The organism is Enterococcus sp. AZ109 (genome assembly GCF_051714625.1).
Classification (GTDB): Bacteria; Bacillota; Bacilli; order Lactobacillales; family Enterococcaceae; genus Enterococcus_A.
The window spans coordinates 115,344-576,716 of the sequence record NZ_JBIOSF010000002.1; the positions used below are offsets into that span (position 1 = coordinate 115,344).

The 461,373-nt window shown below is 40.3% G+C and carries 448 protein-coding genes, 1 pseudogene, 3 riboswitches and 1 other annotated feature (2 of these 453 running past the window's edge); of the genes and pseudogenes, 92 read left to right on the top strand and 357 right to left on the bottom strand.

Translation table 11 applies throughout. The annotated features are described in order from the left end of the window. Window positions 1–513 carry the 5' end (the start) of an acyl CoA:acetate/3-ketoacid CoA transferase gene (locus IGI42_RS17125; protein WP_438717186.1) on the bottom strand. It extends 1,095 nt beyond the left edge of the window, so only the first 513 of its 1,608 coding nucleotides appear in the window; its start codon is at window positions 511–513; its stop codon lies off the left edge, out of view. Window positions 514–639: 126 nt separating this feature from the next. On the opposite strand from IGI42_RS17125, the gene IGI42_RS17130 reads away from it, so the two are divergent. Beyond that, window positions 640–1,530, top strand: a complete 891-nt coding sequence (locus tag IGI42_RS17130) for a LysR family transcriptional regulator (protein ID WP_438717187.1) — start codon at window positions 640–642, stop codon at window positions 1,528–1,530. A 170-nt stretch (window positions 1,531–1,700) separates the two neighbouring features. Then, the gene (locus tag IGI42_RS17135) at window positions 1,701–2,576 is read left to right on the top strand and encodes a DUF2382 domain-containing protein (RefSeq protein WP_438717188.1); all 876 of its coding nucleotides are present in this window, start codon (window positions 1,701–1,703) and stop codon (window positions 2,574–2,576) included. Window positions 2,577–2,712: 136 nt separating this feature from the next. Here IGI42_RS17135 and IGI42_RS17140 read toward each other — a convergent pair whose 3' ends face one another. The 8 genes from IGI42_RS17140 to IGI42_RS17175 all read right to left on the bottom strand — a co-directional run bounded on the left by IGI42_RS17140 (window position 2,713) and on the right by IGI42_RS17175 (window position 12,983). After that, window positions 2,713–4,368 (bottom strand): glycoside hydrolase family 13 protein, encoded by a 1,656-nt coding sequence (locus IGI42_RS17140; protein ID WP_438717189.1) that lies wholly within the window; start codon window positions 4,366–4,368, stop codon window positions 2,713–2,715. Then, on the bottom strand, window positions 4,369–6,546 hold the full coding sequence (locus tag IGI42_RS17145; RefSeq protein ID WP_438717190.1) for an alpha-galactosidase: 2,178 nt from the start codon (window positions 6,544–6,546) through the stop codon (window positions 4,369–4,371). It abuts the gene before it with no gap. A 14-nt stretch (window positions 6,547–6,560) separates the two neighbouring features. Further along, the gene (locus tag IGI42_RS17150; RefSeq protein ID WP_438717191.1) at window positions 6,561–7,385 is read right to left on the bottom strand and encodes a PTS system mannose/fructose/sorbose family transporter subunit IID; all 825 of its coding nucleotides are present in this window, start codon (window positions 7,383–7,385) and stop codon (window positions 6,561–6,563) included. Beyond that, a complete protein-coding gene (locus IGI42_RS17155) occupies window positions 7,382–8,188 on the bottom strand; it encodes a PTS mannose/fructose/sorbose/N-acetylgalactosamine transporter subunit IIC (RefSeq protein WP_438717192.1) in 807 nt (268 codons plus the stop codon). Before IGI42_RS17155 ends, IGI42_RS17150 begins: the two co-directional genes overlap by 4 nt. Window positions 8,189–8,206: 18 nt before the next feature. After that, window positions 8,207–8,698, bottom strand: a complete 492-nt coding sequence (locus tag IGI42_RS17160) for a PTS sugar transporter subunit IIB (RefSeq protein WP_438717193.1) — start codon at window positions 8,696–8,698, stop codon at window positions 8,207–8,209. A 19-nt stretch (window positions 8,699–8,717) separates the two neighbouring features. Then, window positions 8,718–9,134 carry a PTS sugar transporter subunit IIA gene (locus IGI42_RS17165; RefSeq protein WP_438717194.1) on the bottom strand — a complete coding sequence of 139 codons (417 nt, stop codon included), beginning with the start codon at window positions 9,132–9,134 and terminating at the stop codon, window positions 8,718–8,720. Between the two features lie 128 nt (window positions 9,135–9,262). Next, complete coding sequence (locus IGI42_RS17170) at window positions 9,263–11,851, bottom strand: sigma 54-interacting transcriptional regulator (protein ID WP_438717195.1); 2,589 nt, start codon at window positions 11,849–11,851, stop codon at window positions 9,263–9,265. A 286-nt stretch (window positions 11,852–12,137) separates the two neighbouring features. Further along, window positions 12,138–12,983 (bottom strand): SDR family oxidoreductase, encoded by an 846-nt coding sequence (locus IGI42_RS17175; RefSeq protein ID WP_438717196.1) that lies wholly within the window; start codon window positions 12,981–12,983, stop codon window positions 12,138–12,140. Window positions 12,984–13,105: 122 nt separating this feature from the next. On the opposite strand from IGI42_RS17175, the gene IGI42_RS17180 reads away from it, so the two are divergent. After that, window positions 13,106–13,573: an Rrf2 family transcriptional regulator gene (locus IGI42_RS17180; protein ID WP_438717197.1), complete on the top strand. Its 468-nt coding sequence runs from the start codon at window positions 13,106–13,108 to the stop codon at window positions 13,571–13,573. 87 nt (window positions 13,574–13,660) lie between these two features. Here the strand turns inward: IGI42_RS17180 and IGI42_RS17185 are convergent, their stop codons facing one another. Continuing rightward, a complete protein-coding gene (locus tag IGI42_RS17185) occupies window positions 13,661–14,593 on the bottom strand; it encodes a DUF561 domain-containing protein (protein ID WP_438717198.1) in 933 nt (310 codons plus the stop codon). A 72-nt stretch (window positions 14,594–14,665) separates the two neighbouring features. Between IGI42_RS17185 and IGI42_RS17190 the strand changes: the two genes are divergently transcribed. Further along, window positions 14,666–15,316, top strand: a complete 651-nt coding sequence (locus IGI42_RS17190; RefSeq protein ID WP_438717200.1) for a DUF998 domain-containing protein — start codon at window positions 14,666–14,668, stop codon at window positions 15,314–15,316. A gap of 51 nt (window positions 15,317–15,367) precedes the next feature. Here IGI42_RS17190 and IGI42_RS17195 read toward each other — a convergent pair whose 3' ends face one another. From IGI42_RS17195 to IGI42_RS17205, 3 genes are read right to left on the bottom strand one after another with little or no spacing between them, the layout of a single operon-like run. Beyond that, window positions 15,368–16,294 carry an ROK family protein gene (locus IGI42_RS17195; protein ID WP_438717201.1) on the bottom strand — a complete coding sequence of 309 codons (927 nt, stop codon included), beginning with the start codon at window positions 16,292–16,294 and terminating at the stop codon, window positions 15,368–15,370. 17 nt (window positions 16,295–16,311) lie between these two features. Next, window positions 16,312–17,892 carry an alpha-L-rhamnosidase-related protein gene (locus IGI42_RS17200; protein ID WP_438717202.1) on the bottom strand — a complete coding sequence of 527 codons (1,581 nt, stop codon included), beginning with the start codon at window positions 17,890–17,892 and terminating at the stop codon, window positions 16,312–16,314. Between the two features lie 19 nt (window positions 17,893–17,911). Beyond that, window positions 17,912–19,078: an MFS transporter gene (locus tag IGI42_RS17205; protein WP_438717203.1), complete on the bottom strand. Its 1,167-nt coding sequence runs from the start codon at window positions 19,076–19,078 to the stop codon at window positions 17,912–17,914. A 148-nt stretch (window positions 19,079–19,226) separates the two neighbouring features. Here IGI42_RS17205 and IGI42_RS17210 point away from each other — a divergent pair, with 148 nt between their 5' ends. Beyond that, window positions 19,227–20,213 carry an AraC family transcriptional regulator gene (locus tag IGI42_RS17210; RefSeq protein WP_438717204.1) on the top strand — a complete coding sequence of 329 codons (987 nt, stop codon included), beginning with the start codon at window positions 19,227–19,229 and terminating at the stop codon, window positions 20,211–20,213. A gap of 388 nt (window positions 20,214–20,601) precedes the next feature. Here IGI42_RS17210 and IGI42_RS17215 read toward each other — a convergent pair whose 3' ends face one another. Continuing rightward, window positions 20,602–21,606, bottom strand: coding sequence for a YeiH family protein (locus IGI42_RS17215; RefSeq protein WP_438717205.1), 1,005 nt, complete (start codon window positions 21,604–21,606; stop codon window positions 20,602–20,604). An 85-nt stretch (window positions 21,607–21,691) separates the two neighbouring features. Here IGI42_RS17215 and IGI42_RS17220 point away from each other — a divergent pair, with 85 nt between their 5' ends. From IGI42_RS17220 to IGI42_RS17230, 3 genes are all read left to right on the top strand, one after another. Next, window positions 21,692–22,522 carry a LysR substrate-binding domain-containing protein gene (locus tag IGI42_RS17220; RefSeq protein WP_438717206.1) on the top strand — a complete coding sequence of 277 codons (831 nt, stop codon included), beginning with the start codon at window positions 21,692–21,694 and terminating at the stop codon, window positions 22,520–22,522. Between the two features lie 18 nt (window positions 22,523–22,540). After that, entirely contained in the window at window positions 22,541–23,173 is a 633-nt protein-coding gene (locus tag IGI42_RS17225; RefSeq protein ID WP_438717207.1) for a pentapeptide repeat-containing protein, read from the top strand. Between the two features lie 134 nt (window positions 23,174–23,307). Beyond that, a complete protein-coding gene (locus IGI42_RS17230; RefSeq protein WP_438717208.1) occupies window positions 23,308–23,718 on the top strand; it encodes a YjdF family protein in 411 nt (136 codons plus the stop codon). Between the two features lie 82 nt (window positions 23,719–23,800). On the opposite strand, the gene IGI42_RS17235 is transcribed toward IGI42_RS17230, so the two are convergent. Both IGI42_RS17235 and IGI42_RS17240 read right to left on the bottom strand, forming a co-directional pair. Further along, window positions 23,801–24,451: a carbonic anhydrase family protein gene (locus tag IGI42_RS17235; protein ID WP_438717209.1), complete on the bottom strand. Its 651-nt coding sequence runs from the start codon at window positions 24,449–24,451 to the stop codon at window positions 23,801–23,803. A 68-nt stretch (window positions 24,452–24,519) separates the two neighbouring features. Further along, window positions 24,520–25,434 (bottom strand): alpha/beta fold hydrolase, encoded by a 915-nt coding sequence (locus tag IGI42_RS17240; RefSeq protein WP_438717210.1) that lies wholly within the window; start codon window positions 25,432–25,434, stop codon window positions 24,520–24,522. A gap of 141 nt (window positions 25,435–25,575) precedes the next feature. Here IGI42_RS17240 and IGI42_RS17245 point away from each other — a divergent pair, with 141 nt between their 5' ends. Next, a complete protein-coding gene (locus IGI42_RS17245; RefSeq protein ID WP_438717211.1) occupies window positions 25,576–25,944 on the top strand; it encodes a YccF domain-containing protein in 369 nt (122 codons plus the stop codon). Between the two features lie 48 nt (window positions 25,945–25,992). Here IGI42_RS17245 and IGI42_RS17250 read toward each other — a convergent pair whose 3' ends face one another. Further along, window positions 25,993–26,142: a hypothetical protein gene (locus tag IGI42_RS17250; protein WP_438717212.1), complete on the bottom strand. Its 150-nt coding sequence runs from the start codon at window positions 26,140–26,142 to the stop codon at window positions 25,993–25,995. A 213-nt stretch (window positions 26,143–26,355) separates the two neighbouring features. On the opposite strand from IGI42_RS17250, the gene IGI42_RS17255 reads away from it, so the two are divergent. Next, window positions 26,356–26,859: a hypothetical protein gene (locus tag IGI42_RS17255; protein WP_438717213.1), complete on the top strand. Its 504-nt coding sequence runs from the start codon at window positions 26,356–26,358 to the stop codon at window positions 26,857–26,859. Window positions 26,860–26,965: 106 nt separating this feature from the next. Here IGI42_RS17255 and IGI42_RS17260 read toward each other — a convergent pair whose 3' ends face one another. The 5 genes from IGI42_RS17260 to IGI42_RS17280 all read right to left on the bottom strand — a co-directional run bounded on the left by IGI42_RS17260 (window position 26,966) and on the right by IGI42_RS17280 (window position 29,737). Beyond that, a complete protein-coding gene (locus tag IGI42_RS17260) occupies window positions 26,966–27,751 on the bottom strand; it encodes an SDR family NAD(P)-dependent oxidoreductase (protein WP_438717214.1) in 786 nt (261 codons plus the stop codon). A gap of 55 nt (window positions 27,752–27,806) precedes the next feature. Then, a complete protein-coding gene (locus IGI42_RS17265; RefSeq protein WP_438718319.1) occupies window positions 27,807–28,379 on the bottom strand; it encodes a Crp/Fnr family transcriptional regulator in 573 nt (190 codons plus the stop codon). A 10-nt stretch (window positions 28,380–28,389) separates the two neighbouring features. After that, the gene (locus IGI42_RS17270; RefSeq protein WP_438717215.1) at window positions 28,390–28,596 is read right to left on the bottom strand and encodes a helix-turn-helix transcriptional regulator; all 207 of its coding nucleotides are present in this window, start codon (window positions 28,594–28,596) and stop codon (window positions 28,390–28,392) included. A 4-nt stretch (window positions 28,597–28,600) separates the two neighbouring features. Then, window positions 28,601–28,975 (bottom strand): DUF3796 domain-containing protein, encoded by a 375-nt coding sequence (locus IGI42_RS17275; RefSeq protein WP_438717216.1) that lies wholly within the window; start codon window positions 28,973–28,975, stop codon window positions 28,601–28,603. 219 nt (window positions 28,976–29,194) lie between these two features. Beyond that, on the bottom strand, window positions 29,195–29,737 hold the full coding sequence (locus IGI42_RS17280) for a TetR/AcrR family transcriptional regulator (protein WP_438717217.1): 543 nt from the start codon (window positions 29,735–29,737) through the stop codon (window positions 29,195–29,197). Window positions 29,738–29,875: 138 nt separating this feature from the next. Between IGI42_RS17280 and IGI42_RS17285 the strand changes: the two genes are divergently transcribed. Both IGI42_RS17285 and IGI42_RS17290 read left to right on the top strand, forming a co-directional pair. Beyond that, window positions 29,876–30,727, top strand: a complete 852-nt coding sequence (locus IGI42_RS17285) for an alpha/beta fold hydrolase (protein ID WP_438717218.1) — start codon at window positions 29,876–29,878, stop codon at window positions 30,725–30,727. A 70-nt stretch (window positions 30,728–30,797) separates the two neighbouring features. Beyond that, window positions 30,798–31,334 carry a prolyl-tRNA synthetase associated domain-containing protein gene (locus tag IGI42_RS17290; protein WP_438717219.1) on the top strand — a complete coding sequence of 179 codons (537 nt, stop codon included), beginning with the start codon at window positions 30,798–30,800 and terminating at the stop codon, window positions 31,332–31,334. 40 nt (window positions 31,335–31,374) lie between these two features. On the opposite strand, the gene IGI42_RS17295 is transcribed toward IGI42_RS17290, so the two are convergent. Genes IGI42_RS17295 through IGI42_RS17315 form a run of 5 tightly spaced genes read right to left on the bottom strand, consistent with a single transcriptional unit; the run spans window position 31,375 to window position 34,925 of the window. Further along, window positions 31,375–31,599 (bottom strand): hypothetical protein, encoded by a 225-nt coding sequence (locus tag IGI42_RS17295; RefSeq protein ID WP_438717220.1) that lies wholly within the window; start codon window positions 31,597–31,599, stop codon window positions 31,375–31,377. A gap of 32 nt (window positions 31,600–31,631) precedes the next feature. After that, the gene (locus IGI42_RS17300) at window positions 31,632–32,789 is read right to left on the bottom strand and encodes an ABC transporter permease subunit (protein WP_438717221.1); all 1,158 of its coding nucleotides are present in this window, start codon (window positions 32,787–32,789) and stop codon (window positions 31,632–31,634) included. A 3-nt stretch (window positions 32,790–32,792) separates the two neighbouring features. Beyond that, window positions 32,793–33,659 (bottom strand): ABC transporter ATP-binding protein, encoded by an 867-nt coding sequence (locus tag IGI42_RS17305; RefSeq protein WP_438717222.1) that lies wholly within the window; start codon window positions 33,657–33,659, stop codon window positions 32,793–32,795. Next, window positions 33,656–34,405 carry a hypothetical protein gene (locus IGI42_RS17310; RefSeq protein ID WP_438717223.1) on the bottom strand — a complete coding sequence of 250 codons (750 nt, stop codon included), beginning with the start codon at window positions 34,403–34,405 and terminating at the stop codon, window positions 33,656–33,658. Before IGI42_RS17310 ends, IGI42_RS17305 begins: the two co-directional genes overlap by 4 nt. Then, the gene (locus IGI42_RS17315; protein ID WP_438717224.1) at window positions 34,398–34,925 is read right to left on the bottom strand and encodes an RNA polymerase sigma factor; all 528 of its coding nucleotides are present in this window, start codon (window positions 34,923–34,925) and stop codon (window positions 34,398–34,400) included. Before IGI42_RS17315 ends, IGI42_RS17310 begins: the two co-directional genes overlap by 8 nt. A 386-nt stretch (window positions 34,926–35,311) precedes the next feature. Between IGI42_RS17315 and IGI42_RS17320 the strand changes: the two genes are divergently transcribed. Together IGI42_RS17320 and IGI42_RS17325 are read left to right on the top strand one after the other, a co-directional pair. Beyond that, window positions 35,312–35,668, top strand: a complete 357-nt coding sequence (locus IGI42_RS17320; protein ID WP_438717225.1) for a hypothetical protein — start codon at window positions 35,312–35,314, stop codon at window positions 35,666–35,668. Window positions 35,669–35,954: 286 nt separating this feature from the next. Beyond that, complete coding sequence (locus tag IGI42_RS17325) at window positions 35,955–36,329, top strand: hypothetical protein (RefSeq protein WP_438717226.1); 375 nt, start codon at window positions 35,955–35,957, stop codon at window positions 36,327–36,329. A gap of 190 nt (window positions 36,330–36,519) precedes the next feature. On the opposite strand, the gene IGI42_RS17330 is transcribed toward IGI42_RS17325, so the two are convergent. From IGI42_RS17330 to IGI42_RS17345, 4 genes are all read right to left on the bottom strand, one after another. Further along, on the bottom strand, window positions 36,520–37,653 hold the full coding sequence (locus tag IGI42_RS17330) for a sensor histidine kinase (RefSeq protein WP_438717227.1): 1,134 nt from the start codon (window positions 37,651–37,653) through the stop codon (window positions 36,520–36,522). Between the two features lie 415 nt (window positions 37,654–38,068). Then, on the bottom strand, window positions 38,069–38,809 hold the full coding sequence (locus IGI42_RS17335) for a LytR/AlgR family response regulator transcription factor (RefSeq protein WP_438717228.1): 741 nt from the start codon (window positions 38,807–38,809) through the stop codon (window positions 38,069–38,071). Window positions 38,810–38,817: 8 nt separating this feature from the next. Then, window positions 38,818–39,972: a sensor histidine kinase gene (locus tag IGI42_RS17340; RefSeq protein WP_438717229.1), complete on the bottom strand. Its 1,155-nt coding sequence runs from the start codon at window positions 39,970–39,972 to the stop codon at window positions 38,818–38,820. A gap of 278 nt (window positions 39,973–40,250) precedes the next feature. After that, a complete protein-coding gene (locus IGI42_RS17345; protein ID WP_438717230.1) occupies window positions 40,251–40,586 on the bottom strand; it encodes a hypothetical protein in 336 nt (111 codons plus the stop codon). Window positions 40,587–40,844: 258 nt separating this feature from the next. Here IGI42_RS17345 and IGI42_RS17350 point away from each other — a divergent pair, with 258 nt between their 5' ends. Next, window positions 40,845–41,408: a helix-turn-helix transcriptional regulator gene (locus tag IGI42_RS17350; RefSeq protein WP_438717231.1), complete on the top strand. Its 564-nt coding sequence runs from the start codon at window positions 40,845–40,847 to the stop codon at window positions 41,406–41,408. A gap of 45 nt (window positions 41,409–41,453) precedes the next feature. Here the strand turns inward: IGI42_RS17350 and IGI42_RS17355 are convergent, their stop codons facing one another. From IGI42_RS17355 to IGI42_RS17370, 4 genes are all read right to left on the bottom strand, one after another. Then, a complete protein-coding gene (locus IGI42_RS17355; RefSeq protein WP_438717232.1) occupies window positions 41,454–41,786 on the bottom strand; it encodes a hypothetical protein in 333 nt (110 codons plus the stop codon). 12 nt (window positions 41,787–41,798) lie between these two features. Then, window positions 41,799–42,197, bottom strand: a complete 399-nt coding sequence (locus tag IGI42_RS17360) for a helix-turn-helix domain-containing protein (protein ID WP_438717233.1) — start codon at window positions 42,195–42,197, stop codon at window positions 41,799–41,801. A 144-nt stretch (window positions 42,198–42,341) separates the two neighbouring features. After that, complete coding sequence (locus IGI42_RS17365; protein WP_438717234.1) at window positions 42,342–42,686, bottom strand: hypothetical protein; 345 nt, start codon at window positions 42,684–42,686, stop codon at window positions 42,342–42,344. A 506-nt stretch (window positions 42,687–43,192) separates the two neighbouring features. After that, window positions 43,193–44,146, bottom strand: coding sequence for a hypothetical protein (locus tag IGI42_RS17370; protein ID WP_438717235.1), 954 nt, complete (start codon window positions 44,144–44,146; stop codon window positions 43,193–43,195). Window positions 44,147–44,333: 187 nt separating this feature from the next. Here IGI42_RS17370 and IGI42_RS17375 point away from each other — a divergent pair, with 187 nt between their 5' ends. Then, complete coding sequence (locus IGI42_RS17375) at window positions 44,334–47,021, top strand: transglycosylase domain-containing protein (RefSeq protein WP_438717236.1); 2,688 nt, start codon at window positions 44,334–44,336, stop codon at window positions 47,019–47,021. A 25-nt stretch (window positions 47,022–47,046) separates the two neighbouring features. Here IGI42_RS17375 and IGI42_RS17380 read toward each other — a convergent pair whose 3' ends face one another. The 9 genes from IGI42_RS17380 to IGI42_RS17420 form a co-directional block, all read right to left on the bottom strand. Beyond that, entirely contained in the window at window positions 47,047–48,465 is a 1,419-nt protein-coding gene (locus tag IGI42_RS17380) for a helix-turn-helix domain-containing protein (protein ID WP_438717237.1), read from the bottom strand. Next, complete coding sequence (locus tag IGI42_RS17385) at window positions 48,458–49,048, bottom strand: hypothetical protein (RefSeq protein ID WP_438717238.1); 591 nt, start codon at window positions 49,046–49,048, stop codon at window positions 48,458–48,460. The genes IGI42_RS17380 and IGI42_RS17385 overlap by 8 nt, the downstream gene beginning before the upstream one ends. After that, complete coding sequence (locus tag IGI42_RS17390) at window positions 49,045–49,806, bottom strand: class A sortase (protein ID WP_438717239.1); 762 nt, start codon at window positions 49,804–49,806, stop codon at window positions 49,045–49,047. Before IGI42_RS17390 ends, IGI42_RS17385 begins: the two co-directional genes overlap by 4 nt. After that, window positions 49,793–50,866: a DUF916 and DUF3324 domain-containing protein gene (locus IGI42_RS17395; protein WP_438717240.1), complete on the bottom strand. Its 1,074-nt coding sequence runs from the start codon at window positions 50,864–50,866 to the stop codon at window positions 49,793–49,795. The genes IGI42_RS17390 and IGI42_RS17395 overlap by 14 nt, the downstream gene beginning before the upstream one ends. A 175-nt stretch (window positions 50,867–51,041) precedes the next feature. Next, on the bottom strand, window positions 51,042–51,791 hold the full coding sequence (locus tag IGI42_RS17400) for a WxL domain-containing protein (RefSeq protein ID WP_438717241.1): 750 nt from the start codon (window positions 51,789–51,791) through the stop codon (window positions 51,042–51,044). Window positions 51,792–51,803: 12 nt separating this feature from the next. After that, window positions 51,804–52,595 carry a WxL domain-containing protein gene (locus IGI42_RS17405; RefSeq protein ID WP_438717242.1) on the bottom strand — a complete coding sequence of 264 codons (792 nt, stop codon included), beginning with the start codon at window positions 52,593–52,595 and terminating at the stop codon, window positions 51,804–51,806. Between the two features lie 11 nt (window positions 52,596–52,606). Further along, window positions 52,607–53,248 (bottom strand): WxL domain-containing protein, encoded by a 642-nt coding sequence (locus IGI42_RS17410; RefSeq protein ID WP_438717243.1) that lies wholly within the window; start codon window positions 53,246–53,248, stop codon window positions 52,607–52,609. Between the two features lie 43 nt (window positions 53,249–53,291). After that, a complete protein-coding gene (locus tag IGI42_RS17415; RefSeq protein ID WP_438717244.1) occupies window positions 53,292–53,642 on the bottom strand; it encodes an LPXTG cell wall anchor domain-containing protein in 351 nt (116 codons plus the stop codon). Window positions 53,643–53,651: 9 nt separating this feature from the next. Next, on the bottom strand, window positions 53,652–56,258 hold the full coding sequence (locus tag IGI42_RS17420; RefSeq protein ID WP_438717245.1) for a pectate lyase-like adhesive domain-containing protein: 2,607 nt from the start codon (window positions 56,256–56,258) through the stop codon (window positions 53,652–53,654). Window positions 56,259–56,641: 383 nt separating this feature from the next. Between IGI42_RS17420 and IGI42_RS17425 the strand changes: the two genes are divergently transcribed. Further along, window positions 56,642–58,096, top strand: coding sequence for a helix-turn-helix domain-containing protein (locus IGI42_RS17425; RefSeq protein ID WP_438717246.1), 1,455 nt, complete (start codon window positions 56,642–56,644; stop codon window positions 58,094–58,096). A gap of 46 nt (window positions 58,097–58,142) precedes the next feature. On the opposite strand, the gene IGI42_RS17430 is transcribed toward IGI42_RS17425, so the two are convergent. The 14 genes from IGI42_RS17430 to IGI42_RS17495 form a co-directional block, all read right to left on the bottom strand. Continuing rightward, window positions 58,143–58,550 carry a GNAT family N-acetyltransferase gene (locus tag IGI42_RS17430; RefSeq protein ID WP_438717247.1) on the bottom strand — a complete coding sequence of 136 codons (408 nt, stop codon included), beginning with the start codon at window positions 58,548–58,550 and terminating at the stop codon, window positions 58,143–58,145. An 82-nt stretch (window positions 58,551–58,632) separates the two neighbouring features. Further along, entirely contained in the window at window positions 58,633–59,688 is a 1,056-nt protein-coding gene (locus tag IGI42_RS17435; protein ID WP_438717248.1) for an SIS domain-containing protein, read from the bottom strand. Between the two features lie 17 nt (window positions 59,689–59,705). Continuing rightward, complete coding sequence (locus IGI42_RS17440) at window positions 59,706–60,503, bottom strand: PTS system mannose/fructose/sorbose family transporter subunit IID (RefSeq protein ID WP_438717249.1); 798 nt, start codon at window positions 60,501–60,503, stop codon at window positions 59,706–59,708. Further along, window positions 60,496–61,281 carry a PTS mannose/fructose/sorbose/N-acetylgalactosamine transporter subunit IIC gene (locus IGI42_RS17445; RefSeq protein ID WP_438717250.1) on the bottom strand — a complete coding sequence of 262 codons (786 nt, stop codon included), beginning with the start codon at window positions 61,279–61,281 and terminating at the stop codon, window positions 60,496–60,498. The genes IGI42_RS17440 and IGI42_RS17445 overlap by 8 nt, the downstream gene beginning before the upstream one ends. Before the next feature lie 15 nt (window positions 61,282–61,296). Continuing rightward, complete coding sequence (locus tag IGI42_RS17450) at window positions 61,297–61,779, bottom strand: PTS sugar transporter subunit IIB (protein ID WP_438717251.1); 483 nt, start codon at window positions 61,777–61,779, stop codon at window positions 61,297–61,299. Further along, window positions 61,754–62,182 carry a PTS sugar transporter subunit IIA gene (locus tag IGI42_RS17455; protein ID WP_438717252.1) on the bottom strand — a complete coding sequence of 143 codons (429 nt, stop codon included), beginning with the start codon at window positions 62,180–62,182 and terminating at the stop codon, window positions 61,754–61,756. The genes IGI42_RS17450 and IGI42_RS17455 overlap by 26 nt, the downstream gene beginning before the upstream one ends. A gap of 55 nt (window positions 62,183–62,237) precedes the next feature. Beyond that, a complete protein-coding gene (locus IGI42_RS17460) occupies window positions 62,238–64,976 on the bottom strand; it encodes a sigma 54-interacting transcriptional regulator (RefSeq protein WP_438717253.1) in 2,739 nt (912 codons plus the stop codon). 157 nt (window positions 64,977–65,133) lie between these two features. Next, window positions 65,134–66,072, bottom strand: coding sequence for a hypothetical protein (locus tag IGI42_RS17465; RefSeq protein WP_438717254.1), 939 nt, complete (start codon window positions 66,070–66,072; stop codon window positions 65,134–65,136). A 286-nt stretch (window positions 66,073–66,358) separates the two neighbouring features. Next, window positions 66,359–67,528: an aminotransferase class I/II-fold pyridoxal phosphate-dependent enzyme gene (locus tag IGI42_RS17470; RefSeq protein ID WP_438717255.1), complete on the bottom strand. Its 1,170-nt coding sequence runs from the start codon at window positions 67,526–67,528 to the stop codon at window positions 66,359–66,361. Beyond that, entirely contained in the window at window positions 67,525–68,019 is a 495-nt protein-coding gene (locus IGI42_RS17475; protein ID WP_438717256.1) for an Lrp/AsnC family transcriptional regulator, read from the bottom strand. Before IGI42_RS17475 ends, IGI42_RS17470 begins: the two co-directional genes overlap by 4 nt. Before the next feature lie 117 nt (window positions 68,020–68,136). Next, window positions 68,137–69,351: an ABC transporter permease gene (locus tag IGI42_RS17480; protein WP_438717257.1), complete on the bottom strand. Its 1,215-nt coding sequence runs from the start codon at window positions 69,349–69,351 to the stop codon at window positions 68,137–68,139. After that, complete coding sequence (locus IGI42_RS17485) at window positions 69,348–70,052, bottom strand: ABC transporter ATP-binding protein (protein ID WP_438717258.1); 705 nt, start codon at window positions 70,050–70,052, stop codon at window positions 69,348–69,350. Before IGI42_RS17485 ends, IGI42_RS17480 begins: the two co-directional genes overlap by 4 nt. Window position 70,053: 1 nt before the next feature. Further along, window positions 70,054–71,271, bottom strand: coding sequence for an efflux RND transporter periplasmic adaptor subunit (locus IGI42_RS17490; protein ID WP_438717259.1), 1,218 nt, complete (start codon window positions 71,269–71,271; stop codon window positions 70,054–70,056). A gap of 4 nt (window positions 71,272–71,275) precedes the next feature. Then, window positions 71,276–71,758: a hypothetical protein gene (locus tag IGI42_RS17495; protein ID WP_438717260.1), complete on the bottom strand. Its 483-nt coding sequence runs from the start codon at window positions 71,756–71,758 to the stop codon at window positions 71,276–71,278. Window positions 71,759–71,968: 210 nt separating this feature from the next. Between IGI42_RS17495 and IGI42_RS17500 the strand changes: the two genes are divergently transcribed. Beyond that, complete coding sequence (locus IGI42_RS17500) at window positions 71,969–72,298, top strand: hypothetical protein (RefSeq protein WP_438717261.1); 330 nt, start codon at window positions 71,969–71,971, stop codon at window positions 72,296–72,298. Window positions 72,299–72,438: 140 nt separating this feature from the next. Here IGI42_RS17500 and IGI42_RS17505 read toward each other — a convergent pair whose 3' ends face one another. After that, window positions 72,439–72,996 (bottom strand): hypothetical protein, encoded by a 558-nt coding sequence (locus IGI42_RS17505; protein ID WP_438717262.1) that lies wholly within the window; start codon window positions 72,994–72,996, stop codon window positions 72,439–72,441. 217 nt (window positions 72,997–73,213) lie between these two features. Here IGI42_RS17505 and IGI42_RS17510 point away from each other — a divergent pair, with 217 nt between their 5' ends. Then, complete coding sequence (locus IGI42_RS17510) at window positions 73,214–73,372, top strand: hypothetical protein (RefSeq protein ID WP_438717263.1); 159 nt, start codon at window positions 73,214–73,216, stop codon at window positions 73,370–73,372. A gap of 32 nt (window positions 73,373–73,404) precedes the next feature. After that, window positions 73,405–73,677: a hypothetical protein gene (locus tag IGI42_RS17515; protein WP_438717264.1), complete on the top strand. Its 273-nt coding sequence runs from the start codon at window positions 73,405–73,407 to the stop codon at window positions 73,675–73,677. Window positions 73,678–73,832: 155 nt separating this feature from the next. Here IGI42_RS17515 and IGI42_RS17520 read toward each other — a convergent pair whose 3' ends face one another. The 5 genes from IGI42_RS17520 to IGI42_RS17540 form a co-directional block, all read right to left on the bottom strand. Further along, window positions 73,833–76,220 (bottom strand): Xaa-Pro dipeptidyl-peptidase, encoded by a 2,388-nt coding sequence (locus IGI42_RS17520; RefSeq protein WP_438717265.1) that lies wholly within the window; start codon window positions 76,218–76,220, stop codon window positions 73,833–73,835. A gap of 302 nt (window positions 76,221–76,522) precedes the next feature. Then, complete coding sequence (locus IGI42_RS17525; protein WP_438717266.1) at window positions 76,523–77,770, bottom strand: MFS transporter; 1,248 nt, start codon at window positions 77,768–77,770, stop codon at window positions 76,523–76,525. A gap of 1 nt (window position 77,771) precedes the next feature. After that, window positions 77,772–78,476, bottom strand: coding sequence for a hypothetical protein (locus IGI42_RS17530; RefSeq protein WP_438717267.1), 705 nt, complete (start codon window positions 78,474–78,476; stop codon window positions 77,772–77,774). Window position 78,477: 1 nt separating this feature from the next. Further along, complete coding sequence (locus tag IGI42_RS17535; RefSeq protein WP_438717268.1) at window positions 78,478–79,182, bottom strand: ABC transporter ATP-binding protein; 705 nt, start codon at window positions 79,180–79,182, stop codon at window positions 78,478–78,480. Between the two features lie 102 nt (window positions 79,183–79,284). After that, the gene (locus tag IGI42_RS17540) at window positions 79,285–79,914 is read right to left on the bottom strand and encodes a TetR/AcrR family transcriptional regulator (RefSeq protein ID WP_438717269.1); all 630 of its coding nucleotides are present in this window, start codon (window positions 79,912–79,914) and stop codon (window positions 79,285–79,287) included. A gap of 588 nt (window positions 79,915–80,502) precedes the next feature. Between IGI42_RS17540 and IGI42_RS17545 the strand changes: the two genes are divergently transcribed. Beyond that, complete coding sequence (locus tag IGI42_RS17545) at window positions 80,503–81,261, top strand: IclR family transcriptional regulator (protein ID WP_438717270.1); 759 nt, start codon at window positions 80,503–80,505, stop codon at window positions 81,259–81,261. Between the two features lie 42 nt (window positions 81,262–81,303). Continuing rightward, a complete protein-coding gene (locus IGI42_RS17550; protein ID WP_438717271.1) occupies window positions 81,304–82,920 on the top strand; it encodes a PucR family transcriptional regulator in 1,617 nt (538 codons plus the stop codon). A 140-nt stretch (window positions 82,921–83,060) separates the two neighbouring features. Here the strand turns inward: IGI42_RS17550 and IGI42_RS17555 are convergent, their stop codons facing one another. The 7 genes from IGI42_RS17555 to IGI42_RS17585 all read right to left on the bottom strand — a co-directional run bounded on the left by IGI42_RS17555 (window position 83,061) and on the right by IGI42_RS17585 (window position 91,028). After that, complete coding sequence (locus IGI42_RS17555) at window positions 83,061–84,317, bottom strand: MFS transporter (protein WP_438717272.1); 1,257 nt, start codon at window positions 84,315–84,317, stop codon at window positions 83,061–83,063. Between the two features lie 68 nt (window positions 84,318–84,385). Beyond that, window positions 84,386–85,750, bottom strand: a complete 1,365-nt coding sequence (gene allB / locus IGI42_RS17560; RefSeq protein ID WP_438717273.1) for an allantoinase AllB — start codon at window positions 85,748–85,750, stop codon at window positions 84,386–84,388. Window positions 85,751–85,774: 24 nt separating this feature from the next. Further along, window positions 85,775–87,256, bottom strand: coding sequence for an allantoin permease (allW, locus tag IGI42_RS17565; RefSeq protein WP_438717274.1), 1,482 nt, complete (start codon window positions 87,254–87,256; stop codon window positions 85,775–85,777). A 334-nt stretch (window positions 87,257–87,590) separates the two neighbouring features. Continuing rightward, window positions 87,591–88,814 carry a pyridoxal-phosphate-dependent aminotransferase family protein gene (locus tag IGI42_RS17570; RefSeq protein ID WP_438718320.1) on the bottom strand — a complete coding sequence of 408 codons (1,224 nt, stop codon included), beginning with the start codon at window positions 88,812–88,814 and terminating at the stop codon, window positions 87,591–87,593. A 158-nt stretch (window positions 88,815–88,972) separates the two neighbouring features. Further along, on the bottom strand, window positions 88,973–89,158 hold the full coding sequence (locus IGI42_RS17575) for a DUF4177 domain-containing protein (protein ID WP_438717275.1): 186 nt from the start codon (window positions 89,156–89,158) through the stop codon (window positions 88,973–88,975). Between the two features lie 51 nt (window positions 89,159–89,209). Further along, a complete protein-coding gene (locus IGI42_RS17580; RefSeq protein ID WP_438717276.1) occupies window positions 89,210–89,500 on the bottom strand; it encodes a hypothetical protein in 291 nt (96 codons plus the stop codon). Window positions 89,501–89,678: 178 nt separating this feature from the next. After that, a complete protein-coding gene (locus IGI42_RS17585) occupies window positions 89,679–91,028 on the bottom strand; it encodes an alpha/beta fold hydrolase (RefSeq protein ID WP_438717277.1) in 1,350 nt (449 codons plus the stop codon). A gap of 166 nt (window positions 91,029–91,194) precedes the next feature. Here IGI42_RS17585 and IGI42_RS17590 point away from each other — a divergent pair, with 166 nt between their 5' ends. Further along, window positions 91,195–91,800 (top strand): hypothetical protein, encoded by a 606-nt coding sequence (locus tag IGI42_RS17590; protein WP_438717278.1) that lies wholly within the window; start codon window positions 91,195–91,197, stop codon window positions 91,798–91,800. 14 nt (window positions 91,801–91,814) lie between these two features. Continuing rightward, window positions 91,815–92,294 (top strand): DUF5067 domain-containing protein, encoded by a 480-nt coding sequence (locus tag IGI42_RS17595; protein ID WP_438717279.1) that lies wholly within the window; start codon window positions 91,815–91,817, stop codon window positions 92,292–92,294. 169 nt (window positions 92,295–92,463) lie between these two features. Here IGI42_RS17595 and IGI42_RS17600 read toward each other — a convergent pair whose 3' ends face one another. The 5 genes from IGI42_RS17600 to IGI42_RS17620 form a co-directional block, all read right to left on the bottom strand. After that, window positions 92,464–92,832 carry a PqqD family protein gene (locus IGI42_RS17600; protein WP_438717281.1) on the bottom strand — a complete coding sequence of 123 codons (369 nt, stop codon included), beginning with the start codon at window positions 92,830–92,832 and terminating at the stop codon, window positions 92,464–92,466. Continuing rightward, on the bottom strand, window positions 92,822–94,750 hold the full coding sequence (locus IGI42_RS17605) for an OPT/YSL family transporter (protein ID WP_438717282.1): 1,929 nt from the start codon (window positions 94,748–94,750) through the stop codon (window positions 92,822–92,824). Before IGI42_RS17605 ends, IGI42_RS17600 begins: the two co-directional genes overlap by 11 nt. Window positions 94,751–94,842: 92 nt before the next feature. Next, window positions 94,843–96,258, bottom strand: coding sequence for a dipeptidase PepV (gene pepV, locus IGI42_RS17610; protein ID WP_438717283.1), 1,416 nt, complete (start codon window positions 96,256–96,258; stop codon window positions 94,843–94,845). 616 nt (window positions 96,259–96,874) lie between these two features. Continuing rightward, on the bottom strand, window positions 96,875–99,499 hold the full coding sequence (gene ppdK, locus IGI42_RS17615) for a pyruvate, phosphate dikinase (RefSeq protein ID WP_438717285.1): 2,625 nt from the start codon (window positions 99,497–99,499) through the stop codon (window positions 96,875–96,877). Window positions 99,500–99,669: 170 nt separating this feature from the next. Beyond that, window positions 99,670–101,415, bottom strand: a complete 1,746-nt coding sequence (locus IGI42_RS17620) for a glycoside hydrolase family 13 protein (RefSeq protein WP_438717287.1) — start codon at window positions 101,413–101,415, stop codon at window positions 99,670–99,672. Between the two features lie 447 nt (window positions 101,416–101,862). Between IGI42_RS17620 and abc-f the strand changes: the two genes are divergently transcribed. Both abc-f and IGI42_RS17630 read left to right on the top strand, forming a co-directional pair. After that, complete coding sequence (abc-f, locus tag IGI42_RS17625) at window positions 101,863–103,353, top strand: ribosomal protection-like ABC-F family protein (RefSeq protein ID WP_438717289.1); 1,491 nt, start codon at window positions 101,863–101,865, stop codon at window positions 103,351–103,353. A 157-nt stretch (window positions 103,354–103,510) separates the two neighbouring features. Further along, complete coding sequence (locus IGI42_RS17630; protein WP_438717290.1) at window positions 103,511–104,257, top strand: SDR family NAD(P)-dependent oxidoreductase; 747 nt, start codon at window positions 103,511–103,513, stop codon at window positions 104,255–104,257. Window positions 104,258–104,377: 120 nt separating this feature from the next. Here IGI42_RS17630 and IGI42_RS17635 read toward each other — a convergent pair whose 3' ends face one another. The 4 genes from IGI42_RS17635 to IGI42_RS17650 all read right to left on the bottom strand — a co-directional run bounded on the left by IGI42_RS17635 (window position 104,378) and on the right by IGI42_RS17650 (window position 107,055). After that, the gene (locus IGI42_RS17635; protein WP_438717291.1) at window positions 104,378–105,130 is read right to left on the bottom strand and encodes a TraX family protein; all 753 of its coding nucleotides are present in this window, start codon (window positions 105,128–105,130) and stop codon (window positions 104,378–104,380) included. 230 nt (window positions 105,131–105,360) lie between these two features. Beyond that, window positions 105,361–106,332, bottom strand: a complete 972-nt coding sequence (locus IGI42_RS17640; protein ID WP_438717292.1) for a permease prefix domain 1-containing protein — start codon at window positions 106,330–106,332, stop codon at window positions 105,361–105,363. Between the two features lie 2 nt (window positions 106,333–106,334). Further along, window positions 106,335–106,661, bottom strand: a complete 327-nt coding sequence (locus IGI42_RS17645) for a PadR family transcriptional regulator (protein WP_207672833.1) — start codon at window positions 106,659–106,661, stop codon at window positions 106,335–106,337. 181 nt (window positions 106,662–106,842) lie between these two features. After that, a complete protein-coding gene (locus IGI42_RS17650) occupies window positions 106,843–107,055 on the bottom strand; it encodes a hypothetical protein (protein ID WP_438717293.1) in 213 nt (70 codons plus the stop codon). Window positions 107,056–107,245: 190 nt separating this feature from the next. On the opposite strand from IGI42_RS17650, the gene IGI42_RS17655 reads away from it, so the two are divergent. Both IGI42_RS17655 and IGI42_RS17660 read left to right on the top strand, forming a co-directional pair. Then, a complete protein-coding gene (locus tag IGI42_RS17655; protein ID WP_438717294.1) occupies window positions 107,246–108,346 on the top strand; it encodes an NAD(P)/FAD-dependent oxidoreductase in 1,101 nt (366 codons plus the stop codon). Between the two features lie 480 nt (window positions 108,347–108,826). Further along, window positions 108,827–109,381 (top strand): DUF2922 domain-containing protein, encoded by a 555-nt coding sequence (locus tag IGI42_RS17660; protein WP_438717295.1) that lies wholly within the window; start codon window positions 108,827–108,829, stop codon window positions 109,379–109,381. A gap of 89 nt (window positions 109,382–109,470) precedes the next feature. On the opposite strand, the gene IGI42_RS17665 is transcribed toward IGI42_RS17660, so the two are convergent. Together IGI42_RS17665 and IGI42_RS17670 are read right to left on the bottom strand one after the other, a co-directional pair. After that, window positions 109,471–110,106 (bottom strand): DUF421 domain-containing protein, encoded by a 636-nt coding sequence (locus IGI42_RS17665; protein ID WP_438717296.1) that lies wholly within the window; start codon window positions 110,104–110,106, stop codon window positions 109,471–109,473. A 10-nt stretch (window positions 110,107–110,116) separates the two neighbouring features. Next, window positions 110,117–110,560 (bottom strand): DUF3290 domain-containing protein, encoded by a 444-nt coding sequence (locus tag IGI42_RS17670; protein ID WP_438717297.1) that lies wholly within the window; start codon window positions 110,558–110,560, stop codon window positions 110,117–110,119. Window positions 110,561–110,690: 130 nt separating this feature from the next. On the opposite strand from IGI42_RS17670, the gene IGI42_RS17675 reads away from it, so the two are divergent. Then, window positions 110,691–111,224 (top strand): dihydrofolate reductase family protein, encoded by a 534-nt coding sequence (locus IGI42_RS17675; protein ID WP_438718321.1) that lies wholly within the window; start codon window positions 110,691–110,693, stop codon window positions 111,222–111,224. Window positions 111,225–111,437: 213 nt separating this feature from the next. Here the strand turns inward: IGI42_RS17675 and IGI42_RS17680 are convergent, their stop codons facing one another. From IGI42_RS17680 to IGI42_RS17695, 4 genes are all read right to left on the bottom strand, one after another. After that, the gene (locus IGI42_RS17680) at window positions 111,438–112,085 is read right to left on the bottom strand and encodes an HAD family hydrolase (RefSeq protein WP_438717298.1); all 648 of its coding nucleotides are present in this window, start codon (window positions 112,083–112,085) and stop codon (window positions 111,438–111,440) included. Window positions 112,086–112,271: 186 nt separating this feature from the next. Beyond that, a complete protein-coding gene (locus IGI42_RS17685; RefSeq protein ID WP_438717299.1) occupies window positions 112,272–113,303 on the bottom strand; it encodes an ABC transporter ATP-binding protein in 1,032 nt (343 codons plus the stop codon). Further along, window positions 113,284–114,135, bottom strand: a complete 852-nt coding sequence (locus IGI42_RS17690; RefSeq protein WP_438717300.1) for an ABC transporter permease — start codon at window positions 114,133–114,135, stop codon at window positions 113,284–113,286. The genes IGI42_RS17685 and IGI42_RS17690 overlap by 20 nt, the downstream gene beginning before the upstream one ends. After that, on the bottom strand, window positions 114,132–114,938 hold the full coding sequence (locus IGI42_RS17695) for an ABC transporter permease (RefSeq protein ID WP_438717301.1): 807 nt from the start codon (window positions 114,936–114,938) through the stop codon (window positions 114,132–114,134). The genes IGI42_RS17690 and IGI42_RS17695 overlap by 4 nt, the downstream gene beginning before the upstream one ends. A gap of 160 nt (window positions 114,939–115,098) precedes the next feature. Between IGI42_RS17695 and IGI42_RS17700 the strand changes: the two genes are divergently transcribed. Further along, on the top strand, window positions 115,099–116,784 hold the full coding sequence (locus IGI42_RS17700; RefSeq protein WP_438715232.1) for a transposase: 1,686 nt from the start codon (window positions 115,099–115,101) through the stop codon (window positions 116,782–116,784). 66 nt (window positions 116,785–116,850) lie between these two features. On the opposite strand, the gene IGI42_RS17705 is transcribed toward IGI42_RS17700, so the two are convergent. Together IGI42_RS17705 and IGI42_RS17710 are read right to left on the bottom strand one after the other, a co-directional pair. Beyond that, a complete protein-coding gene (locus IGI42_RS17705; RefSeq protein WP_438717302.1) occupies window positions 116,851–117,699 on the bottom strand; it encodes an alkaline phosphatase family protein in 849 nt (282 codons plus the stop codon). Continuing rightward, a complete protein-coding gene (locus tag IGI42_RS17710) occupies window positions 117,689–118,780 on the bottom strand; it encodes an ABC transporter substrate-binding protein (RefSeq protein ID WP_438717303.1) in 1,092 nt (363 codons plus the stop codon). The genes IGI42_RS17705 and IGI42_RS17710 overlap by 11 nt, the downstream gene beginning before the upstream one ends. Before the next feature lie 174 nt (window positions 118,781–118,954). Here IGI42_RS17710 and IGI42_RS17715 point away from each other — a divergent pair, with 174 nt between their 5' ends. Beyond that, window positions 118,955–119,743 (top strand): PHP domain-containing protein, encoded by a 789-nt coding sequence (locus tag IGI42_RS17715; protein WP_438717304.1) that lies wholly within the window; start codon window positions 118,955–118,957, stop codon window positions 119,741–119,743. 51 nt (window positions 119,744–119,794) lie between these two features. Continuing rightward, window positions 119,795–120,790 (top strand): peptidylprolyl isomerase, encoded by a 996-nt coding sequence (locus IGI42_RS17720; protein ID WP_438717305.1) that lies wholly within the window; start codon window positions 119,795–119,797, stop codon window positions 120,788–120,790. A gap of 57 nt (window positions 120,791–120,847) precedes the next feature. On the opposite strand, the gene IGI42_RS17725 is transcribed toward IGI42_RS17720, so the two are convergent. The 10 genes from IGI42_RS17725 to IGI42_RS17770 all read right to left on the bottom strand — a co-directional run bounded on the left by IGI42_RS17725 (window position 120,848) and on the right by IGI42_RS17770 (window position 136,612). Then, a complete protein-coding gene (locus tag IGI42_RS17725; protein WP_438717306.1) occupies window positions 120,848–121,858 on the bottom strand; it encodes a DUF916 and DUF3324 domain-containing protein in 1,011 nt (336 codons plus the stop codon). An 85-nt stretch (window positions 121,859–121,943) separates the two neighbouring features. Continuing rightward, window positions 121,944–122,519, bottom strand: coding sequence for a WxL domain-containing protein (locus tag IGI42_RS17730; RefSeq protein WP_438717307.1), 576 nt, complete (start codon window positions 122,517–122,519; stop codon window positions 121,944–121,946). Then, window positions 122,506–123,036, bottom strand: a complete 531-nt coding sequence (locus IGI42_RS17735) for an LPXTG cell wall anchor domain-containing protein (protein WP_438717308.1) — start codon at window positions 123,034–123,036, stop codon at window positions 122,506–122,508. The genes IGI42_RS17730 and IGI42_RS17735 overlap by 14 nt, the downstream gene beginning before the upstream one ends. After that, complete coding sequence (locus IGI42_RS17740; RefSeq protein ID WP_438717309.1) at window positions 123,033–126,215, bottom strand: L-type lectin-domain containing protein; 3,183 nt, start codon at window positions 126,213–126,215, stop codon at window positions 123,033–123,035. The genes IGI42_RS17735 and IGI42_RS17740 overlap by 4 nt, the downstream gene beginning before the upstream one ends. A 392-nt stretch (window positions 126,216–126,607) precedes the next feature. Then, window positions 126,608–128,128 (bottom strand): helix-turn-helix domain-containing protein, encoded by a 1,521-nt coding sequence (locus tag IGI42_RS17745; protein WP_438717310.1) that lies wholly within the window; start codon window positions 128,126–128,128, stop codon window positions 126,608–126,610. Window positions 128,129–128,444: 316 nt separating this feature from the next. Next, window positions 128,445–129,218 carry a glycyl-radical enzyme activating protein gene (locus tag IGI42_RS17750; RefSeq protein ID WP_438717311.1) on the bottom strand — a complete coding sequence of 258 codons (774 nt, stop codon included), beginning with the start codon at window positions 129,216–129,218 and terminating at the stop codon, window positions 128,445–128,447. Continuing rightward, a complete protein-coding gene (locus IGI42_RS17755; RefSeq protein WP_438717312.1) occupies window positions 129,200–131,599 on the bottom strand; it encodes a glycyl radical protein in 2,400 nt (799 codons plus the stop codon). Before IGI42_RS17755 ends, IGI42_RS17750 begins: the two co-directional genes overlap by 19 nt. Window positions 131,600–132,183: 584 nt before the next feature. Beyond that, a complete protein-coding gene (locus IGI42_RS17760; RefSeq protein WP_438717313.1) occupies window positions 132,184–134,208 on the bottom strand; it encodes a CocE/NonD family hydrolase in 2,025 nt (674 codons plus the stop codon). A 12-nt stretch (window positions 134,209–134,220) separates the two neighbouring features. Further along, the gene (locus tag IGI42_RS17765; RefSeq protein WP_438717314.1) at window positions 134,221–135,516 is read right to left on the bottom strand and encodes an MFS transporter; all 1,296 of its coding nucleotides are present in this window, start codon (window positions 135,514–135,516) and stop codon (window positions 134,221–134,223) included. 190 nt (window positions 135,517–135,706) lie between these two features. Then, the gene (locus IGI42_RS17770; protein WP_438717315.1) at window positions 135,707–136,612 is read right to left on the bottom strand and encodes an AraC family transcriptional regulator; all 906 of its coding nucleotides are present in this window, start codon (window positions 136,610–136,612) and stop codon (window positions 135,707–135,709) included. Between the two features lie 167 nt (window positions 136,613–136,779). Here IGI42_RS17770 and IGI42_RS17775 point away from each other — a divergent pair, with 167 nt between their 5' ends. The 4 genes from IGI42_RS17775 (at window position 136,780) to rarD (ending at window position 141,641) form a co-directional block, all read left to right on the top strand. Beyond that, window positions 136,780–137,826 carry a galactose-1-epimerase gene (locus IGI42_RS17775; protein WP_438717316.1) on the top strand — a complete coding sequence of 349 codons (1,047 nt, stop codon included), beginning with the start codon at window positions 136,780–136,782 and terminating at the stop codon, window positions 137,824–137,826. Then, on the top strand, window positions 137,826–138,995 hold the full coding sequence (locus IGI42_RS17780) for a galactokinase (protein WP_438717317.1): 1,170 nt from the start codon (window positions 137,826–137,828) through the stop codon (window positions 138,993–138,995). The genes IGI42_RS17775 and IGI42_RS17780 overlap by 1 nt, the downstream gene beginning before the upstream one ends. A 200-nt stretch (window positions 138,996–139,195) precedes the next feature. Then, the gene (locus IGI42_RS17785) at window positions 139,196–140,653 is read left to right on the top strand and encodes an alanine/glycine:cation symporter family protein (protein WP_438717318.1); all 1,458 of its coding nucleotides are present in this window, start codon (window positions 139,196–139,198) and stop codon (window positions 140,651–140,653) included. Window positions 140,654–140,732: 79 nt separating this feature from the next. After that, window positions 140,733–141,641, top strand: coding sequence for an EamA family transporter RarD (gene rarD / locus IGI42_RS17790; protein ID WP_438717319.1), 909 nt, complete (start codon window positions 140,733–140,735; stop codon window positions 141,639–141,641). A 52-nt stretch (window positions 141,642–141,693) separates the two neighbouring features. Here rarD and IGI42_RS17795 read toward each other — a convergent pair whose 3' ends face one another. Next, window positions 141,694–142,095: a hypothetical protein gene (locus tag IGI42_RS17795; protein ID WP_438717320.1), complete on the bottom strand. Its 402-nt coding sequence runs from the start codon at window positions 142,093–142,095 to the stop codon at window positions 141,694–141,696. Window positions 142,096–142,308: 213 nt separating this feature from the next. Next, a complete protein-coding gene (locus tag IGI42_RS17800; RefSeq protein WP_438717321.1) occupies window positions 142,309–142,893 on the bottom strand; it encodes a sugar O-acetyltransferase in 585 nt (194 codons plus the stop codon). An 84-nt stretch (window positions 142,894–142,977) separates the two neighbouring features. Between IGI42_RS17800 and IGI42_RS17805 the strand changes: the two genes are divergently transcribed. Further along, window positions 142,978–143,856 (top strand): MurR/RpiR family transcriptional regulator, encoded by an 879-nt coding sequence (locus tag IGI42_RS17805; protein WP_438717322.1) that lies wholly within the window; start codon window positions 142,978–142,980, stop codon window positions 143,854–143,856. Window positions 143,857–143,858: 2 nt separating this feature from the next. On the opposite strand, the gene IGI42_RS17810 is transcribed toward IGI42_RS17805, so the two are convergent. Both IGI42_RS17810 and IGI42_RS17815 read right to left on the bottom strand, forming a co-directional pair. Then, on the bottom strand, window positions 143,859–144,002 hold the full coding sequence (locus IGI42_RS17810) for a hypothetical protein (protein WP_438717323.1): 144 nt from the start codon (window positions 144,000–144,002) through the stop codon (window positions 143,859–143,861). A 339-nt stretch (window positions 144,003–144,341) separates the two neighbouring features. Further along, complete coding sequence (locus tag IGI42_RS17815; protein WP_438717324.1) at window positions 144,342–145,004, bottom strand: Crp/Fnr family transcriptional regulator; 663 nt, start codon at window positions 145,002–145,004, stop codon at window positions 144,342–144,344. A 91-nt stretch (window positions 145,005–145,095) separates the two neighbouring features. Here IGI42_RS17815 and IGI42_RS17820 point away from each other — a divergent pair, with 91 nt between their 5' ends. The 4 genes from IGI42_RS17820 (at window position 145,096) to IGI42_RS17835 (ending at window position 147,496) form a co-directional block, all read left to right on the top strand. Continuing rightward, window positions 145,096–145,323 carry a hypothetical protein gene (locus IGI42_RS17820; protein ID WP_438717325.1) on the top strand — a complete coding sequence of 76 codons (228 nt, stop codon included), beginning with the start codon at window positions 145,096–145,098 and terminating at the stop codon, window positions 145,321–145,323. Window positions 145,324–145,408: 85 nt separating this feature from the next. Continuing rightward, entirely contained in the window at window positions 145,409–146,188 is a 780-nt protein-coding gene (gene proC, locus IGI42_RS17825; protein ID WP_438717326.1) for a pyrroline-5-carboxylate reductase, read from the top strand. A gap of 143 nt (window positions 146,189–146,331) precedes the next feature. Beyond that, window positions 146,332–146,679 (top strand): PadR family transcriptional regulator, encoded by a 348-nt coding sequence (locus tag IGI42_RS17830; protein ID WP_438717327.1) that lies wholly within the window; start codon window positions 146,332–146,334, stop codon window positions 146,677–146,679. After that, window positions 146,666–147,496, top strand: a complete 831-nt coding sequence (locus tag IGI42_RS17835; protein ID WP_438717328.1) for a hypothetical protein — start codon at window positions 146,666–146,668, stop codon at window positions 147,494–147,496. The genes IGI42_RS17830 and IGI42_RS17835 overlap by 14 nt, the downstream gene beginning before the upstream one ends. A 49-nt stretch (window positions 147,497–147,545) precedes the next feature. Here the strand turns inward: IGI42_RS17835 and IGI42_RS17840 are convergent, their stop codons facing one another. The 18 genes from IGI42_RS17840 to IGI42_RS17925 all read right to left on the bottom strand — a co-directional run bounded on the left by IGI42_RS17840 (window position 147,546) and on the right by IGI42_RS17925 (window position 164,189). Then, a complete protein-coding gene (locus IGI42_RS17840) occupies window positions 147,546–149,069 on the bottom strand; it encodes an ABC-F family ATP-binding cassette domain-containing protein (protein WP_438717329.1) in 1,524 nt (507 codons plus the stop codon). 452 nt (window positions 149,070–149,521) lie between these two features. Continuing rightward, window positions 149,522–149,827 carry a hypothetical protein gene (locus tag IGI42_RS17845; RefSeq protein ID WP_438717330.1) on the bottom strand — a complete coding sequence of 102 codons (306 nt, stop codon included), beginning with the start codon at window positions 149,825–149,827 and terminating at the stop codon, window positions 149,522–149,524. Window positions 149,828–149,886: 59 nt separating this feature from the next. Next, the gene (locus IGI42_RS17850; protein WP_438717331.1) at window positions 149,887–150,501 is read right to left on the bottom strand and encodes a helix-turn-helix domain-containing protein; all 615 of its coding nucleotides are present in this window, start codon (window positions 150,499–150,501) and stop codon (window positions 149,887–149,889) included. A gap of 116 nt (window positions 150,502–150,617) precedes the next feature. Next, complete coding sequence (gene tenA / locus IGI42_RS17855) at window positions 150,618–151,280, bottom strand: thiaminase II (RefSeq protein WP_438717332.1); 663 nt, start codon at window positions 151,278–151,280, stop codon at window positions 150,618–150,620. A 120-nt stretch (window positions 151,281–151,400) separates the two neighbouring features. Continuing rightward, window positions 151,401–151,491, bottom strand: a riboswitch (TPP riboswitch). A gap of 51 nt (window positions 151,492–151,542) precedes the next feature. Then, entirely contained in the window at window positions 151,543–151,722 is a 180-nt protein-coding gene (locus IGI42_RS17860) for a DUF6440 family protein (protein WP_438717333.1), read from the bottom strand. Between the two features lie 312 nt (window positions 151,723–152,034). Then, window positions 152,035–153,018 carry an ornithine cyclodeaminase family protein gene (locus tag IGI42_RS17865; RefSeq protein ID WP_438717334.1) on the bottom strand — a complete coding sequence of 328 codons (984 nt, stop codon included), beginning with the start codon at window positions 153,016–153,018 and terminating at the stop codon, window positions 152,035–152,037. A gap of 135 nt (window positions 153,019–153,153) precedes the next feature. Continuing rightward, window positions 153,154–153,327 (bottom strand): hypothetical protein, encoded by a 174-nt coding sequence (locus tag IGI42_RS17870; RefSeq protein ID WP_438717335.1) that lies wholly within the window; start codon window positions 153,325–153,327, stop codon window positions 153,154–153,156. Between the two features lie 12 nt (window positions 153,328–153,339). Next, the gene (locus tag IGI42_RS17875) at window positions 153,340–153,558 is read right to left on the bottom strand and encodes a hypothetical protein (protein ID WP_438717336.1); all 219 of its coding nucleotides are present in this window, start codon (window positions 153,556–153,558) and stop codon (window positions 153,340–153,342) included. A 159-nt stretch (window positions 153,559–153,717) separates the two neighbouring features. After that, window positions 153,718–154,617 (bottom strand): NAD(P)-dependent oxidoreductase, encoded by a 900-nt coding sequence (locus IGI42_RS17880; RefSeq protein ID WP_438717337.1) that lies wholly within the window; start codon window positions 154,615–154,617, stop codon window positions 153,718–153,720. 218 nt (window positions 154,618–154,835) lie between these two features. Next, a complete protein-coding gene (locus IGI42_RS17885; protein ID WP_438717338.1) occupies window positions 154,836–155,789 on the bottom strand; it encodes a uroporphyrinogen decarboxylase family protein in 954 nt (317 codons plus the stop codon). Beyond that, complete coding sequence (locus IGI42_RS17890) at window positions 155,776–156,930, bottom strand: trans-sulfuration enzyme family protein (RefSeq protein ID WP_438717339.1); 1,155 nt, start codon at window positions 156,928–156,930, stop codon at window positions 155,776–155,778. The genes IGI42_RS17885 and IGI42_RS17890 overlap by 14 nt, the downstream gene beginning before the upstream one ends. Further along, complete coding sequence (locus IGI42_RS17895; protein WP_438717340.1) at window positions 156,920–158,215, bottom strand: Sapep family Mn(2+)-dependent dipeptidase; 1,296 nt, start codon at window positions 158,213–158,215, stop codon at window positions 156,920–156,922. Before IGI42_RS17895 ends, IGI42_RS17890 begins: the two co-directional genes overlap by 11 nt. Window positions 158,216–158,230: 15 nt before the next feature. Further along, entirely contained in the window at window positions 158,231–159,052 is an 822-nt protein-coding gene (locus tag IGI42_RS17900) for a PTS system mannose/fructose/sorbose family transporter subunit IID (RefSeq protein ID WP_438717341.1), read from the bottom strand. 2 nt (window positions 159,053–159,054) lie between these two features. Next, on the bottom strand, window positions 159,055–159,804 hold the full coding sequence (locus tag IGI42_RS17905; RefSeq protein WP_438717342.1) for a PTS mannose/fructose/sorbose/N-acetylgalactosamine transporter subunit IIC: 750 nt from the start codon (window positions 159,802–159,804) through the stop codon (window positions 159,055–159,057). A gap of 11 nt (window positions 159,805–159,815) precedes the next feature. Continuing rightward, the gene (locus IGI42_RS17910) at window positions 159,816–160,664 is read right to left on the bottom strand and encodes a PTS sugar transporter subunit IIB (RefSeq protein ID WP_438717343.1); all 849 of its coding nucleotides are present in this window, start codon (window positions 160,662–160,664) and stop codon (window positions 159,816–159,818) included. A gap of 2 nt (window positions 160,665–160,666) precedes the next feature. Then, on the bottom strand, window positions 160,667–161,131 hold the full coding sequence (locus tag IGI42_RS17915; protein WP_438717344.1) for a PTS system mannose/fructose/N-acetylgalactosamine-transporter subunit IIB: 465 nt from the start codon (window positions 161,129–161,131) through the stop codon (window positions 160,667–160,669). Window positions 161,132–161,146: 15 nt separating this feature from the next. Next, on the bottom strand, window positions 161,147–161,536 hold the full coding sequence (locus tag IGI42_RS17920) for a PTS sugar transporter subunit IIA (RefSeq protein WP_438717345.1): 390 nt from the start codon (window positions 161,534–161,536) through the stop codon (window positions 161,147–161,149). Between the two features lie 157 nt (window positions 161,537–161,693). Continuing rightward, window positions 161,694–164,189: a sigma-54-dependent transcriptional regulator gene (locus tag IGI42_RS17925; RefSeq protein ID WP_438717346.1), complete on the bottom strand. Its 2,496-nt coding sequence runs from the start codon at window positions 164,187–164,189 to the stop codon at window positions 161,694–161,696. Between the two features lie 286 nt (window positions 164,190–164,475). Here IGI42_RS17925 and IGI42_RS17930 point away from each other — a divergent pair, with 286 nt between their 5' ends. After that, on the top strand, window positions 164,476–165,246 hold the full coding sequence (locus tag IGI42_RS17930; protein WP_438717347.1) for a MerR family transcriptional regulator: 771 nt from the start codon (window positions 164,476–164,478) through the stop codon (window positions 165,244–165,246). Window positions 165,247–165,282: 36 nt separating this feature from the next. On the opposite strand, the gene IGI42_RS17935 is transcribed toward IGI42_RS17930, so the two are convergent. The 4 genes from IGI42_RS17935 to IGI42_RS17950 all read right to left on the bottom strand — a co-directional run bounded on the left by IGI42_RS17935 (window position 165,283) and on the right by IGI42_RS17950 (window position 168,604). Further along, window positions 165,283–166,287, bottom strand: coding sequence for a DUF3114 domain-containing protein (locus tag IGI42_RS17935; RefSeq protein ID WP_438717348.1), 1,005 nt, complete (start codon window positions 166,285–166,287; stop codon window positions 165,283–165,285). 78 nt (window positions 166,288–166,365) lie between these two features. Further along, a complete protein-coding gene (locus IGI42_RS17940) occupies window positions 166,366–166,716 on the bottom strand; it encodes an iron-sulfur cluster biosynthesis family protein (protein ID WP_438717349.1) in 351 nt (116 codons plus the stop codon). Between the two features lie 137 nt (window positions 166,717–166,853). Continuing rightward, complete coding sequence (locus IGI42_RS17945) at window positions 166,854–167,753, bottom strand: glycosyltransferase family 8 protein (protein WP_438717350.1); 900 nt, start codon at window positions 167,751–167,753, stop codon at window positions 166,854–166,856. Continuing rightward, window positions 167,753–168,604 (bottom strand): glycosyltransferase family 8 protein, encoded by an 852-nt coding sequence (locus IGI42_RS17950; protein ID WP_438717351.1) that lies wholly within the window; start codon window positions 168,602–168,604, stop codon window positions 167,753–167,755. Before IGI42_RS17950 ends, IGI42_RS17945 begins: the two co-directional genes overlap by 1 nt. A gap of 307 nt (window positions 168,605–168,911) precedes the next feature. Between IGI42_RS17950 and IGI42_RS17955 the strand changes: the two genes are divergently transcribed. Further along, window positions 168,912–169,721 carry a Cof-type HAD-IIB family hydrolase gene (locus IGI42_RS17955; RefSeq protein WP_438717352.1) on the top strand — a complete coding sequence of 270 codons (810 nt, stop codon included), beginning with the start codon at window positions 168,912–168,914 and terminating at the stop codon, window positions 169,719–169,721. Between the two features lie 74 nt (window positions 169,722–169,795). Here the strand turns inward: IGI42_RS17955 and mngB are convergent, their stop codons facing one another. From mngB to IGI42_RS17975, 4 genes and pseudogenes are all read right to left on the bottom strand, one after another. Further along, window positions 169,796–172,468, bottom strand: coding sequence for a mannosylglycerate hydrolase (mngB, locus tag IGI42_RS17960; protein WP_438717353.1), 2,673 nt, complete (start codon window positions 172,466–172,468; stop codon window positions 169,796–169,798). 67 nt (window positions 172,469–172,535) lie between these two features. Then, window positions 172,536–173,642, bottom strand: a pseudogene (locus IGI42_RS17965) (PTS fructose transporter subunit IIC); the annotation flags it as partial. A gap of 18 nt (window positions 173,643–173,660) precedes the next feature. Further along, complete coding sequence (locus tag IGI42_RS17970; protein WP_438717355.1) at window positions 173,661–173,987, bottom strand: PTS fructose transporter subunit IIB; 327 nt, start codon at window positions 173,985–173,987, stop codon at window positions 173,661–173,663. After that, window positions 173,984–174,445: a PTS sugar transporter subunit IIA gene (locus IGI42_RS17975; protein ID WP_438717356.1), complete on the bottom strand. Its 462-nt coding sequence runs from the start codon at window positions 174,443–174,445 to the stop codon at window positions 173,984–173,986. The genes IGI42_RS17970 and IGI42_RS17975 overlap by 4 nt, the downstream gene beginning before the upstream one ends. A gap of 217 nt (window positions 174,446–174,662) precedes the next feature. Here IGI42_RS17975 and IGI42_RS17980 point away from each other — a divergent pair, with 217 nt between their 5' ends. From IGI42_RS17980 to IGI42_RS17990, 3 genes are all read left to right on the top strand, one after another. Beyond that, window positions 174,663–176,600: a BglG family transcription antiterminator gene (locus IGI42_RS17980; RefSeq protein ID WP_438717357.1), complete on the top strand. Its 1,938-nt coding sequence runs from the start codon at window positions 174,663–174,665 to the stop codon at window positions 176,598–176,600. A 133-nt stretch (window positions 176,601–176,733) separates the two neighbouring features. Further along, a complete protein-coding gene (locus IGI42_RS17985; protein ID WP_438717358.1) occupies window positions 176,734–177,699 on the top strand; it encodes an aldo/keto reductase in 966 nt (321 codons plus the stop codon). Between the two features lie 130 nt (window positions 177,700–177,829). Further along, window positions 177,830–178,870: a hypothetical protein gene (locus IGI42_RS17990; protein ID WP_438717359.1), complete on the top strand. Its 1,041-nt coding sequence runs from the start codon at window positions 177,830–177,832 to the stop codon at window positions 178,868–178,870. A gap of 325 nt (window positions 178,871–179,195) precedes the next feature. Here IGI42_RS17990 and IGI42_RS17995 read toward each other — a convergent pair whose 3' ends face one another. Together IGI42_RS17995 and arcA are read right to left on the bottom strand one after the other, a co-directional pair. After that, window positions 179,196–179,855: a L,D-transpeptidase gene (locus IGI42_RS17995; protein ID WP_438717360.1), complete on the bottom strand. Its 660-nt coding sequence runs from the start codon at window positions 179,853–179,855 to the stop codon at window positions 179,196–179,198. Window positions 179,856–180,225: 370 nt separating this feature from the next. Further along, the gene (gene arcA / locus IGI42_RS18000) at window positions 180,226–181,452 is read right to left on the bottom strand and encodes an arginine deiminase (RefSeq protein WP_438717362.1); all 1,227 of its coding nucleotides are present in this window, start codon (window positions 181,450–181,452) and stop codon (window positions 180,226–180,228) included. Between the two features lie 210 nt (window positions 181,453–181,662). Between arcA and proB the strand changes: the two genes are divergently transcribed. Then, complete coding sequence (gene proB, locus IGI42_RS18005; protein ID WP_438717364.1) at window positions 181,663–182,475, top strand: glutamate 5-kinase; 813 nt, start codon at window positions 181,663–181,665, stop codon at window positions 182,473–182,475. After that, window positions 182,468–183,721, top strand: a complete 1,254-nt coding sequence (locus tag IGI42_RS18010; protein WP_438717365.1) for a glutamate-5-semialdehyde dehydrogenase — start codon at window positions 182,468–182,470, stop codon at window positions 183,719–183,721. The genes proB and IGI42_RS18010 overlap by 8 nt, the downstream gene beginning before the upstream one ends. A 308-nt stretch (window positions 183,722–184,029) precedes the next feature. Here IGI42_RS18010 and IGI42_RS18015 read toward each other — a convergent pair whose 3' ends face one another. Continuing rightward, entirely contained in the window at window positions 184,030–184,455 is a 426-nt protein-coding gene (locus IGI42_RS18015; RefSeq protein WP_438717366.1) for a MerR family transcriptional regulator, read from the bottom strand. A 97-nt stretch (window positions 184,456–184,552) separates the two neighbouring features. On the opposite strand from IGI42_RS18015, the gene IGI42_RS18020 reads away from it, so the two are divergent. Beyond that, window positions 184,553–185,401 carry an aldo/keto reductase gene (locus tag IGI42_RS18020; protein WP_438717367.1) on the top strand — a complete coding sequence of 283 codons (849 nt, stop codon included), beginning with the start codon at window positions 184,553–184,555 and terminating at the stop codon, window positions 185,399–185,401. A gap of 323 nt (window positions 185,402–185,724) precedes the next feature. Here IGI42_RS18020 and IGI42_RS18025 read toward each other — a convergent pair whose 3' ends face one another. Beyond that, window positions 185,725–186,264: a DUF3267 domain-containing protein gene (locus IGI42_RS18025; RefSeq protein WP_438717368.1), complete on the bottom strand. Its 540-nt coding sequence runs from the start codon at window positions 186,262–186,264 to the stop codon at window positions 185,725–185,727. Between the two features lie 292 nt (window positions 186,265–186,556). On the opposite strand from IGI42_RS18025, the gene IGI42_RS18030 reads away from it, so the two are divergent. From IGI42_RS18030 to IGI42_RS18060, 7 genes are all read left to right on the top strand, one after another. Beyond that, window positions 186,557–187,255, top strand: coding sequence for an RraA family protein (locus tag IGI42_RS18030; RefSeq protein ID WP_438717369.1), 699 nt, complete (start codon window positions 186,557–186,559; stop codon window positions 187,253–187,255). Window positions 187,256–187,787: 532 nt separating this feature from the next. Beyond that, window positions 187,788–188,159: a DUF3796 domain-containing protein gene (locus IGI42_RS18035; RefSeq protein WP_438717370.1), complete on the top strand. Its 372-nt coding sequence runs from the start codon at window positions 187,788–187,790 to the stop codon at window positions 188,157–188,159. Further along, entirely contained in the window at window positions 188,146–188,343 is a 198-nt protein-coding gene (locus tag IGI42_RS18040; RefSeq protein WP_438717371.1) for a helix-turn-helix transcriptional regulator, read from the top strand. The genes IGI42_RS18035 and IGI42_RS18040 overlap by 14 nt, the downstream gene beginning before the upstream one ends. Before the next feature lie 187 nt (window positions 188,344–188,530). Further along, window positions 188,531–189,247: an MBL fold metallo-hydrolase gene (locus IGI42_RS18045; RefSeq protein ID WP_438717372.1), complete on the top strand. Its 717-nt coding sequence runs from the start codon at window positions 188,531–188,533 to the stop codon at window positions 189,245–189,247. Further along, a complete protein-coding gene (locus IGI42_RS18050) occupies window positions 189,231–189,782 on the top strand; it encodes a TetR/AcrR family transcriptional regulator (protein WP_438717373.1) in 552 nt (183 codons plus the stop codon). Before IGI42_RS18045 ends, IGI42_RS18050 begins: the two co-directional genes overlap by 17 nt. Window positions 189,783–189,799: 17 nt before the next feature. Next, window positions 189,800–190,534, top strand: coding sequence for a nucleoside/nucleotide kinase family protein (locus IGI42_RS18055; RefSeq protein ID WP_438717374.1), 735 nt, complete (start codon window positions 189,800–189,802; stop codon window positions 190,532–190,534). Between the two features lie 32 nt (window positions 190,535–190,566). Then, window positions 190,567–190,908: a DUF2568 domain-containing protein gene (locus tag IGI42_RS18060; RefSeq protein ID WP_438717375.1), complete on the top strand. Its 342-nt coding sequence runs from the start codon at window positions 190,567–190,569 to the stop codon at window positions 190,906–190,908. A 68-nt stretch (window positions 190,909–190,976) separates the two neighbouring features. Here the strand turns inward: IGI42_RS18060 and IGI42_RS18065 are convergent, their stop codons facing one another. The 6 genes from IGI42_RS18065 to IGI42_RS18090 form a co-directional block, all read right to left on the bottom strand. After that, window positions 190,977–192,170 carry a M20 family metallopeptidase gene (locus tag IGI42_RS18065; RefSeq protein ID WP_438717376.1) on the bottom strand — a complete coding sequence of 398 codons (1,194 nt, stop codon included), beginning with the start codon at window positions 192,168–192,170 and terminating at the stop codon, window positions 190,977–190,979. Window positions 192,171–192,185: 15 nt separating this feature from the next. Continuing rightward, a complete protein-coding gene (locus IGI42_RS18070) occupies window positions 192,186–192,569 on the bottom strand; it encodes a PTS sugar transporter subunit IIA (protein ID WP_438717377.1) in 384 nt (127 codons plus the stop codon). Window positions 192,570–192,594: 25 nt separating this feature from the next. Then, window positions 192,595–193,422, bottom strand: coding sequence for a PTS system mannose/fructose/sorbose family transporter subunit IID (locus tag IGI42_RS18075; protein WP_438717378.1), 828 nt, complete (start codon window positions 193,420–193,422; stop codon window positions 192,595–192,597). Between the two features lie 3 nt (window positions 193,423–193,425). After that, complete coding sequence (locus tag IGI42_RS18080) at window positions 193,426–194,175, bottom strand: PTS mannose/fructose/sorbose/N-acetylgalactosamine transporter subunit IIC (protein ID WP_438717379.1); 750 nt, start codon at window positions 194,173–194,175, stop codon at window positions 193,426–193,428. A 15-nt stretch (window positions 194,176–194,190) separates the two neighbouring features. Beyond that, window positions 194,191–194,679, bottom strand: coding sequence for a PTS system mannose/fructose/N-acetylgalactosamine-transporter subunit IIB (locus IGI42_RS18085; RefSeq protein ID WP_438717380.1), 489 nt, complete (start codon window positions 194,677–194,679; stop codon window positions 194,191–194,193). Between the two features lie 144 nt (window positions 194,680–194,823). Then, a complete protein-coding gene (locus IGI42_RS18090; RefSeq protein ID WP_438717381.1) occupies window positions 194,824–197,571 on the bottom strand; it encodes a sigma 54-interacting transcriptional regulator in 2,748 nt (915 codons plus the stop codon). A gap of 164 nt (window positions 197,572–197,735) precedes the next feature. Between IGI42_RS18090 and IGI42_RS18095 the strand changes: the two genes are divergently transcribed. Both IGI42_RS18095 and IGI42_RS18100 read left to right on the top strand, forming a co-directional pair. Continuing rightward, entirely contained in the window at window positions 197,736–198,926 is a 1,191-nt protein-coding gene (locus tag IGI42_RS18095) for a PLP-dependent aminotransferase family protein (protein ID WP_438717383.1), read from the top strand. A gap of 7 nt (window positions 198,927–198,933) precedes the next feature. Continuing rightward, complete coding sequence (locus tag IGI42_RS18100; RefSeq protein ID WP_438717384.1) at window positions 198,934–199,716, top strand: PhzF family phenazine biosynthesis protein; 783 nt, start codon at window positions 198,934–198,936, stop codon at window positions 199,714–199,716. 303 nt (window positions 199,717–200,019) lie between these two features. Here IGI42_RS18100 and IGI42_RS18105 read toward each other — a convergent pair whose 3' ends face one another. From IGI42_RS18105 to IGI42_RS18160, 12 genes are all read right to left on the bottom strand, one after another. Beyond that, complete coding sequence (locus IGI42_RS18105) at window positions 200,020–200,820, bottom strand: hypothetical protein (protein WP_438717385.1); 801 nt, start codon at window positions 200,818–200,820, stop codon at window positions 200,020–200,022. Between the two features lie 18 nt (window positions 200,821–200,838). Next, on the bottom strand, window positions 200,839–201,894 hold the full coding sequence (locus IGI42_RS18110) for a hypothetical protein (protein ID WP_438717386.1): 1,056 nt from the start codon (window positions 201,892–201,894) through the stop codon (window positions 200,839–200,841). A 139-nt stretch (window positions 201,895–202,033) separates the two neighbouring features. Continuing rightward, a complete protein-coding gene (locus tag IGI42_RS18115) occupies window positions 202,034–203,473 on the bottom strand; it encodes a glycoside hydrolase family 1 protein (RefSeq protein WP_438717387.1) in 1,440 nt (479 codons plus the stop codon). Window positions 203,474–203,494: 21 nt separating this feature from the next. Next, on the bottom strand, window positions 203,495–204,394 hold the full coding sequence (locus IGI42_RS18120) for an ROK family protein (RefSeq protein WP_438717388.1): 900 nt from the start codon (window positions 204,392–204,394) through the stop codon (window positions 203,495–203,497). A 125-nt stretch (window positions 204,395–204,519) separates the two neighbouring features. After that, entirely contained in the window at window positions 204,520–204,936 is a 417-nt protein-coding gene (locus tag IGI42_RS18125) for a hypothetical protein (protein WP_438717389.1), read from the bottom strand. Between the two features lies 1 nt (window position 204,937). Then, on the bottom strand, window positions 204,938–205,138 hold the full coding sequence (locus tag IGI42_RS18130; RefSeq protein WP_438717390.1) for a helix-turn-helix transcriptional regulator: 201 nt from the start codon (window positions 205,136–205,138) through the stop codon (window positions 204,938–204,940). 583 nt (window positions 205,139–205,721) lie between these two features. Further along, entirely contained in the window at window positions 205,722–206,462 is a 741-nt protein-coding gene (locus IGI42_RS18135) for an HAD family hydrolase (protein WP_438717391.1), read from the bottom strand. Window positions 206,463–206,686: 224 nt separating this feature from the next. After that, on the bottom strand, window positions 206,687–206,914 hold the full coding sequence (locus IGI42_RS18140) for an FxLYD domain-containing protein (protein WP_438717392.1): 228 nt from the start codon (window positions 206,912–206,914) through the stop codon (window positions 206,687–206,689). Between the two features lie 98 nt (window positions 206,915–207,012). Then, entirely contained in the window at window positions 207,013–207,384 is a 372-nt protein-coding gene (locus IGI42_RS18145; protein ID WP_438717393.1) for a DUF3021 domain-containing protein, read from the bottom strand. Window positions 207,385–207,395: 11 nt separating this feature from the next. Beyond that, window positions 207,396–207,848 (bottom strand): LytTR family DNA-binding domain-containing protein, encoded by a 453-nt coding sequence (locus tag IGI42_RS18150; protein WP_438717394.1) that lies wholly within the window; start codon window positions 207,846–207,848, stop codon window positions 207,396–207,398. A 290-nt stretch (window positions 207,849–208,138) separates the two neighbouring features. Beyond that, window positions 208,139–209,509 carry a GHKL domain-containing protein gene (locus tag IGI42_RS18155; RefSeq protein ID WP_438717395.1) on the bottom strand — a complete coding sequence of 457 codons (1,371 nt, stop codon included), beginning with the start codon at window positions 209,507–209,509 and terminating at the stop codon, window positions 208,139–208,141. After that, on the bottom strand, window positions 209,506–210,228 hold the full coding sequence (locus tag IGI42_RS18160) for a LytR/AlgR family response regulator transcription factor (RefSeq protein ID WP_438717396.1): 723 nt from the start codon (window positions 210,226–210,228) through the stop codon (window positions 209,506–209,508). Before IGI42_RS18160 ends, IGI42_RS18155 begins: the two co-directional genes overlap by 4 nt. Window positions 210,229–210,452: 224 nt before the next feature. Here IGI42_RS18160 and IGI42_RS18165 point away from each other — a divergent pair, with 224 nt between their 5' ends. The 3 genes from IGI42_RS18165 (at window position 210,453) to IGI42_RS18175 (ending at window position 213,985) form a co-directional block, all read left to right on the top strand. Further along, window positions 210,453–211,202, top strand: coding sequence for an ABC transporter ATP-binding protein (locus tag IGI42_RS18165; RefSeq protein WP_438717398.1), 750 nt, complete (start codon window positions 210,453–210,455; stop codon window positions 211,200–211,202). After that, window positions 211,199–213,286, top strand: coding sequence for an ABC transporter permease (locus IGI42_RS18170; protein WP_438717399.1), 2,088 nt, complete (start codon window positions 211,199–211,201; stop codon window positions 213,284–213,286). Before IGI42_RS18165 ends, IGI42_RS18170 begins: the two co-directional genes overlap by 4 nt. A gap of 402 nt (window positions 213,287–213,688) precedes the next feature. Continuing rightward, window positions 213,689–213,985 (top strand): YtxH domain-containing protein, encoded by a 297-nt coding sequence (locus IGI42_RS18175; protein WP_438717401.1) that lies wholly within the window; start codon window positions 213,689–213,691, stop codon window positions 213,983–213,985. A 128-nt stretch (window positions 213,986–214,113) separates the two neighbouring features. On the opposite strand, the gene IGI42_RS18180 is transcribed toward IGI42_RS18175, so the two are convergent. The 3 genes from IGI42_RS18180 to IGI42_RS18190 all read right to left on the bottom strand — a co-directional run bounded on the left by IGI42_RS18180 (window position 214,114) and on the right by IGI42_RS18190 (window position 219,689). Then, window positions 214,114–216,822, bottom strand: a complete 2,709-nt coding sequence (locus IGI42_RS18180) for a cation-translocating P-type ATPase (RefSeq protein ID WP_438717403.1) — start codon at window positions 216,820–216,822, stop codon at window positions 214,114–214,116. A gap of 108 nt (window positions 216,823–216,930) precedes the next feature. Beyond that, entirely contained in the window at window positions 216,931–217,683 is a 753-nt protein-coding gene (locus IGI42_RS18185; RefSeq protein WP_438717404.1) for an SDR family NAD(P)-dependent oxidoreductase, read from the bottom strand. A 131-nt stretch (window positions 217,684–217,814) separates the two neighbouring features. Then, window positions 217,815–219,689 carry a sigma 54-interacting transcriptional regulator gene (locus IGI42_RS18190; protein ID WP_438717405.1) on the bottom strand — a complete coding sequence of 625 codons (1,875 nt, stop codon included), beginning with the start codon at window positions 219,687–219,689 and terminating at the stop codon, window positions 217,815–217,817. 193 nt (window positions 219,690–219,882) lie between these two features. Here IGI42_RS18190 and IGI42_RS18195 point away from each other — a divergent pair, with 193 nt between their 5' ends. Beyond that, window positions 219,883–220,092, top strand: a complete 210-nt coding sequence (locus tag IGI42_RS18195) for a hypothetical protein (protein WP_438718336.1) — start codon at window positions 219,883–219,885, stop codon at window positions 220,090–220,092. A gap of 259 nt (window positions 220,093–220,351) precedes the next feature. Here the strand turns inward: IGI42_RS18195 and IGI42_RS18200 are convergent, their stop codons facing one another. From IGI42_RS18200 to IGI42_RS18335, 28 genes are all read right to left on the bottom strand, one after another. After that, complete coding sequence (locus IGI42_RS18200; protein WP_438717406.1) at window positions 220,352–221,287, bottom strand: LCP family glycopolymer transferase; 936 nt, start codon at window positions 221,285–221,287, stop codon at window positions 220,352–220,354. Window positions 221,288–221,325: 38 nt separating this feature from the next. Beyond that, window positions 221,326–222,498 carry a nucleotide sugar dehydrogenase gene (locus IGI42_RS18205; RefSeq protein WP_438717407.1) on the bottom strand — a complete coding sequence of 391 codons (1,173 nt, stop codon included), beginning with the start codon at window positions 222,496–222,498 and terminating at the stop codon, window positions 221,326–221,328. A 30-nt stretch (window positions 222,499–222,528) separates the two neighbouring features. Next, window positions 222,529–223,512: a peptidoglycan bridge formation glycyltransferase FemA/FemB family protein gene (locus IGI42_RS18210; protein WP_438717408.1), complete on the bottom strand. Its 984-nt coding sequence runs from the start codon at window positions 223,510–223,512 to the stop codon at window positions 222,529–222,531. A gap of 11 nt (window positions 223,513–223,523) precedes the next feature. After that, window positions 223,524–223,952: a GNAT family N-acetyltransferase gene (locus IGI42_RS18215; RefSeq protein WP_438717409.1), complete on the bottom strand. Its 429-nt coding sequence runs from the start codon at window positions 223,950–223,952 to the stop codon at window positions 223,524–223,526. 25 nt (window positions 223,953–223,977) lie between these two features. Next, window positions 223,978–224,973 carry a GNAT family N-acetyltransferase gene (locus IGI42_RS18220; protein WP_438717410.1) on the bottom strand — a complete coding sequence of 332 codons (996 nt, stop codon included), beginning with the start codon at window positions 224,971–224,973 and terminating at the stop codon, window positions 223,978–223,980. A 30-nt stretch (window positions 224,974–225,003) separates the two neighbouring features. After that, window positions 225,004–225,957 (bottom strand): hypothetical protein, encoded by a 954-nt coding sequence (locus IGI42_RS18225; protein WP_438717412.1) that lies wholly within the window; start codon window positions 225,955–225,957, stop codon window positions 225,004–225,006. Between the two features lie 23 nt (window positions 225,958–225,980). Further along, entirely contained in the window at window positions 225,981–227,459 is a 1,479-nt protein-coding gene (locus tag IGI42_RS18230) for a lipopolysaccharide biosynthesis protein (RefSeq protein WP_438717414.1), read from the bottom strand. Between the two features lie 25 nt (window positions 227,460–227,484). After that, window positions 227,485–228,639, bottom strand: a complete 1,155-nt coding sequence (locus IGI42_RS18235; RefSeq protein WP_438717415.1) for a DegT/DnrJ/EryC1/StrS family aminotransferase — start codon at window positions 228,637–228,639, stop codon at window positions 227,485–227,487. Between the two features lie 16 nt (window positions 228,640–228,655). Continuing rightward, on the bottom strand, window positions 228,656–229,687 hold the full coding sequence (locus tag IGI42_RS18240) for a glycosyltransferase family 2 protein (protein ID WP_438717416.1): 1,032 nt from the start codon (window positions 229,685–229,687) through the stop codon (window positions 228,656–228,658). Window positions 229,688–229,700: 13 nt separating this feature from the next. Beyond that, window positions 229,701–230,453, bottom strand: coding sequence for a tyrosine-protein phosphatase (locus IGI42_RS18245; protein ID WP_438717417.1), 753 nt, complete (start codon window positions 230,451–230,453; stop codon window positions 229,701–229,703). 12 nt (window positions 230,454–230,465) lie between these two features. Further along, window positions 230,466–231,461 (bottom strand): glycosyltransferase family 2 protein, encoded by a 996-nt coding sequence (locus IGI42_RS18250; protein WP_438717418.1) that lies wholly within the window; start codon window positions 231,459–231,461, stop codon window positions 230,466–230,468. 62 nt (window positions 231,462–231,523) lie between these two features. Beyond that, window positions 231,524–231,739, bottom strand: coding sequence for a hypothetical protein (locus tag IGI42_RS18255; protein WP_438717419.1), 216 nt, complete (start codon window positions 231,737–231,739; stop codon window positions 231,524–231,526). 17 nt (window positions 231,740–231,756) lie between these two features. After that, entirely contained in the window at window positions 231,757–233,154 is a 1,398-nt protein-coding gene (locus IGI42_RS18260; protein ID WP_438717421.1) for a hypothetical protein, read from the bottom strand. Between the two features lie 29 nt (window positions 233,155–233,183). Then, window positions 233,184–234,524 carry a CpsD/CapB family tyrosine-protein kinase gene (locus IGI42_RS18265; protein WP_438717422.1) on the bottom strand — a complete coding sequence of 447 codons (1,341 nt, stop codon included), beginning with the start codon at window positions 234,522–234,524 and terminating at the stop codon, window positions 233,184–233,186. Between the two features lies 1 nt (window position 234,525). Continuing rightward, on the bottom strand, window positions 234,526–235,434 hold the full coding sequence (locus IGI42_RS18270) for a hypothetical protein (RefSeq protein ID WP_438717423.1): 909 nt from the start codon (window positions 235,432–235,434) through the stop codon (window positions 234,526–234,528). A gap of 38 nt (window positions 235,435–235,472) precedes the next feature. Continuing rightward, window positions 235,473–236,378 (bottom strand): glycosyltransferase, encoded by a 906-nt coding sequence (locus IGI42_RS18275; protein WP_438717424.1) that lies wholly within the window; start codon window positions 236,376–236,378, stop codon window positions 235,473–235,475. After that, entirely contained in the window at window positions 236,365–237,708 is a 1,344-nt protein-coding gene (locus IGI42_RS18280) for an O-antigen ligase family protein (RefSeq protein WP_438717425.1), read from the bottom strand. Before IGI42_RS18280 ends, IGI42_RS18275 begins: the two co-directional genes overlap by 14 nt. Before the next feature lie 69 nt (window positions 237,709–237,777). Then, the gene (locus IGI42_RS18285; RefSeq protein WP_438717426.1) at window positions 237,778–238,794 is read right to left on the bottom strand and encodes a glycosyltransferase family 2 protein; all 1,017 of its coding nucleotides are present in this window, start codon (window positions 238,792–238,794) and stop codon (window positions 237,778–237,780) included. 10 nt (window positions 238,795–238,804) lie between these two features. After that, window positions 238,805–240,106: a hypothetical protein gene (locus IGI42_RS18290; RefSeq protein WP_438717427.1), complete on the bottom strand. Its 1,302-nt coding sequence runs from the start codon at window positions 240,104–240,106 to the stop codon at window positions 238,805–238,807. 11 nt (window positions 240,107–240,117) lie between these two features. Next, the gene (gene pssE, locus IGI42_RS18295) at window positions 240,118–241,398 is read right to left on the bottom strand and encodes a PssE/Cps14G family polysaccharide biosynthesis glycosyltransferase (RefSeq protein ID WP_438717428.1); all 1,281 of its coding nucleotides are present in this window, start codon (window positions 241,396–241,398) and stop codon (window positions 240,118–240,120) included. A 15-nt stretch (window positions 241,399–241,413) separates the two neighbouring features. Then, a complete protein-coding gene (gene pssD, locus IGI42_RS18300) occupies window positions 241,414–241,869 on the bottom strand; it encodes a PssD/Cps14F family polysaccharide biosynthesis glycosyltransferase (protein WP_438717429.1) in 456 nt (151 codons plus the stop codon). A gap of 21 nt (window positions 241,870–241,890) precedes the next feature. After that, window positions 241,891–242,595, bottom strand: coding sequence for a sugar transferase (locus IGI42_RS18305; RefSeq protein WP_438717431.1), 705 nt, complete (start codon window positions 242,593–242,595; stop codon window positions 241,891–241,893). 131 nt (window positions 242,596–242,726) lie between these two features. After that, a complete protein-coding gene (locus tag IGI42_RS18310) occupies window positions 242,727–243,419 on the bottom strand; it encodes a helix-turn-helix domain-containing protein (protein ID WP_438717432.1) in 693 nt (230 codons plus the stop codon). Window positions 243,420–243,857: 438 nt separating this feature from the next. Then, the gene (locus IGI42_RS18315) at window positions 243,858–244,964 is read right to left on the bottom strand and encodes a tyrosine-type recombinase/integrase (protein WP_438717433.1); all 1,107 of its coding nucleotides are present in this window, start codon (window positions 244,962–244,964) and stop codon (window positions 243,858–243,860) included. A gap of 545 nt (window positions 244,965–245,509) precedes the next feature. Beyond that, window positions 245,510–246,844, bottom strand: coding sequence for an MATE family efflux transporter (locus IGI42_RS18320; RefSeq protein WP_438717434.1), 1,335 nt, complete (start codon window positions 246,842–246,844; stop codon window positions 245,510–245,512). Between the two features lie 72 nt (window positions 246,845–246,916). Beyond that, window positions 246,917–247,771, bottom strand: coding sequence for a class II fructose-1,6-bisphosphate aldolase (gene fba, locus IGI42_RS18325; RefSeq protein WP_438717435.1), 855 nt, complete (start codon window positions 247,769–247,771; stop codon window positions 246,917–246,919). A gap of 24 nt (window positions 247,772–247,795) precedes the next feature. Further along, entirely contained in the window at window positions 247,796–248,620 is an 825-nt protein-coding gene (gene iolB / locus IGI42_RS18330) for a 5-deoxy-glucuronate isomerase (protein ID WP_438717437.1), read from the bottom strand. A 131-nt stretch (window positions 248,621–248,751) separates the two neighbouring features. After that, window positions 248,752–249,525, bottom strand: coding sequence for a formate/nitrite transporter family protein (locus IGI42_RS18335; protein ID WP_438718322.1), 774 nt, complete (start codon window positions 249,523–249,525; stop codon window positions 248,752–248,754). 171 nt (window positions 249,526–249,696) lie between these two features. Between IGI42_RS18335 and IGI42_RS18340 the strand changes: the two genes are divergently transcribed. Continuing rightward, on the top strand, window positions 249,697–250,461 hold the full coding sequence (locus IGI42_RS18340) for a DeoR/GlpR family DNA-binding transcription regulator (RefSeq protein WP_438717439.1): 765 nt from the start codon (window positions 249,697–249,699) through the stop codon (window positions 250,459–250,461). Between the two features lie 123 nt (window positions 250,462–250,584). Here the strand turns inward: IGI42_RS18340 and IGI42_RS18345 are convergent, their stop codons facing one another. Both IGI42_RS18345 and IGI42_RS18350 read right to left on the bottom strand, forming a co-directional pair. Beyond that, window positions 250,585–251,412, bottom strand: a complete 828-nt coding sequence (locus tag IGI42_RS18345) for a sugar phosphate isomerase/epimerase family protein (RefSeq protein WP_438717440.1) — start codon at window positions 251,410–251,412, stop codon at window positions 250,585–250,587. Window positions 251,413–251,434: 22 nt separating this feature from the next. After that, the gene (locus IGI42_RS18350; protein ID WP_438717441.1) at window positions 251,435–252,601 is read right to left on the bottom strand and encodes an iron-containing alcohol dehydrogenase; all 1,167 of its coding nucleotides are present in this window, start codon (window positions 252,599–252,601) and stop codon (window positions 251,435–251,437) included. A gap of 222 nt (window positions 252,602–252,823) precedes the next feature. Between IGI42_RS18350 and IGI42_RS18355 the strand changes: the two genes are divergently transcribed. The 3 genes from IGI42_RS18355 (at window position 252,824) to IGI42_RS18365 (ending at window position 254,716) form a co-directional block, all read left to right on the top strand. Then, window positions 252,824–253,249: a hypothetical protein gene (locus IGI42_RS18355; protein ID WP_438717442.1), complete on the top strand. Its 426-nt coding sequence runs from the start codon at window positions 252,824–252,826 to the stop codon at window positions 253,247–253,249. 172 nt (window positions 253,250–253,421) lie between these two features. After that, window positions 253,422–253,817, top strand: a complete 396-nt coding sequence (locus tag IGI42_RS18360) for a tautomerase family protein (protein WP_438717443.1) — start codon at window positions 253,422–253,424, stop codon at window positions 253,815–253,817. A gap of 140 nt (window positions 253,818–253,957) precedes the next feature. Continuing rightward, a complete protein-coding gene (locus IGI42_RS18365; RefSeq protein WP_438717445.1) occupies window positions 253,958–254,716 on the top strand; it encodes a DeoR/GlpR family DNA-binding transcription regulator in 759 nt (252 codons plus the stop codon). 81 nt (window positions 254,717–254,797) lie between these two features. On the opposite strand, the gene IGI42_RS18370 is transcribed toward IGI42_RS18365, so the two are convergent. From IGI42_RS18370 to IGI42_RS18380, 3 genes are all read right to left on the bottom strand, one after another. Next, window positions 254,798–255,424 (bottom strand): hypothetical protein, encoded by a 627-nt coding sequence (locus IGI42_RS18370; RefSeq protein WP_438717446.1) that lies wholly within the window; start codon window positions 255,422–255,424, stop codon window positions 254,798–254,800. 616 nt (window positions 255,425–256,040) lie between these two features. Continuing rightward, window positions 256,041–256,442 carry a DUF4430 domain-containing protein gene (locus IGI42_RS18375; protein ID WP_438717447.1) on the bottom strand — a complete coding sequence of 134 codons (402 nt, stop codon included), beginning with the start codon at window positions 256,440–256,442 and terminating at the stop codon, window positions 256,041–256,043. A gap of 190 nt (window positions 256,443–256,632) precedes the next feature. Then, a complete protein-coding gene (locus IGI42_RS18380) occupies window positions 256,633–256,911 on the bottom strand; it encodes a hypothetical protein (protein WP_438717448.1) in 279 nt (92 codons plus the stop codon). 277 nt (window positions 256,912–257,188) lie between these two features. On the opposite strand from IGI42_RS18380, the gene IGI42_RS18385 reads away from it, so the two are divergent. After that, window positions 257,189–258,304 (top strand): sensor histidine kinase, encoded by a 1,116-nt coding sequence (locus IGI42_RS18385; RefSeq protein ID WP_438717449.1) that lies wholly within the window; start codon window positions 257,189–257,191, stop codon window positions 258,302–258,304. A 22-nt stretch (window positions 258,305–258,326) separates the two neighbouring features. Here the strand turns inward: IGI42_RS18385 and IGI42_RS18390 are convergent, their stop codons facing one another. From IGI42_RS18390 to IGI42_RS18405, 4 genes are all read right to left on the bottom strand, one after another. Then, window positions 258,327–259,199, bottom strand: a complete 873-nt coding sequence (locus tag IGI42_RS18390) for a D-alanyl-D-alanine carboxypeptidase family protein (RefSeq protein WP_438717450.1) — start codon at window positions 259,197–259,199, stop codon at window positions 258,327–258,329. 89 nt (window positions 259,200–259,288) lie between these two features. Next, window positions 259,289–259,963: a response regulator transcription factor gene (locus IGI42_RS18395; protein WP_438717451.1), complete on the bottom strand. Its 675-nt coding sequence runs from the start codon at window positions 259,961–259,963 to the stop codon at window positions 259,289–259,291. A 90-nt stretch (window positions 259,964–260,053) separates the two neighbouring features. Continuing rightward, the gene (locus tag IGI42_RS18400; RefSeq protein WP_438717452.1) at window positions 260,054–260,758 is read right to left on the bottom strand and encodes a M23 family metallopeptidase; all 705 of its coding nucleotides are present in this window, start codon (window positions 260,756–260,758) and stop codon (window positions 260,054–260,056) included. 56 nt (window positions 260,759–260,814) lie between these two features. Next, window positions 260,815–261,444 (bottom strand): TetR/AcrR family transcriptional regulator, encoded by a 630-nt coding sequence (locus IGI42_RS18405; RefSeq protein WP_438717453.1) that lies wholly within the window; start codon window positions 261,442–261,444, stop codon window positions 260,815–260,817. A 240-nt stretch (window positions 261,445–261,684) separates the two neighbouring features. Here IGI42_RS18405 and IGI42_RS18410 point away from each other — a divergent pair, with 240 nt between their 5' ends. Next, entirely contained in the window at window positions 261,685–262,116 is a 432-nt protein-coding gene (locus IGI42_RS18410; RefSeq protein WP_438717454.1) for a rhodanese-like domain-containing protein, read from the top strand. A 210-nt stretch (window positions 262,117–262,326) separates the two neighbouring features. Here the strand turns inward: IGI42_RS18410 and IGI42_RS18415 are convergent, their stop codons facing one another. The 34 genes from IGI42_RS18415 to IGI42_RS18580 all read right to left on the bottom strand — a co-directional run bounded on the left by IGI42_RS18415 (window position 262,327) and on the right by IGI42_RS18580 (window position 299,433). Further along, entirely contained in the window at window positions 262,327–263,454 is a 1,128-nt protein-coding gene (locus IGI42_RS18415) for a 5-methyltetrahydropteroyltriglutamate--homocysteine S-methyltransferase (protein WP_438717456.1), read from the bottom strand. A gap of 20 nt (window positions 263,455–263,474) precedes the next feature. Further along, the gene (locus tag IGI42_RS18420) at window positions 263,475–264,209 is read right to left on the bottom strand and encodes an amino acid ABC transporter ATP-binding protein (protein WP_438717457.1); all 735 of its coding nucleotides are present in this window, start codon (window positions 264,207–264,209) and stop codon (window positions 263,475–263,477) included. 12 nt (window positions 264,210–264,221) lie between these two features. Continuing rightward, window positions 264,222–264,878 carry an amino acid ABC transporter permease gene (locus IGI42_RS18425; RefSeq protein WP_438717459.1) on the bottom strand — a complete coding sequence of 219 codons (657 nt, stop codon included), beginning with the start codon at window positions 264,876–264,878 and terminating at the stop codon, window positions 264,222–264,224. Between the two features lie 14 nt (window positions 264,879–264,892). Further along, window positions 264,893–265,654 (bottom strand): amino acid ABC transporter substrate-binding protein, encoded by a 762-nt coding sequence (locus IGI42_RS18430; RefSeq protein ID WP_438717460.1) that lies wholly within the window; start codon window positions 265,652–265,654, stop codon window positions 264,893–264,895. Next, window positions 265,655–266,797 (bottom strand): trans-sulfuration enzyme family protein, encoded by a 1,143-nt coding sequence (locus IGI42_RS18435; RefSeq protein ID WP_438717461.1) that lies wholly within the window; start codon window positions 266,795–266,797, stop codon window positions 265,655–265,657. Then, a complete protein-coding gene (locus IGI42_RS18440) occupies window positions 266,787–266,939 on the bottom strand; it encodes a hypothetical protein (protein ID WP_438717462.1) in 153 nt (50 codons plus the stop codon). The genes IGI42_RS18435 and IGI42_RS18440 overlap by 11 nt, the downstream gene beginning before the upstream one ends. After that, window positions 266,924–267,158, bottom strand: a binding site (T-box leader). Its footprint overlaps the gene before it by 16 nt. A gap of 131 nt (window positions 267,159–267,289) precedes the next feature. Beyond that, the gene (locus IGI42_RS18445) at window positions 267,290–267,859 is read right to left on the bottom strand and encodes an NAD(P)H-dependent oxidoreductase (protein WP_438717463.1); all 570 of its coding nucleotides are present in this window, start codon (window positions 267,857–267,859) and stop codon (window positions 267,290–267,292) included. Window positions 267,860–267,938: 79 nt separating this feature from the next. Then, complete coding sequence (locus IGI42_RS18450; protein WP_438717464.1) at window positions 267,939–268,874, bottom strand: AEC family transporter; 936 nt, start codon at window positions 268,872–268,874, stop codon at window positions 267,939–267,941. A 48-nt stretch (window positions 268,875–268,922) separates the two neighbouring features. Further along, on the bottom strand, window positions 268,923–269,789 hold the full coding sequence (locus IGI42_RS18455; RefSeq protein WP_438717465.1) for a sugar phosphate isomerase/epimerase family protein: 867 nt from the start codon (window positions 269,787–269,789) through the stop codon (window positions 268,923–268,925). 15 nt (window positions 269,790–269,804) lie between these two features. Continuing rightward, window positions 269,805–271,250 (bottom strand): MFS transporter, encoded by a 1,446-nt coding sequence (locus IGI42_RS18460; protein ID WP_438717467.1) that lies wholly within the window; start codon window positions 271,248–271,250, stop codon window positions 269,805–269,807. A gap of 10 nt (window positions 271,251–271,260) precedes the next feature. Continuing rightward, window positions 271,261–272,424, bottom strand: coding sequence for a Gfo/Idh/MocA family protein (locus IGI42_RS18465; RefSeq protein WP_438717468.1), 1,164 nt, complete (start codon window positions 272,422–272,424; stop codon window positions 271,261–271,263). Between the two features lie 19 nt (window positions 272,425–272,443). Further along, on the bottom strand, window positions 272,444–273,370 hold the full coding sequence (locus tag IGI42_RS18470; RefSeq protein WP_438717470.1) for a sugar phosphate isomerase/epimerase family protein: 927 nt from the start codon (window positions 273,368–273,370) through the stop codon (window positions 272,444–272,446). Between the two features lie 328 nt (window positions 273,371–273,698). After that, a complete protein-coding gene (locus IGI42_RS18475) occupies window positions 273,699–274,577 on the bottom strand; it encodes an AraC family transcriptional regulator (RefSeq protein ID WP_438717472.1) in 879 nt (292 codons plus the stop codon). 130 nt (window positions 274,578–274,707) lie between these two features. Then, window positions 274,708–275,592: an AEC family transporter gene (locus IGI42_RS18480; RefSeq protein ID WP_438717473.1), complete on the bottom strand. Its 885-nt coding sequence runs from the start codon at window positions 275,590–275,592 to the stop codon at window positions 274,708–274,710. Between the two features lie 279 nt (window positions 275,593–275,871). Further along, window positions 275,872–276,738: a sugar phosphate isomerase/epimerase family protein gene (locus IGI42_RS18485; RefSeq protein WP_438717465.1), complete on the bottom strand. Its 867-nt coding sequence runs from the start codon at window positions 276,736–276,738 to the stop codon at window positions 275,872–275,874. Window positions 276,739–276,768: 30 nt separating this feature from the next. After that, window positions 276,769–278,217: an MFS transporter gene (locus IGI42_RS18490; protein WP_438717474.1), complete on the bottom strand. Its 1,449-nt coding sequence runs from the start codon at window positions 278,215–278,217 to the stop codon at window positions 276,769–276,771. A 295-nt stretch (window positions 278,218–278,512) separates the two neighbouring features. Further along, entirely contained in the window at window positions 278,513–279,451 is a 939-nt protein-coding gene (locus IGI42_RS18495) for a sugar phosphate isomerase/epimerase family protein (protein WP_438717475.1), read from the bottom strand. A 21-nt stretch (window positions 279,452–279,472) separates the two neighbouring features. Further along, window positions 279,473–280,477 (bottom strand): Gfo/Idh/MocA family protein, encoded by a 1,005-nt coding sequence (locus IGI42_RS18500; protein WP_438717476.1) that lies wholly within the window; start codon window positions 280,475–280,477, stop codon window positions 279,473–279,475. Window positions 280,478–281,140: 663 nt separating this feature from the next. After that, entirely contained in the window at window positions 281,141–282,043 is a 903-nt protein-coding gene (locus IGI42_RS18505; RefSeq protein WP_438717477.1) for an AraC family transcriptional regulator, read from the bottom strand. A 103-nt stretch (window positions 282,044–282,146) separates the two neighbouring features. Beyond that, window positions 282,147–282,605 carry an RpiB/LacA/LacB family sugar-phosphate isomerase gene (locus tag IGI42_RS18510; RefSeq protein ID WP_438717478.1) on the bottom strand — a complete coding sequence of 153 codons (459 nt, stop codon included), beginning with the start codon at window positions 282,603–282,605 and terminating at the stop codon, window positions 282,147–282,149. Window positions 282,606–282,678: 73 nt separating this feature from the next. After that, a complete protein-coding gene (gene iolD, locus IGI42_RS18515) occupies window positions 282,679–284,595 on the bottom strand; it encodes a 3D-(3,5/4)-trihydroxycyclohexane-1,2-dione acylhydrolase (decyclizing) (RefSeq protein ID WP_438717479.1) in 1,917 nt (638 codons plus the stop codon). 102 nt (window positions 284,596–284,697) lie between these two features. Then, on the bottom strand, window positions 284,698–285,732 hold the full coding sequence (iolC, locus tag IGI42_RS18520; RefSeq protein ID WP_438717480.1) for a 5-dehydro-2-deoxygluconokinase: 1,035 nt from the start codon (window positions 285,730–285,732) through the stop codon (window positions 284,698–284,700). Between the two features lie 148 nt (window positions 285,733–285,880). Further along, window positions 285,881–286,894 (bottom strand): LacI family DNA-binding transcriptional regulator, encoded by a 1,014-nt coding sequence (locus IGI42_RS18525; protein WP_438717482.1) that lies wholly within the window; start codon window positions 286,892–286,894, stop codon window positions 285,881–285,883. 81 nt (window positions 286,895–286,975) lie between these two features. After that, the gene (pyk, locus tag IGI42_RS18530; protein ID WP_438717484.1) at window positions 286,976–288,742 is read right to left on the bottom strand and encodes a pyruvate kinase; all 1,767 of its coding nucleotides are present in this window, start codon (window positions 288,740–288,742) and stop codon (window positions 286,976–286,978) included. Between the two features lie 224 nt (window positions 288,743–288,966). Next, window positions 288,967–289,593 carry a V-type ATP synthase subunit D gene (locus IGI42_RS18535; protein WP_438717485.1) on the bottom strand — a complete coding sequence of 209 codons (627 nt, stop codon included), beginning with the start codon at window positions 289,591–289,593 and terminating at the stop codon, window positions 288,967–288,969. Between the two features lies 1 nt (window position 289,594). Beyond that, on the bottom strand, window positions 289,595–290,974 hold the full coding sequence (locus tag IGI42_RS18540; RefSeq protein ID WP_438717487.1) for a V-type ATP synthase subunit B: 1,380 nt from the start codon (window positions 290,972–290,974) through the stop codon (window positions 289,595–289,597). Then, entirely contained in the window at window positions 290,967–292,748 is a 1,782-nt protein-coding gene (locus tag IGI42_RS18545; RefSeq protein ID WP_438717489.1) for a V-type ATP synthase subunit A, read from the bottom strand. The genes IGI42_RS18540 and IGI42_RS18545 overlap by 8 nt, the downstream gene beginning before the upstream one ends. Window positions 292,749–292,801: 53 nt before the next feature. Continuing rightward, a complete protein-coding gene (locus IGI42_RS18550) occupies window positions 292,802–293,110 on the bottom strand; it encodes a V-type ATP synthase subunit F (RefSeq protein WP_438717491.1) in 309 nt (102 codons plus the stop codon). Continuing rightward, on the bottom strand, window positions 293,100–294,095 hold the full coding sequence (locus IGI42_RS18555; protein WP_438717493.1) for a V-type ATPase subunit: 996 nt from the start codon (window positions 294,093–294,095) through the stop codon (window positions 293,100–293,102). Before IGI42_RS18555 ends, IGI42_RS18550 begins: the two co-directional genes overlap by 11 nt. Before the next feature lie 65 nt (window positions 294,096–294,160). After that, window positions 294,161–294,739: an ATPase V gene (locus tag IGI42_RS18560; RefSeq protein ID WP_438717495.1), complete on the bottom strand. Its 579-nt coding sequence runs from the start codon at window positions 294,737–294,739 to the stop codon at window positions 294,161–294,163. A 17-nt stretch (window positions 294,740–294,756) separates the two neighbouring features. Continuing rightward, a complete protein-coding gene (locus IGI42_RS18565; RefSeq protein WP_438717497.1) occupies window positions 294,757–295,227 on the bottom strand; it encodes a V-type ATP synthase subunit K in 471 nt (156 codons plus the stop codon). Window positions 295,228–295,242: 15 nt separating this feature from the next. Next, a complete protein-coding gene (locus IGI42_RS18570) occupies window positions 295,243–297,213 on the bottom strand; it encodes a V-type ATP synthase subunit I (protein ID WP_438717499.1) in 1,971 nt (656 codons plus the stop codon). Then, window positions 297,200–297,523, bottom strand: coding sequence for a hypothetical protein (locus IGI42_RS18575; protein WP_438717500.1), 324 nt, complete (start codon window positions 297,521–297,523; stop codon window positions 297,200–297,202). The genes IGI42_RS18570 and IGI42_RS18575 overlap by 14 nt, the downstream gene beginning before the upstream one ends. Before the next feature lie 455 nt (window positions 297,524–297,978). Then, the gene (locus tag IGI42_RS18580) at window positions 297,979–299,433 is read right to left on the bottom strand and encodes a CoA-acylating methylmalonate-semialdehyde dehydrogenase (protein WP_438717501.1); all 1,455 of its coding nucleotides are present in this window, start codon (window positions 299,431–299,433) and stop codon (window positions 297,979–297,981) included. A 232-nt stretch (window positions 299,434–299,665) separates the two neighbouring features. Here IGI42_RS18580 and IGI42_RS18585 point away from each other — a divergent pair, with 232 nt between their 5' ends. Next, a complete protein-coding gene (locus IGI42_RS18585) occupies window positions 299,666–301,420 on the top strand; it encodes a sigma 54-interacting transcriptional regulator (RefSeq protein WP_438717502.1) in 1,755 nt (584 codons plus the stop codon). A gap of 34 nt (window positions 301,421–301,454) precedes the next feature. Here IGI42_RS18585 and IGI42_RS18590 read toward each other — a convergent pair whose 3' ends face one another. The 3 genes from IGI42_RS18590 to IGI42_RS18600 all read right to left on the bottom strand — a co-directional run bounded on the left by IGI42_RS18590 (window position 301,455) and on the right by IGI42_RS18600 (window position 303,852). Then, window positions 301,455–301,889, bottom strand: a complete 435-nt coding sequence (locus tag IGI42_RS18590; protein WP_438717503.1) for an N-acetyltransferase — start codon at window positions 301,887–301,889, stop codon at window positions 301,455–301,457. Further along, window positions 301,886–302,431: a GNAT family N-acetyltransferase gene (locus tag IGI42_RS18595; RefSeq protein ID WP_438717505.1), complete on the bottom strand. Its 546-nt coding sequence runs from the start codon at window positions 302,429–302,431 to the stop codon at window positions 301,886–301,888. The genes IGI42_RS18590 and IGI42_RS18595 overlap by 4 nt, the downstream gene beginning before the upstream one ends. 365 nt (window positions 302,432–302,796) lie before the next feature. Beyond that, window positions 302,797–303,852, bottom strand: a complete 1,056-nt coding sequence (locus IGI42_RS18600; protein ID WP_438717506.1) for an AbrB family transcriptional regulator — start codon at window positions 303,850–303,852, stop codon at window positions 302,797–302,799. Window positions 303,853–304,322: 470 nt separating this feature from the next. Here IGI42_RS18600 and IGI42_RS18605 point away from each other — a divergent pair, with 470 nt between their 5' ends. After that, a complete protein-coding gene (locus tag IGI42_RS18605; protein ID WP_438717507.1) occupies window positions 304,323–305,459 on the top strand; it encodes a hypothetical protein in 1,137 nt (378 codons plus the stop codon). A gap of 706 nt (window positions 305,460–306,165) precedes the next feature. Here the strand turns inward: IGI42_RS18605 and IGI42_RS18610 are convergent. From IGI42_RS18610 to IGI42_RS18650, 9 genes are all read right to left on the bottom strand, one after another. Continuing rightward, the gene (locus IGI42_RS18610; protein ID WP_438717508.1) at window positions 306,166–306,486 is read right to left on the bottom strand and encodes a hypothetical protein; all 321 of its coding nucleotides are present in this window, start codon (window positions 306,484–306,486) and stop codon (window positions 306,166–306,168) included. 281 nt (window positions 306,487–306,767) lie between these two features. Further along, window positions 306,768–308,225 carry an NAD-dependent succinate-semialdehyde dehydrogenase gene (locus IGI42_RS18615; RefSeq protein WP_438717509.1) on the bottom strand — a complete coding sequence of 486 codons (1,458 nt, stop codon included), beginning with the start codon at window positions 308,223–308,225 and terminating at the stop codon, window positions 306,768–306,770. Between the two features lie 241 nt (window positions 308,226–308,466). Then, window positions 308,467–308,895 (bottom strand): Spx/MgsR family RNA polymerase-binding regulatory protein, encoded by a 429-nt coding sequence (locus tag IGI42_RS18620; protein ID WP_438717510.1) that lies wholly within the window; start codon window positions 308,893–308,895, stop codon window positions 308,467–308,469. A gap of 762 nt (window positions 308,896–309,657) precedes the next feature. Continuing rightward, window positions 309,658–311,691 carry an FtsX-like permease family protein gene (locus IGI42_RS18625; RefSeq protein ID WP_438717511.1) on the bottom strand — a complete coding sequence of 678 codons (2,034 nt, stop codon included), beginning with the start codon at window positions 311,689–311,691 and terminating at the stop codon, window positions 309,658–309,660. Next, window positions 311,684–312,448, bottom strand: coding sequence for an ABC transporter ATP-binding protein (locus IGI42_RS18630; RefSeq protein ID WP_438717512.1), 765 nt, complete (start codon window positions 312,446–312,448; stop codon window positions 311,684–311,686). The genes IGI42_RS18625 and IGI42_RS18630 overlap by 8 nt, the downstream gene beginning before the upstream one ends. Window positions 312,449–312,537: 89 nt before the next feature. Then, window positions 312,538–313,569, bottom strand: coding sequence for an acyltransferase family protein (locus IGI42_RS18635; protein ID WP_438717513.1), 1,032 nt, complete (start codon window positions 313,567–313,569; stop codon window positions 312,538–312,540). A gap of 80 nt (window positions 313,570–313,649) precedes the next feature. Then, on the bottom strand, window positions 313,650–314,663 hold the full coding sequence (locus tag IGI42_RS18640; protein WP_438717515.1) for a sensor histidine kinase: 1,014 nt from the start codon (window positions 314,661–314,663) through the stop codon (window positions 313,650–313,652). 13 nt (window positions 314,664–314,676) lie between these two features. Further along, window positions 314,677–315,336, bottom strand: coding sequence for a response regulator transcription factor (locus IGI42_RS18645; protein WP_438718323.1), 660 nt, complete (start codon window positions 315,334–315,336; stop codon window positions 314,677–314,679). A 286-nt stretch (window positions 315,337–315,622) separates the two neighbouring features. Further along, window positions 315,623–316,384, bottom strand: a complete 762-nt coding sequence (locus IGI42_RS18650) for a hypothetical protein (protein WP_438717516.1) — start codon at window positions 316,382–316,384, stop codon at window positions 315,623–315,625. Window positions 316,385–316,833: 449 nt separating this feature from the next. On the opposite strand from IGI42_RS18650, the gene IGI42_RS18655 reads away from it, so the two are divergent. The 3 genes from IGI42_RS18655 to IGI42_RS18665 all read left to right on the top strand — a co-directional run bounded on the left by IGI42_RS18655 (window position 316,834) and on the right by IGI42_RS18665 (window position 319,588). Beyond that, entirely contained in the window at window positions 316,834–317,334 is a 501-nt protein-coding gene (locus IGI42_RS18655) for an ABC transporter transmembrane domain-containing protein (protein ID WP_438717517.1), read from the top strand. Continuing rightward, window positions 317,255–318,436: an ATP-binding cassette domain-containing protein gene (locus tag IGI42_RS18660; protein WP_438717518.1), complete on the top strand. Its 1,182-nt coding sequence runs from the start codon at window positions 317,255–317,257 to the stop codon at window positions 318,434–318,436. Before IGI42_RS18655 ends, IGI42_RS18660 begins: the two co-directional genes overlap by 80 nt. A 141-nt stretch (window positions 318,437–318,577) precedes the next feature. After that, window positions 318,578–319,588, top strand: a complete 1,011-nt coding sequence (locus tag IGI42_RS18665) for an ArsR/SmtB family transcription factor (protein WP_438717519.1) — start codon at window positions 318,578–318,580, stop codon at window positions 319,586–319,588. Window positions 319,589–319,641: 53 nt separating this feature from the next. Here the strand turns inward: IGI42_RS18665 and IGI42_RS18670 are convergent, their stop codons facing one another. Genes IGI42_RS18670 through IGI42_RS18685 form a run of 4 tightly spaced genes read right to left on the bottom strand, consistent with a single transcriptional unit; the run spans window position 319,642 to window position 323,292 of the window. Next, window positions 319,642–320,607, bottom strand: a complete 966-nt coding sequence (locus tag IGI42_RS18670; protein ID WP_438717520.1) for a siderophore ABC transporter substrate-binding protein — start codon at window positions 320,605–320,607, stop codon at window positions 319,642–319,644. 17 nt (window positions 320,608–320,624) lie between these two features. Next, entirely contained in the window at window positions 320,625–321,383 is a 759-nt protein-coding gene (locus IGI42_RS18675) for an iron ABC transporter ATP-binding protein (protein WP_438717521.1), read from the bottom strand. Beyond that, window positions 321,380–322,348, bottom strand: coding sequence for an iron chelate uptake ABC transporter family permease subunit (locus IGI42_RS18680; RefSeq protein ID WP_438717522.1), 969 nt, complete (start codon window positions 322,346–322,348; stop codon window positions 321,380–321,382). Before IGI42_RS18680 ends, IGI42_RS18675 begins: the two co-directional genes overlap by 4 nt. After that, complete coding sequence (locus IGI42_RS18685; protein ID WP_438717523.1) at window positions 322,345–323,292, bottom strand: ABC transporter permease; 948 nt, start codon at window positions 323,290–323,292, stop codon at window positions 322,345–322,347. Before IGI42_RS18685 ends, IGI42_RS18680 begins: the two co-directional genes overlap by 4 nt. 360 nt (window positions 323,293–323,652) lie before the next feature. Between IGI42_RS18685 and IGI42_RS18690 the strand changes: the two genes are divergently transcribed. After that, window positions 323,653–323,988, top strand: a complete 336-nt coding sequence (locus IGI42_RS18690; protein WP_438717525.1) for a type II toxin-antitoxin system Phd/YefM family antitoxin — start codon at window positions 323,653–323,655, stop codon at window positions 323,986–323,988. 6 nt (window positions 323,989–323,994) lie between these two features. Further along, a complete protein-coding gene (locus tag IGI42_RS18695; protein ID WP_438717526.1) occupies window positions 323,995–324,312 on the top strand; it encodes a type II toxin-antitoxin system RelE family toxin in 318 nt (105 codons plus the stop codon). A 51-nt stretch (window positions 324,313–324,363) separates the two neighbouring features. On the opposite strand, the gene panC is transcribed toward IGI42_RS18695, so the two are convergent. The 4 genes from panC to IGI42_RS18715 all read right to left on the bottom strand — a co-directional run bounded on the left by panC (window position 324,364) and on the right by IGI42_RS18715 (window position 327,946). After that, complete coding sequence (gene panC, locus IGI42_RS18700) at window positions 324,364–325,215, bottom strand: pantoate--beta-alanine ligase (RefSeq protein WP_438717527.1); 852 nt, start codon at window positions 325,213–325,215, stop codon at window positions 324,364–324,366. Next, the gene (gene panB / locus IGI42_RS18705; RefSeq protein ID WP_438717528.1) at window positions 325,212–326,060 is read right to left on the bottom strand and encodes a 3-methyl-2-oxobutanoate hydroxymethyltransferase; all 849 of its coding nucleotides are present in this window, start codon (window positions 326,058–326,060) and stop codon (window positions 325,212–325,214) included. The genes panC and panB overlap by 4 nt, the downstream gene beginning before the upstream one ends. After that, on the bottom strand, window positions 326,060–326,899 hold the full coding sequence (locus IGI42_RS18710) for a Rossmann-like and DUF2520 domain-containing protein (protein WP_438717529.1): 840 nt from the start codon (window positions 326,897–326,899) through the stop codon (window positions 326,060–326,062). Before IGI42_RS18710 ends, panB begins: the two co-directional genes overlap by 1 nt. A 306-nt stretch (window positions 326,900–327,205) precedes the next feature. Further along, on the bottom strand, window positions 327,206–327,946 hold the full coding sequence (locus tag IGI42_RS18715; protein WP_438717530.1) for a DeoR/GlpR family DNA-binding transcription regulator: 741 nt from the start codon (window positions 327,944–327,946) through the stop codon (window positions 327,206–327,208). Window positions 327,947–328,056: 110 nt separating this feature from the next. Between IGI42_RS18715 and IGI42_RS18720 the strand changes: the two genes are divergently transcribed. Further along, on the top strand, window positions 328,057–328,824 hold the full coding sequence (locus tag IGI42_RS18720) for a Cof-type HAD-IIB family hydrolase (protein ID WP_438717531.1): 768 nt from the start codon (window positions 328,057–328,059) through the stop codon (window positions 328,822–328,824). A 129-nt stretch (window positions 328,825–328,953) separates the two neighbouring features. Here IGI42_RS18720 and rpiB read toward each other — a convergent pair whose 3' ends face one another. From rpiB to IGI42_RS18830, 22 genes are all read right to left on the bottom strand, one after another. Beyond that, window positions 328,954–329,394, bottom strand: coding sequence for a ribose 5-phosphate isomerase B (gene rpiB / locus IGI42_RS18725; protein ID WP_438717533.1), 441 nt, complete (start codon window positions 329,392–329,394; stop codon window positions 328,954–328,956). A gap of 15 nt (window positions 329,395–329,409) precedes the next feature. Further along, the gene (rpe, locus tag IGI42_RS18730; RefSeq protein ID WP_438717534.1) at window positions 329,410–330,057 is read right to left on the bottom strand and encodes a ribulose-phosphate 3-epimerase; all 648 of its coding nucleotides are present in this window, start codon (window positions 330,055–330,057) and stop codon (window positions 329,410–329,412) included. 23 nt (window positions 330,058–330,080) lie between these two features. Then, window positions 330,081–330,542, bottom strand: coding sequence for a PTS sugar transporter subunit IIA (locus IGI42_RS18735; RefSeq protein WP_438718324.1), 462 nt, complete (start codon window positions 330,540–330,542; stop codon window positions 330,081–330,083). Between the two features lie 15 nt (window positions 330,543–330,557). Next, a complete protein-coding gene (locus tag IGI42_RS18740) occupies window positions 330,558–331,931 on the bottom strand; it encodes a PTS transporter subunit EIIC (RefSeq protein WP_438717535.1) in 1,374 nt (457 codons plus the stop codon). Between the two features lie 29 nt (window positions 331,932–331,960). Next, entirely contained in the window at window positions 331,961–332,899 is a 939-nt protein-coding gene (locus tag IGI42_RS18745; RefSeq protein WP_438717536.1) for a sugar phosphate isomerase/epimerase family protein, read from the bottom strand. 432 nt (window positions 332,900–333,331) lie between these two features. After that, window positions 333,332–334,960, bottom strand: coding sequence for a hypothetical protein (locus tag IGI42_RS18750; RefSeq protein WP_438717537.1), 1,629 nt, complete (start codon window positions 334,958–334,960; stop codon window positions 333,332–333,334). 3 nt (window positions 334,961–334,963) lie between these two features. After that, window positions 334,964–335,674 (bottom strand): ABC transporter ATP-binding protein, encoded by a 711-nt coding sequence (locus IGI42_RS18755; RefSeq protein WP_438717538.1) that lies wholly within the window; start codon window positions 335,672–335,674, stop codon window positions 334,964–334,966. Window positions 335,675–335,820: 146 nt separating this feature from the next. Further along, entirely contained in the window at window positions 335,821–336,237 is a 417-nt protein-coding gene (locus IGI42_RS18760; RefSeq protein WP_438717540.1) for a type II toxin-antitoxin system VapC family toxin, read from the bottom strand. Further along, a complete protein-coding gene (locus IGI42_RS18765; protein ID WP_438717541.1) occupies window positions 336,221–336,517 on the bottom strand; it encodes an AbrB/MazE/SpoVT family DNA-binding domain-containing protein in 297 nt (98 codons plus the stop codon). Before IGI42_RS18765 ends, IGI42_RS18760 begins: the two co-directional genes overlap by 17 nt. 245 nt (window positions 336,518–336,762) lie before the next feature. After that, complete coding sequence (locus IGI42_RS18770) at window positions 336,763–337,896, bottom strand: sodium ion-translocating decarboxylase subunit beta (protein ID WP_438717542.1); 1,134 nt, start codon at window positions 337,894–337,896, stop codon at window positions 336,763–336,765. 15 nt (window positions 337,897–337,911) lie between these two features. After that, window positions 337,912–338,262 (bottom strand): biotin/lipoyl-containing protein, encoded by a 351-nt coding sequence (locus tag IGI42_RS18775; RefSeq protein ID WP_438717543.1) that lies wholly within the window; start codon window positions 338,260–338,262, stop codon window positions 337,912–337,914. Window positions 338,263–338,274: 12 nt separating this feature from the next. After that, window positions 338,275–338,562 (bottom strand): OadG family protein, encoded by a 288-nt coding sequence (locus IGI42_RS18780; protein ID WP_438717544.1) that lies wholly within the window; start codon window positions 338,560–338,562, stop codon window positions 338,275–338,277. 1 nt (window position 338,563) lies between these two features. Further along, window positions 338,564–339,967 (bottom strand): pyruvate carboxylase subunit B, encoded by a 1,404-nt coding sequence (locus IGI42_RS18785; protein WP_438717545.1) that lies wholly within the window; start codon window positions 339,965–339,967, stop codon window positions 338,564–338,566. Between the two features lie 313 nt (window positions 339,968–340,280). Further along, a complete protein-coding gene (locus tag IGI42_RS18790) occupies window positions 340,281–341,207 on the bottom strand; it encodes an AEC family transporter (RefSeq protein ID WP_438717546.1) in 927 nt (308 codons plus the stop codon). After that, the gene (locus tag IGI42_RS18795) at window positions 341,204–342,475 is read right to left on the bottom strand and encodes an aspartate aminotransferase family protein (protein WP_438717547.1); all 1,272 of its coding nucleotides are present in this window, start codon (window positions 342,473–342,475) and stop codon (window positions 341,204–341,206) included. The genes IGI42_RS18790 and IGI42_RS18795 overlap by 4 nt, the downstream gene beginning before the upstream one ends. Window positions 342,476–342,487: 12 nt before the next feature. Next, on the bottom strand, window positions 342,488–343,594 hold the full coding sequence (locus IGI42_RS18800) for an iron-containing alcohol dehydrogenase family protein (protein WP_438717549.1): 1,107 nt from the start codon (window positions 343,592–343,594) through the stop codon (window positions 342,488–342,490). Continuing rightward, window positions 343,595–344,545: a C-terminal binding protein gene (locus tag IGI42_RS18805; RefSeq protein ID WP_438717550.1), complete on the bottom strand. Its 951-nt coding sequence runs from the start codon at window positions 344,543–344,545 to the stop codon at window positions 343,595–343,597. A gap of 10 nt (window positions 344,546–344,555) precedes the next feature. Continuing rightward, window positions 344,556–346,187: a M28 family peptidase gene (locus IGI42_RS18810; RefSeq protein ID WP_438717551.1), complete on the bottom strand. Its 1,632-nt coding sequence runs from the start codon at window positions 346,185–346,187 to the stop codon at window positions 344,556–344,558. Between the two features lie 13 nt (window positions 346,188–346,200). Next, on the bottom strand, window positions 346,201–347,043 hold the full coding sequence (locus IGI42_RS18815; RefSeq protein ID WP_438717552.1) for a dimethylarginine dimethylaminohydrolase family protein: 843 nt from the start codon (window positions 347,041–347,043) through the stop codon (window positions 346,201–346,203). Between the two features lie 88 nt (window positions 347,044–347,131). Beyond that, window positions 347,132–347,998, bottom strand: coding sequence for a transporter substrate-binding domain-containing protein (locus IGI42_RS18820; protein WP_438717553.1), 867 nt, complete (start codon window positions 347,996–347,998; stop codon window positions 347,132–347,134). After that, complete coding sequence (locus IGI42_RS18825; protein ID WP_438717554.1) at window positions 347,995–348,699, bottom strand: amino acid ABC transporter permease; 705 nt, start codon at window positions 348,697–348,699, stop codon at window positions 347,995–347,997. Before IGI42_RS18825 ends, IGI42_RS18820 begins: the two co-directional genes overlap by 4 nt. Before the next feature lie 13 nt (window positions 348,700–348,712). Then, window positions 348,713–349,480 (bottom strand): amino acid ABC transporter ATP-binding protein, encoded by a 768-nt coding sequence (locus IGI42_RS18830; RefSeq protein WP_438717555.1) that lies wholly within the window; start codon window positions 349,478–349,480, stop codon window positions 348,713–348,715. A gap of 250 nt (window positions 349,481–349,730) precedes the next feature. On the opposite strand from IGI42_RS18830, the gene IGI42_RS18835 reads away from it, so the two are divergent. Beyond that, the gene (locus IGI42_RS18835) at window positions 349,731–350,615 is read left to right on the top strand and encodes a LysR family transcriptional regulator (protein ID WP_438717556.1); all 885 of its coding nucleotides are present in this window, start codon (window positions 349,731–349,733) and stop codon (window positions 350,613–350,615) included. A 139-nt stretch (window positions 350,616–350,754) separates the two neighbouring features. On the opposite strand, the gene IGI42_RS18840 is transcribed toward IGI42_RS18835, so the two are convergent. Continuing rightward, window positions 350,755–351,720 (bottom strand): ABC transporter substrate binding protein, encoded by a 966-nt coding sequence (locus tag IGI42_RS18840; RefSeq protein ID WP_438717557.1) that lies wholly within the window; start codon window positions 351,718–351,720, stop codon window positions 350,755–350,757. Window positions 351,721–352,175: 455 nt separating this feature from the next. Here IGI42_RS18840 and IGI42_RS18845 point away from each other — a divergent pair, with 455 nt between their 5' ends. Next, entirely contained in the window at window positions 352,176–353,126 is a 951-nt protein-coding gene (locus IGI42_RS18845) for a zinc-binding dehydrogenase (protein WP_438717558.1), read from the top strand. Window positions 353,127–353,171: 45 nt separating this feature from the next. On the opposite strand, the gene celB is transcribed toward IGI42_RS18845, so the two are convergent. The 44 genes from celB to nikB all read right to left on the bottom strand — a co-directional run bounded on the left by celB (window position 353,172) and on the right by nikB (window position 389,494). Next, on the bottom strand, window positions 353,172–354,536 hold the full coding sequence (celB, locus tag IGI42_RS18850; RefSeq protein ID WP_438717559.1) for a PTS cellobiose transporter subunit IIC: 1,365 nt from the start codon (window positions 354,534–354,536) through the stop codon (window positions 353,172–353,174). 18 nt (window positions 354,537–354,554) lie between these two features. Continuing rightward, window positions 354,555–355,058 (bottom strand): hypothetical protein, encoded by a 504-nt coding sequence (locus tag IGI42_RS18855; protein WP_438717560.1) that lies wholly within the window; start codon window positions 355,056–355,058, stop codon window positions 354,555–354,557. Window positions 355,059–355,075: 17 nt separating this feature from the next. Further along, window positions 355,076–355,399, bottom strand: a complete 324-nt coding sequence (locus IGI42_RS18860; RefSeq protein ID WP_438717561.1) for a PTS cellobiose transporter subunit IIA — start codon at window positions 355,397–355,399, stop codon at window positions 355,076–355,078. A gap of 27 nt (window positions 355,400–355,426) precedes the next feature. Further along, the gene (locus tag IGI42_RS18865; RefSeq protein ID WP_438717562.1) at window positions 355,427–357,436 is read right to left on the bottom strand and encodes a BglG family transcription antiterminator; all 2,010 of its coding nucleotides are present in this window, start codon (window positions 357,434–357,436) and stop codon (window positions 355,427–355,429) included. Window positions 357,437–357,452: 16 nt separating this feature from the next. Continuing rightward, the gene (locus tag IGI42_RS18870; RefSeq protein WP_438717563.1) at window positions 357,453–357,767 is read right to left on the bottom strand and encodes a PTS cellobiose transporter subunit IIB; all 315 of its coding nucleotides are present in this window, start codon (window positions 357,765–357,767) and stop codon (window positions 357,453–357,455) included. A gap of 415 nt (window positions 357,768–358,182) precedes the next feature. Beyond that, window positions 358,183–358,644, bottom strand: a complete 462-nt coding sequence (locus IGI42_RS18875) for a hypothetical protein (protein WP_438717564.1) — start codon at window positions 358,642–358,644, stop codon at window positions 358,183–358,185. 104 nt (window positions 358,645–358,748) lie between these two features. After that, window positions 358,749–359,093 carry a hypothetical protein gene (locus IGI42_RS18880; protein ID WP_438717566.1) on the bottom strand — a complete coding sequence of 115 codons (345 nt, stop codon included), beginning with the start codon at window positions 359,091–359,093 and terminating at the stop codon, window positions 358,749–358,751. An 18-nt stretch (window positions 359,094–359,111) separates the two neighbouring features. Next, on the bottom strand, window positions 359,112–359,435 hold the full coding sequence (locus tag IGI42_RS18885; RefSeq protein ID WP_438717568.1) for a hypothetical protein: 324 nt from the start codon (window positions 359,433–359,435) through the stop codon (window positions 359,112–359,114). Further along, window positions 359,435–359,635: a helix-turn-helix transcriptional regulator gene (locus tag IGI42_RS18890; RefSeq protein ID WP_438718325.1), complete on the bottom strand. Its 201-nt coding sequence runs from the start codon at window positions 359,633–359,635 to the stop codon at window positions 359,435–359,437. The genes IGI42_RS18885 and IGI42_RS18890 overlap by 1 nt, the downstream gene beginning before the upstream one ends. A 211-nt stretch (window positions 359,636–359,846) precedes the next feature. Beyond that, window positions 359,847–360,383: an ECF transporter S component gene (locus IGI42_RS18895; RefSeq protein ID WP_438717569.1), complete on the bottom strand. Its 537-nt coding sequence runs from the start codon at window positions 360,381–360,383 to the stop codon at window positions 359,847–359,849. Continuing rightward, a complete protein-coding gene (locus IGI42_RS18900) occupies window positions 360,383–360,955 on the bottom strand; it encodes a histidine phosphatase family protein (protein ID WP_438717570.1) in 573 nt (190 codons plus the stop codon). Before IGI42_RS18900 ends, IGI42_RS18895 begins: the two co-directional genes overlap by 1 nt. Further along, a complete protein-coding gene (gene cobS, locus IGI42_RS18905) occupies window positions 360,952–361,713 on the bottom strand; it encodes an adenosylcobinamide-GDP ribazoletransferase (protein WP_438717571.1) in 762 nt (253 codons plus the stop codon). Before cobS ends, IGI42_RS18900 begins: the two co-directional genes overlap by 4 nt. After that, window positions 361,710–362,297 carry a bifunctional adenosylcobinamide kinase/adenosylcobinamide-phosphate guanylyltransferase gene (gene cobU, locus IGI42_RS18910; RefSeq protein WP_438717572.1) on the bottom strand — a complete coding sequence of 196 codons (588 nt, stop codon included), beginning with the start codon at window positions 362,295–362,297 and terminating at the stop codon, window positions 361,710–361,712. Before cobU ends, cobS begins: the two co-directional genes overlap by 4 nt. A 6-nt stretch (window positions 362,298–362,303) precedes the next feature. Further along, on the bottom strand, window positions 362,304–363,041 hold the full coding sequence (locus tag IGI42_RS18915) for a hypothetical protein (protein WP_438717573.1): 738 nt from the start codon (window positions 363,039–363,041) through the stop codon (window positions 362,304–362,306). 4 nt (window positions 363,042–363,045) lie between these two features. Continuing rightward, window positions 363,046–363,741 carry a uroporphyrinogen-III synthase gene (locus tag IGI42_RS18920; RefSeq protein WP_438717574.1) on the bottom strand — a complete coding sequence of 232 codons (696 nt, stop codon included), beginning with the start codon at window positions 363,739–363,741 and terminating at the stop codon, window positions 363,046–363,048. Window positions 363,742–363,751: 10 nt separating this feature from the next. Beyond that, window positions 363,752–364,699: a hydroxymethylbilane synthase gene (gene hemC, locus IGI42_RS18925; protein ID WP_438717575.1), complete on the bottom strand. Its 948-nt coding sequence runs from the start codon at window positions 364,697–364,699 to the stop codon at window positions 363,752–363,754. 26 nt (window positions 364,700–364,725) lie between these two features. After that, on the bottom strand, window positions 364,726–365,304 hold the full coding sequence (locus tag IGI42_RS18930; protein WP_438717576.1) for a cob(I)yrinic acid a,c-diamide adenosyltransferase: 579 nt from the start codon (window positions 365,302–365,304) through the stop codon (window positions 364,726–364,728). After that, a complete protein-coding gene (locus IGI42_RS18935) occupies window positions 365,301–366,803 on the bottom strand; it encodes a cobyric acid synthase (RefSeq protein WP_438717577.1) in 1,503 nt (500 codons plus the stop codon). The genes IGI42_RS18930 and IGI42_RS18935 overlap by 4 nt, the downstream gene beginning before the upstream one ends. A gap of 6 nt (window positions 366,804–366,809) precedes the next feature. Continuing rightward, entirely contained in the window at window positions 366,810–367,607 is a 798-nt protein-coding gene (locus IGI42_RS18940; RefSeq protein WP_438717578.1) for an ATP-binding cassette domain-containing protein, read from the bottom strand. A gap of 17 nt (window positions 367,608–367,624) precedes the next feature. Continuing rightward, on the bottom strand, window positions 367,625–368,302 hold the full coding sequence (gene cbiQ / locus IGI42_RS18945) for a cobalt ECF transporter T component CbiQ (protein WP_438717579.1): 678 nt from the start codon (window positions 368,300–368,302) through the stop codon (window positions 367,625–367,627). Further along, complete coding sequence (locus tag IGI42_RS18950) at window positions 368,289–368,594, bottom strand: energy-coupling factor ABC transporter substrate-binding protein (RefSeq protein ID WP_438717580.1); 306 nt, start codon at window positions 368,592–368,594, stop codon at window positions 368,289–368,291. The genes cbiQ and IGI42_RS18950 overlap by 14 nt, the downstream gene beginning before the upstream one ends. Then, window positions 368,581–369,330, bottom strand: a complete 750-nt coding sequence (locus IGI42_RS18955) for an energy-coupling factor ABC transporter permease (protein ID WP_438717581.1) — start codon at window positions 369,328–369,330, stop codon at window positions 368,581–368,583. Before IGI42_RS18955 ends, IGI42_RS18950 begins: the two co-directional genes overlap by 14 nt. Window positions 369,331–369,344: 14 nt before the next feature. Next, complete coding sequence (locus IGI42_RS18960) at window positions 369,345–370,049, bottom strand: cobalt-factor II C(20)-methyltransferase (RefSeq protein ID WP_438717582.1); 705 nt, start codon at window positions 370,047–370,049, stop codon at window positions 369,345–369,347. A 1-nt stretch (window position 370,050) separates the two neighbouring features. Further along, window positions 370,051–370,827 carry a sirohydrochlorin cobaltochelatase gene (locus IGI42_RS18965; RefSeq protein ID WP_438717583.1) on the bottom strand — a complete coding sequence of 259 codons (777 nt, stop codon included), beginning with the start codon at window positions 370,825–370,827 and terminating at the stop codon, window positions 370,051–370,053. Further along, window positions 370,824–372,242 carry a uroporphyrinogen-III C-methyltransferase gene (gene cobA / locus IGI42_RS18970; protein ID WP_438717584.1) on the bottom strand — a complete coding sequence of 473 codons (1,419 nt, stop codon included), beginning with the start codon at window positions 372,240–372,242 and terminating at the stop codon, window positions 370,824–370,826. The genes IGI42_RS18965 and cobA overlap by 4 nt, the downstream gene beginning before the upstream one ends. Before the next feature lie 6 nt (window positions 372,243–372,248). Next, window positions 372,249–372,998, bottom strand: a complete 750-nt coding sequence (gene cobK, locus IGI42_RS18975; RefSeq protein WP_438717585.1) for a precorrin-6A reductase — start codon at window positions 372,996–372,998, stop codon at window positions 372,249–372,251. Further along, a complete protein-coding gene (gene cobJ / locus IGI42_RS18980; protein WP_438717586.1) occupies window positions 372,995–373,720 on the bottom strand; it encodes a precorrin-3B C(17)-methyltransferase in 726 nt (241 codons plus the stop codon). The genes cobK and cobJ overlap by 4 nt, the downstream gene beginning before the upstream one ends. After that, complete coding sequence (locus tag IGI42_RS18985; RefSeq protein WP_438717587.1) at window positions 373,720–374,754, bottom strand: cobalt-precorrin 5A hydrolase; 1,035 nt, start codon at window positions 374,752–374,754, stop codon at window positions 373,720–373,722. The genes cobJ and IGI42_RS18985 overlap by 1 nt, the downstream gene beginning before the upstream one ends. Next, window positions 374,747–375,514, bottom strand: a complete 768-nt coding sequence (locus tag IGI42_RS18990) for a cobalt-precorrin-4 methyltransferase (protein WP_438717588.1) — start codon at window positions 375,512–375,514, stop codon at window positions 374,747–374,749. Before IGI42_RS18990 ends, IGI42_RS18985 begins: the two co-directional genes overlap by 8 nt. Window positions 375,515–375,516: 2 nt before the next feature. Then, window positions 375,517–376,071 carry a decarboxylating cobalt-precorrin-6B (C(15))-methyltransferase gene (locus IGI42_RS18995; RefSeq protein WP_438717589.1) on the bottom strand — a complete coding sequence of 185 codons (555 nt, stop codon included), beginning with the start codon at window positions 376,069–376,071 and terminating at the stop codon, window positions 375,517–375,519. Beyond that, a complete protein-coding gene (locus IGI42_RS19000; protein WP_438717591.1) occupies window positions 376,061–376,672 on the bottom strand; it encodes a cobalt-precorrin-7 (C(5))-methyltransferase in 612 nt (203 codons plus the stop codon). The genes IGI42_RS18995 and IGI42_RS19000 overlap by 11 nt, the downstream gene beginning before the upstream one ends. After that, a complete protein-coding gene (cbiD, locus tag IGI42_RS19005) occupies window positions 376,669–377,790 on the bottom strand; it encodes a cobalt-precorrin-5B (C(1))-methyltransferase CbiD (protein WP_438717592.1) in 1,122 nt (373 codons plus the stop codon). The genes IGI42_RS19000 and cbiD overlap by 4 nt, the downstream gene beginning before the upstream one ends. After that, the gene (locus tag IGI42_RS19010; RefSeq protein ID WP_438717593.1) at window positions 377,790–378,440 is read right to left on the bottom strand and encodes a cobalt-precorrin-8 methylmutase; all 651 of its coding nucleotides are present in this window, start codon (window positions 378,438–378,440) and stop codon (window positions 377,790–377,792) included. Before IGI42_RS19010 ends, cbiD begins: the two co-directional genes overlap by 1 nt. Before the next feature lie 15 nt (window positions 378,441–378,455). Further along, a complete protein-coding gene (gene cbiB, locus IGI42_RS19015; protein ID WP_438717594.1) occupies window positions 378,456–379,403 on the bottom strand; it encodes an adenosylcobinamide-phosphate synthase CbiB in 948 nt (315 codons plus the stop codon). Beyond that, window positions 379,400–380,755 carry a cobyrinate a,c-diamide synthase gene (locus IGI42_RS19020; RefSeq protein WP_438717595.1) on the bottom strand — a complete coding sequence of 452 codons (1,356 nt, stop codon included), beginning with the start codon at window positions 380,753–380,755 and terminating at the stop codon, window positions 379,400–379,402. The genes cbiB and IGI42_RS19020 overlap by 4 nt, the downstream gene beginning before the upstream one ends. Further along, window positions 380,752–381,621: a GHMP family kinase ATP-binding protein gene (locus tag IGI42_RS19025; protein WP_438717596.1), complete on the bottom strand. Its 870-nt coding sequence runs from the start codon at window positions 381,619–381,621 to the stop codon at window positions 380,752–380,754. The genes IGI42_RS19020 and IGI42_RS19025 overlap by 4 nt, the downstream gene beginning before the upstream one ends. After that, complete coding sequence (gene cobD / locus IGI42_RS19030) at window positions 381,618–382,685, bottom strand: threonine-phosphate decarboxylase CobD (RefSeq protein ID WP_438717598.1); 1,068 nt, start codon at window positions 382,683–382,685, stop codon at window positions 381,618–381,620. Before cobD ends, IGI42_RS19025 begins: the two co-directional genes overlap by 4 nt. A gap of 18 nt (window positions 382,686–382,703) precedes the next feature. Beyond that, window positions 382,704–383,201, bottom strand: a complete 498-nt coding sequence (locus IGI42_RS19035; RefSeq protein WP_438717599.1) for an ECF transporter S component — start codon at window positions 383,199–383,201, stop codon at window positions 382,704–382,706. Between the two features lie 115 nt (window positions 383,202–383,316). Then, a riboswitch (cobalamin riboswitch) is annotated at window positions 383,317–383,490 on the bottom strand. Window positions 383,491–383,581: 91 nt separating this feature from the next. Next, entirely contained in the window at window positions 383,582–384,514 is a 933-nt protein-coding gene (locus IGI42_RS19040) for a M14 family metallopeptidase (RefSeq protein WP_438717600.1), read from the bottom strand. Window positions 384,515–384,529: 15 nt separating this feature from the next. After that, window positions 384,530–385,336, bottom strand: a complete 807-nt coding sequence (locus IGI42_RS19045) for an ABC transporter ATP-binding protein (RefSeq protein ID WP_438717601.1) — start codon at window positions 385,334–385,336, stop codon at window positions 384,530–384,532. Further along, window positions 385,329–386,114: an ABC transporter ATP-binding protein gene (locus tag IGI42_RS19050; RefSeq protein ID WP_438717602.1), complete on the bottom strand. Its 786-nt coding sequence runs from the start codon at window positions 386,112–386,114 to the stop codon at window positions 385,329–385,331. Before IGI42_RS19050 ends, IGI42_RS19045 begins: the two co-directional genes overlap by 8 nt. Before the next feature lie 6 nt (window positions 386,115–386,120). Then, on the bottom strand, window positions 386,121–387,686 hold the full coding sequence (locus IGI42_RS19055) for an ABC transporter substrate-binding protein (RefSeq protein ID WP_438717603.1): 1,566 nt from the start codon (window positions 387,684–387,686) through the stop codon (window positions 386,121–386,123). A 19-nt stretch (window positions 387,687–387,705) separates the two neighbouring features. Further along, window positions 387,706–388,524: a nickel transporter permease gene (gene nikC, locus IGI42_RS19060; protein ID WP_438717604.1), complete on the bottom strand. Its 819-nt coding sequence runs from the start codon at window positions 388,522–388,524 to the stop codon at window positions 387,706–387,708. Further along, window positions 388,496–389,494, bottom strand: coding sequence for a nickel ABC transporter permease (gene nikB, locus IGI42_RS19065; RefSeq protein WP_438717605.1), 999 nt, complete (start codon window positions 389,492–389,494; stop codon window positions 388,496–388,498). Before nikB ends, nikC begins: the two co-directional genes overlap by 29 nt. A 229-nt stretch (window positions 389,495–389,723) precedes the next feature. After that, window positions 389,724–389,904, bottom strand: a riboswitch (cobalamin riboswitch). Window positions 389,905–390,136: 232 nt separating this feature from the next. Between nikB and IGI42_RS19070 the strand changes: the two genes are divergently transcribed. After that, the gene (locus tag IGI42_RS19070; protein WP_438717606.1) at window positions 390,137–391,636 is read left to right on the top strand and encodes an amino acid permease; all 1,500 of its coding nucleotides are present in this window, start codon (window positions 390,137–390,139) and stop codon (window positions 391,634–391,636) included. A 2-nt stretch (window positions 391,637–391,638) separates the two neighbouring features. On the opposite strand, the gene IGI42_RS19075 is transcribed toward IGI42_RS19070, so the two are convergent. The 5 genes from IGI42_RS19075 to IGI42_RS19095 form a co-directional block, all read right to left on the bottom strand. Continuing rightward, window positions 391,639–391,806, bottom strand: a complete 168-nt coding sequence (locus IGI42_RS19075; protein WP_438717607.1) for a hypothetical protein — start codon at window positions 391,804–391,806, stop codon at window positions 391,639–391,641. Window positions 391,807–391,931: 125 nt separating this feature from the next. Then, window positions 391,932–393,617: a daptomycin-sensing surface protein LiaX gene (gene liaX / locus IGI42_RS19080; protein WP_438717609.1), complete on the bottom strand. Its 1,686-nt coding sequence runs from the start codon at window positions 393,615–393,617 to the stop codon at window positions 391,932–391,934. A 200-nt stretch (window positions 393,618–393,817) separates the two neighbouring features. Further along, entirely contained in the window at window positions 393,818–395,692 is a 1,875-nt protein-coding gene (locus IGI42_RS19085; protein ID WP_438717610.1) for a glucose PTS transporter subunit IIA, read from the bottom strand. After that, the gene (locus IGI42_RS19090; RefSeq protein ID WP_438717611.1) at window positions 395,685–397,400 is read right to left on the bottom strand and encodes a glycoside hydrolase family 13 protein; all 1,716 of its coding nucleotides are present in this window, start codon (window positions 397,398–397,400) and stop codon (window positions 395,685–395,687) included. Before IGI42_RS19090 ends, IGI42_RS19085 begins: the two co-directional genes overlap by 8 nt. Window positions 397,401–397,471: 71 nt before the next feature. Continuing rightward, on the bottom strand, window positions 397,472–398,470 hold the full coding sequence (locus IGI42_RS19095) for a LacI family DNA-binding transcriptional regulator (RefSeq protein ID WP_438717612.1): 999 nt from the start codon (window positions 398,468–398,470) through the stop codon (window positions 397,472–397,474). Window positions 398,471–398,617: 147 nt separating this feature from the next. Between IGI42_RS19095 and IGI42_RS19100 the strand changes: the two genes are divergently transcribed. Then, window positions 398,618–398,767, top strand: a complete 150-nt coding sequence (locus IGI42_RS19100) for a hypothetical protein (RefSeq protein WP_438717613.1) — start codon at window positions 398,618–398,620, stop codon at window positions 398,765–398,767. 153 nt (window positions 398,768–398,920) lie between these two features. Here the strand turns inward: IGI42_RS19100 and IGI42_RS19105 are convergent, their stop codons facing one another. Beyond that, window positions 398,921–399,802 (bottom strand): helix-turn-helix domain-containing protein, encoded by an 882-nt coding sequence (locus IGI42_RS19105; protein WP_438717614.1) that lies wholly within the window; start codon window positions 399,800–399,802, stop codon window positions 398,921–398,923. Between the two features lie 100 nt (window positions 399,803–399,902). Here IGI42_RS19105 and IGI42_RS19110 point away from each other — a divergent pair, with 100 nt between their 5' ends. Further along, window positions 399,903–400,622, top strand: a complete 720-nt coding sequence (locus IGI42_RS19110) for a lysostaphin resistance A-like protein (protein ID WP_438717615.1) — start codon at window positions 399,903–399,905, stop codon at window positions 400,620–400,622. 2 nt (window positions 400,623–400,624) lie between these two features. On the opposite strand, the gene IGI42_RS19115 is transcribed toward IGI42_RS19110, so the two are convergent. From IGI42_RS19115 to IGI42_RS19170, 12 genes are all read right to left on the bottom strand, one after another. Next, complete coding sequence (locus IGI42_RS19115; RefSeq protein WP_438717616.1) at window positions 400,625–401,254, bottom strand: GyrI-like domain-containing protein; 630 nt, start codon at window positions 401,252–401,254, stop codon at window positions 400,625–400,627. A 56-nt stretch (window positions 401,255–401,310) separates the two neighbouring features. Further along, entirely contained in the window at window positions 401,311–402,204 is an 894-nt protein-coding gene (locus tag IGI42_RS19120) for a helix-turn-helix transcriptional regulator (RefSeq protein ID WP_438717617.1), read from the bottom strand. A 285-nt stretch (window positions 402,205–402,489) separates the two neighbouring features. Beyond that, complete coding sequence (locus IGI42_RS19125) at window positions 402,490–403,761, bottom strand: GHKL domain-containing protein (RefSeq protein ID WP_438717618.1); 1,272 nt, start codon at window positions 403,759–403,761, stop codon at window positions 402,490–402,492. 4 nt (window positions 403,762–403,765) lie between these two features. Then, window positions 403,766–404,494 carry a LytR/AlgR family response regulator transcription factor gene (locus IGI42_RS19130; RefSeq protein WP_438717619.1) on the bottom strand — a complete coding sequence of 243 codons (729 nt, stop codon included), beginning with the start codon at window positions 404,492–404,494 and terminating at the stop codon, window positions 403,766–403,768. A 42-nt stretch (window positions 404,495–404,536) separates the two neighbouring features. Then, complete coding sequence (locus IGI42_RS19135; protein WP_438717620.1) at window positions 404,537–405,289, bottom strand: ABC transporter permease; 753 nt, start codon at window positions 405,287–405,289, stop codon at window positions 404,537–404,539. Window positions 405,290–405,412: 123 nt separating this feature from the next. Next, entirely contained in the window at window positions 405,413–406,273 is an 861-nt protein-coding gene (locus IGI42_RS19140; protein WP_438717622.1) for an ABC transporter ATP-binding protein, read from the bottom strand. A gap of 569 nt (window positions 406,274–406,842) precedes the next feature. Beyond that, on the bottom strand, window positions 406,843–408,630 hold the full coding sequence (locus tag IGI42_RS19145; RefSeq protein ID WP_438717623.1) for an ABC transporter ATP-binding protein: 1,788 nt from the start codon (window positions 408,628–408,630) through the stop codon (window positions 406,843–406,845). After that, on the bottom strand, window positions 408,630–410,381 hold the full coding sequence (locus IGI42_RS19150) for an ABC transporter ATP-binding protein (RefSeq protein WP_438717624.1): 1,752 nt from the start codon (window positions 410,379–410,381) through the stop codon (window positions 408,630–408,632). Before IGI42_RS19150 ends, IGI42_RS19145 begins: the two co-directional genes overlap by 1 nt. Before the next feature lie 208 nt (window positions 410,382–410,589). After that, window positions 410,590–411,573 carry an aldo/keto reductase gene (locus IGI42_RS19155; RefSeq protein WP_438717625.1) on the bottom strand — a complete coding sequence of 328 codons (984 nt, stop codon included), beginning with the start codon at window positions 411,571–411,573 and terminating at the stop codon, window positions 410,590–410,592. 24 nt (window positions 411,574–411,597) lie between these two features. After that, entirely contained in the window at window positions 411,598–412,230 is a 633-nt protein-coding gene (locus IGI42_RS19160; protein WP_438717626.1) for a flavodoxin, read from the bottom strand. Window positions 412,231–412,251: 21 nt separating this feature from the next. After that, window positions 412,252–412,920, bottom strand: coding sequence for a flavodoxin (locus tag IGI42_RS19165; RefSeq protein ID WP_438717627.1), 669 nt, complete (start codon window positions 412,918–412,920; stop codon window positions 412,252–412,254). A gap of 16 nt (window positions 412,921–412,936) precedes the next feature. Then, complete coding sequence (locus IGI42_RS19170; protein WP_438717628.1) at window positions 412,937–414,001, bottom strand: flavodoxin; 1,065 nt, start codon at window positions 413,999–414,001, stop codon at window positions 412,937–412,939. Between the two features lie 699 nt (window positions 414,002–414,700). Between IGI42_RS19170 and IGI42_RS19175 the strand changes: the two genes are divergently transcribed. The 3 genes from IGI42_RS19175 to IGI42_RS19185 are packed head-to-tail and all read left to right on the top strand — an operon-like array spanning window position 414,701 to window position 418,786. Continuing rightward, window positions 414,701–415,624 carry an AAA family ATPase gene (locus IGI42_RS19175; RefSeq protein WP_438717629.1) on the top strand — a complete coding sequence of 308 codons (924 nt, stop codon included), beginning with the start codon at window positions 414,701–414,703 and terminating at the stop codon, window positions 415,622–415,624. A gap of 7 nt (window positions 415,625–415,631) precedes the next feature. After that, entirely contained in the window at window positions 415,632–416,639 is a 1,008-nt protein-coding gene (locus IGI42_RS19180; RefSeq protein WP_438717630.1) for a DUF58 domain-containing protein, read from the top strand. A 5-nt stretch (window positions 416,640–416,644) separates the two neighbouring features. Next, window positions 416,645–418,786: a transglutaminase-like domain-containing protein gene (locus IGI42_RS19185; RefSeq protein WP_438717631.1), complete on the top strand. Its 2,142-nt coding sequence runs from the start codon at window positions 416,645–416,647 to the stop codon at window positions 418,784–418,786. A gap of 31 nt (window positions 418,787–418,817) precedes the next feature. On the opposite strand, the gene IGI42_RS19190 is transcribed toward IGI42_RS19185, so the two are convergent. Both IGI42_RS19190 and IGI42_RS19195 read right to left on the bottom strand, forming a co-directional pair. Continuing rightward, window positions 418,818–420,326 carry an IMP dehydrogenase gene (locus IGI42_RS19190; protein WP_438717632.1) on the bottom strand — a complete coding sequence of 503 codons (1,509 nt, stop codon included), beginning with the start codon at window positions 420,324–420,326 and terminating at the stop codon, window positions 418,818–418,820. Between the two features lie 306 nt (window positions 420,327–420,632). Then, window positions 420,633–421,823 (bottom strand): amidohydrolase family protein, encoded by a 1,191-nt coding sequence (locus IGI42_RS19195; RefSeq protein ID WP_438717634.1) that lies wholly within the window; start codon window positions 421,821–421,823, stop codon window positions 420,633–420,635. 199 nt (window positions 421,824–422,022) lie between these two features. Here IGI42_RS19195 and IGI42_RS19200 point away from each other — a divergent pair, with 199 nt between their 5' ends. Then, window positions 422,023–422,679: a hypothetical protein gene (locus IGI42_RS19200; protein ID WP_438717635.1), complete on the top strand. Its 657-nt coding sequence runs from the start codon at window positions 422,023–422,025 to the stop codon at window positions 422,677–422,679. 104 nt (window positions 422,680–422,783) lie between these two features. Here the strand turns inward: IGI42_RS19200 and IGI42_RS19205 are convergent, their stop codons facing one another. Together IGI42_RS19205 and IGI42_RS19210 are read right to left on the bottom strand one after the other, a co-directional pair. After that, the gene (locus IGI42_RS19205; RefSeq protein WP_438717637.1) at window positions 422,784–423,953 is read right to left on the bottom strand and encodes an NAD(P)-dependent malic enzyme; all 1,170 of its coding nucleotides are present in this window, start codon (window positions 423,951–423,953) and stop codon (window positions 422,784–422,786) included. Window positions 423,954–424,175: 222 nt separating this feature from the next. Further along, window positions 424,176–425,525: a 2-hydroxycarboxylate transporter family protein gene (locus tag IGI42_RS19210; protein ID WP_438717638.1), complete on the bottom strand. Its 1,350-nt coding sequence runs from the start codon at window positions 425,523–425,525 to the stop codon at window positions 424,176–424,178. A 151-nt stretch (window positions 425,526–425,676) separates the two neighbouring features. Here IGI42_RS19210 and IGI42_RS19215 point away from each other — a divergent pair, with 151 nt between their 5' ends. Next, entirely contained in the window at window positions 425,677–427,206 is a 1,530-nt protein-coding gene (locus IGI42_RS19215; protein ID WP_438717639.1) for a Spo0B domain-containing protein, read from the top strand. Next, window positions 427,203–427,886: a response regulator gene (locus IGI42_RS19220; RefSeq protein WP_438717640.1), complete on the top strand. Its 684-nt coding sequence runs from the start codon at window positions 427,203–427,205 to the stop codon at window positions 427,884–427,886. The genes IGI42_RS19215 and IGI42_RS19220 overlap by 4 nt, the downstream gene beginning before the upstream one ends. Window positions 427,887–427,952: 66 nt before the next feature. Here IGI42_RS19220 and IGI42_RS19225 read toward each other — a convergent pair whose 3' ends face one another. The 4 genes from IGI42_RS19225 to IGI42_RS19240 all read right to left on the bottom strand — a co-directional run bounded on the left by IGI42_RS19225 (window position 427,953) and on the right by IGI42_RS19240 (window position 432,455). Further along, window positions 427,953–428,264, bottom strand: coding sequence for a pyrimidine/purine nucleoside phosphorylase (locus IGI42_RS19225; protein WP_438717641.1), 312 nt, complete (start codon window positions 428,262–428,264; stop codon window positions 427,953–427,955). Between the two features lie 29 nt (window positions 428,265–428,293). Beyond that, the gene (locus tag IGI42_RS19230; RefSeq protein WP_438717642.1) at window positions 428,294–429,178 is read right to left on the bottom strand and encodes a sulfite exporter TauE/SafE family protein; all 885 of its coding nucleotides are present in this window, start codon (window positions 429,176–429,178) and stop codon (window positions 428,294–428,296) included. A 64-nt stretch (window positions 429,179–429,242) separates the two neighbouring features. Then, window positions 429,243–431,645: a trans-4-hydroxy-L-proline dehydratase gene (gene hypD, locus IGI42_RS19235; RefSeq protein ID WP_438717643.1), complete on the bottom strand. Its 2,403-nt coding sequence runs from the start codon at window positions 431,643–431,645 to the stop codon at window positions 429,243–429,245. Window positions 431,646–431,672: 27 nt separating this feature from the next. Further along, window positions 431,673–432,455 (bottom strand): glycyl-radical enzyme activating protein, encoded by a 783-nt coding sequence (locus IGI42_RS19240; RefSeq protein ID WP_438717644.1) that lies wholly within the window; start codon window positions 432,453–432,455, stop codon window positions 431,673–431,675. A gap of 180 nt (window positions 432,456–432,635) precedes the next feature. Between IGI42_RS19240 and IGI42_RS19245 the strand changes: the two genes are divergently transcribed. After that, the gene (locus tag IGI42_RS19245; RefSeq protein ID WP_438717645.1) at window positions 432,636–433,178 is read left to right on the top strand and encodes a helix-turn-helix domain-containing protein; all 543 of its coding nucleotides are present in this window, start codon (window positions 432,636–432,638) and stop codon (window positions 433,176–433,178) included. A 307-nt stretch (window positions 433,179–433,485) separates the two neighbouring features. On the opposite strand, the gene IGI42_RS19250 is transcribed toward IGI42_RS19245, so the two are convergent. After that, window positions 433,486–433,818 (bottom strand): hypothetical protein, encoded by a 333-nt coding sequence (locus IGI42_RS19250; RefSeq protein ID WP_438717646.1) that lies wholly within the window; start codon window positions 433,816–433,818, stop codon window positions 433,486–433,488. 203 nt (window positions 433,819–434,021) lie between these two features. On the opposite strand from IGI42_RS19250, the gene IGI42_RS19255 reads away from it, so the two are divergent. After that, window positions 434,022–434,474 (top strand): GNAT family N-acetyltransferase, encoded by a 453-nt coding sequence (locus IGI42_RS19255; protein WP_438717647.1) that lies wholly within the window; start codon window positions 434,022–434,024, stop codon window positions 434,472–434,474. A 38-nt stretch (window positions 434,475–434,512) separates the two neighbouring features. Here IGI42_RS19255 and IGI42_RS19260 read toward each other — a convergent pair whose 3' ends face one another. The 4 genes from IGI42_RS19260 to IGI42_RS19275 are packed head-to-tail and all read right to left on the bottom strand — an operon-like array spanning window position 434,513 to window position 440,786. Then, entirely contained in the window at window positions 434,513–435,850 is a 1,338-nt protein-coding gene (locus tag IGI42_RS19260) for a family 20 glycosylhydrolase (RefSeq protein WP_438717648.1), read from the bottom strand. A gap of 38 nt (window positions 435,851–435,888) precedes the next feature. Beyond that, window positions 435,889–436,776, bottom strand: coding sequence for an ROK family protein (locus tag IGI42_RS19265; RefSeq protein ID WP_438717649.1), 888 nt, complete (start codon window positions 436,774–436,776; stop codon window positions 435,889–435,891). 5 nt (window positions 436,777–436,781) lie between these two features. After that, window positions 436,782–439,454, bottom strand: coding sequence for an alpha-mannosidase (locus IGI42_RS19270; protein WP_438717650.1), 2,673 nt, complete (start codon window positions 439,452–439,454; stop codon window positions 436,782–436,784). Between the two features lie 42 nt (window positions 439,455–439,496). Continuing rightward, the gene (locus IGI42_RS19275; RefSeq protein ID WP_438717651.1) at window positions 439,497–440,786 is read right to left on the bottom strand and encodes a glycoside hydrolase family 125 protein; all 1,290 of its coding nucleotides are present in this window, start codon (window positions 440,784–440,786) and stop codon (window positions 439,497–439,499) included. A gap of 157 nt (window positions 440,787–440,943) precedes the next feature. Here IGI42_RS19275 and IGI42_RS19280 point away from each other — a divergent pair, with 157 nt between their 5' ends. Together IGI42_RS19280 and IGI42_RS19285 are read left to right on the top strand one after the other, a co-directional pair. Further along, window positions 440,944–441,984: a GntR family transcriptional regulator gene (locus IGI42_RS19280; RefSeq protein WP_438717652.1), complete on the top strand. Its 1,041-nt coding sequence runs from the start codon at window positions 440,944–440,946 to the stop codon at window positions 441,982–441,984. Beyond that, complete coding sequence (locus IGI42_RS19285; protein ID WP_438717653.1) at window positions 441,977–444,118, top strand: GH92 family glycosyl hydrolase; 2,142 nt, start codon at window positions 441,977–441,979, stop codon at window positions 444,116–444,118. Before IGI42_RS19280 ends, IGI42_RS19285 begins: the two co-directional genes overlap by 8 nt. Window positions 444,119–444,322: 204 nt before the next feature. Here the strand turns inward: IGI42_RS19285 and IGI42_RS19290 are convergent, their stop codons facing one another. From IGI42_RS19290 to IGI42_RS19320, 7 genes are all read right to left on the bottom strand, one after another. Next, on the bottom strand, window positions 444,323–445,180 hold the full coding sequence (locus IGI42_RS19290; protein WP_438717654.1) for an ROK family protein: 858 nt from the start codon (window positions 445,178–445,180) through the stop codon (window positions 444,323–444,325). Further along, entirely contained in the window at window positions 445,177–446,676 is a 1,500-nt protein-coding gene (locus IGI42_RS19295) for a response regulator (protein ID WP_438717655.1), read from the bottom strand. Before IGI42_RS19295 ends, IGI42_RS19290 begins: the two co-directional genes overlap by 4 nt. After that, on the bottom strand, window positions 446,669–448,399 hold the full coding sequence (locus IGI42_RS19300) for a sensor histidine kinase (protein WP_438717656.1): 1,731 nt from the start codon (window positions 448,397–448,399) through the stop codon (window positions 446,669–446,671). Before IGI42_RS19300 ends, IGI42_RS19295 begins: the two co-directional genes overlap by 8 nt. Further along, the gene (locus IGI42_RS19305; RefSeq protein WP_438717657.1) at window positions 448,392–449,006 is read right to left on the bottom strand and encodes a YesL family protein; all 615 of its coding nucleotides are present in this window, start codon (window positions 449,004–449,006) and stop codon (window positions 448,392–448,394) included. The genes IGI42_RS19300 and IGI42_RS19305 overlap by 8 nt, the downstream gene beginning before the upstream one ends. Before the next feature lie 249 nt (window positions 449,007–449,255). Continuing rightward, the gene (locus IGI42_RS19310) at window positions 449,256–450,716 is read right to left on the bottom strand and encodes an ABC transporter substrate-binding protein (RefSeq protein ID WP_438717658.1); all 1,461 of its coding nucleotides are present in this window, start codon (window positions 450,714–450,716) and stop codon (window positions 449,256–449,258) included. A gap of 33 nt (window positions 450,717–450,749) precedes the next feature. Continuing rightward, window positions 450,750–451,673: a carbohydrate ABC transporter permease gene (locus IGI42_RS19315; RefSeq protein WP_438717659.1), complete on the bottom strand. Its 924-nt coding sequence runs from the start codon at window positions 451,671–451,673 to the stop codon at window positions 450,750–450,752. Between the two features lie 15 nt (window positions 451,674–451,688). Continuing rightward, window positions 451,689–452,633, bottom strand: a complete 945-nt coding sequence (locus IGI42_RS19320; RefSeq protein ID WP_438717660.1) for an ABC transporter permease — start codon at window positions 452,631–452,633, stop codon at window positions 451,689–451,691. A 305-nt stretch (window positions 452,634–452,938) separates the two neighbouring features. Here IGI42_RS19320 and IGI42_RS19325 point away from each other — a divergent pair, with 305 nt between their 5' ends. After that, entirely contained in the window at window positions 452,939–454,048 is a 1,110-nt protein-coding gene (locus IGI42_RS19325; RefSeq protein ID WP_438717661.1) for an ABC transporter ATP-binding protein, read from the top strand. Window positions 454,049–454,162: 114 nt separating this feature from the next. Here IGI42_RS19325 and IGI42_RS19330 read toward each other — a convergent pair whose 3' ends face one another. The 8 genes from IGI42_RS19330 to IGI42_RS19365 form a co-directional block, all read right to left on the bottom strand. Continuing rightward, window positions 454,163–454,426 carry a hypothetical protein gene (locus tag IGI42_RS19330; protein ID WP_438717663.1) on the bottom strand — a complete coding sequence of 88 codons (264 nt, stop codon included), beginning with the start codon at window positions 454,424–454,426 and terminating at the stop codon, window positions 454,163–454,165. 542 nt (window positions 454,427–454,968) lie between these two features. Next, window positions 454,969–455,676, bottom strand: coding sequence for a helix-turn-helix domain-containing protein (locus tag IGI42_RS19335; RefSeq protein WP_438717664.1), 708 nt, complete (start codon window positions 455,674–455,676; stop codon window positions 454,969–454,971). A gap of 56 nt (window positions 455,677–455,732) precedes the next feature. After that, window positions 455,733–455,960, bottom strand: coding sequence for a hypothetical protein (locus tag IGI42_RS19340; RefSeq protein ID WP_438717665.1), 228 nt, complete (start codon window positions 455,958–455,960; stop codon window positions 455,733–455,735). 16 nt (window positions 455,961–455,976) lie between these two features. After that, entirely contained in the window at window positions 455,977–458,685 is a 2,709-nt protein-coding gene (locus IGI42_RS19345; protein ID WP_438717666.1) for a WxL domain-containing protein, read from the bottom strand. Continuing rightward, window positions 458,678–459,022: an LPXTG cell wall anchor domain-containing protein gene (locus tag IGI42_RS19350; RefSeq protein WP_438717667.1), complete on the bottom strand. Its 345-nt coding sequence runs from the start codon at window positions 459,020–459,022 to the stop codon at window positions 458,678–458,680. The genes IGI42_RS19345 and IGI42_RS19350 overlap by 8 nt, the downstream gene beginning before the upstream one ends. Continuing rightward, window positions 459,019–460,074, bottom strand: a complete 1,056-nt coding sequence (locus tag IGI42_RS19355; protein WP_438717668.1) for a DUF916 and DUF3324 domain-containing protein — start codon at window positions 460,072–460,074, stop codon at window positions 459,019–459,021. The genes IGI42_RS19350 and IGI42_RS19355 overlap by 4 nt, the downstream gene beginning before the upstream one ends. 67 nt (window positions 460,075–460,141) lie before the next feature. Further along, complete coding sequence (locus IGI42_RS19360; RefSeq protein ID WP_438717669.1) at window positions 460,142–460,831, bottom strand: WxL domain-containing protein; 690 nt, start codon at window positions 460,829–460,831, stop codon at window positions 460,142–460,144. Between the two features lie 402 nt (window positions 460,832–461,233). Beyond that, window positions 461,234–461,373, bottom strand: partial view of a tyrosine-type recombinase/integrase gene (locus IGI42_RS19365; RefSeq protein ID WP_438717670.1) — the end only. Its footprint extends 970 nt past the window's final position; only the last 140 of its 1,110 coding nucleotides appear in the window; its start codon lies beyond the right edge, outside the window; it ends in the stop codon at window positions 461,234–461,236.

Sequence of the window (461,373 nt, forward strand, 5' to 3'; positions counted from 1 at the left end):
TTGGTAGTAAAGGTACTCTTTTCCATCAATAAGCTGTTTTGAGACCAACTCCTCTGTTGTTTTCTTGTTCAAACGGCCTCCGCTTTGATCAGGATCAATAAATGTTCCTAGGCCTACATGGGTTAAAATTCCCGGCTGCTTCGAGGCGGCAGCTCTGGTTAATTGACAGATAACTCCTTGGGGAAAATTGTAGGCTTCAATTTCGTTACGCTCAGCCATCTCGGATAAACGCGGTGATTGTGCCCAATGTCCACCAATGATTCGCTTAATCATCCCTTGTTTAGCCAAGGGCGACATGCCACGATCATTCCGATCCCCTAATCCAGTGGTATGGATCAAGGTCAAGTTCTGCGGGTGAGTTTCTTCGTCAAAGCGCTGGGCTAATGCAGTGATCAACTGTGTTGGTTCGGTGATTCCGCCACCGGCTCCGCAAAAGCCGACGACATCGCCATCTTTAACTAGGCGAACAGCTTCAGCTGCAGAGATGATTTTAGATCTTTTATCTTTAAGCAAGTTATCCCCTCCTTTTCTCCTAAAGAATAAGGGATCGCTTTCATTAATTCCAATACCTATTTTTCTTCTTTTGATAACTTTTAGTTATTGAATTAGGGTATAATTTAACAAAAGGAAGTGATCACGATGAACCTTCAACAACTACGCTATTTTCTTCATCTAGCCGAAAGCGAAAATATGCAGCAAACCGCCGAAGATTTATTCGTCAGCCAGCCGGCTTTAAGCAAATCGATTCGCAACCTAGAGTCTGAGCTAAAGGTTCAGTTATTTGATCGAATTGGACGCAGAATCAGTCTAAATAAATATGGCCACCTGTTTCAGATGCGGGCAAAACGAGCCCTCAATGAGTTGGATTTAGGAAAAGAAGAAGTTTATGACCGGATTAATGAACAGACTGGACGAATTGATTTAGGATTTGTTTATTCACTGGGGGCAAAATTTATTCCTAGTTTGTTGGCCGATTTCACGAAAAGCAACCAAATAAACATTCGTGGGACACAAAATAATACGAAAAATTTACTCGCTCAACTCCAAGAAGGCAGTTGTGATGTGGTCTTTTGTACCGAGAATACTAATTATCCGGATTTAGAGATTGCTCCATTGTACCAGCAGCCGATTATTTTCATTGTTGGTTTAAATCATCCCCTCTCCAGTGAAAAAGTCTACAGTATCGATGAGCTTTTGGCTTATGATTTTATTTCTTTTCCCGATCAAAGTACGATTCGCCCACAAATCAATCGTTACTTTGCCAATAAGCATCTCTCTCCAAAAATTACTTACGAGGTGGCCGATGATCTGACTCTTATCAGTATGGCTAGTGAAAACTTAGGGGTAGGTATTTTTCCACGTTCCAATATACTAAACAAATTTGAAGTAAGGGAAATCACGATTAATGAATCATTTTTAACCCAAAAAATCTGTCTGGCAACCAATCCGGCACGCCATCAAACACCAGCGGTTATCCGCTTCATTGATTATGTAAAAAACAATGGCTCACGTCTGCATAGCTACATTTGACTCTTGATAAGATATTTCTACTTTTTTTAGTGTAAAGGCTGTCAAAGAATAGCTTTTGATCTATCTTTGCCTATAGTCTACTGGGTTCATTTGAGCAGATAAATTGCATGGTTGTCCAGATGATGGGAAGATAAATAATGTAATCGAATACAGTGAGAGGAGACTTTATTATGACAAAAAGAATTACTGGTAGTTATGCAACAATCGATGAAGTAGAAACAGCTGTACAAACCTTGACAGCCGAAGGGTATCCTAGAGAAAGCATTACGCTGATTGTAGATAAGAAAAATGTTCCCTCTTTAGAATATCAAGATATCCATGTAGAAACTGGCTGGTCCGAAGAAGAACATGACGAAAGCTTATGGGATCGTATTAAAGGATTTTTCGGTGGAGATGATGAGGAAGCGATGCGCCGTGATTATTATGAAACCTATCGAGATGACATCGCCAGAGGCAATATTTTAGTAGCGATAGATACTGACCGTGTTCCCGCTGAATTTGAACATGGAACTGAGACTGTCGGTCAGCCAATTAATGATACAATTATTACAGATACAACGATGGATCGCGCAGCTGTTGCTCCAGTTGACGAGCTTGCACCTGAGGCAGATGTTGTGGGACAACCAATCGATGATAGTACGAATGCTGATGAAGTATTGCGTATGCGGGAAGAACGTTTAGATGTTGAAAAAGAAAACGTTCAAACTGGTGAAGCTGTAGTGAAAAAAGTAGTCACCGAAGAAACGCAAACTGTTGAAGTACCTGTTACTAAAGAAGAATTAGTCATTGAACGCAAATCAGTTGCTGATCAACCGAGCGGAGACGTAAACTTCCAAGAAGGAGAAAGCGAAATTCGCATCCCATTATCCGAAGAACAAGTTCATGTAACGAAAGAACCAGTAGTCACTGAAGAAGTTCGAATTTCAAAACGTGAAGTTCAAGATACGAAGAGTGTTAGTGATACCGTTCATAAGGAGCATCTTGACGTTCAATCATCAGATGACAGCTTAGTACAAGAAGTTGATGATCCAATGGATAAAAGATAATTTAACTATTAGTAGCCTAGTGAAAAATACTTTCACTAGGCTTTTTCCATCTATTATAAAAATAGGTTTTGTTCGTTAAAAATACTGGTAAATTACCAAAAAGGTTACAGTCGTTTAAGACCATAACCTTCTCGGATTAGATGGTAAATATAAGCGCTTCATAAGGAGCTAGTGCTGATTGCATTGTTTGGCGCTTTGGATTGTTTCTTAAAACAAAATTACCTTTAAGAGCCTGTAACTCTGTTGGCATAGCTTGTTCTTCTTTCGAAAAGTTAGCGATCACATACCAAGTAGTTTTACCATGTATCCGTTTATAAATGAATCGGGTCGGATCATCTTCGTACAGCAATTCAAACTCGCCTTCTGTTAATAGATCTTCGGTGTGTCTCAGCTTGATTAATTGTTGATAATACTTGAAGACAGATTTTTCACTCTTTTGGTCGGCTACAACATTAACCGTAGAATAATTCGGGTTCAGCTTAAACCATGGATCAGTTTTACTAAATCCGGCATTTTCACTGTCATCCCACTGCATCGGCGTGCGGGCATTATCGCGGGTAATTTTGTGGACCGCTGCTAGAAATTCTTCTTCGGAGATGGTCTGCTGCTGCTTGACGTAAAAATCGTAATTGCCCCGCAGCTCAATATCTTCGTATTCCTCCAGCTTGAATTTCGGATTGGTCATGCCAATTTCTTCGCCCTGGTAAACAAAAGGAGTTCCCTGCAGCCCATGCAGCACCGTCGCAAAAGCGGTGGCACATTCATAGCGGTATTCTTCATCATTGCCCCAGCGGGAAATTACCCGTGCCCGGTCATGATTTTCAAAATACAAGGCATTCCAGCCTCGGCCCCGCAATTCCTTTTGCCAAGAAGCCAAAATTTTCTTCAAAGCTGGCAAATCCATCGGTTTTAAGGCCCAACGACCATTCACGTCACCCTTTTTCCGATCCACATGCATATGCTCAAAGGTAAAAATCATATCCAGCTCTTCCCTTTTTGGGTCCACCAATAAGTGAGCATCTGTGGATTTAGCTGCTGGTGACTCTCCCACACTCATCATTTCAAAAGGCTTCAAGACCTCCTGATTCATTTCGTGAATAAACTCATGCATCCGCGGACCATTTTGCTGATTCTCGGTGGTAAAATCGCGAGGGTTATCAGGAAAATCCAAGTTTTTTGAAATTGATGTCACTACATCCATCCGCCAGCCGTCTACACCCTTGGTTTTCCAAAAGCGCATCATGTCATAAATATACTGACGCACTGTGGGGTTTTCCCAATTTAAATCTGGCTGCTCTTTGGCATAATAATGGAGATAGTACTGCTGGCGTGACTCATCCCAGCTCCAAGCGGAACCGCCAAAGCTGGAGCCCCAGTTATTGGGAGCTGAACCGTCTGCCTTAGCATCCTTCCAAATATAAAAATCACTGAAATAATTGTCTTTAGACTTGCGGCTTTCCCGGAACCAGACACATTGATCCGAGGTGTGATTGGCTACAAAATCCATCACGATTTTCAGATTTTGAGCGTGGGCTTCCTCAATCAATTGATACATTTCCTCGTTGTTGCCAAACATCGGATCGATCGCCCGATAATCGGCAATGTCATATCCATTGTCTACTTGAGGCGACAAATAAATCGGACTGATCCATAAAGCATCCACCCCCAGCTGCTTCAAGTAAGGCAGCTTCTCGCGAATCCCATTGATGTCGCCAATCCCGTCGCCGTTCGTATCATTAAAGCTCTTGGGATAAATTTGATAAAAGACCGCTTTTTTCCACCACTCTTGCATTTATGCTTCCTCCAATTTTTTCAAGATCCACTGCTGACTGTAAAAATCTTCCTTCACTACATCAATTGCTACACCGAAAGCCATCAGCTCATCACCGTAGCGCTTTTCACCTGTTGGCAGCTGATACAGAGTATTCGCCGACAACCCAGTCAGCTTCAAGCGTTTCGATGGTGAATTAGGCTTGGCATGAATTTGCACATAAGAGATGACTACCTGCTGGTCATCAACAAACAGCCAAGCTTTGGCATTGTCACGAACCGGTACCGCTAAACGATAAAATTTGCCGAGCTGAACCGTGGAGCGGATCGCCTTGAACTGTTGAATCTGTTCTTTGATTTCCACTTTTTCTTCTGCTGGCAGCTTTGATAAATCCATTTCGTAGCCAAAGTTGCCTTGCATCGCCACCACGCCGCGGGTCTTCAAAGGTGTTACCCGACCGATTTGATGATTGGGTACTTGGGACACATGGGCTCCCATGGTAATTGCCGGATAAATCAGTCCGGTGCCTTCTTGAATACTCAAGCGCTCAATGGCATCGGTGTCATCGCTGGTCCAAGTTTGCGGCATGTAATACATCATCCCCGCATCAAAGCGTCCGCCACCGCCGGCACAATTTTCAAACAAAATGTCTGGGAAAGTTTGTGTAACCTGATCCAAGACACGATAAAGTCCCAGCATATAGCGATGGTAGAATTCTTTTTGTTGGATGCTGGTTAGCACATTGGAACCTGGCTCAGTCATGCTGCGGTTCATGTCCCATTTCACATAATCAATATCGTAACGCTGGACTAATTCAGTTAACGTTGCAATCAAATAATCCTGCACCGCTGTATTCGCCAGGTCCAAAACAAATTGTCCCCGTGAATAAGACTTCAAACGTCCGGGCACTTCAATGCACCAGTCAGGATGTTGCCGATACAACTCGCTGTCTTCGGAAATCATTTCCGGCTCCACCCAAATACCGAAGTCCAAGCCAAGCTGCTTAATCTGACGAATAAACGGCTCTAAGCCTTGTGGGAATTTCTTTTGATCCACAAACCAATCACCAAGTGAACTGCTGGTATCATCCCGGTGCCCAAACCAGCCATCGTCTAACACAAACAGCTCTACACCTAAATCTTTAGAAGTCTGAGCTAGCTCCAGCAAGGATTCCTCCTGCAAATCAAAGTAGCAAGCCTCCCAGCTATTCACCAGTACTGGCCGCACTTCTTTTGCGAACTTCGGTGGCAGTAAATGTTCCTGATAGGCATTATGGTATTTGTGAGTTAGTTCTTGTAACCCATTTTGACTGTAAACCAACACGGCTTCTGGCGATACAAAGGTTTCACTCGCATTCAGCTGCCAATCAAATAAACTGGAGTTGATGCCGATTTGCATTCGCACCGCATCCTGCATTTCCACATCGACGGTAGCTTCAAAGTTTCCGCTGTACACCAGGTTCATACTGTAAACTGAACCAGTGGTTTCCGTCGTTTCCTTTTCCACTAAAGCAATAAATGGGTTGTGCTCGTGACTGCTGCTGCCGCGGGTACTTTCCACTCGATAGTTTAATTGGCTCAACGGAGTCCGCTGAATCCCGTTTTCTCTGGCCCATGAACCGCTGAGATGAAGTAAATCCAAGTCACTGGTAGGCAGTTCGACACAGGCGCTGTTCAATTGGTTGATCTCGACGGCATCTTCACCGACATTCTCCAGCTCCACATGGCGGGTGATAATGTCGCCTTCTTCATATAAAGTATAAAACAAGGTCATATCGAGATTTTGATAGCTGTCATGCAGCTGAATTTTCAAGGTTTGGCAATCATCAGACTCCCGCAAACTTGGCAAACCTTCTAATTCTGGCTTCCCTTCAAGAATCTTATGACTGACATAACGAAAATCACTAATTCGCGTCCCGTTTTGAAAAGTCAGCTGATAAGCCGGCTTTCGCAAATCAGAATTGCCAAAGGCCGGATATTCCTGGGGTAAACGCTCCAGTTTGTACTCAGTAATATGATCGGCGTCAGCGATATAGCTGGCCCGTTTAATCTCCTTCAAAACATAATCAGGGAGACGCTTTTCTAAGCGACTCCCCCAATATAGATGAAAAAGATGATTTTGCTCATTTTTTTGGATGAAGTAACTTGTTTGTTTTCCTTGTAGATGGAAAATACCGGTTGGTTCATCGAACGTAATCATTTTTTTCTTCCTTCCTATGCGATACCTAATGCTGACAAGACGATTCCTAAAACGATAATGCCTAACATTAATGCTGTAATGCCGACTTTTTTCTTCAATAAGTAGTAGCAGAACAATGTCAGCAGTAATGGCACAATCCCGACAAAAATCTGATCCAGCATTTCTTGCAGCTTCATAACTGTTTCCCCTTGCATATCAAAGGAAAGTTTTGTCTGGAAGATGACCATCGAGCTAGTCATGGCACCAACCATCATCAAACCAACCATGCTGGCTGCTTTGGTTAAAATACCGATTAAGCCTTCAGAATACAGACGCTCGATATATTTTGAGCCTAGCGAGTAGCCTAAGAAAGCGCCGTAATACCTTGTCAACCATTGAGGAATGTTAAACATCGCCAGGAAAATGATCGGTGCTAACACATTACCGCTAGTAGCCAGGCCGACTGCCAAACCAGCTGAGATCACGCGCCATACACCCCAGAAAATCGAGTCGCCGATGCCGGCTAACGGACCCATCAAACTGGTTTTTACTGCATTGATAGAGGCGACATCGAAGCCGTCTTTTTCAGCATTTTCTTTTTCCATCGAAGCGGCGATCCCCATGATAAAGGAAACCATCGGTACGGTGGTATTAAAGTAAGACATGTGACGGACTAACGCTTCTTTCCGCTGATCCTCTTCCTTGTAAAAGGCATTAATGAAGGGCATCATGGAGTAACAAAAACCGTTGGCTCCCTGCTTGGCCGGATTCACTGACACATACAAGGTTTGCGAGCGCCAAAACATTTGACGAACTAATTTTTTCTCTTCTTGGGTTAAGTCGTTTCCTAGTTTGCTCATGCGAAAAAGTCCTCCTCATCTTGATCCATCCCGTCAGCGGCTTGCACCACCACAGGTTTTGCTTTTTCAATTTTGTTTAACTGGTAATCCCGTTGAGCGATTAAAATGGCAATCACGAAAGCTACCGCGGCTACTGCGACTAGTGGCAATTGAATATAGGCGACTAGGACAAAGCCCAGGAAAAAGAAGACAGCAATTTTGTTTTCCCACAACATCCGTAGAAGCATCGCCATACCAACAGCAGGCAGTAAGTTGCCGGCTACAGAAAGACCATTCATGATAACTTCAGGAATCATGTTCAACGCCGCTTGTACGGCATTAGCTCCAAATAACATGGCGAAGAAAGGAATCAAGGAATAGGCAAAGAACCAAATTGCCCAAACACCAAAGTGCAGGTAGGTAAATTGCTTTTGCTTGCCCTCAGCTGCTAAACGATCGAATACTGGTGCCATGGAACCACTGAATAAGATATAAATTGCTAGTTTAATTTGTTGCCCTAAAATTCCGATTGGCAAGGCTAAGGCAATCGCTGCATCTACGCCGCCGCCTAATTTAATGGCAAAGCCAGTAGCTAAAGCCGTTGCCAAGCCGGGTTCTGCTGCTGAAGCGCCGCCGATATTGATGACGCCCATAAAGATGGTTTCAAGAGCGGCCCCAATCAACAGACCCGTCTGCAAATCCCCCATCAGCAAGCCTAAAAACGGACCGACCACAATCGGTCGAAACAATAGCGAAAATCCAATTAACTCATGTCCACCTACACAGAGGAAGACGACTAATCCTACTAAAAATGCATCCCACATGATGTAACGCCCCTTTTTTTATAGTTTTTGATCTTTAATGATGCTGCTTGCTAAAACCTTGTCTTCACTTGGTACGGCTTGGAAGGCTGTTTCCGGATAAATCTCCACCAATTCCTTTAGTGCCGCAATTTCGTTGTCGGTTAACATTACATATTTGGTGATTTCCTTTTTCTGTTCATTGATCATTTTGCCGGCATTGCCGATATTTACGTATTCAATCGTTGAGATTTCTTTGGCAATTTTTACGGCATCTTCAACGGTTTTCACTAAGACCATTAGATTCATTTCGCTGGCTTTAGGATTTTGCAGCAGCTTCACTGCGCCGTCGATGTCTTTGATAATCGATTTGACATTGCTTGGTACCGCCATTTGCAGAGCCATTTTTTGGGTGTCGTTGCTAGACACTTCATCGTTGGCAATTACCAGTCCCTTTAGTTTTAATTCCTTTGACCAGACCATAGCGATCTGTCCGTGTACTAATCGTTCGTCTACCCGTAATGCTTTTATCATGTGTATTCTCTCCTTTTATTTAAGCGAAGAAATCGTCTTCGCTAATGGTTTCTTCGACTTGCGGTGTCACTAGCTGCATTGCATCTTTACTAGTTTCTAAATAGTGGGCCAGGTTTTCAGGTGTTAACTGGTCTTTGTTCAGCACCACTTCTAACACAACTGGCAAGTTAAAGCCTGCGATAATCTGCACCTGCTTGCCTTCACTGGCTAGTAAAACTTTCTGGTTGACGCTTCCGCCAAACAAGTCGGTAAAAATAATGGCTAATTCATCCTCTGGCAACTCGTTAAAAAAATCTTCCAGCTGTTCATCAATGGGCGGCTCATCCTCCACATAGGCGGATAAAAACGCGATCTCCTGGTTGGGAATAAATAATTCTAAGGTACTTTGTAAGCCCTTGGCAAAATTCCCGTGGGTTGCGATAGCAAACTTGGTCATCTCGTCCCCTCCTTCTCATCTTTATATAAGCAAGTAGCGTGCCAACTTTTTAGTGCTTAGTCTGATGCGGGGTGTTAAGCACAAAAAAATAGTGCTTAACAAACTAAGCACTATTTTTAAGCATTCAGCTATTCAAATCGTATTCTAAGCAGTTCATACATTAACGACAATTCATAATCATCCACAAAGATATTGTATTTGTTCTCTACCGCATGGAAAATATTCTTCGATACCGAGTAAAATTCCTTCCGCTGAGGATCACGAGCATCCTCCTCATTAGACAGCTCCTCTCCTTTTCTTGAACTTACCATCGTTCGCTCAATCATCAAGGCAATATGCATGTACAAGTTTAGCTTGTCCCGACCAGTTAAAGTCAGTTCGTAATACTGCTCGTACTTTTCGACGATTTCTTGAACCTCCTTGATGACAATCTCTGGATTCAAAAATTGCAGCCGAGCACCGATGCCTTCGATGGTGAAGAATTGCAGGAATTGTTCCAGCAGCTTGTTGCAGGCGGTTGCCGATTCGCCGTTTTGCATCAGCAAGCTTTTCACCTGCTGGGCTCCTTCTGGCTCCATCACGTCATAAATATTGATAATCGAAATCTCCTCAAAGGAATCAATATCAGTAGTCGTCAAAATCATTTGGGTATTGGCAAAATAAGCCAGATCGTGAGAATTCAAGGTCTGCTTCAGATCCTTGTAATCCATCGTGATAATTTCGGTATCTTCTGCCAAGCAATCCATCATGATCCGTTTGATTTCCTCTGATAAGCCGGCGCCGGACATGCAGGAAACGATAATGTTGCGGTTTTGCGACAGGCCTTCGTAATATTGGACATTGGTCAGCTCACTGTAGCTTTCGGCCTTTTTGGCAATTTCCTTAAAAGGCAGCTTTTGCTGAACCTGCAGACCGATATCCAAGGCCATGGAAGTGGTCAGATTATTGATAACCATCAAATCGGCATCCGATTGCTTTTTGATTTCCTTGTACATTTGGCTTAAAGAACCCATGTCAAAAAGCAAAATGACTTCCTGATCTCGCCGATTCTGCTTTTGCAAAAAGTTCTCTACTTCAACACTGATTTCCTTAATGGAAGCATCAATCGGCATATCGAAAGCTTCAAACAAATAATTTTGGCACAGACTGTTGACTACCTTTTGAATACTGGAGGCCATACTGCCATGAGACAAGAGCAAGCAGAAAAAGGGAATCTCTTCAATCTGCTGGTACTCTTCTCCTAAAAGGACAAACAGTAGCAGGCCCTGCAGCACCTCTTTCCCCGCTTCCGCAATCGCAAAAGTCGCTTGCAGCGACTCCACCAATTCGCCAATTAAATAGAAGGAACGGGGATACGCAGCTTTAATTTTCCCAACCAGGTTTTTGTCAATGGCGGCCTGCTCGGCTTCAAGAAACAGCGACAGGACCAAAGCTGCTTCCTGAACCTCTTCTTCGGTAAGGGAATTGAAAATGCCGTAGCGATTTTTGAACATCGTAATCTGCTGCAGCAATTTCTGCGTAAAAGTATCGATAATTAGTGCATTCAGTTGATTAGACTGCAGCTGGCGGCGAATTTTTTTCAGTTCCTTGCGAATCAAGAAGCGGCACTCGTTCATGTCACCGATTTTTTCCGCCACAAAAACCTCATCTAGCAGCTGCTGGAAGCTGTGCTCAAACAATTCTTCGGTTATTTTAGCAGAGACCGTGTCTTTATCTAGCTGAATGACCCCTTCATCAGACTCACCTAGCTGAATCACCGGCTCGTTTTGTTGTTCCATGAAGGCCCGAGCACACAGTAGGCGCACGCGATTTTTCAAATCACCGAGATTTCCCTTGTAGTGCTGATTAATTAATTGAAAGACTTCAGCTAAGCCCACTTCAAAATCCTTGTCCAGGTTGCCAGCTTCCCGCACAAAGTTGTCGAAGGTAATTTCCAGGCGCTCATGAATCGGCCGCTCATGAAAAGCCGGTAATTGAATCGTCATCGGCACCCGTCGGCGGAAGGTTCGCAGCAGCGACTCATCCAGCGATTCTGTGGTTGCGAAAATAAAGCGTAAATCTACTTCCACCGCTTGTTCTTTTTCACCTAAGGGATAGTATTGTCCCAAATCCAATAGCGTAAACAATTTCTCCTGATTTTCACTGTTTAAGCGATGGACCTCATCTAAAAAGAGGAAGCCGCCATCCGCTTGTTTCACTAAGCCTTCTGTATCCTGATCAGCACCGGTGAAGGCACCCTTGCGGTAACCAAACAGCACCGAGGATAACAGCTCCGGATTATTGGCATAATCGGCACAGTTTAAGGTTACAAAATGCGCCTCGGCAGCGATAGCTTTTTCTTCAACGGCATATTGATGGATCAAAGAAGCCAAGTAGCTCTTCCCTACCCCTGATTCACCGGTGATTAGAATCGGGAATCCTTTCGGCGGATAGGTCACCGCCGCCTTGCATTCGTCAATTTCTGCCTTTAAGCTGCCGTTGGCTCCAATAAAGGCCGCAAACGCCTCCTTTTTCGTGGTCGTGGTGATTGGTTGCCAGTACACCGGCCGAGTGCCGCTTTTTTCCACTAAGCCTTCGTTTAACAGCTGGGAAAGATAGGTTGTCACCACGTTGCGGCTGAGATTGGTGCTCTCGGCTACGTCGTTGGTGGTCACCTGCGCCTGAAGCTGTACTAATTCCTTTAAATGATCCAGTACTACGTAACGGGATCGCTTCATTCAAACCAACTCCTTTTTCTATTCGTTGGGAATCTAATATTTAACTTGCTTGCATTTCTCATTACTATTATTAAAACACAGAGTTGGTTGAAGATCGATACCTGTTTTACTAGTCGCATCAAAGTTGTGGAGTGTGGCTCGTCTCGGCCGAAATGCTGTAGATCCCCAAATAATCAACGGACCGGTCAAAAAGATGATGCATTGGCTAACGCTTTCGCCTTCTCCGTGAACTATATTAAAAGAAAAACGTCCCGACGCTATTACTAGCATCATGAACGTTTATCATTTAACCAATCAATTCTTTTACTGCTTCTTCTCTGCTGCTCAATGGATGTCCTAAAACTTTTTCAAAATCATCTGAAGCCACATCCAATACATCATTGCTGATATCCTTTTGGAAGCCTAAGAAGACCTCGGCAACTTCCTTCGGTAAACCTCCAGCTGTTAGATTTTCGACAAACCCTTGATCATCGGCTGAAGTAATCTCAATTTCTTTGTCCGTCACCTTTTGTAACGCTTGTCCCAGCTCTTCATAAGTAATCGGTGTGCCTGAAAGCTCTAAAATTTCCGGTGCATCCGCTCCGGCCAACACTTTTGCAGCTGCTTCCGCATATTCTCGGCGCAACGCCCAGCCGGTTTTACCATTTCCAGCAGCATAGACAAATTTGCCATTGGCTAAAGCTGTTTGCAGCAAGGGTACTTCGTTTTCCAAATACCAATTGTTTCGTAAGATGGTGTGAGGAATTCCTGATGCCGCAATCACTTTTTCGGTATACACATGATCATCAGCTAAAGAACTAGTTGATTCCACCGCATTGGCCAGGCTAGTGTAAGCCAGAAATGATACACCTGATTTTTTTGCGGCGTTTACTACGTTTTCGTGCTCTGCTTGGCGATTTCCAGGTGCCCCAGACACTAACAATACACGGTCGATCCCAGCCAAGGCTTTTTCCAATGAGTCTGAATCGCTATAATCACCGATCCGTACCTGGAAGCCTGTCTCTTTCAGTTGTGCTGCCTTTTCTTCACTGCGTGCCAAGGCAAAGATTTCTTCAATTGGAACCAAGTCCTTCAAATAATTTAACACTTTCCCACCTAATTCACCGGTTGCTCCTGTTACTAAGTATGTCATTTTCTTCACTCCTAATCCTTTATTTTTTTGTAAATCGTCTAGCTGTACATTTATAATTTACACCTTTAGCTTATCGGTTGTGCTACAATAAGTCAAGAGATTTATTTACAAGGAGGAAAAAAATGAAGTACTCGATGCAGTTTAGTGACGCCATTCATATTTTGGCTTACATCGAAATTTACCAGCAGACCGAGTTTCTTTCCAGCGAAATGATCGCCCGCAGCATTGAAACCAACCCAGCCAACGTGCGAAAAATTATGAGCAGCCTGCGTAAAGCTGGTCTGATTTTGACGAAAACTGGTAAGGCTCAACCAACATTGGCAAAGCCGCCAGAAGAAATAACCCTGCTGGACATTTATCGCAGTATCGATGGGGAAACGAATCTAATCCAAGTCGATCCCAAAACCAACCCGGCGTGTGTCGTCGGAGCCAATATTCAGGATGTATTGACCGAAACCTATAGTCAGCTACAGGCCACCGTTGAAGCGGAGATGAAAAAAATCACCTTAGACTCTCTGCTGCAAAAGCTAGCCTTGCAAGAAACCGAAAAACGACCAGAAAATCGCGAGTTGCTGGCGAAATTTCTATAATAAAAAGCGCTAGACGTTTTTGCAATCTTCAGCTGGTTAGCGTTGAACTAACTGTTTGAAGTCGCAAACTGTCTAGCACTTTTTTTGTTAAAGGATTGTGGTCAATTGCTTAATGGTTTCATTGGCTTCCATCACTACATCTTCAATAATCTTTTGCGCTGGTTTAATCTTATGAACCAGCCCGGAAATCTGCCCGGCCATCACTGAACCATTTTCGATATCGCCGGCGGCCGCTTTGCGGGCCGAGCCTAGAGTTAGTTTCTCCAGCTGTTCAAAGGGCATGTCTTCCTTTTCCCATTGCTGGTATTGGGCGATCATATTGTTTTTGAGACTGCGCACCGGAGCAACACCGCTGCGGCCAGTTACTACTGTGTCCAGCTCGCCGGCATTCGCCACGAATTCTTTGACGTTATCTGGAATAGGGCATTCCTCTGCTAGTAAAAAGGCCGTGCCCATCTGAATTCCTTGAGCACCTAAAGCTAATGCTGCTGCCATGCCTTGTCCGTTGGCAATCCCGCCGGCCGCAATCACTGGAATATTGACCGCTTGCACCACTTGAGGAACCAACACCATGGTGGAAAGCTCACCAATGTGTCCACCAGCTTCTGATCCTTCTGCCACGACAGCATCCACGCCTAAATCTTCCATCTTTTTAGCCAATTTGGCACTAGGCACGACGGGCACAACTTTAATTCCTGCTTCTTTTAATTGCGGCATATATTTTTTCGGTGTTCCAGCACCAGTGGTTACAATTGGAACTTTTTCTTCTATTATAATGTCGACTAATTCAGGCACGTTTGGCGCCATCAGCATCAAATTAACAGCAAATGGCCGATCCGTCAGTTTTTGGCAGTCTCGGATTTCTGTTCGCAGTTCTTCAGCACTCATACCACCGGAAGCAATAATGCCTAGCCCACCAGCATTGGAAACGGCGGCTGCCAATTGGTGGCGGGAAATTTGAGCCATAGCTCCTTGGAAAACAGGGTATTTTAGATTGAATAATTCAGTGATCGCTGTCATAAATTTCGTCCTTTCCCTTCTCTTACAGTTACCATTATACACGACTATTTTTTGCGGTGCTGTTTTAGTATAATGAAACAAACGAAGCAAAAAGGAGAAAAAATGCAAAAACAGTTGATTAATTGGTTAGGATTATTGGGATTGGTCAGTCTGCTTTCTTATACAGCGGCGGTGGTATTCAGCCCGCTGGCATATCCAGGGTACAATTGGATGGCTCAGGCAGTGAGTGATTTGAGCGCCTCAAGTTCGCCGTCGTTGCTGCTGTGGAATCAGCTTTCATCGTTGTATGGCGTGTGCGGCATACTTTCGATTATGATGGTTTGTGTCTTTATTCAAGGAAAGCTCACCAAAGGATTGCGCATTGGAATCTATCTTTTTGCGGCAATGAACTGGGTTTCCACGGTGGGGTATATGATGTTTCCGCTGACGGAAAGCGGTTATGCCGGCAATCTGCAGGACGCGATGCACGCTGCGGTAACAATCCTGGTGGTATTGCTTTCGATTGTCTCCCTGTTGACGATTATCGTTAGCGGGTTTCGCAGTAAGCACTATCGCTCGTTAGCCGTCTGGGCAGCTGCAGCCTTCTTACTGATGATGGTGGGAGCAATTGGTGTGGGAACTGTTCCGCCTGCCTACTTTGGAATTGTCGAACGATTTAGTGTTTTTGCGGCGACTGGGTTTAATGCTGTTTTGGGAGTTTATTTGTTTTTAGGGTTTGAATAGCAAAAAGAGCCGCTGTCTGACAGAACTCATCAGACATCGGTACTTTTTTTACTACGAAATACTCACTACCGCTTCATTTTGATCCAGCGCCAGCAGCAAACTGTAAACTGCTCCATACAAATTAGCCTGATTTTCAAATTTAGCTTTTTTAATCACTGGCCGGACAAAAGTCTGCTTCAGCAATGGCAGCTCATCAAGTAATTGATCATACTGCTGATTGATTGTCTCTACCACCAATGGTTGACCGCTGATGCCGCCGCCAATGGCATAAGCAGTGCCGTCAATTACCGTTTGGATGTTTAAAATGGCAACTGCTAGCCGATGACAATAACGAGTAAACAACGGCAGCGCTAGCGAATTTCCCTGATTCAGTTCTTGAAAGACTCCTTTACCGTCCTTCTTATCCGGCAGATTCAGCTGTTTGGCAATGGCTTCGATCATATTGACCGCCGACCCGTTGACACCCAACAGCTTGTCCATACCGGAAAGGTGGTCTTCATTAATCATGAAGCTTAACTCCCCTGCCTGAAAATGACTACCCTTTAGCAGCTTTCCGTTGACGACAATACCGCCGCCGACCCCCGTCCCTAATATTAAGGTAGCGCAGGTATCGATATCCTTTAGACTGCCTAACCAGATCTCGGCTAAGGTAGCAGCTTTCCCATCATTTTCAACAGCCACTGGCAGCTGATATCTTCGTTCCAGCAGCTCCTTTAAACAAACACCGTCCAGAAAAGGCAGCGATCCACCAAAATAGATGGTACCGGTTTTCGTTTCTACCTTGCCCGGGACACTGACACCAATGCCGCGAATGAAGCCAGCATAAGGATCAGCAAGCTGATAGACAGCCTCTAAAAATTCCTCCAAGCCGCTCACTGGTGTCGGCAGACAGCTGCATTCCGTTAAATTGCCGGAATGATCCAGCACGCCGTACTTAATATTTGTTCCTCCAATATCGATGCTTAGGTAATTACTCATGAGTAAACCAGTCCTTCTTAATTTAATAGATACTTTTGAATCAGGTAAGCCGGAGTGCAGCTCCAGGCATGACAGTAGCTGCTGATGATGGTGCTGCCATAAGGCGAATAATTGGGATCGTTGGGATCAAAGGCCTCCCAAAAGGTGTCCGCCCCCATTTCGATCATTTTGCCCCAATAGGTTTTCATCAGCTGAATCGCATCGTCAGCCAGGTCCGCTTCAAAAAGGGCCTGCACCACATGGTGATACATATAAGGTGTGGCAATGCCGGTAATTGGAAACAGCTGCTCTAACGTAGCAGTCATAATTTGCTGGTTCTGTTCTTGAGAGAATACCCCAGCTAAGACCATCCATACTTGGCTGGCAATATTGTACTCACGAGCTTCCCCAGAAACAAACAGCTGTTGTTCATGATCAAATAATTCATGCTGGGCATAGTGAATGAGTTTGTCTAAAGCTTCTTGATAAGCCGAGGCATCCTTTTTCATCGTTTCAGTCAAAGTGATAAACTGCTTCAAAGCATAAATAGTAATGGCTTGACCGGCGGTGGTTTTATCAAAAGCCGAGGACCAGTCAATAAACACCGGATAATCCGCAGTAAATTGCATTTCACCTGCGGCGGTCATTTGAGCCAACGACAGATCCATTTGTTTCTTCATCACTGAGTATACATCCGCCAATAGCTCTCGATCATGAGTAAACTGCTGATAATCATAGACACTGGAAATGAAGAACAAGCTATAATCAAACAAAAAAGTATCATCTTGAATCGGACGAGGTTTTACAAACACATTAGCAGTAATTTTTCCCTCTTCAGTAGTCATTCCGGCAAACAAATACAAGCAGCGCTTCACTAATTCCAGATCGCCGAAGGTACTGTAATTTGCCAAGGCCTGCAGGCGCAAATCCCCCAGCCACAAACGACGATCCCGCTTAGGGCCATCTTCAAAAACATCCTGCATACAATCCTCCAGCGTCTTCACACTGACATCATAAATGCGCTGCAGCTCAGGATCGGCCACGGTTATTTGCGGCAAGGCTTCTGTGGTAGCGGATGTCTCACTGATAACGTATGGATTACTAAAGACTGCCTGCCATTTTGGAGAAGTAGCAATTACCTTGATTTCTACATAACGGAAGCTATAGCGTCTTGGCATTACTAGCTGATAAGGCAGCTCGTCTAAATGAATGAACTCTTCCTGAATCCACGAACGGCTTAACCAGCCATCATAATCTTCTGAATTGGCGGCAAGCTCAGCCGGCACTTCAGCGAAGCGCAGTCGCAGATACAAAGGTGCATCCATCGGCGAACCCACGGAGTCAATATCAATTCCAAAGCTGCCTACATAATGGTCACCAAAATCAAGAATGAAGCTCTCGCCATTATCAACTGGCATGCTGCTTAACTCGGCAATCTTCTGCTCTGCTGCAGCCATTCCCCAGCCGCTTAAAGCCTGCTGGTCCTCCTGCAACATTACCAGACCAACTGCTTCTCGTTTGGTTTGCTGGATCATTGGTTTATTGGTTTCTGCTTTAGCTAACAGCTCCTCATTGTGTAAAAATTTCACGTCGCGATTGATTTGAACTTGTGTTGTCATAGTTTTTCCCTGCTTTCTATTATGAGTTAACAACTTTTTTCTGTTTGGCCGTGTTGGCCACGAAGAAAACGACAGCCAGGCAGACTAAAATGAGGCCGCCTGTGAAAAATGGTGCGGCGATCGCTGCCATGGACGATGGAGCGAAGAAGCTGATTAACTTCAAGCCATAAGGAGAAAAAGAAGATCCTAGGTTCGCCCCCACCAGCAGCAAGGAAGTCGACAAGGTTTCCGATCCCTTAGGTGCCACGATAGCAATTTTATTGAATAAATAAGGAACAAACATCGAAAAGCTGCAGCCGGTTAACACACTAGCCACGGCGATAATCGCCAGTTGATCCGCAAAAGTAATCAACAGATAGCCGATGCCCATGATTAGTAATGAGGCTGGTAAAATCTGTTCCTGCAACCGCTTAAACACACTGCCGAAAACAAAGCCCGTCAGCATACTTCCAATTGACATAATCCCTAAAATTCCGCTGGCTGTGGCTTCAGTGCCCACTTGTCTAGAGGTAATCAACAGTGATATTTTCACATTCACTGCCATGTAAATAATCATGATTGCCAGTAAAAACAATGCCCACAAGACCACTGATAAATTCGGTTTAGCCGATTTCTGATTTCTTTGACTTTCAACTTTTGGCGGCATTGGCACAAATAATGCGAATAAGGCAATGATTGGTAAGATGATTAAGTAAATGTAGAAGGGCGGCTGCCAGCCTTGCTTCGATAAATGCCCTGCCACAAAGGTCATGGCTGCAGCTCCTAATCCTTGAAAGGCGCTTTGAAAGCCAATCATACTGGCCCGTTCGTTGCCATCATAAAAGGCACCAATCAAGCTGACTGCCAGTGAATTAAACAAACCAAAACCGATCCCCAATCCGGCCCGAGACACTAAAATCACGGTAAAGTTTTCCGAAATAGCCGGCACTACACCACAGACTAAAGCAATGACCAAACCCACCAAAACGGTTTGCTTGGCTCCGATTTTTTTGGCTACTAAATCGCTTAACAAAACAAAAATAACAACCATCAGTGCTGGTATTGTTGTCAACAGCTCGATTGATGACAATGGTTCATTAGGAAATTGCTGCGCCAGCGAAGGAATACTCCCTGATATCGCCCCTGCTGATGTTAGAACTAATGAAATGGATAAAAGTGCAATTTTAGTTATCCAACCTTTTCTCATGTAAAACTCCTCCTTGAAATCGTTTGTTTATCCATTGCGTACTCCTATTGTAATCGCTATCCGAAAGCGCTACAATATAGGAATATTATATGAATCAATGCGTATTTACAGATTCTATATGAGTAGGATTAAGAGAGGATTGACTAGAATGGCGAATGATTACTTGGATTCTATCCTGTTTTCTTATGATGAAATCGAGGAAAGACAAAAGATCGACGGAAAGAACATTAACGATATACAGTATTATTACCACGGAGATGGAGTACCGGAATTACCTCAGCATTATTTCTTCAAAGACAACGATATTTTCATTAACAAGCATCATCGTTTCTCCTATATGCCGATTCACAAGCACAGCTTCGTGGAATTAAACTATGTGTATTCTGGCAGCTGCGTCCAATACATCAATGGAGAAAAAATAACGATATCTAAGCATCAGGTGCTGATGATGGACAAAGACATTGATCAGGAAATTGACTACATTGGCGAGGAAGATATTATCATCAACATTTTGATTAAGGATGATACCATCATGGATTCATTGCTGGCCTATATTGCCACTTCGGAAAATTTGGCCACCAGTTTTCTATTTAACGCGTCAAAAAGCGAAGCCTTCCATAATAACTATATCGTTTTCAACCTGGCAGATAATCCCTACGCCATTAATCTACTAGACAGTCTGATTATGAAAAATCTTAGCAATGACCGCTATAAAAATCATGCTCTTACTTCCCTGCTTTCGCTGCTTTTACCTGAGCTGTCAGAGGCCGTCGAAGCCGAGGTTCATCCGTCAACCGCAGAAAATGACGAGATCTTGCCTATTTTGAAATACATTGACGATCACTATGATAGCGTCACTCTCCATAGTTTAGGAGAACACTTTGGGTATAACTCGAATTACTTAGGCAACAAAATTAAGACGATCACTGAGTGCACCTTCCAAGAACTGATCGATCAAAAACGCCTGACGATTGCCAAAAACCTGCTGACGAAAACGGATTATACCAATATTGTGATTGCTGAGATGTTAGGCTTTAAAAGTGCGCCTTCTCTGTTCCGGCTATTCCAAAATTATTTGGGTATGTCTCCCAGCAGTTACCGCAAGCAGTTCAGTGAACGGAAGAACGAGGTTTGATTATGGAACTTAAAGGATAAAGAATATCTGCTTTTGCAAAAATACCGTAGTAAAGCCAATCAGCTAGAGTCAGTGAGTGAAACTGCTGGACTCAGGTTTTATACTTTATTTAAATAATCTGCTTTTTTTGATACACTTGACAAAAAAATCCCATTGCAATTTTCAGCAATGATGCACATAAATACGCATAACAGCGGGAAGAAAAACACTCCATTAATTTATATAAAGCGAGTCTTAATTAAATTGAAAATAAATTTTTTAAATTAGTAAACGAACCTATGATTCTCACCATCGCTACACTAGTGTCCAAAGGCAATGCGTCACTTCTGTCACAACCTCGATAACCAAAAAACCTAGCGAACGTAATTGGGTTCACTAGGCTCTTTGGTTATATATGCAGTAAGAAAATCAAAGAAATCGCTGCTACTGTTTGAACAGTTCCTACAGAAAGTCCATAAATCAAAAAGCGCGGTCCTTCTTTTAAAAACTTTTTGAAATCCAAACGTAGACCAATCGCTGCCAAGGCAGTCGTTTCAAACCAGGTGCTAATAAAATGAGCACTTGTGTCTAGAATTTCCGGCAAAGATACAAAGCTATTTAAGATACAAGCGATCAAAAAGCCTAGGACATACCAAGGAATAGGTAGTTTTTTTCCTTTTACTTCTGAAGGAGCTGAAGTTTCTGAACTCCTTTTAATCTTTTGTTCAAAAAGAAAGACCACTACTACCAGCAGCATAATACGCATAATTTTAAACAACATCGCGTATTGTACTGTTGCGGCATCAATCAAACTTGCACCAGCAACTACTTGACCAACTGATTGCAAAGTCCCACCTAGCAAAGCACTTTTGCTTAATAAATCATCGCCAAAAAGTGCCAATCCTAAAAACGGCAGCGTCAGCATCATCACTGTTCCCAAAAGATTCACCAAAGTAATAATTTGCCCTTTTTCTTCATCTTTTGCTCCGATGGCTGGTGCAATCGCTCCAATTGCCGAAGATCCACAGACTGCATTTCCCCCCGCCATCATTAAGCCTAGCTTTTCACCGAAGCCTAACTTACGACCAATCCAATAAGCGCAACCAATCGTAATCGTCATTTGAAGAATGACAAATGCTACGCCTGTCACACCAATCTCGCTTATCGTTTGAAACGTTACCGTAAATCCAAGTAAAACAACCGAGTATTCTAAAAGTCGACTTTCTGAAAATTTAGTTCCAGCAGCTAATGCAGGCTGGCGAAAAAAGGTATTCCCTAGTAAAATACCTAATAAAATTGCGATGGTTGCTCCGCCAATTTCAGGAAAAAATAGGGCCAACCCTTTGCTAATTGCGGCAACCGAAAATGAGAGCAGTATGCCAGGTAAAATTTGATTATTTTTTTGTTTATTCATGCAATCATCCTTTCCATAGTTGATTATACCTCGCTCTAACTATTTTTAGGAATGATTGTTATAATAGTTACTATAGGATATATGAATGGAAGTGATTACCTTGTTCAAATTATTGGAAACCTTTCGCGTGGTTTACGAAACGAGGAACTTTTCGAAAGCAGGTGAAATTCTTTTTATCTCTCAACCGTCTGTTTCCAGTCAGATCAAGCAATTAGAAGCTGAACTGAAGACCATGTTGTTTTTACGCAATGGGCGTAAAGAGATTGTTGCTACCCCTCAAGCGGACTTGCTTTATCAAGAAACGTTAGATTTACTGGAAAATTGGAACGGCTTGTTAAGTCAACTGTCCAGTGAGCGAGATCAAAAGACTATTTGTCGTATTGCCGCCTCCCATACATTTGCGGTTTACTTGCTGCCGATGCTTTTGAAAGAACTTGTTGTAAAATTTCCTGAGATATCTTTCTCTGTTCGAATGCTAAATTCGATGGAGGTTTTGGATGCGATCAGTAAGCATGAGGTTGAACTTGGCTTTATCGAAAAACCTTTATCTACTGGGCAAGTTCAGCGTTTTACTCTAATGGAGGACCAACTAGTTTTAGCTGGGAAGCCCGGGAACACTCCTTGGCTTGTAAGAGAATCTTCATCTGGTGTCTACTATTATACTAAGCGTTACTTGGAAGAAAATAATCTAACCCCGCCGTTGTTAGAGGTACATAATAATGAAGTAATCCGAGAGTTATTGAAGCTGGGTGTTGGTCGTTCGATTCTTTCCAAACGGGCAGCCGAGGGAATTACTTACGAAGAACTTCCAGAAGGATATCGGCGGAATTTTTATTTATTACAACGTGAAGGGCTGGATGCAGATGATCTATCTCGTTGTATTACATTTATTTTACAATGGAGTCGTTTCATTTAAAGAAAGGATGGTGGGCAAATGGCCGCAATCTTAACAGATCAAGACTACAGCTATCGTCAATTGGCAGGCGCTAATTTTCATGACATTCAATTTGAACGGGTGAATTTTTCAGAATCAAACTTGGAGGGTGCTAATTTTAGCAATTGTTTGTGCATTGCGTGTGATTTTTCTTATGCGGTATTAAAAAATGCTTCCTTTGAAAGTGCTGATTTGCGGGGTTGTAATTTGCAGGGTGCTGACATTTCAGGAGCCAACATGTATTTTTCAATGCTGGAGGGTGCTAATTTGACGGATATTATATCTGATGATCAAACCCAGTATTTCAAAATGTATTGTCCTGAAGTTGGTCCGATTATCGGCTATAAAAAATGCTTTGGTTTTCGCATTGTTCAATTGTTAATTCCAGCCGATGCTCGCCGAACTTCAGCAACCAACAATGCTTGCCGCTGTGACAAAGCCAAGGTCTTAACGATTAAAGATATGTACACCAATGAAGATTACGATGAGGCTGTCGCTTATGCAGATGGAAACTTTGTCTATCGTCGTGGTGAATGGGTAGAAGCCAAAAATTTTAATCCCGATCGCTGGGTAGATTCCACCGGCGGAATTAATTTTTTTATGACCCGTAAAGAAGCCGAAGCCTATTTGTAAAATTTTAAAAAAACGAGTACACTCATTTTAAGCATAAAAACACAAGGTGGTTGGTAGTCCACCGCATGAAAATGTCAGTAGCCTTCCCTCCCGGGTCGTCCATTGCTTGATTAACCAAAAAGGGAGGTGTCATCTTGAAGCTTACGATTTACTTCGATGGCAGTTTTTGGTGCGGATTAATCGAGCTAGACGAAACGGGGAACTATCAAGCTAACCGTTACGTGTTCGGTCCTGAACCAAAAGACAGCGAAGTTTTTGATTTCGTCTGTTACCAATTGCCGCTGCTACTGCAAAAGCACAATGTTCCATTGGCTAAACAGCCTAAGACAGTCAAAAAAGTTAACCCGAAACGGATGCAACGCTTAATCAATCGTGAAAAGCGCAAACCTGCTGTCTCCACTAAGGCGCAACAAGCCATGAGTGAAGCACGGGAAGTATCTAAAACGGAGCGCCAATCCCGCAATAAAGCGGAAAAGGTTCAATTGGCCAAGGAACAATTTGAGCTGAAACAGGCGAAAAAGCGGCAGAAAAAACGAGGGCATTAGTAAAAAGTCTTTGTAAACTTGTTCAATTTATAATGATCCTCAAAAACGCGCCAGCACCTATGAATAATAGGCACTGACGCGTTTACTTTTCTTCAAACTCCAGAATCGTCCGACCATTCAACAGTTGCAAGTCCCGCCGATTTTTTCCATGAATTTCTTCAAAGGCTGCCACCTGCTCAGCGGATACAGACATAGGCTGCTTGAGCACGTACCATTCCACGTTTTCAATGATAGGTGGCGCCGTCAATGAACCTAAATAATGGAAATAACTCTTATCCGACGGCACTAATGTATCCAACATACATTCTCCTTCAGCTTTTTCTTCATCAAATTGCTGCAGTACCTGTTCAAAGGCTGGACTATGGCGTCCGATTTGATAAAGAACAGCCACCACCGCTGTTTGACCATTGGAAGCCTGATACAAAAAATGTCCCTCTAAAGGAAAGTGCTGATGGTCAATAGCATGTTCACTTTCCGTATGAAAGTGTAGTTGAACCAAAGAAAAACGCCGACCATTCAGACGTGCCTGACCTTCACAAAACAGCTGTAAGTTACTGCCATTATTTAAAAAAGATCGATCATAAGAGTTGAAATACAAGTTTAAGCTGGAAGCTTCTTTAGCGGTTGCTTCCTTGGTGGTCTGGGTATCAATATTAATTGGCGATTGCATCATTCCGGCAACCGGAAGCCATTCGTCCTGCTTGTCATAATCAATTGAAAAATGGGCTGGCATCTTGATCACCTCAAAAAAATTATTTTTTCAATAATAGCATCTTATTGAGGAAATGAATATCAATATGCTTATGCTTTCTTCAGCCAATTGACCAAATCGGCGTAAACTAGCTTTTTTTGCCTTTCATTTAACAGTTCATGACGTGCATTTTCATACAGATGGACTTCCACAAGTTTCAGGCCAACCTCATGATAAGACTTTGCCGCCTTCAATACACCTTTCCCATATTCACCGATTGGATCTTCCTGACCGGATAAAAACAATAATGGGAAATCCTTCGGTAATTTGCGCATTTTTTCTTGATCCTGTGCTCCGATAATTAAAGAGAATAGCTCTTGATAGCCATTTAAAGTAAATAAAAAGCCGCAAAGCTGATCGGCGATATAGTTATCTACCTCCTCTGGCAAACTAACTAACCAGTCTTTGTCTGTTCGTTTTGGAGAAATTCGCCGATTATTGCCGCCAAAAGCAAGCTGGTCGATAAATTTGCTATAGTGATCTTCGCCTTGGATTTGTGCAAGGCAATTAGCCAAAAGTCGTCCTGTTTTGGTTAACCATTTTGGTTGTTGACCAGTCCCGACTAAAATTGCACCGGTTAGCTCGTGGGCATATTCATACAAATAATTCCTTAGCACAAACGAACCCATGCTGTGGCCTAAGCAAAAACAGGGTGAGTTTGGCAAACGTTCCTTAGCGTACCGGGTCACCTGATGCAAATCATTGATTAATCCATCCTCAATCTCATCATTGTGGAAATACCCGTAGCTAGCAGCTTGTACCGACTTGCCATGTCCTAAATGGTCGTGACCGATGACAGCAATCTGCTGTTGATTCAAATATTCTGCAAATTCTTGATAACGTAAAATGTGTTCTGCCATTCCGTGACTTAGCTGCAACACAGCCTTTGGTTCATCACAGGTCCAGAAATAACCTTGAATCATCGTTTTTTGATCTGCCGAGGGTAGTTGGAACGATTCACGCATTCTTCTTCCGCCTTTCAAAAATATTGAGTTTCAGTATCCGGCTACACATACTGGTTTTAGACAGCCTTTTTAAATATCCATCCTTAGTAGGAGGTTATTTTTACAAAAAATGGTACACTATAATCAAAGGAGAGATGACAAATGTCTTGTCTAGGCAATATTATATGGTTCATTTTCGGAGGATTAATCGGCGGAATCACCTGGTGTTTAGCCGGAGTGCTTTGGTGCATCACCATTATCGGAATCCCCATTGGTTTGCAATGCTTCAAATTCGCCAGCCTGAGCTTTGCGCCCTTTGGCAAAGATGTCGTGTATCGCACCACTGGGATCAATTTGATCGTAAATATTATTTGGCTGATCGTTTCCGGGATTCCTTTAGCTATTGGTCACTTGATTAGTGCCTTTTTCTTGTGCATCACCATCATTGGGATTCCATTCGCCGCACAATCATTGAAATTAGCCCGCTTGGCTTTAATGCCGTTCGGTGCAGAAATAGTCTATCGCAGATAACCAGGTACGTTTTGTATCTGGTTTTTTGTTAGCCAAAAAACAAATTAATTAAACCCCATCTACTAAAATCAAGTTCAATCCGATTTGAATATAAATCAATGTTTTGCTCACCAGTTTTCCTTTGCGATGATTAATATTCAGTCCAATATTGTACAAGCCGATGATCACAATATAAATCAATAACCTACTCGTGTTCATAAATCCATTTTCTCCCTACTATTTCAGTTTATCCTGTCTAAGCGCTTTCTACAAGTTTCGTAGTTTTCTTTTTCCTCAGAAAATTAGGGAGTAATCCAGTAAAAATAAACGAATCCTAAATTCTTGAACTTCCCAAATCCAATAGTCAATCGGCCTATTTTTTGTTATGCTTTAATTGTAAAGGTTTTCATTTGAATGAACGGGGGGATTAGGATGAAACTGGAAAAATTATCTAAAATCGATCTGTTGTTTTTAGTTGAATATTTAGTGGGAAAAAACGAAGAACTTGCGATTAGCATGGAAGACATGTTGACGGATGATATTAGTACTGAGGGAATTGATCGAATATTTGACCGTATTTGCGCCCGTCACCAAAAGACTGATCCTGAAAAATTAGCAGAAGACCTGTCGCTGGTTTTTGGCTTTATTTTACAAAATCAATTGGCCGATGGTTATACGAGTAAGGCTATTTTAGCTAGTATTCAAGTTTATCGCCGTACGAGCGAGCAACTTAAAAACGCCGATTCTGACCATGCCTTTTCTGGTCTGTTCAACGAACTATTCGCTATCATCCGTGACGGAAAAAAACAATTAAGGAGGTTTAATCCGCGACTATTAAATCTTCCTTTGCTTACGGATGAGATTGATGAAGAACTGAATCAGTTTACTAACAATTCCTATCGTGAAGAAGTTCAGAAGGTTTGGGAGTCGGCATAGCTCAAATACGGAAGACCTGCTTACAATTTCTGTAGGCAGGTCTTTTTACAAGATGGTGGTACGTACAGTTAAAAAGCGAATCGATTTTGATACGCATTTTTAATTGCTAAAGGATTAGGTGATCCTCCGTTTTTCGCTTACTTATTTCCCTTTGCTTCACTCGTCCCACAACCAGACTTTTTAACTTCGCTGGTGCCAGCTGCGTGATCTGATTTCTTAGCCCGACAATCACTACACCTTGATTTCTTTGTAGCTGTCGCAGCGCAATCTTTGCCACAACCTCTGGCTGCATAGCGTCAATCGTTGGCTGCGTGTTCTCGCGAGGAAAGAAATTGGTGCGGGTGGCTCCAGGACAAAGCACCCCAACCTGTACCCCTTTTTTTCTAGCCTCTATTCGTATAGCTTTGCTATAGCTGAGGACAAATGCTTTGCTGGCAAAATACGTTGAAGTGTACGGCCCCGGCTGAAAGGCTCCGGTAGAAGCAACATTCAGAATTTTCCCAGCCCTTCGTTGATACATGTCCGGCAAGAACAATTTACACAGCTGAACCAAACTGATCATATTCAAGATCATCATTTTTTCGTCCTCCTGATACTCAATCACCTCAGTCGCATCTACCAAACCAAAACCGGCGTTGTTAATCAACGTGTCAACCTGCAATCTTCTTTCCTGCACCTTCTGATAAAGCTCCTTGGCCGAACCTAACTGAGACAAGTCCTGCTGAATCGTGATGATATAGCTATTGAACAGGCGCTTCAACTCACTTTTCGCCTTAGCCAAATTCTGTTGATTGGAAGAAACCAAAATAAGATTGGCCCCCTGTTCTGCAAATTTCTTAGCAATACTGTAACCAATCCCGCTAGTTCCTCCGGTAATTAAAATCGTCTCCACAAAAACACTCCCTTCTGCCAGCATTATGCCGCAAAAAAGAGTGCCTGTAATTCACCTAAGTTAAATGCCGCTGCCTACGAATACGACTCAAGGAACCTAAACGAATCCCAATGTAAGAAGCTACGCAGCCTAGAGGAACCCGTTCTGCCAATTGAGGAAACGTTTCGCAAAAATCTACATACCGCGCCTCGGCATCCAGCAGTACTAAATTTCGACTTCTTCGTTCCTGTACTTGAATCTCCTGCTGGAACAGCTGCCGAATTTTAGTATTAATCGCTGGATTTTCCAGCAACAGCTGATTCAACCAGGCATATGGAATTCGAATACTTTGGCAGTCCTCTAAGCATTCAATCGTGAAAGTAGAAGCCGTTCCTGTCCGAAACCCTTCAGTGGAGAAAAAGCCGGACTCGCAAGCAAAGCATTTCGTGATATCATTGCCGGCTTCATCAATATAGTAACCGCGAACGACCCCAGTCAAAACAATATAAAGATGTTGGGCACAGTCGCCCTCTCTTAAAATTGTCTCCCCTTTAGAAAAAGTGATTAAGGAAAGACTTCTTTCAACCTCCTCTTTAATTTCTGGTGAAAGATCCAGTTCCAGGATTTCTTCTAAATGATTACTGATCATCACCAAAGAGTCACTTCCCTTCATTTTTCAACTGAAAAATCTCATTTACATCCTGCCCTAAAATATCGGAAATCTTCAATGCCAACTCCAGTGACGGATTGTACAGCTGGTTTTCCAGCCGGCCAATCGTTTCTCGCCGTACATCCACCAGCTCTGCCAATTCCTGTTGGGTCAGTTCTTGCTCTAAACGATATTTTTTTACTTGGTTAATAATCATCGGCTCACCCTTTTTTATCGTAGCGATAAGTCAACATCGGAACCAGTATCACAGAAAGTGCAAAAGCTAGACTGATAGCAATCACCAAAACCGAATACTTGGTTTTATAAGGTAAACTGAATTGAGTTAATAGAATCAGTGTACCCCAACTGATGGACATTCCCACTCGAAACGCAATAGTTTGCGCACGTGTATAACACGACTTTAATCGTTCGTCTGGCTTTTCCTTGTTCAAACGACCTTCCCAATAGAAGGCGAAGAACCCGAAAAAGGCAAAAAAGAGATAAAAATCTGGATGATCAAGCAGGTATCCTAGTAGACCTAAAAAACCTAAGAAGCCTAAAAAGCCCATACCTTTCTTTGCTCGTGGATTAAACATGGACGCTCCTCCTTGTGTGATATATTTGTATCATGATACAAATATATCACACAGAGATTCGATCTGCAATAACAAGTAGTATCCACATAAAACTTCGAGACTAAACATCATTTCCTAACTTAACAAACACAGTAATAGGTTCAATTTGATTTGAAATGTCGGCAGAAATATTTCACCATGGTAAGTATGATTTTATCGACACTTTCCTAACTTTATTTTTCACCTAATGACCCCCATAAACTCTACAATGAGCTGACTCATCTCAGACGCCGATTTTCTTGGCATTTCCTCACTCCAAACCAGTGTCAGCTTCCAAAAACCGGCTAATTTATAAGCAAATTCATATTTGTGATTTTCCACTATCTTCATAGCATCCGCAGTATCTCCCGCAACATGCCCCACTTTCAACGCAACCTTCACAATCATGGTTTCGATATTTTCTTCTATATAATATAAAAGCCTAGCTTTATTCAGCAGCAGAAATAACTCAATATTCTCTTCCCAAAAGGTAAAGTAAGTCTTCATGATCTCATCAAAGGTTTCGGCTTTTTCCACCAATAGCCGATCCGCAAATCCATCGACTAATTGCAGACTAATTAGTTCAACTACTTCATCCTTTGACTTAAAATGTCGATAAAAGGTTCGCCTCCCCAACAAAGCTTCATCAGTAATGTTGGTGATGGTAATATCGGAATAATTTTTCCTTTTTAGTAATCGAATCAGAGCCTCTACTATCCATTGTTTTGTTTCACTCGTCTCCATGATTTTCTCCTTAACTACTACTGGCACAAAAACAAAAGTATGTGCCAATGATTCCCCGCGTATTGTGTAACCTGTCTCCTACCAATATACTGAAAGTATAGCGATGACACAAGTGTGCCACTAAAGGAGGGCTCTCCTATGATCAGTGAACGAATAAACAATTTTTTGGAAACACACGAATATCAAACAATCCAATTATCCAATACGACCTTTCATTACCTGCTTTGTGGTAGCGGTAATTATACTTTGGTTCTTTTGGACGGTGGACTTGGAACCTCGGAATCTTGGTTTGAATACATCTCCTACTTTGAAACCAGCTATCAAATCCTTACCTTTGCCTTTCCCAGCAATTTGAAAACCAACGCTCAGCAAGTTTCTGCTATTTATGAGCTGATTGATGCATTAAAGATCCAAAAACCAATCTTCATTGGCGGTTCCTACGGCGGATTGCTGACCCAGCTGTTCACCAAGCAATATCCTCAAAGCGTTGAGGGACTGGTTCTTATTTCCAGCGGCGGCATGACTGATGAGACCAAAAAAAGCTTCAAAAAATTCATCCTGCCCTTTCGTTTGTCCGTATTGTTGGCAAAAGTTCTGCCCTTTCGAATGGTCCGAAAAAATATCATCAAAGAATCCATCCAAAACATGACCAACGGCACCAACCAAGAAAACACAAAGCAAATCACCGAAGCGATGCACACGTTATACGCTGACATGTCGAAGTCTACGCTAATCAATATGGGCCATCTGCTTTTGGATATCTTCAACAGCCCTACCTGCACCAAAGCTGATTTTCAACAGCTCCCCGGTAAAGTGCTGCTGCTTCTGCCGGAAAAAGATTTCTTCCCCAAAGAATCACAAAAATCATTAATTCGTTTAATGAGCGGGCCAGATGTTATATGGATTGATGGCGGTGCTCACGGCGATCCAATGTTCAATACTGAATACATGGAACAAATTGCTTTATTTTTAGTCGACAAGTTTGAGTGACGCTTTTTCCTCAAAAACGCCTTCTAAACGTGCGATCTATGCTAAACTATCCTATAAAAAGGAGGTTGCTATGGTTTACGTTAGTGAAATGCGCACAATTGTGCCGGAGGAGTTCGGCTCTGAGTTAGAAGCAAAGACTTATGAAACCTTGCAAAAGCTGGAAATTCCCTTTTTCCAAGTCGCAACAGGAGAAGCGATCACGATGGAGGATTGCCAAGACATCGATGACCGACTAGGAATTGAAGTAGTGAAGACTATTTTTCTCTGCAACCAGAAGAAAACGAAATTCTATTTGTATATCACACCAGCAGATTTCAAATTCGTCACCAAAGAACTTGGTAGAAAGCTGGAAATCCCGCGAGTATCCTTTGCCTCGGCGGATTTGCTGAAGGATCGTTTAGGCGTGATTCCCGGTGCTGCCACGATTTTTGGTCTTCTGCTAGACACAGATCACGAAATTCAACTGGTTTTTGACCAATCAGTTGCCCAACGGGAATGGTACGGTTGCAGCTCTGGTTCAGTTACCAATTATATGAAGTTGAAAACCACAGACTTATTTGAAAAATTCCTGCCTTACACCGGACACGAAGCCCTATTTATCGATTAATGCAAAATGAGCGAACCTCCAACAGGGAAGTTCGCTCATTTTAGCTTAGTAACAAGATAATCAAAGAGGCGATAAAGAATGGCGGAACATAGCGAAAAACAAAATCCGCGAATTTCATCCCAGCCTTCCGTTCCTGTTCCACATCCCATTCTCTTAACCAGCTCATAGGAAACGAAAAGATCAAACCGCCCTGCAGCTTGGTCAATACTGCTGCCAGCAGCAAAATCCCGGTAATCATAATTCCAGCAAAAGCGACATACGCCATTTCGATCCCTCCTCACCACAATTATACACCGATTAAGAAATCCGATAAACTTTAACCCGCCAGTAAGCCAGCAAATCACACAACAATTTTAACAGAAGGAGAATTCCAACTAATGCTAACAAATTCCCCGCAACCGAACTTAACAAAAAGCCTTCGTTTTTCTGGATCAGTTCCAGCAAGGTTTCTGTTCCATAGTTATTGCTGGGGAAAAGATACAAAATAGTGTGCATCGTTCCTTCCTTAATAACCCTCAGCAAAAGCTGCGGCGCAAAGAACCCGCCTAATGATATAGCCAGCGAAGTAAAGGGCGATTTTGTCATGCTGGAAATCATGCAAGTCGCCCCCACAATACTCAGCACACAGATCAGTTGGAAGCCCCGAGTCAGCAGAAAGACCTGCAGCAAATTGATAAACCAAGGAAAATCACGTACATGCCACATTAGATTCGCCTGCACGCTGACATTCCAGCCGCTGAAGCCAAATAAAATTTGGAACAACAGCGTTGTCGCAATTTGTGAAAACAAGAAAATCCCTACGCTGATAATAACCGCCGCCGATAATTTTGCAATGGTGGACTGGGTTCGTCCTTTTTTCGTGGAAAGCAGCAAACCAATAATCCCACTGGATACCTCGCTAGAGAAAATTGTCGAGCAAATGAAAATAATCAACAAGACTGTCAGAATGAAAATCCGATCCAACGCATCTAAAAGAATCGACCAAGTCGGAAAATTACCGGTTTGCAAAAAGCCGGTCTCCGGTTGGTTGAAGCCCGCCTGATCCAATGTTTTTATCTCTGATTTATCCACTGGAAAGACTTTTCCAGCTTGGGCTGAGTCATAGATGCTGGTAAATAAAGTACCTGAATCTTTGGCGAAGGTATTAAGCGTATAATACGAATACATATTGAACATGCCACCGTCGGGATCTATCGTACGCTCCTCACTGTAATCATTCATCGCAGCCTGTACTTTTTTCATGGTTAAATCCCCCACATACTTAGAGGTAAATTCAATATTTTTTTGTACAGCCTCACTGTTGGTCATAGTGTTATGAAAGCTGGTGTGCAGCCGCGAATTTATTAAATAAATATTGAAAATCCCACCCAAAACTAGCAAGAATACTACACAGGCTCCCATGACTGATTTGTTTAATACCACTTTTTGGATTTCATACTTAATTAATGCCACCATCCTCTAAACCTCCTCCCGAAAATAGTACAGATACAAGTCTTCCAACGTTGGTGTCACTGATCGAGCATCGGCGGTAGGAGGCAGCTCGCTGACGATCCGCAAAACGGTTCCCCGTTCGGTATTTTTCTGATTGCTGATAGTATATTTCATTTGAAAAGCACGCACCTCAATCTCCTTTACCTCAACTTCCCAAACAAAATATTCGATCTCTTGAATCAAGCGCTGGGCGGTTCCCCGGTTTTCCAGCTTGCCCTTTTTCAAAACCAAAATCTCATCAGCAATATACTCAATATCAGACACAATATGGGTAGAGAGAATCACGATTTTTTCTTGAGAAAAAGACGAGATCAAATTTCTAAAGCGCACCCGTTCCTTCGGGTCCAATCCTGTAGTCGGTTCATCTAAAATCAGCACTTCAGGATCATTTAGCAACGCCTGGGCAATCCCCAGCCGCTGCTTCATCCCACCAGAAAATTTCTTGATCCGTTTGTTTTGAACATCTCCCAAACCAACTTGATCCAATAGCTCAGCACTCTTCTTCTTTGCCACTTTCCCATTGATCCCTTTTAAAGCGGCGATATACAGCATAAATTTCATCGCGGTAAATTCGGGATAGTAATTAAAATCTTGGGGCAAAAAACCTAAAATCGTACGAAAGGCCTCCCCTTCAGCACTGGTATTTTTTCCATCATAAAGGACTTCCCCCTCGTTGGCTGCGATCAATCCGCAGATAATCCGAAACAAGGTAGTTTTCCCTGAACCATTGGCTCCCAGTAAACCATAAACACCTGGGGTCAGGACACAAGACACATTGTCCACTACCGTTGTCTCTTCATATTTTTTCGTTACATTCATCAATTCCAACTTCATAGCGCCACCCTCTCAGTTCTATCGATACATTTGAAAATAATTCCCCCTAAAATCAAACTTGTTACTAAATAACAGACGAACCAGACAGACATGCTGGCTTCGTACAAACGTGAGAAGATTAACGTCCCACCAACTACTGTGATGGCGATGCCTGACACCACCCACAACGACGTTCGAAACCCGTTGCTTTCCCAGTTCACTAAAAGTGACAGAACCACAATCGTAAATAGATTTAAAGGAACTAGCAGATACAAGGCGACTTTCCAGAAGATCAGCATCAAAAAATTTTGACAAATCAATGACAGCGCCAAGACGACGCCCAGTTCAAACAACCCAAAAATCAAAATTTTCGCCAAAAACTGCTCATCTAGACTGTACTTTAAGGTTTGCTCCAGCTCCCAGGTGCCAAAGTTGAAGCTCTTGAATAATTCATCCAGCAACAATAGAAGAGAAAACAAGACTAGAATCGTCAGCCCCCCCATCAGCACACTAAACTCTCGTCCATAAACTAGATCAAATTTGACAGATTGGATATACAGTAAGATTACGGCAAACCATCCCAGCTGCTTAACCCAAACCGACACCGGAATAAACCGCAGCACAATCCCCAACAAATCAAAAAACGAATGTCGTTTAAGCTGCTGCTGCTCCAACAAGCTTTTTCCTCTTGTAATAACTCGCTCTTTGGCCGCATCATCTAAGACAACCTGATAGTGAATTATCTTTTTCATTTTCTCGTCATTCATCCATTAACGCCTCCTTATCTAGCAATTTCCCCAGCTTTTTCGTGCCTTGATTAATTCGTGACTGGGCTGTCGACACACTAACTCCGGTAATCTTGGCAATTTCCTTCACCTTCAGGTCATGATAGAACTTCAGAATAAGTGCTTCCCGTTGGATTTCCGGTAGTTGGTTCAAGGATTCTTGGATCGCCATAGCCCGCTCCTCTTCACTTACCTTGGTCAACGAATCCTTTTGCCCCGTATCTGGCAAGTAATCCTCCAGCTCCGTTAACTGAAATCTTTTTTTCGTATAATAGCTGTTGCAAGTATTCACCGCAATCGTAAACAAGTAGTTGAAAAACTTTCCAGTAAACTGATACTTATCAATACTCTTAATCAGCTTAAAAAATATATCTTGGGTTAAATCCTCCGCCAGCTTTTTATCCCCAAAGCATCTGCGGTAGCAATAAGCATAAATCGTGTCATAATGTCGCTGCACCAGTTGCTCCCAAGCCTCCGGATCACCTCTTTTGATCTGCCTCACCAGCAAATAATCCTTGATAAGTATCACCTCTTTCCTGTGTGCTCACTATATATTAACAAAGCAAGCGGAAAAATCATTTAACTATTGTAAGAAAAAGTTTCGCAAACTCGCTTAGTTTTGGAGCACTGGAGAAGGTAGTGTTCAACATCAACTCTGCTAAAGCAATCGGTGTGTCTCACAGCAATAAACCCAAGCTAGTTTGGGAAACTGGACACCTTTAACTGGTTTACTCAACTTTCCAATTGTGAAAAACTGGTACTTTCTTTACAAAATTTGAAAAAATGCCGTTTAAGCCACCAAAACTGTCAATTAGGAAATGCAACGCTATTAAGTCATTTAACTTGGTAAACTAAATTCAAATAAAACAAACAAAGGAGAACAAGACTATGTATCCATTTCTATCCAACCTGCTTGATTTTGCTATCTTAATCGTTATCACTTATTGCATTTACAAAACTGAAGCTTCCGGCACCCAGAAAGAAAAAGAAAGCAATCGTAATGCCTTAGCGTTAACTGCATCCACAATGGTTTTCTTGTGTGTTCTTAGGTCAGGTGCACAACTTTTACATTCAATTGCCGGATTCAGCGGATTTTTTAGTGAAAGTGGAAATAATGGGGATGGCTTATCCTTAAATGTTATCCTGCTGTTAATCGTCTATCTTAGCAGCTACAGTTTTTATCAAAAACCAGCTGAAGAACGGGAAAAACTAATGGACTCCTTTAAATTTAAAGGCACAAAATAGGATTACCCATAAAAAGGATCTATTGAAAAAAGAAATAGATTTAGCAGCTGTTTTTCTATTTAATTTCCCCTCGAAAAATACTAAGACGGGACCGGCCGAAACCTCTAGGAATCAAGCTTGCCAGTAACGAACCAACCCCGGTATTAAGGGAATGTTAAGGGTTTCTCTCTACCCCTGCGTTATAAAATAATTGCATGATAAAACTCTCATCATTTTCTCCTTTTTATTTCGATTAGAGTGTGCTAGTATTTCCTTTAAATTCAAAGAAGAAAAGAGGCAAAGGCGTATGTTAGACTGGGTATTGCTGTTTGTGGTTTGTGTCGTTTGGTGGGTTATTTTGCCGTTCCAATTCGACGTAGCGAAATCAAATAACCGCTACCGCATCCATTCAGTAATCGGGTTTCGTTCCACATTAGCTGTTGGCAGCTGGAGATGGTGGAAAATGGCACAGACATGGGCTAAAAAATTCAGTTTCACCGCTGGTATCATCCAATTTGTCGTGGCAGTTCCCATACTTGCATCTAATCGGATTAGTGAAGAGACCGGTGCTATGATGATTGCGGCTATGCTATTTTTACTATTAGCCGTGCAATTCGTCTTTGTGCAACATAAATTAAAACAAGTTTGTTATTCTAATCAGAAGACACTAAACAAAGCCTAACGAAAATTCGTTAGGCTTTTGTATTCATCGTTAATCATTTCCTTTGGTACCTGCTTTTTCCAACGATTTAAAAATCTTTGGCTATCGTCATAGTAAATTTCAACAGTTAAACATTCAGGAATTAATCTTACAAATCTTCGGCTGAAACCTCAGATATCCTCACACTATCAAATGCCAACCTTTGCTTTTCTTAATTTCTAATCGTCAAAATTTGTACAAACTCATTGTTTTTAGCAAAAGTCTGCTTTGACACATGCTGATACTTCTCTAGAATTCGCTGATAACTAAATAAGCCTAATCCGCGATTCTCTCCTTTAGTTGAAAAACCTTCCTGCCAAATATGATGAATCTTTGGTTTATCCCTCGTAGGATTTTTGACAATCACTGTTAAATCTTCTACTTCATTACTCAAGATTACATCCAGCTTAGCCACATCCACACAAAGCTGCTGCGCCTCTTCCATCGCATTATCCAGCAAAATGCCCAAGCAGCGTACAAAATCGTTCACGTCCATATTGATCGTCTTAATCGGTCCACTCACTTCTAAGTTGCACTGAATCCCCTGCTGCTCCATTATCGCCATCTTAGTCAGCACCATGCTTTTGACGGCTGAAACCTCAATATTGCTTAAATGAGTGGTTTCCTTAATTTTGTTAGCCACATTTTGGTCCAACTGTCCTAAGGTTTGACTCAAGTAGGCCTTAATTTCTTCCGTTTCGCCTTCTTCCGACTGTAAGTACAGCCCCGACAAAATATTTTTGTAATCATGCTGCAAGGTCCGCATATCCCGCTGAATTGATTCAAGACTTTTGACATAATTATCCTGTTGGAGCAAGGTCGCTTCTTGTTTAGCAATTCGCAGTTGCGCATTTTTATAAAATGAACAGAATATCATTAACCCACACACTAGAGTGAAAATCAGAAAATTGTGGGCAAAGGGATATTCGCTGGTAAATTCTGGTGCCAATAATTCAATGATTCCATTCAAATTGGAAAGCAGCAGAAAGCCCAGCGTTGAGAGGATGGTTCGTTTGCGCGTTTCAAACAAAGAATCAATAAAAGGCGCTAAATTGACTGAGTGAAGAAGTTTGATGAAAAGAAAGTAGAAAATTGGCATGATCAGATCTCTATTTAAAATATCCGGCCACGGAAAAGTTAGTCCTAAATAATTAACGGCTCTGGCAACAAATAGGTTACTGAATCCGCCAAAAACACTTAGTAAAGTCTCCACAACAAAACGGCCAGCTATCCCTCTTAAAGTTATCCCACGATTCAAATATAAAAAGAAAATAATTTCGCCAAAGCCCATAATGGTTACTATCATTAGGTTCGTACGCTCTGTTAGTCTCCCATCTGCTCCAACCTCGGTTAAAAAGGAAATTGGGAAAACAACCAACAAAATATATAAGAGGATACAAAGTATTGTCTGCTTTCTCGTAAGTTTTTTACCCGTAAAAAAAGTAAACAACTCGATAGTAAACCATTTAATAAAAAAGAAAGTCAATGTATTAGTAATAAAAAACTTCATTACTTCGCTGAAGGGCATAAACATCTATTCAAAATCTCCGTTCAAGTTTTAACATGATTCTATGCCAAATTTAACCAAATTACAATCTAATATTATTTACTCTGGAATCTTTTTCAGTCTGACGGCTTTTCTTGAATTTGTAAGTAGAGATAGGACAATCAAAATATAGGATAGCAAAAAAAGCTTTCAATCTGGCTTTTTCCAAGTATTTTTATTTCCCCATCAATTCCTTCAACGCCTTCTTCTTCCCTCGTGTAAAGAAACAACTGAGTTCGTCGTCAAAGTAAATCGTGTTGGTCTTAAAATCCAGTTGTTTGATTTTCTTGGTGTTGACTAAATAAGAACGATGCACCCGCATAAAATCCGCACCCAGCTCCTCTTCCAAATCCTGCAGGTTGCCAAAGAAATCTAATTGCTGATCCACCGCATATAAAACTACCTTATGCTTATGGGGCGATGTCTCTATAAAATAAATTTCATCGATGGCTACATAAAACACTTCATTATTCATTTTAACCGGCAAATAGCGGCGGGTTTCTTTTTGCTCCTGCTGAAGACGCTCCTGCACGCTGTCCAGACACTCCCGCACCCTTCGCTGAATGTTCGCTATATCACCTTTTACAATATAATCCATCGCTTCCAAGCGATATTTAAAGGTTTCCGCCAACAGTTCGCTATGGTCGGTAATGAAAATGATAAAGCCTCGGGGATCGATTTTGCGAATTTCTTTCCCCAGATCAAAACCGTTCATGGTTTCATCCTTTAAATCCACATCTAAAAAGTAAATATTGCGGGCTTTTTCGACTTGAATCGCCGCAATGACTTCTTGAGGCTTGGCAGTTGCCAAGGCTACCTGCATATCGTAGGCCTGAATCATCAAATAATTTTCGACCGTCTTGCAAATTTCCTGTTGAAATACTAGATTGTCTTCACAAATATAAATGGCTACCATCACTACACCTAATTTCTAATCGTTAATATTTGTACAAACTCGTCGTCTTTGAGAATCGTCTGCTTGGAAACATGTTGATATTTGTCCAAAATTCGTTGATAACTAAACAGGCCCAATCCACGGTTCTCTCCTTTGGTTGAAAAACCTTCCTGCCAAATTTGGTGGATCTTTGGTTTTTCCCGCGTAGGATTCTTGACGATTACGGTTAAATCCTCGACTTCATTACTCAAGATCACATCCAGCTTAGCCACATCGGATTGGAGCTGCTGGACTTCCTCGATAGCATTATCCAATAAAATCCCTAAACAGCGAACAAAATCATTCAAATCCATGTTGATATCTTTAATCGGTCCGCTCACTTCCAAATTACACTGAATTCCCAACTGCTCCATCGCTGCCAACTTGGTCAGCACCATGCTTTTGACGGCTGAAACCTCAATATTGCTTAAATGGGTGGTTTCCTTAATCTTATTGGCGACATTTTCATCCAACTGTCCCAGTGTTTGATTCAAGTAAGCTTTGATCTCTTCCGTTTTGCCCTCTTCTGATTGCAAGTACAAGCCCGACAAGATATTTTTGTAATCATGTTGCAAGGTCCGCATATCCCGCTGAATCGATTCTAAGCTCTTTACATAACTCTCCTGCTGCAAAAGTGTCGCCTCTTGTTCGGCAATCCGCAACTGAGCATTTTTGTAAAAGGCACAAAAAATCATCAAGAAACAAACCAAAACAAAAATGAAAATATTATGAGCAAAGGGGTATTCTGCAGTGAATTCAGGTGCTAGCAATTCGATGATTGAATCTAAGTAAACAAGGGCAAAAAAAACAATAGTCGAGAAGACGGCCCGTTTTCGCGTTTCAAATAGGGAATCAATAAAAGGAAATAAGTTGACTGAATACAGCAACTTAATAAAAAGATAGTAGAGAATTGGCTTAATGATATCGTAATCCAATATAAACGACCACGGAAAAGTTAAATCAAAATAGTTAATAAGTCGTTCAGTAAACAGATTACTGAATCCTAAAAAAACCCCTAGTACTGTTTCTGCCGCAAAATAACCAGAAATTCCTCGTAAGGATATACCACGATTCAAATATAAATAAAAGACAAGCTCTCCAACGCACATAATTACCATAGTGATAATGTCGGCACGTTCAGTCATATAGCGATCTGCTCCAATTTCCGTACATAAGGATGCAGGAAAAATTATTAAAAGAAGATAGAGAAGAAGACAAAGAAGCGTTTGCTTTCTAGTAAGCTTCCTGCCGATAAAAAAAGTGAACAATTCGATAGTAAACCATTTAATAAAGAAATAAGTAAGGCTATTGATCAGAAAAAATTGCATCACTCGACTAAAAGACATAAACATGGTATTGAGTCTCCGTTCCCTTTTTAAGATGATTCTATGCTAAATCTAATCGAATTACAATCTGAAATATTCTATTCAAGGTCCTTTTTTGCCATCTCATCGGTTTTTTGATGGTATTCCTGAATTTCCGTTTGCATCACCAACAATTCCTTCATCGTTTCAGCAAAATCTTGCTGCAGCTTTTCCTGTCGCAGCTTTAGTTTTTCTTCCTCCAGAGCTATTTTTTTTTCAAGGCTTCTTTGCAAGTGGCGATAATACATCAGTCCGCCAACTAAGGAAATGAAAAAGGCAATCACTAAAAAACAATACTGACCGACAAATTCAGGATTAAGCAGATAGGAAAATCCTAGAAAAAAGCAGAAGCCGACAATCCCTCGAATCACTTGGCACAATTTTTCGTCACTCATCAGAGATTTCCCCCTCTCCCTTTGTTAATTCTAACCAACAGCCACAAAAGAAAGGCCTTTTTTCCCAAACGGTCCATTCTATTGCTTGTTTAGTAAAAAAGATTGACGATTGTGCTAATGTAACGCTAAACTAGGAAGAAACCTTGTCAAATCAAGGTGTCAAAAGTCTTTGACAGGCGAAAACCTACTATTATAAAGACATTTGATCGCAGAAATCCCCGCGATCTCTTAAGCTAAGGATACAAAGGAGCGAACAAAATGAACCTCAGCAAACAAATTAAAAAATATCGGGATCGCGATGGCTTATCCCAAGAAATGTTGGCAGAAAAACTGTATGTTTCACGCCAAACGATTTCCAACTGGGAGAATGAACACAGCTATCCCGACATTCACAACTTATTATTAATGAGTGTTCTTTTTGACGTGACCTTGGATGAATTAGTCAAAGGAGACGTGGAGATCATGAGAAATGAATTAAGTAAGAAGGAATGGAACAAACGAAGCATCCAAATGGTTATAGGCTTGTTAGGAACCACCTTGCTGCTTGGACCATCGCTGAATACTTTTGGGAACATAGGCTTGATCGTTCCGGCAGTGTGTTGGTTATTCGCCATGCACGGGGCTTTGAAAATCGAAAAGATGAAGAAAGACCGCCAAATGAAAACCTACTCGCAAATCATCGCCTTTTATGACGGCAAAACCATTGAGGAAGAAGAAGTCCGAAAAAATGCCAGAAGAGATTTTTGGATCAAGGTCGCCTTGGTAGTTGGCTTTGGTTTGGTAGGTGGCTTTTTAGCTGCACTTAGTCTGTATTTTAGTTAAAAAAAGCCATCAGTCTTCTCGAAAATCAAAGACTGATGGCTTTTTCTACATAGTTTCTGGCAGGATTGAAAAAATGAAAAATCCGATAGCGACAAATTCTACAAAAAAGATGGCAAATATCTTACGTTTTAGCTGGTTCATCGCTTCTTGTTCTTGACGAGTCAAGTGCACTTCGTATTTTCTTCTTTTGAAAAAATACAGCAGCAAGCCGCCTCCAGATTGCCCACTGAGACTTAGAAAGGCCCATAACTTGGGACGTTCCAGCCCCCTGGCCTTAGCGTCGATTAATACAAGGGAATAAATAAAGTAGCATAAACACATACTAGCGGCGATAATAATCCCGCAACAAAGAATAAATACGATCATTCGTGGATCCATAACTAACACCTCCTATATTTTCTTGATAATTAAGTAGAATAAGCTGAAGGTATTTGCGATGACTAAGAGAAAGATCAATGCCCAGATAGTTGTACTGGCTGGACTAATGAAGATTAGTCCCAGCATTAATACTACATTGACTAACAATAAAAGGATAAAAGTCTTGATGAAACGATTTTGTTGGGTATTTTTTTGCAGTTGATGAACCATTTTATGGTCTCCTTTCAATAATTCGTCCAAAGACAACTGGTAGATATCCGACAAACGAATGATTCGTTCGATATCTGGGTAGCTGCGGCCATTCTCCCAATTGGAGATCGTCTGGCGCGTTACCCCCAATGCTTCGGCAACTTCGTCTTGCGTCATATGCAAGATATTTCTTCTTTCTCTCAGCTTTGCTCCAACTTCCATCTGCTTATCCTCATTTTCTCTTCTTTTGTCTTTAGTTTAAATCAAAAACCGTTTGAAAAGACGTAAAAATGCTTTTACATCTTGATAAATCGGGCTTTTTATACAAAAAAGCATGACCAAACTTTCGTCCAATCATGCTTGTCACTATTCATTTGCTACAAAATATCCGTACCATACTTTACTATCCGTGTCATCTGCATGAGAACCTATTAGTTCTAAATTAGTGCCTACTTTGAACCGTTTATCTTCTCGCACTTCCAAATTTTCCTTAAACAACTGATCATATGAATCGTAACGTTGACGCTCAATCTCAGCACCGTCCCATTCCTGCATCAGTTCGGCTAAATATTGCCGTTCATTTTCGCCACTAGTAGGGATTAATACCTCCACTGAATTTGTTGTGTTAGTTGCTGCAGGATCTTCTTTTTTCTGACAACCTGCAAAAAGTAAAAGCAATGTCAATAAACAGACTATTAGTCCTTTTTTCATAACCATTCCTCTTTTTCGTTTTCTCCATTTTATAGTATCATATATTTTTTTTAAATGGTATGGCTAATTTTATAGCTTGACACCTAAAGAATTAAACAAACACTTCTAAACGGTTATTTAAAAATCTTTTTAAAGTCTTTTATCAGATAATTAGCCTTTTCGGACCAGTTTACATAATTATTGAAACGAGCCTCCAAGAACTTTTTAAAACATTCTTAAAAATTTTTTTACAAAGACTAAAGAATTTGCTTAAGGGGTATTATCTTCAATACGCTGTACACAAACAGCTCAATGAAAAAATTGCTTATCTACGAAAGATCAACTTTTGCAAAAACTGTGTTTCTAATTATACATCACATTAACTCGTTACAAATTAAGTTCGCTCATAAATTTATTTACTTAATTTAGCCACAGCAATTTTTACACTTTTAACACAAAAACCGATCTCCAAGTGTTAGATTAATCTAACGCTTGGAGATCGGTACAACTATTTTTTCAACTTACTATTACTGCTTAGTCACCGAATTAATCCGTTGCTGTAGTCGATCGTATTCCACTTTATAAGTGTCACTCTCCGTTTGCGAGGTAGGAACTAGGAAGTAATAATCAGTTACCCCATCTATGGGACTATTTGAATGGTAGAAACGATTTAAATAGGCCTGTCGCAGATCACCACGTGTTGCGACAAATAAATCAAAGAATCCAGTTGGGTCCTTCAAAGGTACTTCTTTTTCAAGAGCGGCAAATTCAGTTTGTTCAGGACTTAAATCAGACTTGCGCATTTGCTGGTATAACTGTTCATCAGAACCACTTGCAATCATATCTGCCCACTGGGTTTCAAAGTCGGCTGAGCGATCCAAATACGTATCATCAGCGGTAATTAACAAGGCAGAAGTATCTGCTCCATCAGAAACAGTCAGGCTCATCAGCTCTGAGTCGTTATAAGTAATATCTACTAAATAATCTCTTCGTGTTCCATCAGCCATGGTAAATGTCCATTGCTGCCGCTGATTGGTAACCGCTTGTTCATCCTGCAAGGTCTGACCAAAGCCAATTAGTCCTACCTGAACAAACGCTGCTTCCTCAGAACTAATCATTGGATAGACTTTACGATACAGTTCATAAACAATACCATCATCAGCAATATTGCCAAATACTGTTAAAAACACATGTTCTAAATCCTGTGAGCTAGCTAGGCTATCAGGCTGTTGCAACCCATCATTTAACGCATTAATCTTATCGGTTTGAGCACTCAATAATTCTTGATCATTAACATCCTTTAGAGCGAGTGCCGGTAATTTAGGTAATTCAGTCTCTTGCTGCTCTTTTTCATCACTAGCAAATACACTGAAGGGGATAGTAAATTGCGGGAAGTTTCCCGTTAACACAACAGCGAAGACTGCAACAAACAAAGCAGCTAGGATGCCCCAAAAGATCAACCATTTTTTTGTGGTTTTCATGTTTCACCTCGTTTTGTTTTCCTTATTCATTGTGGCGACAATTCTCCTTTTCGTCAAGCCTTCTTCACACATTAATATGGAATTTTACTTAATTTTTCTAAATATTTGATAGCAAAGCACTAATTATCATGGTCATTCCTGCTGTTATCTATTAAACTAGAAGAAAATGATTTTTTGAGGGAGCAACATGTCAGAAGGAAGAAAAGATCGACGTAAAAAGAAAGAGAAACCAGTTCTGCCTGTTTCATCTGCAGAAAAAAAACGTCAAAAACCAAAGAAAAGTAAAACAACACGTAAGAAGACACCTAAATCAAATAAACCAGCTAGCAAAGGCCTATCTAAAGTAACTAAACTATCCATCACAGCTTTAGTGCTGATGCTGATTGCTATAATCGCCGGTGCTGTTTTCTTTTTTAATCAATATGGTCAAACGATTACTACGGCTGTAGATGCTGGTCAGCAACAAGCAGAGTCGATTCAAGAAAGCGACTTTAAACAATTTCGACCAACTACGATCCTAGATGTCAATGGTGGTACCCTTAAAGAGCTTAAAACGCAAGAGCGCGATTATCTCAGCTATAAGGAAATGGACCCGTTAGTTTCTGAGGCGTTGATTTCAATCGAGGACAAGCGGTTTTACGAGCATCATGGTGTAGATACCCAAGGCCTGATAACAGTTGGTCTTAATGCTGTGATCGGCAGAGGCGTCCGCGGCGCCTCTACTATTACACAGCAACTAGTAAAGAATATTTACTTAACACCAGAAGTGTCTATTTCTCGTAAAGTAGAAGAAATGGTTATGGCTCAGGCACTAGAGAAGAAGTTTTCAAAGGAACAAATTTTAGAGTATTACTTAAATAATGTGTATTTTGGTCATGGGGCTTACGGAATCAACGCGGCTTCTCGCGTATACTTTAACAAATCAATTAATGATACTAGCTTACTAGAAAAAGCCGTATTGGTGGGAATCACGAACAACCCTGGACTTTATGATCCTGTTAGCAATAAGGACAATGCCAAGAAACGGGGACAAACAATTCTCAATGAAATGTTAAGTCAAGGATATATTACTAACGAAGACTACGAACAAGCTACCAATGACGACTTTACTGCTAGCATTCATTCAGAAGCCTTAAATAATGATTTAGGCGATAATGAAGTTGCCTTAGCCGTCGATTCAGCAACCAAGATTTTGATGGAGCAGCAGGATTTCCGCTTCCAGTATCAATTTGATAGTGCGGAAGAAGAAGAACGCTACAATCAAGAATACCAAGATGCTTATAACAAAGTTTACCAACGAATTTTATCTGGTGGTTACGAAATTCAAACCAATATCGACCCGAACATTCACCAACAGCTGCAGGATATTTTAACTAGGGTAATGGAAGGCTGGTCAGAAATTGACCCTGAAAAAAATATTTATACTAAACAAGCAGCGATGACCGTCATTGATAATGCCACTGGCAGTGTCGTAGCAAGTATTGGTGGGCGTGGCGAAGAAGGCAATACCTATAATCGGGCGTTCCTTTCGTATCGTCAACCTGGTTCAGCTATCAAGCCACTTGTGTCGTATGCACCGGCTTATGAGCGTGGACTCTTAGAAACCAGCACAGTCTCTGATGATCGCCCGAACAATAATTATCCTAATAATATTTATATGGGATCTCGAGGGAACCTAACCTTACGAAATGCGTTAGCGATGTCTTCCAATGTTGTTGCTTATAAATTAGCGATGGAAAATCAGGCGGAGTTACAAGAGCCTGTTTATCAACCATTGGCACAGATGAAGTTTACAGGGCTGGATGTCGCCGATGATAATCCAATTATTGCAGTTGGTGGGATGACTTATGGCGCAACAACTCAAGAGATGGCTAGCGGTATTGCAACTTTGGTTAATCAAGGGAATTACCGAATGCCAACCAATATTCAAACCATTAAACGAAAAGACAATGACCAAGAAATATTTAATTTAAATGACTCGCCACAACGTAAGGTTTACAGTGAAGATGCCGCATATCTAACGATTGATACGATGAAGGCTGTTCACCAAGATGAAGATGGTACAGCAACCGATACGAACCTTGCTCATAATCAACATTGGGCGATTAAAACTGGGACTACCGATGAAGCCAAAGACTTGTGGACAGTCGGGGCAACCCCTCATTACACCGTAGCAGTTTGGGCTGGTAATGACACCCCACAAGCTCAAGACAATACGACTGTCGGAAAAGCAACCCGTCAGATTTTCCAGGAAGCGATGGATTTGCTGAATGCAGACAAAGAAGATGTTGATTTCCAAATACCAGCTTCTGTTACCAATCAAGAAGGCCAATTAATCACTCGCTCTAGTCAAGCGAAACAAGTACTTGCGACCCGCCAAAATGCCTTGTTGGCAACTACGCAAAACATTAATACTTTGGCAAAAACCAAGGCAAACGAATTGATTGCTGAAAAACTGAACAGCCCTACTGTATCTGAAGCTTCCACTTTCAGTAACCAATTATTGGCAGATCGGATTCAAACCTTGAGTCAATTCGAATTGATCGTTACCGATACACAGGACAATTGGAAAACCTTTGATCAATACGCTCAGCAAGTCCTAGCGCTTGTTCAAAACGTAGAACCAGCCGGTGGCACGCTAACTAACCAATACAATAATGTTTACAGCAACAAACAAACACAGTATGAACAAGAAAAAGCCGCTTTGACAGCTGAAGTGGATCGTCTCGACGATGATATCAAGACCACAGAGGAACAAAGTAAAGAGCTTGATCAGCGAATTGATGAAATAAAAAAAGCTCTACAAATACGCGACACTGGAAGCAGTTCAAGAAATTCTTCCAGCAGCTCTAGTGAAGCAACTGAAAGAGACTAGCCATCTGGCTAGTCTCTTTCAGCTTCTACCAAATATTTTTTTGGCGTTGTTCGACAATTTTCTGCCCTAAATTAGCCCAATCTAGCGGTCGAGGTGGCGACAGCCACACTACATACTGACAGCTACTGGTTTCTCCAAATGAACGATTATCCGTTAACAAAATATCCGCGTCTTTTAGATTATCCGTAATCACCGCTCCCGATGTTTGGAAAAAAAATAGGTTGCTCTTGATAAAATCATTGTATCGTTCTCCATAAGAAAAATCGACATGTATCTTTACCAGATCTAACAACGCTTCTTTAGGGAATGTATTCACTACTAATAATAAATAATTAAAAAAAACAAATTTCTTTTTCTTATACAATAGCGTCTTTTTTAGCGATTCCATATAATGGCGACAAAAAGTCAGTATTTCGGGATAATTTTGTTGAAAGTAGCTGATATCAATTACTGGCTGCAACGATTCGTAGCTAGTGCTTAATTCACTTACTTGTAGGTGTAAAAAATTTAAGCACCTGATAAATAGAGCGATCTCCTCTGGATAATTGCTCAAAACAGGAAACGCCTTTTTTATTGCAGAAACTAATTGTTGACTAAATTCCATTATAGATAAATCATACTGAATAATCTGATCCATTAAATGAACGGAGCGTGTCATGTAATAATTGACAAAAGCTTGTTTTTCTATCGCCACAAGAGCTTCAGGTACTTGCGAAAAGAAAAAAGATAAACAAATTTGAGTCTGCATTTCTCCACTTAGCAACGGTAGTTTCGTGTCTTTTAAATAGTGTTTTTGACGTAGCCGTGTATCTGTCACATAACAATAATGAATCAGGTCCGTCTTTTGATGGAGAGTAAATTGTTCAAAAGGTAATATGGCAATTTGCTGCTTCACTAAATACAAATCACCGTTGGCATAAAAAGACAAATCATCCTTTAAAATACGAACAAAAAGTTCTGTCATAAACAGACGTAAATTTTGCTCGTCCGAACTGACTAGTTGAAATTTGCGACTCAATTGAATATTGTGCGTTTGTAAGATCTGATTTAATTGCTTATATTCCTTATAAGCAATTGGATAGCTAATCAGTTCGTTAATTGAAAAATCATTCACAGAATTATATTTTTCTAAATACGCACTGCATAGCAGCCGAAACCGAAGTGAATCCTTGGCGTAATTTTCCAATAGGGTTTCTGAGCTTGCCTTCCCAGAAATTTGCAGCTGTATATAAGGTTCTTCATCAATTAATTGAATCGCTTGGTCCAATTCATATCTTACTAAATCATAACTCAATGCTTCAATAATTCCTTTTAATACATAACTAGATACTTCTAGATAATCCATCAATTTGTGCTTATTTATTGAAAAAAAGGCATTGCGCTCCAGCAATTTTAAGATTTGATATTTACGCCATTCATCTTTAGCTAAAAATTGTTCAAGCAATAGAATCACTCAGCATCATTTTCATATCGGAAGCAACTTCCCCATAAAGAACTATCCCTGAAAGGAGGTAGGCACTCATAGCTGTTTGACAAAATACGTTGCTCTCCCCTGCTTCCCCTCCTGAAGAAGGATCGTGTGTAGCTATCGATGTTGCTGTAGAAAAGAAATTGTCATCCAACATAAGCCGAGGCAGTGATTGGTTAATAAAATCCGCTCTTTTTTCAGAGTCTGGAAATCTCTCATTGCTGGGCACTTCCTTGTTTGTTTTATCTTTGACAGCTTGTTCGGATGTATTCGTTGCTTCCCCCGAAATGTCTATTTTTTCTTTTGGGTCTTCCTTTTTTTGCTCAGATGATGATTCATTTGAAAAAATACTGCTATCAATAGTCTCACTAGATTCAAAGGTAATCTCCGCTGTTGACTCCTGTGTATCTTCGATTTGTTCATTGGGAATAGGTGTAATCGTCTCGTTAGGATTCATCGGATCATAAATATCACTAGCTGCTAAAGCATAATTTGAATAGAGAAACAAAAATGTACCGATCCACAAGGGCATGCAATAAGTCATAACTCGTTTTTTCAAACTTTTTCCTCCTCACATAATTGTCGCCAAATAATGAAGGTTCCGACAATCATAAAACTAAAAAACGAAATGAAAACTATTAACACATTTTGGCAATATCTCCATTGAGTTTTTTGTTCTAACCGCTGCTCAACACTTCTTGTGCGCCTATTCGATTGTTCTTGCTGCTGTAAATTGGCTATTACAACAAATCGTTGATCAGTTTGTGTTGGTCTATCACAGGTAATCAACGTTAGTTGCGGCTGATCGGTTTCTTCCAATACGTTTAGATCAGATTCCTTAATTATTTTGGTTAACTGCACACGATAATGGTAAACAATCCCAGAAGATTGGAAGTAAATATCCTCTTCCTTTTTTAGATCCAGCAGCTGGCCAAAAAGTAATTGCTGATTTCCTAAGTGGTGTCCCAATACAACTAGATTATCTGTTTCAGGACTTCTTTCAGGAAACAACATTCCCGAACCAGCTAAAAGAGTGTTTTGTGTAGCCGTTGGATAAACAGGCACCATTAATTCCAAAGATGGAATGAACAGCTTTCCTCTCAAAGTCTCCCCTGTTCCCTTAAAAGTCAAAACTTCTGAGAAGGTTGGTGGCTGAACGGGCTCGGCTTTTTTTAGAGGTTGCTCAGCCCTTTTACTAGGAGTCTCTGTATTTTGGATTAATTTATAGCTAAGTACGCTTTGCTTCAACACAGGAAGTGCGAGCAAAAACAACGCCATCCAATAGACAAGAATGATCAAGTAGTTACTTTTTCGCATGTTTCTTCCTGTACCAAATAACCAAAACGATCAAAAGTAACAGTAAGAGCCCAATCAAAATATAAAGCCAGGTGAAATCTTTTTTAACGGTTACATCTCCTTCGTTGAGTTTTCTTGCTTCATCCGCTTTGACTTCAAATTCTTTTTCCAGTTGCCAATTGTACTGATAATGTTCTTCCTTACCATCTGAATCAACAAAAATAAATGCACTGTTTTCATCCTTTTGACCATAAGCATCTATCTTTAAAACATATTTTCCTGGGCTTAAACGCTCACCATTTAGCGGCAGACCCAAGTTGAAATTTGAATTTGGTGCCATTTGCATCCCTGTTTGACGATTTTCATACACGACCTCATCTTTCCCTTTTGCTTTCACTGTCATGTGCGTGGCTAATTGATTCAGATAAACAGGATTTGGATTTTGTAAATTCCCGTAGATCAACGTTCGAGCGTTTACCTGATCCGCTCCTGCTTTTACTAATTTCAAATCGGGTATGCCATTGTCTGTCTCTTGACGCATCAATAATGCAACTACGTAGGAATACTCGTTTTTGATAGCTAAGCCCGTTGTATTAGTGCTTGACGATGTTTGGTCTTCTCTAATTTTTTCTTGGAAAGTAATTCCACCAGCTATAATTCCCTTAAACGCTTCATTTGGCATATGTATAGTAAGTTTGTAAGGTGACTCTGAGTGAGGTGGCAATAGTAATTCTGAAGGGGCTTCTACATAGTCCTTTAGGTCAAATACCAATGATGGATCTGGTTTGATTTCATTCTTGCTATACTCGACTACCCCATTGCTATTGGTTGTGGCACTACTAATTTGTGCCTCCACTACTACCTCTTGATCGGTATCATTTCGTAAATTAACCGTTAACTCTTGTTGCTGGTCTGCTGAAAGCTGCAAATCAAAATATGTTTTTGATTTATCTAGTTGATTATCAGGAATTTGTGGTGTAACAGCAAAATTGAACTCAGCAGCTTCACTTGTGATACTAGTGAATGCGCCAATTCCTGTTAGCAAAATAATACACACGAAAAATTTATTTAGTAGTTTCATCGTTCTTCCTTTCAGTTGAAGCAGAGGTTGTGACAGAAGCGTTCAACTCCGATAAATAGCTGCTCATATTTTTGCGATGATTCGGCTTATTTCCCAGAGAGCTGCTTCAGGTATACCGATAATGCGTTTTTTTAGTGGCTGTGACATCAAACGTCACAGCCACTGTTTCATTTCATTATTGGATTGGATCAGCCGTAGTTGGCGTATCTGCTAATACCCAATTAAAGGTCGTTGTATATTGTTTGACATATTTGGTCGTAGCTCCTGGCACAAACAGCTCAATACTTTCAGCCCCTGTAGAAGCATCACTACCCCAAGCTAGCAAGTAAGTTCCTGCACCTTGACCATCTGTTGCTGTCATTACATCTGTCAGTGAGTTATTTGGAGCTAAATTGATAGTCGTTTTGCCAGCAGGTTTTGCGGAAGTGGAAGCAGTAACAACATTCCCATTGTTAAAAGTGATAGCTGCTCCGGTTAGTTCTTCATCATCGGCTGTCTTGAATTGGCCTGTTTGTTTTACTTGTAAATTCCAACCAGTCTCTACGCCACGATTGTCTGTAACCTGAACAAAATTAGGACCTGTTTTTTCTGTGTTGGTACTATCAAGATATTTTTGCGCTTTGGCTTTATATACTTCATCAGTGGAAGTGATCTTTTGAGTACCGAAGTCTAGACTAGATGCATAATCAATCGATAATGGCCCATTGGTGCCCGGGTTGGGTCCATTAGGATCAGTTGGATCTACAGGATCGATTGGATTCACCGGATTTGTTGGATCAACTGGTTTCGTTGGTGCATCATTTGGTTCAAAAGTGATGGCGCCGTTAGAAGTATATTCTCCTCCATCTGCCGCTAAAGTTGTGATTGGTAAAGCTAATGTAGCTACTGTCAAAGCCGCTATTGTTAAATATTGGATTTTTTTCATGAATAGACTCCTTTAAATGTTTTCTGGAATATCAGACAAATTCCAGGTCAATGTTGTTGTATAATTTACTGCATCCTTTGGCGTACTGCCAGGTACGAATAAGGATACATCTTTCGTTACATTTGCTTGAATATCAGTACCGTCTTCGCCTTTTTCTGTAACCGACTCAACCGTTCCCCAACGATTTATCCAAGTACCTGCGCCGGAATTTTTCACAGCGGAAAGAACTACAGCCTCTGCACCATTCGGGTTTAACGTAATTGGCTTTTCAGCAATTGGCGCCACGGCTGAAGAGTTGCTGGCAACTGTTGGATTATCTAAAGTGACGGCTGCTCCTGTCAATACGTGGTTCAAGGTTGTTGTTTCTGCAGTAAATTGGCTATTTTGTTTGACTTTTAATACCCATCCGCCGTTATTTCCGCGATTATCAGATACTTGAACATAATTTGCAGTTGCTGGTGTACTCCCTTTATACGTTTGTGCACGAGCAAAATAGGTTTCATCTTTGTTGGAAATTTTATTTAATCCAAAATCAAAAGATGAGGCATAATCAATCGACAATGGACCATCTGTTCCAGAGTTGGGACCATCAGGATCAGTTGGATCAATGGGATCAACCGGAATATTTGGATCAGGTTTTTCTGGATTGACTGGTAATGTAGGGTCCGTATTTGGAACAAACTTTACCGCACCATTAGAAGTATACTCACTACTTTCTGCAGCATGAGAGACAGTCACACCACCCAGCGTAGTGACTGCTAAAATAGTGGCGGCAGTGGTGGTAATCAATTGGTTCTTTTTCATTTTCTTCCTCCTTAATCATTGCCAGGCACATTTTTCAGTGCCCAGGTTAAGGAAGTTCGATATTCTTTCGCATATTTTACCGAACTTCCTGGTACTTTTAGTTGAATGACCTGTTCGTTTGCGGAAGAGCCAAAACGATACAGCCAGGTCCCCATTCCTTGATTCTCATTTGCTGTAACCACATTTTTTTCCTCGCTAATGGATCGGAAAATAATCTCCTCATCAGCTTGTGGGGCAAACATCTGATCCACGTTGGAAACAATCGTCCCCTTTAGAAAAGTTAGTTCAGCATTTTCTAATTCCTGATTATTGCTAGTATGAAATTGTTCGTTTTGTTTGACACTTAACAGCCACCCACTGCCAGTTCCACTAAGATCAGATACTTGAACGTAATTAGGTCCACGTTTTTGTGTCCCATCTGTCGTTTGATAACTTAAATCCTGGGCATAATAAGTTTGGTCAGTAGCTGTAATCTTTTGTTTGCCAAACTGAAAACTCGAAGCGTAATCAATTGACCGAATTCCGCCGGTTCCAGGATTTGGCCCTGCCGGATTAATTGGATCTTCTGGAACAACCGGCTTAGTTGGATCGGGGGCTAAAGGATCCAACGGTTTAATGACTGTGGTATCATCCACTCGATAAGATAATGACACTTGTGACTCCTTTGCTAGAGCAGAACTACTTCCTAGTAATAAACTACCTACGAGGAGAATAATTGTTTTTTTCAGTTAAAATCCCTCCTCGTTTCACCTTAAAACCGACGATAGTTAATAATGCCATTCCAGCTAGTGTCGTAAGCAATGAAGATCGATCGCCCGTTCGAGGAATTATTGGACCTGTTTCTGCATAAGAAGGCAAAAAAAGTTGGATATTTTCACTAGACACATCCCCTTTAGAAAATTCCTCTTTTATCGATGGTTTATCTTCAGGATACTCATATACCCCATAAAATCCTGTTTTGCCATTCGAGTCATAAGCTGCTTCACCATGAATTGGAAAGACAGCTAAGAAGAAAAGTACCAGACAAGCAACTACTATTTTTTTCATTCGCATCACCTAATTTCCCGGGACATCTTCTAATTTCCAAGACAACCTTCCTGAGTATGTGCCCACACGTTGCTTCTCAGGGGGGACGATTAATTTGAAACCGCCCGTTGTTTGCCAATCAGCTGAGATATCCTTGACCCCATCTTCCGTAAATTCCCCTGTTTCGATTACTTGATTGCTCACATTGATGGGCAGTTCTCCTAGCTGAGAGGTATAGTACAAAGAGTCGATTAAAGAGATACTTCCCTGTTTTATTTCCTCAGACTGATTGACGGTTATCCGCCACGGTTTGTGGGCATCACTGCGAGAATCAGATATTTCCAATTTTCCATTAACTTGCGGCTGATAGATTTCGGTTTTATTTGAAATGTCATTTAGTCCAAAGTTCAATTGATCGGGTACTTCTTTTAATGAAAGATAACCTACAATTGTACTAGTTGTAGCTGCTTTAAATGTTGCATCACGATAAGTCATGTCAGTTGCCGGCTGAATATTTCCAATCTCATTATTTGTAGCTGGTGGATTAGTAATTTCGCCAGCCAATCCGCTTTTATCTCGTAAAAAAAGTTGAAGAATATCCCTTTGCTTCAAATTCAAACTAGAAATATCTAATACCCATGAGCCATCTGCTTCTACCGTACTTGAAAGTCCACTGATTTCTTGACCATTGATTGCCAAAGTGATTATGCTTCCAGGTTCACCAGTACCGGAAATCTCTGGAGTAATGCTTTCAATTTTCATCGCATCATTTATTACCGCTGGTTCTGGTGGAGTAACATCAATCACAGTCGTTGAGACCGGTGATTCACTTATCCAAGGACCTCTTTTGGCACTACCAGAAATTTCTTTCCCAGCCTTTTGGAAGGTATCTGCTTGATAAGAAATATAACCATTTTCATTAGTTGTTAAGTCTTCAATGATTTGCCCATAGGAATCAGTTATTGTAACCGTTGCTTGATTTTTTGAAGCATAAACTGGAATATAATGAATATCACCTGCACTGTTGGAGCCATTGTTGTCAGGTACCTTTCCAATGATTACCTGCGCTTGCAAAGTTTTGTCCGCATCGGTAATCGGTGTCCATTCCAGTGTTGGATTTTGATTCATCCCTGAAATCCGACGATAATTCCGCTGGTTAAACCCAGAAAGCCCCGCATCGGTACTTGACACTACTTGATTAGTTCCATTTCCTTTTACTTCAAAACTAGCTACCTTAGCATACGTTTCATCTGATGGACCTAAAGGCTGTGTAGCTAACTTCCATAAATCAATGTCAGAGTCGATAATCTGAAAGCTGTTATCGGCGTAACTTCCCATTGCAATTTGTACTGCTTGTCTGCCATCATACAGATTCCGTAAATCATACTGTGCCGGTGAATTTAATACCATTCGCGTGTTTTGCCGCCGAACTGAAGCTATTCCGGTACCATCTGAGGACATATTGATTAATGGTTGGCTACTTCGACCGATTACATAAAAGAAAGCACCAGGATTCACTTCTAAGTAGGTATTATTGTTAGAGAAGGCAATAACAGCACCTGAGTTTTTCTTACTGGTTAAATTTACAACAGCGCCTGGCTTGATGATCATGCCTGAACCATTTTCATCGAACCGTACCGCATTACCAGGCATGTTTACATTAAATATGCTATTTTCTCCAACATTTAAACGCTGGTAATAAAGATATACCGCTGGATAGGTAGTTCCGCCAGTTTGGCTTTGGGTGATGTTTACTTTGCAATTTTTTCCAATGGTGAATTCTCTTGAAGCACCTGTGGAATTACTAGCAGCCGTAACGTTATACCAGAAAACCGAAAAGTCATAAACATTCACGTTTCCCGTATAAACAGTGTTATCTTCCATGACGAAGCTTCCTAAATAGAAGTTTTCTGCTCGAGTATCAATGTCCATATTCCCGTAAACAGTTACTTCGCCATAAGAGGCTCGTGCCAGCCGTTGAACACCCGGTTCAGTCGTAACATTTCCAAAACGATACCGCCATTTTCCACCGTTGGTATAATTCAACCGTGTTCCAACGATATCCTCAGAATAAGCCCCTAGATATTGTTGATTTAAGACAATATCATGCATGTGAAATGACCCTGTACCATTGCTGGGAGCATCCAGCCAAATCGATGAATCTCTAAAATCTACTCGGTTACCTTGACCATCAATTTCAAGATCATTTCGCCTCGGATAAGTAGAAAGACGCCCATCACTGAGACTAGTACTCGCAAAACTTGCGGTCAGTGTAATTTTTGTGATTGTTTCATCCCGGATACTATTCACAAAGGATGTCCAATCACCTACCACTGCATCACTAGCAGCTAAAGTTTGAGCAGCTGATCTTTCAGCTGGTTCATCTTCAGCTGAATTGCTTTCCTGGCTGCTAGAAGCTTCGATGGTCTCTGCCTTGGTATTAACGGATTCAGACTCTGTTGATGAGGTGCTCTGAGCAACTTCATTAGAAGATCTAGCAAGTAACGAGTCCTCATTAAGCGAAGCGAACGTCTTCTGTGAATCATCCACAGTCACTGATTCGGTTGCACCTAACGCAACTGTATTTGGCAATGTAAACCAAATGACCAGCAAAATCAGCCATGTTTTTCGTTTCATTCTCTCCCCCCTTCCAATATTAGGCTAACAAACTGATGCTTTCTTTTTTATATTTTTTTTGCTAAAAAAAGAAAGTTTAGTTATAATTATGTGAAAATCCTTTGTTTCCACAAGCTTCTTTGCTGATTTAATAACTTTAAACTAACTTAGTATCTACTATTCTAGTCATCATTCCATCGAAAAAAAGATCAATTTCACAGTTACCCTTCTTAAAATATGACCTTTTCACTCATTTTACTGACTTAATCTGTTTTATTTCGAGTTAAAAAGATACTTTCCAATTATTTTGTTTTTTGTAAGTTTTTATCAAAGAAGGTTTGGACGATCTATATCAATTGAATTCTCTTCAAAATATAATTATTATTTAGAAAAAAAGAAATGAGGTGTCTTCCATTTTTGGGTTTGATAAGAATACCTTGTTAAAAAGAAAAATTATTGATACTTTAGATAGTCAAACGCAGGCCTTTACTTATAAAGAGCTAGCGGAAACGATTCAGATTGCTAGTGTAAGTACTTTGCATACAATTTGTCGAGAATTAGCCGATTTGATAGACGAATTGTACCCAGATCACTCGTGTTCATTAGTCATACGCAAAGAAAATCATGGAACAACCGTAACTCTCCAGCGTTCGTCGGATAATCTTCAAAAATTTTACGATTATTTATATTCATCAGATATGGCTTATAAAGTTCTTCAAACTCTTTTAATAGAACGAAAAACTTCGACCGTCCTTTTTTGCATCAATCACGGCTTAAGTGAATCGAGCTTAAAACGGAAAATCAAAGATATTAATCATGAAATTTCAGCCTTTGATTTACGGATAACCTGTGCTAAGCAGTTAACTTTAAGGGGCCCTGAGGTAAAAATTCGTGCGTTTCACTATATTTTCTTACGTAGCATCCATCGTCAGTTTTTTACTATCCCCAGTTTGCGAAATTTAGATTTAGATTATCAATTAGCTGAAGAAATTGCTGAGGAATTGAAAGTATCTCATGATCCGACGCTAGTTGAACGCTTTGCCTATTGGGTTTTGATCACTCGGACAGCCCTTTCGAAAGGAAAAACACTACACCTTTCACCGGATGATTTAGACATACTAGCGACACTCCAACTTCCGGACAAACCGCTATTTTTAACGCATTGGTCAACTCAGGATTGGTCCTTTTTAGTAACAGTCGTTTATTGTTCTTTGTCTGAAAATTTCCAACTTCCCATGAGAGAGGAAAATTTGGAAAATCCTTCTTTGCAACAAAGTTGGATTCAGTTGTTTCAAAAGAACTTTCGTTTGCTTACTCGTAAAGAGGAACGGTTTGTCCGAATGAAACTGAATCAACTAACAGTGACAATGTATTTTTTTCCATTAAGCGGTTCGTTTTTGACCACCTTGCAAACATTTGTTGGTTTAGAGGAATTAAGTGAACTTTATCCTCTTTATTTACGACGTTTCGAATCTTTTTGGCAGGAATGGTCCCAGCATTTACCTAGTGACGATTTGGAAATGTTCCATATGTTTAGTTTATCGACTTGTATTTCCATCATTCCGATGGATGAACTTCGACCGGAAATCGCTGTATATATTTACTCAGAAACCAGCGATTCGTTTAAACAGTACTTGAAAATTAAACTAAATTTTTATTACAGTACTCGCTATGCTTTAGTTTTTGTAAAAACGCCTGAAGAAGCTGATCTATTAATCAGCACCGTCCCGTTACTCACCAAATATTGTCCTTATCAACAAAAACTTCTTGTGGTGCGAGCTCGTGTTACACCAAAGGACTTAGAAAATATTGGAAATCGTCTGCATGAACTATTTGAAAACCAAATAAGAGCAAAATAAGAGCAAAATAAAAAGCCGTTCTCTCATCTGAAAGAACGACTTTGATTTATGCTATGCTTTTTTCTAAAATTATTTCGTAAGGCTCGCCGGTTAGGGTAAATCCGCCAATTGGAAGATACCCCAACTTATAATAAAAGTGCTGCGCAAACTCAGTCGATACGGTGGAGGTCATCACACGATCATAAGTCAATTCTCGCATCTCTGACTCCCAAAAGTTGACAGCTTCCTTACCATATCCTTTGTTACGGTGCTCTTTAAAAAGGTAAAGCATTGTCATAAAAGGAATCGTATCCCAGAAAAGATTGTAACGTAACCAGCCAATTGATTGTCCGTTTTCTTCTATTATATAGATGCGATTTAGGTAAATTGCATCCAGTAAACCCTGTCTGCGAATATGGGGATCATTCTTAGCAAAAAACTGAACATCCTTTGAAACAGCTATGCGAATTTCCATGGTGGACCTCCCTAGTCTCGTTTCTTTTTATTATACCAAAAAGCATTGGCAAGCTTTTTGAACTTACCAATGCTTTTATAAACTATTTATTGAATTTTTTACTTCCTAATTTCATATGGAACTGTGGGTCTTTTGGTGTTGATGGATCAACGCCACGTAGTGTTGGAATCTTGGCACACATTAACTGCAATGGGATAATGAAGTTAAAGGTCAGCATATCTTTATTTTGCACTGTCGGTAAAACTAAATCAGCCTGCTCTGATTCATAATTAGTAAACAAATAGATGGTTTTACTCCAGCCTGACAAGACCTCCTGCATTTTTTCTGAGCGAGGTTCTGCGCCATCGTCTAAAATAAAGACGGTAGACTGGTCATTGATCGCATTGTAGATGCCATGAATGAATTCTTCAAACTCATAACCTGTTACTGGACAACGCATCGTTTCCAATAATTTTAACGCACTTTCTAAAATATCGCCGTATAATGAGGCTGGTCCAGTGATGCGGATATCCTTGATCTCTTTTAATGCATCTTTATTGGCTTCGATCCAAGCTTCTGATGCCTCAAAAACATCTCGGAAATGCTTCGCTGCTTCTTGAGCTTCGGCAACTTTTTCGTTAAAGACTTCCTTTGAAACAGCGCCATTTTCCAAACCAATGTATAAAGCCAATAAAAGTAAGTTCAATTTTGTACAGTAGAAGCCTTTTGTTTTAGCACCAGCTAACTCTTCGCCGCAGGCTACGGTTAGGATATAATCTGCCACTTCATCAATGAAGGCACCTTCTGCTCCTGCCATCGATGCGGTCATACAGCCGTGTTCTTTCGCAAGCTTCATGGCATTGTAGGTAGAGTAACTGCTTCCACCTTGAGAAATCCCAACAACTAATGTATGCTCGTTGTCTTCCAAGAAGGTCGTTTTTGTAATTTCAAAAGGATACATCGCACGGACATCCATTTGCAGCAGGCTTTGCATTTGCTGACTCATTTGTAGACCGGAATGATAACTGGTACCAGAACCCGTGATGATAATACGTTTAACCGGTGCTTTTTTTACCTCCGCAAATAATTCCGGTGCCTGTTTAATAATCAAGTCCATTTTTTCTGGTGTTTCTAACATGTAGCTTTCAATTGTCGCCATTTGTCACTTCTCCTTTTTTATAAAATTCCAATAGCGTGCATCACAATCCCAAAGATGATGATTCCGATGGTCAGCCAAGTAATACTTACTTTTTTAATTAATCGGTAAATTACAAAGGTGAAGATCAACGGCAGCATATTTGGCAAAATTTGATCCAAAATGTCTTGCACAATGATTTCAGCTCCGCTAATCTTCAGCTCTAATGGGGTGGTGATTGACAGCATAGTGGCTACCATTCCGCCCACTACCGAAAGTCCGATAATCGTAGCTACTGACATAATCTTGTCCATTAAGCCTTCTTTTTGAATTCGTTCCAGCGAGTTGACTCCCACTTGATACCCCAGCTTCAAGCCGAAGATCCGAACTAGGAAGTTGGGTACATTATAAATTAACAAGAACAGTAGTGGTCCAAACAAACTGCCATCCTTGGCAATTGAAACCCCGATTCCGGCTGCGATAATTCGCAAGGTCCCCCAAAAAATCGAGTCGCCAATCCCAGCTAGTGGTCCCATTAAGGAAGCTTTTACCGCATTGATAGATTGTTCATCAAAGTTGACGTTGTTGGCATTTTCCTCCTCCATCGCTGCGGTAATTCCCATAATAGTTGGTACAACTGCCGGCGTGGTATTGAAGATTTCCAAGTGGCGTACTATGGAATCGGATTGATCCTTTTTATTCGTATATAACCGTTTAATAACCGGAATCATGGAGTAGCAATAGCCGATATTTTGCATCCGTTCATAGTTGAAGGCGCCTTGCAGGGCAAAGGAGCGCCAGAAAACACTTCGAAGTTCTTTATTGGTTACTTTAATCAAAGTCAATCTCTCCTTCCGTCAAATTATCTTGAGCAGCTTGAGTACTTTCTTTCTTCGGTTCAATGTAAAAATGCAAGATGAAGGCGAGGCAGACTGCGAATAATGCAATCGCTGTGATATTTAAGCCGCCGTAAGCTGCCGCTAAGAAGCCAATGAAGAAGAAAGGCGCCATTTTTTTCGAAAACAGCATATCCATTAACAAAGCAAACCCAATCGCTGGCAATAATGCCCCTGCAACCCGCATGCCATCTAAAATGACGGTTGGAATCGAATTAATTAAGTTGGATACCTGGTCTGCTCCTAAAAGAATCGCTAAAAATGTAGGGACAAAAGTGCTTAAGAAAAACAGACAGACGGGAATCCACATGGATATGGCTAGGCCACGGAAATTGGCTTCCTTAGCATATTCATCCGCCTTGTGAGCAAAATAAGTGTTGGCAATCCGAACGACAACGCCCAACGTTTGGGCCAATACAGCAATTGGTACAGCTAGAGCTAATGCAACTTCTACTCCGCTGCCAGAAATAATGGCAAATGCTGTTCCTAAAATTCCGCCAGTAACAACGTCTGGTGGGGTTGCCGCCCCAATTCCGGCAATCCCCATCCAAATCAATTCTAGTTGGGCACCGATGACGATTCCTTGAGTGACATCTCCTAAAACTAAACCAACGAATACACCTGTAACTAAGGGACGGTCAAACATCATTTGACCAAAAATCCGACCATCTAAAATTCCGATCCCGGCAATCAACCCCAGCATTAATGCTTGTGCAACCATTTCTTTTCCCCCTTCCTATAAATCAAATTCCTCCAGTGTTTTACGTTTATCTCTTGGCAGCATCCGGAATTCTACTTCCACACCTGCCGCATGAATCGCTTTCAAATTTGCTATATCGTTGTCATCTACGGCTACTAAATCTGTCAATTTGCGTTTGCCTTCTGAAAAGCGCAAGCCGCCGATGTTGATTTCCTTAATGACTCCGCCGGCATTTTCAATCAGCTTGCGAGCATCATTTGTGTCCTTCACTAAAACTAGAACATTGCTTTTCTTTGATTGGCTGAATTTGGCTACGATCTCGCCAGATTCTTCAACCCCGCGAATGTACAGGTTCACATTGCTTGGTTTTGCCAAATTTAGCGCCATCGCCTTCATTTGATCATTTTTGGCTTCGTCATTGACTACTAAAATCGTGTTTACGCCTAGTGATGAAGTCCAGCCAAAGGCCACTTGCCCGTGGATTAAACGATCATCAATCCTCAATAATGATACAGTCATCTTCTACCTCTCCTTTATTTGCAATACATGCATTTACATGTAAGATTCCTTTTTTGGCTTCTTCCAAACTGTTGTTGATGCGTTCTTCAAGGGTGCCTTCAGATAAAAATAAGTTCAAAAGCATCGGTAAGTTTACCCCAGTCACTAACTGAAAATCATAGCCCTCTAACAGATAACCCGTAAACAGATTCGCCACACTACCACCAAACACATCGGTTAAAACAATTAACGGGTCGTCTTTGACGCTAGCTAAGTACTGTTTCACTTCTTCGGCAGCATCTTCGGATGATTTTGATTTTGTCATGCAGAAGTAATCGACCTTAGTTTCTTGCCCAATGATTAGTTGAACACTGTCGATAATTCCCTTTGAGAATTCTCCGTGGGTTGCAATTAAGTATTTCACTTTTATCCCTCCTTCGCTTTTATATAATGCAAAAAGCGTGCCAACTAGTGACACGCTACGTATTATAAAGAATATTGTGAATATAACCGATCTCTGTGAGGGGAACTGTCACACTATAGGTTTGCTCCAACACACTAAAGACCTCTTGGATCACTCTAATTTCCTTTTGATGTTCGTAGGAGAATTTTTCTAAATCGGGAAAGTCGACAATTTCCGAATGACGGATCAGACGCTCTACCATACAGCTGACGTGAACATACATCGCCACCTTGCGAGCATTGGATAATTCCAATGACAGACGGCTTTCCAACTCCCGAATGCAATCTTCCACCAGCTCCATAATTTTTTTCGTATCCAGAATAGTTAAGGAATCGATCACTCGGATTAGAGAGAAATTTTTCACCAGTCGGTTGTTGATTTCTAAAATATCCTCTTCACTTAAGGTACGCTGAAAAATTTCTGCAATTCGACTAGAGCCATCACCAGATATAATGGTTTCCAATAAAACAAAATTTTCTTCTGGCACGTGTGGATCATCCGTACCGATGATTGCCAGTAGCTCATACTTGGCGCTCAAAGCTGGGCTTACACCATTTTCCTTCAGTTCCTTAAACTCAATCGGGATAATTTCAATATCCACCATTCCTGCCAAACAATCATACAGCAGCTTTTGTATTTGTACGGCAGTTCCAATTCCAGTAAAGCAGGTTGTAATTATCGCCTTGCGTTTGCTGCGTTGCGGTTGGAATAACTGAATATTAGGTGCGGTTACTTCCTTCATCTGTTCCGCAATTTCTGTTAGCTCCTTCCCTTGCTGAATTAGATTGCCGATTTCTAGAGCCATCAAAGTTCCTAGTTGATCTATAAATAAAATCGGAATATCAATATCTTGTTTCAATTGCTCATAGATCATATTTAGCGAACCCATATCAATCAAGATCACTAGACCCCGATTCACTTGATTCTCCTCAATATACAATCGAACCTTTTCACCGATATCATCTAAGGTCGCCTCAATAGGCATATCAATTGAAGCAAAAGTTGGACTTCCTAACATTCGGTTGCAAACATTAGCAATACTACTCGCTGTTGCATAACCATGAGCCAAAATAATCGCATCCAAATCGGCTTCTTGTTCTGCTTGCTCTAAAGTGGATAAAAAGAGAATAAATAAACAACGGTCCACTTCATTAAACGTTAGGTCTAGCCTTTTTTCCACTTCTGGCAGTAACTTGTTAATCGCTCCTTTGGCTAACTTATAATGGTCAGTAACAAAAGCACGCAAGCTTTCCGGTAGCTCTAACGCTTCGGTTTCTCCTTTTAGTACATAACGATAAATGTAATGGGCAAAGAACAGAACAAAATTTCCATCATAACGAAATTTCGTCTGGTAATCCAACTCGCGAAAAATCTCCTGCATTGTAGTTAGGATAAACTTCTCTAAGGACATGTGACTGGCGTACTTGTCCTGATAAACTAACTCATCGATAAATTGAGTCACCTGCTGCAACCATTGCTTTTTCAGATCATAGATCGACTCTGATCCCTGTTCAAAATGCTGATAAAGCATGATCAAATGAGTGATGAAATTAGTTAATTCTTTTGGCTGACCCGATAGTTGTTTTTTCTCATAAGTTCCAGAAAAAATAAGATTGGAGCCTTCAAAAGTTGTCCATTGTTTTTGCTGTTGAGAATTTAAGGCGTAGATTTTTTGCGGCAAATCCCGCAGCTGAATATTTACCCGTTCCGATTGTTCACTGCGAGCAATCGCACTCCCACAAGCGTATTTGATCATGTTTTCAATTTCCCCAATGTTGCCTTCATAATGGGTCTGCAACAAAATATTCATGACACGGGGTGTAACTTCAATTAGACACTGCAACTTCCGGCTTTCTTTGCCAAATAGATACTCGATCATTTGGCGTTTTTCCATAATTCCCCGCTCATCCATATTAGGAATATAAATATGAATCGGAATCCGCCTTAAAAAGGTTTGCAGAAACTCCTGCGGTTTTTCCGTGGTAGCAAAAGCTAATCGGACTTTTGCTTGGCGTGCTTTCGTTTCACCAATACGCACGAAAGTTCCTTTATCCATGAAGGTAAAGAGTTTTTCTTGACCTTCTGCATTTAGACGATGTACTTCATCTAAAAAAAGCAGCCCTTGATCCGCTTCCTCCAACAATCCAGTTCGACTCTCATATGCACCAGTAAATGCGCCTTTAGAATAACCAAACAACAATCCCGACAACAACTCTGGATTGTTAAAATACTGAGCACAGTTCAACACCTTAAATGGCGCATCTTGAGAAAGCACCCCCGCTTTGATCATGTACTCGTGCATAACCTGCACAAAGTAACTCTTACCAACTCCTGTATCCCCCATTAACATAATTGGTAAGCCATTTCCCGGATAAAAGACAGCCGTTTTTAATTGCTCTAAGGTTTCTGATAAGCTCTTGTCGTAACCAATCATTTGTTCAAAGACTCGCTCAGCGGGCACTTTACTCACTAGCTCAATGATTTCCTGTATCCGCTCATACTCGCGATTTATATCCAGCTTAAAATGCTGCTCAAACGCTGCTTTTGCTGCAAACAAGACTGGTCGCGTATTTACTTTGAACAACTGTCCATTTTCAACTAAACGATTAGCCGCTCGACTTGCTTGCGTTCGGCTGATCTTGAGTCTTTTTTCAATTTCTGGTGTATCAAAAAAAGCCATTTCAATTGTTTTCAACTGCAAATTCCCACACTTTTCTTCAGCCAGTGCAATAATTGTTTCTTCTAGTGTAGCCATTCCCCATCACCTCAATTTTATTTTATCGTAGTATCTAATGAAATCAATCATAGATTTTTTACAATACACAAGTAAAACTTCAAAATTGAGTAAAATTTATACTTTTTTACAAAAAAAAGCAACTTCTCCTAATTTAAGAGAAATTGCTTATAGGTTACTAATCATCATCGCTTGAACTTGGTTCTGTCGAGTCTGAACTTGAACTGCTAGAGGAACTTGAAGAGGACTCATCTGCTGCTTTGGATCGACTGATACTATCCGCACGAGATTGGCTGATACGAGCATAGGAGTCATACGTTTTCTGCTTTTCTTGCACTTCTTCTTGCAGTTCTTTTAGTTCCTTGTTTTTTTCTTCTAAAACCTTGGCCTGTCGCTGACGATAACTGGCTGCAGCTGAGGCGATTGCGCTTTCCTCTTGTTGCATACGTGCCGCAAATTGTTCATTTGAATCACTTAATTTTGTACGAATAGGCTCAAGCTTGTCTAAAAGCGTCTTTTTGTAATCCCCTTCTGGTAACAAAGCCACTGCCTGAACCGTTACCAAATAATCCGACAAGGCAATACTTTTACTATCAGTCAAAGTCGTCACGGAACTATCAGCTGCTTTATATTTCTCCGCCTGTTCTTTAGCGATGGTTAAAATCATTTGAATATCTTGTCCCCAACTGATGTCCTTAGCATCACTAGCTTGCAACTGTTCCTCAAGCTCTGGAATCGTATTTTCGCTATCTGGTGATCTCAAGACTGGATGAGCGGAAAGATCCATTCCATTTAATACATCCGACTCAAACAATAGGTTCATTTGTTGTTGGATTAAAAAGTTTGCTTTGGCTTGTTTGATTGCTTCAGCGGTTTGACTTTCCCCAGCACCACTAACTTCATTCGCTAACTGATCGAACTGGTCTTCATCTAGCTCTTTAATAAAATAGCCGGCCTCCTGGTTGCTATATAAATTTTTTAATTTTTGGTTAAAGGCCTCTTTACGTTCATTCTGTGTCTCTACCACTCGGTCTTGATAAATCCGGTAGCCAGCAAACGAAACTGCACCTGCCACCAGAATCCCCAGAAATAGCCAACCGATCATTTTCTTGGTCAAGCTGTTTCCTCCTTGTCACTAATTTGTACACATTATAACACTTAATTTTGACAGATTATTGGACGTTCGTCAATTCTATACGAAGTTTTAGAAATTCCTTTAGTTGTAAAATCATTTCTATGAAATAATTGCACATAACTAGCCGGTTCTCCAGATGATCTTAGAGAAGTCGTCTAAAGATTGATTTAAGTTACGAAACGTCACACTTAGTGAAAAAAAGCTCTCTTTGACAACCCAAAAAACCTCAGATAATACACCTGAGGTTTTAGCATAGCAATGTTGCTTTCTAATTTTTTTCTTGCAAGTTAGTTACAAATTTCTCTAAACGCTTCACTGCTTCTTTTAATTCACCAATTGAATATGCATAGGACAAGCGTAAAAAGCCTTCCCCGCTCGCACCAAACGCTGATCCTGGTACTACTGCTAAGTTTTCTTCATCCAACAATCGAAGAGCAAATTCTTCACTGGTTATGCCAAATTGGCTCACCTGTGGGAATAAATAAAAGGCTCCTTTTGCTCGATAACAAGGCAAACCAATCCGTGTCAACTCATAATGTAAAAAGTTGCGACGTTCTTCATATGACACGCGCATGGTTTCCACTGTGTTGTGCCAATCCTTTAAGCCTTCCAATGCTGCATATTGGCTAGCCGTTGGTGCAGCCATGATAATATATTGATGAACCTTCAACATTTGCTGAATATATTCTTCCGGTCCTGCCACGAAGCCTAAACGCCAGCCAGTCATAGCAAAACCTTTTGAGAATCCATTAATAACGATCGTTCGCTCACGCATATCAGGCAATGAAGAAATGCTGACAAACTCTTCATTATAGAGAAGCTCTGCATAGATCTCGTCAGAAATCACCAACAGATCATGCTTTTTCACTACATCAGCAATTTTGATTAGTGATTCCCGGTCCATTACTGCTCCAGTTGGATTATTAGGATAAGAAAGAATTAGAATTTTACTCTTTTCAGTAATTACAGCTTCTAACTGTTCAGGCGTTAATTTAAATTCATTTTCAGCCTGTAAATCAACTGTTACAGGTTTACCATGAACCATTTGTGTAATCGGCTCATAGCAAACAAAGCATGGTTGTGGAATGATTACTTCATCGCCTGGATCAATAAATACCCGCAACGCTAAATCAATCGCCTCACTACCTCCAACAGTCACAATAATTTCAGACTCAGGAGAATATTTTACTCCCACACGCTCAGCTAGGTAATTGCTGATGCGCTGCCTCAATGGCAGCAAACCAGCGTTCGCCGTGTAAAATGTTCGTCCTTCTCGCATCGAACGAATGGCTTCTTCGGTCATATGACGGGGTGTGTCAAAATCAGGTTCGCCCACCCCTAAAGATATGGCATCTGGCTGTTCAGAAACAATATCAAAAAACTTACGAATTCCTGAAGGTTGGATGCTTTCCATTTGTTTGGCTAGAAAATTTCTCATGGCGACACCATAATCCGATGATCGGTATTGTCGTCGTCCAAATCAATTCCCCATTGCTTGTACTTGTCCAATAGGAAATGTGTTCTCGTTCCCGTAACTTCTGGAATCGGTGCTAAGTTTGTGGAAATAAATTTGGAGATTTCTTTGATATTACGTCCTTGAACCAATACGATGAAATCAAATCCACCACTGATAAAGTATAACGATTCAACTTCTGGAAACTTACGAATGGTATCACCGACTTTTTTGTAGCCGTCTTCTCCTTGAGGTAACGTACTTACCTCTACTAAGGCTTCAATCCAATCGTCTTCCACCTTGTCCCAGTCAATCAAACCACGGTATCCTGCGATAACTTTGGCTTCTTCTAACCGCTTAATTTCTGCGGCTACAATAGTTTCTTCTTCCCCCAACATAATGGCATATTCCTGTGTCGTTAGTCGGCAATCTTTTTCGATCAATTTTAATAATTGATGTTGTTTTGCTTTTTCCATAACAAATCCCCACAGTCTTTTAATTTATGTTACTCGTACCCTCTATTATTCACAAAAAAAGCGTGCCTGTCAATTTAACTTTTGACAGACAAGCCTAATTTTAAAGCATTACTTCCACTAACGTAAAATATCGATTAAATCTTTTCTGGCTGCTTCTGAAGCTGGCATCACTGAGAAGACTAGACCGATACCGCTTGAGACACCCACTGCTAAAATAACGGTAAACAAATCAATAGAGACCTCTAGATCCATGGTCGAACCAAGAGCATACGCAAGAATCATACCGACAATATAGCCGATGATTCCTCCGACTAAAGTCAAGGTCATCCCTTCTAGTAAGAACTGGGTACGAATTGCTCCCCGAGTTGCTCCTAATGCTCGCCGAATCCCAATTTCTTTGGTTCGTTCTGAAACGGAAATGTACATCATGTTCATTACTCCGACTCCGGCGATAAATAGTGAAATACCGGCAACCGAACTAATGAAGACCGTGATGGTACTCATCATGTTACTAATTTCATCCGTCATCATAGCCATATCAGAAACTGAATACGTTCCTAATTCTCGCATCATACCTTCGTCTTCCAACGTTTTAATCGCTTCATCAGCCACCTTGTTCATCTGTGCTCCTGAAGCTAAAACTAAGGTAATTGAGCTGGTGTCTTCTGCCTCGCCAAAAACTTGCTTGTAAGTTTCCAGCGGGATTTCAATTGCTGGATCTCCCATCGAAAACATGGTTTCTCCTTGTACTCTAGGAAAAATTCCAACAATCGTCATTACGCCGTTGTCACTCATGGTTAGGCCCCGCCCCAGTGCTTCTTCACTGCTGCCATAAAGTTCTTCAGCCAAACCTTCGTCGATCGTAACAACTTTTTCCAATGTTTCACTATCATAAGCTGTTAATGCGCGACCAACAACTGCCTCAGTTCCTTCAGCATCTTTAATTCCCAGAGTGTAGTCTTTAGTTTTGCCTCGTACTGAAAGAGTTTGATAGAAATAAGACATATCCGAGGTATAATCCGTCGTAGGATACTCAATCGATTCAACTCCCGGAATTTCTTCCAATGCCGCAAAGTCTGTTCGAGGAATCAAATCCAAGTTGGAGTTGTACAAGTTCCAGTCATCTGGTCTAAATTGCAAATTCACTTCCAAGCGGTCAGAATCCCCAGCCGACAACGCACTGATCATTTGACGTTCGTAGGCATTACCAATCGAAAGGATGGCAATAACCGCCGCAATCCCAATGATGATCCCGAACATGGTTAAAAAGCTGCGTTTTTTATTTTTGAAAATGGAGCCTAATGATGAACGCCAATTTACATATAACTTCATTCGCTAGTCACCACCCTATTCTCGACAAGCTGTTTGTCCTCAATAATTTCCCCATCACGGATCGATACTAAGCGAGTGCAATAAGGAACAACTTCCGGATCATGGGTAACTAAGAAAATAGTTGCGCCTTCTTTACGGTTCAGCTCCTGGAAAAGCTCCATAATTTCTTGCGAAGTATGGGTATCCAAAGCTCCTGTCGGTTCATCAGCGATCAAGAATTTCGGCTGATTAATCAGCGCCCGGGCAATTGCCACCCGCTGCTGCTGCCCACCAGACAGTTGCTTAGGATGCTTTTCCGCTTTGTCAGCTAAGCCAACTTTTTCTAAAGCGTTCATTACCCGTTCTTTGGTTTGATGAAAACCTAAACCACTATACAATAAAGGTAATTCTACGTTTTCGTAAACCGTATTGTTTTCAATCAAGCTGAAATTTTGAAAGACGAAGCCAACCGTATGATTTCGGACTTTTGACAAGCGATCATCTGAAGAAGTTACTAAGTTTTCCCCTTCAAACAAATACTCCCCTTCAAATTTCGTATCAATAAACCCTAATGTGTTAATTAAGGTTGATTTACCTGAACCCGATGGTCCCATAACCGCAATCATTTCGCCAACATCGGCAAACAAGTTAATGTCCTTCAAAACGTGCAGTGTCTCTTCTTCTGAACGATAATATTTGTTAATATTCTTTAACTCAATCATCCTAATTCACCGCCAATTCCTGACCATCCTTTAGCTCATCATCAGGATTTGTAACAACCTCATCCTTTTCTTTCAGGCCACTAGTAACGACTAAGACACCGCTACGATCTTCCGTTTGAACCTCAGTTTTTTGGGCTTTGCCATCTTTAACAGCAAAGACAAACTGTTTGCCGTCTTCTTCGATTACACTATTACCCGGTAAACGAATTTCATCTAATGGTAAAGTTATTTGTACATTGTAACCATATTGGATCGGTTTATCCGGTTTTACTGTAAAAGCATAATTGGCTACATTCACTGAAGTTGTACTAGCGCCTTGAGCGGCGTTACCAGCTGCTGCAGCTGCTTCTGGAAGTTGATCTACTTCAGTAATAGTGCCTTCGATTTCTTCATCCGAAGTTACTGGTTTTACTGTTACTCGTTGGTCTTTTTGCAAACGTTGATAATCGTATTCAGAAGCTTTCCCTTCAATCGTCACATCTGAGCTAACGACTTGAATAACTGGTACTGATGGGTCAGTTTTTCCTTTTTCATCAACGTGCGCAATCCCACTAGTTGTACTAGTAACGGTGCTGGTTGCTTTGGCTTGGGTATTGGCGATTGACTGATTTCCAGCCTGTAAGTCTACCTGAGCAGATTCCACCATTTGCTGCGCCTGTAAAACAGCATCGTTTGCTGCTTCTAATGCACTCTCGTATTGAGTGATTTCACCTTTGTATTGTTCTTTTTGCATGGCAGCTTCTTCACTACTGTTTTCATTAGTATTATTGTAGTTGGTAACTGCATCATTCAGTTGTTGATTCGCTCTTGCTTGCTTCGCTTGTGCCGATGCAAGATTTTCTTGTGCACTAGAAAGAGCTAAGTTCAACTTGCTCATGCTGTTGTTTTGCTCATCTACTTGAGCTTGATACTCTGCGCTTTCATAACTTAACAAAACTGTTCCTGCTTCAACTTGCTGTCCATCAGTAACGTGAACTTGCGTGATTTTTCCAAGAGTTGCGTCCAAATTATAGTCTTGAGTATCCGATGCTGTCACAGTCCCATTAAAGGTAAGCGGCTCTGCCTTTTTCAAGGTAGATGTTTGATAATTACTGGTAGCCTCCGTATTCGTAGCACGACTTTGTGAAAAGACATAAGTACCAATTAGTAAGACTACAGCCAAAACACCAGCAATAATACTTAAACGAATTTTTTGCTTTTTCGACATTTTCTTTTTCATATTTTTACTCCTCTGGTTCTGCTTTGAAAAGATGGAAAATAACTATGATCGATGGGATTGAGATAAGAACACTTCCTATAATTGATGAAATTTGCGTAAAACGGGACATGTCCACACCCATATATTCCCCTTTAGGTGTAAAGATGAAGCCTAGGATTAAGAAAATTACTGTCCATGCAATCTTAGCGAAATAAGGAACTTTGGTAGGAATCTTGCCCTCTTTTAGTTTTTTGTTAACCAAAAAGAAGCAAACAACTAAGGCAATTCCGATAATTAAGTTAATAATATTAAGACCTTTAGCTAAAGGACTTGTAAGATACTCATACATACGTCCACCATAATCCCCTAACGCATCATAAGTTGCTTTTGTTGGATTTAGTGATTCAGGTAAACTAAATAAATTCATAGCTGTAGAAATCAAGCCTAACACTAGCAAGACCATATTCCAGGTTTTCGCTTTTCTGAGGTGTTTTTCAACGTTTTCCATTTTTTCACTCCTTTGCATTTTAATCATTTTACCATAAAAGAAAGGGAATATATCAAGGATTCTAAGAATTTTGCACATTTGTTGTAATGATTTAAATTTTTATCCGATTTTGTATTTCTTTTTTCGTTTTGATGACACAAAATGTCTATTTCATAGTACAATAAACAGGAAAAGCGTTTGTGCTTTCTTCAAACGATCGGGGGTAATAAAATGGAAACAGTGGTGGAACTTTTTATTGAAAAACAAAAGAAACGATTAGCCGACGGAAAAATCCGGCAAGAAGAATATGAAGCATTCTTAGACGGAGTTAATGATGCGTTATCTTTTTTAGGCTTACACTATGTGAACGGTTCTGAAACAGTTGAGCAAACGGACAGAAAACCGGTAACTTACAATGAAGTCGAAGAAAAATATAAAAAATTGCGTGAAGTCGCAATGTACAAGAATAGTTTCTTGCGCGTTGCAGACATAGCTAGACATACCAGCAGAGCAACCGATGAGTTGTCTAAGCTAGCTGGAACGATTAGAGAAGAACTATAAAATAGCTATTATAATAGAAGGAAAAGACTAGCCTCTCCCTGAATTTTGGGATTAGCTAGTCTTTTTCCTGTCCTAGTAGTTATCGTTTGTATTATCTCCTGTTGAAAAAGCAAACTAGTTTCCAACAGAACTTGAAATAGTCACCCTTTAATTAAGATCTCATTGTAAAATGCTTGACCAACTTCTTTGATTTGAGCTTTGTTGCTAAACGTTTGTGCCAGCCAAGTAGGCATTGGTTGAGCGACATTCCCATAAATTTCGATCATCACTTGAATAAAGCTTTCACCATCTAAAGCATCAATCGCTTTACGTAATTTTTTTACTGGTTCTAACAAGCGAGTCTCTTCTTTACGTCCCCGATATAGTCGATATATATTTGCTCCTTCTTCGGCGGCCAAGGCAAATAACGGTTTTTCATCTTGTAACAGTTGAAGACGCTCTTGTTTGTAACGATCGTAATTTTGCTGCCATTGCAGCAGATCGCGATAGACTTCCTCAATTTTCTTTTCACTAACTGTAGCCAACGAGCTGTAAAAATCAATTGGCAGCTTTTCAACTCGCCGTTCTCGTTTAATCCATGTAGCTAGAGTCGATTGCGGAATACCGGCAACTTTACCAAATTGCTCCACTGTAATGCCTAGATCTCTGCGAATATACATTTTTATTGGATGTTCTATTTCACTAGGTCTAAATTTCATTTATTTTTCACCTATTTCTTTTGCGATATTTTTATTTTATTGTATCAAATAACCGATACTTATTCAACTATCAACTTATTCATATCCCCGAGAGAGTGGAATTTACTACCTATTTAAATAAATCTTATCGATGCTTAGAATATTTTACAGCCTCTTACAACTAACTTTAGTAATTTTTCTTAGTTCCTTTATGGCAAGTTCATTAGAAGCGAGTAAGATGAACTTATCAACAAGCGAAAGGATGATTATTATGCTCGTAACTGCCTATACTACTCTAAAACAGAAAATTGCCCCTTTTTCCAAAGACATTTTCTACGATCTAATGATTTATGCCATCGCACATCAGCTGTACCAAGTGCTGACGACTCTTTTTTAAATGTGGTATATTAGAAAAAAGGAGTGTTTTGTATGCATGAACAAGCTCAAAAATTGATCGCCTATGACTTACCTCATGGCTGGACTTTGCAAACCCCAGAAAATATGATTGTGACCACGAACCAAAAGGGGTATGTAAATGTGACTACTGAAAGTTCTTATGGAAGTCTGGAACAACTGACTCTGCTGTTAACAGAAGATAAAGCTCAAGTAATTACGCTTCCCCATCAATTGTTAGAATTAAGTATTCAGTTATCTAAAGAAATTGTTTTTCGTCCACTCGTTTTTCTAGATCCAGAAATATAAAATGAAAAGTGCATATTTTTTGTCACAAATGGCGGTCGGTGGTATGATTTATTTGTAACACATCCCTATACCCCATATTTCAGTTCCAGCCAACTTGTTTGGCTGGTTTTTTTTCGCTAAAAAGCCTCCAGAAATCTAATCTGGAGGCTATAATATTATCCAATTGGTAAATCTAACTGTGATTCAGCTAAATCTAACGTATATTCAATATCCTGATTACCACGAACTGTTTTCTCAAAATCAGTCCCATATACAGCCAGACCGATTTGACGACCTTTTGGCAAATGATACATGGTTGGATGCAATTCGAGTTCTATCTCTACAAATTCACCCGCTTTGAGGTCACTTACCTTCCAAGGGTTTTCACGATTTTGCAGATTGATATGTCCGCGCGAAATCAGTTTGTGAGGTGTTTTTGCTCCTAGTTTTAACTCCACCACATTATCTTCTCGCCAATTATAACCAAGCTGCAAACCTTTTGGCATTAATACATCCGGCACTGGCTTCAAGCGTTTGGCATCGCCAAAGTCAATCAATTCAACACTTAGCATACCCAAATCTTGGCTAGAAGCTACTTTAATTGTGACTTTTGGACGACCATTTAGGAAGATGTCTTCAGTTAAGACCGCTGATTTTGCTAGATAGCGATGCCCATCCATTGGTCCAGCTTCTTTTAGCTCTTTTTCCCATTGATCAATATTTTTCGTGTACTGTTTAAACTGTTCTTCTGGTAACTGATCCTTGAAGCTAAACATACCAGATTGCGGTTCACTTATTAATTCTTTTTCACCAAAGTACAAGGTAGTCGTTTCGCTACCTTTCCAGTCTTCGGCAGTTTCCCATGTTTCCGCATCGGTATTTACTTGATAGACAATGTCTGGTAATATTTCTTTCGCATTGTTATCTACATTATACAATTTGTGACTCAGCCATAAATTCATCATGTCATGAAAATCAATCGATGGCACGTTGTTAATATAGATATGCTGTCCTTGATGTAAGATTAATTTTTTAGCTATCGGTACATCTTTCAACGCATCCCAAAGATCTGCTACCTGCCGTGGTTTCACATTCCAATCGTTCAAGCCATGAACCATTACTACATCACACTTAATATCTTTGATAAATGGCAAGTAGTTCCGCTCATCCCAGAAAGTATTGTAATTCCCAGTTTTACGATCTTGCCATTGGGCCATTTGTGTCAGGTAATCTTCAAAAAACGCCTTGCTATGAAGATAATCACCAGCATTTTGCATTTTGCTGAAGGTCTCAATCGCTAGCACATCGGCATCTTCGCCAGGAAATCCGCCAGGTGCGATCACCAAACCATTGTCCCGATAATATTGGTACCAATTAGAAATAGCTGCTTCGGAAATAATCGTTTCTAAGCCTTCCACCCCACGGGTTGCACAAGCAGTTGCCAGCGTCCCTAGATAAGATTTACCAGTCATCGCTACTTTGCCATTGCTCCACCAAGCTTTGATTTCAATGTTGTCCTTGCGATTAGTGAAGGCACGACGATTTCCTGCCAACCATTCAATATAAGCCACCATTGCAGTCGTTTGTTCTACCGAACCGCAAGTTTGAATGCCATCTGAATCTTTGGTTCCGATTCCCGCCCCATAGACTACTGCGAATCCACGAGCTAAGAAGAAATCATTCAGGGTATGATTGTTCTCCTTCACAAAAGTTTCTGTGGCATGTGTTGCTGAACCGGCTACTTCACGTTCCGCAGGCAACTTATTTTCCACTGGGCGATATTGGATATCTTCATACTTCGTTTCCGTAGGCTCTTTTCTTTCCAATGGTACATTCACATCATAGGTCAATGCTTCACCCGCTGGGCCATTAACTCCTTGGCTGTAAGGACTAGCGGTAAATAAAGTCGGCACCTGCAAGCCACGTTCAGTTTCACCCGGACGCAAAATTTCCAGCTTCAACAAATCACGCTTGCCATCGTTGTCAGTATCCAAAGGGGCCTCAACATAAACAACTTCCCGTACAATTTTTTCTGTTTCAAAAACGGCTTGTGCTTTACCATTGAAGAAGAAAGGTTTTTCTAGCTGCTTGTTACGATAAAACCCTAAATTCGCTAACTTATCAATCAGAGCCAAGCCATTTTTGGTGTGACTGTTCAACAATAAGTACCACGCTTCAATTATCGTGTCAGATTGACTGAAATCTCCAGACACCTGAGGCAAATTGATTTTTTTCAAGTCTGCTTCCAACGTCTCTGGTTTAAAATCAATCCCCACTTCAAATTCTAGCAACTGCAAAGCTACCGTGTAGAAAACTTCCCGCGTAATGACTTCTTTATTGTGATAAAAACTAGCTAAATCGCTGGCCCCTGTCGCTAAATAGTTCCCGATTTTTGCTATAAAGCCACCTTCATCTTGGACTAAGACAAAACTTTTTTGCAATAATTCAAAATATAGACCTGTCGCATTCTCTGAAGATGTTGTGTTTAAAAAGCCGATCGTTGTTAATTCTTTTTTAGCTGTTTCTAATGATACCTGCTGCAAACCAAATTGATTTAATTTCATTGTCACTGCTCCTTTATATTTTTCCAGATAGGTTAATTATAACAAACCTCTCAAAATCTGTCGGTTAGAGTTCAATGAAAACGGTTGCCGGTTGTGAGGGAGATTCTAATTTTTGGTACTAATAAAATTAAATTAGTCGACTAAAAGTGGCTGTGACATAAACCGTCACAGCCACTAAAAAGCCGTATAATCAGAGTAACTGAAGAAGCCTTTTCGGAAATAATCCGAATAAAATAAGAGAAGCTATTTGCGGATTATTTCTCTGAGCTGAACACTTCAATCACAACCTCACAAATTATTTATTAATTTTCTGTTTGCGGAAGAGTTGCTGTCATTTCTTTAAACACACTTCTAGAATACCAAGAGATACTAAGTGTGATCGCTGTCAACACTAGGATTAGCAGCAGAATCGCCTTTTGGGAAAGTACCTCTCCTAATAAACCATAAATCATCTGTCCTAATGGCACCGCTAGAGTAGAGATAATCATAATAAAGGACATCACTCGACCTAACAAGGTTTGTTTGGCTCGCATTTGAATATAGACGATCAATTGGACTGATACGATCGTCACTGTTGCTAAAAGAATCGTCACTAATCCCACCATCAGCCAAAAAGCCACGTTTCCGTTCTGCATGAGACCTAAAGGAAAAACCAAACCGCAGAACATTAAACTGGCCAGCATCAAGCCTTTAAAAATACTGTCGTGGGTGAGTTTTTTAGCCAGCAAACTATACAATAGCGTTCCTAGCAAGCTTCCGCCAGCAAAGCAAGCATTCATTAGACCAAACTGACCTTCGCTAACGCCCATTTGAATCCGTGCAATAAAAGGAATCATTACTTGAATAAAAGAAGAAATAAACAGATTCAGTAAAAAAGCTACCAATCCAATTTTGACAATTGTCTGCTCCTTTTTCAGATACAGCGTTACTTCTTTTAAATCTCCTATCACAATTTCTTTGGCTGTTTGATTCTCCGTTGCTCTTGCAAGATAGGGAACCTTCAATAAACACTCGCAGAAAATTGCGAATAAAAATAATCCGCCACAAAGAGCGAAAATCTGGTACACGGCATCAAAACGATAAATCATCCCCGCAGCTACGGGACCAACAATATTTCCCAGCATGCCAATCGAACTGATTATGCCGTTGGCTTGCGGGATATCCTGCTGACTGCAAATCAAAGGAATTGCTGATTGAACAACTGGTGTTTCAAAGGCTGAGACCATACCCATTAACACTGTCAAAATCCCCAACAAAAGCAACACCTTCTCTAGCTGAGTTGCTAATAACAATCCTACAGCCAGCATCAGATACAAACTATCCATAATAATCATTAAACGTTTTTTCGAAAAACGGTCTGCCAGAATACCACAAAAAGGCAAACAAACAATTCGACCAATAATTGATAAAGAGGTAATGATACTGAACAACAAAGCGGAGCGAGTAATATCCAAGACATAAAGAGAAGTCACAAATTGGATAATTGTTGTCCCCAACACTGAGAAGAGTTGACTCCCCACCAATAAGAAGAAATTTTTCTCTTTTATCATATTACGCCTCCATTCGCAGGATTTTGTTTTTCAAGACGTGTACAACTACCAAACTAATAATAAACAAAGTTATCGACAAAGCAACCATTATCAATGTGTTACCACTTGAAAATAAATTACTAGGAATACTGTACAACAAGATAGCGGAAATGATCACCAATGGAATCGAATTTTTTAACCAGCCGATGAATAAGGCAATTAGGCAGATAGCAATTACTAAGATGACTGCGGTAAACATCAATGGGAGTTGCCCGAGTACGTTTTGAAAGGTTAGCTGATCGTCAACCAGCTGGTAAAAGGACTCAGAAATGAAAAATAGGGTATTTGTAGCGAAAATACTAACAAAAACACCAATACCGATTACTGATAAGCATAAGAGTAATTTGCTGGCAAAAACTTTCGTTCGTGAAACTGGGTATCCAAGGGTTAAATAAATGTTGTGATCGGAATAAGCTTCCATTACATATTTAACCAACATTGTTGCACCTAAGCATACAAAACCAGCTACATTGCCGATGAAGGATATTTGGGCAAAAAAGAAATAAGAACTAGTATCTACTGCCTTTGGAATAGGTTCAGAGAGTTCTAGTCCACTGATGATTGCCATCAAGTAGACCAGTAATAAACTGACAATAGGAATGACCGCTGCGGTGATCAGATAAGGTTTCAATGGTTTCTTTTGACGTTCAATTTGTACTAGGTTCATTTTAAATACCCTCCATTTTATCAATTAAATAGTCTTCAAAGCTACTGCCTCGCTCATTCACTAGCTGTTGCTTGGTTTGATTCAGAACAATTTCGCCATCCGATATGACTGCGATTCGTGTAGCTATAGCTTCTACCTCCGCCAAGATATGGCTGGACATAATAATTGTTTTGTTCATCTCAGCAATTTCCTCGATCAGCTGACGAAACTCACGAATCCCTCTTGGATCAAGACCATTCAAGGGCTCGTCAATGATCAAAATCGCTGGGTCATGAACCAAACAGCGAGCCAGTGCCAAACGCTGCCGCATCCCAGTTGAATAACTTTTGACTGGGTTATCATCACTTTTTAATCCCAGCAAGTTTAGCCAGTAATCAACTTTAGCGTCTGAAACTTGCATGTACGCACAATGAATTTCTAAATTTTTTCGTCCGCTTAAATTTTCGTGGAAGACTGGATCATTGATATTAAAACCAATTTTTTTACTATCCGTTTGCAGATCATACTCATTACCGAAAAATCGAAAATCTCCCCCGGTTTCCTTAGCTAATCCTGTTAGTATCTTAAACAAGGTGGACTTCCCGGCACCATTTTTTCCCAATAAAACAAAAATTTCTCCCTGATCAACGGTTAGGTCAATTCCCCTAAGCACCTCTTTTTTCCCGTAATTCTTTTCTAAACGCGTAATCGTAATTGCTTTTTCCATACATAACTTCCTTCCATTTTGCATACTATCGGTATGTATTCAATTAAAAAAATATACCTACCCACGGTATGTATTTATCTAAAAAAATAGCTGACTAGCAGGCTATTTTTTTAATACAGCAAATAATTTGTAGCTCTCTTCCAGCAGTTCATCACTAATTACCGGCACACCAATACCGTCAAATAACTGCTTTACAAATAGCATTTTTCTCCTTAAAGCAACTTCGGAAAGCTCACTAGTTTGAAAACCGATCCATAGATTCATAGTCAGCAGCATTAGTTCAGCAATTTCTTCTGGAAAGTCCGTTTGGATCGATCCATCCTTAACTCCTTCTTCAACGACTGCTTTGATTTGCGGAACACTTTCGCTAAATAATTGCAGATAGTTTTCACCGATAATCCGCGGACTTCGCAAGGTAATGGCAGCTGAATAGCCAATACTTTGTCTTTTATAGGAGGTAAAGGCCCGCTTCATCGAGTTTTGCAGCTTCTCCATTCCTGTATTTCCCTGCCAATCGACGAACGTCGTTGTATCCCCTACTTCGGACATTAAGGTTTCTAAAATATTAAACTTGGATTTGAAATGATGGTAAATGACACCTTTCGTCATTCCACCTAAGCCATCAATAATATCCTGAATCGTCGTATCATCGTAACCTTTCTCCAAAAAGAGTTTCTCAGCCACTTCTAAAATTTTCTGTCGCGTTTGTTCAGGATTTCGTCCTCTTCCCATCGCTTTTCACCTCTTACATACCAACAGTATCTAAATTCATCATACCTCGGTATGTAAGAGGTTGTCAACAACTACTTTCCTTTTCCCTAAAAAAATTTTCTTTTCAAGTCCACTTAGACAGCAAAAAGCCGATTAAAAACCAGTTTAACCATGTTCAAATAGCTCCACTAGATCCAGTCTGATACCTCCTATAAAGACAAAACCTTCATTTACCGTGTTCTTCTTAGTATACTTTTCACTCAGAAGGAAAATATTCAAAACCCCTTCAGTGATTTCACCCTCTTTACAGAATCAAAGATAAATTGTACCTATTCCTCCCATGCGATCTAAAATATTATGAGGTCGCTTAACTATTTAGGGTCTAGCTCTGAGCTCAAGACCGCTCCTGAAATTCCAAAAGTGTCCGTGATTTCTTCTTTTTATTTAATCTGAGCAACCACTTCTTCTTCCTCTCTAAGTTTCACTAAGTGATATTGAGTTTCACTTTGTTGTATGTTATCATAATCCTACCAAAAGAATAATGAAAGCGGTATTTTTTATTACTCGTTTTACTATTAATGAATAAATGAACCCAAGGAGCTAAATGATATGGAAGAAAAGCATATAAAAATCAATCACTCATTGCAGAAGGCGTTTAACATTATTGAGATCATGGCTATCACTGGTGAGGAAATGGCCTTAAATGACATTTCAAAGCAGACTCAATTACCCAAAGCTACTGCCCTTAGACTAATTTATACCTTGCAAACAATGGGCTATATTCAGCAGAATCCAAAGAACAGTGCCTATTCTCTTTCCTTAAAATTTCAGCTATTGGCCAATAACATGGATATCTATCGTGAGATGGTAGAATTGATTCGTCCCTTCATGCAAGAAGTATCAAGCATACTAGCTGAAGCTACTTGCCTCTCAATTTGTGACAATCAAGAATTGGTTTACATTGAATCAATAGACAGTTTAGATAACCTATTAAATGTCACACAAAAAATTGGCAAACGTGCTCCGTTGTATTGTACAGGTGCTGGCAAATTATATTTATCAGTGATGACCACCACTGAATTGGACGATTATCTTAATAAAACCCCTCTATTACCGTTAACAACTCAAACATTAACCAGCAAAGAAGCTATCAAAGACAAAATCAGAGAAATTCAGGTAAATGGTTATTCTATGGATAATGAAGAGTGTGAAATAGGCGTTAAATGCGTTGCACTGCCAGTCTACGATACTCAAGGAAAAATCGTCTGTACCTTGAGCGTTTCGATGCCAACTATTCGAGCAACTGAAGAGAAAATACAACAGGCAATCCATACGTTAACATCAATTGCTCAGAAAATACCTGTGTAAAAAAATTCTAGAAAACTGCCGATGAAATTAGGAGGGGAAATTTTGACCACATTAAAAGAGATTTTAGAAATACAGCGTTTTTCTGAATTAAAGGTCATCAACGAAGGAGCTGATTTAGAACGACCTTTAGATACCGTTGAAATATCCGAAACACCAGATGTCAGCTATTATATTCCTAATAATGCCTTGTTAGTTACAACTGCCATGGCTTTTCAGGATGATGTTGATGGTCTTTGCGAGTTTGTACGCTCCTTAGCACGAGTGTCTTCTGCTGGAATGGCTATTAAGCTAGGACGCTTTTTACCTGAAATAGATCAGAGAGTCATAGATACTGCCAACGAATTTTCTTTTCCGATTGTTCAGATTCCTATGAACATGACTTTAGGGGATATTTCCCATAAATTACTTAGCTACATTTGGAATGATCAAACTGAACAAATCTTTTTCTCCTTGGAAATTCAGCAGAAGTTTGTAAATTTGATGATTCACGGAGCTTCGTTAGATACCTTGATCAAACAACTAAGTTCCATGATTAAACAGTCGATTTTATTAGTGGATTCTTTGGGTCAAATTGCCTGCTCCAGCTTGCAATTCTCCAATTATAATCTATTGAATTCAAAAACGAAAACCAATAGTCTGTTAAAGAAAATTCAAGGTTGCCAACGACGGAAAGCAAAGGAAAGTTTCTTATTCGAATTATCTGAGAAAGAAAAAATTTTGATTAGTGTCTATCCTATCGAATCTGACCGCTATTTCCCCTTTATGCTGGTTATTTTCGAAGCCGAAAAGCTGCCGTATCCCTTCTCACAATTTGCTATACAGCAATCATTAACTGTTTTGACCTTAACTTTGTATAAAGAACAAACCTTAAAAAATGAGAAACGAGCCGAGCGTCGGAGCCTATTAACTTATTTGTTGAATCACTTAACCCTAACCGAAGATGCTGAATGGCTGGAATACAAAAAACATTTTCCAATGCTTAACTCGAATTATTACCGTGTCGTATATATTCATGTTGCTGTTCCTACCAACAAGCAATACTATTCAAAAGAAATTGATACCTTAATTTATGACTACTTATTTGATAATGTGGAAAAGAAGTATAAAAGCATGATGTTGTTTCCGACTGAGCAGTTGAATCAATGGGTATTTATCCTTCAACAAAAAGAAGATATTCTACCTATTTTAGAAGAAGTTCACGATTACCTTGCTGCCTTTTTTGGTGTTTTTACTCGTTTTGGCATTGGTGATCCTGTCAACAACATTGATTTATTGCATTTCTCCTACAGAGAAAGCAAAAATGCGCTCGATGAAGCAGCAGATTCCAATAAATTTGTTTACTACAACAAAATACAAGGAATCAAACGTATTACCGAAAATGTTTCCGATGAAGATTTGCGTTATTTCTGTATTTCTATTTTAAAAAATCTGGCCTACCCTGAAAGTCAGCTGGATATTGACCTGCGCTACACAATTATGACCTATCTAGACAATCAGTGTGAGATCACGAAAACAGCGGACGCTTTGTTTATCCATCGCAATACCGTCAAATATCGCATCAAAAAATGCGAAGAACTCTTCAATATACCCATTGATGACCCAGAATTTTCTTTGCAGCTGCGAGTCGCACTGTTTTTATCTGAACCTGAATCTCATTAAGGAAGACTTGGAAAATTTGTTTATCTTTTTGTTATTGAGCAAGATTTCAAGAAATTTTATGTATATTTTGAACTTCTTGTATGATAAAAAAATCCGACTACCAGAAAAATGGCAGTCGGATTTTTACATTGATTGGAGTTTTAATTAGAATTATTTACTACTGCATTGGCTGCTTTAGCTTGACTGAACTTATTAATTAGATAAAACACTAAAGTTCCTGCCAAAATGATACCAATTGCCAAGTAAAATGCGTAGACTTTTGTTCCAGTAGCGTCCGAAATGAATCCAGTAACAGACGGTACGATAACTGATGCCGACATCCCAAAGAAGTTAAACACACCATAGGTAGTCGCTATACTTTTCTTCGGCGCAAATTGTCCCAGCCAAGAAATAATAATCGGCTCCACAGCTAACTTGCCAAAGAAGCCATAAGCCATAATTCCAAAAACCAATAGCATTTGATTTGAAGTAGTAATAGTGAAAAACAGCATACCCGCTGCTAAAATTTCTAAAATAATAATAATCGTGGTTTTCTTGTTAGGAATCTTGTCAGCAATCCGGCTAAAAAACAAAGCGCCAGGAATAGCAGTAAAGAATACTAGGGAAGACGCCAATCCAATAGCAGTACCTTGAAAGCCTCGTTCGGTTTCTAAGAAGTTCGGTAGCCATGTATCGATTAAATAATAAGTATACAACGTCGAAAAATATAGGACGTATGCTGCAATCATGGGTAACTTAAACAAATCCTTAATAGAACTACCACTTTTTTCTTTAGTTGTTTCTTGTGTTGTTGCTTTTTTCACTTCTTTACGTTCTGGTCGAATGAATTTCGCAAAGACAGTTACCATTACTACAATCAGAACAACAGTAGCCAAAAGTAAATATTGCCAAGGTAAGACACCTTCTCCTACTAAGAAACTTGAAGAAACTAATCCTAATCCGCTCCCGACAGCTGTACCACTATTAACAATCGCAGTAGCCAAGCTTTTCTTTTCCGCTGGAACATACTCAGTTGTTAATGAGTACGCCACTCCATAATAAGTTCCACAGCCAAGTCCTGCTAATACACTTCCGATAAAAACTAAACTTAAACTGCTGGCACTTGCCACAAATAAAGTCCCGATCCCAAAAAGCAAAAAGCCAGGAATCATGATTTTCTTTTTACCAAATCGATCCACCAACAATCCTGATGGAATTTGCATACTTACATACCCTAAGAAATAAAAACTAGAGATATTTCCTAGTTGAGCATCTGTCGCTCCACCAAAGTAATCACTAATAATTGGGTAAATCGGAGTTAAAACCGTTCGATAAATCCAAATAACAATCCAGCCAGCTGTTAAAATGAAAATGATCTGCTTCCAATAGGGAGCTCGCTTGTTTTCATTGATTTCCATTTTACTACGTCCTCCCTCTAACAAGAAATAGGATTGTTGGCAGCAATCTGCCAACAATCATTCACAAATTATTTTTTGATGAACTGTCCAGGGAACTCAGCAGTTACCCCTTCATTTTGACTATAGATTGTTTGTCCACGCAAAATTGTTTCAACAACTTGAGCACCGATTTCACGGCCAATGTATGGACTGATTTTGTTGCGGTATTCCAAGTCTTCTGCTTTCAATGTGTAAGGTGCTTCTGGTTTGATTAATACAAAGTCAGCATCTTTACCAACACTGATGCGGCCTTTAGTATCTAAGTCGTAACGATCAGCAGGATTGGTTGCAATAATATCTGCAAATTGTTTCAAGGACATCCCACGTTTTTGTACCCCTTCGTCATACATTACATCTACGTTATTCTGTACGCCGGAAATTCCACCCCAAGCTTCAAAAGCATTCTCTTTATCTTTTAAGTCTGGAGTACAAGGTGAGTGGTCAGAAGTAACAAAAGAAATTTCACCAGCTAGTAGTTTATCCCACATTGCTGCACGATTTTCCAAGTCACGGATTGGTGGTGAACATTTCACAACAGGTCCAATCGAATCTAGTTCATCAGTATGGAAGTATAAATAATGGGTACAAGTCTCACAGGTTACATCCACACCTTCAGCACGAGCTTTGGTTACTTCATCTACACCTTCAGGACAAGCAACGTGACAAATATGAATCCGGCAGCCGGTTTCTTTAGCGAATAAAATGGCGCGACGAATCGGTTCTACTTCGGTGAAGACTGGACGACTTTCAACATACGCCTTCAAAGTAGTTTCGCCATTTTTGTAAGCAAGATCTCCTAATTTATCTGTGATTGCTGCATTTTCTGCATGGATTGCTAAGACCTTGCCCGTTTTAGCAATTTGTTTCATTCCTTCATATAAAGAGTAGTCATCTACATTCATGAAGTCGCCATCGATGGTACGGTCGCCACAAGTTGCCATGAAACATTTGTAAGCAGCTACTCCACCATCATTTAACTCTTGAATGCCGCCTTCCAAGTTTTGCGGAGTTAGTCCCCCAAATGATGCTACATCCGAGCGTAATTTATTTTCACCAGCTTCGTATTTGATTGCTAGACTTTCTTTGTCAGTCGTAGCGGGCACTTGATTTAAAGGCATTTCCATAAATGAGGTAACGCCGCCTTTTGCACAAGAAGCGGTTCCAGTTACGTAGCCTTCCCATTCATCACGGTAGCCCCCACCTGGATCCGTGATATGAACATGGGCATCAACCATCCCTGGGCTTACTACTAAGCCTTCAGCATCAATAACTTTGTCACCAGTTAAATCTGCTCCAATAGCTGAAATTATTCCATCTTTCACGGCAACATCTGTTTGAACTTCTCCACTTTCAAGAATAACTAGCCCATTTTTAATTACTAAATCGTGATTCATACTTTTTTCCATCCTCTCTTTTGTTTAATCAAAAACCTCTTCAGTTTTACTTTCAGAGCCTAATTTCTTCAAACCAAGGTAAATCACAAATGCACATGCAAAGCCAACCAACCAAGACACATTCGATACAGCCTGCATTGCTGGAATGAATTGTCCGCTTAAGGAAACAATTAAAGCAATAATAGTGGCAATATACGCCTGACGATTCAACCCACGATACTCATTCTTAGAATTTTTAATTTCAGGATTGATGTATAGAGCATTTAAATCAATTTTTTGTTTGCTAACAAAGAAATAATGAGCGATCATTACCCCGGCAACCGGTCCTAAAACAGCACCAATCGAATTCAAGAAAATGAAGATACTGTCCGCATTTTCCATCAGCTTCCAAGGCATAATGACAAAACTAATCAGTCCCGCAATCAGAACACCTTTTTTGTAAGTCATCTTTTTAGGGAACAAGGCACACAGCTGATAGGCTGCCGGGATGATATTTCCCGTTGCATTGGTTGATATAGTCGTTAATAAGAAAACAGTCATCGCAACAATAATTGCAGGAAAGCTTTCCCAACGATCAACAATGTTCAATACATTCCACTCTTGAATACCGTAGTGAATCGATCCGCCGATTAAAATAGCTACACTTGAAAAAGCAAAGATGACATAAGCTACTAACAGACTCGCCATTTGACCGACCGTTTGGTCTCTAGTAGATTTCGCATTTTGAGTAAAGTCGGAGACACTAGCTCCAGGAGCCGCCCAGACTGCTAACACCGAGTTAATGATCATGAAGTAGGCGAAGAATGGATTCATACTTTGGGTAGCACCGCTGGTATCAAAGGAAAGAATTGGGCCAATCCCGCCAGCAACACGCAACGCCCATATTGCCATTCCACCAAACACAATGTAAATCAACGGACTTAAAATAGCAGTAAACTTGTTCAACATATCGCCACCACCAATTCCGATCAACACATTCAATGCCCAGAAAAGGGTAAAAGCAATTAATCCAGGAATTCCAATACCGAAAAAGCTTGCATCGCCGCCTAGTTGTAAAAAGCCGGGCCATACTTTGCCGATTAAAACTAGTAACGCTAAGGAACCGGTATAGTTCTGCAATCCGAACCAAGCAATCGCTGCCACGCAACCTCGTAGAAAACCGGGTAACTTAGCACCAAGGTCGCCATAGGTTGAGCGTAAATGAATAGCAAAGGGTATCCCATATTTTGATCCAGCTCGACCATTCATAGTCATAAATAAAGCGACAACTAATGCACTGATCACCAAAGCAAACATGACATTAATCGGGGAAAGTCCTAAAAACAGGAAACCTCCGACTGCTGTATAGTTAGGAATGTTATGCACAGACCCCATCCAGAGAGTAAAATAGTTTTTGACACCCATGTTCCGTTTTTCTGGTGTTTTAGGCAGCATATCGTCGTTGTAACCACGCTCTTTAAATTGAGCAATTTCTTCTTGAGAAACCTGGTAATCTTCGTTCTTCAATATCCCTTCCTCCTAACTTCAGTCCGATTATTCTTTTTCAAGAAAAATGGGCAGGTTGATAAAAAGAGAAGTGAACCTTTCTGTTTCAGCAATAGATAATTTGCGCGCAGATTTTACTAATAGAAAACCGTCATCTTCTATTTAATTACTAATGAAAAGTTTGCCATTCCTTTATCGCCTTTAATTGTAAGCGGTTAATAAGTTTTCTACATTAGTCATTAACACTAAAATGAGTTGAAGGTGTTTGTGCGATTCGAACAAAAGGGTTGCCCAGAAAGGAAAAATAAGAGTTTGATGGCTGGAAAACACCTGATCAAACTCTAGTCAAATTGAATTAATATGTTTCATCCTCGTAATAATTAAACAGCGCAGTCAAAGCTGCGTTAGGGTCCAAATCTTGAACACCTTGATTGACTAAATAAGTTGAAAAAATGGTGACAAAAGTGATGATGTTCATTTTTTGGACTACGTATCCCATTGTGCCGATTCGCCAAATTTTTCCGTGGAGTACACCAAAAGAAGAGGCAATCTCTACACCAAACTCTTTTAGTAATCCGTTGCGGAAATTTTCACCGTCAAGATTTTCCGGAATTTCAACACAAGTAACCATCTTCATTTCATGATTGTTGTCACTATAAATTGTCAACCCCAAAGCTTTTAACGCTATCTTTAAAGCGGTATGGTGATATTCATGGCGTTTTGCCCGCTCTTCTACGCCTTCTTCCAGCGCCAGTCGCAAGCCTTGGTACAAGCCGTACATCATTACAGTCGCTTCAGTATGGTGATTCAAACGACGTTCACTCCAATAATCTTGAAGTTGGGTTAAATCTAAATAATTGCTAGTGATAAACGGATTATCTTCAGCGTCGTCTGCCGTACGAATTCCGCTTTCCACCCGCTTGCGCTTGTTAATTTCTGCAGCAAAACGATCGTTAAAAGTAATCGGTGTAATGCCAGATGGAATCGATAGGCACTTTTGTGCTCCCCCAACTACAGCATCTAATTCCCATTCATCTACTGGAATTACAGTACCTAAATAGGTAGCGACTGCATCAACGACAGAAAAAATGCCTCTTTCTTTACAAGCCTTGCCCAATCTATCCATCGGCTGCATTCTGCCAGTTGAGGTTTCACCATGAACAACCGCTAAGACCTTTGGATTCACCTGATCCAATGCGGCAATTATTTCTTGCTGATCAAACACTTCCCCCATAGGACGTTCAATCGTGTGAACCTCGCCTTGAGCTCGTTCAACTAACTCAACTAGTAAATGACCAAAACGACCAATAATTGGGACTAATACTTTGTCACCTGGCTTAACAATACTAGAAATTACAGCCTCTAAGCCAGCACGGCTAGTGCCATCAATTGGAAAAGCCCACTGATTCTTTGTCAAAAAGGAGGCCCTAATCATCTCCATTGTTCGGTTCATAATGTTAGTAAAACCCGGATCAAACTGCCCTAAAATCGTAGCACTCATTGCTTGTGATACACGAGGATCAATGCTGACAGGTCCAGGAGTCATAATTAAGCGACGTTCAATATTCATTTCTTCCATAAATTCCACTTCTTTCCTTCTATTACTCTCATCATACCGTAAATTTTTATGCAAAACTTTGTTCAAAATAGACAATCAGTTTTGTGAAAAATATTCAAATGGAACAAAAAATATACTCACGGAAAGTTTTATCCGTGAGTACAGGCAATGTGCTATTGTTATTTCTCAAATACTAAGTCAAATTTTCGCGGATAGCCATTAGCATTGATTTCTATTGGGATAGCGGCTATAAAACGATAACCCTTTTCGGCGTATTTAACAATAATTTGTCGATGTTCGACCAATTCTCCACTTACTACTCCTTTATTGGTTGGAGTTACAGTAACAAATTCATAGTTTTTCATGTTCTCATCCTCCTTCTGTAAAAGTCGTTCAGTCTTTTGTTTCTATCCTACTTAAATTAGGTCACTATACTTTTGACGCCGCTTGCGAAGTAAGGCCGGATCGTCAATGATTCGCTGATGACGTGCACAACTGATAAAACTGACAATAATTAAAGCACAGCTTAATCCTGAAATAAAAGCCAAGGCATTTTCAGATATACCTATCCACATAAGTCTTTTGACAATTTGAACTGCTCCTTGCAAAAGCAACCCTAGCCCGCCCAGGCTAATCAGCCTTTTGTTTCTTGCCCACAGATCTGCTAAAAACGTTGCATCACTGACCACCGATAGTCGTTTCTTCATCCATCCACCTCCAAAATGTATAGCTCACTTTACAACATAAATATAGCAAGCTTAACATATTTTGTAAAGCACACTATACATTATTTCTAAATTAAACGTAGAAACTGCTACTTCATTAGTAGAACCCAAAGATTTAACTCACTAAAAAAGCCGACACAACTATGTCAGCTCACTGCTTTTAGAATCCCTTCATTTTAAGCTCAATAATCAACTCTTTATAAAACTCACGAACATCAAAGCCGTCAATGTTCTCCCGGTTTAAATCAATCATATCTGCATGGGAAATCCCCCGTTTCCCCGGCGGATCAATCACTGTCGTTTCATTGAAAAAACTGGCTGAAGCCACCGAAACTAATCCGTCATTTCTTCCATCAAAATGCTTCACGATAGGATAAAACATATTTAAGGGAAATTTTCCGCTGGAGGCTTTCCTGACATAGGAGGTAATACTCTGATAATATACCTCTGGCTGATTCGGCATCTTTTGATTCAACTTCTGACAGGATTCGTCGGTTAAGTCATTTACTGCTGCCAAAAAGTTTGGCTGCTGGTCGCCCAACTTTTGAAAAGCCAAGTTGTACATTTTCTCCACTTGATTAACTAGTTTTTTTGGCGCCTTCTTTAACAAATAATTTGCAAAAATGCATCCCTGATGCGGTGTATTAATCGTCGTCAAAGATGCCACATACTGACTTATTTCACCATTCGCCACAGCGAAACGGCTGTCTAAACCACCTTTGGAGTGAGCGATCAGATTGACCTTCTCACAGCCGGTTTCTTCTACCAGCTGCTTGATTCGCTGGGCCAGCTGTTGGCCGCAGTATTCTACACTTTGAGCCGATTCTTGATTGCCATAATAAATATTCGCCCCTCGCTGCTTCAAAAAATATGGCACTCTGCCCCAGTAATTCAAATAACTGATATCTCGAAAAAAGACACCGTGAACTAAAAGAAGTGGATATTTAGTCCGACACTCCTGTGATTCCACAGCTACGTCAATTAGCAAATCCTTTTGATATTCAAAGGCCAACTCTTTTTCTACTACCTCGATAACCTTTAGCAGCAGAACAATATTAACAACCGGAATCCAACCACACAATGCTGCCACGACTCGTAGCGTTACTCCCAGCTGAACCGAAGATAGAAATACACGGATCATTCCGTTCCAGAAAAGGATGGCCTCCAATAAAACAAACCACACCACACCTGCGACTAAATATGGCCAGAAAACACTATTAAATAGGAAGAAAACTATTAAGAGCACTACTGTCAGCAGACAGCTCATGACAAATATCTTCAAGGACATGCAGCCACTGTATAGTATGGTTAAGTATCTGCGTTCAAATTTTTTCTGAGGAAAATGATGGATAATCACCAACGCTGCCACTAAACTCACTGCAAACAGCAGCATTTTCAACCCCATCCCCGGCAAAAAAGCCAGCCCTAGAATCGGCGCTGCTATACATAAATGATAGAAAAAAGCATAGATCAACGTAAAAATTGAATCCTTCATTAAAAATGCCCGCACCCTAACAGCCCCCTCTCGCAGTTTTTCTTATCAAAAGTATAGCACAGAACCTCCTCCCGCCATTCCCGAAATTTTGTTAGTCATAGTAAAACAGCTCGACCCTATTCCCATGGCCAGGAATTTCCACTATACTCTTATGTAAAGCACTACCAACTGGGAGATTCTTATGATCAAATTCTATTACATTCTCATTGATGCCTTTTTACGTTTAAAACGCAACCGTAGTGTAACCTTTACTAATTTTTCCATTTTCTTTGTGTTTTCCTTCCTATTAAATATTTTTGGTCGATTGTATCTTATTTTTACTAAGATGACAGTTGAAAGCCAGAAAAATCAGGATGTCTTTGATCAAGTAGGTGCCTTGCAGCAATTGATTCATTTCTCAGCTATTCTCCAAGTGCTGAGCTGGCTGGCCATCACAACAACAGGTATTTTGGGTATCTTCTATTATAAGTCAATCTTCACAAAACATTTTCTGACTCAAAAGGAGGAATTTTTGACGATGAAGCTAGTTGGTTCATCAAGCACTTATATCTCACTGACTGTTTTATGGGAGACACTTTATGCCTTAGCAATGGCTTATCTTGTTGAAACAGCTTTGATCCGTTTTTGCTATATGTGGGTTGTTGACCGTTCTTCCGATCTGTTACAAGTATCAATGATTCAACCGATTTATTTCAAAGCTGCGATTGAACTACCAGTTTTAGCAGGAATGCTCGCCCTAGTTATCCTTCTCACCATTTCCCTGCAACGAAAAATTTACCCTTACTGAAAAGGAGTCCGTACATGAAAACGACGATTATCAAATTAATTACTTTGTGCTTCTTGCTCTTTTTGTTTAGCGCTTGTGGCGACGTCTCAAAAATGAAAACCGTCGCAGAAGACACACCGGATGAAAAGCTGCTGGAGTACAACAATACATCAGCAATTGTTTTTCCTAATGCGAGTATCATTTTTAGCGAAACCAGCTTAAGCCAACACACACATTTTGTTGCCCAGCTCCGATGGACTAATGATTCCATTGATGAGATCTCCTTCAACGAATTATTTACCACTTTCCAAGCTACTCAGATTCAAAATTCTGACTACCAAAGTGGTGTGCCTATTTCACGAATAGAAAATACCTTAGCTGATCAAAAGATCAAGCCACAGGAAAGCCAGGAGTTAACGATTCAATTTCAATTGAACAATCAGAAAGATCCAGTTTATTTTACTATGATTACCACCGACGGCATTGAAAAGCATCAAGATTTCTCCCTACAATAGAAAAGGCTTCGCAAACTCGCTCAGCTTCGGCGCATTAAGACTAAAATTCGTCTGCGAATCCGGACTTTGCTAACCTAACGTTCTAATCTCTTCAGTTGCAAAAATCTATCCTTCCTCCAAAAATAAAAAAAGCACAAGCCTAGATTTTATCCTAAGCTTGTGCTTTTCACTATGCAATTCGTTCAATATACTTTTCGTTCTTTTCCAAATGATTCAAATACAACAGCAAGCGGTCATACAGCTGCTGGTTGGCTTCTTCATAGGCTTCGCCTAGTCTCTCGCCGATTTCGCGGACTGTCTTGTGACCATCAATTTGCTGGAAAATGAAACTGCCGTACTCATCTAGCTCCATTTCGGAGGTTTCAGGGATTTTGTACTTGATTTTCCGCAAAGTCCGTTGAATCCAAGCATTGTTTTCTTTAATGACAAAGACGATGCCATCGCGGACTTCATAACGCAGCTCAGGTTTCATTTGGTAGACACGTTCTAGTAATTGTTCTGTTTCAGCATTTACAGTGGCTGAATTTTTATTTATCATTTGCTTTCACATTCTTTACTTTTAACAAAGGAACGACGATTGCAACGACTAAGATTACTAGTAACAACCAAGCGGCTGCGTTGCTGCCTAAGAATCCAGTTGGCGCGCCTGGTGTAAGAATTCCTGATACCTGCAGGATGATTCCGATTAAACCAATGATTGATCCACCAGCAATCAAGCCTGAAGACAAGCTGACACCAAGAGTAATTCGTTCTTCAGCGACTTCTTCAGTTTCTTTCTTGTTCATGTATTCAATGAATACGCGAATCAAGGCACCCACAAGGATGATTGAAGTGGTTGAAATTGGTAAGTAGAACCCGATCGCAAAGGTCATAATAGATACGCCCATTAATTGTAGAACGATCCCGATGACGATACCAGAGATAATCATGTGCCATGGCAGGCTGCCTGAAGTAATACCGGCAGTCAAGGTAGCCATCAAGTTTGCTTGTGGTAACCCAAATGGTGGGTTTGCACCAGTAATTTGTAGTTGAGGTGTTAAGATAACCATCATACCAGTTACGATAACAACCCCGACAATATTAGCAATTACGAAGTAGCGACGACCTTCATTGAAGTTCCCGCCCATGACAAAGGTAACTTTTTGTGATTGTGAGTACCCGCCACCAACTGAGATTGCCAATACGATAAAGGTACCGAACAATAGTAGCTGTTGCGTATTTTCAGCTGAAGTCCAGCCCATCATTACAAATACTAAGGTCAAAATAACCATTGAAGCAATTGTCATACCTGATACAGGTAAGTTAGATGTACCGATTGTACCAGTCAAACGACCAGCAACAATAACGAACAATAGACTCAAGATAATTGACAAGCCACCGCCGATTAGAGCCATTGCTATGTTTCCTGTAATCACAAATCCCATAACCAATGCTACAACAGCACCAATAATTAATGGCAACATTCCTCCGCCGCCGTCTGATTCAGCGCCTTCAGTTTTGCGGCCTTTCATGGTTGCTGAAATAGATGAAATGATCGTTGGAATCAATTTGATTGCCCCGATTAATCCACCAGAAATCATCATACCAGCACCAATATAACGTACATATGAGCCAGAGATCATTGAGAAGTCTGCAGTATTCACTAATTGTGCTGCATTATCCCAGATACTCGCATCGTTGCCGGCCATACTCATGAAGTAGCCCAACAATGGTGCAATTGCGAAGTTTGCCAAGATTGATCCAGCAAACATCAATAATGAAACATCCATGCCGACGATGAATCCAATTCCCGCCAACAATGGGTTTACTTCGGTTTCAAATTTCCATTTGTAGAAGCTTTCGTTTACGTAACTGATGACATTGTTCATTACACCTAATACAGAACCAGTTAAGACAGTAATAATACCGCCTATACCAAAGCCGATTCCCATGTATTTCAAAGACTCGCCACCAGTATCTGATGCGACTAATGTTTCAGAAATCGCCATCGCTTCTGGGTAAACCAATTTACCGTGCTCGTCAACTAACATGTAATCTTGCACTAAAGTAAATACGCCGACACCTAATAGTACTGCGCCAACACCTAATGCTACGCCTTCGAAGAAATTAATTTTCCCACCGACTAAGATTACGGCCGGCAACACGAAGATCATCCCGCTGGCTACTGATTCCCCACCAGAAGACATCAATTGCAGCAAGTTTTTCCCTAAAATTGTTTTTGGTTTAACAAATAGCGAAACCAAACCTGAACCTATAATTGCTCCTGGAATCCCTGCGGCAACAGTCAGCCCCGCTTTCATCCCTGAATATGCAGTTGAGGCTGCGAATACCGCTGCTAAGATAATTCCTAGCGTTAGGATAATTCCTGAGCCTGATTTTTTCGGCTTGCCCTCTACGTATGGTACGTAGTCTCTCCCGGACACGCCGCCAAATGCGTCTTTCGACAGTTTTTTCATTTATCCGAAATTCCTTTCCTACCTTTTCCCTTAAGGTACACAGTAATTAAGGAGCCCTATTTATTTAACAGGACTCCTAAAAGCCTGTCATTTTATTTCGCTAAGCGATAGATTGCATCAGCGTAGATTGCAGTTGCTTTCAGCAAGCTGTCTACTGGCATGAATTCGTTTGGTTGGTGCATCACGTTTTCTTCGCCTGGGAACATTGCGCCGTAAGCGACACCGCGTTCTAATATACGACCATAAGTACCGCCACCGATTGATTGTTCTTCTCCTTTGTCACCGGTATGTTCTTCATACACGTCCAACAAGGTTTTAACCAATGGATCGTCACCAGGTACGTAATGAGGCGTCTTAATGTCGCCAATAATTTCGATTGAAACGTCAGCGTCTTTTAGTACTTCTTTCATGTTGTCCAAGATATCGTCTTTGGTAATGCCTTCTGGGTGACGAATGTTTAAAGTAACTTTCTTCACACCGTCTTGGCTGTAATCAAACAAGTTTGCTGATGAAGTAGTTTCACCCATTACATCATGTTTGGTGTAAGCATTTAATTTCTTACCATTGTAATCTAGGTGCATAAATTCAGAAACCACTTTTACGAAGTGTGCGCCTGAAGCATCTAAGTTATGGTCAACCAAGAAAGTAGCTAGGTAAGTTGCCGCATTGATCCCGAATTTAGGTTCTTGGGCATGGGCCCCTTTACCAATAGTAGTCAAAGTAATTTGACCGTTTTCTTCTTTGAATTCACCATCTACTTCTTTTTCCGCAACAAAGCTTTCAAATGCAGCCTTCAAGTCAGCAGCTTTTACTTCGTTATTAACTTTAAGGATAGCTGTTGCGTCTCCAGGTACCATGTTTGTACGCATACCTGATTTGAAGCTTTCCAAAGTGAATGCACCATCTTCGCCCTCTTGATCTTCAAACGTAACTTCATAAGATAAGATTCCTTTTTCGCCGTTGATGATTGGGAAGTTCGCATCTGGTGAGAAGCCAACTTTTGGCATTTCTTCCACTTCCATGTAACGGTGGATACCTACCCATTCACTCTCTTCATCAGTACCGAAGATAAAACGAATTTTTTTAGATAATGGTAATTCCAAATCCTTGATGATCTTCATGGCATAGTAAGCAGCCATTGAAGGTCCTTTATCGTCAGCTGAACCGCGAGCGTATAATTTGCCGTCTTTGATGACTGGTTCAAATGGATCAGTGTCCCAATTATCATCAACTGGTACTACATCTACGTGACCTAGCAGACCAAACATTTCTTCACCATCACCGTAATCAATGTGTCCAGCAACATTTTCAATATTTTTAGTTTCAAACCCATCACGTTCAGCAATTTCCAAAACTTTACGTAATGCAGCTGCAGGCCCTGGTCCTAAAGGTTCTTCTTTAGTTCCATGTTCTACGTCACGAACACTATCGATGCGAATCAAGTCTCCAAGGTCCTTCAATAAGTCATCTTTGCGCGCTTCGACTTCTTTTTGCCAATCAATTGTCATAGTATATCTCCCTGCTCTCTTATTTTATTTAACGGAAAATTCCGTCACTACGAGTTAGAAAGTTCTTGCCATAACATAGAATATTCTCTCGCCGGACTGTTAGGCTGACTTCCTCTTACTAATAATCATACCCCAATTTTTTTTAAAAGAGTAATGATACGAACTAGAAATGAGAAGTCTGCCCGCTATCATGAGAAAAACACTCGTTATTCTAACAATTTCAATTTTGCAGTTTGTTTCACCCCCCCTAATCGGATATTATATCCTAAATAACACTGTGAGTCATTCTGTCCTCCATAGCCTTCTAACAAAAATTCAACAATTGAAAGATTAAATCTTTTAATTCAATAAATAATGTTTGTTATCAACCCAGCACTGAAAAAGACTGAATTACCAGCAATAATTATTGAAATACAGACAAAGTATAACGAATTTTGAATACGTTTACAAATAATAAATCCTTCATTTTCGTTCTTTTATTTTAACCAAAAGCTAACTATATAAAATTTAGGTGTGATATCAATGTGAAAACAAAAAAATATCCCTTAATCTGGATGATTCCAGATTAAGGGATACGCAAACGAGAAAGTAATTTTTTGGAACCTCTCTTTGCTTGTTATTGTTTGATCAAGCCCTTCACACCATGCTGTGCTAGTGTCATTTTCGCTTGCGGAATTCTAAACGGTGAACATGAGATGTAATTAATCGGCAGTTCATTTAAAAAAGCGATTGATTTCGGATGAGCAGCCGCTTCACCGCAAATCCCAATCTTTAAGTTTGGTTTTACTTGCCGACCTTTTTCAATTGCAATCTTCATCATGGCACCAACACCATCTTCATCTAATACTTGGAATGGATCGTCTTCCATAATTCCTGCTTCTAAATATTGAGAAACAATCCGTGGCGAGTCATCGCGAGAAAGTCCCAATACCATTTGAGTTAAATCATTCGTACCAAAACTGAAGAAGTCTGCATGCTTTGCAATTTCATCTGCTACTAAGCAAGCTCGTGGAATTTCAATCATGGTACCGATTTGATAGTCCATCGCTTGATCATACTGCTTCATGGATTCTTGAATTGCTGATTCAATAGATTCTCGAACTCGGGCGAATTCATTGGCATCGATGGTAAATGGAATCATGATTTCCGGCTGAATGATATAACCATTTTCCGTCATTACTTCGTAAGCAGCTTCAATAATGGCTTCACCTTGCATTTGATAAATTTCGGGATACGCAATTCCTAAACGTAGACCACGGAACCCTAGCATTGGATTAGTCTCTGATAAATTCTCAGATTTCCGTTTTACTTCATTGAAAGTTTTTCCTAAGTCTTTGGCTACTTCGCGATATTCGTCACTATTTTTCGGTAAAAACTCGTGTAATGGCGGGTCTAACAAACGAATTGTTGTTGCCTTGCCATTTGCTGCTTCATACATAAATTTGAAATCTTCTTTTTGTACTTGTTTTAAATCCTTCAAAACTTCAATGCGCTCTTCTAAAGAGTCTGCTAAAATTAGACGTCTGAACTGCAACAGACGAGATTTCTCGAAAAACATATGCTCTGTTCGAGCCAAACCGATTCCTGTTGCACCTAAAGCCATTGCAGTTTGGATGTCTTTAGGTGTCTCGGCATTCGCTCGAACTTGGAACTTGGCATGGCGATCCCAAATCACATGAAGATCATCCAATGCCACAGTGTTACTTAACTCTTCTAACGGGATTTCACCGAAGTAAACATTTCCTAAATTACCATCCACAGATAAAATAGTTCCTTCTTGGATTATTTCTTTTCCCACAACACCTTTGTCATCTTCCATCGTTAATGCTTCACAACCAACTACCGAGCAAATGCCCATCCCACGTGCAACTACTGCTGCATGAGAAGTCATTCCACCACGTGCGGTAATGACTGCTTCACTGACTGCAATTCCTTCAATATCTTCTGGTGAAGTCTCTTCACGAATTAAAATAACTTTCTCCCCGCGAGCCTTTGCTTGGGTAGCAGTTTCAGCAGAAAAGTAAGCAGCACCTACAGCAGCACCTGGACTAGCCGCTAAGCCTGATAAAAAGGGTTCTTTATTTTTCAAAATTTCTTCATCAAAGCTCGGATGTAATGATGCTTCTAAGTCCTTAGCTTCCAACCGTTCTACCAATTCCGTTTCAGTAATAATTCCTTCATTAAACATATCCAACAAGATAGCTATTGTTGCTTTTGAGGTTCTTTTTCCGTTGCGAGTTTGTAAAATAAACAGCTTTTCTCGCTCAATAGTGAATTCTACGTCCTGCATGTCTTTATAATGTTTTTCTAAGTTTTCACAAATTGTTTTTAACTGCTGATATTGCTCTGGCAGATCATTAGCTAATGTTTGGATTGGTTTAGGTGTTCGTACACCCGCTACCACATCTTCGCCTTGGGCATTAATCAAATACTCACCGAAAAGACCCGTTTCTCCAGTGGAAGGATTACGTGAGAAGACCACTCCTGTTCCCGAAGTCTCGCCAAAATTTCCGAAGACCATTTCCTGAATATTCACAGCCGTTCCTAGATCGTCGCTGATGTCATGCAGCCGTCGATAAGTCTTAGCTCGTTGATTGTTCCAGCTGCCAAAGACTGCCTCAATCGCTAAATATAGCTGTTCGATTGGATCTTGGGGAAATTCTCGTTGAAGGTTTTGACGATAGATCTCCTTGTATTCGTTTACAATTTGCTTCCAGTGTTCAGCGGTTAGCTCATTGTCAAAATTCAATTGATGCAATTTTTTTAAATCGGTAATTCGTGATTCAAATTTCTGATTATCAATTCCCATAACCACATCGCCGAACATTTGTAGTAAGCGACGGTAGCAGTCATAAGCGAAGCGTTCATTTTGACTGTTTTTTGCCAAAGTTTCGACTGTTTGGTCGTTTAGCCCTAAATTTAGAACAGTATCCATCATACCTGGCATAGAGAATTTCGAACCACTGCGGACTGATACCAATAATGGGTTCTTGGTATCACCAAAAGATTTTTTCGTTTTTTCCGATAATTGATCCACTGCATTTATAATCTGTTCTCTCATTTCATCTGTTAAAACATTTCCTTGGTTCAAATAACAAAGACATGCATCAGTGGTCACCGTAAACCCAGTTGGAACTGGTAAACCTAATTTGGTCATTTCAGCTAGGTTTGCACCTTTACCTCCAAGCAATCCTTTTTGTTCTTTTGATCCTTCTGAAAATAAATAAACCCATTGAGTCATGTGAATCTCCTTCTAATCGTTTATTTGGTATGCATATAGTTTAATACGATACATATATAATGTCAATAAGAGTATTAATAAAAGATATAAATGCATATTAAACGTTTAATATTTTTAAGCACAAAGAAACCGTTGCTCAGCCTTCAAACTGAACAACGGTCATCAAAGGATTAAACTAATTCTACTATAAAACCGTGTGGTTCCAAGATATAGTCTTTTTCTTCAGCAGCGTTCTGAATAAACAGTGGTACACCTTTTTTCTTAATAGGTTGAGCAACACCGGATTCATTGAAGCTACAGCGAAGCGTTTTGCCCAAATAGCTCCGTTGGAAAGTAATCACCCGATCTTTTTTGGAAAGCCAACGTAATTGTCCAAAACTTAAGACATCCGCATAGTTTTTCCGAAAACGGATCAGCTGTTGGAAGAATGCCAGTAACTCTTGATCTTGGTCTTCCCATGGCATACAGCGGCGACAATCTGGGTCCATTCCGCCTGCTAAGCCTATTTCAGTACCATAATAAATACAAGGGGTTCCTTTTTGCAGAAACATGAAGGCAAAGGCGCTTTTCAACACGGCCTTATTCCCATCACAAAGTGTCAGCATCCGAGGCGTATCATGAGAGTCCAGCAGATTGAAGTTCACTTCATTGGTTTGATCGCGATAAAGGACCTGCTGATGGTTCATCCCATCTAGCATATTAGTAGCAGTCACTTCCGAATCTAGAAAAAAGGCTTTGATACTGTCAGTAAAAGCATAATTCATTACTGCATGAAATTCGTCTCCCTGTAGCCAGGCTTGAGAGGAATGCCAAATTTCACCTAAAATGTAAAGATCAGCTTTTTCAGCTAACACTCGATCATGGAATTTTTTCCAAAAGTGGTGGTCAACCTCGTTAGCTACGTCCAATCGCCACCCGTCGATATCAAACTCCTTAATCCAATAGGAAGCGATCGATAATAAATATTCCTGCACTTCTGGATTGGCCGTATTTAACTTCGGCATGTTTGGTACAAAACTGAAGGTATCATAATTAATGTTCTCGCCGAACTCTGAATTAGGAACCGGATCATAATGTACCGGAAAAGAATGAATATGAAACCACTGAGCATATTGTGACTGACTTCCTTTTTGGATAACATCCTGCCACTGGTCAGAGCTGGCACCCAGATGATTAAATACCGCATCCAGCATCACTCGGATACCTTTCTCATGCGCCTTGTTCACCAATTCTTTAAACAACGCCTTATCTCCAAAATGAGGATCGATCTCAAGATAATCGACTGTATCATACTTGTGATTCGAAGGAGAAGTAAAAATGGGGCAAAGATACAGACCATTAATTCCTAGTTCCACCAAATAATCTAGTTTATCAATAATTCCTTGCAGATCGCCTCCGAAGAAATCTTCGCGGTCCGGTTTTTTACTCCCCCAAGGCAATGTACCGTCTGGATCGTTGGATGTGTCACCGTTGCTAAAACGTTCAGGAAAAATCTGATACCACACCGTTTCGTGAACCCACTCTGGCGCTTTAAAACGGTCAATCTCATGGAAATAAGGCATACGAAAATAAGAACTATCTTGTTGCATAAATTCCTCTTCATAAGGAAAAATCCCCTGATCGCAATAAAAATACGCATTCCCATCAAAATCTTCTACATAAAAAGCATAAGATAAACGATTAAATTCACTAGATACCTCGATTTCCCAATAATCGTGATGAGCTGTAGATAGCCCTTTGCCCATGTTTTCTCGGTTCAAATACCATTTTTCATTAAACAGATAATGATCTCCACTAATTAAAGCTGCGGACTTTACATCTTCTTTAGCCGTTTGCAGACGAATCCGCATTGTGTCTTTTGAGTATAAATAAGCGTACTCACTTTCTGGTCGATGATAAATTGCTGCTATATTCACTCTGGCACCTCCTTATTTGTTTTATTCTATCAAAATTCAGTTGCTTAAAGCGATAAAAAACTCTGAAAATTATGAACTTTCTTCGCCAATTCGTTTAAATTATGCTACTATAAAATTAGAGATAGTTTTCCTATCTCGAGCCTCGCTGATAATCTCACGAGGATCACTCCTGGGCGTAGTTGTTAGGGGAAGCAACTACGTCTACTTTTTAACGAAAGTTCTTTCCTCCAATCTAATCAAACCTATCAAATAAAAGAAACGAGGGATCTTGCCGTTGAAAAACTAAGTGAATGTTGAAAGTTGCGAACTGAACCTTTTTTAGGATTAAACCAAGGGATCAGTGGGCAGATTTTCAGGATTGACTTAGTTTTTTCCGGCAGGGTCTCTTTTTGTGTACCCTTTTGTCACTCCTGAAAAGTACTTGAATTTTTTAATGAGGTGAGCAAAATGGCTACGATTAAAATAGAACAACTAACCTTTGGCTTTGACAAGCAAGGAACTACACTTTTTTCTGATGCGAACTTACTTTTAGATACCGGCTGGAAACTAGGGCTGATCGGCCGTAATGGTCGCGGTAAGACTACTCTTCTTCAACTATTACTAGGAAATTATCCCTATCAAGGACGAATCGAAATGCCAGTAGAAGCAATCTATTTTCCAGCACTAGTAACCGACATAGACCGGTTAACATACGAAGTCTTGGAGGATACTGAAAACTTTGAATTATGGGAATTAGAAAGAGAAATGAACTTAATTCAGCTGAATCCTGAAGTTTTGTGGCAACCCTTCTCTACTCTGTCTGGTGGGGAACAGACGAAAGCCTTATTGGCGATGTTGTTCACTCAGAATGATCGTTTTCCTCTAATCGATGAACCGACGAATCATTTAGATGGTGAAGCTCGTCAGCACGTAGCTGACTATTTACGTAAGAAATCAGGTTTTATTGTAGTTAGTCACGATCGTCAATTTATCGATCAGGTCACCGATCATATTCTGGCAATAGAAAAAAGTCAGTTGGTTATGTATCAAGGGAATTTTTCTACTTATGAAGAGCAAAAAAAATTGCGGGACGAATTTGAACAAGCCCAAAATATCAAAATAAAAAAAGAAGTGTCACGTTTGAAACAAACTGCTGCTGAAAAAGCCGAATGGTCAAGAAATCGGGAAAGCGATAAGTATGGCAAGTCATCAGAAAAAGGCAGCGGAGCTATTAACGACACTGGCTTCATCGGTGCGCGAGCCGCCCGAGTTATGAAGCGTTCGAAAAATATTACGAAGCGTATGAATGAACAAATTAGTGTTAAGGGGGACTTGCTTAAAGACATTGAAGACGTAGATCAATTATCGATGGCTTATCAACCTACCCACCATCAGCAATTGTTAAAAATTGAAAAGTTACAGCTGCGCTACACCGAAGAGTTATTTACTCCAATCTCTTTTGAAGTCAATAAAGGAGACATCGTAGCTTTGACCGGACCCAACGGCTCAGGAAAATCTAGTATATTCAATTATTTACTTGGACAATTCGAAGGCGACGCCGAAGGAACGAAACTACAGCCAAATTATTTAAACATAAGCTATGTACGACAAAATTATGAAGATAATCAGGGCACTTTGCAGGATTTTGCGGAGAAAAACCATTTAGATTATTCCGCTTTTTTAAACAATTTACGAAAGTTAGGCATGGATCGTAACGTCTTTAACAATCGCATCGAAGAAATGAGTATGGGGCAACGGAAAAAAGTTGAATTAGCGAAATCTCTTTCCCAATCGGCGGAGCTTTATTTATGGGATGAACCATTAAATTATTTGGATGTCTTTAACCAGCAGCAATTAGAAGAACTTCTACTGCGAGTCAGACCTGCCTTGCTTTTAATCGAACACGATCAGCGCTTTTTAGAAACTATCGGTGCCAAACAAATCAAACTAAATAACTAACGATTTTTTCGAGGTTGTGACGTTTTATGTCACAACCTTATTTTTGTGTTTTTTAGCATATATAAATACCACCAAATAATTGTAAGCACTATTTTTGTCAATATTAAGAAAACTTGTTACCGTTAACAAGTAAACAAATTAAAGGAGGAATTATTTTATGAAACGTTTTGAAGGAAAAGTTGCATTAGTTACCGGTGGATCAAGTGGAATTGGTGCTGCCTGCATTAAAGTATTCTACAACGAGGGCGCAAAAGTTGTCGTTGCGGATATGAGTGATGACGGCGGTGAGATCTTAAAAGAATTGAATATCAGTGATGAAGACGGGTTATTTTTGAAAACTGATGTCACTAAATTTGAACAAGTGGAAAAAATGGTGGCTGATACAGTAGAAAAATTTGGCAAATTGGATATCTTAGTGGCTAATGCCGGCATGTCCGATGACGACAAAATTACTGAAATGACACCAGAGGAATGGCAGTCAACGATTGACGTAAACTTAACTGGTGTCTTCTTATCAGACAAAGCAGCGATTGAACAAATGCTGAAGCAAGAAGATCGCGGGACGATCGTCAACTGCGGCTCCATTCACAGTGTCGACGCCCGGGCAGATATTCCAGCCTACGCAGCATCTAAAGGCGGCGTGAAATTACTCAGCCAAAGCTTAGCAGCCAGCTACAGTAAAGAAGGCATTCGGGTAAATACTATCGCTCCCGGCTATATCGAAACACCACTGTTAGGTGATATGGATGATGAAGCTACACAAGCGCTAGTGGATATGCATCCAATTGGACGTTTAGGTCAACCAGATGAAGTTGCCGAAGCTGTAGCCTTTTTAGCTAGTGACAAAGCCAGCTTTGTGAACGGGACTACGTTATTAGTTGATGGCGGTTATACAGCAGTATAGATAAAACTTAAGAAAAGCGCTCTATCAGTTAGATTAAAAACTAGCTATCAGAGTGCTTTTTTATGTTTCCCTCATTGGATCGTTCCATGAAGCTACTCTTGATAATTTTGAATGAAATAATTATCTGTTGAAAATAAAATTAGCAAGATAGAACAATACAAAGGTATGGGCCGGATAGAAAATATAAAAGAAGTATTTTAAGCTGGGACCCTTTTCCTTATTATATTGAAGCATAAAAGGCAAGGCGATAATCATCATCCATTGCGTGGCGGAGCCTGTGTTGATCATTTCTCCACTAAATTGACTGATACAAAACAGAATATATACGACACAAAGAAGATCCTTTTTCTCCTTGAGAAAATACATCAGCACGCCCAAAGCGACAAAATTAAAGCCATATTCATTCAACACCAAATTGGGAATGATCCCTGTCAACACGTCGCCACTCAAATTACCTGCAAATGGCACTATGTTGGGAATGATATAATACAGCATTTGAACAAAGAAGAGGCCAGCAAGTATAATGGCCCCCTTTTTTCGATCCTTCCGAAATATCTCAATGGTACTAATGAGTAACCCCACTAAAAACATCGGCAGGAAAATATTATGGTTCCCGTACCCCGATTCTGTCACAAAACAGGAATCAACCAGGTACCCAAAAGCTGTCATAAAAAGGCTCATCACATAAAGACGCAGCAAATATTTCTTCCGATCTCTTGTAAAATGATAGCCCCAAACCATACAAAATAAAAAGATAGGATAAGAACCTCGCCCTAGCCAACCAAACCACGTAGGCATGGAATCAAAATAAAGTCCAACATGATCTACAACCATCAAGATTAAGGCAATGATTTTTAATTTGAAAGTATTCATAGTGCCCGACTCACTCCCTTTTCTTTTGTCCTACACCAGTCACCGCAAAATAAAAAAATTCCCGAATTTTCTCATGATAAATTGAAGCAAATACGCTATACTAATGATAGTATGTGCTAAACTTTCTCTGTCTTTTTTGAGAAAGGTTGCCTCCTAATTCGTTTTAGGAGGTTTTTTCTCTGCAAAATAGAAAATCGAGAAACCCTACTTATAAAGGTTTCTCGATCTTTTTAGTTATAGGCCTTTTTGAAAAAACTAATCAATAAATCATGGAAGATACCCGCCACTACAAAGACCAACCAGCTGATTTCCCATGCGTTTGTCAAAAATGACCCGAAAAAATAGAAACATACAATCAGCGGCCAATACAATTTTTCAATTAAGAGAACGGTTGGCGCCGCATTCCCGTAACGTTCACGACGAGCATTTGGCCCCATCTTGTCATCATCATGAACATAGTAGCGATTGTTGATGAACTTGTTATAGCTACTGCTATAAATACTGCCGTAGACAATCAAAAAGACACCCGCCGCAATCATCATAAACATTAACACAACACCTATTGCAGAATAATAGTATTCAAAAAATAGGATTACTGGAACTAGACTTAACACACAGCTAGAAATCCCTAAAACCAAGCTTGCCTTAAAGCTCTTATGATAGGCTTCCTTTTCCGTTCTTGCCAAATTCTGAACTTCTCTGGGCACATAACGGTCATTCAAGGGTTTGCCTTGATTGTAGAGCTCTATACCACTCATAATAATTATACCGACCCCTGCTGCCGCACTCACGAAAAAGGCAGCTATACCCAAACCGCCTAGATACCAGACTCCCTGCGAGGCGACTAATGAGGCAACTGATATAATACATAAAGAAATTCCCAGGCTTAATCCAAAGGAACTACGCTTACGCTTCGCCATAAATTTCAGCATTTCGTCTTCAGTAATCGCATTAAAGTCGTCTTCTGGTTCAAATGTTTCTTCTACTCTGCTTTCAAACTGCAAGGTTTCCTTCAGCTCATCCACCGAGCCAAACTCACTGATTACTGCGCCAATCGCCTCATGCTCACTCTTGCCTTCATCCCGTAAAGACCAGTAGTGATCTTCCATAATCGTCAGCAGTTCTTGTTTCGCCCGTTGGACTTCCTCTGTTTTAGGAAACTCGATAAACAAGGTTTCCAAATAGTTTTTTATCGTATCCATCATTATCCCTCTTTCATAAATCGATTAACAACCTCTTTGGTCTGCTGCCATTCGACTCGCTTTTCTTTCAAAAAATTCTTGCCAACCTCTGTGATCCGGTAATACGTCCTTTTTTTCCCATGAGTCACCTCACCAGGATACGGCTGAATCAATCCGTTCTTTTCCAACCGGTTGAAGGCCGAATACAAGGTGGTCTCCTTGATTACATACAACTCTTCCGTCCGTTCACGAATTCGCTTCGAAATCGCATAGCCGTAGGAATCTCCTTCACTAAGGACCGACAAAATGATCACGTCGTTGTAGCCGCGAATCCCATCGCTAGAAATCATTTTGCCACCTCCGAAAATTACTTCATCTGTCGTTGTAATTAGTATACCGTAATTACTACGACAGGTAAAGTAAAATATGATAAAATGTGCTTGCAACAAAAAGAAGGGCGCGAACTCCTTCATCACTTGAAAGTTTTCGCGCCCCTCTTTTATTTTACTTATTTAATTCCGACCACTTGAGCTAGCAAATATGCAAACTTTCCTTTAGCTCATCGACTAGCCCGTATTCCCCAATTACGATCCCAATCGCTACTTTTTCACTTCTACCAGCACTGCATAAGCTCGTATATCGATCTTCCATCGTTGTCAGCAGTTCTTCTTTCGTTTCTAAAACATCGGCTGTTTTAGGAAACTCGGCAAATATTGTTTCAATATATTTTTTTAATGCACCCATGTTATTCCTTTTCCAGTCCTTCCTTGGATTTCCAAAGTTGAAACCAATTCCTTTTTTTAATTGAAAAATATGATGTATTTAGTATATCCTATTCTCTTAAACAGGCAAACTTATTTTTTTTAAAATATTATCAGTTGTTGATTTTTCTTTTCTGTGCCAGAATAAAATGTAGAAGAAAGAAGGAACCCGCATGGAAAACATTGCAATCGTCGGTGGTGGTATTATCGGCATGACCCTTGCTAATTATTTAGATAGCAAGAAATTTGATATTACTCTTTATGATCAACCTGTCGGACAAGCGACTAAGGCTAGTGCAGGAATTATTTCTCCTTGGCTCTCAAAACGCCGAAATAAACAATGGTATGCCTTGGCGAAAGCTGGGGCAGCTTTTTTCCCAAAACTAGTCCAAGATTTTGATCTGGATACATCTATCTATAAACAGTCAGGAACTTTATTGCTGCGAAAAGAATCACAGTTAGAAGAACTTTACACTTTAGCCGAAAAAAGACAGGCGAAAGCACCTGAACTGGGTGAAATTCGATTATTAGAAGCAGAAGAGACGGTTAGTCTTTTCCCATTATTAAAGCCTACTCCCTCTCTTTACGTTTCAGGAGGCGGCCGTTTAGATGGTCAAGCATACTTGCAACACTTACGTGATTTAGCAAAGATAAAAGGCGTCCATCTTGAAAATCAACGGGTTCATTTGCAGCAAGCTCAGTCTTTAAAGCTAGCTGATGATGGTCAAGTATTAACTTATGACCGAATTATTTTAGCACCTGGCCCACATTTAAAGGAATTATTAGCTCCACTAGGAATTCAAGCAGATGTTCGTCCACAAAAGGGGCAGCTGCTAGTTTTCAATACATCGGAACAGCAATCCTCTGCATGGCCGGTCGTAATGTTAGACGGCGAAGCTGATTTGATCCCTTTTGAAAATGGCAGAATTTTACTTGGTGCAACCCATGAAAATGAGGAAGAATGGGATTTAAGCCCTACTTCTGCAGCATTTCAACAATTAACGAGTAATGCAGCGAATTTCTTAGCCAATCCGGAGCACCTTTTCAATCACCCCTATGAGTATCGTGTTGGAACCCGAGCCTATACCTCAGATTTTTCACCTTTCTTTGGAGCAGTGAATGATGGCTTGCTAGTTGCTAGCGGCTTAGGGTCATCTGGACTAACTACGGGTCCTTATATAGGATACTTATTAGCCGAATATTTAAATGGAACTACCATTCATTGGGATATCTATCAAAAACCATTGAATAACTATTTAAAACCGATCAAATAAACACAAGAATGCTTTCGTCTCATTCCTTTTCTAGGAATTTGCGAGAGCTTTTTTATTCATCAATAATGTCAAAACTACTTCTATCCTGTCATCTCAAGTTTTTAATTTCCAGAGAAAGCTTACTGATTATTCGTTATTTTAAAGTGAATAATTCAGCTTTTATTTTTCCACTCCTATACAGATCATTGATTTATCAAGTTTTCATTCACTTTTTTTCAAAAATCGAAAATTGTCAAAACACCCCCTATAATTTCTTTTAGTAAATTTTACTGCACGATTAAACCAACATTCCGAAAAAATAATTGGAAATTATCGCTAGTTTCTGGAAAAAATCGAGTTTTGTTATTTAATCATTATCTGCTATCTTTTAATCACCGGCCGGAACACAACAACTGAGAATCAACAGGAAAACTAGTCTAATTTATTGACTCGATTACACTTAACTACACAATTAATTTTAAAACAGAAAGGAAGATTAGCATGTTAAAACTAGTAGGAAAATTTTTAAATAGCGAAGGAAAAACACATCAGTGGACGTTTAACGATCCAGATCCGAATAAATCACCAGAGGAGATTAAAGCACTTTTAGAGAAACTGACAACGTTGAACTTGTTTGAAAAAGATGGCGTAAAATTATTTCAACAAGTCGTTTCAGCGAAGTTCGTTCAAACGATCGAGACACCGCTTTTTGACTTGAGCAGTGTGCCAGAAAATTTAGTGGAAAGTCCCGCAGTCTTAATTGACTCTACGAACACAGAGGTAAAAGCTCCTATAGAACAGGTTCAGGAAGAAATCATTGTGGAAGGAAACAAGAATAGCTCAATTGAAACGCACGAAAAAAACGAACCCGGCGAGCCATTAGCAGAGGAACTTCAAACGAATACAATTTCAGCGGTAGAAGATTCCAATTCTGGGCAACCACCAATACTCTTTACGCCAAAGAAAGATGATACTCCTCAAATAGTACAGAGTGACAGGCTTCAGCAGCAACGTTCAAAGAAAAAGAAGAAGAAGAAACGAAAAAAAAGAAGATAGAGCCAATTTGCCTTAATTATAATATTTAAACGGGGAAATAGATCTCATTAGCACATCCTAGCTTAGCGGGTATAAAGAGTACACTTTAATCACTCTTTATACCCACTCAAGCGTAAATCTCCAGAAATGTATTCCCCTAGATAAATATCCGAGATGTTGCTGAAGTTGCGTTTTTTCACTTCTTCAGCTAACCAATTTTGGTCTTTCCCGATTAGCTCTAGCACGTCTTCATTTGGCTGTCCGTCAACAATAATCGGATAGCGAATATTTTCATCGCCAAATTCAATTAAGGTTAGCTGTCCATTTTGCTCTAAAATTGCCCGCTTTACCTTTTCTACCTCGTAAATGCCATTACTACGAAGCTTGAACATTAATTCGCTGGCAGATATACCGTGTTTCAGGCACTCTTGTACGTCTACTTGACCATTTTGAATCAAATTAACTGGACGACCATCAATCAGCAATTTCACATAGCGGTTATGGTCTTTTAAATATTTCAGCAACATCACCAAAAATGTCCAAATAATCAATACTAAGACGAATTGAAGTACCGTAATGGAGTCATTGTAAATCACACCGCCAATAATTCCACCTAGAACATAATTTTGAACTGCGTCCATTGCCGAAGAGGGAGCTAGATTACCTTTACCGGAAATGTTAATTTGAAAAATAAGACAAATAATGCCTAAAGTAAATTTTAAAATGACTGGATAATACGCGGCCATATTTTTCCTCCTATGGATTGACTGTGATTTCCGAATTAACCAAGTAAGTCTCGGTTAATTGGTAAGAACTTTGATCTGTGCTTAAGTGAACCGTATAATAAGTACCCTTAATCTTAATTACTACACCCTCGGTCAACTGAACAGAATTTACCAAGATATCCTTCTGACTGATACCAAATTCTTGCGCTACTTCCTTCACGAAGGCTACCATCTGTGATGATTGATCATATCGGCTTTGATTTTGAGTATAATCAGAGTATTGAACCCCTAACATAAATACCAAAAGTAAAAATAGCATAATACTTAAATCACGATATTTGGTCTGAATCCGATGCCGCATATAAAGGCTAAACGCAATAATCAAAAAGATCAGGGCAATAAAAATAATTGCATACTTGATCAAATCATTGATGCTAGATTGATTTTCAATATATTCAATGCCATAAAAAGTCATGTCCTCACTCCTTACTTTTATTCTAGCGTTTTTTCAAACTTTCGGCAAAAGACTGTACTTTTTCTTTAGGCCTCATTTGAATTCATCCATCGATATTTTTGTTATACTATGTAAAAAGGAGATGAAAGATATCCGCAAAGTAATCTTTTATGGAGCCATTAGCTTGGATGGTTATTTGGCTGGAAAAAACGAAGACTTGGAATGGCTTTTGACAACTAATACTGGTGAAACTACTAGCTATGAGGAATTTATTAAAACGATCGGTACGGTAGTGATGGGGCGAATCACTTACCAAGAGGCATTAAAACTAACTAATGGTGCCCCACTCTATCCAGAACAGGAAATGATTATCTTTTCACGCAACCATGAAATTATCGATGGGCAGAAAACGGTGAGTAGTGATCCAGTAGCTTACATTAAAGAATTAAGGGAAAAACGTGGTAAAGATATTTGGTTAGTTGGTGGTGCTGATTTGCTAACCCCCTTAATTAGCGCAAACTTGATTGATCATTGGTACATTCAAATTGCTCCTGTACTACTTGGGAAAGGCAAACGACTATTTGATTCTCATAGTCTGAACACCCGATTAAGATTTGTGGAAATGCGTCAGTTTGGGGAATTAGTGGAGCTGCATTATTGTAAAGCTAATCTGCCAAGAGTATAGTGATTTTACTCTTGGCAGATAATTTATAGGTCAATTACTTTGAGAATTTTATTTTTAAGATTTTCTATATTGTCTTGTCATAAAAAATTCATAACCCTTCACTATAATAGTAATTACCAACAAAACAACCCTAACACTTTTTCATTTTTAACTCCTTGCTAGTCAGCCACCCACTGACTAGTATTTTTTTTTGCTCAAAATTAGGTAATTCATTTACTTCCTTTCTTGAACAAATACCTTATCCACTTGTTCAAAATTCTTCACCGGTTGCGGAAAAAGCATCCCTGTTGTAAAAACATTCGGGTATGCATAGGTAGTGAGATTGGCAGCAAGTGCTGCTTTTGCTCCCAACGGACTGTCCTCAATCACGATTGTTTCATCAGGGGAAACGTCTAAAATCTCTAAACATTTTTGATACCCTTCAGGATCTGGTTTGCCCTTTTGAACGTTATCGATGGTGACAAAGACGTCGATTTTTTCTTTAATCGCTGGATGCTTATCGAAGTAGTAGCTTAGTTCTGCCAGCGTAGAATTTGAGACAACACCGATTTTCCACTGGTGTTCGTGAGCTTTTTCCAACACTGAAAGAATTCCTTTTCTTAAAGAAGCTGCTGCGTAATTGCGTATTTGGTCCTCAAGAATCCATTCATCCAATTCGGCAATATTTAATGGTTTACCCACGGCTCGGCTGATCTGCTGGTAAAAGGCACCTTCTGCTGAAGCGCCAACTCCTTCTTGATACACTTCAAATGGAATGCGATAGTCAAAATTTTTCATTAAGTAACTGTTTACACTTTCAAAAAACAACCATTCACTGTCTATCATTGTTCCGTCAAAATCAAAAATCAACGCCCTTTTCATACTCAGATCCCCACTCTCGTCTATTCTTTCTCTATTCAGAATAAAAACTCTCGGACTAAAAGTCAATGTGTTTAGGGTTATGAAGCTGATTAGTGTTTAAATTTTTAAAACACAATTTATAACGTTGAATAACTTGCACGTTATTCCAGTAAAAAACAAGACTTCCGTTAAGTCTTGTTTTAGCTTTTAACTATGCTGTGCATAACGTTGGGTATCTATTTCCACTGGAATTGCCAAAATATCTTTCGTTTGGATATACAGAGTATCTCCAATTTTTTCTTTCTGATCATTCAAACGATCCACGATCAATTCCTTGCCGTCAACGGTTTGGAACACATAACGTTGGATGTTTCCTAAAATGAAGGCTTCCTTGAGATGAACTGGAATTTGTACTGCTTTTGGCTGAGGCTCAAACTGAATCAGTTCAGGACGTAAATAATAGATATAGCGATTACCTTTTATTGCGAATTCATGGGTGTATTGCTCTAATTCAAACCACTCGAATCGATTGTAATTGCCGATAAACTCAGCGACAAAGCGACTTCGGGGATTCTGATAAAGCTCCTTTGAGGTAGAGACTTGGGCCACTTTACCATTTTCCATCACAAAAATTCGATCACTGATTCGCATGGCTTCCTCTTGATCATGAGTAACGAAAATCATGGTCATCCCTAACGACTGTTGGATATTTCGTAGATCTCGTTGCAGTTGTTTTCTGATACGAGCATCCAACGCACTTAATGGCTCATCCAGCAGCAGCACTTTTGGTTCAGTCACTAAAGAGCGGGCTAAAGCTACCCGTTGACGTTGCCCACCAGAAAGGAATTGGACATTTTTTTCAGCAAACTCCGTCATAGCTACTAAATCTAAAATTTTCAGAACCTTATCCTGAATGGTTTTGTCGCTGAGTTTTTTTACCTTTAAACCAAAGGCGACATTTTCAAAAACGGTCATAGTTGGAAACAGCGCATAGTTTTGAAAGACAAAGCCAATATTTCGGTCCTTGGTTGGTTTATCAGCAATGTGTTCATTATCTAGGACTATTTCTCCAGTTTTTGGTTGTTCTAAGCCAGTGATACAACGGAGTAAGGTAGACTTCCCACAGCCGCTAGGTCCTAATAAGGTAACCAGTTCACCTTTTTCAATTTGAATCTCATTAATCTTTAAAATTTGCTTCTCGCCGAAAAACAGCGTCAGATCATGTATTTCTAAAAACATTCTCAGTCACGCCCCCTTTAATTACTTCTTTTTTCGGTTTCTTGGCTTCAACGGGTTGCTTGAGCGACAGCTTCTGACGATTGGTTAAGAAGAAGGTAGCTAAGGCGATCCCTACCATGAAAAGAAGGTAGAGTACCATCACCGCACTTGCTAAGTGACCATTTTCATTCATTCGTCGGAACATGTAGATCCGCACCGTTTGGAAGCGCCCGCCAATTAATAAATTGGTCAACATATATTCGCCAAACACCGAAGAAAAAATCATCAAAGACACTAATGTAGTGCCGATGCGAATATTTGGAAACAATACACGAAAAACAATTGTAGACATGGGAGCACCTAAAGTAGACGCAGCATCTACCAGCTCCTTTAAATTAATCAAGCGCATTTGGTTGTTAATGCCCAGATAAACAATCGGCAACGCCGTGATGAACAACGCACCCACTAATACTACAAACATCGGAATCCCCGTTTGTGCATAGGTTCGTAACAAAGCTGTCACCAAAATCACACCAGGTAAAGCATAAGGCAACAGTACCAATTTCTCTAACCATTGGTTTAAGCGTGGATAATACAAATGAATCCAAATAATTGTAGGTATCATAACTATTAAGATTGTTAGCAGCACCACAACAGCTAGTAAAAGTGATCGCCCGACAGCGGCAATAAATTGTGAATCCGAGAGTAATTGTCGGAACCATTGCAAGGTCAAATCCTGTGGCAGGATACTCTTTGACCATTTAGTGGAGCTAGCGTACAGCACCGTGCCAATGATCGGTAGAAAGTAATACAAAGCAAAGCAGACCAAAATTGGTTTTACAAGCCTTTTCACGATCGGACCACCTTCCCTTTCTTCTGGATAATCAACATCGCAGTAATCAGTAACACTCCTAACACGACAGCCAACGCACTGCCCATATTAGGTTTCGCAAATACATCACCAGATACCAAGGCAGCGATTCGAATAGTTAATAGATTCACGTTGCTACTGGTCAAAGCATAGGCTGTTTCGTAGGTGCCCATTCCGTTCGCAAATAAAATGATAAACGTACTAGCGATCGATGGTCGCAAAAAGGGCAGGGCGACTTTCCGCCAAGCATACGTGGATGAGGCTCCCAATAATAACGCTGATTCTAACCACTCCTTTTTAACTTCCTTCATGCTAGGATACAAAAACAGTACCCCCAGAGGGATTTGGAAATAAGTATAGGTTACGGTCAGTCCCCACCAAGAATACAAATTAAAGTCTTCTAAAAACGGCAACAGCATTTTCAGCACCCCAACATTTCCCAGCAAAATAATGAAAGAAAATGCTAAAGGAATTCCGGCAAAGTTAGCTGCCAAATTCGAAACAAAAGTAATCTTTTCCTGCAGACGCGACGACAAATTCATTAGACACAGGCATAAAATAAAGGTACCAATTAAACCGATGATACTAGATGTGGTCGCAATCAGTACACTATTAACAAAGGCTTGAGTATAGTAAGCATTGCTGAAAATATCCGTATAATTCGCCAGCGTCCATTGATTGGTCAAATCACTGCGCAAACTGCCTAAAATCATAAAGGTTAAAGGCAGTAATAAAAAGGCACAGAATATAAAAGATGCTGGGAATAAGATTAGACGTTTTTTCACGTTAGACCTCCTATTTCGATGTTTAGGTAATCATTTTTTCTCTGAAAAAAGTGAGTCTGATTCTCAATACGCATACCATGATTCACACCCCAAAAGTAAAGATGCGACGCTTCCTAACGTAGTATAATAGAGCTAAGAAATGTAGACAGGGGGCTTCATCATGGCTTTTAGACTAAATTCTTCACAACAACTCTCGTTAAATGATCGATTCCAACAAGCACCCGAGCGGACACAGAAGTTCGTCCTTAAATCTTGGGCCAAGGGATTCGGAGATATTGTTTTTCCTGCCATTTGCGAAGAACGTTTTGCCGTTTTGTATAGTTCAGATCCTGCTTCTTGTCCTAACACACCCGTCAATATTTTAGTTGGCTCATTGTTGTTAAAAGAATTACTACAAATGACGGATGAAGAATTGCTGGAAGCCATTGTTTGTGGCGACCTGCGCTTTCAATACGCGCTGCACACTACTAGTTTTGACGAACAGCCAGTTAGTAAAAATAGTTTCAATCGTTTCCGAAATCGCCTGTATCTTCACCTATTAGAAACCGGCGAAGATTTACTCCAACAAGAAATGGAAGCACTCGCCGAAGTCTTTCTTCAATTTCTTGAGATTGAACCAACAATGAAACGAATGGACAGTCTGATGGTTTCCGCCAATTGTCGCAGAATGTCTCGTCTAGAATTAATGTATCGATGCGTACAAAACCTTGTCAAAGCCATCGAATCTATGAGCGATAGGGATTGTCCAAAAGACCAAATGCACTATCTTGATCCTACCGATGCCAATCAAGTCTTTTACCATGATACTGATCGAGACACCCCGGAAAAACTAGACCAGTTGATTCAAGACGCGGTCTCGTTAAAAGAAGAATTAAACGAAAACTATCACCAGTTACCCGATTACCAACTGTTGTGTCAGGTTCTTGAAGAACAAACTTTCACAGATGATGCTGGTCAAACACAACAAAAACCAGGTCAAGAAATTACGGCATCAAGTATCCAAAATCCTTATGATCCAGAGGCCACCTATCGAAAAAAAGCTGGCAAGCATCATTTTGGCTACGTAGGAAATGTCGTGGAAACTGTTGGTGATAACGGCTCTATCATTTCCCAATATGACTATGCGCGTAATATCAAAGGTGATCAGATCTTTTGTAAAGAAGTTCTAGAGAAACTCGGAGAGGTTCAACAGCGCACAACGCTTATTTCTGACGGAGCATTTGGTAGTGTTCACAATCAACAACAAGCTTCAAAACAAAACATCTGGTTTGTCCCAACAAATCTCTCGGGCCTTCTCCCAGACACGATAAAAGGAGAATTCCAAATCAATGAAGACGGGACAATGTGTTGTCCAGCTGGGCACCTATCCTACAAAAGAAGTTTCCATAAAGACCATAAAGTTTATTGCGGTTGGTTTGATAAAGCGACCTGTGAAGCTTGCCCGCTCTTGGAAACCTGTAAACCAAAATTGCAAAAACAAGCAGCTACAGTAAGACTAACAAAAGAAAAGATTTCACGAGCGCAACATCTAAAATTTATGGAAAGCGAAGAGTTTCAAAAACTCGCTCACTTTAGAAATGGTATTGAAGGTGTTCCGTCGATTTTGCGTCGTCGTTATCATGTAGACCAGATACCCGTCAGGGGATTCTTGCGCACAAAAATCTGGTTTTCATTTAAGATAGGTGCCATTAACATAAAAAATTTGATAAAAGGAATAACGGATAAGGAAAAACCAGCTCTTTTAGAATCATCTTATAGAATGAAGAATTTTTCCCAGCTCTTTATCACGTTTGTCGGATATATCCCCAAACTGATAAGGTTACAAAAACCGACTTTTGGGGCGTGAATCATACCATTCCACTAAGTGTTTCGTACCTTGTTTCAGTTCTTGATCTTTGATTGATCTCAAAAATTAAGAACTGAAAAAAGTGGAACTGGCATCCTTTAGTAATGAGTTAACCGCCTGCATTTTTTCGGCCGGATCGATTCCTAATAAGTAACAGAACAGCGGTGCCGCTTGTAGTTGGGGCAGCGCTTCTGCTTGCAGCTGGTGACGTTTTTCTGAAATTAAATAAAAAGGTACTTCACGATGAGCGGCTAAACTGCCTCCATGAAGCCCATTTTCATCCATTCCGTGATCGGCAGTCACTACCACTTGATAGCCCAGTTGTAACCATTCCGGTACACAGACTGCTAGTAAAGCATCGGCTTGATTCACCATTGCGGCATATTCCCGTGAATTGGCGGTGTATTTATGACCAACATCGTCAATGTTCATGGAATGCACCACTAGAAAATCCGGTTGGTAGTCGGTTATTAGTAAATGGGCATCCGCAAACAAATGGGAATCGGGATAGCTGTCTTCGCTATAAAAAATACCATGTTGAATCAGCTTGTCAGAATCATGCTGGATGCGATCAGTCATAATATTGTAGGGAGCTTGATTATACAATTCACTGTACCAATGGTAGGCGGCGGCTCCTGTTATCCCGCCGGCTTCCTTAACTAATTCAAACAGCGACCATTCCTTTGAGCGCTGAGCATGGTAGTTGCTGTATATCCCATTTTGATAAGTGGGAACGCCCGTCATCAGTACTTCATACAACGGGCGGGAGTTGCTGGGCATTTCGCTGGTAACCTTTAATAAGCTGGCCTGCTGGTGCTCCACTAAATGATTCATAAAACCCAATTGGGAGACGGCTGTGTCGTAACGACAGCCGTCTAAAATTACCACAATTAGTTTGTCAAGCTTACTTGGCATAGGTCAATACCTCAGACTGCCAAAGTTCAGGAAGTTCCACTGAAGTTTCGTCCCATGCAGCATTGTCTTCTACTGGAACCGCTGCTTCATAAGCGGAATCTGGTAATAATTTTTCAGCGATTTCGGCTGGCAATTCGACTTCCCGAATTGGACGAGCATAACCTTCTGCCAAATTGATTTGTCCTTTATCTGACAAAATATATTCCCGTGCTAGTTTTGCGGCATTTGGATGCGGAGCATTCTTATTGATCAAGGTTGTGTAGCCGCTGATAATTGAACCGTCAGTTGGTACCGTCACTTCAAAACGATCAGCATCAATTTGATCACGATAGTTCAATCCATTGAAGTCCCAGACAACCGCTACATCAATTTCGCCTTTTTCAAGATTGGCTACGCTGGCATCAACGGTCGATAAGCGGCCGTTTTCAGCTATTTCTTTATAGTAGTCTAAGCCCGGTTGAATATCGGACTCACTCCCTCCATTAGCAATTGCTGCTGCCAATACGGCAAATTGAGCTTGGTTGGCCACCGTCACATCGCCGACACTTACTTGGTAATCGCCAGACTGCAAATCTTCCCAACTGGTAGGTGCCTGATCGACGTTATCTTTATCGGTAATAAAGGATATCGTACCGGTGTAGCTCAACAGCCAGTCACCATTGTCATCTTTGGCCCAGTCGGGAATTTCATCCCAATAGCTGGTTTTATATGGTAGAGTTAATTCTTTGCTTTCGGCTAAAGGTCCAAAACTGATGCCCACATCCCCGATATCGGCGGTACCGTCTTTCCCTTCAGATTCAAATTTCGCAAGCTCCTCTGCACTGGACATATCGGTGTCCACGTGACTCAAGCCGTATTCTGCTTCCAGATCTTCCCAGGTGCCTACCCAGTTAGCCCAAGTATCAGGCATCCCCAAACTAACAACTTCGCCTTCTTCTTTGGCTTTTTCGATGATTGTTTCCAATGTGTCATCTTCAGCGGCTGCTTGGTTCGTGTTCTCTTCGGAACCACATCCTGCCAACACCATACTTAGTGCGGACACACATACAAACCCAATTGCCAACTTACGAAATTTTTTCATCAATTTAACTCCCCTTTCAATAGTTACACTTTAACAAAGCGTTATGATAAGAGAATCAATTTCCTGAAAAGTTCCCGTGAACATTGTAAAGGTTACGTGTGGTTTGTAAATATAGCGTCTTTGGTGTTAACGTATTTCATTATCTGAGGTACCATAGAAAAAAAGGAGGCTTCTATGAACTATTACGATCAGCATTTGCATACCTACTTTTCCTTTGATTCGGAGGAAAATTTTGAAGATTATTTGATTTGTGAGCCTGAATACTTCGTTTCAACTGACCACTTTGATTTAAACAATCCTGCATCTGACGGAAAAGACGACATTCCAGATTATCCGGCTTACATCGAAAAGCTGCGGACCTTACGGGAAGAATACCCTACGAAGTTTCTTCGGGGGATTGAAATTGGAGTGGTTCCAGGCCAAGAGAAACAGATCGTGGACTATTTGATGGAGCACCCTTATGATTTAAAATTAGTCAGCATACATCAAAATGGTCACTTTGATTATATGGATGGCAAAGTGTTGACTATGGATAAGTTCCAAACAGCTGATGAATACTTCAGCCAAATGCTGACAGTATTGGAACGTTTTCCAGAAGGCGATGTGCTGACTCATTTTGATTATGGTTTGCGTCGATTGTCCTTTACCCCGGATGAGTTGGCGGAGCACTTTGAAGGCAAGCTGACTCGCATTTTCAAAAAAGTGATTGAACGAGAAATGGCCTTCGAACTGAATGCCAAAAGCTTTTTGAAATATGGTAACTATAAGCTGTATCGCTACGCAGTTCCGTTGTACCAAAGCTTAGGCGGCAAGCTTTTTACTCTAGGGTCGGATGCTCATGTGGCTGAGGACTATCAGCTGGGATTTAAGGAAATGAGCCAGCTGCTGGAAAAATGTCACGTGGATCAGCTGCTGGTGATCCAAGGAAAAGATCGTTCTCTCACTTCTATCCCAACTCTATGAAAGCGATTCAGCTTTATATATAATAGAAGAAAACGGTAAGGGAGTTAGATAATGAACAGCCTGAAGGATTACGCCCAAGAACAACCCATCAATCATTTGATGGCCCGCCATTGGGATGAAATTGAGATAAAAGAAGTTGCGGAAGCATTGCTTAGAGCTGTGAAGCAAAATCAGTTGGCTGATTTTGTTGTGACAGACAGTTTGCAGAAGGAAACGGTGCTGGAATACTTTGCTGCTTTTGCGGGTCAGGAGCTACGCTGTATTGATACGGTATTTACTTTGTTTTATCAAGTAGCTGCGGCGGATGATTATAATGATTTACGCGGGCATTTACTACTGACCTTCCAGACAGCCGCAACAGAATATCGTGTGTTGTTAGGAATGTCTCGGTTAGGAAATGCTGAAGGTGTCCGTTGGCAAGTTTATGATGTATTGTGGCAGGATCAGGGCATTTCGGTTGCCGATGTACCATTAGTCCAGCTGGAAGCCCCGGAATCTGGAGAAGAAATCTGTGTGCTGGTGACCAATCATGGAGATATCCGGTTGCGACTGTTTCCAGATCAGGCACCTTTAGCGGTGGCAAATTGGCAGTCAATGGCAAAAGACGGCTTCTATGATGGCAGCTTATTTGCCCGAGTCATTAAAGAATTTGTGATTCAAGGGGGTGCCTTGGACGGATCGGGTGATGAGGCCCTTTCCAATTACGGCGGGTATTTCGCTGACGAGGTGCGAAAGGGGTTGTATCATTTTAATGGTGCGGTAGCTTTAGGTAATCATGGGCCCCACACGAATGGCAACCAGTTTTTCATTGTCCAAAATACTAAAGTGAATGAACCGCAGCTGCCCAAGCTTTCCTTACCAAGGAATGTGGAAGAAGCTTATTTGAAGCTTGGCGGTTTGCCTGAATTGGATGGCCGTTACACCGTGTTTGGTCAGGTGTATAAAGGCATGGATATTGTGGTAAATATTTCGGATCAGATGACGGATGCAGAAGATGCACCCTTGAAGCCTGTGGTGATTCAGCGGGTGATCTTCGAAAGAGTATAGAAAAAAAGGCACTCTTCAAAGCTGCAGTCGCTCTGCAGAAGAAGAGTGCCTATATTATTATGCGCTTTTAGCGGTCTGTTTTTTCTTATTACGATAAACCAACCAGCCGATAATGATCAAGGCTGCTGCGGCCGCAATCAAGTAAATGGCATAATCGGTCCAAGAGCCGGCCCCTTCATCCACCGAAGTTTTGTTCAATTTGCTGGCGGCATCGGCTTCGATCACAAAGTCTTTGATAAAACGCCATTCGTGACCGGCTTCATCGGTTAATTGGATCGAATATGTATACTCTCCTGCTTGGAATTGCTGGTTCCATTCGCTCATCAGATTGAATTTTGAATTGGGTGCAAAGGATAATTGTTCTCTTTCTTGTTCAAGAATCGGCTTATCGCTGCCTTTTTTGGTAATGTTGGTGGTTGCTTTTACTTTTGAAATCAAGGTTGGTGTCACGTTTCGCAACTCAAAACGCACATTATTATGCAAGTTATCTTGAGAAATCGTTACTTCGCCGGCATCCATCTCAGGTGTGACTTCATTTTCAGTTTCTGATAGTTGGATCGCAATGGTTCGGGTAAAAATACTGCCGCCCTTCTCATCCTCTGTACTCACATCCGGTTCAATAGTGATGCCGCCTAATACGATCCCTTCGAAGGGTTCTTCTGGCACCGTCAATTCCATGCTAATTTCTTTTTCACTGTTAGCTGGCACTTCGATTTGCGGTTCAGCAATCGTAATGCAGTCCTTTAGAGAAACTTTCATGGATTCATCCCGTTCAAAATCCAATTGAGTGTAGTCAACGATCCCGTTTTGATTAGTAGTAGCGGTGTTGATGTACATTTTGAACTTTTGTGGGCTGTCGGTAGGATTGGCAAGCATTACCTGCAGGGTTTGCTTTTGTCCAGGACTTACGTTTAAATCAAAAAAGTTTGAGACATCTGGGTTTTGATTTTCTGGTAATATCGCTCGAACGAGATAGTCATTGCCATCTGCTAAGGCGATTTGGCCAAATACTAGGCCGCTGATAATTAGCGTCATCAGCATAATCAGGTTTCTTATTTTTCGTATCATTTACTTCTCCTCTGAGGAAAAAAGCCACACGAGGTGGCTTGATCCTAGTTTTTATATCAATCTGTCAGTATTCCGTTAAAGCTTTTTAGGCTTCTGGGCCTTCTGATAGGTTCCAAATGATGTCTGTTGAATATTGACTGGCTTTTGTTTTGCCAGGAACGACTAATTCAGCGTTTAGTAAGATTTCAGTATCTACTAATGAATCAGCAATTTTGCTGTCGTCGATGCTTGTCACTAATTGCTCGCTCTTGTTAAGAGGTCCAACCGTATCCATTGCTGTAGCTACAGCTTCGTTTTTCATGATTGAAGGTTTGAAGAACATGTTCATACCTTTCATATCTGCAAAACTTTCTTTGGTAAGTTTTGCTTTTAGCGTCCAGCCTTCATTCGTCATGCCGCGGTAGTCATCCACGATAACCATTGCTTCTTTTCCCGTTTGTTCGTCCACTGTTTGTTCTGCCTTCTGACTTTTAACTGTTTTGAACAAGATTTCGTCTGCACGGTCAATTAAAAGTTCGCCGCCGCCTTCAACTTCTACAATTGCTTGAGTTGTTTTTGTTTTATTAGTATCTCCTTCAGCCGCAAAAGTTGTTTGTCCTAATGCTAAAGCTCCCACTGTTGTTAATCCTAATACTGCTGCAGCTAAACTAATTTTTTTCATTTTTAATTTCTCCTTTTTTCTTGTAAGTTATATATATACCACCTAATCCTATTAGAAGAATGATTCCACCTAAAATAGAGTAAAGCGGGGTATATCGATCATTGGTTTGCGGGTATTGCTTGTGCTGATTTCCAGTTGAATGACTAACATTCTGACTATTGGAATTATTATCTGTCTTACTATTATTTGGGGCACCTTGATTGCTGGATTCCTGTTTGTTACCAGAATTTTCGGTGCCCGCATTGGTACCATCATCATGACTTTCACTGCTGGAAGGCTCAGTACTTTCGCTAGTAGAGCTGTCGGTACTTTCACTTCCAGAACATCCTGTATCAGAATCTTCAGTATCGTCCGTCTCATTGCTGTCTTCTTCAGAAGGTTCTTCTAATTCATCAGCAAGAACAGAAACTGTAGCTCGACTTCCCTGGCTTTCGCCAGCGAATACTTCAAGGGAACTGGATAGCACCAAGAGACTTATGGCGGCTATCCCAATCAGATAGCTTGTTTTCTTTTTCATTGAGGTCCCTCCAAAAGATTCCAAGTAATTTTGGTTGTGTGTTCTTTATTTTCTAAGTCGTTTTTGGAAGGTACTTTTAATAAAATCCCAGTCTCTTTAGTCCATTTTTCAGAAATATCTACTTCTAAAGGTCCGTCGACATCGATTTGCTTAGCTTGCGTATGAATTTCCACAGGTTCCTGATTCAAGTACTTTCCTGCTTCTGAAGGGTTGTTTTTGACGATTAAATAAGGAGCAAGCGTATCGTCTGTATCTTTCGCCTGAGCAGTTAAACGCCAATTGCCTTGGTTGCCATCGCCACGACTGTCGTTTACCGAAAGACCTAAGTTGTTTTCAACCTGCCGTTGAACAATTTGTTCTCGTTTTGATCTAGAGATTTTGCCAAAGTTGATTGTTTCCGGCGCATTCAAGGTCAGTTCGCCAGGCTCCACGTTGACCGTAACCTCGTACTCGTACTGGACCTTTTTACCAGTTGTCGCTAAAGTTTCTTCTATTAAAACAACCGCTTTTTGCGCTCCGACTACTTTGGTATTAGGATATTGCGTAAACTTTTTAACCTCGATATTTGGGTAACCTTTTAGATCCATATATTCTTCAACTTTTTCATCTAAGTCTTTTTCGGTTGTATAAAGCGAAACCGTTCCGCTTTTTCCGACCAGATGATTGAAATGAAGCAGGCGGTAGCCGTTTTCGGTTACTTCGTAATAAACGGCTTCTTTTCCTTGGTTATGCGTTTGTTCAGCTTCATCTACGTACAGCCAGTTTTTATTCGTTTCCACTTGCCAAGCTCTAACGACATCCCCGTTGTTTACGGGTTGCTTTTGCTTAGTTCCCCATTTTTTCAAGGTATCCTTTTTCAAATCTTCCCCTTGAGCATAAATCGACGCATTGCCTTTTTTCTTTTCTGTCATCAGGAATTGAGCCTTGTCAGAAAAATCAAACCAGTTGAAACTGTAATACTGTTTATCATGAAAATTGGCGTGCATATCATGGTTGTCGTCATTTTTTCCTTGGGTAGCGGTAATGAACGGCTTCTTACCTGGATGCAGAGTGAAGGCTGCTGTGGTTCGGCCGTCACCGCCATAATCATAGCTGCCGTAAACTACACTATTCCCCCATTTCACATTTAGCAGCACTGGTACTTCAACTGATTTTTCTCGGTCAGAGGTTAAACTCACCCGAACCATAGCCGTTTGATCGCCTACGAAATCAGTAAACAACTTATTTATCAGTTCAACATCATACTGATCTGTCTTTAAAGTTTCTTCTCCAAACTTGATGTCTTTTACAAATTTTTTGTAATTGAAAGTTGAGAGATCCGTTCCCAGAATCGCTTGCTGAGGGACAGCCACCGCCGTTACTTCACGAGTATCCTCTACATTGACTAGGACATCGTATTCGTATTCGACCGTTTTTCCGGTTGATAAAAGCGTTTCTTCTACTAGAACTTTAGCCGATTTTTCGCCAATTGTTTGCGTATCAGGATATTGAGAGAACTTTTTGGCTTTAATGTTGGGATAACCTTTCAGATCAATAAATTCTGAAACATGTCGATCCAAATACTCTTCTGATGAAAAAAGCGGAACCGTCCCTTTTTTTCCAGCTAGATGATTGAAATGAAGGAGACGATAGCCGTTTGGATGGATTTCATAATAAACAGCTTTTTTGCCTGCATTATAGCTATGTCTTATTTCATCCTCATGAAGCCAATTCTTATCCGTTTCTGTTTGCCAAGCACGAACGATATCACCATAATTGACTAATTGTCGCTGATCGTTGCCCCACTCTTTCAGTTTGTCTGTCTTCAAGTCATCTCCAGTAGCTTTGATGAATCTATCGCCATCAAGCGTTTCTGTCATTAGCATATTCTGCTTGTTAGATAAATCAAACCAATTGAAAGTATAGTAGAGCTGATTCTGTAAAAGCGAATGCATCATCTCATTGTCATCAATCTTGCCTTTTGAAGCCGTGATGTACGGGGATGTCAAGGTATTAAGAGTAAATGCGGCACTCGTTCGTCCATTAAAATCGTAGTCAAAACTTCCATAAACAACACTGTTGCCCCATTTTACTGTTACCGGCACTTCAACCGTTTCAGTATTTCCATGCTTGTCCATTAATTCAACAAGTATATTTTGGGTACCAATTAGGTGATAGTCCACGTCGTTTTTGATAGAAGCTATCTGTACGTTATCTCCACTAGTGATGGTCAAGTAATCCGATAAGTTGGCTTCATTAACCTCCAGTGCTTCACCTAAGATTGTTTCTTGCGGAATCGCCTCGGCATTGATTGTTTGTGGAAACTCCTTAAAACCGACATATTGCGCAGCTTTTTGTTCTCCAGTAGATCCAGTAAACCCCCAGTAAAGCTTATCACTGCCAAATTGATTCATATCCAACTGTTTAGTAACCGTGCCATAATCAATCGTTTTTCCCGTGGCATCGATATAGCTGATGTTGTAAGTGATTTTCTTTGTTTCTGCGTTCCAAGAAGCCTTAAAGGTTTTTGAGCGACCATTATTCAAGCGTTCGGTTGCTGAAGCAGGCATCATTAAATCCTCATGTGTCATGGCAAATTTTCCAGGTGGTTCAATCCAGTGTCCCCCAACTTTTGTATAACTATTAGCGATGTGCCCATAGTTATGCATGGAAGAACTGCCATAGATATCAGCGTCAAATGTATGGCCACCCATTGTGGTGTTGGCATACAAATCAAATTCCACTGCCCAACCATTTCTTATGTAGTTGTCGGAGTCATTTACTCCCCATACCGCTAGTCTTTCACCTGCGTCCCCTACTGCATTTTTTCCTCTGGGATCGTTATGAAGAACAAACGCCATTCCGTCTGCACTTCGATTTCCTTGCCATTCATCATAGCCTAAAAACATTTTCATCTCGGTGGACCAGTTCTGAGTCATATCCAACTGATTATTGGCCCATACAATTCCCTTTTGGCTTTGCTTATCTTCAGTAACTTTTACTACATTATCACCTCCAAGAGAAGCGTCTGCCCCGTAATCAAAATTGCCTGTAATAGGAATAAATTCTTTTGCTTCTTCCTGCAAAAAATAATCCAAATTACTATCTGCTTGTACGCGATCACTGTTCGAAAATAAAATGAAACTACTCGCGAAGCAGAAAGCTAGCGTCTTGCCTAACCCTTTGCACTTTTTACTCATTTTCATCTCCTTTACTATTCTCATTTAGCCTTCCTAATAGAAGTTATTGCTTAGATAGACGAATATATATTGTTCAAAACAAATAACAAAACATCCGTTAATGAGATGGATGTTCATTGTTATTAATCAATAACTAATGCTTAGATCAGCCAATATTCATTTGCTTACAGAGCTATAATATCATTATTATCATTCTTTAATTATCATCTTTTTTCCAAAATGAACCTAACTGGGATAACTTCTATATACGAATGATTATAAACTGCTGGCAGAACCCTATTTTCTTGCTTTTATCAGTTTTAGAAATAATTCACCGTTTATTAAATCAGGCTAAGTAATAGACAGAACCATCGAAAATGTTCATCCTTGTCGTATATAAAAAAATACGACTGCTAAAATTTAGACAGTCGTACATTCTTTATCACTTCATTTTTTATTGTTTCGTTTAAGTAAGCACCTAAATTTTTCCAAGCATTCTGATCAAAAACGTCTCGAAAAAAAAAGTACTTCTTTTGTGAGTCAGTCAGATAATTATCGGAAATTACAATATCGGCCTGATTGTATTCCTCTACGATTTTTAAGACTTTTTCAGAATACTGTAAACTCAAAGAATTTTCGATTACTGATTTGTACTCGGGTTTCAACAAAAATTCAACATAGACCTTTTGTGTCGTATTCGCTGATAACGTCAAATAGCCGACGATTATTTGAATAAAACTATTCTTGAGCCAAGTAAACGAATCTTCCTTACGATATCTTTTAAATAGTTTATTCATGGCATCCCCAATGAAAAGCTCTGCCTCTCCCGTAAATTTAACAGGTTCATCAAAAAGCATGTATTTATACAGTTCTAAATAATGAATCACCACTAAACGATTACATAGTGTATAAATTAGAAAATAATAGTTTTCATCCGACAACTGGAACTCAGTTCGAATCTCATTAACTAACTGGAAACAAGGCTTTACAATTTCATGGTCTTTAAGGGAACATAGACCTTGTCCTAAGCTTATCTTCTCTTTTTTCGTCCGTAATTCTTGAGTAAAATAATTAATCACATAGGCTAAATGAACCAGTTCTTGATGCAACTGATCGTTATTACCGAGATTCTCTTTTTTTAAGTATTTCAAATATAGAGGTATTTCTTTTTCCTTATTCATATACCTGCCTAATGATAAAACCGCTTCAGGCAGTTGTGGAAGGTAACAAGAGCTTCTCAATGCTGATTCGTAAATAGCAAATATAGAGTTAGCACGCTTCTTATTCAAAGGTGATAGTACCTTGTAACGCTTGGAATGAAGATATGTGTGAACTGCCTCGATCTCTTCCTCCTTAATATTTTTGAACAGCCAAGTGTTTCCACTTAAGACAACCATGACCGAAAGATAGTGCAGCATTCGGACAGAGGACTCGTCACCAGCTAAACAAATAGTCAGTTCCCCTTTTTTAGTTAGATGAATCCCATTGTTTAATAGTGTCAGAAATTGTTTTAATTTGCCTAACAGCTTGTAGGCGTAAGACTCGCTATAGGCTAAGGCGTTAGCTAACTGGATCAAAGTAAAGCTGCGTTTTTCTAAGACGAATAAAAGAACCTGGTAAAGTCCCGATATAGACATATATTTTTCTTTCATACAATTAATTAGTCGTACGTATTCTGCATCCTCAAGCCTAGGGACAAATTGTAGCTGACCATCGCAAATCTCTAAAGCAGGGATGGTCATTCCGGTAAGATCCAGTTCCAGAAACTCTTCGTTTAAGTTATCTACAATTCTCCTGACTTGTCTTTTTGAGATGTTTAACTGTTTCTCAATATTTATAAGTAACAATTCTCCAGGATGCAAACGAAGAAGGATAGTCAAAATCTGTAGTTGTTGTTTTGTTAAAAATAAGCAAGAAATTTCATTAGGTAACACGTTTTATCTCCTTTTCAAATAGGTAATATCTCGAATAGATTTATTATAACTATTGATATTGGACTTGATCAGATAGATACCGCTAATATTTTAGATCAAAGACCATATAAAAAAACGTCTTATTCTCTTTTAAAATACACCCACATAAATATCGTCAAAGAGAGCATTTCAAGATGATCTTTTTAAATAATAACAAAAAAAAAGAAATAATTCTATAGCTATATGTTTTATAAAAGAAATGAATCGGTAAATATAGTAAGAGTAATCGAAAAAAAAGAGGGGAACTGGAAACATACATAGTCCTCCTCTCATATATTTAGTAAATAAATGTCTTAGCCAATGTTGCCACCGGCAAATGTGGAACGGTGCGAGCCAGCTGATCAGCTAGTTCAAACATCTCTTTAGGTGATGGTGCTGGAGTATCTTTTAATGGATATTCTTTACCTAATAACTCATAGCTATGCATACCGTAGCGATGATATGGTAATAGCTCCAATGGTACAAACCGGTCGAGATCTGCCACAAAGCAGGCCGTCATCAATAATTCCATGATATCCATATTGATCCCGGGGATAACTGGAACACGAATACGTACCTCGCAATTAGGATACTCAATCAAAAAGCGACGAATATTTTTTAAAATTTGTTGATTGCCTAATCCAGTCCACTTTTTGTGGAGCTCATTAGTAAAAATCTTCACATCAACAAACAAGGTGTCAATAAATGGGGCGACTTTTTGTATTTCGGTGTAAGGGACGCAAAAGCTAGATTCCAATGCCGTATTAATTCCGATGTATTTAGACTTCTTTAAGATTTCTCTTGTAAAATCAGCTTGTACTAGAGCTTCACCACCACTGATAGTCACTCCGCCATTTGAGTGAAAATAAAATATGCTATCTTTCTCAATTTCATCTATTACTTCGTCTGAGGTCATGTTTTGACCAAACCCATTTTCAATTGATTTACTCTGGGATTCTGGTGTCGAACACCAAGCACAGCGCAAAGGACAACCTTTTAAATAAACTACTGTCCGCAAACCGGTACCATCGTGCAGAGACCCCTGCTCTATTCTTAATACTGTTCCTTCCATGCTTCACCTGCTACTAGACCTCTTTGTGGTGTTCGATTAATGATTTCATTTTGAACATCTTCGCTTAAATCAACAAAATATGTTGTATACCCTGCTACTCGGACCAATAAACCTCGATGCTCCTCCGGCATCTTTTGGGCTTGAAGCAATAACTCGCGATCTACTACGTTGAAATGAGCATGGAAAATGCCTAAGGAACAAATTGATTTTAAAAGAGCCATCATTTGAGTGATCCCTTTTTCTGTACGAATCAAATCAGGAGAAATTTTCATATTTAACAATGTACCTTGAACAAAACGATCGTGTGGAATATTAGATACTGAACGTAAAATCGCATTGGGACCGAAACGATCAGTACCACCGCTTGGACTTACTCCATCGGCTAATGGAGTACTCGACTTGCGTCCAGACGGTAATGCACCCACGGATAGTCCAAATAAAGTGTTGACTGTTACCGGTAAAATACCGGGCGTCATTTTCCCAAATTTACTGTGATAGGATTCTATTTCATCGGCTATAAAGGTAAATATCTCGCTAGCAATCTCATCTACTATTGGATTAGCATTACCATACTTAGGCACCGCCTCACATAATCGATAAATAGAATCGTGGCCAACAAAATTATTATCAACTGCCGTTAATAATTCATCCATAGTCACACACTGGCGGTCAAAAACTAACTCTTTTACTGCTGCCAACGTATTAATCAAGTCTGCTACTCCAACCGAAGTAATCCCATTTCCACAAGTATATTTTGCTCCCCCACAAGAATAGTCTAAGCCCTTTTCGATGCATTCAGGATGGGTCAAGGATACTACAGGCACCGGTCGATTCATGGAAAGTTCATCAATTACGTGACTACCCTTTACACAAGCCTCTATCACATAAGTCATTTGCGTTTTAACCGCTTCTTTGAATTCGAAATAGCTGCCAAAATCACGGGGATCTCCAGTTTCGATTGAAATTTGTTGATTGGTTCGCGGATTTTTTCCATTATTCAAAGCTAGTTCACAAACACTACCTAAGTTGATATCTGCCAAAGAGGTATACTGCTTCATTCGACCCTCCAAACTAGTTTCTACACAGCCGCATGGACTCCAGTCGAAAGCTTCTTTTAGCGGCACTCCCTTATTCATCAACATGCGAATACCTACATCATCATTATGAAAAGCCGGAAACCCTGTTCCAAGCTTGATTAACTCAACTACTTTTCTTAAAAAACGATTGGGATTCTTAGCTAAGCTGTATCGTACTGATAAAGATGGTTGCGGGAGCCTTACATCAGTCGTCGCCTGCAAAATCAAGTAAGAAAGTTCATTGACTGCATCGCGCCCTAAACTATCTACACCACCGACACAAACATTTTGTAATGTCGGATATCCTGCTACAAAAGTTGAAGTAGCTTCATCTTGGAACAAACAAACTTCATTGAGTTTTACCCATAAACAGTCCAGTAATTCCTGTGCATCTTCATCAGTAATTCGTCCGGCAGATATATCTTCTTTATAATATGGGTATAAATACTGGTCCATACGTCCTGGATTATATCCTTCCGCATTTTGTTCCATAAACAAAGACATATGATAAAAATATAGAGACTGCAAAGCCTCCTGAAACGTCCGAGCTGGATACTTAGGAACTCGTCGGCATATATTTCCTATAGTTATCAATTCTTCTTGTCGTGTGTAATCTGTTTCAATTTCAGCTAGACGATAAGCCTCTTTAGCATAGCGGTCTGCTAAAATTTCTAAACCTTCTACTGTGATCAGTAATGCACGTAAGTAGCAATCCTGTTCATATGTTCCCGGTTCTGTTAAGTTTAATACTTTCTTTCGTCTTAAAATGCGTTTTTTTATACCTACTAAACCTTCGTCAATAATTTGTTTATAACTGGCGGTTACTTCCCCCGATCCCCGCATTAAACGCTTGTCAATAAAAACCACACTGTTATCTCTCAATGTTTTTGTGTCTTCAGGAATTTGTTTCACCCAAGCATCGTAGGTAGAGCGACCTTCCCAGTAAGGTTGAATTTCCTCCATGAACAGATCCTTTTCTTCTGAACTGATGTAAAAAGGATCATGGGATCGATTGCTAATCGTATCTAATTCATTTGCTAATACTGACCAACAAGTATCCACACTGACAATTCCTCCGCGCAATTTACTACCTGGATTACCGACAATTAATTCATCGTTAAAAATTTCAATTGTTTTTTCTTCGCATTGCGCTTTAAAGGCTTTTGCTTTGCGGACTGCTAAAGGTTCCCCTGCGGTTTCCTTAAATACTCTCGTCAATATTCGGGCATTTTCCAAATCTACTTCTGGTTTCGTTCTTCTGAGTCTTTGCTTCATCCGCTCAATTCGGCGCAAATATTCCTCCAAGACAGTCCCTCCATTCATATGTTTATCTTATCATTTCTATTCTACGCTCATCATTTTAAAAAAACAAAGGTTAATAGTAAAAAATACTATGTTTTACTATTTATTTTTATCAGAAACCTATTCTAAAGATGTATAACCTCCTGATTTTCTTTCGACAACACGAATTAACAAACGAATTTCTTTATTTATAAAAAACATTTTCCATCTTGTTAAATCATTTTATTTTTCGATATTTATCTAGATAAATAGTACAACCGTAGTCAATTGATATAGATTAAACAATAAGAATATTAAATTAAATTATACTAGCTAAATAAAGTATATTTTACCAAATAAACATTTCAACTCAACTCAATATATTTGCGAATAAAATAATTATCAACTTAAACAATTTTCTTATTGTTAAAATATTCAAAAAAACTTATAACAGATACAACTCTTAGCTTTCGACGCCTTATCTTAAATACATAATTAACAAACAGGTTAATTTTTACTATCAAATTAAGAGCTGGATTAAAAAAAATCGGAATCAAGCAGCTCTTGATTCCAATCAGACTGATGCGAACATCTATTCAATTTAGCAACTACATGCCATTGCGTTTGATTTTCTCATCCCATTTTTTCGTATAAATGTGCTGATCATTTTCTGAGACATCCATTTGTCCTGTAATATAGAAGTATTCCTTGTCAGATGTTTGGGTTGTCGTAATGTCTGCATTGGTCCACCAGCCCTCGCGACCAAGCCGCATATTTTGAGTAATTGTATAGTGAGCGGATAATGGATCGCGATTTGACAATGACAGCTCTCGTTTCAAGTTATGCTCTACGGTAACATCTATTTCATCAAAGCGATAAATCCCCTCACCAAACACTCCTCCGATACCATTAGTCATGCAAGTCCACGTATCATTCACTAGATCGTAGGTAATTTCTCGTTCAACTTTTCCTTCTGATAAAATTGTTGTTGGTGTCAGCGGTGCTGATTGCGCTTCAGGATTTGGCCCCGCAACGTCCTCTCCGTGAAAAATCGGCAATGTAAAGTTTGCGTCTTTCAAATTTAACGTTAGACTGAATTCTTCAGGCATCGTCCAAAACATCGGCCAAGCAGAGTTTGCTAAGGATAAACGAATCCGATGACCAGCTTTAAAGCGATGACCACAACAATCTAAATCTACAAATGCCTGCACCTCTTCACCAGGTCTTAGATGTACTACTTTATCATGACCTTTTAAGTGAGTGAGATTCATTACCCCATAAGATACTCTTGTTGATGCGCCATCTGGTGATATGTCACAAAGAGAAGCATAGATCATGGCATTCGGCTTATCGCTAGCTAATGTAATTTCAACTTTTGGATAGCCAAAAATATCCAAATCCTCTTCTAAAATTTCTGAATCAAAAGTCATAGACAAGCCATTATCTAAACGTTGATCACCCGGAGATTCGCCTGGAACACCGGCACCCATCCATTCATTTGCCAACAACGTATGATTTAATGGTGTATGAAGAATCACTTTTTCTTCCTTGTCACCCCGTTCATGCACCAGTCGACCATAGGTTAACCCATAAGATTTTGGAGTGATCTCCTTCGATGGCCAGTCCTCCAAACCAACCCAACGACCTTCACTAACTGGCATATTGGTAGATGGGGGCATGCTATCTTCAATCCAAGCTTGAATCATTGGACCATCCATCGCATCATTTTCTTTTCCCTTCAACCAATGATCCCACCATTTTACCCCTTCACCTAAGAAATTGATTGCAGGTTCAGGTACTCCATCATGCGCGTATACATGTGCCCAAGGTCCAACAATTCCCTTTTTGGGTACATTTAATCCTTTCAATAAGCTTAAAACAGTATTCGTGTAGGAATCCGCATAACCGTCCATACAAAAAACAGGCACCTGAATGTCTTCATAATTTTCACAAACTGAACCGTGGCGCCAATACTCATCGCGGGTTTGGTGCTCTAACCAGTTAGCCATCCATAGAGGCATGTTTTTCAATCGCTCCAGCCACATCTCCCGCCAGCGATCGCCGACTACATTCGGATCAATCGCACGAGACTGATAGCCCAGCATAATCGCGCCCCACCAGAAGTTGTCGTTTAAGACCAAACCACCTTTGTAATGGATATCGTTGTTGTACCGGTCATCGGTAAAGCCGACTACCATCACTGCCTTCAATGCTGCTGGACGTCGAGCGGCGATTTGTAGTGAGTTGAAACCACCCCATGATTTGCCCATCATCCCTACATTCCCATCGCACCATGATTGCTTACTGATCCAGTCAATGACTTCCATTGCATCATCTTGTTCCTGTTTCAAATATTCATCTTTTAGCAGACCATCAGATTCTCCGGTTCCTCGCATATCTACCCGCACCACGTTATAACCATGCCCAGAGAAAAATCCATGCATTGGATTGTCTCGACCTCGGGTACCATCAGTTTTGCGGTAAGGTAAATATTCTAAAATTGTTGGCAAGGGTTCTTCTGATTCCGGCAGCCACATTCGACAGGACAAGCGGGTACCGTCAGCTAACGTAAACCATTCATTTTCGATCACCTTTACCTGGTAGGGAAACTCTGTTACGATTTTTTTCACCATTGGTTCCTCCTTTTAGTGTTGTTGCGTTTCTTTGAGCTTTTGTTCTTCTTTATAACGCTTGCCATAGGTTTTGCCCCATATGATACACAAAATCGCACCGATAACGGCCATGGCAATCATCAAACTAAAGTAAATAAAATAACCAGTATTCCCTTCAAATCGATCCAGAATATTTCCTGCGACTAACGGTGCAATGACTTCTGGTAAATAGCCCAATGTGCTAGCTAAGCCGATGGCTACTCCAGACAGCCGTAACGGAATCCCGCCTTCAGACATGAAGGAGAAGAAAATTCCATAGTTGGAAAACATCGCTAAATAGACAATACTAGCAGCTACGATCAATAAAACCACTTGCAGTTGACCGCTCATTCCCGCAATCGACATCATCAGTGCCGTTCCAATCCCCATAACGATGAAACCACTCATCATAACTGTAGACTTACTAATTTTATCAGCTAAAAAGCCACCTGCTGGAGCTGCTACCAAGCGGCAGTATTGTGCAAGTACAGTAACGATCGCCGCAAAAACGGCGGACGTTCCGATAATGTTGGAAGCATACGGCGTGAAATAATAAATCGACATGTTGAACATATAGCTGGTGAACATCATACCAATAATCAACCAGATTGACGGCATTTTCAAAACGTCCAGAACATCCTTAAACTTGAATTTTTCTCCTGTAGAGTCCTCTGCACTGCGAGTCGGTTCTTTGACTAAAAATAAGAAAGCTAAGCCACAGACAATTGGAATTACTGAATAGAAAATAATGATCCAGCGCAAACCGGCAGCCTCAGTCAACGCCTTTTGGAAGAAACCAAAAATTGCTGTGGCTATTGCCATATGAATCACGTTGGTAACTCCCCGGGTTCCTTCAAAAATACCGTAAGCCCGACTTTGTTCGTCATCAGTTGCCTGCATCCGTACAATTTTCAAAAGTGCCGGCCAAAAAGTCAACAGTGAAGTCACACCCCACAAAGCATAAATCAAAAAAAGTGCGATAAAACTGGTGAAAAAAAGGTGTAAGAAGCCGCCAAAACCGGTAGCGATTAAGGAAAAGACAAGTAATTTCTTAGCAGCAAATCGGTCCGCCAAGATCCCCCCGATCAAGTAAGATACTAGTCCCATGAATCCATAAGCACTCCCTAACGACCCCATCTGCGTGTTAGTTAAGCCATAAGTTGCAATATAAGCATCATAATAATACAGGCGAAAATAAGCCAAACCATAAATTATCGATCCAGCGATTGCTAACAAAACAACTGTAAAAAAATTCTTGCGTAGCCCTTGTTTTACATTTGTAGCATCCATTATAAACTCCCCCCTTAAATAAAAATCACTGTGGCTTCCGATCACACCCCAACTTTTAATTAATGATCTGCGCAATCAGCTATGAATTGAAAACGATTTCAATCCTTATTAAAATTCTACCATGAAGAATTTAACTTAACAACGAAATTTAAAACGATCCTACTCAAATAGTAACCCCTATTTCTATACATTACGTTGCACGAGACACGACTGCCTGCTGTTTTAAACGCTCTTCAACATCAGTAAATACTTGAGATGCCCCAACGTTTTGACGCATGCGATTTCGGTATTCAGTTGGTGTTTCCCCTGTGCTCTTTTTGAACGTGCGACTAAAAACAATCAAGCTGTTAAATCCAACTTGATTAGCAATTTCTTCTACCGTTTCTTGAGTATAGGCTAGCATAAAGGCTGCCCGGTTTGTTCGTACTCCATTTAAATATTCTTTGATCCCCATATCCATTTGCTTACTGAAAACCCGAGATAAATGACTGCGGTTGACAGCTAAATCCTTAGCAATTCCTGCTACAGTAATTTTTTTTGCATAGTACTGCTGGATGTAATCAACCGTTGCTAATGCCAAAGGTGAGGACACCTCTTCTGCTGAAGTGTTGACCTTTCCACCATCCTCTAGTAATGTTGCTAAAAAACGATAAGCTTGTTCATTTAAATGTAACTCGTCCAATAAATTATCTTGATTGTATTCCAAGCACCGTTTGATAATTTCAATATACTTTTGTGTATTCGAAGAACTCATAGCAAAGCCGTCTTCTTGAAAAGCGGAGCGTCTTACAACTTCTTCAGCCGTTTTCCCACTGAAGGCTAACCATGCGTACATCCACGGGTCTGCGGCGTCGGCACGGTAAAAAGTTGTGATCCCTGGTCGAATTAAAAACACATCCCCTTTTTGCAATTGATATTTCTCATCTTTTACATGATAGGTGCCTTTTCCTTCTAACACCATATGCAAAACGTAGCATTCACGAATTGCCGGCCCAAAGGAATGATAGGGTAAAGTTCGAGAAAGTCCACAAAATTGGAATTGTAAATCACCAGAAAGATATTGTTGCCCTTTTTTTAAAAACAATGTTTGCTCCATATTTGCCCACCCCTTTTTATACCAGTATAATAAGATGCAACAAAAAGTTAAATAGTAATCACAGAAGAGAGTAAAAAAGGAAGCGTTTTTTTGATACGATGTGCTATATAGAAGTCATTTATTTTTACCGAAACGCTAATTAACAGATAAATGAAAGGATGTTACTTGTGAAAATTAGTCAAAAAGACTTTGGCAAAGGATTTCATTTGATTACTTTAGAGAATGCCCACGGATTACGCTTATCAGTTTCCGACTTAGGTGCACGAATTGTCAGCTTAAATACGCCCATTGGAGACAAACAACGAGAATTAGTCTTAGGTTTTGATACAGCCGAAGAATATTTAGTAAAAGACCCCTACATCGGAGCAACTGTCGGGCGAACAGCCGGCCGTATTGAAAATGGTCGCTTTAACTTGAATGGAACAGACTATCAAGTAACTGTGGATGGGGAGACGAATCATTCGCTTCATGGAGGAAAACCAGGATTTGAAAGTAAAAAATGGAATTTTGTTATTCTGGAAGGAATAAACGAGGCTTCTGTCCTCTTTACTTTAACTAGCCCAGACGGTGAACATGGTTTCCCCGGGAATCTAGATGTGGAAGTCCGCTATACTTTGACCAATGACAACGTTTGGCGACTTACTACTCGCGGTATCAGTGATCGGGATACCTTGTTCAATCCCACGAATCATGTGTATTTCAATCTAACTGGTGATTGTGCTCAGCCGATTGATCAGCATAAGTTGTGGTTAAATAGTTCAAGCTTTGCCGAGCTACGAAGCGATACGATTCCCAGCGGCAACAAACTTAAAGTTACAGGTACTGCCTTTGATTTTACAACTGAGAAAATTTTAAGCACCTTGTTTACTAGTAATTTTGAACAAAAGAAACTGGCTGATGGTATGGATCATCCTTTCATTTTAGATAAAGTCGGTTTAGATACCACTGCCGCAACCCTTACAAGTCCCGATGATAAAGTTCGGGTGGTCATTAAGACAGAAGCTAGTAGTATGGTTTTGTTTACTGCTAACTTTGGAGAAAACACGCCGGAAATGCATGGCAAGAAAATGGCGAATCACGGGGGCATCACTTTTGAAACCCAAACTGCTCCCGGCGCTGAACAATTTCCAGCCTTTGGTTCCATTAAATTGAACGCTTTAAAACCAATGCTCATCGCAACTGAATTTATAATAGAAGGAAAAGAGGAACAATAATGAACATTAATCGAGAATTAACCACAAAATTTGCAGAGGTTTTTGGACCTAGAGACACTACCCACTACTTCTCTCCCGGTCGGATTAATTTAATCGGAGAACATACCGACTACAATGGTGGTCACGTTTTCCCTGCGTCCATTACTTACGGAACTTATGGAGTAGCTAGTCCCCGAGAAGATCAAAAAGTACTCGTTTACTCTACCAATTTTGATGAATTAGGTGTAATTAGTTTTTCGCTGGACAATTTAACCTTTGATAAAAATGCCGATTGGGCGAATTACGTTAAAGGCATGATTTTAAAAATGCAGGAAGCCGGCTATCAGATTAAACATGGTTTCGAACTATTAGTTGATGGCACCATTCCTAATGGTGCTGGTCTTTCCAGCAGTGCATCTTTGGAATTATTAGTTGGCGTGGTACTTGAAGATCTATTCCAGTTAGACATTGATCGCTTAACTTTAGTAAAACTGGGTCAAAAAGTCGAAAATGAATTCATCGGCGTCAATTCAGGGATTATGGATCAATTCGCCATTGGATTTGGCGAAATCGATAAAGCAATTTTACTTGATACAAATACCTTAGAGTACGAAATGGTTCCAGTAAAAATGGATGGTTATGCAATTGTCATCATGAATACGAATAAACGTCGAGAATTAGCCGACTCAAAATATAATGAACGCCGTGGCGAATGCGAAGAAGCTTTGGTTCGCCTGCAAACAGAGTTAGCTATTAAATCGTTAGGCGATTTAGATGAAGCTACCTTTGAAGCCAATCAACACTTATTAGATGATGAAGTTTTAGTGAAACGGGCTCGCCATGCTGTAACCGAAAATCAACGGACCTTAATTGCCAAACAAGAGCTCGTTCAAGGAAACTTAGAAGCCTTTGGCAAATTGTTAAATGCCTCTCACGCTTCTCTACGTGAAGACTACGAAGTAACTGGATTAGAGCTGGATACTTTAGTGGCAGCTGCGCAAAAACAAGCAGGCGTCCTAGGTGCACGGATGACCGGTGCTGGCTTTGGCGGCTGTGCCATCGCTGTAGTGGAAGAATCAGCAATCCCAAGCTTCAAAAACAATGTTTACGATGACTATTTAAAAACGGTTGGTTATGCACCTGAGTTTTATGTAGCCCACATTGGCAGTGGAACAACTAAAATTGATTAACCTTTTTACTCGTCGGCATTCGCCGGCGCTTTTTTCTTCATTATTATATGTGAACACTTATCTTCTTTTTAGTCCACAAAATTTAGCGAGCTATTATTGGCTAAAAACGAACATTCCTGTATAAAAATCATTCTTTTTTGAATTTTTTATCACCACCCTCGTCTTTTTATGATAAAATGGCAAAAAATAGGAGGGGTTGGATGGACGCATTTTTATCAGATATTAATTCAATTATTTGGGGGGCACCGATGATTCTCTTGATTTTGGGAATCGGGATCGTTTTGACGATCGGTTGCCGCGGAATCCAAATTCGTCGTTTGCCATTGGCTTTGAAGTACATGGTAAAAAACGAAGAAGGCGGAGCCGGCGATGTAACCAGCTTCCAAGCTTTATGTACGGCCCTTTCAGCTACTATCGGGACAGGGAATATTGTTGGGGTCGCAACAGCTATCGTAGCCGGCGGACCAGGTGCTTTGTTCTGGTTGGAACTAGCCGGATTACTAGGAATGGCTACAAAATACGCGGAAGGCTTGCTGGCGGTAAAATACCGGACCTTTGATGATAACGGCAATGCATTAGGCGGACCTTTTTACTACATTGAAAACGGGTTAGGAAAAAACTGGCGCTGGCTAGCGAAAATGTTTGCCTTCTTTGGAGCAATAGCTGGGTTGATCGGGATTGGTACCCTGACACAGGTAAACGGGATTACTTCAGCTGCTGAAACATTTTTTGATCCAAACAAGTTAAATACTATTACATTGTTTGGCAATCAGTATACTTGGGCGACTATCATCTCCGGTGCTGTCGTTACTGTCTTAGTGGCAATTGTATTAATCGGCGGTGTGCAACGGATCGCTCGTGTTTCCGAAATTATTGTTCCATTGATGATTGTGATTTATGTTGGTCTTTGCTTGTTTATGATTATTTTAAATATTGGTCGCATACCAAGTGTTATCGTAGAAATTGTTCAAAGTGCCTTTGGTTTACGGGCAGTTTCCGGTGGTGCATTAGGCGCTATGATGATCGCCATGCAAAAAGGGATCGCTCGCGGGATTTTCTCTAACGAATCTGGTTTAGGTAGTGCACCGATCGCAGCTGCCGCTGCTCAATCAAACGAACCTGTTCGTCAAGGATTGGTTTCTATGACTGGTACCTTTATCGATACTATCATCGTTTGTAACATGACAGGGATGGCAATTATTTTAACGGGTGCTTGGCAGCAGACTGGTTTGGAAGGTTCAGCAGTTACTATTTATGCTTTCACGGAAGCTTTGCCAATTTCACAAACAGTCGCTTCCTTATTGTTGATGCTTTGTTTGGCTTTCTTTGCCTTTACGACTATTCTAGGATGGAACTACTATTCAGAGCGTTGCTTAAGCTATTTGACCAATGGCAATACAAAATTCTCTTCAGCATTTCGGATTTTGTACATTGCTGCCGTCTTTATCGGTCCTTACCTAACTGTAACCGCCGTTTGGACCATTGCCGATATTTTCAATGGCTTAATGGCCTTTCCGAATATTATCGCCTTAGCTCTATTAAGTCCGGTGGTATTCAAAGAAACAAAATCTTACTTTGCTCGTTTAGCAAAAGCTGATGCAGCAGGTGTGGAACTCTCTTCCATGCCGCTAACAGGGGCTTCGGTAGACGAAGATTAACAAAGATACAAATTGGAGAGGGTATCAATCATTCGATTGGTACCCTCATTTTTATATCAGAACTGCTGGGAGGGTTTATATGAAGAAAAATAGTGGGCTGTTGTATGGTTTTGGTGCTTATGCATTGTGGGGCTTTATACCTCTTTATTGGAAGTTAATGCCTAATGTTGGTGCAGTGGACATTTTGTTTTACCGGATTATTTGGTCATTCGTTTTCATGATTATTTATTTGCTCATCACTCGAAACCTTCCGATCTTTTTTAAGGAGACCAAAGAATTGTTGAAAAGTAAAAGAAATACGATGGCAATTATTGCCGCAGCGATTTTTATCTCGGTAAATTGGGGTGTCTTCATTTACACGGTTAATTCTGGTCATGTTCAGCAAGGTAGCCTTGGCTATTATATCAATCCTTTATTTAATGTACTAGCAGCCGCAATTTATTTAAAAGAACCATTAACTCTTACTGCTAAAATTGCTACATTGTGTGCTTTTGCTGGTGTGGTACTGCTGACAGTTCAAACGGGGGTTTTTCCTTGGGCCTCTATTATACTAGCAGGTTCCTTTTGTATGTATGGCTTGACTAAAAAACAGCTACAGTTAAGTGCAGTAACGGGAATTACGCTAGAAACGTTGATTATCGCACCAATTGGACTAATTTATTTGTTTTTCTTCTCGGACGTTGGCTTTATGGGCTATGATACTGTTACAAACTTATTAGCTATGGGTGCCGGTGTAGTAACCGCAATTCCCTTGTTACTTTTTGCCAACGCTGTAAAACGATTGTCTTATGTCACACTGGGTTTTGTTCAATATATCAATCCAACAATCATGCTGTTTTTAGCAATCTTTTTGTTCCATGAACCCTACGGTCTGTCACAGTTTATTGCCTTTTCTTTCATTTGGTTAGGTATATTAATCTTTATTATTGGTAATCTAATGCAGAGCAAAAAAGTGGGCCGGACTACAATTCGACAAAAAAATAATTAACGCAAAGAGGTCATTTATCAGGATGCTGACAAGTGACCTCTTTGCGTTAATTTTAACTACTAAAAATTGACATACGTTTGCTTTTTTGTGAGGCAAGTACTGTCCAATTAATATCATCACACGGATTTTCGGATAAAAGACCTTCTCGAATAGCCGCTTTCAACGTACGATTTAGCATACTCAGATTATTTAAAACAACTGTCGGTCTTGCATAATTAGCGATCCATTCATCAATTGCTTTATTGATTATTTTTGGTGTTAAATCTTCTAACTTATAGTCTCCTAAAGCAGGAAGTAGATATTTATTCAACGTTCGCTGATAAATAGCTATTGAGGATGCTTTTCTCATCAGACTTAGCTCTAGTATCCAACAATCCACCCACTCGCCATAAGTTGTAACTTCTTGCACTTCACCAAAAATCTCTTCATATTTTTTCTTTTTTTCTTTACTCATACAATCATTTTCCCTTCCATATTTATTAAGAATGCCGACAAATGAAGCGAGTTATGCTGCAAAATGTAACTTAGGGATCTCCTTTGACTGTTTCACTTCATTTACTGGTTCATAATAATATACGCAAAAGAAATTTTTTTGTTTTAATTATCCAAATTTTTTTAAAAGAAGCTGTATTTTCACGCAAATGAATTAACTCCTCTATTCTTTTATCTATTCCGCATCAATTCCGTTCTGTTCCTCCGTCAAGTCTCTTATTACTTGGGCAGGAACACCGGCCACCACACAGTTATCTGGAACATTCTTTGTAACTACAGCTCCAGCAGCTACGACTACATTATTCCCAATAGTTACGCCTGGCAAAATAACACAGTTTGCACCAATCCAAACATCATTTCCGATAACCACTGGATCGGTCAGTGAAAGATGCTCCCGGCGACCTTTAGCGTCTAAAGGATGTCCAACAGACGTAATCACCGTGTTAGGTCCAATCATACAGTAATCTCCAATAGTAACTGATGCCACATCTAAGATTTTTACATTATAATTCGTGAGGAACGCTTCACCAACTTGAATATTTTTTCCTACATCACAATAAAAAGGAGCCTGTATGTAAATATTCTCTCCTTTTTTCCCAAAGAGTTTCGATAGAATTTCTTTTTGCTCTGCTAAGTTTCCAGGATCAATTTCATTAAATTGCTTACATAAACGGGCAGCTTTTTCCTTAAAGAGGCTGATTTGTGGGTCAAGAAAATTGAAGGGTGCGCCGGTGTGCATTTTTTCTAATTCTGATACCATTTCTTTCCTACTTTCTGATTTGTAATTGTCGGTAGCATCGCATATAATTTTAATAATGTTTACTAACCTGAGAGGAGGCCAGTAATGTTACTAATTGATCGTATGAAAGAATACCCTTTTTCTCCTAGCGAAAAAGTTGTCATTGATTTTATTTTAGAAAAGGAAGACTTAATCCGAGATTACTCCGTAAAAGCAATCGCTCAAGAAACTTATACCTCCCCTTCGATTCTTGTGCGGATAGCAAAAAAACTGAACTATTCTGGTTGGTCTGAGTTCAAACAGAATTTTTTAGCCGAAGTAAGCTACTTGCAAAGATATTTTCAATCAATCGATGCAAACTATCCCTTCGCAGCGACTGATTCGTTTATGGCAATCGCAAACAAACTGGGGCAGCTGCACCTAGAGAGCATCCACGATACATTAGCTTTAGTAGCACATGATTCACTTTATCAAGCAATTCGTTTGATGGAAAAGAGCAGCAAAATACAAGTCTACGCAGTTGATAATCTTAACTATGCTGGGGAAGAGTTTGTCTTCAAGTTGGGGCGACTTAATGTAAATGCTACCATCAATCCCGTTTCTGACAATCATTTTCACGATGCTGCTATGAGTACTTCTGAAAACTGTGCAATCTGCTTATCTTACTCGGGTGAAACACCCACTCTGTTGAAATCGGTAAAGCAACTTAAGAAAAATCAAACACCTGTTATTGCTATTACGAGCATTGGGAAAAATAGCCTTGCCGATCTGGCAGATGTGGTTCTTCCCATTACGACAAGAGAGAAATCCTATACAAAGATCGCTGGCTTTTCTTCCTTGTCCTCAATTTCCTTTATGCTGGACATTTTATATAGTTGTTATTTTTCACTGCATTATCAGCAGAACATGGACTACAAAGTTCGCATCGCTGAAAGGATCGAAACCAATCGGCAAATTGATAATGCTATTATTAAAGAGGATTAAGCTTATTTACGATCTAAATGATCACGAAAACGAGCGTATTCTTGGCTCCAATAACGATTCTCCTTCAATTGTAGATGGTTGATAATATTGGTTTGGATCAATTGTTTAAATGGGTCCTTATGGATAAATGAAAGGATTTTATTCATGTTAGCCTCCTGTCTTTACAATATTTTTTTCTGTCGTTTACTGATATCTGATTTTAGATCAGTCAAATTTGGATTGGTACATTTTCATGCCAAAGCTGCTAGTATGATCGCTTATAAAATAAACCGTGTCGGATTCCTTCGTCCATCAAATTCCAGCTCCTTTTCATCTGTCTGGAGATAGCATAATGTATTTTTACCGCAAGTTATATATCACAAGGGAATATTAGAATGCTGTTTACAAAACTGGGCAACAAGACGTCCTTTTTTTAGAATAAATTGTAAAAAACTGTAGATAACTTCCTATTTCTAGGACATTATCTACAGTTTTTAATAGTACATTTATTCAATTACTGCCTCGGAGGAACGCTTCTTCAACTGGGCTTCATCCAGAATAAAAAATCCATGATCTTCCCTTCTTAACACACCTTCTTCACATAAGGCTTTCAACAGCCGAAACATGTGACGATAACTAATTCCAATTGTGGCTGCAACATCGGTTAAGTTGTCTTGAAAGAAATTTTTGTAGGCACCTTGTAAAATATAAGAACATAGCCGTTGTTCTCCTGTGTAAAGCGCTGTTGATACATAATTTTGCGAACTCAGCAACAATTTTTCCGACAAGCCACGAGCCAAATGAGTTACGAAGGTCAAATTCTGCAGTAATAAGTTTCGCTGCTGTTGGTAGGGAATTACCAAACATTCCACATCTGACAGAGCCACCACCGAAGCTGCCCCAACATCACTGGTACTAGCTAGCTCCATATCACCGATTAGTCCGTCCGAAAGATAATAAGTCAACACCAAGTCTTTGCCGTTAGAAGCTGTCGTGCAGACCTTGGCCTTTCCAGAAACAACCAGAATCAGATGGTGATAGGGTTCGCCTTCTTCATGAATGGTGTCCCCTGCTTTGTACCAATGAACAAAACAATTAGTTTCCTGATCCGATAAGCCGTAACGTTTTAATAATTTTCGATGTGTTTCGGTTAATTGATAGTTTTCCATCGCTTTTTTCACCGCTTTTTACTAGAGTATGACATATGTCCTACTGGAATTGCAACTATTCACTTACAATAGGGTCATGGAGGTGTTCAATATGATTTATTTACTAGGACTTTTACTGCTAGTCGCCTTGATTTCCTGGAAATACCACAATGTAATGACTCAAAAGAGAGAAAATTATTTCCAACAGATTGATGCTTATGAACATAAAAGAAAAGAAGAAATTTTGCGTCGTGCCAAGAAGCAAGTTGCTGAACACAGTGTAAAAGAACAACATGTCGATGACGAATATGTTTATTCTTCATTTAAAAAGACTGCGTAAAGAATTGCCAAAAGACAAATGTAAAGCAAACCCCTTAGCTTTCCTCCTCTTTCTCGTTATAATGAGAAAAAGGAGGTTTTTTGTTATGAAGATTGGCTTTTTCGGTGCTGGTCATATGGGCAGTGCCATGATACAAGGATTTATTAATTCAGGTGAAGTAAAACCCACCGATATTTTAGTCAAAGGCGGTCGCAGTCAGACAGCTGCGAATCGACAAAGTGAAATGGGTTTTAGGTTAATTGACCAGTTGGAGGAGATGGCGGATGCCGATTTGTTAGTTGTTGCGGTGAACCCCGGTGCGGTGCTGCCGATTCTTGAAGCATTGCCAGCTAATGTTACTAATAAAAAAATCCCGTTAGTTTCCGTGGCTGCCGGTGTCAACCTGCCGGAGATGGCAGAAGTTCTAGGAGAAGATTATCCTTTAGCCCATTGTATTCCCAACACCCCGGTTCAAGTTAACGAAGGATTACTGGGTATTTCCTATAGTGAACAGCTGCGTTCGGCTGACAAGGATGCCATTGATCAAACATTGCAGCTTTTAGGAAGCTTAGTAGAAATTGATGAGCACTTACTTGGAATTGTTGGTTCTGTTGCTGGCTGCGGACCAGCTTTTGTCGATTTATTTATTGAAGCTTTGTCCGATGCCGGTGTATTGTACGGTCTTAATCGCGAGTTATCCTATCAAATCGCCGAACAGATGACTAAAGGTGCCGCTGAATTGGCACTTCAGTCGAAAAAACATCCCGGTGAACTAAAGGATGGCGTCGCTACTCCTGGTGGAACGACGATTAAGGGCGTTGTGGCATTAGAAAAGCACGGATTCAGGAATGCCGTGATCGAAGGCATTAAGGGGACGATGGAGTGAAATAGATTTAGATTTTGCGGCGCCAAGCTTTTGGGCGCTTTTTTTGTTGTCTTCATTAAAAAATTTCCACTATCTTGCTTTACATACTACCTGCATTACGGTATCATTACCTTGTAAAACAAGCTAGTGAACGAGGTGTACAAATGCCCCAAAAAATTGATTCGCAAATGCTGAAAGGTGTGCTGACAGGCAGTATTTTGCTGCTACTGTCGGAAGAAGAGCTTTATGGCTACCGTTTAAATGAGCGTTTAGCTAGTTTTGGCTTTGATGCGATTTCCAAAGGTACCATTTATCCTCTGCTGCTATCGTTGGAAAAGAAAAAGTTTATCGCAGGACATATGCGAGCTTCAGAGAATGGACCAAAAAGAAAATACTACTCGATTACACCAGAAGGAATCATCGAAAAAGAAAACTTTCTAAAGCAATGGAACGAGCTGCAAAAAAATATGCAACGAATTATTGAAGGGGTCGAGGAGAATGGAAAAAACTAACTGGGAAGAACTAAATGCGGAACTGCAAAAGGAATTGACAGTTGATAATGAGCAATTCTATGTAAATCTCCTGATCTATGTCAGAGCCAAAACAATGATTCGGGATCATGAAAAAGCGGAAGAACTTTTACTGGAAATATTGCAGGACATTTTAGAAGCTCAGGAACAAGGTATTTCTGCTGAGGAATATTTTGGCAAAAATCCCAAACAAATTGCTGACGAGATGATCGCCAACTTACCGATTAATGTTTGGGATGCCGTTAAGCTGGGATTAGTTGCCATTACTAGTTATCTAGTGGTTACCTTTTTTCCAACGATGGTTTTTCCTGACAAAGCAATTGATTTAGGAAAATTGCTCATCGGCGGATTGGCCGCAACCGTTTTTGCTATTTTGGCTATGAAATTGCTGGGCTATAGTGCCTATCGCTATCAGTCAAAATTTTGGCGGCTTGTACCTTATCTTTTTGTGGCTGTAGGCTTGATTGGTTGCATTGCCCTGCTGGATTTTATTTCTACCCCACTGACTATTTCCATTAGTCCAACAATCGGAATTTTACTAATTTTGCTAATGTCTGCGATTGTCGCTGGCTTATTTTATAAGGAAAAGGACAAAGACCTTTGGCTTCCATTTATTCCTCCGCTAACCTGTAATGCCATTGGTGGTATTATTTTTCGGCTTGATGCTTTTTCTGGTCTTTTAAATTCAAAGCGCGGTGCACTGATTATCGCAGGTTGCCTGATAGCTGCGATGATTGCTCAGTATGTGATTATATTTGTTGTGTATAGAAGGCAGAAAAACCGATCGCTAAAATCATAAAAATAGCATGTGGACATACCAGAATATTGGTGTCCACATGCTATTTATGCTATTCCCCCAACGAAATTACGCGATCGACAAACTCTTCGTAGAAAGTATTTTCGTGGGAAACGACTACAACCGTGCCTGGAAATTGCTCCAAGGCTTTTTGCAGATTTTCCTTCGTTGCTTTATCGATATGGTTCGTCGGCTCATCCAGAATTAAGAAGTTGCTCTTGATCATGGTCATTTCGGCAATTTTCACTTTGGTTTGTTCGCCACCACTTAGAGTCTTCAAGCTTTGTTGCGCTAATTCGCTGCTCAAGCCCGCACGAGACAATTGACGCCGCAATTCTTTGTTGTTAGCCTTTGGATAGCGATTGCTTAAATATTGGAAAGGTGTCTCCAATGGATACTCCCAAGCTAATTCCTGAGAGAAATAATTGATTTTCGTATGGTTTGGAAAATGAAAGCTTCCGCCTAAAGCTGGTATTTCACCAATTAGTGTTTTAATTAACGTTGACTTTCCAATTCCGTTAAAACCACGCAAAGCAACTTTTTCTCCATAACGAAGAGTTAGTTTTAGCGGAGCCAGTAATGGCTTGTCATAACCCACCAGTAAATCATCCGTCTCCAAAGCTAAAGTTGTCACCAAAGGAACCGGTTCAAACACAATATTTGGCGTAGGTGAATCAGAAGGTGGGGTCAAACGTTCAATTTTTGCCAATTGTTTTTCTCGACTTTTTGCCATGGTTGAACGGGAACCGGCTTTATATTTACGGATATATTCTTCAGTTTTTTTAATATGCGATTTTTGAGCTTCATACTGGCGCATATACGTTTCCGCTCGCAGTTCTTTTTGCTTAGTCGCTTTTTCCAAGTTACCAGTGTACTTGGTCAATTGACCGAATTCGATATCCATAATATGAGTAGTTACTTCATTTAAGAAAGCCTGGTCATGAGAAACTACCAAAAAGGTTCCTGGAAACTCCTTCAAAAATTGTGTCAGCCATTGGACATGGTCATCATCTAAATGGTTCGTTGGTTCATCCAGAATTAACAAATCTGGTTTTTCTAGCAGCAACTTCGCTAATAGAATCTTCGAACGCTGTCCACCACTTAAATTCTTCAAAATACTATCCATTCCTAATACGTGAATCCCCAATCCTGTCGCAAGTTCGTCGATCAAGGTGTTCATTTGGTAAAAGTCCCCTTGGTCCAACTCATTTTGTAGACGGCCTGCCCGTTCCAATAAACGATCATCCATATCGGTAGCATACGCTTCATACAGTTTAGTAATTTCTACTTCTTTCGCTAAATCCTCAGCAAAAGCTGTTTGCAGAAATCCCTGAATGGTCATAGTTTCATCCACGTTGACGTATTGATCCAAGTAGCCCACCTGAAATTTTGGCGAGACCACTATTTGGCCTTCATCCGGCAAAATTTCGCCAGTGATAATTTTGATCAAGGTACTTTTCCCGGCACCGTTGCGACCAATTAGTCCCACATGTTCGCCTTTGTTGATTTGGGCATTAATTTTTTCATACAACAGCTTGTCCCCAAACTGTTGGGTAATGTCTACTAAATTCATCATAATTTTTTTCTCCTCATTACTGTTTCTTTTTTTTATCGGCACACATCTAATTAATAAGAAAGGTTTCGCAAACTCCTCTAGATTGAGAAGCCCTGCACTACTACTTATGTCCAAACCAATCCTATCATTTGTGAAAAACTATATTTTCTTTACAAAAAAAGCTACAGACAACAGCAATTGTCTGCAGCTACAATATTTTTTCAAAATCGAAAACACCAAGGCACAATAAATAAACCTGCCTACTTCGGGCGTTTCCGATGAAGTCTAAACCTTTATTGTATGCTCTTAACAATGCTTCATCGAATTAATCTGTCAAGAGCTGCTTTTCTTACGAATTTAAAATAATAGCTGTATATCATCAGATGTTCCCTCTTTCGCCAAGAATCATAACATGTTCCCGAGATTGTGTCAAAAAGATCAGTAAAGTTTCTGAAAAAAATGGTGATTCCGACTTATCTTTGCTTTTCGTTAAAGAAGTTGTCGATTGACGCTTCAATTCCCTGGAAGTCTTTGTTGAAGAACAGTTCCAGATCGACAGGTATCTCAGGCAGATCGGTTTCGTTTATAAAACCACCATTAGGATTAGGCACCACCAAATAATCAGCGCGATCTTTGTTCTTAAAATAGTCGAACATCACTTCGTATTTGCCAGAAAGATGCTCAGCCAGTTCTTCTCCGTTCATGTATATCCAAGGCAGAAGATTCAGCACCGGCCGAGCGTTGGTATTGATTTCGAAGACAAAGCAGAGTTTTTTCATAGAGAAAACCCCTTTTTTAACTATTGTATTCCATTTATGGGGCTTTCTCTACTAGTCATTTAACTTATTTTTTTATTGATGGCGTACATAAAGCAAGCAATGGTCAAACATGTAATTATCCGAGCAGTAAGCAACTGCCAAGTTTTTGTCAAGAAAATATCCAACACTAAAAATGTTCCTACAATTAACAAAAGTCCAAATACTACAATGGCAACTTGAGTTAAAACAACATTAGAAGTGCTTTTACTCAAAAAATCGGTTCGTTTGATATGATGAATTAGCTGATACAACAGCGCTAGTCCTGATACTAAAAAAACTAGGAGGTTCATCGCAATATTTTCAATTTTTGGCAGAGAAATCATTGGCATCATCAAGTACAAAATACCATACCCCATAATGCAGGCGAGATAAATGCCGATCAGTTTTCGATTGCTTTTGACTGTGTTGGTGTCTTTTTCAAGTTGTTTTATCATGTCCTCGTCTCCCTTTAGTAAATGATCTAAGGAGAGGTTATAAATATCACTCAACAAAATGATGCTGACGATATCAGGATAACTTCGCCCATTTTCCCAACTAGATATTGTTTGGCGGCTGACGTTGATTTTTTCAGCTAAGTCCTCTTGCGTCAATCCTGCTGCTTTTCGTGCATTCTTTAATTTTTGATCAATATTCATAACTGACCTCCTTATCCAAATTATAGGTTAGACTTCTAGACACCGAACAGAAAAAGTGCTTTACATTCAGCTTTTTACCATGTAAATATGTCTTTACATACTGATATATCAAGCTTTTAAGCGATCGCCCAAGTTTCCAAATTCATCGCCATCTCCCAAAACGCATATTCCATCTTACTGCTGATGACAAAAGCCTCCAGCATCTGCTTTTGCTCTTTCGGTTTACTCGCTTCGTATAATCGGTCTAAAACAGCACGTTCTCTTAAGATTCCCTCAGCGGCTTCCTCACCTGAATAAGTTTCAATCCACCGCTGGTACAATGGGTGCGGCGATCCTGACTTAATTAGACGAATGCCTATTTCTTGATACAACCAGGCACATGGTAACATACCTGCAAAGGCTGCATTCGGTGTACTTTCCACTAACTGTCTGTACATGTGAGAAACATAATGATAGGCAGTTGGTGCAACAGGTGTTTCGGCAATTTCTTTTTCAGTGATGTTTAATTCACTAAAAAAATCGGCACGAACCGCAATCTCGCCTAATCGTAAATTTTCTGCATTTTCTCTCATCAAGTTTTGTACTTCTTGATCTGCTGTTTGATCGGCAATCCGTTCGTAAAGTTTGCTGAAATGTTCTAAGTAATAGCGATCCTGGAGCAAATAAAACCGAAATATTTCCGGTGATAAGGTACCATCTCCAATCGACTCCACAAAAGGATGCACGAAGCTCCCCTCCCAATAAGCTGCAGCTGCTTTTCTTGCTAATTCTGTAAACATATAACTCCCCCTTACTTTTTTCTACTATTAAAATAGCCTCCTCAAAAAAGTCCACGAGGAGGCCAAACTAAAAAGAAAACCCGATCACAAAAACGATCGGGTGTAATAATTAACGATTTGACTAAAAAAGTCACACATTCCCTGCGTCAGTCCTAACTGTTTCAGGTTCAATGGGTATAATCTCAGCTTAAAAGCACCCCTAGTGTTCTTATTCGATTAATAAAAGTATAACATACCTTTTAGATGAAAACGACTCCTACTTTTATCTTCTTCGTATGACAGGTGTACCATCAGCATTCAATAATGGAGTAATTCCTGTCGATCCATAAATTGTGTTTAAGACCAATAAATATTGCACACCGGTTTTTTCATCTGTAATAACTTGCGTTTTAATCGATTTTTTGTCACTTTTTTCTTCTGAAACCATAAATCTTTCATCCATATGTCAATCTCCTTCTAACATATTAAAAGTATACCTTATTTATAGTAAACGTTTAACCACCTATTACAAAGGCAAAAACAAATATATTTAAGGTAAACTTTTTACTCCCGCTACCAAGTTTTTAATAAAAACACGAACGAACAGCCAACAATCATTCCTAACAACATAACACTGCCTCCCGAACTTTTTTATGTACTCAGTTTATCGTCAAAGTTAATAAAAATGTGCCTTTTGTCCAGATCAGCTAATAGTTTGTCCCAAACGACAAAATAAGACAAGCTTCCTCGTAAAGAACAGCTTGTCTTAATATTTCTAATCTGGAATTTCTGTACCCAAGCCTTTTTCACGGGCTTTTTGGACAATCTGACTTGCTACCACTAAATCTAAAACAGCTGTTCCAACTGATTTGAAAATAGTAATTTCTTTATCTGAAGTTCTACCTTGGACTTCTCCTAATAGAATTTGTCCCAACTCGCCAGAATACTTATTTTTTGGAATATATTCTTCTTTTAACGGTGTAATAAAGTCTCCCGCTGCATTTAGTACCCCTTCTGTTGTATCAAAGATAACCCGGTCTGCTCGCTTAATTAATTCTTTAGGAATTTCAAACATACTTGGTGTAAAGGAACCGATTCCATTAATATGTGCCCCGTCTTTTACCCAGTCTGATTCGAAGGTTGGCTCATTGGACGGCGTCGCACTGGTAATAATATCCGCACCTTCAACACATTCCCGACTAGTTTTAGTTGGAATCAAGCGTGCTTCGAATTTTCCTTGCATATCCTCTACGAAACATTCCGCCCTTTTCTGAGAGATATCAAAAATACGAACTTCGGTTAATGGACGAGCTGTTAACATCGCTTCTAATTGTTTCTCCGCCTGCCCCCCTGTTCCGATCAGGGCACCAATCTTGGCGTCTTTTCTTGCTAATAGCTCTGTCGCTACCCCTTGTACCGCACCTGTTCGCAGCTGAGTCAAGTATGTGCCATCTAACAAGGCAGTGACTATCCCACTTTTTGGATCTAAGACGATCATTGTACCAGTGACACTAGGCAGACCCCGTTCGATATTGTGCAAATAAGTCGAAACAATTTTTACGCCAAGAGATGGTTTATCCCCACCGATATAGGCTGGCATGTATGAACTTACACCATTTTCCTCTCGAATATCCACATTCGTGCGCAGTGGTGCATTTGTCTCCCCTTTGGAGAAAATCATCAAGGCTTCTTTATCTGCCTCTAGCGCCTCCTTCATGGAAAAAGTCTGGATCATGTCATCTTTTGTCAAAAACAGCATATATTTCACTCCTTGTTATATTAATGAGGCTTTCACCTCCCTGGTTCCTAAAATTACTTGGCACTCATAAATGCCCACGCAACAAATCCTAAAAAAATAAAAACTTCATTTATCAGCATTTTCCTCGTCAGTTTCTCAACTTTGGAAAGATAGTAACCCTCCACTGAAGCAGTAGTCAGCAATACCGGTAACGTCAAAAAACAGCGGCAGTCCTTTAACAAGTATTGTCACCAAAAATGTGAATAAAAGACCAGCAAATGTAATGTAAGAATCATGATAGCGAAACGGTAAAGCTCGAACATTTTTCAACATTTTCTCCACCTACCTTACAATTGTTAAATACAGCAACCACGGCACATAAATTACCACTTGTTCTAAAATTATGACAACAGCACCTATTTTAAAGCCAATTGGCAACGACTGCCGTGACAAATAAATACCTGAAATAATACCTAGAAACGGAATTGGAAAGAAAAAAGAAATCGCTAAAATAATAATTCCCGCAACACGCTGCTTATCATCATATGAGAGATTAAACATTGAAAAACTTCCTAAAGACGTTTCTTTAATTATATCATGATGAGAATACCCACCATAGTTTTATTTACGAAAAAACCATTGGCAAATCTATGATTTTCTATAGATTTTGGTTATACAAATAGGCTTAGGCAGCTACAAATATGCCTAAACCTATTTCATTTATTGCAGAAACTTCTCTATATTCTGAATTACTTTTTGTGCTAGGCGTACTTTAGCCATTGATGTCAGACCAGCACTGTGATCACCGGCAAAAACATTTGGTAAATTGGCTACCTCTTCCCCAATTCCTGCTACAGTGTCGCAAAATGCATAGGTATTAGGAAGGCTTAACCAGTTGGCTAAGTCATCAATGGTATGAGATGGCGCAATAGATAGGTTCATCAGGATTTTCCCTGGTCCCATCAATTCGAACTGTTCTTCCTCTAGCAAGACTACATTTTTATTTAAAGCGGTAATCACGATATCCACTCGACTAAGTAAGTCGTTTAACGGGTAGTAATCCATTGCCAACCTCTCTTCGATTTCCGGTTTGCGCGTGCGGCTGTAATAAGATACATCTGCTCCGAAAAAGTGTAAAGCCTCTGCTACCAGTGATCCAACTGTTCCCATACCAATGATACCAACTTTGATACCAGTCAACTCTGTTGGCTCGTCTTTCCACATTGCTTCGCCGCGCCCTTGCAGTAAGCGTACCAGTTCGCTGATTACATATTCTCTTACCCCTTCATCACCGTAATCACGAATCCCAGTGACTACAATTGCTTTTTCCTCAGCGGTCAGAATGTCGACATTTGCGCTCTCGGGAGAATACAGACTGCAGCACATTCCGATGTAACGAATAGTAGGACAAGCATCTAATACTTCTTTGTCAATATAGCTGGTAAAGCTTAGCATCACACAATCCGCATCACCAATTCGGCGAATAATTTCTTCGGTTGTATCAGGAATATCAGTATAAAAAATTGTCTCATCTGCATAGTTTTTCAATTGCTCATCCCACTCTGGCAATAACTTAGTAGGTTCGATGGCCACCATTTTCTTAAAGCGTTTTTTGTCCATTGTATCCTCCCTTTCTCTTTGCCTAATCATAGCGTGAAGCAAAGAGCTGCGTCAAATGGAAAAAGAAGTCTCACGATAAAAGTTGAAATCCGATTTATCTATAATAGAAAATTTGTTAAGCATCCTTGATCCCACTAAAAAAACCTTAACTAATCTCATCAGATAGAATTAGTTAAGGATTCCTATTAGTCTAGCGATTGTTATGTGATTAAGTTTATCTACTGACTAAGATGCTCATGAATTTGGCGAAGTTTATTTAATGAAATGTCGGTTGGCAACGTACAATCCGCACCAATTATATAACGATTATTTGCAAATTCATTTTCAATACGCATTAATTCTTGCTTAATTTCTTCCACATTTCCTTCAACTAATACACCAGATCGATCATCAAATCCTCCTAAATAGACTTTATTGCCAAAGATCTTTTTGGCTTCTTCAAAAGAATACTCACTTTCATGCATCGCCCAATTGATGACATCACAAGGATAATCCTGATATTTTTTTAATTCTGTCGCTTCTTTACAAATATGAAGAAAAGTAGAAAAATCTTCTTTCTTATTCGCTTGCTCTAACAATGTGCACTCTGCCACTTTTAATGCCTCTTGGAAAAAGGTATCACTAAATTTCCCTTTTTCTCCTCCTAAAGCTGCGTAATAAATGCCCTGTACTCCTGTTCCCATCGTCATTTCTAAAACGAGCTGTGTATTTTCTTCAATTATTTTCAGACCATCCTTTACAGATTGTGGATCACGCTGATAATGTTCATTGATTAGCTGAGGGGAAACTGAATAGCTGTGCCCTGAAGCATGAGACAACGAGGCAATTAACCCATGAACTGTTCCCAATAAGTAGCAATCTTCCTCGTTTGCTTCTACGATACGCTGCAATATATTTTCTTGGTCCTTAACCAGCTTGGAATCTTTGGTAATTTTAGTAATATTTTTCCATTCGTGAAGGTGTTCTATTTTTTGATGACTGCGCATCTCGTTTTCATTCATAATTTTTAAAATATCAGTCAGGGTTTCTTCTTTAAAGGCTAGGTGGGCTGCCACTTGCGCTTCTACTCCTTGAGAAATAATCTCTTTAGGGAAATGCAGCCAAAAGCCCATCGGTGCATGATCAGGTCTTTTACCTGTTAATACCTGCTTAACTCGCTCAATTTTTTTCATTCTCTTCTCCTTCAAGTGCTTGTTGAATATCTAACCATAAATCTTCAGCGTCTTCGATACCGCAAGACAAACGTACTAAGGTTGGTTTGACCCCTGCCTTCAAGCGATCTTCTTCTGCCATACAAGCATGGGACATTGTCCACGGATAAGACAAGATACTTTCTACTCCGCCTAAACTTACCGCTACAATCGGAATTTTTACCTGTTGGAATAATTTTTGAACCTGACTTTTAGAAGTCAATTCAAAGGATAAAACGGCTCCACCGCTTGTCGCTTGTTGGAAATGTTGGAAATGGTCTGGATGCTGTTCTAACCCCGGGTAATGAACGGCTTTGACATTTGATAGTGTCAGTAACTTTTGAGCTATGGTTAACGCATTAGCACTGGCTTGTTTCATACGAACCGTTAGTGTTTTTACCCCTCTTAGTAAGAGCCAAGCTTCTTCTATACCAGGAATTGAGCCGATAATTTTTTGATTTTTGTACAACTTTTCGCAAAGTTCAGCAACATTTGTCACCGCAAACCCCATGACTAAATCGCTGTGCCCGCCTAAAAATTTGGTGGCACTGTGCACTACAATATCTGCACCTAGCGCTAATGGTTGTTGGTAATAAGGTGTCATAAATGTGTTATCGCAGACAGTTAAAAGCTGATGAGCTTTGGCAATTTGACAAACTTCCTGAATGTTTGTAACTGTCAACAAAGGATTGGATGGCGTTTCTAAATAAAACATCTTAGTGTTCACTTGGATTGCTTTCTCCCAAGCTGATGGGTCCCGTTCATCAACAAAAGTGTAAGTAACTTCAAATCTGCTTAACAACTCCGACAGCAACTGGAAAGTTCCCCCATAAATGTTTTCACCTAAAACAAGATGATCCCCTGCACTTAGCAACAATAGTGAAGCTGTGATTGCAGCCATACCAGAAGAGAAGGCCACCCCATATTTCCCATTCTCTAAGGACGCGACAGCTTGCTCTGCCGCTTCAATCGTGGGATTGCCAAAGCGGGTGTACGTATAGGGCTGCTTTTCAGGAAAAGCTTTTTGGTGAAAGGTTGATGATTGATATTTAGGAATAGATGCTGCGCCAGTATTAGGATCTACTACTGGATAACTGTGAAGGACTTTCGTATCAATGTTCATTTTTTATCGCCTCGTCTATAACAATTTGAATTGCTTCTTGGTAAATCTGGAGGAGCTGTTCTAAATCCGAAATTTTCATTTGTTCATTTTTTCCATGGGCATAGGTTCTAGTATCGGGAAATCTGGGACCAAATGCTGGAAAATCGGGAAAATAGCTGGCATATGTGCTTCCACCCATATAAATAGGTTCAAGTTGTTCTGTGGGAAACTTGCGACTATATAAGCGAAGTAATTGATCGGCTAGCTGTTTATTTTCCACTAAATGAACCTTTTTCGCATTCAACGTCGTTACGTTCCAGCCAGGAAAAGCTTGCTGGATCGTTAACAAAATTGTCTCTTGACTTAGCTGACTGCCAAAACGAATATCAACTTCTACCTTCCAGTGATCCGATTTATAGTTGACTACTCCAACGTTCACAGTTGTATCGCCAAATTTATGGTCAGGACAACTTAGTCCTAAATCTGTACCGTTTGCTTCGGCTAATTGCAAAAGGTCGTTCATTTTAGTTGAATAATACTGTGAATCCAGTGTTTTTAATAGTTTGAAAAAGGCATTTACTCCTAGCTCCGGCTTAGCACCGTGAGCAGGAATCCCACGGCTAAAAACCGTTGTTCCCTCCCAGCCGTTAACAGCAGACAGGTCAAAGTTAGTTACATTCTGTTCACGTTTAACTTTGATTGCTGCATAGTCGGGCACTGAGTTGACTTGTTCACCACAAGATATATTTTCCAGCCACTCAACTGATTCTTGGGCTTCTAGCAGTAAATGTATGCGCCCTTTTTCGCCTAAAACGATAGGAAACATTGCATCGGGAACAAATCCAATTACCGGATTTTCCTCTAACTTCGTATACTGTTGGATACAAGCCATCCCAGTTTCTTCTTGCGCACCTAAAATGATGCGCAAGCGTATCTGCTTTTCTTCGGCTTGCTGAATTAACTCTTTTAAGAGCGTAATCATTACCGCAGCTGGTCCTTTATTGTCATAAACTCCCCGACCGAAAAGAACATCGTCTTTTTTTACCAAAGTAAAAGGATCTGTATCCCAGCCGTTTCCTGGCGGCACCACATCCAGATGCACTGGAAATGCTGCTAAAGGACCTTGAGTTCCTATTTGAGCCCAACCTAGGATGCTGCTCACTTTTTTAACAGTAAAACCTAATTGACCACAATACTCTAAAACAAAATCCAGTACAGCTTCTTGGTCATTGGTATCACTAGTAGGATAGGATTTGTAAGAGACTAATTTCGTTAAAAGCTCGATCGTTTCTTGTGTCTGTATCACTTTCCCACTTCCCTTCTAGAACAATCGAATAAGTGAACCTAATAGACTGAAAATAATCAAAATCCATAAAAGTTTCGATGCTGTCCATTTTTTTGCTGTCATTCCCCAGTAAACAAAGAATACTAGCGCTAAAGGCAGCAATCCTGGAGCAATCTTGTCTAATGTTTCCTGTAAACTAATTTCTTTGCCTGATATATTTAAGGAGGCAGTCGTAGATAATGAGACCATCGCAGCAGATAACGCACCCATCATAAACATCCCTAGAATACTGCCGCCTTTGATAATGCTGTTGACTAAACCACCTTGTAAAACCATCGAAATGGATTTCTTACCAAGCCGATAGCCATATTTGAAAAAGAATAAGCCTTCGAAAAAGTTAATAATGGACCACAAAACAACGAAGAAAGCGCCAATAATATTTCCTTCGGCTGCAAAAGAGGCACCTAGTGCGGTAAAGATTGCTTGAAATGTTCCTGCATCAATTGCATCCCCAATTCCAGCTAATGGTCCCATCAATCCCGTTTTGAAATCGGCAATTAGTTCTGAAGGAATGTCATCCCCACTAGCTTTTTGCTCTTCCATTGCTAATACACTTCCGTGAATCAGGCAACCCCACATTGGTTGGGTGTTAAAGAAGACCAAGTGCCGTTTCAACGCTTTTTTTAATTTTTCTTCATCTGATGAATACAACTTCTTCAACACGGAGGCAAAACTAGCTCCAAATGCTAATCCTTGCATTCGCTCGAAACTGTTAGACAGCTCTGCACACCACCACCAGCGTAGGTAAGTTTGCAAGACGTCATTTTTAGTTAATAATTTCTCTGATGTTGTTTCCATAATTAGACCCCTTTCATCGCTTTATTGCCGAAAGTCATCATCAAAGCAAGACATGTACCAAAGATCGCCGCACCCATAATCGGAATTTCCAAATACTTAACGAGGAAAAAGCCAGTAATAAAGAGCGGAATATATTCTTTTTTACCAATAATGAAAATTGTCGTCGCAAATCCTAAGGCAGGCAAGACACCACCCATGACAGTTAATCCGTTTAATACCCATTCTGGAATAATTTCTAAAATTCTTTCTACTAAATCTCCACCGAAATAATTGACAATAAACACAATGGGAAAACGCAGGACAAAACCAAAAATAAGTGAATAAATCGTCGCGCAGCGCCAAATGCCATTTGTATTTCCTTCTTCTGCGAAATGATCCGCTTTATGAGCTAGAAAAGCATTCCCTGTTCTTCGGATATTATTTAGAAATACGCCAATAATTCCCATGGGAACAGCTATACTGACCGCAACCTCTGTCGATACCCCTGTTTGAAGTGCAATTGGAATTGCTATTAAGCCAGCTAGCGAACGGTCAGAAGGAATATTTCCTCCAGCTGCAACCATTCCTAGATAAATGACTTCAATACCTGCTCCAGTAATCAATCCTGTTTGAACATCTCCCCAAAGCAATCCTAGTACAAAGCCGATAAAAGTTGGTGACTTCAGTGTCGGAAACAAAGAAAATCCAGCAATACTAGCAGAAATCCAAAACCAAAGTCCTGTAACCAACGCCATAACAAATGTTGACCCCATTTTTCTTCCTCCTATCTAAAATTCTTTTTGATCTCTCCAAAAGACATACTAGATTCTTCTGGTACAATTTGCGCGATGACTTCTGTTCCGCTATTATTAAGCGCTTCTAAGAAATCAACTTCTTCTTTCAATAATGAAACAGCTGAAATAACCTTTGTACGTCCCTGTTCATAAGGCACCCCGCCTAATTGAAGCTGTTGAAGCTTCAAACCGTTGTTAACAGCTTTTTCCACTGCAGAAACGTTTTTGAACAATAGGAAAAGTTGATCTCCTCTATACTGTCCACCACTAAGTCGTTTAACAATTTCTTGCGTATCAATAATTTCTACACTTACACCAGCAGGGGCAGCCATCGCATAGATATCGGCCATAAAAGGGTCTTTCCCTAAAGTATCATCTACAATCACAATTTTGTTGGCTTGCACTAGCTTCATCCATTTTGTAATGACCTGTCCGTGGATCAATCGGTGATCCACCCGAGCAAATTTAATTTCTTCCATAGTTGATTCCTCCATTTTAAATTGATTGAATGTGTCGATTATATTTTCGTGCGCTTCATCACTATCGCTCATTACATCTAACAAAAGTCTTAGGGACAAGTCAGTATAGGCTTTTCCATTGAGTGCCAAACCTAGACGGATCGAAATTTTGTACGTCGTACTTCCGTGCAAATCGCTAATAAAAATTAAGTTGTCTTTTCCAACAAGCTCCTGCCTAATTTGTTGGGTAAGTAGTTCGTGGTCTGTGTCGGCATTCAATGAATAGCTCAGCAGTTCGTCCTTTGTCCCGAAATGTTTTTTGACATCGTCAATCAAACTGCTCCCCCAATTTCCATGTGTCAGCAATACGATTGTTTTCATAGCTAGATCTCCTCAATTATTTTTTTCAAATCTACGGACTTTTCGTCAGGTACCATTTGGTAGTAAACATGAATTCCCTTGCTGATGATGTGCTTTAACTCAATGAGTTCCTCACGTGTTAAAAATAAGTTATTAAATAATTTTATTTTTCCAATTCCTGAAGCCATTCTTCCGATATTGATGTCTTTAATCTCGTGATTGACAACAAAGGAGCATGCAAGACGAATATCCTTAAATAAAATCATCTGTGTCTCCGGTGTTTCTTTAGCAATCTGGTCCATCTCCGAACTATGCAGAATTACAATCTCGCAATTTTTAGGTTTTGACATTAGAATCATCTGTTTTTCAATCAAATCAGAAGCCGTACTGTTATCTACAACAACTATTTTTTTAATGTTCTTTTCATTCGTCCATTTGAATAGGACTTGACCGTGAACAAGGCGATCATCACAACGAACAAATAGCATGTTCCCCACTCTTTTCTATGGATTGACTTCAATTACACTATCGATTCCTGTTTGCTTGCAATGCTGAGTCAGTTCCTTAATTTCCATTGATTCCCGCATCATCGCACACTCAATTAACATGGATAAGTTCAATCCCGAAAGTAATTTGAAATTTCGTTTTTGTTTTAAGGTTACTGAACACACATTAAAGGGTGATCCACCAATTAGATCGACTAATGCAATCACGCCCTCTCCTTGGTTCAAGTTTTCTAAAGCTTCATCTACTTTATCCTTCAAATTTGAAATACTGTCATCTCTATTCAAAGAAATCGCAGTACAATTGGCAATCGGACCTATTACCAATTCGGCACTTCGCTTTATCTCTTCGCCAAATTCTCCGTGAGTGACTAAAAGAATTCCTATCATCGACTTCCCCTCCTTTTACTCTTTTAAATGCAAGTTGCATGCCAACATTTAGAAAACCTTTAATCTAAGGCTTTTCACAACTCAAATAACCCACTAAACTTCCGATTAAGGCTCAGAAAGTTCAGTGGGTTGAAATCCTCCCGTTTTGTCCAGTATTTCAGCTCACTGGGTCATATAAAAACAGTTGCTCAGGAAATTCATAAACGAAAATATCTGCAACATTCCAAATTTCTTTTGCTGGTATTTCTATGCCAAAGAATTCACTTACAGTGACATAATGTTTTTCAAGTAATTTAAACAGGTCTGAATCGGTTTGAGAACTGTCACAGAATACTTCTTCAATACTAGGATCCACCAGTACTTTTTCAATCATACAACCATTATGGAAAATAAATTTCAGCAGAAATTCATCTGTAATCTCGATGCTTAACTCATCAGCGATCCTTTCCAAGACTGTTTTAAACAGAGCGAATACTTTTCGACTATCAAGAAAAACCAGTATTTTTTTCATACGTTCGATCATTACACTTTCGAAATAACGGAAATCATCTGATTCTTCAAAGCTTTCATGGGTGGATTGCCAATGACGGGACATCACAGAAAGCAAGGATTGTACCAATTCTTCTAAAGTCAGTTTTCGGCTTAAGGATAGTTTGGCAGCTTCTAAAATTAAAGGAGTACTTGCCATGTCAATCACACGTACAGCAACCCCTAAATCTTCCCTTAACTTTTGCTCGAATGATTTAATTGAACCCATATCTGCCATAACTAATACACCCAATCCATTGTCTAATTCGTGAACCTTGGTTTTTGTTCGTTCATATACATCTTGTACTTTCTCCTCTAGACTCATGTCAATTGCCTTCACACTAGTAATGCCCAAAAGTGAATTCACTGTATCCGCAATACTTGTAGCTGTATTTTCACCATGCATAACAATTAATATAGAGATGTGTGGACGATCTGTATAATGAATCAGTTGATTCAATAATTGGTCGACTATTTTAATATCCAACTCTGTTAATTGGAAGGATAAAGCACTGTTTAGTTGATAAGCAATCTGCCTAGTTGCAATGGAAATCGCTTGAGTATCCTTCAATAACTCTTCTAAACGAACAGGTTCTTCTCCGGTAATCGGAGTGTGTTTCCAAACAATTGTTAAGTGATAGGCAATAATTTTGCAGTAAAGTTCTAAATTGTCTTTATCTACAAAGCCAACTAAAGCCTGTTTAACTAAGGCTAAAATCTCTTGATCAATATACATATTTTTTACAACCGCATCTTCGTTGTGTGTGACTAAATTCACTTTTTGCATCATCTTACCAGTATATTCAGAAATTGATGCTTGGGTTTCTTCCTCGTAAAAATCCGTACTGTCTGCTTTGTCGTCTAATCGAAAATTATTTTTTATTCGTTGATAGACTTCTTGTTCATCTTTTTCAAGGGCAAAAGGTTGAGTATGTTGCTCTTTTTTGAATAACAAACTTTCCGGTAAATTATAAGAAAGACTTCGCTGATTCTCAATTCCTTCTAGATGTTTGGCTATGTTTAGCGGTAGGTGTCTGATTTCAATCGATACTTCTTCAGTTTCTTTTTTTATTGTATCTACAAAAGCATTGGCACAAGTATATTGCAAGTCGCTTTTTAGTTGTCCTATATTTCCTTCAAATTGATAATTCAACAGTAAACTCAGAACTTCTTGATTAATTCGAATATCTCGGCTGATCCTTCGACTCTCTTCCCCAACGAATCGACTGATAAAAGCCAGCTTTTCCTGCCAACTTCTTTGATGCAGAGAAGGTAAATGAATATGAACAGGTATCCTTCTTAAAAAAGTATTTAGCATGACTTCAGAGGGTTGTTCAGTGGTGGCCATAATCAAGCGAACATTTGCCTGATAATCCTGCTCGACATCTCCCAGCTTTCGGTAAATTCCTTTATCCATCAAATAAAACAACATTTCTTGTCCTTTAGCACTTAGGCGGTGTACCTCATCCAGAAACAGAAACCCATTATTTGCTGCTTCAACTAATCCTTTGCTGTCATCCACCGCTCCAGTAAAGGAGCCTTTTTTATGACCAAATAAATGGGATAGTAATAGTTGTTGATTGTCGGCAAAGTCAGCACAGTTAAAGGTAATGAATGGTGCATCTTCGGGAACCTTGCCCTCTTTTAAAGCGTACTGATACATTTTCTCAGCAAACAAAGATTTTCCTACTCCCGTTTCTCCAGTGATAAGAGTTGTCAAGCCATTTACTGGGTACAAAATAGCTGCTTGTGCTTTTTTTACGGCTTCTCTTAACGAACCATTCTCACCTACCAGATCAAAAAAATCAGATTCCTGCACTTGGTTTCCTTTGATTAAGCTCTTCTGTAAATGTTCCAACGAAGAGAATTCGCTTTCATTTATACCGCAATGAAAGTGTTCCTCTAATGTCTTTTTATCAATAAATAATACTGGTCTTTTAGCAATTTTTATCGCTTTTTGTTCTGTTACTAAGCGATTTAAATCTTTACTGACATTCGCACGGTCTAGGTTCAACGCCTCTGCTATTTCAGTCGAGTTGCTCCCCTTGATTTCAGTTCCAAAAAGAGCCAATTGCTTACTAGAAAATTTGCTCAATTGTTGATGAACAAGATCTATCCTTTTCATTCAAATCACTCCAGTACCCTCATTTTTAACGAAATCCCCAAATCGTTTTAAGTATAGACTTTTCTTAAGTATATTATCCGACATCACGATTATCAAGCAGCGTTGCAAAATAAGCGGTTCTGGCCGTTTTATTAATCACAGGTCATTTTGGTTTCATGCTATAAAAGCTGCTCTTCCAAACTGAAATTGTAGTACTGTCAGAGAGAAAGAACCATGTGGTTTTGTAGAGGGTTCTCGTGGTAAAATCTATTTGATAAAGCAAGAAAAAAGAGCTCAGGAGGAAACGATGGGTTATTATACGACATCACAGGTAGCCAAACTAGTGAACCTTCATCCAAACACCATTCGTCGGTATGAAGAATGGGAACTGATCCCAAAGCCGAAACGGGCTGTGAATGGTTATCGAATATTTACAGATTACCATGTAGAACTGATCCAACTAGCCCGCATCGCTTTTGAAATTGAAATCTTACAATCTGGTCTAAGACAGAAAATGTGGAAAGTAATCAGGGCATTGGCAACTTATGACTTCCAATTAGCAAATCAAAATTTAACGGACTATCAAACGGCTGTCAATCAAGAAATCGATCGAGCCCATGAGGCGATTGAAATTGTTGAAGGGATGCTTCAGAATGCTGTGGATGAAAACATACCCAAGTCACTCACTCGAAGTGAAGCTGCGGCGTATTTAGAAGTTACTGTAGATGCCTTACGCAATTGGGAATTGAATGGTTTGCTGACTGTCAAACGTAGTGCAAATCGTTATCGGATTTATAACGAAACTGATTTGAACCGCTTGAGAATTATTCGTACTTTACGGGCTGCCAACTACTCCCTTGAGTCAATATTACGTTTGCTACTGACTTTGGATCAACGATGCGTTTCTTCTATTAAGAATGTGCTAGAAACGCCAAAACCTGATGAAGATTTAATTGCTGTTTGCGATCAGTTATTAACCTCATTGGAGCTAGCTCAGAAAAATGCAATAATTGTCCGGCAAAAAATTGCACTGTTAAAAGCGCACTATCAGGCTACAGAAAAAGAGGAATCACCTTAGACAATTTAATCGTCTGCGGTGATTCCTCTTATGTCACTATTTTTTGCATTTTATTACTGCTAGAACTAAAGCTAGTATGGCGATTCCCCACACTCGTTGTTTCCTTTTATTTCTCTGAGAATAATCGTCTTTTTGACTATCCACACGTTTCCAATGATATTCTGTCTTATTTTTAGGATTTTTCCATTCCTTGGCAATTTCTTTCCGCAAAGGATGATCCAATTGGCTCGGAGGCAGACTGTCTAATCGACGATGGACGATGTCATTACGATCAGCATAATTAAACGATTCACCATTTAAAATTTGCTGTTGGAAATAGTGCCACTCCGAATAAGTAGCAAAGCGCTTCTTATAATAGTTGATATCGGTGATTAATTTACCCGCATCATCAAATTCTAGCACATTCCACTGACTGACAAATTGACCGTGATCATCTAAAATGAATTCTGAGTGAAAATCTGGCGTTAATCGCTTGCGATTTTCATTTCCTGATTGATAGCTGCTCTTATACTTATTATGAAAGCGAGCTCGTTCGGCAATCATCTTTTCTCCGCCTAGACCACCTTGCTTTTTTGAAGTACGGGCATAAGCAGCTAAGGCAACTTCATCTGAAATTTTAGTTCCGAAGCGACTGCGAACATAAGTAATATTTTGACGATCGAGATACATCCGCAATTGGTGGACTCGAGGATCGTCTAGAATTTTCCCTTCATAGGCTTGTTGAATCGTTTTTGCCAGTCGACTTAAAAATTCACTATGCGGCGGCATATTCGGATCAATTTGATAAGGTCCTGTTAACTGCAACGTACCATTCTCCATCTGGGCACCAAGCTGCCCCAACAAAAGCTCGATTTTTTCCTTAGGTTTTCGCTTTGAAGCTTGGAACATTTTGGTATATATAGCTGAACCAATCAGACGGCTTTCTTGCACTAGTTGTTGTTCAAGTTCTCGTGCCTCTTTTAGGGAAAGTCGGCGGGTACGCTTAATTATTTCTTTTGATAGTAGACGTTGGGCGGCATCATCCCAGATCAATGACTGCATCGTTAAAAATCTCCTTTGAATGGTATCAAAAGAGCTATGCTTATGCTTTTATTAAGCATGAACATAGCACTTTTGCTTTTAACTAAAAAAGTAATTTTTCAATTTGATATTGCTGTCAACATACTGATGGTTGCACATTATTTGAAAACTGTTTAAGTGTGGATTAAAATCCATCGCTACTTGTTCAGACAATAACGCTTGTCCATCTTCTGAAGTATACACGTTAAAGGTTTCATTGGCTAGCTGAATCAACTTACTATCCACTTCGGTAAACACTGGAACCACTTGAAAGTAATTTCCCTTAGCGCAGGAATGCTCCCGTAATTCACTTCCCTCAACTTCATCATTTAATGCTAACAAAAATGCATTATCATCACCAAGTTTATTGAATAAAACTTCAGCCGCTTGATCCGATACTGTAATTTCCATTTTATTTTTTCCTCCCTGCAAAACATCTAACGAATATTTTTGTAGTCTGTACATTCGATAAAAGTGTCATTCAGACAAGCCGTTCGTTTTTGACAGCCCGCTTACGCAGTTCCTGTCCGTCAAAGGTACGAACAACCTTATCTCACAACTCTGCCATAGCGCGGAGTGGAAACATAAGTAACCGTATTTGGTTTGTAGGCTGGCTTTTTCGAAAAAGCTGTTTTTCTAGCATACCGCTGATAATGGCGTTTAGTTGGAAATGTGAATTCGTCACTCCATGGTTTTACATGTCCAGAGAAGTGAATGATGCAGGGTTCCTGACGGGCTTCTTCAAATAGCTTTTCACCCTTCGGATTTGGATGTTCCACTTCTTTTTTCATAATATAGCTTTGAGCATTCCATTGAGGATGCAATGGTAGCCATTCATCATGCAAGATGGCATTTAAGGCATCCTGATCGTGGAACTTTAATTTTTCTGGATTATTTTGGATATAGCTCAATACTCGTTTCGTCACATTTTCATCTAACCATTTTTTGACATCAATTAACATCAAACCAGAGTTAAAGTATAGTTTCGAATCAGTTTCAATGCCCATCAATTCTAAACGATTGTGGAAACCGGCATCCTCAACTGCTGCCAAAGTGTAATTGCCTAAATCGGTTTCCCAAAGTTTGCGAATATCAGTTACAGCAATCATGTCACAGTCTAGATATAGCAACTTATCGACCCCTTTACCACGGAACAATTCAGGAATCGCAATTCTGAAGTATGCCGTTTGAGGAATTCGGTCGCTTTCTACTACATTCTTAAAATATTTTTTGTTAATGTTCAGAAAATGCAAGGTCGCTCGGTAATCCACCAAAGTGTCTAGCATTAATTGTTTACTCTTATAATCAATATTGTCGTCGATTACATAAAAATCAAAGATCGCCTGTTTACTGTTGCAATTTTCTAAGATTGAGACAAACAGAGCAGTAACATGTGGCGCGAAGGCGGCATTACTGCTGGAAACAATCGTTATTCTTTCTTGTGTCATTATGCATTCACCGCTTTCTCAAAGATACTTTCTGATAATAAATCCATATACTCGTCTTGGTACGGATGATCTTCCAACGTATTCCAAGGCTTATCATGACCCGTAAAGTGAACAATCGCCGGTGAATCATTACCTTCTTTGTATAATTCTTGATATTTTTTTGTTGGTGCTGGATGACGATCAAAAATAAGCGACGTCTGCATGTTCCATCTTGGATGCAGTGATGCCCAGTCTTCATATAGCACGGCATTTAAAGCATCTTGATCATGGTAAATTATTCGATCGCCGTGATTTTTTAAGAAATCAATTGTTTTCTCTGTAATTCCCTTTTCATTCCAACGTGGGATGTCAATTACCATCACACCAGAATTAAAGTAATAGTCCTGTGAATCAATTCCTAAGCGTTCCAATGCTTTGGTCTGACCTGGGTCAATAACGGCACCGATTGTTTTACCTTGCAAATTTTCTCGGTAGAGTTTAGAAACATCATCTAAAACTAACGTATCGGCATCAATATAAAGAACTTTTTGATAATTGTATTGTTTTAAGATTTTTGGTAAGGAAATGCGGTAATAAGCAGTTGTCGTAATATGGTCGCTGACTAAAAAGTCTTCATACACTTGACCATCGACAGTTAGGTATTGAATTGTTGCCTTTTCAGATTTATTGTTAACAGTTTCCTCTAATTTTTCTTTACTGGTTTCAGAAATTTCATCATCTATTACATAAATATTCAATGAAACCTCTTTCGATACACAGTCCAATAAAGAACTCAGCATCACGCTCAAGTAAGGAGCGTAGTTCTCATCGGATGCAGTTACAACAGGTATAACATTTTTGTTATGGAACATTTTATTTCACTCCTTTGTTAAAATTTGTTCTTTTTTAATTATGCTTCTACAACATAGACTAGCCTCTCTCAACATTTTTGGCAAAAAAATTGCTCTGTTATCCCTATCATTTTGTCATGAAATACAGAAAAAATTGATCGGATCGATGTTTTTGACTGCTCCATCAATGTTTAAGTTTTTTTTAACAATTAAATTTGTCCATTGTTTCTAATATATTTTTTTGAACCACTTGAGCGTAAAACTTCTCAAATCTAGAAAAATGAACTAGTCTTAAAATAGAATATTTTTATACAAAGGATGGATAAAAATGAAATTAGCCGCAATCGATCTTGACGGAACGTTGCTAGATCCTCTAGGAAACATTCCCAAAAAAAACCAAGAGGCACTACATACTTTTGACCATCAAGGTGGAATCATCGTATTGGCTACTGGTCGGTCAATTCTTTCAGTTAAGGAAGTCTTTGGTAACTTGAAAATGAATGGCTATGTATTAGCTTCAAACGGAGCTTATATAGCTCGAGTGGAAAAAGGAGAAACAGCTGCTGTGTTGAAGCGATTTGATATTCCCGTCGACAAGATTTCGAAAACCTTTGAATTGGCTGAACAAGTAGGAGTCACCATTGTTGCTAGTCGCGAAACCCAAGACGATCGTATAACTTTTGAATCCATTGCTGATGAAGTAGACAGTCCTTATTATGCTCAGTTTCATTTGCAGGATGCTTCAGCAACTGAACTATTGAGACAGGTTCACGAAGGTGAGATCAGTTATTTCAAACTAGCTTTTAATGATCCAGATGAAAAAAAATTAAAAGCCCTGCGTGTACTTTTCGATGCAGCAGGAATTCATTCCGTGTATACTGACACGCATTGGCTTGAGGTAATGGCTGATGGGGTGAATAAAGGAACCTCCCTTCTCTACTTAGCTAAGCATTTACAAATTGACCCAAAACGAATCTTGGCTTTTGGTGATCAGGAGAATGATATTGAGATGTTGAAGGTTAGTGGTGTAGGGGTTGCGATGGACAATGCATTGGAACCCGTTAAGGAAATTGCTCAACAAGTAACTAAATCGAATGAAGAAGCTGGGGTTGCAGTTGTGTTGGAGAAATACTTATAAAATTGCAAGCAAAAGGGTTGGCTCGTTTAAGCGCCAACCCTTTTTAGTGTTCTTAAATAGTTATGTCTTCTGGTCTACTCTACATAAAGAGTGACAAATTTTGCATGCGTAATATTTTCTAAATAGATAGTATTATTGGTTACAGTCAGGTCTTCAATTCGTTCTTCCTTGAGAGTTACTTTTTCCACTTTTTTTACTGAGTGGTTAAAGTAAATGGCAGCTTTAACCTCTTCTTTTAAGTGTCCATTATATAGGCGTAAAATATAACCTTCTCTATCTTCAGCTTTTTTCACTACACTTAGGGTTAAATCACCAGTTACCTCAGCTAAACTAAAGCTAGTTGGCAATATCTGCGGCTCATCTCCTAAAGTGAAAATCAGGCGTGTGTTTAAAAACTCGGCGTATTGATACAATTGGAGCGGAGTAACAGCTTGTTTTGCAACGTTTGCTATATCTGATTGATTAAAATGGCCTGCATAATAATAGACAGAGAAATCAAAACTCAGCGACTGGTGCAATTGTGCAGCAGGCGTCGCAATGACCGATTCGCCAGACGCTCGACCAGGACGGTACATCAAATCTTCTTTGCCCATAAAGCCATAGGTTCTAAAGATAGTTAAACGAATCGTATCATAATCTTTCCCGACAATTTCGTATTCACGAACACCTTTTGGTATCAGGGCAACGCCATGTTGATCATCAAACAGACTGACGAAGGTTTGACAAGTTTCTATGGCAATTGGTTGTTCGTTCCAATCTGCTTTATTTGCTTCCCACAATGCCATCTCTTTTTCAAAGATAACTGGACGCTGGATAGTTCCAAATTGCTGATCCGCTGTTGAAAATTTTGAAGGAATCGCCGTATCAAAAAGAACACAAACACGATGACTATTTACGGCTAGATTATCTACAGCTAAAGTGAAATCAATAATCGGTGATTTTTTTTTCAAGCTCAATCTTAAGGAGATTGGCAGTTCAGTGGTTGCTTTTTTAGCTGCTCGTTCCTCCAAATTCGCGGGAACCCGCATTACAAAAGTACACTTGATAGTCTTGATTACTTCAGACTCCTGAACTTCAATAGTCGGTTCAAAATCCGTAGAGGTAATCACCCAATCCTTAATTGGCGGTGAATAATTGAAGGAATCACCATCGTCACCATTTTCTTCAATAATCCCCTGTTCTTTATAGGTAACCAAACTTGTTTTGTCTAAAATATCAAAAGACCCGTTTTGATTTACTGTGATTTTGTAGTGTTCATTTTCGATTGTTCGCTGCTTAGACTCTGCTAATACTTGTTGACTATTACCTTTTAAATCGATGGTTAATTGTGTATAGCCTAAACTTGGTACCATTGAAGCTTCTAAAGCAATTTTTGCCTTATAGATTTTTTCCGGACGGTATTGTTCTTTCGTGGGGTTCATAGTATTCCCCTGATTCAATACATAATCGGTCTGATCAATCATCTCTAAAATTGTATACGGCAATTGATTACCTACTTCATCAATTACTGCAAATTCTTTTTGTGGCAAATAAACTTCAGCCTCTAGAACTTCCGCTCGCTGATGGTCGTATAGATTGAATAAAGTAAAGGTAATTGGTGTATCTTTTGGCTGTTTAATGGCTGTGGCAATTTGTCGCATGGTTAATTCCATCAGATTCATGGAAATATCTCGGGCTTGCTTGTAACGCATATACACATCTTCGTTGGTTGTGTCAGATACACAAGAACCAATCGAATCATGTGCAGCATTTTCAAACATGAGTTTCCAGATTTCCTTGACAGTTTCGGTTGGGTATTCAAAACCTAACTGCATCGCTATGGTTAACAGTGGCTCCATTATATTTGTTAAATAGTGCTGAATTTGCGTATTCATTGCTTTTAAGTCAGAACGAGAAGAAAAGATCGTTTTATGAATCCGCATTAGTTTTCCATTGATCAGTTCTCCAGTTAATTTTTCCAATTGTGGCTGCTGATCTTTGATTGCTTGAATGTACTTTTCAATAGTAGAAAAATGCAGATCATATTCAGGGTATAATTGATTCATTTGTTCTACTAATTCAGGAAGGTTTTCTCGAACTGGCGCTTGATCAAAACCGTTAGGAAAATAGACTTGAGCGGTTGAGCTACGACTCCAGATTGTTTTAAAGGGCTCCTCATGCAAAAATTCGGCCAAGGCTGTTGGTTCTTCAGGAATTGCACCACCAATGTAGTATCCTCCCGGAATTTGGAATGCGGTCACTGTTGATCCGTCTTCTCCTTGCCATAAGAATTCGGTTTTTTCCACGTCATCATCACTGACCCCACGCCAGAACAAAGTGTCTTCAATTCCGAACTGTTGATAAATCTGCGGCATACTAGCTGCCTGTCCGAAAGAATCCGGAACATAGCCGACATTCATATAATCGCCAAATTCTTTACAAATTTCCATACCATACTGCATATTTCGAACAATACTTTCGCCAGAAATGACTAGCTGATCGGTTTGCGTGTACCAAGGACCGATAACCAGCTTACCTTGTTGAACAAGTTCTTTGATCCTATCTTTGTCTTGCGGACGCCACTTCAGATAATCATCTAGTAAAGAAGCTTGACCGTCTAAAATAAAACTGTCATAACCTGTTCCTTTTTCCAATTGTTCCAAGACTTTTTTCAGGTTATGCATCAAGTAAACTTTTGAACGACTAGTAGTAAAATACCATTCTCTGTCCCAATGACTATGGGGGACGACGTGTACAGTTTTTTTCATGCGAATAAACTACTCCTTCTGGAATAAAAGAGGCACTTGACGAGCATCACTCGTCAGTGCCAATTTTTTAATTTTCAAAACTAATATCAATATCGTTTACATCAATTTCTTCTGACTCATTGTTATCGACTTTGTTGAAGTTTACAAACAATGGTGCCAAAAATCCGATGAAGGCTGCCCCAGCAAATAAGCCAACTAGATAGGCCCAACCATTACCTACTGTAAAGAAGCCATAAATTCCACCTACTGGCGGCATTTTGTCATACATTCCTAAGGCAATCCCTAGACCTGAAGCAATTGCACCACCAATCATATTGATCGGCACCAGTTTCAAAGGACTAACTAACGTGAAAGGAATTGCACCTTCTGTAATTCCAATAAAGCCCATGATAAAGTTGTTGCGTCCAGCATCTAATAGCTCAGCGTTGAACCGTTTTTTATGAAAGACTGTTGCTAATGCGTAGCCGAATGGTACAGCACAGATTGCTACATTGACAATAATTGCTGGTAAATAGACCCCTTCTGCTAATAAAACATTCCCAGCCATCCAAGCAGCTTTGTTGACTGGTCCACCCAAATCTGAGCCAATCATAGCTCCCATAATCATCGCTAAAAGAACTTTGTTGACATCATTTTCAATCATCGTTCGAATCCATTCCACTAAGCTTGTATTGATCCAAGCTAATGGTTCTGATAATAACGCACCCATTACGATCGCTACAGATAATGTAGCGATTAATGGTAAAATCACCAACGGCATCACACCTGAGAAAGATTCAGGTAACTTGATCTTATTTTTAGCAATTTTTACTAAATAGCCGGCTAAGAAGCCAGCTATAACCGCTCCTAAAAAACCAGCATTGGTACTTGTTGCAACTGCTCCGCCAATAAATCCAGCGCCAAGTGCAGCTTTATCACCAATTGAATACGCAATGAACCCTGCTAATACTGTATTGATTAACCCAATACCGGTCCAACCTACTTGTTCAATTGCATATAATGCATGACGAAAGCCTTCTGCTTCAGCATAAGGATCTAAGCTGGTTAATCCCATTCCCAAAGCGATCATCTTTGGGATCGCTACTACTAAAGATGCACCAATAATCAATGGCAAAACAAAGCTGATTCCACTCATTAAATGACCTTTAATTTCTGCTAAACTCTTTTTCACTTCGCATTCTCCTCCTTGTTCTTAATTTGCAGTATTTCGTTGTTGAACGGCAGCGACACATTTTTTCAAAACAGCCTCTGGCGCTTTAATACAGGTATTAATATTAACCCGCAGCTGTGGTTTGCCTTCAAAACGTTCCAATCCGACCACTTTTTGATCCGTTGCCAACAAGACAAAATCCGCTTCATTGGCTTCAGTTTGACTAATTTTGTTGACCTGACCTAATGACCCTTGTTGTTCGATTTTTATGTCATAGCCTAGTTTTACTCCGGCTTTTTCCAAGGCTTTAGCGGCCATTGGTGTATGGGCTAAGCCCGCTGGACATGCTGAAATTCCTACGATTTTCATACTATTTTCTCTCCTATCATTTCTTTACTAATTTGTTTGGCTAAAAGTGTTTTATCATCCGTTTGTTGAATCGTTTCTATAAAACTATCCTCCATTAAAGCAGTTGCTAACCGACTTAACATTTCTAAGTGCAAGGTTCCAGCATCTTCCATCGGCACTAATAAGGCAAAAACATTCACAACTAGGGAGTCATCGAAGGTTTCCCAGGAAATGGGTTGTTTTAAACGTACATATATAACTGTGGGTGCTAGTACGTAAGTTGATTTCGCATGAGGAATGGCGAAGCCTGCTTGTAACCCCGTGGAAAATTGCTGCTCTCTTTCTGTAAATGCAGTACGAACTTTTTCAGTATCTTCTACGATCCCTAATTCTTTAGCATAATCTGCTAAGATCACAAAAAGTTCCGTTTGGTTTTGAGCATCTACGTTTAATAATACGTGTTCTTCAGTGAAGTTCATTTTGAACCTCCTTTCTGCTTGTCGTTTACAAGAACAACTTTACGAGTTTATTTGGTTAGTGTAAACACTTCCAGTTTCCAGTAAAAGTGGAAGTCAATTGATAAAACGCTTTCCAAACTCACTTCCACTTTTACTGGAAAACAGCGAGAGGCTAGGATATTTTAATCGCTTACAAATTAATGTATGATGACTATGAAGCAATTCTGGAGGTGAACAAATGTCAAAATTATCTTATCAGCGACTAGATGAATTGCTGGAATGTTTCATTAAACAAACTGAACCAATTCCTATGAGTGAGTTAACTAGCGTCTTTCAAGTCTCAGACCGGACTATACGCACCGATATTACTAATCTGAACGATACCCTGAAAAGTGTCGGGGGACATGTTTCGTTAATTCGTCGCAAAGGCTACTTATTGAAGGTCACTGATCAAGCAGACTTCGAACAATGGTGGACGGATGATCTGGATTCCTTAGAAATTAGTCTTACCTCGACGGAAGAGCGCCAGCATTATTTACTTTTTACATTATTCAAAGCTAGTACAACTTTGTCGTTGGACGATTTCTTAGATCAGCTATTTGTTAGCAAAAATACGTTTTATTCTTACTTAAAAACAATCCGTGATCAATTGTTACCTTATGGTTTAAAAATTGTTAATCGGCCTAACATAGGTTTTGAAGTGGTTGGTAATGAATTCGCTAAACGCCAAGCCATTAGTGAGCTTTTAATTGGTAAGGATTTACAAGAATATTTGTTAGGTTTCACGGAAACTGAGCTGGCATTGTTTGATAATATTGATTTAACTTTATTACAAGAATTGGAGCTGTCCTATCTCGCTCCCTTGGGTTTGCTAGAATCAGACTACTACCATAAAAATATATTGTCACATTTTGCTCTAGCCTTAAGTCGTTTTATCGATGGAAAACCTATTACAAAGATGCCAGTGAAGGTACCGCAGCTAAAAAGCATTGCTAATGAACCATTGACCCAATTTATAGCGGAGCTGAATCGATCCTTCGAAATTCAATTACCTCAAGAAGAACATGACTATTTTATTTATTATTTATCAGTAAATGCCCCTCGCTTTGTAGAAACTGAAGTTGCCACTCAACAGTCAGAATCTATTGCAGGTGTTATCGTAAATGAACTTTTGCAGGAAATTAAAGTAACGGCCAACTATGATTGGACACATGATGCTATTTTAATAAAAGATCTAACTTCTCATATCGAAGGGTTTATTCATATGAATAGTCTCGAAGCTGGGCAAAGTAATCCCTTATTATTAACGATTAAGCAATCTTTTCCATTAGCTTATGATCTGTGTTTGACGCAATTAGAGAGTATCGGACCTGCCTATGGCTTGTATTTTTCCGAAGATGAGATTGGCTATATCGCTCTGCACATAGCCGGTGCGTTGGAACGCAGCTCAACTTTAGAAAATCGTAAGTATAAAGTGGTTTTAGTTTGCGGAACGGGACGGGCGATGAGCCGGATTATCGAAGCTAAAATTAATAAACGTTATCGAGACAAGTTTGAAATTGTCCAACGGCTTTCCTATGTGGAGCTTCAGCAACAAGCTTTAGCAGACATTGATTTTGTAATTACTACTATTCCTTTGGATCAGCTGACAACGCCTTTTATTTATATCCGTATGAATCAGTTAGATAAGGACATCGAGAAAATTGACCAATTTCTGGAGGAATTTGAAATGAAAACTTCGACTATTCTTGGCTTGTTTCAAAAAGATGCTTTTCATTTATTTTCTGAGCCAATTACAAAAGAAACTTTATTAGAGGAGATGTGCCGATCCTTAGAAGCACAAAATTTCGTACCTAAAGAATTTTATGAGAGCATTCTAACTCGAGAAAAGATCAGTCAAACGAACATTAATCAACTAATCGCAATTCCCCACCCGATGTCGTTAGTTGCAAAACACTCTCGACTTTCAGTAGCAATAGTTCCTGAAGGTGTAGATTGGGGCAATGGAGAAAACGTTCAGTTTGTCTTTTTATTCGCCATTACAAAGGAAGATTATGAGAATACTGGAGAGATTTATAGCTTATTGCTGGATTTTATGGAGCGAATAGATTTACAACAAGAAATTCTCAAACATCCAGACTTTGATCACTTTATAAAAACATTCAAAACACTCTAAAAATTAGGATATTCCTTTTTTTAGAGTGTTTGATTTATATTTAAAGCTATAAGTTGGAAACCCCTTCATTTTCTCCTTGCCATAGAGTTAACTCCATGGTTTAAACTAATGAAAAAGAACGGAGGCAGAGCAAATGAAAAAAAGACGTTTGGGTAACTCCAACATCGAGGTATCGGCAATTGGGCTGGGAACGATGGGCATGGATCATGCCTATGGACCTCAAGCAGATCGCCAAGAAATGAAGCACTTATTAATGCGAGCTGTGGAACTGGGCTGTAATTTTTTTGATACAGCGGTGCTTTATGGTGAAGCAAATGAGGAATTATTAGGAGAAACTTTTGAAGCCATTCGTGATTCAGTCGTGATTGCAACTAAATTTGGAATTATAGGTCAAGAAATAGTGGATGATCAACCACAAAATGTTTTGAACAGCCAGCCTGATTCTATCCGTGAACAGTTGGAAGGATCGCTTAAGCGATTACGTACCGACTATATAGATTTATATTACCAACATCGTACTGATCCAAATGTAGAACCAGAGGAAGTTGCTCAAGTAATGAATGATCTAATCACAGAAGGAAAAATTCGTGCTTGGGGACTATCCAATGCTTCTGTCGATTATATTCGCCGAGCTCATGCTATTTGTCCCTTAGCCGCCATTGAAAATCAATACTCGATGGTATGGTGCGAGCCGGAAAAAGAACTTTTTGATCTGTGCGAAGAACTAGGAATGGCTTTTGTTGCTTATAGTCCTTTAGGGAATGGGTTTTTAAGTGGAAAATATACAAAAGAATCACAATTTCCAGAAGGTGATTTTCGTAATTTTATGGGACGTTTTAAGCCAGAGGTTATTGATCGTAACCAACAGTTGCTGGATCTGATCAGTGGACTAGCAGATCGAAAAAAAGCTACCTCAGCGCAAATTGTTTTAGCCTGGGAGTTGGCGCAAAAGCCCTACATCATCCCGATTCCGGGAACAACTAAATTACATCGTTTGGAAGAAAATCTTGGTGGAGCAAATGTAAAACTATCCACCGAAGATTTAACGCAACTCAATGATGCACTAGCAAAGATCGAAATTGATGAAACTCATTTTTAAAGCTTCTCGAAAGCTATCCGATACTGGGTAGCTTTTTTATTTATCTTCAGACAAATCCTTTATCTACAATTTCTTTATTTAGTGATACACTATAAGAAAGGTTGCATACCGAGGAAAGGATTTGAATGACATGGAACCAATCACCAGTAATGATTTAAAAAAGGAAATAACTGAACTGATTAATTCAGGTGAAAATGCTTATTCTGTTGCCTTGTTTGGTATTTCAACACATTACCTTTTAGGAGCACAAACGGAAATTGACTATGACTTTTTTGATTTTTTAGAGGAAGTAGAAATGGATGCTGTCCCTGATGCAGAAAGTGATGACGGTGCCTTTTTAGAATTGATTACGTTGTATTATTTATTGGTAGAAAATGTACAAGATTTTGAAAAAGGTGTCAATTGGATGCCCGGGCTCAGCCCACAACAAAAACAAACTATTTTGAATTGGCCTAAAAATTATATTTTGAGTGTATTCGAATTGAAGGTTATGGGAAAAAACGTTGCCTATAAAGATTTAAGAGATGGTAAGGTGTATGACATGGGTTATGCTGCATCTGAGATTGGTCTTACTGCTAACAATAAGGAGAAAATTAAACTAGTTTCCTTGATCTTACCTACTGAAGACACTTATTTAGCGGCCCCGCCAGTCTTTTACCCAATTAATGATCTTGCTTTTGCTCGCATGAAAAAGATTCCAGATACGGAAGAATATGAGTATGCGATTTTATTGGAGTGCTCCGATTTCTTAGATAGTAAATACAGCGATGATGACGTGGAATTTGATGATTTGGATTTGAGCGATTACACTTTCTATCCAGCCGTTAAAAATGCTGGAGAAACGGATAAAAGCTTCGCAAAACGGATGTTAAAGCAAAATACCTTCTTCCAAATATTCGCACATTATACACAGGCAGAAAAATTGTTAGTAAAAGTGATCAAAACCTTTCCGCAATTGTTTCATGCCTATACGAATGCTAATGAATTACTGGAAGCTTTGCGTCTTTTATTTGTAGGGGAAGAATTCGATGACGAAGAGTTGACATCGTCATCTGATGAAGTATCAATCTTTTGGTATACTTTGATCAAGGAACACCTACCGAAAGAGGTGAAGGCGATCAAACCTTATATTATTTCGGATGGTTTAGATGACGATGACTTGATGTTTTAAAAATCCGAGACCAGAGCTCTTTAGCAAGATGCTTTGGTCTTCTTTATGTTCAAACTTATTTTCCAATGAGCCATCACTAACTTAGTAGACTTACTAAAAGAATAAAACCGATTTTTCATCTATCGTTTCTGTCCATCTCGTTTCAACAACGCAAAACTTAAACAGTCAACTGTTCCTCTCGTTCAATTTATTTTACTGCTAAAAAGGTAGTAAAATAGGTAGTTTTCAGAGCTTTCATACAAGTCCCATAATGCCCTTCATATCATTTGACTTCCTTCGAGCTAAAAAAGCTCTCAATCCTTCTATAGATCGAGAGCTTCCTTATTTATTCTCTTACAACCACTCGCATACCCATAGGAACAGTATCATAGATCCATTTTGCATCAGGAACCGATAAGCGAATACAGCCATGAGAAGATGGTCGAACGCCTAATGTTTCAGCTTCACTTTCAATATAATTACCATTTTCATCGATGGGTACCGTATGGAACAAGTACACACCATGATCCCGCCAAGAAACCCAGTAATTAGCTCCTTCTCCGGTTGCTTGATTATAAAATGTTTCACCTCGTTCTGGTTCTATGACGAATTCCCCTAACGGTGTCGCTGATTCTCCTTCTAATCCAGTTGAACAATTCATTGTATAGAGAATTTCATCTCCACGCTTAAAATAGACCTTTTGATCATTGATGGACACGTCGATCCAATCATCCGGTGTTAATTCAGGATAGCTTTTTGCCTCTGATGGTTCATTCAGCTTGTTTTTTACTGTTTGTACTTCTTCCGTGGAACCTGATGTGACAACTTCACTATTTGTAGTACTCTCTATTGATTTAGTTAAATTATCTTTACTACTAACGAAATCTTCAAAAATCGAGCTGATAGCTGTTAAGGCTTCCTGCGTCTCTTGACTCTCAGCCAGATACACGGTTGCCGGAATCACAAACATCAAGATTAAACAAATAAAACCGACAAATTTTTTCAAACGAACGCTCCTTTCCGAAGAAAAGAATCAATCCCTTCCCCATCAGGATTTCGTTTATTATATCAGAGATTAGTTTACAAAAGGATTACATTGCCTTTATTCTTTGTTTCATTTTTTTATAGATTATTTTTAACCACTAATTCAAAGAAGCCACACTGATCCCTATCGTCTCAGCACCAGTAATTTTTCACTTACCATTGCAGGATACATTATTTTATCTCGATTTCCCCCTATGGCATCTTTCATAGAAGGATTTATTCCATAAATCCAACTGGTACCGGCAGGATCAACGGTCGCGATCACCAACTAATAAAACGAACGAATTTCTGAAATGTCTTGATATTTAGCTTGGCGAATCATTGCCTGCATTTTAATCTAGATCTTCTCTAATAAACGGCATACTCATACAACGTGGGCCACCACGACCGCGAACTAATTCACTACCAGGAATACGATGCAACGTTATACCTGCTTCTTCTAATTTTTGATTCGTAATCGGGTTGCGATCATAGACCACAACTTCACCTGGGCCGATCGCCAAAGTGTTAGACCCATCATTCCACTGCTCTCTGGCAGCCGCTGTCAAGTCATCACCGCCGCAGCGAATAAATTCAACTGCCGGTAATTCTAGATAACGACATAGAATGCGTTCCAAAGAGTCTGTTTCCTCCACAATTTTCGGAACACCACTTTCCTTAGCCACTGAATAAACAACTAAATTTTCTTCAATTTCCGGATGAATAGTAAATTTGTCGTGATCCACCATGGTAAAAACTGTATCCAAGTGCATGAATTTTCTTACTTCGCCAATGTTAAAAGCTAAAATATGTTCAAAGCTGTCTTCGTAGTCAAAAACATTTTTAGCTAGCTTTTCAATTGAGTTAACATCCGTCCGTTGCGAAATTCCGATCGCCAGCACTTTTGGCGTCAGCACTAAAATATCGCCTCCTTCTAAGCGAGTATCCATTGTGCGATTGTACAACAGTTTTACTGGATCATCCTTAAACATAGGATGATGCTGAAAAATGTATTTACCGTATAAGGTTTCTCGCCGACGAGTTTTAGCATACATCTTATTCAAGGAAACACTGCTACCGACAATGGAAAAGGTATCTCGGGTAAAATACAAGTTAGGCATAGGATCAATGTAAAACGGATTACTGTCCTCCACCATATCAGATAAATTTTGGTTTCGGGTAATGGTAAACTGATTCTTTCGCAGGCCTGCCATGGTTTGGTCAATGAATGCTCGAGTGTCCTTAATGGATAAAAAATATTCCTCGATTTCTTTTCGAGTATCCACACCCGTAACATAAGCTTCATTCAAATACTCAGTTAAAAACTGCTGCCTTAGCTCCTCAGAATGTAACGCTTCTGCTGCCAAGTCCTCTAAATAGACAACGTCAACCCCTTGCTTTCTTAATGTCTCAGCAAAAAAGTCATGTTCTTTTCTCGCTTGTTCTAAAAAGGGGATATCATCGAATAATAGCTGCTCTAAATAATCGGGCATTAAATTTTCCAACTCACTGCCTGGCCGATGCAACATCACTTGTCTTAGTCGACCGATATCAGAATAAACGTTTAATGGATTTGTCATTTTTAAGACCTCCTTACACTTTTATGCTATCAAATCACAGAGTCTTTCACAATGTATAAAGTCTTTGAATGGACAAAATAAGATAAATAAAGAAACTTTTTTGAAGTATTTTCACTTTTCGATGAAAAATAGATGAATTTACGATGAGAATCTGGTACAATTCCAAAAATAGCTTTAATTGAGTTTGCGGCAAAACTCGAGGTGAAAAATGTGAGAAAATTTTTAGGTGATGTTGACAGAATTGTGGTCAAAATAGGAACAACCTCTTTGATCCATCCAAATGGGAAGATTAATTTTTCTGGAATTGATCAACTAGCGTTTGTTCTAACGGATTTAAACAACAAAGGAAAAGAAATTATTCTTGTATCATCAGGCGCAATCGGCGTAGGCATGGAAAAACTGCGCATGACTGAACGACCAGCAACGATTCCAGAGCAGCAAGCGGTTGCTGCTGTAGGACAATCGGAATTGATGCATTTTTACAATCAGCGTTTCTTAGCTTACAATCAGCAAACGGCGCAGGTATTGATGACGCGGGACATCGTCGATTATCCTGAAAGTCGTAAGAATGCAATTAACACGCTGGAGCAATTATTAATGATGGATATTATCCCCATCATCAATGAAAACGACGCAGTAGCCGTTGATGAATTGGACCATTTAACTAAATTTGGTGACAACGATGAATTATCAGCGATTGTCTGCCAAATGCTGAATGCAGATTTATTGATTATGCTTTCGGACATTGACGGATTTTACTCAGACAATCCTAGCAAGAACAAAGACGCTATTTTATATTCTACCATTTCAGAAATCACTCAAGATATTATGGCACAAGCGGGCGAATCTGCTGGTAGTAAATTTGGCACTGGCGGGATGATCAGTAAATTAAAAGCGGCTAGACGTGTTTTAGATGCACAAGGAGCTATGGTGCTAGCAAATGGCAAGCCACCTCGTATCATTTTTGACATTTTAGATGGAAAAGAAGTCGGAACACTTTTCAGGGGGAAAGAATATGTGTAATACGATGGAACAATTAGGAAGAAATGCCAAAATGGCAGCTACAACCTTAAGCAGCTTAGACACGAAAACAAAAAATGCCTGTCTGCAGGTAATGGCAGATAAGCTGAGAAAACATAGCAATCGTGTATTAACCGCCAATCGCAAGGATTTGGAAAAAGCAGCCGCAAACGGCACACGTGAAGTTATGCTGGATCGATTGCGATTGACACCCGAACGAATTGAAGCAATGGCTCAAGGGATTGAACAGGTAATTGAACTGCCCGATCCAATTGGCGAAATCAGCAAAATGTGGCGCAACGAAGCGGGGCTTTTAATTGGTCGTCAGCGGGTTCCCTTAGGTGTAATCGGAATTATTTTCGAGTCGCGACCAAATGTTACCACAGATGCTGCGTCCTTGTGTTTCAAAACGGGCAATGCAGTGATCCTGCGTGGTGGAAAAGATGCGTTTCAATCAAATGAAGTTTTAGTCACCATTATGCAAGGAGCTTTGGCAGCCTGCGACTTACCTCGCAATTGTATTCAATTTGTCAATGACACTTCCCATGAGGTTGCCAATCAAATGATGAAAGCCAATGCGTATTTAGATGTTTTGATTCCTCGCGGCGGTGCCGCTCTAATTAAGCGCATCACAGAAAATGCAACAGTTCCTGTTATCGAGACTGGCACTGGCAACAACCATGTATATGTTGATTCGGCTGCCCAATTAGATATGGCGGAAAATATTATCATTAATGCTAAGGTTCAACGCCCTTCTGTCTGTAACTCTATCGAGACGATTCTTATCCATGAAGATATTGCAGAAGAATTTTTACCTCAGATAGAACAAGCCTTAGTGACAAATCAGGTAGAATTACATGCCTGTCCGAAATCAATGCTGCACCTGCAAACGGCTAAACCTGCAGAAGACGAAGACTGGGCCACTGAATATTTGGATTTAATTTTAGCAGTTAAAATCGTGTCATCATTAGATGAAGCGATTCACCACATCAACAAATACAATTCTGGTCACTCAGAAGCCATTGTTACTGACAGTTATTCAGCTGGGCAACGCTTCTTAAACGAAGTGGACGCAGCGGCAGTTTATATTAATGCTTCTACCCGCTTTACCGATGGCTTTATGTATGGCTTTGGTGCCGAGATTGGTATCTCTACCCAAAAACTCCACGCTAGAGGACCGATGGGATTAGAGGAATTGACCTCTACCAAGTTCGTTATTCAAGGAAATGGTCAAGTACGGGAAGGTTAATGATTTATCGTGAACAGGTGCAGGTGCCAATTTGGGCCTCACCTGTTTTTTTCATTCGATCTTAGCAACCTCATGCATCCTCGGTGTTGTATGAGGACTAGGAGACTGAAATATATTCAAAACACTAAGCTTTTGGCGATAGAAAAATAGCGTTCAGTAAACTATTGCTGCTAATAAATCATGTGTGTTGTCTCTCGTTTAAGCAAACGGTTTAGCTATCAGACTGCCTACGCTTGCTTTTACTTTTTGATAGTATCAGGAAATAGACGACTGAAAAGCAGCTCCTCCGAAGAACAGCTGCTAGATTTTTATCCATTCGCAATTTTTGAAGTTTCTTGGCTCCACTGACTTGGATCTGTCCGATCTACCGCTTCTTTTCCCTGCTGCAAGCGTTCGTAGAAATCCAACTTGTCGCTTAAATAGAAAGAACATTTTTGCAGCTTTTCTATTTCTTCGTTCACTCTAGCCTGCTGCTCCCGTACGATTTCAATACGTACAGGTAAGGCCTCTTCACCGATCAAACATAAATCCACATAACGCTTAATCGCATCTAAAGTCATCCCACATTCTCGCAATACTTTGACTCCGGTTAACCAATTGACTGCTTCTTCATCAAACAGCCGAATATTGTTTTTTCCACGTTTTAAATTGGGAATTAGTTCATTATCAGTATAAAAGCGAACCGTATGGGGATTCATCTCTAACATTTCAGATACTTGCTTTACTGTATACATAAACTTTTCTCCTTTTTCCTGTTGACTTAGAGTCGCTCTAAGGTGATACAGTCATTGTAGCAATAAAAAATAGAAGAGACAATAGGAGGATTTTTCTATGGAAATGATTAAATTAAACAATGGACTAGAAATGCCAATTGAAGGTTATGGAGTATTTCAAGTTACACCAGAAGAAACAGAACGCTGCGTATTAGATGCTTTAGCAGTGGGGTATCGTAGCATCGATACAGCCGCAGCTTACGCAAATGAAGAGGCAGTCGGTTCAGCCATCAAAAAAAGTGGCATTCCTAGAGAAGAGTTATTTATCACTACCAAGTTGTGGGTCCAAGATCAAGGCTACGACAACGCTAAAAAAGCGGTCGAAACTTCTTTAGAAAAATTAGGACTAGATTATTTAGATTTGTATTTAATTCATCAGCCATTTGGCGATTATTACGGCTCATGGCGGGCAATGGAAGACTTGTATAAGGAAGGAAAATTGAAAGCTATCGGTGTGTCTAACTTTGAAGTCGATCGTCTAGTTGATTTGATTTTAAATAATGAAATTACTCCAGCCGTCAACCAAATTGAAGTGCACCCTTTCCATCCGCAGCAGACTGCCAAAGCTGTGATGGACGAATACGGTGTACGTACAGAAGCATGGGGTCCATTAGCAGAAGCACAAAATGATATCTTCAATAATGTTGTGCTAAAAGAAATTGCGGCTAAGTACCAAAAATCAGTGGCACAGGTTGTCTTAAGATGGCATATAGAGCGAGGCGTAATTATCATTCCTAAATCCGTTCGAAAAGAACGCATGCAAGAAAATCTGGCTCTTTACAACTTCAGCTTAGATCAGTCTGACATGGAAAAAATCACTGCCTTGGATACTGGTAAAAGCGACATTATTGATCACCACAGTGTCGAAACTGTGAAGATGCTAAATGGCCTGAAGATTCACGACTAATTATATTTCAAAAAAAGGTTATGACAGAAGTGTTCAGCTCCGAGAAATAAGCCAAATAATCTGAAAATAGCTGCTTCAGTTACACCGATTATGCGGTTTTCTGTTCATTCGTTTTCAATAGTCTTCTACTAGTTAACTTATTATGTAATTGAACCACATTCTAATTGTCACTTGGTAAACTGGTAAAAAATTTTGAGTTCTTGTATTTATAATACCTATGAAAAACTCCTGGCAAATTTGCTTAGTTTCGCAAATCATTCATTTTCTTCCATGAGTTTTCTATATATAGCAAAAAAGGCTGGATTCTCCAGCCCGTCACTTGCTTACAAATAAAAATCAATCCCTACCTCCGTATCCTCCACCAGCGATTTTGCTGGAGTCTTAGCAATCAACCAGCACCAGTAAAAATCACCCACACAGGCACCACCATGAACTGCCGCAAACAAAATATATATATTGGAAGGTAAAATTCCCAGCAGGTAAGCCCCTGTCAAACCAAGAGTAATTAGTACAAAAGGAGCCGCTGAGATGCAGGCAAATTGCCCTCTCGTATATTTTGATCCCGGCGAGGCAGCATAGGCCATCCCATTTTTGAAGCCGAATTTCACCTTGCCTGTTGGGGCAAACAATTTGAAAAATAGCCCATGAATCAATTCGTGAATCACAGTCAAGACCACTAATAGAACCAACATAAAAATAAAATTTCTCAATCGGTAAGAATAGTCACCATTACCTACCGGCCAAATCACTGTTACGCCTACAAAAACTACATACAAAACTATAATGATCGGGATCGAAGCAATATTCAACCGCCTAACTAGTTTTTTGTCGTTAAAAATATCAATCGAGCGAATCCGTTCCATCACTAATCCCCTCCTTTTCTTCCATTGTAGTTTTTTTCCCAAATGAATACAATGGCCGCCTAGATGAAATGATAGTGGTGTTAAGAAAAGAATCCCCTGCATTCCAAACGTTTTATTTTGAAATATACCATTTATATTGAACTAAAAACATCAAAAGTACACCTCCCTCTCACAAAACCTGTTGAAACTGTTCTATTCCCTAACTAGGTACGGTAAAATAGAAACAATGCAGCTCCATCGGAAAAGCAATCCAGCAAAGCTGCCTAGTACTGAACTATTAGGAGGAATCAATATGACCATTGGAAACCGCGTATATTTGAAACGAAGTCTGCCCGATCCTGCATTAGTGAAACGCTTTAGCAAGTTGCCGACTGCCGATGTGGCTGACTGCATGTCTCGTACATCCGCTCTATCACCGGAAATCAAACTGCAGTCCTCACCAGAAAATTACATGTGCGGCGTTGCGCTGACTGTGAAGGCCCGCGCTGGCGACAATTTGATGATTCATCAGGCGATGCAGATGGCTCAAGAAGGCGATGTAATTATCGTTTCTAATGAAGGCGACCGTTCGCGGGCAATGACCGGTGAAATGCTGTATCGGTATATGGCCGAGTTCAAAAAAGTAGCCGGTATTGTGATCGATGGTCCGGTTCGCGACCTGAACGTCTTGTCTCAAGGTAAGTGTCCACTTTACGCTACCGGCTCGACCCCAGTTGCTTCTTATAAAGAAGGTCCCGGCGAAGTCAATGTTCCGATTTCCATCGGCGGTGTGGCAGTCATGCCCGGAGATATTGTCTTAGGCGATCTTGACGGAGTGGTTATTGTTCCTAAAAAAGATGCTGCAGCGATTATCGACAAAGCCGAAGCAATTACTGCCAACGATCCTATGAAAGTCAAAAAAGCCGCCGAAGGAAATATCGACCACTCCTGGTTAGCCGGATCAATGGCAGCCAAAAAGGTTGAGTTTATTAACGACGAGTATTCATTGTAAAACAGAATTTTCACTCTATGAAAAAAGAGAAGTCCGCTCCGCAAGCGAACTTCTCTTTTTGGTGTATTCCCCAAGATACTGTACAGATGAGTGTGACGTTCCATATTCTTCTACGTTTCATTCAGCAAATCGCCTTGGCGATGCGTTGCAAACCCAAAATAAAGTTCCAATCATGGACATAAAGGAAATGCAATAACTCACCCTATCCGAGCCATCACACGTAATATCAACATCAAATAAATCAATCAAACTGTCACTGAACACCAGCTGCACCACAGTCAAGAGAATTAAAAATGCCACCTGCATAAACAACAGCCAATGCTTACGAATCTTCTCCATCTAGTTCACGCAATCTCTACCTATAACGGTTTATTTTTAGTAAAACATGGATGAAAGGGTTGCGCTATTTTTTTGTGCTTTTAGACTGGGAAGTCTTCTTTCATTAAATGGAAACACATTGTACTGTTGAATTTTATGTGGTATATTTATATCATAAAGATAGATATACACCACATACCAAGGAGGAATTCGTATGAAATCAAGAAGCATTCTGCATGGACTGATGGGTTTGCTCTCGTTGTTAGGCTTTATCGGAATTTTTACGGAGGAACGAGCCTTTTTAGCTTTCTTCGCATTTGTCGTTGATTTTGAATATTTCTTTATCAAAACCGATGAAATGCTGGAGGAATACTTGGACAAGTCCGCTTCACTCGGCTTTTACTGCGGCATGATCGTTACAGCTGTCGTCACCTTAATCTATTTCTTTGCGAACAGTCATGGCGGGCATTCTGCACTTTTATACGGGATTGTTTCTGGTTGGGCTGTTTCGGTTGCCGTACATGGTCTTTCGATTGGCTATTACTCATTCAAGGAAGGTTGGATACTTGGGCATGATAAAGAATAGAATCAAAGAATACCGAGCCAAACACGATATGAAGCAAAGCGAGTTAGCTAATTTAGTGGGTGTCCGACGAGAGACCATCGGTAATCTTGAAAAAGGCCGCTATAATCCTTCACTGGTTTTGGCCTGGAATATCGCAAAGGTTTTCAATGTGACGATTGAAGATATTTTTACCATAGAGGAATAAAACACAGATTGTTAAATGGATACTAAAAGCTTCCTACTTGAACTTCGCGATGAATAAGTTCAGTAGGAAGTTTTCTTTTTCCCCCTTAACTATCCATCGCCTCCATTTGACATCTTCCCTGTAAGGTGTAGAATAAAACTAATTGGATTAGTTAAAAACTACCCCAATTAGCTAAAGGAGCCCACCTATGAAAATACTCAAGAAAAGAAATCTTTATCAGCTGACTTTCCTGCCAGCGATTTTTCCTATCAATTGTTTTGTATACGAGAAAGCTGACAGTCTCATTGTTTTTGATATGGGAACAACAGGCTTTGTAAAGGAATTGGTCAAGCTAGAAAAACAAACAGGCAAAACGGTCAGCACTCTGCTTCTCACTCATGCCCATGGCGACCATGTAAATGGTGTTCCGGCTTTTCGAAAAGCTTTTCCTAGCGTTAAAGTAGGAATTTCTGCTAGAGATAGAAAATTATTAGCTAGCGATTTTAGTCTGCTGGAAAATGAGGCATCCAGTAAGATCAAAGGCGGCGTGCCGAAGGAAGAAATTCCCGTTGATTTTATCTTTGAACCAGACGAAGAAATAGCAGGATTTAAAATCGTAGCGGTCCCAGGACACACACCAGGTTCGGTAGCTTTTATCGATTCAGAAGGTACCTTGATCGCTGGAGACGCTTTTCAATTGCGGTGCGGTATCGCAGTGGCGGGAATTATTCGACCACTTTTTCCATTTCCTGCTTTGGGCACCTGGGATGCTGCGACTGCATTGGTTAGTGCCAAAGTTTTAGCGGCCCTTCAGCCGGAGCTTTTAGCAGTTGGACACGGCGATATGCTGGAACATCCTGCTGCAAAGATGGAGCAAGCGATAAAAACAGCCGAAAGGAAATTGCAACATGAAAAAAATCACTAAAGAGGAAATTATCGAAGTGGCCATTCTGATTTTGGATGAACGCGGCATTGATGGAGTCAGTCTAAAAGAAGTAGCCGAGGTACTGAGCATCAAACCCCCCTCCTTGTACAACCACATTAAAAACCGGGAAGATCTATTGGCATTGGCTGCTTATTTCAGTTTAAAAAACTTTTACCAAACGCTGCTGGTAGCTAGTGTGGGCGTTGAAAAAAGAGAAGCGCTTTTGGCAATGGCCGGTGCGTATCGGCAGTTTGCGGTAGATTATCCGGGGCAATATGAGTTGATTCAAAAGCAAATTTATTGGGAGAATACCGAGGCAGAAGTTATTTCTAACCAAGTCATCGCTCTGCTGCAAAAAATATTAGCCAGCTTTGATTTGCCTAAGGGAGAACAAATCCATTTCATTCGCCTGGTGCGTAGTTATCTTCACGGCTTTTCTTCCTTAACTGGAAAAAAATCGTTTCAACTCCATAAGGACATCGAAGAAAGCTTTCTTTATGGCTTGAACATTATTTTTTCAGTATTGCCGGAGTAATAGAAAGGACGATCACGATGAAAAATTATCAACTGTCTGTCAATGATTTGATTATTGAGGCTGCTTTTGAAGAAGAAAACATAAAAACAATTTTCTTCCCTCTACTAAAGAAGTGGACAAAGTTGCAAAAAGAAAAAGATCAGCGGATATTTGTTTACCTGGCAGCTCCTCCTGGCTGTGGGAAAACTACCCTAGCCGTCTTTCTAGAGCGGCTGTCGAGAAATTTTCCCGAGTATACGCCGCTTCAAGCAATCGGTTTGGATGGATTTCATTATGAACAAGCCTATCTCAACCAGCATGACCTGGAGCTCGATGGAAAAAGTGTTTCAATGAAAGATTTCAAAGGTCATCCGGCAACCTTCAATGTTCCGCTGCTGCTAGAAAAAATCAAGGCGGCCCGTTACGAAGACAATAAATGGCCAATCTATAGTCGCAGGCTTCACGATGTCGTGCACGAGCAGCTGCAGCTGACTGAGAAAATTATTTTGCTGGAAGGCAATTATTTATTACTGAATGAAGACCCGTGGGATCAGCTCCAGAAATATTGCAGTGATCGGGTCTTCTTGTATACAGATGCTGCGGAGTTAGCGGAACGCCTGATCCAGCGAAAGGTGTTGGGAGGATTGCCCTACGAAAAAGCGCAAGCCTTTTATGAAAAAAGTGATAAGCGAAATGTTGAACGACTACTCAAAAGCCCACCTCCTGCCGAAACGACGCTTTATATAAAGGATGGCATTTTTTACTTGGAATAGTGTGGAAAGTTTGATGGAGGTTTAATTGATAGATGACGTTTTTAGTAGCAGTAACTTTAGGGATTCGCTTTCTTTTAGAAATAATCACTGTAATAGGACTTGCTAGCGGCGTTTTCTTGCAAAAGCCGTGGATAGAAAAACTATTCTTCGGCTTCTTAGCTGTCGCTGTTACTCTCCTTTGGGCAAAATACGGAGCCCCGAAATCGCTCGCAAGCTTAACTGGCTTATACAAATTCGGACTAGAGCTAGTTGTTTATAGCGTCGGTATTGGAAGCATCTGGCGAATTTTTGGGACGAGGATCGGCTTGGTTTATGCCGGCTTTGTAGTGGGTGATTTGTTACTAATGTACGGACTTAACTTACAAGGAAATTGATTTTTATTTATTGAAGTAAAATAAATAAAAATACGGAGGCACTTTTCTTACACCTCCGTATTTTACTTCTAATCTTCTTTCATGCGTTCCGCCAACTCTTTTTTAGCCTGCTCGACAATTTCAGAATGTAAAAATAGCTCAATGGCTGTTCGGCTTAACGCTTTACTAGTCACTTCAATACAACGCCGGCCAGCTGATGAACCGGCTAACTCTCTAAATTTCGGTGTATGTCCAGAAATCTTGTAATCAGGGAAAATGGTGACATACGGATTGCAAATCGGAATAAACCGTGACACATTTCCTAGATCCTCACCACCGTAATCATGCGGCATCCCTGGAAGCAACGGTTCCCCCATCTCTTCCAATTCCTTGCGACAAACGAGCGACAGAACTTCATTTGGCACTCTCCCTTGGTACCCTGGGCTCAATCGAATATTGACTTCACAACCTGTTGCTAAGGCTGCACCTTTAGCACAATTTCGTACTCGTTCTACATACATTTCCAATTCACTCAAACTAAAGCAGCTAACGAAGCCTTCCACGTGCACATAATCTGGTACCATCGCTTTGCCTTCACCACCAGCGGTGATAATTCCGGTTAGTCGAGCATCTGATTTAAAGTGCTGACGAATCAAACCAGTGGCGACAAAATATACATTGGCGGCATTTAAGGCGCTCACACCGTCTTCAGGATGAGATTCTGCATGAGCGGGTTTGCCAATAAATTCCAAATCAATTTCATAGGAAGATAAGCATGCTCCAGCTAAACGAGTTTTATCACTTGTAGGGTGCATAAACAATATCGCATCGATTCCTGCAAAAGCATCATTTTCCAACATGATAATTTTTCCGCCGCCGCTTTCTTCAGCTGGCGTACCCATAACTGTTAAGGTCCCACTAATATCTTGTTCATCCATAAATTTTTTTACGGTTAAGGCTGTGCCCAATGCCGAGGTACAAATTAAATTATGTCCACAAGCATGCCCTAGCCCCGGTAATGCGTCATATTCGGAAATAATCGCAATATTCAGTTCACCAGGTTTCCTCGTATAGGTTGCCCGGTATGCAGTATCCACCTTCCCAGCCTTTTCCTCTACTTCAAACCCGTTTGCTCTTAAAAAATTTACCTGCTTTTCACAAGCACGATACTCCTCAAAAGCTACTTCTGGATCGTCATGAATACCTAGCGAAAATTCCCACCACTGATCCATCTGCTCGTCTATATAGTTTTCCAGTTCAGCCTTTACTTTGGTTACATCCACAGGTAAGCCTCCTTTTTATCTTGTCGAAAATTTCCTTGTGACATCAAATATGCTATCTCTGGCAATCTCAATCACTTTTTCCGCATCTTCGTCTAAATTATTGTACAGTTCGATAAACATAGGCAAATTCAAGCCGGAAATAATCTGCATGTTACGATCCTTTGATACCCGCAAAGCTACGTTACAAGGACTGCCTCCAAACAAATCAACCAGACAAATAATGTCATCAGGCAGTTGAGATAGCTCGTTTTCTACCTTTTGCAAAAAATCCTCTGGCGAATCATCATGATAGAGGGAAACGGCGGTAGCATGGTCTGTTTCGCCAATAATCATCTGAGCTGATTGGAGCAAGTAGTTGCCAAATTCACCATGGGTAAGAATCAAAATATGTTTTTTCACTTTTCAGATCCCTCCACATCAAACATTAAAACAGACCGATTAACGAACCTAACAAGGACAAGCCGATAATGGTACCTATTACTAGATTGTAGCTTTGACCTTTTTTATCGAAGTACCAATAAATCGCAAAAATAACCAATAACGGCAGCATTCCTGGTAAAATCTGATCCAGCAACTCTTGAACTACTAATGGTTCGGCATTACTCAGCTTTATTTCAATTGGAATTGACAAACTAACATAGCTTGCTGACAATGCCCCCATCATAATCAATCCTAAAATACTAGATCCAGTGATCACTTTGTTAATCATTCCAGAGTTTAACAGCGCTTGAATTGATTCACGCCCAACCTTATAGCCAAAATTAAATAAACTATAGCCCAAAATAAGCGAGATAATCGCAAATAGGAATGGCGTAATTCCCCCAAGAATATTTCCTGTTTTAGCTAAAGTAACAGCCAATGAGAAAATAATTGGTCGAAGTGTTCCCCAGATAACGGTATCTCCAATGCCCGCTAACGGTCCCATCAATCCTGTTTTCAATCCCGAAAACATTTCATCAGGCAAATTGACACCATTGGCCCGTTCTTCCTCCAGTGAACAAATGACACCTAGAATTAATCCGCCGAAGGTTCCCTCAGTGTTATAAAATTGCAAATGACGTTGCATCGCTGCTTTGTACTCATCTTTTTTATCTTTATACAATTCATCAATTGTTGGAAGCATGCTGACACAAAAGGACAGGGCTTGTAACCGTTCATAGGAATTACTTAACTCTGTGGTAAATACCCAACGAAAATAAGTCTTATTCAGCGTACTCTTGGATAAAGTCAGCTCTTTTGTTGTATTTTCCATCTGCTATCCCTCGCTTTCCGTTTTGCCAGAAATAATAACCAAAATGGCAATACAAGTACCGAACACTGCCGCTGCCATCGTGTTTAATCCTAAGTACATTACCGCAAAGAAACCAATAATAAAGTATGGAAGGTATTTTTTTTGACCGATGGTATAAATGACAATCGCAAACCCTAGCGCTGGCAATACTCCGCCGGCAACTGCTAAACCATCCATAATCCACTCCGGCGTAAGCTCTAAAATTCGATCAACGATATCAGAACCAAAATAAGTTGTGATGAACACAATTGGAAAGCGCAGAAGAAACCCTTGAATCAGCGGATAAATGATTCCTGTCCGAAACACACCTTTACTATCACCTGCTTCAGCGTATTTATCAGCGCTGTGAATGAACATTGCATTCATTGTTCGTCGAATCTGGTCAATAAAGACACCCAATACCCCAAATGGTACTGCTAAAATAACCGCTTGCTCAGCATCCAGTCCTGTTTTCAGAGCAATTGGAATAGCAATTACCGCTGCTAGTGTCGCATCCGCAGGTATGTTTCCACCTGGAAAAATCATTCCCAAATACACCAGTTGAATTGATGCCCCCAACAACAATCCCGTTTTTAAATCCCCCGCAACTAAACCAAAAACCATCCCAATAAACAAAGGCTGACCTAACACATCATAAAACCAGTAACACACTTTTGAATGGCCAAAGAAATACAGTAAACCTGCAGTGAAGGCCATGGTTACGTTTGAAGTCATATCCCCACCCCTTTTTTAGTTAAATTTTGTTAATACTTTGTCAAATTCGATTTTGGGTTCGGTTGGTAACACATGCAGATAAACATGCGTCCCCTGTTCTTGGATTTCTTTTAATAGGTCAACGTCATGCTGATCCAAAGAAATTTGATTCAACACATTTACTCGTCCAGGTCCTCCACCTAACCCGCCGATTTGCAATTCCTCCATAGGAAAGCCTGCTTTTTTCGCTTCATACACATCATCAATGCTCTTAAATAAAACTAATAAGGGCTCTTTACCAAACTGATCCTTCTCCCATTGAGGAACGGCGTCTTTAATTGAATGGATTTCTACCTTTGTGCCTGGCGGTGCCGCCATCGTATAAATGCTAGCTAAAAACGTATCCTTTGCTAACTCATCGTTAATAACGACAATTTTCTTGGCATTGGCTTCCTTTAACCACTTGGTAATTACCTGACCATGAATCAAGCGAAAATCAGCACGAATCAAATTAATACTCCCCATCATTGCTTCCTCCTTTGTTAAACCTGTCCAGTCACTTTAAGCCTTTCCTCCCTTCAACCTTCTAATAAGCAAGATTTATGCCAAAAAAAGGACTCACGTAAAAAAGTAGGCGAAGCAACGTTCTTGCTCACCTACTTTTGCCTTTTATTCTATGGCTGTCCTACTGTGTTGTTCTGTGTCAAAAATATCCATTAAGTAGCCCAGTTCTGTGTCAGGAATTTCTAACATGTAGTGATCTTCAATTTCCTGTAATGCGGATCTTACCAAGCAGTAACTATTCGAATGAAGGTTGATATGTTTCTGAATATCTACATAATCAAAAGTTTCATTACGAATTACTCGCTCTAGCATACTGGCTGTATGTAGGCAAAAGCTAACCAAATAATGATCTCGCGGCTCCAATTCCAGCTGGTTCTCGATTTTTTCAAAGGCGTGTAAAATCAGCTTCAACGTCTTCTTAGGATTCAAAAAGTTCAAAGACTCCTCTAAAATTTGATGAATGCCTATAACATTTTTCATACTGCTCTGATATTCCACTGTGTGGGTTCCATCAGACCTTTGAATCGCTTGAGTCAATTGAGCTAGACCATCTGCTAACAGAATTTGCTCTGATGGAATAAACGGTACTTGTGGCAAGTGTAAATCTTCAATCCCAACCACTGCAACTATCTGTTTCTCCTTCAAATCCATTACTCGAAACGAACGACTATTAGTCGGTAGCAGTTCAATATTGTACTGGCTGATTAACGGTAGCGAATTACGCAAAAAATTTGCTAAGGTAATTGCGGCACCGTGTCCGGTGATACAGGTAGTGATAATTACCTTTTGCTGATATTGATCTTGTGCCGGTTCTTTTTTTCCTAATCCTAAAATATGAGTACTTATCGCTTCTTTTAGCTCCTGATAGATTTCATCTAATTCATAACTGGTTATCAACGTCTTGTGCAAGGCTTCTAACACATAAGGTGTAGAAACTAAATCGATTGTTCGAGTTGGAATACCGGTGCGTTCCGTTAGTTGCTCACCGAAAGAAACCAGTGATCCCATATCGGTCAGGAGTAAAATCCCTTTTCCTTGATCGATTTCTTTGGCTTTAGCTTCTACTTCTTCGTAAAATTCATCCACCCGTTTTTCCAACTGCATATCTAAAGCATGAGCATGGTCCGTATCTAGTAAAGTATTTGCTACCTTTACCGTGTTCTTAGCAATCCCGCTCCCATGAGCCAATACCAACAGACCGACCCGCTGTCCATGTTGATTCTCGTCCATCGTCAAAAATAAAGCGAATAAATAAATTTCTTGTTGGGAAAAACTAACTCTTAATTCATTTTCAATATGTTCCATAATTTGCTTCGCTGCCTTTAGCTCAGCCATGTAGTTTTTTTCTAACTCCTTAACATTTAAGGTTAGCTGCGAGGGTCCTGTTGTCCGATTTAGCAAGGCATTAACATGCATGGCAAACGCTACATGAGTCCGTTTGGAAAATTTTCGCTGTAAGCTTTTTTCAGCCAATTTCAAGGCAGTCATCACCTCATAATAAACACTTGGCTCAACAATTTTAAAAATTCCTTCATTTTCCGATCGTGGAAATCGACTAGTAGGATAGGCTGCTAAGATACTTTTCTCCAGCTCTTTTTTTACCCCCTGCAAACTATCCGTTTCGTGAATGTCTTCCAGCCAATTTTGCTGCATCATTTTATATTCCGGTGCTACAGAACCATCAAAGACAAAATCCTTTGGAAATTTACTGTAAAGATAGGTTAACTCGTCATTTTGTTCTCCAGTCAACAGTCCATCCAATACATAGGTGGGTAATAATTTTTTACTGATATATAATTCCTCGCTGTTGGATAAGATTGATTCTAAATAACTGCGAGCACAAATTAATTTAATATCTGCCTTCAATTGTCCGACATTCCCAGCACAACGATAACCTAGCAAGGACTTCATAACCCCCCGCTGCACAACGATTTTCTTTTGAAGCTTTTCATACTCGTGGTTGAAGTACAAATGCAGCAGATCAAAGCGCTCATCAATCCCTCGCTCATTAATATTCGGCAGGTCGATCACCATCGGAATTCGCCGCAAAAAAGTTGCCAACATTACTGATTCCAACGGTTCTGTCGTAGCACCAATAATCAGCACCTGAGCAGAACTGTTTTTCTCGCTGTCTCCTAATCGTCGATAATGACCTGAGTCAATCAACTGAAACAACATCTCCTGTCCCTCCGCTGGTAAACGATGCACTTCATCTAAAAATAAAATCCCCGTATCCGCCTTACCAACCAACCCTTCTCGATCCTGATCTGCACCAGTAAACGCTCCTTTTTTATAGCCAAACAACGTAGACAACAACAGTTGTGGATTATCGGTATATTCCGAGCAGTTAAATGTCACAAAAGGTGCGTCTGTAGCCAGAAAGCCATTCTCCACTGCAAAGTCATGCATCAAATGGGCAAACAACGTCTTTCCTACACCGGTTTCTCCAGAAAGAATTGTGTGCAATCCATGAGGGGGATAAATCATCGCTGCCCGCGCTTTGTCAATTGCTACTTTTAAACTACCATTGTAACCAATAATCGTTTCAAAAGTATTACAAGACTGTCTGCTTAACTCCATCAAACTAATCAGTTCAAATTTTTCAATCCTTTGACCAAAAATCCGCTGTAACCGTTCGACTGGAAAATACCTCACCGGGCGACCATTAATTTTCACCAAACGCTTTTCCTTATGCAATCTGTTTAATTCTTTGCTGCAATTGGCTCGGTCTAAGCCAGTCGCTTCAGCAATGTCTTTCGTGCTAATTCCTTCATAGCCCTTACAAATTTCGGAATATCCAATATGTCCGACACATTGTTCAATGAATTGATAGATTCTTTCTTTACGATACATTTTTGCCACCACCCTTCCCCAAGAGTCGCTTTTTTATAATTATAGTATAAAAAAAGGGTGAAAACTCTTTTGGTTCACAATTTCAAAAAACTATTCATTAAATTTAAATTATAGACTATACTAGGTTTTGTAACCGTTTTTTAAATTAGATAGGAGCTGTAACTATGAAGTACCAATACTCAACTAAAGTACCTGTTTCTAACACTGATCCAGTCGGCGATCTGTTAAGAGCAGCTGCTAATCCCGATATTATTTCTTTTGCCGGTGGATTGCCAGCGCCTGAATTATTTCCGGTCGAGCAAGTTCAAGAAGCTGCCAACCAAGTTTTTCAAGAAAAAGGAATGACAGCACTACAATATGGCAGTTCCAAAGGTACACCAGAATTAATCAAGGTGGTAGCTGATCGCTTGGCTATAGATGGTATCCAAGCTGATACAGAACATATCATGATTTCTACGGGTTCTCAGCAGGTAATCGATCTAACAGGTAAACTATTCTTAAATGAAGGCGATACTGTGATCGTAGAAAAGCCCACTTACTTGTGTGCTTTGGATGTGTTCAAATCCTATGGGGCAAACCTAGTGAGTGTAGAAATGGATGAGGACGGCATGAAGATGGACCAGCTGGAAAAGGCCCTTACAGACCATCCTGAAACAAAGCTATTGTATACGATTCCTAGCTTCCAAAACCCTACAGGTCGCACGATGTCGCTTGAACGTCGCAAAAAGTTAGCGTTGCTGGCAGCTGAATACGATTTTATCGTATTAGAGGATAATCCCTATGGTGCTGTGCGATTTGAAGGAACGCCATTACCCGCTATAAAAAGCTTTGATCAAACGGGTCATGTAATTTACACCAGTACCTTTTCTAAAATTCTAGCTCCTGGACTGCGTCTTGGCTGGGTGGTAGCTCCGAAAGAATTGATCGAAAAATATATGGTGATGAAGCAATCCGCTGATTTACATTCAGATGTGTTGTCACAATATATCGTGGCGAAATTCTTTGAAAACAACGATATTGAATCCCATGTCGCAAAAATCACGGCTCTGTACAAAGAACGAAAAGACTTAATGGTGGACGCCATTGTCAAATACTTTCCAAAAACGGTGACTTACAGTCGACCTGAAGGCGGTATGTTCATTTGGATTGAAGTCCCAGGGATTACCGATACCCAGAAGTTGTCAGATTACTGCATCAAAAATGATGTTGCCTTTGTACCTGGTGAACCTTTTTATTGCGACGAGATTGTTCCTGGAACTTTTCGCTTGAATTATTCCAATATGTCGCCGGAACAAATCGATATCGGTATGAAGCGGCTGGGTGAGGCCATAGAAAAGATACTCACGGAAGGATAAAATATAGATGAAACAATATGTAGTTGATGCCTTTACTAATGTAATTTTCAAAGGCAATCCGGCAGCTGTTTGTATTTTAGATGCGTGGCTGGAAGATGACTTATTGCAGGCTATCGCCAAAGAAAACAATTTGTCGGAGACGGCCTTTGCCGTTATTACTGGTGAAAGTCAGTACCATTTGCGTTGGTTTACCCCCACCGACGAAATCGATTTGTGTGGTCATGCGACTTTAGCCACCGCTTTTGTGTTATTTAACTATTATCAGTGCGGTGCTGAGACAATCACCTTTGATACATTAAGCGGAAAATTGATCGTCGCAAAAAACGGGGATCGTTATCAATTGGACTTGCCTTCGTATGAGCTGAAGGAAGTTGCGGTGACAGACGAAATGGCCGATATCTTGGGCGTTCGTCCATTAGAAGCGTATATGGGAAGAGATTTGGTTTGTGTGCTACCTGATGAGAAATTCGTTACCGAATATTTGCCAGACGGAGGAAAACTGGCCTCCTTGGATGGGATGTTGGTGCACATCACTGCAAAAAGCACGGATTACGATTGTGTATCCCGCAGCTTCGCACCAAAAATCGGGATTCTCGAAGACCCAGTTTGCGGAAGTGGGCACTGTCACTTAGTTCCTTTATGGAGCAAAAAATTAAACCAGCAGCACATCCTCGCCTACCAGGCTTCCGATCGCAGCGGTGTCCTTTATTGTAATTATCACGGTGAGCGAACACGGATTAGCGGCGAGGCTGCCCTCTACTCGATTGCTGAACTGCAGATTAATAACTAAATAACCTCAGTCAGTAGAACTCTTGCTGACTGAGGTTTCTTTCTATTATAATAATTGTCTTACTTACGTACCTTCTCACACGTCCCTTTCTAGTGGTGGGCATCATGGTTTTCAAGCAGTTCTTCTAATGAATCAGGATATTTCTCTTTCGGAGTAAGAATCATTTTCCAATCACTTGTTTAAAATTCAAAAAGTTATTTCTGGATTCGAGGGATTAATCCTAATACTATAAGATTTCACCCACTTTTACAGTTTTTCCTCCTTAATTAGCAAAACGATTCCTCCAAAATTTTCATAGCATTATTAATCAATTCGATCCACACTGAATTCAATTTCCCCGTTTTCTTCCTTCCACCAGCCGACTGATGTTGAGCCGCCCCACGGGGATTCTTTGTAGCCGACAAACTGACACTCAAAATCAAACACTAACGGCTGCCAGCCGTATTCTCCAACTTCCTTTTCATAGGAGCTGCCATTTTGACGAATATAAATTCTGCTATCACTATTTACTTGCTGGTAATAACGGTTCATGGCCGCAGCAATTGGTTCTGCTGAAACTTCTTCTGTTGAAGTCGTTGATTCAGCGGTTTCTAAAAGCAGATTTGTGTAATCGACAATACGGTAATCATCTTGAGTAACCACATATTTGTCATCCGGTCTATCGGGGTAAAAAGCTCCGCCAAAAACCACTAATTCGACTGTATCCGATAGCTGATTCAATTGATACGTCACTCCGCCGCCGTTAATATATTGCCAATGAACAGCGATACTCTTTTCTTCATTATTAACAACAGACCATTCGCCCCGACCATCATAGACCGACCAGTCATCAATTTTATAAACTGCATTCTCAGGATTAATCATGGTATTTTTTAAAAAATCTAATGCTTTGTTTTCAGTCCATATCGGATCATCTACCTCACTTGAACTAGATGCAGCAGATCCAGAAAAATTAGTGAAGGTGGACACGCTGGTATTCGACGCTTCAGCAACAGAAGAACTTACCACCTGCTCTTGAGAATTATTGGTTGAATTTTCTGGCGTGCAGGCTGATAAGCAAACACCAGAAACGATCATTAATAGGCAACTAATTTTATTATTCATAGCTCTTTTCCTCCAAACTTATTCTCTTTGAAAGGTGTAAGTTACATAGGGAATTTCTGCCCATTCACTCCAAACATTCAACTGGTCGCCTTCTTCTGGAGCGCCTTCGATAAATGTTTTCACCATGTAACGTCTTTGTTCGCTGGAGGTTACGCTAGTATGATCTGGTGAAAATACAAAGGTCGTTTTGTGCTCTACATCCCCTCTATTGGATATGCCTCCTCCACCTAGACCTCCTGGAAGTCGCATTAGAAATGGGTACATCATTCCTATATGAAGATAAGCGTTTCTTTGGAAATAGTTGACAACAACCGTCTGATTATTGACTTTTTCTATCTGAACATCCTGATAGACAGGGTCTGCTTTCAGTGCTTCCCAGTCACCATTAATGGGCAAAAGGTAAATCTCACCTTTCTCATCCCACTTGATTCCCCATCGATGACCACCCATCTCAGAATTTATCCAAGTGGTATTCTCTAAAACTAGGGGCTGGGTTGCATAATCTGGTACTTGCATTTCTCCCGAAGCTACGGCTGATCTTATCGCTGCGTCAAATGCTGCATGTTCCATTACCGGAGTGCCTTCATAAGCCAAGGTCAGTTCATAATTTCCCAAAACCTGATTACCGATTTTTTCAAAAGTGGATTCTAGCCATTTAGTCTCCTGCGGCTGCAATGTGATTGATTCGCCATCTGAGCAGGTGATTTCTTCAATTGGCTCCATCCCCTCTACGATTGCCGAAAAACTCAAGCGCAGTTGCCTCGCATCCACTGTCAGTTCCTGATCGGTTGGGTTTGTTATGCCAATCGAAAAATCGACATACTGGATCCCACTGCTATCCTCGCCAAAAAGAATTGCCTGGGGTTCAAACTTTGCCGAGTTAGCAACATCCTGTTTTAGCGACGTTATTCCAGCAGAACTCGATTTCACAATTTCTTTAGACTGTTCTGTCTTGGATGAAATAGCCGTCTCTTTTTGTGAGCTAGAAGCATCCGTACCCTCACGATTACCGCCGCACCCTGAGCCAATAACCAATAAACCAACAAACAATAAACACAAATTAATTTTCCTCATTTTATCTACCTCCTTTTTTATATTCCTTTAATTATACAAGTTTTTTTTGCTATTTACTAGGAGAGCGAGAACCAGCGATCGAAGCGACAGTCCTTTTCTACATAAAAAAAGACCAGCAACATGCTGGTCTTGCGATTTTTTATAATTGTTCTCCATTGGTAGCAATGACTTCCTTGTACCAATCAAAAGATTTTTTCTTGGAGCGATCTAGGGTGCCGTTGCCTTCGTCATCTAAATCAACATAGATGAAGCCGTAGCGTTTGCTCATTTCACCGGTTGAGGCACTAACTAAATCGATACAGCCCCAAGGAGTGTAGCCCATCAGATCGACGCCATCCGCCACTGCATCCGCCATCGCTTCAATGTGGCGACGCAAGTAATCGATGCGGTAATCGTCTTCGATCGTACCATCTTCCTTCACCTCATCAATCGCCCCTAAACCATTTTCAACGATAAATAATGGCGTCTGGTAACGATTGTACAGCTCGTTCAAGGCTAAACGCAAACCTTCCGGGTCAATTTGCCAGCCCCATGCACTAGCTTCCAAGAATGGATTGCGCACGCCGCCTAATAAGTTCCCAGCAACATCTTCAGCCTCCTTATCGGTCACTGTTACTGCTGAAGACATATAATAGCTGAAACCGATATAATCAACAGTATGTTCCTTAATCAATGCCAAATCTTCATTAGTAACTTCTAAATCACTAAAAGCAATTCCGCGTTCAGCTAACATACGATCCGTGAACGCTGGGTACTCACCCCGCACCTGCACGTCGGTACAGAAGAAGTTGAATTCTTGATTTTGTACCATCGTTGCTAATTGATTCACCGGATTGGCATCAATGCTGTAAGTCGTTGCGTAAATGATCATGCAACCAATTTGCAGATCAGGATTCAGTTCGTGGGCGATTTTCACCGCTTTACTGCTAGCAACAAATTGATTGTGCCATGCCTGCACGATATTTTTAAAATCGCCGCCCCCCGTACTTTTCACCATACCTTGACTTAACGCTGGAAAATGGAAAGCCGAGTTGATTTCGTTGAAGGTCATCCAGTATTTTACTTTCGACTGATATCTTTCCAAAACAACTTTAGCAAAACGTTCGTAAAATTCGATCAGTTGACGATTTTTCCAACCGCCGTATTCCTTGGCTAAATGTAGAGGCATTTCATAATGAGAAATCGTCACCACAGGTTCAATGTCATACTTCAAACACTCATCAATTAACGCATCATAGAATTTTAAACCAGCTTCGTTTGGTGTTGTCTCATCGCCTTTAGGGAAAATCCGCGTCCAGGCAATCGAAAAGCGGTAGCACTTAAAGCCCATTTCCGCAAACAAGGCAATGTCTTCCTTGAAACGGTCGTAATGTTCAATACCGCGATGATTAGGATAAATGTATTTATCCTGATCCAAGCTCCAGTCAAAGTCTTCACTGCCTAAAACTTGGAAACGAATTTTTCCGCCGGGCATCACATCAGCCACTGAGACCCCTTTGCCATCGCGATCAAAACCGCCTTCTAATTGATTTGCGGCAGTTGCGCCGCCCCATAAAAAGTTTTTAGGAAATTTTGTCATTTCTTTACCTCTTTCATTTAATTATTCATTATCCAACTGCAAAAACAGCTGGTAAATCGCACCTAACAAGTTGGCCTCACTGCGAAAATGACAGGCCATGATTTCTAACGGTTCAAAAGTTGTGCCCAGCAGTCGGTGTTTTTGCCGTAGCAGCTGGTACTGTCGATTAATTTCTTCAATTAAACGATTTTGCGCACTAATCCCGCCGCCAATCACGATCCGAGACAAGTCCAGCGTCGCCTGCAGGTTGATTAGCATTCGTGCAATCACCTGACAGTATTCTTCAAATAGAACCTGTAATTCCCTCGGCTTTCCTTGTTCCAACGCTGCAAAAACCTTTTCCCCGTTAGCTTCCTCCAACCCTAGGATTTTTGATCCATTGTTAACAAACCGCACTGCTGAAGAATACTCCCCAATCAGAGGCTCTGCTTTATGGGTTTCCACATAGTTAATCAAAAAACTCAGCTCACCCGCTTGGAAATGACTGCCTTGAAACAGCTGACCATTTAAAATCAACCCGCCGCCGACACCGGTACCCAGCACTACAGCTGCACCATTCTTAACATTTTTTAAATTTCCTAACCAAAGTTCTGCTAAAGCAGCTGCTTTTCCATCATTGGCAAGAGCACAAGGAACACCGAACTCTTTTTCAACAAGCGCTTTCAGAGAAAGTTCGTGCAAATACTCCAACGAGCCGCCATGATAGATAATACCTCTTTTGCTATCAATCTTCCCTGGGAGACTAAAACCAACTCCTTTAATTTGATTTTCCATATTACAAATAATTTGAAATATTTCTGTTTTGAATTCATCTAGCTTCGCTGGCGCCTTAATTTTACTAACCGGTTGAAGATTACCCGCTCGGTCTACCAAACTATATTTAATATAGGTTCCTCCAACGTCAATGCTTAAATAATCCATCGAACCCTCCTTCTGAATAATTCACCTAATTCTATAATAGCACATAATATAAATTTTTTATTTTTTTACCAGAATCTCTTTTTTCCAAATAAAAATCCTCGCCTCATCTGACAAGGATTAATTTTTTATAATTCTTTTTCTAACCGGAAGCGCCAATAAATTGCATAAAACTGAATAAACAAGTACACCGCTACTAATGAGAGAACAATTGCCATGCTCTCTTTCATCAAAGCAAAGGTCAACATCAAGGCGGCCAGTAAATACGTTGTCAGATTGTAGGCTTTTTCTTTAGCCTTCGCACGAATTAACTGATTTCGTTCATCTTCACGGTTAATTTTTTCCATTTTAGCAAAATCCGGGTTATTCTTTTCTACTTGCTGATTCACCAGCTCACTGACAGAATGACCAAATAGTCCCGCACCTAAACCCACCAGCAGATAAGGAATTAGCAGTGATTCGATCGCTCCATTTTTAATCAACAATAAACCAGCAGCTATCATAATGATACTCAGGCCTAAAAATAACGATGCCTGCTTTCTCATTTTACTCATCCTCCTCATAAATGAAAACATCTTCAATCGATAAATCAAAATAACGGGCAATTTTGAAGGCTAGAATAATGGACGGATTGTAACGACCGTTTTCTAAAGAACTAATCGTCTGACGTGACACCTCCAGCGCATGGACCAAATCCTCTTGGGTAATACCTCGTTCCTTCCGCAGCTTTTCAAGGTTATTTTTCATCACTGTCCTCCACATACGTAAAGCTTACTTTCCCTTTACTTGATTATACATTTAAATCAGTAAAACGTAAAGCTAATTTTACGTATGTTGGTTGATAGCTCGCACGATTATTCTAATAGCCATGCCGATCATAGTATTATATATATGTTATAATATCAATTAAAGAATATAACTCAATTCTGAAATACACTCATACTTATTCCCACTATCTCATTGCAGAACTTCCCTTATATGTTCAATTAAAATCTGCATGAAATCTATTTTAGAAAATTCATTTACAGGTGAGGTGTTTTTATTATATAACACTAGTTATAGTATTTTTAACGTCCTTTTTTATTGATTACCGTTATAAAATGAGCTATACTAACTTTAGTGCCAAACACTCCTATTCCCAGTGTTTGTTGCATGTGCCCTTTCCCTTTTGAAGTGGCAAAGAGAAATCACTTTTTAATGACCATTTTTAAGTGTTTCAGACTGAAGAAAAAGCGCTGGCATAGAGCCCGCGCTTTTTTCTTCAGTCTAATTTTGACAGATGAGATTCATCCCACTAGTAACAATTACTTTTTATAATGTTCCCTCAAATCTATGTCTTTTCTAACAATCCTAAATCAACACACGCTTTCCAAATTCCATCGTTACCCACGGTATCAGTTACATAACTAGCACGCCTTTTCAATTCTTCGTTTCCATTGCCCATTGCGATCGAAAAGCCAACCTTTTCAAACATTGCAAAATCATTTTCCTCATCTCCAAAAGCCAAAGCTTGTTCAGCTGTAATATTCATCCGCTGTAAAATTTCTTCAATTCCACTAGCCTTTGAAAGATGTACATCATGAATATTTAAAGCAGTTGGTGCCACTTTTTCTGCTATAATTCTTGTTTTATCAAACTTGGGCAGATCCTCTTTAGAACAATGACATAAAAATTGTAAAACATTCTCAGGCACTGGATCACCTGCTTTATATTCCAAGATTTCTTTGGGCGTTTCCAACAAAAAATCCACTTTTGCTGTTTGAAAATTTTGAATAGTTTTCACAACTAATTCTTTTTCCAAATAATGGCAGGCAATTGTTTCCCCTTGAAAGGTGACAAACGTTCCATTAGAGGAAATAACGCTGTTGACTCCTAATAACTGAGCAAAATCAGCAATCATTTTATAATTCCTACCAGATGCTATCACAGGTTCAATTCCTTGCTTCTTTAGCTCACTCAATACCCGTTTGGCAGATTCAGGAATTCGGCCATAAATTCCCAACTCTCTAGGGAGTTCATTGTCAGCCAACGTACCATCAATATCAAAAAAAGCAACTTTATAATTTGGCAATCCGTTTCCTCCTTTATAGCTTTTCTATCATCCTTACATTTCTCTCTTTTATTTTACCAGTAGACCATTAGCGAGGCTAGCAGAATCGAAAAAACTAAAAGACCCTGAAGAAACTGTATTCTCCAGAGTCTTACTGATTTCGTTATAACTACCTTTTCATTGAACCGGATAGGATCAAAAAGCTGAGAACTTAACTTAACGTTGTACTTATAAGAAGATTGCCATCAATTTTCAGTTTCGTCATAAGATAACTCAACTTCAATACTTTGGAATTCTTTATCGGTCATAAATTCAAATTTATACTTTTGCCCAGCTTTCCAGTTATTAGCATTCAAATATGACGTGTCAACCACTACACCTTCAGCATCCACCAGATTGATCTTAGCACTTAAACTACTAAGGTTTAAACCAGTAGTGTTCTCAACTACTGCTGTATAGTTACGATAGGACATTCTTTCATTCCTTCCAACATCCGCCAATCAAGCATTTTGAAGTATCGCTTGAAGCTCTCCCTCAATTTTCATAAAGCGGAGCAGAACCTTACTTGCCGCTATTTCAACCGGTCATTCATTTTCGCAAGCTGCTTTTTTTCTGCAAAGTAATAGCCGGTCCAAATAATCAAAAAGATAGCGATAAACATTAGACTACCGCCAAAGACTGGGCCAATTGCAAATGGGAACCACTTAAACAAATAAGCCGTGGTGAAAAACAAAAGATAACTGCCTAATAAGTGGATCGCAGCGGCTGGCAAAAGTGGCATACTGCTGTCGTAAACCCGTGACAGCATGCCGATCAACAACGACATCAGCAGACCGCCAATGATCATGTTACGCACCTGATCATCCACAAAAAATAAACCCAACAGTAAAAAAATCAAACTACCTACCAGCATGCCGCCAATCCCCGCTTTGATAACTTTCATGTCGATCCCTCCTAAAAATTTATTTTTTCCTTCAATGTCTGAAAATAGCGACGGGAAATAACCACTTTGTGCCCATTTTGTAAAAAACCATAATAATTGCCAGAAAAGGCAATTTCCAGACGTTGCAGTTTTTCTACATTTATAATAGTAGATTTCGAAATGCGCAGGAACTTTGACGCATCCAGCAACCCTTCCAAACTTGCTAAAGACTGGCGAACAACCAGCTGTCCATCCAGCAAATAAATCGTGATTTCTTTTTGCAGGACTTCCACGTAAACAATTGACTCCTGCCGCACCAATTGATAGCCATCTACGGTTTTTAAGGTCAAAACATCCGGCGTGCTGCCAAATTCGTTGATATGCTTCACCATTTCTTTGCCAAAATTAAAATCACAGGTTCTCACTGCTACTTCTGCATTCGCATATTCATCAGAAACCGATAGTTGAACGTTGAATTTATTCATCTCCTTCACCTCACATTGACAGTTTATCAAATTTTTCTTGGAAAAAACGTATGTTGGCACAAGCGGTCAAATTTTGGCGCAAGTGGTCAGTTCATGTAGGAAAGGCTTCGCAAAGCCGCTCATCTTTGAGAAGCCGGACTGTATTTACATGATGGTTTAATCAACTTCTTAGTTGTAAAAACCGCATACTTTCTTTGCTAGGTCAAAAAAGTCATAACAGCAGGAAGCATGTTCCTCTGTTATGACCATTCAGTTTGATGGCAAGCGATTGCTACGGAATGCCGCATGCTTTAAACGGGTGTCATCATAGTGCAGGTTAATAAAAAGATACCCTCACGATAATCAGTCTCCATCGTTCCATCATATTTTTCCACAACATCACGAATACTAGCAAGACCAAAACCATGAGCGGCCTGATTCTTTTTACTGGTGACGATCTGGCCGTCTTTTGTTATTGGTGCTTTTGCAGCAGGATTCTCTAACCGCAACATCAGCAATCCTTTGTCAGCAACCGTACTCATCCGAATAAAACGCTGGTCAATCGGTAATTTCCCACAAGCTTCAATTGCGTTATCCAATGCGTTGGCAAACAAAGCGCACAAATCTATATCAGCCATCGCTAATTTCTTGGGGATGTCCACTTCTATTTCTGTCTGAATGCCCTCTTCTTCTAGACGTATCGTTTTGCTGGTAATAATGGCATTGACAATATCATTGTCACACACCCGCAGGTTACCGGTCATCACGGGTGAAGCTAATAACTCCCGCAAATAAGCACGCATCCCGTCATTGTCCAGCACATCCATCGTATGCAGATGATTGGCCATGTCATGTCTCAGGTAGCGGACCTGCTGCTGCGTTTGTTCCAGCAAGCTGTAATAGCCGGCGCGAATTTGCCAAAGGGCCTGCTGTTTCTCCAGTTTTTCATGGCGCACCAACACCGAGACCGCGTACAACAGCCCCAAAGACGACAAAAAAGCAAAGGGTAAAATCGTCATTGTCGGCAAAAATGAAGCATTCGCATCCAATACCATCCCAAAGGTTTGCAGGGCCACCATCGCAAAAACCGTCACGGTGGGAAAAAGGGCCAACACATCCACTAAACGCCAAATTTGCGGCGAAAGTTCTGCTGCTTCGGTCAGCTTTAATTTACGGAAAAAGAGCCAAATGACCGCCCATGCAATCAGCCGCAGCCAGACTTGTACTCCCAGCCTGTTTAAAGAGAAAATACTTAATGCAGCAAAGTCCCCCAACGGTACGGCCTCAATAGTAGAAAAGCCCATCTCCTCCAGCTGGGGCAAGACCAGTCGCAGCATAACTGGGTTGCCTACGTCGCCTAAATAATAGCCAATCAAATGAATACCGGTATCGATTACAGCACTTAAGGAAATCGAAATGGCGAAAAAAATCAGCCCCATCGTCAGCTTAGCGGCAATCGTCCCTTCACAGCAAAGGAAAAAGCCCACTAAAAAGACCGGCAGGATCAAAATAATATTCCAAGGATCACCAATTAAAATAACCGTGTTAGCCCCCAACCAGCAGCTCAGAAAAAATAGCAGTTGCCAAAACCATTTCCCTTTAACTGGAAGAAAACGCTGGACAGTATTCATAAAAAGAAAGGACAACAGCAGCCGGACAGCATGACCCACAAGTGTCATCATCGTCCCGCCTCCTTATTCAACAACGTACGGGCAAATCCCTGCATCGCAGCTTGCCGGTGCGTTCGGCTGATGGGCAATGTAACTTCTCCCAGCTTTACCTGCCCGCTTTCCACTTGGTCCACCGCTTGGGCCCGCACCAAATAACGCTTATGAATACGAACGAAACCATTTCCCAAATCCTGCTCAACCTCTCCTAACTTGCCATAAAAGGTGTAGCTGCGGCGATTGGTTTCGACCGTCACCAGCCGGCGGTCACTGTAGACATAGCGAATTTCCCGTTTAGGAATCCGATAGAGTCCCTCAGCATTGCGAACCGTATAGGTATCCTTTTCCGTTAGCTGCAAGGCCACCATCGCCCGTTTCAATACTTCCCGCAGCTTGTCCTTCTCCAAAGGCTTGATTAAATAGTCCAACGCGCCAACGGCATATCCCTGGAATACTTGCTCGGGATGCCCCGTCAAATAAGCAATACTCAGTCCCATGTCCGTCTTGCGAATTTCTTTTCCCGTGGTGATCCCATCCATCCCCCGCATATCGATATCAAGAAAAAGCAGATCCAGCTCTCCTGGATGGTTCATCAACCATTTGACCACACCTTCACCGGAAGAAAACTCATAGATTTTTAGCGCCATTTCCTCCCGATCCGACAAAACCGTCAGCATTAAACTCAGTGCTTCTCTGACCCCTTGTTCATCGTCACAAATACCAACCCTCAGCATACTCCCACCTCCAAAAACTTGTGGTCTTTTGTTAATTTTCACACACCGCTGCAACTTTTACAATAGTTCCTCTGCGCCTCCTTACTTGAAAACGACCGCTTTTTACAACGTGGTTAGTCCCCTGCGCTTTTTTACATTTGAGTGTCGAGTTTTTACATGGGGTGTTTGTGACCCGGCCCCACCACTGGTACGCTAAATATAGAAGAAAGAGGAGGTTGAAGGAGATGTTGGCAGTAAAAAATCTACAGAAATCCTATCATTTGGGCGGCCATGCCTATCCCGTCCTAAAGGGAATTAATTTTGAAGTAACGCAAGGGGAGTTTGTAGGAGTGATGGGGCCGTCTGGTTCAGGGAAAACTACCATGCTCAATTGCATCTCCTGCTATATTCCCTTTGATCAGGGCGAGATTACTTTAGGAGACAAAAACCTCTCTCATTTGGGAGAAGATGAATTAGCGGAGGTACGCAACAAAGAGCTGGGCTTTATTTTTCAGGACTTCATGTTGCTGGACGGGTTGAGTGTGAAGGAAAACATTATGCTGCCGCGGATCATCGGCGGGCGGACTGGCTCAGACATGGAGGAAGGTGCCGAGCGGCTTTGTCAGGTATTCGGCATCGCTAAAATTCGAGATAAATATCCAGCTGAAATTTCCGGCGGCGAGAAACAACGAACGGCCGTAGCTAGAGCTCTGATCAATAATCCGCTAGTTATCTTAGCCGACGAACCAACCGGAAATTTGGATTCCAAATCCAGCAAAGCCGTAATTGATTCTTTTTTACAGGCGAAAAAAATGCTGGATGCTACCATTTTTATGGTCACCCATGACAGCTTTGCTGCCTCCTTTTGCGATCGGGTCATTATCTTAAAGGACGGCGTGGTTCACAGTGTTGTCAGCAATCATGGTAATCGCTCTGATTTTCAAGATGAGCTGCTGGACGCGATTCGAGAAATGGATGGAGGCGATGCAGCATGAATACCTTTGCTCAAGCAAACGCCAAGCTACGACGAAAGGATTACAAAAATGCGCTGCTGCTGTTTGGCTGTATTCTATTTGCTACCGCCTTAATTTCAGCTTTTTCGATTATTATGCAAAGCGATATGGTTCAGACGACGCTGCCTAAAGGGGGAGACTCCCGCAAGCAAATGATGATGATTTTAGCGATGGCCATTGTCGGCTGCAGTATCTTTACCGTTTACGCCTCTTCCCTGTTTTTCCGCAGTAAATCAAGACAAATTGGTATATTTAAAGTGCTGGGGGCAGGCAAGAAACAGCTGCGAAACAGTTTGCTTACGGAAGTTAGTTTGCTGGCAGCCACCGGCAGCGGCTTAGGCTTTTTGCTGGGCACACCGCTGGCTGCAGGCATCTGGCAGTTTTTTCGCCTGTTGGTGGATTCCCCAGAAATGAAATTTTCCCTTAATATCAGCGGCTATCTTTGGGGCTTAGGATTTGCGCTGTTTGTGGTGACAATCCTGCTGATCAGCGCACTGCTTTTTCTTCGACGTCAGAATATCATGGATATCATCTACCAGCAGCGCAAAAGCGAGACGGTGTTAGCGATCAAACCCTGGTACGGCTGGGGCGGCATTTTAATGATGGCCAGCGGAACCTTTCTGGGACTCTACGGCTTGCCTACCTTTTTCCGAGAAGTGCTGCATCGGCAGCCACCGCTTTGGCTGAACCTAATCTATCTGATCCCGCTGGCAGGTCTTTATCTATTTTTAGTCTATGCGGTGGTGCGGGACAAAGGCGGAAAAAACAAGTACAAGAATATTGTCTCTCACAGCATGATGAAATTCCAGGGCCGGTCCACTGTGCGTAATATGTGCGTGATTGCCATTTTGATTGCCGGCGCTTATTTTGCCATTTTTTATATTCCCAGTATGATGACCCGAAATTCCTTAGAAGTCAAAAATCGGCCGGTAGATTTTGTTTACCATCATCGTTTGGATCAAGGGGTGCCTGACGAAGCGGCAGTTAGAAAAATGGCCGCAGACGAAACGGTGGAAATCACTCAGTGGAATGAAACGCTGCTGACCACCCTAGCCGCTGACAGTACGCAAGAGTACGACAATGGCGACGGCACTTTTCGCCGAGAATATATTCCCTTCTCCCATGAACAATACTGCATATCTGCGAGTGAATTTTCAAGACTCAGTGGTAAACCAGTTGAAGTCTCATCAGGAACAGTCAAACCGGTGTGGGGCTATGGCCAAGACAGCTCTTCAGCCGACGATGTCACTCTTTTAACGAATCCCGATACGCAAGAACCCTTGTCTGTTTCGATAGATCGTCACCTGACTTACGCGCCGTTTACCGGATGCGTGGTGATGAATGACGATGATTTTGCTGCTATTACGCAGGGCTTAACCGACGAATGGCGGGAAAAAATGATCTTGTTTAACGTGGCGGATGTGAAGGCCAGCTACAATTTTGCCAAGCGGCTGCGAAACGAAATTATTGATCAAAGCGTTGAAGAACGGGTGATGGACCTCTGGTATGATCGGATCGGCAAGCTGCGGGAGGGTGACGATTATTGGGCGGACACCCTGCCTATCCTAGACAACCAGCAACGGGATTCCTCTCATTTTATTACTAGGTGGAAATATCTGCCGTCCTTCCGTATCCTGGATCAGGTGGACTTTGTCAATAATATGGCAGTATTCTTGATGCTGTTTGTCTTCATCGCCATTATCTGTTTCACCGCTGTCTTGGTGATCGCCTATACCCGCTGCACCACCATCGCACTCACCAATCGCCAAATCTATGAAGATCTCAGCCGATTGGGAGCCAACCGCGCTTACCTGATTGCGACAGTAACAAAACAAGTGCGCAAGATCATTTCTATCCCGATCGCAGTTGGAACAGTGCTGATGTATGTGTTTTATGCCATGATTCTTTACTTCAATTCGACTAGTCTAGATGCTGCAGAGTTAGCAACACTGGGCGTCGATTTGATTATTGTCCTGATAATCAGTAGCCTCATGTGGCTATTTTATCGATTCACCTTACGAAAAACTTGCTATCTGCTGAATCTGACAGGACAGAAAGATCAATAAAAACTGGATTGCTCAAGTACTATTTAAAAAGGACCTAACAGAGAAGCAAAAAATTGCTTCTCTGTTAGGTCCTTTTTAGCCTGACAATACCCGCTCCGCTATGTAAATAAGGGGGGATTCCATCAATTTGTTTATCCTCGTAACAATAACTGACTTTCACTCGCTCTCCCCAGCGAATTAGCTCAAAATTACGATAGCTTGTCTCAGAGGAGTTTCCCTTCTCATAGTAGACTTCGTATTTCCATCATTATTAAAATTGTTTCAGATTCTTCTATTTTCAATCCAGCCTTATTCCCTAGTCAAAAATAGGCCTTAAGATGGACGTCTCCTCTGCCGATTTCCTCTATGATAAAAGAGTAGAAAGAAAACCTGTAGACAAGAAAAAATTAGGAGGATTTACTGATGAAACGTAATTCTTTAGATATCACCGTTTTAGTTTTAGGCATAGTGTGCATCGGGTTGATGACAATGAACCGCTATATATTAAGCCCCATTTGGAATTCAGAAATCCGAACTGAAATGACGATGGTAAAAGCAGGAATGAACGACGTTAATCAGGAGATTACAGAAACACTGAAAGACAACACAAAAGAATTAGCAAAACAGAACCTACCTGTGAAAAATATGCTTAAGCAAGCCCCTGCTGAAAGCCATATGGAATCGAACAATCCTTCTTACGAACTGAAAAGTTCATTTTGATAAAAAAGACTTCATGATTATAAATAATCTATCATTTATAATAGGACAAACAAAGGATCAAAAACAGCTACATGTAAAATGTCTGTTCTTCGATCCTTTATTTTGTTTATTGAATTCGATCAACTAGTTTATTGCCCAGACTCAATTTTCCGTTGAACAAATTTTACACATTCTACAATTGGTACAATCGAGAATGATGCAATTCCAACGGTAGCCCATTGGTGGAAGTTTAATGACGCCACTCGGAAAATGTCATTTAAACCTGGGACGACCAAAATCACACCCATTAACGCAAAGGATAATAAAATCGCCCAGTTAAAGGTTTTGTTGCGGAATGGTCCCACTTTGAAAATCGATTGCTTGATTGATTTTACATTGAACGCATGGAACAGTTGCATAAAACCCAATGTTGCAAAACACATTGTCAAAGCATCTGCATGTTGCAAATTATATAACGCTTGTGTTGTAAGCTCTGGCATGTTAATTGCCGTATGGTCTGGATATCGAATCGCAAACCAGTATACAAACAAGGTAATTCCGCCTTCTAAAATCCCTTGATAAACAATACTGCTGAAGACGCCGCCAGAAAACAAGTTGGAATTGCGTCCTCTTGGTTTATGTTTCATCAAATCTTTTTCAGCTGGCTCCATCCCTAAAGCAATTGCTGGGAATGTATCCGTTACTAAGTTAATCCACAACAAATGAATTGGTAATAATGTATCCCAACCTAACAAAGTGGCAATAAATAAAGTTAGTACTTCACCTAAATTAGCTGCCAACAAATATTGAACGGTTTTTTGAATATTTGAGAAGACTTTTCGTCCTTCTTCCACCGCTACAACGATTGTTGCAAAGTTGTCATCGGCTAGCACCATATCAGAAGCCCCTTTAGATACTTCAGTTCCCGTGATTCCCATACCAATACCAATATCTGCCTGTTTCAATGAAGGTGCATCATTTACCCCATCACCAGTCATCGCCACTACTTTGCCTTCTTGCTGCCAAGCTTTTACGATACGTACTTTATGCTCTGGTGATACCCGAGCATAAACCGAATAATTGTGAACGGCTTTTGAAAATTCCTCGTCAGATAATTCGTTTAGTTCTGCTCCCGTTAAGACTGCACTGGAGTCCCCGGCTGTGACAATTCCTAAACGAGCAGCAATCGCTTCGGCTGTATCTTTGTGGTCACCAGTAATCATAATCGGACGAATACCTGCTGATTTTGCCATACGCACTGCTTCGGCAGCTTCTTTACGTTCTGGGTCGATCATACCCACCAATCCAGCGAAGACCAAATTATTTTCTAAATCTTCTGAAGTCAAAGTCGCTGGAATCTCCGTGATCACCTTATATCCCATAGCTAATACCCGTAATGCTTGCTTCGCCAAATCGGTATTATTCCATAATATTTCTTCTTTCTGTTTATTACCCATTGGTACTTCTTGCTGGTTAATTAAGACCTTCGTTGTCCGTTGCAGTAAAACATCTGGTGCTCCTTTTACTGCTACCAAATACGTGCCATCTGCCAACTGATGAATCGTACTCATTAGTTTACGCTCTGAATCAAAGGGCAGCTCGGCTACTCGTGGTTCACTTTTCAGCATTTCAGTTACATCAAATTGATGATCTAAGCCATATTGCACCATTGCCGTTTCAGTTGGGTCACCAATTAAGGAGCCATCTTGAGAACGTTTGGTGTCATTGGCATAATTCATAATTCTTAACGCCATATTCTCGTGATCGACTTCAGCCACGGCATTGATTTGACGGTTATCGTAATACATTTTTTCTACCGTCATCTGATTCAGCGTCAAAGTTCCTGTTTTATCTGAGGCAATAATATCTGTGCTTCCTAACGTTTCCACTGCTGGTAATTTACGAATAACGGAATTTCGTTTCGCCATTACTTGAGTACCCAAAGCCAAAATAATGGTTACTATTGCTGGTAATCCCTCAGGAATCGCCGCCACAGCTAAGGAAATAGACGTCAACAGCATATCTACAAAAGAGGTTCCATTAACTACAGTCCCCACAATAAACATAATAATAGCAATAACAATGATTGCGATAGTTAAAAACTTACCCAGTTCATTCAAATTAGTTTTAAGAGGTGTTTCGGTTTCGTCAGCTTTTGCTAACATATCCGCAATTTTCCCAACCTCGGTACTCATACCCGTGTTTACAACCACACCTTTACCTCGCCCATAGGTAATATTACTGTTGGAAAAAGCCATGTTAACGCGATCGCCGATGCCTATGTCACCTGATGGTAAAACGACTAATTCCTTTTCTACCGGAACCGACTCACCCGTTAGTGCGGCTTCTTCAATTTTTAAAGAGGCCGCCTCCAACAAGCGCAAATCTGCCGGTACAACATCTCCCGCTTCAAGCAGCACAATATCTCCAGGCACAAGTTCGTCACTTTTAATCGACAGTGCATGACCATCTCGCAGTACATTAGCGTTAGGCGTTGACATTTCCTTTAAAGCTTCAATCGCTTGCTCTGCCTTTGATTCTTGAAACACACCCATGATGGCATTAATAATCACTACCAACAAAATAATAATCGAATCCACTACTTCGTGAGAAACGATTGCCGAAATAATTGCCGCAGCTAACAGAACTAAAATCATAAAATCTTTAAACTGCTCCAAAAATTTAGCCAGTAGACTTTTCTTTTTCCCTTCTGTTAATTCATTCTTGCCATAATCAGCTAAACGCTGCTGGGCTTCTTTTGAAGACAATCCCTCTAACGAAGATTGCACCTCTTGTAAAACTGCTTTTGGCTCTTTGGCATAAAATTCTGTTGTGGCTTGTTTTTTTAGCTCGTCCATAACTTCCTCCTTTAGTCAAAACTGATACGATACCTCTAACACTTTTCCCGCACCCACTTGATGCACTATTTCTTAAAACTAGTTTTAAGTTTCCCTTACACATCTCCCTTACATTAATTTCCCACCACTTAGATTCAGACTGGTTCCTGTAATATAAGCAGCTTCGTCTGATACTAAAAATAAAACACAATTAGCGACATCCTGAGGTTTACCTAAATGTCCCAATGGAATTTTGCTTAAAGACTGTTGGCGATATTCCTCACTCCATTGCTGGGTCATTTCTGATTCAATTGGTCCACACTGAACTGCATTCACTCGAATATTTTCTGAAGCAAATTCTAGTGCAAAATGCTTTGTCAAATAATTGACTGCGGCTTTAGAAGCACCATAACTGGGAGAAGCATTGGGATGAGGAGTTACCCCATTAGCGGACGTCACATTCACAATCCAACCTTGCTGCTGTTTTTTCATTATCTTTAATGCCAACTTAGATAAAAGAAATAGCCCGTTTAAATTCACATTTACTACCTTTTGCCAATCCAACATGGTCGTTTCTAAGGTTCCTTTCCGCTGCATAATACCGGCATTGTTCACTAAGATATCTAGTCGGGAAAATTGTTCCATGGTATAGCGGATTAATTGCTGGCAGTCTGCTTCTTGTCCAATATCGGCCTTGATAATCTGGCACGCTCCACCAGTTTCATTGATTTCTTCTTGCACTTCTTGTAACCGTTCTCTATTTGTTCCGCAAATGACAACTGACATTCCTACTTCAGCTAAAGTCTTGGCAATCTGTTTACCGATTCCTCGACTTCCTCCAGTGACAATTGCTACTTTTCCGTAAAATTGTTCAGGATTCATTCTATCTTCCCCTCAAGACTTCTTTTCATACTATTAAGCAATTTTTATGCCAAAAAAACAAAGCAGTTATATCAAGTATTTCTCTTGATTCCTGCTTTGTTCATCTAAATAAATGTTGCATTTTCCATCACTTACTGTTGCTTTTTGCGATACAATGTTGAGCGATTAATCCCCAAAACCTTACTAACTTCCGTTGCCGTGTTAAATTTCTCTTCAACAAAACCAATATATCCCTGTTCCAACTCTTGTAAAGTTGGCAACGCTGTAAACAAAGCTTGTACTTTGGCTTCAATTTGTACCTTGCTTGACTTCAAGAGCAGATCCTCTTCATTCACTTGCTGGTCATCTGACAAAATAACTGCTCGTTCAATAATTCCTTCCAACTCACGCACGTTCCCTTGGTAGTCATACTCCTGCAAACACTGAACAGCTGCTGGACTAAAGAGAAGTTGGGGCTTTCCGTATTTTTGTCGATAAGTTGCAAGATAAAATTCTATCAGCTTAGGAATTTCCTCTCGCCGTTGATTTAAAGATGGAATTTCCAAGGTCAAAATATTAATCCGGTATAACAAGTCCTCACGAAAATTACCTTTCTCCACTTCTTCCACTAGTCGTCGGTTAGTAGCACAAATCACCCGTACATCTATCGGGATCATTTCGGTACCCCCAACACGTACAATTTGCTGCTCTTGTAACACCCGCAATAGTCGTCCTTGGGCTAGCAATGGGAGCTCACTAATTTCATCTAAAAAAATTGTCCCATTGTGTGCTAGTTCAAACATTCCCGGCCGGCCGCCTTTGCGACTACCAGTAAAAGCCCCCTCATCGTAGCCGAACAATTCACTTTCGATTAAGGTTTCTGGCAATGCAGCACAATTTACTGCTACAAAAGGTTCATTTTTTCGATTTCCCACATTGTGTATTCCTTGAGCAAATAACTCCTTACCAACACCAGTATCTCCTTCAATCAACACTGGCGCATCATATAAGCCGTATTTCTCTGCTCGTTTGATACATTGCGTCATCCCGTGACTTTGATAAATGATATCTGACAGTTGGTACTTAGCAGAAAAGCCTGATCCCAATACTTTTTTGCGAATTTTGTTTTCAAACTTTTGTAGCTGTGCAACTTCTTGAAAAATTAGCACCGAGCCTTTTCTAACCTGTTGAACCTTAATCGGGACATGGCTCACAGCAATATCTTTTCCTCTCACCTTCACTAATTCTTCATTCACAGCATGATTCGCTGTGTAAATTGTTAAGAAGTCCTGGAGGCTTGATAATTTAACGATTGACTTACCAACCACCTGTTTTTTGTCTATTTTTAAAATTTGTTCAGCCATTTTATTGCAGGCAATAATTTGATCATTTTCATCAGTAGCAATAAATCCATCGTGCACACTATCCATTAATGCTGTGTAGCGTTTATTAAATTCACTTTCTTTACGCTGACCTTCCAATACACTTTGAGCATCGTCGATCACCATTTTCACAGACTCACGACTACTGCCTATTGTCCAACAGTTGACCCCCATTTTTTGGCAATACTCGGTGACAATCGCATCTCCCATAAAAAATTGGATACCTTCGTCGATGCATTCCTGAATTTTTTGATTCACTTTATCCGGATCCCGCAGCTGTACTATCTTAATCCGATCATGATTGAGTATTTCCAGCAGTTTATAGGCTTGAATCATATTGTCATAACCGATAATTGCGATCTTTTCTGCTGGTCGCAGCATTTCGCTGATACTTTGAGCGATATCGAAAATGGTTAGTTTTAGTTCCAGAACAATTGTATGAAGATGCTTCTTCAGCAATTGATACGTTCCACCGCGAGAAATGATGATTGTTGCCCCATTACTGACTGCACTTTTTGCCAACTGGAGGCCTTCATTCAAATTCCCTTCTAAAACTTTCATGTTTTTAATTTGATACTCATCGATCACTTGATTCACTGTATCCGTCAATGCCCGATATGGGCTAATAAAGACAATTTCTACCATTTCTCTATCCCCTCTTTAGCGTAAATACACAGCTTATATAAGATGTATTATTTATAATTGAATAGTACGTTCTAAACGGAAGTTGATAAAATAAATGTAGTGGAGAAAACTGCAAATAGCAAGAATATTTTTCCAATGCTGACACAAGTCTTTTCTCAAACACGATAAAATAAAGTAAAAAAGGAGTGAATGAATGAGCGAATCCGTCAATCAGACAAAAGAAAACGTCAGCTACGGACACTTGTGCTGTGCAATTGCCGACATGAAACATCAATCATTAGAAGAGCTCACGAATCAGTCACTAGAAAAAGTTGTTAAAAAAATTAACCTAAGACCACGTAAATGCTTAGAGTGGAAAGCGCCCTATGAAGTATTTTTTGACGAAGTGTTGCACTTGATTTGACAATTCACAGGTTAAATAAAAACACAGCCTTTTTAATAGAGGCTGTGTTTTGGATTATCTTCAAGCTGAAATCAACTGATCCGTCTCTGGAAGGTGACGTCTTGCTGACCTGTTAAATCCGTAATCCAATCAATAATAGATATTAAGCGAACTGATATTAGCTAAAAGCTGAATAACCAATCTTCACAAACTATTTTACTCTTCCTAATCTGCCTCTCAAGTTTACCAATGATTATGAGAGATTCAACCTAAGGAATCATTAGTTTAACTGGCTTTTTACCAAGGTTTGGATTCGCGCTAATTCTTCTGGCGGAACCTGCTGATAAGAGATATTGTCCTGCATATATTCTTCACCATGTACCTGTTCCAATTTTATATTTCCAAGAGTTGTTCTATATTTTCTTACAAGTACCCCTACTTCATCAAATGTGATGTCGGTACTCATATTCTGTTCTAGACTACTTAGTATTTCTTGATAGCTCGCTAAGCCATCAAGACTTAAGCCCTGCTTAGCCAAACCTTTAATTAATTGTCGTTGCCTAGATTGTCGACCGTAATCACCATCTGGATCATCATACCGCATGCGCACATATTGTAACGCTTGAACACCACCTAGTTGTTGTCGCCCCACAGGAAATTCTGTTTCATCATAGGTGAATGAGAATTGATTATCTACCCATATCCCACCTACGGCATCTACCAATTGTTCAATTCCTTCCATATTAATAGTCGCATAATAATTAATCGGGATATCTAACAATTTTTCAACTGTAGCAATGGACATTGAAACACCACCAAATGCATAAGCATGATTAATCTTATCCATTTCTCCATACCCAACAATTTCTGTATAGGTATCTCTTGGCACGCTAACCAACGTTGTCTGCTCTTCTTTCGGATTAACAACGGCAACAATTAATGTATCCGATCGTCCTTGTTCCGTTCGACCTAAAGCACCAGTGTCTACACCCAGTAGTAGCACACTAAACGGCTCTAATTCATCCAATGATGCCTTTTTAATTCCATTTTCTCGTTCCACAGACTGATACATGTTGCCGGTTGTTGCTTTAACATCAGAAAAAACTCTATAGCAAAATACAATTAATCCCAAAATAACTGCCAACAAAGCAATAGACAATCCTATTAAAACTATCTTTAAGGGACTTCTTTCTTTTCGCTTCCCATCCTTCTTCATCTTTACATTCCGCCTTTTTTGTTCACTCGTCTTGAAATCTAATCATCTCGTCCAAAAATATCTCTTGTATAAACTTTATGCTTTACATTGGATAGCTCATTTTCCAAGCGATTTGCCACAATGACATCACACTGTTTTTTGAACCGTGCTAAATCGTTTTCGACACGATTATCAAAAAAGCGCTCCTCCGTTATTGTTGGCTCATAGATCACTACTGAAATCCCCTCAGCTCTAATTCGTTTAATAATCCCTTGAATCGAACTATGCCGAAAATTGTCAGAATCACTTTTCATTGTCAGTCGATAAATCCCCACCAATTTGGGTTTTTCAGCTATAATTTGTTGGGCAATAAAATCTTTTCTAACTCTATTCGCTTCAACAATTGCTCGTATTAATGTACTGGGAACATCTTTATAATTAGCAAGTAGCTGCTTCGTATCTTTAGGTAAGCAATAGCCACCATATCCAAAAGAAGGATTATTATAATGTGTACCGATTCGCCGATCCAAGCCGACACCTTCAATGATCTCACGAGTATTCAACTGTTTTATTTCTGCATAAGTATCCAGCTCGTTAAAATAAGCCACCCGCAAAGCTAAATAGGAATTTGCAAATAACTTGATTGCTTCCGCTTCGGTTGTGCCTGTTGTTAAAACAGGGATTTCTTTAGCCCAAGCATTTCTTTTAAATAATTCAGCTACTTCTTTTCCTCGAGAAGACTTCTCACCTACAATAATTCTTGAAGGATAGAGATTATCTTGCAACGCATGACCTTCACGCAAGAATTCTGGGGAGAAAATAATATTTTCAGTATTGAATTCTTTTTTTAGCGATTCAGTATAACCAACAGGAATGGTTGATTTGATAATAAAAGTTGCTTTAGGATTTATTTCCAAGACCATTTTAATTACTTGTTCAATGGACGAAGTATTAAAATAGTCTTTTTTTACATCGTAGTCGGTTGGCGTTGCGATAATTAGATAATCACCAAAAATAGCCGCTTGTTTAAACTCAGAAGTAAATTGAATCGCTAAATCCTTGCGTCCTAAAAACTCTTGAATTTGTTGATCTTCTATTGGAGACTGACCCTTTTTTAATTTTCTAATTTTCTCATCATCAATATCATAAGCGACTACTTCTTCCTTCTGCGCTAACAGTAGTCCATTAGCTAACCCTACATACCCTAATCCAAAGACAGATATTTTTGCCATTTTCTCGCTTCTTTCCATCAGTTTATTCAATTATTTTTGTTCTAGAAACTCCGTACTCGCTTTGTGGTAAGGAAAAATTTCCTGAACCTCTTCACTCTTTTTAGTAAACCCTCGTTTAAAAAGAAATAAAGAATCTTCTGGATCAGCGGTTCTCCCACCGCCTTCATTCACTCTCTCCACACCGATCTCATGAAAATAAGCGTACGCTTTTTGGCTGATTAAATCATTTGCATGATACTTGGCATAACTTACATCACGAGCAGATAAGAAAGAAAAAGCACATAAAGGCGTATACAGATATAGAATCGATTCAATTATTTGATCATCCAAATAGGCATTGAACATGACAAAGCGCTCATTAAATTCTTCAAACAGCGTTTGAAAAAATGCTGGTTCGAAGTAATAAATTTCGGGTGCTTGATTATGATCCATTGTTTGATAATACATCTCTAAAAAGCGATCGAGTTGCTCAATTCCCTCCCGGCGAATAACTACCCCTTTTTTCTTGGCTGTCTTAACACCTCTCCGTTTGTCTTTTCGACAGTAACTTTGTTCTAAAACGTCCTCCGGTGCTGTTTTAATAATGATCACATCTCGTGCTTTAGTGGTTTTCGTTTCTTCAAATAAAGGCAACTGGTTTTCCAACAACGGATGAAAGTTCTCCTCAATACGAAGGATTTGGTTTTCTTGACAATACTTCCTGAAAGCTGCGGAAAATTCTTCCCATAATTTTTCTATATCTTCGTTTGCATCAATTAATGCACCAGTATAGCCATAAACTGCACTTAAGTAGTATTTATTCTCCGAAAGTTCAGGAGAGTAAGCACTTAGCTTACGTTTATTCAGAGGATAAGCAATTCGACCTTCTTTACTTTCATAAACAAAAAGCAATGGCTGAAATGTTTCATCCCGGTGCTGGAACGCAGCAAAGTAACCCCATTCATGAGCAACATCCCAATGTAAAAAAGACTGCACTTCCTGATTCCAATTGTTTTTATCACTAATTACTCGCACTGGAAAACCTCTCACTCCGTTAATTTTTTGATCATCGTAATATTCGATGGTGTATAGCCGACTTTTTGATAAAATTTTTCTGCGTCATTTCCTGCATAACAGTTCAATGTCAAAAGTTTCACGCCATTTTCTAAAGCAAACTCTTCGATAAATTGCATTAACATATTAGCCAAATGTTGCCCACGGAATTCTTTTTTTGTTACCAAAGCATCAATTTGAATACTAGCTTCTTTCTTATTCCATTCGTTTTCTCTAGCTGGATACTGAGAAAACCAAATCATTGCAACAAATTCTTCATCGCTTTTGATACCATAAAAAAACTCATTATCAGAAGCTATTGCTTCTATTACCATCTGTTTTACGATGCCCTCTTGAAAAGGTTTAAAAAAATCTGGACGCAAGCTTTCATGCACACAATGAAGTTCTTGTAGAAATTCCACTATGATTGTTTCATTTTGTAAGGACTCAACTCTCACTAACGTTCACTTCTTTCTTCGGTTGAGGTATCAACCACGTTTCACCGACAAAAAATGGTGCTGGTTCTTCTTGGGTATATCTTAGCTTAGTTTTCAGCATCGAATCATCAATTGCTGTAGTTTCACCACCACCAGTAATTAAGTAAGGCATCCCAATTTTATTGAAATGATCCAAAAAATTGGCTGCACTGATATAGCCTAGATTGTATTGACGATAGTTTCGATCGTTGCCCATGACAAAACCTATACCGCTAGTTGGAGAATGCAAACAAATAGTTGCATTAATGACTTTTTCATCTTTGTAACAAAAGAAAAGAGTAAAAAGATCCCCTAGCTCGTCACTGAGTTTTTCAAAAAATTCCTTTTCAAAATAGAATATTTCTTCAGCTGTATTTCGATCCATCGTGTCATAATACAATTCAAGGAAGCCATCGATTTCTTCTATCCCAACTTTTACAAAGCGAAGCCCTTCTGCTTCCATCTTCCTTAAATAACGTCTGTTTTTTTTGTAGGTAATTTGATAAAGTGTTTCGTAATCCACAGTCGAACAAACTACTAATTTACGTTTTTCATAGACGTGACTTTCTGGGAAAAGTTTTATTTGGTTTTGATAGACTGGATGAAATCGTTCTTGAATAAGAGCAATCTTAGCCATTTCGCAATATTGTCGAAATTCTGATTGAAAAGACTCCCAGAGCGCTTGCTTTTCTGCGCCTTCATATAATGGTCCCACATGTCCATATATTGTATCTAAGTAATTCACTTCCCCGTCATAATCCCGATATTCATGATGTTGTGAAAGTTTTTTTACGCAAAATGGGTACGCTAATCGCCCTTTTTCATTCTCAAAAACAAATAGTTTCATCTCGAAAGAATAATCTCTCAATCGAAATGACTCGTGGTATCCCCAGAGATGAGAGACATCCCAAAATGGAAAGCTTTTTACTATTCCATCCCATTCGTTTTTTTCTGTAACAATTTTCACTATCTATCGTTCCTTTCATGCCTTGTCAGGCTATCTCAAAAATGGCTGAATTTTTTCACTTAAATACATCATGGTTTCTTCGTCATACCGTTGGTCACAAGGAAGCGGAATAATATTAGAAGCGAAGCGATAGTCTAAACTATTTTTTGCTTGCTGCTGAACAACGTTCGGCCACAACGTTGGAAGAAAAATGTTTTCTTTTACCAAATTTTTCCGGATATCTATAGCATTGTCTACTAATAATGGATAGGCAAACGCCCCCTCTACCTCTTGATAAGACAATAAATTTGACCCTTTGAACTGTTCACTTAATACTCTAAAATTTTGTGACCGTTGCTGTTTTATTTGCTTATAAGGGACTGCTTTAAGTAAGTTCATGGTTAGCTTAGACATTTTCCTAATTGGATTTTCGTCCAATAGTTCTTCGTTTTTTTGATAGGTTGTGTAATACTTGCTAGCATTTTCTTCATAGCGACCTAAAAGATGCTCCATTCGCTGATTCGAATGATCAACTGGCAATAGATTCGTCATTTTTTTATCCGTAAAAAGATATGCTCCATCTGGCACACCAAAAAATTTTCGACAAGTATAAAATGTGTCAACTCCTGTTACAGGTGGTTGAAAGAAAGCTTGGGTATTATCTACTAGAACATGAGGAAATCGCAATTGGTACTCTTTGATCGTTTGATTAGTCAATTGTCCATAGTAATTAACTAAATATAGGCAATCCTCTTCAGACAACTGTTTAGAAAAGATTGGTTGTAATTTATCATCAATTGAATAAAACTTAACTTCGATTCCCGCATTTACTAATACTTCTTCCACACAATCACAAAGAAAAGTGGGCAGATATATCCGAGAAATTTTTTTTACCTTCATTACATACATCAAACAACTACGGCCTTTATCTAAAGGAATTGCATTTGGATAGTAAGGTGTCCCATTTAACTCCTCTAACCCAAAATAACCACCAATTTCTTTCATATTTGCTCCTTTACGTGTTTAGATTAGCTCTTACCTGCCATCTTTGCTGCTGTTTTGAAGAAATTAATCATCTCTTTGCGATTGATTAAGAAGCTTGCACCAAGATACACAGAAATTCCTAGTATCATTTTTATCAATAAGCTCACAAGAGGATTTGTGTGCAGGAAGTAGCCGAGAATTGTGACTGCTACCAGCATCACAATTCCCGCAACAAATGACCTGGATAGGTCTTTCAATTGATCGAATAGAGTATAACCAATAATATCTCCAGTAAAATAGCCATTTACGTATAACGTGACAAAGTTCAGGAAAAAATCAAGTATTACTAAGGACATTACACTTCGGAAAACAAACAGGACAATCAAAGTAGCTGTAATCCCGATTACTTTTTTTATAATTTCTAAAAATAAAAAGCGATCGGTTCTTCCAACGATTTGCAGTAAATTCAGATTTAGTATATGGATGGGATAACATGAGGCCGTTAATGCCATAATTCTGAAATAAGGCACAGCAGTTAACCATTTTTCACCAAACATCAATAAAAAGATTTCCGTGCCTGTTCCTGATAGTCCAAAAGAGACTGGAACAGCAACAAAACAAACCATTGTCAAAATCCGTGTAAAAGCATTCGACAAGACTTGCTTGTCATCTTTGTAACGGCTTAATACCGGAAAGCTAACTTTTTGAACTGCGCTTGATAAAGAACGGGGAATAACATCCTGCATTTTTTGGGCATTAGAAAAATAACCTAAACTGGCAGGAGAAAAGTAGCGACCAATCAAAATAGAATTTAAATTATTAAATGCTGTATCCAGCATTGTGGAAGCAACCAACTTCCAACTGTAGTGGAACATCTTCTTAAAACTTTGGAGTTGGAACGTCCATTTAGGTAACCAGCGATTTGAAAAAATAGTCATTAAAGAGTTAAGCATTGTATTAATTACCTGTTGGAAAACCAAACTCCATACACCAAAACCTAAATAAGCACAAAAAATTGCCACAGCGCCTGAAATGCAAATTGAATAGGCAGTAATTAATGTTTGAACCTTAAAATTCAACTTAATCGTCAACTGAGTCCGCTGCACTAAGGCAAGTGCGTTTAAAATTAAACTCACACCTAATAAACGGAGCATAGATGATAAAATTGGCTGGCCATAAAACCTTGCGACAAATGGCGCACCTGTAAATAACAATCCATATACTATGATCGAAACAAACAGATTAAAGAAAAAGACCGTCGAGAATTCTTCTTCAGTGGGCGCTTTTTCGTGAAGCAACCATGTTTGAAAGCCTACATCAATGACAACATTTGACAGCGCAATAAAGATTGTTAACATGCCAATCAGCCCAAAATCTTCTGGCAATAATAAACGTGCCAAAACAATCTGGATAATAAAGGTTGCACCTTGTCGTCCCAACATCTCCAAACCTGACCAAAACATTCCTTTAGCCGTTTTACTTTGAATAGATGTATCTGATTTTTGGGGGTCCTTCTTTTTCACCCTTTTTTCTCCTTCATAACTCTTTTTAAATTGAATTATCGATCGTAATTTTATTACTTGATCCCGCTCGCATACTTTTGCCAAATTGTTTAATTAATTGACAAATTCGTTCAACATCTTGCAACGATAAATCAGCATACAATGGTAAAGTTAATACTCTTTTTGACATTTTTAAGGCCACGGGGGTCTGAAAAGGATCAAATTGGTTATGATAACAGTCAAAAGAACTGGTAATCGGATAAAAATACTTTCTCGGATGAATTCCCTGTTCATCTAAGAAATTTGCAAGCTGGTTTCGTGTTGCACCATAGTATTCTGGGTAAACAACAATCGGATAATAAGAAAAGTTGGATTGAACGTCCTCTTGAATCTTATTCAGAGTAATTCCCTCCACATCACCTAATAAATCATTGTATAGCTCAACAATTTTTTGGCGATGTTGAATGTTCTTTTGTAAATACTTCATATTACATAGACCCATAGCTGCTTGAAACTCATTCATTTTAGCATTTGCTCCCACACCATCGACTACTGTCTGACATTGGATACCAAAGTTTTTTAGCTGTTCTAATTTATAGCCAACTTTTTCATCTTTATAGCATGCGCAGCCGCCTTCAATCGTGTTAAATACTTTTGTTGCATGAAAACTATACATTGAAGCATCTCCGTATTTACTAATACTGTCTCCCTTGTAAGTTACCCCAAAAACGTGTGCCGCATCGTAAATCACTTTTAAATCGTACGCATCGGCAATTTTTTGTATTTTTTCAACCTCACAAACATTTCCATACACATGAACTGGTAATATTGCGGTTGTTTTATCAGTAATCAAAGCTTCTATTTTATCTGCGTCCATCGTAAAATCATCTGGCTTGATATCGCAAAAAACAGGGGTAAGATTGTTTCTCACAATAGCATGCGTGGTTGATGCAAAAGTATATGGTGTAGTAATTACCTCACCTGAAAGATTCATTGCTTGCACCAGCAACTCCAACGCAAGATGCCCATTTACAAACAACGAAAGTTGATCTGCCTGCAATAGTTTTTTTAACTCTTCTTCTAACATCAAGGATTTAATCCCGCTATTTGTCATCCAGTGAGTATCCCAGATATCCTTGATTTCTTCGACGTACTCTTCTAAACTAGGCATTGAGGCTCTAGTAACGTAGATATCCTTCAATATTTTTCCCCCATTTTTATTCAGCAATCATTTTTTTTCGCATGTGATTTAGTTTACGCATTATCTTATGTAATGTGGGACTAATTTTATACACCTTATAGCTTGCTTGGATATACTTCTCAAATTGATTTTTAGGTTTACGCTCGATAAATGCAGTTATTATCTTTTGGTGTTGCTCCATCAGTGCCTTTGCCTCTTGATGACTGTAGGAATTTGCAGTTAAAATAGCGATCAATATTTTCCCTTCCACAATAGAACGAAACCGAAAGTGGGATTCTTCATTAAAGATCTGTTCTGCTTGGATACTTCTCTTTAGGTATTCGATTCTTTGTACTTTAGAATGTTGCGCATAATTAGTACTCCAGCCTTCTGGCACGTTTACCCGATAAACAGACATCGTATCATTTAAAAATAGAATTGCTCCTTTTTGAATTGCCCATCTCAAGATGCAATCATCACCATTAAAATACCTTATTAATTTTGTTTCACTATTCATAAATTCTTTCATATAATCAGTTTTAAAAAAATAACTACCTGTTTGAAAAAGGTATTCTTGAAACATTAAATACTCTGAGCCGCTGATAATCATATCTTTAGTAAAAGCTTTTTTGGAAGGACGTGCTTGAGGAGCAGCCTGACCACTTTCATCGATAATTTCTACTCGATGAACACATATAGAGCAGAAGGTATTTCTTTGCATTGCTGTATATTGCTTCTGCAATTTATAACTATCCACCCAATAATCATCACCTTCTAAAAAGGCCATATACTCACCTTGACATAAAGGTAAAATAAATTGCTGATCAATGTTGACACCTTGTGAAACCTGATTTTCTTTTTGTAGTATTCCTTTTACTAGATCTGGATATTTCCCCATGTATTCGCGAATGATTTTTGGCGTATTATCTGTTGATGCATCATCATGAACGATTACTTCAAAATGGAATTTAGTCTTTTGAGTGACTACACTCTCCAAGGCTTGTCTGATATAGTTCTCATGATTATAAGTGGTAATACAAACAGATACCCTAATTACCTCATTTTTCATTTTAAAACCTTTCCTACCTCAACGGATTTTGAGGATTTATAATTAAAATTGGTTGATTAGCTAAAAGCAGCTTTGGATTAATAGTTAATAATAGATCCGCATAACCCGATGAATAATCACGTGTTAATAGTTGTTTAACAGAATTAAGATTCGGTCCTCTTCTATCGCTATGATGGCAATCACTTGCAATTAATTGAGCCAGCTGATGATCTAATAAAATATGGGCTGTCCTACGTACTTTTTCACCAAACTCGCCTAGAATACTGCCACTATTTATCTGCAAAATATAGCCGCGTTTATTCCATTCATAAGCTATCTCAGGATTGTGTATAATTAATTCATACCGTTCAGGGTGTGCAATAATCGGTTTCAATCGACATTCTTCAACTGACTTTAAAGCACCGAATGCGTAATCAGTTCCCGCATTAAAGGGGAATTCGATTAACAAATAATCCGTACTAGCTAGAGTCAGTAATTCATGGGTATACCAAGCTTCTTTTATCCTTCGGTTTGCCATTACTTCCATCCCTAAATGCAGTTTAAGATTCATATTCTGTAATTGAACAAATTCACAAACATAGTGGTAGGCTTCCAAAATCTGTTCTTTGTATAACAGTCCTGAGAACTCTCCTGTGTTTCCATGGGGAGTGAAAATTACTTCAGAAACGCCCATTGCTACTGATTTCTCTAACATCTCTAATGTTTCGCCAATCTCATTAGCGCCATCGTCAATTGCTGGCAACATGTGTGTATGAATATCAATCATTTTTTCACCTTCTTAAATAGTTGAAGTTGGCTGGGGATTCCCAATAACTTTTATTAGTAGTTTTAACAAAAGAATCTTCTCTTTCTCACGACGTGTTTCCCCCTGAGCAATCTTTGCAACCGCTGATAAATCCGGATTACTTAAGCATTTTTTTATCAGTTGACCCCTCTTTTTTAGTGAGTATTGGGATTGTTTACGAATATCCATTAGCTGAAGAATCACTTTCATCACTGTATCTTTACAATAATAAGGATGATGTTCGGAGGATGACTTGGTCAGGTGCATAATCATCTGACAAGCATTTAAAAGTGCGGCTTCCTTGTTCTCATTGAACTTTGAAACTAGCGAGTCAGGTCTCAAAAAATAATAGTGGTAAAAAGCTTGATCCAGTACCACGACTCGCTGTACTTTTTCTACCAACTTTAGGGAAAAAAGCAAATCTTCTACTATCCTTAATTCTTCGTCAAAACGTATCTGTTGTTCTATTAATAGTTCTCTGCGAATCAATTTATTCCAAGGAGCATTCATAAGAAACTTTTTATAGCAATCATAAAAGGAATCTTTCAAAAAATCCTCACGACTACCTGTAAAAGCAGGTACTACTTTACTTTCAATATATTGACTTTTCTCGTACAAATAAAAACCAAAAATAACTACATCTGGTGCTTGTCGATCAATGCAGCAAACTTCCACTAATTTTTCAACTGCTTCTTTGTCTAATTGATCATCACTATCCATGAATAAAAGATAATCTCCAGTACTCTTTTCAATCCCATAGTTTCTAGCTGCACTGGGCCCTTGATTTTTCTTTCGATAATAAAACACTCGATGGTCTTGATTAATCTTTTCCATAAGAGAATGGGGAGGCGTAGTTGTACTGCCATCATCAACAATGATGATTTCTAAGTTTTTATAGGTTTGACTGATTAAAGAGCTATAACACTCTTCAAAACAGTCAAAATTGTTATACGTTGGAATAATAATAGATACTATTTTTCTTTTGCTCATTTCATCCCTAGCCTTCTAACCTGCTAACCTTTTTTTATATTCGAGCTGGCAGCAATAACGAGTTATGCACCTTCTGCTGGTATATCTTCTACGGGTGGTTCCTCTACTGGTTCTTCTACTGGTTCCACAACCTCTTCTGCCGGTTCATTAGTCATACTCTCAATTGTAGCTTGAGCTTTTTCTACTTGATCATGTACTCGCTTTAACGCAAAGCCTGTAGCTAAGGATAGTCCGATAAATAGGCAAAGCAGCGAATAAAATACCTTTTTGTTTTTCATGTCCCACCCTGTCCTTTCTATAACTCTGGTAAGTTTTCGATTGTTTTATCTTGTATACTTGTGTAATATTTATCGTATTTTCCTTTGCCGTAAGCCCCGTAATAAAGACTGTCACGGTCCGCATAATTCATCATATATCCCAGCAACTTGTATCCATTGTTTTCAAGTACAGACAATCCATTTTGAACTTCGGTAATTTCAGTTGTTCCTTGTTTGACAATATAAATTGTTTTGTCTACTGCTTGAGCAAATGGCGGTAAATAATTTGTTTTTTCTAAAGAGCAAGCGTCGATCAAAATACAGTCGCTTCTTTTCTTCAAAAAGTTAATTAATTCGTGGATATCATTTTTTCCCGTTATGCTTTCTCGACAGACTTCCTCAAATTCGTTTAAGTTGACTGTTAAATAATTTATTCGATCCTCTTTAGTGATAAATGTGTCAAGAACTGCCGGTCTTTTTAAAATCTGTTTGATCATATTTTTGTTTGATGAATCTTCAACTATTTGGAAAATCAAAGGTCGTTGTCCAATATTCGTTAGATGTTTAGCAATCTCACCGACTATCGTTGTTACGCCTTCCTTAGGCTTTGCAGATACAAACATCAATGTATCATCTTTTTGGATTTTCAATTTTAAAGTCGAAGCTTTGATTTCTTGATCAAAAATATCTTGTAAGATAATTTGTTCACGATAATTTTTTTTGCGTTCTACTTTTCCTTGAGTCAATTTAGGCAATACAGCATAATTTTTTAAATTGGTGATACGTGAGATGGAGCTTGTAGATTGGACTGTTTTGAACCTAAAAATAAATCTCAAAAGAAACAAGCTGTTTAATACAATACCTACAATAAAACCGACCAAAGCAAATAGTAAGAATCGCTCATTGTCTTCCACTAAATTCAAGTGTTGAGAATCTTCAATCTCAGTTAATGTTACATTTCCTAAATCTTTTGATGCAAACTCAGGATAGCGAGCCGTCAGCACATTCAGAACGTTTTCTGCAATTTCAGGATCTGTTGAGCGAGCATACATGCGTATCATATTTACGGAATTTAAAATTTCTACATTGACTTCAAAAGAGTCTTGATCTGATAATTGTAAATCTTCCCGAATTACATCACTGAGTTGACTGTTCATCAATTCTGGAAAACTACCAGTTAAAAAAGCTGTCGCTAGATTATCTTGAGCTGTTCCTCCAGTTATGGTTACCGTATAGATAGTTTGTTTTTCATAGACTGGTTGATGGCTGTAAGTCCACAGTAATACTGCTGTTAAAGTTGTTGACAACAACACTAATAACATTGAAAGTCCATATCGTTTAAATCCTAAGACTAACCGATTGATTGTATCTCTAATTTGGATCGTAATGGTGTCATCAGTTAGACTGCTATCATAATTATTTGATTGTTCGCGCATTTTTCATCCCCATTATCCTCATTCTGTATTTATTCCTTTGTAGGAACACTATTTAAAATAAAGCCAATCATTGAAATTTCAGACGTCTCAAAATCATCAATAACTTTATTCACAAGATCTGCTCTGGTTTCGCCCTGTTTGACGACTAGCATAACTTCTTCTGCTAGAGAAGCTTTGAGATAAGTTTCTTTGACAATCCCAATTGGTGATGTATCGAGAATAATATAGTCATACTCACTTTTCAGTGAATTTAGTAACTCTTCTAGTCGATCCATTATTGACTGTTCTTCATGAGAAACAACTACTGATCCAAAGATGTAATCAATGTCTAATTCCTCATGATGTTGAATATAATTTTTGAAGTACGCCGCATTGGTTTTGGTCCCTCCACTTAATACTTTACTTATTTCATAGGTGGGACTCAATTCTACTTTGGCATATCTCATTAAGTTAGGATGCCTGAGGTCTAAATCTAATAGAAGGACTTTTCGATTTAGCTTCCTCAAAGTCACAGCTACATTTAAGGCAACAGTACTCTTTCCTTCACTAGGCTCCAAGCTGCTGATCATCAATACTTTGTTGCCAGCTCGTTTCATCAAGTAATCAATATTTATTGCTACCTTACGATAATCATTCACAATTGCTGGAATAGTGGAAGCTTGCGTAATTAATAACGTCTCATCTTTATTCTTTTTCTGATACGCAATACTTCCTAAATAATGTCCCTTAATTAAGCGTTTAGCTTGTTCGACCGTATAGACTTTTGTGCTGAACATATAGCTAAGTCCCGCTATTAGTGTTCCCAAAAAAAGAACGACACCGCCAGTTGCAGCAGACAACAAGATAGAATTATTGGATTTCTCGACAATTTGTTTAGCCTGTGGCGCTGAAAAAGTATCTAAAGAATAAATATCTTCCGTGTAATTAAACACTTTTTTGTAGTTGTTAATCGCCGCTTTTGATATTGCGAATGCTTGTTTCGGACTGTTGCTTTCACCTTCGAAAAAAATCAAATTGGATTGATCTTCTGAAATGATATTTAGTACATCACCCGATTGTTCTGGTTCTTCTAGACTATCCCAAACAATTTGGCGAAAGACTTCGCTGTCAAGTAGTCCATAGAACTTGTCGGCAGCCTGTACGAAATTATTTTCGTTAAATGCTGAACCAATTTCACCCTTTGGAATGATCGCAACACTACCTCTGACTGTATATTTACTTGGCATGTATTCATTAATTAAAATAAAAGCCCAAGCAGAAGAAATCACAGTTAAACTAATAATCACTCCAGCTGATTTTTTAATTGATTTCAACATGCTAGACAAATTAATGCCTTGTTTCTTGTTGATTTCTAAATTGTGTTGTCCCATCTTATTGTCCTCTTTCTACACAAACATATAGGGTTGTGGATCCCGTTAGATTTGTTGTGGGGGATTGATATTGATAAACAACTTGGTATATACCTGGAACACTTGGATCCACATTGGAAGAATAGGTAATAGACGAAGCTTCAATTGTTTCTACGCCTTCCGTTGGCTCTCCTTCACCTAAAGCTTCATCACTTGCACCATTGGCAACTCGCAATGTTTTACCGTCTTCAACAAATGTTAGATAGCTATTAGGTTCGATGGGTGTATTTAATGGTAGGTACACAACATAATCTGTTAATTTTATTCTTGGTCCTTCTTCTGTAACAGTAGATTTCACTTTTACAGTAACTGGTAGTTCGGACTGATCGCCTAAACTATTGGTGACTTTTAAGGTCACATTGTAGTTTCCGGGAATAATTTCAACATTTCCAATTCCTTCCCCTTCAACTCTCATAGAGGGTGTAATATCTCCATCTTTCAAGTCGCTGATTGTTACTAAATCACGTAATTCAAGCTCTAGATCACTGGTAACTTCCAGTGGTTTTTTGATTGAAAAACGAGGAGGATGATAGTCTTCATAAACAAGTTTCCGTGTGGCTTCTGCCACGTTTAATTGTTCATCCATTGCAACATAGGACACATCAAACATGTTTGCTTGTTCGTCTGCTCCCTTAGATATTTTATCGACAAAAACACTATTACTGATGTCCCCTTCATTATTATCCTTTGCTACAACATCCTTTAAAAGATCATGATCCGTGCTATTTACATTTAAATGAAGTGACTCTTCTGGAACTGTAATAACCGGAGCAACTGTGTCCACATCTTTTCCCGCATTATAGAGATACACTCCTAAAACACCTAACGAAACTACACATGCCAAATAAATAACAAATTTAACTATTTTCATTTTCTCCTCCTGTAACTTTAAACCTTTTAAGATTTCCTTTAATTTTTTTGTAGTCCTAAATATAACTCGACCAACCAACCTCTTTTTTTGTGATAGGTTGACAGTCCTTTAAACAAGAGTAGAAGTGCTGAACGTAAATTACCATTTTGTACTACTTCCTGGCGATGTTTCACCATCGCTTGATTTATTTGAATCAGCGCTGTGTTTTTATCGGCGTAAGGACTTGTTTCTATAAAACGAATCATATACTTGAAACTTTTATCTAAATTGATTAGATACTCCATTCTTTTTTCAACAGTATGCATTTTTTTACCTGAGGTATTATTTTCGTGAAATCTTCGAAAAATGGATGGATAGTTCACCGTATATCCAGTACCTTCACACATTGAAAGCTTCCAAACAATCTCATCTTGAGCCCATTGGTCGTACCAAAAAGGTAATATCTTATCTACAAATGAATGTTGAATAGCCATCGTACAACCCACAGAACGTAAATACATATTTCTTTGGGTGAAGTTGATCTTTTCTATTTGGTACTCTTCGACTGATTTTTTTTCTTGGAGACTTTCTTGAGGTGGTTCTCCTTGAAAAGGAATAAATTCAGCTGCCAAAAGTTCTATCTCCGGATTCATTGCCATCATTTTAGTCATTAATTCAATTTTTTCGCCTCTCCATATGTCATCTTGATCCGCAAAAAAAATAATATCACCGGTAGCTTGAGCTACAGCATTTCTAAAGTTGTTGCAATAACCCAGATTCTTCTGGTTACATTTTATTTTCCATCGACTTTCCAACTGATTCTTTCGGATAAACTCACTGATCATCCGAAAGGTTCCATCGCTTGAGCAATCATCGAAAATCAATACTTCATCTGGTTGCAACGTTTGTCTCATAATTGACTCTAATTGAGGAACAATTACTTTTTCACCATTAAAAGTGGCCATAATTATTGATACTCTCATAATTGCTATCTTTCTCTCTTTCTGTATGTTCAAATAAATGGTAGGCAACCGCAAAAATGAAAAAAACATAATCTAGCGTGCCAAGAGCGTCCACCCAATAAAGGTTCAAAAAGTAGCAACTACAAGAAATCAAGAAAGCGACTGCTAATCTAGAGCGCCTGAATACAGCTGTCTTAAGCATACTTATTAAAAAACTTAAATAGATGACTATTTGAACGATTAATCCCGGATAAGCCACTTTTATATATTGATTAATGTAATAATTATCAATCGAGTTTATGTGAAATCCTTCGTAGTACCAGTTAAATTGATAGCCATTGCCTTGCCCTAAAAATGGATTTAACCATGACACTGCTAAAATTTTAGGCAACCATTCACGATATTGAGAACTGTTTTTGTAAGTTAACATATCTTCGGTATCGAAATTTGAAGCCAAATTAGTGTTAAACGCTGCGTCGACAACTAAGCTAAATTTGCTCAATAATGATTGAACAGGTTCTGTATTAAAAAATAGAACGGTCAAGGAAATTACTATTCCGATGATTAAAGTCGAAAGAAACAGAACTTGACTTTTTCGCGTACTAAAAATAGCAACTAATGCAAGCGCTAAAAGTAAGATACCCATTGTTGAACGTGACCCAGTCATAATTGTATTTGTTAAAATTAATACCACCCCAAACGGACGATGAAACAAACTTAAGCCACTTTTTTCTTTGTAACAAATAATCGCAAGCATTAGAATTAGAAAGAGCCCATACCCTAGAGGATGATGTGCGGGTCCAAAGATACGATAAGAGCCACTTCGGATGTATTCTCCCGTAGTCAAACCCTTAATAAATTCAAATTTAGTAAATATAGAAAACTTGGTAACATATTCGAAAATCCCCATCAAGCAAAGAATGTAAGTAATCCTTACTAGAAGTTGATTAAACTTTTCGATTGGATAACCTGACTTAAATAGGTACAGTACGGTATAAAATATGGCAAGCTGATCAAATAGTGGATTTAATAAAGTATTTGGATTCATTCTTGCTAAAGCAGTTACAAAGAGGACTGCTACATACAGCAAAAATAAGACGTTATACCTTACGTTAGCAATTACTGTAAGAAATGTGTTTCGACGTTTACGATCTCGAAAAATGAGATACCAAATTACCAATAAGCATATTCTTTGTAAATTTAAAAATGAAACACCGATATAATCTGGTGCAAAAAAAATACATACAATCAATACACTTGTTAAGGTATATAAATTGATATTCACCATGCCATTGCTGAACAATCGGTTTTTTTGACTTACGACTCTATCCATAACTCCCCCTTGAAATATATCTAAATTGATCGACTTGATTGAAGATAAAATGATTATCTTGTATTGTAATTATTGTTCCTGTATTTTTGTCATTTTCCATTGGTACACCTTTCCTGAGAGAAAAGCGAAAAAAGGAATGGTCCAAGGATTACACATTTTTATATAATTATTCTGCAGCCCCGCTTTGAACTTCGGATTCTTACGATAATTAGGAAAATAGTCAGAAATTAGAGCAGTTATTCGTTGCATGTTTTCTTTTCTGGTTGCTTTATCTCCTAAACTACTCATTCTTCCTAAGCAACTGCAAAGTAAAATTTTTACACAAAAGTACTCTAACTCTAAAGAATATTTCTCCCAAAAATGATTGTTTTGATAATACTGGACAATTCCTTCAATAATTGTCAGCATGTCTCCAACCTTAGGATTTCCATGAATCGTCTGGGTAGAGTTATCCCGTGAGTAATGGGTCACATAGGCTGTATTTACAAATGCCGTTTTCTTAATCCAAGGTAGCAAGTTCATATAAAAAGCTGTATCTTCATAGATTAATCCTTCTGGGAAAAAAACTTGTGCTTGCTGGATTATTTTCCGACGGTATAGTTTATTCCATGGAGAAACCAAAGGATCGATAAAAAGATCTTCCAGCTTTTTTCTTTCATGAACCTTGCCATATTTACGCAAGGGGTATTCAACACCTTCAACGACTTTGCAAAATTTATAATCACATTCCACCATATCAGCTTGCGTATTCACGGCAGCTTCATACATTTGTTCAAACATTCCAACTGCCACCACATCATCTGAGTCAACAAATCCGATATAGTCTCCTTTAGCATGGACCAAGCCTAAGTTACGTGCATAGGCTTGGCCTTTATTGTCCTGATTAAACACGCGCATTTTTTCTGGAAAACGCTCCACAAATGTTTCAATCACTTGCTGAGAACCATCTGTTGATCCATCATTGATCAAAATAAGCTCTATTTCTTTCAATGTTTGCTGGACTAAGCTTGTCAAGCAAGCTTCTAAATAGCTGCATGTATTATAGATTGGTACAATAACACTAACCTTGATACCTGAGGTTTCCATAAAAGACTCCTTATTCATTAAATTCTTTATGTCGAATGAGTTCTTTGCCGTCATAAATTTTAATCCAGCTTTTTGCTTTTACTTCAAAGGTCAGGTCAATATTCATGTCTTCAAAATCAGCTTTTTCCTTTTTAGCCTCTTCTAGCGTTAATACACTAGGAACTTCAATAGTTGTGGTTTCTAAATCAGTTTCCACACGGATACTTCGTTTTTTGTCAGTTTCGTTCGTAGCTTGAAAGATAAATTTTCCCGTTTCCTTTCGAACAGAACTGACATATACCTTAGATTGCAGATCACTGTCTACAACTTTTTGTCCGGCCCAGCCATCAATATTTCCAGTTGATTCATTCGTATAAACGGGTCCCCATTCAGAATTATTACCAAACTTAATATTTTCAAACCGCAAATCTCTCATCTCATAGTCAGTGGGAACAAGGTATAAAGTAAATGCGCCACCATTTAATATCATGTTGCTGAAATTCATGTCGTATCCATTGGCCATATCCATTTTGATAATCATCGCTGAATTTTGTCCAAAGTGAGGGGCGACCCGCGGCATCTCGATTCTAACGTTATCCACAGTAATAGTATGAGCATCAGTATTGCCAAAACCAGCAATTTGAATGCCATCTGAATGATATTTTTCGGGATCGCCAAAACCATTATTGTAGATGTAACTGTCTTTAACTATTACATTAGGACCAATTTGCAAGGCATCGCCATAGGAATGATAAAATTTACAAGAATAAAACTCACTATTTGATGCACTAACTGGTGCTGTTAAAAAATCACAATTATTAAAGATCAATTTTTTTTGAATTTCTCCAGTTAAATTGATTCCTTGTGAAAAATAGCAGTTATTAAACTCGATCGTACCACCAGGATTAACCTCATTGTTATTTGCTAAATACAAAGGTAAATCGTCAAAAAACACATTATCGAAAACAACTTTTTCGCCATCAAAACTACTATCTTGCAGCCTCATCACATAATCTTCTTCACGTTTTTCGATATTTTCGTAGAATTCTGGAGTAACCATTGGCTTAGTTAGATCTGCGCCGGTATTAAAAGCATCTGGGATGACCTGCACATCCTCACCCCTGCTATCAAAATCAGAAATGATTGGCACTGCGTCTTTCACGGTAACATCCGTTCCATTAATTTCAATTTCCAGCTTGTCATATTGGCTCGTATCGGTCAAAGGATCATAGGAAATTGCCGGATCACTTGTCTGTAGCATAAAAAATGCAACAATTCCAATAATCACAATGGCACAAGCGCCTAAAATAATGCTAATTTTTTTCTTTGTCATTTAGTACTCCTTTATGCCTTGATTTGAGTCAATAAAAACTGAGGGAAATATAGGCTGATATCAGAATGATTATGGTAATGATGGATATCCTGTTTTGTGTGATACCCTGCTTTGTTCAAATCATTTAACAAGTCACAAATATGTTCTTCATACGTATGCTCTTTATCTGAGTAATGGAGTGCTATCGTTACTGACTCCGCATGTCCTGCATACTTTTCTATTTTTTCATTTAAATGTCGATTAAGAATTTTAAGTTTTTCCTCATCAGCTTGTTCCCCGCAAATAAAACGTAGCGTATCCTCTAACTTATTAGACGGATCAGTAAAATAATCTCCCAATTTATATTGGGGTGCGCCGGCAATAATTTTGGCATTGGGAAATTTTAAGCCAAAGTTCAATGCTGCATAGCCACCTTTGCTAGAACCTGCAAAAATTACTTTTTTGTACCTGCCTTGTTGCACAACTTCTTGAATCAACTTTTCAACAGCTGCTTCTATTGAAAAGCTCATTTCATGTCCTAGATAATAGATTCCTCTTCGATCGTATCCCCAGTCATCTAAGATAAATAATTGGTCATATGAAACATCTTTCAACGTTCTCACGTAGTTGTAACGTGCTGCAACTCCTTTTCGTGTACAGGAGCTAAAAACAACTATTAAGGTTGAACTATTATTTTTCTTAAAAAGATAGTGGACCCGTTCATTTTCTGTTTGAAAAGTCTTTTGTTTTAATAAAACTTGGCTTTTCGTGATCAAGTATTCAACATATTTATTGGCTTTTCCTCGGAAACGGCTGTACTTATTCGACCCTTCCTGGAAGGAAGATAATTCATAAGTCAAGTCTTCTAAATAGGCTGTAGTATTTGAAGAAAATGTTTCAAATGTTCTTTCATGGATCGTCTCCACCAAAGAAGCCAATTCATCCACTTCTTCACAATAGCAAATTAAATTTTGTCCACTAAATTGTGCTAATAACTCAATTTGGTGATTATCGACATGTTCTTGATACTTTGCTAGTCTCGGTACTGCGATGATCTTTTTACCCATTTTAAGTGCTGTGACAATTACACCAGTTCCTCCATGAGTAATGAGAACATCACACTCTTTTAGCTTTTCCTCAAATAAAGATTGATCCAAAAATGGCTGATAGGAAAATTTTTGAGGAAGATAAGTGGAGTGTCCCGTTTGAGCAAATACCTCTTCTTTGATAACTCCGCTTTCTATCAATTGGTCTACTTCTTTTAATAAACGATCAAAAGGAAATTTTTGACTTCCTACGGTTACAAATATCATAGCGACTCCTTTTTGTTAGTAAATTGATCCTAAACAAGTAGCACGTTCATAAAAGCGCAGCATCGATTTCCACTGCACATAAACTTTGTCAGAAATTTTTACCATGACTCTGCCTGTTAACGTTGGCACTTCGGATTTAGCAAAGGATTCAATAAAAATAATCTTCTTTCTACATATCTTTCCTAAAAAACACATTGGCAAAGTCGCCAAAACGCCTGTACTAATGATGACGTCCGGCTTTTCTATAAAGAAAATTTTCAGTGAAGTTAAAAAAATGAATAGAAACCTAAACAACCAAAGTTTCTCCTTGCGCTGAATTTGTGGTACGTAGTAGGCTTTATGTTGCTTGCAATTTACTTTATAGCTCGTTTTTTCAGTAACTATAAAACTTTCGTATTGATTCATTAGCGGTTCTAACATCATTAATTGTTGAAAGTGTCCCCCAGAAGAAGCAGTAAAACATACCTTCATTTATGTCCCCTTCTTTCATTTTTAGTAAGCACCGTTTGGTTTTAAAATAACCAAAAATGTTTTGATAATAATGGAGCAATCTAATTTAATTGAACGCGTCCGAATATATTTTAAGTCCAATTCGACCATGTCTTTAAAATGAAGATCGCTACGACCGCTGATTTGCCAGAGACCTGAACAACCTGGCTTTACGAATAGTCGTTGCATTTCGTACGCATTATATTGACCTACTTCATCAGGCAATGGTGGTCGCGGTCCCACTAAGCTCATGTTTCCCAATAAAACATTTATCAATTGAGGCAACTCATCTAATGATGTTTTCCGGATAAACTTTCCGACTTTGGTAATACGAGGATCATTTTTCATCTTGAACATTGGTCCCTGTACCTCATTTTTTTCTTTAAGGTCTGCAAGTTTTTGTTCAGCTTCCATACACATCGAACGAATCTTATACATCGAAAACTGTTTTCCATCTTTGCCAATCCTTGTTTGTTTAAAAAAGACTTTCCCGCCATCTTCTAATTTAATAGCTAGAAAGATTACCAACATTATTGGTGTAAAAAATATTAGTCCCACTATACTTCCAACAAGATCCATCGCTCTTTTTATTACTAAGTAGCTAATGTCGTTTTTTTTCAACAAGCTTGGTGCTTCTTTTACCGATTGTTGTATTTCGAGAAGCCTTTCGTCGACTTCATTAACCAACCTACCCTTAGTATGATTCACCTAATAACACTCCCTTTAACGTTTAACTCCTAAACAATGAAAACATAATATGCGATCACTCGATTGATCACATATTATGTTTTCACTTTGATGCTTTGACACGTATTCGCCTCCAACCAGTAACCAAATCATTATCGTACAAGATATTTGAAGAAGTTTTCCTTTGCTCGGTAGCCTTTTCCCCATTCAGTAACAAAAAGCGGGGTAGGAATATTTGTTCCTAACAGCTTGTTTTCAATACTTTTTTTCATCATCGACAAGCGACTCATAGTAGACTGATCACATTTACCCCAAAGTCTTTCTGAAGCATCCTCCCGAGAAAGATAATCCGATTCGTTTTCATACAATGCCTGTAAAAATTCTTTTTCTAGACGGGATAACGGTAGATTAGCAATTGACACCTTGTGACCGCCAGCTATTGCATTAGATTCATATTGACCAACCGGGATCGTTTCATTCGCAGACTTCCCACTAAATAACTCTCTTAACTTTTCTTTACTCATCGAGGGTTTAACCCAACCACTTAAATGTATTCGTTCCATATAGCTCTCTTCTTCAGAAGTTGGTTCACTATCTGTTTTTCTAAAAATATTTAGATTGTACTCAGACAGTTGTGAAGAAATCTGTAACACTTCTTTATCCGTTACAAGATCACTTATAATCACAAAGTCAAAGTCCTTTATGTACTCTGTAATGCTTCTTTTTTTCAGCAATCTTTCTAATAAGCACGATGAGCAATATACCTCAAAATTTAAAGACTGCAATTTTTCTTGTAAATTTGACTCTGAAAGAATATTTTTTGTTAGAATCAAAATTCTTTTCATGAACGTATCCCGCCTCTTTTCTAATTATTACTTGCTTCTTACTAAATTGATAAAATGTTTAGCACGGTCTTTTTTTCTAACGAAACAGCAACTACTAGCTGAAATCTCATAAGTAAATAGTCAAACTGACCACTTTTTAGTTAAAAATTTAATTTCTACCTTTAGAAACCTGGACAGCTCAATTCACAAGCGTTTTAGGTTACTTTTTTCGGTTTTTTGATATAATTTTAGTATCTAGGCTATCTTGTTTTTACGAAAAACAAGATAGCCTGTGTAATCTACTGCTATATCAGTGTTTTAAAAGTATCTTGACGATTTATGACGGTTTAAGAAATAAAATTAAACGTAGTTAGCTCCATTGGAAGCGTTTGCAAAAAAAGACCGAAAGAGAGCGGTGTGCTCTCTAATATCACAATAAGTAAGTAGAAGTAGCTAGAATTATAGCGTTGATTTTGACTCTAATAATCGCATGATAGTTATCCGTTGTTCTAACATTGTATCTGCATAGAAATCCAGGGTTGTTTTTGCAGAAGAATGCCCTAATATCGCACTTATCGACGGAATATCAGCTTGCAGCTCCAAACATCTTGTAGCGAACGAATGCCTAAGCTGGTGAAAATGAATGTTGTCCAGACAAGCATCATTACGAATATTGTGGAAATAATAGGTTAGCAGACGTGGTTCACACGGCTGAGAATTAACAGAAAATACATATTCGCTAATGGAGCATTTTTTATGCTCAATTAGTAATTTCCTTAATTTTTTTCCGATTGGAATTGAGCGAATGGCCCTTTCCGACTTAGAAGAATTGACAATAACTTTCGTTTTTTCTGTGTCGTAAGTAGATGGTATACGTTGTAGAGTCTGTTCGACATGAATAATATTGTCTGTCAGATCGACATTCTTCCATTTGAGAGCTGCTATTTCACCTATTCGCATACCTGTGTACAGCGATATGAGTACTGGTAATCCCTTTTCGCCAGCATCAATAGCCGCTTGTTCAATCTTTTTTTGCTCCGTTTTAGATAATGCTCGAACCTTATTTCTCTTCGTTTTGGGTAGTTTTACTACTTGTGCTGCATTAAAAACTAAAGCCCCTTCAGCAATTGCCGCTTTCAAACATCGATTAAACACTTGATAAATAATATGAATTGAACTTGGACTCATTTTTTTTCTTTCTAAATAAGCGATAATTTCGTAACATTTATTTGTATCAATTTCATTTAAAGGTATATCTCCGACAATTGGAAATATATATGTTCTTAACTTATACTCATAACTGGCATAGGTCGACGGTTTCACATCTCCTCTCACAGACGAAAGCCATATAAGAGCCCACTCAAAAAAAGAGATGGCAATGTTGCCTTGAATTTCCTGAATTTCTTGATATTTAGCTTTTAATGGATACATTCTATTTTTTACTTCTTGAAATGTTTTACCATAAATATAGCCATATTTTATTTTTCCATCCAATTTTCTTCCTTTACGATAACGCCCCTCCCATCGTCCGTCTTTTCTTTTATAGATGTTTTCTCCTCTACGCATCAAAAGCGCTCCTTTCCTGACGGCTTAAATGACGGCTAAAAAACCGTCGAATCTACTTAAAATCTGGTCAAATTTTAAAAAAACAAAATTCTTTTACAAAAACATCGTATTTGAAAGCGAAACAAAATTTTTTTTTAAAACTATTGATTCATAATTCTTTATAATATATAATCGATTTGGATAAATACGAACATTTCTATGGAGATTTTTTGATTTGACCGAAAAAACTTTCTTGTTTTTCGTAAAAACAAGATAAAAAAAACATCGATAATCATTCCTTATTTCTATGTATTGAAGAGTGACATTTTTTTGCAACTTTGTAATATATTACAGGTTTTAAACTTATTATAGAAGATAATTGTTTGCTTGAAAAGCTATTTAAAGCACAAAAAAACAAATAATCATCGCAATTCCATTAACTCAGGACGATTATTTGTTTCCAAAACGGTTCTTATTACAAAATAACACTTCTTAGACAGGTAATTATTAGACTGATTACCTTTTTTGATTATAAAAAAATCACAAAAAAAACAATTTCAACAACTTCATCCTCTCGTCAACTTATAAATCCACTTTCCGTAATTTACTTTTAAGAAAACAGGCAGGCATTTAAAAAGTTGATCAGAATTTAAAGCAAAAACAACTACTGCTGGAGAGGCTTTGAAATAAAAAGCTAATAAGTAAGACAACGGAATCACAATCAACCAGCTGCTTATGAGATTCATTTTGATGATAAAGATCGGATTTCCTCCACCACGGATTATCCCTTCACTAGTGGGCATCTGGTAGCCCATGCCTACATAGATGACACTAAGTATGACTAAAAATTGATTCGCCATCTCTCGAGTAGCTGGCGACAGATCATAAAGCCCTAAAATTGGAATTCTAATAAAAAATAGAACGATCCCGCCCACAACACCAATGGCAAAGAACATTTTCTGTAACCTTTTGGAATAATAGATCACTTGCTCTAAATCACCTGTACCTATTTCTTTACCAATAATAATTGCTCCTGCAGAAGCTGCTCCGACAGCCCCACCTTTTACCAACAAAAATAGAACTGAGGCGACACTGTTAGCAGCAATTGCTTCTGAACTCATGTATCCTAAAATTGACGTTTGCAATCCTGTACTTAATCCCCATAGACCTGATATTCCCACCATTGGTACGACTAATCGGAAATAATCTTTTCTAAGAAGCGGATCAAAAGTTAAATAGTCCCTTAACTTGCTTTGCAGTGTTTTATCTCGTAATTTCAAATAAATTAATAATAATAACAATTCAACAATTCGCGCAATCAGCGTCCCCACTGCTGCTCCTTTAGCGCCCATTTCAGGTGCTCCAAACTTACCGAATATTAATGTATAGTTGATACAGATATTCAAAATGAAAGCGATAATTGACAATTGAAAGCCAATCTTTACAATTTCCACACTGCGCAGCGAGGCCAATAAAATCATAGTAATCGCTAAAAAGAAATAAGAAAAACGCACAATCATTAGATAGTCAACGCCTTGGTTGATGATTTCTGGTGAAGTAGTAAAAATACGCATCACCTGTTCAGGAAATAGTGAAACGCCTGTAAATAGCAGTAAGGCAACACCCAATGTAATTTTTACCGCAATCGCAACTATCTTTTTAATAGGATCGATTCTGCCGGTTCCCCAATATTGACTGCTGATCATCACCACGCCTTCGCTCAAGGCGTTTAGGATCTGCTGGTAAAAAAACTGTACTTGATTAATCGCAGCCACACCAGATAGAGCGATTTCACTGTAGGCACCAATCATCATATTATCCGTCAGATTAACACTTAAAGTAACAACGTTTTGGAGTACAAACATAATATATAAAGAAAAAAAGCGTTTTGTAAACTTCATGATACCCTCCTAGCATTGTAGTTTCTTCTATTAAAAGAGCTGTAGACGATAGAATCGTCTACAGCTACTTGCTTATGCTTTTCCATTGGACCCAAATTCATCCATCTTCATTTTGACTATCCGGCTGATAGCTTGCTCGCCGGCTTCGATTAATTGCCTTGGCTCATGAGAATCCGGATATTGTGCCATACTTTTACGCACAGCATCAATCCAACCAATATTCATCTCCGTATTAATATTCACTTTAGCATGGCCTTTACCAATGGCTTTTTTCAATTGCTCTAAAGGAATTCCGCTAGCACCGTGCAATACAAGTGGTACTTTGATTGCGGCTGCTAGGGCATCCATTTCCTTAAAACCTAGCTTTGGTTCCCCCACATATTTCCCATGAACAGAACCCAGTGCAGCTGCTAGGGCATCTATCCCAGTTTCTTCCACTAATTGCACTGATTCATCAAAATCGGCATAGTTGATCCCGCTAACTAAACCATCTTCATTACCACCAACCGTTCCTATTTCTGCTTCGACGGTTACGCCATTTTTATGCGCATGATCAACCACACGTTTTGTGTCTGCGATATTTTTATCAATTGGATCATGGCTGCCATCGTACATAACCGAGCTATAGCCAGCATCAATCGCCGCAAAGCAGCGGGAAATTGTTTGCCCATGGTCCAAATGCATGACTACAGGGACAGTGATTCCTAATTCATCGCCCACATTACTGACTAAATCAGCAATTGTTTTAAACCCTCCCAAAAAATCAACCATGCGATCAGAAGAAGCGATGATCACTGGTGATTTAACTTCCTCAGCCGCCGATAAAATTGCCTTTACCCAGGGAATCCCATTGATATTGAAGTGTCCAATCGCATAGCCTTCTGCTTGAGCCTTAGGCAACACCTCATTCAAAGTTACAAATTTCATGTCTAACGCCTCTTTTCAACAAGTTTACTGACGATCCAAAATCCATTCATGGGCTTTTTCATTATGAAATTGCCAAATCCGGGTTGGTCCAGCCATAACATTTAAATAGTAGGAAGTATAGCCGTCCGGCACACCCACTGGATGATACCCCTTAGGCACAACAACAACATTTTTATTCTCCACCGACATCGTTTCATCTAAAGAGCGATCTTCAGTATACACTCGCTGGAAAACAAAACCTTGTGAAGGGTTCATTTCATGATAGTATGTTTCTTCTAAGAAAGATTCATTTGGCAGATCATCTTGATCATGCTTATGGGGAGGGTAACTAGAAAAATTACCTCCTTCAGTATAAACTTCAACTACTAGCAAACTGTTAGCTGTGTCTACATCATCAGGTAGAATATTGTGCACTAATCGTTTATTCTGATACTTCCCACGCTGTTCAATAGAATTATCTGCTGCTTTGATAACTTTGATTGGTAATTGTTTTTCAGATGGTGAATAACAAAGAGCTACCCGCACATTATCAGTTTCCGCAGTAATACTGAACTGATGATCATTGGAAATATAAACACTGTCAGTCGGAATCTTTTCAAAAACAGATTCTCTAGTTCCTAAGTTTTTAAAAACCTCTTCTTCCACCTCAACTGTGATCTTCCCTGTCAAAGCTACAATACAAACTTCCTGTTTACCAAGTTTTTCCGGATAAGTGGCGCCCTTTTCAAATTCCAATACCTGAAATTCAATGTAGTTCAACCCAGAGTTTTCTTGACGAATGTTTTGCAGCTGAGTCACTCCTTGTGATAATTCTACTGCCTGTGGTATCTGTTTCAATGAATTAGACATGTATAAATCTCCTTCCTTAATCAAACCCTTTTAGATACTACCAACATTACCCAATTTATTAGTTTTTGTCAACTATTTTTGGTTATATTATAAACACTTTTTGAATATATCTTGATAACAAGAGCCTTTAATTAATCCAAATAACTAGTTGCAGCATTGTTAACCCAGGCATAGCCCAATCCCATGACGAGACCACCACCCAGATAATTACCAATTAATGCAAAAAATAAATTATGGATAACTGAACTTGCCGTAAAGGTGTCCATTCCTCCAGAGGCAAAATAAGCTAGCGAAAAGGCTGGAAAGTTGGCAATCACGTGTTCATAGCCTAAAAAGGCAAAAATAAAAATGACAAAAACAATCGTCATTACCTTTCCGGCATCGTCCTTCATCCGCATACTAATCAGAACCGCAGTATTTACTACAATATTGGCAAAAATCCCTTCGATCATAATCTGTATCGATCCTTTATCAAGCTTTGCAGCAATTGACTCAAATAGATAACTATCCGCTGGCAATCCTTGAAATGCTCCCGTCTGAGCCAACAAAAAACCTACAAGAACACCGCCAATCAGGTTAAAGAGAATACAAAACCCTAATATTTTCAGCGCTTTACTTACCCTTAACCGCTTTTGATATACCCCAACAGTCATATACATCATATTGGATGTTCCTAATTCAGCATTCATATAAACAATCATTACTAGTGCCCAGCTAAACATGAAGGAATACAAAATTTTTCCCAAACCATGACTTATTTCTTCACCTTTAATAGCTATCGCAAAAGCGACCGCTGTACCTAATGCCAAAAACATACAGGCCATCATCGCTCGGAAAATGTACCGTAATTTAAAATGATCAAACAAGTTCAGTTTCTTTTGGATAGACGCGTCGATTGTTTGCATTAGCAACGAATTCGAGTTCACACTATTCCTCCTACTTACTATAAATTATTTTAAGATACGAAAATTCATCATCATATTATCTTATCTATGTCCAATTTGGTTATTTATTGATTAACTTTGAAAAATATGCTAGTATCGTTACTATATAAAGAACGAAAAGGAGCTTGTACCATGAAATTGAAACGCATTCACGAAATGGAAGCTTACATCCATTCTAGAGGCACCGTCAGTATTGACGAACTGTGCGAACATTTCGATGTATCCAAAAATACCGTCCGCCGCGATTTAGATAAAATTATTCAAGGTGGCAACGTCAAAAAAGTCTACGGCGGAGTGGTCTCTTTAGATATCGATCAACTTCAACCTTACGAAAAACGTGACACTAAGTACGACAAACAAAAGTCGTTAATCGGAAAATATGCTGCTTCTTTAATCGAAGAAGGCGACTTAGTTTTTATTGATTCTGGAACGACCACTCGTCATATTGCTAAGTACTTAAATCCAGACATGTCTTTGACTATTGTCACTAACAATTTAGATGTCATCAATGCGGTGTCAGAATATCCTAATTATCGTATATTTGTTATTGGTAATACGTTTAAAGCAGCGACTCGTTCCTTTGTAAACGTAGAGGATCAAGGATTCTTTGAACGGATAAATATCACAAAGGCCTTCATGGCAGCTTCTGCCCTTTCTGTAGAACGCGGTGTTACTAATTCTGATATGCTCGAATACGAAATCAAGCATCAGATTGTCAATAAAACGCCTCGCAACTTTTTATTAGTTGACAACAGTAAATTTGATCGCGCAGCGCTTCAAACTTATGCATCCATCGATACCTTCGAAGGAATAATCACTGATGTACCGCCGACAGAAAAGTACATCGAATACTGTGAAGCCCACGGTGTAACATTATATTATCCGACTGAAAAATAAGAAGATAGTGTAAAACCGACTTTATGCTACAAAAGGCTCCGCAAACTCGTTCAACTTTGACATTCTGAGACTTTAATTTAAAAAATGATTGAGTCTTGCCCCTATGGCAGATTCAATCATTTTTTAATTGAATCCGGCTTCTTTTAATATATGCAACATGTCGTGACATTCTTCCCAATGGTCTGGATCACTTGACGGCAGTAAGGGATTAACACTGACGTGCTGAACAAAACCGTGATCCGCCAATTCATCATAGAGAATGCCAAAATCAATTGCCCCTTCACCTAGAAATGTTTTTATCTCGGTCATTGAGAAGCCGCCGAAAAGCGTCTCCTCTTTAACATCACTCAAATGAAGAGAACGGACCATTCCTCGCCAATCCTGCAGTACCTTCAACGGATCTAGCTGATGACAAGCGACATTAGCTGTGTCTAACCAAAGGCCTAGTTTGTGGTTTTCTTGAATCATCTGAAAAAGGGTATCCTTCTCAACTGTCAAGCCCTCCCGCCCCGGCTGTATCAAGGTTTCAATTGAAAAAACTGAACGCATAAACCCGCTGAAGAGCTGGAGATTTTTCAGTAAGTTATGCCAGTAGCCTGCTTTCAAATCTTCTCGCAGCTCTTCAACTGTTTTATTTACTCCAATAATTACTTGCAATTCTTTTGTTTCATTTAAACGTAGTCTTGAAAGCAGTTGATAGAACTGGGTAATTAATTTAAGCGTTTTTTCTTCAATACTAAAATCTTCAGCCACCTTAATTGCCGAAATTTTCAAGCCATTACTCTTAAGCTCACCGGCCAATACTTCTGGTGTAATTTCCTTAATTTCTTCAAAAGCTAACTCAATCAGCGAGTAACCTAGCAAGCGATACTGCTGTAGTTGTTGTTTCCAACGATGACCATTTCCGCTTGTATCTAAGCTGGTTTGGATTGACACAGGTATGTTCTTCATAAGCGTTTCTCCAGGCTTACGGTTATTTAGCTGAAAATGCAGCTAAATACAATTCTTTAATTTCGTCGTGGGTCGGTACTTTTTTGTTGTTTTGCGGACTTCCGCTAGCTAGCGCATCCATCGCCATTTTGTCTAACACAGCTAAGAATTCTTTCTCATCAATTCCATAGCCTTTCAAATCCGGAATTTGTAAAGTTTCGCAAATTTGGTTCACTGCCGCAATAAACATTTCCGCTGCTTGCTGATCATCTTTATCTTGGGCTTCTGGATAAACAAAACGGGCAATTTCAGCTAAATCAACTAAGATCGCATCTTTTGAAAAGTCTAGAAAAACATTCAGCAGCATAGCATTAGAAATGCCATGAGGTACATGGAATAATGCACCAATTGGTCGACTCATCCCATGAATCAAAGTCACAGAAGCATTAGAAAAAGCAATACCTGCTTCGGTTGAAGCAATCGACATCTGTTCCCGCGCAACTGAATCGCTACCGTCTTGATAAACTTTTGGCAGGTTTTCCATGATTTTTTTAATAGCTTGTAATGAGAACATTTGGGTCATCCCGTTAGCTTTTACAGAAACATAGGACTCCAGCGCATGACACAAGGCATCTAATCCAGTAGCAGAAGTCACTTTGGCAGGTACAGTTAACGTAAAGTCAGAATCAACGATAGCAATGTTAGGTAAAAATTTAACGTCCTTCATCATCATTTTCACGTCAGTTTTAGTATTAGTGATGACTGTTACGTCGGTCACCTCCGAACCAGTTCCCGCTGTTGTTGGTAAAGCAATCACTGGAACACCTTCATTGAAGTCAGTAACTGTTTTTTCACCAATCGCTTCAATCGTTGTATCGTTTGTAGCTAACACTGCTACTGCTTTAGCTGTATCTAAGCAACTTCCGCCGCCAAAAGCGATTACAAAATCACAATTGCTACTATTATATACATCTAATGCTGCATATACATTTTCCTGTGTTGGTTCAGCTGTGATGTCCGTATAAACCGCATAATCTAGTGAAACACCCTCTAAACTTTTCGTAATAATAGTTAAGTGACCCGTTTGTTTCATTAAACCATCACTCACGATTAATGGTTTTTTCCCCAATTTTTGTGCTTCCTCTGCTAAGTGAACCACTGTGCCTGATCCCAATCTTAGGACCGTTGGCATTTGAAATTTGATGTTCATATTCTCATTACCCCCTCAAGTTTGATCTCATTATACTCCAAAACTTAACCAAAAGTCAACAACAAACGAACAACAAATTCGTCGATAAAATGGCAGAAAAGCTCGCAGATAAATAGATAAAGAAGATTTTTCACTAAAAATACGTTTGTTTGTTTGACTATTCACAATTATAACGATATAATACACACATACATAACCAAATTACACTGTAGGGGTGATATTATGAGTAATTTTTTAGTAGATTTTTCAAAAATCGAGGTCGTTTTAATTGATGGGGATAGCTTATTCAAAGATAGTTTTCCAACTATGTCCAACTATACTTCTCAAGTGTTTAGTCGTTTAAGCGAGCACAAAAAAGAGATTCTGTTTTACTCAGAAGAATCGAAACCGCTTAACACCAACGGATTACCCATCAATTTAATCACTAAAGAGGAGTTGCCAAACTTTGAAGTTGACCCTGATTCCTGCATGGTGATTGCTAAAGGTGAGGAGCACCCTTTTCTATTTGACTATGGTTCTATAGTCATCAGCACTGAACCTACAAAGAATCCGATTGTAACAGCTGTCGCTAAGAATAAAGAACAAGAGACCGTAGCGGCTTTTCTTGACCATGCTCTTTTGAAGGGATTTTACTATAGCATTGCTTAGCCAATATCGTTATGTAAGTGTTTTATTTCAGCATCCATGTGAAATGAAACACTTACGAAAGCATCAACCAAAATATACTCATCATTTGAGCAATCTACTTGTTAAATCACAACAGATAGACTATGCTAAGTTTATTGACTGACGCAAAGGTTGTTAAATGAGGAGGAATTTGATGCCATTAATTAAAGTAGATATTGTTGAAGGAAGAACCGAGTACGAAATACGAAAAATGTTGGATGTCATTCATGAAGCGGTGCTGGAAGCTTTTAGTGTTCCTAAAGGTGATCGCTACCAAATCGTTACCCAGCATAAATCTTATGAGATGATTTTAGAAGATACCGATCTAGGATTTACCCGCGAGCAACAAGAGATCGTTGCTATTTCAGTGATTAGCAGGAAACGAGAATGCCAGGATAAAGTTAATTTTTATCAGCTGGTAAAAGAGGGTTTGGAAAAACAGTTAGACTTCGATCCCAAAAATATTCTAATCGCTATCACTGAAAACGGTGATGCTGATTGGTCCTTTGGTTTTGGCGAAGCCCAGTTTATCACTGGAAAATTGCAGTAGTTCTATTAACCGTCTGGAAATCAGACGGTTTTATTGTGCATTCACGGAATCTAACTGACACATATTGGTTATCTATTGATTACGTTTTAGTTATATGATAGTATAGTCCTTGTAAATCTGATTGAAAGGAAGGTTAACTGATGAAAGTAAGAAGACTTCAGGAACTAGAAGAGTTTATCCATTCAGAAGGTCATGTATCGATCGATGAACTATGCAGCCAGTTTCAAGTGTCAAAAAATACAATTCGCCGCGATTTAAATAAATTAGAGGAAGATGGACTAGTTGCTAAAGTCTACGGTGGTGTTTCTTCGTTGAATCAATCCGCAACTTCTTTTAAGAAGCGAGTTGTTGAGCACGAGGTCGAAAAGAAGCGAATTGCTCAAAAAGCAGCAGAAACCATCGAGGATCAAGATATGATCTATATTGATTCGGGCACCACTACCCAACATCTGGTGAATTTTATTGATCCTGATTACCATGTGACCATCATTACTAACAGCCTAGACGTATTGAATCAATCGGTGAACCATGCCAACTGTAACGTATTGTTATTAGGGAATACCTTCAAAAGTACTACGCGATCGTTTATTAATGTACGGGATTGGCCATTTTTCGAACGACTGAACATTAACAAATCATATATGTCGGCAACTGGCGTATCATTGAATCGCGGCGTCACGAATTCCGATGTTTATGAATACAGTATTAAACAGCAAATATTGCAAAAATCCTTGATAAATCATTTGCTAGTAGATACCAGTAAATTCGGTAAGGCAGCATTGGTTACTTTTGCACAAATTACTGATTTTGACACGATTTTTACTGGACCAACTGTTTTACCAACCTATCTTAATTATTGCAAAAATAAAAATGTAAACGTTACAACGGTGCACAACTAACCCCAAAGCTGCTTTGACAGGCAACTTTGGGGCTTGTTTATTTTATCAAAATTTAATCGGCTATCTTATTCCTCTATTCCATTACATTTTTGAATTGCTTGTCCAGGGATTTTCCACATGGTGGGTTACAACAAAATCCGAACGAATCGGTTTTACAAAATGTCTTACACCATCTTTTTTTAAAATATTTAAGAAGCCTAGAATGTACATAATATCGTAACATTCTTTGGAGGTGAGCTTTTTTTCAGCCGCGCTTAACCGCCATTTGTGTTTATTACCTAACCCGTCTTTAAAAACAGCATAGATGCTGATATCTTCTTCCTCTTCACGACTGCCCGAAGACAGCCAAGGCTGCAAGTTTTCTACACCTTTGACATACATTTGAGCTTCTTCGAGATATTTTTCTGGGGTTTCGAACAATCGCTTAATTACGGTTGTCCACTCGTCATTTGTGAAATACACTCGAAAGAAAAAGCATAAATGTCGAACCGACCGCAGATTATCTGACGTTAAAAACAAGTCACGAATCAAGTCTTTTGCTATAAATGAAAAGTCTTCTGTCGTTAGTGCATTACGAACCTGAATGGCTACGGCACTTTGAATAATGTAACCCGCATCCATCGTTTCCGCATAATAATCGGACAGGCGCTTTTCCAATCCCTTTCTTTTCATGGAGAACAATTGCCTTTGCGTGAGCTTTACTCCCATTTTTCTGCTCCTTACACTCATTTAATTAATACGCTTTCATCATAACCCAAAATACTAAGAAAAATCAATCCTATTTCTATTTATTTAATCACCCAAAAAAATAATGACCTTTCTAATTGAAAGATCATTCGCTATATTCGCTAAATCCAACACCTTAAAAACACTCATGATATTATAGATACTAACAAAAAATAAAAGCAGAAAATTCCCGACACCATATAGGGTATCGAAATAGATCCCTTTACAAATAATACGGCCAAAAAGAGCCGCTACCGTAAATAACGACCTCTCCACAAGCAGTCAGAAAGCCAAATAGATGCCCTGCAAGCCCTGAAAAAACAACTGTGGCATTTTAGTCAAAAAACAACTCAGTAAAATAATCCCGCTGTAAGAAGTTATTTGTGTCAGTGGTCCAGGCCTCATATAAATATTCGTAACTACTACTGTTAGTAACATTATTAAAAAGCTACGGACAAAGCCCTTATTTAAACTAACCAGAATTGATTGGCTGGACATTGGGCATAAATTGAAAAACAGTTCGTCTAACTATACACAAGCAGCTATCTTCAGTGCGATAAAACAGATATCACGTACGGAGATAGGTCCCCTGAAGTTTTTATTCGAATTTTCCATAGGTAAACTCGATTTGGTCACCGTCTTTTAAAAATGTTTCTCCAGCACCTTTTTCAGCCCATTCGCTGTTAATCGTATACGTCCAATATAATCCAGCTTTTTCATCTTGTTTGGTTCCGTCAATCGAGATAATCATTCCGTTATCTACTTCCAGCGTATGTTCTTTTTCCATGATGTCAAGCAGGCTAGTCGTTTCAGTTGTTTCTAGCTCTTGATTCGCAACTTCTTGCCCCTCATTTACTACCTTTAAATCAACGTTGATCCTCTCCTGCGTCGATATAGTTGTCGATTCACTAGAGCTTGTCGAAGTATTGCCAGCTGGTGAACAAGCTGTTACGACTATTAAAGATACTCCTAATAACAAGCTAAGTGCTAATTTTTTCATGAATAATTCCCCCACTTTTTATAGATAGTTGATACTTATGAGTTTACCTTATTCCTAGTTTCTAAACAATAGCACTTATTCACTGGGCCTCAAAACAGGTTTACAACTTCCTACTTACATTGAGCGCCACTTGATATAATAAAACTAGCCAACAAAACCTAAGATGAAGTTTTGTTAGCTAGTTTCTTTTTTATTGTCGCAATGGGTCGACTATACCCACGCCATTGTATCCATAAGTAATCCATTGTTGACGGTCTTTTAGATAAAAATAGATGTTCTTTTTCTCCGTGTTCTCTTCACGAGATAACACGAGTTCATAAACGATATTACTGGAGAGCCAGTCGGTATAGTAAATACGAATATTTTCATCCGTTTCGATCTTTTTACCGCAGCAGAAAATCGAATAATTGGCAAAATATTCTAACTTATCTTCTAGACACTCCGTTATATACTGCTCCACGATTGTCACTAAAGGCCCTCCTTTCCAATTACTTCTTAATTGAGTATAACCGATTGTATCATTTTTTGATAACGCTTTCTATAACTTCGATTGTTCTTTTGCTGTCTTTTAAAAATTTGTTCATAATTTCCTATTTTTATAGAAATAGTTAAACTTAATTGAAGATTTGTAGCTTTAAATCGGCATTTAGCGATTGTGAAGAAAGCTTAAGAAATGTCTAGTTTTCTCTTGTTACAAGGTTTGATACACTTAACTTAATAGAACAAACGAAGGAAGGCTGAAAAAAGTGAAGAAAAAAACGAGTCTCTTGTTTTTTGTGTTGATGGGCTTAATCCTTTTGATCGGCACGTATATCTTGTTTGTCCAGACTGAGTTGCATCATCGAATTTTAGATAGTGTTTATGGCACCTTCGTTAGCATCGTTGGGGATGGTTCGGAGGAGCCTTATCGAGTGGAAACTTATATTGATTGGCCAAATGTCAAATTGTTTCTAATTCTTTTTGCCCTGGCAATTATTTTTGTCGTTTCACTGCTCTGTTATTTTCTTTATCGTTATCAGTTGAAGAAAAATACTCAGCATCTTGCCGATAAAATCGCTCAATTCTTTGCTGAAACCGACGCAGTACCCACTGGCGAGCTAGTAATTGACAATGAATTATTGAAAATCAAAGGGAACATTGATAAAAATGAAGAATTGTTAAAACGGGAAACACAGCGGACGAAGGATTTGATTACTTATTTAGCCCATGATTTGAAAACGCCGTTAGCTTCTGTGATAGGTTATCTAAACTTACTCATTGATTCCCCTGATTTAACTAAGGAGCAGTTGCAGCATTTTCTGGCAATTACCTTAGATAAATCCTATCGCTTGGAAAACTTGATTGATGACTTTTTTGATATTACACGATTCAATTTGCAAGACATCGTACTTTATAAACATGAGTTAGATCTTGTCTTATTATTAAATCAGTTGTCTGATGAATTTTACCCATTGTTAAATGACAAAAACCAAACATTACATTATAGTGGACCCGATACTTTAAAACTCTTTGCCGATAGCGAGCAGATCGCTCGTGTATTGAACAATTTATTAAAAAATGCGATGGCTTATGGACCGGTGAATTCTGCGATTCAGATGGTGCTTGCACTAGACTCAGCGGACTCTCTAACCTTCAGCATTACGAATGAAGGTCCCACCATTCCAAAACACCAGATTGAAACAATTTTTGAAAAGTTTTATCGTTTGGACAAATCCCGCTCCACTAAAACTGGAGGTGCCGGTCTTGGTTGGGCCATAGCAAAAGAAATTATCTTGGCTCATCAAGGCACTATAAAAGCCGATAGCGAAAATGGACAAACTACCTTTTGTTTCACCTTACCGTTAAATAGCAAAAACGCGTAGAATTTTTGCTCTACGCGTTTTTCTATGGCAAACTTTCATTATACAATTTGCGGCTTTCACTGATGTTGAATTGTTCAGATTCACTGTCCCCTTGACTGCCGGTTAAAATCAGTAAATATTCTTCCCCATTTATTTGTGCCAAACTAGCTAGACACAAGCCAGCTTTTTTGGTATAACCGGTTTTACCGCCAATTATTTGTCCATTTGTCAGCTCCAGCGATTCACCGCGACTAATTAAGCTGCTGGTGAAATAATTTCCTTCAGGATGACAATTGGTCGCCTTCCCTTGATAAGTCAGACAAGTAAATATATTGTAAAAGATCTCATTTGCTAAAGCATATTCTAAGAGCAGCGCTAAATCCTCAACCGTCGAGTAATGGTCGCCTTTATCTAAACCAATCGAATTGGTAAAATGAGTATTTACCATCCCCAGCTCTGCGGCTTTGCGATTCATTTCAGTGACGAACATTTCTTCACTCCCACTAACCGATATAGCCGCTGTTAAAGTAGCATCGGCGCCGGATGGCAATAAGATGCCATATAAAAGATCACGATAACTCACTACTTCACCTGGTTGAAGGCCGGCTACTGCCAAATTATTTTGGTGTAGGTCTAAAAAAATTTGCTTAGGTACCGTGGTCATTTGATCCAATTCTTCTACGTTTTCAATAACACAAAGAGTGGACATGATTTTGGTTAATGAGGCGATGGCAATTTTTTTCTGCGGCTTTTTTTGATTGATAATGTCTCCATTGCGTTTTTTTAATAGGTAGCAATTTGCCGAAACACCACGAATGTTTACGAAGGCATCGTCTCGCGTAGCAAGTACTTGATAAGTTAACAGACCAGCAAGCAGCAAAACAACAAATGTTAATCCAGCTAGTGATTTTCTCATGGAAAACACCTCCTTATAGACTTATTTAATCATCTATAAGAAGGTATTCTTTTAATATTCACTTAGTTCTGTCTTAAGATATCTTAAGGTTAAATTCTATATCCAACGCCCCAAACCGTTTGGATGTATTTGTGCTTTTCGCCTGTGTCTTGCATCTTTTCTCGCAGGTGGCGAATGTGTACCATAATGGTATTATTCGAATTAGTATAATACTTTTCGCCCCAGACTTCCTTGAATAATTCTTCGGAGCTAACGACCTGATCCTTTCGCTCCATCAACAGTTTTAAAATCGAAAACTCTAGTGGTGTCAGAAAAAGCTCTGCTTCATTTAGAAAAACTTTGCGCTTTTCACTATCTAACTCCAAGCCCTTTACGGTTAAAATGCTGCGTTTTTTACCACTGTATTGAGTAGCTCTTCTAAGCTGAGCTTTTACTCGTGCTACTAACTCTAATGGCCGGAATGGTTTAGTAATATAATCATCGGCTCCAATTGTTAGTCCTGTGATTTTATCAATTTCTTCTCCCTTAGCCGTCAACATGATAACTGGGTAGGTATATTTTTCGCGAATGGCTTTGCATAGCTCAAAACCGTCTATATCTGGCAACATAATGTCCAAAATTGCTAACGAAAATTCGCTACCTTTGATTTCATTTAAAGCATCTGTGCCATTCATACAAGTAACGACGTCATAATTTTCATTTCTTAAGTAAAACTCGACTAATTCTGAGATTTCTTGTTCATCTTCCACTAGCAAAATTTTCACCCGGCTTCACACTCCTTACTTAAATTATGGCATAAATTACTTACGTCTGGGGTGGTTGTAATGTTTTAAAAAAATTTCAATACGTACAATTTACTCTTCTTTACTATAGCGAATTCGATCTCTATTGGTAGGAACGCCATTTTTTGTTTCCAGCCATTTTCCAGCTTGATAAATTTCATAGGTTTCAAAAGCACAAGGCAAACCTTTTGCTTTAGTAATATCACTGCTATCCATCAATTGAAAATGTAGATGAGGACCAAATGAATTGCCCGAATGGCCTACTCGACCAAGAAAATCCCCTTTTTTCACCGACTGACCTACAGTTACTTGAATTGAACCCGTTTGTAAGTGACACACTGCTGCGTAAACTTTTTCTGTATGTTTAATAATAATGTGATTGCCTGCAACTGAACGAGGGTCATCAGTCATTGGATCGAAGTAGTGGGCATTTTGATAAGCATTTTTTAAATCCGAGCGAAGATTGGTTCGTGTGCGTTCTGGATAGTTATCTTCTGCTGTAGTTACAATACCGTTACAGGGAGCATAGATTGCCTTACCCCAGCAATAATAATCATTGATTGGCAAACCGGTAGTTAAGTACTTCGCCAGACTGCTGCGATAAGACGGCCAGCCACGACGATCCCAATCAACTTGAATAAAGTCATAGGCATACCTAGTTCCTAGTCGATCAGTTCCATGACTTGGTATCTTCGTACCAGGGGTATTGGGTGATTGCCACTCTCCTCGTAGCGGAAATTCTACGACAAGGGGATGAAGCATTTTAGTATTTCTCATTGATCTTCTCCAGACTTATTTTGGCAAAGAGATAGTTGTCATTCCACTTTTTCTTGTTAATTATGTGCAGAACTATAAAATAGCTTTTTCAATTCATTTAGATGGTCATCTAAGGCGACTATGATTGCCTGATCGTCTAACTCTTTATTTCTATCCAACTTAATTTCTTCTACAAGTTGATCGGTAAATCCAATATTGGCCCATAGGATAAATTGCAGGCTTTTTTCAATAGCTAGTTCGGGTCTGAATTTGCTGGTATCAATCCCCTCAAAGAGCTGCTGATTACAATGGGAAGCTTTGGTGTATTTTGCTACTTCACGATTGATTTCTACTGAGTTGGTTTTAACAGATAACTGATCAAATTCCAAAATCCAAGGGTATTGCTTAATCAGTTGAAGCTGAAGCAGATAAGACTGTCGCAATCGCAAAAAAATATCATGTTCTTTAAAATCTAACTTCCTAAAATAGTTTTGTTCTAAAAGATCAGTGAAGTACTGATACGTCGTTAAAAAGAGTTCCTGTTTATTTTTTACGTAATGAAACATCAAAGCTTTGGACATATTCGCATCTTTAGCAATTTGATTGGTAGAGGCCTGGTCGTAACCTTTTAATGCAAATTCTTTTAAAGCAGCATTCAGCACAGCATCTCTTCTTTGATTATCTAACTCTAATAATTGTACAACCATTTTTCGCTCCTCCCAAACATTTTTTGACCTATTAGGTTAATCCTAGCATATACTCATTTACCTAACAGGTCAACAGGGGTTCACACTCATCCACATATTAAATTTTCTTTCAGAAAAACTATCATAAACAGACATATTTGATAAAATTAAGCGCTTCCCATTAAAATAACACTTGTAATCTACTGTAATATGTATTAATATCTTACCATTAAAATAAATATAGATAAGGACTTATAAAAGATGACTTATTCGATGACTACTCAAGAGTTTGTAGCTCTTGCTATGACAGAACCATTAGATGTATTAGATCTTAGAGACCCAGATTTATTTGACATAAAAGATATGAAAACCCAATCGGCGATCACTCGCATTCCTTTGACTGAATTAACCAGTCGTTATCAGGAATTGGACTCGACAAAAACCTATTACTTATTTAGCCAATCAGGCAAACGTGCGAAAACAATGGCACACTTTTTAAACGAGAATGGCTACCAAGCGGTCAACGTGATCGGTGGCGTAAAAGCGGTAATGAATTATTTAGAAATGTTCCATCCCGATCAGGCAAATACGGTCGAACATCCAGCTAACGATGTTTTATCTCGTAGCTTGATTATTATTCAAATGGTTAGTAAAAAACAGCAGCAAGCTGCATCAGATACTGAACTAGTTTAGATTGATCGCTTCCTCATTTACCACTGTGAGAATTTTTTAATTGAACTAAATGGACTGTATCGTTGTCACTCCCTTCAACAGTCTTCCTACTTCTAAACTCTTCGTTTACTCCCTGCCTAGTAAAAAAATTCTCACAACTAAAAATGAGTTTTTTTGCTACGGAAAAAGCCGAAAAGGTATTCCCTTTTCGGCTTAATCATTTTGTACTATTTACCATACTTTTTCCGCAATTTCCTGCAAGAAACTAAGCTTAGCCCATTGTTCTTCCTCGGTTAACTTATTGCCTTCTTGCGTCGAAGCAAAACCACATTGGGGACTAATCGCTAAATTCTCCAAGGGTACGTACTGAGTCGCTTCTCTGATCCGCTCAATAACAGAAGCTGCATCCTCTAGTTCTGGATATTTAGAAGTGATTAAGCCTAAAACTACTTTACTTTGTGGATTGTTCCAATAACGTAACGGTGCAAAATCACCCGCCCGATCGGAATCATACTCTAAGAAAAAACCGTCATATTTAGTCGAAAACAACGCCTCAGCAATTGGTTCATAGCCACCTGAGAACAACCAAGAAGATGCGTGATTCCCCCGGCAAATGTGGGTCGTGATGGTCAAATCTTCAGGTTTTTCTGCCAAAGCGCCATTAATAATTTCAGCGCAAATCAGGGCAATTTCATCAGGATCAATGCCTTTTTCTTTTAGCTCAGTTCGTTTACTAGTATCTGCTAAGAATGCCCAATTGGTATCGTCAAACTGAAGATAACGGCAGCCGCTTTGGTAAAAGGCTTGAATGGCAGCTTGATAGGTCTGAGACAAATCCTGATAAAACTCTTGCAAATCAGGATAAATGGTCTCAATTTTAGAAGTACCGTCATTGGCTAATAGCTCCTGACGTAAAATCATGGTAGGACTAGGGATAGTTGCTTTCGCATAATAGCCCTCTTTTGTTTCTACTAACTCTTTCAAATAAATAAAATCAGCTAAAAATGGATGATTGGGGTTAAAAGAAATTCGGTCTTCTACCCGGATATTGTAAGAAGGTGCAGCTTTTCCATGGAACTGCTGATTGTAGCCTGTTTCTGGAACGTAGCCTGTAACACCGTTTAAATTTTCAAGAAAATCAATGTGCCAAAATCCCCGACGAAACTCGCCATCGGTAATCCCTTTAATTCCAGCAGCTTTTTGTTTTTCTACAAGTGATTCAATCGCTTGATTTTCAATTTCGCGTAATTCAACTTGTGATAGTGTTCCCGCAGCTACTTGCTGGCGGGCTTTTTTTAGCCTTTCAGGTCGCAAAAAACTGCCTACATGGTCTACGGTAAATGGAATCGTGTTTGTCATTAGTAATCATCCTTTTCTGGTTATTGAGTCACTCGCTGGATAAATTGTTGAATTCGTGCACTATCACTAGTGAAAAAGCTCTCTGTAGCGCCATCGTAAAAAATAGTCCCATTTTCGATAAATAGAATACGATCAGCGATTTTTCGGGCAAAATCAACGTGGTGAGTCACAATAATTTGGGCGTTGCCCTGATCTGCTAAATTTTGAATAACCGCTAATACTTCTTGGGCCAATTCAGGATCTAAGGCACTGGTTGGTTCATCATATAAAATGAACTTAGGCTCCATGGCCAGTGCGCGGGCGATTGCTACCCGCTGCTGTTGACCGCCGGACAATGATTTAGGATAGCTGTCATTTTTTTCAGACAGTCCGACGAGCTGCAACAATTGTTGTGCTTGTTTCTTTGCAGCAGCTGGTGGGACTTTTTTTACTTGTATCGGCCCTTCCATCACATTTTCAATAACGGTCAAATGGGGAAACAGATTAAAAGCCTGAAACACCATACTAAAATTGGCTCGATGTTGCCGCAATTCTTTAAAAGGCAGCTTTTTAGGAAAAGTTAACGTCTTATCCTCTAGTTGAATTTCTCCTTGATCAGGCTGCTCCAATAGATTAATCAACCGGAGCAAGGTACTTTTTCCTGAACCTGATGGTCCGAGAATGGCGGTGGTTTTTCCCGCCTCGAAACTTAATGAAATGTTTTTTAAAATGGGCTCATCCGTAAATGATTTTGTTAGATTTTTAAGTGTCAGCAAATCGTTTCCTCCTTAATAACGAGCCATACGCTGCTCTAGCCGTTGCTGGAAAAAGCCCAGTACAGTACACACAACTAAGTAATATAGCGCAACTAAACAATATAAAAGCAGCGGTTCATACGTTCGTGCAGCAATCCGCTGTCCAGTCATAAAGATCTCAACAATCGTGATGCTAGAAGCAAGAGATGTGTCCTTGACTAAGCTGATCAAGGTATTAGATAGTGGCGGTACAGCTATTTTAAACGCTTGCGGTGCCAAAATCCTTCGTAGAATTTGCCAGCGACTCATGCCTAAGGAGGCGGCCGATTCGTATTGACCATTTGGAATTGCCAACAAGGCCGAGCGGATTGTCTCTGAAGCGTATGCACCCGTATTTAAAGATAAAGTCAAAACTGCGGCTGGAAAAGCTTCAAACTGGATGCCGACACTGGGTAAGCCGAAAAAGACAATAAATAGTTGGACAAGTAAAGGCGTGCCGCGGAAAATCCAAACGTATAAATAGAATATTGTGTTTAAAATCCGCTGATGTGATATCCGAGCCAATGCAGTAATGACCGCTATAATTAAGCCAAAGCTAAAAGAGAGAATGGTTAAAGGAATCGTTACCTGAAACAATGCCGTCAGCAAAGGCATTAAGCTGGTTTGTACAATCGATAGTGTTCGTTCCATAATCACAAGTCCTTCTATTTCGAAATATCCTTGTCAAAATATTTCGTTGATAATTCGGTTAAGGTTCCGTCATCCTTTAATTCTTGTAAAGCTTGATTGATTTCCTCGATCAATTCGTCATTGCCTTTATGAAGCATCGCACCAACTTCAGTAGTCTCGTCAGAAACCTGAACAAGTTTTAACGGTGCGTCTGGTTGCTGGTTAATGTAGTCATAATACGTTACATCATCATTTAGTGTCGCATCTGCTTGACCGTTAGCCACTAATTCCGCCGATTTACTAAAGCCATCGGTGCTTACTAATTCAGCCCCATACTCTTCTGCCAGCACCGCATAATTTGACGTCAACGACTGGGCTGATTTTTTTCCTTTCAAATCGGCAAAGCTTGTGATCGTATCATCCTGCTCGTTCGTAATCAGCGACGCGTGAGAAACACTGTAGGGAATCGTGAAATCATATTTTTCTTTGCGTTCATCAGTGATACTTACTTGGTTAAAGATCACATCAGATTTTTCTGCATCGAAGGCCGCTAACATGGAATCCCACGGGGCATCGACAAACTCGACTTGATAGCCAATTTTTTCTGCCACTGCTTTGGCAACTTCCACATCATAGCCCACCAGTTCATTTTGCTCATCCCGATAAGAAAACGGGGCATAGGTTCCTTCTGTACCCACCCGTATTACTTTTTCTTCTGTTGCAGAAGAACCAGACTGGCAGCCACCCAATAAAAATAAACCCGCTAATGCCGATACTAAAATCAGTTTCTTTTTCATCTATTTTTCTCCCTTCGCCTGTACTAAGGCCTGTGCTAAATCAGTAATTAAATCCTCACTATGTTCAATACCTACTGCTACTCGCAGCAGGCGGTCGCTAATGCCAATTTTTTCCTGTAACTCTTTCGAATACGACTCGTGCGTCATGGAAGCGGGATGGCAAATCAAGCTTTCAACGCCGCCTAAGCTTACTGCTAATGGGAACATTTTTAGCGCTTGAATAAAAATTGCCAGATCGTATTCTTCCGGTAATTCAAACGAGATAACTGCTCCAATGCCTTTCGCTTGAGCTGACTGAATCGCTGCTTCCTCCTTAGAATGAGCGCCGGCAAAATTAACCGAAATAGCTTTACTGTGTAAGAAAGCGATCACTTTATGGGTATTTTCAATTTGCCGATCCATCCGCACTGCCAGTGTTTTGATTCCTCGAATAAGGGAATAAGAATCAAAGGGACTTAAAATATTGCCTAGTGTATTTTGAATAATTTTTAGCCGCTCACCAATTACTTGATCGTTGGTTAAAACTGCGCCAGCAATCAAATCAGCGTGCCCTGATAAATATTTTGTTGCTGAATAAGTAACGATATCGGCACCTAAAGCTAAGGTTTTTTGCAGATAAGCCGTTAAAAAGGTATTATCCACTGCTACGATTGCGCCATGTTGATGGGCCAACTCACAGATCCTTTTGATATCAGTCACTTCCAGCAGTGGATTGGAAGGTGTTTCGATAAAAACTAGTTTGACCGCTGGATCAAAGTGTTCCTCTGATAATTGATTGAAATTTTCTACCAGCTGATACGCTAATCCCCGCTGTTCAAACAATTGATCCAGATAACGAAAGGTGCCGCCATAAATATTGTTGTTCAGTAACACTTTATCTCCTTGCTTCAATAATGAAAAAACAGAACTAGTTGCTGCCATCCCTGAAGCAAAGGCGTAACTATATTGGGCATCTTCCAATTGTGCTAACAGATCTTCTACTTCATTTCTGGTGGGATTTCCTCCACGAGAATAAGCAAAATCCTGTTCTTCCCCAATCGCTGGCTGAATATAAGTCGAAGCTAAAAAAATCGGTGGAACAATCGCACCATAAGGATTGTTGTGGGGGGAATTTCCTTGAACGAGCAATGATTCAATTTTCATGTTTTCCTCCTGTACCTGTATTTTTCACAAAATATTTTCTCGATGCTTGCTTACGGGAAAAACTTTCTTTGATGATCGTCAAACAACTCCAGAAAACAAAAAAAGCCCTTTTACTAGCTATACTAGTAAAAGGACGAATCATCGTGTTACCACCTTTTGTTTAGACAAGTTCCCCTGTCTCTCAGCCCGACGTCACCTGTGTAAGATCGGCGGTCCTTTTATCGGTGGACACTCCGCTTTTGACTACCTATCGCCAAAAGTTTCTCAAAAGCCATTTTCAACTCTTCCCATCTAACTCTTTTCACCAACCAGAGTCTCTCTGCAACCGTTCCAAGTTTACTTTCTTTCTCATCGAAAAAATATTTTATTGATACTTAGATTATCACTATTTTCTCATTTGTCAACAACTTTATTCATTTTTATTTCATAATTTCAGATCGAAATCAAATCAGACTAGCTTTACTTTTAATACTGTGGCGAGTCTGCGGCTCCCTATAAAGCCTTGCTTATTTTAGCAATTTTCCGTAAATATTTTTCGCGTTTTTCTAAAGATGAGCCTCGTAAATAAGCTATTTCCGTTAATTTTACTGGCTTGATACCGCACATACCAAATACTTGTCGCTTTAATACCCGCCCATAGTCCTGCTGAAAGAAACGGGCATAAGGTTTCGGCGTATCGTGACTGGTAATAATCCATGCCTGACGACCTTTTAATAAGCCCACTGGCAACAAACCTTTATATTCATAGGCAAAGCCTTTAACAAATACACGGTCAATAAATCCCTTTAAAATTGCCGGCATGCCACTCCACCAGATAGGAAAAATAACAATTAATTGTTCTGACCATTCCAACATTTCTCGGTATTCTTGCATAGCGGGCTCCGTCACCAAGTCCCTTCTGCGCTGCTGTTCATTGAAAACCAAAAGCGGATCAAACTGTTCCTGATATAAATCCAACAGCTTTACTTGATGGTTGGCATGAAGATTTTCTTGTACGGTTTTTAAAACGGCGGCAGAAAAACCGGTTTGATTTGGATAAGCATAAATAATGAGTATTTTCATGGGTAGTTCCCTTCGAAAGTTAATTATCGCTAATTATAAAGGTTTTACTTGGTGATTGATAGCAAACTATCGCTAACCATTAAAAAACCAGATAAAAAATCGTAGGAATCGTTACCATGCTCAGCAAAGTGGAAACAAGAATAAACTCCGAAGCAATTTTCCCCTGACTGGAATATTTCTCCGCAAACACGGAGTTCACCGCTCCAGAAGGCATGCAGGAAACCAAGGCGATAATCTGCAACAATAAGTCATCTTTTACAAACAAGTTAAAAAAGAAAATCAGCAGGAAAGGGATTAAAATCAAGCGTACAAAACAAAATTGCAAGGTAATCCTATTGGTGAATAGTTTGGGCGACAAGGTTTTTCTTAGCAGCGCACCGTTAATCATCATTGCTAGCGGTGTGGTAAATCCAGCAATCGCTTGAATCGGGGTACCTACTACTTCCGGCACGGGAATCTGAAAAAAGAAAAAAAGAAAACCCAATACGGCGGCAATAATTGCTGGCGTTGTCAAAATTTTTCGTGGCTTCATCAGCATTTTCCCAGCAAAAATTGTTTCGCCTAGACCAAATAAAAACAAGTTGCCGATCGTGTTAAATGCAATTAAAATAACTAATCCGGTTTCTCCAAATAACGCATTTACAATCGGAATACCGATGAATAAAACACTGGAAAACGTACTGCACCCAATCCAGATACTGCGAATTTTTTCAGCGATTCGAAACAGCTTCGCAAATATCACACTCAATAAATACAATACAGAAAAAAATATGGCTGCTAAGATTAATGAGCGAAAAATCAGTTCCAAAATCGCTTTTGAATAGGCAATCTGAAAGCTATTGAATACAGCACAAGGTAAAGCAAAATTGGTAATTAAGACGGAAAAAGTGGACTGACCTTCTTTACCCAACCAATCTTTTCGTGCCATTACTAAACCCAGGAGAATGTATACCAGTAAAATGATATTTTGAAATAAGATCGTTTTAAAAATAAGCTTTGCTCCTTTCCTGAACAAAACAAACTCTGCAAAAACGGCTAGACCGTTTTTTGCAGAGCTTCCTGTTTAGTCTTTTCCTAATCCTTTAAGAATCGCCGCTTTGGTCAATTCACTAGACCATTCTGCCCGATCGGGATAAGCAAATACTGAGTTGGTGGCAATGCCATCAAAGTTCATTTCCCGTAAGGTTTTGAATAATGCGTCGAAGTTTACTTCTCCTTCGCCTAAGTTCAAATGCTGGTGAATCGTTACTTTGGCATCCGGTGGATTGATAATATAACGTAGTCCGAAAGCAGCTTTGTGATTCAAGGTGTCCGCAAACAATACATGATCCAACAAATCGCCCGCATCCTTCAAATGGGTTTCCACGTCACCTATGCCATCATCATAGTAAAAAGCATGCGCTGTTGAATAGACATACTTGATCCACTCTTTGTCTAGAGCACGAATTGTTCGCAAGGCTTCCGTATTTGTTTCGATATAGTCGTTAGGGTGAGCCTGTAGATTCAAGCGAATCCCTTCTTTTTCAAATAATGGGATTAGTTCCTCCATTGATTTAAAGAAAGCTCCTTCACTAGCAGTTGGATTGCTGATGTCGCCGCTAAATTCGGTATTCATCAAGTCCACTTCCAACTCAGAAGTGATCTCGATACAACGCTTCCAATTACGAACGGCATCTTGACGCTGCTGCTCATCAGGTGAAGACCATTGCTGGACGGGTAAGACAGAAGAAATCTCAATACCTGCGTCTTTACAGCGTTGTTTCACTTTTTTGATTAACGCTCTGTCTACTTTGGGGTATTCATAAAACCAGATGAAATCCTTTCGTGGGGATAACTCTAGATACTCATAACCCAAGCGAGCAGTGGTATCAATCATTTCCATAAGTCCGGTATTGTCCCGGTAGTGAGACGGATCGTAGGCTAATTTCATTTATTTTCCTTCTTTCTAAAGTTCTCCCTGCGCTTCGCGTTCCGCAAGTTCTTTCATGATTTTTGGATAAATTTTGTCTAGCTTGTAAAGTGCTAATGTTATGATCACAACAGTCCAGACAATTAATGGTCCAAATTTGTAGATGTTCATAATCATCGCTTGAGCACTTTCAGGCTGGGCAGTGTTTCCTGTTGTGGAACTCATATAACCGGCAAGCGATAGTAGCCCGGTCATCCCAGCTGAAGCTAATCCTGAACCAATTTTAGTCCCCACTGATCCTCCAGCAAAGATAAGACTTTCTTGTCTCATATGTGTCTTCCATTGCCCAAACTCAACAACATCACCTAAGAAGCCAAATACGATAGAATTAAGTGGTGCTAAACCGATTGCGCGAACTATACAACTCATGACCATCCAGTAGAAATTAGCTGGATTCAGCAAGAACAGCAGTTGTCCCACCATTGCTAGGCAAGCGCCACCTAATGCCATATTCCGTTTGCCGAAACGCTTCAAAAGGACTGGACAAATAGAGAGAGTGGCTGCCACGATTAAAATTGTTTCCATAAAATAAAGAGTGCTATACATCCATGTGTCATTACCGAAAATATATTTGCAGTAATAAGGGAGTATTGTACCCGTTATACCGTAAATAACATTTTGCATCATCCATAAAATCAAGACTGCCCAGAAATATTGGTTAGTTACCAACGCACCAAAAGTTCTTTTCAAGGAAACCTTCTCTTGCGTCTTTTTTGCTTTGATTTGGACTGTTTCCTTGCAATTAAAGAAACAAATCAACAGTAAAACAAGGGCAACTACTGCCCAAATGGACATCGTAATAACCCAAGAAGCTTGGGTATTTCCTAACAGTTTTACTAAAGGCAAGGTGCAGGTAACCGCCAAAATCCGTCCAAAGGGTGACATCCCCATTCGTACGATACTCAGCATATCCCGTTCACTAGATTCCCTGGTCATCATAGCTGACAAACTGCCATAAGGAAGGTTGATTGCCGTGTAGCAAATAGTCGTACAAAAGTTATAAGATACAAACAAATACAGGAACATTAGATTCCCTGTTGTTTTAGGCACGGTGAATAGCAAGATTGCCGAGAGGGCAAAAGGCACGCTCATCCATAGAATCCAAGGACGTGATTTTCCCCATTTGGAATTTGTCCGTTCAACAATCAATCCCATAACCACATCAGAAAAACCGTCAAACACCCGCGATAGAAGCATGACTAACCCCACGGTTGCCGGTGCTATACCGACATAGTCGGTATAGAACAACGTCAACACGGTACTAATCATACCAAAAACTACATTACAGGCCGTATCACCACAGCCATATGAAAGCCTTATTTTCCAAGATAACTTCACACTAGCATTATTACCAGGTTCTTCCGCTAAAATGGAAGGTGTATTTGCTGCTAACGCTTCCCCGTTTTTCGAATTCGTTTCCATCTAGGACCTCCTATTCGTAATCGACCCATGTAGCTCCCTGTTCAGCCGAGCGTACACAGTTAGCAACCCAACGAACACCTTCAATTCCATCTTCGACATTTGGATACCAAAAATCGACCGTTTGATTATTATCAGTAGCAACCATTGCTTGAGCAAAGCGACTGTACAGATTGCTCCAGGATTCAAACAAACCTTCTGGGTGCCCTCCGCCAATGCGATCTTCAGCTAAAGCAGACTCATGAAGATAGCCCATTCCTCTTTCCAAAATTCGAATTGGCTCACCTTGTACTTCATAGGTTAATTGATTTGGCTGTTCATCCCACCATTCGATGGAAGCTTTTTCACCGATGATTCTTACTTTTTGACCATGCATTGATCCACAGTTGACACAGCTTGACCAGACATAACCAACAGCACCATTGTCATATTCCATCAGGGTCATCGCATTGTCTTCTAGTGGTGCACGGGAAGTTACAAAGGATTGACGGCTGCACATTAAGCGCTTTATATTTAATTCTGGGAGCATTACTTCTGAGAGATACAGAGGGTGTGTGCCCACATCACCTAAAACATAGGATGGACCTGCAACTTTTGGATCGACCCGCCATTTGGTTGAAGCCGTATTTTCCTCTACTGCCACATTGTGAAACCCGTGTGCAAATTGCAGCATAACAATTCGAATATCTCCTAGTGCACCATCAGCGATCAACTGACGAGCTTCTTCTATCATTTGATGTCCTGAGTACCCATAGGTAACACCCACTACTTTGTTCTGTCTCTTTGCCAGCTGGCCTAATTCTTCAGCTTCGTCTACAGTAAAACACAGTGGTTTTTCACATACTACATGCAGGCCTGCTTCCAAGGCTGCTTTGGTGATTTCATAATGTGTTCCATTAGGTGTCGCGATTGAAACGGCTTGGATGCCATCTTCTCGTTGAGCTTCTTTGGCAAACATCGTTTTGTAATCTGGATAGCAACGCTCAGGTGCTACATTGAGCATTTTGCCAAATTCCTTGCCTCGTTCTGGATCAATATCAAACGCTCCTGCCACTAAGTCAAAACTAAAATCACGCAAGGCTGCCGAGCGATGGATATAGCCGATTTGTGATCCTTTTCCTCCGCCTACCATTGCCCAACGGATTGGATTTTCTACTAGTTTTTCTCCATAAATCATTGTAAGTCCCCCCATTATTTTAAATTTCGTAACCGACGCTTTTAAGATATTCCACACTAGCTTTTACATCTCTCAAACTAGTATCTGAGTTGCGCGGATCTCGCTCCTGCTCAATCGTAATGTACCCGCTGTAACCAATTTCCTCTAATGTGTCCTTGATTTCAGGATAGTTCAACGATCCCGCCCCGATTGGACACATCGCTCCTTTACCACAGGCTTCAAAAAACCGAATCTTTTCTTGCAGAACCTGTTGATAAACTTTTTCGTCAACATCTTTGAAATGGACATAGTCTAGTCGATCGGCATATTTTTTCAGCCATTCAGAAGGGTCCATTCCTGAATAGTACAAATGTCCTGTATCTAGGCAGAGACCAGCCAATTCATAAGGAACATCCCTAACAATTGCTTCAATTTCATCAGCAAATTCAATATAACCTCCCGCATGAGGATGGATAACCGCTCGTACTCCATATTCTTTAGCTTTTTGACAAATCCCTTTAATATGCGCCATCATCTGATCCCATTGCTCGGCAGACAGACGCGGTGCCCGATCAGAGTGACCCGCTGCATAATCCCGCTCGTCATGGCCCCAATCCATCACTGTCATGTAAGGAGTAGGGAAATGTTGTCCTTCATGAACCTTGAGCTCTGGAAGCTGAGTAATCAACTCACAAATTTCTACTGTTTGCTTCAACACGTTTTGGTAGTTGTCTTCGCTAACTAAATCATCAAAGATTGTTCCAGCAACAATTGCTAAATTATTTTTATCCAGCTCCTTGGATACTTGGTCAACATCTATAGGAAGATACCCGTAAGGTCCTAGTTCAATTGCTCGATATCCAGCCTCACCTGCTTCCTTTAATACTCTAGTCCATGGTGGAAGATACGGATTCTTCACATCATCGACACCCCAGCAACAAGGTGCCCCGCAAATATTCATGCTCATGTTTTTTCCTCCTATTGTTTTATATTTGTTTATATCTCTTTGATGATTAAATTCTAACAAAGCGCTTACACTCTCACCTTAAGTATTTTGCACACTTCTTGGCGCAAAATAGTGATTGTTTGGGGGATTATGGATAAGTTTTTTTGTGATCTTCACTATTCTGCACAAAATGCAGAATTTGGGGAAAAAGGAGACAGCATAAGCTTGTTTAGTTTTATAGCACTATGACATCCTGAAATTATTGTCATAGTGCTAATTGTGATCAGCCTAAACTTTTTATGGGAAGAAAAAAGCCTTCAAAGTCAAATTGACTTTGAAGGCTTTAAGGTTATATTTGTTTGCGCAGACCTCGCATACTCTTCAAATAGTCTTCACGGTAGTTGATTGGTGTTTTACCAACGACTTTTGAAAAAATGGTAGAGAAATAATTCGTGTTGTCATAGCCCACTCTTGTAGCAATATCGGTTGCTGTTAAATCAGTAGAGATAAGTAGATTTTGTGCCATACCAATCCGACGCTGTGTGATGTAATCGATGGGTGAATGCCCCGTTACCTTTTTGAATTTGTGAGAAATGTGGGATTGCGAGCAGTGAAATCGCTCTGCAAGTATCCCGATTGAAATTGGCTCAGTAAAGTTGCTGTTGATGAACGTTAAAATATCTAAAACAAACTGATCCTCTTTAGAATCGGATAAATTAGCATAGCTAAAATGATCTAGTTGACTGATGATAGCTATGAGTGAACTGCATAGAAGCTGTGAGATTGCTTTCCCCTGCTCTTGCTCAAAGTTTAATTGAAAAATTTGTTCGCAGGTAGCTAAGATATAAGGTGACATAGCACCGCCCTTGCGAACATACGGCTTGCCAGGAGCAACAAAATGATTTTGCGGCATATCATTTAGAAATAAGTTGGTGATCCCTACCGCGTAAGTTCCAATTTCACTCTCCCCTTCTGACAGTACCTCATGAAGATCGTTTTGATTGTATAGCGCAATATCCCCTTCGCTTAGAGGATAGGTCTGGTTGTTGATTCGGTACATTCCTGTTCCTTTATAAACAAATACAAATTCGGTAATCGAATCATGGTGATGCAATGGCCTAGCTGTCTTCTTGCCATCATTATTCTGCTTAGTCATATACAACATGGTCGGCAAAGTCCCGTTTTTAAATACACAAGACAGCTGTTTGTTTACATCGAAAAGATTCATACAGTTCCTCCTTGCACATTCTTCAGTCATTACAACTCACTGAAGCGATTATTACATTACAATGAGGTCATTTTAACATGTTTCTTGCAGAATTATCACTCTATTTTTTGCATTGCATCCTATGGAGCCTTTAAAAAAACAGATGAAAAAGAGCAGGAATTGTCACAATACTCAACAAAGTAGAAACAATAATAAACTCCGAAGCAATTCGCCCCTGACCAGAATACTTTTCGGCAAATACCGAATTCACTGCTCCAGAAGGCATGCAGGAAACCAACACAACAATTTGCAACAACAGCGGATCTTTTACAAACACTTTAAAAAAGAGAATCAGCACCACTGGAATCAAAATCAGACGTACAAAACAAAATTGCAGCGTGCTTACATTGGTAAACAGCTTCGGCGATAGGGTTTTGCTTAGCAACGCACCATTAATCATCATTGCTAAAGGCGTAGTAAAACCTGCGATAGCTTGAATTGGTGTGCTGATAACCTCCGGTACTGTGATTTGAAGAAGAAAACATAGAAACCCAACTACGGCTGCAATAATAGCTGGCGTAGTAAAAATTTTCCGCGGACTTACCAGCATCTTGCTAGCAAAAATTGACTCGCCTAAACCAAACAAAAACAAATTGCCAATCGTGTTGAAGGCAATCAAAATTACTAAGCCAATTTCGCCAAATAACGCATCAACGATGGGGATTCCAATAAACAGCACGCTGGAAAAGGTGCTGCAGCCGATCCAAATACTGCGGATTGTTTCTGCAATTCGAAACACTCTAGCAAACAGGACACTCAACAAGTACAAGGTAGTAAAAAATACCACTGCTAGAGCTAGCGAGCGAAAAATCAAGCCCAATATTTCTTTCGAGTATGCAATTTGAAAACTATTAAATACGGCACAGGGCAGCGCAAAGTTCGTGATTAACACCGAAAAAGCCGCCTGGCCTTCTTGGCCTAGCCAGTTTTTCCGAGCCATTACTAACCCTAAAATAATATATACTAGCAAAATCATATTTTGCGCTATGATCGTCGTAAAAATACTGTCTGCCTCCTCTTCAGTAAGAAAGGCTTCGCAAACTTGCTCAGCTTTGGAGCACTAAGACTAAAATTGGGATAAACTGCTCCTCAAGTTTCTCCCAATTTTCGCTTAGTGCCGACAAAGTTAGTTTGTGAAGCCGGACACCGTTAACATTGGTGTTACAATCATCTCAATTGTGAAAACTTATACTTTCTTTAAAAGTCAAAACAAACTCTGCAAAAACAGCTAGGCCGTTTTTGCAGAGCTTCCTGTTTAGTCTTTTCCTAATCCTTTTAAGATCGCAGCTTTTGTTAATTCACTAGACCATTCTGCCCGATCGGGATAAGCAAATACTGAGTTGGTGGCAATACCATCAAAGTTCATTTCCCGTAAGGTTTTGAATAATGCGTCGAAGTTTACTTCTCCTTCGCCTAAGTTCAAATGCTGGTGAATCGTTACTTTGGCATCTGGTGGATTGATAATATAACGTAATCCGAAGGCTGCTTTGTGGTTCAAGGTATCGGCGAACAATACATGATCCAACAAATCGCCGGCATCCTTCAAATGAGTTTCCACATCACCAATCCCATCATCATAGTAAAAAGCATGGGCGGTTGAATACACATATTTGATCCACTCTTTGTCTAAGGCACGAATCGTGCGCAAGGCTTCGGTGTTGGTTTCAATATAATCATTAGGATGAGCTTGTAGATTCAAGCGAATTCCTTCTTTTTCAAACAATGGGATCAGTTCCTCCATTGATTTAAAGAAGGCTCCTTCACTAGCAGTTGGATTGCTGATGTCGCCGCTAAATTCGGTATTCATCAAGTCCACTTCCAACTCAGAGGTGATCTCGATACAACGCTTCCAGTTGCGAACGGCATCTTGACGCTGCTGCTCATCAGGTGAAGACCATTGCTGGACGGGCAAGACAGAAGAAATCTCAATACCTGCGTCTTTACAGCGTTGTTTCACTTTTTTGATTAACGCTCTGTCTACTTTGGGGTATTCATAAAACCAGATAAAGTCCTTTCTTGGTGATAATTCCAGATACTCATACCCTAAGCGAGCAGTAGTATCAATCATCTCCATTAGTCCAGTGTTGTCTCTATAGTGAGATGGATCGTATGCAAGTTTCAAAATAAGTTCCTCCTATTATAATAGTATTTTTTATACTTCCGGCTCAAGCGTGCTATCTATTTTCACTTGAGTTTCCGTTTTATTCTCTAAATCAATTTGTGCTTCACGTTCCAATAATTCCGCCATGATTGTTGGGTATTCATTGTCTAATTTATAGAACAATAATACGGCAATCATTACGACACCTAAGAAAGCGACACCGAAAATGAATAGATTTGAAATGGTGTTTAGTGCGTGAGGTGTTTGCGTTACCAAACTCCCGCTGTATTCATTGGCTGACATGATGAAACCAATTAAGACTGAACCGATGCCTTGGCCAAATTTTTGACCAGCGGTTGTCGCTGATTGAATCGCCCCAGCCGTTCGAATCCCAGTTTTCCATTGTCCATATTCGATGGCGTCTGCAATCATGGTGAAAATCATCCCTAAAATCGGTGTCATTCCTAATCCTCGAAGCAATCCTCCGATAGTTACCACTGCTACGCTGGTAGGGTTAACTAGCAATACCAATGAGCCGGCGATAATGAACATTGCACCCACAATACACCAATTCCGCTTGGTGGTTAGATTCATCACTTTACCTAATAGCAAGGTAGCCACAATCGTAATTCCGTAGCATGCTGTATTGACATTTCCAATAATCCGGGTATCTCCGACGATCCATTTGCAATAATAAGTAGCCATCGTACCTGAGAAGGTTTGATACATTGCAAAAGATACAAAGAAAATAAATAGCATGATGAAGTATTTATTTTTTAATAAGGCTCCGATCGCTGTTTTCAACGGTACTTTTTCACCATGGGCAGCATCTTTTACTTCCACCCGTTCACGAACCATCGCAAAACAGAAAAGCATCATTAAAGCTGCGAAGAACCCGTAGATCGCTGTTAAAATTACCCAGTTTCGTTGTGAATCCATTCCGCCATTCGGCATAACATCTAAAATTCGAGTAAATAGTAACGTGACCAAGATGTTACCGATAGGACTCATCGCCATTCGAATGATATTGATTTTCGCCCGTTCATCTTGGCTGCGGGTCATGTAAGTCATCGTAGTGGCAAATGGCAGCTGGAATAATGTGTAGACCACTGTCAGCATCAAGTTATAAGTCACGAAAATGTAAATTGTTTGAGCCATTCCACTAATTGGCGGTACCATCATCATCAATACTGCAGCGATCGCATAGGGAATTGACATTCGTAATAGCCATACACGTGCTCGTCCATATTTCGAGCGTGTTCGGTCAATAATAAAACCGGCAGAAATATCAGAAATTCCGTTAAACACCTGAGAAATCGCAATAATCGAGCCAACCACTGCAGCCGAAACTTGAACAACATCGGTGTAAAACATGACTAAAAGCGTGGTTGAAATGGTGAAAACAATGTTAGTGGAAATTTCGCCACAACCAAAGGCAAACTTCTCAACACCGGAAACACTGTCTTTTTTGGAATACTTATTAAAACCTGTCAGATTCATATTTTTCGCTCCTTCATTGATTAAGACCATGTTTTTCAGACGCTTAGAAAAAAATCCGCTCTGCTCACAACAATAAAAGCGCTAACAATTACTTAAAACAAACAGACAGTTGGCTTCACTTTTCTGGTCTAATCTAAAGGAGTTCTGATCTCATCCTAACACGAAGAACAGGCACCGGCTTTATAAAAAGATGACCAAAGTTTATAAAAAAGTGACCAAAATTTACTATTTTTTTCTAAACGCAAGAAGATTATTGAAGACCCAGGAATCCCCCTACAGAGAATTCCTGACTCAATTATTTACTAATCGTTTGTTGTAACGCATCGATGGAAGTAACCACTCCAGCTTCGGTGCTCATCGTGAAGTCTTCCATTTCTAGTGATACAAAGTCGTTGTAGCCCATCATGCGGCATACTGAGAAGAACTCTTTCCACCATTGCAAGTCTTGTCCGCAACCAACTGCGACATAGTTCCAGCTACGATCGGCAACGTCAGTAACATCCTTCCACTCTGGTAAGCCGTTGATTTCGACTTTTGCCCGTTCTAAACGAGTGTCTTTACCGTGAACGTGATAGATGGCACCTTTTAAATTACGGGCCGCAACAATTGGGTCTGCTCCTAAAGCGATCATGTGGGAAGGGTCAAGATTGATGCCGATCATTGGATCAACGGCATCTCTTAATTGCCATAACGTTTCTACGTTATAAACCATTGTTCCTGGAAATTCTTCAATTGCGATTTTTTCCAAGCCGTGTTTTTTACAATGTGCCACAAAGTCTTTCCACCATTCGATGGTAACTTTCCATTGGTATTCATAAGCGGGTGCTGTGTAGTCTGGCCATGAAATCGTCGATGTGATCCAGTTGGGAACAGTATCGGTTTCGCTAGCCGCAGGTAGTCCAGCCATACAAACGATTTTTTTGATGCCTAATTTTTCAGCTAGTAGTACACAGTCATACATGGATTTCGAGAATTTTTCGCCCGTTTCGCTTGGCCACAAAGGATTACAAGAACAGTTTAACGCTGCGATTTCCATGTCACGTTTTACTAATTCTGCTTGGTAAGCCTTCAATTCATTGTCATCAGCCAGTAATTTTTGGGTTGGACAATGTTTTTGTGCACCCCAGCCGCCAGCAGTCATTTCAACTGCGTTTACGCCTAGTGATTTTACTTTATCTAGCATTTCAGTGTAGCTTAAGTCAGCATATACATCGGTACAGATTGATAATTTCATTTTTTGTTTTCCTCCTTGAATTTAGTTGTAGAAAGCTGGTTTTTCATCAAATTCAATCGTCATTACGCGTTGAGCATCCCGAGCTTTTGAAGCTGCTGCTGCCGTTACTTGTCCAACATAGCCATCCCAAGCAGTCGGGCCATCCACACGACCTTCTTTACAAGCATTGATCCATTCTTGGAATTCGATGTTGTAGGCATCTACGAAACGCTCAGACCAGTCACGGCAAATGGGTGTAACTCTTGCCGCATCTACACGTTTCATTACATTGGCAGGTTCTGGTAATGTTAAGGTGCCTTCTTCACAAACAACTTCGCACTTAATGTCGTAGCCGTATTTACAATTGACGAAAGATTCAACATCAATACGGATTCCTGATTCTGTTGTTAAATACATGATTTGCGGATCTCTTAACTCCCCTTCAGCGTTACGAGTGGTACGTGGGAAGACTACTTCAGCCGTTTGATAATTCTCACCTAGTAACCAGCGTAAAACATCGATTTCGTGGATCAAGGAATTTTCTACCGACATTTCAGTAGTGAAACCAGATACTTCCGGATTACGGTGCGCACAATGCAACATCAATGGTGCACCATAATCACCTGAATCGATTAATTCTTTCAATTGACGGTAGCCAGGATCATATCGGCGCATAAAGCCAACTTGGACTAGTTTTTTGCCCCCAGCAATTTCAGCGTCAACGATCTTACGACAAGCGCTTGATTCTGGTGCTAATGGCTTTTCACAGAAAACATATTTCCCAGCTTCAATAGCTGCTAATACGTATTCCTCATGGAAGTTATCTGCTGCGGTAACCACCACTGCTTCAATATCTTCCGCATGGATCATTTCTTTCGGATCGTCATAAGCCTTTAGTGAGAATTTTTCTGCAATGCTTTTACAGAAATCTGCATTTGGGTCAGCACAAGCAATCACACGAGCCCCTTGTAATTTTGTATTGATTCGCTCAATATGAGTTTGGCCGATGGCACCTGTTCCGATAACGCCGATTTTCATTTCATTCATGTTGTTTTCCTCCTTATAAATGCTTAGTGTTTTTATTTCATCAATCAACTGAGCTTGTTTCTGATTGGGCTTTCCGACTTTACGCTCACTCCTGTTCGTTACTGGTGTAGATCCATTAAAAAAGCGGATACAAAACATAAATTTCACAAACTTGATCTTTTTAATTATCAGATTCGAGAGTGCTTTATCCGGATTAAGCACATTACTTAAGTTTTTTTATTCTCTCGTTGTGAATTGTTCGATCTTTTTAACTTTTAATGTATCCCTTTACATTCATAAGATTAACACACAAAATAGTGACATTGTTTGCAATAAAATGCCCGTAATTTGCAAAAAAGTGACCACGAAACCAGCCGAACTTAAGCATTTTATACTCAAATAGCGATGTTTCATTTTCAAAATTGAGTATTTTAAAGTTTTTATTAGTTCTGATTTAGCATTTTATTAAAGCGCTTTCTATTGTTGTATTAAGATTATCCTTGAAATAAATTTTTACAATTTGTTTTTTTATCGTCCAGCTTTTCTCTTTTTGATTACCTAATCAAAAATGGAGAACGGGATTTATCACAAATTTTCTATTCTTCTCAGTTGCTTCATTGAGCAAAAAAAATAGACCATCCATTTAGCCTTAATTAAGCCAAACTTTTGGTCCATTACGTTAAATTATTTGGTGTCTTCTTTTTGAAAATCGCTAACATTCGCATTGCTATAAAGCTTGCGGAAGTTCTGTGGGGTGTCTCGCATTCGCTCCGTGAACACTTTAGAAAAGTAATGGGGCGAGCTGAAGCCTGTACACTCAGCGATGTCCGTGATTGACATAGAAGTCGTACGGATCAGGTTAGCAGCGTGTTCAATTTTCACTTGTTGAATGTAATTGTTGCAGGTGATTGGTTCGTATTTTTTAAACAAGCGGAAAATTTGACGTTTGGAAATAAAAAAATGAGCAGCAATATCCTCCACTGACAGCGGGTTACTTTTATTGTCTCTGATGTATTGCTTAATTTCCTTCAGCAGCTCCGTTTGTTCAGTGATTTCGATTAACACTTCATCCTTCTTCTGATGATTGATTGATTGATCCAAGATTAACTGAAGAACACAATGAGCTAAATGCTTGATGGATTCGCCATAAGATTCTGCGGCTTCTTTGTACAATACTGTGACATTCAACAACGCCTGCCACGTTAAGATCAGAGGGTCTTGTTCATCCAAATCAATCACAGGCTGCGAAAAATCAATTTTACTGATCAGACTTTTTTCATGTTCTTTGGGAATGAAGGAAAAATACAGCAAACCGATCCCCTTTTGACTTTTTAATTGATGTCTTTTTTCCGGCGTAGTGACAATCAACGAATTTTTTTTCAGCAGATACTCCTGATCTTCCTCAGTATAATAGCCTTCGCCATCGGTTATCAGGCAAACCTCATAAAAATAGTGATCATGAGTATTGGTGCCATAATGATGCTCTAAAGCGCCCCAATAAGGAATTACATACTCTGTATCTGCCAAACAGATTTTGGTAATTAGTTTATTTAAAACCACTTTAGAGGAACAAAATTTGCTTAACATCTTTTTCCTCCTTTTTATAATCCGGCCATCAAAAAACGCTTTCTTTGAGTCTTTCTCCTTCGATTATAACTGAAACTAAGATAGGCTTTCAACACAAGCTTCACTAATTAAAATTCGTTGCTTCGATTTCCTGCATTTTCTGATAGGCTGATACAATAGTCGGCTCATCACTAGCAAAAGGTGTTGTCAAAAAAGCATCTACTAAGCGTTTGGCCATAAACTCCGATTGGATCAATGAGCCTAGGGCTAATACATTTGCATTGTTAATCACACGACACTGCTTAGCAGCAAATTCACTTTCCACCACAGCAGCATAAATTCCCTTTTGTTTATTGGCGACCAGGGCAACCCCCATTCCTGTTCCACACAAAACAATCCCCAAATCTGCCTCTGCTGTTTCAAGAGCATCGGCTACATTATAGGCTGCATCAATATGGGAAATCACATCATCAAACGTTTTGGAGCCTAAATCGAGCACTTCATACTTTTGTTCTACTAAATGATTCACCAATTTCTCCTTTAAAGAATGGGCAATCGCATCATTCGAAATAACAACCCTCATTGTTTCTTCCTCCATGCCAAAATAGAGTATTTGAATAAATACCCTATTTTAGCTATTTAATTGATTAAATTACTTAATATTTCCAAGCACTGTCTAATTTTTCTGCTCGCGCTTTAGAAACGGCTTGAATCGATGGTTTTTGTGAGCCTTCTGCTACACCAACATTCCACCAGCTGCCATCATAGCCGTCAGTCATAGTTTTAGGCAAGACTTTTACTTCGATCAAAGTTGACTTTGTTTGTTTCTTAGCGTCAGCTACTGCTGCCTTTAATTCTTCAATGGATTCAACTTTGTAAGCTTTAGCACCATAACCTTCTGCTACTTTAGCGTAATCAATGTTCATAATTTCGTTGTTGTAATCCCTGAACTCGGTTCCGTGGCTAGCACAGCCATTGTCCATCTGCAGGTTATTAATACAACCAAAACCAGAATTGTCAAAAAGTACAATGTTGATCTTTTTATTGTATTGTAAAGAAGAAATCAATTCGCTGTGAAGCATTAAGAAACTACCATCACCCACAAGCGCATACACCTCTTGCTCAGGAGCGCTCATCCGAATACCCATTGCGCCACCAATTTCGTAGCCCATGCAAGAATAGCCGTACTCTAAATGGAAAGTATTTTCCACCGCCGGATTCCACAAACGTTGCATGTCACCTGGCAATGAACCAGCTGATCCCACCACGATCGCATCCTCATCCACAAAATCATTCAAGTGTATAAAGACTTCTGTTTGCGTTAAATTAGTATCTAACACATCGGCATACTCATTCAATTCTTCCTGAGAAAAATGATTTTTGATTTCTGGATCAAAGTTTTCACGGGTGAACGTCGTATTCTTCAAACGATTTCTTTCTGCTTCCCATTCTTCTTTTAATCCCTTCAAGGTATCACCGAATTCTGTTTGGTAATCTTCTAATAACGGAAGTAAGGCTTCTAGGCTCGCTTTAGCATCACCAACAACTTGAAACGCATCAAATTTATATGCTTGCGGACGGCTCACATTGATATTCAAGAATTTCGTCTGATCAAAGTTAAACAGAGTTTTGGATGACGTAGTGAAATCGGTATAGCGTGTGCCCACTCCGATAATCAAGTCAGACATTTGAACGGCTTTGTTGGCAGCCGATGTTCCTAAAATACCGTTACCGCCTAAATTATTGGCAAACGTATACGCTACTGCTGATTTCCCTGCATGTGTTTCCACTAATGGAATATTGAATTTTTCTGAGATTTTTTGTAAAATTTCGCCTGCTTCCGAATATTTGCAGCCGCCGCCTACTAATAGTACCGGCTTTTTACTTGCTTTAATTAATTCCACTGCGCCGTCTAATTCTCGTTGAGTTGGCACCGTGCGATTAATATAATGCACCCGCTTGTTGAAAAATTCTGCCGGATAATCGTAGACTTCGCCCTCAGTATCTTGTGGAATACAAACCGTTGCCGGACCCATTGTTGCCGGATTCGTCATCACTTCAAATGCCCGGATTAGAGCGCTCATTAATTGTTCTGGACGATTCACCCGATCCCAGTAGCGAGAAACCGCTTTAAAGGCATCGTTGGTAGAAAATGCGGCACTTGTATCATGTTCCAATTGTTGTAATACTGGATCAGGTTGACGGGTTGCGAAAGTATCCGCTGGCACAAACAATACCGGAATATTATTAGCAAAAGCGGTTCCGGCTGCTGTGATCAGGTTAGCGGAACCTGGTCCGGCTGAAGTTGATACCGCAAAGATTTTTTTCCGCAGACTTTGGCGTGCAAAAGCGACTGCCGCATGAGCCATTCCCTGTTCATTTTTTCCTGAATAGCTCTTTAGATGTCCGGGATCAGCTTCTAAAGCTTCGCCAATTCCTAATACGTTACCATGTCCGAATACGTGGAAGATTCCTTCAACATAAGGTGTTTCCACACCATCGATATTAATATATTGTTGGTTCAAAAATTTTAAAAGTGCTTGTGCTGTTGTTAAACGAATTGTTTTACTCATGGTTGTCCTCCTAATTCCTGTGAGTGGTTAGTTCATAAAGCTTCCTATTTAAATAGGAAGCGATTTTTTTCAAATGTGAAGTTATCGGCGTATATTAGTCCGTTAAATCCGTGCGATCATTTCGCCGTATTGTTCTTTTTCCATTTTGATGAATTCGTGAACTGCTTCTGTATCTGGTAGATCGTCAGAGCAGTTATTGCTGCGGACCATCATGGATGCTTCGGCTGAACCAAATTCTAAGCAATCGATAATTTCCCAGCCTTGGTACAAGCCATATAAGAAACCAGAGCCATAGCCATCGCCGCCGCCAAAACCTTTACGGGCATCAACAGGGAACGGTTTAATTGAGAATTGCTGACCATCATCAGTATACGCAGTAGACCCTTTCATCCCATGCTTGATGACAACAATTTTAGCGTTGTAGCTATGCCATAAAGCGGCACTTTCCACATCACTCATACCTGGATTAATCAATTTTTCAGTTAAGTCGAATTCTTCCCGTGAACCCATAATGACATCAGATTCTTTGGCAATCATCGAATAATAAATCGAGATCTCATCATCATTTTTCCAGTTGTAAGCCCGGTAATCAATGTCGAAAATGACCTTAGTATTATTGCGTTTTGCCAACATAACTGCTTTGATTGTTGCTTCTCTTGATGGGCTCTCTGCTAAGGCCGTCCCTGAAATCAAAATTGCTTTGGCACTTTTGATGTATTCTTCATTGATATCTTCTGTACTCAAAGCTAAATCAGCCGCTTGATTACGATACATTAAAATATGACTTTCTTTTTCAGACAACATTTCGGTAAAGGTTAAGCCTAATTTTTCACCATTTTGCGCCCGACTAATGTTAGAAGTATCGATACCTAAGTTGTCAAAATACTCAATGACATAATCGCCAAATTGATCATCAGAAACTTTACCAATAAAGCCAGCCTTCATACCGTGGCGGGTAACCCCCACTGAAATATTCGCCGGAGACCCACCTACAAATTTTTCAAATGTGTGGACATCCTTCAATGGTTTAAAATCTTCCTTCACTTGGTCGTTATAAGCAGGATTAAAATCAATTGCTACTCGACCTAACAGTAGTAAGTCAAATTCTCGGGATTCGTCAAACGCTACATATCTCATTTTTCCACCTCTTCATTTTCTCGACTGTGCAAACACAATCGTTGTATGTGCTTTCATTATAGCACCTCTCTTCGTTGCGTGCAACACACATTCATAATTTATTTAAAATAAAAAAGCACGCTGTTTTAGCGTGCTAAAAATTGGTGGATTAGATGTTATATTTAGTTTTGATAATGATATCTGTGTAAATAAACTCCTGGTCTACCGGCACTTGATTCTGAAGTGTATCTGCCAAAAGTAGTAAGGAACGATACCCTTGAGTGTAACCATCCTGATCGATTAAGAAATCCACCGCTCCTTTTTTTAAAGCGGCTTTATTGTTTGAAGTATTATCATAAATGATGACAAATGGTCGTTTTTCTAAACCCAGTCGATCAAAGGCTCGCTCAATGCCCGCTTGGCCACCAGAGAAAACCACAATCCCGTTTAGATCAGGAAAAGCTGTGATCGTATTAACGATATTATTTTCCACCTCTTGGCTGTCATCAAAGCTGCTTTGTACCCCTACTAAATGAACATTGGGATAAGAATGTTTAATTTCTTCTACGAAACCATCCACTCGGGAACTACTTACACTATTGCCGAAATAGCCGGTGATCGCCAGTACTTTCCCAGCGCCGCCGGTCAACATACCCATCAATCCGGCAGCCGTTCTCCCACTTTGGTTGTTATTTAGTCCGATAAAACAACTACGCTTGGTTCCGATAATGTCAGAGTTAAAGGTAATTACACTGATTCCTTGATCAGCAAACTGATTAATTTTTTCTCGAATCCGTGGACTTTCCACCGGCATAATCGCTATTGCCTGGACTTTTTCTGCCATCAATTGGTCTAAAGCTTTAATCTGCTCCGCTTCATCCACCGTGTCAACTTCTTTTAAAACACATTCAATATTACGATTGTTTAGCTCTCTGATAGCATCTTGCAGCCCTTGATGGATCGGTACCATAAAAGAAGATGTTGCCAGCTGCGTGACGATCCCAATCTTGTATTTTGGTGCTTCTTGTTTGCGGCTTCTGGGTACATATCCGATTTCGGCAGCAATTTTATGAATCTTTTCGGCCACCTCGGGATTAATTCGGCCGCGATTATTTAAGGCACGATCCACGGTCCCTCTGGATACACCTGCTCTTTCAGCAATTTCTTTAATTGTTCCTGCCATCGTCTTTGTCCCCTTTTACCTTTTCTTGCTTCCATCATAACACACACATAAAAAGCACGCAAGTTTGCGTGCTAAAACATTCTATATAGCAGTTGTTTCACCGCGATAAACAATTCCACGGCGTGTATCAGCGGTGATAAGTTCACCATCGACAATCGTTGTAGTCGCCTTAGCTGCTCCGACAATTACTGGTATATCTTGCGCAACACCCACTACGGCGGCATGAGAAGTCAATCCACCACTTTCCACGATAATGGCGGCCGCTTGCTTAATTGCTGGCATATAATCAACGTTCGTAGTAGGAACTACCAAGATCATTCCCTCATGAGCTTTTTTATTTGCTTCTTCCGCTGTAGCTGCCACAACTGCATTGGCTACAACAGTACGCTGTCCGAGTCCTTGAGCCTCTAATAATTTGGTGCCCACCAATTGGATCTTCATAACATTGGTGGTTCCCCGTTCTCCTACTGGCACCCCTGCAGTGATTAGGATCAGGTCTCCTTCTTTAGCAAAATTTAGATCCAGCGCTTTTTTGGTAGCCAACTCAAACATTTCATCCGTCGTAGCTGGTTTTTTAGCAACGGTCGGATACACGCCCCAATTTAGCATTAAACCCCGCTTGGTCCTTTCATCGAAGGTCACCGCTAAAATATCAGCATCTGGGCGATATTTGGAAATTAATTTGGCCGTGTGGCCAGACTCGGTCGCCGCAACAATGGTCTTAATCCCTAAATTTTGCGCTGCCCGAGCCACTGATAAGGCCGTTGTCTCGGTTACATCGGTTTTGTCGAAACGATTCATTTGAAAGGTGCCAAGATTTGCCAAAGCTTTTTCCGCTTCGACATCAATACGCGCCATTGTCGCGACCGCTTCAACTGGATAATCCCCATTTGCAGATTCCCCAGAAAGCATTGTTGCATCGGTACCATCAAACACAGCATTCGCAACATCAGAGGCTTCGGCACGGGTTGGTCGAGGATTGTGCTGCATTGATTCCAGCATTTGAGTAGCTGTAATAACCGCTTTTCCTGCAGCATTGCATTTTTTGATAATACTTTTTTGGACCATTGGAACTTCCTCGGCGGGAATTTCTACCCCCATGTCTCCCCGGGCAATCATGATCCCATCTGAGACCTTGAGAATTTCATCAATATTGTCGATGCCTTCTTGTGATTCGATTTTGGCAAAAATCTGAACATGGGTCATCTCTTTTTGTTCCAAAATTTCTCGAATTTCCAAAATGTCTTGGGCCTTGCGAACAAAGCTGGCGGCAATAAAATCGATTTCATTATCCAACCCAAAACGAATATCCTCAGCATCCTTTTCGGTAATACCTGGCAAACTAATCGAGACCCCCGGAGCATTCACACCCTTGCGAGATCCTAAAATTCCAGCATTTTCCACGGTAGTAATCAGTTCTCTGGTGTCTTCGTCCTTTTCAATAATCTTCATATCAATCAATCCATCGTCAAATAATATATGACCACCCACATGGACGTCGTCAAATAGTTGTGGATAGGTTACTGCAATTTTTTCCGCTGTTCCCTCTAACGTACCATCCATGGAAATCCGAACAATATCCCCCATCTCAAATGCAATTTTTCCATTGCAGGTGCTCTGAACGGTCGTCCGGATTTCAGCTCCTTTTGTATCCAAAAGAATCCCGACATCTTTGCCCGTTTGTTTGACTGCTTTTCGAACTTGCTGCATTCTTTCTTGCTGTTCTTCATGATTGCCGTGGGAAAAATTGAAACGGAACACATTTGCGCCTGCTTCGATTAATTCTGCGATAATCTCTACGGTGTTGCTAGCGGGACCTAACGTACTGACAATTTTTGTTTTTTTCATTGTTAACTCCTTTGAATTAGATAGTGGCTGTGACTTAAAACGTCACAAACTCTGAGAACCGCATAATCGGTGTAACTAAAGCAGTTCTTTCGGAGATAGGTCAAATAATCGCAAAAATAGGAGCAGCTATTTTCGGACTATTTGGCCTATTCCTTGGAGCTGAACACTTCTGTCACCACCACCGTTTTAGTGAATGAGTTGCGTGCTTCTCCTGTTTTTAGCACTTAACTCATATTTTTTATCTTGATTAAACGGGTTACGCTAGAACGCTCATTTTCTTCCAACTTCATCTTGATATAGTGAATCGTCTCTTCTAGTTGTGGAATTGTCATATACTCCAAGGCATTTACTCGTCGCCGGGTTTTTTCGATTTCATTGGCCATCAGCTGACAGGTTTTTTCAATCTCAGTCAATTCAAACAGTTGAGGTAAAAAAGCGAAAAAGGCATCCAGCGTACGATCAAGTTCAGCATTGGAATTAATGTAGCCATATTCCATTGGATCGTCCTTGGCATGGATAGTGTATTGAAAGTTCATCACGGGTACTTTTACACTCATGATATTTTTCTCTAGTATATCCAATTCAATTTTTTCAGAAGGCAGAATAAACAGGTTTTCAATGAACGCCTCATTAATCGTAGCATCTGCTAAAGCAAAATCTTCCATCGCTTGTTGCATGGCTTCTTCCACCACAATCCGCAATTGATTATTTTTGCGAATTAACAAAATAAAGCGGCGCATGAGTTCATCTTGTTTGTCTTTTAACAATTTATGGCCTCTGACGGCTGTTGTGTATTGTTTTTTGAGACGCGTCAGTTCCATACGGGTAGGATTAACATTTAATTTCATCATATTACTTCTCCGTATTTGGCATATATTGATCCAGCATGTCTTCTTTGATCCGTTTTAGCTCCGTTCGCGGCAGCATCGACAGCAGTGACCAACCTAAATCTAAGGTTTCTTCGATTGTACGATTTACATGGAACCCTTGATTTACGTAGGTACCTTCGAAATGTTCCGCAAATTTGGCATAAATTTTATCGACATCAGACAAGGCCGAATCGCCTAAAACAACTGCTAATTCCTTGGCCTGCTTTCCTTGGGCATACGCCGCAAAAAGTTGGTTCATCGTAGGTGCATGATCCCCGCGGGTTTTGCCTTCACCAGTCCCTTTATCCTTCAAGCGAGACAATGATGGCAGCACATCAATCGGTGGTTGAATACCACTGTTGTATAGTTCTCGCGTCAAAATAATTTGACCTTCCGTAATATAGCCGGTCAAATCGGGAATGGGATGCGTTTTGTCATTTTCCGGCATGGTTAAGATGGGAATTTGGGTCACTGATCCCTTTAATCCGCGGATTCGTCCTGCTCGTTCGTATAAGGTCGCAAGATTCGTATACAGATACCCGGGGTACCCGCGACGTCCAGGAACTTCCCGACGAGCGGCGGAAATTTCTCGCAGCGCCTCACAATAATTGGTCATGTCTGTCATAATTACTAGGACGTGCATCCCTTTTTCATAAGCTAAATATTCCGCGGCAGTCAACGCCATCCGAGGAGTAGCAATCCGCTCAATTGCCGGATCGTTTGCTAAATTGACAAACATCACCGATCGATCGATGGCGCCGGTTTTCCGGAAATCTTCCATGAAGTATTCAGCTTCTTCAAAGGTAATTCCAATCGCTGCAAACACTACCGCAAAATCCTCCGAGGAATCCAGCACCTTGGCTTGCCTAGCAATTTGGGCAGCCAATTCCTTATGAGGCAATCCCGATCCAGAAAACACCGGCAATTTTTGCCCACGGACTAACGTATTTAAGTGGTCAATAGCCGATATTCCGGTTTGAATGAATTCATCCGGATAATCTCGAGCCATCGGGTTAATCACTTCTCCGTTAATATCCAATTTTTTCTCTGGTAAAATTTCCGGGCCATTGTCCTTTGGGCGACCTAGCCCGTCAAAGACTCGACCAATCATGTCCTCAGAAACGGCTAATTCCAGCGGGTGTCCTAAGAAGCGAACGGTGGATTGTTCCAAGTTAATCCCGCTTGTTCCTTCGAAGATTTGGACCATTGCTTTGTCTTCTTGAACCTCTAGAACCTGACCGCGCCGAATGTCGCCGTTTTGCATACGAACTTCAATTAGCTCTTCGTATTTAACGCCTGCCACCTTTTCTACGACCATCAGCGGGCCGACCACTTCACCAATAGTTTTGTATTCTTTAATCATGGGTCATGCCTCCTTGACTGACAATCTCGTGCATGGTTGTCTTGATTTCTGCGATAATTTGGTCAAATTGCTCCAGTTGATCCTCAGAGATGTATTTACTGCGGGCAATTCGGTCTCTTAAGTCCACTGTTCCTGACATAATTTCCTCTAAATATGCCCCTAAACGCAGCGCTTTTTGCCCTTCTGTTCCAAAAGTTAAAATTGTATCCAGCATTTTTTGCTGCTTTTTACGAGAAGAAAAGGTATCTACATCGTCAAAAGCATTTTGCTGCAAATAATCCTCTCGCAGCGATTTGGCAATCTCCAAGGTTAAGCGATCTTTTTCCGACAGCGAGTCGACCCCTACTAAACGGACAATTTCATTTAATTGTGACTCTTCCTGCAAGATTCGCATCCCTTGTCCCACCATGACATGCCATTCGGTTTGCAGTTCTACATCCATAAATTTACCAACCTCGTCGGAATAAAGTGAGTAGCTTTGTAGCCAATCCACCGATGGGAAATGCCGTTGTTGCGCTAAAATAGCGTCTAATCCCCAATAGACTTTAACCACACGCAACGTATTTTGCGTAACTGGCTCGGATACGTCCCCACCAGAAGGAGAAACTGCGCTGATAGCTGTAATACTGCCTTCGCGATGATCAGATCCTTTGGTAACCACTCGTCCGGCACGTTCATAGTATTCTGCCAGACGGCTACCTAGATAAGCAGGATACCCTTCATCTCCAGGCATTTCTTCTAAACGTCCACTCATTTCCCGCAGCGCTTCAGCCCAACGAGAAGTTGAATCCGCCATAATCGCCACATCGTAGCCCATGTCACGGAAGTATTCTGCGATTGTAATACCGGTATAAATCGAGGCTTCACGAGCAGCTACCGGCATATTTGACGTATTGGCAATCAAAACCGTCCGTTCCATAATTGATTCCCCCGTATTAGGGTCAATCAGTTCGGGAAATTCATTTAGCACATCGGTCATTTCATTGCCACGTTCGCCACACCCAACGTAGACGACTAAATCAACATCTGCCCATTTAGCAATCTGATGCTGCACCACTGTTTTCCCCGCACCAAAAGGCCCCGGAACTGCGGCAGCTCCTCCTTTGGTGACAGGGAAGAAGGTATCGATTACTCGTTGGCCTGTTAGCATTGGTACATCTGGAATTAATTTTTCTTTAGCGGGACGACTGCGACGAACCGGCCATTTTTGCAGCATGCTGAAGCTTTTTTTACCATCGGTAGTTTCTATTTCATAAATCGTCTCATCAATAGTAAAATCCCCAGCTTCTACTTTTGTTAATGTACCTGCTACGCCATTTGGTACCATAATTTTATGTTTGATAACTTTTGTTTCCTGCACGATGCCAATGACATCACCGGCAACTACTTCAGTCCCCACTACCATTTGTGGTTCAAAAGTCCATTTTTTATGGTGATCCAATGCTGGAATTTGAATTCCTCGACTTAAGAAATTGCTTTTAGTTACTTCCAAAAAAGTATCTAATGGCCGTTGAATCCCATCAAACATCTGAGACACAATCCCTGGACCTAATTCCACTGACAAAGCTTCTCCGGTAGTTCGTACCGGTTCGCCTGGCCCAATTCCTGATGTTTCTTCGTATACTTGAATCGAGGCGACTTTTCCCCGCATTTCTATAATTTCACCAATTACTCCTAGATCTCCGACATAACAAATGTCTTGAATGCTGGCTTTTTCCATATTATCTGCCATCACCAAAGGTCCAGAAACTTTGATAATTTTTCCTTCTTGCAAAATAATCGATCCTCCATTTCATCCCATGACGTCTTTTCCTCGTCAACGATATTTTAAAGTATGTTTTGACCGACAGCTTTTTCAACATTTTGTTGGATATCTGCCCTTCCTTGCCCCAGTGTTCCTTGATGACTGGGAATAAGTACAATTGCTGGTGTCAGCTGCTGGCGATAATGCGCAATCGTCTCTGGAATCATTTTGGCACATTGTTCGGTGATGTAGATTACACCAGAATCTTCTGCTAGCTCGGTCACGATTTTTCGAGCCGTCGTTTCATCCGTTGCATAACGGACATCAAAACCAAATAATTTAAAGGGCAGGACCGATTCCTTGTCCCCGATCACACTGATTTTATAAACCATAAACGTTGCGCACCCTCTTTCGAATCCGTTCCTTTGCAATCTTGCTGCGTTTGGCTGTGACAATCAGCTGCAAATTTTTCCGTTCCACTTCTTTGGCGTTGAGAAACGCCAAAAGCGGGAGCGGACCAAACGCCTGAGTTTGGGCTGTTTGATACAAGCCTGTTAAATAATTATCTTTAAACCGCTCCAATAGTGCCGGATCAAGGATTTCCTCCTGCAAGATTGCTGACAGCTCGTCGCGATAAACACTATTTCTCAAAAATTCTTTGAAAGATGCTAACTCACCACCAACAAATTCCAGCAAAGTTTCTTTAGCAATAGCACCCGCACTCGACAAAACCGAATCCATAAATCCGTGACTGCGTCTTTGATAGAGACCTCTTACTAATAAGATAATATTCGTTAAATCGATAAAATGAATGATCTCATTCAATAACTCCGGATAGGCTAACCGCTCACCTACCAAGCGCTGGGTTTGCAGAAAATGGCGATCGTATATTACATCGATTCCTTGTAAAACCGTTGATTCCTCCAGATATTCCAGCACTTCTTGGACACTGGCTACAATTTCTACCGGCAGCTGCTCTGATTCTCCGGTGCGAATAACTTCCTTTAATTGCTGAATCGAGTAAAATCCATCTGGTACAAATAGATGGTCAAACGACTGTTCTAGGTATTCTCCTTTGGTTAATACTTTTAAATTATGAAAAGTGAAGCGCATAGTGTAGACCCACACGACTTCTTTTTCCGGGGCAATTTCCACTAACCAATTAAACAGGTTTGTCTGCTCCTGATCCATTCTTTCATTAAAAGTGTCTTCAACGCTTGGCTGAAGCAGTGGAGCATAACAAGTTGTTTGCAATAGCTCACCGACTTCTTCAATATCTTTCGCTTGGATCAACTTTTCAACTAGTTCGGAATCCAGCAGTTCTAATTCCTTGGCACGAATCAAAGGATTTAATACGTGGTAACCACTTAAACTCATTCCTTCTCCTCCTGTTGTTCTTTCGTCATATTTCTTCCTATATAAATAGTGCGTATTTTATACGACTAGCCGAAAAGCTGCTGCGCTAACTCGTAGGACAATTCACTTTGAACATCAGTCACTAAGCTTGAAAAAAGACAGTTGTACTGAACCCCTTGACTATTTACGACAAATCCGGCTTGATTAGCTACCGCTTGATCTGAATAAGTTAATTGATACGGCAACTGAAGCTGATTTAAAAAATCTGCTGTATACACGTGACGACTCTTTTCACCAGGGATAAACACCGCTTGATCTTTTAATGGGATCAACGGCAGTACCACCTTAGCAAATGCCTGCAGCTCTGTTGGCTCCCAAGCTTCCATTTCTTGCTTTGCATCTTCAAAAAGTTGATTTAAAAGCTGTTGTTTGTGGTTAAGGCTCTGCTGGCGATGTTCCATCTGTTGACGATTACTTAGTTGACGGTACTTCCCTTGAATCATTTCGACTTGCTTATTGCGCTGTTTTTCATAATTGTCTTGCAGAATGCTTTGATTTTTTTGGAATTCAGCATCGATGCGTTCCTTTTCGTTTTTCACCAAAAGTGACAATTCTTCGTGGGCTTTCGTTTTCATTTGTTCAACTATTTTTTCAATGGCACTCATGGAACTGGCCTCCTCATTTATACTTGTCCAACTAATAAGAAGGAAATAACGAAGCCTAAGATGGCATAAGTTTCTACCATGGCAGCAAAAATTATCCCTTTTGTAGCATGCTCTGGTTTTTTCGCTAGAATTTGAATGCCAGCAGCCGCCACTTTCCCTTGAGCAATACCGGAAAATAAACCAGTGAAGGCAATTGGCAGTGACGCTCCTAAATAACCTAGACCATCAATCATAGACATATCCGTGCCCATATTACCGAAAATAAGAAAGGCGATAACGAAACCGTACAATCCTTGAGTACCCGGCAATAACTGTAGAATCAATGCTTGCCCGAATTTTTCTGGTTGACTAGTTGTCAAAGCCGCCGCTGCTTCCCCGGTGGTTCCAACCCCTTTAGATGAACCAATTCCAGAAAAAATTGTTGCACAAGCCATCCCCAAAATTGCAAAAAGAATGCCACCATTATTTTGAATCAAGTAATCTGTCATGTTGAAACTCCTCCATTATTTCTTCTTTTTTTCAATCGTAAAATATTTTTCAGCGGTTTTAAGTGGGGTGAATTTCCGCCCACCACCGCTGTAAAACTTCCCAAAAAACTCGACATATTGCAGTCTCGCTCCATGCACGTAAGCACTTAAAAGGGTCAGAAAAATGTTCAAACCCTGTAAAGCTATTAGCAACAGGATCCCGATAGTAAAACGTGCGACTGGCGGCATATAACCTACTAGCATATTAAAAGCCGCAGCGATACTCCCGCCAGAAATCCCCAAAGCCATCAAACGCGTGTAGCTTACCAGATCACCAATGTAGCCAGTCACGCCGTACAGATCATACGCTCCCTTTGCCAACCCGGTCAGCTTCGAATCTGCCTGAAGAATCGGTACGACAATCACACTCAAAGCTGAAACGATCGCCAACACCTTGCCTACTGTGGAAAGTGGCGCATTGTCCAGTAGCATACTACCCACTACCATTAAGCCCAAACCGATCAAAATTCCCTGCCAGGCAAAGCCATTTCCAACTGCATCTAAGTATTCTTTCCTTTTAAGATGTTCTTTAGCAGCTACAAACAATCCCACCAAGATTTGAATGAGTCCAAAGACAACCGACAAGATTAAAATTTGAATGACATCGTCTTGCGTGGACAACAAGGTTGGTATTGGTAACGAGGCACCAAAGCAGGAATTATAGATCAATCCCCAAAGCATGGATGGGACCGCTAAAATCTGGAAAAATTTCACAAACTTTAACATACCATTAGGTAAAACTAACTTTTTTAAAGCTGCTGTCGTAACGATGAGCATTAGTAATCCATATCCTAGGTCTGCAACCATCATGCCGAAGAAAACGAGATAAAATGGCATCATCCACGGTGTCGGATCCACTTCTTTATAATGAGGTAGCGCATACATTTCCGTTAGCATCTCAAAAGGCTCGACTAACACGTTGTTCTTTAGCTTAGTCGGTACTTCGTGCTCTTCTTCATACTCAGTAGGATCTTCAAAGGCTAAATAGATCGTTTCCGGACCAAATAAATCGGAAAGTTCACGGATCATCAGATTCACTTCGTCATCACTTATCCACCCTTGCAAAACAATTAAGAAGTCGGATTGAACAAATTTATTCTTTAGCTTTTCGCGTTCTTTCATCGCTAACAGAACTTCCTCTGCCCATTGCAACTCACTAACCACTTGCTTCTTTTTGCCAATTTGTTTAGAAAGCTTTTGCCCCTCTTTATGCAATGCCTTTAGCTGTTCTTTTACTTGCTGTAATGCCATTTTCGGTACTGCTTCATAGGGATAGTTTTCAATTTCGGCGGAATAGTTGGTTAATCGTTCTTGGATCGTCTTTTTTAGTTCATTGGGAAAGATAAGGGCAAAAGAGCTATTGTTGTCATCTGAGTAGACCTCCTCGTAATGTACTAGTTCCAATTGATTTAATTCTTCAAGTAATACGGGTGCTGCTTGACTGCTCACTTCTGTTAAAAGGAGCTGAGTAGTCGCTGATTGTGTTTTCGTTGGTGCAACATCTAAGTATTGCCAGCGGGTGAGCCAGCTTTCCTCTTGCAATAACTTTTCTTGTAACTGCTGAGCATTTTCCCATTGTTGCTTTAGGTCTGTGATTTCTTTTAATTCTTGCCTTAATTGCTGCTGATCAAAATGCCCTTCAATTTCCTGCAAAGAAAGATAGCGGCGCTTCAAACTTTTGATCTTGTCCTTATTCTTTCCGTGATGCTGGACAAATTGAATGGAATCGTTGATTTGTGTCTGTAAAAAGTTCAATTCACTTAGATCCGCTTCCTTCGTTTCTTCAAAAGCGGTCGAAAAATACTGTTGAACCCAGTCATTATTTTCCACTGATTGTGATAGATCACGCACCGCTACATTTTGTAGTCCTTGAATTGCTTGCAGCAACGCTGCTTGATAAGAGCGCTCAGAAATAATAGTCACTTTCTTCATTTTAGTAACGCCCATATTGTCCCTTCACCCTCTCAATAATTTTTTGAATTGCGGCTGGGCGCTGACCAACATAACGTTCTTCAATGGCTTCACGTTGTTTTTTCGCTTTTGCCTCCAACTGCTGACGTTCTTTTTCTAATTTGTCCGCTTCTTCAGCTTCCAGTTGCTCGGCTTGCTCTAGCAACGCTCGCTGATTTCCCGCTTTTTGCTTCTCTAATTCATCGGATCGCTGCATGGAGTAGTTCTTCATTTCGTCTAAGATCGCCTGCTTTTTTTCAACCAGTTCCTGTTCGGTTGCTTGAATTTTGTTTAATGCTTCTATCAAGTGCTCACATCCCTTCCCTTGTTCCGTAATGAAGTTCCAATCACTGAACTTGGATATACTACCAAACGGAAAACAAATACATTACCAACAAATATCCATTATAGATATTCGTTGACCATTTCAGCGCATTTCGTGTGATATTATGGTAATATTCTAGCCGATATAATCTCAACAGTCAATCTTTTTTGAGTATTTTTCGAACTAGTATTAGATACATGTTGATACTGTTCGTTTGTAAAATTGAACAAAAAAGCAACATATCCCTGAAAAACATGTAACTTAATATAATGAATTTAGACTCAAAAAAAAAAGAGATGGATGATCAAACAAAGATATAGACTAAGAAAGAACCCAGTATTCCCTACAATTTTGACTTTACATTTTTCTAAGAATCTTTTTTGCTACTTAGATCTAAAAAGAGCAAAAAAAAAACGGCCGCTAAGCCGTTTTTCAAACTAAATTTCACTTTCTGCATAACGAGCAGTCACAACTTTACGGTGCGTGTAGAACTCGACACTATCTTTCCCATTGGCATGCAGATCACCAAAGAAGGAGTTTTTCCAACCTGAGAAAGCAAACCAAGCCATTGGTGCCGGAACACCTAAGTTAATTCCCAGCATACCTGCATCGACATTTTCTCTAAAGAAGCGAATAGCCGAAGCGTTGTTGGTGTACAAGCAAGAGCCATTAGCGAATTCAGATTGATTGGCTAGTGCAACTGCTTCTTTAACATCTTTGACTCGCATAATTGATGCCACCGGAGCAAAAATTTCATCTTGCCAAATGGTCATGTCCATTGTTACATTGTCAAAAATAGTTGGTCCCACAAAGTAACCTTTTGCTGGCAGATTATCTCGACCATCCAGTAATAGATCCGCTCCTTCATCGACCCCTTTTTGAATATAGTTGAAGGTTCTTTCCTGTGCTTCTTTACGAATGACTGGACCTAAGAAGACCCCTTCGTCCATCCCGTTGCCGATTTTTATATCCTGAGCAGCCTGTTTGAATTTACCGATAAATTCTTCAGCGATCGTTTCTTCCAATACGATTACCGAAGCTGCCATACACCGTTCACCAGCAGAACCAAAAGCACCGCCAATAATATCTTTGACTGCACGATCAATGTTGGCATCTTTCAAGACGATTACATGGTTTTTGGCACCAGTTAATGCCTGAACTCGTTTCAAGTTAGCCGTGCCCGTTTTATAAACGTACTCGCCCACTCCTTTTGAACCTACAAAGCTGATTCCTTTTACTAATGGATCGGTCAACAGTGTGTTGACCACATCATGGGCACCATAAACAATATTCAGCACTCCTTTAGGAATTCCCGCTTCTTCTACTAATTCCACAACTTTTTCCATTAACAAAGGTGTTTTTTCAGAAGGTTTTAATACAACAGCATTTCCAGCTGCAATCGCCATTGGAAAAATCCAAAACGGCACCATCATTGGAAAATTAAAGGGGGTAATTCCACCGATAACCCCGATTGGGTAACGGTAGTTAGTAATCTCAACATCTGTAGCTGCTGTTGATAAAGAATCGCCTAAGATCAAGTTGGTAATGCTTGCCGCATTTTCCACGTTTTCAATCCCTCTTTGCACCTCTCCTAATGCTTCACCTAAGGATTTCCCATTTTCTAAAGTAATCAGGCGTGCCAATTCTTCTTTATGTTTGGTTAAAAGATGATGAAGTTTGAACAAATACCGTCCACGAACCGGAACACTTACTTTTTTCCAACTAGCAAAAGCTGTCTCTGCAGCTTCGATTGCGGCTTCGGTTTCTTCTTTTGTCGATAAAGGAACACGAGCTAAAACTTCTTCAGTCGCTGGATTCATCACCTCTTCAATGTTTTCTGAACGGCTTTCTACCCATTCTCCGTTGATATAATTTTTTAGCATTCTAGTCATAGTTATTTCCTCCTAAGATTCAATTGATGAAAGAATTTATCTTTCTTACCCTTTTATTAAGCAATTACTGTGCCAAAATAGAAAACGCGGTCCTTCACTTTTGGAAAATCATTCACAATCTTTTTTGTCCGATAATATAGACAAACCGTCTATTTTTATGTACACTAAGGACAACAAATGATTATATGTTGATTAACTATAGATTCTTTTTCGGTTTAGAAAGGGTGTTTTTATGAAACAACTATTTAATGAACGACCAAAACATATTCAGACACAAAATACCATAAGTAAATGGATGACCACTGAACCGATTACCATTAACATTAACGAAACCATTAATAGTGCGATTCAAATTTTCGCAGAGAATAATTTTTATAGTATTCCAGTGGTTGACGATCAAAATTGTCTGGAGGGTATGATTACAAAAAGTTCGATCATGCTGGCCCTTTATCAAAATCAGTCTACCGCTGAACCGATTCGTTCAATCATTGAATCCTCCTTTGATGCCGTTTTTCCTTTAGATCCATTAGAAAAAGCCTTGAATATGACGGAAGGCTGTTTGCCAGTTATTAAGGAAGACCGCACACTGGTCGGGGTGATTACTAGAACTGATTTGCTCAATGCTAAGTCGGTTGAAATGGATACGGTCAAACACTCACTAAATTCCATGTCGATTTTGCAGCAGGTACTGGACAACTCGTATGAAGGTATTGTTGTGGTGGATCAAAACGGAATAATCACCGATATCAACGCTGCCTACTGTAAAATTTTAGGAAGGAAGCGAGAAGACGTGTTGTATCAGCCTGTTGAACAAGTGATCGAAAATACGCAGCTACATATTATATGCAAAAACGGAAAAGAAGAGCGAGATCAGATTCAGCGCATTCATAATAAGGAAATGGTGGTCCATCGTGTTCCTTTGTTCGAGAAAAATCAACTAATTGGGGCTATGGGAATTATTATTCACCGTAGTATTGAGGAGATGTATCATTTAACCAACAAAATGATCGCTAAAGAAGCTCCACAGCAGCTGCCAATCAAGCAGTCCAACGATGCTTTAGCAAGAATTATCGGCAATTCGCCAAAAACGATTCAACTAAAACATCGGATGAAACGAATAGCCGCTCTCCCTTCCAATGTTCTGATTACTGGAGAGAGTGGTACCGGAAAAGAGTTATATGCTCAAACGATCCACGCTTTGAGTCCAGTGAGCGAAGGACCTTTTGTTGCAATTAATTGTTCAGCAATTCCTGATAATTTATTGGAATCCGAGCTTTTTGGTTATGTAGAAGGCGCCTTTACTGGCGCGGTTAAGGGCGGTAAAAAAGGAAAATTCGAACTAGCAGAAAATGGCACAATTTTTTTGGATGAAATTGGCGATATGCCCTTACTGATGCAAGCAAAAATCCTTCGAGTATTGCAGGAGAGGACGATTGAACCTGTTGGTGGTACTTTTTCCAAGAAAGTCAACGCTCGGGTAATAGCAGCTACTAATCAAAATTTGGAAGAAAAAATCACTAACAAGGAATTTCGTGAGGATTTATTTTACCGTTTGAATGTCCTGACCTTAGAGTTGCCCCCTCTAATGCAAAACAAGACAGACATTCCTTTACTATTGGCGTATTATTTCAATTTTTTTGCTAGAGAGTTTCAGCTAAAAGAACCACAACTTTCACCAAAGGCTAAAGAGGTTTTGCTCGCCTACGATTTTCCTGGGAACATTCGCGAATTGACCAATTTGTGTGAAGCTTTAGTGGGACTATCTGAAGGTGGCTATGTTCATTTGTCCGATTTGCCTGAACGTATCCGTAATTTTCCAAAAGCATCGGAACCCTCTAAACTCCTACAACAAAAAGGCGATGCAGAACGGGAATTGATTTTATCCACCTTGACTTCGGTAAATTACAATAAAACGCTTTGTGCTGAAAAACTAGGTATTCAACGGTCTACTTTGTATAATAAAATCAAAAAATACGGAATACAGTGAAAAACCGCTAAGCATGTTAAAATGTTTAGCGGTTCTATTTTTTAGTCCAACTCATTTGGTATTCTACTTCGTTCGTTTGCGAATCAAGCTTCTTGCCAAGAAGCTTGAATCCTTGTTTCTGGTAAAAGCAATAGGCGTTTTGATTCTTTTGATAGACTGCCAACGTTAGACTATCATGTTTCTTTTTGGCTTTTGCCAACAGCATTTGACCAATTCCCCTATTCTGATATTCCTTTTTTACAAAAATGCCGGCAATGTATTCGTTCATTAAACCTAGGAATCCAGCTAGTTCTCCCTCATGATAATAGGTAAACAATTGTGCGTTCGGCAACATTTCCAATACTTCAGAATAATTATTTTTCCAGTAATCTGCCGCAATAAATGAGTGGGCAGCTAGATTACTCATAAGCCACAGCTGCGCGATTTCTTCAATTTCCTGCGGGGTCGGGTTCGTTAATTCCTTGATCATTCGTCCTCCTTCTTCTCCGGTTTGACAGAATAAAAGCCAAAGGAAAAATAGGTCAGTATTTCTTGATAGTCAGAAAAGACAAAATTTGGTGTGTCCGCTAAAACATCGTACAGCACCCCGTATTCTCTTACCTGATAACCTGTGTCACGAAACTGATTACTAAAATAGAATTGCTGTCTACGTAAGCGTTGCTCATAGTTGTCAAATGCTGGATCAACCGTTTCAATGGTTAATACCACACCGCGATCCTGATATTTTTCTTGAATCCAAGCGACTATTTGTGACCCATACCCTTGAGAGCGCTGATCCGGATCAGTGGCCAGATAAAAGACAAAGGTCAGTTTTTCACTCTGCACTAAATAAGTAAAACCGCAGAAGACATCCTCATTATAAAAAGCTAAAAATTCAACCCGTTTTCTTCGAGAAAACAGCCGCAGCAACCACACTGGCATTTGTTCTTCTTTAGGAAACGAATGTTTATATATGTCGAAAATTTTATCGTATTCCGGCAATTGTCGCGTAATCTGTTTTACAGTAAGCATGGTTAACCTCCTAAAAAAAGACTCCTAAGAGCCTTTTTTCACTTCTTTGTGATGAGTGATCACTTCAATCCCCATAATCATCCCACACGTAGCTGTAGCAATTAACGAAATAGCTAGCACACTTACCCAACTTTTTCTTCTCAATTTACTCACCTCTCTTCCATTATGCCAGAAATGAAAACATTTACAAGAATATGACTTTCAGAGTAGAAAAAAGCGGCTGTGACATAAGACGTCACAGCCACTGAAAAACGTATAATCGGTGCAACTAAAGCAGCTCTTTTGGAAACAAGCCGTATAATCGCAAAAGTATGAGCAGCTATTTTCAACTTATTTCTCGGAGCTGAACACTGCTGTCACAACCTCTAGTGATCAACAACTAATCGCACTAAAAGGGGCAGTACTATGATGGTATACAACGTGCGACAAATTTGAATGCCTGCGATCTTTGGCATGTCGCCACCTAGTTCACCTGCAATTAAGGAAATATCTGTCGCTCCCGCTGGCGATGAAGCAAATAGCGCCGAGCGCAAATCTAGAATTCCCCGTTTATACACAATAAAACCAAACAGTACATTGATCAGCAAGTAACTTCCTAGCAATAAACAGGCTGGAATGAATAACTGACTAATTTGTTCCAAACTTTCACGGGTAAAAGTACTCCCGATGATTGAACCCGCCAGAATTTGAGCCAATTGTCGGATTTTGTTGTTTAAAGGAGCAGTATTTTTTAAGAGCTTCAATCCACAAGAGAAAATAAGTGAAAAGATTAAGGCTCCCACGGGGATTTGTAAATACATCCCCAACAATCCTCCGATACCAGCAACCACTAAAATTAATAAGTTGTTGGTAATCTCACGATTGGTTCCAAAAGTTAGATTTTTTTTCAGGGCAGGTTTCTCTTTTTCCGGCTTCGGCTCATCTTTGCCTAGTCGCTTCAAAATAAAACCAATCCAATAAGGCAAAATCAACAGCATTCCTACCAAACGGGCCAACTGCATTGTTGCCACAATTTCGGCCTGCGCCCCCATATCAATACTAATTAAAGATACATCCATGATTCCACCTGGTAAACAACTTAACAAGGCAGTCACTAGATCGATTGAAAAAAATCGAGCAAATAGGAACCCCATCACAAAAGTGTTTATCGTAAAAAAAGTCATCAACAATACAATTGATTTTGCTAACTTGGGAAAATTTAGTAAATCCTGTTTGGATACCTGCTGCCCAATGTAGGCACCACTGACAATTTGCGCTATCACCTTCAAACTTCCAGGCATCAGCATCTGACTGGTTAAAACGGAAAACAATGCTACAGCTAACATACTTCCTGTCATAAATGCAGCAGGCATCTTCAAGCGTTTCGCAAGTGTGCCGCCTAAAAAACCGACTGCTAATGTTCCTATTATCTTAAATAGCATTTGATTATCTCCTTATCAAAGCATCTTACGACTCATTAGCTTCATTTTAGCAGTTGGACAACTTTTTAACTGTTTTTTTATTGTTCTTTTTCCGATAGTTTGATCTCGGTATCTATGATTTTTAGAATGTTTAGCCCGCCATAAATAAGACTATCTGGCAGGGAACATGCTTTCTTGGGACCCTGTTCAAAAAAAGACAAATTTTCATTCAGCCTGATAAAATTTTATCTTTTTAGAAAATATCTTCTACTTGTAAATAATAGGGTTGTTTTTTTAGGATAAATCATCCTGCTAAGGCTTATCTAGATATTATTTACTTAAGTCCTGTCATTCATATATTAATAAATAATTTTTCTGAACATATAATACTAGAGATCAAAAACAAAAATATAAAGTTTACTATTGATCTTCGATACATCTTTCGATTATAATAGTAAAAAAATAAAGCAACAGATAAGGAGATTAAGCCCATGACAACGATAGCGAATCTTGAACAAAAACATCTGTTTAAATTGACTAGAAAGCATTTAGAAAAAAGAGTGATCACGCATTGCCAAGATAATAGCAGTATCGCATACGTGGTTCAATGTGCCGTCGCAATTCTTGTACGTAACGCCTTCACACCCTTAGATTTCTCTTATCTAGCAAAAGATCAGATTTGTTCGTTGTTTTTGGAGCGTTCTCCAGAAGAATTATCTCCTGTTCGCCATTTATGTGTTTATTTTCAGGCGTATTTTAGTAAAGAGGACTGGAATAAAGTCATCCAGCGCTTATTTAAGAATAAAAAAGAGTTCTTAGCTGTTACCAAAGAAACCCGGTCCCGTACGGATCATCTTCATGCCATGCTTCATTCCGGAACCCGTGAGCCTAAGGAATTGGTGGATATTGCCACCCTGTTCAAAGACGCCAACGGAAAAAAACATCGCTTCACCTTCAAGAACGCCGATCCATGCTACTCCGTTCAGGAAATCAACGATCTGTTAGCCATCTTAGGCACCCTGACGATTTTCCAAAAAGATGGCGTGCAACGCTTCGCAGAAATCGTACGCTATATTTATGTCCCTACCACACCCGTTTATGATGCGGAAAAGAAAACAGAAGAAGTCAATGATTGGCAAGAAACTTTGTATGCACAATTAATAAAAGCGCTCGAAGTTATTTCCCATGTAAAAGTCAACGACAAACCAGGTGCTGGCTTATTGATTGAATCACCTAAATTTATCAAAACCAATTGTTACGCGAGAAAAACACCGGAGGAAGTGGCGAAACACCTATTTGACGGCTTTGCTTTCGATCCCTCAATTGATCAAAATGTGCTCATGAGTCGGATGTTAACTGCCCTAGTCAGTGGACTAAAACTAAAAGATGCCAAGCCAATGATTGAATACCATGGGGAGCTGGAGGAGCCTGCCGGCAGTCTCCAAGAGATTCCCAAAGAAAACAGCATGAGTCAAAACAAAACTTCGAAACCAAAAACACCACCAAAAAGCCAACATGGCTACTATAATAAAGAAAAAGCGGCTAAAATACGGGAACAGAAGCAGCAAGAGCGATTAGTGAGAAAGGCCACCGGGAAGAAGAAAAAAGGGAAGAGGAAAAAACGCTAATGACCCCCTTTTTGATTTTCTAATAAAAGCTCTACTTTTCTAAGGTCCAAGGAGTGAAGAAGAAAATTTATCGGGATAACATCAGTCCAATCATCTTACAATTACTACTTATGCTAAATGGTTTTCACTTGTTTTTGATTTCTTCAATTTTAAAAAGACGAGGGAGGACATGAGTTCGGGAAGCGGAGTATGAAGCCATTAAAAGGCCGATAAAAAAATCTCAGTGTGCGAGGTTATATTTTCCAAATATCTTATGGGCAATCTTGCATTAGGCACATTAGTTAACGAAACATACTACTAGGGTTACTTTATCAAAACAAACCAGTAGTTTCTGTAACCCTAGTCCTCCGACTGCATTTTGCGGATAATTACCTATAGCCGTTCTTTTCTTTATAGATTTTATAGGGGAAATCCGCCAATAAACTGGCCATCCTTTCCTGATTGAAAAGACCTTTTTAGTGGTCCGTCCTGTAAGGAATCCGTCTGATTAAATAATTCCAAATAAGCATAGTGCATGGGCTAGGTAAACAAGAACTAAAGCACAAATTACGTGAATTAATAAATAACTCTATTTCAATCTAGTAGTAGTTCATTCCTTATAATTTGTCTAATAAGAAGGGGTGAATTATTTGGTTTAGCATGCACAGAAAAAAGGCTTGATTAGGAGCCCGATTTCTTGCGTTAGTTTCCACACCTTCGTTTTCTTTTAATTAATTTTTTTTCGCCAAAAAACTTCTAGCAGTAGTCTAAAGATAAGCAAATAAGCGGCAAAGAACAGAAAGATCGACTTATTGGAAAACTGTATTTTTATAACGAAACTCAAAAGTAACAACAGAAAAGATATACTGGCGATCGACAACCAAACTTTACCGATAAAACGGTTGTGATAGGCCAAGAATTCAGCTTTTCTTTCCTTACGAAAATGATGAGTAAAGTCATTCCAAGGTACTCGAGGAGTAAACATCGCTAAACTTCCGAAAAGTCCGATGATACAAAGACCAATAAAAAAAGTTTGGGTTTGAGTCATTGTTTCAACCTCCTAGTAGTAATTTCTACAAACATATTGACAATAGTTCCTTCACATCAGCCCTATTTTTGTCAGTAAAACCTAGGATGAGAAAAACAAATCCTACCATCATAAACATACGACTAATATTCAAGCCTAATATAAAAAAACATCCCCAATGCCAGCCATGTTTCATTCACATTCTTCATCCTACTCGTCTCCATACCAAAATCCTAGCACAACGAAAAAAAACCATCAAGACAAAAAAGCCTTATCCCAGTGTTTGGGATAAGGAAAAAAACTTATTTAGCAGTCCGAATCGTAACGAATTTCACTTCGATATATTCTTCCACTCCATACGTGCCATTTTCACGACCAAAGCCAGAGTGTTTTACACCACCAAATGGTGTGGCTGAATTAGAAATTTCAGTATCATTGACACCCACCATTCCATATTGCAGCTTGTTGCTAACATTGTCGATAGTATGAATATTGGTTGCAAAGAAGTACGATGCTAAACCAAATTCGCTGTCGTTGGCATCTTCGATTACTTTTTCTTCGTCTTCAAATTCAACCAATGGAATCACAGGTCCAAAAGTTTCCTCATAGAAAATGTTCATATCTTTCGTCACACCGTCTAAGACTGTTGGTTGGAAGAAGAAACCGTTGGCGAATTCACCGTCTTCCATTTTACTGCCACCAACTAAGACTTTTGCCCCTTTACTAGTAGCATCTTCCACTTGTTCTTCGACTTTCTCAACGCCCTCTTGATTAATTAGAGGTCCTGTCGTTGGATCGTCCAAGCCATTGCCGACAGTAACTTGCTTCACCTGTTCCACAATCATTTCGGTAGCTTTTTCTTTGATATCTTTGTGAATAAATACTCGGTTTGGCGAAGTACATACCTGACCATTATTACCAAATTTTGTTTCAATTAACGTTTCAATCGCCAATTCCAAATCTGCGTCTGGGAAAATAATATACGGTGCGTGTCCGCCTAATTCCATTGAAACTTTTTTCAAAGTTGGTGCTGCTTGTTCGTTCAATGTTTTACCAACTTCGGTCGATCCGGTAAAGGTGATTTTTTGTACATCGTCTGATTTAGATAAAATTTCGCCGATAGTTGCTGCATCTCCCAACATAATGTTTACAACACCTTCTGGGAAGCCAGCTTTGTCAAAAAGCTCCATTAATGCGAGCGCTGACAACGGAGTGTCTTCTGCTGGTTTAAGAACCACCGTACAGCCGGCTGCAATAGCGGGTGAGATCTTCCGAATGATCATATTAGAAGGAAAGTTCCAAGGTGTTATTGCTCCCACCACACCAATTGGTTGTTTACGCACTTGCCATTGATTAGTTGCAGGAGAAGGGATGATGTCACCCATCACTCGTTGACCTTCTGCCGCATTCCAGCGTAAATTTTCAACGTTTGTTTGAATTTCGCCTTTTGCTTGTGCTAACGGTTTTCCTTGTTCCATTGTCATAATGGTTGCTAAGCGTTCAGCATCTTCATCTACCAAATCTGCCATCTTATTCATTAATTCAGCACGTTGGGAAGCCGCCATCGTAGACCATTTAGGAAAAGCTGCTTTTGCTGCTGCAATTGCATCTTTTGTTTCTTTTTCACCGCCTTGGTGCACTTCAATTAATGTTTCACCCGTCGCCGGGTTGGTTACTGCTCGTTTGTCTTCTGAGCCTTCGATCCATTTGCCATTAATATAGAGACGAGTTTCGACCTGTGGTAATTCTGTTTTTGCCATATGTCTAATTTCCTCCTTATTATTTGGTACGTAATTCACCGTAACATGGATAAATTGAAAGCACAAAAATGATGCTTGTTATTATCAAATTTATTAAAGCGCTTAACAAATAATGAATATATTGGAAATAACTTTATACTTTTCATTTCTCAGTGTAACTCTTTCACAGAAAAACCATCGGTTACTTCCTAACATCCGATTATTTGGTTAGCTGTAGCCATTTCTCATTCCTAGTTCAAGATTACCTGTTACTGATAATATCGGCACATAGGATTTCCACATTATTTCGATATAAGTCCATGCGCGCTACCTTTCGTAATTTTTTGGGCATAAAAATACGAATGTCTTCTTCATTGTACCCAACTTGTAGACGGTGATCATCGTAAATGATCGGTCGCTTTAGTAGTTGAGGATATTGAGATAGCAATACTAACAGCTGGCTCATTGATAATTCGTCAAAATCGATGTTAAGTTTTTGATAGACAATTGATCGCTTAGATAAAATTTCTTCGATTCCTGTTTCAGTCATTGATAGAATCGTTTTTAACTCCTTACTATTCAATGGTTCATTATTAATGTTTCTTTCCTCAAATTCGATTCCCAAATTGATAAACCATTTCTTGGCTTTTCGACAAGATGTACAAGATGGTCCAACTAACAAATGAATCATAAGCTCACCACACTCTTTCTTTTTTTATTATGTTCCTAAATATGAATGAGGAATGTATAGGTATATTTTTAAATAAATAAAAATGTTTCCTGCCTCTTTCAAGAAAAAAATCGTATGTAAGTGATTCCCCTAACACTTCTACTATTTCCTCTATCTGTAGCTTACAAGAATTTTTAGCTTCCAGATTATTTTATTTTTAACGCAACTCTGATATAAAAAAGTAAATTAGCCAGATTATTTTGTAATATATTCATTTTTTTACTAGTTCAAACCAGATATAGCATACTACGTTTAATAAAATAACTATTGTTTTCATAAATTCAAAAAAGTATAAATTGTAAATTTCTAGAGACTCCTTCAAAGAAAAATCAATAGTCTCTTGAGCTTGGTTAAGAATTGATTCAACTTTCAAGTACTTGATTTAGCAACAAGTCTAAGTTTAAGGTAATCACCTCTCGCAAACCGTCAAAACCGCAAAAAATAAGAACAAAATTGAGAATAATCTGAACATCGCCTAATTTAGACTAATTTTTAGTTGAAATCAGCAGCAGCCTTAAAATAGTCTGATCTACATAAAGCCATAAAATTCGCTTCATTAGAAAACAGCAAGTGGCTGTGACATAAAACGTCACAGCCACTGAAAAGCCCATAATCAGTGTAACTAAAGCAACTCTTTCAGAAATAAGCCGAATAATCGCATAAAGATGCGTTTCGGATTATTTCCCGGAGCTGAACTCTTCTGTCACAACTTCGAATAAGCACTTAATATTTCTCGATATTACGTGTAAAACCAATATAGGTCACAATAAAATAAGCAAAGTAAATGACTAAGAAAACCCCTAATGATAATCCGTAAAATCCCATTGAACTACCTTGAACACCAGTGTAGTAAACAAACCGTTCTCCCGCAAATAATCCAATAAAAATACTTAAAACCACCGAGATCATCAACGGACATAAATAATAGATACTCAATTGCTTCAGCACTACTCTTTCGGTTTCCTTTTTACTTAGTCCTAATTGACGTAAGATGTCGTAGCGCTTTTTGTGTTTAGTAGAATCACTTAACTGCTGAACGGCTAGGATGGTCAAGGCGGCACAAAGGAAAACAATTCCCAGATATGCCATCATAAAACAGAGGGAGACAATCACAAAACTAGCATCTCTTTGAATATTATCTCTAACAATTGTGGTTCCTGACATCGTCATGATTTGATCGCTGCCATTGCCGTAAGAAATGTTGTAAAGATCACCATATTGTTCAGTTTCATTGTAATTCTTGTCCAAGGCTTCTAATTTTTGCTGCAATCCCTGTGGTGCTTCGCCAGCAATATTGACCGCCATTGCCCGATAATAAGGAATCATTTTCTCAGCTGTCTCATCAGCTACAACTAAGAGATAATCTGCACCATTCATCCCGTTCTGAGCAAAAGGCTCCATCTGAATAGTCCGCAATGCCAAGGTTTCTTGGTTTGCTGTGATGGTGACCTGCTCTTCCACCTGTTGCCATTGTTTTTCCAAACGTTTTTTTCCTTGCAAGATATATTGTCCAACCTTCAATTGCACTTTATCGTAGCCGGCCATTTCTCGCAAGTGATTATAGTCACTCAACTTCATGAATGTATCTTCACCGAAATAAGAGCTGTCAGCCCATTGATCGCCAACTTTTTCGCCTTTGTAAGTTCCATCAACATGCTCATACAAATAATCATTCATTGCTGTTGTACCGTTTCGAAAAATCAAATACTGATATTGTTCATTTATTTGTGCACTTTCCGCGATTACCTGCTCTTCGTCACTAAAGTCATAATCAGCGTCCGCATTAGAGATGGAAATATCAAATGGCTGCGTAAGAGTGACTTGATTCCGCTGAAAATTGGTAAACATCATCACTACCATCCATGTCAGCAACGCTCCTGTAAACAAAATCGTCAAAGTCCCCATCGTAAAACGCATGGTTTTAATCTTGGAAGACAGCTGCCGCAGTACAAACAGTGTATCCTGTTTATAAATCAGCGGTGATTTTTTCTGAATGAAGCGGATAAAGAACGCAGACAAACCGAAATACAGTAAATAAATCGCCATAACTAACCCTAGAGAATAGAAGACGCTAGCGTTTAAAGACATGTTGGAAGTCAAAATCAGTCCGTTGAAGACGCAAATATACACCACCGAAAGAATGACCAGGATGCCCTTGCGACCATTTTTCTCATGAACAATTTTTTCGTTCTGCTGATCGCTGTAAAGCAATTCGCGAATAGTCATCTTTTTTATTTTTCGTCGAACGCCCCGCATCGCCAACACATACGCCAACGCTAAAATACCAAAAGTAAGCAACAAATACCACGGATTGAAATCCGGTGAAATCCTATATTCAGTCTCCAAAATGGAATAAAAAATATTAACAAATAGCAGCTGAAAAGCATACCCAGGAATAATCCCCAACAGAATCGACAACAATCCTAACAAATAATTTTCTCGACGAAACAGCTTAATCACCTGCTTTTTCGTCATCCCCAGCAATAAATAGGTGCCGAACTCTTTACTGCGTTTTTCCAGCATAAAGTTCACGATATAGCGCACCAGCCACATAACAATTCCGATAATAAAAAAAGAGGCGATCCCAATCATCACTACAAAAACTGCTGCATCTGCATACAACGCCCGCATATCTTTGGAGAAAATCATGCCATGAAAGGCAAACATCAAGGTGGAAATAATCGTCATGGTACCTACATAAATCATGTAATCCTTCGCCGAACGCTTAGCATTGCGAGCAATTAAGGTTTTAAACATTGCCCCCACCTCCACCAAACACCGACAGCACATCTAAAATATCATTCAAAAACTCCCGTCGGCTTTTCTCACCTCGAATCAGCTCATGGAAGATTTGACCATCCTTTAAAAACAAAATCCGTCTACAATAACTAGCGGAAAAAGCATCGTGGGTCACCATTAAAATCGTTGAATTCATTTTCTGATTCATGGTGACAAAGGTTTCCAGTAACGTTTGGGCTGATTTGGAATCCAGCGCTCCAGTAGGTTCATCCGCCATAATTACCAGTGGCTGATTGGCAATTGCCCGCGCACAGGCACAGCGCTGTTTTTGCCCACCGGAAACTTCATAAGGAAATTTATCAGCAATTGTTCCAATCCCCAGTTGTTCCATCAATCTTTTCACTTGTTGCTGAATATCCTTTTGAGGATTGTCCTGTAAAGTCATCGCCAAAGTAATATTTTCTTCAATCGTTAAAGTGTCTAACAGATTAAACTCCTGAAACACAAAGCCCAGATTTTCTTTACGGAATTTCGCCACCTGTTCCTCATTTAACGTACTAATATCTGTGCCTCGAAAATAGACATGCCCGGAAGTCACCGTATCAATAGTAGATAATACATTTAGCAAGGTGCTTTTTCCTGAACCAGAAGATCCCATGATACCGGTAAATTCTCCTTCTAAAATCTCGAAATCCACCCCGTCTAATGCTTTAGTGACGTTGCTTTTTGAACCATAATATTTTTCAACCTTTTCCACTTGTATTAATGTCTTCATCTTTTCTCTCTCCAATCCATAAGCTAACTTTCTAAACTTAGTTTATAGATTTTTTCCATTACTTAGTATGTACTTATCTGTACTGAAGGTTACAGTTTTGACAGATAACTCTTGCTTATTTTTTTCCTGCCAATACTCACGACTAAACTCAGTCCGTGAGTAAGCAGCACTGTGAGTAAAAATCGAAGCCATCCATTGGTAGTTGACTGCTGGGTTAGTAACTTCATCAGCGTTAGGGCCAAGGGATGGATAAAATAATAGTAACTACTTAGTTTCTTCAAATTTAGTCTACTTGAATGTGAGGACCCATTTAGCCCCCATAGAAAAACGCAAAAGCTGAAGGGCAACAGACTGATCAGAAAATTCATGTCTAGATTGCCCGATTGAAAAATCAACCGTTCCTCTAGAATTAACCCCGATATACTCACCACCAATCCCCCTGAATAATACTGAGAATAATGATGTAACTGTTCCTGATAATCACTGATCAGAAAACCTAGAACCACAAAAATACTTAAAAACAGCAACCCATTTCTAGTTGTAACGAACACTTGGATGTATCCATCAAAAAATGACTGAAGCCAGCCTTCCGATAAAAAACCGTAGTAAGTCTCCAAGCAACCAAACAGATACAACAGTCCAAACCCGATTACTAAAACTTTATACTTGTACCTTCTAACTAAAACATGGACGAGCAACAAAGCAAAAAGCAAGGCTGGAATATACCATAAATGATAATACGTTCCACTGTAAAAGAGTCCTACCAGCATAGCCGCTGGATATAAATAAGGCGGCAATTTCATGTGCTGCTGCAACCATACAAACCCCAGCGGAAGAAAAACAAGGCTCCAAACGAGATAATTTTTAATACTGGTGCTTAAGTATGTCCGAAAATAATTTGGCTGCTGTCGATTTTTTTCACGAACAAAATACGCAGTTGATAAGGCGAAAAAAGGCACTGCCACCCTGCAGACAGCCCCTTTTAACACATGATTATAACTCGGATCTTCTAGTACCGGTCCACAATGAACACAAATCACTAACAAAGCTGCTAGATACTGCATCCAATGAATGCGGTTGACTAATGCTTTTTGTGTTTTGGTTGCTCGAACGAAATCCATGCTAATTACTCCATCGAATAAACTAGTGTCAGTTTATCCTTTGAAGGCGTTGCTTGGTATCACCTTATCTGTGCTGAAAATTACAACTTTGAAAGATACGTATTTTTGGGAAAGACGAGGGTCACGGTTGTATATTCATCTTGCTTTGAAGCAATTTCCAGTCCCAGCTCCAGTTTCTTGCATAGCTTTTTGCATAAATACAAACCGATCCCCGTCGTTTTTTCTCGCTGGCGTCCGTTGGTGCCGGTAAAGCCTTTATCAAATACCCGACCCAGTTCGTCAGCTGGAATTCCGATGCCATTATCTGTTAGCGATAATCGAACACTATGCTCCGCTTCTTCCACCGCAAAGACCAGTGTTCCTGGGCCCTCTTTTTTATATTTCACAGCATTAATCAGCCACTGCCCTAAAATAAAGACCACCCATTTTTCATCTGTTTGTACAAATACTGACTCGATTAACGGCTCTACAGTCATTTGATTTTGAATCAGCAGGTATTTATTTTTTCCAACTACCTGCAATACCACATGTCGCAGATCGGTTTCTTTAAGGGCGTAATCCTTGTACACCTGTTCCGAGCGGGCATAAAATAGCGCTTTTTCTACTAGATCATCCATTTCAGTTAAATAGAGTTCAAATTTCCGCTTCGTTGGATGATCTAAAGGATAGGCAGCCAAATGCATCCCAGTGATTGGAAGCTTCACTTCATGAATCCACCCTTCAATAAATTCGCGATACTCTTTTTGCTCCTCTTCCAACCCTTGAATTTTTTCAATTACAGCTTTATTGGATTGACGTAAAATTTGCTGGTGCAGTTGATCCTCCAACTGCCAGCTTTGCCCCATGAATTCTTGGATCAGGTACGGTTTTTCTAGTTGCTCCAACGTACTCAGGATGCCTGCGAAATATTTCTTACGTTGTTGATAATTGATCGTCAGCCATATTACTAAAGTGGTTAACCAAAATAGCGCAATTAAGCCGACTGTTAAAGTGCTGTTTCCGATTACTAATAAGTATAGACACAGGCAAAATAGGCTGACGCCATTTAATACGAGAAGTAAAATCTTATTCTTTAAATAGCTTGCTAAAGTCATTTGCTGCTCCTTTTCAAATCTTATAACCTGCACCACGCTTAGTTTCAATAAAATTCGTTACTCCAACATCAACTAAACGAGAACGAATTCGCGTCACTGTTACACTTAACGCGTTGTCATCAATAAATACTTCGTTATCCCACAGATACTCGATTAAATCCAAGCGTGACACCACTTCTCCTTTATGGAGGAACAAATAATACAATAGTTTGCACTCGTTTTTTGACAATTCTGTCTCAAGTCCATTTGCTTCGAGTTTATAGGAACGAATATCCAACTTAACTCCCTTGTGTTCTAGTGTTGATTCTTCTTGAATCACCCCACGACTACTTCGCTTCAACACAGCGGTAATCCGCGCCAATAAGACCGACGGATGGTAGGGCTTGGCAATAAAATCGTCCCCACCCATTAAAATACTGTTGGTTTCCGTCATGACACTGCTATCACTGGTTAGAAAAATAATCGGTACCTCCATCGTCCGACGAATTTCTCCACACAGCTGGTGACCATCGATTCCCGGCAGATGAATATCCAGCAAAATCAAATCCGGTAAAGCCTGCTGAACTTGCTGCGTCACATCCGTAAACTTCTCCACTAGTGCTACTTCATAAAGGGAATTCTTCAAAAGCGTAGCCAACTCTTGCCTGATCTTTGGTTCATCTTCAATAATCATGATTTTCAAGCTGCATTCCCCGTTCCTTAGACTCTTTAGTATCTATTTATGATAGCATTCACTTTTATGAATGAACATCTTTTTTAAAAGAAAGAGGATTTAGACCTCCTTTGCTTCAAGTTGATAACGAAAATAATTAAAAAATATGTCGCTAGAACACAAAAAGTGGCTGTGACATAAAACGTCACAGCCACTGAACACCACATAATTGGTGTAACAGAGACAGCTCTTTCGGATTATTCGACTTACTTCTCGGCGCTGAACACTTCTTTCATAAATTCTACTTTTAAACGATTTGATAAGTCAAATGACTGATTTCTGGCTCATCCTGCAACCATTTCTGGTAAAATTTGGTATTTATTTGGTAGCCATTGTCCAATGTAGTAGTGATGATTTCCTCTAGAATGCCAGCTTTGTTAAATTTATGCTCAATTGCTTGAATGAAACAAGACAGCTGATACACATTTAAAGATGTCCCACTATTTTCCCAAAGGTACTCCCCCATTTCTTGCTGGTTAATACTTTGTCCTTTAATTCGAGCCACCAACAAACGGTCAAAAATACGGCTTTCCATCTTAGAAAAAGTACTGCGAACAGTTCGAATAAGATCGGACTTGGCTAGGTTGCTCACTCTGGTGTATTCATTTGCTCGGGTAACCCAGCGAGGCTTGCCGTTAAGAATTTCTATTGCTTCTGCTAAGTTCTCTCGTATTTTTTCGAGGGAATCGTTTGTCGAAATCCAGCCATGAATCCAAGGAGTGTCGCTAGGGTTTCGTTCCAGCTTCTCCTGGTCACTCACCCGCACAATCGCAGCCGATAATTTACTTAGTCTTGGTAGAAAAATTTCTAACTCGGCATTACTTAATGTTTCACTCAATAGCACTAGTTGAAAATAATTGATCGGCAGAATATTTTTCCCTTGTCTCAGATAATCAAGCAAATCCACCGAACAAAGAACTTCGTTATTTAGGTGGTGAAGCTTTTTTATTAGTCTTTCTTCGGATAAAATATTTTTGGTTAAAATCAACACATGCTGCAGGGGTTTCACCTTCTTTTCACTAATTGTTTAAACACTTGTTCCATCGATTTTGTACAAGTTACCGTTACAACCTATGAGCCCTAGTGATCTAACGAACAAAAATTGATTTAAAAGTTTCGTCCTTTATTATGGATGCCTATTCTCTAAAACAACGAATTTCTTTATCATTAATAATAGCAAAAAAACTTTCTTTCATAAAGTCTTTCATAATACAGAACACCAGATAAATGATCCAATAATCATATTCATTATTTATTAATAAAGGTTTAATCTTTCATTGTAGAATTCTCTGCCATTTACGTTATATCTGTTTTACCAACGGATAATTTTAGTTACAAATCGAATACATATGTAGAAATTAGATGTATGCCTAATTTAATCCTTAATATTCTTCGATATTGGTGATATGGTTTTCGAAAAATTAGATAACCATCTAACTAGAAAAATAGGTGAAACCGATGAAAAAAGTGATTAAAAACCACCAGTTATTGCTAATCTGTACGTTGCTTTTCAGTATCCTATCTTCCGTAACAGCGATTTATGCCGCATTCTTACTACGAGACATTTTGAATGCCGCCATTACTCAAGATAGTGGTTTGTTTCGACGAACTATTTGGCTTACTGTTTTATATTTACCAGTAATTGGCATACTACAATGGACTTACAGCTATTTCAGCAAGAAATTTATCTACCACGTTGTTCAAGATTTGCGTCAGGAAATCTTTGACGGCATTTTAACCCGTGATGCTTCGACTTTTCATTCGACTAACTCAGCTGACTACATCTCCGCAGTCACCAATGATAATAAGATTCTAGAGGACAATTATCTGATTCCACTATTGGATACCCCTTCGTTATGGCTTTGTTTTTGTCGCTACCTTGATTGCCCTGATTTACACGAGTCCGCTAATTACGGCGGTGATGGTGGTTTGTTTATTGGACTTAATCATCATTCCTAGTATTTTTGGTAAACCGCTGCAAAAGCGGCAAGATCAGCTTTCACAAGATTACACTTCTCTAACGGTTCGTTTAAAGGATTTATTGTCTGGCTACGAAGTGATTCAATCCTTTCAGATGCTTCCTTTTGCCGGTAAGAGCTTTTGCCAACAAAACGAAAATACGGCAAAATCCAAATTCTCAGTAAACAAGCTCTATGCTGTTAATGAAGGAATTTCAGTGGTTTTAGGAGCCGGCACGCAGTTTGTTAATTTAATTGTCGCTGCTTATTTTGTGTTAAACGGTGAGATGACTGCGGGAGTCATGCTGGCATTACTTCAATTAAGTGGTACGTTTGTGCAACCAGCAGCCATGATTTTAGAAAGCTTACCGAAAATTCAAGGTGCTCAGCCGATAGTAGCTCTAATGAACGAACTCTCCGCTCCAGTTATATCACCTTTCAAAGGCACTGAAGCTCCTTCGTTTGAAAAAGCGATACAACTAAAACAGCTGGCTTTTAGTTATGAGGACAAACCCGTCATCAATCAGCTCAGCTTAACCTTAGAGAAAAACAAGAAATATGCTTTAGTAGGTCCCAGCGGTTGCGGAAAAACCACCTTGGCCCGTTTAATCACAGCGAACTTTGGTGATTATCGAGGTGCGATTTATTATGACGCCAAAGAATTGAAACAATTAGACGTTCATCAAATTCCCCAGCATTACTCGATGATTCATCAAAGTGTTTATATGTTTGATGAATCCATCGGCGAGAATATCACCCTGCATCAGGAGCGATCCACAGGTGAAATCAGCAACGCCTTATTAGCTAGTGGTGCCAAAACATTTATTGATCAACTACCTGATGGTCTAGAAACCTCCGTTGGTGAGAATGGAAATAATTTACCAGGTGGGCAAAAGCAGCGGGTGGCTGTGGCTCGGGCCCTGATTCAGAATAAACCATTTTTGATTTTGGACGAAGGAACTTCAGCTGTCGACAGTAAGACCGCCTATGATATTGAAGGTCGTTTGCTACAATTACCGGATCTGACTTTACTGACCATCACCCACAATTTGAATGAAAATCTGCTACGTCGCTATGATGCGATTATCTATATGGATGAATAGGTTCTTACGAGGAATTGATCAGTAACCCACGCTTTGCCGAGTTTGCTTCAATTAAGCAACAGAAGCAATTGCAAGTGGCTACCGTTTGATTTATGATGAGGGATAACTAGTTATTCAAAGGAGAAAACAAGCAGGACTGCCTTGCCTATTAATAATCGATTGAATCCTTACTTTGAAACTTTTTTCCTACTGTATCAGACGCCTTTTGACGAAAAGGCCAAGCAAGAAACGATTGCTGAATTGGATGAACTGGGGTTGGACGGGGTAAGCTTTTATGAAAGACACTATCCTATCATTGAAGCTTATTATACCAGCTTTGGTGAACACCGAGTGCCGACGAACTGTGACTTGTTTTTCCAAGAGGCTGAGCAGGACTACTTAATCACCTTAGCTTTTCTGCTTTTCCGTCATCCTTTCTGGAACAATGAACTTTCGACCCTAAGTGATGAAGAGCTGCAGCAGTTAATCATTGAGTCCGTTTATCTCTATAATGACGAGGAACCGGTGAAGGACGCAACCATCCTTCAGGCGATCCAACAGTTAGGACAGCTGGAATTTTCCGATAGCGTAAAATGGCAAATCACTCATCTGTTGCAACAACCCAGACCTATCTTGACAGATTTGATTGAAGCAGTTCAGACGAATCTATCAGCTTTTGAGACAGCACAAGCAGTAATCCAAACTCAGTTAACACCTTTGCTGGAAAAATACCTGCATGACACAGAAAATGAGTCGTTTCTACGACAAATGACCACAAACTTGGAGCTGGCGGCAACGGTTACTCCTACCTTAGCAGTACCGATGTCGGTACTTATTCTTGAGGATCATTGCTATTATGGTCTTTTAGGTGACTATGTTCAGCGAAGCGGCAGCAATGCGTCACTTACTAAGGAAGATCTGTTAGTGGGGCTTAAGTCCATTAGTGACAAAACCAAGCTGGAAATCTTGGCTTACTTAAAAGAAAAACCTAGCTACAATTTAGAGCTGGCTGAGCATTTGAAGTTGGCACCGGCAACCATTTCTCATCATATGAATGCCTTATTAAATTCCGGCTTCGTAAAAATCGAGAAAAAAAATAAAGCCTATTATGTCTTAAATGAAGCGTCGATTGAACATTTTATCCACGAGCTACGACGCGAGTTACTAAAATAAACAATAGCCACAACAGCTGAGCAATGCTCTTACTGTTGTGGCTATCCTACTTTTTATTCAAAGGCTTTGTTTACATCATCCAACATCATTTTGACTGATTCTAATCCGCCACCGCTTAAGTACCAAACATCTGGTTGAAGGGAGATCACTTTTCCATCTTTACCTGCCGTTGTTTGAGCAACAAGCTCGTTATCGGCAACATTGTTATTGCTGTCATCTCCGCCGATCGCTTGTGTGCGATCAACCACAAAGACAACCTCTGGATTTTTTTCTAAGACATATTCATACGAAACACTTTGTCCATGAGTTGAAGCTTCAATCGCATCGTCCGCTTCTGTAAAACCAAAGGTATCATAAATAATGCCGAAACGAGAATCTTTCCCATAGGTAGAAAGTTGTCCTTCGTTTACTAATACAGTTAAGGCTTTGTCTTGGCTTTCTTCTGCTTTGGTTTTGGTTTCTTCAATGCTGGCTTCAAGGTCAGCTAATTGTTCTTTGGCTTCGTCTTCTTTATCAAAGATTTGGCCTAGTGTTTCCACATTGTGCTGGATCGAGTTCCAAGTATCACTTGTATCAACTGCCAAATACATCGTTGGTGCAATTTCCTTCAGCTGATCCAAAAAATCACTTTGGCGACCGGAAATAATAATCAAGTCCGGCTGCATTTGGTTGATTTTTTCTAAATCAGGTTCTTTAATCCCACCAGCAGAATCAACGTCTTTGTAATCTGCCAAATAAGCTGGTAAATTGTCAGTCGCTGCACCAACGACACTGTCACCTGCACCTAAAGCATCAATCGTATCCAATGAGCCATTATCAAAAACAACGACTTTTTCAGGATTTTTCGGAACGGTTACCGTACCGTTGCTGTCGGTTACTTCCAGCGTTTTAGCTGTAGCCGCACTACTTTGAGCAGTTGCTCCGCCGCTTGAATCGGTGGTGCCGCTATTTCCTGAGTTACACCCTGCTAAACCAAGCCCCAATAATACTACTGATAAACTAACAATATATTTTTTCAATCTTTTTTCCTCCAATTTTAATTAAAATACATACAAAATCGCTTACCCTCAAGCTCGCAAATTTTGACGTCCATTTCATATAAGGGATTCAACACATCAGGCTGAATCATTTCATCGGTGGTACCATGAGCAAAAATCTGCCCTGCTTTCATTGCGACAATTTCATCGGCATAGCTGGCAGCAAAGTTAATGTCATGAATCACCAATAGAATGGTTTTTTGTTCTTCATCCACCAGACGGCGCAACGTCTGCATTAACTGAACGGCATAATTCATATCTAAATTATTCAACGGCTCATCCAGTAAAATATATTCCGTATCTTGGGCCAAAATCATCGCAATGTACGCTCGTTGCAACTGACCGCCTGACAACGTGTCGATGCTGTCTTCGGCCATTTCGTTTAAACCAAGTTTGTCTAGCGCATAATCAATCAAACGCTGATCTTCTTGATTCAAGCGACCTTTAGAATAAGGAAAACGACCGAAGCTCACCAATTCACGAACCGAGATCCGCAGATTTAAGCCATTGCTCTGTTTAAGGATCGACAGCTTTTTTGACAACTCATTCGAGCGCCACGCTTTGACTTCGTTGTGATCTAAATAGATTTCACCGGTATCTACATCAATTAACCGACTAATCATCGACAATAGAGTACTTTTACCCGCACCGTTTGGCCCAATAAAGGCGGTCAATTGCTTTTCTTTGATTGGCAGGCGAACTTCTGAAATCACCTTCTTAGTCCCATAATTCTTCGAGACATTTTTCACATCGATCATCCTTGCCGTCTCCTTTCGTGAATAATTTTCCAGACAAAATACATACCACCGACAAACTGCGTTACCACACTAACTGTCGTTCTTAATTCAAATACTTGCTCCACTAAAAACTGACTGCCCACCAGAAAACTAATGCCCAGCAAGACTGAGGTTGGAAACAAATAGCTGTGACGATAAGTAGGCATCATCTGATAAGCAATGTTAGCAACAATAAAGCCTAAAAATGTAACCGGTCCTACCAAGGCAGTCGCTGTTCCCGTTAACAAACTCACCAGAAACAAAATCAGCATTTGAAACCGATTCACCGAAAGCCCCAGATTCGTTGCTTGGTCAGCGCCTAAATGTAACACGTCCAAGTAACGATTCAAGCGATATAGTACTAGCGATCCGATGACAATAATGCCGGTTGCGATCATCAAATGATGGGTATTGATGTTACTGAAGCTGGCAAAAAGTTTTCCCTGCAGCAAATCATACTCATTAGGGTCCATCATCACCTGTAAAAAACTACTGGTACTGCTGAACAAGGTACCAAAGATCATTCCTAGCATTAACAGAATAAACAAGTCATTTTGCTGCCGCTTTAAAAGCACGTTGGCTAACAATAGACTTAATAAAGCCATCATCAGAATGCTTATCAGAAACAATGGCGTCTGTTCATCTGACAGCATTTCTACTCCACCAACAACAAAAAACAAAACCGTTTGGATTAACACGTACAAGGAATCTAAGCCCAAAATATTCGGTGTTAAGAATTGATTTTGAGTCATGGTTTGAAAGCTCACTGTCGCCATCCCCGTTGCTAATGCGACTAATAAAAAGGCCGCCACCTTTTTCCCCCGCAGCATCCAAGCAAATTGAAAATTACCATAGGTGTTATAGGTTAGATAAATAGCAATCAACACGATAGCGAGCAGCGTCAGCAAACTAAGTGTCGTTCCTTTTTTCAGAGGGAAGGTCTTCATGCCTGTCGCCTCCTAACCAGCAGGTAAATAAAAATTATGCTGCCAAGTACCCCTACCGTTAAACTGACAGGTACTTCATAAGGAGCGATCACAATCCGTGAAATCATATCGCAAACCATCAAGAACAAACTTCCAGATACAGCAGTAACCCACAGCGTCTGCTTGACATGATCGCCAAAAATCAATGAGACGATATTAGGAACAATCACTCCAAGAAACGGTACGGTGCCAACCATAATTAAGACCAATCCACTGGCCGCTGCCACTAAAGCGATCCCAAAGATTTGAGCCAACCGATAGTTAATTCCTAGATTCACCGCTACATCTTCTCCTAAACCAACTATTGTGAAAAGGTAAGCAAAAAAGTAGATAACAATAAACAACGGAATTGTTAAATACAAGAGCTCATAGTTTCCTTTTGTCACTAATGAAAAATTCCCTTGCAGCCAAGAAGACATGTTTTGAATCAGTTCAAACTGGTAGGCAAAAAACGTCGCCACCGAGCCGACTATATTCCCGAACATCACTCCTAATAAGGGCAAAAACACCGGATTTTTCGCCGGTAACAAGCGACTCAATGCTAGAAAGACCATCGTTCCTATAAAGGCAAAGACAAAAGCCGTAAAAGCCCGCACCGGTGTAGACGCATTCGGCAAAAACAACATCACGACCAAAATTCCTAGCCGGGCACTGTCCATCGTTCCTGCTGTAGTTGGCGAAACAAATTTGTTTTGCGTCAGATGCTGCATAATCAAGCCGCAAATACTCATGGTAGCACCAGCTAAAATCAAGCTAACCGTTCGCGGAATACGTGTTGTTGCTAAAACCAACCATTGCTGCTGATCGCCTGCAAGCAATCCCTGCAACGCAAGATCCTTTACCCCTAAAAAAATCGAGAAACCGCTTAAGAGGAATAAAAGCGCAATAATCCATCCTTTTTTCAACGAATCACTCCCTGTTTAACTGATAATGATTCTCATTATCCCTCTCGTTTTTAAATTTTAGGCGAAATCGTCAACAAATGCAAGATTTTTTTAGCTATTAGAAGAGAATCGTTGCAAGAAAATTGAAAATGTGCTTGTGAAAGTCTGGTATAAGTGGGTTCTCAGATTTATTATGATTAAAATAAAAATAGTAAATACCAACCTAAATGAGAATGTTCTAATTTTAATGAGAATGGATATAAGGATTTCCTTTGAACAAATATTAGTAAAGGTACAATATTGAATTTTATATTAGTACAACAAAATGTCTTTTAATAGATAAAATAAAGTGCTATAATAGTTCAAAAAGGAGGTCTGTTTATGCTTGATGCCATTAAAAATGAACTCGTTTCGATCTCTGATTTAAAGAAGTCCCCTATGGCTTCTATTGAAAAGGCACAAAAGACTCATAATGGGGTTTACGTTCTGAACAACAACAAAGCCGTAGCTGTGATTCTTGACACAGAAAATTACAACCAACTCATCGAAAATTATCAAAAGATAAGCATTGAAAATGACCAATTGTTGGATCGGATTGTGGAACTTGAAACCCTAAGGCGAATAGCTATGAAAGTGGATTACTTACCCGATGCAGAAGTTCGTGGTGAGGAAAGTCTGGTTGCCGAGTTACTGGATATCGAAGATGAATGGGAGTAGCTAAGTATGGATAACCAACTAATCTGGCACCCCTTAGCCGTTAAAGATTATAAAAGTTTGGATGGATCACAAAAAAAACAAATTGATAAAGCTCTAATAAAAATACTTAAGCTCGGCGGAAATGCTGGAGAAGCTCTACAAGGAAATTTACAAGGTTATCGCAAATTAAAGCAGAAAAGATTAGGACTCAGGCTTGTGTTTAAAGTCAACAATCTTACTGGAGAAGTCTATATTATTACTGTCATTGCCATCGGAAAACGTGAGAGTGGAAAAGTATACGAGGAAGCACTTCGGAGGATTCATCTACACAACAAAAAATCTTAAGACCTTAGACTTAGCAGCCTAAGGTCTTTTTACAAAGCATCTCATGTCTCTTTATTCGGTTCTCCCAAAAACAAAATTATCAATCAATCGAGTGTTGCCGATTCTAACCGCAATGGGAATCAGTACGGGTGCTTCAATCACACGCACATCTCGTAAGGTACGATCATCGACAATTTTAATATAATCAATCACCGCTAACGGTTCTTGTTGGATTTTTTCGGTCATGGCATGCCTGATTGTTGCCGCAGACTTCTCACCTTGTTCGAGCATTTTTTTTGCCAGCTTCAAGGCGTGAGAAAGAACCAATGCCGCTTGGCGTTCTTCTGCTGACAAATAAACGTTCCGTGAGCTTTTGGCCAATCCATCTGCTTCCCGAATAATTGGACAACGGACAACTGCCACTGGAAAGTTCAAGTCTCGCACCATCTGCTCAATCACTGCCGCCTGCTGGGCATCCTTTTGACCAAAATAGGCCCGATCCGGCTGAATAATGTTAAAAAGTTTCCCTACAACCGTTGTCACTCCGCGAAAATGAGTCGGTCGGCTAGCTCCTTCCAACACTTCAGTCACGCCAAAAGCTTCAATATACGTATTATAGCCTTCAGGATACATTTCGCTGACATCAGGATGAAAAATCACGCTCGCACCTGCTTCACGACTTTTTTCCAAGTCATTCTCGATATTGCGAGGATAGCTGGATAAATCTTCGTTGGCACTAAACTGTGTCGGATTGACAAAAACACTGACCACCACTTCATCATTTTCCGCATGAGCCTTTTGAATTAGACTTTGATGTCCTTCATGCAAATACCCCATTGTAGGAACTAACCCGACTGATTTTCCCGCTTTTTTCCATTCAGTGACAATTTTACGAATTTCAGTTATCGTGGTTATCAGTTTCATTTTTCGCCACCAAATTCCTGACGCAAGGTCGCCGTTATTTCTGGTTGAATTGCAAAGACATGGTCATCTGCAGGAAAAATTTGCGCCTTTACTTCTTGATGATACTGTTCAAACGCCGCCACCATTTCATCACCAATGGCTGCATATTGCTTCACGAATTTCGGCTGCAGACCATCGTACATTGCCAACATATCTTGATAGACCAAGACTTGTCCATCGGTATAGCGTCCTGCTCCGATACCAATAGTCGGGATCGTTAAAAGCTCGGTAATGAGTTGCCCCAAGCTTTCAGGAACGCCTTCTAAAACAATGGCAAAAGCTCCGGCCGCTTCAACCGCCAGCGCATCTTGAATAACTTTTCTAGCAGCCGCTTCGGTTTTCCCTTGAATTTTAAATCCGCCGAAGGAATGAACCGATTGGGGTGTTAGACCAATATGTCCCATGACTGGAATCGAAGCTCGTGTGATCGCTTGGATAACTTCTTGGAACTCCACACCACCTTCTAACTTCACAGCTTGCGCATTTCCTTCTTTTAATAATCGTCCAGCGTTTAAAACCGCTTGCTCAATAGAAGTATGGTAGGAAAGAAACGGTAAATCTGTAACCACCAATGAACTTTCAGCCCCTCGAGCCACCGCTTTTGAGTGATGAATCATGTCTTCCATCGTCACCGCCAAGGTATTTTCATACCCTAACATCACCATCCCTAAAGAATCCCCCACTAAGATGGCATTAATTCCGGCCTTATCTACTAATCTTGCGGTCGTATAATCGTATGCGGTCAGCATTGAAATTTTTTCCTGCTGCTGCTTTTGTTTTTGTAATGTTGCTGTCGTGTTTTTCATTAATCTAACTGCTCCTTTAGTTGAGTGTAATCAGTTTCGGGATGTTTGATTTGTGCCATTTTTACCAAAATCTGGGACAAATTGCGATAAATGCTAGCCTGTTCTCCGGTTAATTGGGTTAAATGCTTTTCAACCGTTAACAAATCGCCGCGCTCAATTGGGCCAGTTAATGCTGCGATATCATCCGTAGCGATAATATTCTGAGCATTTGCGATAAAGAGATTCCTCCACGCATTCTCAGCAGTCTCCTTCGTAAAACCGGCTTGCTGGAAAAGTTCCTGACTCGTATATACGAGCCCATTCACCAAATTGCTGCACATGACACAAGCGGCATGGTAACGAATTTTCTGCTCTGCTTCTAGGGGTTGAATTAAATTTCCTAGTCTTTCAAGCTGCTGATAGACTTCAGCAAACGTTACCTTGTCTCCTTCCAGCGTAAACAAAGCTTGTTCAATTACATTAAGAGCTGTTTGCCGATTAGGAAAAGCAAGTATCGGATGAAAAGAATACAAGCCATACATTCGATCAGGATCAATTGCCAACAAGCATGAACTTTCTACACCAGAGCAATGAAAGACCACCATTTCAGAACGTAAAAAAGGCTGCACTTGTTGAAAAACCGGCAAAATTTGTCCATCTGAAACAGTTAGGAAAAGCCAATCACTGGCTGCAACAAGTTCTTCTAACGTAGAAAAAGCTTGCGAACCTGTCCGCTCCGCCGCAAACGTCGCAGCTTCTAGCTTACGACTATAAAAACCTGCTAGTTCAAATCCCTTAGACACGAAATAATGACCCAACGAACAACCGACCTTACCTGCTCCGACAAAACCTATTTTCATACGGTACTCCCTTCAACACCAAATACTGACACACGTGTCATTTTCATTAATTGTATCTCAAAGTTGATACTGTGTCACTGTTTTCTAGGATTAAATTGCAGGAAAATGGTTATTAATGAACTATAAAAATCGGCAAAACCGCCAATAAATTATAACTACGCAGCAAAAACGTTATGCCAGCACAAAAAAGGCATGTACACCCTTCAAGCCTAGATGTACACACCATAAAACTTTTATTAATAAGCTAAAAAACAAAATAGCGTCTAATCATTGTTCTCGCAAAAATTTCCCTTGCAAAAGTACCATTTAGCTTGGATGAATGATCTCAGTCAATTCACCAATTCGGTCGTCAAACCGATCAGAAATCAAAGTAACCTCATCAACTCCAAATGCTTTTACCGCTGATGCTTTGTGGAATTTTGTACTATCGCACAGCAAATATACTTTTGTTGAATTTTTAAGTATTTCCTTTTTCTTATTTGCTTCAACTAGATTTGGTGTGCTAACCCCTCTTACTGCATCAACCCCATTTGCTCCTAAAAAGGCCTTTTGAAAATTGAATGTCTGGATATTATCGTCAGTCAATGGACCATTTAATGAAGAAATTATTGGATTATATCGTCCACCCAGCAGTATGATTTCAGCTTGCGTTTCATGTTGAATGGTAAAAACACTGGCGTTCGTTGTAACAATACTTATTCTTTTGTCTAAGATACGGTTCAGCAAAGCCGTACATGTCGAGCCAGAATCCAAATAGATGACATCACCTTCATGAATTAGCTCTGCTGCCAAGGTGGCAATACTCTCTTTTTCCTTTAGCTGCAATGTAGTTTTGGCTGATATTGGAAGTTCGCCGGTAGATGAGCAGATTTTTACAGCACCACCTGCCAAAAATTCTATTCTTCCAGCTTTTTCCAACTCCTTTAGATCTCTTCGCAAAGTAGAAATCGATACTCCAGGTATTACACCTTGCAGTTTTTCAATTTTAATTATCTCTTCTAAGCTTAACGCATCAAGAATTTTTTCCTGTCTCTCATAAGGAATCATCATACCCCTCCATATTCATCCGTCATCAGTTCTTTTCAAATTATATCATACTATTTCTATTCATTTCATTTTTTGTTATCATAATAACTATAGAATAGGATGTGGATAATATGACCAAAGCCGTTGTTTTCTTTGACTTGGATGGTACTCTGCTAAATCAACACTCCGCACTTTCGCCAGAAACAGCCTTGGCTCTAGCAGAACTTAAGAAGAATGACATTTTACCAGTGATCGCAACTGGTCGAACTGAATTTGAAGTTATCGAAAAAATTCCAACTAACGTGATAAATACCTATATTACTATGAATGGTGCATTTGTTAGAAACAACCAAACAGTCATTTATGACAGTCAGTTTGATCAACAAACCTGCGAAGCACTAGCAGAATTTACGAAACAGCAAAATGACGTCCTTGCCTTTTACAATGAAAAGGAAATTTTTTGCACTGGACACAATGAAACATTATACAATCATTTCTCATACTCCAATGCCAGTCTTCCTGCAATTGATCCTGTTGGCTATCTTCGGAAACATGTGAATATGTTTTTAGTGCTGGCACAGGATAAAGACAGTTATTACGCTGACAATTTTCCTAATCTGTCTTTCATGCGCAATACACCTTTTTCGATGGATGTCGTTAATAAAAACATCTCAAAGGGGACTGGGGTTAACAGGTTGAAAGCTGGACTTTCATTAGAAGCAGTAGATACCTACTGCTTTGGGGACGGACTGAATGATTTTTCGCTGTTTCAAGCTTGTGACACGCAGATTGCCATGGCTAATGCTCATCCCGAACTAAAAAAACAAGCCGATTACGTGACCAAAAGTAATGTAGAAAATGGGATTATTCTAGGGCTTCAATACTATGGACTGATTTAATTTATAGCTTTTCCATCGCCAAATAAAGCAAAAGACAAAAAGAAAAGAATTTGTCGCAAGAAACGTGACAAACTCTTTTCTTAACTATTAGTTGTGGGATAAAATCACTTTGGCAAAACGCAACTTCTTTTACAACTTTTCAAGTTCAGTTATTTGATTAATTCTGTTTTGGTGTCGACCGCCTTCAAACTCGGCCTCCAGCCATTCTTTCGTAATCATTTTTGCCAACTCTGAACCGATGACACGAGAACCAAAGGCCAAAATATTTGTGTTATTATGTTCTTTTGAAAGTTTTGCTGTATAAGGCTCACTGCATACAACAGCACGTATACCATTCATTTTGTTCGCAGCGATTGATATTCCTACTCCCGTGCCACAAATCAAAATACCTAAATCACAGTTCCCAGAAACTACTGCTTTAGCAACTGCTTGAGCATAATTAGGGTAATCTACCCGAGAATCACTTTGGGTTCCAAAGTCTTGAACCTCATGCCCCAATTCTTCCAAATACTCGGTAATCACCGGTTTCAATTCAATCCCTACATGATCACAACCGATCGCTAGTTTCATACAAATCCTCCACCCTCACTTATACTTAGAGATCAACTCTGAATAAGGCTCTTTCTTTCCAAACAAAGCGGAGGTGCCTAAAACAAAACCATCCACTCCAATTTGACTAAGTTCGGCAATTTTTTGTGGAGAAATAGCACCATCTACCATAACCTGGTATCCCAGTTTAGCTTTTGATTCCACAAGCTGCTTGATTTTTTTGTCTACGTAAGGTAAATACGTTTGTCCGGAAAAACCAGGATTTACGGTCATAACCATTACAAAATCAACTAAAGGTAATAATTCTTCCACTGTACTTACAGCTGTTCCAGGATTAAGAGCGATACCAACTTGTTTATCATTCTTTCTAATCTTGTCCACTGTTCTTGCTGGATGTTGATCAGCTTCTGGATGAAAATAAATAATATCTGCACCCAATTCAGCGAACATCTCCACGTATTCACCTGGGTTAGCAATCATCAAATGAACATCAATTAAGTGTTTTGTTGCCCCGCGAATCGCTTTGACATCTTGTAAGCCCATACCAAAATTCGGCACAAAGCTGCCATCCATTATATCAAGATGAAAAATATCAGCACCAGCTGTTTCTAAGCTAGTTACTTCCTTTTCCAAGTTTGAAAAATCAGCACACATCATTGATGGACAAATTAAATTTCCGTTCAAAAAGCTTCCTCCTAAACTAATCGCTAGTTGATCAAGCCGACTTCTTGTCCTGATGAAACCTGTCCTGTCTCAACGGTTAACGTTTGCTTGTTCAAGTTCGTAAAGACAACCATGACATCCGTATCTTTCCCTTCTGATTTCAAATAATTAAAATCAACCACAGCCAGCTTAGTATCTTGTGTTACTTTAGTTCCTTCTTTTACATGAATCTCAAAGCCTGAACCACTTAACTCGACGGTGTCAATGCCAATATGAATGAGAACTTCCAATCCATTTTTCGTTTTTAATGAGATGGCATGCTTTGTAGGGAAGACAGATGTTACAGTTGCTTCGACTGGAGACACGATTACGCCATCAGCAGGCTCCACCGCAAACCCATCGCCTAATGCTTTAGTTGAGAACATCTCGTCGTTTACTTGATCAATTGTCTTGACTGTTCCTTTGACAGGTGAATATACCGTTACTTTTTTGGAAAAAAAACCCATGGTCATCCCTGCTTCCTATGCTAATTTTTCATCTTTGTTTGTAAACACAAAAGCTAATACCGCTGACACTACCATCGAGATTAATAAGCCGATCATCGCTTGAATGAAATTTGAAGAATCACTTTCAACAAAAGCCGGGAAAGTAGTTACACTGCCGAAAACAAACGCATTGGTTACAACTTTCATTAAGCCTAAATAAGCGCCTCCAACTGCACCGCCAATAATTTGAGCTAAAAACAATTTTTTGTTTTTAACGAGTAGACCAAACAAGGTAGCTTCGATAATTGCTGATAAAGCGATAGTTACTAATCCAGTCACTGCAAAACTGCGCAATTTTTTGTCTTTTGCTTTAAAGTAAACACCAATCGTTGTACCAATAACCGCAAAGTTACAAGCAAATGTGAATGGGACAATGTAGTCAAATCCATAAGTAGAAATATTGTTGATCATAATCGGATTAACTGCCCAGTGAATACCCAAGCTGACAAGAACACTCCAGCCACCACCAACAAGAACACCAGTAAGCACGCTGCTGCGTTCAATTAACCAGTTGACAACGTTTGCAACCGCCTCCCCACTATATACACCAATTGGTCCGATGACAATAACCGTTAAAGGAACCATGATTAGTAATGAAATTAAAGGAATAACTACCAACTTAAGTGTTTCAGGAACTTTTTTATCCAGGAATTTATACAGATAAGAAAATGCCCAAATGGAAAGAATAATCGGAACAACAGTTGAATTATAATTCATCAAAACAACTGGAATCCCAAAGAATTCTGTTGTAGCACCATTACCCGCGTCACCCATCAAACCGATAAAATCCGGGTTAATCAATGCGGCTCCAATTAAGGCTGAAATATAGGGGCTTGCACCAAAGCGTCTAGCAGAAGTGAATGCAAGTAAAACTGGTAGAAAATAGAAAACACTCATGGAAGCAACGTAAAGAATCGAATAGGTACCGCTTTCTTCACTGATGAGCCCTAGTTGTACACTTAATATAAGCAAGCCTCGTAATATCCCCGAACCAGCTAAGGCAGGTAAGATTGGGGCAAAAATTGCTGAAACTGCCGAGAAAATGTTGCTGATAATATTACCAGAAGGCTCGTTACCGCCATCGGCTACGTCAACATTTCCCTCACCTTTTACCAAGGCTTCAAACTCATCGTAAAGTTTCGGAACTTCCGTGCCAATTAACAGCTGATACTGACCTGCCTTGTTCACGACATTGATCACGCCGTCGATATCCTCAACGGCTTGATCATCAGCTTTAGAAGTGTCTCTTAAAGTTAAACGCAAGCGAGTTGCACAATGAGTCATATTTGATACATTTTCAGCCCCACCAATTTTTTCCAAAATTTCTTTTGCCATTACCTTATAATCCATTATCTTTCACTCCCTTTTAGTGATTGGCATTACTTGTTTGCAGCCGACCAAAAATCAATCATCAGCTGATTGGCTTCGACAGCATCATTCTTGTCAATAATTGACTGGATATAATCTAAGCCTAAATGATCAATCATTTTGTCTAATAGTTTAATCATTTTCATATTTTGCTCGCATTCTTTTGAAGCATGTTCAATGATTGGGAAAGTATCAAAGTAGATAACGCCATCGAATTGATGTTTTTTCACATAATACAAAAATTCCAATGTTTTAAACGGTGTTGCCGATCCAATCATCAACCCATCATCGTTTAAACCATAACCATCATTCAAATGCACCCCGTAAAGCTTACCCATACTGCCAAAAATATCAGCGCCAAATGCTGGATTTTCATGCTTCATCAACATGTGACAATAATCAAGCGTTACACCAACATTCTCACGGTTTATATCATTTAGCATCATTCCTGCTACACCCATGCTGTCAATAAAGGCATAGGCTCTGGGTTGAAATGGTTTGTACTCAATACTGATCTGCAGGTCTGGTGCATAGTCTGCAATCTCAGTGAATGCCTTTTTCAACTGGTTCCAAACTTTTTTATAGTTGATTTGGAAGCTGTAATCAAAGCCATCAAAGCCTAACCAGATTGTTACGACTTTTCCGCCTGTTTCCCGACAATAGTCAGCTGCGGCTTTGCATAAATCCAAGGCATTTTTAGCAACCTTAGGATCTGAATTTCCCAACTCTCCATTAATAAACTCACTTCTAAATCTCAAAGCCACACCATTTAATTTCAAATTGTTTCCTTCTAGCATCTTTTTCATATTAGATGGACTGACACCTTCTGCATGCTCGGGATAATTTAAATCCACATAGTCTAACCCAAGATCCCCAAAAGCACCTAACACCTTTTCTAATTCATTGTCATAAATAGGCAAAAACGAATTAATCCTTGTTGCTAATTTCATAAATATCCTCCTTCTTCTTTCTACAAACAAAGAATACCATAAAGTTCAATCGCTTACAATCATAAATTTTCATTTTATTCCATATTTTTTCTTTTTTAGTCACTTTGTTCAACGTCATGAACGTCTTATGCTATTTAAGAGAGTAAAGAACACTTGATATATCAACGCAATTTGTAAGATCGCAGATATGTTCCGTCTAAATATCGAAAAGAAATAATAGAGATTTTTTTGAAACAATTAGGATTTTTTTGACTATTTTTAACATACATGATTGATCTGGCGGTCCAAATATTCGCTTTATCTTTGTTTGTACAACAAACTTATTGAAAGTTACTTCCCACAAATTTAGATGTAATCGTTAATTGAATAAAAAAAGGCAAAAAAAATACAAACACGAAAGCACACCGCCTCTTTCGCATTTGTATTCTAATTTTATTCTTTGATCCGAAACGTATCAGGCGCCTTTTTCCATAGTACGACTAAGCCAATGCCAATATACAGCAGGCTAACCGCTGATACTAGCAACGCATAGCTTAAACCAGTCACATCTATCTGAAGATTCGCATAAGCAATCCCGTAAAAAACTCCGGAGACAATTTTGTATATTGGATTAGTTACCTCCATCTCACTAGTAAATGGCTGCAACAAATAATAAATAAACAGCTCGTGAAAAGAAAACAGTACTGCCAAGCTAAACAGCAGCAGCAACAGCACTGCGTAAAACTGTAGCGAGAGAATCCCTGGATTTAGCAGCCCAAAGGTTAAGAAAATCAGCAAAATCCCAGCGATAATTGATCCGTTATAAAACAACGTCTTCTTAAAACGATAGGTAAAGCCTGATAAAATCGTTGCTGCTTCCCGATAAAAAGGATAATACAACATGGATATATCACAATTTACGAAGGCCATCTGCACAATAATTTTCCCAAAGGATGCCAGATACATCGTGAAAAACAGCAAAGGCAGCAAGCCAATTAAGTTTGCTTCGGTCATTTCTCGCGAGAAGCCTAACAAGGAAAGAACGATCACAGCCAGCCAAACCACGCCTACCACCGCCAAGCGAATGTACAGCCCTTTTGTCAAAATCCGCCGATAACGTTTAAACAGCAAATCATTTAAATACTGACTACCAGAAAGCGATTCGTCACTACTTGCATCCAGCTCCAAACGCTTTTGCATTGATAAGCCTTGACCTAGATATTGGGCATTTTTAGCAGCAGGCGCCGCCTCTACCGCTTTGCGAAGTCGTTCCACCTGCCAGATTAAATAATTATTTTCAAGGGGATAATTTAGAAATTTGTAGCTAAAAAAGACTAGCATTACCGCTAAGACTGCCCAGCTAATGGGATGCAGCAGCCAAGTACCCACCAGTGCCGTTTTATCCAGCCATAAATCAATCCCCAGCAGCAGGAGCATAACCAAAAGAATCACCCAAGTGAACCAACGCCGCTGACTAAGCGTCTTTGTGTAAATTATCCGCCCCAGCCAAAAGAAAAAAACGGTGGGAACTAAATAGGCTAATGTGCCTACAATCAGCGTGCCCCATGGCCAATCTAATAACAACCCATAAAGCAGAAAAGCGGGCCAATACTTCACCACTTCGACTATATTCAGCAACAAAATCCGGCCTCTTACAAAGCGCACGCGAGGCAACAAAAATTGCTCCATAAAACGGACTTCATTATCATCCAGCGAATACCAAATTCCCTCAAAGAGACTGCCGATCACAATCACGATCAGCCAAACTAGAAAGCCCTGCCTCAATAGGATAGGATTCGGGGGGAAAAGGGAAAAATGCTCCTGAGAAATCAGATTGTTGAAGCCCACCACTCCCACATAGCTCAAGCCTAACCACAAAAATTTCACCAGAAAATTAAACATACCTTTCCAACAAAACAATAGAACGGTTAGGACCTTTTTCAAGCCATAGCTTTGAAACACCCCGCCAGGAATTTTTTTGCCAAGCAATGGCAGCTTTCGCAAATAAAACAACAGCCCATTGACCTTTTGAGTGATTTGAATCACGGCAAAGACCCAAGAAATACGGATAATCTCACCCATAAGCTATTCCTCCTCCTTGGAGTCTTGCAATAGCTGGATGATTTCCTCTTCAAAATCGGCATCATGAATTTTTTCAGCAGGAATCGGCTGAAGCTGATGATGATTCAATAGGACAATCTCGTCACACAAGTCTTGCGCCAGTTGGAGAATATGCGTAGAAAAAATAACAATCGAATCTTTCTTGGCAGCTAAGATCAATTCCTTCATTTCATGAGCAGCGACTACATCAAAAGAAGTTAGCGGCTCATCCATCAACAGAACCGGCGGCGTAATCATCAACGAAACCACCATTTGCACTTTATTTTGCATCCCGTGGGAAAAATCTTTTAACAAACGATGCTGATCCTCTTCTTTAATCCCCACCATCGACAAATAATCAGTGGGGGATTTCGCATCCTTCAAGCGATCCTTGTTAATGTCCATAAAAAATTTGACAAATTCCACTGCTGTCATAAAAGCAGGCAAATGAGGGATGGTATATACATAACCGATATCCGTGTTGTCATAATCCTGCGGTCCCACTCCTTGATCGAGCAAAATCTGTCCGCTTGTCAGCTGCATATTCTTGGCAATACAATTGAACAACGTCGTTTTACCTGAACCATTTCGACCTAATAAACCGTAGATCTTGCCAGTTTCAAAAGTAAAATTTGCATTTTTTAGAATGATCTTCTCATCAAACTGCTTGGCTATATTTTCTAAAATTAATTCCATGTCCCCACTTCTTCCCTTTAATGTATCCCACATATTTTTTAAAGTGTACCAAAAATTACTACGCCCCACGATAATTTTTTTCAAAAAAAGTCTTTGTTTGTAATTAAGTATACAAACAAAGACGAATAGTTTGAAATATTGAAACCTCACTTGCCTTCTGCGTACTTGTCAAGAATCTCCTCAGGTGTATAAACAACCAGATTCTTATCCTGAAAGTCTGCGCCATTTCTTGTAATGATTCCCTTTACCTGATGTTTTTTTCCAACTGCTACGATCAGATTATCTTCGAAGTCCTCTCCGGCCATTTCTAACGCATTCACACAGTCGCTGGAAGTTACTGGTAATACTCTGCTAAGCTGCAGAAGCTTTTTGATTTCAGCTTTCGGATCTCCCTTTCCGTATTTTTGTAAAATATAGTAGATATCTGTGATCATATTAGTGGTCAAATAGCCTTCGATCACCCCGTAAACTGAAAGCAAGTAAACTTTTTTAGCTTGTAGATAGAAGCCTTCCCTCTTAGTTAGAAAATCTAATACAATGTTTACATCAATAATGTATTTCATGCTTTTCCAACCTACCTTGCTTTCGATCGGTTCTCGCCTGCTTCAAGTTAAAATCAGCGGGTAGCTCGACCGTTCCCACTAAATCATCAAGCAACGTTTCATAATCAGCCGTTTCTTCTTCAATGATGATTCTTTTTTTCCCCACTTCATTGACTTCCACCGTAATGGTGATATCTTCTTTATTTTCTAGGTTAGCGGTAATTAACGTTTTTTTAGGCAACAACACCCCTTTAGCATTGCCCCATTTTTTTATTTTAGCTTTGTCCTTGGCTAATTCCATCTGATTCCCTCCCCTTTTAAAATCGATTCCTCTGCGGAAAAACTAGTTTGATTTTCATACCATATGCCCTCTAAATTTTTAAGCTGAAACCGATTAAAACTTAATGTCCTTTTAAATAAATTTGAGAAATTCGCTTTGATTGCCTTCAAGGTTATTGTACCACAATCAGTTATACATAGCGTATAACTTAATGATCTACAAAAAAAGCCTTTGCCTGCACATAATCGTACAAACAAAGACTTTTCCTACGCCCCAAAGAACGCCAATAATACGCCGGCTGCAACGGCCGAACCAATGACTCCAGCAACATTAGGTCCCATGGCATGCATCAATAAATAGTTGCCCGGGTTTTCTTTTTGCCCTTCTTTTTGAACAACCCGTGCGGCCATCGGTACCGCCGAAACACCGGCTGCTCCGATCATCGGATTGATTTTTCCACCTGAAAGCTTGTACATGATTTTCCCTAAGAGAACACCGGAAGCTGTGCCAATGGCAAAAGCCAATAAGCCTAGGAAAATGATTTTCAAGGTTGTTGGTGACAAGAAAAGATCGCCATCTGCTTTGGCGCCCACCGTTACACCAAGCAAAACGGTCACGATATACATTAAGGCATTTTGCAACGTTTCCGCTAATTTAGGCACAATTTTTATTTCGCGAATCAAATTACCTAGCATCAGGCAACCAATTAGCGTCGTTGCGCTAGGAACAATTAAGCTGACAAAAATAGTGGTTACAATTGGAAAGAGAATCTTTTCAATCGGTAAAACCTTCCGTGTTTGTGTCATTACGACTTTACGTTCTTTTTCCGTCGTCAGCAAGCGAATAATCGGCGGTTGAATAATTGGAACAAGTGCCATATATGAATAGGCCGCCAAGGCAATCGCTGATAATAAGTGCGGTGCTAAACGGGTAGTTACAAAAATAGCCGTTGGACCATCTGCTCCACCGATAATGCCTATTGCACCAGATTCTGCCGGTGTCATGCCCAATGCTGTTGCTAAAAAGAAGGCGGCGAAAATACCAAATTGGGCGGCGCCTCCTAACAAAATGGTTTTCGGATTGGCAATCAAAGGGCCAAAATCCGTTGAGGCACCTAAGCAAAGAAAAATCAGTGGTGGATAAATCCCCAGATTGGTTCCTTGGTACAGATAATAAAGCAACCCACCTGGACTATCTCCGATTGCTTCACTCATTAGACCCGCTAAAGGAAGATTCACCAATAAAATCCCAAAGGCAATGGGTACCATCAAATAAGGCTCATACTCTTTGCGAATGCCCAGGTACAAGAAGAAGCAAGCGAGTACAATCATGAATAAATTGTTAAAGGTAAGATTAGCAAAACCGGATGTTTCCAGCATCTGCTGTACGATTTCTATCATAGTTTTCCTCCGTTGCTACATCATAATAAGTAATTGATCAGATTCCACTGTTTGACCTGTCTCGACTAATACTTCTGAAACGACACCATCCATTGGGGAAACAATTTCATTTTCCATCTTCATCGCCTCTAAAATTAACAGCACGTCCCCAGTCTTCACCTGATCACCAGGCTTCACGTGGATGGATAATACATTACCTGCCATTGGAGCAGGAATTTCAGCGCCGCTGCTAGCTGGTGTAGGCACCTTTTTTTCAGCCGGCTGAACGGGTGCGGCTGTACTTTTTTGTTTTGCTTCTTCTGGGGAAATTTCCCTTAGTGTCACTTGATATACTTGTCCGTCTACGGTAATCTCATATTGCTTCATTGATTCCTCTCCCTACCTAATTCTTTCAACTTTTTCGATTTCATAATGCTTGCCTGAATTTTCTTGAGCTGCTTCAGCCAACGCGCACAATACTGCTACCCGTTCGCGTTCTGGATCAGCACTTGTGCTGGGCTGTACGACAGGTTCGGCTTTTCTGTGCACTCCTTCACTTGGTTTAGCAAATGCTTGGGCTACTTTTGCTGTTCCCATCATCAGCAACATTAATCCAGTCAGCACTAGAAATACCAGTGCCATTGCTACAATGGTTAACTCTAGTGAGTTCATTAAATTAAATTCCATACTACCTCCTTGTATAGCCGAATACTTTAATTGGTCCGTCTGCCTTTACTGGTGTTTCTTCCACTGCTTTACTTTTTGCTAAAAAGTCTTTACCAACCTGCGGAAACAATGCGTAAATAAGGACTTCTTCGTCATTTTCAGCCAGAGATCCGATTTCGGCTTTCAACGTATCAAATTCTGCTGGAATGTGATTGGCTGGTCGATCCGTGATCCGCGGTTTGTCGCCTACCATTTTCTGAATAAATTCTTCTGCGATTGGTACAGGTGATTTCCCATATTCGCCTAACAGATAAGCCTTCACTTCGTTGGACACCATTTTGTAGCGTTCGCCCGTTAGCACATTCATTGCCGCTTGAGTTCCTACCATTTGACTTAACGGTGTAACTAACGGTGGAAATCCTAGGTCAGCTCGTACTTTTGGCACTTCTTGCAGTACTTCTTCGTACTTATCGATTGCTTTAGCTTGGCTGAGCTGTGAGTACATGTTTGATAGCATTCCCCCAGGAACTTGATAAATTAACGCCCGAGGATCAGGCATCAGCATTTTAGGATTCAATACGCCATTTTCCAAGTATTTATCCCGTACGCCACGGAAATAATTGGCAGCTTCTTCCATTTTTTCTACATTTAAGCCGGGATCATAGCCCTCTTCTAGAAAAGTCAAAACCATTGATTCCGTTGGCGGTTGACTGGTTCCATCACTTAACGGCGACAACGCCGTATCAATCCGATCAGCACCTGCCTCAATCGCAGCTTGGTAAGTCATTTGGGCAATCCCACTGGTACTGTGAGTATGAACAATAATCGGCAGCCCCGTTCTATTTTTTAAGCGTGTCACTAAATCGCGACACTTCACCGGTGTTAAAATCCCAGCCATATCCTTAATACAGATGGAATCGGCACCCATTTCAGCAAATTTCCCGCCTAAATCTTCAAAATATTCAGCCGTATGCACATCACTGATCGTGTAGGCAATCGCCAACTGGGCTTCCTTGCCGGTTTTCTTCACAGCTTTCAAAGACATCTCCAGATTTCGCGTATCGTTTAACGCATCAAAAATCCGAAAGATATCGATCCCATTTTTCGCCGAGAGCTGAACAAAACGCTCCACTACATCATCGGCATAATGGCGATATCCTAACAAATTTTGCCCCCGCAGCAGCATCTGCAACGGTGTTTTTGGTGCCAATCGTTTGATCGTCCGCAGTCTTTCCCACGGATCTTCCCCCAAAAACCGAATACAGGCATCAAATGTCGCACCACCCCAGCACTCCAATGACGCATACCCAACTTCATCCAATAAAGGTAAAATTGGTTCCATGTCCTCAAGCGACATCCGGGTTGCCATTAAACTCTGGTGGGCATCCCGCAAAATTGTATCGGTAATTCCAATCTTTTTTCCCATACGCATCTCCTCCTTTTGCATTTGATCTTCCTGTCTACCATCACATTTGTTAAAACGAAAGAAACTTTTGTTATATTAACTATTTTAACATACTTCTCATACAAGCTAAGAGAATACCCCTAGGTAAATCCTTTTTATTTCATAGGTTCGATTTAACAGTATATAAATAGAAGGTTTTTGATCTTAATCTAAAAAAGACCGTCCACGTTACCTTTTAAACAAGGTCGGCTGGCGGTCTCGAAATGATTAAAATATAGCACTGATTTTTTTTATTTTTAAATTTATTGTTCTGATTGTTGATGGCAGCATTTTATTAGAACAATTGTACCAGATAAACAATCGAAGGAATCGTAAAAAGAGAGAAGATGGTTGAAAACAACACAAGCTTGGCACCCAGTTCACCGTCTTTGCCTAATGAGCTGGGAATCAAAATAATCGAGCTTGCTGCTGGACAAGCACCACAAATGGTGACGATCTGCAGAATTTCATTAAACGCTTTGATACCCAATAGACTTAAAATCAGTGAAACAGTAAGAAAAAAGACAAGTGGCATCAGTAACAGACGAATCCCTGTAGTTTTCCAAATACTGATTTTTTTCAGCAAAGGAACAAAACTTACTGGCCCTAGATAGATCCCTATTACCAACATTGCTAGTGGTGTATTGACAGCCGCTAGCATTGCTAATAGATTACTGACAGGTTGCGGTAGTTCTATTTGGGCAATAAAAAATATAATTCCTATTACCACAGGTAACACACCGGGATTCAAAAAAATAGTTTTTCCCCGTTTCTTTTTCGAAGCTGCCAACTTTGTAACACCATGAGACCATAAAAAAAGGTTAAAAACCGCAACAAAAATCCCACCATAAAAGATTCCGTTACTGCCATAAAGTGTTAGTAAGATGGGAAAAGCCATAAAACCACAATTAGAATAGACCATGGCTAGTTGATGGATTACCTGATCGTAAGAAACACCTTTTTTACTACTAATGACAATCCCTAACAAATGATACAAAATCGACAATACAGCAGCTATTACTAATCCACGAAATTCTTCGATCGACCACTCCCGTTGAAAGGAAGTGATGAGCAGTGCTGGAACTACGACATACAGCAAGATTGTACTTAGCTGCTGTGCACCTTCTACATTCAGCTTCTGCTTTCTTGTCAACAGACAACTAATGGCAATGATCGCCGCCATCGTCAGCAATTGCTGAAACACAAGCTGGGCTGCAATCATAGTTGACTCAGCACTTCATCCAGCACTGAAACCGCTTCGATTATTTCATTTTTGGAAACAGTCGTTGGGGGAATAAATCGCAATACATTTTTGTGCATGCCACAGGATAGAAACAAGACATCCTTAGCTAAACTTTCGGCTATGGCTTCCTTCAAGATCTCTTGTGCTGAAAGCTCCGAAGTATTAGCAAATTCGATGGCCAGCATCAAGCCGATTCCCCGTACTTCTTCAATGAAAGAATATTTTTCTTGCAGATCCAGTAACATTTCCTTAAAATAAGCGCCCATCAGCTGGGCATTTTCGATTCCTTCCTTCTCCAAAACTTCAATTGTGGCTAATGCCGCAGCACAAGCCACCGGATTTCCGCCAAAGGTCCCACCATGGGCTCCTGCTTCCCATTTATCCATGATTTCCGCTTTTGCAATAATGGCACTAAGAGGAAAACCATTCGCAATACCTTTAGCCACGGTCCGAATATCTGGTTCAACTTCGAAATACTCCGAGGCAAACATGTAGCCAGTTCGACCAAAACCGGTTTGAATTTCGTCAAAAATCAGGAATATGCCGTAATGGTCACATAATACCCGTAAGTATTGGACAAAATCTTTCGGTGGGACAATATAACCCCCTTCACCTTGAATCGGTTCGACAATAATTGCCGCGACCGAATACGGGTCGACTAAGGAATGGAACATGTCATCAAATTGGTCAAAAAAATGTTTGGGCGTTTTCAGATCCACAATTGGGTAGGGACTCTTAGATAAGTGGGGAAATTCGGCGAAATAAACACCCGGCATCATTCCCTCATAGTGCTTGCGATAGCCTGCATTAGATGCAGTCACCGACATTGCGCCAATTGTCCGACCATGAAAGCTGTTTTTAAATGAAATAACTGCTGGTCGCTCGGTCACGTATTTTGCCAGCTTCAACGCACCATCATTGGCTTCTGCTCCACTATTACTAAAATAGACCTTGGTTTCTTCTTTTGACAGCGAGACAATCTTTTCTGCTAAGGCAACATAACTTTCATAATAGACGACATTATGCCCCCCATGAACCAGCTGGCTCATTTGCTTAGTGGCTGCCTTAACCACTTGAGGATGATTGTGTCCTAAATTGTTTACCGCAACTCCGCTGGCAAAATCTAAAATTTTCCGCCCATCTTCGGTATAAATATAAGTTCCTTCACCTTTAATCACGCCTAATTTTGTTGCTCGATTCGCTACTGGAGCCATTACGCGCTGGGATCGTTCATATAATGAAACCATTTTTACTCCTCCTTATTTTTCGACAGTCGCTTGAGACCACATTGCGCGGACGATCTCCTTATTGATATTTCCGGCTGTATTCAACAAACTCTTTTCCTGAATCATTGTCTTAGCACTGTATTCAGTAATTTCTTCGGGGTTTAACACTCTAGGGAGCCCTACTAATGAATCAATAATGGTTAAAAAAGCTTCTGTTGATTCCAAACTTAGCTGTTTCATTACTTTTTGAATTTTTTCTTCTTCCAGCGGTTCCAGATACTGGAGATAACTGCGCAACAAGAACGCATTCGCCTGACCATGAGGAATACCTTGATAGTACGTGTAGCAATACCCCATTGCGTGAACGCTGGTTACTCCGGTATGGGTAATAACCATGCCGCCTACCAATGAGACATACATGAGTTTTTCGCGAATTTCATTCGTCCATTCACCAGCTAATAAAGCCTGCAAGCATTCACCGAAAACAGCGATTGCATCCAACGCCCAGGAATTGATTAACGGAGTATTTCGTTTACTCAAATACCCTTCAAAGGAATGAGTAAAGGCATCAATTGCCGTATAAACACTCGTTTTTTCAGGAACTGCGGTGGTATACTTCCAGTCCACTAATGCAAGCTGGGGAAAAGTCAGTTGATTCCCAAAACTCACTTTTGTTCCAATATCATTTCTTACTAACACACTATAAGGAGTTACTTCGCTGCCTGTCCCAGCAGTAGTGGGAATCGCCACAATGGGTAATGCGGTTGAAAAAGTATTGCTAAGAAGTTCATCTGGAGTCAGTTCATTGGTAGCAAGCACCGCAATTGCTTTGGCCGCATCTAATGGCGATCCTCCGCCAATCCCGATTACAAAGTCAGCCTTAGCTTTTTTGGCTAAGGCTGCACCTAATTGGACTGTTTCTAGTGAAGGATTGTTTTCAACTTGATCAAACGCCTCGAAAGAAATATCATTTTCCTGCAAGGCGAATACTACATCTTGATAGGCTCCGGATTGCTTTGCAGATCGTTTGCCGGTTACTAAAAGCGCGGTTTGACCATAATTTTTAAAAATAGCCGCATAGTTACTAACCGCCTCACTTTCAAAAATTACCCGTGTAGGGAGAAAAAAATTGAGTTTCATCTAAATTGCCTCCAAATGTTTGATTAAATTTTCGACCGACTGTAATTGCAAGGTACGCATCGACTCCTCTGAATAAAATGACGCATGGGGAGTGATAATCACATTCTCTCGATTTACTAATGGTTCCTTTTCAAGATCTGGATTTTCGCTTGCCAGTACGTCTAGTCCAGCACCACGAACCCATCCTTGGTCTAACGCTTCTAGTAAAGCTGCGTGATCCACATTGGCACCTCGGCCTAAATTGAGAAACAAGGGCTGTTTCTTCAATCGTTGAAAGAAAGGACGATCAAATAAGTATTGGTTTTCACTTGTGGTTGCCACATGGTTACAAACCACATCTGCTTGCTCTTGAATTTCAGAAAAGCTAACTTTTTTTATTTGAAGCTTTGCTAGTTCCTCCGTCGATTTGTAGGGATCATAGCCAATAATTGACAGCCCAAACGCTTGCGCACGTTTGGCGACTGCTTGTCCAATCTTGCCACAGCCAACGATTGCCAGTGTTTGTTCAGATAGACGGTGCATTGTACCGACTTCCTTGTAACGCCATATTTTCTGATGATCAATTAGCTGAATATATGCTTTTAGTTTGCGATTTAAGCTTAGTAAAAGCGCAATCGTATGATCCGCCACATCTTCGGTACAGTAGTTAACTAACGGGACCACCTGGATATTTTTCTTCTTAGCTGCTGCTAAATCGATGGTGTCATAACCAGTTGCATTCACGGCCACACACGTCAGCTGCAGATCATTTTGAAAAAAGGACCTGTCCAGTTTTAAAAAAGCAGTAATCAAGCCATTCATATGGCTGACTTTTTCCAGAAATTCTCGCTTATTTTGATAAGGATAGATTTCCACTTCAAGATTTTTATTGTATGCTTTAAGAGCGTCTACTTCTATCGATAAATCACGACTGGCTAAAACGTTCGGATAGTCACTAATTAGTACCTTCATTGTCCACCTCCTACAAACTGGCAATAACTTCACGAATTAAATATGGTAATACGCTATAAGAATACGGTTTATAAATTCGTTCCTTCCAAGTATGAGCTCCTTTACCGAACACACCTAAATTCACCGCTGGAATTGCTAACTGCTGCATCGCTTGAACCGGCAACGGATAGATCGTTTCCATACCTGGAAAGTTTTTCATCATGCTGTCGATTTCTTGATCGGTTTCTCGCATCGCTAAATAACTGCTGTCTGACAAAAAAGGGAAAAAACGTCTTTGTTGAAAGACTTCGCCGGTTTCTTCTCCCACTTTTTTTGCAGCCTGTTGAATGGCTTGATGTAATTTCGAGTGAGATTCGATTTCGTTGTGAGGACAAAAAGGAGGTGCTAAAAACAGCACAACTTTCGGCTGGTCATCCCCCCAACTATTTTCTAACGCATCAATTAACGCAAAGCCAACTTCTCGCTTGTCTCGTTTATTTTCAGCAGATAACAAGCCTTGCAAAATGGTATCTACCGCCACCCCAGCATTGCGACATGCTGTCAAGTAGTCTTCAAAAAGATACACGGTAATAGAATGATCGATTTTCTCTGGGGCAGTCCCAATTTTTTGTTGGTAGGCAAGTAACCGCCGATCCAACATTTCGCTCACTTGATCAACTGCCGTTTGTGTGACCTCTAACAAACTAGCTAGTACCTCTTTAGCTGATCGTTCATATAAAAAAGTATTGAAATATAACTGAGCTGCCTGAGCAGTTTGCACATTGTAAAAATCCTTGCAATCTCTTTGATACAAGACAGAAGAGGGCAGGATTTCTTCTTCTTCAATTTCTTCACACAAATCAATATTAGTATTAATCGCTAAATTGATGGCACTGGAAATCAAGGTGGGATCGACACCTTGCAAGGTATTCCCCACATGCGCCTCACGTCCTTTTATATAGAAGCAAGACAACATTTTTCCAGCCGCACCGGTGTACAAATACCTAGTCTGATCTTCTTCAGACAGCGGGGACACAAAATCGGTATTAATTGCGGCAATAAATTCATACCCCTTTTCTTGAAACTGAACCAACTGGGGCAGTGCATCGATTATTCCGGTATGATCATTTTCCTCAACTGGATTTCCCATAAACAAAAGATTAAAGGGTAATTGATCCCCCTGCTGTGAGTAAAATAGTAGATTCATCAAATGAACAGCGATTCCACTTTTCATGTCCAACATGCCGCGACCAAACGCCCATTCACCTGAACAAGCCTCACTTCTCAGTATTTCGTCTTCTTGAAACGTCTGAAAGAAATGGCAAAGCTTATCTGGATCATAGGCGAGGGATTTAATTTTCCCAAAATCTTCGATCCCCACCGTATCCATATGCGCATGTAGCAAAATAATTTCCTTGGTCCCCTCTTTTGGTAAAAAGGCAAAAACATTTTCTCGTGCATAAGGATCGTCCATCAATTCAGTTGTCCAGACCAATTCGGGATGCTGGTTGAAATAAGGAAAACTCCGCAAGATTTCCTGAATTTTCAGACAGATATCCCGCTCACCGTGCTTCGAACTGTTGATACTGGGAATTTTTACTAATTCTTTAGCTACTGTTTCAATTTGCTCTGCTAGCGGCAACTCTTTAATTTGCTGATACACAGATTTCCCCTCCTTAGGCTCGTTTTAATGGAAAGGTCATGCAGTGAATGCCTCCACCCAATTTTAAGGTCTCTTCTAAATTAATTTCGTAAACTTCGATGTTGCGGTGGCGCATCTGGGTATTTAACCATTGATTTTGGGCAAGTGAAATAACTCGACGATTACCAATTGCTTGTACATTATAGCCATGCTGAAAAATAGCAGCCTCAGTCCCTTCAATCAATGCAATGTTCAATTCCTGCAACAAATCGAGAAACTCATCTGGCAAGCCTGCTTTATAACCAATCGCTGTGTCCGGTGTAATGAGATTAAAGCACATATCTAAATGCAAATACTCAGACTTGGCCTTCACTGCGTGCAATGAATAACCGAAGGGTTCCAGTAATTCTTTTAATTGCCGAAAGCCGTTTTCATTGGTTCGATCCAATAATCCTACAGCAATTGTATGCTCGTTTAACAGAACAAAATCGCCCCCTTCAAAAATACCATTTCCAGAAATAGTACCTAATAACGGAATTCCTAATTTTTCCATTTGCGCTTTAAAGTAGTGGGTCTCTGGCTGACGAATACCATGCTTGTATCTGCCTAATACATAGCCTTCCTTCACGCAACAGCCGAAATCTCGAGCGAAAACCCCATGGGGCAGTATTTCTGTTGCTTGGGCAAGTTGAACTTGGATCCCCAATTTTTGATATAAATTCTGAACTTGCTCAAATTCGCGCTGTATTTGTCCATCATCTATTTTTCGCAGGTCCCATTTTTTAGCTATTTCATTAATTTGACTTGTTTCAGTTACATGATTGGGATCAGACAAAAGTACTTGTTCTAGCACCCCAATTCCATTTTTAACGTACATGGTCTTCCCCTGCCTACCTACTAGTTTATTTCAGACCTGTCTATTGGACTATCTCATCCAATAGACAGGCAACCTTAACTTTTAACGATTATTCTTGGGCAGCTTCTGCTGATTTTGCCGCAATTTCTGAATATTCTTCGACCCACTTGTCAAAATCGCCATTTTCTTGTGATTCTGCAATCACTTCATTGATTTGCGCCACCAACTCAGGATTTCCCTTTTTAACCGCAACTGCTGTATATTTGTAGCGATACTCTTCCGGGATTTCAACATCGGTGAAAACAATATCTGGATTTGAAATTAAATATTGCTGTGCCACTGTATCTTCAATGACAATGCCATCAATTTTTTCCGTGACTAGCTCCAAAATAAGATCTGGAACTTTTTCTAAGGTGACGGTTTGTTCTGGCTTGATTGACTCAGTAATAATCGTTTCTTGTGTCGTTGATTTTTGAGCACCTAATCGACTAGTTTTTAAATCTTCGACCGTTTTGTATTTATCCGCATTTTTCTTTAAAGTAATCACTCGATTCTCAGATTTCAGATAGGGATCAGAGAAGTCAACAGATTCTTTTCGCTCTTCAGTTATACTCATTCCAGCAATCGCAATATCCACCGAACCTTGTGTTAATGAGCCTAAAATTGAGCCGAAAGTCATGTCTCTTATAACTGGTTCAACCCCTAGTTTTTCTGCGATTTTTTCGCCAAAGGCCATATCTACTCCAACAATTTCGGTTGAAGAGTTATTCAAGTCAATAAACTCATACGGTGCATAGCCGGCAGAAGTCGCTATTTTCAGCTCGTTATTATCAATAATATTATCTAGATCAGCGTTCTCGGTCTGGCTTTGTTCGGTGCTGGTACTGTCTGTACTGCCTGATGCAGAATTTCCACAACCTGCTAAACCACTCAACACAAGAATTGCGATAAGTCCCATTAGAATATTTTTTTTCATGCTGTTTCTCCCCCATTGTTTGTTCGTTTTAGTTTGAATTCCATCAATACTGTCAGTTTCGTTATAATTACAGAGAGAATTAAGTAGATGACTGCAATCGCAATAATCGGCGCAAACGGCTGGTAGCTAATTCCTCTAATTGTATCTGCTTGGTACATTAAATCCGCGATTCCGATAACTGAAGCTTGGGAAGATGCCTTAATCGTACTGGCAAATTCATTTCCTAAAGCTGGCAATATGTTACGCAACGCTTGAGGAAAAATGATATAAAAGGTTGTTTGAAACCGGCTGAATCCAATTGATCTGCCTCCTTCATATTGTCCATGATCAATCGATTGAATACCTGAGCGAATGATTTCGGCAATATACACCGAACTTCCTACTGATAATGCAATCAAAGCGGAGATAAAGCGGCTCATCTCAACACCAAAAATCATTACCTCGGGAATACGAACCCCTAAAAGCGGGATACCATAAAAGAACAGGGCTAAAAGAACCAAGATCGGCAATGACCGAATAATCTCAATATACAAACTTGCGATGCGACTCACGATTTTTATTCTGCTCATCCGCATACTAGCAACAATGATGCCTAACAAGATCGCAAAGACCATGGTCAGCAGACTCAAAACCAGCGTCATTACCGTCCCTTGCACTAAATACGTTCCAAATTTATCTAAAAAACTTGTTATACGATCCATTCCTTCACCTCTTTTAAACGATTTTTTGTAAGAAACTGGAAATGCGTTGATTTTCATGGGAAGCATCCAAATTTTCTGGAGCAATCTCAGCAACTATTTTCCCTTGATCCATAAAGATAATGCGATCGGCAACTTCTTTTGCAAAATTCATTTCGTGAGTAACAATCACTGCGGTCATCCCGCCTTTTACTGTTTCTTTCATGACACTTAAAACTTCACCCACCATTTCAGGATCTAACGCACTAGTCGGTTCATCAAAAAGGATCACCTTTGGCTTCATCGCTAAGGCACGGGCAATTGCAATCCGCTGTTTCTGGCCTCCGGATAAATTTTCTGGGTACGCATCTTTTTTATCAAGTAATCCTACTCGCTGCAGTAGCGTTTCACTTAATTCATCTGATTCTTGTTGAGATAAGCCCTGCAACTTTTCTGGTCCTAAAGTGATATTTTTTTTAACGGTTAGATTGGCAAACAAATTGAAATGCTGAAATACCATCACGGCTTGTTCGCGAATTGCATTATTATTGATATCTTTGCGATAAATATCTTCTTGATCGATTAGAATTTTTCCATCATCGATCTTTTCCAACTTGTTAATACACCTCAATAAAGTTGATTTACCTGAACCAGAAGGACCGATGATGACGACGACTTCATTTTCTCGAACTGACAATGATACATTTTCTAACACAGTTTGCTGATCGAAATCCTTACGAATATTTCTAATTTCGATGACATTATTCTTTATTTCTATGACATTACTCTTTTTATTTCTCCCCATATCCATCACCTTTATCCTTTCGTTATAGCAAGTATATGCAGGATAAAGAGAATCGTCTAGGCTATGTAACCAGCGATGAAGCGTTTCATTTATGATTACATCCATTAAAAATACTTATTTAAAAAATTTAGATTATGTCACAATCAAGTATCATTTTATGACGCAAAAATTAAATTTATTGATCTTATTGCGAGATTGATAATAAAAAGCTATAATACGTGTAAGAAAACTTAACACAAGGAGTTTTTGGATGAAGCTTAAAAATTTGAAGACCTTTCATTATTGCGCTACCTATCTCAATTTTTCTCAAGCTGCGGACTATTTGAAGATTAGCCAACCCGCCGTGACCAACCAGATCAAAAATATTGAAGCAGCTTTAGAACATGAACTATTTGTTCGAGCTGGACGAAAACTTTTTTTAACGACTGCCGGAGAAATATTATTTAATTGTTCGACTGATGTATTTAGACTTTGCGATGCAACAATCAAGGAACTGTCTGAATTATCTCAAGGCAAACTGACGTTGCGGATTGCAGGGGATGTGAATTACTTATCGATGCACGTTTCAGCTATTATCGTTGAGCTGTATCAGGCGTTTCCCGACGTAAAGATCGAAATTATCACTGTGGAAAATTCAAAAAAAATTTTTGATGGTGTTCGAAACAAGGAATACGACATTGGGATAATGAGTGCCAACTACTCTGACTTTGGGATTCGACAACGCCTCATTAGTGAAGAAAATGTCTCTTTGATCGCTTCGGTGGCTGTAGCAAGCGCCTTGAAAAAGAATCCTGATTTAGAAGTTCCCTTATTGGAATACAATTCAAAGTCTTCCTATAATAGTTTTCTATGGGACTTTATGATTCAAAACAACTTAACGAATAGAAAGAAAATTACGTTTAATAACTTGGAATTGGTTCGAAAAACTTTATTAAGCAACACAGGTATCGCAGTTTTGTCGGAGGATGTGTTGAAGAAAGATCTTAATGAAGGAAAAGTTGAAGTGTTGACCGTTCCTAATTGTAAATCGGTCAAAATTAAAACGCGCTTAATCTATCGTGCAGATAATCCGATGTATGCAAAGATCAAAAAATGTTCTGATTTGATTGTGGAGGGGTTGCAGGTAAATAGTTAACATGGCATTCGCTTGAACCTAGCGATTCCCAATCTGAAGAGTTCAAATACCTTCTTCTCAAAGAAATGTTCAAAGAACGCAAAAATACCAGCACAACCTCTAAAAAATCGGAGTCCTGCTGGTATCTGAATTAATCTGATTATTCTTGTGGATTTTTAATGCTGGCTGGATCAATACCTAATGCTTCACACATTTCTTCATTGACAAAGAATTCCAAGTTTTCTGATTCTTCAACAGGCATGTCCGCTGGTGTTGCTTCACCTCGTAAGATTTTCGCAGCCATTCTGCCAGTTTGAGCGCCTAACTCTTCGTAGTTAATTCCGATTGTTGCGATACCGGCTTCTTTGGCATCGTTGATTGCGCCAGCTACTAATGGGACTTTTTTCTCTTTCATGACATCACCAACTAGGGTTTTCGCACTTGCAAACGTGTTGTCAGTTGGTAGGTAAATGCCATCTACTTCATCAGCCACCGTTTGAGAAACTTGTTGTACATCGTTGGTGCTGGTGACGGTACGAATCACTGGTTCTACACCCGCTTTTTCTAATGCTTCAACCGCCAGATCTGCTTGTATTTTTGAATTAATTTCACCGGAATTGTACATGATTCCGACTTTTTTAGCATCAGGAACAATAGATAACAACAATTCGATTTGTTCAGCAACAGGTGACATATTGGTGGTCCCAGTAACATTTCCACCAGGTTCTTCGTAGCTGCTGACTAATTTTGCTTCCTTCAGGTCAGTCACACAGGTAACAACAATCGGAATATCCGTCGTTGCTGTTAATAAGGATTGTCCGGCAACTGTAGTTACTCCCAGCAATAAATCGGGATCTTCTTTCACCAAGCGTTCACTCAGACTCTTCAAATTATCTTGACTGCCTTGAGCATTTTGGTAGTCAATATTAACTGTTTCCCCATCGATAAAGCCTTCTTCTTCCAGTCCGCGAACGAACCCTTTGTAGGAGTCATCCAATGATTCATGTTCCACAAACTGTAAGGCTCCAACTGTTTTTATTTCATCCTCAGCCTCAGATCCTCCTTGCCCACATGCACCTAATAACACCAAACTCATAATACCTAAACCTGCTAATACTTTTTTCATTACTTTCTCTCCTTTTCGTATAAAAAAATCGTCCACTTAGATAGTCTAAGTGGACGATTGGATATAACGAAAGTGAGTCTTACTTATTCCGCTCTATTCTCAGCCACTTAGAATTACCTACGTGGCTGGTGACGCGTTGAAACCCATTAGCCATCATAGATACAAACTTTGTCCGTTTGTATCCTGATGAATACAAACGTATCTAATAATAGCTAACGTAATAGCGGTTATTCAGTTGTACGAGATTATTCTTTAACATGGTAAAAACCTCCAACCGATGAATTGAATTTAGTATACCCTAAGATAAATTAAATGTAAATGAGAAAAAGGCAAATATTATTAAAAAAATTTTGAGAACATGAACTACCTAGTTGTTACCTATAAAATTAGGCTAGACGAACCCATTACTAATTGAGATAATAATGTATCCAGATTTCAGCAAAGGAGATAATAAGATGAATGCTTTATACTTCGAAAGCTTTGGTGATTCCAGCGTTTTAACCTATGGCCCGTTGCCTACCCCCTCAATTAATGAACAGGATTTATTAGTCGAAATGTCTCTGATCGGTTTAAATTATGCCGATATTTATCGTAGAAAAGGCACGTATCATATCGAAAAGCATTTGCCTTACATTAACGGCTATGAAGGAATCGGAACCGTTACCGCTTGTGGCTCACAAGTAACTAACTTTCAAATTGGTGACAAGGTACTTTTTGTAGATGTGCCATTGGCCAACGCAGAGCTGGTGCGTGTTCCAGCTGATCATGCCATTAAGGTTCCTGTAGATTTACCGGATGAATTGGTTGCCAGCATCGGCTTACAAGGATTAACTGCTGATTTTTTAGCCTATGATTTAGGTAGAAATCAATCAGGAGAAACTGTTTTTGTTCATGGAATCACCGGTGGCGTCGGTCAAATCCTGTCGCAACTATTAACAGCAAATGGTGTGAATGTTTATGGCGCAACCTCCACCCTTCAAAAGCAGCAGTTGGCATTAGAACAAGGCGCAAAAAAAGTCTTCTTACGAAATACGGACTGGGAATTGGAATACGCGAACTTTTTCGACACGGTTTATGACGGAATTGGCAGCACCTTGAAGGACAGCCTAGCCCTGGTCAAAAACCGTGGAAATGTGGTTTTTTTCGGGATGGCAGGTGGCAATCCGCCGGAAGTTGATTTTATTCACTTATTGTCGCAGTCAAAAAGTATCTTAACAGGTGATTTGTGGGATTATTTAATCAGTGGAAAGGAGCGTACAGTCAGAAGCGAGCGGTTATTCTCTTATTTTAAGAATGGCAAAATTCAGATTAGTGCTCCGAAAATTTACTCACTTGCTGACGGAAAAGCGGCCCACGATTTTCTAGAATCTGGCAAGAGTATGGGAAAGATTCTTTTGAAACCGTAAAAATGGTCATCAGGACTGAAAAATCCTGATGACCGTATTTTCTACTTATGCCGCAGTATCGGCACCTTCAATATTCGCCAATTCTTCCTTCAACAAACGTTTGTCGTAAGATCGAATGAATGGCAGATAGATAATGAATGCCACTACTGCGCAGACAATCGCTACTACGGCAGCTTTCCAGTCACCACCGGTACTAATGAATGCGCCTACCCCAACCGGAGATGGCCACGGCATGTTGGCAATTACCGGACGAATAATCTCTAATTGAACAGCAAAGTAAGCGATACTTGCTGAAGCCATTGGTGCTAAGAAAAAGGGCAAGGCCAAGTATGGATTGTAAATCAACGGCACCCCAAAAATCAATGGTTCATTGATGTTGAAAATCGCTGGTACTAAGGCTGCTTTACCTAGTACCTTTAATTGTTCCGATTTCGCCATGTACACTAAAAAGAAACAAAATCCTAAGGTTGCGCCCGATCCACCAACAGTTACAAAAGCATTGTTGAACTCGCCAGCTAAAGGAAGATGTGCCCCGTCAGCGTTCAAGGCCATATTGCCTAAAGTAATTGGTGTAATCAGAGAGAAGATAATATTCGCTCCATGAATCCCCACTAGCCATAATGCGTGAACTAAGAAGTAAATTACCATCACGCCGAGCCAACTATTGGTCAACTGTGTTACAAAACCAAACGGTACCGCCACTAATTGGAAAATGTCTGTGTTGAACGCCACTAAAATTCCTATTAAAATCAATACCACAAAAGCCACTAAAAAGGCTGGAATCAAGGCAGTAAATGCGCGAGATACACCTTCAGGCACTTGTTCCGGCATGCGGATGACCCAGTTTTTTGCTACACATAAACGATACAATTGAACCGCAATCACCGCCATGATAATGCCCGTAAAGATCCCCACTGTTCCTAAACGAGCTACACCGTCAGCGCCAATCGCCCATCCGTTGATAATGTCTTGTTCAGCATCGGTCAAGCGAATCATTGAACCATTTTCCATCACTAATTGGGGAATGGCCATGAAGAATGAAAACAAAGAAAGCAATGCTCCAGTAATTGGTGCCATATTTAAATCTTCTTCTTCAGCAATAATTTTGGTGTATTCATACCCCAAACCTACACAGAAATACAAAGCTAAAATCCCCATAGTTGTACTGTTAGCTAACATATATAGCTCACTGACTCTAAAGAAGGTGGAATTGAAGATTCCTTCTAAAAAGGGAAAAGTCATTGGCAAAATGTTGAATACCAAGAACATGGAACCCACGATCGTAAAAGGAATGGCGCCCATCCCGGCACCCATAATTGCCCGAACAATTTTAAACTGAGCCAGTTTACCTAAAGGCCCCATCAAGGTTTTTTCTAAGAATGTAAATAATTTGCTGTTTGATCCGTCCATTTTTTATTCACTCGCTTTCTAATTCATTTTGGCAAACTCCTGAATGTACTCGTAATGCTTATCTTTTTGCAAATAAATTCGTCTGATACGCTGGATACAAAAGGCTGAGAGAAAAATCCCCACTAATAGGATCGTTACAATGGCTGCTCTGGCTTGAGAAGAAGTCGCCAAAAAGGGATACAGCCGCCGAAATCCGCCGGCAGTAAAGCTTAAGACCAATAGCAGTAGATTCATGCCTAGTTGAATAGAATGATAAAACTTATTATGGCGCAATTTATTTTCGATTTGATCCGTCATATCACCGTAGAGCTTCGCATGTTCAGCAATTGCCGGTAACATTAAGAGCATTAAACTTGCCGGCAGCAGCGCATACCAGCTGTGGCTCATAAACAACATCAACAGCCAATACAGATTGCTGAAGAAAAAACCTGCGAGCAAATAACGTAAGAGCAAAAAGCGGTTGTAGCGGAAATTTTTCAAGGCGGTCTCTTTTTTTAATTCGGTCATTCCTTTTTTACTCAAGCCAATCTTCTCCTTTCTTATTTACTCGCAGCTTGGCGTTGGTGCAAAACCAACATCTCAGCGGCTACTTCCTTTAAGGTCATGGTAGTCATCAAATGATCCTGCGCATGCACCATAATTATTTCCATTTCAATTTTTTCACCACTAGCATACTCCTGTAATAAACCAGTTTGTGCTCGGTGTGCTTTCACCAATGAGTCATTGGCGTCTTCTAATTTTTGTTCAGCAGCAGCAAAATTGCCTGCGCGCATTTGCTGGAACGATTCGTGCACCAGCGTTCGAGCCTCACCACTGCTTAAAATAATTTCAAAGGCCACTTCCTGTAGTTTTTCCGAATCCATCTTTTTTCACTCCTACTGTCTCTTCTATTAAAACGATTCAATTAACTTTGCAATAAATTCTTCGTGATTTTTGCTGGCTACCAATTGGGCACAAAAAGCTTCGTCCTCAATAATTGGTACCAGCAAGTGGCTGACTTTCTCTAATTCCACCCGGCCCAGCTTATCCGGCGACATTAGAATTACCAGCTGTATCATGGGATAATTGGCTTCCCAATAAACACCTTTTGGTACGACCGCCACAGCCACATAAGCCTCTTCAGTTACAGCTTCAATCGGATGAGGGACCGCCAAGCGGGGTGAAAAGGCCACCGAACTATAGCTTTCCCGCAAACGCAGCTGCTGATTAAACGCTTCTTTAACTGGCTTTTGTTCCACTACCTCCAGCCGCTCTAGCAACTGATCGACTATTGCCGCTTTAGTAGAAGACGAATCCAAACGAATAAACAGCTCTGGCCGGAAACACTGATGAATCAACGCAGTTTGGGCAGCTTTCTTCTCCGCATCGGCTGCACCATCCTTCAATGTCGGACAGTTACAGGGGCGAAAACTGGATAATTCGTGATTGATTTTTTTAATGTCTTCTTCTCCTACAAACACGCTAACGTAAACAATCGGTGTATGATGGATCACGTTGGGCAGATTAATGGAAGAAATAATCAAATCGATTTTATCTAAATCCTGATCGGCAATCTCGTAATAACTGATCACCTTTTCGATTAAAATTTTCGAACCGAATTCTCGTTCTAAGCGATTTTTGATCATTTGCGAACTTCCTAGACCGGTCGCACAAATCACCAGTACCCGAGCCTTTTGATCATTGCGATAGCGCTCAACCGCCGCTGTTAAATGAATGGTTAAATAAGCCCACTCACTTGCAGTAATTTCGTAGGGTTGAAAGATCGGCATCTGCGAAAGATACTTAATCGTTAGCTGCAGCAAATCCCCATAATGCTTGCGAATATCTTCCAGTAGTGGATTTTCAATGCTCATATTATTTTGCAGTCGTAGTAAAAATGGTGTAAAGTGCATCATTAAACCATCAATTAAAATAGTATCTTGCTGGAGCTGATAGCCTGTCTCCTGATCGAAAGCTCCCAACGCTTCTAGCAACTGATCCTTAATTTCCGCCTCGCTATAGGTAGTTTTTTGAAACACTCGTTTAGCGGTAATTTTATTGCGCAAATGTAGGGCAATGTAATTGGCCTCTTCATGGGGAAATTCCACTGCCATGCTTGCAGTAATTCGCTGTACAATTCGTAGAGCGGTTTGGTATTCCACTGCTTCCTCTGACAGTTGAATCATGTTGGTATATTCAATTTCAAACCCCGCCTGCAGCCGTTTGATGGCTAAACCAATGTGCAGAACAATATTGAATATAATAAAGTCAGACAACTTCAAGCGCGCTTCGCGACACTCGTCTAAAACGATAATGACGATTTCTTCCACGCTAATGCCATCTAACAGGTTGGTATAAGTAGAAAACGTGTATAAATTATCCTGCAGGCGCTGTAAAAAGAAATAATTCATCATAAAATGGCGAATATTTTTCTCGTTACCTACAGCAAAAATTCCCCGGTTGCTTTTACTGCCTAATTCAATATGGTAGGGTTTTAGCAACTTTTTAATCTCCACTAGATCATTGGAGATCGTTGAGCGGGAGACAAACAATTCTTCTGCCAGATTATCCACATACACTGACTTTTGTTCGAAAAACAATTGATTCAGGATGTAATACTGCCGATCCTGGGTTTCGTGAATGGCACCTTTATCCTTTGAAGAATGCTGCGACTTAATTTCCTGTAAATAAAACACTTGAAAACGGTCCTGACTGTCCACCACCAAACGATAACCATAGCCCTGTTTGCCCTCAATCCAGCCCAGCGCCAGATCCTTCAACGTATCCTCCAGTAAATGCAAGTATTTCCGCGCCGTCCGATCTGACACACCAAGACGATCAGCTAGTTCATGACTGGTTAAAAAAGCCGGCTGGTGTTCATATAGCAATTTTAGAATTTGGGTCTCTTTCTTACTCAACATGTTGATCAACCTTTATCTAGATATTTTCTTCCACAAGTTTACCCATTTTTTCAATCCCCATCGGAATTGGCACATAAGCCTGCGGCGGAATATTGACGATTGGTTTATTGGTTTTATTGGCTGCTTTTTCCAAATTGGCAAAATACATTTTTGTTTGTGGACTAACTAAGTAAAGATCGTATTCATCCTTGGCAATCGTCGTTGCACCCTGAGAAGCAGAGGTTGCATCCAGTTCAATTTCCTGCCCTTTTCCTTGCAAATATTCGGTTGTTTTCTTAGCAATAACCGAAGAAGACATACCACCTGCACAAATAATTAATGCTCGTTTCATATAAAATTCCTCCTATAATAATTAATCTAGTTCAGCGCCATTAATGACGATCACTTTTTGTAGTAGTCAAACGACAATTTTTACTACGTTCTAATGTACCATTTTCCTCATGATCATTGTCTCCATAAATTTATTCATTTCGTCGGTGATGATGCATGATACGTTAGCTTAGCTCTAGCCAAAATAATTTCAAGTAATCCTCCCTTTCTTTCCATGATCTTAGAATAATAGATAGCGCTTTCTATGAGAATACAGATTATTTCCTTAGCATTACGGAAGGGGGTTCATCATATTACAGAAAGCGGATTGGAAAGCTTAACCTATCAAGCATTCCAATCCGCTAATTGACTAATTTTTTTGTTATAGAAAAAAACAGCTGCTTTTTCAGATAACCTGAAAAAAGCAGCTGCTATTATTAAACTCGATTGGGTTGTTCCTGTAGACCTTGGTTCTGTAATTTTCCCAGCACAGCTGTTAAGTACACCACCAGCGGCAGAACAACCACACCTAGTCCCACGAATAGCAGTCCAGGTGCATCGCCGGAATCCGCCATCAGATAAAACTTCGGCAAAATCCCCAAAAGTACTAGACTGATCCTCATGCTCAACCGTTTCACGCTGGCTATCACCAACCGGATTGAGTCAGAAAATCTGCCACTTGAATCCACTAAAGCTATCCATTGATACAAGCGCAGAGCCAACCTAAGTCCTAACGCCAAAGCTGCATAAAGTGAAGCGATAAATAAACATTGTGGCAGGTTGATGATGGTCTGTTCACTACTAGTAATTTGAATAAAGATCAAGCCTGCAAACAATACCAGCGCAGATGCAAAAACTAGCACTGCACCCCTTAATAAATAACTTCTCATTTTCGTCATTTAGCCAAGTCCTCTCTTTATTGTTCCATTAGTGTACCCAGAATAACGACGGCGAACAATTGCGCTTGGTTCTTTCTTAAGACCCTTAACCAAAACTTTGAAACTCACATCTCCTGATCGTAACGCTTCAACGAATAGGTCCTCACTGCGAAAACAACGCATAGAATAAATAATGTGTACCACTTGTACAGCGCAAAAAGATTTTCTCGTGAAAGTAGATCTCTTATAAAATCAAATCGTTTCAAAAGATCACTGGCCAAGGTAATCCCTGCCATAACGATTCCCACAATATAAAAAGTCGTCAGCGCAATACTATCCGCCTTTGCTACCACAGATTGCCAACGTTCGTCATTTTTATTTAGTTGCTGCTGAACCAGCTCATATTTCACACCGTAAAGGACATAGCAGACAACAAAAATCATGGGAATTGCCATTATCAGATAGATCATTGGTTTTCCTCCTTTTGATTAAAATGCGTTGTCGTAGTATCTTAAGGCACCGTATTCGATGACATTTCTTATCATGAATAAGTAAAAAGCATATTGAAGAACTGTTCTTAAAGCAATTGTTGGTGAAGAAGCGCTAAACACCGCAAAATAAATGTAACCTAACGCCGTTATTAGAAAAAGGGCATAGAAATAGATCATTAAAATCTTGCTGGACTTCATGACAATCAATTGCCAGCGCTCATCATTTTTGTATTCCTTCAGCTTTTTGTCCTTAAATCTCGCGTTTGCTACGATAAAAGCAGTTAAAATCAGTAGCAGTCCTAATATCATTCTTTGTGACATCATTCATCCTCCTCCGGTCTAAATACTTCCGTAATTTCCACCTCAAAAGCCGAGGCAATTTTAAAAGCCAGCTCTAAGGACGGTGTGTACTTGTACTTCTCAATCGAAATTACTGCCTGACGGGAAATCCCCACCCGATCTGCCAAGTCAGCCTGGGTCCAATCCCGCTCAGCCCGCAATACTTTAATGCGATTTTTAATCAAAATAAACGCCCTCCTTGCTAACCTCTTCATTACAAATTGTAAACAAGTGATTACTTTTTGTCAATACAGTATTACTATAAGCAGTTAAAATTGGACAGATTCCTTTTTAGACGAAAGTTCTTACAGTAATTGAAGTTCCCACTGGTCCAGAGAAATCTTAGAATATCAAAAAAGGCGAAAAGTAGCCAAACACTACTTCTCGCCTTTTTTAATTGGACCAAAACTTAGCAAACAGTCGCGGCAGAATCGGTGCCAGCAACAAATAAAAAATGAAATTGCCCGTACCATGCAGTAAATCAAAATAAACACCTTGCAGATAATAAGGCCAAAATGCTGAAATGCCATAAATCAACACATCACCGCAGGCAGTCAGAAAACCAAACATAAATCCAGTAGCAAAAGCAAAGATTAACTGTAAACTTCTATATCGTTGAAAACTGGGAATCCTCCCCAAAAAACTGCTAAGTAAAACAATCGTTCCATACGCGAAAAGCTGTGTCAACGTCCACGGTCCCATTCCCATATAAATATTGGTGGTAATAATCGTTAGCACCGCAATCAAAAAACCTCTGCCAAATCCTTTGTTCAAACTGACTAAAATAAAAATCGTAGTAATTGGTTGAACATTTGGAATAAACTGAAAAGATGTGCGGCCGACAACGCAAGCCGCCGTCAAGAGTGCAATAAAACAAATGTCCCGCACACTGAAGCGATATTGATTCTTTTTAAGCGAATTTTCTAACATTAACTTCCACCTGATTTCTCTTGTTTGTCTGATAAAGCCGTATCGATTACTTGATAATCGCCTTGAGGAACATCCACTTCCCAAAAAGTTGTTCCCGGATTGCATGCTTGTAAAATTACCCGCAACACACCTAAATGACTGACTATCACAATATCCTGTTTTTGTTTCAGTAATTGTTGGAATTTTGTCAGCACCCGCCAGCGAAAATCGAAAAACGGCTCAGCGTCTGGTGGGGTTGCCTCGAAAGGCTCATCTAACCAGTTTTGCCATTCAATCGGAAATTTCGCTTGGATTTGATCTGCATTCATGCCTTCCCACAAGCCAAAACTCTTTTCATTCAATTCTGCTAAAGCGAGTTTTTCCTGGGTTGGAAAAATCAATTGTGCGGTTTCCTTCGTTCGAACTAACTCACTAGTATAGACTGGAATATTCGTTGGAAGAAATGCCAGTTTCTTTTGTAATTCCAATGCTTGGTTGATACCGGTTTGATTTAATGAGACATCAGTTGTCCCATAAAATAACCCGCGATTATTAAAGTCGGTTTCGCCGTGGCGAATTAAGTAGATTTTCATAGCCAACCTCCCAACCAAACTAGCGTTAGTAAGAAACTGACTTGACTCAATGGCGATCCCGCTCCCAGTGTATCCCCATTAAAGCCATCCACCTTTTTCAGCACTAGCCAGCGATAAGCCGACGCAACCAGAACATTCACCCCATAACTGATCACTCCAACCCTACCGAGAAAGAGCAACAGAACAATCAAAGTAAAAGCTTGAGCAATTCCGATATCTGCCGTTTTGGTATTCACGAAAACGGTCCCGGAACCCTCGGGATTGTCGCCGGCGTAGCGCATATTATAAAATAACAGAGAAATACCGTTTTTTCCTACGACATTCAGCAGCAGCACAATAAATAATTGTTGATAGATAGTAATGTTGGGTAAAATCGTATAAAAGCTGAAAATAATCAGTAAATAATAAAAGACCACCGCCAACACGCCATTACTCCCTACCCGGCTATCCTTCATAATCGCCAGCATCCGTTCTTTGTTCCGGGAAGAAAACAGACCATCTGCCATATCCGACAAGGCATCTAGGTGAAAGCCGCCTGTGATACAGACATCAAAAAACAGCGTCAAAATCCAAGCCATTCCCGAGCCAACTAGTAGTTGTAATAGCCAAAAAGCCAGCATTTCAATACAACCCAAGATCAGGCCAAACAAGGTAAAATAACGTACACCCGAGCGGATCCCTTCTAACGGCTCCTCAATTTCCACTGGAATTGGAACTCGGGTAAAAAACTGAAAATAAAGAATCAGACTATTAATCATTTGAGTTTTACCGGAATGCCAGCCACTACTAGAAAGGCCACATCCGCTTCCTTTCCTAGAAATTGGTTAATGCGGCCGAAGACATCGCGAAACCAGCGGACAAAAGGCTCCTCTGGTACAATTCCTAAGCCGACTTCGTTCGTGACAATCACCAATTCCACTGCCTTTTCCTTAGCAACGGCAATAATTTTCTGCCACTCGCTTAAAATTTCCGCTTCAACTGCTGCTTTTTCTTGCTGGGAGAAACCGGCAATTTGTTCATCAATCACTTGATAATTTTCACCAAACCGCTGCTGCATCAAATGATAAAAATAATTGGTGGTTAACATGGTCGCACAATCCAGTAAATAGGCTTTTTCAGGAGCAGCTTCCATGAATTCTGCCAACCCAAGAAAGGCTTCGTGAGTTATCCAAGATGTCGAACGCCGTTCTTGATGCAACGCCACCCGCCGTTTAGTTTCTTCGTCCTGCGCCACACCATTTGTCGCTATGTAACATACCGGCTCCTGATCACCAAAAAAACTTTCGGCAAACTTCGATTTTCCGCTTCTGGCACCACCGGTAATTAATGTAATTTGTCCCACTGCCGGTCATCTCCTTGTAAATTCTCCAATTTGTTTTAGCTCTGGATACCGCGTCAACAGCTCTGCTAGCTGATCTTTTTTTACTGCCAGCAGTAAAACCGTCGCTGGTCCAGCCGAGCATTTAGTGTCTACACCTTGTTTAAACGTCACTTGAAAATCAGCATTCTCTACCATTAACTGCGCTTCGTAACCAATCCCCTTTGATCCCACAGGCAGAAGATCTACCACCGCCGACTCATTTTTCAATTTTTTTACAATATCATAGGAAAAAATGATGTCGCGATTTTTCACTACATCGTTGGTAATATACGGCTGACCCAATTGAAGTAAGGCGCAATCTTCTTCCATTTTAGGCAATGCGTGATCTGCAGGGATCTCCCCTATCAAGGTGATGCCAATGCTAGTGGCAGTGGTTACCATATTTTCTTCAGTGCTGCCATTAATTGGTAAATCCGACAGACCAGCTTTTACCATCTCACCTTTGATTCCTGATAAAATTTTCCGACCAGTCGGCTCATATTCATTCCCAATCAAATCAACAACGCACAATGGTTTTGCCCCAAAGCAAATAAATTCCAGTAGCGGTACCCGTAAACAAAAAGCAGCCGTAATCGCCGGATCAATATAAACCGCATCGTGCTCTTTTTGACCGATCGCCGCACTAGTATCACAAGCAATCACCAGCGCTTTTTCTTCAAAAATTGGCAGTATCGTTAAATCGCGATAACTTGTTGGCAGACTCATCTTCTTACTCCTTTAGATTTATTTCTTCCAATAAACACTGGTATAAATGCTGCATGTCGTAAACTTCCGGCTGAATCGTCACAGACTGACCATCTTTCTTAATTGCCTTAGCTGTCACTGGACCGATCGCCGCAATTTTCAGATGATCCCAAAATGGTTCGGGCAAATCCGACAGCTGACTCACCGTTTCAAAAAAAGATTCCCAAGCAGAAGGACTGGCAAACAGCACATAATCAAGGCTATCCTCTTGCAGCAATTGAATCAGTTTTTGCCGATCCTCATTCAAAAACTCATTTTTGTAAATAACTTGCTCTAGCACTGTGTGTCCACCCTTAGTTAAAGAATCGTAAATTACACGACGAGCCCGAAGCGAATGTGGCCAAAAAACCCGTTGCGGCGCCGTTACTATTTTTAACCATTCATGGACCAACCCTTCGGAAAAACCTTCTTTTGGTTGAAAATCCACTGAAAAGCCTTTTTCCTGCAATACGTTGGTGGTTTGGTTGCCAATGGCTAAAATTTTTGCCTGAGGTTGCAGCTGGTTAAAATCGAAATAACGAACGCCGTTTACACTAGTGAAAAAAATCCAGTCGTACGTTTGCTCCAGCGCTGAGCAAGCGACAGCTTGGGTTCGGTTCATAGGAATGTCAACAACCGCAACCTTCCGCTGAGCCAAGGATTGCCGAATAGCTTCTGGCATCGTTGCTTCTCTAGTGTATAATAATTTTTTCCTGATCGTTTCTGCACTCCTCAATCAGCTGGATTGCCCCTTGCTGAATTAGTTTAGTTGCGACCCTTTTACCTAAGCGCTGAGGATCACTATCTTTTTGCGTTTCTTTTAGAAGAACCACGCCGTTCTCACTGCCGATCATGCCAGTTAATTCATACACGTCACCTTTTTTCTGGCTGTACGCGCCCACTGGGAAAGTACAGCTGCCATCTAGACTACCTAAAAAAGCTCGTTCTGCGGTTACCGCACCAGCAGTCGCTTCATCGTTCAGTTTATTTAGCAGTTCTCGAACTGCGGTGTTGTCCTTGCGACATTCGAAAGCCAATGCCCCTTGCCCAATTGCTGGTAGCATAGTGTCTGGTGAAAGCTCTTGATGAGGTACACTTTCCTCCAAGCCCATCCGTTCTAAGCCAGCTAAAGCCAATACAATGGCATCGTATTGCCCTTCATTCATTTTGCGAATCCGAGTATCAATGTTACCACGAATTGGTTGAATATCAAGATCAGGACGTACATGTAATAACTGTGCCTTACGCCGCAGACTGCTGGTTCCCACTACCGCTTTTTGTGGTAATTTATCTAGATTAAGATCGGCTTTGGGAAACAGTAGTGCATCCGTTGGTGATTTGCGTTTTAAAAAACAGCCAATCGCTAATTCTTCATGAATCCGCGTCGGAATGTCCTTCAAACTGTGAACCGCAAAATCAATTTTACCTTCTCGCAGCTGATATTCCAGCTCCCGAACAAAGGCCCCTTGACCGCCAATCGCCAATAAACTGTGATTGGCCAGGTGGTCGCCTTTAGTTTTTATTTTGACTAACTCCAGCTCAATCTCTGGAAAATGTTGGTTAAACAGGACCAATGCCTGCTTAGTTTGCGTGGTCGCCAGCTTGCTGCCGCGGGTTCCAACCTTCAGCTTCTTCTTCATACTTTTCCTTCTTTCACCGCAACGTTTTACGAGCGAGGTTTCTTTTTCCCTTTAAACACTGGGGCACTATTTTGGTAACAAACATCTGGCTCTTCTGCTTGCAGGTTCACCCAGCGAGCCAAGGCAAAGAAATAGTCGGACAAGCGATTCAAAAATTTTAAGGCTTCGGGATTCACGGCTTCCTCCAGCTCCAGCAAAGCTACTGCATTGCGTTCGGCTTCACGAGCGACACAGCGACAGACATGCAAGGTGGCTGCTGCCGGTACACCACCAGGCAAAATAAATTGCTGCAGCTCCGGAGTTTTCGACCAGTACTCGTCAATTTTTTCTTCCAGCCATTGAACCATCTCAGCTTCCATTTTATAAGGTCGCTTCTCATCCGGCGTAGCGAAATCTCCGCCGCAATCAAAAATCCATTGCTGCACCTGCAAAAGCTCCCCCCGCACCGGATCGTCCTTGCTTAGCTGAGAAACTGCCACACCAGCATGAGAGTTCAAGGTATCAATCGACCCATAGGCGTGAACTCGCGGCGCATTTTTTTTCGCCCGTCCGCCTCCAACTAGCCGAGTGTATCCTTGATCGCCGTAACGTGTGTAAATACTCATACCTTCAGTTCCTCCCCCTGCATAATTTGATAAATTTTTTCCATATCTAAGCTTTCCCGCAATAAATCAGCAAGTTTGTCGTATTGCTGATTTTTGTATTCCTGATAAGGAATCGCTACCTTTTCAATTGGTGGCAACCCTTTGGCACTGCGGACTTCATTTAGCAATCGACGGCGCCAACCGCTGTTGTCAAACACCCCATGAAGATATGTCCCCATCACCTGACCATCAGCGCTAACTGCGCCATCCGCCTTTTCAATCGCTTCACCATTGGCGGCAATAATATGGGCAAAAGCTTGTTCTTCATGATTTTCTGTCCGACCCATATGAATTTCGTAGCCGGTCAGCAACTCTTCTCCGCTCTGAGCGGTCACCTGCGTCGTTGTCTTTTCTGATTCGAAATAGGTTTCAGTATTCAACAAACCTAACCCAGCTAAACTGCCGTGAGTGGACTCAATTTGATTCGGATCATGCAGCCATTTGCCTAACAACTGGAAACCGCCGCAAATGCCGAGAATCAGTTTGCCTTCTTGCCGCACCCGCCGAATTTCCTCCGCCAAACCAGATTCCTCTAAATACAAGGCATCCTCCAACGTATTTTTGCTGCCAGGTAAAATCAAAATATCCGGACTCCCCAGCTGATCTCCTGGAAATACATAACGCACCGACACATCCGGCTCAATCGACAAGCTGTTAAAATCGGTAAAATTAGAAATTTTCTTCAACGCAACAATCACAATGTCCAGTTCTTTTTGGGTGTTGTACAACCGATTAACCTTGTTTAAAGCCACACTGTCCTCATCCTCAATGTTCAGCTGAGCGTAAGGAACTACCCCCACCACCGGCACATCAGTCAACTCTTCGATCATCCGCAACCCCGGCTCCAATAAAGCCACATCGCCACGGAATTTATTAATCACGATCCCTTTAATCCGCGCCCGTTCTTCCGGCTTCAGCAAATGAATCGTGCCATAAATCGAGGCAAACACCCCGCCTTTGTCAATATCTGCCACCAAAATCACTGGCGCGTCAGCAATTTTCGCCATGCCCATATTGGCAATATCTTTACTATTAAGATTGATCTCGGCCGGACTGCCGGCTCCTTCTAAAACAATCACATCATTTTCTGCTAGCAGTTCCTGATACAGCTCCGAGATTCTAGTAATCAGCTGCGGTTTAAAATTATGGTACTCCACTGCGTCCATATCCGACAGCACTTTTCCCTTAAAAATCACCTGGGATTTGCGGTCAGACGTAGGCTTAAGCAGCACCGGATTCATCCGTACATCCGGTTCCACTCCAGCCGCCTCTGCTTGAAAAACTTGGGCCCGTCCCATTTCATCACCCGTTAACGTGATATAGGAGTTCAAGGCCATATTTTGCGATTTAAAAGGAATCACCCGCAGCCCGTCCTGATGAAAAATCCGACACAAGCCGGCTACCAAAATACTTTTGCCTGAATCAGAGGCAGTTCCTTGCACCATCAAGCTTTTTCCCATCACTGATCACCTCACTCTTTTCTCCATAAATTCTGCTTCGTTTTTAAACAACGGCGTTTGCAGCTGCTGATGAATTTTCACTAGCCACGGCTGCTCCAGTCCGGCATGAGCCAGCATCTCTTCATCCAAAAAGACCTCTTCCTTTGCGCCTTCTGCCACCAGCGAGCCTTCTTCTAATATGTAGAGATAGTCGCAAATTTCGTACATTAAATCCATGTCGTGACTGGAAATAATTACCTTGGTTCCCTGCTCCAGCAAACGGAAAATGATGTCAATCATCTGCTTACGCCCGGTGGGATCTAAACCGGCTGTGGGCTCATCCAACAACAGCCATTTGGTTTGCAGCACCAGCACACTGGCAATCGCGATTTTTTTCTTTTGCCCATAGCTTAAATATTGAATCGGCTTTTTCCGCAACGCCTGCAATGCCAACAAATCGAAAACCTCATCCAAGCGTCGGTCAATCTCACGTTGATCAAAGCCTAAGTTTTTCAAAGCAAAGGAGACGTCCTCTTCCACAATCGAATAAAAAATTTGATGGTCCGGCTCTTGAAAAACAATTCCCACCTCTTGGCGGTACTGGTATAAAGCCTTTTTCTGATAATCCAGCGGCTGATCCTGGTAAATCACTCGGCCGCGGGTGGGCTTCAACAAACCCACGATCGCCGCAAACAAGGTCGATTTACCAGAACCGTTGGCTCCTAAAATCCCCACCGCCTGATGGGTATCAAAGCGCAAGGAAAGCTGATGCAGAATTTCCATTTGATTCTCATAGCTGACACATAAATCTTCAACTGCAAACATTCCCAGCCCTTCTTTCCTTACATAGGAAAATCCCCATTAAAAAATTTCATTTCCAGTGACAGCGTCATCTTGTTAAACCGATCAAAGGTCTGCAAAAACAGCAGCTTAATCATCATGCCTAAAGACAGGTAGCTGTTTTTCAAGCCATTAAAGCCAAAACGCATCTCCTGAGATCGTTTCAAAATAAAGACTTCATCTAAAAAGATAAAAATAAAACGGTACATCAGCATCGTCAGCTCAATCAACAGCAGCGGCAAATGCGCCCGCTTCATGACCTGGAGAATTTGCTGAAAAGGCACCGACAAAATATACAAATAAGTACAGACGAGACAACTAAAGGAGCGAAAGAAAAGATGCACTCCCATGTCCAGAGAAGCCGCCGAAATCCCTAAAAAGCGGCCGAAAAATGGCAAACTAATCAGCAATTCTTCGGCATTCGGACTAGTGGTAAACAAAATCGTGATCAGACTCACCACCAGAAAAGGCAGCGGAATCAGCAGCCATTTCAAATAGCGCTTAGGCGTGACCTTGGCAGTATAAATGGTCAACGGTATGATCGCCAGAATCAACAGCCCCTGCACCAGCGGGTTGGTTAAAAAACAAACCAGCAGCAGGCACAGGTAAGCCACACTTTTTTTCATCGGCGAAACTTCCAGCAGCCGATTCTCATAGGCGATGCGGTCAATCAGCAGCACTAGTTTTCTTTCCTTTGTAATAGCCTAAAATGTAGGTGATGATCCCAACACCCAAGCTACCCTGTAAGGTAAACAGCAGGCTTTCGATTTCGCCGCTTTTTGGTTCCAAGATGGATTCAAACCAAGGAGTGTATTCTGGATCGATCTGGGTAATCATCTCTTCCGCTTCGCCATCGGAGCCGCCATATTCGCCATTTTGGTTGATTAACAACGCCCCTACCATCAAAGCTGCCACTGCCAGCAGTAAAATTAGATTCAATTTGGTTTTCGATTTGGTTTTACTTGCCTCCATGATTCAAGACACTCCCCTCATTCATCGGAAAATTCGCCGAAATTAAGTTGTAAGCCACCACGGTCAACAGTCCTTCAGCAATGGCAATCGGAATTTGCGTCAACATGAATACACCAGCAAATTTGACAATCGCACCCATCACGCCGCCAGCCGGATCAGGAAAGACGATCCCCAGCTGAAGTGACGTCATAAAGTAAGTCGCCAAATCAGCAATAAAGGCACACATGAACAAACTAATCGAAGCCGAAGCACCGGCTTTTTTCAGCAATTGATAGACCCCATAGCCGACAAAAGGACCAACCACTGCCATCGAAACCGCATTGGCTCCTAAAGTTGTGATCCCTCCGTGAGCCAACAGCAATGCTTGGAACAACAAACAAATCGTCCCCAAAACACTGATAACACCTGGGCCGAATAAAGCCGTCCCGATCCCCACCCCGGTTGGATGAGAAGTCGATCCCGTCACGGACGGAATCTTCAAGGCCGAAAGAATGAAAATGAATGCGCCGCTAAAGGCTAACAAGACTTTATTTTGCGGGTTGTCTGCCGTGGCTTTTTTGATACTGATTAAACCGTAAATGAAAAATGGAATAAAGACTGCATACCAGAATAAACACCAGCCTAACGGAAGGAATCCTTCCATAATGTGCATGGCATAGGCTTTTTGTGGCATTAAGAAAAATAAAAGGGCTAATAGCATCAGGAACTTACATGCCTGTTTCAATTTGTACTTCATCAGATCTCTTCCCTTCAAAAATCACGATTTTTGTACACAATCATCGTACTGAAATACGAAAGTTTCGCCTCCTCGGTCAACGCTTGAATGCCCACAGTGATCTCTTCGGTTTCCATTGATGCGTCACTGACTAAAATCGTTTGTTCTAACAAATTCTGTTCCCCCAGCAGCTTCAAAATTTTCGGCAAAGCGACCGAAACCTTCATTAGAATAACCGTTGAAAACATTTCTAACGCCGCCTTGATTAAAGCTTCATCCTTGGTCGCCGGCAATACCGCATAAGATTCATCATCCATCACCAAGGGAATTTGCAGCGAATTGGCAATTTGAGTGAAGGAAGAAATCCCAGCAATGGTCTCGGTTTCCACCTCCCCCTGCACCCGTTCCAATAAATAGGCATAGGTGCTGTAAATCATCGGATCGCCTAATGTAATGAAGGCGACATTTTTCCCCTGCTGTACGTCAGCAATAATTTCCGCCGCAATTGCATCCCAGGCTGCTTGCTTGGTTTCCAATGTGTTCACCATCGGAAAATGCCGCTGCTTAATTTCCAAATCTTCCTTTAGATATGGCATAACAATTTTCAAAGCCAAGCTTTTGCCGCCTTTTTTCGGTTCCGGGGTATACAAGCAGTCCACCTGATGCAAAACCTTTTGCCCCTTCACCGTCAATAAATCGGAATCTCCCGGTCCGGTACCAATGCCATAAAATTTTGCCATCTTAGTCACCTGTCTCCATTACTGTTTTCATGTGGTCAATAAACATCTCCTGAACCACTGGAAATTCGCCTAAACCTTTCAACACCGGTTCCACTTCAAAGCCGGCCTGCTGCAATTGGCTCTTCCATGAATCCTCGTCGTCTGACGCCATGTCGTTGGTGGCATGATCGCCGGCCACCAGCATGAAAGGATACAAGCTGATTTTTTTGAAGCCCCCGTCCTTCAAGCGCTGAACCACTGACTGAATTTCCGGATAGCTTTCCACCGCACAGACAAAAACTGGTTCCTTCATCAGCATGTGATCCAAGCAAGCATAAGCCGTAAAGGCAGAATGCTGACTGCCGTGGCCCATTAAAACTAATGCTTCATCTTCAGAAAAATCCGGCGTCAAGCTCTTCAACCAATCGACCATTTTTTCAAAGTCGCCTTGACTGCTTAACAACGGCTTGCCTACTTCGATGGTTTTTAGTTTATCTTTGTAACGTTTGGCTTGATGGAGCGCCTTAGAATACTCGCTGCCGGAGATGATGTGTAACGGCTGTACGTACACCTCTTCGTAGCCAGCATCCACCAGTTTTTGCATTTGCTGATCCACCGTCAAAATAGTCAGGTCTTCCTGCTCTTTAATTTTTTTGATCACCTTATTGGAAGTGAAAGCCCGAAATAGGTCATAATCAGGAAAAGTTGCGGCTAATTTTTCTTCCACCGCTTCAATCGTTTTCTTACGAGTCTCTGGATAGCTGGTACCGAAGCTAACAGCAATAATGGCTTTTTTCATCGGTTCATCTCCTCTAATATTTTTTCCAATACACTTTCATAGCTAGGTTCCTTCGTTAGAATCACTGGAATGTCGGCTGCATCAAAAACAGCTTTAGTAAACTGACCCATCACAATAATTTTCCGTTGTCGTAGAATCTCTACTTCCTCTTGATCTAAGGCTTGCAGGAATAATCGAGCGGCTTTGGAATTCGGGAAATACATTAGATCAGTCGTCTGCCACAAATCATGAATCGGCGGCACAATTTTTTCTTCATGGGTCACTTGATATTGACCGAAAACCTGCTTACTTTTAATAGAAGCAATTTGTTGCGTCTCACCTAAAAATAAGGTTTCTGGCGTACAGCTAAATTCGCTTAAATCCGTCAAATGCTGGTCTGATTCGATCCCTTTTTTCCGTAATTCAGCACCGGTATGATGGCCGATGGTAACAAATTTCAAGCGGCTTAATTTGCGCCAATCAGTTTTAGCTTGTTTCATCACTTGAATAAATACTTGGATGCTAGTTTTATCTGTGAAAACCACTTGGTCAAAGCTATCAAAATTTAGCGTCAAATCATACTTCGTTAACTGTGGCTTTGGCAGCTCGACTACTTCTGCTCCTAAATCGGTTAAGCGACTAGTAATTCTTTTCTTTTTGCTGTAGGGAATCGCAATGCTGATCGAAAATAGCGGTCGTTCCTCGAAAAAGTTCAGCTTGCTGCGACGACTCACTACATCGCCGACAACGATTAAGCTAGGCGGTTGCAGATTGGCTTCCTTGGCTAACTCGAAAATTGTCGCTAAGGTGCCTACTACCGTTTTTTGCTGCTTGCGGCTGGCCCATTGGATAATCGCCGCTGGTGTTTCCGCAGATTTCCCGTATTTGACTAGCTGCTGAGTAATTTCTTCCAGAGAAGACATCCCCATCAAAAAAACCAGCGTACCTTCCGCTTTGGCAGCAGTTGCCCAATCGACGGCTTGCTCTGAATTTTTCAGTCGTCCGGTATAAATATGGAAGCTGGCCGCTAAATCGCGATAAGTCACCGGAATTCCGGCATAGGCCAACCCACCAATGGAGGAGGTAATTCCCGGAATCACTTCAAAAGGAATACCTGCATCCTTTAAGGTTGAACCTTCTTCACCACCTCGGCCAAATACATAGGGATCGCCACTTTTTAGCCGTACGACTCTCTTACCTGATTGCGCTTTTTCTAACATAATCGCTTCAATTTGATCTTGAGGAACCGGATGATAATTCGGCATTTTTCCTACATATATTTTTTCACAATCAGTTCGGCAGGCGTTCAAAATAGCTGGATTAATGAGGCGGTCGTATACGACAACATCCGCCTGCTGGATTTTTCGCAAGGCTTTGACCGTTAATAATTCTGGATCACCTAGACCCGCTCCGACTAAAGCAATTTCTCCTGTCATTTCTTTTTACTCCTTCTTTGTTAAAGCTAACTGGACTACTTCTTCTGTTGTGTTCGCAATTTGGGGGTACTCCAGCTTTTCCCGCTCAATTACAATGCAGGGGATGTTCAATTTTCGACAGGCGGTGACTTTTTCCATGAATCCGCCCGCTTGTCCGCTTTCTTTAGTAATCATGACCCCCGCTTGGTTATGTCTTAAAAGCGCCAGATTCATTTCTTCAGAAAAAGGACCTTTGACAGCTTCAATTTGATCAGCCTGCAACCCTAACTCTTCGCAAATTTGTAACACCTCAGCCGTTGGGAGCACCCGAACCAGCAATCGTTCCTTTGGTAAAAAATCGCTAAAGCGCGCCAATGTTTTGCTGCCGGTTGTTAAATAAATTTTTCCTTCGTACTGGATTGCTTCTTGGCAAGCGGCCTTTATTGTCGGCACCCTTTGGACACCTTCAGGCATTATAGAGGGACGCTCGTAGCGTACATAGTCACACTCTTCCTGCTGACAAGCTGCGATAGTATTTTTAGAAACCTCTACTGCAAAAGGATGCGTGGCATCGATCACTTGGTTGATTTGTTTTTCTTTGATAAATGCGCAAAGCTCCGAAGTATTCATCCGACCTTGTACCACTTGCACAGCTACCTCCGAAGCTAACGTTGCGCCATAATCAGAAACAACGGACAGATAGAAGTCCAGTCCTTGCTGTTTCAAAGCTTCCGCAATTTTTAGACTATCAGAAGTGCCCCCCAAAACTAAAATCATACCTGATACCCGCGGGGAGTAATCATTTGTCCCTCTGAAACGAAGGTCTCCTTGTTACCAATTAGTACTACAGTAGTCATATCTACTAGCGTTTCATCTAAGTCTTGAATGGTGGTGAGAATCCCCATTTCTTTTTTACGGCCAACATCCTTAGCCAAACCAACAATCGTCTCACTCGGTTTGTACTGCTGAATAATTTCCAGTGCTTTTGCTAAATGTTTTGGTCGACCTTTGCTGCGAGGATTATACAGGCAAATCACAAAATCAGCACTGGCTGCTGCATGTAGCCGTTTTTCAATAATTTCCCATGGCGTCATTAAATCACTCAAGCTAATATGGCAAAAATCATTCATCAGAGGTGCACCTAATAACGCAGCACCAGCAATGCTGGCAGTAATACCTGGAATCACCTTTACTTCAATTGGTTCTTCTAGCTTGCTGACCAATTCTAAAATTAGTCCAGCCATACCGTAAACGCCAGCATCTCCACTAGAAACGACTGCTACAACTTTGCCTGACTGAGCTAACTCAATGGCTTTTTTACAACGGTCAATTTCCTGCTTCATACCCGTACTGACAATTTCCTTCTCACCAACCAGCTCTTTAATTAACCGAATATACGTGGTGTAACCCACAATAATTTCTGCCTGCTTCAAGCACTCAAGGGCTTCAAACGACATTTTCTCTTTTTCACCTGGTCCTAGTCCAACCACATACAACATTATTTTCCGTCCTTTCCTAGTGCAAAGGTTACCCCACGCTGGGCATAGCGTTCGCTAATCACTTGACCATAGCTAGCTAAATCTGCGGCTGCCAAACTGACATTGCCAATCCCAGTCGTCTGCTTAACAAAGGCTGACTGAGGATACTTTTTTGCTGCTGACGCCAGTTTTTCAGCCGAATAGGTTTCAAAGGGAGCCTCTAACCAAGCAGCTAATTGACAGATCCCCGTTTCTTCCTTTTTTAAATCAATGCTGACGATTGTTTTAATCGAACGGGGATGAATCCTTTCCTGCTGACAAAAGTTTAAATACTCTTCCTTTATTATTTCGAAAGGTACCCCTTTTCTGGCACCGATCCCTAATACATACCGTCTAGGAACAACTTGGAGCACCTTTTCATTAGTTAGCTCTTCCATGCGATCTGAAACTAACAAAACCGCTGCAAAAGGTGCGATATTATCCTTCTCTTCTAATAAAGTTAACCCTCGTGTATCCTTTACCCAGTGCTCTCGTTGGAGTAAGCCAACTTTTTGATGATCAGCTAACAAGGCATTAATTCTTTTTGTATTTGTTTTAAAGTCGGGATACCAGCCGTCGATCTCCTGAGCGATCAGATCTAAGGCAGTTACATCCTGCACATCTGTTGCGGTGGTGATCACTGCTTGCCCGTTGATCATTTCGGCAATTTCTCGTGCCAACTGATTGCCGCCGCCAACGTGACCTGACAACAGACTGATAACATGCTGTCCTTTTTCATCTAGTACGATGACTGCCGGGTCCTGCCGTTTGTCGCTTACCACCTCGGCAATACTGCGAACCACAATTCCCGTTGCCATGATGCAAATCAGTGCCTCGTACTGTTTAAATAGCTGTTGCATCCCTTGTTTGAAATTTCCAGTAGGGATAATAGATAACCCCGCTGCCATTTTACTTTTTGGCACAAAAATCGGCAGCTCTGTTTGCCAGCTAGTCTGTAATTTTTGAGCTAGACGAATACCTGTAGCAGTCACCGCTATAAGTGCGATCTTAGTCATCTTGTTTAGCATCCCGATATTCATGGGGAAAACTCGCATCGTACAGCTTGGAATAATAAAATTCGTCCCCCAAAAAGTCCCCCACCATAATCAATGCTGTTTTTGTAATATTTGCCGCAGTAATTTCGTCCGCAATCTTTTCCAGCGTACTGACGATTTTTTTCTCTTCTGGCCAAGTTGCCTTGTAGACTACTGCTGCTGGTGTTTCCGGCTGATAGCCTCCTGCTAATAATTCACGGACTACTTCCTTAATTCCTTGAACAGAAAGAAAAATCACCATTGAGGTCTGATGTTGCGCAAGCGAGCGCAAACTCTCTTTGGTTGGCACGGGTGTACGACCTGCCATCCGAGTAATGATCACGCTTTGAGAAACTTCAGGTACAGTGTACTCCACCCCTAAGCTAGAAGCGGCTCCCAAAAAGGAACTGACTCCCGGTGTGCAGGTAAACTCAATTTCCCGCTTCTTCAATTCTTCTACTTGCTCACGAATCGAGCCGTAAATCGAAAAATCCCCCGTTTGAAGACGCACGACTTCTTTGCCGACTTGAACGCCTCGTTCCATTTCATCAATAATTTCCGTTAAATTCATGGTGGCACTATTAAAAATTTCACATTCCTTTGAACAATAATTCAGTAACTCTGGATTAACCAAAGAGCCGGCATAAATCACTGTACCCGCAGTTTGCAGCAGTTGGTAACCTTTTAATGTAATCAGCTCGGGATCACCAGGACCCGCACCTACAAAATGAACCTTTGCCATCGTTATTCCCCTTTTCCTGTTTCAATAATAATGACTGGATTTTGCGGCTTGTAGTAATGCCCCTTACCCAGCTTAGTATATTGTCCCACCTGTAGCTGGACTGCCTGGAAGAAATATTCTTGCTCCTCCAACCATTGGATCGCTGCCAACGCATTTTCTAATAAGATAAAATTCAAAACGAGTCGACCCTTATCTGTTAACAGCCTAAAGCTCCATTCTAAAATATCGGTTAGATTCCCACCGCTTCCGCCAATAAAAATGGCATCAAATTGTTGATCTAGCACTACTGGTGCTTTCGCTAAAATACCCTTAACATTGCTCAGCTCAAATTTCGCTTGATTTTGTTTTAACAGTTCCAAAGCATCTGGATTACTATCCAAAGTAGTTACCTCAAGCTGAGGATAGGTGTAGGCAGCTTCGATGGCAATACTTCCTGTGCCCGTGCCTACATCTAAAAAATTTTGAGCTGATCGCAGCTGCAATTTTGCTAAGCTGACCGAACGAATTTCTTCTTTAGTCATGGGCACTGCGCCGCGAATAAAACTGCTATCTTTCATTTACAATCACCACTACATTCATTTGATAGTCTTCATCAGGTACATCTTCAGCTGCAAATTGGCGAATACGTTCGTCAGGATAGCTTAAGTTTTCACCGATGAAAAAGCTGGCTTGTTGATCACGTTCTATCGCAGCTTGGGCTAACTGATAAGGACCGATTTGTTTATCAGTCACCAACGCCACTTTGGGCAACCGGAAAATCAAATCGAAATTCGGTACTTTGCCATGACTACTGGTGATAAAGCAATCTTCCATTGGCATCTTTAGCTGATTAAATAAATAATGAATCGAGCTAATACCCGGTAAAATGGTTAATTGTTCCGACGTAAAACGTTGGCTTAACCATTTACCAATACCGTAAGTTAACGGATCACCAGAGGCTAAGACGACGACTGAATCTGACAGCTTTTCCTTCAAAAGTGTTTCTAATTCCGTTAGCTTTTTAGGAAGCAGAAGACCTACCGCTTGTTTTTCGACGGGAATAATGGCTAGCTGCCGAGAGCTGCCGATAATCCAATCAGCCTCGCTGATCACGTGTTTGGCTTGATCAAATAAATACTTGCTAGTTCCGCCTGGGCCAATTCCTACCACGGTAATCATTGCCATTCCTCCATAATTTGAGCTAAGGGTTGTGTTGAAGCCAAGTAACCTCGTTGAGACGAAAAGATCACTACCTCAATCTGTGTTTCTGGCTTGCGATATTTTAGTAAATCCTGTGAACGTTTTTTTATTTTGTCAGCAATCATTTGATAGACTTCTTCGTAGCCGTAGTTAGCAATGATTTCTCCTGCCGCTTCGGTAGTGTTACAGGCCTGAATTTCTTGCAACTGATTGACGGGCATTCCCAAAAGTGCCAAATTGGCGATCAAAATTTCGGTCCGTGCATCGGCATCCTTGCTGTGAGTGGAGAAAATGCCCGCTGAAACTTTAATTAGCTTGCCTAGATGACCTACCATAAGTACTTCGTCAAAAGCTAAGCGCTGAACTTCTTTTAAAACATAGCCGACGAAATTACTCATAGAGACAATTTGATCAGCTTTTAACTGAAGCTCCTTTACAGCAAAATCTTCGCCGTAATTGCCCGGACACAAGATAATTTTTTTATAGCCCTGTTGTTTTTTCATCGCCAACTCGACTGAAATTGCTTGCTTCCAGCCTTCCTCGGACATCGGCGTGACAATTCCAGAGGTACCAAGTATCGAGATCCCGCCAATGATTCCTAAGCGACTATTCATGGTTTGCTTGGCAATTTCCGCACCTGTAGGGGCAAAAACGGTTACCAGAGCTCCCTTCTCAGAGCCGATAACCTGACGAACTGATTCGGTAATCATTTGGCGGGGCACCGGATTTATTGCAGCTTCACCAACTGGTATTTGTAACCCAACTTCGGTAACTCGACCGATGCCTTCTCCACCATCAATTTTAATTTCTGAGGTATTGTTACACCTGATTTCTACACCAATCAGCATGCCATCAGTGGCATCGGCGTCATCACCGCCATCTTTTTCTACATAGGCTATACAGCGATCTGTTTGCAATTCTAAGCCAGCAATTGGAATTGTTAGCATTGCTTCATTTGGCAGTTTAATTTGAACATCTTCCAAGGGCTGTCCTCGAAACAGATACAACGCTGCTGCCGTAGCTGCTGCTGCCGCACAAGAACCAGTAGTATAACCTTTGCGCAATTTCTTTCCATTATAGAAAACAAATTCCTCCATTAGTTGTCCCTTTCTGCCACTTGATACAGCAACGCATTGATAATTGCCGCAGCGACATTACTACCACCTTTACGACCTCGGGCCACAATTGCTGGTAACTCGCTATGATACAACGCTTCTTTCGATTCGGCTGCTCCCACGAAACCGACTGGTACACCAACCACTGCGGTAGGCTGCAAAGCCCCTGCCTCCACCATCTCCAAAATCTTGAAAATCGCTGTCGGTGCATTGCCGATTACAAATACTTTCGGTCCTTCTAAAGTTGCGGCATATTCGATGCCGGCCATCGAACGAGTGATTCCTTTGGCTTTGGCTTGTTTTGCCACATCAGGATCAGCAATATAGCACTTGTAGCCAATCCCTAGACGATCCAACACCCGTTTATTGATACCGCTAATTGCCATTGTCGTGTCGGTAAAAATCGTTCCTTCTCCTGCCAGCAAAAACTGTTCTAACGCAGCCACTACATCGTGAGTGAAGGTTAGATTTTGCAAATAATCAAAGTCAGCACTTGTATGGATCACTCGTTTGATGATCTTCTCCACTTTAGGTGAGGAGAAGTGATACGCTGGAAAGTCACGATCAATAATCCCTTGAATTATTTCAAAGCTTTCTGTTTCAATTTTTTGGGGATTTTTTATGTATTCCACAAAAATTACCTCTTTTCACAAGATATAGTGTTGGACAATAAAGGAAATAATACTGAAACTGACTAGGCTCAAAGCCCCAGCCACATATAACAACCGATTGGTTCGTAAAATATCTTCTTGCTGAGCCGAGCGAAGAGCGACTCCGATCGTCGGCTTATAAATCTCAATTCCGTGATACTGATGGGTACCGCCCAGCTGAATTCCTAGTGCCCCGGCTACAATCGCCTCTGGAAAGCCACTATTAGGACTTTTATGATTGCGGCAGTCCTTTCGACCAACTTGCCAAGCATTTTGGCTGTTCAAACCAAGCACTTTTGCAGCGCCCAATAGAAACAGCCAAGTAAGACGAGCAGGAATAAAGTTCCATAGGTCGTCCATTTTCGCCGAAAACCAGCCGATTGCTTGATATTTTGGTGTCACATACCCCACCATCGAATCCAGCGTGTTCAATGCTTTGTACATCATTGCTAACACTGGGCCACCAAGAAACAAGCACAAAAGCGGAGCAACCACTCCGTCACTCGTATTTTCGGCGATCGTCTCCACGGTTGCTTTGGTGATTTCCTCTTCAGTTAATTCTTCAGTATCTCGCCCGACGATCATTGCTACCTGCTTGCGAGCATTGGTAACACTATCAAATTTCAGCATTTGATAGACTTTTCTTCCTTCCAACGCTAAGCTTTTAGTAGCTAAGGTGGTGTAGGCGAGGTAAACGTAACAAATCGTTCCGATCCATGGATGTAGCCAAAAGGTCAAGAGAAGCAAGGTATAGGTTACTACCCCAGTTCCAAGTACTGTCACTAGCCACAAAACAACACCCCAGCGATATTTCTGTGCTTCTGTTTTCCCTTGAGTAAAGGCTTCTTGGAACCAGGCAATAAAGTTACCGATCAGTTTGATCGGATGTGGCCAATGATAAGGATCTCCCAGCAACAAATCCAATAAAAAAGCAGCAATAATCATAGGCTAGCCCTCACTTGCTCCAGTAAATCGGTCAAAAATTCTTCTCGCTGATAGAAATGCAGATGCAAGTAACTGGCAAAGGTGTTTTTCTTTTGATAGCCACCCTGCCACGTTTTAACGACTTCGCCATCTCGCTGTTTGTTCATTTTCATGACAGTCGGTTCAGCACTTGCAAACTGAGAATGGTGAAACTCGTGACCCGTGACCACTGTTCCTTTTTTGCCAATCAAATTGTCCTCTGTCATTTCCCCATAGCAATAACCAAAACGACGTAATCGATCGGTCATTTCACTGATCCCAGCGAAAATGCCAACCATCGGGTATTCTTGTTCTTGATAGCGCAAAGCAGTTCCGAGATACATTAGTCCGCCACACTCGGCTAAAATGTAGGCCCCTTGTTTGTGCTTAGCCTTGATGGCACTTCGCATCGCCGTATTTTTAGCAAGCCCCTCAGCAAATTCTTCAGGATAACCGCCGCCAAAATAATACAAATCGGCAGCTGGCAATTCCTGATCGTTGAGCGGACTAAAACTGATTAGTTTTACCCCATAGTCTGCTAATAATTCCAGATTGTCTTGGTAATAAAAATGAAAAGCCTCATCTAAAGCATAAGCTACCGTCAAATCCTTGTATTGCGGATAGCTTTTTGCTGTAAATTTGATTGTTTCATCGGGTAAACTAGCCAACATGCCAGATAAATTTACAGTTTCCTTCAAGGCATATGCTGCTTGATCAATCCTAGTCAATACGTCAGCGATTTCACGATCAGGAATTAAACCTAACTGACGAGAGGGCAGTTCGACACCTTGATTTCTTTTTAAATAGCCGAAAACAGGCACTATAGTATAACGCTCAATTGCCGCTTTAATCAGTTGATAATGCGTTTCTGAAGCAACTTTGTTGATAATCACGCCGCAAATCTTTAGATCGGGATCAAATTCAGCAAAGCCCTTAACTAAAGCAGCCATCGAAGTAGAAGCTGACTGGCCATTTACCACTAAAATTACTGGGCAATCCAAAAGCTTTGCTACCCCAGAACTGGAACAGCAGTCCTTGTCACTGCCTAAACCGTCAAATAACCCCATCACTCCTTCAATCACACAGATATCGGCTTTTCCAGCTTCCTTTTCAAATAAATAGCGTAAACGGTCTTGGTCGTTGATTAAAAACATGTCCAAATTCCGCGAAGGGGTGCCGGTAATGCGGGTATGATATTCTGTATCGACATAATCAGGCCCCACTTTATACGGTTGAACCCGATAGCCTTGCTCTTGCAAAAGCTTCATCAAGCCTAAAGTTATCGTCGTTTTCCCAGAACCGCTAGAAGCGGCTGCAATCATTACTTTTTTCATGCCAACTGCACTCCTTGATAATAGCTTTTATGTACCTTTATTCTGGTATACCAACAGCTAAGTGCCGAATGCTGGATGGCTGATAGAATCCTGGGAATTTGTTGTTTCTCTTCTACCAGTAACCCCACAACAGAACCGCTGTGAGCCACATTCACACCTAACAAGTCAAACTGCTTACTAAGCTTTACTAGTTCATTAAAATAAGGCTTCGGTAAAATTTCCTGATTCAAGCGAGCACTGAGCAAAGCTGTTTTTCCCAATTTTTGTAGACTTCGCTCTTCAACGGCTTCTAAGTACTGGCAATATACTTGATGAAACCGCTGACGTTGTTGATAAACAAGATGTTCGACTTGCGGCGAATGACATTCTTCAGTCAAAACCTCCTGCTCTGGCTCTAACACGATGACATAAAATTGAGGGCACCAGCCGCTAACCGCCCTGCTACTTCCTGTTTGCTGCTCAAATAGTGTTAGCGAAGGAAAGAGAATACTGTCGGTACGCTCGATGCCTAAACAAATTGCCAAGATTTCTTCTCGTGAAATAGTTTTATTAAAATAAGCAGCCACAGCCTGGCAAGTAGCAGCGATATCGGCAGTACTACTGGACATTCCTTTAGCAATCGGTAAGTCTGAATCTACCGTGATCATTAACTTTTCCAATGCTTTTTCTGAAACTTCAAGATGTTGGACTGTTTTTTTCGCAGCTGCTTGTATTTTTTTCGGCAGCAGTCGATCCCATCTTCCAGTACTGACGGTTATTCGAGAAAAGCTGTCAATCCCATAGCTGACCAGCTTTTGAGAATCACCTACCCACCCCTGCAGCAATTCACCGCAAGAGCCTGGACAAGTTGCCATCACCTGTCTCATAAAATCTCCTCCAACGCCGCTAGTAATCCTTCATTTTCTAAACGTGACTTGACGGCAATTCGATAATATCGTTGGCTCAAGCCTTTAAAGCTGTCACAATTACGGATCAAAATGTTTTTTTCAAGCAACTGGTTCTGCAGACAGCCGGTTCCACTATAACGAAAGAAAATATAGTTGGTTTCACTAGGGTAACAGTGGATTATCGGTGCGAATTTTGTCATCTGTTCAGCTAAAAAGGTACGTTCTTTTTTGATGTATTGTTGACTTTCCTTGATAAACTGTCGCTCCTTCAAGGCTTGCTGTCCCGCTAGATCAGCAAACGTATTGATGTGCCAAGGAACGGTTTGATTTTCTAACTCTTGCAATATTTTCTGATTACTAGTTAACAAATAGCCTAAGCGCAGACCCGGAATGGCAAACATTTTCGTCAGTGAGCGAAAAATGAATAATTGCGAGTATTGATTGATGGCTGAAACTAAAGATTGATCCTCTGGGGAAAAATCCATAAAGGCTTCGTCTACAATCAGTGTGAGTTGATTGGTCTGACAGAAAGTTAACAGCTGCCAGAGCTCCTCTTGTTTTACGCATTGACCAGTCGGATTATTGGGATTACACAAGCAAATTCCTGTTACCTGCTGCTGTTTGGCCGTTTGGATTAAATCTGCTATCTCCCATTGAAAGTCATAATTTTCCAAATTGAAATAGCAAAATTCTGTATTCTGCTGATTAAAAGCCTCTTCATATTCAACAAAGGTCGGTGCCAGCAGCAGCAAACGACTGACTGGCAGTACCCTTCCTAACATGAAGATCGCTTCTGCAGCGCCGTTACCAGCATAAACCTGCTGCGGGCTAATATCATGAAATTTAGCAATCGCTTCTTTTAATGCCCGATAACGTAGATCAGGATAATGAACGAGCTGATCGATTCCTGATTGTAGAACGTTTCTTACGCCAACGGGAATACCTAATGGATTGATATTGGCACTAAAATCAATTAGCTGTTGAGGGTCTAGTTGATGAATTTCAGCGATTTCTTGAATATTTCCTCCGTGCTTGGCTGCCATATCAACACCCCATTTCATTTATTTAGCTGAAACAAATTCTTTATACTTACTAGGAATACCCAGAATGACAATCTCAGATAATCCTAAATTCACGACCGTTGCTATAGTTAATGGCACAAAAAGAACGAAAATCCCAGGTCCCATCAAAGGGTACAGCAACACGATGTCCAATGGTACATTGATGATATACGCCACCACCATTGAAACTGCCGAGGCTGCCAGTTTATTCTTAGCAAGTTTTCTGCGAGTCCAACTGTAAAAGAACATACACAGCGCCATGATGACTGCAATAATCAGGTGAATCGGCAATGAATTAGGAAAACCTGATAGCAGTGCTGAGATCATGTGGCCAAAGAACCCTAAAAAAGCCCCCGCCGCAGGTCCTAACACAATTGCGCCAATAAATGCTGGAAATGAGTCCAAAGCAATCGAGCCTAAAATCTTGATGTTCGCGCCAATCACACACAGTGCTAACAGAATTGCCAATGTGGTTAATCTTTTTGTTGAATAATTCATTTTGTCCCCTCCTTAAAAAAATAAACACGGCGCTACCTGAAAAGAAGGTATCGCCGTGTTTTTTGCCTATCTACTTGTGCAAACAATCAGCAAATAATCTTCCCAATCCAATTATTTTCTAATAACTAATTCAAGGTATCCTGACTTTGCTTCATCCTACTCTCATGCCTTCCCGTAAAGTGGCAGTTTTGATTTCGTCAGCGCTTACAGTAGAAAGGGGCTGTTGAGGATTCTCACCTCATTCCCTTGAACCATTATTATTTATTCGATTGCCTTTATTATAACAAACATGTTCCCTCCTCGCGCTCCTGTCGTGAAATTAGCTACATTCTGTTAGTTTGAAATAGAAGAGGGCAAAATATTACTATTTACTTTTTTTACTATCCGTAGGCGATTAAGTGTTCGCCAGCTGTAATTGGCAAGCTGACTACTTGGTACAAAACTTCACCTTCTTGTCGGGCAAAACCTTCCCACAACACCTTGCCGAAAATATCTTCGATTACTCCAAGGGATTGTCCGACTTCTACCTTTTCACCCAGCTTCAAAGCCGGATACCACAGACCCGTTTGCGGACTTGACAGATAATGGATAGTTTCTTTCAATACCAATGGGTTCGCTGTTCTCAACGGCTCATCTAGAATCTGTAAAAAACGCAATAGTTGATTAGCATCGTCCATAAAGCCAGCGATCGCTGCCGGTAGTCGCTCGCCGAAGCCGCCTCGTTCAATCAACAAGGACGGAACTCCCTTTACACAAGCACAGCTACTAGCACCCCCTTGACTGTGCGAAGGGATTCCAAAGGGAAGATCTAAATACTGGAGCACTTCCTGTTCTTTTTGAATCATTTCTGGAGAGGCCACGCTAGGAATAAACGCAAAATGGTCCAAAGGCTCCGGTAAATCGCCACTGTGAAAATCCAAATAGAAATCTGCTAATGGGAAAAATTTTTTTCCCAAAGTATAAGCGATCTTTTCAGTTTCGGTACCAGTTGCAGTTCCAGGAAAACAACGATTCAAATTTTTACCATCTGTCGGATTGACAAACGCAATTCGCTGATAGAAGGCTTGTTGACTGACACATGGCAAGATGATTAGATTTCCTTTGAGATCATTGGGATTAATCTCTTGGCTTAGTCGTTTAGCGGCCTCAATTCCGGGGTATTCTCCTCCGTGAATTCCGGCAGTTATTAGTAGCGTGGCTCCTGGCTGCTGACCTTTGACGGTAACCACTGGCAACTCCAGATCGGTACCGGCTACCGGATAGAAAAAGCGCTCAACTGTTTGAGCTTTTTGCTTAGTTAATCTCTCTTTCACGTCTGCCTCCTATTTTTACGTCGTTGTTGGTTTCAGCTGCTGTCTGACCTTCGCCAACGAATACACCGAGTTCAACAAGTCCTGGGTGTAGGCTACTTTTGAAGTGCTGAAGGTCTCGCTGCTGCTTAACCGATCCACCACAACGCCTTTTTGCATCACTAGAATTTTGTGGGCAAAAGACTGAACCAAGGCCAAATCGTGGCTGATAAACAGCATGCTCATATTAGTCCTTTCTTGCAGCCTAACCAGTAAATCTACAATACTTTTTTGTACTGAAACGTCTAAGGCTGAGGTGGCTTCATCACAAATCAGCAGTTCTGGCTTTAGGGCTAAAGCCCGAGCAATACTGACCCGCTGACATTGACCACCGCTTAAATTATGGGCGTAACGATCTAAATATTCTTCAGTCATTTCCACCATCGCCAATAGCTCAATCGCTTTAGCGCGTTTGTCTTTTTTGTTTAATTGCTTGTAATTAAACAAAGGTTCTGTTACCACATCGATCACTTTCATTTTCGGGTTGATCGAAGCCATTGGTGCTTGAAATACCATCTGAATCTGAGGACGTAATTGCCAAATAGCTCGCTTGCTATAGGTTAAAATATTCTTTCCACGATAGATAATTTCTCCTTGGGTAGGCGGTTCCATCAGCATCAGCATTTTGACTAAAGTAGATTTTCCCGAGCCACTTTCGCCGACGATCCCGATGGTTTCACCTTTTTCCATAGTAAAGGAGATGCCGTCGCAGGCGGTCAGAATTTCTTTATTAGGCAAAGTAAATTCTTTGGTTAAATGCTGAACCTCTAAAATAACCTCAGACATGTAGCCCACCTCCTAATTCTGGTACTGCGGCTAACAACCGTTTGGTATAGTCACTTTTTGGTGATTCGATGACTTCTAGTACAGTGCCGCAATCCACCACCACTCCTTTTTCCATTACTATCAGTTGATCAGACACATAAGCCGCCATCGCCAAGTTGTGAGTCACTAGCAAAATTGAGGTATGATAACTCTTGCGCAGGAGCAAAAGCTCTTCTACAATTTGTTGCTGGGTCACTACATCTAAAGCGCTGGTGGGTTCGTCTGCTAATAATAATTCAGGATTAAAGGTCATAGCCATGGCGATACCCACCCGCTGGCACATGCCCCCGCTTAACTGATGAGGGTAGCTGCCCATAATACTTTTGGCATCCGGCAGCTGCATCTTGATCAGCATTTCTTCCGCTTTCTGACGGGCGGAACTGCTGTCAAGTGTGGAATGCTGCTGGATGTATTCTTCAAATTGGCTACCGATTTTACGAATGGGGTTTAACGCCGAGCTGCTGTCTTGAAAAATCAGCGACAGCTTGGTGCCCCGCATTTTTTGCCACTGAGCCGGACTTTGATCTAGCAAGGAATCCCCCTGCAGATCGATTGTGCCGGTTATTTTCGTAGTTTTAGGCAAAGCCCCTAGCACCGTTTTCAACACGGTTGATTTTCCACTGCCGCTTTCCCCCACGATCCCGACAATTTCGCCTTTTTTCATGGCTAAATGAAAGCCTCGAACGCTGGGATGCTGGTTGCCTTCATAGCCCACCGATAAATTTTCAATTTTCAGCATAATTTTTCACTCTCGCTCAAATGTGACGTCTTTAGTCAGCCAATAATAGTCAATCGGATACAACTGGATCCCCTTCACTTGATCGGTATGGAACAGATAAGTGGTTTCGTACCCAAAGAACATGGTTGCTGCATCGTCCATAATCAGTTGTTGAATTTCGATGTCTAAATCTCGGCGCTCATTTTCATCAAAGGTAGTCGTTAATTGGTCGATCAGTTCGTCCACTTTCGGATTGTTGTAGTCATTGACATTCGTCGGCGACTCGCTGTGCCAGTTGTCTCGCAAGTAATTCTCTGGATCGCCGGTATTGGCCACTAATACATTCCAGATCAACATATCAAAACTGCCTGAATCTCGTAGATCCATCGCTGTTTCATAGCTAACGGTATTCAAGGTTACCTTAATGCCGACATCCTTCAGATTCGCTTGGGCCGCTTGAGCATAAACGTTCAACTCTTCGCGACTGGTATAAATGACAAATTCTAAGTCCAATGGGTCACCATTAGGTTGTTCCACAAATCCGTCATCGTCCTTGTCTTCGTAACCAGCTTCAGCTAATAATTCCTTGGCGCTTTCTGGATCAAAATAATTCTCATCCACCAATTCATCAAAACCAAAATCTAATGTTGGTGGAATTGGCGCTTTCCCTGGGGTAGCACCGCCTTGAAGTAATTTTTCAGCATAAGTTTCCCGATCCAAGCTACGAATCATCGCTTGGCGTAGCTTCAAATCCTTTAATGGACCATTTTGATTCATGAATGCATAAGTAGAGCGCAAGGAATCCAGCTCCTGCTGTTTAATTTCCGGATTTCCCTCGAATTCTTTGGCATTCTCAGTTTTCAAATTGTAAGCGACTTGAATTTCACCATTTTGTAGTGCCATCGAACGAATTGCTTGGTCATCGATACATTTCATGGTCACTCTTTCCAATGGCACTTCGCCGTCCCAATAATTCTCGTTTTTCACCAGTATACAGTCGACGGTTGGGTTGAAGCTTTCCACTGCGTAAGGGCCGGTACAAATAGGGCCGTCGCTGGCAAACTTAGAGGTATCAGCTGTAGTATCTACGATCAAGAACAGCGGATCAGCCAAACTGCCGGGAACCACCGCAGAAGACACTGCGGTTTTAATTGAAACAGTATCACCATTCACCGTGATAGAATCCAGTTTGAAAAAGGTTTCCGAGCGTGGATTTAATTCAAAGGAACGTTCCAGCGAAGCTTTGACAATTTCCGGTGTCAACTCGGTGCCGTTGGAAAATTTTACCTCAGGTCGGATTTTAAAGTTCCAAGTCAAATTATCGTCGCTCACATCCCATTCTTCCGCTAAGGATGGGACAATTTTTCCTTCTTCATCAAATTTGACCAACGTTTCGCCTACGCCATAGCGGGTCACCACCCAGCCGAAATATTGCTCGGTGGGCTCTAAGGTATCGGCGAAGCTGGTTACCCCAATCGTTAAATCCTTGCCTTCTGGTGACGCTGCATCCTCATCGCCGCCACAGCCGGTTAAGCTTCCCACCGTTAATACCAATAAAGCCAGTTTGATTCCTCGTCCTAGCCAGTTCTTCATTTTATTTCCCCCTCATTTTTTATTGATGTGTATCCAGTAAATCACCGACGCTATCTCCTAAAAGATTAAAGGTTACCACCACAATTACGATCGCTAGGCCCGGATAAATCATCAGCCATGGCGCAGTTGCCAAATAGGTGCGGCCTTCATTTAGCATCAGTCCCCACTCTGGATTCGGTGCCTGTGCTCCAAAGCCCAAGAAGGACAAAGCCGCAATTTCCAACATTAAAGTCCCCATATCCGTCATGGCTGTCACCAGCATTGGCGGAAAAATATTCGGTAAAATATAATGGGACATCAACCGACTGTTGGCAGTTCCCGTCACTAAGGCGGCTTCCATAAAAAGGCTTTGATTGACTCGCAGAACCAAACTGCGAGCCAATCGAGCATATTTCGTCCAGCTAACACAGGTGATGGCAATCACGGCATTGGTTAAATTCGGCCCTAAGACACCTGCAATGGCAATCGCCAAAACCAGACCTGGGAAGGAAATCATCATGTCAGCCAGGCGCATGATGAGTTGGTCCACCCAACCGCCGAAAAATCCGGCGACGATGCCTAAAAAGGTTCCTAAAACGAAAATAATTCCTACCATAATAATTGTGGAACCTAGTGAAGATCGAGTACCGAAAATCACTCGCGACAAAATATCCCGTCCTAAGCGATCGGTGCCGAAACGATTCAGGCTATCCGGCGCACTTAAGGAACGATTCATGTCAGCATCCAACGGATCGTAAGGTGCAAGCTGTTCGGCAAAGATAGCGACAAACACGATCAGAGCCAGCAGAATCAAAGAGAGGATTAATTGCTTATTCTTTTTCAATGACGTAACTTTCATCTTTTTTCACCTCTCTTGGTTTAATTTTCATTTTCTTATCCCTTTTTAGTCGTGGATCAATTAATGGATAGGACAGGTCCACTAAGATGTTTATCAACATGTAGAACAACGAAATCATCAATACGTAGCCCTGAATTAACGGAAAATCGCGACAGGCAATTGCACGAACGGCCATGTTACCTAAACCCGGCCAATTGTAAATAATTTCTACTACAGCCGTTCCGCCCAGCAGGCTGCCAAAGGACAAGCCTAAAATGGTCACCAGCGGCAGCAACACATTTGGCATTACATGTTGCAGTAGGATTTTTCTTTCGGGAATACCCCGCATCCGAGCTCCGGTAACGTATTCTTTATTCAACTCTTCTAATACAGTGATGCGTACCTGACGGGTGTATTTTGCCGACATCGCCAAAGCTAAAGTCACCGCCGGCAAGATAATTGACCGCAGATCGGCACTGCCTCCTGACACTGAGACCCAACCTAAATTTACTCCGAAAATCCGCAGTAAGACCAAGCCGATCCAAAAGCTGGGTACGGAAATCCCGATAAAGGAAAAACTGCGAATTGCATAATCCAGCCATTTGTTGTGGAAGACCGCCGATAAAAACCCTAAAGGCAAGGAAACCACTAGCATGATCCCCAATGACAAGAGCGCTAAAGCTAGCGTCGGCAACAGGCACTGGATCAGTTTTTGGAAAACTGGCATTTTAAAAGAATAGCTCATCCCCATATCGCCGGTGACCACACCCTTCAACCAGCTGCCATACTGCGTCAAGAATGGTCGATCCAAGCCTAGATCATGTCTAGCCTGAGCCAGTAATTCCGGTGTCGGAATGTGCCCGCATTCCGTCAGCATAATTTCCGCCGGATCTCCTGGTGATAAATAAACCAGCAGAAAGGTTAAAAAACTAATACCGAATAAGACGATGATTAATTGAATGATGCGATGATTGCTTTTTTGAATCGTCATTTTCTCTTCCCCATTTCTAATTCAAGAATGGCTTCGCAAACATCCACAGCTTGTTTGTGAAGCCAGACATAAAAACATGAACGATATTTTTGACACGCGTTCAAAACATCTCTCCTAGTTACTTACGTAAAAAAACCCTAATTCAAATGAATTAGGGTTTGCTGTACTACAAAAAAGGTAGCGATGAATACACTGCTTGTCTGAAGTATCAAGAATTTCCCAATCCATTCTTTCACTTGCATTCAATCAAGGTATCCTGACTTCGCTTCGTCCTACTCTCATGCCTTCCCGTAAAGTGGCAATCATTGATTTCGTCTGCTTATACAGTAGAAAGGGGCTGCTGAGGATTCTCACCTCATTCCCTCTATTGAATGCGTTTTTATTATTTAAATTGTAATGCATGAGTTGGACAAAACCTATTGCTGTTTAGCAGTTTAGCCAAAATTTCATAAAAACGATGAAAAACTCGGCAAAATATTGTTATTTATGCCCCCCACCCCCAACAAGCATTGATATATCAATCGTTCCCTTTTCAAATTTTTGCTATTTATCATTTTTTAACCACTATTTTTGAGAAATCGCCTTGTAATTACCGAAAGAAGTCCATAATATAGTAGAAAAAAGAGAACGAGGTAGAAACTAGTGGGAAACAAAGATACATCTCTGCCGAATTTAATATTAATTATTACCACCACAGTGTTTTCCTTCTCCAGCATGGTTACGGCGTTTTTTATGCTAGGCAGTCAATCTTTGATTTGGTTTTTAATAAGTGCTGCTTGTTATTTTGTACCCTATGCACTAATCGTCGCCCAGTACACCAAAAAATACGCCCATCGACCTGGATCGATTTACGACTGGTTGAAGGATTCATTGTCGCCTAAAGCGGCTTTTATCACGGTATTTTTATGGTATTGCAGTTATTTTATTTGGATGATCAGTTTATTTATGAAAGTCATGATCCCCTTGTCCATTTTCTTTTTTGGCAAAGATTTGACTGGTACGATCAATTGGCTGAATCTGCCGCCCCAGTTATGGCTGGCGATCTTTTCGATTTTAGCCGTTTTTGGGATTACCTGGATCAACAACCGCGGCTTTCAAGCAATTTTTTATTGCTTGAAGATTAGTGGCTACACCATGGTGGGGTTACTAATACTGTCAATCTCTGGCAATTTGTTATTGATCTTAACTAATCCAGAGCAAGTGATGACCAATCTAGCTAATAGTTTTAACGTAACTAGTTTTTTCAAAGAGTCTAGCACTCGATTGCTTTCACAATTGCCTTTTTTTATCTTTTCAATTACCGCTTTTGGCGGATTAGATACGATTGCCAGTATTGCTGACAAAACAAAAAACAGCCGGAAACAATTCCCCCAGGCTGTGATTGTTAGTTCCTTTATTATTTTGTTATTATATGTGTCAGGAATTGTTCTGTGGAGTGCTGCCAACGACATTGAATCACTGCGACAAATTCAATCCCTGCACTTGGGAAACTTGATGTACGGATTGATGGATAGTCTCGCTCGTTCCTTGGCGAATAGTTTTGCCTTAAATGCCACTCAAAGTGTTTTTTTAAGACAGATATTTATTCGTTACACCGCACTGGCGATGGGCGTGGCTTATTTAGGTTTACTATGCTCCATCAGCTATGGGCCGTTGAAAAGTTTGATTCACGGCACGCCTAGCGAACTTTGGTCGAAGTTTTCAGTACTAAACAAAAACCAGATGCCTGAAAGAGCCTTGTGGCTGCAGGCGATTGCTCTTTCAGGAGCAATTGTTCTACTTTCAGTCAGCAACTCCCTATTAGCAGAACTCTTCAACCAGCTGACCTTTATGACGAATGTTTCTCGAGCTATTCCTTATTTTATTGTTGCTGCCAGTTTTCCATTCTTCATTAAGAAAAAGGTGATTGCTCAAGACTCCATGATTATTAAGAGCCGAGGGATTAATTACTTATTGTCTTTTAGCGTCTGTGCCTGCATCTTTATCGCGATTGCTTTTCAAATTTACGAACCGCTGAAGTTGGGGAATTACTTGAACTTCTCTACGCTGTTACTAGGACCACTGGCTTTTGGCTTGTTTGCTCACCATGTGTACTTGCGCTTAGAGCATAAAGCAGCTCAGCATTCTCAGCAGGAAAAATAAGTTTACTCGTCTTCTTCTTGAGTTTCTATCATGCGGTGGTATTTTTGCATGCCTTTTACGACCGCTCTTTTCACCACAAAATAGTTTAATAATACTATAAAAATCGGGAATAATAGAAACAATAGGGACCCGATGATAATGACCATATTGCCAAGTTCTGTAGTCGGCATTAGTATTCCTCCTAGAAAGTTTTCTTCTATTATATACTAAAGAAGTATGACTAAACAGACTAAAAATGGCTCAATGACACGAAGAATTTCTTCTTAGTCATTGGGCCATTTTAATTTTTCTGTTGCTAGCGATCGAAGTCTTTTAGGAAAATAGTACCGGTTTTTGAAGATATATCGATTTGAGCGGCTGATCCCATCGATCGGCGGAAATGAAAGAGACGCTGTTTCCTGTCTCTTCTTTCTCTAACTGTTTGGAAATCGGACAAACGATAATTAATTTCTCCAAGGCTAGTTTTGACAATTCCTTCTAACCCAATCGTTGTTGGTAACGAAATCTTAATTGTCCCATTCACCGAGTTGGCCTTAATTTTTTTGAGGTCGCTATTGCCTACGGATAACTTGATTTGTCCGTTAACTAATGAAGCATCAAAATTAGTTACGTCTGCCTTTGAAACAATTGAACCACTAACGGTTTCAATGATAGAATCAATGATTGTCCCATTTAGAATGTCAATTTCATTATCGGTTCCTTGAATCTCCAGCACTCCGGCATTAATATTTTTAAATAGCAGTGCGCCCTTGGTAGACTTAACGAAGATATCTTTAACAACAAGCCCTTTCACACTTAAATGACCGTTCAGCAATCGAATCTTTACATGGTCGTAAAGATGTTCTGGTAAATAAAACGTCAACTCCGCACTTACACGCTTATTATGGACATGGAAAAACAATTGATCTTCGTTACACTCAATGTGGCTACGTTCCATAAATGCGTCCAGAGGATCTTCCCCATACATTTTTCCATGGAGCTCAATCTCTGCCTCCACGTAGATGTCTGATCTTGACCATGGTTCTAAAATGACAGTCCCATTTGCTAGTTTGATATCTAAATCAGTAATCCCTTTTTCTCTAAAGGTAAACTGATGTTCAAACTTGGTGTTGCCCACCGAACCAAAGCTTGGTATCTTAACATCGCTCCACTTACCATCCACAGTGTCAGCAACTGACTTTAAGGTACGATTGACAAGCTGATTGATGCGGCTGTTGAAAGTGCCGCTTTCGTTCGCTGATTGATCTGTCGTCTCTTCCTCGAAATCCCATGAATCTTCTACTTTTTCTTCGTAATTAAGGGGTTCTGTTTGCCAAACCGGAATGGAATAAAAATCTTTTTCAACAGATTCTTTTTGACGTTTTAGTTGATTAATTTTTGCTTCCAGATCAGCGATTTCAATTCTGGTCTGGTCATATAACATGAGATTTTCTTCAGAAATAATTTCTAATTCTACTTCTAGGTTCAAATTTCTGAAGAGTTCCTTCTTTTCTTTTAGCTCCTCTGCTAGAGGATCAATTTGCTGATCTAGTTCATTCATTTTAGTCAACGAATCATTTTCTTGTTTTTTTTGTTGTTCAGAGCGCGTATCTGCTTTTTTTGGCTGCTGGATAGGCTCTAAAACCGGTTCCTGGTGATCATTCATTTCCCATTCATCGATCAAACTGGCGACGGAATCACGGGGTGCTTCTTTTTGTGGTTTCTCTTCTTCTACTGATTTTTCTGGTTCACTTTTTTGTACTTGCTCTTGTTTCTGATCGGGTTTACTTTCTAGTTCTTCTATTGCTTCAGTCTCCGACTCCTTCACGAGATCCGTTTCATGTTCTTTTTCTAGTTTTGATTCTGGTACCTTTACCGATTTCGAGTTATCTTCAGGATTTATTTCTTCAGCTAGTTCGATTTCTTCTAGCAAGTGTAAGCCTTCTTCAGGTGTGATGGTTCCATCTTTGATTGCCTCTAAAATTTCTTTACGTAGGGCCATGATAATGCCTCCTTATTAGACTGTATTTCTCCATGCTTCTATTATGCCGCATATTTTTACTTTTTTCATAGGTCAAAAGGAGGATTTTTTGCTAGGATTTGCGTTGTTTTTGTATGACTAGTTTGTAAGACCGAACATCGGTAACCAGTTAAAAAATCCCTACGACGCCAGAACTTACTCTGAATCGTAAGGATATCTTCTTAACTCTCTAAAATCGGCAGAACTGAATCTTCATCAAACTGTAAACTGGCGATGGTGGCACGGGAATCGGTAATGATCACCATCACGGAAGAATCTTTGCCTTTTTTGGCTAACATCGCCAAATCCATGTTCCCAATGACTTGTCCTTGTTGAACCATTTCGCCTTCTTTGATTGACCAACTAAAAGGTTTGCCATGAAGCTCTACAGTATCAATCCCTAAATGGATCAGCAGCTCTAGCCCATCTTCACTAACAATGCCAAGTGCATGCTTGGTTGGAGCAATCATTTTGACAACGCCGGAGACCGGTGCTGAGATTTCACCCTTCGCAGGCAGAACCGCAAAACCTTCACCCATCATTTTACTTGCGAATACTGGATCGTTGACCTCCGTAATCGGGATTATCTCCCCTTCGATAGGTGCACAAACTTTTCCGACTGTGGTTATTTGATTCACTTGTTTCGTTTCTGGTACCCCTTCGTCTTTTGCCTTTTTGATCACAAATAGATTGGTCAAAACAAATGCCAATGCGAAGGTGGCAACGCCGACAGATACATAAGTGATTACTTGATAAGGGCTGTAAATATACATTAACGGTGATAATAAAACGGCTAAGCCATAGCTGTTGGCTTGAATTCCTAATAATGATAATACCATTCCACCAATGGCTGAACTAGCCAGCATTACACCTATCGCTTTCATACCAGTTCGCATCACAACCCCAAATAGTGCCGGTTCGCTGACGCCTAGCATTTGAGTAATTGTTGCCGAAATACCTGCTGTTTTGATGGATGAACTTTTCGTTCGCAGCGCAATTGCCAGACAAACTGCCGCATTCGCAAAGCCATACATCGCACAAACTGTAATCAATGGGTTAAAACCGGTAGTTGCAATCAACGATGTTTCGATCATGATAAACATGTGATGCATCCCCGTCATTACGGCAATCGGATATAAGAAACCGATGATTAGACCACCAATTCCAAGTGGCAAGTGTAGAAACATTTCAATTACTTTAACTGCTTGGGCTTCAAACCCGTGAACAATTGGACCTAAAATGAACAAGGCAATGAAGACAGAAACGAGAATTACTACAAAAGGAGTAAAAATCAAATCCATTGAGTTGGGCATCACTTTACGTAATTTTTTCTCTAACGCTGCACCAATCATTCCCGTAATTAATGCAGTCAGGATTGACCCTTGATAACCAACAAGTGGAATCATGCCAAATGCCATGATTGGTTCGGCAGTTCCGCCGGCGACTGCATAAGCATTAGGCAGTGCTGGTGAAACCAACATCAGACCAATTAAGAAACCGATAATTGGCAGTCCGCCGATTTTTTTAAAAGCCGACCAGCAGATAAAAGCGGTTAGAAAACCAAAGGCCGTATCAGTTAGGACAGTCACGCAAGCATTCAACCATTCTGGTACAGATTCAGGAACTAAACCCATCACTCCTAAAACCGTTTCGTTAAACAGTACCCCTTTCAAGCCTAAGAAGAGACCCGTAGCACCTAAAATCGGAATAATCGGCACGAAAATATCTGCAATATTTCGAACTGCTCGCTGTAAAGGCGAAGAATCCGCTTTGGCCATATCTGCTTTCGAAACGTTCTCAAAAGAGTAAGAATCTTGCAAAGCAGCGTAGACTTTGTTCACAACACCAGTGCCAAGGATGATTTGGTATTGTCCAGCATTGTAAAAAACTCCTTTAACCTGATCGATTAGCTCGACTTGACTGTCATCGATGGCTTTGCGATCTTTAACCTGCAGACGCAGCCGAGTGGCGCAGTGAGTAGCAGAAGCAATGTTGTCTTCTCCTACTACTGCTACGATTTTTTGTGCGATTTCTTGATAATTGGGTTGTTTACTCATGATGATCTTCCTTTCTTAAAACCAAGGCTTGGTAAGCTTGCAGCTGCCATTGATCGCCAGATGCTAGCGTTTCGGGATAATTACTTAACAATAATTCGCCTGCACCATTAAAGTATTGCGGCTGATTGCTTAAGTTGACGATAATTTGGATTCGTTCTTGCCCAATCCGTTCATAAGCGATAATTGCCGGATTAGTCTTCAATGATTGAAATTGTCCATAAATTAGCGTGTCACGATAGGATGAATGATTTCTCAGCTGGATCATCTGTTGATAATAATGGAAAACAGAGTCTTCCTGATCGACTTGATCAGCGGCATTAACCTCCTGTTGATCACCCACCAATTTCATCCAAGCTTCAGCTGTTTGACTAAAACCAGCTGTCGCCGAAGTATCCCATTGAAACGGCGTACGGGTATTGTCGCGAGAACGCTGATTGACAAAGCCTAGTGCCTGTTTTTTCGTAAACCCTTCTTGAATCGAACGATGGTAATTATCGATACTGGATACATCGTTGAAATCAGCTAGGGCGGTTCGCTGGAAATTCTTCATGCCGATTTCCTGACCTTGATAGATAAATGGCGTGCCGCGTAAGAAGAAAAACAGCGTACCCAGTGCTTTAGCACCCACAGCATTTTGATACTTCTCATCGGTGATGTATTTTGATAAAGAACGCGGTTGGTCATGATTTTCTAAAAAGTTGGCACCCCAACCGTTGGCTTGAATAGCTTCTTGACTTTTTACAATTAGTTCATTTAAATTCTGCGGCTGCCAATCGGTTTGGCGGAACCACTCACTGCCATTTTCCACATCGATATCCGCATAATGAAAGTCGAAAATCATGTTAAAATAGCCCTCAGGTCCAATGTACTGATCAAATTGTTCATAAGGAACGCCTGGCGCTTCTCCTACACTGACACAATCGTGCTTACGGAAGGTTTCTTGATTCAGTTCTGCTAGGAATTTTTCAATCCCTGGACGATTTCTTGTTTTAAGCTTCACACTTCCTAACCCATCCGAGCCATCAGGCGTCACATCTCCATAATCTTGGTCCTTCTTAATGAAGGTAATCGAGTCGATTCGAAATCCAGCAATCCCTTTTTCCAGCCACCAGTTAATCATCTGATAGATTTCTTGACGCAGGACAGGATTTTCCCAGTTTAGGTCTGGCTGTTTTTTATCAAATGTATGAAAATAATACGTGTCAGCTTCATTTGCCACTGGTTCCCAGACACTCCCGCCAAAAATCGAGCGCCAGTTGTTGGGTGGATTGCCCGCTTGACCCTTTTTGAAAATATAGTAATCGCGATAGGGACTTTGAGGATCTGCTAAAGCTTGTTGGAACCACTTGTGCTCATCAGAAGAATGATTTACAACTAAGTCTAACATGATTTTCATGCCCATTTCTTTCGCTGTGGTAATTAATTCTTCCAAATCTTCCATCGTACCAAATTCTGGTTGAATCCCTTGATAATCAGCGATGTCATACCCATTATCGACCATTGGTGAAGTGAAAATCGGGCAAATCCATAGCATGGTGACACCCAGCTTAGCTAGATAATCTAGCTTAGTAGTGATTCCTTTGATGTCACCGATGCCGTCGTCGTTGCTGTCATAAAAGCTTTTCGGATAGATTTGGTAGACCACCTCTTCTTTCCAGTCGACTGGCTGCTGCCCGAAAATCATTTTTTCTTTTGTCATTGTTTCCATTTTAAGTAATCTCCTTTTGTTAGCCGCTTGTGGTATCGATACCATATTTGTTATTTTAGAAGAACCTGCTTTTAAGCAGATTCTCGTTTAATTAACGTTAAATGTAATTGTGACTGGTCAATTGAGTAGCTTCGTTCTTCCAGCTTGGCGATTAATAGGTTTGTTGATTCCTGACCTAAAGCTTCTACTGGTTGAGCAATCGTGGTTAGCGGCACTGCCAATACATCAGTAAAGGGTTGATTATCAAAACCGATAATCGCTAAATCTGCTGGTACGTGTTTACCCGCTTGGATATACTCCTTCAAAATGCCAATTGCCACTTCATCACTGCTGGTAAAAACAGCATCTGGTCGGCTTTCTTCCGGTAAAGCCAGCATTTTTCGTGCCACCTGCTGCCCATCTTGAATCGTGTGAACTTGCTTGAAGATCCAATCGATTTTCATAGGTAGACCGTGCTGGTTAATTGCCCGTTCAAAACCCTCGGTTCGTGAATTTCCGTGTCCACCGACAGTTAATGTGCCCCCGGTACAATAGGCGATTTTTTTGTAGCCTTTGTTGATCAAGTAATCCACTGCTTCAAAACTGGCTGCCGCTTGGTCAGTGTAGAGCTGAGGCAAACTAGAACCAGGAATTTCTTCATTGCAGAGGATAATCGGTCCGAATTCTTGATACGCTTCGATTTCATGAGGCTCTCCTTCGATGGAACACATAATAAGACCCGAAATAACGTGTTGCTTTAACATCTCCAGCATATTAATTTCCGCATTACGATCATCATAAGTCTGCATCACTAGCACGCTATAGCCTTTGGCCTTAGCACACTTCTCAATCGCATCAACTAGCTGAGAAAAAAAGGGATTGACGATACGAGAAACTAAAATGCCGATGGTTTTACCTTTTTTTGATCGCAGCTGCGTCGCCACAGTGCTGGGACGATAATGAAGTTCGTCCATCGCCGCCTGAATTCGTTGGCGCTTATCTTCAGATATATAAGGATGTTTATTTAAGTAACGAGACACTGTCGAGACTGACAAACCAGCCTTCTTCGCTACATCTTTAATTGTTGCCATATTGTTTTCCACCACCTGTGGTATCGATTTCATATTTATGATACGATGTTTGGAGAAGTTTGTCAAATGGTTTTTAGAAATTTTTGATAAAAATCTGAATCTCAGTATAATTGGAAATGACAAAACAGCGATCTGGAGGAATCATAAATGAAAACTAGTAGACTTCAAGTTGTGATGGAAAAACACTTGATAGAAGCTGCGGGTCTTTCTTTATCGCGAGCACTTGAGTTGGTTTCCACCATTCAAGTAAGTGGAATGGCGGTGTTGGAGGAATGGGGGGCAGATGATAAAAACTAGCGACACAAATAGAACCAGTACCTATATGATAAGGTATTGGTTCTATTAATGATACACTCTTTTCAGTTCATCGGTCACATATCTTTTTAACTCGTCAAAGTCTTTTTCAGGATCTTGACCCACCAAAACTGTATTCATCACAAAATCAAGATATTATTTTTCTATATACCGCTGATAATAATTCCGCGCCTTTTCTTGGTGAATCTGAAAAATGATCTGATAAAAATGGGTTTCTGAGGTGGGGATCGCCGTCAGTTGTTCTAAGAAAAGCTGTAATTGTGATTGGACCTCGGGGAAATTCGAATAAAGATCAACTAAATAAGTGATAAACTGCAACTGGATCATCAGCAGTAAATCGTCCGAAGGTGTTACCAGTTCTTGATATTGAGCAAGTGCAGTTTCTGCCTGAGAAATATCATTGATGATCAATAGACTTTGTAGACGATTGAAAAACAAATCTCCTACTTCTTCATAATAAACCTTCGGATCAAAGCTATGATATTTTTCCAATTCTTGCAAAATCCGCTGGAACAGCTCATCGGCTCGTTTCTTGTCGCTTTCGGTTAAAGACAGCAATACCAGTTTGCTAAGCTTGATTTCCTTTAGCATCCACATTTTAGCATTTTCCAAGTCAGCTAGAATTTCCAGAAAGGGTGTGCGAGAAAATTGATAGAAATTGGGGTTAGTCAATAGTACCAGCAAATAAGCCCGTATCGCTGAGTACCTTAGTTCCACTTTAGCATGCTGATGGTATTGTTGATAAATTTCGTACAGTTCTTCAAATTTGCCTTTTTTGTACAATCTATCAATCTGATCTTCTAACCGTTTCCCCTCATCAAGTGTCTCCTTGAAATACATGAACTCTTTATAACTGATTCCTAGGTTTTTCAACAAGCCTTGGAACTTGGTGATTTCCACTGAGTACTTCCCGGCTTCAAAATCGCTGTAAAAGGTTTTGGAGACCACGCCGGTGTAGACTTCTTTTTGCGTGTATCCTTTGGCTTTGCGAATCTGCTTCATCACTTCTCCGTACATTTTCTGCTCTCCTCGTTAATTCCTGTATACCGGAATTATAGCGGTTTTTCTCGATTGCCGCCATGCTATAGTTTAAAAAACGAAGATGGAGGAACAAAAAATGAGCATATATTTGAAACTAATTGGCTTAGCTTTAGGACTAACGGTGTTAGTTAGTGTTTTTACAGCGATGGGGATGGTTTTACAATATAGTGAGCAAGGCTTGCTTGGCTGCCAGCTTGCCGCATTTTTTATGGCAGCAGTTTTCTTCTACTATTATATGAAGAAAAAGGATCGCACACTGCGGATGTTTGGTTTTGTAAAGAAATCTGTCAGTAAATGGATTTATGGTTATATTACTTTAGTTGTACTGGTTCAACCGATAGTTTTTGGAGTGAATGCTGATTTGTCATTGATCACGGTTTTATTGATTGTGGTGCAGATGTTACTGGTGGGTTTTGTTGAAGAAGCGTTGTTTCGTGGAATTTTCTTTTATTTTTTGCGGGACAAGGGTCTGAAGGTAATGGTTCTATTTTCCAGTGTCGTATTTGGATTGCTGCACATAGCTAGCGGATTGAATCCGGAAACGACTCCGATCCTAGTGCTGTTGCAGGTAGTGAATGCTTTGTTAGTAGGCGTTGTTTTTGCTCTGCTTTATTATCAAACAGGAACGATCTACATCGGGATCGTTTTCCATGCGTTGTTTGATATTTTGGCTTCGGTTGTCCGAGCTGGTTCGGTGGAAAAGACTTTATTAGCGGTGGGAATCTTGACGGTTTGTTATCTCGGCTTTATCATTTACACCGTAAAAAACGTGAAGCTGGGAGGCTCCACGCGGTAACTTTATCCGACTTGAAAGCGCAAAATGGTTTTGCGTTTTTCTGGTGGTGTTTTGCGGGCATCGTTGAGATAGATTTCTTTGTGGTGAGGATGCAACCGTTGCAGCTTTTGTTCTTGAGCAAATTGCTCCATTTTGGCGAAGGTTGCTGGTTCATCATCAAAAGATCCTTTATGCAAAGCGTGGATACATCGTCCTTCCTTCAAAGTGACAAATTTGATTTCATCTAACAAAGAGTGCGGCTTTTTCTTTTTGACTGTCGCCAAGGTTTCTTCAAATATTTCTTCGGTGATATAGCCGGGCTGGCGAATCATTAACGTGTAATGGAAACTAGCTTTATCTAGCAAATCGTCGGGATTGGTGGTCTGCCACTCACCCTCTAATGGATAAATGGTGTAGTCAGTATAACTGAATTCTTTCCGTCGCGCTTTGTCATTGACCGCCATGCGCTTAAAGGTCATTTTTAAAGGAAACGCCAGTGAATACAACACCCCAACTCGATCGGAGAAAGCTTCTTCGTTGGGGTTGCCCTCCCCTTTAATAGTAATAAATGTTTGCTTCGGCACCTGGATCACCTGCGGTTTTGGGGATACGCAGTACAATTCTTTTTCCTTTTTTCGCCATTCGTGTTTCATCGTTATCTCCTCCTCTTTATACCCCTATCTTAGCAGGCATAACTTGACAACGACTGTCAGGTTTCATAAATTTGCTTCATCTTTTTTATTCGATTCTGTAATTCTTCCCGCACCTCCGTGGGTGCCACCACTTCTACTTGATCTCCCAAAGACAATAAAAAGCGATAAAGTTCATTATTATGGGGCATTTCCGCTGTCACCAAGAAACGCCCATCTTCTTGCTGAAGGACCTTTTCATAGCGTTCGTAAACTTCATAAGCCATTGAAGCGTCGAATAGCAAAGTAATCGAAACTTTGGCTTCACTATAGCTTGATTGCTCCATTAATACTGGCGGCGCCGCTTTTTTCTCAAAGGTCTCAGCTAAAACTTCCAGCGCTCTAATTCGCAGCAACTTAAACAAGCGAATATCCTGGCGCAGCTGGCAAAAGGCCTGCAAATACCAATCATGATTCTTGAAAATCAGTTTGACTGGCTCAACGGTTCGCCGTTCGAGCTCCCCTTTGCGACTCATATAGGAGAATCTAACCAGCTGCTGGTTGAAAATCGCCTGCTTTAATGGATCAAAAGTGGTTTTGCTTTCTAAACCCCAAGCCGAAAAATCAATTTCCAGCCAATCTGATGGCGTCGTTTTAAACAAGCCGCTTAATTTTTTCAACAATTCATCGGACTGACGATTTTCTACCAAAGACAATTCCTGCAAAGCCATTAAGATTTTTTTCTGTTCTTCAGAGGAAACGATCATTTTATTCAATACATACTCCTGATTAAGAAAAATGCCGCCGCCTTTGCCTTGGGTAGTATAAACCGGTACGCCAGCAGCACTCAATCCATCAATATCACGATAAATCGTGCGTACCGAGGTCTCAAATTGTTCCGCCAATTCCGGTGCGGTCACCTGACCTTTCTCTAAAAGCAGCAGCAAAATTTGCAACAGACGGCTGTTAGTCATAGGGCATCTCCTTCGCCTAATTTTCTTAGATTAAGTGTAACAGATTGCTGACGGTTTTGAGAGATTAAAAAAAGCCGGCCTGTTGTTAACAGGTTCCGGCTTAATCAGGTAGTCCCTCATACAGGTCTCCCAAAGTATTCAGAAATCAATACTCCTGCTTGCCCGAAGGTAAAACAAGGTAGGCCTCTCGATTCTCTTCGGTGATAGCTTCCAGCAATTAAGAAAATTTTCTTTTGTTTCAGAAGGGGTAATTGTTATCCAAACGGTCATTTTATTCAAGCTCTTTTATTGGCTATTTATCGGAATCACAATCAGTGCGGTAAATTCTTGATTACTAATCGAAAAATCACAGTAGCCTTCCAGCTTTTTGGTCCGCTGCTTAATACTTCTGAGGCCCAGGCCGATTCTGCCCGCCGCTTTAACGGATAAAACCGTATCCGGTTGAAAGTCTGCCACAGCTGTTTCTGTGTAATTTACCACTTCAAAAATCAGCTTATTGTCCTTGAAAAAGGCGTTAATTTTAATAGCTGTCTGCTTTGGGTAACGCGCTGTTTCTTCAATGGCGTTGTCCAGCACATTGCCGATAATCCCGAATAGCTCAATGGCAATTGGCGATAAATCTAAGTTGCTGGGAATTCTCGTCTCAATTACATAAGGCAGCTGCTTGCTAATCATCTGGTCGACTTTACTGGTCAAAATCGTATCAATTACCCAGTTGTCAGTAAAATGCTGCTGGGTTTGGGCTGGTTTTTCCATTAACTCAGCGATGGCTATGGCAGCTTGATGGTTTTCCTGCCGGTTGATCAGTTCCTGCACCGCCAACAAGGTATTTTTCTGATCGTGTTGCTGGATTTTTATTTGCTGAATTTCCGCAAAACGTCGCTCATAATAATCATTTTGCAATGCTGAAAAAAACTGTTGATTGAGGGCTTGCGTTTTTCTTACTAAATAATTACTGAAGAAAATTGTCAGTAAATTGATGGCTAAAACTGCAAAGTTCAGCAGCAAGCCCCGGTTTAATGAAAGTGTCTCGTCTTGAGTTATCAACAAAATCACGCTGGAAAAGAAGGGAACACCGGCCAACAATAGGTATTCCTGATTGCTTAAGACCACCTCCGTATCCTCCTTGAATCGATAAAACAGCAGGATCAAAACTAGAAAGAACAGGGAAAGAAGACTTAAAGAATAGACAAAAAGCTCACTGCTGGTTCCAGCCACGGAGAATTGCCACGGGGTTTCATCGTATCTTAGCAGATAACCCAGTAAATGGTTTTGGCAGGTCATCAACATCATTAAGAAGAGATAATGAAAGATTTTTTTCAGCAGCGTTCCATTAAACAAGCCAAAAACAATTAAGGCAATACCTAGATCCCCGGCGATATTGAGATAATATTGGCTGCCGTGATCCGACAGCTGCATATTGGAAAGCAGAAAAATCACGCTGCTAACAATAATCATTACTTTATTTGTATGTTTTTGCTGCAAAAAGGTGATACTGTAAGCAAAAACCATCGCAAATCTCAGTAGCAGGGTTAGTAAAACAACAATTGTTAACACAGGCTCACATCCCTATCCAGCGTTTAATAAATTGGTTATAGGCCTGGCGAAATTCAGCCTTTTGCCGGCGGCTGATACTAACCAGCTCCCCATTTTTTAAAGTAATCACGTCCTCGTGAATTCGGTCAATGGCATGCATATTGATGATGGTTCCTTGGTTCACCTGCACAAAAAACAAAGGATTCAGCGCTTCTTTGAGACTTGCCAGCTTGCCGTAAAAGCTGATATCATCTCTTTCAGCTAAAGTAATTCGAATTTTCCGGCCTAGTTCACTTTGCAGCAGGAGGATTTTATCCTGCGGCAGCTGCAGCTGGTTTTTTCCCGCTTTGATAAACAAATAATTGTGGCCCAGTTCAATTTCTTTCAGGGCTGCAGCTAAGGTTGCTGCCAGTTTTTCTTGATCCAACGGCTTCAGTAGATAACGAAAAGGCGACACTTCAAAGCTTTCCAAAGTATATTCTAAATAGCTGGTGACGTAACAAATCAGCATAGCTTTATCAATTTTTCTCAGCTGGCGAGCCGTTTCAATCCCATTCATTCCGGCCATCTCGATATCCAGAAATAAAATCTGATAGACTGCCTTTTGCTGCTCCACCTGTTTCAGTAACGATTCACCTGAGCTGTAGCAATCAATTTCAACATTTGCCGGTAAGGAAGCAAAATAGGCTTCAATCAATTCTTCATGCTGGCTGATCAGCCGATTTTCATCATCGCACAAGGCAATTTTATACATGACACACCTCACTTTTTTCACCATTATACCAAACAAGCTCCCTCAAAAATCCATTCGTCTGAATATTTCAGCCGCATACAAAATCACTGCTACTGTCAGTACAAGTAACAGACCCGACTGGTAGAGCATCACTCCTGCAGAAAAGTCAGCTTGATCATACAAAACCAAAAATCCCGGTATCCAGCGATTAATTGTCGGCAGATACATCAATACCTTCAATCCCATATAAATCACCAGCCCAAAAATTACCGAACGAAAAACGCCAAAGCGGATGGAAAAAACAAAGGATAGCGCTGCTAAGAAAACCAATAGCAAAAAGCCTGATAAGCTCTTCATGATCAGCACAAAATGATAGGACTGGAGGAAAAAAAAGGCTGTGGATCCTACTTTCGTACCGGAAATGAACAGGACATAAAACAACGAGGACAATAAAAAATTCAAGACATAGCAAAGACCAATCAGCAACACAATGGCCATAAATTTGCCCACCACCAATTTCTTGCGGAGCTTTGCACTGCTAAGCTCTAGCAGAATTTGTCCTTCCTGTATCTCTCCGCCTAAAATACTGGCAGCATAAAAAGAAAACATGATCATGGGTATGCCTAGCATCATTAACAGCGACCACATCACCGTGTAAAAGGTGATAAGATCGATTCTTCCTGAAATTTCAACAAACTCCCACTCAAAAAACACCCCCAGCGAATACAGCAAAGAAAAACTGCTGAGGATTAATAAAGCGACAAAAACTTTGCGTTTGTACATTTTGTACAGCTCGACTTTTATAATATTACTCATGATTGCCTCCTTATAAAAAAGGCTTCGCGAACTTGCTAAGCTTTGGAGCACTAAGACACAGCTAGCTTTTTGAAGCCAGACACCGTTACCATTGGTTTAATCAGTTTTCTGATTGTAAATAACTTACCGTTTCTTTTCGAAAAATGCGGATAATCCGGGCGTTTCCAGTCGGACATCCAATACCTCCAGCTGGTGCTGATAAATTTCCTGCAGCGTCTCATTCAGCAAATCCTTCCGATTTTCAAAGCTGAAGATACAGCCGTCAGGACTTACTTGAATACTGTTTGCCAGCTTTAAATCCAGCAGTTTATCCGGTCGACGAATCACAATTATTACCTGCTCTTTTTCCGAAGGAGGGATTTCCACCAAGGTTTGCTTTTCGATTAATACAAAGCGATCACATACCCGCTCAATTTCCGCCAGCTGATGAGAAGAGATCAGGATTGTTTTGCCGGCTTCTTGACTCAACTGCTGAATATAAGTCACAAATTGTTCTACTCCCACAGGATCTAAACCGACAAATGGTTCATCTAAAACAAGAAAATCCGGTGCATTCATCAATGCCAATGCTAAGCCTAAGCGCTGCTTCATGCCAAAGGAATAACTCTTAACTCGTTTGTTATTCACCGACAGACCAACAAAGGCCAACAGCTGGCGGATCTTCTGGTCCTGCTGATTTGCTGGAAGAGGTTGCGAAAAATATTGTTGCAACACCTTCAAATTATCGTAGCCGCTTAGATATTCAAAAAATTGACAGTTCAAAAGATACCCGATTTTATTTTCTTTCGTGCACCGGAAATTAATCTGACCCTGATCCGGCTTAGTGAATCCCAAGATCATTTTCATTAAAGTCGTTTTACCACTGCCGTTTTCCCCGATTAGCCCGACAACTTCTCCAGGCTGCAGCTCCAGCTCAACTTGTGTTAAGATCAGCTGACTTCCATAGCTTTTAGCCAAACCAGTCAGTTTCAATATGTGCTCCATTGTATCCCTCCTAAGCTATTTCCTTAAGAAAAATCTATCAGAAAAAAGTATCAAATTTTCTAGTTTGTCGTAATCTGCCGTAAAACATGTAGTAAGTGGTAGTTAACAAATACAATTCTTGAAAAAACCTGAGCCTTTAACCAAATCTTCAACCCCTATGACAACTATCTCCATTCTGATGAACACCAACTCACCGAATTTATAGCTAGTGCCTCCTTAAAAAGATGTCAGCGGTAAAAAAACACCACTTAACCTTATTTGAAATGGAAACGCCGAAAGATTCTAGTGGTGCGCCTAAAAATACCGCACAAGACCTGTCAAAAGGGAAAAGAAACAATGCAAGAAGAAGCGGAAAAGGCATGTCTAAGTTACTCAGGAAGTGCCGATAAAAAAGTGTGTGGCTGTGATATTTTATGTCACAGCCACACACTGAAAACCGCATAATCAGTGTAACTGAAGTAGTTCTTTCGGAAACAAGCCGAATAATCATAAAAATAGGAGAAGTTTTTTTCTGATATTTGGCTTATTCTCGGAACTGAATACTTCTGTCACACTCTCCATTAGAATGGTTAATTTGACCCCTGGTTCATCGCCTGCAGTCGATACATGTCGGCATAAAGGCCGTTTTGCTGCAATAGAGCTTCGTGATCGCCTTGTTCCACAATCCGTCCCTTATCCAATACCAAGATCAAATCGGCATTTTTGATGGTGGACAAACGATGGGCAATGGCGACAGTCGTACGGCCTTGCTGCATGTTGGCTAGTGCTTCTTGAATCAAGCCTTCTGTTTCAGAATCGATATTGGCAGTGGCTTCATCCAGCACCAATATTTTCGGTTCCGTTACCATAGTTCGCGCAAAGGACAGCAGCTGCTTTTGTCCACTGGAGAAGCTGGCGCCATGTTCTACTACTTTAGCTTGATAATTGCCCGGCAATTGACGAATAAAGGGATCTGCTTGAACAAATTTCGCAGCCGCCTCAACTTGTACATCGCTAATGCTGCGATTAAACAAGCGAATGTTGTCTTCAATATTGCCATAAAACATGAAGGCATCCTGCAGTACCAGACCCATTTTTTCTCGCAATTCTTCCATAGGAAATTCACGAATATCATGGCCATCAATTAGGATTTGACCTTCGTAAAACTCATAAAACCGCAGCAGAACATTAATGATCGAACTTTTCCCGCTACCGGTATGACCGACTAATGCTACTGTCTCACCTGGATTTACGGTGAATGATATATTGTTCAACACGTTGTTTTCACCATCATAGGAGAAAGAGACATTGCGAAACTCGATTTTTCCGGCGGCAATTTTTTGATCGGCATTAGGCTTTTGAGCCGGCGTTGTTTCTTGGTTATCCAAAACTGTAAGCACTCGACTGCCGGCGACTAGTCCATCGGTGAAGGTGCTTAAAAAGTCCATCATCTGGGTCATTGGGCGGAAAAAAGCTTGTACATAACTGGTAAACGCATAGATCAAGCCTACCTCAATCGGCGTAATCGCTGCTCGGACTCCAAACAAAGTCAATGAAAGTGCCACTGCTAAGATATACAGTAAATTAATAATTGGTGCTAATAATAATGAATTCACCTTAATCATGGCTTGACGTGTCTCCAAGTATTCTTCGTTAATATCAGCAAATTCCTGACTTAAGCGAGCTTCTTGTTTAAACTGCTGAATAATCGACATGCCAGAAATCGATTCATTAATCTTAGTATTTAGCTGGCTCAGTCGCTCCCGCATAGTGCGGTAAATTCGTGAACTGAACTTTTGATAATACGCAATCACAAATAGTAAAATCGGTAAAAAAATCAAATTGATCAAAGCAATTGACTGATTAATTTGGAACATGGCCAGAAATGATGAAACTACTGCGAAGATTCCAGTTAACACCATCAAAAATACTTGCCAAAACTCAAACAAGGTCTCCGTATCATTGGTCACGCGAGAAACAATTGAGCCTGCTGGTACGCGATCAAAGTAGCGCATTCCTAGCGTATGAAGTTTTTTAAATAAATGAATACGAATATGTTGGTAGGTTTTCAAGGAAGCGTAATTATACAAAAAGCCTTGGTAAAACCAGACTACGGCCTTAATTACCGTTCCTAAAAAGTACAAACCGGCAAAAAATAGAATTGTATTGGTAGTAGCTGATTGCTGACTTAAATGATTATCAATGAAGACTTGAATAATTCGCGGTAGGAGTACGTTGATAATTGCCAGTAGCAACGCAAAACCAATCGCTAAAAAGAAGGTCATGCGAAAAGGCTTGGCAAAAACAAATAGACGCTTGATAATACCTACTTGTTCCTTTAAGGGAATCGACGTTTCGGTCGTTTTTGTTTTTTCCATTAGTCTTCCCCTCCTTCAATTTTTGCTTCCAATTGCTGCTTGATCCACATTTGCTGGTACCAGCCGCCTAATTGCAGTAATTCTTCATGGGTACCACGTTCCGAGATACGTCCCTCATCCAGCACAATAATTTCATCGGCATGCATAACGCTGCTTAAGCGATGGGCAGCAATAATCGTGCTTTTTTGCTGGCGGTAGGCTTTAATATTCGCCAAAATCTGCTCTTCCGTCTTGGCATCCACTGCTGAAAGCGCATCATCTAAAATCAACAGCTCAGGTCCCACGATCAATGCGCGTGCAATCGAAATCCGTTGCTTCTGTCCGCCTGACAAAGAAACGCCCCGTTCCCCTACCAAGGTGTCATACTCTTTTGGTAGCTGCTGAATGTCTTCATGGATTGCTGCCAAATCAGCCGCCTGTTCCACTTTTTCTTGAGAAAAAGTCGGATCAGCGAACCGAATATTTTCACGAATCGACATTGAAAATAAGAAATGATCCTGTGGTACATAGCCAATAGAGTCCAAAAGAGCGCTTAACGTGTATTCTTTGATGTCGTAACCGCCAAATAAAATACGTCCTTGATAGTCATCCTGCTCCCGTAAAAGTAGTTTTAGCAAGGTTGTTTTGCCGGCACCGGTTTTCCCAACAATTCCTAGTGTGCCACCATCCGTCAAACGAAAATGGATATCTTCTAAAGCTGTTTTATCGTCTCCCGGATAGTTGAATGCCTGCAAATCGTAACGAATTTCGCCGCGAGCAGGCAGCTTGATGGGATTGTGATGCTCCACAATATTGGTTTCTTTGGCTAATAATTCCGACACCCGATCGTAACTGGCATTCCCCCGCTCCAATACGTTGAATAAACGGCCAATTGCAAACATCGGCCAAATCAGCATACCGATATAACTGATAAAGGAAACCAGCTGCCCAATGGTAATCGTCTGGCGCAAAATGAACATGCCACCCACCGCAATCGCAATCACATAAGAAAAACCGACAATCACCGTAATCAAGGGATCAAACAACGCATCTAAAAAGTTCACCTTACGATTTTTCACAATCGCCTGATCGATCTTTTCAGTAAAGTCTTGAATATCCTCTTTTTCCTGTCCGAAGGTTTTGATTACCTTCATACCGGTAACACTTTCTTGGGTTTTATCATTAATAGAAGAAAAAGCTTCTTGTGATTCACGAAATGCGTCATGTAGTTTTTGTCCTAATACTTTCGAGCCCCAAGCCAAAAGAGGTAAAGGTAATAAAGCCAGTAAAGTTAATCGCCAATCTACAAATAGCACCATCGCTATGATCGTTGCGCCACCAGTAATAAAGGAATCGGCAAAGGTCAAAATACCTGACCCTGCGACATTTTGAATCGCTGTTAAATCATTAGTGGCATGAGCCATCAAGTCACCGGTACGATGCCCCTGATAAAAGACGGCATCCATCTTAGTAAAGTGATTAAATAATCGTTGACGCAAAAGCTTCTCCAAGCGAGCCGCCCCGCCCCAAATGTTAGTGCGCCAAATATAGCGAAAAGTATACTGCCCGATTCCGGTCAATACCAGCATCGCTGTCCAGAAAAAGATCCGCTGCAAACTAAACCCAGCTGTATCAATCTCATCAATTACAATCCCAATAATTCGTGGCGGGAATACTTGAAAAATGGCTACAATGATTAGACCGGCTACCCCAATCGTATAGCGCCGTTTTTCTTCTATAAAAAACCACTTTAATTTCCTAAAAATCGACATGTTTATTCTCCTTGTCTTTAGCTGAAAAATTCGTGTTTCTACTATTATAATAGTAGTTTTTATTTCCATGCCTTAGTATACGTCTTAACCTTTACTTTAAGTCAAGGGGAAATTTTAACAGAAGAAAAGACTTCCTAAAGTTCTTTAGTATGATTACTAAAGAACTTCAAGAAGTCAAGAACAAGCGTTTCCACTATTCTGAAATTAATTATCTCCCAGTTCGTTCATTTTCCGACTGCGGATAACGATCGCCAACAATTTCTAATTGTGCGATTGCTTGATTGATGGATTGCAACTCAGAAGAGCTAAATTGAATGGCTGCAGCTGCAATATTTTCCTGAATACGAGTAAGCTTTGTCGTTCCAGGAATCGGCACGATCCATTCCTTTTGAGCCAAAATCCAAGCAATGGCAACTTGCGCTAGTGTCGCTTGCTTCTCATCGGCAATTTTTTGTAATAGGTACAGCACTACTTGATTTGCTGCCAAGGCCTCTTTCGTAAAACGTGGCAGTTCTCCTCGGTTATCGTTCACATCAAAAGAAGCGTTTGTATCCAGTTTACCAGTCAAATAACCGCGACCAAGAGGACTGTATGCTACTAAGCCGATCCCTAATTCTTCCAGCACGGCAAAGATTTTTTCTTCCGGCTCCCGCCACCAAACGGAATATTCGCTCTCGACTGCAGCTAACGGTTCCACTACATGGGCACGTCGGATCGTTTCAGCACTGACTTCTGACAAGCCCCAGTGTCTGATTTTTCCGGCTTTCATCAACCCTTGAATCGTTCGGGCAACTTCTTCGATCGGTCTAGTTGGATCAATTCGGTGAATGTAGTACAAATCAATCACATCGGTTTGCAGGCGTTTCAATGAGCCTTCCACTTCCTGAATCAAGTTCTCAGGACTGCTGTCAGGTTCATTGCCACTTGCAGTAATATGGAAGCCGCCTTTAGTTGCAATTTGCAGTCCAGTCCGTTTACCTTTAAACGCCTTACCTACTAATTCTTCGTTAGTATAAGGTCCGTAAACTTCAGCGGTATCAAACATCGTTATCCCCGCATCGATGGCACCATGAACCACCTTGATCATTTCTTGTTCATCCTTTGCGGGCCCGCGATGATGATTGAGACCCATGCAGCCAAAGCCGATAGCTGAAGTGACTAATCCTGTATTGCCTAATTTTCTCGTTTGCATAAATGTGTACTCCTTTTTGAATTTTTAATTACTATTTGCCAACCAGTCATCAATGTCAGTGTCTGAATCATCAATAGCGGAATCCCGAAGAGCCAATCCATCCAATACGGTTGCATCTGGTTCTTCATCTGCGATAGCCGTATCAGTGCTGGACAATCCGCTTCCGCCGTGCGTACAGAAGGGAACGATCCGTTTGCCTGACAAATCATAGTCGTCTAAAAAAGAATAGACGGCCATTGGCATATCGCTCCACCAAATCGGATAGCCTAAATAAATCGTGTCATAGTCTGCCAAATTGGTCAACTCACCGCTTAATTCTGGCCGAGCTTGATCACTTCGTTCTTCTTGGGCAATATCTACAACACTGTCGTAATCCTCTGGGTAGCTTTCAGCAGTAGTAATTTCAAACACTTCCCTACTCGTTTTTTCAGCGATACTTTCAGCAATCTGCTGTGTATTGCCAGAATGTGAGAAGTACACCACTAGACTGCTGTCAGCGGCATTGCCTGATGAAGCTGCTGGTGTGGCCGCTGATTCGGTAGTCTCATCGGAACTCTCTGATCGACTAGATTGTCTTTCCTGCGGTTCACTGTTGGAGCTGCAGGCAGTTAACGTAACTAATAATCCAACGAATAAACATGTGCATAATTTTTTCACACTACGTTTCTTCCCTTCTTGTTAAAATCCTAGTGTTTGCAGCCATTCGGTGACGGTCGCTTCCGAGTAATCACTGTCTTCTCGAGCAACCCCCAAAACATTTTCATTTAAGCTGGTGCTTTCTGGCAGCTGTTCTTGAATATCCCGCACACTACTGCCTAAGCCGCTAGTGCCGTGGGAACAGAACAAAATGACCTCTTTATCAGACAAATCATTTTCTTCAATAAAGGTAAACAACGCCATTGGAGCGGAAGCCCACCAGTCTGGATAGCCTAAAAAGACGACATCGTATTGATCGATACCCTCAACCTGAGCCGTCAACGCCGGTCGTGCATCTTCCCCTTTTTCCTCCGAGGCTCTATCTAAGCAATCGTCATAATCGCTGGAATAGGGCTCTACGGTTTGAATCGAAAATTGATCAGCTTCTATTTGTCCACCTATTTCTTGAGCCATTTTGCCCACATTTCCTGGCAGAGCTAAACTGGCCGACGTGGTAGCATCCACATCAATCGAGCTTTCATCCAACTCACCGACGTTTTCGCCCCAAGTGAAATAGGTAACCAGTACGCGGGCCTCTTCCCGATTTTCTGGTGGGGCTGCGTTAGAGCTTTCTGACTCTGAATCGGCTTGGCTGCTGCAGGCACCTAAAAACAGTAATGCGCCTAGCAACATGATCAGTTTTTTCCTCATCACATTCTCTCCTTTTTTACTCGTCAAACGTTACCTCCATCGAATCTGGCAAATCCTCAAACAACGACAAATTCGAAGTGACTTTCCCAATCGGTACGACCTCCATCGATAAATTTGGCCGATCCGTCTGGGCGTAAAAGACCGCCAAGCTATTGTTTTGCTCACAATAAGTAATGTCGCCATTTTCAAAAGTGGTCTGCCCTGCCGGAATATTCTCAGGTGTGAAATCATCCATCCCACCATAAATTTCCCGACCCCCATAATTGGACATTCCAACTGTTAGCGGAAACTGTGCCCTAATATCCTGCGCCAACTCTGTGTCATAGAAAACCGCCTCAACTTCCTGACCATCAATAGTCAAACTTATTGGCGTGGTGTTTTGAGTAGAAGCTTGGGTAGTTGCTGGCACTAAATCTAAGTCAGCTAGCCATTGATCAATCTCCGTTTCTGAATTAAGAAGATCATCGCTTTCAAGCGCTAAGCCTTCACCTTCACTATCTACATCAGCGGCTGCGAATATCTCTGAATAGCTGCTGCCACTGCCGTAGCCGTCATGGGTGCAAAACGGAATGACGGTTTTTCCGGTTAAATCATATTGTTCCAAGAAAGAGAAGATTGCTCGCGGTGCACCAGTTGCCCATACCGGATAACCAATAAAGACAGTATCGTAGGTATCAAGGTCTAAATCACTAGGAACTAGAGCAGGCAAAGCCGCTTCATCTGCTTCTTCATGATTACGGTCGCGCGTCTCGTCAAAATCGGCAGAATACGGCTGTTCTACTTGGATCGAATGAAGATCGCCGCCAATTTTTTCTTGGATCGTTTGAGCTACATAAGTGGTGGCGCCAAATGGTTCACCATTGTCTACCAGCACACTCGCTGAAGTATCAGCATCAGTAGTTTGGTCATCGCCAACGTTCTCATAATATGAAAAGTAAGCAATCAAGGTGTTACTATTGCTGCTGGCAGGGTTGCTGGCTTCTGTGGTGGAGCTTTTACCCGATTCACTAGATGGTTCATCAGCACAGGCTGTTAAAAAGGTAAATCCAATGATTCCTAAAAACAATAAGGCTTTTTTCATACAAAACTTCCTTTCATTTTGGCTATCTTGAATTATTTTCACCTATCATTTTTCAATCATCGGCGGAAGATAGGTACTTTTTAGCAGATTTTTCAAATAAGCTTGGGGTTTTTTCGGCTAAAGCTTTGCAAGGTTGCAGTGATTCAAACATAACTCCCCAGGATTGATCATTTGCGATAATTCCTCTGGCCTTTTTAAGTCGCTACTGATAATTAATCCTCTTTTTGGTTCTTACATATACTACTATCCAGATCTAAGTCGTTATGCTGATAGTGCCCTCTTCGTAAAAAAATGAACTGTTCAACCAATTGATTGAACGGGCTTAGTAATCGTTTCTTTTCCCAGCCTTTTTGTCCTACTTGTTCTATTTTTTTCAAATTTTTGTTTATTGATTAAATTCACCATACACCTTAAAGCCAACTTTAAGTCAAGTTAAAATAAATGCGCCTCATTCGTTCATTGGGTAAGTCGATCTTTTTAGTTCCTTCAATAACCCCCCCTAAAACGCAATGAAATCAGTGATGAAGAGCATTAGTTCTCGTTAAAGAGCTTGATAGCGAAAAATGCAAAACTTTTCCCAATGATTTGTGAGGGTTTTGTAAATTTTTTAACCAGCAGGTATAAATGGTTGCGAACTGATTGCTTAATCTTTTATTTCGTTTACAATTAAAAGAAACCATTTAAAAAGGGGCGACGAGTATGCCTAATAAACTTGAAAAAATTACGACCTTAATTGATGAAATAGAAAAAGTGATTTTGGGAAAACGTCACGTGATTCAATTAACTATCACCGCTTTTTTGGCGGGCGGGCATGTTCTGTTTGAAGATATTCCCGGAGTTGGGAAAACAGTGATGGTGAAATCCTTAGCAAAAGCCATTCACAGTGATTTCTCACGGGTACAATTTACACCGGATTTGTTGCCTAGTGATATTCTTGGGGTTTCCATTTTTGATTCTCGCACCAATCAATTTGACTTTCGACCGGGACCAGTGTTTACGACTATTTTATTAGCTGATGAAATTAATCGTACCACGCCACGCACACAGGCAGCATTATTAGAAGCAATGTCAGAAGGTCACGTGACCATCGACAACCACACCTATCCGTTAAATCCACACTTTTTTGTTCTAGCGACACAAAATCCAGTCAGCTATGCGGGGACTTATCCGCTGCCTGAAGCGCAGCTGGATCGTTTTTTATTCCGTTTGCACATTGGCTATCCGGCTTTTGACGATGAGCTGCAGCTGTTGACCGGCCAAAAAGAGCAATCACTGGAGCTGATTCAACCAGTAATTACTTTACAAGAATTGGAAGAGTTGAAAGAACAAGTAGACCAAGTTTACGTGAACGATTCAGTAGCACGTTATGCTTTGCAGCTGGTGGAAGCCTCTAGAAATCACCCAGCGGTGGAATTGGGCGTGAGTCCTCGTGGCGCAATTGCCTTCTTGAAGGGTGCGAAGGCGTATGCCTTAACAGAAAATCGAACGTTTGTAACTCCTGGCGATTTGCAGCGACTATTGCCGGTAGTCTTTAGTCATCGGTTAATTTTGCGCGGCGGCTTATCCGTGGATGAAGTGATGCATCAGATCATTGATCAAGTATCTGTGCCGATAAGGAGCTGAGTTGGTTGTGGAAAGATTTTTTAGACGGATCGTATTGGCGTTGATTTATCTAGCGACTTTTCTCTACAGTGCGGTATTTAACAATGATATCGGCTGGACACTTTTTCTATTCATGACCTTGGTGCTGTTCTTTAGCTTACTGCAACTGCTGATTCCTTTGCGACGGATCGTTGCCAGCTCCGAGGATACGGTGATTGCCCACGTCAATGAGGATGTGGCATTGCCGATTCAGTTTCGACGTAAAGATGCGGTGATTCCTTTAGCACAATTAACTATCGCGGTAGTGGAGCCATTCATTGAAACACCCACTATCCTTTATCTATTTTGGCGGGAACATCAGCAGACTTTTACTTGGTTGCCTGCTCAGCGAGGACTTTATCAACATGTGACTATCTACTACGAAAGCAGTGATTTTTTTGAGCTGTTTAACAAAAGTTACGAAATCAAGCTGGCCAAACAAATGCTCGTTTTGCCTCAATTACAGCCGGCAAGAAACATCCTGCGTCTGCAAGAAACGATGAAAAGTCAGGCATTTGGTGAACCTACCTTTTCTGTTAAAAATTACCGTCCCTATCGTAGCGGCGATGCGCTGAAAAATATTGACTGGAAGCTGTCTAGTAAACAAACAACGTTGATTTATCGGGAACTAGAAACCCAGCAGCAGGCTCAAACGGTTTGGATGTTTCTAGGAACGCCCTCTTCTTATTTTGAAGAGCTACTGAGTATTTACTATTCCTTGCAGACGGTGGCCGATGAACCGCTTGAGCAATATCTATTTGGCGATCAGCTAACTGATCCTACCCGAACAGATGCCCTTGCCTTTGCACAGATTCAGCCCTTAACTACTTTGCCGGTTTTACCCGATTTGAAAGAAAAAAATGTTGTCTTATTTATACCAGAACGAACGGCTCAGAGTGCTGAAATCACTACTCAGCTTGGCAAAGAGAATCAGGTAACCGTTTATGATTATCCGACCTTAGCTGCTTGGTTCGGTCATTCGAAGGGAAGCAGGTGATGCAGATGGCTTATGTCAAGCAAAAACTACCTTTCGTCCTGCTGGCAACGATTAGTATTAATGTTGTCTTTCTACAATTTTTAACAGTTTATTTGTTCCCAGTTTCTTGGGTTCCTGCAGCTTTAATTGCTTCCATTTGCGGAATCATTGGTTTTTTTAAGAATAATGGGCTAAAAACACTTTTTTGCATCTGCCTTTATTTTTTAGGTTTGTATCAGTTTTTTCCTTTGAATCAGCAGCTTTCTTTTAACTGGTTGAATAGCTTTTTACAGCAGTTTGTCTTTCAGTTCCAGCAAATGCGAACTGGCTCGGCGGCAGTCGTTTCAGAGATGGTTGCACTGCCCTTGTTATTAGCATTATTGATCCTACTTGCCGTATTAATGATTCAGTTCGAACGATTTTTATTAAGTTATGTCTTGATGATTAGCTATTTGTTAATGCTCACGGTGTTTAATCCGATAAATCTTAGTTTGCAACTGGCTATCGTCTTTGGTTGTGCCTTACTTTCCAGACTTTTTGCGATTAAAAAGTTGCCTAAAGAATTGCTAGTTTTATTCACTGGCTTGACCGTTTTAACCAGCATGGCGGCTTATTACTTACCGCAAACAGTGGTTCGTACCCATTTAACTGCTTGGACTTCGCCATTAAGAGATTATTTAAATCAAAAAGGTGTGTATCGTACGATTCAGGAGATGACTATTACCTCAGTTTCTCGTACCGGCTTTAGCGAAAATGATCAAAACTTAGGGGGACCTTTGCTGGATGATGAGACCATTTTGTTTGAGGCGACACAGCAGGATCGGACTTATTGGCGCGTGGAAAGCAAAGATTATTATACTGGAAAAGGCTGGGATGCTAGCGATAGTGGCCAATCGACCCTGCGTTCACGCCGTAATTTCACAGTGTCCGCAGACGCTCCACAGCTAGACTACACCCTTCCTGAAGCAGCTCGAATTCATTTTTTCAATCATGGGAATTACGTCCCGTTGCCTTATGGAGCTAGCCAACTGACAATTACCGAAGGATCTGCTGGTTTTGTCCAAAGACCAGAAAATGGGCGGATCAATTTTGCTGATTCTGGCTATGGAGAAAAGGAAATTCAAAATCAATGGGCTCAACCCAACTACCAATTGGAGGACCTACAATCTATTCCAGTATCTCAGCCAGCTATGGCAACGGTCGATTATTTACAACTGCCTAATGGGTTGCCAGATCGAGTAGCAGCACTAGCAGCAGAAGTTTCCCAAGGAGAAACGACCTTATTGGGACAAGTCACTGCCGTAGAAGACTATTTGAAAAATTCTGGCACCTTCCGCTATTCCAAAGTAGATGCGGTAGTTCCTGATGAAGAGGAAGACTATGTTGATCATTTTCTTTTTGAATCTCAGGTTGGTTATTGCGATAATTTTTCTTCTTCAATGGTGATCATGCTGCGAACCTTAGGCATTCCTGCCCGTTGGACTAAAGGCTTTGCTCCCGGGGATGCACGGCAAACCAGTGGCGATACCACCGTTTACACCATCCGAAATTCTCACGCCCATTCGTGGGTAGAAGTCTATTTTGATGGGTATGGCTGGCTGCCATTTGAGCCAACACCTAGTTTTGCCAATCCTGATCAACCAGCCTCTGCCGAAGAAACGCCAGAACCATCGTCAGAATCCACTGTTGCTTCAAGCGAAAGTAGCAGTTCCTCCAGCAGCTCTTCGACTGACGATCCGACATCTTCTGAAGAAAGCGATGAGGAGATAAGCACTTTGGCTAACAACACGTGGCGCCAAAACCTGCGTTTAGTTTTGCAGTTGATTGCCGCAATTGTTTTCGTTATCGCTGGCTTCTGGATAAATAAATACTGGCTTCGTTTGCAAATTCGCTTCTGGCAAGCGGCCACTAAGCAGCCCTTGCTTCGCAGTTATTCTGCCTTTTTAAAACAGGCGGAAAAGCGACTGCCAAGAAAACAATCGGAGCCTTTGTCCGAATACGCCCAACGCTTTGAAGCGCAACATCTGCAATTTGACGGTAAATACTTAGCCTTGACGATGTGTTACGAAGAACTCATTTACGGAAAAGCAACTAACGAGATGAACAATCAGCTGATTGAAGACAACTTAGCTTTGTTCGAAAATATAAAAGCAACCCGCCAACGTTAATCGTTAGCGGGTTGCTTGTTTGGCTTACCATTTAGTTTTCGCTGCTCATGTTATTGTCTTTTACCATTACATCATGTGCGCCGCCTTCAACGATACTTGTTGAAGAAACCAGCGTAATTTTCGCATTTTTCTGCAACTCGCGAATCGATAGCGCACCACAGTTACACATCGTATGACGAACTTTGCTTAATGAAACTTCTAAGTTATCTTTCAAAGACCCCGCATAAGGAACGTAAGAATCTACCCCTTCAACAAAGGACAGACCTTCTTTTCCGCCAGTGTCATAACGTTGCCAGTTACGCGCACGGGCACTGCCTTCGCCCCAGTATTCCTTCATGTAAGAGCCGTTGATGCTGACTTTTTCCGTTGGTGATTCTTCAAAACGAGAGAAGTAACGACCCAACATAATAAAGTCAGAACCCATTGCCAAAGCCAAGGTCATGTGGTAATCATGCACAATCCCGCCATCGCTGCAAATCGGCACGTAAATGCCTGTTTCTTCAAAATATTCTTCTCGAGCGGCTGCTACATCTTGAACCGAAGTTGCTTGCCCACGACCGATCCCTTTTTGCTCCCGGGTAATACAAATACTCCCCCCGCCAATACCGACCTTGATGAAATCAGCACCGGCATCTGCTAAGAAACGGAAACCTTCCCGATCCACGACATTTCCGGCACCAATTTTAACGGTATCGCCGTATTCTTCACGAACCCATTCGATCGTCATCTTTTGCCATTCACTGAAGCCTTCACTGGAATCGATACATAAAATATCCGCTCCGGCTTCAATCAAAGCTGGAATTCTTTCCTTATAGTCACGTGTATTAATCCCTGCACCCACAAAATAACGTTTTTTAGCATCCAAAAGCTCTAATGGATTGTCCTTGTGTGAATCATAATCCTTACGGAAGACGAAATACTTCAAGCGTTGGTCTTCATCAATGATTGGCAAAGCATTCAGCTTATTGTCCCACAAAAGATCATTTGCCTCAGATAAAGTAATCCCATCTTTACCATAGATTAGCTTTTCAAAAGGGGTCATAAAGTCTTTAATCGGCGTATCTACTGACATCCGCGAAATCCGGTAATCACGATTCGTTACTAAACCGACGATTTTGCCATTTAAGGTACCATCTTTTGTTACTGCCATCGTACCATGTCCCGTGCGTTCTTTTAGGTCTAACACATCTTGTAACGTGCCATCCATGTGAAGATTCGTATCACTTGGAACAAAACCAGCTTTGGTTTGTTTCACTTTTCGCACCATTGCGGCTTGTTCTTCAATCGGTTGCGAACAATAAATGAATGAAACGCCGCCTTCTTTGGCTAAAGCCACTGCCAAATCACTACCAGAAACAGATTGCATCACCGCACTTACTAACGGAATATTCATAGTCAATGCCGGCTTTTCGCCTTTTTTAAATCGTACTAACGGGGTTTCCAAAAGTACATTATCAGGGGTGCAATCTTTGGAAGAATAACCGGGAACTAAAAGGTATTCGCTGAAGGTTCTAGAAGGTGTCGTGTAATAGTAAGCCATGATGTGTTTATCTCCTTTTATCTAATTTTAGCCATTATACCATTTTGCCTAAAGAATTTTTTTAAAATTTGAAGATAATTACATAAAAAGCGGTATTATTTTAAAAAGCGAATATCTTCTTAGCGGCTAAGGTAACTTTCACACTTTTATATATAATGGGGTGTTTTCTGTCTCCAAAAAAATCCCTCCATTTCGACTTTTTCCTGCGCATACTGCAGAGAGATGGTTGAAATGGAGGGAGTATGGGAATGTTAGTGTACATTTTTTGTTATATTTTATATGCGTTTATTATTAGTATCTACTTGTTTAAATTTTCTCACCAGCCAAAAACACTTGTTCCACATTTCGCAGCTGTTCAATATCTTTTGTCGCATCCCCGTTTACCACTAAGATATCTGCCTGCAAGCCGGCTTTTAATTGACCGGTAACTTCTTCTAACTCGAACACCCTTGCCGGATTTTGGGTAGCTGTCTGAATTGCTTCAATTGGCGTCAAACCATAACGAACCATCAATTCCAGCTCTTCTACAATTGGCACACTCGGTGCTTCTAACATCACCATATCTGTACCTGCCAAAATTATTACTCCGGCATCATAGACTGGTTTGAAATTTTCGCTATATGCCTGAACCGAAGCTTCAAAGAAATCAAGATGGTGAGAATAAGTTTCAGTGGATTGGTTGGAATGATCAATCCCCACTTCTTGCACCTTTTTGTTGTAATCAGCTAAGAAATGGTACGCAAACATTGTCGGTGTCCACGACTGCTGATTGGCGGCCATTTGCTTGCCTTGTTCTACAGTCAGAAAGTTCCCATGCTCAATCGTATCAAAGCCAGCATCGATGCACATTTGAATACCTGGTTGGGTACCCGAATGGACGACACATTTCATTCCTAAACGATGGGCTTCAGCTACCCCGGCATTTAGCTCTTCTTGAGTAAATTCACAAATGTCATCGCGATTGGTTGTTAGCAGTTTGATCCAGTCAGCACCGTCACGCTTTTGCCGGCGAATCGTATGACGGATATTTTCCACTCCGTCCACTTCTTCAATCCCGTCTTCATGACCGTGTCCGCCAGTGATACAGATCCCACGATCCGTGTGCAAAATTCGTGGTGCTTTGACAAAACCTTTTTCGGCCGCCAAACGTAATGTCTCTAACAAAAAGCGGGGCCCGCAGCAGTCGCGAATGGTTGTCACCCCTTTTTCCAAACAAGTCTGTGCCTGCTTTTGGGCATAATAAGCAATCATAAAATCATTGTACCGATGCAAATCTGGCTGTGTCCAATAATAACCTAAGTGAATATGAGCATCCATCAGCCCCGGCAAAATCGTTGCCTCACCATAATCCTGCACCAGAGCGTCTGGATATTTCTCCACCAATTCTGCTGAAGTGCCCACAGCAATAATCCGATCCGCTTGAACAACCACCCCGCCTTGCTTGATCACCGTTTTCCCGTCTCCAGTAATGACTTTTGCCGCCTTCAATAAAAACATGCTATCCATCCTTTCTCTACTAATGTTAGTATATTCACAAAAGGTATCGCTTACAATATGTATTAGTGTTTTTTTCAACGTATCTCTAAGATTTCAACACATTGTCAGTAACTTAGGAAATCCGCTTAGTCCAACCATCACCAATCATGCCAGCGTGATATAATAAAGACAACTTTCCCCTCTAGAGGAGGCGTTATTCGTGAAAAAATCCAAAAAGTGGTTGCTCCTATTACCAATTGCTCTTTGTATCGGATTGGTTTTCTATTTTCAAACGATACCCCAAAAAAAGACTATCGATAAACCTATAGCCGAAGAAATTGCCAGCCCTATTAGTACCGCCCACATTTCTTTTGATGATGCTGTGTCACAGTCAGATCTGATTGTAAAAGTAGAAATTACCGGGCTCAACTCCGAAATTGACGCTTCTGATGAAAGTGAGGGCTCAAAATTCATTTATGATGCCTCGATACTAGAAGTTTTTGCTGGTACGAAAAATGCAAACGAAGCCATAAAAATTATGCAAGATAATCTGTCGCATGCTCCGGCTACTGAAAGCTCTCTGTTTGCACCTGGAGATACGCTCATTTTGATGTTGTATCAGGCCCAACCTGAGAAGGAATTTCCTAATACTTATCCTATTTACAAAGAGTACCTATTATCAAATGTGACAACTCAAGCAATCGATTTAAACCCGGGAGATTCGAACTTTACCGATTTAGGTACACCGGAAGATCCCGGACTTAACGCAAGGATGGCCGAACTGATCAAGGATCGCTCTATCGATGCTGAAGTTTTATCAATCATTTCGACTGAGGAATTGGAACAAGCCATCACTCAAGCAATTCAAGGTATATGACCGAAGCCATAAAAAGCCCTCAAAATTAGACTGAAAAACCTAACTTTGAGGGCTCACTTCAAAATATGCGTCTCTATCTAATCAGTATCCCATTGAGTCTATTCTTAAACTTTCTCTGACACTGCATCACTTACTGATTTAGCCACTACTTGTGCAACACCTGGTTGGAAAGCATCGGGAATAATGTTAGTGGTGCTTAGATCCTCATCTGAAATCAAGCTAGCAATTCCACGAGCTGCAGCGATTTGCATATCCACTGTGATCTTTTTCGCACGGGCATCCAATGCGCCTCGGAAAATTCCAGGAAAAGCCAACACATTGTTGATCTGATTTGGAAAGTCGCTGCGTCCTGTTCCTACAATGTAGGCGCCCGCTTCTAAGGCTTCATCTGGAAAAATTTCCGGTGTTGGGTTTGCCATCGCGAAAATGACTGGTTTTTCCGCCATGTATTGAATCCATTCAGGTTTTAATACACCTGGAGCCGAAACACCGACAAATACATCGGCACCTTGCAACGCATCCTCTAACGTTCCCGAACGTTTTTCACGATTGGTCAGTTTTGCAATTTCTGCGTGGTGAGCAGGCAATTTGTCACTGTCGTCTTCATTAATGATCCCGATTTTATCTACAACCGTCACATTTTTAGCACCAGCTGCCAAGAATTTGCGGGTTACCGATAATCCGGCAGATCCACCACCGTTAACGACAATCTTAACTTCTTCGATACTTTTACCAATTAATTTCAAACTATTAAATAAAGCGGCTAGTACAACGATCGCTGTACCATGTTGGTCATCATGGAAAACCGGGATGTCACATTCTTCGATTAGACGTTGTTCGATTTCAAAACAGCGAGGCGCACTGATATCTTCTAAATTGATCCCGCCAAATGTTGGCGCAATCGCTTTGACAATTTGAATAATTTCTTCAGTGTCTTGAGTATCTAGCACAATCGGCACTGAATCCACTTCCGCAAAGCGTTTGAACAAAGCAGCTTTCCCCTCCATAACTGGCATCGCTGCTTCAGCACCAATATTTCCTAAGCCTAGGACAGCTGATCCGTCACTAACAACAGCAACGGTATTTTTCTTAGTCGTCAATTCGTAAGCCAAGCTTTTATCTTCTGCAATCGCTGAGGAAACAGCTGCAACTCCCGGAGTGTAGGCAATACTCAAATCTTCTTTTGTATTGATACTAACCTTGGAGACAACCTCTAATTTTCCACCGTTTTGTTTTGCTTGCTCTAACGCTACTTCTCTGACATCTCTGCTCATTATTTTCGCTCCTCATATTTAATGATGTATTTTATTCAAAAATAGTTCTATTTTCATGCCGTATACCATTCTGCTGCACTTATCTGTCGCTGGTTCTATTAAGAATTTTGATGTCCGTTCTGCTTTTGCTTCACTGCTAAAAGCAGAACTGGCATTTTGCATTACTAAGATTCTATTTCATTTTACTACACGTTCTTACTTTAATTAAAACTTTTTTTATATTTAAAAGATCATTCGTAAAATTGCTGTCATACTGATCACAGTAATCGCACCGCCTAAACGAGTAGCAACTTGGGCAAATGGCATCAAGTTCATGCGGTTAGCTGTACTTAAAATCGCTACATCTCCTGTTCCGCCCATGCCGCTTTGGCAAGCAGAAACAATCGCTGCTTCTACAGGGTTCATGTTCATGAAGCGAGAAACGACGAAACCGGTCGCTATAATTGTGAATACAACACTGATTACGACTACAAAATACTGCCAGCTTAATGTTCCGATTACGTCTTTCAATGGGATGTACAACAAACCAAGACCTGCCATTAATGGGAAGGTAAAATTGCCGGAAATAAATTTGTACAATTGTTTTGAACCACGTTGCGTTTCTTTAGGAACGATGTTCAAGTATTTCAAAAATGAAGCTAGGACAATCATCAAAACAGGTCCAGGGAAGCCCGTTAAATGTTCTAACAAACCGCCAGCAATAAATAGTGTACAAGCGGTTAATACCCCGGCACCCATCAATTTTACATCAATTGGCGAGTTGTCTTCTTTTAAGGCATCAGCCATATCATCGCCACCCTTCATTTTGATCAATTGACCTTGACCAGAAAGATGCGGACGTTTTTCGCCTAAACGAGAAAGTAATGCTGAACACATAATCGCGAAGAAATTACCGATAATCGTTGCCGGAATTAATTGAGCCACCAGCTGTTCACTGCCGATTCCGGTAATCGCACTGTAGCCTAGCGACAATGGCAGGATACCTTCGCCAATTCCGCCGGCCAATACAGGCGTTACAATGAAGAACAATGCGTGCTGCCAATCAAATCCGACTAACACACCAACTAATGTACCAACACCCATAGCACAAAGCATGCCGACTGTCATGGGAATAATCATCCGCATCAAGCCTTGAACCAACATTTTACGGTTCATGCCTAGAATACTGCCACACACTAGACAAGCAATATAGAAGTAAAGGAAATTCGCTTGCTTCATCAAAATGTCCGCTGAATCCAAAATGTTCTGATTAATCAAATTGAAGAAAACGAGAATAGATGGCACTAACAGAGATAAAATGGCTGGACCGCCGAAATTTTTAACAAAGGGAATGTTGGCACCGATTGTTCCCAACAACCATCCTAGTGTTAAAATGACTGCGAAGCCTCCAAGCATATTTACCGGCAGTTGTTGCAGCAAGCCTGTGGCAATGATAACTGCGGACATAACTACATAGACTGGCAATGGCACCGAGCCGACCTTTACGTCCATCCATTTTTCAATCAGTTTTTTACTTCCTATATTCGGCTTTACCGTTATCGTTGGCTGTGTCTTTTCAATCTTCTTTTCCATTTTTTGTTTGCCTCCTTGTTTTGTTTACGGTTTCAGTTTACCTCCTGCTGACAGCGAGTGATAGATTATTTAACTAATTTAAGTAACGTAATTAATTTAAGCGCTCAGGGCAAAAAAAGACTGTGCTATACTCAAAGTGGAGGAGTTTATCATGAAAAAAGGACTTAGGCTATGGACGTTGCTATCAATTATTTTTGTGGCAACCTTATTAATTACCAATACGATTCTTTACGGACTGATCCTGTACCAAGACGCTCAGACAGTTCAAAAAAAAGAAGAAGAGCTGCTGCTTTCAGTCGGGCGACAATTGGCGATTGAGCCCGGCGTACTGCAGGTACTGAATGAAGATACACCTTTAGATGCGGTAGAAGAGTACACGAAAGAAGTCGCTGAAATTCATGGGATGGATTTTATTGTTGTCATGAATATGGAGGGAATACGTCTGACTCATCCAGACAAATCACGAATTGGGCAGCCTTTTGAAGGGGGCGATGAGGCGCCTGCTTTACAAGGTCAGAGTCATGTGTCCATCAGTGAAGGAACTTTGGGGCGTTCGTTACGAGGCTTTGTGCCTGTTTATGAAGGGGAAGAACAAATTGGTGTGATTGCTTTGGGAATTGGTTTGGATTCGTTAAGTACCTTGGTTGAAAATTCGCGCAGCCGTTATACCATCGCTTTAATTGTCAGTGCTGGTGCAGGTTTACTAGTGGCCTTGCTAGTTGCTTACTATTTGAAGAAACAGCTATTGAATCTCGAGCCGCGGGAAATTTCCAGCTTGTTAGAAGAGCGCAATGCCATGTTGAACGAAACCAAGGATGCCGTGGTGGTAGTGAACAACGAGGGGATCGTGAATTTAGCCAACATTGCCGCCAATGAGATGTACCAGCAACTGACTAATCAGCCTACAGATTTAGCTGGACAGCCAATTACGCAACTGTTGCAGGACAAAGAGCAAATTGACTTTGAACGCTCAATTGAACAACTGTATCGTCAAAACGGGCAGGACTATCTTTTTTCTGCCGCCCCAATTATGGTGAACAAACGAAAAATTGGTGCGATTGTCTTTTTGCGTAATGCGACAGAATCGTTGTTTGTCACCGATCAACTGGCAAATACCACCGCCTATGCTACGGCTTTGCAAAGCCAATCTCATGAATTCATGAACAAGCTGCATGTCATTTACGGCTTGGTGGATTTAGAAGCCTATAATGAACTAAAAATTTATTTAAGCGATATTTTACAGCCGGAAAAGGAATTTTCCCACCGTTTGTCGATTCTAGTTCGCAACCCAATGCTCGCTGGTTTTTTCATTGGCGAACGAGAAAAATTCGCCGAGCGGAAAACCCAGCTATTAATTGAAATCGCACCGGAAATTCCTGAAGCAGCCGATCAGGAACAGACGACCACCATTATCAATATTTATCGCTATATTCATCACGCCTTGCTCCAGCGCTGGCTGCCGGAGGAATTAGCAATGTCGATTGAGTATCGCAACAAACAGTTAATGACAACTTATCGTCTCGCTTTTAAGGAAGAAAAAAGTGATTCCTTGGAGCTAGTATTTAAAGAAAATTATTTCCAACAACTGTTGCAGGATGCCACGGGTGAATTTGAGCTGGAAAAAGCGGAGGATCAGTTAATCATTCATGTCACCACTAATTATGAAGGGAGTAACTCATGAACGTACTAATTATCGAAGACGATCCGATGGTGGAGTTTATTCATCGTAGTTATTTGGAAAAGTTGGCTTTATTTGAAGCTCTTTATTCGGCTGACACTGTGGTTGAAGCAGAAAGATTACTTGCCGAAAAGCAAGTGGATTTGATTTTGCTGGATATTCATTTAAAAGACGGTAACGGCTTGGACTTTCTTACTCATCTGCGAGCCAAACGAACCACCGTTGAAGTAATTTTGATCACTGCTGCTAATGAAACCAATAGTGTGCAAACCGGTTTGCATTTAGGGGCCATCGATTATTTGATTAAGCCCTTTACTTTTGACCGTTTCAAGCAAAGTATCCAACTCTTTCAAGAGAAAAAACGTCAGCTGGATTCCAACCAAGTAAATCAAGACACGATCGATCGTTTGATCAATTCAGTCCCAGTGCCAAAAGAAACGACAATGCCTACAGAGGAGCTGGACAAAGGCTTGTCTCACCAAACGTTAGAACATATTTTTACTGTCATCGATGGAATCAAGCAACCCTTTACCATCCAAGAACTAGCGGAACAATGCGGCTTATCTCATGTCTCAGTACGGAAATACATTCACTATTTAGAAGATTTAGGTCGTTTAAAAAGCGAAACGATCTACACAAAAGTCGGACGGCCTTATAAAGCCTTTCGCTATCTTAAATCATAAAAAATGCAGACTAAAAAAACTTGCGCAAACCCTAAAGGTCTGCGCAAGTTTTGCTTTCTAACAACCCTACTCTGCAATATAAGAGCAGCTATAGTCAACATAATTAGCCACTTTTGCTTGAAACTCACTATTTTTAGGAACTGTAAATGTTTCTCCTTCAGTGATAGTTTTCCACTTTGTTTCATTCGGCAGTAAGACTGCCATTTCCCCTTGCAGCACCGTCATTAATTCTTCTTCATTGGTACCAAAGATATAATCACCAGCCAACATAAAGCCCAGAGTAATCTTACTGCCATCGGCTTGAATCAACGTACGGCTGGTTACTTTTCCATCAAAATAGATATTGGCTTTCTTCACTGCATCAACGTTTTTTAACAAGTACCTTGCCTCCAATTTTCCTATTTTAGTTACGCCTTTTGTACCAACGCCATTTTTCGGCTTTTTTGAATATACGTGAAGCCTGAATAAATGATGACCACAATCACAATCCAAGTCAGCACGGTAATATCTAACCCAGTGACAAACTTCGCCGCAATAATTACACCGATAATCCCGCCAATGGTAATTCCTAAGCTAACTTTTCGGGCATACTCGCCTGTTCGAATAAAGTTGATACTGGCAACCGGCATCAGCGCACCGCAAGAAGCGGACATAATGGGAAATGCCACTAGTGGACTCAACCCCAGCATATAAACCATCGCCATACAAGGCGCATAAAGTCCGACACCCATGGTCATTAAAGCCCCCAAGCCAAAATTCCCTACGATGCCAATGATCAACTTAATTCCGGTCAAACCAGTCGCCGTATTTCCCTCACCCAAAATATTGATCATACCTGACTGTTTTAAGACCATTAAAATTGCGGTCAAAATCAACGCACAGCCCATAACAAGTTGAACCTTTTGTTCCGGCAGTTTAGTGACAAATTTCGAACCGATCCATGAGCCGACTGTTGCTGAAGCAACTAGTGAAAACAAAGTCAACGGTTCTACCTTAACCACCGTAATAAAAATAATTGCTTCTAGCAAACAAGACAAGGCATGACTGACATTCAACGTTCCCGGCACTTTACGGTCATCATCCAACTGTTTGGTTACATTCATTAACAAGGTTGTTGGCGCAAAAGCACCAATACCTAATGTATCCAAAAAGTCTGTGATAAAGCCAATCCCGATTGACACAGGCATACTACCGCTACCTAAGTTATCTTTATTTTTGACAAGATCCCGGCCTAAAACACCCACATGCAAAGCAATAAAGACAACCAACATTCCCAAAACGATTTCTTTCATCTTTTCACTCCTTTAAAATAGATCCTAGAAAGAAAATCCCGCGTCCTTTCTAGGATCAGATTTTTTAACCGAAAGCTTGTTCAGTCCGTGCGATAATCTCATCTTGCAACGCTTTTTCCAGATTGTTGAAGTAGTCACTGTACCCGGCCACCCGCACAATCAGATTTTCGTATTCTTTTGGATGTTTTTGAGCTTTCAGCAATACTTCTCGATTGACAACGTTGAACTGAATATGGTGTCCATCTAATGCGAAGTAACTACGAACTAAGGATGCCATATTAGTGATTCCTTGTTCACCAGCTACCACACTTGGGGTAAATTTCTGATTCAACAAGGCACCGCCCGTTTTTGTTTGGTCGATTTTAGATGCAGATTTAATGACAGCAGTCGGTCCGTTGCGGTCGGCGCCTTTTTCTGGTGAAATACCATCTGGCAATGGAATGCCTTTGTGACGACCGTTTGGTGATGCTTCCATTACTTGACCAAAGTACACGTGACAAGTTGTCGGCAAGAATTCCACTACCGTTTTTGATCCCTTTGGTGTTGGGCGACCGGCAATTACGTCCTGCAGTGATTCTGCCACATCCTTCAACAGATCATCGGCATAATCATCGTCATTCCCGTATTTTGGTGTTTCATTATAAACCATGTCGTAAATATCATCGTGTCCTTCAAAATCGTCATTACAAGCTGCGATTAACTCGTCCATTGTCATGGTTTTTTCTTCAAAAACATTGTGCTTGATAGCTGCCAATGAGTCAGTAATCGTGGCAATCCCTACACATTGAATGTAACTAGTATTGTAGCGAGCGCCGCCAGCATTGTAATCCTTACCAGCCTTGATACAATCGTCACTCATCACTGAAAGCAGTGGTACAGGCATAAATTCCATATACATCCGTTCGATCATGTTATTGCCGGCAACTTTTACGTCTACCACATATTGCAATTCTTCATAGAAGGCTTTGAATACTTCTTCATAGGTCGTCATTTCTCGGAAATCGCCCACATCAATACCGACTTGTTTACCAGTATAGTGGTCGTATCCACGATGCATTGCCAATTCAAAAATCTTCGGAATGTTCAAATATCCAGTTAAGACGTAGGCTTCTTTTCCTGCTACTCCTACTTCAACACAGCCAGAACAAATACCACTTTCACGGGCATCATCGACTGATTTACCCAAGTAAGCCAATTCACTTAGAATCGCTTCTGAATTATAAAGTGCTGGTTGCCCCCAGCCTTTACGGGAAACCTTCAAAGCTTCACGCAAGAATTTTTCCGGTGATTTTTTCGAGATTTGGACATTGGAACTCGGTTGCAATAATTTCATTTCGTCCATTACTTCCAAGATCAAATAGCTGACCTCGCTAACACCACTAGTACCATCTGGTCGTAATGCCCCAGTATTCAAGTTACAGAAGTCAGTGTAAGTGCCACTTTCTTTCAGCGTGATACCCACTTTTGGCGGTGCTGGCTGATTGTTAAATTGAATCCATAGATTTTCTAGTAATTCACGGGCTTCTTCTCGGGTCAAGCGCCCTTCATCAATATCTTTTTCATAAAATGGTTCTAAGTGCTGATCTAATTTTCCTGGTGAGTAAGCATCCCAGTTGTTCATTTCCACAGTCACACCAATATGCACGAACCAGTACATTTGAATCGCTTGACGGAAGGTTTGTGGTGCATGTTCCGGTACTACATCACAGACTTCAGCCAATTCTAGTAATTCTTTTTTCCATTGTGGGTCGTTTTCTGTTTCGGCCATTTCACGACACTGCTGCGCGTAACGTTTACCGAAGATAATCATCGCTTCGCAAACCAGTTTCATACCTTCTAATTCTTCACGTTTATTCAAGGCTTCCATATCATTGTTGTAATCTAAGTTGGCGATTTCCCGCTCAATATCTGCTTTAAAATCAGCAAAACCTTTTTGATACATTTTGCCATCAGCTACTGTATGTCCTGGACCTCGTTGCATCAAGAACTCGGTATATAATCCCCCATCAAATAAAAGATGCCACTCTTCTGGCAATAATTTGTTCATGCGAGTCATCATTGCCCGCTCATGCCAGTACGGAATGATGACTTCTTCTTGAATTTTGCGATCTTCGTCTGAAACCTTAAAAAAGACTTTTTCTCGATTGTTCATATTTTCGAAATCATCCATCGTATGACAGCACAGCTCAGGGAATGTTGGAGCCGCCCACGGTGCATGACCTTTTTCACCCACAATCAGACTACCCTTTTCAATATAATTGGTACGGTTTTCCATAATATGTTTAAACGCTAGCCCTCGTAAAACGGGTGCCGAGACTTTGCCTTCCCATTTTTTATAGGCTTCTGTTAACAGCACCGCCCGTTCCATCGAAATACGCGGTTCACAACCTTTTTCGCTAATTTCCCGCAATTCCTTAATCCGTTCTGTACTTCCTCTGCGTGTTGGTTCCAATGTTAATTCCGTCAATTTATTTTCCTCCTTTTTATCTACCTGCTACCCGCCAATTGAAACTTGATAACCTGCTGACTCATAGACCTTTTGGATCGTTTCCACTTGTTCATCGGATGGTTTGATAAAGTTTTGTGTGCATTCTCTGTTCAAACGTTTGTACTTGTCACGCCCGAAATCATGGTAAGGCAGCAAAGAAATTTCATCTACGTGAATTCGCTCTTCCCGCAGCCACTCAATAATCGCTTCGGCTGTTTCTTCATCGGCATTGATTTCTTCTAGTAAAATTAAACGTAAATCAATCGCAGCCTTTTGCTGTGAAAGATAACGTAGATTCTCTAAAACTAATTCATTTCCAATCCCTGTATATTCACGATGGAATTGTGAATTAATGAACTTTAAATCATATAAAAAGAGATCGGCATAAGGCAATATTTTCTCGTAGTTTTCTTTAGGGGCAACGCCGCAAGTATCAATAGCTACCGAGATTCCCATGCGCTGGCACTCTTTTGCCAATTCCACTACGTAATCAATGTCTTGAGCCATCACTTCCCCGCCAGAGAAAGTAACACCGCCGCCGGATTGGTCATAAAAAATCTGATCTGCCTGAATCTTTTTGACTAATTCACGAATGGAATAATCCTTACCAATCAGCTCTTCCTTGCCATATTTATTCAGCATCATCTCAGGAGCAAATACCTGACTCTCAGGATTGTGACACCACTCACATCTAATGGGACAGCCTTTGAAAAAAATCGTGGTTCGAATACCGGGACCGTCATGCGTGGAAAACTTTTGAATGTTAAAAACTGTGGGCCTTTTCTTCACTTTATCCCCCTCCTACTCACTTGTAATTATAATCACAAACGAAAAGTATTGCAAGCGATTTCTTCATTATTATGAATTTTTATCTGTCTTTACACCACATAAGTTCACCTAAGTGACACTGTGGGCTTTTCTATGAATTTGCGCTATACTTATATTAAATAACTTCAGGGAGGTAAAAAAATGAAGATTGGGGAAAAAGTAAAAGCACTTCGAACCGAGCAGGGATTGACCTTGAAGCAACTGTCTGAAGCTACTGGATTATCGACTGGTTTTCTCTCACAATTCGAGCGAGGGATCACTACCATTGCGGTAGAACATCTGTCCACAATCGCTGACATTTTTGAAGTCAAGATCAATTATTTTTTTGACGATGAACAAGAAGTCGAGCCCATCATTCGCGGCTATGATCAGCCCGTCCTGCGCATTTTAAATAATATGATTTATAAACAATTGAGTCCGATACCTGAGGACAAACAAATGGCGCCTAAGCTAATTGAAATCATGCCCCATGAAGAACGAGAATTCCCTGATTCTTATCCTCATCACGGAGAAGAATTTGTTTATATTTTAGAAGGGATTTTAACTTTGGAACTAGATGGCAAAAGCTATCAACTCTATCCTGGCGACTCGGCCCACTATTTTTCTACACTGGATCACAATTGGGACAATCAAACCAACCGAGTGGTGAAGTTCATCGTGGTTCACTACCCAAGTGATTTTTAGCAAGGATTTGGCAAACAGATGACAGTCAAAGAGTGGCTGTGACATAAAACGTCACAGCCACTGAAAACCGAATAATCGGTGTGACTGAAGTAGCTCTTTCGGAAATAAGCCGCATAATCGCAAAAATATGAGAAGCTATTTTCGGATTATGCGGCTTATTTCTCGGAGCTGAACACTTCTGTCACAACCTGTCTTTGATCAGTTATATAAAGAAAATCCTGCACCACCTTTATCCACCAACAAAAATTCGTTTATCTTCCACTACCTATCAAGTTTTTTGAATATCTTGATCAATTTTTTCCTGTACCTATTTAGAAATACTAATATTGTTGTTCTTCAAGAAGAAATCTTGATACTTTTTAATGGATACCATGCGTTTGATAGGCTCTTCACTAAATCTTTTTAAGATAGCTGCAGGATTTGTCGCAATCAAGGTGATGTATTGGTATACCTCTTTCTCCCTTTCTAAATCGGACAGTGCCTCTTCATTCATCTCGGGAAAACGTTCTTTGGCTTCATATAGATCAAATAAAGTAAATTCCAAAGGGCTTTTTGCTAGCTCCACAGCCTCGTTCAAGTTTGCTGCAGAGGCGTTAATTTCCATTCCTTCAAGCAGTTCTTTTGTCTTCTGTTTTGACAAAAACAAAAAACCGAATCATTTAGCACCTGACCAAATTATCCGATCGTTCATACAAAGAATTACTTCATTACGTAATCTATACCAAGTTCATTAACTTTTGATAGCTTCGGTAATTGCTCGGTCAACTCTTGCTTTACTTAACCATACACAATAAAATGATAAAAAATACACATTTCTACTATTATATAAAAGCAGGTGCTGTCATGGAACTTTTAACTTTACGAAAATCCCCCCAGCTCAAAAATGAACTGACGGAATATTTACAGCTGCATTGGGGCAGCGAAGAGACTTATGAGCTCTACCGTGACTGCTTAGCGCACGCAATTGATGGAAAGCTGGCCTTGCCCATGTGGTATGCCCTAAAGGACAAAGAACAAATGATCGGTTGTGCTGGCTTGATCCCCAACGATTTTATTAGTCGCATGGATTTGGCTCCTTGGTTATGTGCTCTTTTTGTAGACGAAAATTATCGAGGAAAGAAGTTGAGCCAGCTTCTAATTGAACAAGCCAAAAAAGATACCCGAAAACTCGGATATCCAACACTTTACTTATGTACCGATCATAATGGTTTTTACGAAAAACTGGGATTTACCTATATCGGTGGTGGCTTTCATCCTTGGGGTGAACAGAATCAGATCTACCAAACCCATGCCTAAAGCTTCGCGCCAATTAAAAAAGTTAGCGAAGCTTTAGTTTACGAAGTCCAAGCTGCAAATAAATTTTGGTACACTTCTTTCTTTTTGGTATCCTCATAAATTTTCTCACTTAACGCTGCTTCCAGCCAAAAAATCTCATCGATAACAGCTACTGCCTGCTTCGCTTCTGGTTGATCAGCCCAAACTGAAATAGCGATGCCTTTAGTTTGAGCTAAATCTGCTTCAGTGGTGGCTTGTCCATTCGCAAAGGTGGTTAGCTGGAATTGGTGGTTGATTCTTTCGTAAGTAGGATACTCGTAGCCAGCAGCTTCGCCCAAAACGTAATAAAAAAAGTTGTCGTTATGATTAATCACCGGGTAATCCAATGCCAAAAAGGTCTCGATTGGTGCCATGAACGGATTCCAGCGAGTCCAATAAGAAATTTCACAGGAATTAGACAGCTGTATCTGTTCGCAGCGGTTGGTGCGATAAAAGCCGTCATTCCATACGCGAACGGTAAAGCCTAAGTCCTCCATATAAACGATCAATTCATTTACATACTGGATGAATACTTCAATTCCACTGGCTGCTGCTCCATAATCAGTTAGTGCCGCCGCTTTTAGGCTAGGATACTTCTCAAGGCAATCAAAATCAATGAATTCATCCCCGCCAATATGGAAATAACGACTCTCCCAAAACAACTCAGCAAACTCCCGATAGACGTCCTTAATAAAATCTACTGCTTCAGGATTCACTATATCCAACGCCCGAACATCTCGTGAAAGTTCGCCATTCTTGATCATGGGTAATTGCCATTTAGGATAGTTCCTTAATAGCTGCTGCAAGTGTCCGGGTGAATCCATGTCTGGAATAATTTCGATATAAAATTGCTTGGCATAGTCGATCAGCGCTTTAACCTCTAACTGAGTTAAAAACTCCGCTGAAACAATTTCAGGATGTAGCGTTGATTCAATCCGAAAGCCTTCGTTTTCCGAGAAATGCAGCTGCAGATGGGTAAATTGAAACAATGCCATGCTGCGAACTAAGCGCTTTAGTTCTTCTAAAGCGTAATACTTGCGACCAATATCAATCATTACGATTCGTTCTTCCACTTTTGGATGAATCCTTTCAGGGAACGACTTGTTTGTTAGTTGGGATAAAATTATTCGCGTAATTCCCCGAAATAACGCAGCCGGTGTCCTGCCCACAATTTTCTTAGATTCCCTCATCTCCACCTTAGCTTCAATTTCCATTGACGAATCTAGCTGCAAGGAATAAACGTTTGGTGCTGAATCAGCGATTTGATAATCGAAGTCCATAAACAGTAAGCTCACTCGATCTAGTACCAGCTGGGTTGCTTGAGTTTCCGCCATAAACAGGCTGTTAAATTTCGCCATATTCGGTTTCCTTCCATTAAAGAAGCTGAGACTAAAGCTTACGCTCTTCTCTCAGCTTCGACGTTTTCATTCATCACTTCTTCTGCCAGCAGCAGACTGCCAATAATCCCACTTTCATTAGGCAATCCCCAACGAACAATGTAATCGCTGACTGCTGGTGTCTCCATATAACCTGCCATTTGTTCAACAAACGCTTGACGAATTTTCATTAACAGGTGGTCTTGATTCATCACACCCCCGCCCAAAACTATTTTTTCTGGCGCTAGAGTAAGTACATAACTCATTAAAGCTTGTCCAATATAATAAGCTTGCATGTCCCAAATCGGATGATCTGCCGGCAAATCCTGCCCTTTGATTCCCGTTCTAGCTTCCAAAGAAGGTCCCGCCGCCACTCCTTCTAGACAATCTTTGTGGTAGGGACAAGTCCCTTCATATTCATCATTTGGGTGACGCTTCACGTGCATATGCCCCATTTCTGGATGACCAATACCGGAAAAAATCTGCTCATCAATTACCACACCGCCGCCGATTCCGGTTCCAACGGTTAGATAAATACAGCTTTTCTTCCCTCGAGCAGCCCCTTTTTTCAATTCACCGAAGGCAGCTGCATTCACGTCCGTTGTCCACGCAATCGGTACTTGATACCGTTCTTTGAACTTACCTAAAAGATCAAACTCAGCCCAGCCTGGCTTAGGTGTAGCCAAAATATAGCCATAATTATCTTTTGTCGGCTCGATCCCAATTGGTCCAAATGAACCAATCCCCATCGATAGAAGCTGATATTGATCGAAAAATTGAAATACCTTAGCTAATGTTTCTTCAGGTGTTGTCGTGGGAACGCTAATTTTCTCGATGATCTGTTGCGTTTTATCACTGACTGCACAAACAAATTTTGTACCACCAGCTTCAATACCACCAAAATACATTCTTTTTACTCCTTTATTTCCAACGTTTTGATTTCGTAAGGACGAAGCGTCGCTTGATAGTCTTCTTTGCGTTCTTCTAATAAATTCAGCAGATACGCAGGTGCTTGTCCATCTTTTTCTACACATAAATCGGCTGCTTGGTCACTCAAATTGTACCCGCGCAGAATTAGTGCTTCATCTTCTTTACGTCGTTTAAGGGCCGTCACTTCAAATAAATCCCCAGCAACGGTTACGTATTGATGTTGAGGAGGCAAACTTCCCTCGTGAATACTTGTTTGCTGCGTAGTTATCGGGATTTGTGCACTGTGTGCTTGTTTGTAGGTTTCATACCGGCTAGCAGGTTCTCCATGAAGCTCGATCCCAAAGCTGAACGTATGCGTACCTAAACATTGCGCTTCTGGCGTTGGAAAATAACCCCAATCTCCTAACTCACCGACACTTCGTAAAAGCGTCAAAGCGATGGCATCTTCCACAATTTCGTATTCATTTAACCCAAAATTAGAAACAGTCAGACCAAATTGTTCGTTGTGCATATTTACAAACGCATGCTGGTGCTGAGGGTTACTTGGATTTTCCCAGTGCTTTGAAGTGCAGTTTGGTCGAACCACTGTCTCGTAAATACTGTCAGCTTCATGAGTATCGACTTCAATCGTTGTCGGGAACAATACCCGTAGACGATGATCCTTTGCTTGATTATTTACAGTTGTTTCAAAGCTTACCCGTCGACTATGGCGATCCAACGTGATTTCCGTTGTTAGGATAAACGGAATTAGTTCGTCGGAACGTTGGGCTTCTCGCTGTCTAAAATCTACTACCTTTTGCTGCTCCAAGGTCAGTAAATCGTTGGCTGATTTAGGAATCTTCATCTCGTGGATCACTCGAATCTTACCCGTTAACGGAGTATCTTCGACAATTTCCAGCTGATGATTAAAAACAGTGGATAAAATCGGCTGGTCATTTTTCGGCTGCTTGAAGATGTACTCATTGGCAATGTCCCCCACATCCTCAAAGATCAGCAAGTTTTCTACTGTTTTGCCAAGTTGCTTGTCGGTTAAATTAACCGAACCATCAGTGGTAATCGCAACCTTCACCTGTTCATTTTCCAAAATGCGGCCATTATCTTTGATCAATGAGTCTTGTAGCGGGTCAACTGTTCCTTCAACCAAAGCAAAGCTTTCCCAAGAAAAAGCTGGCAAGTGAGCAGTATCAATCGTTACCGTTACATATTTTTCCATATATGGCATTCTAAAGCGATCCTTAGGCAAGTCATAATCAAACCGAATCTGTTCCTCACTAATAACAGCAGGAATCATTTGGCCTGTTTGATTGATTACATGATAGTGTCTTTTCGGTTCTTTTGCTAACGTATCGTATCCTTCTGATGGATATTGCTCTTGAAAAGGGATCCGCTTCAACTCAATATCAACCTTAGCCGTTCCCTGTTTAGCTGTACTTGCTGTATTAAATACCACAAAGGGATAGCTGTCGGATGGAAATACGCTGGTGTCAATCCCGTTAACTAGCTGAGCTACGGCTTCGTCTGCAAGGTATTTTCCCACTTCATTGGCTTTTTCAAAGCGCGGCAGCATTTCTCGGTGCACTTCATCGACTGAACACCCGCAAATACTGTCGTGGGGATGATTTTGCATCAAGGTTTTCCACGCATAATCCAACTGGTCATGGGGGTATTCCCCGGTGAGTTCGTAAGCCATTGCGGCTAACGGCTCAGCAATATTCTCCAACTGTCGGCTAACTTTTGTGTTCCATTGCTTCAAATAAACACGTGCTGAAGCCGTGTTGGCTAAGGTAAACCAGCCATCGGTTTCTTGACTAGTCAATTCACCGGTGACTTGGCCTAGATCTTCAGGTAAATCCGTTTGTACGGCAGCTAAATAATCCATAAAACTGGAATGAATGAATTCATACTCAGGATATAACTGATTGGCTAATGCGATGGCTTTTGATATATCCTTTTGTACCGGCTGATGATCGACACCATTCATCATTAACAAATGATTGGTGGAAGCATATCTTTGGGCATCTGCCAGCTTTTGATCCCAAAATGCTTTAGCTGCTGATTCATTTGCCGGAATTTCATTGCCATTGCTATACCAATTGGCGAATAACAAGCCAAAGATTTCAGTGCCATCTGGACCTTTCCAATTCATTTCTGAATATTGAGAAGTATACCGATCTTCTAACACTTCGTTGTCAAAGCCAATTGGTTTCACTCCGCGACCAAATGCTGCTGTAGGCAAATCAGCTTGCTTCATCATCTGCGGTGTCTGACCCATATTGCCAAAGGTATCAGGAAAATAGCCTAGCATTACTGGTGTACCCCACTTTTTACTTTCCTCCATACCGATTAGCATGTTTCGAACATTTGATTCAGAGCTGATTAAAAAATCGTCCTGCAAAATGTAAAAAGGACCGATTTGCAGCTTGCCAGAAGCAATCGCCTGCTGGAGCGCTTCTTTTCTCTCAGGTCGTACCTGCAAATAGTCATCCAAAATGATTGTCTGACCATCTAAATGAAAGCTGTGAAAGTTTGGATCCTTTTCAATTAACTCCAATAGATCATCCATTAGTTGAACCAAACGCATATGATGCTGCTCATAAGCCATGTACCATTCTCGGTCCCAATGGCTGTGGGAAATAATATATACTTTTTTCTTCATTAAATTACTCCTAACTCATTATTAAAGAACTGCCTGCTTCGTTTATTTCGCTACTCGTATATCAAAGTAATCCATTACTAATTCACAAAACATCATGTTGGCCCACGAAAACCATTCTCGGGTGTATTGATTTGGATCATTTACATCAAAGCCTTCATGCATTAAATGCGTTCCAGCATCGGTAGCTACTAACAGATTCAAAATCCGCTCCTTTTCCTGCTTGTCGGGGGTCGTCATGCCTTCCATGGCTAAAGCAATCGGCCAAACATAGTTTTCAGGAGTATGAGAAGAGCCGATTCCTTTGGCGTACTTGCCTTCATAGAAATAAGGATTCTCTTTACTTAACAATGTCTTACGTGTGGCCAAATAGGTTGGATCATCTATTGTTCCATAGCCTAAATAAGGGGCGGAAATTAAATTCGGGACATTGCTGTCATCCATGATGGTGGCATTCCCTTTGCCATCAACTTCATAGGCAAAAATAGTCTCTTCTGCTTGATTGACTGTTCGCCCGTATGCGTCAATCCCCTTTTGTATCTCGGTTTTCAGCTTATGAGCTCTAATAACCAGCCCTTCATCGGTCAAAACATCACGGAATATCTCTTCCAGGTACCCCAGCACTACGACTGCGAACATATTTGAAGGAACTAAATAGCCATACTTGCAGGCATCATCGCTTGGTCGAAAACCTGACCAGGTCATGCCGGTATAAGTCACTTCTGCTCCCCGACCAGCGTTAATCAAGGTATCTTCTTGGCGGGTTGTATCACGTTCAAACGTATAACCGGACTGATTGTGGTCCTGTTCTATTTCAAAGACCGTTAAGATTTTCTTGACTCCTTCAACAAACGCTTCATTAAATTGGTCTTTTCTTCCTGTATTTTTGTACAGTAAATAGGCTAGCTGGATCGGGTAGCATAGAGAATCAATCTCATACTTACGCTCCCAGATCCAATCATTCATTTCGGTATGATCGGTTTGATGTCCTGCTTGGTTGGCAGTTTCATTGAAGGCATTGGCATAAGGATCTATATTAATATAGAAGAACTGTTTCTTCACTAACCCAGCAATCATATCTGCCAAATCGTCATCTTCCTTAGCAACCACTAGGTAGGGTCTTACCTGCGCTGTCGAATCACGCAACCACATTGCTGGAATATCCCCCGTCAGCAAGAAAGTCGTTCCATTCTTTTGACGTTTCACTGTCGTTAAAAGGGTATTGGCAAACGCAGCATTGAAATTTTCCGCCCAGTCAGCATGTTCCTTGCCGCATTTTTCTGTTACTTGCTCCATAAAGTTCACAACTGATTTTGGTATATCTTTATAAGTCATCCCTCGTCATCCCCTCGCTATTTGATATATCATTTACGGAATGATTATATCCTACTTAGCTGTCCCTGTCTACGCTTTCATTAAGATTTATTTTGCTATTTACAGAATAGAGAAATATGATAAGATATAAATATGATATACCAAATAGGAGGATACCATGGAACCTTTATATAAAACGATTTTAAATGACCTCAAAGACAAGATCACCAATGGTACGTTAATTCCCGGCAGTCAGGTCCCCACTGAAAAGGAGCTGTCAGATACTTACGGCGTCAGCCGAATCACCTCTAAACGTGCATTAACCGAGCTGGAACAATTAGGCATGATTGAGCGAACGCGAGGAAAAGGCAGCTTTGTCAAAGAAGTGCTCTCAGAAAAAAAACAAACCAAACGACTATTGTTTTTACTTCCCTTTTCCAATGACCTTTCATTGGGGAATTTTTCGGAAGGATTGCTTCCGGTGGTTCAAAAGGAACAATTTGAAGTCATGATGACTAATTTTGATTTTTTAACCAATCATCAGGCTAATGACATTTCGCAGGAATTTGACGGGATGATTTATTATGCCGACGATGAAAGCCAGCATTTGGATTTACTGTTTGATCTTTCTTTTCAGCAATTTCCGATCGTGGTACTGGACAAACAGCTGCACGATTTGAATTTGCCGGCGGTTCTTTCAGACAACCTAGCAGGTGGTAAAGCAGCCTGCGACTATTTAATAGAAAATGGTCATAAACAAATTGCCTATATTTTTGGCAACCTTCATCCCCCACAATCCACTAGGCAACGGTATTTGGGGTATATTCGCAGTTTGAAGGAACATCAGATTTCGTTTCATACGACTTTGGAAGACAAAATGGCTAATCCGAAAAATTTACTTGCGTATGTTGCCAAAAATGAAGTGACTGCCTTAGTATGCGAGAATGATTTGGTCGCTATTGAAGCGATGCGAATTTTAAAACAAGGCGGCTATCAGCTGCCGGAACAATTATCTGTTATTGGCTTTGATGATATTCAGGCGGCTTCTTTAGTTGATCCAGCTTTAACAACGATTTCCCAGAACTTTAAAGAAATCGGCGCTCTTGCAGGGCAAGCCCTAATTGACTGGATCAACACTGGCCAACAGCCCGACAGCCAAAAAGTTGAGGTAACCTTAATCACACGAAATTCGACAAAGGAGCAACCTATCCATGATTGAAACCATTGACACTCGACACGGCACCGCCAACCAACACAGTTTTTCTAATGGCAATTGCCTGCCCTACACCGGCGTTCCATTTGGTATGAATTATTTTGCGCCACAAACGACTGATCAAAACGGCAGCTGGTGGTTCCACCCTGCTGATCGCACATTTCAAGGATACCGACTGACCCATCAGCCAAGCCCTTGGATGGGGGATTTTAGCCACTTTTTAATGACACCTTTTAGTGATGAATTAGCAGATATTTCTTTATTTCATGCACAAAGTTCGTATCGTCCAGAAGAAGCGACCTTTGCACCTTACCAAATAAAAATCGAACAATTACGTTATGGAATCAATTCAACTTTGGTGCCTAGTATGTATGGCGCTCTTTTGGATATTCGCTTTACTCAACAGCAGAATGGTTTACTTTTGACTATCCCTGGCTTAAAGGATGTTCAGCAAATTAGCGAACACGAACTTCACGTAAGCTTGGTTAACTTCAGCGGTTGCGAGGATGAAAACTTTACATTTTATCTGACTTTCCGCTTTACTGAGCCGCTGCTGTCTTTGAAGAAATCTAGTAAAGAACCGGATTGTTTTTTACGTTTAGATTTTGGCGCAATTAAGCAGCAAACGGTTCGATTAGGTACTTCATTTATCAGTCAAGAACAAGCCAATTTAAATCTAGCACGTGAAAAGGAACTAACACTGCCTGACTTTTTAGAAACAAGCAAACAAGAATGGACTTCTTACTTTGATCGTCTGCAAGTTGAGCATACTGATCCTAACCAAACTCAGACCTTTTACCATAATTTGTATCGAGTCTTCTTGTTTCCGCAGACCTTCTATGAAATCGATGAAAACGGGAAAAAGATTCACTACGATACCTTCAATAAAAAGGTTCAATCCGGGGTTTTATACACAAATAATGGTTTTTGGGATACCTATAAAACGGTCTACCCTCTCTATTCCTTAATTGCGCAAGAAAAGTACGAGGAAATGCTGGAAGGATTTTTGAATAGCTACGAAGAAACTGGCTTTTTACCAAAATGGTTGTCCCCCGATGAGCGGGGATTGATGCCCGGAACTTTAATTGATGCCGTTATTGCCGATGCGGCTGTTAAGAACATTCGTCCCGATTTAATGCCCCGTTTCTTGGAAGCCATGAAAAAAGGCGCCACTGTCCAAAGCGATCGGGAAAATTATGGACGACAAGGAACCCTTGATTATCTAAAATATGGGTATGTTCCTAGTAACTATCACGAGTCAGTCAATCACACCTTGGATTATGCATACAGTGATTTTTGTATTAGCCAAGTCGCACAAACGTTAGGCGAGGAAAAAACGGCGCAAACCTATGCGCAGCAAGCCTTAAATTATCAGCAAATTTTTGATCCTACCGTTGGATTAATGCGTGCCAAAGATGCTGCTGGTGCTTTTCGTGAAGACTTCTCACCGATTCGTTGGGGGAAAGATTACGCAGAAGGCAGTGCTTGGCAAAGTAGTTTTGCTGTGTATCAGGACTTTCAAGGCTTGATACAACAGATCGGTGGAAGAGAGGTTTTCACCGCAAAGCTTATCGAACTTTGTAACCAGACACCCGCTTTCGATGTAGCCGGCTATGGCTTTGAGATTCACGAGATGAGTGAAATGGCGGCAATTGAGTTTGGCCAACTGGCGATTTCCAATCAACCAAGCTTTCATTATCCCTACCTGTTCAGTTATGCTGGTAAACCAGAAATGGCCCAACCGTTAATCAAAAATCTCTTAACGGAATGCTTCAGCTCTGAAAGTAACGGTTATCCTGGCGATGAAGACAATGGCAGCATGGCGGGCTGGTACATCTTTAATTCATTAGGTTTTTATCCGGTGAGTCCTGGTACCGGTGAATATGTCATTGGCATGCCGTTGATTAAAAAGGCGGTACTGACCCTATCCAACGGTGAGACGCTCACAATTACTGCTTCGCCGAATCAACGCCAGCAGCTGTTCCTTCATGAAACCAAGCGAAACCATGAAGTTCATCAAAAGCTATTTTTTACGCATGACGATCTAATGACTGGTGGAAAAATCGACTATCACTTAGGAATCGTTCCTAACCCGCAAGACTACACGATTAATGATTTACCTTTTTCACTATCAAAATAAGGACGATTTCGCAAAGGTGTCCGTTTGTAGAAAAACGATACTTTTATCTAGAATAAAAAAAGGCTTCGCAACTTAGCTTTGTCGGAGTTAAGTTGCGAAGCCGAACATCGTTAGCACTGGCATTACAAGCATTCCAATTGTGAATACTTCCTCTAATGATAAAGAAGACCCGGAAAATCCTGCGAAGATTTTTCCGGGTTTTCCTTATCCCATCATTCGTTCAAAATTTACAGCTGCGCCAATTAAATTCGCATCATTACGATAGTAACAAGAAACCACCTCTGGCATAATTTCTTCGATTGATTCAGTTGCTAAATAATGGTACAGCCGTGCTTTAATTGCAGCGACAACCTCGTCTCGTTCTGAAATCCCACCGCCGATAATAATCATCTCCGGATCAATCGCCACTTGCAAATTGTACAAGGCTAAACCTACTGCATCGTACATCGCTGTCAGATACTGCTGCGCTTGCTCATTGCCAGCATCTGCTCGTGCAAATAATTCTTTGCCATTTATCGTTAGCCCTGTATGTTGACTAAATGCCTTGGCGGTGTTCACAGCCGTCCCTAACTGACTTAAGATGGTTTGACCATAAGGCTTCATTAAACCAAACTCCCCGCCAAACAAATGTCGCCCCTTATACAGCGTTCGATTGATAAAGATCGCACCACCGATTCCTGTTCCAATAACCACAAAAACAGCGTCTTGTACCTGCTTTCCCGCTCCTGATGCCATTTCACTGATTCCAGCACAGTTGGCATCATTTTCAATCGTTACTGGCAGTCCGAATTCAGCTTCTAACTCATCGAAAATTGGTCGAAAGTGCAAGTAATCCACTGCACTCACGCCTTCAATCTGACGTGCCGCTACATTAACGGCTCCAGGAGAACTAATGGCAACCCCTTTAACCTCGGGAATTTTTTCAAGCTGTTTTTTCATGACTTGAGTCATTTCTTCAAAGGTTCCTGGTGTAGCAAAATAGCCCTGCTGTGACAGCTGTTGATTTTGCCAACGACCATATTTTATTGAGGTGCCGCCAATATCAAACACCGCTAAAGTCATTCATTTTCCTCCTTGTTGTCTACATTCGAATAATCCATCAAGTACTGTTCCCGGAATTCCTTTGGGGTAATCCCATTGAGCTTTTTGAACATTTTTGAAAAATAGTTGGTATTGTTATAGCCTGTCTCGTCAGCAATTTCATTGATATTTTGATTGCTGTAAAGCAAGAGCTGCTGCGCCTTTTTAATCCGTACTTGATTTAAATATTGAGCAAAGCTGCTGTGCATTTCCTTTTTAAAGAGCTGTCCTAAATAAACAGCATTCAGGTGCAGCTCATCGGCTACTAGCTTCAAATTAAGATCCTGCGAATAATCCTTACGAACAATTTCAATTACTTGCTGTGTCGCTTCAGAAATTTGTTTCTCAACCGGCTGTACACTCACCAGTTGCAGGACCTCTTCTAGCACCTGCTTTAATTGATAGACTGTTGTACTCTGACGAATTTTTTGAATCGTTTCCTCGTAAATCACCTTCGTTGCCGTAGGATATTGCCGAGAAATGTCGGTAAACAATAAAAAAGCAATGTAACGGGCATTTTCTGGCTGCAGGTGCTGAAGGTGAACTTCTTCAAAAATTTTGTCTAATTCCTGTTGAATTGTTTTAGCATCACCGATCATCAGCGATTTGTTAAAGACTAGAAAAGAAAATTCCTGTTCATTTAAATTTTCTACTAATTCCAGCTTTTGATTCGGCAGCAAATCAGGATAGAATGTATTCAGTTCTTCAATCTGCAGCACTTTCTCGTAGCTTTCATAAACATTTTCCCAATCGAGAATCGTTTCTCCGGTATAAAAAATCAACTTCCCACTGGATTGCCGCTTTAATTCCGCCAAAAAGCGTTTCAACTGTTCCGCATCTCCTTGAAAGATCAAAGTGATCTGTTGATCCTGCAGGGGACCACCCGTAATGACTAGCCGCTGGCCCTTTATTTTCAGCTGTTTAATAATCGTTACTAGCTGACTGGCATCACTTAAAATTCTGATCGCTGTAAAGGGGCCTTGTGGAGTCATCTTCTGCCGATTCATCAATTCAAAAAAATCATGTTCGTTCAACTCATCATTTAGCCAACGACTAATACTATTTTCGCTATAAAGTTGCTCTTGGTCTTTAAGATATCGCTGATCAGTTAATTCCTGATAAATTTTCTTCACAATTTCAGTCAATTCTTCTTGATCTACCGGCTTAACTAGATAGTCTTTCACACCCAAGCGAATGCCTTCTTTAACATACTCAAATTCCTGATAACCAGATAAAAAGATTGCCGCAAACTCATAACCACGGGCTTGGGCTTGTTCCACCATCTCGATGCCTGTCATTTCGGGCATCGTAATATCGCTAACCACCAAATCAATTGGATATTTGCTTAAATAATTTAAGGCTTCACGTCCTGTTCGCGCAGTGGCTACAATTTCAAAGCCTAACTCTTGCCACGGAATAATCTGCTTCAAGCCTTCTAAAATCATATATTCATCATCCACCAACATCGCCTTATACAACAAGTGCTTTTCCTCCTTTAATCCGAATACTCACGGTCGTTCCTTTATTCAATTTTGACTCGATCTGCATTGAGAACCCCTGTGAAAAAGAGTTATTCAATCGTTCGTACACATTGCGCATGCCAATCGAAGTGCTCGGACGATTTTCTGTCCTTACTAATTTTTCCTGTAAATTTAGTAATGCTGCTTCTTCCATACCTTTGCCGTTATCAATCACTTGAATCACAATATCTTCATCTTCGAAAAAGACTTTCACGCTGATCGCATTATCATTACGGGTATAGTCGATCCCATGAACAAAATAATTCTCAACTAACGGCTGCAAGCTGAATTTGGGAATCACTAGTTGTTCTAGTTTATTTTCAATGGTGAAGCGATAAGCGACTCGATCAGGATAACGCATTTGATACAAGTACACATATTTTTCACAAAAAGACAATTCTTTCTTTAACGTCGTTGTCTTTTCTTGGGTAGTATTGTTACGCAACAAGGCTGAAAAAGCATACACCACATCTGCCAATTCCTTTTGCTGCTTACTTAATGCGTACATCCGGATATATTCCAATGTATTATAAAGAAAATGAGGATTAATTTGCGATTGCAATGCCCGCATGTGGGCGTCCCGCTGCTTAATCTCCAGTTCGTAGTTTTCCTTAATATACTGATCTAAGCTGCCGATCATAAAATTGATCGCTTGGGATAGGTCCAGCAATTCATCTTGCACTAAAGAAAGATCGATACGTTCTTGTAAATTCCCTTCCGCGACACTGTGGGTGATTCCTACGATGGTTTCAACTTGTTGAAAATACCGTTTGAAGGTTCGATGCAATACCACGAGTAATACACCTGCCAATAAAACCCCTACAAGAATAATTAGGCTAAAGGCCCGAATGTTTTTCCACCAAAACACCTGTTTATTTGCTACTAAAACGTAAGAATAGGCTTTACTGGTCTTACGATCCAGCACGTAATAATTTTTTCGAATGGCTTGCGGCACACTGCTTCTTTTTTTTATCCCTTCAATCAAAGTATGGTATTGTGCCTCTGTCACTTGATGATGGGTAGAAAACATCACTTGATCCGCATTATCGATAATGAAGGCATCGATTCCTTCATCTACTAATGACTGTGCTAAGCTTCCTAACACTGCGGATTCTGAAAAATCACCATAAATTTGGCCAATCGGCTGAAAACTATATTGATCAATAATTGGGCGATTAATCAGAAAGCCTGCTTTATCAGGAAGTTCCCCCTGCATTTTCTGACCGTTAGGATTTCGTCGGTCGGCTTTCAAATAATTTGGGGAACCATCCAATGTAACATAAAGCTCCTCTAAATCAGGAAATGCTGTGAAGAAACCGCTAATAGTAGCTGATACGCGCATGTCTACCTGATAATCGTCCCAGTATTTTTGTGTGAAATCAAAATATTCCGCTGAAGACAGATTCAAATATTTACGAACATTATCCACCGCTGCATTGGAGCTAGCTAACTCCATATAAAGATAGCTCATCGTATTATCCTTGTCTGTAGCGTAACTGTGGATGCGACTTTCTAAAATATTCATTTCATTCATCAGCTTCTTATGATTGGAATCGGCTGTAAAAACGCACAAAGCAGCCACTGTCAGCAGGATAATCCCCACTAACAGAAGGCTGTAAATTTGCATTAATCGATTCATCAAGTATTTTTTTTTAGTAAAACCCCTAGGTCGTTTACTCATGCACTGCCAACTTTCTATCTACCAAAATACGGTTGTCCTTTGTGGCGTAACCGCTCCAAATAACCAGTAATGAAAAAGCCGCAAATACTATCAACCCCTTGCAATACCAAGTAATCGCTAAAATACTAGCCACGCCGAAAAGCACTTTCAAAAAGACGCCGAAATTCAAGAAGACACTAATAAAGGCTAATTTCAATAAATTAAGTGTTGAAATTTCATAGCTAGTTTCATATAACGTGGTATATAAAAACAACACTAAGACCATTAACAATACAAAAAATAAAAGGAAGGCGATAATCAGCCAAAGCAACCCTTGAATCTGGGCTGCTAAATAAAGATTGTACGCAAGAACAAAAGTAAGAACTGCAAACAAGCCAAAATGCAGGTTTCCTCGCTTGAAATTTGCCTTCCAGCCCGCCAAAAAATTCTTAAAGGTCACTTCTTGGTAATTGATGCCATACTCGGTTAATAGATCACTCATGGTTTGAAAGGCGGGGCCAATCCCAAATACCAATCCTCCCATGAAAGAAAACAAAAGAAAATACAGGTTCAATTTAATGATTGTCCAAACAACGTAAAATAAGCGTTGAATTCCACTACTTGCCATAGTTTTCACCTCTTCATTTCTGATAAATGTACAAACCTTATGCCATAACCAGTTTACAAACTAAGGTTTATACACCTGTCATATAATAACATGAATCTCGTATTTAGAAAGGCCTCGCCAACTCGCTTAGGCCGACAAAGCGAGTTTGTGAAGCCGTACATCGTTAACACTGGTATTACAAGTATTCCGATTTTAATAGCGTGAATAAAAGTCAGCAGCAGGTATTGCTCCTGCCACTGACACTAACAATTATTGATTGTCGGCAATATATTGATCTAATTGCTCTTGCATCGCTTTTTGAACGGTTTCCCAGCCAGCTTTTTTCAGTTCTTCATTTAGTTTTGGCAGGTTTTCCTCTGGATCAATCGAGCCGGTGTTCAAATTCGCTGCGTAGCGATTCATCACATTCATGATGTTGGTTAATTCTGTTTTGAAGCTGTCAGTTTTTACGTTGAAGCCCAAAATTGGTGAAGTTTCGGCAGCTTCAATACTGCGGTCACGTTCTTGAATCATTTCGTCAGTCACTGTTTCAGCTGTATAAAGAATCATATTGTTGCCCGTGTTCCAAGCATCCATGTGCGCTTTTGGTTTGTAGCCATCTAGCAATTTGATTTTGCTGTCGCCAATTTTTTCCCAAGCTTCGCCTTCAATTCCCCATACCAAACCATTTAATAGTTTAGGATCCGTATTTAGCAGGTTCAAGAATTCCACTGCTTTTTCTTTATTTTTTGACGTATTAGAAACAACAAAGTTTGCCATTTGTGCTTGCGCCGTTGTTTTCAGTTGGGTTGTTAAAGGACGAGAAACCAAAGGCTGAGTCGCTGCCTGGGTCAACAACGTGTCACCGTAATCAAGTGGTCCTTGTGTCTCTTCACGCATAAACCAAGTATTTCCCTCTAATGGATACGCCTGGGTATCTGTAGCAGCATCTGATGGAATCAATCCATCTTTATACCACTGATGCAAGACTGCTAGATTCTCTTGGAAGCCAGGATCTTCATATTGGTTAATAATCTTCGGCGCTCCGTCAGCATCTAGTTTCACTGCAAAAGGATAATCCTTCCCTAAAGGAAAATCGAAATTACCAGAAGCTTTGAAGGTTTGTCCAATAGCAAACGCGGCAATATTTGGTTCTTTTTCGTGGAACTGCTTCAAGACCTCTGTTGCTGAGGCATAAGAGCCATCCACTTTACTGATGTCTAAATCATACTTTTGAACAAATTGATCATTGAAGGTTAACACCTGTTGCGCCCAAGAATTTCCGTAGACCGGAATCGCATACAACTTTCCGTCTACCTCATTGCCTTTCTTGTACATTTCAGGCAACTGATCCATGTAGTCTTTCGCATAAGTTTGCGACAATTCTGTTAAATCAGCAAAGGCACCTTTTTGAGCATTTGCCACGTATTGATAAGCAAAGGCAATATCATAGCTTTCCCCTGAGTTAATGATGGTGGGCATTTTCTTGTCCCAGTCACCCCAACTGATGTATTGCAAGTCGATGGTTACACCGATTTCATCTTTAATCTGTTTGTTGGCAATTTCCATCAATTCATCGTAATTGTCTGGCTTGTCGCCCACCTGATACATTAACAACGTATTGGAATCTCCACCGTCTCCTTTTGAATCATTTGAGCCGCCACAAGCCGACAATCCAACCGTTGCTAAAGTAATTGCTGCTAGTCCTAGAACTTTCTTCCAAGCTTTCATCTTTCCACTTCTTTCTACTATAGTATTCGTCTTTTATTCTTTGACACCGCCAATAGTTAAACCACCAACAAAGTATCGTTGGAAAAATGGATACGTTAATGCAATTGGCAAGGTTGAAACGACTACAATGGCCATTCTCGCTGACTCACTTGGTAACGAAGCCAGTCCACCTTGCAGCTGCGCACCTAAGCCCGCATTTCTTGCTAGAAAATCCAAATTGTTTTGAATCTTCATTAACAAATATTGTAAAGGAACGAGATTATCTCTTTGAATATATAGCAATGCGTTCAGCCAGTCATTCCAGTAGCCTAAAGCCGCAAACAAGCTAATTGTAGCAATCCCTGGTACTGCTAGCGGCAACACAATGCTGGTAAAAATACGCATCTCGCTTGCCCCATCAATTCTAGCTGATTCGATAATGCTGTCAGGTACTGTCTTTTTAAAGAACGAACGCATGACCAAAATGTTAAACGGGCCTAATGCTAACGGCAGGATCAACGCCCAGATCGTATCTTTTAAATACAACAGATTGTTTACTACTAAATAAGTTGCGACCATTCCTGGGGTAAATAGCATCGTAATCAACGCAAAAACGGTAAAAAACCGGCGGAACGGAAAATTAGATCTTGAAATAACGTACGCATACAAGGAAGTCATCGAAGCATTCACAACTGTTCCTAAAACGGTCACAAACACCGTCACACCAAAAGCCTGAAAGATTTTTTTACTCATCTCTCCTGCAAAGATGTAGCTGTAGGCCGCTGTTGAAAATTCTTTAGGCCAGAAACGATACCCCATTTCTGCCAATGACGCTTCTTGAGTTAAGGAAATCATGATCACAAAGAAGAAGGGCAGGACACAAGAAATCGCAAACAGGGCAATCACTATATTAAAAATTAAATTGACCGTCGGATTAAAGGAACGGACTTCAACTTTGTTTACTTTTTTCTTTTTCATTGAATAGGTCCCTCCTTAAAATAGTGCTGAATCCGGTTCGATTTTTCTGACAACAAAGTTAGCTACCAGCAGTAACGCTGCTCCAACCACCGATTGATACAAGCTTGCCGCCGAAGACATACCAATATCTCCTGTTGCAGTCAAGCCATTGTAGATGTAGGTATCCAATACCGCTGTAACTTGATACAAAGCGCCCGAATTTCGCGGAACATTATAAAACATGCCAAAGTCTGCTCGGAATATCCCACCAATGTTCATAATTAGCAACACTAGCATCATTGGGACAATCTGTGGAATCGTCACATTCTTGATCTGTTGCCATTTGCTGGCGCCATCCACCATCGCCGCTTCATAATATGTCGGGTCAATGCCCATCACAGACGCATAGTAGATGATACTATTGTAGCCTAGACTTTTCCAGACATTCATAATAACGAAAATTAACGGCCACCAGGTCGGATCACTATACCAGCTGATTGGATCTTTCCCAGCACTAACTAACCATTGATTAATAATCCCTTTGTCAGGACTCAAAAAAGCATAAACGAAGTAGCCAATTACAACCCACGAGAGAAAATAAGGCAATAGCGACATCGTATGATAAACCTTCACCATTTTCTTATTGCGCAGCTCACTCATAATAATCGCAAAAGCAATGGCGAAAAATAGATTAAATGCTAGAAAAACGATATTGTACAATAGGGTGTTTCTAGTAATTAACCACGCATCCTGAGAAGAAAATAGAAACTTAAAGTTATCAAAGCCGACCCACTCACTGGTCATCAGGCTGTCAATGAACCCATTTGGCGAGATGCGAAAATCCTTAAAGGCCACAATATTTGCAAACACTGGGATATAAAAGAAGAAGATAAACCAGATAAACCCAGGTAAAGCCATTAAAATCAACGCTTTATACCGCCACACATTTTGCCAAAATCCAGCTTTCTTTTTTTTCTGCATTCCTTCAACTCCTTTCGAAAACATGATATCGCTTTCTCAAACGAGAAGTAATGAACAAACTTAAGGTATGTCGCAACAAATTAAAGGAAAGCAGGCAAAGCTATTTTTGATGGAAACCATTTGTGATAAAACCTAGGTAGATACTTTTATCAATTTTTTCAAAAGTCACTAGTGATGCTTTCACAAGAGCTGCAACTAAAAAAATGAAAGCGATATCCAGCAGGTAAATCACTAGGAATCACTTTCAATCGAAACGATTTGTTAAAAGTACAGTTAGAACGGTGAAATAAAAGGAGGAAACACCAATGGTTGAAATCGCTTTAAAAAATGTTTATAAACAATATGACAACAACGCCAATTATTCAGTAACTGATTTTAATTTGGCAATTAAGGATCAGGAGTTTATTGTATTTGTCGGACCTTCCGGTTGTGGGAAATCCACCACTTTACGGATGATTGCCGGACTAGAAGATATTTCTGAAGGAGAATTTTTGATCGATGGCCAATTAATGAATGATGTGGCTCCTAAAGATCGCGACATTGCGATGGTCTTCCAAAACTATGCCTTATACCCTCACATGACGGTATTTGATAATATGGCTTTCGGGTTGAAATTACGTAAGATCAATAAAGAAGAAATCAACTCACGGGTCGCTAATGCTGCTGAAATATTAGGTCTAACTGATTATCTCGATCGCAAACCAGCTGCTTTATCTGGTGGTCAAAGACAACGGGTGGCTTTAGGGCGGGCCATTGTGCGGGATGCACAAATTTTCTTAATGGATGAGCCTTTATCTAACTTAGATGCCAAACTGCGGGTGGCTATGCGTGCTGAGATTGCCAAGCTACATCGCCGGTTGCATACAACAACAATTTATGTAACCCACGATCAAACAGAAGCTATGACTATGGCTGACCGCATCGTTATTATGAAGGACGGCTTCATCCAGCAAATCGGCTCACCCATTGACGTCTATAACGCACCCAGAAATGTATTCGTAGCAGGCTTCATTGGTTCACCTGCCATGAACTTTTTCAATGTGACCTTAACAAATGGAACCATTACCGATCATCAAGGCCTTCAGCTAAAAATCGCTGAAGGCAAGAACAAAACGTTAGTGAAAAAAGGCTATGAGGGCAAACAGCTGATCTTCGGTATTCGTCCAGAGGATATCCACGCCGAACAAATCGCCCTTGATACGACGCCAGAAGCTACTATTCAAGCCGAAATCGTTGTTTCAGAACTATTAGGAGCGGAAACGATGCTTTACTCGCGGGTAGGTGAAACAGAATTTATTTCACGAGTAGACGCACGCGACTTCCACCAACCTGGCAAAACAATTGATTTGGCCTTTAACTTAAACAAGAGTCATTTCTTTGATAAAGATACTGAAGAAGTGATTGATTTAGACTAGACAACGAATAAAAACTGCCTATTCCCAAATTAGGAATAGGCAGTTTTTATTCGTTGTATTTAGGTGTAAAACCATAAGAAAACCGCGAATAATGAGTCTCCTACCACTGTTACTCTACTGTATATCGAACCTGTTTGAACAGCGTAAATTCAGGTGATTCTTCATCAATTTCCTTATCGTCTTCCCTTCGTCAAAATCAGTTACCATAAATTCCAACGTATTGTCTTCTGGCGCAATCGTTGGTGTCAGCAAGTGTACAGTACCGTTACCAACATCGGATAAGTTATTGATTTCTTTTTTTACTTCCTGTGCCCCGGCAGAACAGCCTGATAATAATACGATCATTGATAACAACCCAATTAGCCCTAATTTTTCCATTCTCTTATCCTCCGCATTCTAACGAGAACTTGCATGCGATTAAAGTCGTAAATTACGCACGTTTAGCGGCACAGCTATAGTCCGTAGGGAAAAAAGCTGAATAAAAGAAGGGAAAAAACTAAAAACAGTAGGATCAAGAATAACACTACAATTACACTACCAACGAATCTAATAATTCCTTTAATCACTTTCTTTATGCTCATGCCTGCGCCCTTTCAATTTTGAATGATACAACTCGATACTTAATTAATCAGAGCCTGCTCAACCATTCATAATGATCATTCATTTTTCATTAATATTGTTTTCTAACCTTGATGAATCTAACTATCCTATTAATTATACTTCGTTTTGTTCGAGTTTTAAAAACTATAATTAATTTCCCGAGAATAGAGATAGCCAGAACCTCATCTCAATCAGTGCTCTTTAGTTCTGGATTTCTTCAGGCATTTCTCATATTGAGCAGGATACGAAATTATTAATAGTATGTAGTGAAGCACGTACACTTTTTGGCAGGCTAAAAAAGAACGACCTCCCTAAGAAAGTCATTCTACTAGCTCGCTATTATAAAATTCCATCAGCTTCGGTGACAACCGGTACCCGTTTCCCCAAACAGTACCGATCAATTCCTCTTGGAAACCTGCATCATACAGCTTTTGCTTCAATCGTTTCACCAACAACGATGTCTGTGCCAACCGTGAGTTATTTGGTGCACTTCCCCACACATAATTGCAAATTTCTTCCCTTGAAACAAGGGCTCCTTCTCTAGCGATTAGACAATCAAATATCATGTCTTCCTTCTTCGTTAAGCATTGTTTAAATTCCTCTAGCGTTCGCGGTAAATCTCTTCTTTGATAAAAAAATGACGACACGTCCATTTGTTCTCCCATCAAATGTTCCGCTAATTGTTCCCGTAGCAGATCCACGGACTGTTCCGCATAAATCCAGCTATTCATCCCGATCTTCAGTAAGGTATCCTTCTCTTCAATAGAGGGAGGATGACCAAACTTGCGCAGCATAACCAGCCTTTCACCACTGATAAACACCAGCAGACTACGAACTTCTTCATCTGTTAAGGTTTCGCTAAAAATAATTGCCTGATAGTTTTGAAGCACATGGGTTCGCTTCGGGTGACGTTTCAATTGCTTCAGTACCTCGACGGAGCAGAAAACCTCATAGTTCAAGTATTGCAGCAGCTCTTGCATAGGCTGTTCCACTAATAAGTTCTTGGTTAAAATCAATATCGGGCGCATGATGATCACCTCCTTTCTTTCCTCTATAAGGCAAAAGGGAGAATCTCCCCTTTGCCTTATACTAGAAAGTAATTCAATTGGGCTTGCCAATCAAGATACAAAAAGATCGCCGCACCAATTGCCAATATCATCACAAATAACAAGCCGCAATCCACTAACAGGACCGTCGATCGCTTCTCATACGTCATTCGCAGCTGGCTGTCTTTGATGAAAAAGAACAAAAAACTCACCAGCCCAGCAATCGCCAGAAAACCGAATGCGCTCAACCACATGAAAATAGTCATGTCCATGCTCCTTTCACTAAGGCGTCTCATCAAGGGACCACGTCATTTTCGCCGTGTAATCCATATTCCTCTTTCCCGCACTAGCAGGTAATATCAAGGTAACATCCTCAAAGGGCATTCTTAGCTGCCATGTGCCTTGCCCTTGACCCACTTGAGCAGAAACCAAGGCCTTCGCCGTCTGACCAGCAACTAACGTCTCTTCATTTTGAATCGTAGTCGGTTTACCTGCTGGCGAAGGATTAATGGCTTCTTGCGCTGTATCCCGGTCCGTTACATTTTGAAGGTACATATTCTTAAGATTTAACGAAGTCCCTGCTCCATTTGGCAAATAATGACCGTCTAAATCCTTGAACTCCGAGAGACTCGCCGTGAGCTTCCAGCCAGTCGAAACTGGTCGATCATCTTTCATTCGAGTATAAAATCCCTCACTAACCACCTGAGTATTGGTTTGATAATTTTGGCTTGCTAAATGATAGGTTTGGATACTGGAAGAAAAGTCTTGTCTACCAAAATGAAAACGCGAAGGTGCCGATAGCAGCCCGATTCCCTTCCCTTCTTCTGGCAACTCCTGCTGTTCATCATCTAGAATTTTGATGCTTTGGCGGGATTCATTCGTCATACGATTCGGACGTACGTCGTCTGCCCAATCTAATTGCCCAATAGCTTCAAGCCATTCATTAGGATTCCCATGTGCAACTGATTCAAAGGTAATCACCAACGATTCTCCTTCTTCCAAATCCCCTAGACTCGTATTCCCTGTAAGATGATTGAGGTCTCCAACAGCATTATTCGAGCCTCTAGTTATCACAATGTTAGTAATATCGCCAGCTATAGAATTAGACAAGGTAAATTTTGCCTTAATATCCTCAGCTTTTACTTTAGTTAGGCTGGTGATAGTCCACGTCCACTTTAATTTTCCTTCTTTATTTGCCTTTTTTGGAGCAACCTGTAATTCGTTCTCAAGCTCACTCGCCATAATAAAGGTAATTGTCCCTGAAAATTGCTTGTTCTTAGAGGATGTAGCGCCCTCTGATAAGTCACTGCTAGCATAACTAAAACGAATGTTCTTACCAGTCAGTGATTGTCTGGTGACTCCGGTTAACTCGATGATGTCTCCGTTATTTGAATTTGGCAGCATACTTGTAGGCGCTGGACTGACCGTTCCATTGGTAGCAGTTAATCCTTTTTTGGCGGTTGTCTTTAGTACCTCGACGCTTGCTTCACCATTTTTAGATACTGCTGGAACGGGCACCGTAATTTTTTGGCTTGCAGCATTAAACCGAGTTAATGAAGTTAATTTGTTAGCGGATGTAATGTCGCTAATACTGTTGTCTGAACAAGTCAAAGTAGTCAAAGACTTATTCTTACTTACATCTAACTCATTTAGCTGATTATAGCTACAATCAAAAGTACGCAAAGACACATTTTTACTTACATCTAATTCACCTAACCGATTAGATATACACTCAAAAGTGCGCAAAGACACGTTTTTGCTTACATCTAACTCACTTAGCCTATTATCGCTACAAATCAGACTAGTTAAATTCACACTCTTACTTACATCCAACTCACTTAGCTTGTTAGAGTCACAAGTCAAACTAGTTAAATTCACATTCTTACTTATATCTAACTCACTTAGCTGATTATTGTCACAAGTCAAACTAGTCAAAGCACCATTCTTACTTACATCTAACTTACTTAGTGAGTTATTGCTACAAGTCAAACTAGTTAAATTCGCATTCTTACTTATATCTAACTCACTTAGCTGATTATTGACACAAGTCAAACTAGTCAAAGCACCATTCTTACTTACATCTAACTTACTTAGTGGGTTATTGCTACAAGTCAAACTAGTTAAATTCGCATTCTTACTTATATCTAACTCACTTAGCTGATTATTGTCACAAGTCAAACTAGTCAAAGCACCATTCTTACTTACATCTAACTTACTTAGTGGGTTATTGCTACAAGTCAAACTAGTTAAATTCGCATTCTTACTTATATCTAACTCACTTAGCTGATTATTGACACAAGTCAAACTAGTCAAGGCACCATTCTTACTTACATCTAACTTACTTAGTGGGTTATTGTTACAATTCAAACTAGTTAAATTCGCATTCTTACTTATATCTAACTCACTTAGCTTATTGGAGTAACAATCCAGATGCTTTAATTTTACTGCATACTCTATTCCTTTGAGACTAGTTAAACTTCTTCCAACTACGTCCAAAGATATCACGCTTTCCATATACTCAACTGTTATTGGATTAGGCGCACTTTTATCATCAAGCCGAATCGCATCCGCAAACTTCTTATCGATATCATAACTCGCCGGATCATCGCCATCATTTCCTTCTCTTAACTCAGTGACAGCTAACGGTTCCACCGACTCTTCTTCCACTCCCAGATTGGTGATTTCTGCTGGTTGGTCGCTGGAATCACTCGCAAGTGTGGGGATGTCCACGGGCTCATCGTCTAGCTCCATAGTGGAAGAAGTTGATACGTCTTCTAAAACTTCTGAATCGGCAGTCGAACTTTCGCTTTCGGCCGTAGAGTCCTGAGTTTGAGATCCTTCTTCATAGTGCTGCAACGGATCCTCACCTTTTGAAGCAATCACGGATTCACCTACAGGTACATCTTGAATGGTTTGCGCCAGAGTCGAGGAAACTGGCGCCAGCTGGGCGGCCAGCAGTGTACTTAATAATAGGCTGGAATATTTATTCATTCACTTTTTCCTCCTCTGCCAAACGATTAAAGAGAAACAACCAATAACACCCCGCCAGACAGACCAGTCCTATCATTCTTAGGAAAACCGTTTGCCGTTGTGCACCGGTTTTTGGTAAGGTGCTTCGTCGAATGGTTTGATAGTGGCCGTTTCCTGCCGTTCCCGGCAGGACGTCGTCGGCTGGGGGTGATTCGTCCGGTGTTGGATCTGCCACAAGTTCTTCGTCACTAAAGCCGATCCCTACACTGGTTGCCTGTGCTTTTAAGATTGTGCCCTCTACTGAGAGAAAGAACAAGGTACACATCAGCAACAATCCTAGTAGCCTTTTCTTTTTCACGTTTCTCTGTGCCTCCTTTCAAGCCAGTGGTGTTGCCGGTAAACAAGGTAAGCAATTAAGCCGATCCACAAGAGTAATAACCCTGCAGCGGTCCACGGAACCCAGGTCGGTACCATCAGTTTGAAGACCGTCTCCTCATTGATTTTAGCCGCTTGTTCACGGCCTACCGTGAACTCTTCCGTCCATTTCCACGTTCGCTCATCGCCAGTGGCTTCACCAGTAAAAACATATGTACCTGGTGTAAATTGTTCCAAACCTAGCGGCAGTTGGAAATCAAAATGAGAATTGGGAGCTACGGAAAAGTTGCTTTGCTCTTGTTCTGCCATGACTTCTTTTTCACCTTTACGAGTGACTTTCCCTTTGATCGTCATCTCCTGTAGAACTTTAGGTTGATCGTTTTGCATAGTAGCAGCAATAATTTTTCGTCCATTGTATAACGATAAGTCCACCTTTTTCAGCTGCAATTCAGCCCCCTGATCAAACGGTGTCTCATCCTCGGTTAGCATCACTGCAATCACTCGGGCAAATTCAGGAACAAGTCCGGTTTGGCTTGTCTCACTTTCTACGGCTTCACGTAAAAAGCGGATCGAACCCAGTTTCACCCCCGCATAGGAATCCTTTGGCGGTGTGATCTCAAAGGCGACGATCTTTTCTTCAAAGTTGGCAACGGTGACTTCCTGAACATCATCTTTAGCCTTAACAAAACTGGTAATTGGATTGGTTAAGCTTTCATCCAGCTTGGGCTCAGGTTGAGCATAGTCAATCTCCCCGATGGAACTGCTCACTGCATCGTGAACCGCAACCTTTAAGGTGACTGGTTCTTCTTGGGTGCTGGTCACCTTTACCTCAATTGTTTGTGGTTGCTCCGGGGTGGTTTTCAAATAGAAAAAAGAGTATTTCTTATCCACTTGATTTTCTGGAATAATACTTTCTACGGTAAAACCTGCTCCGCCATGTGCATCCTCTGCGTAACTCACGGTTGAAAACAGAAAGCTTGCCATGAATAGGAGACCGCTTAGAAAAATAAGTGTGCTTGTCTTCATTTGCCTCATACCGGCATCCACCTCCAGTAAAAAAGAGGAGAGGAGACCTCCTCCTGCACCTCTTTTTTTTCGTTCATTAAATCGTGTCAGACAACGTCCAAGTCATTGTGCCTTTGTATTGGTGACCCTTTTGGGCAATGTTGGCTGGAACTCTTAATTTGATATTTTTCATTTCCATTGCAGTGTTTCCTTCAAATGAAGTAACATTACTAGCAACTTTTCCATCTGACATCACTTTGGTAGCAGTAGCAGTTGAATCAGCACTGATAGCATAGCTTGATTCCATAGTTGCCGTTTGTCCTGCTGGACTTCCGGTTCCACCTAGTGGTGATCCTGGCTCAAGTGTACCAGTATAGTCATGCATAGCTGTATCGAATGCCAACACTGCACCGGTTAATTTCGTTGTTGGTGAGGTCAAACTAACCAAATCAGATACCGCTGCCGTCAATTTCCACTCTACATTTGGAGCACTAGCTCCATGGGGACGGACATCTTGAACAACCGTATATTTCTTCGAACCAGCTGCTTCAGTTTGCTCCTCAAACTCAACGTTTGCAGTTATGTTCGCAGTGTTACTTGTACCGAAGTCCATTTCACTTGGTACCCAACGAATTCTCAAATCCCCCGTTCCACCTGGATCAGTATGCAGTGAGAACCCAATCCCTACTTCTGTATCTGCTGCATGTGAAGTGACTCCGCTGAATGCGACAACGCCCAATACGCTTGCGCTGGTTAATACGCCAGCCAATATTTTTTTGTTCATCATTCTTTCTCTCCTCTTCTTTAAATAAAATATATATCAAATGGCATTTCCCATTGATACCCACTCAAAAAACACAAAAAATAGTATAATAATTTTAGATGTTCTTTCTCTTGTTTGGACTAAAAACACGGGAGCTATCGGTAAACCTCGACATTACGAGATCTATCGATGGTGACTGCTGATTCTGACGGCGTATGACTTTGGATGAAGTGTATAAAATAACAACCGTTCGCTTTTTTGGTCAGATAAAATGAAGGAAACAGCGGGTTTTTAATGGAAATTAGTAGGGAGTATTTTCTCTCTGCAATTAAAACGTTTTACTTAAAAAGGCAAAAAAAGGGGAGGGTAGGGCGATTCAAAGAAATTTTTTGAACCAATTTGTAGCTTAAATTACTAGCGCACCCTTTAGCCCGCTTTTTCCATCGCTGCGATCAAGCTGACCCGACGATTTAGCATGGAGTGACCATACACATCGGTCGTCAACTTCGTGGAGGAGTGCCCCAGTAATTGGCTGACATCCAGCGATTGACTGGTAGTTTCCAAGC

What these genes read in the sequence shown, in the direction of transcription:
- IGI42_RS17130 (WP_438717187.1), top strand. Translation starts at nt 640, where the DNA reads ATGAACCTTCAACAACTACGCTATTTTCTTCATCTAGCCGAAAGCGAA.
- IGI42_RS17135 (WP_438717188.1), top strand. Translation starts at nt 1,701, where the DNA reads ATGACAAAAAGAATTACTGGTAGTTATGCAACAATCGATGAAGTAGAA.
- IGI42_RS17140 (WP_438717189.1), bottom strand. Translation starts at nt 4,368, where the DNA reads ATGCAAGAGTGGTGGAAAAAAGCGGTCTTTTATCAAATTTATCCCAAG.
- IGI42_RS17145 (WP_438717190.1), bottom strand. Translation starts at nt 6,546, where the DNA reads ATGATTACGTTCGATGAACCAACCGGTATTTTCCATCTACAAGGAAAA.
- IGI42_RS17150 (WP_438717191.1), bottom strand. Translation starts at nt 7,385, where the DNA reads ATGAGCAAACTAGGAAACGACTTAACCCAAGAAGAGAAAAAATTAGTT.
- IGI42_RS17155 (WP_438717192.1), bottom strand. Translation starts at nt 8,188, where the DNA reads ATGTGGGATGCATTTTTAGTAGGATTAGTCGTCTTCCTCTGTGTAGGT.
- IGI42_RS17160 (WP_438717193.1), bottom strand. Translation starts at nt 8,698, where the DNA reads ATGATAAAAGCATTACGGGTAGACGAACGATTAGTACACGGACAGATC.
- IGI42_RS17165 (WP_438717194.1), bottom strand. Translation starts at nt 9,134, where the DNA reads ATGACCAAGTTTGCTATCGCAACCCACGGGAATTTTGCCAAGGGCTTA.
- IGI42_RS17170 (WP_438717195.1), bottom strand. Translation starts at nt 11,851, where the DNA reads ATGAAGCGATCCCGTTACGTAGTACTGGATCATTTAAAGGAATTAGTA.
- IGI42_RS17175 (WP_438717196.1), bottom strand. Translation starts at nt 12,983, where the DNA reads ATGACATACTTAGTAACAGGAGCAACCGGTGAATTAGGTGGGAAAGTG.
- IGI42_RS17180 (WP_438717197.1), top strand. Translation starts at nt 13,106, where the DNA reads ATGAAGTACTCGATGCAGTTTAGTGACGCCATTCATATTTTGGCTTAC.
- IGI42_RS17185 (WP_438717198.1), bottom strand. Translation starts at nt 14,593, where the DNA reads ATGACAGCGATCACTGAATTATTCAATCTAAAATACCCTGTTTTCCAA.
- IGI42_RS17190 (WP_438717200.1), top strand. Translation starts at nt 14,666, where the DNA reads ATGAAACAAACGAAGCAAAAAGGAGAAAAAATGCAAAAACAGTTGATT.
- IGI42_RS17195 (WP_438717201.1), bottom strand. Translation starts at nt 16,294, where the DNA reads ATGAGTAATTACCTAAGCATCGATATTGGAGGAACAAATATTAAGTAC.
- IGI42_RS17200 (WP_438717202.1), bottom strand. Translation starts at nt 17,892, where the DNA reads ATGACAACACAAGTTCAAATCAATCGCGACGTGAAATTTTTACACAAT.
- IGI42_RS17205 (WP_438717203.1), bottom strand. Translation starts at nt 19,078, where the DNA reads ATGAGAAAAGGTTGGATAACTAAAATTGCACTTTTATCCATTTCATTA.
- IGI42_RS17210 (WP_438717204.1), top strand. Translation starts at nt 19,227, where the DNA reads ATGGCGAATGATTACTTGGATTCTATCCTGTTTTCTTATGATGAAATC.
- IGI42_RS17215 (WP_438717205.1), bottom strand. Translation starts at nt 21,606, where the DNA reads ATGAATAAACAAAAAAATAATCAAATTTTACCTGGCATACTGCTCTCA.
- IGI42_RS17220 (WP_438717206.1), top strand. Translation starts at nt 21,692, where the DNA reads ATGGAAGTGATTACCTTGTTCAAATTATTGGAAACCTTTCGCGTGGTT.
- IGI42_RS17225 (WP_438717207.1), top strand. Translation starts at nt 22,541, where the DNA reads ATGGCCGCAATCTTAACAGATCAAGACTACAGCTATCGTCAATTGGCA.
- IGI42_RS17235 (WP_438717209.1), bottom strand. Translation starts at nt 24,451, where the DNA reads ATGCCAGCCCATTTTTCAATTGATTATGACAAGCAGGACGAATGGCTT.
- IGI42_RS17240 (WP_438717210.1), bottom strand. Translation starts at nt 25,434, where the DNA reads ATGCGTGAATCGTTCCAACTACCCTCGGCAGATCAAAAAACGATGATT.
- IGI42_RS17245 (WP_438717211.1), top strand. Translation starts at nt 25,576, where the DNA reads ATGTCTTGTCTAGGCAATATTATATGGTTCATTTTCGGAGGATTAATC.
- IGI42_RS17250 (WP_438717212.1), bottom strand. Translation starts at nt 26,142, where the DNA reads ATGAACACGAGTAGGTTATTGATTTATATTGTGATCATCGGCTTGTAC.
- IGI42_RS17255 (WP_438717213.1), top strand. Translation starts at nt 26,356, where the DNA reads ATGAAACTGGAAAAATTATCTAAAATCGATCTGTTGTTTTTAGTTGAA.
- IGI42_RS17265 (WP_438718319.1), bottom strand. Translation starts at nt 28,379, where the DNA reads ATGATCAGTAATCATTTAGAAGAAATCCTGGAACTGGATCTTTCACCA.
- IGI42_RS17270 (WP_438717215.1), bottom strand. Translation starts at nt 28,596, where the DNA reads ATGATTATTAACCAAGTAAAAAAATATCGTTTAGAGCAAGAACTGACC.
- IGI42_RS17275 (WP_438717216.1), bottom strand. Translation starts at nt 28,975, where the DNA reads ATGTTTAATCCACGAGCAAAGAAAGGTATGGGCTTTTTAGGCTTCTTA.
- IGI42_RS17280 (WP_438717217.1), bottom strand. Translation starts at nt 29,737, where the DNA reads ATGGAGACGAGTGAAACAAAACAATGGATAGTAGAGGCTCTGATTCGA.
- IGI42_RS17285 (WP_438717218.1), top strand. Translation starts at nt 29,876, where the DNA reads ATGATCAGTGAACGAATAAACAATTTTTTGGAAACACACGAATATCAA.
- IGI42_RS17290 (WP_438717219.1), top strand. Translation starts at nt 30,798, where the DNA reads ATGGTTTACGTTAGTGAAATGCGCACAATTGTGCCGGAGGAGTTCGGC.
- IGI42_RS17295 (WP_438717220.1), bottom strand. Translation starts at nt 31,599, where the DNA reads ATGGCGTATGTCGCTTTTGCTGGAATTATGATTACCGGGATTTTGCTG.
- IGI42_RS17300 (WP_438717221.1), bottom strand. Translation starts at nt 32,789, where the DNA reads ATGGTGGCATTAATTAAGTATGAAATCCAAAAAGTGGTATTAAACAAA.
- IGI42_RS17305 (WP_438717222.1), bottom strand. Translation starts at nt 33,659, where the DNA reads ATGAAGTTGGAATTGATGAATGTAACGAAAAAATATGAAGAGACAACG.
- IGI42_RS17310 (WP_438717223.1), bottom strand. Translation starts at nt 34,405, where the DNA reads ATGAATGACGAGAAAATGAAAAAGATAATTCACTATCAGGTTGTCTTA.
- IGI42_RS17320 (WP_438717225.1), top strand. Translation starts at nt 35,312, where the DNA reads ATGTATCCATTTCTATCCAACCTGCTTGATTTTGCTATCTTAATCGTT.
- IGI42_RS17325 (WP_438717226.1), top strand. Translation starts at nt 35,955, where the DNA reads ATGTTAGACTGGGTATTGCTGTTTGTGGTTTGTGTCGTTTGGTGGGTT.
- IGI42_RS17330 (WP_438717227.1), bottom strand. Translation starts at nt 37,653, where the DNA reads ATGATAGTAACCATTATGGGCTTTGGCGAAATTATTTTCTTTTTATAT.
- IGI42_RS17335 (WP_438717228.1), bottom strand. Translation starts at nt 38,809, where the DNA reads ATGGTAGCCATTTATATTTGTGAAGACAATCTAGTATTTCAACAGGAA.
- IGI42_RS17340 (WP_438717229.1), bottom strand. Translation starts at nt 39,972, where the DNA reads ATGACTGAACGTGCCGACATTATCACTATGGTAATTATGTGCGTTGGA.
- IGI42_RS17345 (WP_438717230.1), bottom strand. Translation starts at nt 40,586, where the DNA reads ATGAGTGACGAAAAATTGTGCCAAGTGATTCGAGGGATTGTCGGCTTC.
- IGI42_RS17350 (WP_438717231.1), top strand. Translation starts at nt 40,845, where the DNA reads ATGAACCTCAGCAAACAAATTAAAAAATATCGGGATCGCGATGGCTTA.
- IGI42_RS17355 (WP_438717232.1), bottom strand. Translation starts at nt 41,786, where the DNA reads ATGGATCCACGAATGATCGTATTTATTCTTTGTTGCGGGATTATTATC.
- IGI42_RS17360 (WP_438717233.1), bottom strand. Translation starts at nt 42,197, where the DNA reads ATGGAAGTTGGAGCAAAGCTGAGAGAAAGAAGAAATATCTTGCATATG.
- IGI42_RS17365 (WP_438717234.1), bottom strand. Translation starts at nt 42,686, where the DNA reads ATGAAAAAAGGACTAATAGTCTGTTTATTGACATTGCTTTTACTTTTT.
- IGI42_RS17370 (WP_438717235.1), bottom strand. Translation starts at nt 44,146, where the DNA reads ATGAAAACCACAAAAAAATGGTTGATCTTTTGGGGCATCCTAGCTGCT.
- IGI42_RS17375 (WP_438717236.1), top strand. Translation starts at nt 44,334, where the DNA reads ATGTCAGAAGGAAGAAAAGATCGACGTAAAAAGAAAGAGAAACCAGTT.
- IGI42_RS17390 (WP_438717239.1), bottom strand. Translation starts at nt 49,806, where the DNA reads ATGCGAAAAAGTAACTACTTGATCATTCTTGTCTATTGGATGGCGTTG.
- IGI42_RS17395 (WP_438717240.1), bottom strand. Translation starts at nt 50,866, where the DNA reads ATGAAACTACTAAATAAATTTTTCGTGTGTATTATTTTGCTAACAGGA.
- IGI42_RS17400 (WP_438717241.1), bottom strand. Translation starts at nt 51,791, where the DNA reads ATGAAAAAAATCCAATATTTAACAATAGCGGCTTTGACAGTAGCTACA.
- IGI42_RS17405 (WP_438717242.1), bottom strand. Translation starts at nt 52,595, where the DNA reads ATGAAAAAGAACCAATTGATTACCACCACTGCCGCCACTATTTTAGCA.
- IGI42_RS17415 (WP_438717244.1), bottom strand. Translation starts at nt 53,642, where the DNA reads ATGAAAAAAATAGTAGTTGCTTGTCTGGTACTTTTCTTCTTAGCTGTC.
- IGI42_RS17420 (WP_438717245.1), bottom strand. Translation starts at nt 56,258, where the DNA reads ATGAAACGAAAAACATGGCTGATTTTGCTGGTCATTTGGTTTACATTG.
- IGI42_RS17430 (WP_438717247.1), bottom strand. Translation starts at nt 58,550, where the DNA reads ATGGAAATTCGCATAGCTGTTTCAAAGGATGTTCAGTTTTTTGCTAAG.
- IGI42_RS17435 (WP_438717248.1), bottom strand. Translation starts at nt 59,688, where the DNA reads ATGGCGACAATTGAAAGCTACATGTTAGAAACACCAGAAAAAATGGAC.
- IGI42_RS17445 (WP_438717250.1), bottom strand. Translation starts at nt 61,281, where the DNA reads ATGGTTGCACAAGCATTAATGCTGGGGTTGATTGCCGGGATCGGAATT.
- IGI42_RS17450 (WP_438717251.1), bottom strand. Translation starts at nt 61,779, where the DNA reads ATGACTGTATCATTATTGAGGATTGATGATCGTTTAATCCACGGGCAA.
- IGI42_RS17460 (WP_438717253.1), bottom strand. Translation starts at nt 64,976, where the DNA reads ATGGCTACACTAGAAGAAACAATTATTGCACTGGCTGAAGAAAAGTGT.
- IGI42_RS17470 (WP_438717255.1), bottom strand. Translation starts at nt 67,528, where the DNA reads ATGAGAAATTTTCTAGCCAAACAAATGGAAAGCATCCAACCTTCAGGA.
- IGI42_RS17475 (WP_438717256.1), bottom strand. Translation starts at nt 68,019, where the DNA reads ATGGAAAAAGCAAAACAACATCAATTATTAAAATTGATCGAAAAAGAT.
- IGI42_RS17480 (WP_438717257.1), bottom strand. Translation starts at nt 69,351, where the DNA reads ATGAAGTTATATGTAAATTGGCGTTCATCATTAGGCTCCATTTTCAAA.
- IGI42_RS17485 (WP_438717258.1), bottom strand. Translation starts at nt 70,052, where the DNA reads ATGATTGAGTTAAAGAATATTAACAAATATTATCGTTCAGAAGAAGAG.
- IGI42_RS17490 (WP_438717259.1), bottom strand. Translation starts at nt 71,271, where the DNA reads ATGAAAAAGAAAATGTCGAAAAAGCAAAAAATTCGTTTAAGTATTATT.
- IGI42_RS17495 (WP_438717260.1), bottom strand. Translation starts at nt 71,758, where the DNA reads ATGGAAAACGTTGAAAAACACCTCAGAAAAGCGAAAACCTGGAATATG.
- IGI42_RS17500 (WP_438717261.1), top strand. Translation starts at nt 71,969, where the DNA reads ATGGAAACAGTGGTGGAACTTTTTATTGAAAAACAAAAGAAACGATTA.
- IGI42_RS17505 (WP_438717262.1), bottom strand. Translation starts at nt 72,996, where the DNA reads ATGAAATTTAGACCTAGTGAAATAGAACATCCAATAAAAATGTATATT.
- IGI42_RS17510 (WP_438717263.1), top strand. Translation starts at nt 73,214, where the DNA reads ATGAACTTATCAACAAGCGAAAGGATGATTATTATGCTCGTAACTGCC.
- IGI42_RS17515 (WP_438717264.1), top strand. Translation starts at nt 73,405, where the DNA reads ATGCATGAACAAGCTCAAAAATTGATCGCCTATGACTTACCTCATGGC.
- IGI42_RS17520 (WP_438717265.1), bottom strand. Translation starts at nt 76,220, where the DNA reads ATGAAATTAAATCAATTTGGTTTGCAGCAGGTATCATTAGAAACAGCT.
- IGI42_RS17525 (WP_438717266.1), bottom strand. Translation starts at nt 77,770, where the DNA reads ATGATAAAAGAGAAAAATTTCTTCTTATTGGTGGGGAGTCAACTCTTC.
- IGI42_RS17530 (WP_438717267.1), bottom strand. Translation starts at nt 78,476, where the DNA reads ATGAACCTAGTACAAATTGAACGTCAAAAGAAACCATTGAAACCTTAT.
- IGI42_RS17535 (WP_438717268.1), bottom strand. Translation starts at nt 79,182, where the DNA reads ATGGAAAAAGCAATTACGATTACGCGTTTAGAAAAGAATTACGGGAAA.
- IGI42_RS17540 (WP_438717269.1), bottom strand. Translation starts at nt 79,914, where the DNA reads ATGGGAAGAGGACGAAATCCTGAACAAACGCGACAGAAAATTTTAGAA.
- IGI42_RS17545 (WP_438717270.1), top strand. Translation starts at nt 80,503, where the DNA reads ATGGAAGAAAAGCATATAAAAATCAATCACTCATTGCAGAAGGCGTTT.
- IGI42_RS17555 (WP_438717272.1), bottom strand. Translation starts at nt 84,317, where the DNA reads ATGGAAATCAATGAAAACAAGCGAGCTCCCTATTGGAAGCAGATCATT.
- allB (WP_438717273.1), bottom strand. Translation starts at nt 85,750, where the DNA reads ATGAATCACGATTTAGTAATTAAAAATGGGCTAGTTATTCTTGAAAGT.
- IGI42_RS17570 (WP_438718320.1), bottom strand. Translation starts at nt 88,814, where the DNA reads ATGGAAGAAATGAATATTGAACGTCGCTTAATTATGACTCCTGGACCT.
- IGI42_RS17575 (WP_438717275.1), bottom strand. Translation starts at nt 89,158, where the DNA reads ATGAAAAACTATGAATTTGTTACTGTAACTCCAACCAATAAAGGAGTA.
- IGI42_RS17580 (WP_438717276.1), bottom strand. Translation starts at nt 89,500, where the DNA reads ATGAAGAAACGACTATCGGTGGTCAGTGATGCAACGTTTTTAGCAGAT.
- IGI42_RS17590 (WP_438717278.1), top strand. Translation starts at nt 91,195, where the DNA reads ATGATCAAATTCTATTACATTCTCATTGATGCCTTTTTACGTTTAAAA.
- IGI42_RS17595 (WP_438717279.1), top strand. Translation starts at nt 91,815, where the DNA reads ATGAAAACGACGATTATCAAATTAATTACTTTGTGCTTCTTGCTCTTT.
- IGI42_RS17600 (WP_438717281.1), bottom strand. Translation starts at nt 92,832, where the DNA reads ATGATAAATAAAAATTCAGCCACTGTAAATGCTGAAACAGAACAATTA.
- IGI42_RS17605 (WP_438717282.1), bottom strand. Translation starts at nt 94,750, where the DNA reads ATGAAAAAACTGTCGAAAGACGCATTTGGCGGCGTGTCCGGGAGAGAC.
- pepV (WP_438717283.1), bottom strand. Translation starts at nt 96,258, where the DNA reads ATGACAATTGATTGGCAAAAAGAAGTCGAAGCGCGCAAAGATGACTTA.
- ppdK (WP_438717285.1), bottom strand. Translation starts at nt 99,499, where the DNA reads ATGACTCAATGGGTTTATTTATTTTCAGAAGGATCAAAAGAACAAAAA.
- abc-f (WP_438717289.1), top strand. Translation starts at nt 101,863, where the DNA reads ATGGCTACGATTAAAATAGAACAACTAACCTTTGGCTTTGACAAGCAA.
- IGI42_RS17630 (WP_438717290.1), top strand. Translation starts at nt 103,511, where the DNA reads ATGAAACGTTTTGAAGGAAAAGTTGCATTAGTTACCGGTGGATCAAGT.
- IGI42_RS17635 (WP_438717291.1), bottom strand. Translation starts at nt 105,130, where the DNA reads ATGAATACTTTCAAATTAAAAATCATTGCCTTAATCTTGATGGTTGTA.
- IGI42_RS17640 (WP_438717292.1), bottom strand. Translation starts at nt 106,332, where the DNA reads ATGGATACGATAAAAAACTATTTGGAAACCTTGTTTATCGAGTTTCCT.
- IGI42_RS17645 (WP_207672833.1), bottom strand. Translation starts at nt 106,661, where the DNA reads ATGATTTCTAGCGATGGGATTCGCGGCTACAACGACGTGATCATTTTG.
- IGI42_RS17650 (WP_438717293.1), bottom strand. Translation starts at nt 107,055, where the DNA reads ATGGGTGCATTAAAAAAATATATTGAAACAATATTTGCCGAGTTTCCT.
- IGI42_RS17655 (WP_438717294.1), top strand. Translation starts at nt 107,246, where the DNA reads ATGGAAAACATTGCAATCGTCGGTGGTGGTATTATCGGCATGACCCTT.
- IGI42_RS17660 (WP_438717295.1), top strand. Translation starts at nt 108,827, where the DNA reads ATGTTAAAACTAGTAGGAAAATTTTTAAATAGCGAAGGAAAAACACAT.
- IGI42_RS17665 (WP_438717296.1), bottom strand. Translation starts at nt 110,106, where the DNA reads ATGGCCGCGTATTATCCAGTCATTTTAAAATTTACTTTAGGCATTATT.
- IGI42_RS17670 (WP_438717297.1), bottom strand. Translation starts at nt 110,560, where the DNA reads ATGACTTTTTATGGCATTGAATATATTGAAAATCAATCTAGCATCAAT.
- IGI42_RS17680 (WP_438717298.1), bottom strand. Translation starts at nt 112,085, where the DNA reads ATGAAAAGGGCGTTGATTTTTGATTTTGACGGAACAATGATAGACAGT.
- IGI42_RS17685 (WP_438717299.1), bottom strand. Translation starts at nt 113,303, where the DNA reads ATGTTTTTAGAAATACATGATCTGACGCTGTTTTTCGGCGAGAAGCAA.
- IGI42_RS17700 (WP_438715232.1), top strand. Translation starts at nt 115,099, where the DNA reads ATGGCTTTTAGACTAAATTCTTCACAACAACTCTCGTTAAATGATCGA.
- IGI42_RS17705 (WP_438717302.1), bottom strand. Translation starts at nt 117,699, where the DNA reads ATGCCAAGTAAGCTTGACAAACTAATTGTGGTAATTTTAGACGGCTGT.
- IGI42_RS17710 (WP_438717303.1), bottom strand. Translation starts at nt 118,780, where the DNA reads ATGAAAAAATTTCGTAAGTTGGCAATTGGGTTTGTATGTGTGTCCGCA.
- IGI42_RS17715 (WP_438717304.1), top strand. Translation starts at nt 118,955, where the DNA reads ATGAACTATTACGATCAGCATTTGCATACCTACTTTTCCTTTGATTCG.
- IGI42_RS17720 (WP_438717305.1), top strand. Translation starts at nt 119,795, where the DNA reads ATGAACAGCCTGAAGGATTACGCCCAAGAACAACCCATCAATCATTTG.
- IGI42_RS17725 (WP_438717306.1), bottom strand. Translation starts at nt 121,858, where the DNA reads ATGATACGAAAAATAAGAAACCTGATTATGCTGATGACGCTAATTATC.
- IGI42_RS17730 (WP_438717307.1), bottom strand. Translation starts at nt 122,519, where the DNA reads ATGAAAAAAATTAGTTTAGCTGCAGCAGTATTAGGATTAACAACAGTG.
- IGI42_RS17735 (WP_438717308.1), bottom strand. Translation starts at nt 123,036, where the DNA reads ATGAAAAAGAAAACAAGCTATCTGATTGGGATAGCCGCCATAAGTCTC.
- IGI42_RS17740 (WP_438717309.1), bottom strand. Translation starts at nt 126,215, where the DNA reads ATGAGTAAAAAGTGCAAAGGGTTAGGCAAGACGCTAGCTTTCTGCTTC.
- IGI42_RS17750 (WP_438717311.1), bottom strand. Translation starts at nt 129,218, where the DNA reads ATGGAAGGAACAGTATTAAGAATAGAGCAGGGGTCTCTGCACGATGGT.
- IGI42_RS17760 (WP_438717313.1), bottom strand. Translation starts at nt 134,208, where the DNA reads ATGGTGAAAAAAATCGTAACAGAGTTTCCCTACCAGGTAAAGGTGATC.
- IGI42_RS17765 (WP_438717314.1), bottom strand. Translation starts at nt 135,516, where the DNA reads ATGGATGCTACAAATGTAAAACAAGGGCTACGCAAGAATTTTTTTACA.
- IGI42_RS17770 (WP_438717315.1), bottom strand. Translation starts at nt 136,612, where the DNA reads ATGGAGCAAACATTGTTTTTAAAAAAAGGGCAACAATATCTTTCTGGT.
- IGI42_RS17780 (WP_438717317.1), top strand. Translation starts at nt 137,826, where the DNA reads ATGAACATTAATCGAGAATTAACCACAAAATTTGCAGAGGTTTTTGGA.
- IGI42_RS17785 (WP_438717318.1), top strand. Translation starts at nt 139,196, where the DNA reads ATGGACGCATTTTTATCAGATATTAATTCAATTATTTGGGGGGCACCG.
- rarD (WP_438717319.1), top strand. Translation starts at nt 140,733, where the DNA reads ATGAAGAAAAATAGTGGGCTGTTGTATGGTTTTGGTGCTTATGCATTG.
- IGI42_RS17795 (WP_438717320.1), bottom strand. Translation starts at nt 142,095, where the DNA reads ATGAGTAAAGAAAAAAAGAAAAAATATGAAGAGATTTTTGGTGAAGTG.
- IGI42_RS17800 (WP_438717321.1), bottom strand. Translation starts at nt 142,893, where the DNA reads ATGGTATCAGAATTAGAAAAAATGCACACCGGCGCACCCTTCAATTTT.
- IGI42_RS17805 (WP_438717322.1), top strand. Translation starts at nt 142,978, where the DNA reads ATGTTACTAATTGATCGTATGAAAGAATACCCTTTTTCTCCTAGCGAA.
- IGI42_RS17810 (WP_438717323.1), bottom strand. Translation starts at nt 144,002, where the DNA reads ATGAATAAAATCCTTTCATTTATCCATAAGGACCCATTTAAACAATTG.
- IGI42_RS17815 (WP_438717324.1), bottom strand. Translation starts at nt 145,004, where the DNA reads ATGGAAAACTATCAATTAACCGAAACACATCGAAAATTATTAAAACGT.
- IGI42_RS17820 (WP_438717325.1), top strand. Translation starts at nt 145,096, where the DNA reads ATGATTTATTTACTAGGACTTTTACTGCTAGTCGCCTTGATTTCCTGG.
- proC (WP_438717326.1), top strand. Translation starts at nt 145,409, where the DNA reads ATGAAGATTGGCTTTTTCGGTGCTGGTCATATGGGCAGTGCCATGATA.
- IGI42_RS17830 (WP_438717327.1), top strand. Translation starts at nt 146,332, where the DNA reads ATGCCCCAAAAAATTGATTCGCAAATGCTGAAAGGTGTGCTGACAGGC.
- IGI42_RS17835 (WP_438717328.1), top strand. Translation starts at nt 146,666, where the DNA reads ATGGAAAAAACTAACTGGGAAGAACTAAATGCGGAACTGCAAAAGGAA.
- IGI42_RS17840 (WP_438717329.1), bottom strand. Translation starts at nt 149,069, where the DNA reads ATGATGAATTTAGTAGACATTACCCAACAGTTTGGGGACAAGCTGTTG.
- IGI42_RS17845 (WP_438717330.1), bottom strand. Translation starts at nt 149,827, where the DNA reads ATGAAAAAACTCTGCTTTGTCTTCGAAATCAATACCAACGCTCGGCCG.
- IGI42_RS17850 (WP_438717331.1), bottom strand. Translation starts at nt 150,501, where the DNA reads ATGAATATTGATCAAAAATTAAAGAATGCACGAAAAGCAGCAGGATTG.
- tenA (WP_438717332.1), bottom strand. Translation starts at nt 151,280, where the DNA reads ATGTTTACAGAATTAGCAAGAAAAGCAGCTGCAGCTTATTGGGAGGGG.
- IGI42_RS17860 (WP_438717333.1), bottom strand. Translation starts at nt 151,722, where the DNA reads ATGGATGAAAGATTTATGGTTTCAGAAGAAAAAAGTGACAAAAAATCG.
- IGI42_RS17865 (WP_438717334.1), bottom strand. Translation starts at nt 153,018, where the DNA reads ATGCTGTTTTTGACAAAAGATGACATGATCCAGACTTTTTCCATGAAG.
- IGI42_RS17875 (WP_438717336.1), bottom strand. Translation starts at nt 153,558, where the DNA reads ATGTTTAATCTCTCATATGATGATAAGCAGCGTGTTGCGGGAATTATT.
- IGI42_RS17880 (WP_438717337.1), bottom strand. Translation starts at nt 154,617, where the DNA reads ATGGACAAAAAACGCTTTAAGAAAATGGTGGCCATCGAACCTACTAAG.
- IGI42_RS17885 (WP_438717338.1), bottom strand. Translation starts at nt 155,789, where the DNA reads ATGAAAAAAATTGAGCGAGTTAAGCAGGTATTAACAGGTAAAAGACCT.
- IGI42_RS17890 (WP_438717339.1), bottom strand. Translation starts at nt 156,930, where the DNA reads ATGAACATTGATACGAAAGTCCTTCACAGTTATCCAGTAGTAGATCCT.
- IGI42_RS17900 (WP_438717341.1), bottom strand. Translation starts at nt 159,052, where the DNA reads ATGGAAACAACATCAGAGAAATTATTAACTAAAAATGACGTCTTGCAA.
- IGI42_RS17905 (WP_438717342.1), bottom strand. Translation starts at nt 159,804, where the DNA reads ATGGGGTCAACATTTGTTATGGCGTTGGTTACAGGACTTTGGTTTTGG.
- IGI42_RS17910 (WP_438717343.1), bottom strand. Translation starts at nt 160,664, where the DNA reads ATGAAAACAATCGTATTGCTGACACATGGAAATTGGGGGAGCAGTTTG.
- IGI42_RS17915 (WP_438717344.1), bottom strand. Translation starts at nt 161,131, where the DNA reads ATGCTATTTGTTCGTTGTGATGATCGCCTTGTTCACGGTCAAGTCCTA.
- IGI42_RS17920 (WP_438717345.1), bottom strand. Translation starts at nt 161,536, where the DNA reads ATGATAGGAATTCTTTTAGTCACTCACGGAGAATTTGGCGAAGAGATA.
- IGI42_RS17925 (WP_438717346.1), bottom strand. Translation starts at nt 164,189, where the DNA reads ATGAAAAGGATAGATCTTGTTCATCAACAATTGAGCAAATTTTCTAGT.
- IGI42_RS17930 (WP_438717347.1), top strand. Translation starts at nt 164,476, where the DNA reads ATGGGTTATTATACGACATCACAGGTAGCCAAACTAGTGAACCTTCAT.
- IGI42_RS17935 (WP_438717348.1), bottom strand. Translation starts at nt 166,287, where the DNA reads ATGCAGTCATTGATCTGGGATGATGCCGCCCAACGTCTACTATCAAAA.
- IGI42_RS17940 (WP_438717349.1), bottom strand. Translation starts at nt 166,716, where the DNA reads ATGGAAATTACAGTATCGGATCAAGCGGCTGAAGTTTTATTCAATAAA.
- IGI42_RS17945 (WP_438717350.1), bottom strand. Translation starts at nt 167,753, where the DNA reads ATGACACAAGAAAGAATAACGATTGTTTCCAGCAGTAATGCCGCCTTC.
- IGI42_RS17950 (WP_438717351.1), bottom strand. Translation starts at nt 168,604, where the DNA reads ATGTTCCATAACAAAAATGTTATACCTGTTGTAACTGCATCCGATGAG.
- IGI42_RS17955 (WP_438717352.1), top strand. Translation starts at nt 168,912, where the DNA reads ATGAAATTAGCCGCAATCGATCTTGACGGAACGTTGCTAGATCCTCTA.
- mngB (WP_438717353.1), bottom strand. Translation starts at nt 172,468, where the DNA reads ATGAAAAAAACTGTACACGTCGTCCCCCATAGTCATTGGGACAGAGAA.
- IGI42_RS17970 (WP_438717355.1), bottom strand. Translation starts at nt 173,987, where the DNA reads ATGAAAATCGTAGGAATTTCAGCATGTCCAGCGGGCTTAGCCCATACA.
- IGI42_RS17975 (WP_438717356.1), bottom strand. Translation starts at nt 174,445, where the DNA reads ATGAACTTCACTGAAGAACACGTATTATTAAACGTAGATGCTCAAAAC.
- IGI42_RS17980 (WP_438717357.1), top strand. Translation starts at nt 174,663, where the DNA reads ATGTCAAAATTATCTTATCAGCGACTAGATGAATTGCTGGAATGTTTC.
- IGI42_RS17985 (WP_438717358.1), top strand. Translation starts at nt 176,734, where the DNA reads ATGAAAAAAAGACGTTTGGGTAACTCCAACATCGAGGTATCGGCAATT.
- IGI42_RS17990 (WP_438717359.1), top strand. Translation starts at nt 177,830, where the DNA reads ATGGAACCAATCACCAGTAATGATTTAAAAAAGGAAATAACTGAACTG.
- arcA (WP_438717362.1), bottom strand. Translation starts at nt 181,452, where the DNA reads ATGACAAATCCATTAAACGTTTATTCTGATATCGGTCGACTAAGACAA.
- IGI42_RS18010 (WP_438717365.1), top strand. Translation starts at nt 182,468, where the DNA reads ATGTGTAATACGATGGAACAATTAGGAAGAAATGCCAAAATGGCAGCT.
- IGI42_RS18015 (WP_438717366.1), bottom strand. Translation starts at nt 184,455, where the DNA reads ATGTATACAGTAAAGCAAGTATCTGAAATGTTAGAGATGAATCCCCAT.
- IGI42_RS18020 (WP_438717367.1), top strand. Translation starts at nt 184,553, where the DNA reads ATGGAAATGATTAAATTAAACAATGGACTAGAAATGCCAATTGAAGGT.
- IGI42_RS18025 (WP_438717368.1), bottom strand. Translation starts at nt 186,264, where the DNA reads ATGGAACGGATTCGCTCGATTGATATTTTTAACGACAAAAAACTAGTT.
- IGI42_RS18030 (WP_438717369.1), top strand. Translation starts at nt 186,557, where the DNA reads ATGACCATTGGAAACCGCGTATATTTGAAACGAAGTCTGCCCGATCCT.
- IGI42_RS18035 (WP_438717370.1), top strand. Translation starts at nt 187,788, where the DNA reads ATGAAATCAAGAAGCATTCTGCATGGACTGATGGGTTTGCTCTCGTTG.
- IGI42_RS18040 (WP_438717371.1), top strand. Translation starts at nt 188,146, where the DNA reads ATGATAAAGAATAGAATCAAAGAATACCGAGCCAAACACGATATGAAG.
- IGI42_RS18045 (WP_438717372.1), top strand. Translation starts at nt 188,531, where the DNA reads ATGAAAATACTCAAGAAAAGAAATCTTTATCAGCTGACTTTCCTGCCA.
- IGI42_RS18050 (WP_438717373.1), top strand. Translation starts at nt 189,231, where the DNA reads ATGAAAAAAATCACTAAAGAGGAAATTATCGAAGTGGCCATTCTGATT.
- IGI42_RS18055 (WP_438717374.1), top strand. Translation starts at nt 189,800, where the DNA reads ATGAAAAATTATCAACTGTCTGTCAATGATTTGATTATTGAGGCTGCT.
- IGI42_RS18060 (WP_438717375.1), top strand. Translation starts at nt 190,567, where the DNA reads ATGACGTTTTTAGTAGCAGTAACTTTAGGGATTCGCTTTCTTTTAGAA.
- IGI42_RS18075 (WP_438717378.1), bottom strand. Translation starts at nt 193,422, where the DNA reads ATGGAAAATACAACAAAAGAGCTGACTTTATCCAAGAGTACGCTGAAT.
- IGI42_RS18080 (WP_438717379.1), bottom strand. Translation starts at nt 194,175, where the DNA reads ATGACTTCAAACGTAACCATGGCCTTCACTGCAGGTTTACTGTATTTC.
- IGI42_RS18085 (WP_438717380.1), bottom strand. Translation starts at nt 194,679, where the DNA reads ATGGGGAGTATTAATTTGATTCGTGCTGATTTTCGCTTGATTCATGGT.
- IGI42_RS18090 (WP_438717381.1), bottom strand. Translation starts at nt 197,571, where the DNA reads ATGTATCGTAAAGAAAGAATCTATCAATTCATTGAACAATGTGTCGGA.
- IGI42_RS18095 (WP_438717383.1), top strand. Translation starts at nt 197,736, where the DNA reads ATGAAGTACCAATACTCAACTAAAGTACCTGTTTCTAACACTGATCCA.
- IGI42_RS18100 (WP_438717384.1), top strand. Translation starts at nt 198,934, where the DNA reads ATGAAACAATATGTAGTTGATGCCTTTACTAATGTAATTTTCAAAGGC.
- IGI42_RS18105 (WP_438717385.1), bottom strand. Translation starts at nt 200,820, where the DNA reads ATGAATAATAAAATTAGTTGCCTATTAATGATCGTTTCTGGTGTTTGC.
- IGI42_RS18110 (WP_438717386.1), bottom strand. Translation starts at nt 201,894, where the DNA reads ATGAGGAAAATTAATTTGTGTTTATTGTTTGTTGGTTTATTGGTTATT.
- IGI42_RS18115 (WP_438717387.1), bottom strand. Translation starts at nt 203,473, where the DNA reads ATGACAAAATTTCCTAAAAACTTTTTATGGGGCGGCGCAACTGCCGCA.
- IGI42_RS18120 (WP_438717388.1), bottom strand. Translation starts at nt 204,394, where the DNA reads ATGGATTATTTAAGCATTGACGTTGGAGGAACCTATATTAAATATAGT.
- IGI42_RS18125 (WP_438717389.1), bottom strand. Translation starts at nt 204,936, where the DNA reads ATGAGAAAGCAGGCATCGTTATTTTTAGGCCTGAGTATCATTATGATA.
- IGI42_RS18130 (WP_438717390.1), bottom strand. Translation starts at nt 205,138, where the DNA reads ATGAAAAATAACCTTGAAAAGCTGCGGAAGGAACGAGGTATTACCCAA.
- IGI42_RS18140 (WP_438717392.1), bottom strand. Translation starts at nt 206,914, where the DNA reads ATGTCCTATCGTAACTATACAGCAGTAGTTGAGAACACTACTGGTTTA.
- IGI42_RS18145 (WP_438717393.1), bottom strand. Translation starts at nt 207,384, where the DNA reads ATGAAAGTTATCAAAGCGGGGATTGGCGGCATGCTGGTAGGTAGTTTG.
- IGI42_RS18150 (WP_438717394.1), bottom strand. Translation starts at nt 207,848, where the DNA reads ATGAATAAATTCAACGTTCAACTATCGGTTTCTGATGAATATGCGAAT.
- IGI42_RS18155 (WP_438717395.1), bottom strand. Translation starts at nt 209,509, where the DNA reads ATGATGACACTTGTGGGTCATGCTGTCCGGCTGCTGTTGTCCTTTCTT.
- IGI42_RS18160 (WP_438717396.1), bottom strand. Translation starts at nt 210,228, where the DNA reads ATGCTGAGGGTTGGTATTTGTGACGATGAACAAGGGGTCAGAGAAGCA.
- IGI42_RS18165 (WP_438717398.1), top strand. Translation starts at nt 210,453, where the DNA reads ATGTTGGCAGTAAAAAATCTACAGAAATCCTATCATTTGGGCGGCCAT.
- IGI42_RS18170 (WP_438717399.1), top strand. Translation starts at nt 211,199, where the DNA reads ATGAATACCTTTGCTCAAGCAAACGCCAAGCTACGACGAAAGGATTAC.
- IGI42_RS18175 (WP_438717401.1), top strand. Translation starts at nt 213,689, where the DNA reads ATGAAACGTAATTCTTTAGATATCACCGTTTTAGTTTTAGGCATAGTG.
- IGI42_RS18180 (WP_438717403.1), bottom strand. Translation starts at nt 216,822, where the DNA reads ATGGACGAGCTAAAAAAACAAGCCACAACAGAATTTTATGCCAAAGAG.
- IGI42_RS18185 (WP_438717404.1), bottom strand. Translation starts at nt 217,683, where the DNA reads ATGAATCCTGAACAATTTTACGGAAAAGTAGCAATTGTCACTGGAGGA.
- IGI42_RS18190 (WP_438717405.1), bottom strand. Translation starts at nt 219,689, where the DNA reads ATGGTAGAAATTGTCTTTATTAGCCCATATCGGGCATTGACGGATACA.
- IGI42_RS18195 (WP_438718336.1), top strand. Translation starts at nt 219,883, where the DNA reads ATGAGCGAATCCGTCAATCAGACAAAAGAAAACGTCAGCTACGGACAC.
- IGI42_RS18200 (WP_438717406.1), bottom strand. Translation starts at nt 221,287, where the DNA reads ATGAAGAAGGATGGGAAGCGAAAAGAAAGAAGTCCCTTAAAGATAGTT.
- IGI42_RS18205 (WP_438717407.1), bottom strand. Translation starts at nt 222,498, where the DNA reads ATGGCAAAAATATCTGTCTTTGGATTAGGGTATGTAGGGTTAGCTAAT.
- IGI42_RS18225 (WP_438717412.1), bottom strand. Translation starts at nt 225,957, where the DNA reads ATGAAAGAAATTGGTGGTTATTTTGGGTTAGAGGAGTTAAATGGGACA.
- IGI42_RS18240 (WP_438717416.1), bottom strand. Translation starts at nt 229,687, where the DNA reads ATGAAAAATGAGGTAATTAGGGTATCTGTTTGTATTACCACTTATAAT.
- IGI42_RS18245 (WP_438717417.1), bottom strand. Translation starts at nt 230,453, where the DNA reads ATGATTGATATTCATACACACATGTTGCCAGCAATTGACGATGGCGCT.
- IGI42_RS18250 (WP_438717418.1), bottom strand. Translation starts at nt 231,461, where the DNA reads ATGAGCAAAAGAAAAATAGTATCTATTATTATTCCAACGTATAACAAT.
- IGI42_RS18255 (WP_438717419.1), bottom strand. Translation starts at nt 231,739, where the DNA reads ATGAAAAACAAAAAGGTATTTTATTCGCTGCTTTGCCTATTTATCGGA.
- IGI42_RS18260 (WP_438717421.1), bottom strand. Translation starts at nt 233,154, where the DNA reads ATGCGCGAACAATCAAATAATTATGATAGCAGTCTAACTGATGACACC.
- IGI42_RS18265 (WP_438717422.1), bottom strand. Translation starts at nt 234,524, where the DNA reads ATGGGACAACACAATTTAGAAATCAACAAGAAACAAGGCATTAATTTG.
- IGI42_RS18270 (WP_438717423.1), bottom strand. Translation starts at nt 235,434, where the DNA reads ATGAAAATAGTTAAATTTGTTATTTATTTGGCATGTGTAGTTTCGTTA.
- IGI42_RS18275 (WP_438717424.1), bottom strand. Translation starts at nt 236,378, where the DNA reads ATGGCCACTTTTAATGGTGAAAAAGTAATTGTTCCTCAATTAGAGTCA.
- IGI42_RS18280 (WP_438717425.1), bottom strand. Translation starts at nt 237,708, where the DNA reads ATGGATAGAGTCGTAAGTCAAAAAAACCGATTGTTCAGCAATGGCATG.
- IGI42_RS18285 (WP_438717426.1), bottom strand. Translation starts at nt 238,794, where the DNA reads ATGGAAACCTCAGGTATCAAGGTTAGTGTTATTGTACCAATCTATAAT.
- IGI42_RS18290 (WP_438717427.1), bottom strand. Translation starts at nt 240,106, where the DNA reads ATGACAAAGAAAAAAATTAGCATTATTTTAGGCGCTTGTGCCATTGTG.
- pssE (WP_438717428.1), bottom strand. Translation starts at nt 241,398, where the DNA reads ATGATATTTGTAACCGTAGGAAGTCAAAAATTTCCTTTTGATCGTTTA.
- pssD (WP_438717429.1), bottom strand. Translation starts at nt 241,869, where the DNA reads ATGAAGGTATGTTTTACTGCTTCTTCTGGGGGACACTTTCAACAATTA.
- IGI42_RS18310 (WP_438717432.1), bottom strand. Translation starts at nt 243,419, where the DNA reads ATGAAAAGAATTTTGATTCTAACAAAAAATATTCTTTCAGAGTCAAAT.
- IGI42_RS18315 (WP_438717433.1), bottom strand. Translation starts at nt 244,964, where the DNA reads ATGCGTAGAGGAGAAAACATCTATAAAAGAAAAGACGGACGATGGGAG.
- IGI42_RS18320 (WP_438717434.1), bottom strand. Translation starts at nt 246,844, where the DNA reads ATGAAGTTTACAAAACGCTTTTTTTCTTTATATATTATGTTTGTACTC.
- fba (WP_438717435.1), bottom strand. Translation starts at nt 247,771, where the DNA reads ATGAAATTTGTAACTTTGAATGAGGTGTTGCCTAAGGCTCAAGCAGAA.
- iolB (WP_438717437.1), bottom strand. Translation starts at nt 248,620, where the DNA reads ATGTCTAATTCATTGAAACAGATACCACAGGCAGTAGAATTATCACAA.
- IGI42_RS18335 (WP_438718322.1), bottom strand. Translation starts at nt 249,525, where the DNA reads ATGCAAACAATCGACGCGTCTATCCAAAAGAAACTGAACTTGTTTGAT.
- IGI42_RS18340 (WP_438717439.1), top strand. Translation starts at nt 249,697, where the DNA reads ATGAAATTGAAACGCATTCACGAAATGGAAGCTTACATCCATTCTAGA.
- IGI42_RS18345 (WP_438717440.1), bottom strand. Translation starts at nt 251,412, where the DNA reads ATGAAGAACATACCTGTGTCAATCCAAACCAGCTTAGATACAAGCGGA.
- IGI42_RS18350 (WP_438717441.1), bottom strand. Translation starts at nt 252,601, where the DNA reads ATGAACATCAAATTTCAAATGCCAACGGTCCTAAGATTGGGATCAGGC.
- IGI42_RS18355 (WP_438717442.1), top strand. Translation starts at nt 252,824, where the DNA reads ATGAGTAATTTTTTAGTAGATTTTTCAAAAATCGAGGTCGTTTTAATT.
- IGI42_RS18360 (WP_438717443.1), top strand. Translation starts at nt 253,422, where the DNA reads ATGCCATTAATTAAAGTAGATATTGTTGAAGGAAGAACCGAGTACGAA.
- IGI42_RS18365 (WP_438717445.1), top strand. Translation starts at nt 253,958, where the DNA reads ATGAAAGTAAGAAGACTTCAGGAACTAGAAGAGTTTATCCATTCAGAA.
- IGI42_RS18370 (WP_438717446.1), bottom strand. Translation starts at nt 255,424, where the DNA reads ATGGGAGTAAAGCTCACGCAAAGGCAATTGTTCTCCATGAAAAGAAAG.
- IGI42_RS18375 (WP_438717447.1), bottom strand. Translation starts at nt 256,442, where the DNA reads ATGAAAAAATTAGCACTTAGCTTGTTATTAGGAGTATCTTTAATAGTC.
- IGI42_RS18390 (WP_438717450.1), bottom strand. Translation starts at nt 259,199, where the DNA reads ATGAGAAAATCACTAGCTGGATTAACATTTGTTGTTTTGCTGCTTGCT.
- IGI42_RS18400 (WP_438717452.1), bottom strand. Translation starts at nt 260,758, where the DNA reads ATGAGAAATACTAAAATGCTTCATCCCCTTGTCGTAGAATTTCCGCTA.
- IGI42_RS18405 (WP_438717453.1), bottom strand. Translation starts at nt 261,444, where the DNA reads ATGGTTGTACAATTATTAGAGTTAGATAATCAAAGAAGAGATGCTGTG.
- IGI42_RS18410 (WP_438717454.1), top strand. Translation starts at nt 261,685, where the DNA reads ATGACTTATTCGATGACTACTCAAGAGTTTGTAGCTCTTGCTATGACA.
- IGI42_RS18415 (WP_438717456.1), bottom strand. Translation starts at nt 263,454, where the DNA reads ATGACAAACACGATTCCATTTACCGTAGACCATGTAGGCAGTTTTTTG.
- IGI42_RS18425 (WP_438717459.1), bottom strand. Translation starts at nt 264,878, where the DNA reads ATGGAACGAACACTATCGATTGTACAAACCAGCTTAATGCCTTTGCTG.
- IGI42_RS18430 (WP_438717460.1), bottom strand. Translation starts at nt 265,654, where the DNA reads ATGAAAAAGAAACTGATTTTAGTATCGGCATTAGCGGGTTTATTTTTA.
- IGI42_RS18435 (WP_438717461.1), bottom strand. Translation starts at nt 266,797, where the DNA reads ATGAAAATTGAATCATTGCTCGTTCAAGGAAATTCCCCCCACAACAAT.
- IGI42_RS18440 (WP_438717462.1), bottom strand. Translation starts at nt 266,939, where the DNA reads ATGATTCGTCCTTTTACTAGTATAGCTAGTAAAAGGGCTTTTTTTGTT.
- IGI42_RS18445 (WP_438717463.1), bottom strand. Translation starts at nt 267,859, where the DNA reads ATGAAAATACTCATTATTTATGCTTATCCAAATCAAACCGGTTTTTCT.
- IGI42_RS18455 (WP_438717465.1), bottom strand. Translation starts at nt 269,789, where the DNA reads ATGAAATTAGCCTACGATCCGTCTCACTACCGGGACAATACCGGACTT.
- IGI42_RS18460 (WP_438717467.1), bottom strand. Translation starts at nt 271,250, where the DNA reads ATGGAAACGAATTCGAAAAACGGGGAAGCGTTAGCAGCAAATACACCT.
- IGI42_RS18465 (WP_438717468.1), bottom strand. Translation starts at nt 272,424, where the DNA reads ATGATTTATGGAGAAAAACTAGTAGAAAATCCAATCCGTTGGGCAATG.
- IGI42_RS18470 (WP_438717470.1), bottom strand. Translation starts at nt 273,370, where the DNA reads ATGAGCATGAATATTTGCGGGGCACCTTGTTGCTGGGGTGTCGATGAT.
- IGI42_RS18475 (WP_438717472.1), bottom strand. Translation starts at nt 274,577, where the DNA reads ATGAATCTTTTCGATGTAAACAAACAGCTGTCTTGTGTATTTAAAAAC.
- IGI42_RS18480 (WP_438717473.1), bottom strand. Translation starts at nt 275,592, where the DNA reads ATGATTTTGCTAGTATATATTATTTTAGGGTTAGTAATGGCTCGGAAA.
- IGI42_RS18490 (WP_438717474.1), bottom strand. Translation starts at nt 278,217, where the DNA reads ATGAATCTGACAGGTTTTAATAAGTATTCCAAAAAAGACAGTGTTTCC.
- IGI42_RS18495 (WP_438717475.1), bottom strand. Translation starts at nt 279,451, where the DNA reads ATGAAATTATCAATCTGTACCGATGTATATGCTGACTTAAGCTACACT.
- IGI42_RS18500 (WP_438717476.1), bottom strand. Translation starts at nt 280,477, where the DNA reads ATGAATGAAATGAAAATCGGCGTTATCGGAACAGGTGCCATCGGCCAA.
- IGI42_RS18505 (WP_438717477.1), bottom strand. Translation starts at nt 282,043, where the DNA reads ATGTTAAGCAAATTTTGTTCCTCTAAAGTGGTTTTAAATAAACTAATT.
- IGI42_RS18510 (WP_438717478.1), bottom strand. Translation starts at nt 282,605, where the DNA reads ATGAGGGTTGTTATTTCGAATGATGCGATTGCCCATTCTTTAAAGGAG.
- iolD (WP_438717479.1), bottom strand. Translation starts at nt 284,595, where the DNA reads ATGAGTAAAACAATTCGTTTAACAACAGCACAAGCACTTTTAAAATTT.
- iolC (WP_438717480.1), bottom strand. Translation starts at nt 285,732, where the DNA reads ATGAGATATGTAGCGTTTGACGAATCCCGAGAATTTGACTTACTACTG.
- IGI42_RS18525 (WP_438717482.1), bottom strand. Translation starts at nt 286,894, where the DNA reads ATGGCAGGAACAATTAAAGAAATTGCTGAAAGAGCAGGTGTATCCAGA.
- pyk (WP_438717484.1), bottom strand. Translation starts at nt 288,742, where the DNA reads ATGAAAAAAACAAAAATTGTCAGTACGTTAGGTCCCGCTAGCAACACC.
- IGI42_RS18535 (WP_438717485.1), bottom strand. Translation starts at nt 289,593, where the DNA reads ATGATGAAATTAAATGTTAATCCTACCCGTATGGAACTGACGCGTCTC.
- IGI42_RS18540 (WP_438717487.1), bottom strand. Translation starts at nt 290,974, where the DNA reads ATGATTAAAGAATACAAAACTATTGGTGAAGTGGTCGGCCCGCTGATG.
- IGI42_RS18550 (WP_438717491.1), bottom strand. Translation starts at nt 293,110, where the DNA reads ATGGTTTATAAAATCAGTGTGATCGGGGACAAGGAATCGGTCCTGCCC.
- IGI42_RS18555 (WP_438717493.1), bottom strand. Translation starts at nt 294,095, where the DNA reads ATGAGTTTAAGTGGTTACCACGTATTAAATCCTTTGATTCGTGCCAAG.
- IGI42_RS18560 (WP_438717495.1), bottom strand. Translation starts at nt 294,739, where the DNA reads ATGAGTGCCATTGAAAAAATAGTTGAACAAATGAAAACGAAAGCCCAC.
- IGI42_RS18565 (WP_438717497.1), bottom strand. Translation starts at nt 295,227, where the DNA reads ATGACAGATTACTTGATTCAAAATAATGGTGGCATTCTTTTTGCAATT.
- IGI42_RS18570 (WP_438717499.1), bottom strand. Translation starts at nt 297,213, where the DNA reads ATGGGCGTTACTAAAATGAAGAAAGTGACTATTATTTCTGAGCGCTCT.
- IGI42_RS18580 (WP_438717501.1), bottom strand. Translation starts at nt 299,433, where the DNA reads ATGACTAGAATGCTAAAAAATTATATCAACGGAGAATGGGTAGAAAGC.
- IGI42_RS18585 (WP_438717502.1), top strand. Translation starts at nt 299,666, where the DNA reads ATGAAACAACTATTTAATGAACGACCAAAACATATTCAGACACAAAAT.
- IGI42_RS18590 (WP_438717503.1), bottom strand. Translation starts at nt 301,889, where the DNA reads ATGATCAAGGAATTAACGAACCCGACCCCGCAGGAAATTGAAGAAATC.
- IGI42_RS18595 (WP_438717505.1), bottom strand. Translation starts at nt 302,431, where the DNA reads ATGCTTACTGTAAAACAGATTACGCGACAATTGCCGGAATACGATAAA.
- IGI42_RS18600 (WP_438717506.1), bottom strand. Translation starts at nt 303,852, where the DNA reads ATGCTATTTAAGATAATAGGAACATTAGCAGTCGGTTTTTTAGGCGGC.
- IGI42_RS18605 (WP_438717507.1), top strand. Translation starts at nt 304,323, where the DNA reads ATGACAACGATAGCGAATCTTGAACAAAAACATCTGTTTAAATTGACT.
- IGI42_RS18610 (WP_438717508.1), bottom strand. Translation starts at nt 306,486, where the DNA reads ATGACTCAAACCCAAACTTTTTTTATTGGTCTTTGTATCATCGGACTT.
- IGI42_RS18615 (WP_438717509.1), bottom strand. Translation starts at nt 308,225, where the DNA reads ATGGCAAAAACAGAATTACCACAGGTCGAAACTCGTCTCTATATTAAT.
- IGI42_RS18620 (WP_438717510.1), bottom strand. Translation starts at nt 308,895, where the DNA reads ATGATTCATTTGTTAGTTGGACCATCTTGTACATCTTGTCGAAAAGCC.
- IGI42_RS18625 (WP_438717511.1), bottom strand. Translation starts at nt 311,691, where the DNA reads ATGTTTAAAACCTTAATTGCTCGCAATGCTAAGCGTTCGGCGAAGGAT.
- IGI42_RS18630 (WP_438717512.1), bottom strand. Translation starts at nt 312,448, where the DNA reads ATGAAGACATTAATACAAGTGGAAAAGGTTGAAAAATATTATGGTTCA.
- IGI42_RS18635 (WP_438717513.1), bottom strand. Translation starts at nt 313,569, where the DNA reads ATGGATTTCGTTCGAGCAACCAAAACACAAAAAGCATTAGTCAACCGC.
- IGI42_RS18640 (WP_438717515.1), bottom strand. Translation starts at nt 314,663, where the DNA reads ATGACTTTAGCAAGCTATTTAAAGAATAAGATTTTACTTCTCGTATTA.
- IGI42_RS18645 (WP_438718323.1), bottom strand. Translation starts at nt 315,336, where the DNA reads ATGATTATTGAAGATGAACCAAAGATCAGGCAAGAGTTGGCTACGCTT.
- IGI42_RS18655 (WP_438717517.1), top strand. Translation starts at nt 316,834, where the DNA reads ATGAAAAAAGTGATTAAAAACCACCAGTTATTGCTAATCTGTACGTTG.
- IGI42_RS18675 (WP_438717521.1), bottom strand. Translation starts at nt 321,383, where the DNA reads ATGATCGATGTGAAAAATGTCTCGAAGAATTATGGGACTAAGAAGGTG.
- IGI42_RS18680 (WP_438717522.1), bottom strand. Translation starts at nt 322,348, where the DNA reads ATGAAGACCTTCCCTCTGAAAAAAGGAACGACACTTAGTTTGCTGACG.
- IGI42_RS18690 (WP_438717525.1), top strand. Translation starts at nt 323,653, where the DNA reads ATGCTTGATGCCATTAAAAATGAACTCGTTTCGATCTCTGATTTAAAG.
- IGI42_RS18695 (WP_438717526.1), top strand. Translation starts at nt 323,995, where the DNA reads ATGGATAACCAACTAATCTGGCACCCCTTAGCCGTTAAAGATTATAAA.
- panC (WP_438717527.1), bottom strand. Translation starts at nt 325,215, where the DNA reads ATGAAACTGATAACCACGATAACTGAAATTCGTAAAATTGTCACTGAA.
- panB (WP_438717528.1), bottom strand. Translation starts at nt 326,060, where the DNA reads ATGAAAAACACGACAGCAACATTACAAAAACAAAAGCAGCAGCAGGAA.
- IGI42_RS18710 (WP_438717529.1), bottom strand. Translation starts at nt 326,899, where the DNA reads ATGAAAATAGGTTTTGTCGGAGCAGGTAAGGTCGGTTGTTCGTTGGGT.
- IGI42_RS18715 (WP_438717530.1), bottom strand. Translation starts at nt 327,946, where the DNA reads ATGATTCCTTATGAGAGACAGGAAAAAATTCTTGATGCGTTAAGCTTA.
- IGI42_RS18720 (WP_438717531.1), top strand. Translation starts at nt 328,057, where the DNA reads ATGACCAAAGCCGTTGTTTTCTTTGACTTGGATGGTACTCTGCTAAAT.
- rpiB (WP_438717533.1), bottom strand. Translation starts at nt 329,394, where the DNA reads ATGAAACTAGCGATCGGTTGTGATCATGTAGGGATTGAATTGAAACCG.
- IGI42_RS18735 (WP_438718324.1), bottom strand. Translation starts at nt 330,542, where the DNA reads ATGGGTTTTTTTTCCAAAAAAGTAACGGTATATTCACCTGTCAAAGGA.
- IGI42_RS18740 (WP_438717535.1), bottom strand. Translation starts at nt 331,931, where the DNA reads ATGGATTATAAGGTAATGGCAAAAGAAATTTTGGAAAAAATTGGTGGG.
- IGI42_RS18745 (WP_438717536.1), bottom strand. Translation starts at nt 332,899, where the DNA reads ATGAAATTAGCAACAAGGATTAATTCGTTTTTGCCTATTTATGACAAT.
- IGI42_RS18750 (WP_438717537.1), bottom strand. Translation starts at nt 334,960, where the DNA reads ATGGGTGAGATTATCCGTATTTCTTGGGTCTTTGCCGTGATTCAAATC.
- IGI42_RS18755 (WP_438717538.1), bottom strand. Translation starts at nt 335,674, where the DNA reads ATGGAATTAATTTTAGAAAATATAGCCAAGCAGTTTGATGAGAAGATC.
- IGI42_RS18760 (WP_438717540.1), bottom strand. Translation starts at nt 336,237, where the DNA reads ATGAAATACATTATTGATGTAAACATTGTATTAGATTTTCTAACTAAG.
- IGI42_RS18765 (WP_438717541.1), bottom strand. Translation starts at nt 336,517, where the DNA reads ATGGAATTAGCCAAGGACAAAGCTAAAATAAAAAAATGGGGCAATGCT.
- IGI42_RS18770 (WP_438717542.1), bottom strand. Translation starts at nt 337,896, where the DNA reads ATGATAGAAATCGTACAGCAGATGCTGGAAACATCCGGTTTTGCTAAT.
- IGI42_RS18775 (WP_438717543.1), bottom strand. Translation starts at nt 338,262, where the DNA reads ATGAAGCAATATGAGATTACCGTAGACGGACAAGTATATCAAGTGACA.
- IGI42_RS18780 (WP_438717544.1), bottom strand. Translation starts at nt 338,562, where the DNA reads ATGGAATTTAATTTAATGAACTCACTAGAGTTAACCATTGTAGCAATG.
- IGI42_RS18785 (WP_438717545.1), bottom strand. Translation starts at nt 339,967, where the DNA reads ATGGGAAAAAAGATTGGAATTACCGATACAATTTTGCGGGATGCCCAC.
- IGI42_RS18790 (WP_438717546.1), bottom strand. Translation starts at nt 341,207, where the DNA reads ATGATTGCAGCCCAGCTTGTGTTTCAGCAATTGCTGACGATGGCGGCG.
- IGI42_RS18795 (WP_438717547.1), bottom strand. Translation starts at nt 342,475, where the DNA reads ATGGTTTCATTATATGAACGATCCCAGCGCGTAATGGCTCCAGTAGCG.
- IGI42_RS18800 (WP_438717549.1), bottom strand. Translation starts at nt 343,594, where the DNA reads ATGAAACTCAATTTTTTTCTCCCTACACGGGTAATTTTTGAAAGTGAG.
- IGI42_RS18805 (WP_438717550.1), bottom strand. Translation starts at nt 344,545, where the DNA reads ATGAAGGTACTAATTAGTGACTATCCGAACGTTTTAGCCAGTCGTGAT.
- IGI42_RS18815 (WP_438717552.1), bottom strand. Translation starts at nt 347,043, where the DNA reads ATGTACGTTAAAAATGGAATTGGGGTGCTAGAACAAGTACTTTTGTCT.
- IGI42_RS18820 (WP_438717553.1), bottom strand. Translation starts at nt 347,998, where the DNA reads ATGAAAAAAAATATTCTAATGGGACTTATCGCAATTCTTGTGTTGAGT.
- IGI42_RS18825 (WP_438717554.1), bottom strand. Translation starts at nt 348,699, where the DNA reads ATGGATCGTATAACAAGTTTTTTAGATAAATTTGGAACGTATTTAGTG.
- IGI42_RS18830 (WP_438717555.1), bottom strand. Translation starts at nt 349,480, where the DNA reads ATGGGGAGAAATAAAAAGAGTAATGTCATAGAAATAAAGAATAATGTC.
- IGI42_RS18835 (WP_438717556.1), top strand. Translation starts at nt 349,731, where the DNA reads ATGAAGCTTAAAAATTTGAAGACCTTTCATTATTGCGCTACCTATCTC.
- IGI42_RS18840 (WP_438717557.1), bottom strand. Translation starts at nt 351,720, where the DNA reads ATGAAAAAAGTATTAGCAGGTTTAGGTATTATGAGTTTGGTGTTATTA.
- IGI42_RS18845 (WP_438717558.1), top strand. Translation starts at nt 352,176, where the DNA reads ATGAATGCTTTATACTTCGAAAGCTTTGGTGATTCCAGCGTTTTAACC.
- celB (WP_438717559.1), bottom strand. Translation starts at nt 354,536, where the DNA reads ATGGACGGATCAAACAGCAAATTATTTACATTCTTAGAAAAAACCTTG.
- IGI42_RS18860 (WP_438717561.1), bottom strand. Translation starts at nt 355,399, where the DNA reads ATGGATTCGGAAAAACTACAGGAAGTGGCCTTTGAAATTATTTTAAGC.
- IGI42_RS18865 (WP_438717562.1), bottom strand. Translation starts at nt 357,436, where the DNA reads ATGTTGAGTAAGAAAGAGACCCAAATTCTAAAATTGCTATATGAACAC.
- IGI42_RS18870 (WP_438717563.1), bottom strand. Translation starts at nt 357,767, where the DNA reads ATGAAACGAGCATTAATTATTTGTGCAGGTGGTATGTCTTCTTCGGTT.
- IGI42_RS18875 (WP_438717564.1), bottom strand. Translation starts at nt 358,644, where the DNA reads ATGACGAAAATGAGAAGTTATTTATTAAGGGGTGCAGTGCTAGTTTTT.
- IGI42_RS18880 (WP_438717566.1), bottom strand. Translation starts at nt 359,093, where the DNA reads ATGATCTATCTGATAATGGCAATTCCCATGATTTTTGTTGTCTGCTAT.
- IGI42_RS18885 (WP_438717568.1), bottom strand. Translation starts at nt 359,435, where the DNA reads ATGTCACAAAGAATGATATTAGGACTGCTACTGATTTTAACTGCTTTT.
- IGI42_RS18895 (WP_438717569.1), bottom strand. Translation starts at nt 360,383, where the DNA reads ATGTTAGAAAATTCGCTTAAAAAGAATCAATATCGCTTCAGTGTGCGG.
- IGI42_RS18900 (WP_438717570.1), bottom strand. Translation starts at nt 360,955, where the DNA reads ATGAAAATCTACTTAATTCGCCACGGCGAAACCGACTTTAATAATCGC.
- cobS (WP_438717571.1), bottom strand. Translation starts at nt 361,713, where the DNA reads ATGATTAATAGTCTGATTCTTTATTTTCAGTTTTTTACCCGAGTTCCA.
- IGI42_RS18915 (WP_438717573.1), bottom strand. Translation starts at nt 363,041, where the DNA reads ATGAGTCTGCCAACAAGTTATCGCGATTTAACGATACTGCCAATTTTT.
- IGI42_RS18920 (WP_438717574.1), bottom strand. Translation starts at nt 363,741, where the DNA reads ATGCCAGAAGCTATTCGGCAATCCTTGGCTCAGCGGAAGGTTGCGGTT.
- hemC (WP_438717575.1), bottom strand. Translation starts at nt 364,699, where the DNA reads ATGAAGAAGAAGCTGAAGGTTGGAACCCGCGGCAGCAAGCTGGCGACC.
- IGI42_RS18930 (WP_438717576.1), bottom strand. Translation starts at nt 365,304, where the DNA reads ATGAGTATTTACACACGTTACGGCGATCAAGGATACACTCGGCTAGTT.
- IGI42_RS18935 (WP_438717577.1), bottom strand. Translation starts at nt 366,803, where the DNA reads ATGGGAAAAAGCTTGATGGTGCAAGGAACTGCCTCTGATTCAGGCAAA.
- IGI42_RS18940 (WP_438717578.1), bottom strand. Translation starts at nt 367,607, where the DNA reads ATGTTTGCAGTTGAAGATTTATGTGTCAGCTATGAGAATCAAATGGAA.
- IGI42_RS18950 (WP_438717580.1), bottom strand. Translation starts at nt 368,594, where the DNA reads ATGGAGGCAAGTAAAACCAAATCGAAAACCAAATTGAATCTAATTTTA.
- IGI42_RS18955 (WP_438717581.1), bottom strand. Translation starts at nt 369,330, where the DNA reads ATGAAGTACAAATTGAAACAGGCATGTAAGTTCCTGATGCTATTAGCC.
- IGI42_RS18960 (WP_438717582.1), bottom strand. Translation starts at nt 370,049, where the DNA reads ATGGCAAAATTTTATGGCATTGGTACCGGACCGGGAGATTCCGATTTA.
- IGI42_RS18965 (WP_438717583.1), bottom strand. Translation starts at nt 370,827, where the DNA reads ATGAAAAAAGCCATTATTGCTGTTAGCTTCGGTACCAGCTATCCAGAG.
- cobA (WP_438717584.1), bottom strand. Translation starts at nt 372,242, where the DNA reads ATGACAGGAGAAATTGCTTTAGTCGGAGCGGGTCTAGGTGATCCAGAA.
- cobK (WP_438717585.1), bottom strand. Translation starts at nt 372,998, where the DNA reads ATGATTTTAGTTTTGGGGGGCACTTCTGATAGTCTAAAAATTGCGGAA.
- cobJ (WP_438717586.1), bottom strand. Translation starts at nt 373,720, where the DNA reads ATGTTGTATGTGGTTGGACTAGGACCAGGTGAAAAAGAGAAAATGTCG.
- IGI42_RS18985 (WP_438717587.1), bottom strand. Translation starts at nt 374,754, where the DNA reads ATGACTAAGATCGCACTTATAGCGGTGACTGCTACAGGTATTCGTCTA.
- IGI42_RS18990 (WP_438717588.1), bottom strand. Translation starts at nt 375,514, where the DNA reads ATGGCAAAGGTTCATTTTGTAGGTGCGGGTCCTGGTGATCCCGAGCTG.
- IGI42_RS18995 (WP_438717589.1), bottom strand. Translation starts at nt 376,071, where the DNA reads ATGAAAGATAGCAGTTTTATTCGCGGCGCAGTGCCCATGACTAAAGAA.
- IGI42_RS19000 (WP_438717591.1), bottom strand. Translation starts at nt 376,672, where the DNA reads ATGATTACCGTGGTAGGAATTGGCCCAGGCGGAACTAGCAAGTATTTA.
- cbiD (WP_438717592.1), bottom strand. Translation starts at nt 377,790, where the DNA reads ATGGAGGAATTTGTTTTCTATAATGGAAAGAAATTGCGCAAAGGTTAT.
- cbiB (WP_438717594.1), bottom strand. Translation starts at nt 379,403, where the DNA reads ATGATTATTGCTGCTTTTTTATTGGATTTGTTGCTGGGAGATCCTTAT.
- IGI42_RS19020 (WP_438717595.1), bottom strand. Translation starts at nt 380,755, where the DNA reads ATGAAAAAAGTAATGATTGCAGCCGCTTCTAGCGGTTCTGGGAAAACG.
- IGI42_RS19025 (WP_438717596.1), bottom strand. Translation starts at nt 381,621, where the DNA reads ATGAGACAGGTGATGGCAACTTGTCCAGGCTCTTGCGGTGAATTGCTG.
- cobD (WP_438717598.1), bottom strand. Translation starts at nt 382,685, where the DNA reads ATGGCAGCCAAGCACGGAGGAAATATTCAAGAAATCGCTGAAATTCAT.
- IGI42_RS19035 (WP_438717599.1), bottom strand. Translation starts at nt 383,201, where the DNA reads ATGAATTATTCAACAAAAAGATTAACCACATTGGCAATTCTGTTAGCA.
- IGI42_RS19045 (WP_438717601.1), bottom strand. Translation starts at nt 385,336, where the DNA reads ATGTCTGAGGTTATTTTAGAGGTTCAGCATTTAACCAAAGAATTTACT.
- IGI42_RS19050 (WP_438717602.1), bottom strand. Translation starts at nt 386,114, where the DNA reads ATGCTGAAAATTGAAAATTTATCGGTGGGCTATGAAGGCAACCAGCAT.
- IGI42_RS19055 (WP_438717603.1), bottom strand. Translation starts at nt 387,686, where the DNA reads ATGAAGAACTGGCTAGGACGAGGAATCAAACTGGCTTTATTGGTATTA.
- nikC (WP_438717604.1), bottom strand. Translation starts at nt 388,524, where the DNA reads ATGAAAGTTACGTCATTGAAAAAGAATAAGCAATTAATCCTCTCTTTG.
- nikB (WP_438717605.1), bottom strand. Translation starts at nt 389,494, where the DNA reads ATGACGATTCAAAAAAGCAATCATCGCATCATTCAATTAATCATCGTC.
- IGI42_RS19075 (WP_438717607.1), bottom strand. Translation starts at nt 391,806, where the DNA reads ATGCCGACTACAGAACTTGGCAATATGGTCATTATCATCGGGTCCCTA.
- liaX (WP_438717609.1), bottom strand. Translation starts at nt 393,617, where the DNA reads ATGGCCCTACGTAAAGAAATTTTAGAGGCAATCAAAGATGGAACCATC.
- IGI42_RS19085 (WP_438717610.1), bottom strand. Translation starts at nt 395,692, where the DNA reads ATGAGTAAACAACCCAATTATCAAGAAATCGCACAAAAAATCGTAGCA.
- IGI42_RS19090 (WP_438717611.1), bottom strand. Translation starts at nt 397,400, where the DNA reads ATGGAAACAATGACAAAAGAAAAAATGATTTTCGGGCAGCAGCCAGTC.
- IGI42_RS19095 (WP_438717612.1), bottom strand. Translation starts at nt 398,470, where the DNA reads ATGGCAACAATTAAAGATGTAGCGAAGAAGGCTGGTTTGTCAGTCTCG.
- IGI42_RS19100 (WP_438717613.1), top strand. Translation starts at nt 398,618, where the DNA reads ATGAAAACTAGTAGACTTCAAGTTGTGATGGAAAAACACTTGATAGAA.
- IGI42_RS19105 (WP_438717614.1), bottom strand. Translation starts at nt 399,802, where the DNA reads ATGTACGGAGAAGTGATGAAGCAGATTCGCAAAGCCAAAGGATACACG.
- IGI42_RS19110 (WP_438717615.1), top strand. Translation starts at nt 399,903, where the DNA reads ATGAGCATATATTTGAAACTAATTGGCTTAGCTTTAGGACTAACGGTG.
- IGI42_RS19115 (WP_438717616.1), bottom strand. Translation starts at nt 401,254, where the DNA reads ATGAAACACGAATGGCGAAAAAAGGAAAAAGAATTGTACTGCGTATCC.
- IGI42_RS19120 (WP_438717617.1), bottom strand. Translation starts at nt 402,204, where the DNA reads ATGACTAACAGCCGTCTGTTGCAAATTTTGCTGCTGCTTTTAGAGAAA.
- IGI42_RS19130 (WP_438717619.1), bottom strand. Translation starts at nt 404,494, where the DNA reads ATGTATAAAATTGCCTTGTGCGATGATGAAAATCGGCTGATCAGCCAG.
- IGI42_RS19135 (WP_438717620.1), bottom strand. Translation starts at nt 405,289, where the DNA reads ATGAGTAATATTATAAAAGTCGAGCTGTACAAAATGTACAAACGCAAA.
- IGI42_RS19140 (WP_438717622.1), bottom strand. Translation starts at nt 406,273, where the DNA reads ATGGAGCACATATTGAAACTGACTGGTTTGGCTAAAAGCTATGGAAGT.
- IGI42_RS19145 (WP_438717623.1), bottom strand. Translation starts at nt 408,630, where the DNA reads ATGGAAAAAACAAAAACGACCGAAACGTCGATTCCCTTAAAGGAACAA.
- IGI42_RS19150 (WP_438717624.1), bottom strand. Translation starts at nt 410,381, where the DNA reads ATGTCGATTTTTAGGAAATTAAAGTGGTTTTTTATAGAAGAAAAACGG.
- IGI42_RS19155 (WP_438717625.1), bottom strand. Translation starts at nt 411,573, where the DNA reads ATGCAAACGAGAAAATTAGGCAATACAGGATTAGTCACTTCAGCTATC.
- IGI42_RS19165 (WP_438717627.1), bottom strand. Translation starts at nt 412,920, where the DNA reads ATGAGGAAAAAACTGATCATGTTGCTAGGCGCATTACTGTTTTTAGGT.
- IGI42_RS19170 (WP_438717628.1), bottom strand. Translation starts at nt 414,001, where the DNA reads ATGAAAAAAGCCTTATTGTTTTTAGGAATCATTGGATTTACCTTTTTA.
- IGI42_RS19175 (WP_438717629.1), top strand. Translation starts at nt 414,701, where the DNA reads ATGCCTAATAAACTTGAAAAAATTACGACCTTAATTGATGAAATAGAA.
- IGI42_RS19185 (WP_438717631.1), top strand. Translation starts at nt 416,645, where the DNA reads ATGGCTTATGTCAAGCAAAAACTACCTTTCGTCCTGCTGGCAACGATT.
- IGI42_RS19190 (WP_438717632.1), bottom strand. Translation starts at nt 420,326, where the DNA reads ATGGCTTACTATTACACGACACCTTCTAGAACCTTCAGCGAATACCTT.
- IGI42_RS19195 (WP_438717634.1), bottom strand. Translation starts at nt 421,823, where the DNA reads ATGTTTTTATTGAAGGCGGCAAAAGTCATTACTGGAGACGGGAAAACG.
- IGI42_RS19205 (WP_438717637.1), bottom strand. Translation starts at nt 423,953, where the DNA reads ATGAGCAGAGATGTCAGAGAAGTAGCGTTAGAGCAAGCAAAACAAAAC.
- IGI42_RS19210 (WP_438717638.1), bottom strand. Translation starts at nt 425,525, where the DNA reads ATGGAAAAGAAGATTGAAAAGACACAGCCAACGATAACGGTAAAGCCG.
- IGI42_RS19215 (WP_438717639.1), top strand. Translation starts at nt 425,677, where the DNA reads ATGAAAAAAGGACTTAGGCTATGGACGTTGCTATCAATTATTTTTGTG.
- IGI42_RS19220 (WP_438717640.1), top strand. Translation starts at nt 427,203, where the DNA reads ATGAACGTACTAATTATCGAAGACGATCCGATGGTGGAGTTTATTCAT.
- IGI42_RS19230 (WP_438717642.1), bottom strand. Translation starts at nt 429,178, where the DNA reads ATGAAAGAAATCGTTTTGGGAATGTTGGTTGTCTTTATTGCTTTGCAT.
- IGI42_RS19245 (WP_438717645.1), top strand. Translation starts at nt 432,636, where the DNA reads ATGAAGATTGGGGAAAAAGTAAAAGCACTTCGAACCGAGCAGGGATTG.
- IGI42_RS19255 (WP_438717647.1), top strand. Translation starts at nt 434,022, where the DNA reads ATGGAACTTTTAACTTTACGAAAATCCCCCCAGCTCAAAAATGAACTG.
- IGI42_RS19260 (WP_438717648.1), bottom strand. Translation starts at nt 435,850, where the DNA reads ATGGCGAAATTTAACAGCCTGTTTATGGCGGAAACTCAAGCAACCCAG.
- IGI42_RS19265 (WP_438717649.1), bottom strand. Translation starts at nt 436,776, where the DNA reads ATGTATTTTGGTGGTATTGAAGCTGGTGGTACAAAATTTGTTTGTGCA.
- IGI42_RS19270 (WP_438717650.1), bottom strand. Translation starts at nt 439,454, where the DNA reads ATGAAGAAAAAAGTATATATTATTTCCCACAGCCATTGGGACCGAGAA.
- IGI42_RS19275 (WP_438717651.1), bottom strand. Translation starts at nt 440,786, where the DNA reads ATGACTTATAAAGATATACCAAAATCAGTTGTGAACTTTATGGAGCAA.
- IGI42_RS19280 (WP_438717652.1), top strand. Translation starts at nt 440,944, where the DNA reads ATGGAACCTTTATATAAAACGATTTTAAATGACCTCAAAGACAAGATC.
- IGI42_RS19285 (WP_438717653.1), top strand. Translation starts at nt 441,977, where the DNA reads ATGATTGAAACCATTGACACTCGACACGGCACCGCCAACCAACACAGT.
- IGI42_RS19290 (WP_438717654.1), bottom strand. Translation starts at nt 445,180, where the DNA reads ATGACTTTAGCGGTGTTTGATATTGGCGGCACCTCAATAAAATATGGT.
- IGI42_RS19300 (WP_438717656.1), bottom strand. Translation starts at nt 448,399, where the DNA reads ATGAGTAAACGACCTAGGGGTTTTACTAAAAAAAAATACTTGATGAAT.
- IGI42_RS19305 (WP_438717657.1), bottom strand. Translation starts at nt 449,006, where the DNA reads ATGGCAAGTAGTGGAATTCAACGCTTATTTTACGTTGTTTGGACAATC.
- IGI42_RS19310 (WP_438717658.1), bottom strand. Translation starts at nt 450,716, where the DNA reads ATGAAAGCTTGGAAGAAAGTTCTAGGACTAGCAGCAATTACTTTAGCA.
- IGI42_RS19315 (WP_438717659.1), bottom strand. Translation starts at nt 451,673, where the DNA reads ATGAAAAAGAAAAAAGTAAACAAAGTTGAAGTCCGTTCCTTTAATCCG.
- IGI42_RS19320 (WP_438717660.1), bottom strand. Translation starts at nt 452,633, where the DNA reads ATGCAGAAAAAAAAGAAAGCTGGATTTTGGCAAAATGTGTGGCGGTAT.
- IGI42_RS19325 (WP_438717661.1), top strand. Translation starts at nt 452,939, where the DNA reads ATGGTTGAAATCGCTTTAAAAAATGTTTATAAACAATATGACAACAAC.
- IGI42_RS19330 (WP_438717663.1), bottom strand. Translation starts at nt 454,426, where the DNA reads ATGGAAAAATTAGGGCTAATTGGGTTGTTATCAATGATCGTATTATTA.
- IGI42_RS19335 (WP_438717664.1), bottom strand. Translation starts at nt 455,676, where the DNA reads ATGCGCCCGATATTGATTTTAACCAAGAACTTATTAGTGGAACAGCCT.
- IGI42_RS19340 (WP_438717665.1), bottom strand. Translation starts at nt 455,960, where the DNA reads ATGACTATTTTCATGTGGTTGAGCGCATTCGGTTTTCTGGCGATTGCT.
- IGI42_RS19345 (WP_438717666.1), bottom strand. Translation starts at nt 458,685, where the DNA reads ATGAATAAATATTCCAGCCTATTATTAAGTACACTGCTGGCCGCCCAG.
- IGI42_RS19355 (WP_438717668.1), bottom strand. Translation starts at nt 460,074, where the DNA reads ATGAGGCAAATGAAGACAAGCACACTTATTTTTCTAAGCGGTCTCCTA.
- IGI42_RS19360 (WP_438717669.1), bottom strand. Translation starts at nt 460,831, where the DNA reads ATGATGAACAAAAAAATATTGGCTGGCGTATTAACCAGCGCAAGCGTA.